The 461,373-nt window shown below is 36.6% G+C and carries 413 protein-coding genes, 3 tRNA genes, 1 other RNA gene, 4 pseudogenes and 1 riboswitch (2 of these 422 cut by a window edge); of the genes and pseudogenes, 226 read left to right on the plus strand and 195 right to left on the minus strand.

From position 1 onward, the window contains the following. The 9 genes in view from MTQ00_RS05255 to MTQ00_RS05295 are tightly spaced (at most 6 nt apart) and all read left to right on the plus strand, a layout consistent with a single transcriptional unit that may run on beyond the window. On the plus strand, positions 1 to 1,239 hold the 3' portion of the coding sequence (locus MTQ00_RS05255; RefSeq protein ID WP_273647996.1) for a pyridoxal phosphate-dependent decarboxylase family protein. Its footprint begins 285 nt before the window's first position; 1,239 of the gene's 1,524 nt are visible here — the last part of the coding sequence; its start codon lies off the left edge, out of view; the stop codon is at positions 1,237 to 1,239. After that, on the plus strand, positions 1,211 to 3,637 hold the full coding sequence (locus MTQ00_RS05260) for a GNAT family N-acetyltransferase (RefSeq protein ID WP_273647997.1): 2,427 nt from the start codon (positions 1,211 to 1,213) through the stop codon (positions 3,635 to 3,637). Before MTQ00_RS05255 ends, MTQ00_RS05260 begins: the two co-directional genes overlap by 29 nt. After that, positions 3,630 to 4,943, plus strand: coding sequence for a lysine N(6)-hydroxylase/L-ornithine N(5)-oxygenase family protein (locus tag MTQ00_RS05265; RefSeq protein WP_273647998.1), 1,314 nt, complete (start codon positions 3,630 to 3,632; stop codon positions 4,941 to 4,943). Before MTQ00_RS05260 ends, MTQ00_RS05265 begins: the two co-directional genes overlap by 8 nt. Positions 4,944 to 4,949: 6 nt before the next feature. After that, complete coding sequence (locus tag MTQ00_RS05270; RefSeq protein ID WP_273647999.1) at positions 4,950 to 6,758, plus strand: IucA/IucC family protein; 1,809 nt, start codon at positions 4,950 to 4,952, stop codon at positions 6,756 to 6,758. Continuing rightward, positions 6,755 to 8,158 (plus strand): MATE family efflux transporter, encoded by a 1,404-nt coding sequence (locus tag MTQ00_RS05275; RefSeq protein ID WP_273648000.1) that lies wholly within the window; start codon positions 6,755 to 6,757, stop codon positions 8,156 to 8,158. The genes MTQ00_RS05270 and MTQ00_RS05275 overlap by 4 nt, the downstream gene beginning before the upstream one ends. A 1-nt stretch (position 8,159) precedes the next feature. Then, a complete protein-coding gene (locus tag MTQ00_RS05280) occupies positions 8,160 to 8,405 on the plus strand; it encodes an acyl carrier protein (RefSeq protein WP_172282766.1) in 246 nt (81 codons plus the stop codon). A gap of 4 nt (positions 8,406 to 8,409) precedes the next feature. Further along, a complete protein-coding gene (locus tag MTQ00_RS05285; protein WP_273648001.1) occupies positions 8,410 to 9,798 on the plus strand; it encodes an AMP-binding protein in 1,389 nt (462 codons plus the stop codon). Next, complete coding sequence (locus MTQ00_RS05290) at positions 9,785 to 12,229, plus strand: TonB-dependent receptor (protein WP_273648002.1); 2,445 nt, start codon at positions 9,785 to 9,787, stop codon at positions 12,227 to 12,229. The genes MTQ00_RS05285 and MTQ00_RS05290 overlap by 14 nt, the downstream gene beginning before the upstream one ends. 2 nt (positions 12,230 to 12,231) lie before the next feature. Next, on the plus strand, positions 12,232 to 13,440 hold the full coding sequence (locus MTQ00_RS05295; protein ID WP_273648003.1) for a PepSY-associated TM helix domain-containing protein: 1,209 nt from the start codon (positions 12,232 to 12,234) through the stop codon (positions 13,438 to 13,440). A gap of 43 nt (positions 13,441 to 13,483) precedes the next feature. Here MTQ00_RS05295 and pdxR read toward each other — a convergent pair whose 3' ends face one another. Next, on the minus strand, positions 13,484 to 14,974 hold the full coding sequence (gene pdxR, locus MTQ00_RS05300; protein ID WP_172282759.1) for a MocR-like pyridoxine biosynthesis transcription factor PdxR: 1,491 nt from the start codon (positions 14,972 to 14,974) through the stop codon (positions 13,484 to 13,486). 65 nt (positions 14,975 to 15,039) lie between these two features. Between pdxR and MTQ00_RS05305 the strand changes: the two genes are divergently transcribed. The 18 genes from MTQ00_RS05305 (at position 15,040) to MTQ00_RS05390 (ending at position 36,771) form a co-directional block, all read left to right on the plus strand. Next, positions 15,040 to 15,657: a hypothetical protein gene (locus MTQ00_RS05305; RefSeq protein WP_273648004.1), complete on the plus strand. Its 618-nt coding sequence runs from the start codon at positions 15,040 to 15,042 to the stop codon at positions 15,655 to 15,657. Further along, on the plus strand, positions 15,615 to 16,772 hold the full coding sequence (locus tag MTQ00_RS05310) for an aminotransferase class I/II-fold pyridoxal phosphate-dependent enzyme (protein WP_273648005.1): 1,158 nt from the start codon (positions 15,615 to 15,617) through the stop codon (positions 16,770 to 16,772). The genes MTQ00_RS05305 and MTQ00_RS05310 overlap by 43 nt, the downstream gene beginning before the upstream one ends. Positions 16,773 to 16,923: 151 nt before the next feature. Then, positions 16,924 to 17,541, plus strand: a complete 618-nt coding sequence (bioD, locus tag MTQ00_RS05315) for a dethiobiotin synthase (RefSeq protein ID WP_273648006.1) — start codon at positions 16,924 to 16,926, stop codon at positions 17,539 to 17,541. Beyond that, complete coding sequence (gene bioB / locus MTQ00_RS05320; RefSeq protein ID WP_273648007.1) at positions 17,534 to 18,532, plus strand: biotin synthase BioB; 999 nt, start codon at positions 17,534 to 17,536, stop codon at positions 18,530 to 18,532. Before bioD ends, bioB begins: the two co-directional genes overlap by 8 nt. 153 nt (positions 18,533 to 18,685) lie before the next feature. Beyond that, positions 18,686 to 19,969: an adenosylmethionine--8-amino-7-oxononanoate transaminase gene (gene bioA / locus MTQ00_RS05325; RefSeq protein WP_273648008.1), complete on the plus strand. Its 1,284-nt coding sequence runs from the start codon at positions 18,686 to 18,688 to the stop codon at positions 19,967 to 19,969. 247 nt (positions 19,970 to 20,216) lie between these two features. Beyond that, positions 20,217 to 20,753 carry a GNAT family N-acetyltransferase gene (locus tag MTQ00_RS05330; protein WP_273648009.1) on the plus strand — a complete coding sequence of 179 codons (537 nt, stop codon included), beginning with the start codon at positions 20,217 to 20,219 and terminating at the stop codon, positions 20,751 to 20,753. A gap of 78 nt (positions 20,754 to 20,831) precedes the next feature. Continuing rightward, positions 20,832 to 21,647 carry an alpha/beta hydrolase gene (locus MTQ00_RS05335; protein WP_273648010.1) on the plus strand — a complete coding sequence of 272 codons (816 nt, stop codon included), beginning with the start codon at positions 20,832 to 20,834 and terminating at the stop codon, positions 21,645 to 21,647. A gap of 158 nt (positions 21,648 to 21,805) precedes the next feature. Further along, on the plus strand, positions 21,806 to 22,513 hold the full coding sequence (locus MTQ00_RS05340; protein WP_273648011.1) for a DUF421 domain-containing protein: 708 nt from the start codon (positions 21,806 to 21,808) through the stop codon (positions 22,511 to 22,513). Positions 22,514 to 22,847: 334 nt separating this feature from the next. Further along, complete coding sequence (locus MTQ00_RS05345; RefSeq protein ID WP_273648012.1) at positions 22,848 to 24,695, plus strand: chloride channel protein; 1,848 nt, start codon at positions 22,848 to 22,850, stop codon at positions 24,693 to 24,695. A 43-nt stretch (positions 24,696 to 24,738) separates the two neighbouring features. Then, positions 24,739 to 25,419 carry a response regulator transcription factor gene (locus tag MTQ00_RS05350; RefSeq protein WP_172282743.1) on the plus strand — a complete coding sequence of 227 codons (681 nt, stop codon included), beginning with the start codon at positions 24,739 to 24,741 and terminating at the stop codon, positions 25,417 to 25,419. Next, a complete protein-coding gene (locus tag MTQ00_RS05355) occupies positions 25,419 to 26,786 on the plus strand; it encodes a HAMP domain-containing sensor histidine kinase (protein ID WP_273648013.1) in 1,368 nt (455 codons plus the stop codon). The genes MTQ00_RS05350 and MTQ00_RS05355 overlap by 1 nt, the downstream gene beginning before the upstream one ends. Positions 26,787 to 26,886: 100 nt before the next feature. Continuing rightward, the gene (locus MTQ00_RS05360; protein WP_273648014.1) at positions 26,887 to 27,585 is read left to right on the plus strand and encodes an MgtC/SapB family protein; all 699 of its coding nucleotides are present in this window, start codon (positions 26,887 to 26,889) and stop codon (positions 27,583 to 27,585) included. Positions 27,586 to 27,694: 109 nt separating this feature from the next. Beyond that, positions 27,695 to 28,276 (plus strand): cation-transporting P-type ATPase, encoded by a 582-nt coding sequence (locus MTQ00_RS05365; protein WP_273648015.1) that lies wholly within the window; start codon positions 27,695 to 27,697, stop codon positions 28,274 to 28,276. Further along, on the plus strand, positions 28,242 to 30,401 hold the full coding sequence (gene mgtA / locus MTQ00_RS05370; protein ID WP_273648016.1) for a magnesium-translocating P-type ATPase: 2,160 nt from the start codon (positions 28,242 to 28,244) through the stop codon (positions 30,399 to 30,401). The genes MTQ00_RS05365 and mgtA overlap by 35 nt, the downstream gene beginning before the upstream one ends. A gap of 67 nt (positions 30,402 to 30,468) precedes the next feature. After that, entirely contained in the window at positions 30,469 to 31,608 is a 1,140-nt protein-coding gene (locus MTQ00_RS05375) for an efflux RND transporter periplasmic adaptor subunit (protein ID WP_273648017.1), read from the plus strand. An 8-nt stretch (positions 31,609 to 31,616) separates the two neighbouring features. Beyond that, the gene (locus MTQ00_RS05380) at positions 31,617 to 34,715 is read left to right on the plus strand and encodes an efflux RND transporter permease subunit (protein ID WP_273648018.1); all 3,099 of its coding nucleotides are present in this window, start codon (positions 31,617 to 31,619) and stop codon (positions 34,713 to 34,715) included. 1 nt (position 34,716) lies between these two features. Beyond that, positions 34,717 to 36,012, plus strand: coding sequence for a TolC family protein (locus MTQ00_RS05385; protein ID WP_273648019.1), 1,296 nt, complete (start codon positions 34,717 to 34,719; stop codon positions 36,010 to 36,012). A 9-nt stretch (positions 36,013 to 36,021) separates the two neighbouring features. Continuing rightward, positions 36,022 to 36,771, plus strand: coding sequence for a porin family protein (locus tag MTQ00_RS05390; protein ID WP_273648020.1), 750 nt, complete (start codon positions 36,022 to 36,024; stop codon positions 36,769 to 36,771). A 266-nt stretch (positions 36,772 to 37,037) separates the two neighbouring features. Here the strand turns inward: MTQ00_RS05390 and MTQ00_RS05395 are convergent, their stop codons facing one another. The 6 genes from MTQ00_RS05395 to MTQ00_RS05420 all read right to left on the minus strand — a co-directional run bounded on the left by MTQ00_RS05395 (position 37,038) and on the right by MTQ00_RS05420 (position 40,789). Next, the gene (locus MTQ00_RS05395) at positions 37,038 to 38,114 is read right to left on the minus strand and encodes an NAD(P)H-dependent flavin oxidoreductase (RefSeq protein ID WP_273648021.1); all 1,077 of its coding nucleotides are present in this window, start codon (positions 38,112 to 38,114) and stop codon (positions 37,038 to 37,040) included. A gap of 26 nt (positions 38,115 to 38,140) precedes the next feature. Beyond that, positions 38,141 to 38,587, minus strand: a complete 447-nt coding sequence (locus MTQ00_RS05400) for a nuclear transport factor 2 family protein (RefSeq protein WP_273648022.1) — start codon at positions 38,585 to 38,587, stop codon at positions 38,141 to 38,143. Further along, entirely contained in the window at positions 38,587 to 39,318 is a 732-nt protein-coding gene (locus MTQ00_RS05405; RefSeq protein WP_273648023.1) for an SDR family NAD(P)-dependent oxidoreductase, read from the minus strand. Before MTQ00_RS05405 ends, MTQ00_RS05400 begins: the two co-directional genes overlap by 1 nt. Positions 39,319 to 39,322: 4 nt before the next feature. Then, entirely contained in the window at positions 39,323 to 39,541 is a 219-nt protein-coding gene (locus MTQ00_RS05410; RefSeq protein WP_172282726.1) for a tautomerase family protein, read from the minus strand. A gap of 21 nt (positions 39,542 to 39,562) precedes the next feature. Next, positions 39,563 to 40,105, minus strand: a complete 543-nt coding sequence (locus MTQ00_RS05415) for a YceI family protein (protein ID WP_273648024.1) — start codon at positions 40,103 to 40,105, stop codon at positions 39,563 to 39,565. Between the two features lie 108 nt (positions 40,106 to 40,213). Beyond that, entirely contained in the window at positions 40,214 to 40,789 is a 576-nt protein-coding gene (locus tag MTQ00_RS05420; RefSeq protein WP_273648025.1) for a Crp/Fnr family transcriptional regulator, read from the minus strand. Between the two features lie 380 nt (positions 40,790 to 41,169). On the opposite strand from MTQ00_RS05420, the gene MTQ00_RS05425 reads away from it, so the two are divergent. From MTQ00_RS05425 to MTQ00_RS05445, 5 genes and pseudogenes are all read left to right on the plus strand, one after another. After that, positions 41,170 to 41,502, plus strand: coding sequence for a hypothetical protein (locus tag MTQ00_RS05425; RefSeq protein ID WP_273648026.1), 333 nt, complete (start codon positions 41,170 to 41,172; stop codon positions 41,500 to 41,502). An 82-nt stretch (positions 41,503 to 41,584) separates the two neighbouring features. Then, positions 41,585 to 45,923 (plus strand): annotated as a pseudogene (locus MTQ00_RS05430) (CusA/CzcA family heavy metal efflux RND transporter). A gap of 7 nt (positions 45,924 to 45,930) precedes the next feature. Further along, positions 45,931 to 47,079: an efflux RND transporter periplasmic adaptor subunit gene (locus MTQ00_RS05435; RefSeq protein ID WP_273648027.1), complete on the plus strand. Its 1,149-nt coding sequence runs from the start codon at positions 45,931 to 45,933 to the stop codon at positions 47,077 to 47,079. 201 nt (positions 47,080 to 47,280) lie between these two features. Next, entirely contained in the window at positions 47,281 to 48,822 is a 1,542-nt protein-coding gene (locus MTQ00_RS05440; RefSeq protein WP_273648028.1) for an MDR family MFS transporter, read from the plus strand. 35 nt (positions 48,823 to 48,857) lie between these two features. Beyond that, on the plus strand, positions 48,858 to 50,036 hold the full coding sequence (locus MTQ00_RS05445) for an acetyl-CoA C-acyltransferase (RefSeq protein ID WP_273648029.1): 1,179 nt from the start codon (positions 48,858 to 48,860) through the stop codon (positions 50,034 to 50,036). An 82-nt stretch (positions 50,037 to 50,118) separates the two neighbouring features. Here the strand turns inward: MTQ00_RS05445 and MTQ00_RS05450 are convergent, their stop codons facing one another. Further along, the gene (locus tag MTQ00_RS05450) at positions 50,119 to 50,985 is read right to left on the minus strand and encodes an alpha/beta fold hydrolase (protein ID WP_273648030.1); all 867 of its coding nucleotides are present in this window, start codon (positions 50,983 to 50,985) and stop codon (positions 50,119 to 50,121) included. A 95-nt stretch (positions 50,986 to 51,080) separates the two neighbouring features. On the opposite strand from MTQ00_RS05450, the gene MTQ00_RS05455 reads away from it, so the two are divergent. Continuing rightward, the gene (locus MTQ00_RS05455; RefSeq protein WP_273648031.1) at positions 51,081 to 51,965 is read left to right on the plus strand and encodes a LysR family transcriptional regulator; all 885 of its coding nucleotides are present in this window, start codon (positions 51,081 to 51,083) and stop codon (positions 51,963 to 51,965) included. Between the two features lie 19 nt (positions 51,966 to 51,984). Here the strand turns inward: MTQ00_RS05455 and MTQ00_RS05460 are convergent, their stop codons facing one another. Beyond that, a complete protein-coding gene (locus tag MTQ00_RS05460; RefSeq protein WP_273648032.1) occupies positions 51,985 to 52,518 on the minus strand; it encodes a carboxymuconolactone decarboxylase family protein in 534 nt (177 codons plus the stop codon). A 152-nt stretch (positions 52,519 to 52,670) separates the two neighbouring features. Between MTQ00_RS05460 and MTQ00_RS05465 the strand changes: the two genes are divergently transcribed. Continuing rightward, positions 52,671 to 53,528, plus strand: a complete 858-nt coding sequence (locus MTQ00_RS05465) for a helix-turn-helix domain-containing protein (protein WP_172282705.1) — start codon at positions 52,671 to 52,673, stop codon at positions 53,526 to 53,528. A 283-nt stretch (positions 53,529 to 53,811) separates the two neighbouring features. Here the strand turns inward: MTQ00_RS05465 and MTQ00_RS05470 are convergent, their stop codons facing one another. Next, positions 53,812 to 54,156 (minus strand): mannan-binding lectin, encoded by a 345-nt coding sequence (locus MTQ00_RS05470; RefSeq protein WP_172282703.1) that lies wholly within the window; start codon positions 54,154 to 54,156, stop codon positions 53,812 to 53,814. A 378-nt stretch (positions 54,157 to 54,534) separates the two neighbouring features. Then, complete coding sequence (locus MTQ00_RS05475; protein ID WP_172282701.1) at positions 54,535 to 55,947, minus strand: aminotransferase-like domain-containing protein; 1,413 nt, start codon at positions 55,945 to 55,947, stop codon at positions 54,535 to 54,537. A 293-nt stretch (positions 55,948 to 56,240) separates the two neighbouring features. Here MTQ00_RS05475 and MTQ00_RS05480 point away from each other — a divergent pair, with 293 nt between their 5' ends. Beyond that, positions 56,241 to 57,164 carry a DUF3078 domain-containing protein gene (locus MTQ00_RS05480; protein WP_172282699.1) on the plus strand — a complete coding sequence of 308 codons (924 nt, stop codon included), beginning with the start codon at positions 56,241 to 56,243 and terminating at the stop codon, positions 57,162 to 57,164. Between the two features lie 78 nt (positions 57,165 to 57,242). Here MTQ00_RS05480 and MTQ00_RS05485 read toward each other — a convergent pair whose 3' ends face one another. Continuing rightward, positions 57,243 to 58,460, minus strand: a complete 1,218-nt coding sequence (locus MTQ00_RS05485; RefSeq protein ID WP_273648033.1) for an MFS transporter — start codon at positions 58,458 to 58,460, stop codon at positions 57,243 to 57,245. Positions 58,461 to 58,537: 77 nt separating this feature from the next. Next, on the minus strand, positions 58,538 to 59,386 hold the full coding sequence (locus tag MTQ00_RS05490; protein ID WP_273648034.1) for a helix-turn-helix domain-containing protein: 849 nt from the start codon (positions 59,384 to 59,386) through the stop codon (positions 58,538 to 58,540). A 232-nt stretch (positions 59,387 to 59,618) separates the two neighbouring features. Here MTQ00_RS05490 and MTQ00_RS05495 point away from each other — a divergent pair, with 232 nt between their 5' ends. The 5 genes from MTQ00_RS05495 (at position 59,619) to MTQ00_RS05515 (ending at position 67,468) form a co-directional block, all read left to right on the plus strand. Then, positions 59,619 to 60,719, plus strand: a complete 1,101-nt coding sequence (locus tag MTQ00_RS05495) for a sensor histidine kinase (RefSeq protein WP_273648035.1) — start codon at positions 59,619 to 59,621, stop codon at positions 60,717 to 60,719. Continuing rightward, a complete protein-coding gene (locus MTQ00_RS05500) occupies positions 60,716 to 61,480 on the plus strand; it encodes a LytR/AlgR family response regulator transcription factor (RefSeq protein WP_273648036.1) in 765 nt (254 codons plus the stop codon). Before MTQ00_RS05495 ends, MTQ00_RS05500 begins: the two co-directional genes overlap by 4 nt. 255 nt (positions 61,481 to 61,735) lie before the next feature. Then, on the plus strand, positions 61,736 to 62,857 hold the full coding sequence (locus tag MTQ00_RS05505; protein ID WP_273648037.1) for an efflux RND transporter periplasmic adaptor subunit: 1,122 nt from the start codon (positions 61,736 to 61,738) through the stop codon (positions 62,855 to 62,857). 40 nt (positions 62,858 to 62,897) lie between these two features. Next, the gene (locus MTQ00_RS05510) at positions 62,898 to 66,050 is read left to right on the plus strand and encodes an efflux RND transporter permease subunit (protein WP_273648038.1); all 3,153 of its coding nucleotides are present in this window, start codon (positions 62,898 to 62,900) and stop codon (positions 66,048 to 66,050) included. Between the two features lie 2 nt (positions 66,051 to 66,052). Further along, positions 66,053 to 67,468: an efflux transporter outer membrane subunit gene (locus MTQ00_RS05515; protein WP_273648039.1), complete on the plus strand. Its 1,416-nt coding sequence runs from the start codon at positions 66,053 to 66,055 to the stop codon at positions 67,466 to 67,468. Between the two features lie 99 nt (positions 67,469 to 67,567). On the opposite strand, the gene MTQ00_RS05520 is transcribed toward MTQ00_RS05515, so the two are convergent. Both MTQ00_RS05520 and MTQ00_RS05525 read right to left on the minus strand, forming a co-directional pair. Further along, on the minus strand, positions 67,568 to 68,119 hold the full coding sequence (locus MTQ00_RS05520; RefSeq protein WP_273648040.1) for a DUF6624 domain-containing protein: 552 nt from the start codon (positions 68,117 to 68,119) through the stop codon (positions 67,568 to 67,570). A gap of 35 nt (positions 68,120 to 68,154) precedes the next feature. Then, positions 68,155 to 68,619: an SRPBCC family protein gene (locus tag MTQ00_RS05525; RefSeq protein WP_273648041.1), complete on the minus strand. Its 465-nt coding sequence runs from the start codon at positions 68,617 to 68,619 to the stop codon at positions 68,155 to 68,157. A 237-nt stretch (positions 68,620 to 68,856) separates the two neighbouring features. Here MTQ00_RS05525 and MTQ00_RS05530 point away from each other — a divergent pair, with 237 nt between their 5' ends. From MTQ00_RS05530 to MTQ00_RS05545, 5 genes are all read left to right on the plus strand, one after another. Beyond that, positions 68,857 to 70,665, plus strand: coding sequence for a hypothetical protein (locus MTQ00_RS05530; RefSeq protein WP_273648042.1), 1,809 nt, complete (start codon positions 68,857 to 68,859; stop codon positions 70,663 to 70,665). Positions 70,666 to 71,086: 421 nt separating this feature from the next. Further along, positions 71,087 to 71,302 carry an aldo/keto reductase gene (locus MTQ00_RS22270; protein WP_337249965.1) on the plus strand — a complete coding sequence of 72 codons (216 nt, stop codon included), beginning with the start codon at positions 71,087 to 71,089 and terminating at the stop codon, positions 71,300 to 71,302. Next, positions 71,251 to 72,030, plus strand: coding sequence for an aldo/keto reductase (locus MTQ00_RS05535; RefSeq protein ID WP_337249966.1), 780 nt, complete (start codon positions 71,251 to 71,253; stop codon positions 72,028 to 72,030). Before MTQ00_RS22270 ends, MTQ00_RS05535 begins: the two co-directional genes overlap by 52 nt. A gap of 133 nt (positions 72,031 to 72,163) precedes the next feature. Then, complete coding sequence (locus tag MTQ00_RS05540) at positions 72,164 to 73,162, plus strand: aldo/keto reductase (protein WP_337249967.1); 999 nt, start codon at positions 72,164 to 72,166, stop codon at positions 73,160 to 73,162. Between the two features lie 16 nt (positions 73,163 to 73,178). Then, entirely contained in the window at positions 73,179 to 74,081 is a 903-nt protein-coding gene (locus MTQ00_RS05545; protein ID WP_273648044.1) for a helix-turn-helix domain-containing protein, read from the plus strand. A gap of 65 nt (positions 74,082 to 74,146) precedes the next feature. Here MTQ00_RS05545 and MTQ00_RS05550 read toward each other — a convergent pair whose 3' ends face one another. Beyond that, positions 74,147 to 74,764 carry a YciE/YciF ferroxidase family protein gene (locus tag MTQ00_RS05550; RefSeq protein ID WP_273648045.1) on the minus strand — a complete coding sequence of 206 codons (618 nt, stop codon included), beginning with the start codon at positions 74,762 to 74,764 and terminating at the stop codon, positions 74,147 to 74,149. A 265-nt stretch (positions 74,765 to 75,029) separates the two neighbouring features. Between MTQ00_RS05550 and MTQ00_RS05555 the strand changes: the two genes are divergently transcribed. Next, positions 75,030 to 75,464, plus strand: coding sequence for a low affinity iron permease family protein (locus MTQ00_RS05555; RefSeq protein WP_273648046.1), 435 nt, complete (start codon positions 75,030 to 75,032; stop codon positions 75,462 to 75,464). A 5-nt stretch (positions 75,465 to 75,469) separates the two neighbouring features. Here the strand turns inward: MTQ00_RS05555 and MTQ00_RS05560 are convergent, their stop codons facing one another. Further along, complete coding sequence (locus tag MTQ00_RS05560) at positions 75,470 to 76,735, minus strand: NAD(P)/FAD-dependent oxidoreductase (protein ID WP_172282669.1); 1,266 nt, start codon at positions 76,733 to 76,735, stop codon at positions 75,470 to 75,472. 115 nt (positions 76,736 to 76,850) lie between these two features. Between MTQ00_RS05560 and MTQ00_RS05565 the strand changes: the two genes are divergently transcribed. Then, a complete protein-coding gene (locus MTQ00_RS05565) occupies positions 76,851 to 77,846 on the plus strand; it encodes an aldo/keto reductase (RefSeq protein WP_273648047.1) in 996 nt (331 codons plus the stop codon). Positions 77,847 to 77,902: 56 nt separating this feature from the next. Here MTQ00_RS05565 and MTQ00_RS05570 read toward each other — a convergent pair whose 3' ends face one another. Continuing rightward, positions 77,903 to 79,369, minus strand: coding sequence for an aminotransferase-like domain-containing protein (locus MTQ00_RS05570; protein WP_273648048.1), 1,467 nt, complete (start codon positions 79,367 to 79,369; stop codon positions 77,903 to 77,905). A 154-nt stretch (positions 79,370 to 79,523) separates the two neighbouring features. Between MTQ00_RS05570 and MTQ00_RS05575 the strand changes: the two genes are divergently transcribed. The 5 genes from MTQ00_RS05575 (at position 79,524) to MTQ00_RS05595 (ending at position 84,379) form a co-directional block, all read left to right on the plus strand. Beyond that, a complete protein-coding gene (locus MTQ00_RS05575; protein WP_273648049.1) occupies positions 79,524 to 79,976 on the plus strand; it encodes a carboxymuconolactone decarboxylase family protein in 453 nt (150 codons plus the stop codon). Positions 79,977 to 79,979: 3 nt separating this feature from the next. Beyond that, entirely contained in the window at positions 79,980 to 80,411 is a 432-nt protein-coding gene (locus tag MTQ00_RS05580) for a GNAT family N-acetyltransferase (RefSeq protein ID WP_273648050.1), read from the plus strand. A gap of 75 nt (positions 80,412 to 80,486) precedes the next feature. Continuing rightward, a complete protein-coding gene (locus tag MTQ00_RS05585; RefSeq protein WP_273648051.1) occupies positions 80,487 to 80,894 on the plus strand; it encodes a GNAT family N-acetyltransferase in 408 nt (135 codons plus the stop codon). Positions 80,895 to 81,121: 227 nt separating this feature from the next. Continuing rightward, positions 81,122 to 83,893: an aconitate hydratase AcnA gene (acnA, locus tag MTQ00_RS05590; protein WP_273648052.1), complete on the plus strand. Its 2,772-nt coding sequence runs from the start codon at positions 81,122 to 81,124 to the stop codon at positions 83,891 to 83,893. Between the two features lie 27 nt (positions 83,894 to 83,920). Then, the gene (locus tag MTQ00_RS05595; protein WP_172282663.1) at positions 83,921 to 84,379 is read left to right on the plus strand and encodes an NUDIX hydrolase; all 459 of its coding nucleotides are present in this window, start codon (positions 83,921 to 83,923) and stop codon (positions 84,377 to 84,379) included. A 2-nt stretch (positions 84,380 to 84,381) separates the two neighbouring features. Here the strand turns inward: MTQ00_RS05595 and MTQ00_RS05600 are convergent, their stop codons facing one another. From MTQ00_RS05600 to MTQ00_RS05620, 5 genes are all read right to left on the minus strand, one after another. Beyond that, a complete protein-coding gene (locus tag MTQ00_RS05600; RefSeq protein WP_273648053.1) occupies positions 84,382 to 84,993 on the minus strand; it encodes an alpha-ketoglutarate-dependent dioxygenase AlkB family protein in 612 nt (203 codons plus the stop codon). Between the two features lie 69 nt (positions 84,994 to 85,062). Beyond that, positions 85,063 to 85,233 carry a lmo0937 family membrane protein gene (locus tag MTQ00_RS05605; protein WP_273648054.1) on the minus strand — a complete coding sequence of 57 codons (171 nt, stop codon included), beginning with the start codon at positions 85,231 to 85,233 and terminating at the stop codon, positions 85,063 to 85,065. Positions 85,234 to 85,336: 103 nt separating this feature from the next. Then, a complete protein-coding gene (locus MTQ00_RS05610) occupies positions 85,337 to 85,561 on the minus strand; it encodes a hypothetical protein (protein WP_273648055.1) in 225 nt (74 codons plus the stop codon). 12 nt (positions 85,562 to 85,573) lie between these two features. Next, positions 85,574 to 85,801 (minus strand): glutathione synthase, encoded by a 228-nt coding sequence (locus MTQ00_RS05615; protein ID WP_273648056.1) that lies wholly within the window; start codon positions 85,799 to 85,801, stop codon positions 85,574 to 85,576. Positions 85,802 to 86,002: 201 nt separating this feature from the next. After that, positions 86,003 to 86,773, minus strand: a complete 771-nt coding sequence (locus tag MTQ00_RS05620) for an XRE family transcriptional regulator (protein WP_273648057.1) — start codon at positions 86,771 to 86,773, stop codon at positions 86,003 to 86,005. A 61-nt stretch (positions 86,774 to 86,834) separates the two neighbouring features. On the opposite strand from MTQ00_RS05620, the gene dinB reads away from it, so the two are divergent. Next, positions 86,835 to 87,998, plus strand: coding sequence for a DNA polymerase IV (gene dinB / locus MTQ00_RS05625; protein ID WP_172282651.1), 1,164 nt, complete (start codon positions 86,835 to 86,837; stop codon positions 87,996 to 87,998). 4 nt (positions 87,999 to 88,002) lie between these two features. Further along, the gene (locus MTQ00_RS05630) at positions 88,003 to 91,056 is read left to right on the plus strand and encodes a DNA polymerase III subunit alpha (RefSeq protein WP_273648058.1); all 3,054 of its coding nucleotides are present in this window, start codon (positions 88,003 to 88,005) and stop codon (positions 91,054 to 91,056) included. Positions 91,057 to 91,060: 4 nt separating this feature from the next. Here MTQ00_RS05630 and MTQ00_RS05635 read toward each other — a convergent pair whose 3' ends face one another. Continuing rightward, entirely contained in the window at positions 91,061 to 91,879 is an 819-nt protein-coding gene (locus tag MTQ00_RS05635; protein ID WP_273648059.1) for a DUF2490 domain-containing protein, read from the minus strand. Positions 91,880 to 92,443: 564 nt separating this feature from the next. Here MTQ00_RS05635 and MTQ00_RS05640 point away from each other — a divergent pair. The 6 genes from MTQ00_RS05640 (at position 92,444) to MTQ00_RS05665 (ending at position 100,802) form a co-directional block, all read left to right on the plus strand. Continuing rightward, complete coding sequence (locus MTQ00_RS05640; RefSeq protein ID WP_273648060.1) at positions 92,444 to 95,401, plus strand: SusC/RagA family TonB-linked outer membrane protein; 2,958 nt, start codon at positions 92,444 to 92,446, stop codon at positions 95,399 to 95,401. 6 nt (positions 95,402 to 95,407) lie between these two features. After that, complete coding sequence (locus MTQ00_RS05645) at positions 95,408 to 96,871, plus strand: RagB/SusD family nutrient uptake outer membrane protein (RefSeq protein WP_273648061.1); 1,464 nt, start codon at positions 95,408 to 95,410, stop codon at positions 96,869 to 96,871. A gap of 232 nt (positions 96,872 to 97,103) precedes the next feature. Further along, the gene (locus MTQ00_RS05650) at positions 97,104 to 97,763 is read left to right on the plus strand and encodes a phosphatase PAP2 family protein (protein WP_273648062.1); all 660 of its coding nucleotides are present in this window, start codon (positions 97,104 to 97,106) and stop codon (positions 97,761 to 97,763) included. Positions 97,764 to 98,035: 272 nt separating this feature from the next. Continuing rightward, entirely contained in the window at positions 98,036 to 98,728 is a 693-nt protein-coding gene (locus MTQ00_RS05655; RefSeq protein WP_172282632.1) for an MgtC/SapB family protein, read from the plus strand. Between the two features lie 146 nt (positions 98,729 to 98,874). After that, complete coding sequence (locus MTQ00_RS05660) at positions 98,875 to 100,059, plus strand: MFS transporter (protein ID WP_172282630.1); 1,185 nt, start codon at positions 98,875 to 98,877, stop codon at positions 100,057 to 100,059. Next, the gene (locus MTQ00_RS05665; protein WP_273648063.1) at positions 100,053 to 100,802 is read left to right on the plus strand and encodes a DeoR/GlpR family DNA-binding transcription regulator; all 750 of its coding nucleotides are present in this window, start codon (positions 100,053 to 100,055) and stop codon (positions 100,800 to 100,802) included. The genes MTQ00_RS05660 and MTQ00_RS05665 overlap by 7 nt, the downstream gene beginning before the upstream one ends. Before the next feature lie 227 nt (positions 100,803 to 101,029). Here MTQ00_RS05665 and MTQ00_RS05670 read toward each other — a convergent pair whose 3' ends face one another. From MTQ00_RS05670 to MTQ00_RS05690, 5 genes are all read right to left on the minus strand, one after another. Then, on the minus strand, positions 101,030 to 101,773 hold the full coding sequence (locus MTQ00_RS05670) for a succinate dehydrogenase cytochrome b subunit (protein WP_273648064.1): 744 nt from the start codon (positions 101,771 to 101,773) through the stop codon (positions 101,030 to 101,032). Further along, on the minus strand, positions 101,743 to 102,495 hold the full coding sequence (locus MTQ00_RS05675) for an SDR family oxidoreductase (protein WP_273648065.1): 753 nt from the start codon (positions 102,493 to 102,495) through the stop codon (positions 101,743 to 101,745). Before MTQ00_RS05675 ends, MTQ00_RS05670 begins: the two co-directional genes overlap by 31 nt. A gap of 220 nt (positions 102,496 to 102,715) precedes the next feature. Continuing rightward, positions 102,716 to 103,135 carry a cupin domain-containing protein gene (locus tag MTQ00_RS05680; RefSeq protein WP_273648066.1) on the minus strand — a complete coding sequence of 140 codons (420 nt, stop codon included), beginning with the start codon at positions 103,133 to 103,135 and terminating at the stop codon, positions 102,716 to 102,718. A gap of 178 nt (positions 103,136 to 103,313) precedes the next feature. Next, the gene (locus MTQ00_RS05685; protein WP_172282622.1) at positions 103,314 to 103,601 is read right to left on the minus strand and encodes a DUF6150 family protein; all 288 of its coding nucleotides are present in this window, start codon (positions 103,599 to 103,601) and stop codon (positions 103,314 to 103,316) included. Positions 103,602 to 103,708: 107 nt separating this feature from the next. Continuing rightward, on the minus strand, positions 103,709 to 104,557 hold the full coding sequence (locus tag MTQ00_RS05690) for an AraC family transcriptional regulator (protein ID WP_172282620.1): 849 nt from the start codon (positions 104,555 to 104,557) through the stop codon (positions 103,709 to 103,711). Between the two features lie 87 nt (positions 104,558 to 104,644). Here MTQ00_RS05690 and MTQ00_RS05695 point away from each other — a divergent pair, with 87 nt between their 5' ends. The 28 genes from MTQ00_RS05695 to MTQ00_RS05830 all read left to right on the plus strand — a co-directional run bounded on the left by MTQ00_RS05695 (position 104,645) and on the right by MTQ00_RS05830 (position 132,434). Then, positions 104,645 to 105,835: an MFS transporter gene (locus MTQ00_RS05695; RefSeq protein WP_273648067.1), complete on the plus strand. Its 1,191-nt coding sequence runs from the start codon at positions 104,645 to 104,647 to the stop codon at positions 105,833 to 105,835. Positions 105,836 to 106,017: 182 nt separating this feature from the next. After that, on the plus strand, positions 106,018 to 106,848 hold the full coding sequence (locus MTQ00_RS05700) for an AraC family transcriptional regulator (RefSeq protein ID WP_273648068.1): 831 nt from the start codon (positions 106,018 to 106,020) through the stop codon (positions 106,846 to 106,848). A 52-nt stretch (positions 106,849 to 106,900) separates the two neighbouring features. Continuing rightward, positions 106,901 to 108,034: an FAD-dependent oxidoreductase gene (locus tag MTQ00_RS05705; RefSeq protein ID WP_373428007.1), complete on the plus strand. Its 1,134-nt coding sequence runs from the start codon at positions 106,901 to 106,903 to the stop codon at positions 108,032 to 108,034. Positions 108,035 to 108,179: 145 nt separating this feature from the next. Then, a complete protein-coding gene (locus MTQ00_RS05710) occupies positions 108,180 to 108,806 on the plus strand; it encodes a TetR/AcrR family transcriptional regulator (RefSeq protein ID WP_172282614.1) in 627 nt (208 codons plus the stop codon). A gap of 99 nt (positions 108,807 to 108,905) precedes the next feature. Then, on the plus strand, positions 108,906 to 110,192 hold the full coding sequence (locus MTQ00_RS05715; RefSeq protein ID WP_273648070.1) for a TolC family protein: 1,287 nt from the start codon (positions 108,906 to 108,908) through the stop codon (positions 110,190 to 110,192). A gap of 15 nt (positions 110,193 to 110,207) precedes the next feature. After that, entirely contained in the window at positions 110,208 to 111,137 is a 930-nt protein-coding gene (locus tag MTQ00_RS05720) for an HlyD family secretion protein (protein ID WP_172282610.1), read from the plus strand. Positions 111,138 to 111,228: 91 nt separating this feature from the next. Continuing rightward, a complete protein-coding gene (locus MTQ00_RS05725) occupies positions 111,229 to 112,170 on the plus strand; it encodes an ABC transporter ATP-binding protein (protein WP_273648071.1) in 942 nt (313 codons plus the stop codon). After that, positions 112,160 to 112,903 (plus strand): ABC transporter ATP-binding protein, encoded by a 744-nt coding sequence (locus MTQ00_RS05730; RefSeq protein ID WP_273648072.1) that lies wholly within the window; start codon positions 112,160 to 112,162, stop codon positions 112,901 to 112,903. The genes MTQ00_RS05725 and MTQ00_RS05730 overlap by 11 nt, the downstream gene beginning before the upstream one ends. Before the next feature lie 2 nt (positions 112,904 to 112,905). Beyond that, positions 112,906 to 114,012, plus strand: coding sequence for an ABC transporter permease (locus MTQ00_RS05735; RefSeq protein ID WP_273648073.1), 1,107 nt, complete (start codon positions 112,906 to 112,908; stop codon positions 114,010 to 114,012). Then, a complete protein-coding gene (locus MTQ00_RS05740; protein WP_273648074.1) occupies positions 114,009 to 115,133 on the plus strand; it encodes an ABC transporter permease in 1,125 nt (374 codons plus the stop codon). The genes MTQ00_RS05735 and MTQ00_RS05740 overlap by 4 nt, the downstream gene beginning before the upstream one ends. Before the next feature lie 127 nt (positions 115,134 to 115,260). Continuing rightward, the gene (locus MTQ00_RS05745) at positions 115,261 to 115,587 is read left to right on the plus strand and encodes an ArsR/SmtB family transcription factor (protein WP_172282600.1); all 327 of its coding nucleotides are present in this window, start codon (positions 115,261 to 115,263) and stop codon (positions 115,585 to 115,587) included. A 57-nt stretch (positions 115,588 to 115,644) separates the two neighbouring features. Then, complete coding sequence (locus MTQ00_RS05750; protein ID WP_273648075.1) at positions 115,645 to 116,118, plus strand: DUF6428 family protein; 474 nt, start codon at positions 115,645 to 115,647, stop codon at positions 116,116 to 116,118. Positions 116,119 to 116,152: 34 nt separating this feature from the next. Next, positions 116,153 to 116,770 (plus strand): protein-tyrosine-phosphatase, encoded by a 618-nt coding sequence (locus MTQ00_RS05755; RefSeq protein WP_273648076.1) that lies wholly within the window; start codon positions 116,153 to 116,155, stop codon positions 116,768 to 116,770. A 10-nt stretch (positions 116,771 to 116,780) separates the two neighbouring features. Continuing rightward, complete coding sequence (arsB, locus tag MTQ00_RS05760) at positions 116,781 to 117,815, plus strand: ACR3 family arsenite efflux transporter (RefSeq protein WP_273648077.1); 1,035 nt, start codon at positions 116,781 to 116,783, stop codon at positions 117,813 to 117,815. A gap of 77 nt (positions 117,816 to 117,892) precedes the next feature. After that, positions 117,893 to 118,288: a DoxX family protein gene (locus MTQ00_RS05765; protein WP_273648078.1), complete on the plus strand. Its 396-nt coding sequence runs from the start codon at positions 117,893 to 117,895 to the stop codon at positions 118,286 to 118,288. A gap of 78 nt (positions 118,289 to 118,366) precedes the next feature. Further along, a complete protein-coding gene (locus MTQ00_RS05770) occupies positions 118,367 to 119,437 on the plus strand; it encodes a sensor histidine kinase (RefSeq protein ID WP_273648079.1) in 1,071 nt (356 codons plus the stop codon). Next, a complete protein-coding gene (locus MTQ00_RS05775) occupies positions 119,418 to 120,119 on the plus strand; it encodes a LytR/AlgR family response regulator transcription factor (protein WP_273648080.1) in 702 nt (233 codons plus the stop codon). Before MTQ00_RS05770 ends, MTQ00_RS05775 begins: the two co-directional genes overlap by 20 nt. Positions 120,120 to 120,266: 147 nt before the next feature. After that, entirely contained in the window at positions 120,267 to 123,287 is a 3,021-nt protein-coding gene (locus MTQ00_RS05780) for a SusC/RagA family TonB-linked outer membrane protein (protein WP_273648081.1), read from the plus strand. A gap of 11 nt (positions 123,288 to 123,298) precedes the next feature. Continuing rightward, positions 123,299 to 124,738, plus strand: coding sequence for a SusD/RagB family nutrient-binding outer membrane lipoprotein (locus MTQ00_RS05785; protein WP_273648082.1), 1,440 nt, complete (start codon positions 123,299 to 123,301; stop codon positions 124,736 to 124,738). Between the two features lie 441 nt (positions 124,739 to 125,179). After that, positions 125,180 to 125,485: a hypothetical protein gene (locus MTQ00_RS05790; RefSeq protein ID WP_172282584.1), complete on the plus strand. Its 306-nt coding sequence runs from the start codon at positions 125,180 to 125,182 to the stop codon at positions 125,483 to 125,485. A gap of 120 nt (positions 125,486 to 125,605) precedes the next feature. Continuing rightward, complete coding sequence (locus MTQ00_RS05795) at positions 125,606 to 126,484, plus strand: DUF3347 domain-containing protein (protein WP_273648083.1); 879 nt, start codon at positions 125,606 to 125,608, stop codon at positions 126,482 to 126,484. Between the two features lie 15 nt (positions 126,485 to 126,499). Then, complete coding sequence (locus MTQ00_RS05800) at positions 126,500 to 126,994, plus strand: DUF305 domain-containing protein (RefSeq protein WP_273648084.1); 495 nt, start codon at positions 126,500 to 126,502, stop codon at positions 126,992 to 126,994. 56 nt (positions 126,995 to 127,050) lie between these two features. Next, entirely contained in the window at positions 127,051 to 127,695 is a 645-nt protein-coding gene (locus MTQ00_RS05805) for a DUF3347 domain-containing protein (RefSeq protein WP_273648085.1), read from the plus strand. Position 127,696: 1 nt separating this feature from the next. After that, on the plus strand, positions 127,697 to 128,149 hold the full coding sequence (locus tag MTQ00_RS05810) for a heme-binding domain-containing protein (RefSeq protein ID WP_273648086.1): 453 nt from the start codon (positions 127,697 to 127,699) through the stop codon (positions 128,147 to 128,149). 23 nt (positions 128,150 to 128,172) lie between these two features. Further along, the gene (locus MTQ00_RS05815; protein ID WP_273648087.1) at positions 128,173 to 130,473 is read left to right on the plus strand and encodes a multicopper oxidase domain-containing protein; all 2,301 of its coding nucleotides are present in this window, start codon (positions 128,173 to 128,175) and stop codon (positions 130,471 to 130,473) included. A gap of 145 nt (positions 130,474 to 130,618) precedes the next feature. Next, positions 130,619 to 131,080: a PA2169 family four-helix-bundle protein gene (locus tag MTQ00_RS05820; RefSeq protein ID WP_172282573.1), complete on the plus strand. Its 462-nt coding sequence runs from the start codon at positions 130,619 to 130,621 to the stop codon at positions 131,078 to 131,080. Positions 131,081 to 131,113: 33 nt separating this feature from the next. Further along, the gene (gene xth, locus MTQ00_RS05825; RefSeq protein ID WP_273648088.1) at positions 131,114 to 131,899 is read left to right on the plus strand and encodes an exodeoxyribonuclease III; all 786 of its coding nucleotides are present in this window, start codon (positions 131,114 to 131,116) and stop codon (positions 131,897 to 131,899) included. Positions 131,900 to 132,008: 109 nt separating this feature from the next. Next, positions 132,009 to 132,434: a hypothetical protein gene (locus MTQ00_RS05830; RefSeq protein ID WP_172282569.1), complete on the plus strand. Its 426-nt coding sequence runs from the start codon at positions 132,009 to 132,011 to the stop codon at positions 132,432 to 132,434. A gap of 72 nt (positions 132,435 to 132,506) precedes the next feature. On the opposite strand, the gene MTQ00_RS05835 is transcribed toward MTQ00_RS05830, so the two are convergent. Beyond that, on the minus strand, positions 132,507 to 135,398 hold the full coding sequence (locus tag MTQ00_RS05835) for an AsmA-like C-terminal region-containing protein (RefSeq protein WP_273648089.1): 2,892 nt from the start codon (positions 135,396 to 135,398) through the stop codon (positions 132,507 to 132,509). 284 nt (positions 135,399 to 135,682) lie between these two features. Further along, positions 135,683 to 136,000: a DMT family transporter gene (locus tag MTQ00_RS05840; RefSeq protein WP_273648090.1), complete on the minus strand. Its 318-nt coding sequence runs from the start codon at positions 135,998 to 136,000 to the stop codon at positions 135,683 to 135,685. 394 nt (positions 136,001 to 136,394) lie between these two features. On the opposite strand from MTQ00_RS05840, the gene MTQ00_RS05845 reads away from it, so the two are divergent. The 3 genes from MTQ00_RS05845 to mug all read left to right on the plus strand — a co-directional run bounded on the left by MTQ00_RS05845 (position 136,395) and on the right by mug (position 138,843). Next, positions 136,395 to 137,300 (plus strand): helix-turn-helix domain-containing protein, encoded by a 906-nt coding sequence (locus MTQ00_RS05845; protein ID WP_273648091.1) that lies wholly within the window; start codon positions 136,395 to 136,397, stop codon positions 137,298 to 137,300. A 76-nt stretch (positions 137,301 to 137,376) separates the two neighbouring features. Continuing rightward, positions 137,377 to 138,213 carry an SDR family NAD(P)-dependent oxidoreductase gene (locus tag MTQ00_RS05850; RefSeq protein WP_273648092.1) on the plus strand — a complete coding sequence of 279 codons (837 nt, stop codon included), beginning with the start codon at positions 137,377 to 137,379 and terminating at the stop codon, positions 138,211 to 138,213. A 129-nt stretch (positions 138,214 to 138,342) separates the two neighbouring features. Further along, positions 138,343 to 138,843, plus strand: a complete 501-nt coding sequence (gene mug / locus MTQ00_RS05855) for a G/U mismatch-specific DNA glycosylase (RefSeq protein WP_273648093.1) — start codon at positions 138,343 to 138,345, stop codon at positions 138,841 to 138,843. 19 nt (positions 138,844 to 138,862) lie between these two features. Here mug and MTQ00_RS05860 read toward each other — a convergent pair whose 3' ends face one another. From MTQ00_RS05860 to MTQ00_RS05870, 3 genes are all read right to left on the minus strand, one after another. Next, complete coding sequence (locus tag MTQ00_RS05860) at positions 138,863 to 139,468, minus strand: DNA-3-methyladenine glycosylase (protein WP_273648094.1); 606 nt, start codon at positions 139,466 to 139,468, stop codon at positions 138,863 to 138,865. Between the two features lie 239 nt (positions 139,469 to 139,707). Continuing rightward, the gene (locus MTQ00_RS05865; RefSeq protein ID WP_273648095.1) at positions 139,708 to 141,879 is read right to left on the minus strand and encodes a S9 family peptidase; all 2,172 of its coding nucleotides are present in this window, start codon (positions 141,877 to 141,879) and stop codon (positions 139,708 to 139,710) included. Between the two features lie 11 nt (positions 141,880 to 141,890). Continuing rightward, positions 141,891 to 143,285, minus strand: a complete 1,395-nt coding sequence (locus MTQ00_RS05870; RefSeq protein ID WP_273648096.1) for an aminopeptidase P family protein — start codon at positions 143,283 to 143,285, stop codon at positions 141,891 to 141,893. A 183-nt stretch (positions 143,286 to 143,468) separates the two neighbouring features. Between MTQ00_RS05870 and MTQ00_RS05875 the strand changes: the two genes are divergently transcribed. The 7 genes from MTQ00_RS05875 (at position 143,469) to MTQ00_RS05905 (ending at position 150,874) form a co-directional block, all read left to right on the plus strand. After that, positions 143,469 to 144,347: an AraC family transcriptional regulator gene (locus MTQ00_RS05875; RefSeq protein ID WP_273648097.1), complete on the plus strand. Its 879-nt coding sequence runs from the start codon at positions 143,469 to 143,471 to the stop codon at positions 144,345 to 144,347. 96 nt (positions 144,348 to 144,443) lie between these two features. Next, positions 144,444 to 145,349: a dihydrodipicolinate synthase family protein gene (locus tag MTQ00_RS05880; RefSeq protein WP_273648098.1), complete on the plus strand. Its 906-nt coding sequence runs from the start codon at positions 144,444 to 144,446 to the stop codon at positions 145,347 to 145,349. Between the two features lie 16 nt (positions 145,350 to 145,365). Continuing rightward, positions 145,366 to 146,847, plus strand: coding sequence for an aldehyde dehydrogenase (NADP(+)) (locus MTQ00_RS05885; protein WP_273648099.1), 1,482 nt, complete (start codon positions 145,366 to 145,368; stop codon positions 146,845 to 146,847). Between the two features lie 3 nt (positions 146,848 to 146,850). After that, positions 146,851 to 147,849: a 4-hydroxyproline epimerase gene (locus MTQ00_RS05890; RefSeq protein ID WP_273648100.1), complete on the plus strand. Its 999-nt coding sequence runs from the start codon at positions 146,851 to 146,853 to the stop codon at positions 147,847 to 147,849. An 8-nt stretch (positions 147,850 to 147,857) separates the two neighbouring features. Further along, positions 147,858 to 149,123 (plus strand): NAD(P)/FAD-dependent oxidoreductase, encoded by a 1,266-nt coding sequence (locus MTQ00_RS05895; protein ID WP_273648101.1) that lies wholly within the window; start codon positions 147,858 to 147,860, stop codon positions 149,121 to 149,123. 81 nt (positions 149,124 to 149,204) lie between these two features. After that, the gene (locus tag MTQ00_RS05900) at positions 149,205 to 150,152 is read left to right on the plus strand and encodes an alpha/beta hydrolase family esterase (RefSeq protein WP_273648102.1); all 948 of its coding nucleotides are present in this window, start codon (positions 149,205 to 149,207) and stop codon (positions 150,150 to 150,152) included. 227 nt (positions 150,153 to 150,379) lie between these two features. Beyond that, positions 150,380 to 150,874: a GNAT family N-acetyltransferase gene (locus MTQ00_RS05905; RefSeq protein WP_273648103.1), complete on the plus strand. Its 495-nt coding sequence runs from the start codon at positions 150,380 to 150,382 to the stop codon at positions 150,872 to 150,874. A gap of 45 nt (positions 150,875 to 150,919) precedes the next feature. Here the strand turns inward: MTQ00_RS05905 and MTQ00_RS05910 are convergent, their stop codons facing one another. Continuing rightward, positions 150,920 to 152,248 carry a hypothetical protein gene (locus MTQ00_RS05910; RefSeq protein ID WP_273648104.1) on the minus strand — a complete coding sequence of 443 codons (1,329 nt, stop codon included), beginning with the start codon at positions 152,246 to 152,248 and terminating at the stop codon, positions 150,920 to 150,922. 230 nt (positions 152,249 to 152,478) lie between these two features. Here MTQ00_RS05910 and MTQ00_RS05915 point away from each other — a divergent pair, with 230 nt between their 5' ends. The 11 genes from MTQ00_RS05915 (at position 152,479) to MTQ00_RS05965 (ending at position 166,585) form a co-directional block, all read left to right on the plus strand. Next, entirely contained in the window at positions 152,479 to 152,895 is a 417-nt protein-coding gene (locus MTQ00_RS05915) for an RrF2 family transcriptional regulator (protein WP_172282551.1), read from the plus strand. A gap of 79 nt (positions 152,896 to 152,974) precedes the next feature. Continuing rightward, on the plus strand, positions 152,975 to 153,688 hold the full coding sequence (locus tag MTQ00_RS05920) for a phosphoadenylyl-sulfate reductase (RefSeq protein WP_172282549.1): 714 nt from the start codon (positions 152,975 to 152,977) through the stop codon (positions 153,686 to 153,688). A gap of 10 nt (positions 153,689 to 153,698) precedes the next feature. Further along, a complete protein-coding gene (cysD, locus tag MTQ00_RS05925) occupies positions 153,699 to 154,607 on the plus strand; it encodes a sulfate adenylyltransferase subunit CysD (RefSeq protein ID WP_273648105.1) in 909 nt (302 codons plus the stop codon). Between the two features lie 47 nt (positions 154,608 to 154,654). After that, a complete protein-coding gene (locus MTQ00_RS05930) occupies positions 154,655 to 155,893 on the plus strand; it encodes a sulfate adenylyltransferase subunit 1 (RefSeq protein ID WP_273648106.1) in 1,239 nt (412 codons plus the stop codon). 3 nt (positions 155,894 to 155,896) lie between these two features. Next, on the plus strand, positions 155,897 to 156,727 hold the full coding sequence (epsC, locus tag MTQ00_RS05935) for a serine O-acetyltransferase EpsC (RefSeq protein WP_273648107.1): 831 nt from the start codon (positions 155,897 to 155,899) through the stop codon (positions 156,725 to 156,727). 27 nt (positions 156,728 to 156,754) lie between these two features. Beyond that, positions 156,755 to 157,666: a cysteine synthase A gene (cysK, locus tag MTQ00_RS05940; protein WP_273648108.1), complete on the plus strand. Its 912-nt coding sequence runs from the start codon at positions 156,755 to 156,757 to the stop codon at positions 157,664 to 157,666. Positions 157,667 to 157,692: 26 nt separating this feature from the next. Then, a complete protein-coding gene (gene cobA, locus MTQ00_RS05945) occupies positions 157,693 to 158,538 on the plus strand; it encodes a uroporphyrinogen-III C-methyltransferase (RefSeq protein WP_273648109.1) in 846 nt (281 codons plus the stop codon). Then, on the plus strand, positions 158,528 to 160,237 hold the full coding sequence (locus tag MTQ00_RS05950) for a diflavin oxidoreductase (protein ID WP_273648110.1): 1,710 nt from the start codon (positions 158,528 to 158,530) through the stop codon (positions 160,235 to 160,237). Before cobA ends, MTQ00_RS05950 begins: the two co-directional genes overlap by 11 nt. 39 nt (positions 160,238 to 160,276) lie before the next feature. After that, a complete protein-coding gene (locus MTQ00_RS05955; RefSeq protein ID WP_273648111.1) occupies positions 160,277 to 161,950 on the plus strand; it encodes an NADPH-dependent assimilatory sulfite reductase hemoprotein subunit in 1,674 nt (557 codons plus the stop codon). 236 nt (positions 161,951 to 162,186) lie between these two features. Then, entirely contained in the window at positions 162,187 to 165,063 is a 2,877-nt protein-coding gene (locus MTQ00_RS05960) for a TonB-dependent receptor (protein WP_273648112.1), read from the plus strand. A 4-nt stretch (positions 165,064 to 165,067) separates the two neighbouring features. After that, positions 165,068 to 166,585 carry a TSUP family transporter gene (locus tag MTQ00_RS05965; protein ID WP_273648113.1) on the plus strand — a complete coding sequence of 506 codons (1,518 nt, stop codon included), beginning with the start codon at positions 165,068 to 165,070 and terminating at the stop codon, positions 166,583 to 166,585. Between the two features lie 88 nt (positions 166,586 to 166,673). Here the strand turns inward: MTQ00_RS05965 and MTQ00_RS05970 are convergent, their stop codons facing one another. Then, positions 166,674 to 167,462: a PhzF family phenazine biosynthesis protein gene (locus tag MTQ00_RS05970; RefSeq protein ID WP_273648114.1), complete on the minus strand. Its 789-nt coding sequence runs from the start codon at positions 167,460 to 167,462 to the stop codon at positions 166,674 to 166,676. Positions 167,463 to 167,561: 99 nt separating this feature from the next. Then, positions 167,562 to 168,047 carry a DoxX family protein gene (locus MTQ00_RS05975; RefSeq protein WP_273648115.1) on the minus strand — a complete coding sequence of 162 codons (486 nt, stop codon included), beginning with the start codon at positions 168,045 to 168,047 and terminating at the stop codon, positions 167,562 to 167,564. 719 nt (positions 168,048 to 168,766) lie between these two features. Here MTQ00_RS05975 and MTQ00_RS05980 point away from each other — a divergent pair. After that, the gene (locus MTQ00_RS05980) at positions 168,767 to 169,558 is read left to right on the plus strand and encodes a hypothetical protein (RefSeq protein ID WP_273648116.1); all 792 of its coding nucleotides are present in this window, start codon (positions 168,767 to 168,769) and stop codon (positions 169,556 to 169,558) included. On the opposite strand, the gene MTQ00_RS05985 is transcribed toward MTQ00_RS05980, so the two are convergent. Both MTQ00_RS05985 and MTQ00_RS05990 read right to left on the minus strand, forming a co-directional pair. After that, the gene (locus MTQ00_RS05985) at positions 169,559 to 170,467 is read right to left on the minus strand and encodes a helix-turn-helix domain-containing protein (protein ID WP_273648117.1); all 909 of its coding nucleotides are present in this window, start codon (positions 170,465 to 170,467) and stop codon (positions 169,559 to 169,561) included. It abuts the gene before it with no gap. Between the two features lie 30 nt (positions 170,468 to 170,497). Continuing rightward, a complete protein-coding gene (locus tag MTQ00_RS05990; RefSeq protein ID WP_273648118.1) occupies positions 170,498 to 171,421 on the minus strand; it encodes an NAD-dependent epimerase/dehydratase family protein in 924 nt (307 codons plus the stop codon). A gap of 312 nt (positions 171,422 to 171,733) precedes the next feature. On the opposite strand from MTQ00_RS05990, the gene MTQ00_RS05995 reads away from it, so the two are divergent. Further along, positions 171,734 to 172,240, plus strand: coding sequence for a hypothetical protein (locus tag MTQ00_RS05995; protein WP_273648119.1), 507 nt, complete (start codon positions 171,734 to 171,736; stop codon positions 172,238 to 172,240). Between the two features lie 27 nt (positions 172,241 to 172,267). On the opposite strand, the gene MTQ00_RS06000 is transcribed toward MTQ00_RS05995, so the two are convergent. Continuing rightward, positions 172,268 to 172,963 carry a VIT1/CCC1 transporter family protein gene (locus MTQ00_RS06000; protein WP_273648120.1) on the minus strand — a complete coding sequence of 232 codons (696 nt, stop codon included), beginning with the start codon at positions 172,961 to 172,963 and terminating at the stop codon, positions 172,268 to 172,270. Between the two features lie 468 nt (positions 172,964 to 173,431). On the opposite strand from MTQ00_RS06000, the gene MTQ00_RS06005 reads away from it, so the two are divergent. Next, positions 173,432 to 173,701 carry a bacteriocin-like protein gene (locus MTQ00_RS06005; protein WP_273648121.1) on the plus strand — a complete coding sequence of 90 codons (270 nt, stop codon included), beginning with the start codon at positions 173,432 to 173,434 and terminating at the stop codon, positions 173,699 to 173,701. A 122-nt stretch (positions 173,702 to 173,823) separates the two neighbouring features. Here the strand turns inward: MTQ00_RS06005 and MTQ00_RS06010 are convergent, their stop codons facing one another. Both MTQ00_RS06010 and MTQ00_RS06015 read right to left on the minus strand, forming a co-directional pair. Further along, on the minus strand, positions 173,824 to 174,618 hold the full coding sequence (locus MTQ00_RS06010; RefSeq protein WP_273648122.1) for a CPBP family intramembrane glutamic endopeptidase: 795 nt from the start codon (positions 174,616 to 174,618) through the stop codon (positions 173,824 to 173,826). A 159-nt stretch (positions 174,619 to 174,777) separates the two neighbouring features. Further along, complete coding sequence (locus tag MTQ00_RS06015; RefSeq protein ID WP_273648123.1) at positions 174,778 to 175,548, minus strand: T9SS type A sorting domain-containing protein; 771 nt, start codon at positions 175,546 to 175,548, stop codon at positions 174,778 to 174,780. A gap of 290 nt (positions 175,549 to 175,838) precedes the next feature. On the opposite strand from MTQ00_RS06015, the gene MTQ00_RS06020 reads away from it, so the two are divergent. The 8 genes from MTQ00_RS06020 to MTQ00_RS06055 all read left to right on the plus strand — a co-directional run bounded on the left by MTQ00_RS06020 (position 175,839) and on the right by MTQ00_RS06055 (position 182,557). Next, positions 175,839 to 176,639 carry a helix-turn-helix domain-containing protein gene (locus tag MTQ00_RS06020; protein WP_273648124.1) on the plus strand — a complete coding sequence of 267 codons (801 nt, stop codon included), beginning with the start codon at positions 175,839 to 175,841 and terminating at the stop codon, positions 176,637 to 176,639. Between the two features lie 26 nt (positions 176,640 to 176,665). Continuing rightward, positions 176,666 to 177,463, plus strand: a complete 798-nt coding sequence (locus MTQ00_RS06025) for an SDR family NAD(P)-dependent oxidoreductase (RefSeq protein ID WP_273648125.1) — start codon at positions 176,666 to 176,668, stop codon at positions 177,461 to 177,463. A gap of 300 nt (positions 177,464 to 177,763) precedes the next feature. Next, positions 177,764 to 178,372, plus strand: coding sequence for a dual specificity protein phosphatase family protein (locus MTQ00_RS06030; protein ID WP_273648126.1), 609 nt, complete (start codon positions 177,764 to 177,766; stop codon positions 178,370 to 178,372). Positions 178,373 to 178,407: 35 nt separating this feature from the next. After that, the gene (locus MTQ00_RS06035) at positions 178,408 to 179,277 is read left to right on the plus strand and encodes a PhzF family phenazine biosynthesis protein (protein WP_273651047.1); all 870 of its coding nucleotides are present in this window, start codon (positions 178,408 to 178,410) and stop codon (positions 179,275 to 179,277) included. A 338-nt stretch (positions 179,278 to 179,615) separates the two neighbouring features. Beyond that, positions 179,616 to 180,320, plus strand: a complete 705-nt coding sequence (locus MTQ00_RS06040) for a hypothetical protein (protein WP_273648127.1) — start codon at positions 179,616 to 179,618, stop codon at positions 180,318 to 180,320. A 129-nt stretch (positions 180,321 to 180,449) separates the two neighbouring features. Continuing rightward, complete coding sequence (locus MTQ00_RS06045; protein WP_273648128.1) at positions 180,450 to 180,857, plus strand: GNAT family N-acetyltransferase; 408 nt, start codon at positions 180,450 to 180,452, stop codon at positions 180,855 to 180,857. 233 nt (positions 180,858 to 181,090) lie between these two features. Beyond that, positions 181,091 to 181,486, plus strand: coding sequence for a VOC family protein (locus tag MTQ00_RS06050; RefSeq protein ID WP_273648129.1), 396 nt, complete (start codon positions 181,091 to 181,093; stop codon positions 181,484 to 181,486). Positions 181,487 to 181,690: 204 nt separating this feature from the next. Further along, entirely contained in the window at positions 181,691 to 182,557 is an 867-nt protein-coding gene (locus MTQ00_RS06055) for a DMT family transporter (protein ID WP_273648130.1), read from the plus strand. Positions 182,558 to 182,627: 70 nt separating this feature from the next. Here MTQ00_RS06055 and MTQ00_RS06060 read toward each other — a convergent pair whose 3' ends face one another. Further along, a complete protein-coding gene (locus tag MTQ00_RS06060) occupies positions 182,628 to 183,233 on the minus strand; it encodes a DUF1062 domain-containing protein (RefSeq protein WP_306612447.1) in 606 nt (201 codons plus the stop codon). A gap of 497 nt (positions 183,234 to 183,730) precedes the next feature. Here MTQ00_RS06060 and MTQ00_RS06065 point away from each other — a divergent pair, with 497 nt between their 5' ends. The 5 genes from MTQ00_RS06065 to MTQ00_RS06085 all read left to right on the plus strand — a co-directional run bounded on the left by MTQ00_RS06065 (position 183,731) and on the right by MTQ00_RS06085 (position 186,471). Continuing rightward, positions 183,731 to 184,060 carry an ArsR/SmtB family transcription factor gene (locus MTQ00_RS06065; protein WP_172282498.1) on the plus strand — a complete coding sequence of 110 codons (330 nt, stop codon included), beginning with the start codon at positions 183,731 to 183,733 and terminating at the stop codon, positions 184,058 to 184,060. Positions 184,061 to 184,133: 73 nt separating this feature from the next. Then, positions 184,134 to 184,619 carry an SRPBCC domain-containing protein gene (locus tag MTQ00_RS06070; RefSeq protein ID WP_273648131.1) on the plus strand — a complete coding sequence of 162 codons (486 nt, stop codon included), beginning with the start codon at positions 184,134 to 184,136 and terminating at the stop codon, positions 184,617 to 184,619. 135 nt (positions 184,620 to 184,754) lie between these two features. Continuing rightward, positions 184,755 to 185,333: a YdeI/OmpD-associated family protein gene (locus MTQ00_RS06075; protein ID WP_273648132.1), complete on the plus strand. Its 579-nt coding sequence runs from the start codon at positions 184,755 to 184,757 to the stop codon at positions 185,331 to 185,333. An 18-nt stretch (positions 185,334 to 185,351) separates the two neighbouring features. Further along, positions 185,352 to 185,765: a DoxX family protein gene (locus tag MTQ00_RS06080; protein ID WP_172282493.1), complete on the plus strand. Its 414-nt coding sequence runs from the start codon at positions 185,352 to 185,354 to the stop codon at positions 185,763 to 185,765. A gap of 148 nt (positions 185,766 to 185,913) precedes the next feature. Then, positions 185,914 to 186,471, plus strand: coding sequence for a DUF4256 domain-containing protein (locus tag MTQ00_RS06085; protein WP_172282491.1), 558 nt, complete (start codon positions 185,914 to 185,916; stop codon positions 186,469 to 186,471). A 279-nt stretch (positions 186,472 to 186,750) separates the two neighbouring features. Here the strand turns inward: MTQ00_RS06085 and MTQ00_RS06090 are convergent, their stop codons facing one another. After that, positions 186,751 to 187,722: a hypothetical protein gene (locus tag MTQ00_RS06090; RefSeq protein ID WP_273648133.1), complete on the minus strand. Its 972-nt coding sequence runs from the start codon at positions 187,720 to 187,722 to the stop codon at positions 186,751 to 186,753. 239 nt (positions 187,723 to 187,961) lie between these two features. On the opposite strand from MTQ00_RS06090, the gene MTQ00_RS06095 reads away from it, so the two are divergent. Continuing rightward, positions 187,962 to 188,462, plus strand: coding sequence for a hypothetical protein (locus tag MTQ00_RS06095; RefSeq protein ID WP_172282489.1), 501 nt, complete (start codon positions 187,962 to 187,964; stop codon positions 188,460 to 188,462). 58 nt (positions 188,463 to 188,520) lie between these two features. After that, positions 188,521 to 188,850 carry a hypothetical protein gene (locus MTQ00_RS06100; RefSeq protein WP_273648134.1) on the plus strand — a complete coding sequence of 110 codons (330 nt, stop codon included), beginning with the start codon at positions 188,521 to 188,523 and terminating at the stop codon, positions 188,848 to 188,850. A gap of 48 nt (positions 188,851 to 188,898) precedes the next feature. Here MTQ00_RS06100 and MTQ00_RS06105 read toward each other — a convergent pair whose 3' ends face one another. After that, positions 188,899 to 189,930, minus strand: a complete 1,032-nt coding sequence (locus MTQ00_RS06105) for a threonine aldolase family protein (RefSeq protein WP_273648135.1) — start codon at positions 189,928 to 189,930, stop codon at positions 188,899 to 188,901. A gap of 85 nt (positions 189,931 to 190,015) precedes the next feature. Here MTQ00_RS06105 and MTQ00_RS06110 point away from each other — a divergent pair, with 85 nt between their 5' ends. Further along, the gene (locus MTQ00_RS06110; RefSeq protein WP_172282483.1) at positions 190,016 to 190,669 is read left to right on the plus strand and encodes a metal-dependent transcriptional regulator; all 654 of its coding nucleotides are present in this window, start codon (positions 190,016 to 190,018) and stop codon (positions 190,667 to 190,669) included. Between the two features lie 60 nt (positions 190,670 to 190,729). Here the strand turns inward: MTQ00_RS06110 and MTQ00_RS06115 are convergent, their stop codons facing one another. Next, positions 190,730 to 193,159, minus strand: a complete 2,430-nt coding sequence (locus MTQ00_RS06115; RefSeq protein WP_273648136.1) for a TonB-dependent receptor — start codon at positions 193,157 to 193,159, stop codon at positions 190,730 to 190,732. Between the two features lie 437 nt (positions 193,160 to 193,596). Between MTQ00_RS06115 and blaIND the strand changes: the two are divergent. Continuing rightward, a pseudogene (gene blaIND / locus MTQ00_RS06120) lies at positions 193,597 to 194,297 on the plus strand (IND family subclass B1 metallo-beta-lactamase). Between the two features lie 90 nt (positions 194,298 to 194,387). Here the strand turns inward: blaIND and MTQ00_RS06125 are convergent. Genes MTQ00_RS06125 through MTQ00_RS06135 form a run of 3 tightly spaced genes read right to left on the minus strand, consistent with a single transcriptional unit; the run spans position 194,388 to position 197,429 of the window. Then, positions 194,388 to 195,527 (minus strand): hypothetical protein, encoded by a 1,140-nt coding sequence (locus tag MTQ00_RS06125; RefSeq protein ID WP_172282477.1) that lies wholly within the window; start codon positions 195,525 to 195,527, stop codon positions 194,388 to 194,390. 26 nt (positions 195,528 to 195,553) lie between these two features. Further along, on the minus strand, positions 195,554 to 196,456 hold the full coding sequence (locus tag MTQ00_RS06130) for a TssN family type VI secretion system protein (protein WP_172282475.1): 903 nt from the start codon (positions 196,454 to 196,456) through the stop codon (positions 195,554 to 195,556). 55 nt (positions 196,457 to 196,511) lie between these two features. Next, complete coding sequence (locus MTQ00_RS06135; protein ID WP_228457021.1) at positions 196,512 to 197,429, minus strand: type VI secretion system baseplate subunit TssG; 918 nt, start codon at positions 197,427 to 197,429, stop codon at positions 196,512 to 196,514. Between the two features lie 341 nt (positions 197,430 to 197,770). On the opposite strand from MTQ00_RS06135, the gene MTQ00_RS06140 reads away from it, so the two are divergent. The 5 genes from MTQ00_RS06140 (at position 197,771) to MTQ00_RS06160 (ending at position 202,247) form a co-directional block, all read left to right on the plus strand. Beyond that, the gene (locus MTQ00_RS06140; protein WP_273648137.1) at positions 197,771 to 198,562 is read left to right on the plus strand and encodes a S1/P1 nuclease; all 792 of its coding nucleotides are present in this window, start codon (positions 197,771 to 197,773) and stop codon (positions 198,560 to 198,562) included. A 237-nt stretch (positions 198,563 to 198,799) separates the two neighbouring features. Next, the gene (locus MTQ00_RS06145) at positions 198,800 to 199,666 is read left to right on the plus strand and encodes a sigma-70 family RNA polymerase sigma factor (RefSeq protein ID WP_055859010.1); all 867 of its coding nucleotides are present in this window, start codon (positions 198,800 to 198,802) and stop codon (positions 199,664 to 199,666) included. Between the two features lie 317 nt (positions 199,667 to 199,983). Continuing rightward, a complete protein-coding gene (locus tag MTQ00_RS06150) occupies positions 199,984 to 200,577 on the plus strand; it encodes a hypothetical protein (RefSeq protein WP_273648138.1) in 594 nt (197 codons plus the stop codon). Between the two features lie 23 nt (positions 200,578 to 200,600). Further along, positions 200,601 to 201,110: a GNAT family N-acetyltransferase gene (locus tag MTQ00_RS06155; RefSeq protein ID WP_273648139.1), complete on the plus strand. Its 510-nt coding sequence runs from the start codon at positions 200,601 to 200,603 to the stop codon at positions 201,108 to 201,110. Positions 201,111 to 201,128: 18 nt separating this feature from the next. Beyond that, the gene (locus MTQ00_RS06160) at positions 201,129 to 202,247 is read left to right on the plus strand and encodes an FAD-dependent monooxygenase (protein WP_273648140.1); all 1,119 of its coding nucleotides are present in this window, start codon (positions 201,129 to 201,131) and stop codon (positions 202,245 to 202,247) included. A gap of 126 nt (positions 202,248 to 202,373) precedes the next feature. Here the strand turns inward: MTQ00_RS06160 and MTQ00_RS06165 are convergent, their stop codons facing one another. The 8 genes from MTQ00_RS06165 to MTQ00_RS06200 form a co-directional block, all read right to left on the minus strand. Beyond that, positions 202,374 to 202,847 (minus strand): DUF3347 domain-containing protein, encoded by a 474-nt coding sequence (locus MTQ00_RS06165; RefSeq protein ID WP_273648141.1) that lies wholly within the window; start codon positions 202,845 to 202,847, stop codon positions 202,374 to 202,376. Between the two features lie 112 nt (positions 202,848 to 202,959). After that, positions 202,960 to 203,337: an HYC_CC_PP family protein gene (locus tag MTQ00_RS06170; protein WP_273648142.1), complete on the minus strand. Its 378-nt coding sequence runs from the start codon at positions 203,335 to 203,337 to the stop codon at positions 202,960 to 202,962. A gap of 170 nt (positions 203,338 to 203,507) precedes the next feature. Further along, positions 203,508 to 205,739, minus strand: coding sequence for a TonB-dependent receptor plug domain-containing protein (locus MTQ00_RS06175; RefSeq protein WP_172282460.1), 2,232 nt, complete (start codon positions 205,737 to 205,739; stop codon positions 203,508 to 203,510). Between the two features lie 44 nt (positions 205,740 to 205,783). Next, positions 205,784 to 206,593 carry a 3-deoxy-8-phosphooctulonate synthase gene (gene kdsA / locus MTQ00_RS06180; protein WP_172282458.1) on the minus strand — a complete coding sequence of 270 codons (810 nt, stop codon included), beginning with the start codon at positions 206,591 to 206,593 and terminating at the stop codon, positions 205,784 to 205,786. Positions 206,594 to 206,707: 114 nt separating this feature from the next. Further along, positions 206,708 to 207,238: a DUF1697 domain-containing protein gene (locus MTQ00_RS06185; RefSeq protein ID WP_273648143.1), complete on the minus strand. Its 531-nt coding sequence runs from the start codon at positions 207,236 to 207,238 to the stop codon at positions 206,708 to 206,710. 61 nt (positions 207,239 to 207,299) lie between these two features. Beyond that, positions 207,300 to 208,784: a hypothetical protein gene (locus MTQ00_RS06190; protein WP_273648144.1), complete on the minus strand. Its 1,485-nt coding sequence runs from the start codon at positions 208,782 to 208,784 to the stop codon at positions 207,300 to 207,302. 100 nt (positions 208,785 to 208,884) lie between these two features. Beyond that, positions 208,885 to 212,370, minus strand: coding sequence for a glycosyltransferase family 117 protein (locus tag MTQ00_RS06195; protein ID WP_273648145.1), 3,486 nt, complete (start codon positions 212,368 to 212,370; stop codon positions 208,885 to 208,887). Between the two features lie 177 nt (positions 212,371 to 212,547). Then, on the minus strand, positions 212,548 to 216,033 hold the full coding sequence (locus MTQ00_RS06200; RefSeq protein WP_273648146.1) for a glycosyltransferase family 117 protein: 3,486 nt from the start codon (positions 216,031 to 216,033) through the stop codon (positions 212,548 to 212,550). 224 nt (positions 216,034 to 216,257) lie between these two features. On the opposite strand from MTQ00_RS06200, the gene MTQ00_RS06205 reads away from it, so the two are divergent. From MTQ00_RS06205 to MTQ00_RS06220, 4 genes are all read left to right on the plus strand, one after another. Further along, a complete protein-coding gene (locus tag MTQ00_RS06205) occupies positions 216,258 to 217,295 on the plus strand; it encodes a PLP-dependent cysteine synthase family protein (protein ID WP_273648147.1) in 1,038 nt (345 codons plus the stop codon). An 80-nt stretch (positions 217,296 to 217,375) separates the two neighbouring features. Next, complete coding sequence (locus MTQ00_RS06210; RefSeq protein WP_172279656.1) at positions 217,376 to 218,647, plus strand: aminotransferase class I/II-fold pyridoxal phosphate-dependent enzyme; 1,272 nt, start codon at positions 217,376 to 217,378, stop codon at positions 218,645 to 218,647. A 130-nt stretch (positions 218,648 to 218,777) separates the two neighbouring features. After that, positions 218,778 to 219,245, plus strand: coding sequence for a glucosaminidase domain-containing protein (locus MTQ00_RS06215; protein WP_273648148.1), 468 nt, complete (start codon positions 218,778 to 218,780; stop codon positions 219,243 to 219,245). Between the two features lie 74 nt (positions 219,246 to 219,319). Further along, positions 219,320 to 221,509 (plus strand): B12-binding domain-containing radical SAM protein, encoded by a 2,190-nt coding sequence (locus MTQ00_RS06220; RefSeq protein WP_273648149.1) that lies wholly within the window; start codon positions 219,320 to 219,322, stop codon positions 221,507 to 221,509. Positions 221,510 to 221,622: 113 nt separating this feature from the next. On the opposite strand, the gene MTQ00_RS06225 is transcribed toward MTQ00_RS06220, so the two are convergent. The 3 genes from MTQ00_RS06225 to atpD form a co-directional block, all read right to left on the minus strand. Beyond that, positions 221,623 to 222,441, minus strand: coding sequence for a hypothetical protein (locus tag MTQ00_RS06225; protein WP_273648150.1), 819 nt, complete (start codon positions 222,439 to 222,441; stop codon positions 221,623 to 221,625). A 79-nt stretch (positions 222,442 to 222,520) separates the two neighbouring features. Next, on the minus strand, positions 222,521 to 222,802 hold the full coding sequence (locus MTQ00_RS06230; RefSeq protein ID WP_273648151.1) for a FoF1 ATP synthase subunit delta/epsilon: 282 nt from the start codon (positions 222,800 to 222,802) through the stop codon (positions 222,521 to 222,523). Between the two features lie 89 nt (positions 222,803 to 222,891). After that, the gene (atpD, locus tag MTQ00_RS06235; RefSeq protein WP_172278364.1) at positions 222,892 to 224,400 is read right to left on the minus strand and encodes a F0F1 ATP synthase subunit beta; all 1,509 of its coding nucleotides are present in this window, start codon (positions 224,398 to 224,400) and stop codon (positions 222,892 to 222,894) included. Positions 224,401 to 224,721: 321 nt separating this feature from the next. On the opposite strand from atpD, the gene MTQ00_RS06240 reads away from it, so the two are divergent. Further along, on the plus strand, positions 224,722 to 225,648 hold the full coding sequence (locus tag MTQ00_RS06240; protein ID WP_273648152.1) for a bifunctional riboflavin kinase/FAD synthetase: 927 nt from the start codon (positions 224,722 to 224,724) through the stop codon (positions 225,646 to 225,648). A 36-nt stretch (positions 225,649 to 225,684) separates the two neighbouring features. Here the strand turns inward: MTQ00_RS06240 and MTQ00_RS06245 are convergent, their stop codons facing one another. Together MTQ00_RS06245 and MTQ00_RS06250 are read right to left on the minus strand one after the other, a co-directional pair. After that, positions 225,685 to 229,428 carry a DUF3857 domain-containing protein gene (locus MTQ00_RS06245; RefSeq protein ID WP_273648153.1) on the minus strand — a complete coding sequence of 1,248 codons (3,744 nt, stop codon included), beginning with the start codon at positions 229,426 to 229,428 and terminating at the stop codon, positions 225,685 to 225,687. 7 nt (positions 229,429 to 229,435) lie between these two features. Next, positions 229,436 to 229,789 carry an MmcQ/YjbR family DNA-binding protein gene (locus tag MTQ00_RS06250; RefSeq protein ID WP_273648154.1) on the minus strand — a complete coding sequence of 118 codons (354 nt, stop codon included), beginning with the start codon at positions 229,787 to 229,789 and terminating at the stop codon, positions 229,436 to 229,438. 255 nt (positions 229,790 to 230,044) lie between these two features. On the opposite strand from MTQ00_RS06250, the gene MTQ00_RS06255 reads away from it, so the two are divergent. Further along, positions 230,045 to 230,701 carry an NAD(P)H-binding protein gene (locus MTQ00_RS06255; RefSeq protein ID WP_273648155.1) on the plus strand — a complete coding sequence of 219 codons (657 nt, stop codon included), beginning with the start codon at positions 230,045 to 230,047 and terminating at the stop codon, positions 230,699 to 230,701. A gap of 126 nt (positions 230,702 to 230,827) precedes the next feature. Here the strand turns inward: MTQ00_RS06255 and MTQ00_RS06260 are convergent, their stop codons facing one another. From MTQ00_RS06260 to MTQ00_RS06310, 11 genes are all read right to left on the minus strand, one after another. Beyond that, on the minus strand, positions 230,828 to 231,343 hold the full coding sequence (locus MTQ00_RS06260; protein WP_306612490.1) for a VOC family protein: 516 nt from the start codon (positions 231,341 to 231,343) through the stop codon (positions 230,828 to 230,830). Between the two features lie 79 nt (positions 231,344 to 231,422). Beyond that, entirely contained in the window at positions 231,423 to 231,998 is a 576-nt protein-coding gene (locus tag MTQ00_RS06265; RefSeq protein WP_172278374.1) for a glutathione peroxidase, read from the minus strand. A gap of 48 nt (positions 231,999 to 232,046) precedes the next feature. After that, a complete protein-coding gene (locus MTQ00_RS06270) occupies positions 232,047 to 232,709 on the minus strand; it encodes a histidine kinase (protein WP_273648156.1) in 663 nt (220 codons plus the stop codon). A gap of 139 nt (positions 232,710 to 232,848) precedes the next feature. Continuing rightward, complete coding sequence (gene kdsB, locus MTQ00_RS06275) at positions 232,849 to 233,574, minus strand: 3-deoxy-manno-octulosonate cytidylyltransferase (protein WP_273648157.1); 726 nt, start codon at positions 233,572 to 233,574, stop codon at positions 232,849 to 232,851. 56 nt (positions 233,575 to 233,630) lie between these two features. Continuing rightward, positions 233,631 to 234,596 (minus strand): phosphatase PAP2 family protein, encoded by a 966-nt coding sequence (locus MTQ00_RS06280; protein WP_273648158.1) that lies wholly within the window; start codon positions 234,594 to 234,596, stop codon positions 233,631 to 233,633. A gap of 96 nt (positions 234,597 to 234,692) precedes the next feature. Further along, positions 234,693 to 235,946 carry a pyridoxal phosphate-dependent aminotransferase gene (locus MTQ00_RS06285; protein WP_273648159.1) on the minus strand — a complete coding sequence of 418 codons (1,254 nt, stop codon included), beginning with the start codon at positions 235,944 to 235,946 and terminating at the stop codon, positions 234,693 to 234,695. Positions 235,947 to 236,082: 136 nt separating this feature from the next. Next, positions 236,083 to 237,798 (minus strand): phospho-sugar mutase, encoded by a 1,716-nt coding sequence (locus tag MTQ00_RS06290; protein ID WP_273648160.1) that lies wholly within the window; start codon positions 237,796 to 237,798, stop codon positions 236,083 to 236,085. A gap of 190 nt (positions 237,799 to 237,988) precedes the next feature. Then, positions 237,989 to 238,687, minus strand: a complete 699-nt coding sequence (locus tag MTQ00_RS06295; RefSeq protein ID WP_273648161.1) for a GIN domain-containing protein — start codon at positions 238,685 to 238,687, stop codon at positions 237,989 to 237,991. A 6-nt stretch (positions 238,688 to 238,693) separates the two neighbouring features. Next, positions 238,694 to 239,404, minus strand: coding sequence for a DUF3667 domain-containing protein (locus MTQ00_RS06300; protein WP_273648162.1), 711 nt, complete (start codon positions 239,402 to 239,404; stop codon positions 238,694 to 238,696). A 24-nt stretch (positions 239,405 to 239,428) separates the two neighbouring features. Beyond that, positions 239,429 to 240,379 carry a glycosyltransferase family 2 protein gene (locus MTQ00_RS06305; RefSeq protein ID WP_172278390.1) on the minus strand — a complete coding sequence of 317 codons (951 nt, stop codon included), beginning with the start codon at positions 240,377 to 240,379 and terminating at the stop codon, positions 239,429 to 239,431. 17 nt (positions 240,380 to 240,396) lie between these two features. After that, entirely contained in the window at positions 240,397 to 240,975 is a 579-nt protein-coding gene (locus MTQ00_RS06310) for a DUF4199 domain-containing protein (RefSeq protein WP_273648163.1), read from the minus strand. A 132-nt stretch (positions 240,976 to 241,107) separates the two neighbouring features. Between MTQ00_RS06310 and ffs the strand changes: the two genes are divergently transcribed. Then, positions 241,108 to 241,205, plus strand: an RNA gene (gene ffs, locus MTQ00_RS06315) — signal recognition particle sRNA small type. 15 nt (positions 241,206 to 241,220) lie between these two features. Here ffs and MTQ00_RS06320 read toward each other — a convergent pair. The 6 genes from MTQ00_RS06320 to gyrA form a co-directional block, all read right to left on the minus strand. Beyond that, on the minus strand, positions 241,221 to 241,907 hold the full coding sequence (locus MTQ00_RS06320; protein WP_273648164.1) for a metal-dependent hydrolase: 687 nt from the start codon (positions 241,905 to 241,907) through the stop codon (positions 241,221 to 241,223). Between the two features lie 97 nt (positions 241,908 to 242,004). Beyond that, the gene (locus MTQ00_RS06325; RefSeq protein WP_273648165.1) at positions 242,005 to 242,454 is read right to left on the minus strand and encodes an SRPBCC family protein; all 450 of its coding nucleotides are present in this window, start codon (positions 242,452 to 242,454) and stop codon (positions 242,005 to 242,007) included. Between the two features lie 13 nt (positions 242,455 to 242,467). Next, on the minus strand, positions 242,468 to 243,397 hold the full coding sequence (gene menA / locus MTQ00_RS06330; RefSeq protein ID WP_273648166.1) for a 1,4-dihydroxy-2-naphthoate octaprenyltransferase: 930 nt from the start codon (positions 243,395 to 243,397) through the stop codon (positions 242,468 to 242,470). Positions 243,398 to 243,464: 67 nt separating this feature from the next. Next, positions 243,465 to 244,301 carry a 1,4-dihydroxy-2-naphthoyl-CoA synthase gene (locus tag MTQ00_RS06335; RefSeq protein ID WP_172278400.1) on the minus strand — a complete coding sequence of 279 codons (837 nt, stop codon included), beginning with the start codon at positions 244,299 to 244,301 and terminating at the stop codon, positions 243,465 to 243,467. A 170-nt stretch (positions 244,302 to 244,471) separates the two neighbouring features. Further along, positions 244,472 to 245,497, minus strand: a complete 1,026-nt coding sequence (locus tag MTQ00_RS06340; RefSeq protein ID WP_172278402.1) for a tetratricopeptide repeat protein — start codon at positions 245,495 to 245,497, stop codon at positions 244,472 to 244,474. Between the two features lie 24 nt (positions 245,498 to 245,521). Further along, entirely contained in the window at positions 245,522 to 248,122 is a 2,601-nt protein-coding gene (gene gyrA, locus MTQ00_RS06345; protein WP_273648167.1) for a DNA gyrase subunit A, read from the minus strand. Positions 248,123 to 248,270: 148 nt separating this feature from the next. Between gyrA and MTQ00_RS06350 the strand changes: the two genes are divergently transcribed. Next, the gene (locus tag MTQ00_RS06350; RefSeq protein ID WP_172278406.1) at positions 248,271 to 248,585 is read left to right on the plus strand and encodes a DUF4286 family protein; all 315 of its coding nucleotides are present in this window, start codon (positions 248,271 to 248,273) and stop codon (positions 248,583 to 248,585) included. A 318-nt stretch (positions 248,586 to 248,903) separates the two neighbouring features. On the opposite strand, the gene MTQ00_RS06355 is transcribed toward MTQ00_RS06350, so the two are convergent. From MTQ00_RS06355 to MTQ00_RS06365, 3 genes are all read right to left on the minus strand, one after another. Then, the gene (locus MTQ00_RS06355) at positions 248,904 to 249,143 is read right to left on the minus strand and encodes a hypothetical protein (RefSeq protein ID WP_172278408.1); all 240 of its coding nucleotides are present in this window, start codon (positions 249,141 to 249,143) and stop codon (positions 248,904 to 248,906) included. Positions 249,144 to 249,283: 140 nt separating this feature from the next. Continuing rightward, the gene (locus MTQ00_RS06360; protein ID WP_273648168.1) at positions 249,284 to 249,784 is read right to left on the minus strand and encodes a GNAT family N-acetyltransferase; all 501 of its coding nucleotides are present in this window, start codon (positions 249,782 to 249,784) and stop codon (positions 249,284 to 249,286) included. A gap of 4 nt (positions 249,785 to 249,788) precedes the next feature. Further along, complete coding sequence (locus MTQ00_RS06365; protein ID WP_273648169.1) at positions 249,789 to 250,301, minus strand: DUF421 domain-containing protein; 513 nt, start codon at positions 250,299 to 250,301, stop codon at positions 249,789 to 249,791. A 493-nt stretch (positions 250,302 to 250,794) separates the two neighbouring features. Here MTQ00_RS06365 and MTQ00_RS06370 point away from each other — a divergent pair, with 493 nt between their 5' ends. Continuing rightward, positions 250,795 to 250,983 (plus strand): hypothetical protein, encoded by a 189-nt coding sequence (locus MTQ00_RS06370; RefSeq protein WP_273648170.1) that lies wholly within the window; start codon positions 250,795 to 250,797, stop codon positions 250,981 to 250,983. A 33-nt stretch (positions 250,984 to 251,016) separates the two neighbouring features. Here the strand turns inward: MTQ00_RS06370 and MTQ00_RS06375 are convergent, their stop codons facing one another. The 3 genes from MTQ00_RS06375 to uvrA all read right to left on the minus strand — a co-directional run bounded on the left by MTQ00_RS06375 (position 251,017) and on the right by uvrA (position 254,851). Continuing rightward, positions 251,017 to 251,151 carry a bacteriocin-like protein gene (locus MTQ00_RS06375; protein WP_172278416.1) on the minus strand — a complete coding sequence of 45 codons (135 nt, stop codon included), beginning with the start codon at positions 251,149 to 251,151 and terminating at the stop codon, positions 251,017 to 251,019. Positions 251,152 to 251,276: 125 nt separating this feature from the next. Next, positions 251,277 to 251,672, minus strand: coding sequence for a hypothetical protein (locus MTQ00_RS06380; RefSeq protein ID WP_273648171.1), 396 nt, complete (start codon positions 251,670 to 251,672; stop codon positions 251,277 to 251,279). 350 nt (positions 251,673 to 252,022) lie between these two features. Continuing rightward, on the minus strand, positions 252,023 to 254,851 hold the full coding sequence (gene uvrA / locus MTQ00_RS06385) for an excinuclease ABC subunit UvrA (RefSeq protein ID WP_172278420.1): 2,829 nt from the start codon (positions 254,849 to 254,851) through the stop codon (positions 252,023 to 252,025). A gap of 154 nt (positions 254,852 to 255,005) precedes the next feature. On the opposite strand from uvrA, the gene MTQ00_RS06390 reads away from it, so the two are divergent. From MTQ00_RS06390 to MTQ00_RS06400, 3 genes are all read left to right on the plus strand, one after another. Further along, positions 255,006 to 255,581: a Crp/Fnr family transcriptional regulator gene (locus tag MTQ00_RS06390; RefSeq protein ID WP_172278422.1), complete on the plus strand. Its 576-nt coding sequence runs from the start codon at positions 255,006 to 255,008 to the stop codon at positions 255,579 to 255,581. Positions 255,582 to 255,703: 122 nt separating this feature from the next. Then, on the plus strand, positions 255,704 to 256,378 hold the full coding sequence (locus MTQ00_RS06395; RefSeq protein WP_273648172.1) for a type 1 glutamine amidotransferase domain-containing protein: 675 nt from the start codon (positions 255,704 to 255,706) through the stop codon (positions 256,376 to 256,378). A gap of 19 nt (positions 256,379 to 256,397) precedes the next feature. Further along, positions 256,398 to 256,697 (plus strand): putative quinol monooxygenase, encoded by a 300-nt coding sequence (locus tag MTQ00_RS06400; protein ID WP_273648173.1) that lies wholly within the window; start codon positions 256,398 to 256,400, stop codon positions 256,695 to 256,697. 5 nt (positions 256,698 to 256,702) lie between these two features. Here MTQ00_RS06400 and MTQ00_RS06405 read toward each other — a convergent pair whose 3' ends face one another. The 3 genes from MTQ00_RS06405 to MTQ00_RS06415 form a co-directional block, all read right to left on the minus strand. Next, a complete protein-coding gene (locus MTQ00_RS06405) occupies positions 256,703 to 258,631 on the minus strand; it encodes a type VI secretion system baseplate subunit TssF (RefSeq protein WP_273648174.1) in 1,929 nt (642 codons plus the stop codon). 21 nt (positions 258,632 to 258,652) lie between these two features. Continuing rightward, positions 258,653 to 259,093 (minus strand): GPW/gp25 family protein, encoded by a 441-nt coding sequence (locus tag MTQ00_RS06410; RefSeq protein ID WP_273648175.1) that lies wholly within the window; start codon positions 259,091 to 259,093, stop codon positions 258,653 to 258,655. A gap of 189 nt (positions 259,094 to 259,282) precedes the next feature. Continuing rightward, positions 259,283 to 260,698, minus strand: a complete 1,416-nt coding sequence (locus MTQ00_RS06415) for an APC family permease (protein WP_273648176.1) — start codon at positions 260,696 to 260,698, stop codon at positions 259,283 to 259,285. Between the two features lie 144 nt (positions 260,699 to 260,842). Between MTQ00_RS06415 and MTQ00_RS06420 the strand changes: the two genes are divergently transcribed. Next, the gene (locus MTQ00_RS06420; protein WP_273648177.1) at positions 260,843 to 261,358 is read left to right on the plus strand and encodes a DUF4920 domain-containing protein; all 516 of its coding nucleotides are present in this window, start codon (positions 260,843 to 260,845) and stop codon (positions 261,356 to 261,358) included. Positions 261,359 to 261,422: 64 nt separating this feature from the next. Here MTQ00_RS06420 and MTQ00_RS06425 read toward each other — a convergent pair whose 3' ends face one another. Further along, on the minus strand, positions 261,423 to 262,532 hold the full coding sequence (locus MTQ00_RS06425) for a M14 family zinc carboxypeptidase (RefSeq protein WP_273648178.1): 1,110 nt from the start codon (positions 262,530 to 262,532) through the stop codon (positions 261,423 to 261,425). 831 nt (positions 262,533 to 263,363) lie between these two features. Here MTQ00_RS06425 and MTQ00_RS06430 point away from each other — a divergent pair. After that, entirely contained in the window at positions 263,364 to 263,903 is a 540-nt protein-coding gene (locus tag MTQ00_RS06430; protein WP_273648179.1) for a helix-turn-helix transcriptional regulator, read from the plus strand. 55 nt (positions 263,904 to 263,958) lie between these two features. Here the strand turns inward: MTQ00_RS06430 and MTQ00_RS06435 are convergent, their stop codons facing one another. The 34 genes from MTQ00_RS06435 to atpB all read right to left on the minus strand — a co-directional run bounded on the left by MTQ00_RS06435 (position 263,959) and on the right by atpB (position 297,464). Further along, positions 263,959 to 264,978, minus strand: coding sequence for a T9SS type A sorting domain-containing protein (locus MTQ00_RS06435; protein WP_273648180.1), 1,020 nt, complete (start codon positions 264,976 to 264,978; stop codon positions 263,959 to 263,961). 180 nt (positions 264,979 to 265,158) lie between these two features. Beyond that, the gene (locus MTQ00_RS06440; RefSeq protein WP_273648181.1) at positions 265,159 to 266,331 is read right to left on the minus strand and encodes a proline dehydrogenase family protein; all 1,173 of its coding nucleotides are present in this window, start codon (positions 266,329 to 266,331) and stop codon (positions 265,159 to 265,161) included. Between the two features lie 64 nt (positions 266,332 to 266,395). Next, positions 266,396 to 267,325, minus strand: coding sequence for a UbiA family prenyltransferase (locus MTQ00_RS06445; RefSeq protein ID WP_172278442.1), 930 nt, complete (start codon positions 267,323 to 267,325; stop codon positions 266,396 to 266,398). 11 nt (positions 267,326 to 267,336) lie between these two features. Beyond that, positions 267,337 to 268,263 carry a mevalonate kinase family protein gene (locus tag MTQ00_RS06450; protein WP_273648182.1) on the minus strand — a complete coding sequence of 309 codons (927 nt, stop codon included), beginning with the start codon at positions 268,261 to 268,263 and terminating at the stop codon, positions 267,337 to 267,339. Positions 268,264 to 268,440: 177 nt separating this feature from the next. Beyond that, positions 268,441 to 270,606: a T9SS type A sorting domain-containing protein gene (locus MTQ00_RS06455; protein WP_273648183.1), complete on the minus strand. Its 2,166-nt coding sequence runs from the start codon at positions 270,604 to 270,606 to the stop codon at positions 268,441 to 268,443. A 180-nt stretch (positions 270,607 to 270,786) separates the two neighbouring features. After that, on the minus strand, positions 270,787 to 272,277 hold the full coding sequence (locus MTQ00_RS06460; RefSeq protein ID WP_273648184.1) for an MFS transporter: 1,491 nt from the start codon (positions 272,275 to 272,277) through the stop codon (positions 270,787 to 270,789). A 199-nt stretch (positions 272,278 to 272,476) separates the two neighbouring features. Beyond that, positions 272,477 to 273,655 (minus strand): acetyl-CoA C-acyltransferase, encoded by a 1,179-nt coding sequence (locus MTQ00_RS06465; RefSeq protein ID WP_273648185.1) that lies wholly within the window; start codon positions 273,653 to 273,655, stop codon positions 272,477 to 272,479. A 63-nt stretch (positions 273,656 to 273,718) separates the two neighbouring features. Then, complete coding sequence (locus MTQ00_RS06470) at positions 273,719 to 274,138, minus strand: hypothetical protein (RefSeq protein WP_273648186.1); 420 nt, start codon at positions 274,136 to 274,138, stop codon at positions 273,719 to 273,721. Continuing rightward, positions 274,135 to 274,521: a hypothetical protein gene (locus tag MTQ00_RS06475; protein ID WP_273648187.1), complete on the minus strand. Its 387-nt coding sequence runs from the start codon at positions 274,519 to 274,521 to the stop codon at positions 274,135 to 274,137. Before MTQ00_RS06475 ends, MTQ00_RS06470 begins: the two co-directional genes overlap by 4 nt. Positions 274,522 to 274,597: 76 nt before the next feature. Further along, positions 274,598 to 275,665 carry a hypothetical protein gene (locus tag MTQ00_RS06480; protein ID WP_273648188.1) on the minus strand — a complete coding sequence of 356 codons (1,068 nt, stop codon included), beginning with the start codon at positions 275,663 to 275,665 and terminating at the stop codon, positions 274,598 to 274,600. An 82-nt stretch (positions 275,666 to 275,747) separates the two neighbouring features. Continuing rightward, positions 275,748 to 276,500 (minus strand): hypothetical protein, encoded by a 753-nt coding sequence (locus tag MTQ00_RS06485; protein WP_273648189.1) that lies wholly within the window; start codon positions 276,498 to 276,500, stop codon positions 275,748 to 275,750. Continuing rightward, entirely contained in the window at positions 276,478 to 277,020 is a 543-nt protein-coding gene (locus MTQ00_RS06490) for an RNA polymerase sigma factor (protein ID WP_172278460.1), read from the minus strand. The genes MTQ00_RS06485 and MTQ00_RS06490 overlap by 23 nt, the downstream gene beginning before the upstream one ends. Before the next feature lie 154 nt (positions 277,021 to 277,174). After that, positions 277,175 to 278,557: a nucleoside permease gene (locus MTQ00_RS06495; protein ID WP_273648190.1), complete on the minus strand. Its 1,383-nt coding sequence runs from the start codon at positions 278,555 to 278,557 to the stop codon at positions 277,175 to 277,177. Positions 278,558 to 278,578: 21 nt separating this feature from the next. Then, positions 278,579 to 279,178, minus strand: a complete 600-nt coding sequence (locus tag MTQ00_RS06500; protein ID WP_172278464.1) for a bifunctional nuclease family protein — start codon at positions 279,176 to 279,178, stop codon at positions 278,579 to 278,581. A gap of 107 nt (positions 279,179 to 279,285) precedes the next feature. Then, the gene (locus tag MTQ00_RS06505; RefSeq protein WP_172278466.1) at positions 279,286 to 280,233 is read right to left on the minus strand and encodes an electron transfer flavoprotein subunit alpha/FixB family protein; all 948 of its coding nucleotides are present in this window, start codon (positions 280,231 to 280,233) and stop codon (positions 279,286 to 279,288) included. Positions 280,234 to 280,276: 43 nt separating this feature from the next. After that, positions 280,277 to 281,023: an electron transfer flavoprotein subunit beta/FixA family protein gene (locus MTQ00_RS06510; protein ID WP_065394252.1), complete on the minus strand. Its 747-nt coding sequence runs from the start codon at positions 281,021 to 281,023 to the stop codon at positions 280,277 to 280,279. Between the two features lie 148 nt (positions 281,024 to 281,171). After that, positions 281,172 to 281,879, minus strand: coding sequence for an SDR family oxidoreductase (locus tag MTQ00_RS06515; RefSeq protein ID WP_273648191.1), 708 nt, complete (start codon positions 281,877 to 281,879; stop codon positions 281,172 to 281,174). A gap of 79 nt (positions 281,880 to 281,958) precedes the next feature. After that, positions 281,959 to 282,990, minus strand: coding sequence for a T9SS type A sorting domain-containing protein (locus tag MTQ00_RS06520; RefSeq protein WP_273648192.1), 1,032 nt, complete (start codon positions 282,988 to 282,990; stop codon positions 281,959 to 281,961). 389 nt (positions 282,991 to 283,379) lie between these two features. After that, on the minus strand, positions 283,380 to 284,252 hold the full coding sequence (locus tag MTQ00_RS06525) for a T9SS type A sorting domain-containing protein (RefSeq protein WP_273648193.1): 873 nt from the start codon (positions 284,250 to 284,252) through the stop codon (positions 283,380 to 283,382). Positions 284,253 to 284,559: 307 nt separating this feature from the next. Further along, positions 284,560 to 285,939, minus strand: a complete 1,380-nt coding sequence (locus MTQ00_RS06530) for a dipeptidase (RefSeq protein ID WP_273648194.1) — start codon at positions 285,937 to 285,939, stop codon at positions 284,560 to 284,562. A 168-nt stretch (positions 285,940 to 286,107) separates the two neighbouring features. Beyond that, positions 286,108 to 286,383: a hypothetical protein gene (locus tag MTQ00_RS06535; protein ID WP_172278476.1), complete on the minus strand. Its 276-nt coding sequence runs from the start codon at positions 286,381 to 286,383 to the stop codon at positions 286,108 to 286,110. Between the two features lie 140 nt (positions 286,384 to 286,523). Beyond that, the gene (locus MTQ00_RS06540; RefSeq protein WP_273648195.1) at positions 286,524 to 287,594 is read right to left on the minus strand and encodes a THUMP-like domain-containing protein; all 1,071 of its coding nucleotides are present in this window, start codon (positions 287,592 to 287,594) and stop codon (positions 286,524 to 286,526) included. A 260-nt stretch (positions 287,595 to 287,854) separates the two neighbouring features. Beyond that, positions 287,855 to 288,295, minus strand: coding sequence for a DinB family protein (locus MTQ00_RS06545; RefSeq protein ID WP_273648196.1), 441 nt, complete (start codon positions 288,293 to 288,295; stop codon positions 287,855 to 287,857). Then, entirely contained in the window at positions 288,292 to 289,458 is a 1,167-nt protein-coding gene (locus tag MTQ00_RS06550) for a methylmalonyl-CoA mutase family protein (protein WP_273648197.1), read from the minus strand. Before MTQ00_RS06550 ends, MTQ00_RS06545 begins: the two co-directional genes overlap by 4 nt. A gap of 43 nt (positions 289,459 to 289,501) precedes the next feature. Beyond that, a complete protein-coding gene (locus tag MTQ00_RS06555) occupies positions 289,502 to 289,855 on the minus strand; it encodes an FtsB family cell division protein (RefSeq protein ID WP_172278484.1) in 354 nt (117 codons plus the stop codon). 1 nt (position 289,856) lies between these two features. Further along, positions 289,857 to 290,471: a uridine kinase gene (gene udk / locus MTQ00_RS06560; protein WP_273648198.1), complete on the minus strand. Its 615-nt coding sequence runs from the start codon at positions 290,469 to 290,471 to the stop codon at positions 289,857 to 289,859. Positions 290,472 to 290,600: 129 nt separating this feature from the next. Continuing rightward, a complete protein-coding gene (locus MTQ00_RS06565) occupies positions 290,601 to 290,906 on the minus strand; it encodes an ATP-dependent Clp protease adaptor ClpS (protein ID WP_172278488.1) in 306 nt (101 codons plus the stop codon). A gap of 11 nt (positions 290,907 to 290,917) precedes the next feature. Further along, positions 290,918 to 292,276 carry a hemolysin family protein gene (locus MTQ00_RS06570; RefSeq protein WP_172278490.1) on the minus strand — a complete coding sequence of 453 codons (1,359 nt, stop codon included), beginning with the start codon at positions 292,274 to 292,276 and terminating at the stop codon, positions 290,918 to 290,920. A 105-nt stretch (positions 292,277 to 292,381) separates the two neighbouring features. Further along, positions 292,382 to 293,245 carry an ATP synthase F1 subunit gamma gene (gene atpG, locus MTQ00_RS06575; RefSeq protein ID WP_172278492.1) on the minus strand — a complete coding sequence of 288 codons (864 nt, stop codon included), beginning with the start codon at positions 293,243 to 293,245 and terminating at the stop codon, positions 292,382 to 292,384. Between the two features lie 86 nt (positions 293,246 to 293,331). Then, complete coding sequence (gene atpA, locus MTQ00_RS06580) at positions 293,332 to 294,909, minus strand: F0F1 ATP synthase subunit alpha (protein ID WP_172278494.1); 1,578 nt, start codon at positions 294,907 to 294,909, stop codon at positions 293,332 to 293,334. A gap of 18 nt (positions 294,910 to 294,927) precedes the next feature. Beyond that, positions 294,928 to 295,467: an ATP synthase F1 subunit delta gene (gene atpH / locus MTQ00_RS06585; RefSeq protein ID WP_172278496.1), complete on the minus strand. Its 540-nt coding sequence runs from the start codon at positions 295,465 to 295,467 to the stop codon at positions 294,928 to 294,930. A 2-nt stretch (positions 295,468 to 295,469) separates the two neighbouring features. Continuing rightward, positions 295,470 to 295,964, minus strand: coding sequence for a F0F1 ATP synthase subunit B (locus MTQ00_RS06590; RefSeq protein WP_172278498.1), 495 nt, complete (start codon positions 295,962 to 295,964; stop codon positions 295,470 to 295,472). 106 nt (positions 295,965 to 296,070) lie between these two features. After that, positions 296,071 to 296,289 carry an ATP synthase F0 subunit C gene (locus MTQ00_RS06595; RefSeq protein WP_007844726.1) on the minus strand — a complete coding sequence of 73 codons (219 nt, stop codon included), beginning with the start codon at positions 296,287 to 296,289 and terminating at the stop codon, positions 296,071 to 296,073. 47 nt (positions 296,290 to 296,336) lie between these two features. Next, entirely contained in the window at positions 296,337 to 297,464 is a 1,128-nt protein-coding gene (gene atpB / locus MTQ00_RS06600; RefSeq protein ID WP_273648199.1) for a F0F1 ATP synthase subunit A, read from the minus strand. Between the two features lie 460 nt (positions 297,465 to 297,924). On the opposite strand from atpB, the gene ffh reads away from it, so the two are divergent. Then, the gene (gene ffh / locus MTQ00_RS06605; RefSeq protein WP_172278502.1) at positions 297,925 to 299,286 is read left to right on the plus strand and encodes a signal recognition particle protein; all 1,362 of its coding nucleotides are present in this window, start codon (positions 297,925 to 297,927) and stop codon (positions 299,284 to 299,286) included. Between the two features lie 66 nt (positions 299,287 to 299,352). On the opposite strand, the gene MTQ00_RS06610 is transcribed toward ffh, so the two are convergent. The 4 genes from MTQ00_RS06610 to MTQ00_RS06625 form a co-directional block, all read right to left on the minus strand. Continuing rightward, positions 299,353 to 299,988, minus strand: a complete 636-nt coding sequence (locus MTQ00_RS06610; protein WP_172278504.1) for an outer membrane protein — start codon at positions 299,986 to 299,988, stop codon at positions 299,353 to 299,355. A gap of 234 nt (positions 299,989 to 300,222) precedes the next feature. Further along, the gene (locus MTQ00_RS06615) at positions 300,223 to 300,879 is read right to left on the minus strand and encodes an outer membrane beta-barrel protein (RefSeq protein WP_273648200.1); all 657 of its coding nucleotides are present in this window, start codon (positions 300,877 to 300,879) and stop codon (positions 300,223 to 300,225) included. A 212-nt stretch (positions 300,880 to 301,091) separates the two neighbouring features. Further along, positions 301,092 to 301,589 (minus strand): hypothetical protein, encoded by a 498-nt coding sequence (locus tag MTQ00_RS06620; RefSeq protein ID WP_172278508.1) that lies wholly within the window; start codon positions 301,587 to 301,589, stop codon positions 301,092 to 301,094. Between the two features lie 194 nt (positions 301,590 to 301,783). After that, positions 301,784 to 302,743 (minus strand): PhoH family protein, encoded by a 960-nt coding sequence (locus MTQ00_RS06625; RefSeq protein WP_172278510.1) that lies wholly within the window; start codon positions 302,741 to 302,743, stop codon positions 301,784 to 301,786. A gap of 362 nt (positions 302,744 to 303,105) precedes the next feature. Here MTQ00_RS06625 and MTQ00_RS06630 point away from each other — a divergent pair, with 362 nt between their 5' ends. From MTQ00_RS06630 to rplI, 6 genes are all read left to right on the plus strand, one after another. Then, positions 303,106 to 303,933, plus strand: coding sequence for an SAM hydrolase/SAM-dependent halogenase family protein (locus MTQ00_RS06630; RefSeq protein ID WP_273648201.1), 828 nt, complete (start codon positions 303,106 to 303,108; stop codon positions 303,931 to 303,933). 63 nt (positions 303,934 to 303,996) lie between these two features. Beyond that, the gene (locus MTQ00_RS06635; RefSeq protein ID WP_172278514.1) at positions 303,997 to 305,307 is read left to right on the plus strand and encodes a dihydrolipoamide acetyltransferase family protein; all 1,311 of its coding nucleotides are present in this window, start codon (positions 303,997 to 303,999) and stop codon (positions 305,305 to 305,307) included. Positions 305,308 to 305,543: 236 nt separating this feature from the next. Beyond that, the gene (locus MTQ00_RS06640; protein ID WP_273648202.1) at positions 305,544 to 306,902 is read left to right on the plus strand and encodes a chloride channel protein; all 1,359 of its coding nucleotides are present in this window, start codon (positions 305,544 to 305,546) and stop codon (positions 306,900 to 306,902) included. A gap of 144 nt (positions 306,903 to 307,046) precedes the next feature. Then, complete coding sequence (gene rpsF, locus MTQ00_RS06645; protein WP_172278518.1) at positions 307,047 to 307,388, plus strand: 30S ribosomal protein S6; 342 nt, start codon at positions 307,047 to 307,049, stop codon at positions 307,386 to 307,388. Positions 307,389 to 307,418: 30 nt separating this feature from the next. Continuing rightward, on the plus strand, positions 307,419 to 307,721 hold the full coding sequence (gene rpsR / locus MTQ00_RS06650; protein WP_007844708.1) for a 30S ribosomal protein S18: 303 nt from the start codon (positions 307,419 to 307,421) through the stop codon (positions 307,719 to 307,721). A gap of 180 nt (positions 307,722 to 307,901) precedes the next feature. Beyond that, positions 307,902 to 308,411, plus strand: a complete 510-nt coding sequence (gene rplI, locus MTQ00_RS06655) for a 50S ribosomal protein L9 (protein WP_172278520.1) — start codon at positions 307,902 to 307,904, stop codon at positions 308,409 to 308,411. Positions 308,412 to 308,488: 77 nt separating this feature from the next. On the opposite strand, the gene MTQ00_RS06660 is transcribed toward rplI, so the two are convergent. Next, entirely contained in the window at positions 308,489 to 309,292 is an 804-nt protein-coding gene (locus MTQ00_RS06660; RefSeq protein WP_172278522.1) for a helix-turn-helix domain-containing protein, read from the minus strand. Between the two features lie 200 nt (positions 309,293 to 309,492). Here MTQ00_RS06660 and MTQ00_RS06665 point away from each other — a divergent pair, with 200 nt between their 5' ends. The 5 genes from MTQ00_RS06665 (at position 309,493) to MTQ00_RS06685 (ending at position 314,894) form a co-directional block, all read left to right on the plus strand. Beyond that, positions 309,493 to 310,767, plus strand: a complete 1,275-nt coding sequence (locus MTQ00_RS06665) for a TolC family protein (RefSeq protein WP_273648203.1) — start codon at positions 309,493 to 309,495, stop codon at positions 310,765 to 310,767. 4 nt (positions 310,768 to 310,771) lie between these two features. Beyond that, entirely contained in the window at positions 310,772 to 311,818 is a 1,047-nt protein-coding gene (locus tag MTQ00_RS06670) for an HlyD family secretion protein (protein ID WP_172278524.1), read from the plus strand. A gap of 109 nt (positions 311,819 to 311,927) precedes the next feature. After that, positions 311,928 to 312,785, plus strand: coding sequence for a hypothetical protein (locus MTQ00_RS06675; RefSeq protein WP_273648204.1), 858 nt, complete (start codon positions 311,928 to 311,930; stop codon positions 312,783 to 312,785). 32 nt (positions 312,786 to 312,817) lie between these two features. Further along, positions 312,818 to 313,489: a hypothetical protein gene (locus MTQ00_RS06680; RefSeq protein ID WP_273648205.1), complete on the plus strand. Its 672-nt coding sequence runs from the start codon at positions 312,818 to 312,820 to the stop codon at positions 313,487 to 313,489. Between the two features lie 16 nt (positions 313,490 to 313,505). Beyond that, a complete protein-coding gene (locus MTQ00_RS06685; protein ID WP_273648206.1) occupies positions 313,506 to 314,894 on the plus strand; it encodes an aldehyde dehydrogenase in 1,389 nt (462 codons plus the stop codon). Positions 314,895 to 314,926: 32 nt separating this feature from the next. Here the strand turns inward: MTQ00_RS06685 and MTQ00_RS06690 are convergent, their stop codons facing one another. Next, positions 314,927 to 315,499 (minus strand): thioredoxin family protein, encoded by a 573-nt coding sequence (locus tag MTQ00_RS06690; RefSeq protein WP_172278530.1) that lies wholly within the window; start codon positions 315,497 to 315,499, stop codon positions 314,927 to 314,929. A 79-nt stretch (positions 315,500 to 315,578) separates the two neighbouring features. Between MTQ00_RS06690 and MTQ00_RS06695 the strand changes: the two genes are divergently transcribed. The 3 genes from MTQ00_RS06695 to MTQ00_RS06705 are packed head-to-tail and all read left to right on the plus strand — an operon-like array spanning position 315,579 to position 318,060. Further along, complete coding sequence (locus MTQ00_RS06695; protein WP_172278532.1) at positions 315,579 to 316,463, plus strand: lysophospholipid acyltransferase family protein; 885 nt, start codon at positions 315,579 to 315,581, stop codon at positions 316,461 to 316,463. Positions 316,464 to 316,469: 6 nt separating this feature from the next. Next, positions 316,470 to 317,456 (plus strand): glycosyltransferase family 2 protein, encoded by a 987-nt coding sequence (locus MTQ00_RS06700; protein WP_273648207.1) that lies wholly within the window; start codon positions 316,470 to 316,472, stop codon positions 317,454 to 317,456. Positions 317,457 to 317,505: 49 nt separating this feature from the next. After that, positions 317,506 to 318,060 carry a 3'-5' exonuclease gene (locus MTQ00_RS06705; protein WP_172278536.1) on the plus strand — a complete coding sequence of 185 codons (555 nt, stop codon included), beginning with the start codon at positions 317,506 to 317,508 and terminating at the stop codon, positions 318,058 to 318,060. A gap of 2 nt (positions 318,061 to 318,062) precedes the next feature. Here MTQ00_RS06705 and apaG read toward each other — a convergent pair whose 3' ends face one another. The 7 genes from apaG to glgB all read right to left on the minus strand — a co-directional run bounded on the left by apaG (position 318,063) and on the right by glgB (position 328,614). Continuing rightward, complete coding sequence (gene apaG, locus MTQ00_RS06710) at positions 318,063 to 318,449, minus strand: Co2+/Mg2+ efflux protein ApaG (RefSeq protein ID WP_194304229.1); 387 nt, start codon at positions 318,447 to 318,449, stop codon at positions 318,063 to 318,065. 83 nt (positions 318,450 to 318,532) lie between these two features. Further along, positions 318,533 to 319,783 (minus strand): 2-oxoglutarate dehydrogenase complex dihydrolipoyllysine-residue succinyltransferase, encoded by a 1,251-nt coding sequence (gene odhB / locus MTQ00_RS06715; RefSeq protein WP_172278540.1) that lies wholly within the window; start codon positions 319,781 to 319,783, stop codon positions 318,533 to 318,535. 39 nt (positions 319,784 to 319,822) lie between these two features. After that, complete coding sequence (locus MTQ00_RS06720) at positions 319,823 to 322,639, minus strand: 2-oxoglutarate dehydrogenase E1 component (RefSeq protein ID WP_172278542.1); 2,817 nt, start codon at positions 322,637 to 322,639, stop codon at positions 319,823 to 319,825. Positions 322,640 to 322,762: 123 nt separating this feature from the next. After that, positions 322,763 to 323,803, minus strand: coding sequence for an SRPBCC domain-containing protein (locus MTQ00_RS06725; protein ID WP_172278544.1), 1,041 nt, complete (start codon positions 323,801 to 323,803; stop codon positions 322,763 to 322,765). A 69-nt stretch (positions 323,804 to 323,872) separates the two neighbouring features. Further along, complete coding sequence (locus MTQ00_RS06730) at positions 323,873 to 325,141, minus strand: glucose-1-phosphate adenylyltransferase (protein WP_172278546.1); 1,269 nt, start codon at positions 325,139 to 325,141, stop codon at positions 323,873 to 323,875. 115 nt (positions 325,142 to 325,256) lie between these two features. Then, on the minus strand, positions 325,257 to 326,663 hold the full coding sequence (locus MTQ00_RS06735) for a glycogen synthase (protein WP_172278548.1): 1,407 nt from the start codon (positions 326,661 to 326,663) through the stop codon (positions 325,257 to 325,259). 1 nt (position 326,664) lies between these two features. Then, entirely contained in the window at positions 326,665 to 328,614 is a 1,950-nt protein-coding gene (glgB, locus tag MTQ00_RS06740) for a 1,4-alpha-glucan branching protein GlgB (protein ID WP_273648208.1), read from the minus strand. A gap of 215 nt (positions 328,615 to 328,829) precedes the next feature. Here glgB and MTQ00_RS06745 point away from each other — a divergent pair, with 215 nt between their 5' ends. From MTQ00_RS06745 to MTQ00_RS06785, 9 genes are all read left to right on the plus strand, one after another. Next, the gene (locus tag MTQ00_RS06745; protein ID WP_172279662.1) at positions 328,830 to 329,951 is read left to right on the plus strand and encodes an alpha/beta hydrolase-fold protein; all 1,122 of its coding nucleotides are present in this window, start codon (positions 328,830 to 328,832) and stop codon (positions 329,949 to 329,951) included. A gap of 5 nt (positions 329,952 to 329,956) precedes the next feature. Then, entirely contained in the window at positions 329,957 to 331,372 is a 1,416-nt protein-coding gene (locus tag MTQ00_RS06750) for a M17 family metallopeptidase (RefSeq protein WP_273648209.1), read from the plus strand. Positions 331,373 to 331,512: 140 nt separating this feature from the next. Further along, positions 331,513 to 332,724: an ATP-grasp domain-containing protein gene (locus tag MTQ00_RS06755; RefSeq protein WP_172278554.1), complete on the plus strand. Its 1,212-nt coding sequence runs from the start codon at positions 331,513 to 331,515 to the stop codon at positions 332,722 to 332,724. Positions 332,725 to 332,758: 34 nt separating this feature from the next. Further along, the gene (locus tag MTQ00_RS06760) at positions 332,759 to 333,472 is read left to right on the plus strand and encodes an alpha/beta hydrolase-fold protein (protein WP_273648210.1); all 714 of its coding nucleotides are present in this window, start codon (positions 332,759 to 332,761) and stop codon (positions 333,470 to 333,472) included. 53 nt (positions 333,473 to 333,525) lie between these two features. After that, the gene (locus MTQ00_RS06765; protein WP_172278558.1) at positions 333,526 to 334,479 is read left to right on the plus strand and encodes an ATP-grasp domain-containing protein; all 954 of its coding nucleotides are present in this window, start codon (positions 333,526 to 333,528) and stop codon (positions 334,477 to 334,479) included. 35 nt (positions 334,480 to 334,514) lie between these two features. Continuing rightward, the gene (locus MTQ00_RS06770) at positions 334,515 to 335,633 is read left to right on the plus strand and encodes a carboxylate-amine ligase (protein WP_172278560.1); all 1,119 of its coding nucleotides are present in this window, start codon (positions 334,515 to 334,517) and stop codon (positions 335,631 to 335,633) included. A 31-nt stretch (positions 335,634 to 335,664) separates the two neighbouring features. Beyond that, the gene (locus MTQ00_RS06775) at positions 335,665 to 336,498 is read left to right on the plus strand and encodes a type 1 glutamine amidotransferase (protein ID WP_172278562.1); all 834 of its coding nucleotides are present in this window, start codon (positions 335,665 to 335,667) and stop codon (positions 336,496 to 336,498) included. A 75-nt stretch (positions 336,499 to 336,573) separates the two neighbouring features. Next, positions 336,574 to 337,758, plus strand: a complete 1,185-nt coding sequence (locus MTQ00_RS06780; RefSeq protein ID WP_273648211.1) for a hypothetical protein — start codon at positions 336,574 to 336,576, stop codon at positions 337,756 to 337,758. A 24-nt stretch (positions 337,759 to 337,782) separates the two neighbouring features. Further along, positions 337,783 to 338,220, plus strand: a complete 438-nt coding sequence (locus MTQ00_RS06785; protein WP_273648212.1) for a hypothetical protein — start codon at positions 337,783 to 337,785, stop codon at positions 338,218 to 338,220. Between the two features lie 54 nt (positions 338,221 to 338,274). On the opposite strand, the gene cphA is transcribed toward MTQ00_RS06785, so the two are convergent. Continuing rightward, entirely contained in the window at positions 338,275 to 340,902 is a 2,628-nt protein-coding gene (cphA, locus tag MTQ00_RS06790) for a cyanophycin synthetase (protein WP_172278567.1), read from the minus strand. A gap of 199 nt (positions 340,903 to 341,101) precedes the next feature. Here cphA and MTQ00_RS06795 point away from each other — a divergent pair, with 199 nt between their 5' ends. The 3 genes from MTQ00_RS06795 (at position 341,102) to MTQ00_RS06805 (ending at position 343,290) form a co-directional block, all read left to right on the plus strand. Further along, positions 341,102 to 341,989, plus strand: coding sequence for a cyanophycinase (locus MTQ00_RS06795; RefSeq protein ID WP_172279675.1), 888 nt, complete (start codon positions 341,102 to 341,104; stop codon positions 341,987 to 341,989). A gap of 124 nt (positions 341,990 to 342,113) precedes the next feature. Next, positions 342,114 to 342,956 carry an isoaspartyl peptidase/L-asparaginase gene (locus MTQ00_RS06800; protein WP_273648213.1) on the plus strand — a complete coding sequence of 281 codons (843 nt, stop codon included), beginning with the start codon at positions 342,114 to 342,116 and terminating at the stop codon, positions 342,954 to 342,956. Between the two features lie 97 nt (positions 342,957 to 343,053). Continuing rightward, complete coding sequence (locus tag MTQ00_RS06805; protein WP_172278571.1) at positions 343,054 to 343,290, plus strand: YtxH domain-containing protein; 237 nt, start codon at positions 343,054 to 343,056, stop codon at positions 343,288 to 343,290. A 50-nt stretch (positions 343,291 to 343,340) separates the two neighbouring features. Here MTQ00_RS06805 and MTQ00_RS06810 read toward each other — a convergent pair whose 3' ends face one another. Together MTQ00_RS06810 and MTQ00_RS06815 are read right to left on the minus strand one after the other, a co-directional pair. Then, complete coding sequence (locus MTQ00_RS06810; RefSeq protein WP_273648214.1) at positions 343,341 to 344,141, minus strand: class I SAM-dependent methyltransferase; 801 nt, start codon at positions 344,139 to 344,141, stop codon at positions 343,341 to 343,343. Positions 344,142 to 344,201: 60 nt separating this feature from the next. Continuing rightward, entirely contained in the window at positions 344,202 to 344,864 is a 663-nt protein-coding gene (locus tag MTQ00_RS06815; protein ID WP_273648215.1) for a GNAT family N-acetyltransferase, read from the minus strand. A gap of 159 nt (positions 344,865 to 345,023) precedes the next feature. Between MTQ00_RS06815 and MTQ00_RS06820 the strand changes: the two genes are divergently transcribed. Continuing rightward, positions 345,024 to 345,965, plus strand: a complete 942-nt coding sequence (locus MTQ00_RS06820) for a ketopantoate reductase family protein (protein WP_273648216.1) — start codon at positions 345,024 to 345,026, stop codon at positions 345,963 to 345,965. A 53-nt stretch (positions 345,966 to 346,018) separates the two neighbouring features. Here MTQ00_RS06820 and hisS read toward each other — a convergent pair. From hisS to MTQ00_RS06840, 4 genes and pseudogenes are all read right to left on the minus strand, one after another. Next, positions 346,019 to 347,384, minus strand: a pseudogene (hisS, locus tag MTQ00_RS06825) (histidine--tRNA ligase). A 92-nt stretch (positions 347,385 to 347,476) separates the two neighbouring features. Then, positions 347,477 to 348,109, minus strand: a complete 633-nt coding sequence (locus tag MTQ00_RS06830; RefSeq protein WP_273648217.1) for an MgtC/SapB family protein — start codon at positions 348,107 to 348,109, stop codon at positions 347,477 to 347,479. 203 nt (positions 348,110 to 348,312) lie between these two features. Further along, the gene (locus tag MTQ00_RS06835; RefSeq protein WP_228456952.1) at positions 348,313 to 348,768 is read right to left on the minus strand and encodes an HRDC domain-containing protein; all 456 of its coding nucleotides are present in this window, start codon (positions 348,766 to 348,768) and stop codon (positions 348,313 to 348,315) included. A 13-nt stretch (positions 348,769 to 348,781) separates the two neighbouring features. After that, the gene (locus MTQ00_RS06840) at positions 348,782 to 349,117 is read right to left on the minus strand and encodes a single-stranded DNA-binding protein (protein ID WP_172278583.1); all 336 of its coding nucleotides are present in this window, start codon (positions 349,115 to 349,117) and stop codon (positions 348,782 to 348,784) included. Positions 349,118 to 349,289: 172 nt separating this feature from the next. Here MTQ00_RS06840 and MTQ00_RS06845 point away from each other — a divergent pair, with 172 nt between their 5' ends. From MTQ00_RS06845 to MTQ00_RS06900, 12 genes are all read left to right on the plus strand, one after another. Beyond that, positions 349,290 to 350,186 (plus strand): arginase family protein, encoded by an 897-nt coding sequence (locus MTQ00_RS06845; protein WP_273648218.1) that lies wholly within the window; start codon positions 349,290 to 349,292, stop codon positions 350,184 to 350,186. A 10-nt stretch (positions 350,187 to 350,196) separates the two neighbouring features. Next, positions 350,197 to 350,793, plus strand: a complete 597-nt coding sequence (locus tag MTQ00_RS06850) for an HPP family protein (RefSeq protein WP_172278587.1) — start codon at positions 350,197 to 350,199, stop codon at positions 350,791 to 350,793. Between the two features lie 4 nt (positions 350,794 to 350,797). After that, positions 350,798 to 351,142, plus strand: coding sequence for a hypothetical protein (locus MTQ00_RS06855; RefSeq protein WP_172278589.1), 345 nt, complete (start codon positions 350,798 to 350,800; stop codon positions 351,140 to 351,142). Between the two features lie 25 nt (positions 351,143 to 351,167). After that, positions 351,168 to 352,073, plus strand: a complete 906-nt coding sequence (locus tag MTQ00_RS06860) for a TIGR01777 family oxidoreductase (RefSeq protein WP_273648219.1) — start codon at positions 351,168 to 351,170, stop codon at positions 352,071 to 352,073. A gap of 86 nt (positions 352,074 to 352,159) precedes the next feature. Continuing rightward, positions 352,160 to 354,415 (plus strand): excinuclease ABC subunit UvrA, encoded by a 2,256-nt coding sequence (locus tag MTQ00_RS06865; RefSeq protein WP_273648220.1) that lies wholly within the window; start codon positions 352,160 to 352,162, stop codon positions 354,413 to 354,415. Positions 354,416 to 354,535: 120 nt separating this feature from the next. Beyond that, positions 354,536 to 355,117 (plus strand): Crp/Fnr family transcriptional regulator, encoded by a 582-nt coding sequence (locus MTQ00_RS06870; protein ID WP_273648221.1) that lies wholly within the window; start codon positions 354,536 to 354,538, stop codon positions 355,115 to 355,117. A gap of 67 nt (positions 355,118 to 355,184) precedes the next feature. Continuing rightward, entirely contained in the window at positions 355,185 to 355,544 is a 360-nt protein-coding gene (locus MTQ00_RS06875) for a DUF4406 domain-containing protein (RefSeq protein ID WP_273648222.1), read from the plus strand. Continuing rightward, positions 355,531 to 356,112 carry a GDP-mannose pyrophosphatase NudK gene (nudK, locus tag MTQ00_RS06880; protein ID WP_273648223.1) on the plus strand — a complete coding sequence of 194 codons (582 nt, stop codon included), beginning with the start codon at positions 355,531 to 355,533 and terminating at the stop codon, positions 356,110 to 356,112. The genes MTQ00_RS06875 and nudK overlap by 14 nt, the downstream gene beginning before the upstream one ends. 133 nt (positions 356,113 to 356,245) lie before the next feature. Continuing rightward, positions 356,246 to 356,827 (plus strand): hypothetical protein, encoded by a 582-nt coding sequence (locus MTQ00_RS06885; protein ID WP_273648224.1) that lies wholly within the window; start codon positions 356,246 to 356,248, stop codon positions 356,825 to 356,827. 383 nt (positions 356,828 to 357,210) lie between these two features. Then, positions 357,211 to 357,681 (plus strand): hypothetical protein, encoded by a 471-nt coding sequence (locus MTQ00_RS06890; RefSeq protein ID WP_273648225.1) that lies wholly within the window; start codon positions 357,211 to 357,213, stop codon positions 357,679 to 357,681. Between the two features lie 122 nt (positions 357,682 to 357,803). Beyond that, positions 357,804 to 358,184, plus strand: a complete 381-nt coding sequence (locus tag MTQ00_RS06895) for a VOC family protein (protein ID WP_273648226.1) — start codon at positions 357,804 to 357,806, stop codon at positions 358,182 to 358,184. Between the two features lie 13 nt (positions 358,185 to 358,197). Continuing rightward, positions 358,198 to 358,731, plus strand: a complete 534-nt coding sequence (locus MTQ00_RS06900) for a Crp/Fnr family transcriptional regulator (RefSeq protein ID WP_273648227.1) — start codon at positions 358,198 to 358,200, stop codon at positions 358,729 to 358,731. Positions 358,732 to 358,744: 13 nt separating this feature from the next. Here the strand turns inward: MTQ00_RS06900 and MTQ00_RS06905 are convergent, their stop codons facing one another. Next, positions 358,745 to 359,206, minus strand: coding sequence for an Lrp/AsnC family transcriptional regulator (locus MTQ00_RS06905; protein WP_172278609.1), 462 nt, complete (start codon positions 359,204 to 359,206; stop codon positions 358,745 to 358,747). 154 nt (positions 359,207 to 359,360) lie between these two features. Beyond that, a riboswitch (cobalamin riboswitch) is annotated at positions 359,361 to 359,546 on the plus strand. A gap of 258 nt (positions 359,547 to 359,804) precedes the next feature. On the opposite strand from MTQ00_RS06905, the gene metE reads away from it, so the two are divergent. The 3 genes from metE (at position 359,805) to MTQ00_RS06920 (ending at position 363,571) form a co-directional block, all read left to right on the plus strand. Continuing rightward, entirely contained in the window at positions 359,805 to 362,114 is a 2,310-nt protein-coding gene (gene metE, locus MTQ00_RS06910) for a 5-methyltetrahydropteroyltriglutamate--homocysteine S-methyltransferase (RefSeq protein ID WP_273648228.1), read from the plus strand. Positions 362,115 to 362,440: 326 nt separating this feature from the next. Then, positions 362,441 to 362,923, plus strand: coding sequence for a hypothetical protein (locus MTQ00_RS06915; RefSeq protein ID WP_273648229.1), 483 nt, complete (start codon positions 362,441 to 362,443; stop codon positions 362,921 to 362,923). Between the two features lie 201 nt (positions 362,924 to 363,124). After that, positions 363,125 to 363,571 carry a KTSC domain-containing protein gene (locus tag MTQ00_RS06920; RefSeq protein ID WP_172278613.1) on the plus strand — a complete coding sequence of 149 codons (447 nt, stop codon included), beginning with the start codon at positions 363,125 to 363,127 and terminating at the stop codon, positions 363,569 to 363,571. Between the two features lie 155 nt (positions 363,572 to 363,726). On the opposite strand, the gene MTQ00_RS06925 is transcribed toward MTQ00_RS06920, so the two are convergent. The 4 genes from MTQ00_RS06925 to MTQ00_RS06940 all read right to left on the minus strand — a co-directional run bounded on the left by MTQ00_RS06925 (position 363,727) and on the right by MTQ00_RS06940 (position 370,049). Next, positions 363,727 to 366,912, minus strand: a complete 3,186-nt coding sequence (locus MTQ00_RS06925) for an efflux RND transporter permease subunit (protein ID WP_172278617.1) — start codon at positions 366,910 to 366,912, stop codon at positions 363,727 to 363,729. 7 nt (positions 366,913 to 366,919) lie between these two features. Continuing rightward, positions 366,920 to 367,981, minus strand: coding sequence for an efflux RND transporter periplasmic adaptor subunit (locus tag MTQ00_RS06930; RefSeq protein ID WP_172278619.1), 1,062 nt, complete (start codon positions 367,979 to 367,981; stop codon positions 366,920 to 366,922). A 9-nt stretch (positions 367,982 to 367,990) separates the two neighbouring features. Beyond that, positions 367,991 to 369,358: a TolC family protein gene (locus MTQ00_RS06935; RefSeq protein WP_172278621.1), complete on the minus strand. Its 1,368-nt coding sequence runs from the start codon at positions 369,356 to 369,358 to the stop codon at positions 367,991 to 367,993. Positions 369,359 to 369,455: 97 nt separating this feature from the next. Further along, positions 369,456 to 370,049 carry a TetR/AcrR family transcriptional regulator gene (locus tag MTQ00_RS06940; protein ID WP_172278623.1) on the minus strand — a complete coding sequence of 198 codons (594 nt, stop codon included), beginning with the start codon at positions 370,047 to 370,049 and terminating at the stop codon, positions 369,456 to 369,458. A 181-nt stretch (positions 370,050 to 370,230) separates the two neighbouring features. Between MTQ00_RS06940 and MTQ00_RS06945 the strand changes: the two genes are divergently transcribed. Beyond that, positions 370,231 to 374,145 carry a DUF7948 domain-containing protein gene (locus MTQ00_RS06945; RefSeq protein WP_273648230.1) on the plus strand — a complete coding sequence of 1,305 codons (3,915 nt, stop codon included), beginning with the start codon at positions 370,231 to 370,233 and terminating at the stop codon, positions 374,143 to 374,145. 39 nt (positions 374,146 to 374,184) lie between these two features. On the opposite strand, the gene MTQ00_RS06950 is transcribed toward MTQ00_RS06945, so the two are convergent. The 7 genes from MTQ00_RS06950 to recQ form a co-directional block, all read right to left on the minus strand. Next, positions 374,185 to 375,009: a CvfB family protein gene (locus tag MTQ00_RS06950; protein ID WP_273648231.1), complete on the minus strand. Its 825-nt coding sequence runs from the start codon at positions 375,007 to 375,009 to the stop codon at positions 374,185 to 374,187. A gap of 199 nt (positions 375,010 to 375,208) precedes the next feature. Next, positions 375,209 to 376,048, minus strand: coding sequence for an arylamine N-acetyltransferase family protein (locus tag MTQ00_RS06955; protein ID WP_273648232.1), 840 nt, complete (start codon positions 376,046 to 376,048; stop codon positions 375,209 to 375,211). Positions 376,049 to 376,079: 31 nt separating this feature from the next. Next, positions 376,080 to 376,952 carry a DUF4476 domain-containing protein gene (locus MTQ00_RS06960; RefSeq protein ID WP_273648233.1) on the minus strand — a complete coding sequence of 291 codons (873 nt, stop codon included), beginning with the start codon at positions 376,950 to 376,952 and terminating at the stop codon, positions 376,080 to 376,082. Between the two features lie 109 nt (positions 376,953 to 377,061). After that, positions 377,062 to 378,465: a dihydrolipoyl dehydrogenase gene (lpdA, locus tag MTQ00_RS06965; protein ID WP_273648234.1), complete on the minus strand. Its 1,404-nt coding sequence runs from the start codon at positions 378,463 to 378,465 to the stop codon at positions 377,062 to 377,064. Positions 378,466 to 378,593: 128 nt separating this feature from the next. Continuing rightward, positions 378,594 to 378,992: a cupin domain-containing protein gene (locus MTQ00_RS06970; RefSeq protein ID WP_273648235.1), complete on the minus strand. Its 399-nt coding sequence runs from the start codon at positions 378,990 to 378,992 to the stop codon at positions 378,594 to 378,596. 48 nt (positions 378,993 to 379,040) lie between these two features. Further along, positions 379,041 to 380,126, minus strand: coding sequence for a glycosyltransferase (locus tag MTQ00_RS06975; protein ID WP_273651050.1), 1,086 nt, complete (start codon positions 380,124 to 380,126; stop codon positions 379,041 to 379,043). Between the two features lie 49 nt (positions 380,127 to 380,175). Continuing rightward, positions 380,176 to 382,380: a DNA helicase RecQ gene (gene recQ / locus MTQ00_RS06980; RefSeq protein WP_172278637.1), complete on the minus strand. Its 2,205-nt coding sequence runs from the start codon at positions 382,378 to 382,380 to the stop codon at positions 380,176 to 380,178. Positions 382,381 to 382,541: 161 nt separating this feature from the next. Between recQ and MTQ00_RS06985 the strand changes: the two genes are divergently transcribed. From MTQ00_RS06985 to MTQ00_RS07005, 5 genes are all read left to right on the plus strand, one after another. Next, positions 382,542 to 383,501 carry a KpsF/GutQ family sugar-phosphate isomerase gene (locus tag MTQ00_RS06985; protein WP_273648236.1) on the plus strand — a complete coding sequence of 320 codons (960 nt, stop codon included), beginning with the start codon at positions 382,542 to 382,544 and terminating at the stop codon, positions 383,499 to 383,501. 114 nt (positions 383,502 to 383,615) lie between these two features. Continuing rightward, complete coding sequence (locus MTQ00_RS06990; protein ID WP_273648237.1) at positions 383,616 to 384,311, plus strand: type 1 glutamine amidotransferase domain-containing protein; 696 nt, start codon at positions 383,616 to 383,618, stop codon at positions 384,309 to 384,311. 175 nt (positions 384,312 to 384,486) lie between these two features. Further along, positions 384,487 to 385,314: a twin-arginine translocase subunit TatC gene (tatC, locus tag MTQ00_RS06995; protein WP_273648238.1), complete on the plus strand. Its 828-nt coding sequence runs from the start codon at positions 384,487 to 384,489 to the stop codon at positions 385,312 to 385,314. A 277-nt stretch (positions 385,315 to 385,591) separates the two neighbouring features. Further along, positions 385,592 to 387,223, plus strand: coding sequence for a M1 family metallopeptidase (locus MTQ00_RS07000; RefSeq protein ID WP_273648239.1), 1,632 nt, complete (start codon positions 385,592 to 385,594; stop codon positions 387,221 to 387,223). Between the two features lie 112 nt (positions 387,224 to 387,335). Next, complete coding sequence (locus MTQ00_RS07005; RefSeq protein WP_273648240.1) at positions 387,336 to 389,192, plus strand: M61 family metallopeptidase; 1,857 nt, start codon at positions 387,336 to 387,338, stop codon at positions 389,190 to 389,192. Between the two features lie 62 nt (positions 389,193 to 389,254). On the opposite strand, the gene MTQ00_RS07010 is transcribed toward MTQ00_RS07005, so the two are convergent. The 3 genes from MTQ00_RS07010 to pepE form a co-directional block, all read right to left on the minus strand. Next, entirely contained in the window at positions 389,255 to 390,424 is a 1,170-nt protein-coding gene (locus tag MTQ00_RS07010) for a sensor histidine kinase (RefSeq protein ID WP_273648241.1), read from the minus strand. A 7-nt stretch (positions 390,425 to 390,431) separates the two neighbouring features. Further along, positions 390,432 to 391,805, minus strand: a complete 1,374-nt coding sequence (gene dacB, locus MTQ00_RS07015; protein WP_273648242.1) for a D-alanyl-D-alanine carboxypeptidase/D-alanyl-D-alanine endopeptidase — start codon at positions 391,803 to 391,805, stop codon at positions 390,432 to 390,434. Between the two features lie 100 nt (positions 391,806 to 391,905). Then, complete coding sequence (gene pepE / locus MTQ00_RS07020; RefSeq protein WP_273648243.1) at positions 391,906 to 392,601, minus strand: dipeptidase PepE; 696 nt, start codon at positions 392,599 to 392,601, stop codon at positions 391,906 to 391,908. A gap of 192 nt (positions 392,602 to 392,793) precedes the next feature. On the opposite strand from pepE, the gene MTQ00_RS07025 reads away from it, so the two are divergent. After that, positions 392,794 to 393,345 carry a tetratricopeptide repeat protein gene (locus MTQ00_RS07025; RefSeq protein WP_172278655.1) on the plus strand — a complete coding sequence of 184 codons (552 nt, stop codon included), beginning with the start codon at positions 392,794 to 392,796 and terminating at the stop codon, positions 393,343 to 393,345. Between the two features lie 45 nt (positions 393,346 to 393,390). Here MTQ00_RS07025 and MTQ00_RS07030 read toward each other — a convergent pair whose 3' ends face one another. Further along, entirely contained in the window at positions 393,391 to 393,879 is a 489-nt protein-coding gene (locus MTQ00_RS07030) for a YdeI/OmpD-associated family protein (RefSeq protein WP_273648244.1), read from the minus strand. 199 nt (positions 393,880 to 394,078) lie between these two features. On the opposite strand from MTQ00_RS07030, the gene fsa reads away from it, so the two are divergent. Then, a complete protein-coding gene (gene fsa / locus MTQ00_RS07035; protein WP_273648245.1) occupies positions 394,079 to 394,732 on the plus strand; it encodes a fructose-6-phosphate aldolase in 654 nt (217 codons plus the stop codon). 53 nt (positions 394,733 to 394,785) lie between these two features. Here the strand turns inward: fsa and MTQ00_RS07040 are convergent, their stop codons facing one another. From MTQ00_RS07040 to MTQ00_RS07050, 3 genes are all read right to left on the minus strand, one after another. Next, positions 394,786 to 395,673 carry a GLPGLI family protein gene (locus MTQ00_RS07040; protein ID WP_273648246.1) on the minus strand — a complete coding sequence of 296 codons (888 nt, stop codon included), beginning with the start codon at positions 395,671 to 395,673 and terminating at the stop codon, positions 394,786 to 394,788. A gap of 62 nt (positions 395,674 to 395,735) precedes the next feature. Continuing rightward, a complete protein-coding gene (locus MTQ00_RS07045; RefSeq protein ID WP_273648247.1) occupies positions 395,736 to 397,583 on the minus strand; it encodes a M56 family metallopeptidase in 1,848 nt (615 codons plus the stop codon). A gap of 1 nt (position 397,584) precedes the next feature. Then, complete coding sequence (locus tag MTQ00_RS07050) at positions 397,585 to 397,950, minus strand: BlaI/MecI/CopY family transcriptional regulator (protein WP_172278665.1); 366 nt, start codon at positions 397,948 to 397,950, stop codon at positions 397,585 to 397,587. Between the two features lie 331 nt (positions 397,951 to 398,281). On the opposite strand from MTQ00_RS07050, the gene MTQ00_RS07055 reads away from it, so the two are divergent. Further along, positions 398,282 to 398,863 carry a hypothetical protein gene (locus MTQ00_RS07055; protein WP_273648248.1) on the plus strand — a complete coding sequence of 194 codons (582 nt, stop codon included), beginning with the start codon at positions 398,282 to 398,284 and terminating at the stop codon, positions 398,861 to 398,863. A gap of 71 nt (positions 398,864 to 398,934) precedes the next feature. Here the strand turns inward: MTQ00_RS07055 and MTQ00_RS07060 are convergent. The 3 genes from MTQ00_RS07060 to MTQ00_RS07070 form a co-directional block, all read right to left on the minus strand. Then, positions 398,935 to 399,007 (minus strand) — tRNA-Met (locus MTQ00_RS07060). Between the two features lie 38 nt (positions 399,008 to 399,045). Further along, a tRNA-Met gene (locus MTQ00_RS07065) sits at positions 399,046 to 399,118 on the minus strand. A 39-nt stretch (positions 399,119 to 399,157) separates the two neighbouring features. Beyond that, positions 399,158 to 399,230: transfer RNA gene (locus MTQ00_RS07070), tRNA-Met, on the minus strand. A 101-nt stretch (positions 399,231 to 399,331) separates the two neighbouring features. Here MTQ00_RS07070 and MTQ00_RS07075 point away from each other — a divergent pair. From MTQ00_RS07075 to MTQ00_RS07095, 5 genes and pseudogenes are all read left to right on the plus strand, one after another. Further along, positions 399,332 to 399,942: pseudogene (locus MTQ00_RS07075) on the plus strand (L-threonylcarbamoyladenylate synthase). Between the two features lie 156 nt (positions 399,943 to 400,098). Further along, on the plus strand, positions 400,099 to 400,857 hold the full coding sequence (gene yaaA / locus MTQ00_RS07080) for a peroxide stress protein YaaA (RefSeq protein ID WP_273648250.1): 759 nt from the start codon (positions 400,099 to 400,101) through the stop codon (positions 400,855 to 400,857). Next, positions 400,858 to 401,706 carry a peptide chain release factor N(5)-glutamine methyltransferase gene (gene prmC / locus MTQ00_RS07085; protein ID WP_273648251.1) on the plus strand — a complete coding sequence of 283 codons (849 nt, stop codon included), beginning with the start codon at positions 400,858 to 400,860 and terminating at the stop codon, positions 401,704 to 401,706. It abuts the gene before it with no gap. Positions 401,707 to 401,762: 56 nt separating this feature from the next. Further along, positions 401,763 to 402,149 carry a 5-carboxymethyl-2-hydroxymuconate Delta-isomerase gene (locus tag MTQ00_RS07090; RefSeq protein WP_273648252.1) on the plus strand — a complete coding sequence of 129 codons (387 nt, stop codon included), beginning with the start codon at positions 401,763 to 401,765 and terminating at the stop codon, positions 402,147 to 402,149. A gap of 86 nt (positions 402,150 to 402,235) precedes the next feature. Further along, positions 402,236 to 402,595 carry a DUF4180 domain-containing protein gene (locus MTQ00_RS07095; protein WP_172278677.1) on the plus strand — a complete coding sequence of 120 codons (360 nt, stop codon included), beginning with the start codon at positions 402,236 to 402,238 and terminating at the stop codon, positions 402,593 to 402,595. On the opposite strand, the gene MTQ00_RS07100 is transcribed toward MTQ00_RS07095, so the two are convergent. The 7 genes from MTQ00_RS07100 to MTQ00_RS07130 form a co-directional block, all read right to left on the minus strand. Next, complete coding sequence (locus MTQ00_RS07100) at positions 402,546 to 403,562, minus strand: NAD-dependent epimerase/dehydratase family protein (protein WP_273648253.1); 1,017 nt, start codon at positions 403,560 to 403,562, stop codon at positions 402,546 to 402,548. The genes MTQ00_RS07095 and MTQ00_RS07100 overlap by 50 nt on opposite strands. Beyond that, the gene (locus MTQ00_RS07105; RefSeq protein WP_273648254.1) at positions 403,559 to 404,344 is read right to left on the minus strand and encodes an SDR family NAD(P)-dependent oxidoreductase; all 786 of its coding nucleotides are present in this window, start codon (positions 404,342 to 404,344) and stop codon (positions 403,559 to 403,561) included. Before MTQ00_RS07105 ends, MTQ00_RS07100 begins: the two co-directional genes overlap by 4 nt. A gap of 144 nt (positions 404,345 to 404,488) precedes the next feature. Beyond that, entirely contained in the window at positions 404,489 to 405,589 is a 1,101-nt protein-coding gene (locus MTQ00_RS07110; protein ID WP_273648255.1) for a helix-turn-helix domain-containing protein, read from the minus strand. 32 nt (positions 405,590 to 405,621) lie between these two features. Then, complete coding sequence (locus MTQ00_RS07115; RefSeq protein ID WP_172278685.1) at positions 405,622 to 406,275, minus strand: rhomboid family intramembrane serine protease; 654 nt, start codon at positions 406,273 to 406,275, stop codon at positions 405,622 to 405,624. A 14-nt stretch (positions 406,276 to 406,289) separates the two neighbouring features. After that, positions 406,290 to 408,878: a DNA gyrase/topoisomerase IV subunit A gene (locus MTQ00_RS07120; RefSeq protein WP_273648256.1), complete on the minus strand. Its 2,589-nt coding sequence runs from the start codon at positions 408,876 to 408,878 to the stop codon at positions 406,290 to 406,292. Continuing rightward, positions 408,878 to 409,363 carry a hypothetical protein gene (locus MTQ00_RS07125; RefSeq protein WP_273648257.1) on the minus strand — a complete coding sequence of 162 codons (486 nt, stop codon included), beginning with the start codon at positions 409,361 to 409,363 and terminating at the stop codon, positions 408,878 to 408,880. The genes MTQ00_RS07120 and MTQ00_RS07125 overlap by 1 nt, the downstream gene beginning before the upstream one ends. 86 nt (positions 409,364 to 409,449) lie before the next feature. Continuing rightward, positions 409,450 to 411,333, minus strand: coding sequence for a DNA topoisomerase IV subunit B (locus MTQ00_RS07130; protein ID WP_172278691.1), 1,884 nt, complete (start codon positions 411,331 to 411,333; stop codon positions 409,450 to 409,452). Positions 411,334 to 411,552: 219 nt separating this feature from the next. Between MTQ00_RS07130 and MTQ00_RS07135 the strand changes: the two genes are divergently transcribed. From MTQ00_RS07135 to MTQ00_RS07170, 8 genes are all read left to right on the plus strand, one after another. Beyond that, the gene (locus MTQ00_RS07135) at positions 411,553 to 413,799 is read left to right on the plus strand and encodes a two-component regulator propeller domain-containing protein (RefSeq protein WP_273648258.1); all 2,247 of its coding nucleotides are present in this window, start codon (positions 411,553 to 411,555) and stop codon (positions 413,797 to 413,799) included. A 32-nt stretch (positions 413,800 to 413,831) separates the two neighbouring features. Further along, a complete protein-coding gene (locus tag MTQ00_RS07140) occupies positions 413,832 to 414,407 on the plus strand; it encodes a sensor histidine kinase (protein WP_337249983.1) in 576 nt (191 codons plus the stop codon). Next, positions 414,376 to 415,104 (plus strand): LytR/AlgR family response regulator transcription factor, encoded by a 729-nt coding sequence (locus MTQ00_RS07145; protein ID WP_273648259.1) that lies wholly within the window; start codon positions 414,376 to 414,378, stop codon positions 415,102 to 415,104. The genes MTQ00_RS07140 and MTQ00_RS07145 overlap by 32 nt, the downstream gene beginning before the upstream one ends. Positions 415,105 to 415,379: 275 nt before the next feature. Further along, a complete protein-coding gene (locus MTQ00_RS07150; RefSeq protein ID WP_273648260.1) occupies positions 415,380 to 416,210 on the plus strand; it encodes a hypothetical protein in 831 nt (276 codons plus the stop codon). Beyond that, the gene (locus tag MTQ00_RS07155; RefSeq protein ID WP_273648261.1) at positions 416,146 to 416,610 is read left to right on the plus strand and encodes a T9SS type A sorting domain-containing protein; all 465 of its coding nucleotides are present in this window, start codon (positions 416,146 to 416,148) and stop codon (positions 416,608 to 416,610) included. Before MTQ00_RS07150 ends, MTQ00_RS07155 begins: the two co-directional genes overlap by 65 nt. Positions 416,611 to 416,795: 185 nt before the next feature. After that, positions 416,796 to 417,506 carry a hypothetical protein gene (locus tag MTQ00_RS07160; RefSeq protein WP_273648262.1) on the plus strand — a complete coding sequence of 237 codons (711 nt, stop codon included), beginning with the start codon at positions 416,796 to 416,798 and terminating at the stop codon, positions 417,504 to 417,506. Between the two features lie 3 nt (positions 417,507 to 417,509). Next, positions 417,510 to 418,172: a YiiX/YebB-like N1pC/P60 family cysteine hydrolase gene (locus MTQ00_RS07165; RefSeq protein WP_273648263.1), complete on the plus strand. Its 663-nt coding sequence runs from the start codon at positions 417,510 to 417,512 to the stop codon at positions 418,170 to 418,172. Positions 418,173 to 418,307: 135 nt separating this feature from the next. Beyond that, positions 418,308 to 419,456, plus strand: a complete 1,149-nt coding sequence (locus MTQ00_RS07170) for a methionine aminotransferase (protein ID WP_273648264.1) — start codon at positions 418,308 to 418,310, stop codon at positions 419,454 to 419,456. Between the two features lie 21 nt (positions 419,457 to 419,477). Here the strand turns inward: MTQ00_RS07170 and cls are convergent, their stop codons facing one another. The 3 genes from cls to MTQ00_RS07185 all read right to left on the minus strand — a co-directional run bounded on the left by cls (position 419,478) and on the right by MTQ00_RS07185 (position 422,839). Then, positions 419,478 to 420,944, minus strand: a complete 1,467-nt coding sequence (gene cls, locus MTQ00_RS07175; RefSeq protein WP_273648265.1) for a cardiolipin synthase — start codon at positions 420,942 to 420,944, stop codon at positions 419,478 to 419,480. Positions 420,945 to 421,048: 104 nt separating this feature from the next. Beyond that, the gene (locus tag MTQ00_RS07180) at positions 421,049 to 421,813 is read right to left on the minus strand and encodes an SDR family NAD(P)-dependent oxidoreductase (protein WP_172278707.1); all 765 of its coding nucleotides are present in this window, start codon (positions 421,811 to 421,813) and stop codon (positions 421,049 to 421,051) included. A gap of 87 nt (positions 421,814 to 421,900) precedes the next feature. Beyond that, on the minus strand, positions 421,901 to 422,839 hold the full coding sequence (locus MTQ00_RS07185; protein WP_273648266.1) for a helix-turn-helix domain-containing protein: 939 nt from the start codon (positions 422,837 to 422,839) through the stop codon (positions 421,901 to 421,903). A gap of 150 nt (positions 422,840 to 422,989) precedes the next feature. Between MTQ00_RS07185 and MTQ00_RS07190 the strand changes: the two genes are divergently transcribed. The 3 genes from MTQ00_RS07190 (at position 422,990) to MTQ00_RS07200 (ending at position 423,817) form a co-directional block, all read left to right on the plus strand. Beyond that, entirely contained in the window at positions 422,990 to 423,145 is a 156-nt protein-coding gene (locus MTQ00_RS07190; protein WP_172278712.1) for a bacteriocin, read from the plus strand. Positions 423,146 to 423,286: 141 nt separating this feature from the next. After that, positions 423,287 to 423,445 (plus strand): hypothetical protein, encoded by a 159-nt coding sequence (locus MTQ00_RS07195; RefSeq protein ID WP_273648267.1) that lies wholly within the window; start codon positions 423,287 to 423,289, stop codon positions 423,443 to 423,445. Between the two features lie 198 nt (positions 423,446 to 423,643). Then, complete coding sequence (locus tag MTQ00_RS07200) at positions 423,644 to 423,817, plus strand: bacteriocin (protein ID WP_273648268.1); 174 nt, start codon at positions 423,644 to 423,646, stop codon at positions 423,815 to 423,817. Between the two features lie 87 nt (positions 423,818 to 423,904). Here the strand turns inward: MTQ00_RS07200 and ychF are convergent, their stop codons facing one another. The 7 genes from ychF to MTQ00_RS07230 all read right to left on the minus strand — a co-directional run bounded on the left by ychF (position 423,905) and on the right by MTQ00_RS07230 (position 431,318). After that, complete coding sequence (gene ychF, locus MTQ00_RS07205; protein WP_273648269.1) at positions 423,905 to 424,996, minus strand: redox-regulated ATPase YchF; 1,092 nt, start codon at positions 424,994 to 424,996, stop codon at positions 423,905 to 423,907. 113 nt (positions 424,997 to 425,109) lie between these two features. After that, the gene (locus MTQ00_RS07210; protein WP_172278720.1) at positions 425,110 to 425,661 is read right to left on the minus strand and encodes a ferritin; all 552 of its coding nucleotides are present in this window, start codon (positions 425,659 to 425,661) and stop codon (positions 425,110 to 425,112) included. 233 nt (positions 425,662 to 425,894) lie between these two features. Continuing rightward, positions 425,895 to 427,499, minus strand: a complete 1,605-nt coding sequence (locus MTQ00_RS07215) for a glycoside hydrolase family 10 protein (RefSeq protein WP_273648270.1) — start codon at positions 427,497 to 427,499, stop codon at positions 425,895 to 425,897. Positions 427,500 to 427,625: 126 nt separating this feature from the next. Next, positions 427,626 to 429,431, minus strand: coding sequence for a translational GTPase TypA (gene typA / locus MTQ00_RS07220; RefSeq protein WP_273648271.1), 1,806 nt, complete (start codon positions 429,429 to 429,431; stop codon positions 427,626 to 427,628). A gap of 186 nt (positions 429,432 to 429,617) precedes the next feature. After that, on the minus strand, positions 429,618 to 429,875 hold the full coding sequence (locus tag MTQ00_RS22365) for a DUF1294 domain-containing protein (protein WP_373428008.1): 258 nt from the start codon (positions 429,873 to 429,875) through the stop codon (positions 429,618 to 429,620). A gap of 93 nt (positions 429,876 to 429,968) precedes the next feature. Next, positions 429,969 to 430,505 carry a type 1 glutamine amidotransferase domain-containing protein gene (locus MTQ00_RS07225; protein ID WP_172278727.1) on the minus strand — a complete coding sequence of 179 codons (537 nt, stop codon included), beginning with the start codon at positions 430,503 to 430,505 and terminating at the stop codon, positions 429,969 to 429,971. Positions 430,506 to 430,640: 135 nt separating this feature from the next. After that, on the minus strand, positions 430,641 to 431,318 hold the full coding sequence (locus MTQ00_RS07230; protein WP_273648272.1) for a YceI family protein: 678 nt from the start codon (positions 431,316 to 431,318) through the stop codon (positions 430,641 to 430,643). 223 nt (positions 431,319 to 431,541) lie between these two features. Here MTQ00_RS07230 and MTQ00_RS07235 point away from each other — a divergent pair, with 223 nt between their 5' ends. Further along, the gene (locus tag MTQ00_RS07235; protein ID WP_273648273.1) at positions 431,542 to 433,665 is read left to right on the plus strand and encodes a Tex family protein; all 2,124 of its coding nucleotides are present in this window, start codon (positions 431,542 to 431,544) and stop codon (positions 433,663 to 433,665) included. A 10-nt stretch (positions 433,666 to 433,675) separates the two neighbouring features. After that, positions 433,676 to 434,245 carry an RDD family protein gene (locus MTQ00_RS07240; protein WP_273648274.1) on the plus strand — a complete coding sequence of 190 codons (570 nt, stop codon included), beginning with the start codon at positions 433,676 to 433,678 and terminating at the stop codon, positions 434,243 to 434,245. A 54-nt stretch (positions 434,246 to 434,299) separates the two neighbouring features. On the opposite strand, the gene MTQ00_RS07245 is transcribed toward MTQ00_RS07240, so the two are convergent. The 3 genes from MTQ00_RS07245 to MTQ00_RS07255 form a co-directional block, all read right to left on the minus strand. Continuing rightward, entirely contained in the window at positions 434,300 to 435,871 is a 1,572-nt protein-coding gene (locus tag MTQ00_RS07245; RefSeq protein WP_273648275.1) for a M20/M25/M40 family metallo-hydrolase, read from the minus strand. A 165-nt stretch (positions 435,872 to 436,036) separates the two neighbouring features. After that, positions 436,037 to 437,185, minus strand: a complete 1,149-nt coding sequence (locus tag MTQ00_RS07250; protein WP_273648276.1) for a hypothetical protein — start codon at positions 437,183 to 437,185, stop codon at positions 436,037 to 436,039. A gap of 200 nt (positions 437,186 to 437,385) precedes the next feature. Continuing rightward, the gene (locus tag MTQ00_RS07255) at positions 437,386 to 437,562 is read right to left on the minus strand and encodes a histone H1 (protein ID WP_089026768.1); all 177 of its coding nucleotides are present in this window, start codon (positions 437,560 to 437,562) and stop codon (positions 437,386 to 437,388) included. A gap of 360 nt (positions 437,563 to 437,922) precedes the next feature. On the opposite strand from MTQ00_RS07255, the gene MTQ00_RS07260 reads away from it, so the two are divergent. From MTQ00_RS07260 to MTQ00_RS07285, 6 genes are all read left to right on the plus strand, one after another. After that, positions 437,923 to 441,264 (plus strand): DEAD/DEAH box helicase, encoded by a 3,342-nt coding sequence (locus MTQ00_RS07260; protein WP_273648277.1) that lies wholly within the window; start codon positions 437,923 to 437,925, stop codon positions 441,262 to 441,264. 106 nt (positions 441,265 to 441,370) lie between these two features. Then, positions 441,371 to 442,285, plus strand: a complete 915-nt coding sequence (locus MTQ00_RS07265; protein ID WP_172278741.1) for a helix-turn-helix domain-containing protein — start codon at positions 441,371 to 441,373, stop codon at positions 442,283 to 442,285. A 91-nt stretch (positions 442,286 to 442,376) separates the two neighbouring features. After that, the gene (locus MTQ00_RS07270) at positions 442,377 to 443,582 is read left to right on the plus strand and encodes an MFS transporter (protein WP_273648278.1); all 1,206 of its coding nucleotides are present in this window, start codon (positions 442,377 to 442,379) and stop codon (positions 443,580 to 443,582) included. 232 nt (positions 443,583 to 443,814) lie between these two features. Continuing rightward, positions 443,815 to 444,873 (plus strand): sensor histidine kinase, encoded by a 1,059-nt coding sequence (locus MTQ00_RS07275; protein WP_273648279.1) that lies wholly within the window; start codon positions 443,815 to 443,817, stop codon positions 444,871 to 444,873. Between the two features lie 3 nt (positions 444,874 to 444,876). Continuing rightward, positions 444,877 to 445,611: a LytR/AlgR family response regulator transcription factor gene (locus MTQ00_RS07280; protein WP_273648280.1), complete on the plus strand. Its 735-nt coding sequence runs from the start codon at positions 444,877 to 444,879 to the stop codon at positions 445,609 to 445,611. A 55-nt stretch (positions 445,612 to 445,666) separates the two neighbouring features. Continuing rightward, complete coding sequence (locus MTQ00_RS07285; protein WP_273648281.1) at positions 445,667 to 446,068, plus strand: hypothetical protein; 402 nt, start codon at positions 445,667 to 445,669, stop codon at positions 446,066 to 446,068. Between the two features lie 325 nt (positions 446,069 to 446,393). Here MTQ00_RS07285 and MTQ00_RS07290 read toward each other — a convergent pair whose 3' ends face one another. Further along, complete coding sequence (locus MTQ00_RS07290; RefSeq protein ID WP_273648282.1) at positions 446,394 to 447,938, minus strand: tetratricopeptide repeat protein; 1,545 nt, start codon at positions 447,936 to 447,938, stop codon at positions 446,394 to 446,396. A gap of 729 nt (positions 447,939 to 448,667) precedes the next feature. Between MTQ00_RS07290 and MTQ00_RS07295 the strand changes: the two genes are divergently transcribed. Beyond that, positions 448,668 to 448,841, plus strand: coding sequence for a hypothetical protein (locus MTQ00_RS07295; protein WP_273648283.1), 174 nt, complete (start codon positions 448,668 to 448,670; stop codon positions 448,839 to 448,841). 409 nt (positions 448,842 to 449,250) lie between these two features. Here MTQ00_RS07295 and MTQ00_RS07300 read toward each other — a convergent pair whose 3' ends face one another. From MTQ00_RS07300 to MTQ00_RS07325, 6 genes are all read right to left on the minus strand, one after another. After that, the gene (locus tag MTQ00_RS07300; protein WP_273648284.1) at positions 449,251 to 450,054 is read right to left on the minus strand and encodes an SDR family oxidoreductase; all 804 of its coding nucleotides are present in this window, start codon (positions 450,052 to 450,054) and stop codon (positions 449,251 to 449,253) included. Between the two features lie 16 nt (positions 450,055 to 450,070). After that, positions 450,071 to 451,732: an FAD-binding dehydrogenase gene (locus MTQ00_RS07305; RefSeq protein WP_273648285.1), complete on the minus strand. Its 1,662-nt coding sequence runs from the start codon at positions 451,730 to 451,732 to the stop codon at positions 450,071 to 450,073. 907 nt (positions 451,733 to 452,639) lie between these two features. Next, positions 452,640 to 453,245: a hypothetical protein gene (locus tag MTQ00_RS07310; RefSeq protein WP_273648286.1), complete on the minus strand. Its 606-nt coding sequence runs from the start codon at positions 453,243 to 453,245 to the stop codon at positions 452,640 to 452,642. Between the two features lie 11 nt (positions 453,246 to 453,256). Continuing rightward, positions 453,257 to 454,390 carry a lactonase family protein gene (locus tag MTQ00_RS07315; protein ID WP_337249968.1) on the minus strand — a complete coding sequence of 378 codons (1,134 nt, stop codon included), beginning with the start codon at positions 454,388 to 454,390 and terminating at the stop codon, positions 453,257 to 453,259. Between the two features lie 133 nt (positions 454,391 to 454,523). Continuing rightward, positions 454,524 to 455,825, minus strand: a complete 1,302-nt coding sequence (locus MTQ00_RS07320) for a M20 metallopeptidase family protein (protein ID WP_273648287.1) — start codon at positions 455,823 to 455,825, stop codon at positions 454,524 to 454,526. A 304-nt stretch (positions 455,826 to 456,129) separates the two neighbouring features. Next, positions 456,130 to 456,921 carry a hypothetical protein gene (locus tag MTQ00_RS07325; protein ID WP_273648288.1) on the minus strand — a complete coding sequence of 264 codons (792 nt, stop codon included), beginning with the start codon at positions 456,919 to 456,921 and terminating at the stop codon, positions 456,130 to 456,132. Positions 456,922 to 457,128: 207 nt separating this feature from the next. On the opposite strand from MTQ00_RS07325, the gene MTQ00_RS07330 reads away from it, so the two are divergent. After that, a complete protein-coding gene (locus MTQ00_RS07330) occupies positions 457,129 to 458,160 on the plus strand; it encodes a helix-turn-helix domain-containing protein (RefSeq protein WP_273648289.1) in 1,032 nt (343 codons plus the stop codon). Between the two features lie 307 nt (positions 458,161 to 458,467). Here the strand turns inward: MTQ00_RS07330 and pgl are convergent, their stop codons facing one another. The 3 genes in view from pgl to gndA are tightly spaced (at most 25 nt apart) and all read right to left on the minus strand, a layout consistent with a single transcriptional unit that may run on beyond the window. Beyond that, a complete protein-coding gene (gene pgl / locus MTQ00_RS07335) occupies positions 458,468 to 459,178 on the minus strand; it encodes a 6-phosphogluconolactonase (RefSeq protein ID WP_273648290.1) in 711 nt (236 codons plus the stop codon). A 25-nt stretch (positions 459,179 to 459,203) separates the two neighbouring features. Continuing rightward, positions 459,204 to 460,685 carry a glucose-6-phosphate dehydrogenase gene (gene zwf / locus MTQ00_RS07340; RefSeq protein WP_172278766.1) on the minus strand — a complete coding sequence of 494 codons (1,482 nt, stop codon included), beginning with the start codon at positions 460,683 to 460,685 and terminating at the stop codon, positions 459,204 to 459,206. A 10-nt stretch (positions 460,686 to 460,695) separates the two neighbouring features. Beyond that, positions 460,696 to 461,373: the final stretch of an NADP-dependent phosphogluconate dehydrogenase gene (gndA, locus tag MTQ00_RS07345; RefSeq protein WP_273648291.1), read on the minus strand. The gene runs 741 nt beyond the window's last position; only the last 678 of its 1,419 coding nucleotides appear in the window; its start codon lies off the right edge, out of view; the stop codon is at positions 460,696 to 460,698.

Below are 461,373 nucleotides of genomic sequence, written 5' to 3' on the forward strand. Positions count from 1 at the left end.
GCCACAGCCTTTCACCTTCCTCAATATGTAGCCCATCTCAATTGCCCTATTGTAATTCCAGCATTAGCCGGAGAAATTCTTGTGAGCGCTATCAACTCTTCACAGGATACTTATGATCAGAGTGCCGGCGGCACTTTTATGGAAAGAAAACTGATTGACTGGACAGCAGAAAGATTAGGGTATTCTTCTGAAAGTGATGGTGTATTCACCGCAGGAGGTTCACAAAGTAATCTGATGGGATTGGTGATGATGCGGGATGTCTTCTCTCAAAAAAACTTACATCACAACATCAAACAAGACGGCTTACCGCCTGAAGCCGGCCGTTTTAGAATTTTCATTTCCGATAAAGCGCATTTCAGCAATTCAAAGAATGCATCTATTATGGGGTTAGGGGAAAAATCCATAATAAAAATTCCCACTGACCATGAATTCCGGATGGATATTACATTGCTTCAGAAATATATGAAGCGTGAGATCGAATTAGGAAATATTCCTATCGGGATCATAGCAACCGCCGGAACAACAGATTTTGGCAATGTAGACCCATTGGAGGATATTGCGAATATCGCGGCTCAACATAATATCTGGATGCACGTAGATGCAGCATATGGTTGTGCCTTACTTTTAAGCGCGAAATACAGTCATCTTTTAAACGGCATTGAAAAAGCAGATTCTGTAACAATAGATTATCATAAATCATTCTTCCAGCCGATCAGCAGTAGTGCTTTCATTGTTAAAAACAAGAGAGAACTTCGAATCCTTAAACATCATGCCGATTATCTGAATCCTGCAGAAATGGATGAGGAAGAGATTCCTGCACAGATCAATAAGTCTATTATACAAAGTACCCGTCGATTTGACGCCTTAAAACTTTGGTTTACCTTAAGAATAATGGGGCAGGAACAATTGGCTGAATATACCGACAGGGTGATTGATCTTACTAAAGATGCAGCAGCAATGATCACTGAAGACCAGGAATTTGAATTGCTATCGCATACTGACCTTAGTGTATTGGTATTCCGTTATCTGAGAGACGATATTGAAGATCTGAATGCACTGAACTTACATATAAAAATGAAATTGTTCTACAGTGGAGAGATCCTGGTAGCAAGTACCAAGGTTGATGGTAATTTCTATCTGAAATTTACTTTCCTGAATCCTATTACTACTACTGAAGATATTCATCAAATATTAAACACAATAAAAAAGCATGGAGAAAATTTTGGAACAACAAACTAATGTTGCAGAAAAAGCGCTTACCATTACAAGCAGAATCTTATTGAATGGTATGTTGCGGGAACTGGGGAACGGAAGATTTTATGAAGGAGTTCCAAAATATGATACCCTTACAGCCCGGGCACTTCAAAACAGCAATTACCCGCTATACATAAGATTTGAATTAAAAAAGAGCAATCTGTTTTTATTCGCCCCTGTTGCTTATCGTTCCGAAAGTTCATTTCACGATTATGCAATGCCTTTATGGGCCGTTGATCATAAAAATGAAAGCATTTTTGAGGTGGATATCGACCAGCTGACAGCTTTGGTTTATAAAGAGCTTTCTGAGCAATTCAGTGAACAAGGGTTGGAATTATTTACCAAAAGAATCCAAAGCAGCTTCAGAAACCTGGAACTGATCATGAATGCTGGTGCTCAGGAGAATGATCCTGTGTCTTACTCCTTTCTGGAATCTGAGCAGAGGCTTCCGGCAGGGCATAATCTTCATCCTTTTACCAAAGCAAGGATGGGATTTTCAAAAGAAGAACAGCTTTTGTATGGTCCTGAATTCAATAAAGAGATACAGCTTGAGTATTTTTTAGTGCATAAAAACAATGTTGTAGAAAACTCTGTTTTAGAGATCTCCTACAATGAATTTCTGAAAAGCATCGTTTCTCTGCCTTCGGACTTTGGAAAAAATTATCTTAAAGAAGGGGAAAGCCTGTCCGACTTCTATATCGTTCCATGTCATCCCTGGGAAGCCAGTTATCTTTTATCGATAAAAGAAGGCTCGGAAATGATAGAAAACAGGACATTAATTCACATCGGAGCCCTGGGAGAAGGATTTTATTCAACATCTTCTATAAGAAGCATGTACAACCCTCATATTCCATGGATGCCAAAGTTTTCCCTGAATGTTCTTTTAACCGGTTCGATCAGGATCAACACTGAAAAAGATTTAAAAAGAGGCTATGCTTCAGCATTATGGCGTAAGCACGCAGCTTCAGCATTTGAAAAGGATTTTAATCAGTTCAAACTTCTTTTAGAACCTGTAACATTGGCAGTCTACCACAATGATAAAAACATTGATAGTCTTAATTTATTAGTTCGCGAGAATCCGTTTTTACCTGAAGATAAAATACTTTTACTCGCCAGGTTATGCCAGGATGAGCCTGCTGACGGAAAGACTTTTATACAGAAATTTTTCTCGGATGTTTCAGATGTCCTGGGAATGGGTCTTGAAGAATCCATAACCACATGGTTCGAAAAGTATATTAAACTATTAATCGCTCCATTAAACCACTTATACAGCCATTATGGAATGGCTCCTGAGGCTCATCAGCAGAACCTGTTGATTCAGCTGGATGATCAATTGCTTCCTCAAACACTTTTTGTAAGAGATGCACAGGGTTATCTCCTCAGAGAAAGTTCGAGAGACCAGTATACCGGGCTGGCTAAAGAATATCCGGAGATTGAGGATCTCTTTATCAAAGATGAGCGTCTTTTAGATATCATTTCTTATCATGTACTGGTGAGCAATTTTTCAGCACTTATCGCCTCATTAGGAAAAACAGGGTGGATAAGTGAACGAATGCTGATTGATATATTATACCGGGAGTTTGATGCCGTTCACCATGAGATGCCTTCAGCGTTTACCAACTATGCCCTTCAAAACAGGTATTGGGGAACCAAAACAAACTTTAAGGCAGTAGCCAATGAGATTGATGGAATTACCAGTGCCGGGGCTATTTCTTATGCCAGGATTCCCAATCTTCTTTACAAATATTTCTTCTCGGATCAGCTGATCAATCCAAAAGGAAACGATGTGTTCTTCAGGCGTTATTTTCAGAAAGAAGATGTTACAATCAGTATGCGTCCTATTAACCTTGATGAAGATCTTGAAATGCTTCATGAATGGTTCAATCGTGAGCATGCTGTAAAAATATGGCAGATGAACTGGCCGATTGACGAGCTGGAAACCTATTACCGACTGATGTTACCGGGTGACGAAGCCCACAGCTATATTATTTCGAGTAATGATGAACCTTCCTGCAATATTGAAGTTTACTGGCCATGCCGGGATATTGTGGGAGATTATTATGATGTAATGCCTACAGACTATGGGACGCATCAGTTTATAGCTCCGACAGATCCTAAAAAGAAATATGTTTCTCCTTCCACACAATCTATGGTAGATTACGTATTTGCCCAACCGGAAGTTGGAAAAATGGTAGGAGAAGGCTCTGTAGATTCTTTTGCATCCATGATGAATAAGGCACATGTAGGCTTCAAAATAGAAAAAATCATTGAAATGCCACACAAAAAAGCCAATCTGAACTTCTGCTACAGAGAATGGTATTGGGAAAAATTCCCACAAAACAAAGATGTACAAATCACCGCAAAAATCGCTGAACATGACTAATGAAACCATATATAATGTAATAGGAATAGGTATCGGGCCTTTTAATTTAGGGCTAGCTGCTTTATCCAATCCTATATCTGAATTAAAAACACTTTTTCTTGATCAAAGGGATGGCTTCGACTGGCATCCGGGATTAATGATAGACCACGTAACCCTTCAGACACCGTTTTTGTGTGACTGTGTTTCGATGGCAGATCCTACCAATCCCTTAAGCCTTCTTAATTATCTTAAAGAAACCAACAGGTTATATAAATTCTTTATCAGGGAAGATTTCTTCATTCCCCGAAAAGAATACAACCGCTATTGTCAATGGGTAGTCAGCCAATTGCCACAATGCCGTTTTTCCACACAGGTTGTCGATATTATTTATGAAGACGGACTTTATCTGATTACCACGCTTCACACCAAAACCAAGGAGGCGGTAGTTTTTAAAGCGGAAAGACTCATCCTTGGTACCGGGACACAGCCCCATATTCCTTCATTTATTCCCAAAGAAGATTCCAGGATCCTTCATACAAGTTCTTATTTGTACAGAAAAGAGGAGCTTTTAGCTAAAGGCCGTAAAATAGCCGTAATTGGTTCAGGGCAAAGTGCTGCGGAAGTCTTTTACGATCTTCTTCAAAGCCGCAATGAAAATACGGAATTAGGATGGTATTCCCGACCTGACCGGTTTTTCCCGATGGAATATTCAAAGCTTACCTTAGAGCTTACTTCCCCTGATTACGTAGATTATTTTTACAGCAGAAACGAAGCTGCCCGCAAAGCTATCTTAAGCAAGCAACAGGCACAGTTTAAAGGGATCAATTATGACCTGATCAACCAGATCTACGATTTTATCTATGATCTGAATATTGATAATGCCGATCCAAAGCTTACGATCATTCCCAACAGCCAGCTGGATCGGGTAGATAACAGCAATACAGAACGTCTTACCCTTGAATTTACACAATTGGAACAGGATATCCCTTATGAACAGGAAGCTGATTATCTCGTAATTGGAACAGGATACCGTTATCATGAACCTTCATTCTTAAAAAATATTGAATCAAGAATTAAAAGGGATTCCAACGGGTTATTTGCCGTGAACAGAAATTACTCAATAGATCATAACGGAGGTGAAATTTATGTGCTTCATGCAGAAGTCCATACCCATAGCTATATTTCTACCGACCTTGGAATGGCGGCTTACCGTAATTCTTATATCATCAATGATATTCTGGGAAGGGAGCATTATAAAATAGAAAAGAAAATAGCCTTCCAGGATTTTGACGTTGAAAAACACGCAATGCCAACCGCCAAAATATAATGAATAATGAGTAACGATAATACGATAATTAACCAGAAACACTGGCTACAGGCTAACAGGGACCTTATGGCCAAAACAATCGCCGAATTAATGCATGAGGAGCGATTAAAGCCTGTCGCTGTATCTCAAGATGAAGAAGGATATACCACCTTCAGCCTTGAGACAGGATTTGAAAACATAGAATATAGCTTCAGGGGACAGGAAAGAATGATGGATTTCTGGCATATTGATAAAGCCAGTATTACAAAAACAGAGAATGGCGAAAAAACCGACATCCTTAATATTCCTCAATTTTTCCTTGAAATGCAGGCGGTTTTTGATCTTGATTCCAATACATTAGCAAAATACACAGAAGAATTACTGCATACTTTATATTGTGATTCCCTGATCTTGTCCAGAGGGATTATGACTTCAAAGGATCTGGCATCCAGTAATTACCAGACAGTAGAGCACCAAATGACAGGTCACCCATGGGTTATTGTCAATAAAAGCAGATTAGGCTTTTCACCTACTGACCTTGAAACCTTTGCCCCGGAAGCGGATAAGAGCTTAAAAGTCCTTTGGTTTGCCGCTCATAAGAGCAGATCATCTTTTCATTCTTTAGGGCATATCGATCAGGAAGAATTTTACCGCTCTGAAATCGGGGATGAATTATATCAGAATTTTCAACAAAAACTGATCAACAAAGGAAAATCAGTTGAGGATTATCATTTCATCCCGGTGCATCCCTGGCAATGGGAACATAAGTTAAAGATCCATTTTGCCGGAGACCTTGTCTCCGGAATATTAATTCCGATGGGAGAGGGTAATGACGTTTACAGCCCGCAACAGAGCATCCGTACTTTATTCAATGCAGATCATCCTGAGAAGAGATACTTAAAAACGGCTGTCTCTATTCTGAGTACCGGAAACATCAGAGGACTTTCCCCTAAACAGATGAAAATAGCACCCTCCATTACAGATTGGGTAAAAGGACTGATCAAAGGGGATGCTTATCTGGAAAATAAAGGAACCATATTTCTCGGTGAAGAAGCTTCAATCGCTTATCACCATCCGCAATACGGTGCTATTACAGGCGTCCCATATCAATATAATGAGTTCCTGGGAGCATTATGGCGTGAAAGTGCCGGATCTTATTTAAAGGAAGACGAAGAAATGTTTACCATGGCTTCATTGCTCTATGTGGATCAAAACGGAGTTCCCCTGGTACAAGCTTTTGCTGAAAAAGCAGGAATCAGTGTAAGACAATGGATCACAGAATATCTCGACGCTTATCTTACTCCTCTTCTTCATATCTATTACACCCATTCTCTTTGCGTAACACCTCACGGAGAAAACATTATGGTGGTATTGAGAAACGGGCTTCCACAAAGAATTGTTATTAAAGATTTTGTAGATGACATTGTTTTAACGACAGAAGCCAGAGAAAAATTACCGGATCATCTGGCAGACGGCTTGATTCAGTCCTCAAACAAAGAAAATGTTCCATTGTCCATTCTTCTTGGGGTTTTTGATGCCTTTTTCAGATATTTATCAAACGTTCTTCATACCTATTCGGATCTTAAAGAAGAAGAGTTCTGGACACTTGTTCATGAATGTATAGAGCATTACAAAAATCAAAACCCTGATTTAAAAGACCGCTATGCAAAATATGATCTGTATGTTCCGTCATTCAAAAGATTCTATATCAACAGTGTACGCTTGAAAAATAACGGTTACAGTGAAAACAAAGCATTTGCTATTCCAAAGAAAGATGGTGCTTTACCCAACCCATTGTACCAGATAGCCAATAAAAATTCTGTTGTGGCACTATGAAAAAGTTCCTGCATCTTGTAAAAGACGGTTCTGTATTTGCGTACGGAGCATTAGCCGGGAGAAAAACCGAGCTTACCAGCGGAAGCATCAACCGTTCAATCTTCAGTTTAGCCATTCCTATGGTGATGGAGCTTGTTATGGAATCTGTTTTCGTGAGTATCAATCTTTTAATTATTGCGAAGCTTGGAGATAAGGTCCTCGGACTTGTTGGTATTACAGATAACTACATCAATTTTGCCAACGCGATTGCCATCGGTCTTGGGATAGCGGCTGCTACATTAACGGCAAGGAGAGCAGGTGAAAAAGACAAGGAAGGAATGGGACAAACGGCACAGTATATCATACTGCTTGCGTTTGGATTTGCCCTCTTGGTTGGGGGACTGTCATTTATTTTCGCATCCGATATCATCGGCTTTCTCGGGATTAAACCCGATAGTATTGATCATGGAGTCCTTTTTTCCCAACTGGTATTTTTAAGTATCGGATTGGTTATTCTGAGGCTTTCCATTAACGGGCTTTTCAGAGGGGCCGGGGATGCTTCCCTTGCTATGAAATCCCTTTGGCTTTGCCATATATCGAGTATGGTATTCGCGGTCATCTTTGTTTTCGGACTTGGTTTTATTCCTGCTTACGGATTAATGGGATTAGCTTATGCTACTGTTTTATCCCGTCTGCTCGCGGTAATATACCAGTTTTTTATCCTCCTTACAGGAAAAACTAGCATCAAGATCGGTACGAAGTTTCACTTCGACCTTTCCTTAACAAAGAAAATCCTCAAAATTACCTTTGGCGGACTGGTTCAGTATATTATTCCTGCCTCCAGCTGGCTGATTATGGTGAAGATTATTGCAACCTTTGGAACCACCGCACTTGCAGGTTACATTATTGCCCAAAGGATAGCTTCTGTGGCAACCATGCCTGCCTGGGGAATAGGAAATGCTGCGGGAGTTCTTACGGGCCAGAATCTGGGAGCAGGAAATCCGGATCGTGCGGAAAAAACCGTATGGAGGGCAGGAGGAATCAACATGACATATCTCGTGGCTGTTGCTTTATTCTGGCAACTGGCAGCGGAATATGTTGTTACCTTTTTTACTTCGGAAGCCCAGGTCGCTCAGTATGCAGTCCAGTATATCCACGTGGTTTCAATGGCTTATTTGTTATTAGGCTTTACAATGGTGATCAGCCGCGCACTTAATGCTGCCGGAAATATCATGCAGGTAACCCTGCTGTATATGATCATGTTTTATGTTATTCAGCTTCCTTTGGCTTATCTCCTTGGAGTAAGGCTTCAATGGGAACTGAAAGGAATATTTACAGCTATCGTTTCTTCGGAAATTGTACTGGCTGTGCTTTTCCTTATGATCTTCAGAAATGGTAAATGGAAAACTATAAAAATTTAAAATGCACACAACAGACGAATTTTATGAAATTATTGCATCAGCAATTGCAGTAAAAAAAGAAATGATTGATGAAAACCTTACCTACCAGGAAATCCCGGAATGGGATTCTATGTCCCATCTTCTTATAGTAGAAGCATTGGAACAGTTCTACCAAATAAAGTTTGATTTTAATGATATTCTTGAAATGGGAACTGTAGGAAAGATCCGCGACAAAATGAAAAAATACGATGTACTCGTAGAAAACTAAGTATATGAAAATTTTAGAAAATGTAATTGCCAACAGAAGCCTCTCTTTTATAGAGGCTTCCAGTGGCAAAAGTGTTCCGGTAGGAACATTGTACCGGTCATTAGGCCTGAATCCTGTAGAAAAAGGATTGATTTTTTTATACAATGACAATCAGCTGTCCAGTATTGAAGTTTTACTGAACTTCTATGGTACGGCTCATGCCATTGCAATTCTGGGACAAAAGCTTCACCCGGACTTCAAAGAACGCCTGGAAGCAGAATACCGTCCGAAATACATCTTTGATCCGTCACGGGAAGAGCTTCAGGGATATTCATCCAGAGAATTCTCAGAAACAATTAAAATCTTTGTTAAAGAAGATTATAAACCGGAAGTTTCCATTCATCCGGATATTAAGATTCTTTTAAGCACCTCGGGAACAACAGGAGTTCCTAAGCTGGTTAAGCTTTCGGATGAGAGTCTTTATAAAAATGCGGTGAGTATTCTGCAATATATGCCTATCCTGGAATCGGATGTAGTTCCGTTAAATGTCCCGATTAATTTCGTGTATGGTTTTTCGATTTTCACTACCAACTGTATGCGGGCAGGGAAAATAGTATGCACGGATAAAGATATTATGCAAAAGGCATTCTGGGATGAAATGGAAGAGTACGGATACAGTACACTGGGTGGCGTTCCATACCTTTATGAAAATCTGAACCGAATAGGCTTCTTCAGAAAAGACAGTAAAAGCCTACGATACATGACCCATACAGGAGGGGTGATCAACGGAGAACTTCGAAAAACGATCTTCAATTACTGTCATGAATTTGAAAAACAATTCTTTGCCCAATATGGACAGACAGAAGCCGGAGGAAGAATGGCTTACCTCAGTACCGATGGACTTCTTGAAGAAGAAACGTCTATTGGTAGCCCGGTACACGGCGCAAGCTTTGAGATCGATCCGGAAACAGATGAACTTCTTTTCTTCCATGAAAGTATATGTGGAGGATATGCCAATACACTCCATGATCTTGCAACTTATGAGCAACCCAAAGTGCTTCGTACAGGAGACACCGCCAGGAGAGGACAAAATGGACTGTATTATATTACAGGAAGAATAAAACGCATCATGAAGCTATTCGGAATTCGTCTCAACCTGGATGAGGTTGAATTTATTCTTAAAAATGAACTGGAGGGAAGCACATTTGTATGCCTGAATTCCAATGACAAAAAGATCATTGTATTATATGACAACAATGAAATTGATCCTCAGATTATCACTGAAACCATAAAGAATAAATTACGCATCAATCCTCAATATGTACGCACGGAACATATAGAGACATTTCCATTATCACAAAACGGCAAAATAAATTATCCCCTGTTACAAAACCTTCAGCATGAAAACATTTAGAACCCTTATATTACTTTTACTTCTTGTCAGCTTTCCCGTAATTGTCTCTGCACAACAGAGCGAACGTGTCAACGGCAAGATCATGCTGTCTGATAAAGCACCGGTAAAAAACGCGCTTTTAAGACTAGTAAATACGCCTTATCAGGCAAAAACCAATAATTCAGGAGAATATTATTTTGACAACGTGCCGCCTGGGGAGTATACTCTTCAGGTGGTTTTAAATGATATCGAACTCACACGTGAAACCATTCGTATTGAGAAAGATGTCTATGAAATCCCGGTTATTTATACCGCGGTGGAGAACAATGTTATTGAAGGAATTACCGTATATGCTGTAAGCAGAAATAAATTTCTCGATAAGGACAGTACTTCAATTGCTAAAATGCCGTTGAAAAACCTGGAAAATCCACAGATGTACACCAGCATCAATCAGCAGATCCTTAAAGAACAGCTTGTTTATGATGTTTCAGATGCTTTGAAAAATGTTCCTGGTGTTGTGAAAATGCAGGGAAGCGCCGGAAGAGCAGGAGACGGAAGTTTCTACTATAACTTAAGAGGTTTTCCAACAAGAGTTTCTATGGTAGACGGTGTCCCGGCAACCACCAACTCTGAAATTGATCCTTCAGATATTGAACGTATTGATGTAATCAAAGGACCTTCCGGAACATTATACGGTGGAGCGGTAACATCATTTGGCGGACTGATCAATGTTGTAACCAAAAAACCAAAAGATTATTTCGGGGGAGAAGTTTCCTATTTATTGGGAAGTTATAACCTGAATCGTGTTACAGCTGATGTTTATGGTCCAATCACCGATTCCAGAAAAACTTTATTCCGATTAAATGCAGCATATCAGTATCAGAACGGATTCAGGGATTCTGAGTTCAGAAAGTCTATGTTTGTTGCTCCTACACTGAGTTATCAGGTTAATGACAGATTAAAGTTCAATCTTGGAGCGCAGATTTATACCTACGAAGGAACGAATACGCCGATTATTTTCCTTGCCAGAACACGCCCGTTTGAAGCACATACTCCACAGGAGCTTGGATTTGACTGGAAAAGATCATATTCCAACAATGATATGAGTTTAAAAGCTCCGTCTATCAATGTAAAAGCTGAGGTTAATTATAAAATTTCCGACAACTGGAGTTCGCAGACTTTGATTTCGAGAAACTACAGAAAAACAGAGGGATTATACCAGTATCAATTTATCCGATCACCTAAAAGAGACGATATGCTGGAACGTAACGTACAATGGCAGAATTCCGAAGGAGCTTCCACAAGTATCCAGCAGAATTTTAACGGACAATTTAAAATTGGGAAAATTAAAAATAAACTCCTGATCGGATTGGATTATTTAAATCAGTCACTGAACAATAATAATTCTCCAATCGTTAAGTATGATACGATCAACGGAAGGGATCTTACGGGTAAATACGGTGCAATATCAAAAGATCTGGCTCTTCAGAAAATACAGATTTTCACACAAAATGCTATTACTAAAACAGGAAAATCGCCATTGGAAAGAAATACAATTTCAAGCAATATGTATGGGGCTTATATTTCTGATGCCGTTTATATTACCGACCGTTTAATTACATTGCTTAGTTTACGTTTTGATCATTATGAAAGTAAAGGTCAACTTGACCTCAATACCAATACGAATACAGGTGCATTCAATCAGAATGCCTGGTCACCGAAACTGGGTATTGTTTACCAGGTATTTAAAGATCGCCTGTCTGCATACGCCAACTATATGAATGGTTTTAGCTATGTAGCTCCGAGCTCTCAGCCGCTTCCAGATTATAGCGGAGATTTTAAACCTCAAAGATCTAATCAATGGGAAGCTGGAATTAAAGGAAATTTGTGGAGAAACAAGGTGAATTTTACGATCGGATATTACAATATCCTTGTCGACAATATGCTAAGGGCAGACGTTGTGATTCGAGATGGAAAAGGGTATAATGTAACCATTCAGGATGGAGAACAAAGAAGTAAAGGAATTGAAATTGAAACCATTTTAAACCCTATCCATGGTTTAAATATTATGGCAGGATATTCATACAATGACAGTAAATTTGTAAGATCCGCGGCCAATGTGGAAGGCCGCCGTCCTTCATCTTCCGGTCCTGCAAATGTATTCAATTCATGGATCAGTTACATACTCCCAATCAACGGACTACAGGGATTAGGTATAGGTTTCGGACTTAATCGTGTAGGTAAACAAATAACAGTGGATAATGCAACTACAGGACAATTTATATTTCCTGCCTATACATTGATCAATGCTTCTGTCTCTCTTGAAAAAGAAAGATACAGACTAGGATTTAAAATGAATAATTTAGGGAATGCCCAATATTTTGCAGGGCAAGGTGTTGTAGTAGCCCAAATGCCTCGTAATTTTGTAGCTGAGGTTAGCCTTAAGTTTTAATAATGAATTCTAAATTGAGAAAAATCACATATCAATTACATCTATGGCTCGGACTAATGTCCGGGCTTATAGTTGTAATAATGGCAGTTACCGGTTGCATCCTGGCATTTGAAAAAGAATTAAAACATACGTTCTATCCTGAAAAATATTTTGTCAGATCAGTTAAAAATGAAAAGCTCCCATTTTCGGAACTAAAATTGAAAGCTAAACAGGCATTACCTGACAGCTTAAAACTTAGCAGGGTAGAAATATCTTCCGATCCTTACCGCAGTTATGCATTCCGTTCCCTGAAAATGAATGACGAAGCATGGACATATTGGGGAACTTATATTTATTATTACAGGGTTTATATAGATCCTTATACCGGAAAAGTTCTTGCAGTTGAGAACGCCAAAACCGACTTTTTTGAAATTGTGATGGATCTCCACAGAAGATTATTGCTTGGAGAAAAAATAGGAAAGACCATTACGGGATATTCCACACTGATTTTAGCGATCATGCTTTTTTCCGGCTTAGTGATCTGGTATCCCCGTAAAATGAATAAAAATGCATTGAAAGGCATGTTTTTTATTAAAACATCAGCTAACTGGAAAAGAATTAATTATGACAGTCACAATGTTCTGGGTTTTTATGCTGTGATCCCTCTGCTTCTGATCTGCTATTCCGCAGTGATATGGAATTTTGAAAATATTGATCAATGGGTAAAGAAAACTTTAAACGGAAAGGCCCACACTGAACAAAAAGCTAAGAGTACAGTACCCGCCACCGGGTTCTCCAATCAAAAAATGATCCTGGATATCGTAGGGAATAAAGTGGAAAAAAGTCTGGCAGGTAAAAAATCCGCATTGATCAGTTTTCCCAAAAAAGAAGAGGGAACGTACTATGCAGAGATAACATATGGTGATAAACAATACCAGAATGAGCAATTCAATTTTGATCAATATACCGGGGAAACTTTAAAACATCAATTGTATAATGACAAAAATATCGGGAACGGAACCGCTCTAAGAGGAAGAAATTACGATCTGCATACAGGAAGTATTCTGGGTACGGCAGGCAGAATTTTATATCTCATTGCTGGTTTAATTGCGGCATCACTTCCCATTACAGGATTTATGATTTATCTAAACAGGAAAAAAAAGAAACCAACAAAAAGGAGTCATGCAAAAATTCATAAGCGAAGACATTCCTTTTTTCAAAATAGCCACTAAAAAGAGTAATAAAAATAGTACTCATTTTTATGGGCTTAAAAAATTATGAAATCAGTCTCTTTACATTTTCAGATAAAATTCTGATACTTTGTTCCATTTCTTCGAAAGTTAAGTTTCCAAATCCCAGCCTCATTGCCGTAAGATTTTTGTTTTGATACAATAATGTTTTAGGAATGAATAGGTTATTTTGAGCGCAATTCCTGCTGAGCTGCATAAGGTTCAGGGGAACATTCCACTCAATCCAGATCGCTAAGCCACCTGATGGTTTTTGGAACCGTATATATTCCCCAAGATATTCTTCCAGTAAAAGAGCGAACTGGTCCCTTCTTTCCTGATAAATCTTGACCGATTTCTTAAGATAACGATGAATTTCTCCTTCAGCAATCATTTCACCCAATACCTGCTCCATAAGAATATCACCCTGACGGTCTATAATTCCCAAATATTTACGCAATTCAGTCATCAGGTTTTCCGGAGCCACAATAAATCCTGTCCGGAATCCCGGGGCAAGTGATTTTCCGAAAGAACCGGTGTAAACAACCATTCCGTTTGTATCTGCACTTGCTAAAGGAAGGATAGGACTCTTATCATAATGGAAGTCATAATCGTAATCATCCTCCAGGATCACAAATCCAAATTCGTTCGCCAGATTCAACAGCTCTAGTCTTCTTTGAGCACTTAACGTTACCGTGGTAGGATAGTGGTGGTGAGGAGTGAGATATAACATCCGTATCTTTTGCTTTTTACAGGCCTCCCTTACATATTCCACCATAATTCCTTCTTCATCGATAGGAACAGGAACAATATGAACCCTGGCTTTCTCCAGTATCATATTAACCGAAAAATAGCTCAGTGCGCCTACCAATACAGTGTCGCCTTCTGATAAAAGTACTTCCGAGACAATATAGATGCTCATTTCCGTACTTCTTGTAATAAGCAGATTTTTTTTGGAAATAGGAAGCCCTCTTGATAGATTCAGGTAATGAGAAAGGTTCTTTTTAAAGAATTCACTTCCGTCATGATTATAATGGCCAAGCATTTTATGATGTGCTTTACGCTTGAGAATAGCACTGTAAATCTTGGAATGCTGGTCAATCTGTGTTAACCTGATATCCGGTACCCCATCATTCAACAGATATTCACATGCAGAATGCTCAAATGGGTTATCGAGGATATTGGACGTTTTAAAAGAAAAGCCTGTTGTTTTCGGATAATGTTCAAGGTCATTGGTTTCAAAATTTTTAACCTTTGTAGGCTCATCCTTATTTTTCCCGATAACAAATGTCCCCTTATTCGGGATGCTGTCTACCCAGCCCTGAGCAAACAGCTCATCATATACGGCAACAATTGTATTACGATGTACTTCAAGGGTTTGACTTAAAGCCCTGGTTCCCGGAAGTTTGGTCCCAAAAGGAAGGTAACCACGCTGAATCGCATTGATCAGCTGATTGGCAATCTGCATATATATTGAAGCGTCTGAACTTCTGTTAATTTTGACAAAACTCTGATAAGGAATTTCAACCGGACTATCCATAATATTAAAACTGGCACCATTCAACCATCCGGCAATATACTACATTTGAATCAAAATAAAAATACATGGAATTTTACAATCTATTAGAACGTATTGTAAAAAATAATGAGGTTCATGCCAAATGGCTGAATACATTATCTTTTATGGAGAATGCAGGAGCCAGAAAAATTTCCAGCTGTGAGCATCCTACCCAGGTGAGCCAGATCCAGCTAAAACATGCAGCAGAAGAACACCGCCATGCCTACTATCTGAAAAAGCAGATCGGAAAGCTTAATCCCGACTTTTGTAAAACCTATGAAAAAGAAGAGCTTCTGGCTTCATTGGCAACCCGTCAATATCTGCACTCTTTGGATATTAAAGCGTGTAAATATTTACAAAAGGCATTTTCCTTAACCAAAGAAGAGCTAAAATATGCTGCTTACCTTTTTGTAACCTATGCCATTGAAGTACGTGCCGATGAGCTATATCCCATATATCAGGATATCCTGACTAAAGAATCTTCTAAAATTATGGTAAAGTCAATCATTCTTGAAGAAGAAGGACACTTAGAGGAAATGATCAATCAACTGAATGAGTTTTCACCAGACTGGCAGCTTCATGCAGAAGAGATTCTTAAAATTGAACATCAGTTACATGAACAATGGATCAGCTCCATTACAAAAGAAGTAATACAGCTGAATTAAAAATGGGAGGGGGTCAATTAGCTCATTTCCAGCAGGCATTGGATAAAAGAAGAGAGCAGGGAATCTTCAGATCTCTCCGGCCTAAGCTTGAAGGAACAGATTTTTATTCTAATGATTATCTGGGTCTGGCACAAAATAAAGCATTTCAGCATTATTTGCTCGGGCAGGTTCAGAATAATCCTGCATTATTAGCAGGCAGCACAGGATCAAGACTAATCAGTGGTAATAGTGCAGTAGCCGTTCACACGGAGGAATTTATTGCCCACCAACATCAATACGATTCAGCATTGCTTTTTTCTTCCGGATACAATGCCAATCTGGCTTTGTTCTCAGCCCTGCCAGGAAGACAGGATACTATTATTGTAGACGAACACATCCACAGATCGGTACACGATGCCTGCTGCATCACCCATGCAAAAAAGATCAAGTTTAAACATAATGACCTTATCAGCTTAGAAGAAAAATTAAGCAAAATTCAGGGAAACTGTTATATTGGCATTGAAAGCCTGTATTCGATGGAAGGTGATTTTGCTCCGATCCAAAAAATTGTTGAGCTGGCAGAACAATACAATGCCCATCTCATCGTGGATGAAGCTCATTGTTTTGGTGTTTTAGGATATGGATTAGTTAATGAAAATCAATTACAGGACAGGGTTTTGGCTACTGTGATAACTTATGGTAAAGCTTTAGGGGCACATGGAGCAGCTATTTTAAGCAGTCGGCTGATCAAAGACTATCTCATTAATTTTGCGTCTCCTTTTATTTATACCACATCAGCACAGGATGTTCAATGGAATTCTGTAAAAGCCGGTTATGATTTCCTGAAAATCCATCCTGAATTAGCATTAGAACTACAGCACAATATCACCCTTTTTAGAAAACAAGGACTTCAAAGCCCTTCAGCAGAAAGCAGCCCGGTACAGGCTATTGTTATTCCTGATAACCAACAATTACAATTGCTGCAAAAAACATTATCGGAAAAGGGAATGCTCACCTATGCAATCTACAGTCCAACCGTGAAAGAAGGAACAGAAAGATTGAGGGTATGTCTGCACAATTTTAATACCGAAGAAGAGATTATTGAGCTTGCCACAACAATCAGAGAAATTATGTGAATGTAAAATAACGAAATCACAGAATTGAGGATTTGTAGTTGATTATCAAGAGGTAAAAGCCTTCTACTTTTTAACAACATTATAAATCCACAATTTTAAGATTCAGCAAGTAAGCTGTTCAGCGATTTCGCCTTTAAACAATATTAAACCTATGAAATTATTTGTCACCGGAATAGGAACCGAAATAGGAAAAACAGTTTGTTCAGCAATTTTAACCAACCATTTTAAAGCAGATTACTGGAAACCCGTTCAATCCGGAGATCTGCATTATACGGACAGTATGAAAATTAATAATTGGGTGGGACATGAGGTCTGTTGTTATACCGAAACCTACCGTTTACAATTGGCAGCTTCTCCTCATCAATCTGCAGCAGCAGAAGGAAAACAAATCAGTGTTGACGATTTTCAGTTACCGGATACATCAAATACCCTGGTCGTAGAGGGAGCCGGAGGATTAATGGTACCACTTTCGGATCATGAATTTATGATTGACCTGATAGAAAAACTGCAATTACCTGTTGCCCTGGTAGTCAGAAATTATTTAGGATGTATCAATCACACTTTGTTATCCATAATGGCTTTAAGAGAAAGAGGGCTTTCATTAAAATACCTGATCCTTAACGGATCTTTTCCAACCGATACAGAACGGGTGATCATCAACTATATAGAAAAAGAAACCCATATCATCAGAATACCTGAGATAGATTCAATTACAAAAGAAAACATAGAAACAATATCAAACAATTTAAAACACGTATACAATGGATAAAACAACAAAACTTAGAAATGACTGGACGAAAGAGCAAATAGAGGAAATATTTAACCTGCCTCTATTAGAACTTGTATACAAAGCTGCGACCGTTCACCGGGAATGGCATAACCCTGAAGAAGTACAGATTTCAACGTTATTATCAATAAAAACAGGAGGTTGCGTGGAAGACTGTTCCTATTGCGGACAAGCTGCACGCTATCATACGAATATCAAAGTACAGGCCTTACTTCCTACAGAAAAAGTAATTGAACATGCTCAAAAAGCCAAAGATTCTGGATCTTCAAGGTTCTGTATGGCTGCTGCGTGGCGTGAAGTACGAAACAACAAGGATTTTGATCGCGTAATCGATATGGTGAAAGGAGTAAACGAGCTCGGATTAGAAGTATGCTGTACATTGGGAATGCTCACAGAAGAGCAGGCAATACGTTTACAGGAAGCAGGGTTATATGCTTATAACCACAATCTGGATACCTCTGAACAGTATTATGAAGAAATTATTTCAACGCGTACATTCGATAACAGGATCAATACCATTAATAACGTTAGAAAAGCAGGAATTACTGTATGCTCCGGAGGGATTATCGGTCTTGGGGAAACCAATGGGGATCGTATTTCCATGCTGCTGACATTAGCTACAATGCCTAAACACCCGGAATCTGTTCCGATCAATGCCTTAGCCAGAGTAGCCGGAACCCCTCTTGAAAACAATCCCAAAGTAGATACCTGGGAAATGGTGAGAATGATCGCTACCGCAAGAATTGTAATGCCATCATCAATGGTTCGTTTGAGCGCGGGACGCATCGAGATGACCGAAACCGAACAGGCATGGTGCTTTATGGCAGGAGCTAATTCCATTTTTACCGGAGAAAGGGAAACTCTTTTAGTAACCCCAAACCCTGGAGTTTCAGAAGATATGCAAATGCTCAATACCCTCGGATTGAAACCGATGAAAAAAAGAGAAGAAGCCTTTGTGAATAGTGAAAGTTAGAAGTTAGAGGTTAGAGGTTAGAGGTTAGAGGTTAGAGGTTAGAGGCAAAATTACAGATAAGTCCAGGTCTTTATTCTTTATTCTTTTCTCTTTTCTCCTCTTTTTCTCCCCTTCATCATACACACTAAAACAACACACAATATAAATCAATCTATGCCGAACGAATTACAAAAAAGAGACCGGGCCGTGAACTGGCATCCGTATACTCAGATGAAAACAGCTGACGATGCAATTCCTATCGTCAAAGGAAAAGGAGTATATCTCTATGACAATGAAGGTAAAAAATATATCGATGCTGTTTCATCATGGTGGGTTACTTTGCACGGACATGCTAATGAGCATATTGCCGAACGTGTTTACAGTCAGCTGAATACATTAGAGCAAGTTATTTTTGCCGGATTTACCCACGAACCAGCGATACAGCTTTCTGAAAACCTCCTGAAGCTATTACCGGATAATCAGGAGAAGGTTTTTTATTCAGATAACGGATCTACTGCGGTAGAAGTTGCTTTAAAAATGAGCATCCAGCATGCTTACAATCAGGGAAAATCAAAAACAAAGATACTTGCTTTCAAAGATGCTTATCATGGAGATACCTTTGGAGCAATGTCAGTGAGCGGAAGAAGCATCTGGACCCAGCCTTTTGGCGAAATGCTGTTTGAAGTAATCTTCATAGATACTCCGAATTCTGAAAATCTGGAAGAATTAAAAATCCGGATTGAAGGTTTTGCCGATGATGTGGCCTGTTTTATTTACGAACCATTGATACAGGGAGCTGCCGGAATGCTGGTACACCATGCTGAAGATCTTAGTAAGCTTATGAAGTTCTGCAGGGAAAAAGAAATCATCCTGGTTCAGGATGAAGTTTTTACAGGATTCGGAAGAACGGGAAAACTTTTTGCAGCGAATCACCTGTCCGAACAACCTGATATCATGTGTTTTTCAAAAGGATTAACAGGCGGAACAATGCCAATGGGTATTACAACCTGCTCAGAAGTGATTTTCAATGCTTTCTTATCCGATGATAAGTATAAAACTTTATTCCATGGGCATTCCTTTACAGCAAATCCTTTAGCCTGTGCTGCGGCACTTGCCAGTATGGAGCTTTTATTACAGCAAGATACACAACTTGCCATTGAAAGAATCTCCCAACAACATGCTGATTTTACAAAAATCCTTCAGCAGCATGAGAAAGTGGAAAATGTCCGCCAAATGGGAACCATTCTGGCCTGGGAGCTCAAAACGGATCAGGGAACTTCGTATTTTAATGAGACCGGAAAAAAGATCTACAATGAATTTCTGTCCAGAGGAATTATCATGCGCCCGCTGGGAAATGTGATGTATCTGGTTCCTCCTTATTGCATTACCCCAGAAGAGCTTGACTTCATTTATGAAAATATCATAGACGTTCTTAACCTATTTCTGAAAATGAAATAGCCCATACTCTCGCTGCCGGCAACGATACACAGATTTAAAAAAACACAAAATTATGATCTGTTACATTAAGCATGGTATGCGAGAGTATATTTTTGCATCTTTTTTCGCTGATTGGAGGAGATACTGAAGAAAAGTAAATCTTTAATTCCACGCTGTCTAAATTTAAAGTTTAATGATCAATTTTTCCCATGAATATTGATTCTTACCCCTTAAACTCTTAAATTAGCTCCTCATAATAACTATTACAATGATTCTTGAAACAGAGAGATTAGTCCTCAGAGACCTCCATGTAAGTGATAAAGAAGCTCTTTTCGAATACCGGTCAGATGCTGAAACCAATGAATTCCAAAGCTGGATCCCCAAAACAATAGATGAAGTGGAAACTTTTATTCTTAGAAATCCTAAAGAATTCAATCAGCCGGAAACCTGGTATCAGCTTTTGATTACGGACAGGAAGACAAATGACGTGATCGGGGATGTTGGCATCCATTTTATAGACAGTGACAACAAGCAGGTCGAATTTGGAATTACCCTGAACAAAAAACACCACCATAAAGGGTATGCTTCAGAAACATTGAAAAGCCTCATTGATTTGATGTTCAAAGACCTTAACAAGCATAGAATTACAACCTCTGTTGACCCCGCAAACAAAAGTTCAATTGATCTCATGAATCGTATAGGTTTCAGAAAAGAAGCTCATTTTGTTGAAAGCTTATATATAAATGGTGTTTGGGTTGATGATCTCGTTTTTGCTTTACTGCAAAAAGAATGGCTTAATAAATAGCTTTTTGAATATATCTGGCACAATTTTGCCATGCTATTTCAAAATATCACTACGTATTTAATTAAATATTTTTAGCGCATGAAAAATTTGGTAAACCTGCTTCTGATACTGATCACTTTCGGGCTTACACCCGCACAAAAACTCATCCACAAAGAAATTTTCAGCCCACGGATGAACAAAAATATTAAAACCATTATCATTACACCCAATATTAAGCCTAAAGAAACGTATAAAACAGTTTATATTCTTCACGGGTTCAGTGGGAATCCGGACAGGCTTGTAAAGGAAGACCTGCCTAATCTGCTTGACAAAGCCAAAACCTACAACACGATTTATATCCTACCTGATGGCAATTACAGCAGTTGGTATGTAGACAGCCCTTTGAAAAAAGACTCACAATATCAGACTTTTATCGGAAAAGAGCTGGTAGACTATATCGATAAGAATTATCCTGTAAAAAAAGAGAAAAAGTACCGTGGTATCTTAGGATGGAGTATGGGTGGCTATGGTGCGTTAAACATCGGCGTAACTTATCAGGACACTTTTGGGATTGTGGGAAGTTCATGTGGAGCTTTAGACCTAAAATCTATTGGAAAAGGTTACGAACAATACAAAGTTAATGAGGTTTTAGGCCCTTTGGAAAAGCTTGATCCAAAGTTTCTTACGGACAGTAAAATAGAGAAAATGATCAGCGCTAATCAAACCTATATTTTCGATTGTGGTACTGAAGATCAGCAAATGATCATGATGAACAGGAAATTTCATGAAAAACTCGTAGCCAATAAAATCCAGCATCTATACACAGAATCACTGGGCGGCCACACTACGGAATACTGGAGCAGATCATTATCAGATCAACTGGCTTTATTCAATAAATATTTTGATAACAAATAATCAAAAATAATTTGAGATAGTGACTTCAAAAATCTAAGAAATCATACTAACTATAAAGTATCGAATAAGCCTCACATAAAGCAAACTAATCTTTTACAGCCATTTCATTTCCTATTGAAATGGCTTATTTTTTGGATGTTCATTCTAAATTAATTTCTATGATATCCATACTGCTCTTAGAACTCAACTGGAAAGAATTACTGATGGGACATGAGGAATGGTCATTTATTCTTGAAATCATTCTTCGTACGGCTATTATGTTTCTGACGATCATTATTGGCCTCCGGGTTCTAGGCAAAAGGGGTGTAAAACAACTCTCGATTTTTGAACTTGTTGTGATTATCGGTTTAGGTTCTGCCGCCGGAGACCCCATGTTCAATAAAGACGTCGGAATTATTTCTTCCATCATTGTTTTCCTCGTGATCATCATTATGTACAGCATCATTACCTATCTGATCGGAAAATACAAAAACGTTGAAAAAGTCATTGAAGGAACTTCTATCTGCCTTATTAAAAATGGGAAGTTTGCTATCGAGAACTTCAAAAAAGAAAATCTGGGAAGCGATGAATTTTTTGCAGAGTTAAGATTAAAAGGCATATCACAGCTGGGACAGATCGAAACAGCTATTGAAGAAATTTCAGGAGAAATCAGCGTATTTTATTTTGAAGATGCCCAGGTAAAATATGGTCTCCCTATTATGCCGGACTCTTTAAAAAAAACCGTAAAGTACATCGATGAAGAAGGATATTATTCATGTACTTTCTGTGGACAAACGGAAATAAAAAATCAGGGAAATGCAGGAGATTGTCCTGTTTGTAAAAAAGATGAATGGGTATTGGCAAGCGATAGGAAAAGAGTGACATAAACATCAATTAAAGTTTAAAAAAATTCCTAAACTGTAAAAATTGAGTTCTAGTAAAAACTTTTTTTCATTTAGCAATCTTTATAAATCGCGGTACTCCTGGCAAACTTAAAAAAACAATCCTGATCATCTCATGATAATTAAAGTTTCCTAAAATCTAAGTGTTCTTTTTTCCTTATATTTGTTATCCCAAGTATCAGTTTTAAATAAAAACTGTGAAAAGTCTCATTAATCATTAACCCTTTTTATAACATTAATTTCCTCTTTACATGGTAATATCTGTGTAAAGCAATGGAAGAATACTTGTAAAAAACACTCAAATACCCGATAATTACACGTGAAGATTCACAATAAAAGAAAATACCTCAGTTTTCTTAAGTTTAAAAGAGATTTTCAGAAATATGGTCTCGAGAAAGTACGCAGCTATGAACTTGTACTTCATTGGCTAAGCAACAGACTCAGCCGCAGCCAGTTTCTTATTCTTTCGGGTATCCTGGTTGGATGCACTGCCGGACTGGCAGGTGTGATCCTTAAAACATTGGTTCATACCATCCATTATTTCATTGTCAATAAAGTCCATTTTGAATATCAGATCCTTTTTTATATTGTTTTTCCTTTTTTAGGAATTGTACTGACCACCAGTATTGTTCTTACTTTATTTAAAGGGCAGGACAGGAAAGGAATCGGCGCCATTCTTTATGAGATAGCTCAAAACTCCAGTATCGTTTCTTCAGTAAAAATGTACTCGCAGATTGTGCAGAGTGCCATTACCGTAGGATTGGGAGGATCTGCAGGGCTGGAAAGCCCTATCGCCGTTACCGGTGCTGCCATAGGATCAAATTATGCGCAGACTTATCGTTTAGGATATAAAGAAAGAACTTTGCTTTTAGCTGCAGGAGCAACAGCAGGCATTGCGTCCGCATTCAATGCCCCGATAGCAGGAGTAATGTTCGCATTTGAGATCCTGTTGACGGGAGTTGTCTTTTCCGATTTTATTCCGCTTGTAGTTGCTGCGGTCTGCGGAAGTCTTTTATCCAGGATATTGCTTCAGGAGGATATCCTTTTCAGGTTTCACGCCAGAGAATCTTTTAATTACCACAATGTTCCGTATTATCTGATATTAGGTATTGTTACAGGTTTATATGCCAGATATTTTGTGATCATCTCCCAGAAAGTAGAACATTTTATTAAGGAGCTGAAAGTTTCCCGCATCCGTAAGGCAATGATCGGAGGAGCCGCGTTGTCTTTACTTTGCGTCCTGTTTCCTCCGTTATTTGGTGAAGGTTATGAAACAGTAAAGGATTTCACCAATGGAAATACCCATTTTATAATTGAAAACAGTCTTTTCAGATACTTTGAAATCGGAAACTGGACGGTCATTATTTTTCTGGTCCTGATATGCCTGTTAAAAGCTTTTGCGACTTCTATTACCATTTTCAGCGGAGGGAACGGAGGGAACTTTGCACCTTCACTTTTTGCGGGAGGTACGGTCGGTTTTCTTTTTGCCATGATCTGCCAGCAAATAGGGTTTGAGGATGTTCCTGTTACCAATCTGGTTCTTGTAGGAATGGCAGGCGCTATGAGTGGCGTACTATATGCACCTCTTACGGCTATATTTCTTATTGCCGAATCCAGTTTCGGGTATGATCTTTTCATCCCGTTAATGATTGTTTCTGTAATGTCCTATTTAATGGCAAAGTGGTTTTCCCCGATATCTCCGGAGCTAAAAAACATGGCTGATGAGGGCAAAATATTTACCCATGAGCATGATAAAAACCTGATGTCTTCACTTCGTACAAAAGAATTGATAGACCGGGACTCCCAGACTATCAGCCAGGATGCTCCCATTAATGATTTGTATGAACTGATCAAAAATGGAAAAAAGAACATATTTGCAATAACGGATGATGAAAAAATGCTGAAAGGAATTCTAACATTGGACGATATCCGGCCTTTGCTTTTTAACAGGGATAAAGATGCGTCATTCACCATCCAGCAGCTTATGAAAGCTCCGCCTGCAGTTATTCACCCCGAAGATGAGCCTTTGAAGATCATTCAGATTTTCGATGAAACAGGGGTTTGGAATTTACCTGTTGTGGATGCTCAAAACCGTTTTATCGGCTTCATTTCAAAATCTACCGTTTTAATGAGCTACAGGGAATTGCTGAAGGAATATTCCGATTAGAATCCTTTTATTTTAAGAAACAATATTTGATATCTTTGTATCCATGAATATCCTAATCATAGAAGACGATCAGAGAGTTGCCCAGCTTACCCAAAGAGGTCTGGAAGAACAGGGATTTACGGTAACTCTGGCTTATGACGGGTTGTCCGGAAAGAAATTAGCCTTACAGAATGATTACGATCTTGTGATAACGGATATCGTTCTTCCTAAAATGGATGGAATCGACCTTTGCCGGGAAGTACGCCTGATCAAGCCTGACCTTGCGATCATTATGCTTACCGCATTGGGAACAACAGACGATAAGGTAGAGGGTTTTGATGCCGGTGCAGACGACTATCTCGTAAAACCGTTTGAAATGAGGGAATTACTGGTAAGAATAAGAGCTTTACTGAAACGCAACAACAAAGCTGCTCAGAATTCGGGATTTATCCTGCGTTACGCTGACCTGGAAATGAACCTTCATACCAAGATCGTTAAAAGGAATACAAAAGATATCAACCTCACTCCGAAAGAATTCAAACTGCTCGAATACATGCTGCACAACCCGGAAAGAGTGCTGTCAAGAGTAGAAATTGCCGAAAAAGTATGGGATACCCATTTTGATACGGGAACTAATTTTATCGATGTATATATCAATTACCTTCGTAAGAAAATAGATAAAGATTTTGATCAGAAACTCATCCATACCAAATCCGGTATGGGATTTATTCTTAAATTGGAGTGATGCAAATCAAAACCAGGCTTACCATATTATTCACCATTATTACAGCAACTATTTTGCTGGTATTTGCTTTTGTAATCTATTTTTCCGCAAGCCAAAGCAGGGAAACCGAATTTTATGCGCTTTTAAAAAAAGAAGCTTACACCAAAGCCAATCTGTTCCTGAATGCTAAAGTAGACAAACATACCCTCCAGGAAATCTATCACAATAACCGTAAAACCCTGAATGAGGTTGAAGTAGCTATTTATAATACAGATCATCAGCTTTTATATCATGATGCAGTGGATATTGATTTCGTAAAGGAAACCTCAAAAATGCTTGATGATATCAATTCCAAAGGAAACATTCAGTTTTATCAGGATAACTGGCAGGTGATTGGGGTTACTTATGCGTACCAGGGACAAAAATATCTGGTTACGGCGGCAGCGTATGACCAATATGGATACAGCAAAGTCAGTAATTTATTGAAAACGATCGTCATTGTTTTTATATTTTCAATCATCATCATTTTTCTGGCAGGAAGAATCTTCTCAAGAAAAGCGTTTCAGCCAGTAAATGAAATGACGGAAAAAGCTCGGAATATTTCAGCAACAAATCTCGATCTTAGACTGGAAACTACAGGAAATAAGGATGAGTTATCGGAACTGGCCAATACATTCAATGACATGCTCAATCGTCTGGAAAGCTCTTTTGATGCCCAGAAAAATTTTGTTTCCAATATTTCCCATGAACTGAGAACCCCTCTGGCCGCAATCATTACCGAACTGGAACTTTCTATTAATAAGGAGAGGACCAATAACGAATATAAAACAGTGATCAACAATGTATTAGACGACTCCAAAAAGCTGGTCCGTTTATCAAACAGCCTTCTGGATTTTGCCAAAGCAAGTTATGATCCTACGGAAATTTCCTTTAAACCTGTAAGGATCGATGAGATATTGCTGGATGCCCGTCAGCAGGTTCAGAATTATAACTATGATTATAAGATTGACCTCAATTTCAAAGCTGATATTGATGATGAAAACCAGATTACGGTAAATGGAAATGAGTATCTTTTAAAAGTGGCATTTGTAAACCTTCTTGAAAACGGATGTAAATTCTCCGATGACCATAAAAGTACAGTCTCCATTATATTCAGTAATGAAAAAATTATCCTTACATTTTCAGACCTTGGAATTGGTATTTCAGAAACAGATATGAACTTTATTTTTGCTCCTTTCCATCGAGGTGAAAATAAAGAATTTGCGGATGGAAACGGAATAGGGCTTCCTCTTACCAAAAAAATAGTTGATCTGCATAAAGGCAGCATCACCGTATCTTCACAAAAAAACAAAGGGACAACCTTCACGGTAGAGCTCCCTCATTTATAAAATTTCTAATAAAATTCTAATTTTTTTCTAGTGGTTCTCTAACCGTGTTTGTGGCAGATTGTAAAGACCTTTGTGCCAGCAAAATAAAAGAAGAGGAATCATGGGATTATTGGAATTTACAATCAGACTTTTAAGCGGAATGTTATTAGGTTCCGCCATCGGTATCGAAAGACATTGGCGTCAGAAAAGTGCGGGTTTACGTACCAATGCTCTGGTTTCCCTGGGTGCTACGGCCTTCATTCTTCTTTCCATTAAAATCGGTGGCGATGCCACCGGAAGGATTGCTTCATATATTGTAAGCGGTATAGGCTTTCTCGGTGCCGGAGTTATCATGAAAGACGGACTCAATGTACAGGGATTGAATACCGCTGCAACCATATGGTGTTCTGCCGCTGTAGGTGCTCTTAGCGGAATGGGTCTTCAGATGGAAGCCGCGGTAGTTACTGTTACCGTTATGTTCACCCACATTATCCTTCGTCCTATAGGTATTCACCTAAACAGATTCACTTTCGTAAAATCCGGTAATGTACAGACAGACTATCTCTTTACAATAAAATGTACGGCCGAAGTGGAAAACCATATTCGTGTACTGCTCATGCAGATGCTGGGAAATGATGAAAAATTGTTACTGAAATCCCTGTCAAGCGATGATGTAGATGATAATGTTATCATCACCGCTGTAATCGTTACTGCAACGCCTCAGGACAGCCTTATTGAGCGGACAGCAAGCCGCCTTACCATAGAGGAAAAAGTACATAAGGTCAGTTGGGAGATTATAGGTACCCAGTCGGAATTATAATCTCTCTCTTTAACCAAAATTACCTTTTCGCGTAATGATCTACTAAACATGCATCAATCCTGTGATGCAGGATATTCTGTTCCTTTTTAACTCATTAATACCATGAGTCATGATAAAACTAAAAGAAAAAATTAAAAACCCATTTCATTCTGTAATCAATTCAGACGGAATGAATATCGGAACCATTACCAAGCTGCAAAATGCATCCAGCCAGGATGATAAATTTGTATATGCTATGCTGGAAACCAGTGAAGAAGGTATAACAAAGATAACGGCTGATGAACGTAAAGCCAGGTTCGGACACAATGAAATTCAACATCAGAAAGCTCCCAAATGGTACATCCAGCTGTTAAAAGCTTTTGCCAACCCTTTCATCTATATTCTGCTGGCTATTGCTGCAGTATCCTTTATCATTGATGTATGGCTCCCTCCCGCAGAAGAACGTGACTTTAAGACGGTAATCGTGGTTTCGGTTATGATCCTGGTCAGTACGCTCTTGCGTTTCGTGCAGGAATACAGGAGCAATGCTGCTGCTGAAAAGCTGAAAAGCATGGTAAAAACAACGGCTACTGTACTCAGGAAATTTCAATCTAAACAAGAAATACCCATCAGCGAGCTTGTTCCGGGCGATATTATTTATTCTGTCTGCCGGAGATATGATTCCTGCGGATTGCAGGATTGTACAGAGTAAAGATTTGTTCGTCAGCGAAAGTATGCTTACAGGCGAAGCATTACCTGTGGAAAAGAACCATCTTCCGATCCGCGATGCAGAAACTAAACAGGTCATAGAACTTAATAACCTGTGCTTTATGGGAACTAATGTGGTAAGCGGCTCAGCGACAGCAGTTATTGTGGTGACCGGAGGCTATACCTATTTTGGAAGCATCAGTAAATCCATCACTGGAGAACGTCCTGAAACCAGTTTTGATAAAGGAATCAATAAAGTGAGCTTTCTATTGATCCGTTTTATGCTGGTTATGGTTCCCGTGATTTTTTTGGTCAACGGGCTTATAAAGGGAAACTGGCTGGAAGCGCTGTTGTTTGCTATTGCCGTTGCTGTAGGATTAACTCCGGAAATGCTTCCGATGATCGTTACAGCTAACCTGGCGAAAGGAGCTGTAAACATGAGCAAACGTAAGGTGATTGTAAAGCGCCTGAATTCCATCCAGAATATCGGTGCTATGGATATCCTGTGTACAGATAAAACCGGAACCCTTACTTTGGATAAAATTGTCCTTGAAAAACACCTTAATGTCCATGGAATAGAGGATGACGAAGTATTGAAATGGGCATATCTGAACAGCTATCACCAGACAGGACTAAAGAATCTTTTAGACAAAGCTGTTCTTGAGCATGTTGAGCTTCATGATTATTTAAAAGTGGAAGAACAATACCTGAAGGTAGATGAAATACCATTTGATTTTCAGCGTCGCAGAATGTCTGTTATCCTTAAAATGCACAACGGAAACCATCTCCTTATCTGCAAAGGAGCCGTAGAAGAAATGCTGGAACTATGCAGTAAAACTTTCGATCCGGGAGATAACAGGAATATTCATATTGAAAATGATAAAGCCGTTCCCATGGACGACGCCATGCGTAAGATCGTGCTGAAAACTTCAAAAAAAATGAATGAGGAAGGACTCCGGGTGATCCTTGTTGCCATCAGGGAATTTGATGCCTCTCATCCGCTTACTTATACATTGGAAAGTGAAAAAGACCTTACCCTTACCGGATTCATCGGTTTTCTTGATCCTGCCAAGCCATCAGCTCAGCCGGCGATAGAAGCCTTACATAAATTGGGTGTTGGGGTAAAAGTACTCACCGGTGATAATGAAATTGTAACCCGGAAAATTTGCAAAGATGTAGGAATTCCGGTTCACCATATTATCAACGGAAGGGATCTGGATGAAATATCAGACGAAGTTCTGGCAGAGCGAATGGATTCTGTTTCTGTATTTGCCAAACTAAATCCTTTACAAAAAGTAAGGGTTGTAAGAATTTTACGCGATCAGGGACATACGGTGGGCTTTATGGGAGATGGAATTAATGATGCAGCGGCCCTTAAAGAGTCGGATGTAGGGATCAGTGTAGATACAGCAGTGGATGTTGCAAAAGAAAGCGCAGATATTATCCTTCTTGAAAAAGACCTTATGGTTCTCAGAAAAGGGGTGATCTACGGGCGAAGAACCTTTGGGAATATTATCAAATATATTAAAATGACTGCGAGCAGTAATTTTGGGAATATGTTCAGTATGCTGGGAGCGAGTGCATTTCTGCCTTTCCTTCCTATGCTGCCTGTTCATTTGCTGATCCAGAATTTATTGTACGATATCTCTCAGATTTCTATTCCCTGGGACAAAATGGATGAAGAATTCCTTGAAACACCAAAAAAATGGGATGCAGGCGGAGTGGCTAAATTTATGTTCTTTATAGGACCTATAAGCTCTATTTTCGATTTCGCCACATTTGCCGTGATGTATTTTGTGTTCAAAGCCAATACACCAGAACATCAGACCCTGTTTCAAAGCGGATGGTTCATTGAAGGTTTACTTTCGCAGACCCTTATCATTCATATGATCCGTACAAGGAAAATTCCTTTCATACAAAGCTGGGCCACCGCTCCGGTAGTTGCCTTAACAACTTTAATCATGATTATAGGGATTGCTATACCTTTCTCACCATTTGCAGCAGCTTTAAAGATGCAGCCTTTACCATTAAGCTATTTCCCATGGCTACTAGGTATACTCACTTGTTATTGCCTGCTCACTCAATGGGTGAAAAACTGGTTTATCAGAAAATTCAATACCTGGTTGTAAGAAAAAGAATTCCTTTTCAAGTATTTATCGATCCAATTTCAAAAAAACAATTAAAACTATAAACGTAATGACTATTAAATCAGCACGATTGAAAAGCAATATGTCCGCAATGATATGGCTGACAACTGCATCAATCTTTCTTTATTCCTGTAATAATAAGAAAGAACAGTCTGAAAACACAGCACCGTATATCACAAAAGGAGATACGATCATTTTGCAGAAAAATACTCCGATACTTTCCAAACTAGTTTTGCATAAAGTACAGGAAGAAGAATACAATCCCAATTTACTTACCGTAGGAACGGTTAAAGCGATTCCCAATACCTATGCAGAAGTTGCCTCACCATTTGCCGGAAGGATATTGAAATCATACGTTAAACTAGGGCAGAAGGTAAATTCCGGATCGCCTTTATTTTCAATAAGTTCCAGAGACTATCTCGCTGCACAAAAAGAATACCGTGACGCCCAGCAGGAATACCGTCAGGCCGAACTGAACCTTAAGCGTCAACAGGATTTATTACACCACGGCGTGGGTATCCGGCGTGAAACGGAAGAAGCTGCCACAGAATTCCAGATTAAGAAAACAGCACTCGACAACGCATCGGGAGCTTTGCAGATTTTTAAAAATGGTAAAAATATGTCTCCGAATACTCCTCTTGTCGTTGTATCTCCAATACAAGGAGAAGTGGTAACGAATAATATTGTTATGGGACAATACCTGAAAGAAGACGCTCCGCCTATTGCCGTAATTGCAGAGCTTTCCAAAGTATGGATAGCAGGACAGGTAAAAGAAAAGGACATTCGTTTTCTGCAAAATTTAACCTCGGTGGAAGTCAATATCAGCGCATTACCGGATAAAAAAATTATGGGAAAAATTTATCATATCAATGAAATTGTCAATGAGGAAACCCGAAGTGTGGAAGTCCTGGTGGAGTGTGAAAATGATGACCGGCTTTTAAAACCCGGGATGTTTGTGAATGTAAAGTTCATTAACACCGCGGAGAAAAAAATTTTTGTTCCTGCTAAGGCTGTCCTTCAGTTCAATGATAAAAATTATGTGCTGGTACAGACCTCTCGTAACCAATATGTAAAAAGGTATGTAGAAACAGGAATTACGGAAAATGAGAAAATACAGGTCCTCAACGGGCTGAAACCTGGCGAAACGATCATCAGTGAAGGAGCTTTCTATCTTCTGGATGCTAAATAAGGAACCCAATGAAAAACATATTAAACAATATCATTGCTAAACGATGGCTGATACTGGCATTGTTTGCACTGCTTGCTCTTTTCGGATATTATTCATGGAAACAACTTTCTATAGAAGCTTATCCCGATATCGGAGATGTTACTTCCCAGGTTGTTACTCAGGTACCCGGTTTAGCTGCCGAGGAAATTGAACAGCAAATTACCATACCTATTGAACAGGCAATAAATGGACTCCCAGGAATGCATGTCATGCGAAGCAAAAGTACCTTCGGATTATCCATGGTAACCATCGTTTTCAATGACGGGGTCGATGATTACTGGGCAAGGACCAGAATTAAAGAAAGGCTGGGGGATCTCGAACTTCCGTATGGAGTAACTCCTGGGCTGGATCCGCTCACCTCTCCAACAGGAGAGATTTACCGCTATATCATTGAGAGTAAAACCCATGATCTACGTGAGCTTACTGATCTTCAGAATTTTGTAATCATCCCGAAAATAAAACAGGTTTCTGGAGTGGCAGACGTTACCAATTTTGGTGGGATTACCACCCAGTTTCAGGTAGAACTGGATCCGGTAAAGCTGGAACAATACAATATTAGCCTTAAAGAGGTGGCAGAAAAGCTTGAGGCCAACAATGCCAACTCAGGTGGAAGTGTTATGAACAGGGGAGACCAGTCTTACGTTATCCGTGGAATCGGCCTGGTTAAATCTCTCGAAGACATGGGTAGGGTTGTCGTAAAATCAGTTAATGGCTCTCCCATATACATGAATGACATTGGCAAAATAAAATATGGGAACCTTGAACGTAAAGGAGCGCTAGGCTACTCAGATCAGCGGGGTGTTAATTACTCGGACAACATAGAAGGTATTGTTCTGTTGCTCAAAGGAGAAAATCCATCTGTCGTATTAAAAGGAGTAAATGATGCTGTTGATGATCTTAATAAAAACATCCTTCCAAAAGGTGTTCAGATCCATGTTGTATTAGACAGAACCAACCTTGTTGATAATACATTACATACCGTATCTAAAACTTTACTTGAAGGAATGACCTTGGTTATCATCGTATTGATTGTATTCCTTGGAAGCTGGCGCGGCGCCCTGCTTGTGGCCATTACCATCCCCCTGTCTTTGCTTATTGCATTTATATTAATGCATTTCACTAATATTCCGGCTAACCTTTTATCCCTTGGGGCTATCGATTTCGGGATTATTGTAGATGGGGCTATTGTAATGCTTGAAACGATTTTAAAGAAACGGGAAGATCATCCTGAAGAGGAACTGGAAGAAAAAACCATTACTCAAAAAGTAAAAGAAGTAGCCAAACCCATATTCTTTGCCACCATCATTATCATCACCGCTTATTTGCCATTGTTTGCTTTTGAAAGAGTAGAAAAGAAATTATTTACGCCAATGGCATTTACAGTAGGTTACGCATTGCTGGGTGCCCTTGCTGTTGCATTATTCCTCATTCCGGGACTGGCTTTTGTCATCTACCGGAAACCACGGAAGATTTACCACAACCGCTGGCTTGAGAAAATAGGGACGGCATATCATAACAGAGTTCAAAAGATCATGAGCCGTCCTAAACGGATATTTATTCCATTGATTGCTATCCTGCTGACGACAGGCGTTTTAACAGCCCTGGTAGGAAAAGACTTTTTACCTCCGCTGGATGAAGGATCAATATGGCTTCAGGTTTCTTTACCACCAGGCATTACAGTAGAAAAATCAAGAGAAATGAGTGATACGCTCAGGGCGCATACTCTTAAGCACAAAGAAGTAACGTATGTAATGGTACAGGCTGGAAGAAATGACGACGGAACTGACGCCTGGACACCTTCCCATTTTGAGGTGAGTGTGGGACTAAAACCGTATAGCGAATGGAAATGGGGAAGAAGTAAAGCGGATCTTATCAAAGAACTTGAAGCAGAATACGCAACCATGCCGGGATACAATATTGCTTTCACCCAACCGATGATCGATGGCGTAATGGACAAAATTTCCGGGGCCCATAGTGAACTCGTTGTTAAGGTATATGGAAATGATTTTAAAGAAACAAGACGAATAGCAGAAGAAGTAATGGCTACTTTAAAAAAGGTAAAAGGAGCCGTGGACCTTGCTATAGATCAGGAGCCTCCATTGCCCCAGTTACAGATAAAGGTAGATCGCGAAAAAATCGCCCAATATGGACTCAATGTATCTGATGTTTCAGATCTTATAGAAGTAGCAATCGGGGGAAAAGCTGTTTCAAAAGTATATCAGGGAATCAAAGTATACGATATTATTACGAGGTATAACGAAACCAGCAGAAATACGCCGGAAAAAATAGGTAGCCTGATGCTTACCAATGAATCCGGGGCGAAAATCCCACTATCCCAGGTTGCGGATATACAGTTGAATACAGGGGAAAGTATGATCGCACGTGAAATGAACAAGCGTCATCTCACCGTACGCCTTAACCTTCGTGGTACCGATTTAACGTCATTTTTATCACAAGCAGAAAATGCCATCGAAAAAAATGTAAAATATGATCACGAAAAATACAGCATCAAATGGGGTGGTCAGTTTGAAAACCAGAACCGTGCCTACGGAAGGCTTTCTGTTATTGTTCCCCTGGCGCTTTCCATTATGTTTATTTTGTTGTATGGAGCTTTCCAGTCATTCCGTCAGGCCGGGCTTTTAATCAGTATAGTTCCGCTGGCTCTTTTCGGAGGAATGCTTGCTCTCAATCTTCGGGGCATGACCCTGAATATTTCATCAGCAGTAGGTTTTATTGCTTTATTTGGAGTCGCCATACAAAATGGGGTAATCATGATCTCCCACATCAATGACCTGCGAAAGAAAGGGTACGACCTGAAAAAAGCAGTAACAGAAGGAGCTTTCCATCGCTTCCGTCCGGTTCTGATGACCGCTACTGTCGCTATATTGGGGTTATTTCCTGCCTCATTGGCTACAGGTATTGGCTCTGATGTACAAAGACCTCTGGCCACTGTAATTGTGTATGGACTCCTGTTTTCTACCATCATTACCCTGTTTGCACTTCCTGCACTTTACTATCTGATAGAAAATAAATGGGGAAAGAATTTTAATGTACCAAAAGAAGATTAAAATGATCACAATAAAAAAATATACACAGCTTTTTATCATAATATTCCTCGTTTCAGCCTTCAATATAAAGGCCCAGAAGATTGATACTGCATTCGCTAAAAAACCAATTGATTATATGACCTATATCAATCTGGTCGGAAAAAACAATCTGGCATATTCTGCAGAAAAATTCAATATCAATATTGCCGATGCCGCGATACAAACCGCCCGGATTTTTCCGGATCCACAATTAGGCTTCGGATGGTTTGATAACGGACAAAGAAGAATGAAGATGGGCTATGGTTTTAACTCTGAAGTAAGCTGGACATTGGAAATGGGTGGCAAAAGAAAAGCCCGTATAGAAGTTGCTCGAAATCAGGCACAGCTTAGCCGTCTTCTTCTGGATGATTATTTCCGTAATCTCCGGGCAGATGCTACACTGGCGTATCTCTCTGCTATCCAGAATAGGATCGTGCTGGATGTAGAATCCAATTCTTATCTGCAGATGAAAAAACTGGCGGAATCCGACAGTATCCGCTTCAAATTAGGAGTGATCACCCAGGTAGATGCCAGGCAATCAAAGCTGGAAGCAGGTACTATGCTGAACGATGTATTTTCTGCAGAAGCAGAGTGGAAAGCTTCATTAGCTAACCTTTCACTTTTGTCGGGAAAAGCTAAAAGTGATTCTTTATGGTATCCTCAGGGCGATTTTTCAGGGTTTGAACGTCAATTTTCCTTATCGGATCTGGTTATTGAAGCTCAAAACAACAGGGCAGATTTAAAAGCAGCCCTGCAAAGCAAAACCGTTTCTCAAAGTCTGCTTAAGCAAGCTAAGGCTGACCGCGCGATTGACCTGGGACTGTCATTTGGTGTTAATAATGCTTCTTACGTGAGAAATACCATCGCCCCCACACCTGCAATGACTACTGTAAATGCAGGAATCAGTGTTCCCCTGAAATTTTCAAACAACAGATCAGGAGATCTGAAAGCAGCACAATACGGTACCTTACAGGCAGAAACAACCTACAAACAGACTGAGCTCCAGATTCAAACCGAAGTTACCCAGGCATATTACACCTATATCGCAGCTCAAAAGCAGGTGAATCAGTTTAAATCCGGTTTGCTTACAGAAGCTAAAGCTATCCTTGAAGGCAAAATATACAGCTATAAGAGAGGTCAGTCTTCCTTACTGGAAGTCCTGAATGCACAACGTACCTATAATGATGTACAGCACGATTATTACGGAACACTTTACAACTGTGCCGTTGCATTGGTAGAGCTTGAAAGAGCTGCCGGAATATGGGATATTAATTTATAATTAAAAACAATGAAAAAAATATTTTTTATACTGATCATATTATTTGAAGGGCATTTTATATATGCTCAACAGAATTCTGATACGTTAAAAACAGATTCCATAGAATCAAACACAAACAAAGTAAGCTGGGGTGTGAAAGCGGGTATTAATTCTTATAATTTTTACGGCAAAGAGAGGGATTTTATTTTTGCAAATCCAGACACAAAATTCAAACCGGGCTTCCATGCAGGCGTATTTGTTAACACCCGGATAAGCAAAAATATAGAACTGACCCATGAATTGATTTTCAGCCAAAGAAGGGTAGGTGTCTCCTATAAGGATAGTTCTGACAAAACTTATAACTCAGTGATCAACAGTTCTTATATTGATATTATTCCTGTGAACATGAATTACCGCCTATCCGGATTTAAATTCTATGCGGGGCCGTATGTAAGTGTTTTAGCAGCAGCCAATACAAAACGAAAAGATGAAAATGGTAACGTTTTACGGGATAAAAGCATTTTCGGAGATGCGGCCAATGATGAAAGCAAAAGATATTATCTTCAGAAATTTGATTTTGGGATGAATATCGGTCTGGACTACCAACTAAAAGACAGATGGTCGGTAGGGCTAAGATACACACATGGTTTTACAGATCTTTTTCAGAATGCCAACAGTTCAGCAAACGGCAATGCTAAAAAAGATAAAATTAAAATATACAACCGGGGACTTATGCTTTCTTTAGCATATGACCTGACATCATATCATTCTTATAAATAATACAAAAAGGAATCAAAATCTCAAAGTTCTACAACAGAACAGTAAAAACACAAAGAAATTATATATATTTTTTGGTTCCTTTTAATCCAATACGATCATCTTATATCGTAGATTATTTATTTCTAAATTAGTGTTAAAGCCGGGTTAAAACCCGGCTTATTTTAGTTCCAAAATGTATTAACGCGCTAAAACCGGCATATAGAATTCTATAAAACTATAGCGTCTTTGTGCTCAAATTCTTAGATCTAAGTTGCCTAAGGAAACTATCATCCAGGAAGTATTTTTGAGGCTTCAGTAATTAAACTATCCATCAATACCGATGCGCTTTTGTGCTTAAGAACCGGTGCGATCTGCCCACCCCAGAAAAATACCATTTCATTTTTCCCTTGTTCCAGAGCGGCCTTACGCAAAGATGACATAAAAGTAGTTTGTAATGGAAAAGGTAAGTGAGGAATCTGTTTTTCTGAAAGATCCTTTAAAATTTCATTGGTTATTCCTCTGCCTAAACGTCCGGTATAAGCTCTTGACAGCCTCGTGTTTTTTGACGACTCTGAAAAAAGAGCCTCTCTATGAACAGACAAAGCACCGGATTCCTCACAAGCCAGAAATGCAGTTCCGATTTGCACTCCTTCCGCTCCTAATGTAAGCGCAGCTGCAATTCCGGTCCCAGTAGCAATTCCACCGGCAGCAATGACCGGTATTTTAATCCTATCTTTTATCAACTGGACAAGAACGAATGTGCCCGTAGTTGAGTATTCAGCCTTATCCAAAAATGAAGGTCTGTGACCGCCGCTTTCAAACCCTGAAGCAACAATAATATCTACTCCAATATTCTCCAGAGCTATCGCTTCGTCCAATGTCGTTACGTTTCCCGCCAAAAGAATTCCCCTTTTATGGCATTCCTCGACAACAGTTGGATCCAGCAACCCAAACATAAAGCTGAAAACCTTTGGTTTAATATCCAAAACCGTCTGCAGCTGATTCTGAAACCTGGATTCAAAAGAGGGTGGAAGAGCGGGAACATCTATTTCCAGCCGGTCAAAATAAGGCCTAAAAGCCTCCACAGTCTCTTTATAGCTTTTTTCACTGTCTTCCGCACTGACAAAATCTGTATCGGAAACCCAAAGATTAAGATTATAGGGCTGGGACGTTTGAGATCTTATTTTCTGATCGACCTCATAAATTTCCTGCGGACTAAGGGTATATGCTCCAAAACCACCTAATCCACCCTTATTGCTTACCCGTGAAGTGAGTTCTACTGTAGATAAGCCTCCTCCGAAAGGTCCCTGCCAGATAGGGTATTCAATTCCAAGTAAATCTGTAATTCTGTTTTTATTCCACATAATAAGTGATTTGATTGGGTTACCAATTATTCAACATCCGTAAGGGTTTTGTTTACGATCAGCCATTTCCCGTTTATTTTATGGAAAGTAATAAAATTATAGTAATTATAATCGTACATCTTCACATTGAGCTTTACTGAAGCAATAGAATTGATCACGTCGATGGAAATAATCTCCGGATGAAACGGTGCTCCTACCTTTTCCGGGCTGACCCGATTGCCTACACCTTCGATGTATTGTTCCGCTGTTTTATAATACGCTACTCCTTTTATATCTCCGAATAGAAGGGCGTCTTTGAAGAAGACTTCCTTCAAAAGTGTTGTATTCCCTTCAAAAATGCCTTTGAAGTAATATTGCTCAAGTGCGGTTCTTATAGCGGTTTCTTCTGTACTATTTTTCATAGTGTTGATTTTTTGAGCATGGCTGCTTAGTGGAATACCCAGCAACCATGCTATTAATAATACAATTTTCATTATAGGTAATGTCCGGCTCCCATGCCGCCATCCACATTGATTATCGCTCCCGTGATCAGTTTGTTGCATGCAATGCTGTAAACCATTTGTGCAACTTCTTCAGGTTCACCGATACGGTTCAGTAAATGAATTCCTGCTGCCTGATCGATATTTTCATCGTGCATAGGGGTTCTGATCAGCCCGGCGGCAACGGTATTTACTCTGATATTATCTTTTCCAAACTCGGTGGCAAGCTGATGTGTTAAAGCATGGATCGCACCCTTACTCGATATCGGAGCCGTAGAAGGAGATCCTGCCATAGCGTGATATACCAATGGAGAACCTATATTAATAATAACTCCATTTCTCTGCTTCTGCATCTGAGGAATAACCGACTGTGTCGTAAAAAAGGTCCCTTTAAGGTTTGTTCTTAAAAACCTGTCCAGATGATCTTCTGTTACTTCAAGAAATGGTTTGTTTTCATAAATTCCTGCATTATTGACAAGAACATCTGCTGAACCAAATCGCTCAATCGCTGTTTTTACAAGTAATTCACCAATAGCTTTGTCGGCAACATCCCCTGCAATCATTGCCAAATGATCTCCACCTCCCAATTCATTAAAAACCTTCTGCAATTTAGATTCTGTTCTTGAATTAATAACTACATTACTTCCTTTTTCCAGAAAATACCTGGCGATCTCCAATCCGATTCCTGAGGATGCACCTGTTATGATGACCGTTTGTTTTTCCATTTTTCTATTTTTTATCGGTGGAAAATCCCTGTTCTTTCAACGCAGATACCTGCTCTCCGGCATATCCCCAGTTATCATCTTCTATTTCATCAATCACTACATGGGTAAGATGCGGATCTTTATTCAAAACTGAAGTTACCAGTTCTGTTACTCCTTTTATCAAAAGTTGTTTTTGTTCTCTTGTAACTCCGTCACGCAGAACTTCTATTTTTATATAAGGCATGATTGTAAATTTTTAGGATTATTAATTATTTTCAACTGATTCAGCAACCAGATTAATGGTGAGGTCAAAATTGTTGTATATCAAGGTATCCCCTAAATCCGTAAAGAAATTACCTGATCTGAATTTCATATTATACTTAGTACGATCAAGAACAATTTTACTTTGAATAGTTGCTGAGTTTGGAGTGTTCTCGATTTTTAATACAGTATCAATAGGATGGGTGATTCCCTTAATCGTAAGATCTCCGTTTACATAATACAGATGATCATCACCAGGCTCTATATGCCTGATTTCAAAGGTAGATTCCGGAAACTGATCCGAATTAAAGAAATCATCGGAAGCTAAATGACCCGCAAACTGAGCGTTGGTCTCAGCATCTTCGATATCAAGAATTTTTATAGAACGGGTATCTATAATAAATGTTCCTGAAGATAGTTGGTTGTCTTTAAAAGTAAATGACCCCTCTTTGATTCCGATGGTCCCATTATGAGCACCGGTTATTTTTCTTCCGGTCCATTCTATTGTACTTTTTTCATGGTCTACTTTAAAATTTTGTGTATTCATTTTTTCTATGTTTAAATGTTGACACAAAGTTCAGAAGGGGACGTTAAAAAGTTGCGTGACCTGGGTCACAATTTAATTTTACTGAAAAGCAATGAGTAAATTAAGAGATCAGGATTGATACAAACGGCTTAAGGTTTCTCTGGAAACACCGAGATAAGCAGCTATAAGATGTTTAGGGACAAGATTATACAATTGAGGATACATTGATAAAAGTTCTTCGTATCTGAACTTAGCATCGTTATTCATTAGTGAAAGAAGGCGTTTCTGTACTGCAACATAGCCTTTATTGGTTCTCCACCTGAAAAAATGCTCCATTTCATGAATTTCGCTGCATATCTTTTCTCTGTTTTTATTGGATATGGCCAATACGGTTGCATGGGTAATGCAATCAATATTTATGGTTGCCTTCTGATGACTGTACAGTGCATTATAATCGGAAACCCACCAATTTGGCATTGCAAATTGTAAAATAAACATCTTCATGGCATCATTTAGATAAAACGCCTTAAGGCAACCCTCCAGGACAAAATATTCGTGATCTACATGATTTCCTTCCGACAAAAGCATCTGTCCTTTTTTCAGACTGATCAGGGTGAAATGCGAAAATACATAATCCAGTTGCTCTTCATTGAGAGAAACAAATTGCGACAGATGTTGCTGTAATATCTCTTTAGGATGGGTCATCAATTTTTAATTGAATTACAAATATACAATGTAAAACATTTCCCTAAAGCAGCCCTTAACTTTATCTTATCCATTAAGAAGAACTTCAGTCTAATTTTAGTAGGGTAAAGAAAACAATTGCAATAATACCTAAATACCAAAAACGGATGATTCAGGTACAGCAGCAAAAAAATGTAAAATATTGAAAATCAAAAATTATCATCTCAAAAAACATAAGGTTATAAAACTCTAACTTTGATTGTTATCGTATTAATCAAACTTTAGTAAAAAGAGTAAAACATGCATGAATAAAGCATTTTTTAACAATTAATTCACGTAAAAAAGACCAAAAAACCTTATCTTTGTCACCTATGCTGAAGTGGATTTCTATATTTTGTTCTATGACTTACGTATTTGCGACAACAAATATGGCGGAAGTATTGAAGGCTCCGGTCTTTATAGAACATCTGATGGAATATGACGGCAATTGTGTAGAATTTCTGGTAGAACATTATGATAATCATAAAAAAGACCAGGATTGGGATACCGATCAGAAACTGCCATTCATCAATCCTCCTGTTGTGCTTATGGTATATGCGCAACTTCCGGAAACCCTATTTCATATTGAAAAAATAAAAGAATTTCCGGTTCAGCAAAAAAACACTTTTTATCAGGAAAAAGATTTTTCCGGACTCTATCTTTCCAGGATTTTCCAGCCTCCACGCCATTCTTAATTAATCTCTGCGCAATAACTATGCTTTAAAATACTTTTTAGAGCAGCTTAATCTTGTTATCTATCAATTAATTAATTTTTTCATGTTAAATAAAATTATTGAGTTTTCTGTAAAGAATAAACTCATTATTGCCCTTTTTACAATGGGGCTGATTCTTCTTGGAATCTATGAAACAACAAAGCTTCCAATTGATGCTCAGCCTGATATTACCAATAATCAGGTACAGATTATCACTGTCGCACCCTCATATGGAGCAGCTGATATCGAACGTCTGGTAACCTTTCCCATTGAACAGGCTACCAGTAACATCAATGGCATAACAGAGCTCCGAAGTTTTTCACGGTTCGGCTTATCCCTTGTTACGGTGGTATTTAATGATAATACCGATGTATATTGGGCAAGACAACAGGTTCAGGAACGTCTGCAGATAGTCCAGGATAATATACCGGAAGGAATCGGAAAACCGGAATTGGGACCTATCTCCAGTGGATTAGGTGAAATATTCCAATATGTGGTGCGGGCAAAAAAAGGCTACGAGAACATCTACGATGAGACCGAACTGAGAACCATCCAGGACTGGATTATCCGCCGCCAGCTTCTGGGAACAAAAGGAGTTGCGGATGTCAGCAGCTTTGGAGGAAAACTGAAACAATATGAGATTGCTATCAATCCCAATAAATTACAAGCATTTGATATTACCATCAATGACGTTTTCGATGCCCTGGAGCGGAATAATCAAAATACCGGCGGGGCTTATATTGAAAAGAAGGAGACTGTATTATTCATTAGGACAGAGGGTCTTCTGGGAAGTACTGAAGATATAGGTAATATCGAAGTATCAGCAACAGGAGAAGGCATTCCTGTTCTTATCAGGGATGTGGCGGAAGTAAAAACGGGATATGCCACCCGGTATGGAGCAATGACCTATAATGACACAGGAGAGGTCTCGGGAGCTATTGTACTGATGCTTAAAGGAGAAAATGCCAACGAAGTGATTGGTAATATTAAACAGCGTCTGGAAAAAATTCAGGAAACCTTACCGGAAGGTGTTGTTATTGAGCCTTTCCTGGATCGTGCGAAAATGGTTAACAATACAATCAGTACCGTAAAAAACCAATTTGATGGAAGGAGCCCTGATTGTTGTTTTCATTCTTGTTCTCTTTTTAGGAAACTTCCGTGCCGGTCTGCTTGTCGCTTCTGTAATTCCACTTGCAATGCTTTTTGCCATAATCATGATGAACCTTTTTGGAGTCGGAGGAAACCTCATGAGCCTCGGTGCTCTTGATTTCGGACTTATCGTTGATGGGGCTGTTATTATCGTAGAAGCTGTGTTGCATCAGCTTGCCCATAAAAAACATTTCGGGAAAGATCATATCCTCAGCAAAAAAGAAATGGATACACAGGTTTCAGATTCCGCTACCAAGATGGTAAATAGTGCGGTTTTCGGGCAGATTATTATCCTGATCGTATACCTCCCTATTTTCACATTACAAGGGATTGAAGGTAAAATGTTCAAACCCATGGCTCAGACTGTCGCGTTTGCATTGATCGGGGCCTTCCTGCTTTCCCTTACTTATATTCCAATGATGAGTTCCCTGGTTCTTAGCAGAAAGAAAAAGACCAAAGACAATATTTCAGACAAGGTGATGACCAGGGTAGAAACCGGGCATCAAAAGCTTCTGATAAAAGCATTGAAGTACAGAAAAACCATTATTATCACAGTACTTCTCCTTTTCGCAGGAGCTGTTTTCACCCTTTCCCGGATGGGAGGAGAGTTTATTCCATCATTGGAGGAAGGTGATTTTGCTGTAGAAATGCGTATCCTGCAGGGAAGTAATATTAATGAAACCAAAAAAGCAACCACCCAGGCGGCGCACATTCTTTTAAAACAGTTTCCAGAGGTGCAAAAGGTAGTCACTAAAATCGGAAGTGCCGAAATTCCCACAGAGCCGATGCCAATGGATGCGGGTGATATGATCATTGTTCTGAAGCCTAAAAAAGAATGGTCGTCTGCACGATCATTCCCGGAATTATCCGAAAAGATGAGCAAAGCATTGCAGGTTATTCCCGGGCTCAAAACAGGTTTTCAGTTCCCGGTACAAATGCGCTTTAATGAATTAATGACCGGAGCAAGACAGGATGTGGTGTGTAAAATTTATGGAGAAGATCTGGACAGCCTTGCTGCATATGCCAAAAAGCTGGGTGGGATTATCAATACAGTAAAAGGTGCACAGGATCTTTATCTGGAGCCTGTTGTCGGGGCGCCACAGGTAGTTATCGGTTATAACCGTGCCGAGCTCTCGCGTTACCATATTTCCGTAATGGAAATCAATAGGGTGATCAATATGGCTTTTGCCGGACAAACTGCCGGGGCTTTGTATGAAGGTGAAAGAAAATTTGATGTCGTGGTAAGAATGGACAATGAGCATAAAAAAGATATAACAAGTATTCAAAATCTTCTGGTTCCGACTGCTTCTGGTGAGCAGATTCCTTTACACCAGCTGGCTAGCATAGAATTGAAAAGCAGTCCCAACCAAATCCAGAGGGAAGATACCAAAAGAAGAATTGTTGTCGGATTTAATGTCCGTGGAAGAGATGTTCAAAGTATCGTGGAGGAACTTCAGCAAAAGACCGATAAAGAATTGAAACTCTCTTCAGGTTATACCATCTCTTATGGTGGAGCCTTTGAAAACTTAAATGAAGCTAAAGCAAGATTAGGTGTCGCTGTTCCTATTTCACTGGTAATGATCTTTCTGCTTCTTTTCTTCGCATTTGGTTCCGTAAAACACAGTTTGCTGATCTACACCGCAATTCCGCTATCAGCCATTGGTGGAGTTTATTTTCTGGCCCTCAGGGGAATGCCTTTCAGCATCAGTGCAGGAGTAGGATTTATTGCATTATTTGGTGTTGCGGTACTTAATGGAATTGTTTTGATATCAGAATTCAACCGATTAAAAAATAATGGAATAACCAATCTCAGCAGAATTGTTTTAATGGGCACAAGAATCCGGCTTCGTCCCGTACTGATGACTGCTTTTGTCGCTTCGCTGGGCTTTCTTCCTATGGCGTTAAGCAGTGGTGCAGGGGCAGAAGTACAGAGACCTCTGGCTACCGTGGTTATAGGAGGCTTAATGCTTGCTACGCTCTTAACCTTATTTGTCCTGCCTATTTTGTATGTCTTATTTGAACGAATCAATAAAAATAAAATGAAATTCTCAAAAAAAAGAAACTTTAAAAAACTAACCATACTCCTGTTATTCATTTCTTTCGGAAGTATTCAGGCACAGGAAAACATTACACTGGATCAGGCATTGGAAGCTGCCTTCCGGCAAAACGGAAACTATAAGAATTCCAGACTCATTTCAGCCTATCAGGAAAAACTGAAATCAAGCTATCTCGACATTCCTCAACTGGAAGTGACAGCAGGTATCGGCCAGATACAGGGAATCGAAACCGATAATTCGTTTTCCGTATCTCAACGCATTAGTTTTCCGACTGTTTATTCCAGAAGAAAACAATTGCTGGATGCGGAATGGGCTTCAGGTCTTATGAATCAGCAGCTCACCCAAGCCCAACTGACTAAAGAAGTTTCAGAAGTTTTTTACAGAATTATTATTCTAAAGGAAAAGAAAAAAGTGCTGGATTACATCAGTGAGCTGTACAATGGCTTTGCCGACAAAGCAAGTTTACGTTTGAAAAAAGGAGAAGCCAATATTCTCGAGGAGTCAACGGCCGAAATTCAAAGGGAACAGGCCGCAGTGCAGCTGAATATTATTGAAAACGACCTCAATATTGCACAGCTCCAGCTTCAGGTATTGCTTCAGTCGGAAAAAAGATACCTGCCGCTTACTGATCAACCCGTCCTGAATGTTGACTTTCAAATTCCGGGGGATGTCTTAAGAAATCATCCGCAGCTCCAGTATCTGAATCAGCAAATCAAGGTGAATGAAGCAGAAGCCCGTTTAGAACAAAGCAAACTCCTTCCGGATCTTCTTGTAGGATACACTAATCAGAGCATGAAGAATATCAATAACAACCGTTTCAATTCCGTTCAGGTCGGTGTTGGGATCCCTCTATTTACAAAAGGACAGCGAGCACTGGCAAAAGCAACAAAAGCAAAAGTGGCCATTGCAGAAAATCAATACCAAAGAAAAGAAACCGAACTGAAAAACAGGTATGAACAGCTGGCCAATACCTATGCTAACCAGCTTGCGATCATACAAAATTACGAACAGAAGCAACTGCCCAAAGCTGAAACAATTCTTAAAGCAGCCCAAAAACAAATGGAAGCAGGAGAGATCGATTTCCTCAATTGGGTTATTTTAACCAATCAGGCTGTTAAAATAAAGGTTGATTATATCGAAAATTTAGATCGACTCAATCAAACGGGGGCCGAGCTTAATTTCTTAATTTCAAAATAATAATATCATGTATTTCAGAAAATCATCATTATACATCATTGTTGCGGCCTTATTTTTAACCTCATGTTCGGGAAAGAAAGAGGAAACCACAGTCTATGAAAATAAAAAACTGGCATCAAAAAACCAGAATATCGTTCAGTTAAGTGATCAGCAGATCAAAATTACAGGGCTTACCTTGACAGGTATTCAAAACAGGATCATGGAAAAAACGGTACGGCTGAACGGAAAAGCAGACATAGCTCCGTCTCATATCAGTTCTCTTTCCAGTATTATGGGAGGACATATAAAATCGATCAATGTTATTAACGGGAGTCATTTCAGAAAAGGACAGGTACTGGCTGTAGTAGAAGATCCTCAGTTCATACAGCTTCAGCAGGATTATCTCGTTACAAAGGCCCAGCTTGAATCAGCAAGATTGAACTTCAACAGGCAAAAAGACCTCAACACCAGCAAAGCCAGTAGTGACAAAACATTACAGACCGCCCAGGCGGATTATTCCACACTGAACGCTACATTGAAGGGACTGGAAGAAAAACTCAGGATCATAGGCATCAATGCGAAAGGACTAAATTCCGGAAATATTAAAAGCAGAATAAGCATTCATGCCCCTTTTAGCGGTTTTGTAAGTAAAATATGGGTTAATAATGGTCAGTATATCAATCCTTCCGATACCTTATTTGAACTGATTGACCCTGCTGGTCTGTTATTGGAATTAAAAGTATTTGAAAATGACGTAAATGATATAAAAACCGGGCAGGAGATCCTGGTGTATAATAATCAGAACCCGGACCAGAAATATCCTGCCAAAATTATAAGCCTTGTTCCCAATATCGAAAATGGAGGATCCTCGGTAGCTATAGCCAAATTGTCCGCATCCAGCACAGAGTTTGTGCGCGGAATGTACATCAATGCAGAAGTAAGCATTAGTGGTAGAAATACGACCGGCTTACCCGGCGAATCTATAGTATCATTTGAAAATAAGAACTATATCTTTGAAGACCTTGGAAATCACCGGTATAAAATGATCCCCGTAATCACAGGAATTTCAGATAATGGATTTACGGAAATTCTCAAATCTGAATCGTTAAAAAATAAAAGACTGGTACAAAAAGGAACTTACAATCTCCTGATGATCCTTAAAAATAAAGCAGAATAATCATTTTAGCACAAAGCCGTTCAACCGTTTGAACGGCTTTTTATGATTCCGAAAATAAATATACCGATTGGTATATTTATTTTATATCTTTGCCATTTAAAAATGGAACTACTGAATTAAAGACGGTTTATTCCTTTTGTTTGAATCATAAAATTTTTTAATTCAAAATATACCGATCGGTATATTAAATAGTAAAATGCTATGAAAAGAATCATTCTTATTATCACGGTAATCTCCGCAGCCATTATGGAGCTTATAGACACTTCCATAGTAAATGTTGCCCTCAATTATATGAGCGGAAACCTGGGGGCAACATTAGAAGACATTTCCTGGGTGGTTACAGCTTATGGAATTGCCAACGTTATTATTATTCCGATGACCAGCTTTCTGGTCAATAACCTTGGCCGGCGGAATTATTACATCGGCTCTATTATCCTGTTTACCTTTTGTTCTTTTATGTGCGGCAACTCCACAAACCTCTGGGAACTCGTCATGTTCCGGTTTCTGCAGGGAATTGGAGGTGGAGCATTATTATCTGTATCTGCCATGGTTGTATACGAGTGTTTTCCAAAAGAAAAACAGAATATTGCCAGCGCTTTATTTGGGATCGGGGTTTTTATAGGACCCACGATCGGGCCTACACTCGGTGGATTTATTACGGATAACTTTTCATGGCGATGGATCTTTTACATCAACATTCCTTTAGGAATACTGGCCGCTATTCTATGTTTAAAATTATTACCCGAATCTCCGACCCGGCAAAAGGTTAAAAAGATCGACTGGCCAGGAATTATTCTCTTAATTATTGGTATCGGCTCTTTACAAACGGTTTTGGAGCGTGGGGAAACGGAAGACTGGTTTGCTGCCCGTTATATTATTTTCCTCACTGTAGCAGCTGTCCTTTCACTCGTTCTTTTCGTTCACAGGGAGCTCACTATACCACATCCCGTGGTAAAGCTATCGGTTCTTAAGCACCCTTCACTCAGTATCTCTGCCATACTTACCTTTATAACCGGGATTGGCATGTTTACTTCCATTTACCTCACTCCTGTACTGGCACAACGCTTTTTAGGATTCAACCCGGCTCAGGCTGGTCTTTTACTGCTTCCGGGTTCCATTATTGCCGTATTTGCGCTGATCATTACCGGGAAAGTTTTGCAAAAAGGAGTTCCTCCTGCATTGGTAGTATTTCTTGGTTTTTGTTGTTTTATTTATTTTAACTGGTCTATGGCACAGGTAAACCTGGATGTTTCTTTTGCTACAATTTCCATTAATCTTATATTCAGAGCACTGGGAATGGCTTTACTTACCGTTCCGCTTGCATCACTTGCCGTTTCTTCTTTAAAAGCTGAAGATATGCCCCAGGGAACCGCTATTAACAACATGATGCGCCAGTTGGGTGGTTCATTTGGAATATCCATTATCAATACATATATCGCAAGAAGGGTTGCCCTTCACCGTACCGACCTTATCTCCAACCTTACTCCGGATAACCGTTCGGTAATGGATCGTCTTCAAACCTATACTTCACTTTTTCAGAGCAAGGGATTCGGTCTTCCTGAAGCACAGCAAAAAGCAATAGGTCTGGTGGAAAAAATTGTGGTGAAACAATCATTTTTTTTAAGCTATATCGATGCCTATATGGTTATTGGTCTGGCATTTATATTTGTCTTACCTTTATTATTATTTTTCCTGAAGAGGAATAAAAATAAAAAAATAGTAATCGTATCAGCAGACCATTAAAACAGAATCATATAAAATATAATAAAATCAATATCATGAAAGAAGTATTCATTGTATCAGCAAAACGTACTCCCGTCGGAGGATTACTTGGGAATCTGTCCACTTTTACAGCCACACAGCTGGGCGCTCTGGCCATTCGGGAAGCTTATAAAAACATTTCTCTGGAACCGGAATTACTGGACAGTGTTTATATGGGAAATGTACTGAGTGCAGGAGTAGGACAGGCTCCGGCAAGACAAGCTGCTATTTTTGCTGATATCCCGTATGATAAAGATGCCACGACCATCAATAAGGTATGTGCTTCAGGAATGAAGGCAACTTCATTGGGAGCACAGCAAATCCAGACAGGCCTTGAACATCTCATCGTAACAGGCGGAATGGAAAGTATGAGCAATACACCACATTATGCCTTCATAAGAAACGGAAAAAAATTAGGAGACCTTACCCTTACTGATGGGATGACTAAAGACGGTTTATGGGACGTTTATCATAATTTCCATATGGGAAGTGCGGCAGAGCTGGGAATTAAAAAATATGGACATACCCGGCAGGAACTGGATGATTATGCATTGTCTTCTTATCAGAAATCACAAAACGCAACTGCACAGGGGAAATTTAAAAATGAAATTGTTCCTGTAGAATTCACCAAAGGAAAAGAAACCATTACCATCGATAAAGATGAAGATATTTTTAAGCTTATTCCTGAAAAAATGGCTCAGCTGAAGCCTGTTTTTGAACGGGACGGATTGCTTACCGCGGCCAACTCCAGTAATCTGAATGACGGTGCCGCAGCTTTGATTCTCGCTTCGGCAGAAGCTGTAGAAAAATATCAGCTGAAACCGCTTGCCAAAATTATCGGTTACGCAGATGCCGCCCAGGCACCGGAATGGTTCACAACATCTCCGGCTCTTGCTATTCCAAAAGCTCTTTTAAGTGCCAACCTTGACCTTTCAGCAGTAGATTATTTTGAGATCAATGAAGCTTATGCCTCAGTTGTACTTTCCAATCAGAAGATCTTAGGTTTTGATCCTGAAAAAGTGAATGTATATGGCGGCGCAGTAGCCATCGGACATCCTATAGGAGCTTCCGGGGCCAGAATTCTTGTGACGCTTGTCAATGTCCTTCAACAGGAAAAGGGAAAATATGGTGTAGCTGCCATTTGTAATGGCGGCGGCGGAGCTTCCGCTATGGTTATCGAAAATATGAATATATAACTAAAGTATTTTTAATTTCCATTAAAAAATGTCTGGCCAGATGAATGACCGGACATTTTTTTATGAATACAATATTCCAGGCTTACGAAGGCAGGCCTTTTAAAAACTCCCTGATGTCATTACTTATTTCTTCTGTATGGGTTTCCAGTGCGAAATGTCCGGTTTCATAAAATTTTACAATAGCATCAGGAATATCTTTTTTGTAAGCTTCCGCTCCCGGAGGCAAAAAGAAAGGATCATATTTTCCCCATGCAGCCAGGAACCGGGGCTGGTATTTTCTGAAATATGCCTGAAATTCAGGATATAGTGCCACATTAGTCCGGTAATCCAGCATCAGGTCAATCTGAATATCATTCATTCCCGGGCGGTCCAGAAAATGCTGATCCAGAGCATAAGATTCAGGGGCGATAAGCGAAAGATCCTTAACACCTTCCTGGTACTGGAATTTGGTCATCTTTTCAGAAGTAAAATCACTTAAGAGCTTACGGTTTTCCGGAGTAGGATCTTCCCAGTATTTTCTTATCGAACTCCAGCTGTCACTAAGACCTTCTTCATATGCATTCCCATTCTGAGAAATAATTCCCGTTATTTTTTCGGGATTGGCTAAAGCTAACCTAAGACCGGTAGGAGCACCATAATCAAAAATATAAAGGGCAAATCTTTTTAATTCCAATCTATCAATAAATCCCTGCATTATCCTGGCAAGATTATCAAACGTATAGCTGAAGTGGTCAGAATCCGGAGCATCACTAAACCCGAAACCCGGTAGATCCGGTGCAATGATATGATATTGATCATTCAGCTTAGGAATCAGGTTGCGGAACATGTGTGAAGACGTAGGAAATCCATGAAGAAGCAAAAGAACAGGAGCATCTTCAGGCCCGGATTCACGGTAAAAAATATTCAGACCATCAACGTCTGTATTGTTGTAATAAATGGTTGGGTTCATAATTGTTTTTATTTTTTTGTTATTTCAAAATTACGCCATACATTTGATTACATAAAACGATTAATTATGATATGAATAATCATAAAAAATGATACATGAATTTAAATGATTTAAAAATATTTGAAGCAGTAGCTGCTTCCGGCAGTTTTACAAAAGCTGCGGAAGTTATGTGTACCGTACAATCCAATGTTACCGCAAGGATAAAAACGCTCGAAGAAGAACTGGAAGCTCAGCTTTTTACGCGTACTTCCAGAAAAGTTTCTTTAACCACGGCCGGACATGCATTTATTCAATATGCCCGTAAGATTTCACACACAATAGAAGAAGCCAAAAAGGAAATTAAAAATTCTGATCAGATAGGAGGGAACCTGTGCATAGGATGTATAGAGACAACACTGGTATTTAAAGCCCCCGAAATCCTTTCGGGTTTTATGAATGCTTATCCTCATGTCCAGCTGGAATTTAAATCGGACACCCGCTCAAAGCTTATTGATGATGTTCTGAATTATAAGCTGGATGCGGCGTTTGTTTCTGCACCTATTCATTCCGCACAACTCGAGCAGATCCACATCAAGCAGGATGAGCTGGTTATTGTGACTTCTCTGGATGAAAGATCAGTCAATCAAATTCTCAAAAAGGACAATCTGAATATTGTTGTTTTTGACCAGGGTTGCGTTTACAGGGCAAGGCTTGAAACTTTGCTCAATGCAAGGGGAGTGATACAATACAAGAGCATGGTCATGAATTCTATTGAAGGGATCATTAATTTCGTTGAAGCAGGCCTGGGAATTACCTTGCTTCCGCTTGAGCTGATTGAAAAGTATTACGGTGGCAGGAAATTGAAAACCTTTAAGCTCAGTAAGGAGATCAATACCATATCCACTTCTCTCATCTACCTGAAAAGCATTCCCAAATCCCAAGCTTTGGAATCTTTTATCGGGATGTATGCAACAGGTAATAAAAAAGCAATCTCTTTTTGAGATTGCCTTTTGTAATTATTTACAGTTCCGGAGCTAATGGCCAGTCTACGGGAATTTTTGTAGCTGCAAACAAGTAATTGGTTATTGTTTTATCACCGATCGCAATAATCACATCTACCAAATGGCCTTCGGTATATCCTTCATTGAAAAACTGATTTTTTGTCTCCTCAGAAATCTCACCCTTATTGCTTACTGCCTCATAAACCAGTTGCCCTAAGGAATTGAGTTTTGAATCAAAAGATATTTTTGCTTTTCTGATTTCAAGGATCTGATCATCATCAAATCCGTTCAGCTTTGCAATAGCAGTGTGAGCACTTAAACAATACAGGCAATTGTTATACTGGCTGACAATAAGGTTCACTACTTCTTTTTCTTTTGCTTTTAAGGATGACTTGGCATTTTGCAAGGCAAGATAAGTGGCAAGCCCATTTTCCGAATGTGCAAAAGTTGCATACAGATTAGGAACAAAGCCAACCCCTTTTTCTAATTGGTTAAAAATATTTTGATTTGCTTCTGAAAGCTGCTCTTTTTGAGGAATCTGAAAATTTTTCATTTGTAATTGTTGTTTAAAATTAATACGACAAAGTTCAGTGATCCCTGACCTCAAAAAAATAGAACAATTTCCCGAAGATGTATGCTTTTTTCCCTTTCCAAATGATACATTTGTTCAAATAAGACTTTTATTAAAAATTAGTGAGATAAAAGATGATCTATAATTTCTATAATAAACAGACGGAAGCAGCTTGCCGGCTTCTTGTCCATGAAGAAAAATTTGACAGGGTTTTCTACGGAAAAGACCGTAAAGACAAATTTCTGACATTGGCATGGAACCAGGGTCCGGACATTTTTATTACAATAGATAAAATATCCTATCTATTCAAATCAGGCAGCATACTTTGCTTAATGGTCAATCAGTCATTTGATTTTCCCGACAATTCACAAATCATCGTATGGCAGTTTAATAAAGATTTCTACTGCATTGAAAGTCATGATTCCGAAGTAGGGTGTGTAGGATTTCTTTTTTATGGTTTGTCTCAAAGTATGTTTGTTTCCGTGGAGGATCAGGTCCGTGATAAACTCACATTGCTACTGCGTATTTTTATTGAAGAATTCCAGGATGTAGATGATATCCAGGAGGACATGCTCCGGATGCTGTTGAAGCGCCTGATCATCCTGATTACACGGTCGGCAAAAAAACAATTTGTTGCAGATCAATTTCCTGAACAAAAACTGGATATTATCCGGCAATTCAGTTTACTGGTTGAAAAGAATTATAAGTCGGAACATTCCGTAAAGTTTTATGCAGATCAGCTTCATAAGTCTCCCAAAACCCTGTCCAATCTTTTTAATCTCTATAATAACGGAACTCCCTCTGAAATCATTCAGCAAAGGATTATACTGGAAGCTAAAAGATTACTGCTTTTTACCAACAGCTCAGCCAAAGAAATTGCTTATGAATTAGGATATGAAGATGTTGCTTATTTCAGTAGCTTTTTCAAAAGGGTAACGGGACTTTCACCTCTGGCGTTCAAAAAGCAATCAGCAGGAATTTCCACTCCATAAAAAAGCCTCCCGAGGGAGGCCTTAAAAAACACAAATGATGAAAAAAAATTATTTCGAAGTGCAAATATAATAAAATATATTATGTAATACATTATAATTTTATTAATATTTTAATTCAATTTTAAATAACATATTAATATTATGCATACATACTATTAATATATTTTCAAATATAGGTATAATTCTTTCAGAGGAGTTTTTTCTATTTAAACATACAGCAAGTATTTCAGATCCATAAAAAAACCTCCGGGAAAAATCCCGGAGGTTTGAAACTTTTTATTGACTAAAATTTGAATACACAGCCGCAAACGCTCATTTTACCTTCAACGACTGTTGTCCATTGTCCGTTCCAGGTACCACCGTAAGAGGCACAAATGGAAGGGCATATTTCTTTTGCATCTTCATTGCTCCAGATAGGACCTGCCAGAACATCCAATGTATATTCTGTGCTTCCTGTAGGAACCGTATCGTACTCAACTTCAATTACACTCATTTCCCCCTCAACAATGGTAGACCATTGTCCGGTAAATTTTCCTAAATGTGCCGCAGCAATACGACCTCCTAATTTCTGAGCCTGATCGTTGCTCCAAAGCGGACCTGCAACGATGTTGATTTTGAATTTTGACATGGTGTTTGTTTTTTATGTTTTAACATACCAAAGGTGCAACTATAATAAAACAAACACTAGAGTAGAAAACACCATTTTTTTTGGTCAGTATTTATACCTACTGCTTTAAAAAAAAATGAGTTAACCCCCATCAATAAAGGGCTAATAGGTTTAAATTATTTCTCCGAAATTAGATATATCAGATTGATCAATGGAAAATAACAGAAAAAACAAAAGAAGTTAATTTTTTTAAGAGAAAAGGACATAAAAAAAGACGAAGCTATAATTATTACTTATAGCCTCATCAATTTTTTCAATCATTTGGTTTTGTTGGTACAAATTTAGAGCAATTCGTACGACAGGTACAGATACAGTTGCTGTTTTTTATTAGGGCACAGATTACCAATTACTGGCAATTTCCCCAAGCGTCTTAAGATCGGAGTTAACTTTATCTGTCCATTCCATCGCAAAATTAAGCCTCATACAGTTGTTATACTGATTGTATTGGGTAAACATTCTTCCCGGAGCAAAAGTAATATTCCGCCTGATGGCCATATCAAACAGTTTGACAGTATCAATTTTTTTATCAAGTTCCAGCCATACCATAAATCCACCTTCCGGCTGGGAAACTTTAGTATTATCAGGAAAATAATCCTCAATGCCCTGCTGAAGCTTCAGACAATTATTTTGTACTATTTTCCGGAATGTACGAAGATGATGATCATACCTTCCGTTTTCTAAAAAATGGGATATGGCTTCCTGATACAAAGCAGGGGTAGAAAGCGTTTGTATCAGCTTCTGCTGGATAATTTTATCCTTATACTTGCCCGGGATAATCCATCCGAGCCTGTAACCCGGTGCCAGTGTTTTGGATATGGAATTCACCAACATCACAATACCGGCTTCATCAAATGCTTTACAGGGTTTCGGCCTCTCGGCTCCATAATACACATTCCTGAAAATATCATTTTCAACTAATGGAATATCCCATTCCGTAAGCATTTTTACAAGCTCCTTTTTATGATCGTCAGGCATGAGTGTACCTAAAGGATTATTGAAGTTAACCACAAAACAGCATGCACTTATGACAGGCAAAACCTTTTTCAATGCTTCGAGATCTAAACCTGTAGAAGGGTCTGAAGGGATTTCTACAGCTTCAAGTCCCATGGCATTTATCATTTTAAGAATACCAAAGTAAGCGGGACTTTCTACAGCAACCTTATCTCCGGGTTTGGTAACCGCCATCAGGCAGGTAAACATTCCGTTCATCGCTCCGGACGTTGCTATCACATCATCTTCTGTAACTTTACCCTCCAGCATAAATGCCCATCTGGCAACCGTTCTTCTAAAATTGAGATTTCCCTGAACAGATTCGTACGTTGCCCCGCCATTTGCCAGGCTTCGCATAACTGTAGTCACGCTCTTATTAAGCTGGGCGATGGGCAGCAGGCTTTTTTCCGGCAGCCCGAGGGAAAAATGGGTAATGTCCGTATTTTCCGAAGAAGCAAATGTCTTAAGGAAAAGATGTTCCGGGTACTGCTCTTTTTGCAGGGATTCCAGGATAATAACAGAAGGAAGAGAAAATTTCCTTTGTGAAGCTTTACTTACATAGTAGCCGGATTTAGGTCGTGGTTCTATCAACGATTTACTTTCTAACTCCAGAAATGCCTGCCGAACGGTATTGATGCTTACATTATATACTTTCTGTAAGGTCCGTATAGAAGGCAATTTATCACCAAGCCTTAACGTTCCACTGAGAATCTGCTGCTCAATGATCCCGGCAATTTTCAGATAAAGGATTTCTTTTTTCATTCAATCGGTATTATTTCTGTGTAGTTCAAAATTAAGAAATTAAATCCCCGTTTAATAATTTATCATGCAGATAAAGAGTCACAAGCACTGCGTTAATTCATAAAAAATGATTTCTATCAGAAATACCGCTTAATACGATATATTTCATACAAAAGTGAATGATCTGTAAAATATTGTTCTATAACTTTTTAAAATTGTATTATAAAAAATCTTAATTTTAAGTGATTTTAGATTTTTTTAATATTTTTTAACAAAATTTATATTTCTATTTTTGCAACCAAATCTTATAAATTATGAAAAAAATTTTATTAACCCTTTCTCTTTCTTTGGGAATTTTTGCTGCAGCACAAGAAGCAAAAACAGAGGCTCCGGCTGTTGATACGACAAAAGCATGGAGCATTCAAGGTCAAAACACATTAATGCTGAACCAGGCGGCATTCTCGAACTGGGTAGGTGGTGGAGCAAACAACGTGGGTTGGCTTGCCGGTGTGAATTATAACCTTACTTATGAAAAAGGGAAGGACCTTTGGGAAAATATTATTATCCTTGGATACGGACAAAACAATACCCAGGGCGTAGGAACAAGAAAGACCCAGGATGTAATTAATCTTTCAAGTAACTATGGGAGGGAGATCGCTAAAAATTGGTACGCATCCGGTGGTGTAAGTTTACAAACTCAATTTGCTCCGGGCTATGAGGACGGAAATAATCCTGATGCGAAAAAGATATCCAACTTTATGGCTCCGGGATACCTTAATGTAGGTGCTGGTTTTACATACAGACCTAATGATAATTTCACCATGACATTACGTCCGGCAAATGCAAGGGTAACTTTTGTACTGGATAAAGACCTTCAGTATGCAGGAACTTACGGCTTAAAGAATGATGGAGATTCTTCACTATTTCAGTTCGGTTTCCTGGGAACAGCCATTTATAAAATAAAGATCATGGAAAACATCAACCTTACAAATACAGGGTCTGTCTTTTCCAATTATTTAGATCATCCTGAAAGACTGGTCCTGTCTTACAGCGGAATTTTAAATATGAAGATCAACAAATTTATTTCAACCAACATAACGCTGGATCTTTTATATGATCACAACCAGATCAGAAGAACACAGCTGAAACAGACTTTGGGAGTTGGTTTTGCCTATAATATTGATAACGGGAAAAAACGTTCTGATAAAAAAGACAATCAATCCTGGATGAAGAAGTAGCACTATTCATCGAAAAAATAAAAAAGACTAACCGAAGAATGGTTAGTCTTTTTTATTTAGTATGGAGAAAAATGAAAATTATTGATGTCCGCTTTTTCTGCCCATTAAAGTCAGCATAGCCAGAAGCCCACTGATCGCGCCAAAAAAATAAATAGACTGATATCCCAGCCAGCCTGCAATAATCCCCGCTATCGGACCAGCCAGGCCTAGTGAAAGATCGAAAAAAGCGGAATAAGCTCCCAGTGCTGTTCCTCTCATTTGCGGAGTTACCTTTTTAATGGCGAGTACTCCCAAAGATGGAAATACCAGGGAAAAACCAATTCCCGTAAGTGCACAGCCTACGATTGCCATCCATCCCGAATGAGAAAAACCTATCAATAGCTGTCCTATGATCTCAATAGCAAAAGACCCTAAGGCTACTTTATAACCACCGTACTTGTCGGGAAGGGAGGCAAATAATATTCTGGTAAGAATGTAAAATCCACCAAAACAAACAAAAGCAAGAGAAGCATGCTCCCAGTTTTTCTCAGCGAAAAGCAAAGCGATAAAGGAAGCTATGCATGCAAATCCTATGGAAGAGAAAGCCAGTGCCAATCCCTGATCGGAGACTTTTGCAATCACTTTATAAAAAGGAGTTCTTATATGAGTAGGATCCGCTTCAAGGGTTGGCAGCCGGGCTGTTGATAACCAGCTCACTACAGAAAGGACCAGAATTAATGTAAAAGGAACAACACTACCGAATTGGCTTCCCATCCATATACTTAACGGGGCTCCTAAAGCGATTCCTCCATACATTGAAATTCCGTTCCAGGTCATTACTTTGCCGGAATTGTGTGCTCCCACAAGTCCAATTCCCCAGGTTAGCGCTCCCGTTACCATCATACTTTCAGAAATACCATGAATAATTCTTGACAGAATCAGCAATCCTAATGCTAAAATTGGGAAATGTACAGAGGAACTTCCTGCAATATAAAGGATCCCGGCTACAAAAACCATAAATATCCCTCTGTGATTACTGATTTTAGCCCCAAGTGTATCGGTTATTTTACCGGCATAAGCCCTTGTTAATAAAGTAGCTAAAAACTGAAGCCCCATCACACCCCCCACGATAAAGGAGTCGAATTTCAGTTCATTTTTAATCAGAGCCGGTAAGGCACCCAGTGTAATTCCAATTGTAAGGTATACCGCAAATACGGAAATTACAATCGGAGCGAGAACTTTTTTTAAAGGTATGTTGTTGTGATAATGAGTATCTCCAATCTTAGGAGTTACCATAGTTGTACTTTTGATTGCCATATTGCATCGTTTTTTTAGTTATTTTTCGAGTACAAAAGTAGATCGGCAACATACAATTAGCGATAGCTATTCAATGGCTATAATTGGACAAATAATGGTTTTCTTTTCCGGAATTCAGATGCTGTATAACCGGTATTCTTTTTAAAAAAGCGCGAAAAATAAGTATAATCATCATATCCAAGGTCAAAAGCAATTTCCTTAATATCCATGTCAGTATAGTACAAAAGACGCTGAGACTCCAGGATAATTTCCTGCTGTATCCAATGACTGGCTGCAAAACCTGTGATTTCTTTTACCACCTCATTCAGATACAGAGGGGTGATATGAAGTTTCACTGCGTATTCCTTTACCTGTTTCAATTCCCTGTAATGCGATTGAATCATTTGTTTAAAAAGCAATACTGTCTTATATTTCTGTCCGCCAATGACTTTTTCAGAATGCTTGTTTCTGACCAACGCTCTTACCATAAGACCTGCCAGGCTATCCGTAAATGAATTGATAAGATTATTTTGAAAAGAAACTTCATTATGAGCCAATACAGCATCAAAAACCGGAATAAACGAAAACAGACTGTCATTCTTTTCAACTTCTGCAGCCTGGTTAGAATTGAGGTAAGTAGTGAAAATCTCAAGATAAGTTTTAGGAATCAGTGCCGTTTCTATAAACACCAACCAGCCTTTAGAATGCTCATTTTTTATATACCGGTGAACCTGTCCGGGTGCAACATATAACACTGCAGCTCCATGAAGTTCAACCTTACGGAAATCCAGTTCTAATGAAGAATATCCTTCCTGCTGAATAACAAACATAAAATGTTCATCGCGGTGAGCTGCCTGTACAGATTCTTCAAGTTCACCCATAGGACAAATTTCTATACCGGTGCTGTTGAGTTCGTTTGTATGGAGTAAAATGTTCGATTTTGCCATCACTGAAACATTGGGCTGTTAGAGCGTGTAAATGTAATCATATTGCCTGATATTTTAATAAAAGCAACACTTTCTTTCATATGATATATATGGTAATATGAGGCATTCGTTTTAAACCATTTATTTTACATTTCATCTTAAATTTTTCCTGCTTGACTCAAAAAACAGATGCGCATTTAGAAAATCAATATTTATATTTACAGAATTAATGGTTCCAAAACCTACTTGCTCTATGATGAGAAAAACCCAAATAAGGAAAAAAAAATTATTATCTGCCACCAAAAAACGCCTGGTCATATGGGCTGTGGCAATCATTTCATTTTATTTATTTTCCTATCTCATGGATCCTTTTGATCCGGTATGGGAAGACTATGTTAAAGATCCGTTGGATTTTCTGATCAGTGATTTTCTGTGGGTGCTTCTTTTTTCAGTTATTATTTCGGAGGTAAGCATATTGATCGACAGCCAGCTTAATAAGTTGCTTCCATGGAGTAACCGGGGAATAAAACGCTTATGCATACAAGGCATTCTGCAAATTGCCGTAAGCATTCTTTTTGTGGCCATTATCATTAATATTTTTTCCAATACGCCCGACATAGCCAAAATGGATTATCGTAAAGAAATGACCTTGTTGGGACAATGGGTAGCTACCAATATCATTATTTCCCTGCTCATCAGTGCCGTAAATACAGGAGATTATTTACTGGAAAATTGGAAAAAATCTGCCATAGAAGTAACCCAGCACAAGCTAAGGGCTTCTAAACACAAACAGGCTGCAATGGCTGCAGAGCTACAGGCTCTGAAACTACAGATAGACCCTCATTTTATTTTTAATAACCTAAGCGTTTTATCGGAACTTATTCTGGAAAACCAGCAATTAGGTTATGAGTACGCTGAAAATTTCTCTAAAGTTTACCGCTATCTTGTTATTAATTCAAAAAAAGATGTGATCTCTTTAGACGAAGAATTGAAATTTTTAGACTCTTACATTTTCCTGATAAAAAAAAGAATCGGTGACGGAGTCAATTTCGAGATCTCTATTAATCCGGAATTAAGGAATATGATGATCCCTCCTTTAACTCTGCAGTTTTTGGTAGAAAATGCCATCAAACACAATCAAACACTCAGATCCAATCCTCTACAAATAAAAATTTATACATTAACCAGCAAAAATCTTGTTGTCTGCAACACTTTGATCCCTCTCATCAATAAAGCCGAATCTTCCAAAGTGGGTATTAAAAACATCATGAACCGGTTTGAATTGCTTGGAGATAAAAAGCCGTTGATCCTTCAAACAGAAAAAGATTTCCTTGCCAAAATACCATTATTATGAAGCTCAATAAGATCTTAATCGTAGAAGATGAAAAGCCTAATGCGGACCGCCTAAAAAGGTTATTGCTGAAATTGCGGCCCCACGCTGAAATTGTATCTGTTGAAGATTCCGTAGCATCAGCAGTACAATGGTTGGAAGAAAATCCGGCTCCTGATATCATTATGATGGATATCCAGCTGGCAGACGGCTTAAGTTTTGAAATTTTCAATCAGACAGAAATTAAATGTCCTGTGATCTTCACCACCGCTTATGATGAATATGCAGTAAAAGCATTTAAATACAACAGCATCGATTATCTTTTAAAACCTGTTGAAGAAGAGGAGCTCGAAACCGCATTAAAGAATTATGAAACCTTTATGGAAACCATTCCATATGTAGGAACTGCTATAGAGGGACTGCTGAACTACATCCAGCCCAAAGATTACAGGAAGCGTTTCCTTTTAGCCCACAGAGACGGTTATAAAACCCTGCTCTCGGAGGATATCCTCTATTTTTTTACCGAACTGGGCGTCAGCAGAGCTGTTGTAAAAAACGGAAACACAGAAATTGTTCCCCAGACCTTAGAGGAACTGGAAAAACAGCTGGATCCTAAAATGTTTTTCAGAGCCAACAGGCAGTTTATCATCAACATAGATTCCGTACAGCATATTTCCAATTACTTTAACGGAAAACTGAAACTCGACCTGGTCAGGCATCCGGATATTGAAGTCATTGTAAGCAGGGAAAAAGCTTCGGCACTGAAGTCCTGGATGGATTATTAGATCACCTATATGATTTCTACGATAGTGGAAATATTTTTTTTATCATACAATTTAAAATTCTTCATCCCAAACATTTGTTCGGGGTAATACTCTTTATCATTTCAGTAATAGGAAAAATCTCGTTTTATACCCTTTTCTTTTCATTTCAGCTATTAAACGCTTCATCCCCGAATAATTACGTTTCACTGAAATTCTCCCTATTAATGCCCTTTTTTTGCGATTATTTTGTAGTCAACAAATAGTAAATCGTATATTATGAATTGTAAAAAAGGTTATTTCGTACTGCTATTGACAGCAGCTGTTTTTCTCCAGTCCTGCAACTCCGGAAAAAGCCAGGAAACAGGTGAGCAAATGTCTGCACTTCCTACCGATTTTATACAGCTGAAATCAGGAAATGCTGATATTTCTTCCGGATATCCTGGAAGTATCGAAGGACAGGATAATGTGGATATCAAAGCCCAGGTCACAGGCTATCTGGAAACGGTATACGTAAAAGAAGGGCAATATGTACAAAAAGGGCAGACGCTTTTCAGGATCAATCCTTCAGTCTATAATGAACAGGTAAATAATAGTGATGCTGCATTAAAAATAGCATTGGCCAACCAGGCGAGTGCCAGACTTGAAGTAGAAAAACTAAAACCATTGGTGGAAGGAAATGTGGTTTCCGATATGCAGCTGAAAACAGCTCAGGCAAGCTATGCAGCAGCAACAGCTCAGGTCGCACAGGCTAAATCTGCATTAGGCTCTTCAAAGATCAATGCCGGATTTGCGTATATAAAAGCTCCTGTATCGGGATATATTGGCAGGATCGTCAACAGAACCGGAAATCTGATTACCCCTTCTGATGCCACTCCGCTTACCACACTTTCCGATATCCATACAGTGAATGTTTATTTTGCAATGAACGAAGCCGATTTCCTTCGCTATACCAAAGCCAGAATGGCCTCCGAAGATCAAACCGGAAACGTTGAACTGATCCTTCCGGATGGTTCTACCTATCCATATAAAGGAAAGCTGGAAAATGCCAGTGGAAATTTTGACCGGATGACAGGAAGTATGCAGCTGAAAGCAATATTTCAAAATCCTGATCAACTTCTTCGTGCAGGAGGTACAGCGCGGGTAAAGATTCATCAGTATGTGGATGATGTCATTAAATTACCTAAAACAGCTGTAAAGGATATTCAGGACAGATTTTTTGTTTACAAACTGAATGCCCAGAACAAAGTTGTTATGACTCCAATTGAAATCTCAGGAGGAACCATCTCGGATTATTTCGTTTCATCAGGAGTGCAGCCGGGAGATAAAATAGCCATCAACAGGATTGATGCCCTTAACGAAGGAGCCTCGGTACTCCCTAAAATCATCCCTTCAAAATAGATTCTAAAAACACAATGTACTCATCCAAAGAAATTAAGACATGCTAAAAAAGATCATAGACCGACCGGTATTGGCCACTGTAATTTCCCTTATTATTGTCATATTGGGAATCATAGGCCTCAGCAAACTTGCGGTAACCCGGTTTCCGGATATTTCGCCGCCTACCATTATGGTTTCCGGATCTTATCCGGGAGGAAATAGTGAAACCGTTATACGCTCCGTAGTAACGCCTTTAGAAGAGCAGATCAATGGAGTGGAAGATATGCAATATATTAAGTCGAATGCCAGTAATGACGGAACTTTTTCCATTTCAATTATATTCAAACAGGGAGTTAATCCTGATCAGGCTGCCGTAAATGTACAGAACAGAGTGCAGCAGGCAACCCCTATTTTACCTCAGGAAGTTGTGAGAATGGGATTAACCACCTCCAAGCAGCAAAACAGTATGATCATGCTGTTTAACATTTATACTGACGATAATAAAAAGTATGATGAAACCTTTTTACAGAATTATGCCAACATCAATCTTATTCCACAGGTAAAAAGAGTAAAAGGCGTAGGGCAGGCACAGGTTTTCGGAGCTAAAGATTATTCAATGAGAATCTGGCTTAATCCGCAGAAAATGTCATCTTACGGACTGGAACCTGCTGATATTTCAAATGCTGTAGCTGATCACAGTCTTGAATCTGCTCCCGGTAAACTGGGTGAGGAATCCAATGCTTCCCTTGAATATGTTATCCGGTACAAAGGAAAGAAAAATAAACCTGAGCAATTTGAAAATATCGTTGTTAAAAATGACGGAACCAAACTGATCCGCCTTAAAGACGTAGCAAGAGTAGAATTCGGATCAATTTCTTACAGCGGGGATAATCTTTCAAATGGTAAAAATGCCGTGACTGTTGCTATCATGCAGACTACGGGATCCAATGCCAATGAAATTGAAATTGGAATCAACAAATCCATTGAACAGCTCTCCAAATCTTTTCCTCCCGGAATTAAATACTCTAAAGTGATCAGTACCAAAGAAAGATTGGACGAAGCAACGGGACAGGTAAAATCTACGTTGATAGAAGCATTTATTCTGGTGTTTATTGTTGTATTTATTTTCTTACAGGACTTCAGGTCTACCATTATTCCTGCTATTGCGGTTCCCGTAGCGATTATCGGAACCTTCTTTTTCCTTCTTGTACTAGGGTTCACGATTAATGTACTGACACTTTTTGCATTGGTTCTGGCCATCGGTATTGTCGTTGATGATGCAATCGTTGTCGTAGAAGCGGTACACAGTAATATGGAAGGAACCAGCCTTACCGGTAAGGAAGCAACACACAAAGCCATGAATGAAATTACCGGAGCTGTTATTTCAATTACCCTGGTTATGTCTGCCGTATTTATTCCGATCGGATTCATGTCGGGTTCAGCAGGATTATTTTATAAACAGTTTGCCTATACGTTGGCTATTGCAATTATTATTTCGGCAGTGAATGCATTAACATTAACACCTGCATTATGTGCCGTTTTTCTTAAAAATAACCATTCCCCTGAGGAAAATGGTAAGAAGAAAGGATTTGGAAAAAAATTCGCTACCGCTTTCAATGCCAGCTTTAATAATTTAACGGGCAGATATGTAAAAGGTGTACGCTTTCTGATCAACAGAAAATGGATTGCCGGAGGTCTGATCATAGGGATTATCGGGGGAGCCGCATGGCTGATGACTTCTACGTCCAAAAGTTTTGTGCCTATGGAAGACGACGGACTGTTTATGTATACGTTAAGCATGCCACCAGGAACAGGATTAACGAAAACAACAGAAGTATCTGATAAAATGAATGCCATGCTGAAAAAACTGGATGCTATTCAGGAAAATACATCTATCACAGGTTATAATTTATTGAGTAACAGCTCAGGACCGGCCTATGCTATGGGATTTGTAAAATTGAAGCCTAAAAAAGAAAGAGGAGAAACCCAGGATATTGATGAAATCATGGCCATTGTTAACGAGAAGTTTTCAGGCATCAAAGAGGGAAGTGTCATGACATTCAGGATGCCTCCGGTGGAAGGATATGGTATGACCAACGATGCAGAAATTGTACTTCAGGACCGCATGGGACGTGACCCACAGATTTTAAAGGCTAAAGCTGATGAGCTGATCGGACAGCTGATGCAAAATCCCAACGTAGCTTTTGCCTACACCATGTTCCGGGCAGATTATCCGCAAATGGAGCTGGAAGTGGATGAAGACAAAGCCAAACAGCTGGGCGTAAGCATTTCCAATCTTTTAGGAAGTATACAGACTTATTTTTCAGGAGACCAGTCTCAAAACTTTTCAAGATTCGGGAAATTCTACCGGGTAAATATTAAAGCGGATGGAGTTTTCAGAATGGATGCGGAAGCCTTTAATGATATCTTCGTGAAAAACAACAAAGGTGAAATGGTTCCGGCTAACACCTTGATCACTTTAAAGAAAGTGTATGGCCCTGAATCTGTTGGACGATATAACCTATACAATTCATTAAACATCAACGTGACCCCGAAACCGGGAGTAAGTAACGGAGCATTAATGACATCCCTGGAAAAAACACTGGATAAACTTCCATCTGATTATAGTTACGAATGGACCGGATTGAGCTTAGAGGAAAAGTCATCAGGAAATCAGACTATTGCAATCTTCGGTCTCTGTCTATTGTTTGTTTATCTCCTCCTTGCTGCCCAATACGAAAGTTATATACTTCCATTAGCTGTAATGCTTTCCATTCCTACAGGAATTGTTGGAGCGTTCCTTGGAATAAAAGCAATAGGATTCGACAACAATATTTATGTACAGGTTGGCTTGATCATGCTGATAGGACTTTTAGCCAAAAATGCCATTCTGATCGTTGAATTCGCTGTCCAGCGGAGAAAATCAGGAATGTCTCTTCTCGAGTCGGCTCTTGAAGGGGCGAAGTCCAGATTACGCCCTATTATTATGACTTCACTGGCATTTATTGTGGGAATGATTCCTTTGATGTTATCCTCCGGAGGAATGGCTTCAGGAAATAAATCCATCAGCGTGAGTGCGGCAATGGGAATGCTGAGCGGGGTTGTTCTGGGAGTATTTGTGATTCCAGTATTATATATGTTCTTTCAATATATCGATGAAAAGATTTCGGCAAAGAATCCTAATGTTTCTAATGTTTCATCACTAAATCAATAAAAATGAACACATTTCATATAAAAAATTTCCTTTTATCGGGATTGGCAGCAATACTCCTGTTGTCCTGCGCCGTAGGAAAAGAATATAAGAGACCGGACCTTAATGTCCCTCAAACATATAAAGAGTCCACGAAAGTAACCGGAGATACGGTTATACTTCCCTGGAAAACATTTTTTAAGGATCCTCAGCTGATTAGCCTTATCGATAAGGCTCTCCTGAAGAATAATGAGATCTATACCGCGCTTAAAAATATGGAGCAGCTTGATCTCGCCTACAAGCAGGCCAAAAACAACCTTATGCCAACTGTAGATTTCAGTGCAGGGGCCAATAGGGCATGGGCTTCAAAAAACAGCCTGAATGGTTCCCTTAATGAACAGTTTACCGGAACCAAGTATATTGATGATTTTAGCGCAACGTTAAGGTTGTCGTGGGAAGTGGATATATGGGGAAAGACCAAAATGCAGAAAGAATCCGCTGCAGCTGATTATTTTGCTCAAAAAGAAAATATGAATGCCCTTAAAACACGCATCATCGTACAGGTAGCTCAGGCCTACTACAATTTGATCAGCCTTGATGAACAGCTGAAAATAGCAGAAAAAAATATTGAGCTAAGTGATAATACCCTAAAAATGATGAAGCTGCAATATACAGCAGGACAGATCAATTCATTGGCAATTCAGCAATCTGAAGCCCAAAAGAAAACAGCTGAACTTCTGATCCCTTTGGCCAGGCAGAATATTTCAATACAGGAAAATGCTTTAAGTATTTTGTGTGGCGAATATCCTGGAAAAATCGACAGGGGAAACTCCATGAAAAATATGATCCCCGAAAATACATTGTCAGAAGGAGTTCCTGCCCAGCTTTTAAGCAGACGTCCAGACCTGAAAGCAGCAGAGCTGGCTGTTATCAGCCTGAATGCTAAAACAGGTCTTTCCAAAGCCGCCATGTATCCGAGCATAAGCCTTACTCCACAGATTGGAATCAACTCGAATAAGTTTAATACATGGTTTGACCTCCCGGGATCCATCACCAAGACCCCGGCCGCTAACTTAGCCATGCCTTTATTACAGAAAAGGCAGCTGAAAACAGCTTATGAAACAGCTGTTATTGAACAGGAAAAAGCGGTGATAGCATTCCGGCAATCCATGATGACAGCAGTAAGTGAGGTTTCCGATGCAATGGCCAAATCTAAAGGAACATCAGAAAGGCTCACATTACTGGAACAGAGAACTGCTATTCTGGACAAAGGAATCAATGATGCGCTTAAATTATATAAAAGTGGTATGGCAACTTATCTGGAGGTAATCACTGCACAGAATAACAAGCTCCAGAATGATCTTGAGTATGTAAACATTACCCTGGAAAAGCTAAATGCAGAAGTAGACCTTTACCGGTCTTTAGGAGGAGGGGTTAATTGATACTCAAAATACGATTACTTTTGTGAAACTGCCTTGTAAAATGAGGCAGTTTTTATTTTTTCAATTGATACCTTTTACAAAAGCTTCAAGCAAAATAGTCTACCGGTCAGAATCAATCATCTTTATATACTCATCAATAGTTCCTAAATTCATGGATTTTCTCCTTGCGTTTACGTGGCTTGAATCTGCAATATCTTTAAAAAAAACCTTGCCCTTGTCATCTATAGAATATTGGGTTCCATATATCTGTTTTCTGTTATTTAAAATCTCAACCCTGTCGATAAGGTAAGCCAGCTGAGACCTTTCAACATTTCCTCTTTTAACAGCTTCCTTCATTATGGGAAGATATTTTTCCATTACAGATAATTTCCCCGCGTGTTGTATCGTAACGAACAAAGCAAGATTAGCATCATTTCCAATCTTATCCTTTCCCAACCAACCCAGACTATCAATAATTTTTGTAACGATCATCAAATTATTTCGATCTATCGGATTTTGTTTTTGTGGATTGTATACGGGCGCCCTGTACTTTTGATCATCAACCAATACTTTTTCCAGCTGATATTTTATAATACGGTATTCATCATCCTTCTTTTTACAGGAAGAAATAAGCAATACATTTAATAACAGGATAAAACAACTATGTTTCATGGTATTGATGACAAATTCATGAACTAAAAGTCAGATTACTTTTTCTCATTAAACATTTTTTCCAGAATCTGATATCGATAATTAAAAATATGTTCAATTTTCTTTTTCACAAAAAGCCCATAGGCTACTTCTCCTAAAACACCCATTGGCAGCTCATAATTAATCGTGTCTCTCATTAAAACACCTTTTTCGTTGGGAATGAATTCGTGAAAGTGATTCCAAAGTTTATAAGGTCCTTTTTTCTGAAAATCAGTAAAGCTTTTTTGAAAAGAAACCTGAATGATCTCAGTTTGCCAGCTCATCTTAATCCCCAGCAATGGAGAAACATAATAATCAATTATCATCCCTTCATAAATTTCATCATTCTCCAGTTTGGTCAGGACAATAAAGTTCATATCTTTTGGAGTAATTTTAGAAAGATTATTGGCTGAAGAAAAAAATCTCCATGCTGTTTCCAGATCACAATAAAGCTGCTGTTCACGTTGAAGCTGATGTACCATTTTGTATCGTTAATTTTAAAAGTTTGAGTCCTTAGGGAAAAGTTAAGTCATTAGTTTTAAAAAACAAGTGTTCTTTTTATTTTTTTTCATAAATAAAAGGTCGACATGAATAAATTCTCTGTTTACCCTTTTAATAAAGGAAAATGTAATATACCATATCCGTATACTTTAGTAGAAAAGGGTATAAAATAACCCACTATTTCAGGCTATCTTTCCGTCCTATTTTATCAAAACAAAATGACAAATAAACCCTTACACAGTTTCCATATTCCGGTGATGGGACTAGCCTATACTATTGACAGTCCGATACGGGTTGCACAATATGGAATTTCCTCCGTTATTTCGATCATAGATGACGAGATTATAGAAAAAATGAAGAATTTTTACGCTGGAAAATTCAATCTCAATTATCCATTCATCTCTACAAAAACTGAAGATTACAGAGCTAGAAGAATAACGGACTACCTTAATATGGTAGATGACATCGTTAATAAAAAGTTCGAATCCTTTAAGCAGGAGATTATCAAGAATGCAGAAACACTCAGAGAATTTATAGGCATGCTACCGAACACTTCTTCTATTAAAAGCAGATTGCAGGATTTTGCAGATCAAAAAGACTATGTAGGTTCCGGTATCAGAAAATTTATTGACGCTCATCTCAGTCCCGGGAATATAGATGTGAATATTATGACAAAAGTAGATAAGGATAATTTCGCGAAAAATGAACAGCTTCCTGTAATGCATAATGACGCCCACGCATCGTTACGGGGCTTTGCTCATAGCAGACTCTCTTCATCTGTGGTACTTTCTGCAGGAATGAATCCACGTTTATACAGCTACCTCGAAGAATTTGATGATTTTTTTCCGGACAAAAATGGAAATCTGAAAAAAAAGATCATCCTCAAGGTAAGTGATTTCCGTTCCGCCATGATCCAGGGAAATTTTTTAGCAAAAAAGGGATTATGGGTCTCAGAATACAGAGTTGAATCCGGGCTCAACTGTGGTGGTCACGCTTTTGCAACGGAGGGCTTATTATTAGGTCCCATTTTGGAAGAATTCAAACAGAAAAAGAATGAACTCATAAATTCTGCTTATGTTCTTATGATTGCAGCTTTAGAACAAAAAGACAGATATACGGCTACTCAACCGCCGGAAGTAAAAATTACCGTTCAGGGAGGAGTAGGAACTTCCGAAGAACATGATTTTTTACTTGAATATTATCATGCAGACAGTGTAGGATGGGGTTCTCCATTTTTACTGGTTCCTGAAGCGACATCTGTAGATAAAGTAACCCGCGATCTCCTGGCCCGATCTAAAGAAAGTGATTTTTATCTCAGTACGATTTCACCTTTAGGAGTTCCTTTTAATACTGTCCGGGGAACCTCCAATGAACTTCTTAAACATCAAAAAGAGGCTCACGGAAAGTATGGTAGTTCCTGTCCCAAAAAACTGCTTGCACTAAACAAAGAATATTCCTCCAAAGGAAACTGCACGGCATCACGGAAATACCAAGCTATCAAATTAAAAGAGCTTGAGAAAGAAAAAGAAACCCTCAGTGAAGAAGAGTTTAACAACAGGAAAGAAGAGATAACTAATAAAGCCTGCTTATGTGTGGGGCTTGTGAATGCAGCCTATATGGAACAGGAGATTCAAATAAAAGGAGAGGATCAAGGTGTAGTTATTTGTCCGGGACCTAATCTGGCTTATTTTGATAAAGAGGTTTCTCTCACTGAAATGGTTCAGCACATCTATGGCAACGGAAATATCCTTCCGGACCATAAACGCCCGAATATGTTCATTAATGAGCTAAAAATGTATGTGGAACACCTGAAAAAGGAAATCAAAGCGGTAACTGACACGGTTACTCTTTCCCAAACAAAGAAATGGAATATCTTCAGAAAAAATCTACTGGAAGGCATTGCTTACTACGAAAATCTGTTCTGTACCACCGCATTTTTTAATAAAGAAAAAGAAAATATGAAACATCAACTTGAAGAGTGTAAAGTAATGATCTCACAAATTATAATTCCACAGATAGAAAAATAAAAATCATTTTTTATTAAATACAAAGACGCTATTTTGCATATTTCATTTTGTTAAAGCGCAGGGGCTTTATCTCTAATAAATATAATATTGAAAGAATTCAAAATTACATCATACCTTCCAAAAATCTTTGCACCTTAAAAAGTATCATCATTAAATTCCTTTGCGTCTTTGTATTTAAAATCATAATCTTAATTGACAGAATAAACTCTTATGATCAACCGTATTGTATTAATATTATCTTAAATAATCTTCTGTCCGCTATTCTTAAGAAAATTTTTCTTTAAATTTATAGTACTGAAGATGATTCTCCGTCTTCAAACAAATTCAAAAAACAAGGAGATCAACTATCTTAACAGTTTTCAATTGTGGGTTCATAGAGCACCACATCAATGATTATGACTAAAAAATTAATTTTTAATGTATGGAAAAGAGAATGATAAAAAATACGGATTTATCGGTCGCACCGATTAATTTCGGAGGAAACGTTTTCGGATGGACATTGGATGAGCAACAATCTTTTGACATCCTGGATCAGTTTACAGAAGCCGGATTCAATTTTATAGATACTGCTGATACCTATTCTTGGTGGGTAAATGGAAGAGGGGACAGTCTGAAGAAATTATCGGTAAATGGTTGAAGAGCCGAGGCAACAGAAATCATCTTGTCATTGCGACTAAAGTAGGATCAGAAACCAAAGAACATGGTTTTGATATCAGTAAAAGACATATCCTGAAATCTGTTGACGAATCTCTGAAAAGATTACAGATCGATCATATAGATCTTTATTATACCCACTTTGATGATCATAAAACCCCGGTTGAGGAAACTCTTGCGGCGTATGACGAAATTATAAAAGCCGGAAAGGTGCGTTATATTGCAGCTTCCAATCTTACTCCGGAACGGCTTACCGCTTCTTTTGACGCTTCAGAAAAGAATAATTTACCCCGGTATGTCGCTTTACAACCTCATTATAATTTATTAGAGCGTGAAAACTTTGAAAAAAATTACGCTCCTTTGGTGAAAAAATATGATTTGAGCGTATTCCCATACTGGTCTTTAGCGGCAGGTTTTCTAACCGGAAAATACCGCAGTGAAGCAGATCTTTCTAAAAGTGCCAGGGGAGAAGGTGTCCGCAAATATCTGAATGAAAAAGGGGAGCGAGTATTAAAAGCTTTGGATCAGGTAAGTGAAAAACATCAGGCCAACCAGGCTTCTGTGGCATTAGCATGGCTATTAGCCAATCCACTTATTACAGCACCTATCGTAAGCGCAACCAGCCAGTCTCAATTACAAACCTTATTTAAAGCGACTGAACTTCATCTGAGTAACGAAGATGTACAGCTTCTGAATGAAGCAAGCAAATAAAAACAAAGCCTCATACGAGGCTTTTGTTTTTATGATCTATATACCCTTGATTTACATACGTTGTTCAGTGTTTTGCATACATGCTGTTTTTTATTTCTTACGAATTTTGAATCATTAAATAAACAGTATGAAAATGAATACAATACAATTAGGAAATCAGGGATTGAAAGTTCCTGTTATAGGTTTAGGATGTATGGGCATGACAGGTTTTGAAGATGGAAATATGTATGGTGAAGCAGATGAGAAGGAAGCTATTGCGACCATTCACAGATCATTGGAGCTAGGCGGTAATTTTCTTGATACAGCAGATCTTTACGGTCCGTTTAAAAATGAGCAGCTTATTGCCAAAGCTACGGAAAACAATCGGGACCAATATATTATTGCTACCAAATTTGGCTGGGAAATCAATGACCAGGATAAGATTACCTGGGCCATCAACGGAAAGAAGGATTATGTAAAGAAATCAGTAGAACGTTCATTAAAAAACTTAAAGACTGATTATATTGATCTTTATTATATGCATCGGCTGGATAAAAACACACCTATAGAGGAAACTGTAGGAGCAATGAGCGACCTGGTAAAAGAAGGAAAAGTGAAATACATCGGCTTATCGGAAGTATCTTCAGAAACCATCAAAAGAGCCCATATTGTTCATCCCATTACAGCTGTACAAAGTGAATATTCATTGTTTGAGCGTACAGTAGAAGAAAGAGGAGTGATTACAACATTACAAGAACTGAAAATAGGGTTTGTGCCTTATTCTCCGCTGGGACGCGGTTTTTTATCCGGACAAATCCGTTCCATTGATGACTTGCCTGAAAATGACTTCCGACGCGCAATCCCACGTTTTCAGGAACAACATTTTTATAAAAATATTAAACTGGTAGAAGCCATCGAGTCTATGGCAAAAGAGAAGAACATTACATCTTCCCAACTGGCATTAGCATGGATTATCAGTAAAGGCTTTGTCCCGATTCCAGGAACAAAACGCAGAAAATATCTGGAACAGAATATTGATGCTGTTCATATTCAGCTTACAGAAGAGGAAATTTTAAAACTGGAAAGCATTATTCCTTTAGGCACTGATACGGGAGCTCAATATGATGAATTCAGTATGGGACTGTTAGATTAATTGTTACATTTGTTTTATGAATGCTATTCAGTCGGTTTCAGCTTTTCATCGCCTATTATCCTTACCGGAACCTAAACATCCGTTGGTAAGTGTTATTAATCTTTCCCATTCTATATTTCTGGAAGATGAAATATGGAAAGGTTTTGTGAACAGATTTTACTGTGTTGCATTGAAAAGAGAAGCAAAAGGCAAGATCAAATATGGTCAGCAGCATTATGACTATGATAAAGGAGTATTAAGCTTTACTGCACCTAACCAGGTACAGTATTTAGACTTGCAAAATATGGAATGCGGATCAGGTTACTTATTGATCTTTCATCCTGATTTTTTATTGAAACATCCTTTGGCATCTTCGATTACGGGTTATGGTTTTTTCTCCTATGCGGTAAATGAAGCTTTACATTTATCGGAAGATGAGGAAAATGATCTGATTGCAATACTCAAAAAAATAGATAAAGAATGTCAGCATATCGATCGTCATACCCAGGAGATTATTTTATCTCAGATTGATCTTTTGCTTAATTATTCCAATCGTTTTTATGAACGGCAGTTTATTACCCGCAAAAACAGCAATCATCAGCTCCTAACAAAATTCGAGCGTTTTCTGAATGATTATTTTGATCATGAACAATCTGCAGATAAGGGTTTGTTAACCGTTCAGCTTATTGCTGAAGCAATGAACCTATCTCCTAATTATCTCAGTGATCTGTTAAGAATTCATACAGGGCAGAATACCCAACAACATATTCATGAAAAATTAATAGCAAAGGCTAAAGAAAAACTGTCGACCACTAATTTATCTGTGAGTGAAATTGCCTATGCATTAGGCTTTGAACATCCTCAGTCTTTCAGCACTCTATTTAAAAAGAAAACAAAAATGGCTCCGATGGAGTTCAGAACTTCCTTCGGAATAAAATAATACCTAAATTTTTATAAAAAAAAATCCTCAATTAAAATTGAGGATTCTTTGTTGTATTAATCATATTATTTCATTGCTTTCTTATTCAGAGCAGTGTCTGCGATACTGGTAAGGAGTTCATCGCATTTTTTCTCTTCTTCCAATGTCTTCAATAAAATTTTCAGACATTTGGTTTGCTTCAGAACCTTAGCATAAGCTGCTAACGTACCATAGGTAGCAATTTCATAATGTTCTACTTTCTGTGATGCCGCAATAATTCCGGCATCCCGTACAGAGCCTGGTTGTGTTTCTTCCATAATACTTTTCCCTTCATCCAACAATCCCTGCATGGCATCACACTTTTTTGCCTGAGCTTTCTTGCCCAAAGCAGCAAAACATTCTTCCAATCTTTTTACATGGTTTTCGGTTTCAGCCAGGTGACTTGATATCGCTTTTTTCAGGCCTTTATCTTCAGCATTTTTTTCCATTTTCGGAAGAGCTTTCGTTAATGCTTTTTCAGCCCAGTAAATATCCTTAAGCCCATCTTCAAACAGATCCTTGAGTTCCTTTGCCGCATCCTTTTTAGCGGGAACCTTTCTTGCCGGAGTTTTTACCGCGGCTGTTTTTTTAGCCGGGGTTGATGCCGATCTGGTTCTTGAAGACGTTGCCGTTTTTTTTCCTGGTGTTTTTGTACTCGTTGCCATATTAATATTTTTTGTGGTTTATGCATTAACTGGTTACAATAATAAAGCCAAACGCAACAACGAAACCTCAAATTATTTAAATACTTAACATTACTTTAACTTAAAAATGAAATATTGAATAAAAATAAATAGAATTAAATACGCAATTACTAGTTCTAATTATGACTATGATCATAAAAATAACAGTTGCTGAATCTTTATATTCGAAATAAATGAAAAGACATTAAGCATCACTAAAATGTATGTCTTCCAATCCACTATTATTATGAAAAAGAATCTTTTTGACAAATTCGCAGATAAAGCTGTTTATTTTACTGGTAGTGCCGCTGCATTTATCACAGCAACAATCCTCGTTATTGCCTGGGCTTCCGTAGGACCTATATTTAATTTTTCGGAAGTCTGGCAGATGGTTATCAATACCGGAACCACAATAATTACTTTTCTCATGGTTTTCCTTATCCAAAAAGCACAAAATAAGGACTCAAAAGCCATACAGATTAAACTTAACGAGCTAATTGCTGCTCATGAACACGCCAGTAACCGGATCGTAGATATTGAAGATCTTACAGAAGATGAACTGGACCAGCTTCATAAATTCTATGAAAAACTGGGAAAACTACCTAAAAAAGAAGCTTCTCCCACCCGTTCAATATCAATAGATGAGCAATCAAAATCTGCCTGTAATCAGCGGTATAAATAAAACTGTTATTTATCTGTATTCCTCTTTGGATAGAGTATTAAACGGATAGAAGGGTTATTGGTAATAAACAACCGAAGCCAATCAAAAGCAAGACGGACCTTACTTCCAAATCCTACCAAAGGAATGATATGAATAAATAACCAGGTAAGCCATGCTATAAAACCTTTAAAAGAAAATTTTGGGAGGTCTACTACTGCATTGTATTTAGAAATAATTGCCATGCTTCCTTTGTCATTGTACTCGAAAGGTTTCAAAGGTTTACCTTGTGCAATATACTTAAAGTTATCAGCTAAGTTATGCGCTTGCTGTATGGCTACCTGCGCCAGTTGCGGATGCCCGTTTGGGTATTTTTTTTCCGTGAGCTGAAGACAAATGTCGCCTACAGCGTAAATATTTCTCATTCCTTCCACTTCATTATATCCGTCTACCAGTATTCTTCTTCCACGACCGATAGCTTCTTTGGGAATACCGGGAACTTCCCGGCCTATGACACCGGATGTCCAGATCAGGGTCTCGGTTTCAATGGATCTTCCATCAGAAAGGATTACTTTATTGTCAATATAATCTTTCACAGAGACGTTCAGAATAATTTTTACCCCTAATTTTTTCAGTGTCTCATAAGAAGTTTTCTGGGCCATTTCGCTCATCGGGGAAAGAAGGGTAGGAAGGGCATCAATAAGATACAGGTTGGAAAGCCCCAGTTTAATTTCTGGATATTCTTTTTCAGCAATATATTTTCCCATTTCTGCCAGCATCCCAGCAAGTTCCACTCCTGTAGGTCCACCTCCTGCAATAACAATATTCTGAAGACGACCTGCTGCTTTCATATCCTTATTTCTTGCCGCTTCTTCCAGGGTCAGAAGCATATGATTTCGAAGATAAAGAGCTTCAGTAATACTTTTCATAGGAAGTGCACACCTCTGAACATTTTCCATCCCGAAAAAATTAGATTCGGTTCCTAAAGCAAGAACGAGATAATCATAGCTTAAATTTCCGGTATCAGTTTCTACGGTTTTGGTTTCTGAAACCACCTTAATTAGATTTCCCATGTGAAACCGTACATTTCGGAACTTTGAAATCATTCTCCTGAAAGGATAACTGATATTTGAAGCCTGAATAAAAGAAGTGGCTACCTGGTAGATGAGAGGAGGAAAGAAATGGTAATTATTTTTATCAATCAATGTGATCTCAAACCGTTCGTCATTTTTAAGTGATTTGATGAGATTAATCCCAGCAAATCCTCCGCCTACAATGATGATGTGCTTTTTCATACTTACTATTTTGAGTGGTTGCTGTAAGAGTCCAATAATAAGACCAAAAAAAATTAAAGTTCATAAATGCACAATGTTTGCTTGCTTTACTATAACCCAACATAAAAAGTAACATATGAAAACAGACATTCTAACGGAAAAGCACAAATTAGGATTAGGAGGAGTAGCTATAGGAACTGCTTTTGCTGACATTACGGATGAAGAAGCACACGAAGTCCTGCAAAAGGCCTGGGACCTGGGCATACGGTATTATGATACCTCACCCTGGTACGGATTGACAAAAAGCGAAAGAAGATTTGGACAGTTTTTACAGGGTAAGGATAGAGATGACTTTGTTTTCTCTACAAAAGTAGGCAGATTATTTAAGGAAGTCCCTAAATCTGAGGTCCCACCCACCATGTGGAAAAATCCATTAAATTATGACTTCCGGCATGATTATACAGCAGATGCTATAAAAAAGTCAATCGATGAAAGCCTTGAAAGATCAGGGCTCGATCGTATTGATATTGTATACATCCATGACCTTTCTGAAGATCAGGTCGGTGACCGGTATCCTTACTTTCTGAAACAGGCAAAGGAAGGAGCTTTTAAAGTACTTTCAGATTTAAGGGAACAAGGAATTATAAAAGCCTGGGGAATGGGTGTTAATAAGATAGAGCCTATTTTGGACTGCATTGAAGCTGCTGACCCAGACATCTGCCTTTCTGCTACCCAATATTCTATTTTAGAACATGAAGATGCCGTAGACAGATTACTTCCGGCCATAAAAAAAGCTGGGGTAAAACTGGTTTCAGGAGCCGGTTATAATTCAGGATTTATTGCGGGAAGAAACCGCTATAATTATAAAGACGTCATTCCCAAAGGGATGACAGAAAAAAGAGACCGGATTGCAGAAATAGCAAAAAAATACAACACAGACATTGTACATGCAGCCCTGCAATTTGTTTTGGCGGCTGATGAATTTGCGGCCATTATTCCCGGAGCCAGTCAGCCGGATCAGGTGCATGACAATGTAGAAGGACTGAATGCTGTAATTCCTCCTGATTTCTGGAATGAGATAAAATCTGAGGGATTGATCTATGAGAAAGCTCAGATCCCAGATTACAGGTAGAATTTTAATATTATTAAACAGAAGCCTCTCATTGTGAGAGGCTTTTATTTGATTGCTTATACTCCGGCTGCTTTTTTCAACAATTCAACCGCTTCTGTAAGTTGATTCTCATTCAAAGAAGCAAACCCAAACCGGCAGGCATTCAACTGGGCGTTTTTTCCGGTACAATAAACAGTCCCGGAAACAACCAAACCATCTTTATGTGCTTTCTTCAAAATATCCGACAATTTAAATTCAGAATTAAATCTAAGCCATAATGCCATTCCTCCCGTTGGTTTTGTAAAAGTAACAACATCAGTCAATTCTTTACTGATCAATTCTGAAACCAGATCACATCGTTGGGCATACAAACGGTTGGATCTCTGAATATGACGGGCTAGATCACCATTGTTAATGAGTCCGGCTGCTGCCTCTTCAATAATAGTATCACCCCTGATATCAATAAGTTTTCTAAGCTTACGGGCAGCTTCTAAAAAATCGGCTGTAGCCACCATATATCCAAGGCGGAAAGGAGTCCCAAGAACTTTTGTAAGAGAACCTATATAAATAACTCTTCCATTATGATCCCCACTAGCCAGAGGAAGATAAGGGTCATATTTAAACTGAAAATCATAATCGTAATCGTCTTCAATAACTGCAATATCATATGATTTAATCAATTTCAGCATATGTTGTCTTCTTTCTACACTCATCGTCACTGTAGTAGGATGATGATGATGAGGGATAATGTAGATCATTTTAATATCATTTTTCTGCAGAACCTCCTCAACCGATCGTGTGCACATTCCTTCATTATCTACGGGTACGCGGATAAGCTCGGCCCCTAATTTTTCAAAAACAAGATTTGCGATAAAGTAGCTCGGGTCGCTTACAATTACTTTATCACCTGGCTTTATAATAAGAGAAGCAGCAATATAAATTGCCATTTGCGCACCACGTGTGGTAAAAATATTTTCTATCTCCATATCCAATCCCCGGGTATGCTTCAGAAAAGTAGATAATGCAATAGAAAGATTGGAGTTTTCTGATATCCTATGCCTCAAAACAGCTTTATATGTAATTTCATCCAATGCCTTTTTAAACTGTTTGGTTATGGTTGTAACCGGTAAAAGTGAAATATCCGGCAAACCATCATCGATAATTATCCTGCTGTTTTCAACAGAGAGAACAGGATTTAAGATCATTTCCAAACGTTCAAAGTTGATTGCTCCTTTATGCGCAAAGGCACTTATTTTATTTTTTTTATAAGATCTGGGTTTAATCCGGGGCAAATCATAAGATACCCTATATCCTTTCCTCGGCAGATTATCCACCCAATCTTCTGATACCAGAACATCATAAGCTGCAGTAATTGTCTTTCGATGAAGCTGAAGATCAAATGCAAGACCTCTGGTACTTGGCAACAGGGTTCCGGGAAGGAGCTTTCCTTCCTGAATTAATGAAATAAGCTGGGCTGCAATCTGCCGATACAGAGGTTCAGTTGTATCCGCATTAATGAGAATCAGATTCTTATAAGGAAGCATAATCTGGAATTTACTACTACAAATATAAATAATCTGGACTACCAAATTAAATAAATCTGGCTCCGATTACCACCTTTCCTGCGTTCTAATTTTGTATCATTAAAACAAATAAAACAATTGAAGTTAAACTACTTGCATTAATTAAAATTTAGTTATGAAAAAGAGACTCGCATTACAGAAATACCTGCCACAGGCTTATCAATTGATGAAAGAAATGGACGACCTTATTAAAAAAGGCATAGACCCTCTTCATTTTGAATTAATCAAGATCCGGGGTTCACAATTAAACGGTTGTGCATATTGCCTTAATAAACATATTACTGATGCTGTTCAATATGGAGAAAATCCACAGCGGATTTACGTATTGAGTGCCTGGCATGAGGCTAAAAACTGGTTTACTACTGAAGAACAGATTATTTTACAGCTTACTGAAGAGATTACATTAATAGGCTCTCATGGAATAAGCGATAGAGTATATGACAAAGCTGTAGAAACTTTCGGAGAAGAAAAAACAGCTCATTTAATATTAGCCGCTATCAGCATCAATAGCTGGAACCGTATTGGTGTTGGTCTTCAGATGCACCCCGTACAATACAAAAATCAATAAATAATGGAAGTAAAAGAAGCAAAAACAAGAGCAGACATAGAATTTTGCAAAGAAGTAATTCTTCAGTTCCGTACGAATCTGAAGGAAGATAATTATGTTGATCAGATTATAGAAATGATGAATGAGGAAGGTTTTAAACTACATTATATCCCCAACGATACCAATACAAAAGCTGTAGCATTTATTGGCTACCGCCCGCTACAAATGCTGAGGACCGGTAAGATTATTTATATAGATGATCTGTTCACTTCTTCTGAATGTCGTAGTAAAGGATTTGCAGGTTTGTTATTGGATCACGTAACCAAAGAAGCGGAAACAACAGGAATACAGTCTGTTCATCTGGATAGTGGTTATATGCTTCATGACGCACACCGTTTATACCTTAATAAAGGCTATTTCCTTGCCTGTAATCATTTTGCAAAAAAGATTTCTTAACTGATGTAAAAAAATCAATCTGACAAACGGAAATCTATCACTCAATCTAACTATCTAAAAATCAATAAAATAAAAATGATCAGTTATCAAATAGAAGAAAAAATAAGCACTGAAGAGTTTACCGATATTCTCCTCACTTCAACCCTTGGCGAAAGAAGACCTGTAAATAACTCCAGAAGAATCAATGGAATGCTGGAACATGCAAACCTCATTGTAACAGCGCGTGATCAGGGAAAGCTGGTAGGAATTGCCAGATCGTTAACAGATTTCGTTTACTGCACTTATCTATCAGATCTTGCCGTGGATAAAGCATACCAGAAAACAGGCATCGGAAAAGAACTTATCCGTTTAACTAAAAAAGAAACTCCCGAAGCAAAACTTATCTTGCTGGCAGCTCCAAAAGCGATACATTATTATCCTAAGATTGGAATGGTACAGTGGGAACAATGCTACATTCTGGATGATATTGATGCTCTTAAATAATAAGTTGAATTCATCACCTTTTTTGTGATTAACTAAATAAACAAACATATTATTTTATCATTATGGATAAGGCAATATTTTCGTTTTAACAATTCCCCACCTATCTTTTGGGTTAAGTAGAAGTAGACTAAAGAAAAAAAAGGTTCTTTAATGTTAATATATCCTAATGTTCTTTTCATATTTCTTTTTTTGAGGTAACTTAGTATGTATAATAAAAAACACCTGAAATGAACACCCCAAACGCAAAATCTGTACAACAAATCACTATTGATGGAAAATCTTATACTTATAGCTCTTTAAGAAACCTGCCGGGAGGTGTGGATCATCTTCCGTTCAGTATCCGTATTCTTCTAGAAAATGTTTTAAGGAATTATGACGGCTTTGGTATTACAGACGAACATATCAATACCTTACTGCAATGGACACCTGCTCCTAATGATAAGGATATCCCTTTTAAACCCGCCAGGATCCTGATGCAGGATTTCACCGGAGTACCGGCAGTAGTAGATATGGCTTCTTTAAGGGCAGAATTTGTGAGGCAGGGAAAAAACGGACAAAAGATCAATCCAGCTATTCCGGTAGATCTGGTTATCGACCATTCCGTTCAGGTAGACTATTTCGGAACCGATTATTCTTATGACCGGAATGTAGAACTGGAGTTTGAAAGGAATAAGGAACGGTATGAAGTTCTGAAATGGGCACAACATGGGTTGAATAATTTTACCGTAGTTCCTCCCGGAATGGGAATATGCCATCAGGTTAACCTGGAATATTTAGCAAAAGGAGTGATCAGCAGAGACGGATGGCTCTTTCCTGATACATTGGTAGGAACAGACTCACATACGCCAATGGTAAACGGAATCGGGGTTATCGCCTGGGGTGTTGGTGGGATAGAAGCGGAAGCAGCTATGCTGGGGCAGCCTATTTTCTTTACCTATCCTGAGGTAGTAGGTTTAAAACTGACAGGAAAAATTCCTGATCATTGTACTGCTACCGATATGGTTCTTTCAATCACAAAGATCCTTAGAAACCAGGGAGTAGTTGGGAAATTTGTGGAAGTCTTTGGTGAAGGGCTGGATCATTTAACGGTTACCGACCGTGCCACCATTTCCAATATGTCTCCGGAATTCGGATGTACAGTTACTTATTTCCCTATCGACTCACGTACTTTGGAATACATGCATGCTACCAACCGGTCTCCGGAACAGATCAAAATGGTTGAGGAATACTGCAAAGAAAATCTTTTATGGAGAACCGGAACAGAAGAAATTAAATATTCATCCGTCGCAGAACTTGATCTGTCGACCCTTGAACCAACGGTATCCGGGCCTAAACGTCCTCAGGATAAAATTTTAGTTAAAGATCTTAGCCAGAGATTTTCGGAAGTTTTAAAAGACGAGCATCATCGTAATTACGAACCTATTTCAAAAAGAACAGAGTATGCCTGGTTAGCGGACGGAGGTTCGGGAACGGAATTTACGTTTGGAAAAGTTCCTATTGAAGGAGAACTTCATTCGGAAGTTATTCAGGACTCTTTACGAACTGTAAGGATCAAACAAAATAATTCTGAATTTGTCTTAAGTGACGGAAGCATTGTTATTGCAGCGATTACCAGTTGCACCAACACATCAAACCCTGCTGTTATGGTAGGAGCAGGACTTTTAGCCCGAAATGCCATAGAAAAAGGACTTCGAACAAAATCATGGGTTAAGACATCTCTGGCACCAGGTTCCAAAGTCGTTACAAAATACCTTGAAAGATCCGGACTTAATACAGATCTGGAGGCACTTCGCTTTCATACAGTCGGCTATGGCTGTACCTCATGTATCGGAAATTCAGGACCACTTCCACCTGCTATTGCAACAGCAGTTGATAACGGCGAGCTGGTAGTAGCTTCGGTACTTTCCGGAAACAGGAATTTTGAGGCAAGAGTGCATCCGCAGGTTAAGATGAATTTCCTCATGTCACCAATGTTGGTTGTTGCCTATGCTTTGGTTGGACATGTTGATATCAATTTAATTACAGACCCTCTGGACTATGATCCGAATGGGCAACCTGTCTATTTAAAAGACATCTGGCCTTCACGCGAAGAGATCCAAAGAACGATCAATGAGTGTATGAAACAGGAAGATTTTGAAGACGTTTATAATGTAATCTTTGATGGTTCAGAAGACTGGCAGGATCTTGAAGTTAACCTGGATCAGAATTTCGAATGGAACAAAAGCTCAACCTATATCAAAGAAGCTCCTTTTTTTGAAAATATCAAGGCTCAGCCGGATCCTGTAACCGATATAAAAAATGCAAAAGTGCTGCTGTATCTCGGAGACTCTGTAACCACCGATCACATTTCACCGGCCGGATCTTTTAAAGAAGACTCTGCGGCAGGAAGTTATCTGAAAGCCAATAATGTAAACAAAGAAGATTTTAATTCTTATGGTTCCAGAAGAGGAAATCATGAAGTGATGATGCGCGGAACTTTTGCCAACGTAAGGATAAAAAATAAAATAGCTGACAGAGAGGGTGGATACAGTCGTTATTTACCTACAGGAGAAGTTAAAACGGTTTTTGATACGGCGATGCAATACCAAAAAGACCAGACACCACTGATTATTTTAGCGGGTAAAGAATATGGATCAGGATCCTCCCGTGACTGGGCTGCAAAAGGAACTTTCCTGTTAGGTGTAAAAGCGGTGATCGCTGAAAGCTTTGAACGTATCCATAGAAGCAATCTGGTTGGAATGGGTGTGGCACCATTGGTTTTCAATGATGGAGAAAATGCAGTCTCTTTAGGATTGGACGGAACGGAAACGTATACCATCACCGGTTTAGAGGAAAATCTGGTTCCACATAAAATGCTTAATGTAAAAGCTGTACACCCTTCAGGAAAAGAAACAGTATTCACCGTTAAGGCAAGATTAGATTCGGCAATAGAAATTGAATATTATAAAAACCAGGGAATATTACAGTACGTTTTACGGGATTATTTAAAAAATAATTAATCTCCGGAATCCGGACTATACGATGGAATGAAAACAAGTGCAGGCATCTTATTATTTAAAAAAGAAAATAACCATCTGTTTTATTTTCTGGTTCATCCGGGAGGCCCCTTCTGGAAGAATAAAGATAAAGGTGCCTGGTCCATTCCCAAAGGAGAAATAGAACAGGGGGAAGATCCCCTGGAACGGGCCCGCATAGAATTTAAAGAGGAAACCGGACAATCTATAGAAGGAGAATTCATAGGACTGACTCCCATCCGGCAGAAAGGAGGTAAAACAGTGCATGCCTGGGCAATAGAAACAGATATTGAAACGACACAGCTTTTCAGCAATTCTTTACAAATAGAATGGCCGCCAAGATCAGGAAAACGTATGGAAATACCGGAGGTAGACCAATGGGAATGGTTCGATTCAGAAGAAGCAAAAATACGTATTAATCCAGCGCAGGTGTTGTTCCTTTCAGAACTGGAGGAACTGTTGCAAAAGTAAGATTACAATTCTTTAATCAATCGAAAAGTAAGGTTGATCCGGGGTTGCATAGGCTTGGTTGATTTCGCAATTCTATGTTCCCAGTTAACCTGCAAATTACCCTTCATGATCAACAGCGATCCATGCGAAAGAGGGAGGCTGTATTTTAAATGATGATCATCCACTTTACGGAAATCAAAATTTCTGACCTGTCCAAGACTCAGAGAAGCGATTACAGGCCGGTTCCCCAACTCACTGTCTCTGTCCCTGTGCCACGCAACGGAATCATTGCCATTTCTGTACAGGTTCAGTAATACCGAATTGAATGTATATCCGGTTGTCTGTTCCAAACGCTGTTTCAATGCCAGTAATTCAGGGGACCATGGATTAACCACAACACGGGTACCACTTAACTGATAAGATTTGCCTTCGTCTCCATACCAAGCGGTCAGGCGTGGCGTCAAAACTTCTTTGTCATACATTTTCTGAGTCGTCTGGATCCATGGGGCAGTTTCCATTAAAAACTCCTGAAGCTCTTTTGCTTCCTGTTGTGATAGAAAATGATCCGTATATTCCAATAACTCTTTAGGAAACTGGTAATATTCTTCTGCATCAAATAAGCTAAGCTGGTCCATTGTGAGAAATTAAAAAAATATCCTTCACCGGTAAATAATCCGGTAAAGGATATTTTAATATTTTAAATTTTAATCAAGTGGCTTCCTGCCTGAAATAATATTATAAAGAACGACAATAATGGCAATAACCAATAAAATATGAACTAAATATCCGGTACTTATTCCGGGTATAACGTTTAGCATTCCTAAAAGCCAAACAACAATACAAATAACTGCGACTAACCATAATAAACTTCTCATAACTGTATATTTTAAGTGATTTATTTTATTAAAGCATACCTTATGCCTTTTGTTATTCAATTTTTATCCTGAATTCAGAACCTCAATACGTTTCTTTCGTTGGTTACTCCTCTTTTCTAAAACTTACAACCTGATATTCACCATCCGAACAAAACTTTTTACAACTTTCATCATCAAATTTATCAGGAGCTTTCAGAAAAGCCTCAATGTGTTTTTGACTTTCTTCCGTATTAGCTGGGGTAATAATGATATGATAATCCTTCAATACCGTTTCATCAGCTTTTTTTAAAGATTCTTTTTTATGCTGAACTGCTTCGTTGTACTTCATATTGCTTTTTTATTACTTTTCAAAGATAAGTCTGCCCTCAAACGGCTCACTCCAACTGATAAAAATACGGTCGTTCAGTCTTCTTATCATAGCCTGTATAACCTCATAACTTCCATCTTCATTTCTTTTCTCTACAGTAAGATTCGAGCCTTCCCCGATTTCTATTTTTTTGTATTCAACCTGATATCGTCCGTCATCAGTGGGTACAAAATCTTCTTTATGTAAATTTCGATGTGCCATGATATAATAAAGTATAAGAATTCAGTTGATATAAAGAATAAATTATGCCATTTTTTACAAATATGTTGTTTTTTTTCACTTTTAACATACAACACAGCAATCAATCCTATTATCAATAGCATATCTGCAGGATTTCATATATTTTGATAATCAATCATTTATAAGGTAATTCAACTTAAAACGGATTTCTTTTTATCATCACTACAATCCTGATACCTTTTGATTAAGATTTTTGATATCTCTCCGCAATTCCAGAAACATATCTTTTACACTTTGGGTGTGGTCTTCATTTTCAAATTCCCGGATCGAAATTCCACAGGCATATTCCCAAACCTCCAGTAAATCACTCAAAATAATATCATAAGGCTCATAAAATGGATTGTCAGCCGCTATATGAAGCGCATTTTCTTTTCTGGATTTAAATCTTTTATAAGTAATTCCATCATTTAACGTTACGAAAATGTATGTTTTATCAGGCTTCAGGTCTTCTGTTTTTTCAATGTATTTTCCGACAATATAAGAACCATCTTTAAAAGGCGGCATCGAATCTCCTTCTACAGGAAAAGCCCTGTATTTTCCATTTGTAAGAAAAGGCAGGGAGATATTCTGGAGGCTTTCAATGTACCCTGGATCGGTATATCCGGACAGGTATCCCATCGATGCTTTCTGAGGAATAATTTCAATGCTGTTATTTCCTGATTGATCAACTACGACAGGAAGCACAATTCTGTTATCGGGAAGATTAATAATATCATTTAATGGATATTTCTTAAGGTCTATCGTTACCATCAGATCGATACTTACCCTATAATACCTGGACATCTTAATCAATAGCTCTATCGGAGGTTGTGAAGCGCCATCTTCATATTTTGCATACCGTCCGCGCGTGATTGATAAGTTATCTGCTACGGATTGTTGAGATAACTTCAATTGATCTCTCAAATACCTTATGTTTTCTGCTAAAATTGACATTGCTATAAATTATATCAACAAATATAATAATTTTGATACAAATTGTAACTAATTTTGTTTCGTGGAACGATCGATTGTACATATGGACCTGGATACATTTTTTGTATCCTGTGAGCGTCTTAATAACTCAGAACTTAACGGAATCCCTCTGATCATAGGAGGTGGGGACCGTGGAGTAGTAGCATCATGTTCCTATGAAGCAAGAAAGTTTGGAGTACGCTCTGCCATGCCGATAAGAATGGCACTTAAGCTCTGCCCTGATGCTAAAGTGATCCGTGGAGATCATGAAATGTATTCCAACTTATCCCATCTGGTAACAGAGGTCATTCAAAGTAAGGTTCCGGTAATGGAGAAAGCCAGTATTGATGAATTTTATCTCGACCTGTCCGGAATGGATCAGTTTTTCGGATGCTATCAGTGGACTACAGAAATTGCTGCTGCCGTCACAAAAGAAACGGGGCTTCCCATCAGCTTTGCATTATCCAACAACAAAACCGTCTCAAAAATCGGAAGTGGGGAATCTAAACCCGATGGAAAGCTCGAAATAAAGCCGCAGAATATGCAGGGATTTCTTAACCCTTTATCAATAAGGAAGATTCCGATGGTAGGAAATGCTACTTTTCAGCTCCTTTCAAGAATAGGAATTCGAACCATTCATACATTATCTGAAATGCCTGTTCTGGTATTACAACAGATGATCGGAAAAAACGGGATTGAACTCTGGAAAAAAGCCAATGGAATTGATGAGAATCCGGTCATTCCTTATTCGGAAAGGAAATCAATCTCAACGGAAAGAACTTTTTCGAATGATACCATGGATATGGTTTCTTTAAAAGGGCTGATATCGGGAATGGCTGAGCAGCTGGCTTATCAGCTCCGGAAAGAAAGATGGCTGACTTCAACGGTAACGATTAAGATCCGGTATTCCAATTTTGATACGGAGACCAAACAATGTAAAGTATCTTATACTTCTGCAGATCATACCCTTTCACGGGTTGCCCTGGAATTATTCCAAAAAGCTTACACCAGAAGAATGCGCCTTCGTTTGGTAGGGTTACGCTTCACAGGACTGGTTCATGGAAACCATCAGATGGATCTTTTCGAAGATACCGAAGAGCTGATGAATCTTTATCAGTCGATGGATTACATCAAAAATCGTTTTGGAGCCCAGGCTGTCGGCAGAGCTTCCGGCTTTGATTTAGAAAATAAAAACAGATTATTCTAACGCTATGTTTCTCAATTGTCATTCTTTCCACAGCCTTCGTTATGGCACACTATCCATCAAAGAACTGGTAAAACAAGCTCAGGAATCAGGAGCCCGGGAATTGGTTTTAACGGATATCAATACCATTACCGGAATCTACGAATTTAAAACGTTATGTGACCAATGTGGTATAAAACCCATCGCCGGAGTTGAAATAAGGAAAGAGGGTAGGCTTCTTTATATCGCTATTGCAAAGGAATTCAGCGGGATTGGAGAGATCAACCAAATGATTACGGATTATAACTGCAATGGAAAAAACCTCACGGAAGCCGCTCCGCAATTTGCCAATGTATTTGTGATCTATCCTAAAGAAAATATTCCTGAAACACTTAGAGAAAATGAGTTTATAGGGATCCGGGAGGAAGAATTGACACTTCTTATCCGTACTGAATATCAGAACCTCATCCATAAAATGGTGGTACTGCATCCGATAACATTCGCCACCAGAAAGGATTATAACCTGCACTGTATTCTTCGGGCCATAGATAACAATACACTCCTCAGTAAACTGACTGAAGATGACACCTGCCATAAAACGGAATATTTCAAACGGGAACAAAGTCTCCGTGATGCTTTTTATCAGTATCCAGAAATTATTAAAAATACACAGCATATTCTCAATTCCTGTCATTTTGAGTTTGACTATAAGAGAGTTAAAAATAAATTACATTACACCCGGTCCAAAGAAGGAGATCTTAAAATGCTGACCAGACTGGCCTATTTAGGATTAAAAAAACGCTATGGCTTAGATCATGAAATTGCCAGAGCAAGGGTTGAAAAAGAACTTAAAGTGATTGATGAGCTTAATTTCAGTTCTTATTTCCTGATCGTCTGGGATATCATCAGATACAGCAACAGAATGGGATTTATGCATGTAGGACGGGGAAGTGGAGCCAACAGTATTGTAAGTTTTTGTTTAGAAATTACAGATATCTGCCCGCTGGAACTGGATCTGTATTTTGAACGCTTCCTCAATCTGAATAGGAAGACCCCACCAGACTTTGATATTGACTGGAGCTGGCAGGAAAGGGATGCTATTCTACAGTATATCTTTGATCGCTATGGAAAAGAACATGTAGCATTCTGCGGAACGAATGTTGAATTTAAGTACAAATCGATATTGCGTGAAGTAGGAAAGGTTTTTGGTCTGCCAAAAGAAGAACTGGACGAGCTGACCAGCCAACGGATGGAACTGCATGATAAAAACCTGGTTATAGAGCATGTTCATAAATATGGTAAATTATTAGAAAAATTTCCTAATCAAAGGAGTATGCATGCTTGCGGAATTCTGATTTCGGAAGAGCCTATTACCCATTTTACAGCCCTTGAAATGCCCCCAAAAGGGTTTCCCATTGTCCAGTTCGATATGAATGTTGCTGAAGATATCGGTTTTGAAAAGTTTGATATCCTTTCCCAAAGAGGTTTAGGGACCATTAATGATACCGTTAAGCTGATCAAAAAAACAAGGAATATTGATATAGATATTCGGGATACCTCAATTTCCAAAGATGAAGAAGTGTGTAATGAATATCTGGCTCAGGGGAAAACGATAGGTTGTTTTTATATTGAAAGTCCTGCCATGCGAGGACTCTTGCGAAGGTTGAAATGCGATAACTATAAAATTTTAGTGGCGGCTTCTTCCATTATCAGACCCGGTGTTGCCCAAAGCGGAATGATGCGCGAATACATCTTCCGGCATAACCATCCCGACCAGTTTGAATATTTTCATTCCGTATTTGAAGAACATCTGAAAGAAACTTATGGAATCATGGTGTATCAGGAAGATGTGATCAAAATTTCCCAGTATTTTGGAGGATTAACATTAGCAGATGGAGATATTCTCCGGAGAGCGATGAGCGGGAAAGGCCGCTCCATTGAAAAGCTTCGGGAAGTAAAAGCAAATTTCTTTAAATCCTGTGAAGATAAAGGACATTCGTTGGAACTGACTGCTGAAGCATACCGCCAGATAGAATCGTTTGCTGGTTATTCTTTCTGTAAAGCCCATTCGGCTTCCTATGCGGTAGAAAGTTATCAGAGTTTATATCTGAAAGTATATTACCCTCTAGAGTTTATGGTTTCCGTGATCAATAACATGGGTGGATTTTACCGCACCGAGGTGTACATTCATGAAACCAAAATGTCGGGTGGAATTGTCTGCAACCCTTGCGTGAACACCAGTGATTTTCAAACCACCCTGCACGGAAAAGAAATTTATCTCGGGTTAATGCATTTACAGGGGCTTGAAACCAGGATTGCCCATTTTATCGTTGAGGAAAGAGCCAGAAACGGGAATTATAAATCCCTGGAGGATTTTATCCGAAGAGTCCCTGTCGGACTTGAAACCGCACAAATACTTATTTTCATCGGAGCTTTCCGGTTTACCGGAAAACAGAAAAACGAACTACTGGTGGAAGTAAGGATGCTCCTGGTTAATTTCAAACCGGAAAACAGAGGATTGATGCTGATCGAAGAACCTGTTAAGGAATACAAGCTTCCCCGGCTGAAAAGGGAGACTTTTGAAGATGCTTTTGATGAAATTGAAATTCTGGGGTTTACCGTATCATGCAGTCCTTTTGACTTGCTGAAAACCGGTTACAGAGGTTCCGTTTTTGTGAAAGACCTGCTACAGTACCATAAAAAACAGGTGAAAATGCTGGCCTACCTCATCTCCAGAAAACATGTCCCTACCAAAAAAAGAACGATGTATTTCGGAACCTGGATCGATGTGAACGGCGATTACTTTGATACTGCCCATTTTCCGGACAGTCTTGAAAAGTATGCATTTCAGGGTGGGGGATGCTATCTTCTTTTAGGAACTGTGGAAGTTGATTTTCATTTTCCGACCATTACGGTTACCAAAATGGCCAAAATGCCATTCATTCCTGATCCAAGATATGCATATGACAAAGAAATGCAATACGATATTCATAAACAGATCAGAGAGGACGTCAGTATGACAAACAGGCTTCCTTATCCCCAAGCCCACGAAATCGGACTCCCCAGAAACAAGCTGAAATAAATATTTATTTCTTTTTATAAGGCAGATTCCAGATCAGGTCAGCGGCAAGATAATGGACACCACCTTTATGTATGCTGTGGCTGTCTCTGATCAGGTCATCCATATAACCGATATCTACCGTAAAAGGAGAATTGGGAATATCAAACATATAATAAGCAGCAATACGCATTTCCCGGTATCCAAAAGGAGTCCATTCCTTATCCGGCTCATTAAGATGGCTCACAGAAAATAATCCTTCTACGCTAAGCATCAATTTCTGGCTATTCTCTGATGGCAGGCTATAGGTGATCTGGCTTTTAAGACGGGTCCTTAACTGAAAATCTTCTTCCACATTATGGAAGTCAGGATCAAAAAACTTTCTGAATTCCTGTCGCACGGTATTTTTAAGCTTCCATCTTTCTCCGAGATTAAAAGTATATGCATACCTCCCATAGATCCTGAATTCCTGCTCTATACCTTCTTTTTCATAAGGGGAGACCTCATCATATTGAGGCTGACGACGATAACTGAATGCATAACTGTACTGCTGGTGCGGGGCAAACGAATGATACACCTCATGATTCAATACCAGGATCGCCTGCCTGGAAAACAAATTATTCCGGTCCGGTTCACTTTTACGGCCTACCGCAACATAACTTAAAGTTTGCTTTTTCCCCAATGAATCCAGTCTGCGGCGAACACCAAATGCACCCCAGAATGCTGTATTGGCTTCCCCTAAACCCGGCGGGCTGATCTGGGCTTGTAAAAAGAGACTTCCGAACAGCAATAAGGCTCCGGCAATTTTTTTTAATCTCAACGGTCGTTCCCATAAAACATTCTTCATTATCACAAATTTAAAGGCTTTTTAACTCCACGTATTATTTAAATGACTTTTAAAGTGTCGAAAATCGGGACAAAATCTGGAAAAATTCTGGAATCCATGTTATAATTTTAATTAGTCCACCAGATTAATAGACTAATATGATTTATCTCATATCCCTCCTTGGTTAAGATTTGTGAAGAATTAAATACTTTTGACACAGTAAAAAAAATAAACTTTATTCTCATGAATAAAACTTCATCTCATCCTTATTTATGCACGATGACAGCAACGGTATCCATTCAAGACGAATGGAGTACAGGCAACTGTCTTTCACAACACGATCTTATGTTACAATACATGTGTTTTGATTTTATGATGTGCTACATGATGATGAAGTCATAAGCCACCTTTACTGTAGAAATTAAAACCCAATAATTACAGGTTTTTAAACAGAAGTAATTCCCGTACAATTTAACGACTCTATTATAGCCGTCCCGGAAAAGGAGGGAGGAGGATTATTATTTCTTACCGGAAAAAAACAGTAAGCATCCATCTCATTTTTTAACCTACTTAAATTAATATATAATGAAGAAAAACCAATGTAAAATTGGTGCACTGGCCATGATCTTAATTGCAGAATTTGGCTTTGCACAAAACAGGGACAGCCTTTCCACCAAAGAGCAGTCTATAAAAGAAGTCGTGGTGGTAGCCTTTGGAAAACAGAAAAAAGAAGAAATAACAGGATCCGTACAGTCTTTAAAGACAAAAGATATTGCTAATCTCCAAAACGGAAATGTTTTACAGGGAATCGGGGGTAAAGTAGCAGGGGTACAGGTAGTATCCTCAGGTCAGCCAGGTTCACAGCCTGTCATCAGAATGAGAGGAATAGGTTCGATCAATGCTTCAAGTGATCCATTAATCGTATTGGACGGCATTCCTTATAACGGAAACCTTAACAGCATTCCGGGATCTGACATTGAAAGCATCTCCTTTCTTGAAGATGCTTCTTCCAACGCATTATATGGTTCCAGGGGAGCCAATGGTGTGATCATTGTAAACACCAAAAGGGGTAAATCCAAAGGCCTTCATATAGAAGCAGATATCAGAACAGGGGTTAATTTCAGATCTGTTGAAGATTATTCAGTGTATACTTCACCACAGGATTACTACACCGCTTATTATAACCGGGCAAGGATCGGTGAAATTGCCAGATTAACACAACCCGGAGCGGTTCCTTCCGGTACTAACCCTCATGAAGTTGGAATAACTGCTCTGACCAGCTTGAGATACAATGCCTACAATGTCCCTTTCAGTCAAATGATAGGGCAGGATGGTACCTTTAACAAAAGTGCCCAACTTATCTATCAGGACAACTGGAAAAAACTTCTTTTTAAACCCGGATTAAGAAGAGAAGCCAATGTAGGGATCAGCGCCAATAATGACCAGATAAAATCCTATACCTCCCTGAACTATTTAGATGACAAGGGATATCTTATTTCTTCCGGTTTTGAAAGATTCGGAATACGATCCAATCTGGATTATACTATCACCTCAAAGTTAAAACTGATCAGTAGCCTGTCCTATACTTACAGTCAGCAGAATTTTGGTGAATCGGGAGGATTTTCCAATCCGTTCCAGTTTGCAAGAAATATTGCTCCTTTCTATCCTGTTTTCCTTAGGAATGATAATTACCAGATCATTTATGACAATAATGGAAATCCACTCTATGATTACGGGGATTCCAGTGGTCCAAACGGAGCAGAAAGGTCTTATGCTGTCTATGAAAACCCGGTAGCCAATCTTCAGCAGGATAAATTCCGGACAACAAGCAATCTCACCAACATCAATCTGGGCCTCAATTACGAAATTGTCAAAGGATTGGATTTCACCTATAACTTTGGAGCATATCTGGAAAATCTTAAAGACCTCAGATATGGCAATACCGTCGGAGGAACTTCATCATCTGTCGGGGGAACCATCAATATGGGCTCCACATTCAAGCATACATTAAACCATCAGCAGCTCCTTACTTATCAGAAAAAACTAGACAAACATAGTTTCAATATCCTTATTGGGCATGAACTCAATAAAATAAAAAATGAAGGGTTTTCCGGATCAAAACAACAACTGTTATTACCCAACTCGTTATCTTTTGACAATGCTGTAAAAATAACAGATTTATCGGGGAATGGCTATGAATATGCTGTAGAAGGCTACTTTTCCAGATTACTTTATAACTATGATAATAAGTATTTTTTCAATGCCAATATCCGAAGAGACGGATCGTCTGTATTTTCGCCGGATAGCAGATGGGGTACCTTTTATGGTCTGGGAGCTGCATGGAATGTAGCCAAAGAAGATTTCCTTAAAGATAATAAAGTAATCAGCTCCTTAAGGTTAAAAGCTTCATACGGTCAGCAGGGTAATGATAACATATTACTTAATGACGGAACAAGGGATTATTATGCATACCAGGACATCTATGGCATCAATAACTTTGGAAATGACAAGCCCGTTCTTTCTCTTAAAAAACAGGGAAATAAGGACTTAAAATGGGAAACTTCCAAAAACCTGAATGCAGGTTTTGAAATATCCCTGCTACAAAACAGGATCAGCCTGAATGCAGATTATTTCGAAAGAAAAGTATCCGATATGATCTATACGCTTCCATTACCGCCTTCCAATGCCGGATCCTACATAAAGTACGGTAATATCGGCGATATGATCAACAGGGGAGTCCAGGCCAATCTAAGCGCTGAAATCCTGCACTCCGATCAATTCCAATGGAATGTATATGCGAATGCCACCCATTACAAAAATAAAATCACCAGATTACCGGCCGAACAAAGGAATACAGGCCTTGTTTCCGGACTTTTTATCCTTACGGAAGGAGGCGACAGGTATACTTACTATCTTAAAAAATTTGCAGGTGTAGACCCTTCTAACGGAGATGCTTTATGGTACCGTACAGCATTAAACCCTAATACCCAGAAAGAGGAAACAACTGTTACCCGGAATTATAAGGATGCAACAGATTACAATACGGGTAAATCCGCCATTCCAAAAGTATACGGTGGTTTCGGAACTGATTTTACTTATAAAGGTTTTAACCTGGCTGTCAATTTCTCTTATCAGTTCGGTGGATACGGCTATGATGATATTTACAGGTCTTTATTCCATTCTGATAGCTATGCTTCTAATTATTCTACAGATTTAAGCAAAACATGGACACCGGAAAATCCGGGTGCAGAGCTTCCAAGGGTAGATCTTACCTCTACGAATCAGAATGGAAACTCCACGCTTTATCTTATAAAATCGGATTATATCAGTCTTCAGGATGTTACATTATCCTATCAGCTTCCGGACGGATTTCCGCAGCAGGCAGGTTTATCGGGGCTGAAAATTTACGTTACAGGAAACAACCTTTATCTATGGTCTAAAAGAAAAGGTTATGATCCGAGAGCTTCATTAACCGGCGTATCCGATCCATACCGGTACTCTTTAATATCCAGTGTTTCCCTAGGTTTTAAATTAACATTTTAAGAAAATATGAAAACAATACAATACTTTATAGCAGCCCTGTCAATAAGCGTTATGATGACAAGCTGTACCAATGATCTGAATACAGATCCGGATGGAGATATCTCCGGTGAACAGTTGAATAATGATCAGTCAGCACCTGAAAAAATACTGGGTGGAATGTACCTTGATCTCCGCAGTAACGGAGCCGGAGGAACAACTTTACATTCGGATTTTGGAATTATGGCGATAAAAGCAGGATCAGATCTGATGTCTAATGACGTTATCCAGGCTAAAAATCAGCATTTGGGAATGTTTTACAATTATGATGCAACGAATGCCAATAATTCTGCATCCGAATTTGTATGGACTACATTTTATGCGAGAATCTTTATCATCAATAAACTTCTGGATGGTCTGCAGAAAAATGGTAACGATAATAATAAAGCCATTAAAGGACAACTTCTCGCCCTCAGAGCTTACTCCTATTTTTATCTGGTGCGGTTTTACGCCAACGATTACAAAGGACATCAATCGGAGCCGGGAGTTCCTTTGGTCTTAACAAGCAGCAATCCAAACCAGGGACTTCCCAGAGCAATTATATCAGATGTATATAAACAGATTGCCAGTGATATTGAAGAATCTATTATACTTCTGGATAGCTATGCCCGCCCATCCAGAGCCCAGATAGACCAAAGAACGGCAAAAGCTATAGCGTCAGAAGTTTATTTACAGACAGGAGATTACATAAAAGCAGCAAAATATGCTGAAGAAAGCAAGCAGGGAATAGCACTGATGACCGAAAATGAGTATACGACAACCGGGTTTTCCAATATCAATAATCCGGAAGTATTGTGGGGTTTCCACAATACGACCTCCACAATGAGTATTGGAAATTATTATGCTTCTTTCTTCTCTATGTTTGATAATACCAATAAAGGATATGCCGGTGCTGCCGGTATCTATAAGCTTATCGACAAAAGGTTGTATGAAGCTATTCCAGAAACGGATTATCGCAAAAAAGTATTCAACGGAGCACAAAGCACTGCCTATACTTTTAATGGAGAAACAAGAAACTATCCTGCATATGTGAGCTGGAAATTTAAAGACCCTACTTTTTTTGAAGGTGATTATATCTATATCAGGGCTTCATCATTATATTACATACAGGCTGAAGCACTGGCCAGACAGGGAAGGGAAGCAGAAGCCAGACAGGTATTGTATGAAATCACTTCGAAAAGAAATAGTGCCTACACGTTATCTACCAAAACCGGAAATGAGCTGATCAATGAAATTATCCTGCAAAAAAGGATAGAATTATGGGGTGAAGGTTATGACTGGTTTGACATGAAAAGACTGAATGTTCCTCTGGAAAGAATATATCCGGGAACCAACCATACGTTTGGCAGATTCAATCTTTCACCCGATAAATTCAGATTCCAGATTCCTAATAAAGAGATCAATAACAATCCACAGATCAAACAAAACGATTAGCAACACACATTCATTCGTATCAACAAATTATTAGCAATTTGTAGCCGGAGTATTTTCACTCCGGCTTTTTTGTATATTACGTCTATGGCAATTCAACTTATAGCCTCGCATTAGCACACATTTTGTTATGATAGATGCTCAGTATTACCATAATGAAATTAATTGATCTCTGGTCAATTCAAAATTAATTTGAAATTGGTGTACTTATTTTATCCTGATTAATTTTTAAAATATGAAATTCCTAACTTATCTGGAGGCCAATAAAAAACTTCTATTTAAAGCAATACTTATGAGTTTAGTGGTGCTGTTTATTCTGTTGAGCCTTTTTGTTACTTTTATTTCTCCCGAATATCTGGACCTCCATATTTCCAGAGAAATACAGGAGAATCAAACCAGGAATCTTGACGCATTAATGATAGGTATCAGCTGGTTGGGAAGAACCCCGGTATCAGTGGTTATGGTTTTCCTTACTGCCCTTGTACTGGTTTTATTACGGTATAGAAAAGAAGCCGTATTTATTGTATCCACATTGTTATCAGGACTTGTAGGCTTAATCCTTAAAATCATCATCAACAGACCGCGTCCTTCCCAGGATCTGGTCGTTCTTTTAGAAAAAACCCAATACCAGAGTTTTCCAAGCGGACACGTTTTATTTTATACCACTTTTTTCGGAGCGCTGATTCTAATTTTCCTTCATATGAAGACCATAAAATATACCGTGCGTATATTCCTTGTTGCCACATGTCTGCTGATGATATTTGCAGGAGCTTTTTCCCGTATTTATCTGGGAGCACATTGGTTTACAGATGTTTTAGGCGGATTTATTGTAGGGATTCTCTGTCTCTTTGCTTTGGGATCCGTCTATGTGAAAAATATAAGAACTGCACCATAAAGTTGCTGAATAGTAAAGTGATATAATGGCGAAAAGGCAAAATTGCATAAAACCGGCTTCTCAAAAAACAAAATTTACAATTCAATAAATCTGCAATTTTACCTTCCAGCTTTATTCGATTCCGGCTTTTCGCTTTTTCGCGATGTAACAATACTTCAAAATGGTATCTTTTTTGCGACCATATCCGTATGAGTTGTTTTATTTCTGCTTATTGAAACTCAGTCCAATAGCAAAACACTCTGAATATTCGTTACACTTTAATTCTTAACATTATGCTTAATTATAACTTAGCTAATCAGGAAATAGCCATCCGCCTGCTTGTTGCTGCTGTATTCGGTGGTCTTGTCGGTTGGGACAGACAAAGGAAAGAAGGGGTGGCAGGTTTAAGAACCCATATGTTGGTTTGTGTAGGTTCTTCTTTAATTATGATTGTTTCTGCCTTTGGCTTTAATGATATTATGGGAAAACCTTCTATTGTGCTCGACCCTTCAAGGATTGCTGCTCAGGTCATCAGTGGAATAGGCTTTTTGGGAGCCGGTACCATTCTTTTTCTCAGACCACAAATTATAATCGGACTTACTACAGCGGCTGGATTGTGGGCTGTTGCAGGTATCGGATTAGCCGTTGGGGGTGGCTTGTATTTTCCAGCCTTCATTGCCACGGTGATCATCCTTGTTATTCTGGCTCTTTTAAAACCATTTGAAAGAAAGCTTTTTAAAAGTACAAAAGGTAAAACCATGACCTTGTTCTATAATTCCGGACTGATCAGCCTTGCTCAGATTGAAAGTATATTCACTAAATATGAGTTGGTTACAAGTGAAATATTCATACACAGCAGTAAGGACAGCTCATCCGATGAACTAAAGGTTACCTTTGATTACAATTCCCCTCCATCTCAAATACTTTCAGCATTAGATGAGTTTAAAACGATTGAAGGGATAACTGAGATTAATTCTCATATCTAATAAATCTTTCTTTAAATTCTTTTTCAACTTTAAGAATTATACAGCAAAATGATCCGCTTCATTTATGCAGATTTATGCATTAAGCAAGATTAATATTGCGATATAATGCAAATTTGCATATTTTCGCAAAACAAATAATTACATTAATGGTCTCTGAAACGGTAAAGAAAGCAAAAATAGCTACCCAGCTTATATTTTTAGTTTGTGGATTGGGAATTGCGAGTTGGGCACCTATGGTTCCCTTTGCTAAAGACAGGCTTAGATTAGATGAAGCCGATTTAGGCTTACTGTTGCTTTTGCTGGGAGGAGGAGCCTTGTTGATGATGCCGTTATCAGGACTCCTGATCAATAAAATAGGGAGCCGGAAAATTATAGCTGTAAGCGTTTTGTTGAGTGCATTACTTCTTCCTTTTCTATTGATTGTATCGGATGTTTATATTATGGGAGCCGTTCTTTTCGCATTCGGGTGCAGCATAGGAACGATTGATGTAGCTATGAATGCTCATGGAGTACAGGTGCAGAATCAATATGGAAAACCTATTATGTCATCCCTACACGGACTCTTTAGTGTTGGCGGGCTTTTCGGTTCTTTAGGACTGGGTTTTCTTATGAAGCTGGGATTAAATCCGATTTATGCGGCAGTAAGTATATCCGTTTTGCTTATTTTCCTTTTGATCATTCAATTCAGATATTTATTTGATCGTGAAACGGAAAGAAAAAGCATTATCCAGTTTTCCCATGTGGATCCTGAAAGTAAAACGACTTCCCGTTTTCAATGGATGGATTCGAGAGTTTTAATTCTGGGGATCATGTGCTTTATGGTTTTTCTCTCCGAAGGAGCTATGTTGGATTGGAGTGCCGTATTTCTAAGAGATGATAAAGGCGTAGAGTCTGAATTTTCAGGGATAGGATATGCTGCTTTTTCTGTAGCCATGGCTGTTATGAGATTATCGGGGGACTCCCTTATCAGCAAATTAAACAGCAGGATAGTGGTCATAGGCGGAAGTATTATTGCTGCAGCGGGAGTAATTATTTTAACGTTTAGTCCATGGGTACCGCTATCTCTTTTTGGCTTTATATTACTCGGATTGGGAGCTGCCAATATCGTTCCTGTATTTTTCAGTGAAGGCGGGAGGATTTCAGGAATTTCTTCCACGGTTGCCATTCCTGCAATTACGACAATAGGTTATGCCGGATCACTGGCAGGTCCTGCTTTACTAGGCTTTATTGCGCATCATTTTTCTTTGACTGCTGCATTTGAAATTATAGCTTTGCTATTTGTTGTGGTCGCCATCATATATAAATTCAGAAATACTTCGTCATCATGTTAAAAGAAGAACGTTTTGAGGTCATCCTGACCCAGCTAAAGAAAAAAAAGAAAGTTATGTTTGAGAGCCTTGCCTCAGATCTTAATGTTTCTGAAGACACGGTACGAAGAGATATAGAGCAGCTTCACCGCAATGGTCTTTTATCCAAGGTTCGTGGAGGTGCTATTTTAAGAGAGAAAGATCCGCTATCTTTTCATGACAGGCAGTCTTTTTTGGCCGAGGAGAAAAATGTAATTGCTTTAAAAGCTCAGCAATTCATTAAGGATGGGATGACCCTCTTTTTAGATGGGGGAACAACCCTCTGTGCAGTTGCGAATTATATGCCGGCAACTATCAATATCCGGGTTATAACGAACAACACCTCGCTTATTCCTATACTTAGTAAATTCAAAAGGGTAGAACTGATTCTGTTGGGAGGAATTTATGATAATGATTTAGCCGTTACTACAGGAAATGCAACCTGTCATGAAGCGTCCCGGTTTATTGCAGATCTTTTCATCATGGGAACCTGTGCAATAGATGCAGATTTTGGTGCATCAGCAACTTCTATGACTGATGCGGAAACCAAAAGAACCATGATCAGATCATCAAAAAAAACAATTGCACTCGCCAATCAAAATAAACTCCGACGGACAGAACCCCTTAAAATCTGTGATATTTCAGATCTTGATGTATTAATTACAGATCTATCTGCCGATCATGATGAACTGGAATCTTTCCGGAGGTTAAATGTTCAGATTGTGTAGAGAACAGTATTATAAACTGTACGATTGAATGTTAAAAATCAATCTAAAAGCTTATGTTACCGTCATTCTTTTTCTAGGACAAACGGCTTTTTCTTTTCAGCCGATTCTCTATAATTAAAAAATACATAATATTATAAGTAAGATAAGTCATATTTATCATGATAACAAAATCAACCTGCTCAATAGCAGGTTGATTTTGTTATCAATATTCCGGAGCACACTTCTCTCTATTTTATCCATCCAAAATAAATCGAAATGGGCATCATCGCCAATGTAAATGGTATTATAACGGCAAAAGCATAACCCAAATTGAGAATCAGGCAATTGAATTTATTGGGGTTACCACCAAGAGAACGGAATGCACTTTGGAAGCCATGGGCCAAATGCCAGGCAAGGGATGAACATCCAATCAGGTATATAACCACTTCAACAGGATTCGTGAATTTATCAATCATCATTTGGTACAAGGGAAGTTCTTCGCCCGACTGAAACTGATGAATTCGATTAGGAATCCAAAAATTTCGGGTGTGAATAACCAGGAATAACAAAAGCAATGTCCCTAATAAAGTCATGCTTTTACTATACCATGTAACTCCTGACAGCCTTTTTTCTATTGCATAACCAACCGGCCTGGCTTTTTTATTCTTATACCACAGCATATATCCCTGGGCAATATGAATAATAAATCCAATAACCAGAAATACCTCAATCGTCCTGATTATAGGATTGGTAGCCATAAAATGGGCTCCGATTCCAAATGTTTCCCCATGATCATTATAAAAAATAAGCGCATTAACCGAAGCATGTACAATAAGAAAGCTGATTAGAAATAAACCGCTTAATGCCATTACAACTTTTCTTCCTATGGAAGTTGTGATCAGGGTATTTTTCTGATAGTTCATAGCTGCTTTTCTGAGATAATGTAAGATCTTCCGGATAATCAACGCCTGTTTTCGGGCTTTGCAATCCATTCAGAATATTTGATCACTCCTACATAAGCAGGATGTTCCGGAACCAGTGTCTTTTCTTCCAGTATAGCTCCTGAATAAGGTGCAGCCGTATCTGTTTCAACCTGAATATCTTTTCCGGTTGATACAATATATTGCTTTATCCAGTCATCCAGTCTTATTTGATCCGGACCTCCTATTTCAATCATTTCATTGACGGGTTTTTCAACTGCGATTTTACTCATAAATGCAGCGACTTCAGCACTTGCCATAGGCTGAACAAATGCATCTGAAAGCCATACTTTTCCGTCTGATGTTCCTATCGTTGCAATCCCTCCCGCAAATTCAAAAAATTGTGTGGCATGAACAATGGTAAATGGTATTCCAGACTCTCTGATCATATCTTCCTGAGTTTGCTTAGCCCTAAAATATCCACTCTCTTGCAATTTATCTGTTCCTACTACTGATAGCGCAACATAATGCTGCAGTCCGGCTTTCTTTGTCGCGGACAACAAATTATGGGTGGAAGTTTTGAAAAAGGTCATCACATCATCATCTGCGAATGATGGTGAATTCGATACATCAATCACTACATGAGCTTCTTTAAGGGCCTCATCAAGACCTTCTCCGGTAATTGTATTAACGCCGGAACTTGGTGAAGCAGAGATAACTTCATGTTCATTTTTAAGAATATTTGTTAGCTGACTTCCTATAAGTCCGCTACCTCCGATGATTACAATTTTCATTTTTTTTGTTTTGATTATTAATACAACAAAACTGGAAATAAAAAAGCTATATCTGCTTAAACTGGTTTAAGAAAATGCTAACCATTCAGATTTCTACAAAATGGGATTCATAATCTCAGCAGAATAAAATAATAAAAAACCTCATTTTAAAAATTAAAAATGAGGCTTATCAAATTTGTAAAATGTCCTTCTCCAGAAGTGAAATGCAGATTGAGAAACTTTATTTTTTTTCCGGAACTAAAAATGGTTTCCCTTTATCTCCGACAAAAAAGGCAAGAAGCCTGGCTGGCTTATCTTTACTCATATTTCTCGTTCCTGAATGTAGTCCGTCTGGTTTTTCATAAAAGGCATCGCCGGCTTTATAATGATATACTTTACCATCAAAGGTAGATTCCAGTTCACCCTCTAAAACGTAACCAAAAGTAGGAATAGGATGCCGGTGTGGCGCAGAGACTTCACCCGGAGAAAAATTAACGATAACCATTTTTACTTCCTGCTCTTTAAGCCCGGAAGTTTCTATGAATTGTTTGAAGATAACACGTGGTGGGATTTCAGATGCTGAATCCCCGGAATGTTGTGCTTTTGCATTCATCACAAAAGCAAAACAAAAGGCAATAGGAATGATTGCTGATTTTTTCATTGTATCCAGTTTTTTCTTTGATTATTACTAAAGCAAAACTGAAAATAAAAAAGCCATATAAGCTTAAACTGGTTTAAGAAATATTACTTTAAAATTCATTCTGTTCCCAACAAAAAACCACTGCAATACAGTGGTTTTCTATTATAAAAAATATAATTTCTATGATTCAGTAAATGGATCAGCTTTTAAGCTTACCTTTCAACGGGTGCTCGCCCTGCCATCCGGCACTGGCATCATTACCCACATAATGAATTGATAAATCTGCAGCGGCTTTGGAATTGGAAAAACAAATCGAACGATCCGAGCTGTTCTCCAGTTTCTCAATATACCAGAACGCTTCATTTTCCAGAGCTTTCAGTTTAGAGTTTGTTTTATAGACCAGTAGATCAGCTGAGCTTTCAACATCAGTTTCATAAACTACAAGATCATTTTTAGATTGAAAATTTTTAATACTAATACTTGGCATGTGTTCGGTGTTTTGGAGTTATTATATTTCGGTATTGAATCAATTCCGTAGGCCTAAAGGTAGTAAATTATAATTTAATGGATCACAATGCTTTATATCTCCTTCCATTAAACCATTTCTTTAACCTTCTGTTTAGATTTTCTGAATTCGGTTAAACTGATCTTGTGGCGCTTTTTGAAAAACTTATTGAGGTGGCTTTCATCCGCAAAACCAAACTCGCTTACGATTTCATTGATCCGCATATCACTGAACATCAGTCTGTGCTCAATCAATCGCATTTTGTAGTTATAGATATAGTTCTGAATAGTTTCTCCACATTGATTCTTAAAATAGCTTCCCAAATAAGTTTCAGATAATCCAAATTTCTGACTGATCACAGAAGCCTTCAGCTGTTGTGGGTCATAGATATGGGTCTGAATGTGACCGATGATCGATAACATTCTTTTGTCTGCATTCACCGTTGCATTGACGGGCCTCATCTTAGAAATATTTCTTGCTGCAATCACAATTAATGCGTTTACATAATGAAGTGTGAGATCCTCCTGATAAAGATCACTATGCTTCATATTGTGCAGAAGTGAATCTACGATTGATTTTACCAGGAATTCATCCGGCTTGTTTTTCAAAACACAGCCTGACAGATGTGAAGCATGATACAATAAGCATTCAATACAGTTTATGCTTTTCCAATTGTATTCTCTTACATAATTCTCACTGAATTTAACAAATAAAAATTCTGAGATCTCAGAAATCTCAAAATAATGCTGGTCATTAGGAGTGAGCATGATCAGGCTACCTTTGTTGTAGGTAACTTTATTATCATTGATTTCTAAAAATCCTGATCCGGAGATAACATAGACCATCTGAAAAAAAGAAAACTGCAGATTCCTTACGGGGCACTTTTCTGTTTTACAGTACTCTACATCTACCAATCGGTCTATATTTTCTTTATTCATCCTGCAAAATTACTCAATTATCATTAAAATATACTGATTTATTAAAAAAAATCTGTCCAATTTTGTGGAATAATTTTAAGACTCATCATGAAACGATCGATTTATATTTTGGCTCTGGGAGCTTTTGGAATCATTACTACAGAATTTGGGGTAATTGGAATTCTACCCAACATCAGCAGGGAATTTAATGTATCTATAGATACAGCCGGTTGGCTGTTAAGTGCTTTTGCACTTACTGTGGCTGTTTCATCTCCTTTTATCACTGCATTTACCACTAAGATCAACCGTAAGCTTTTATTATGTATGGTGCTTGGTGTATTTGTATTATCAAATCTTCTTTCTTCTATTTCAACCAGTTTTACCATGTTGATGGTAGCACGGGTTCTACCTGCGTTTTTGCATCCGCTGTTCTGGAATATTTCAATGGCAATTGCATTTAAACAGGGTGGTGCTAAAGCCGTTTCTGTGGTAATGGCAGGACTTAGTTTGGCTACCGTTTTAGGAGTTCCGCTTACCACCTATGCAGCGGATTTCTTTAATAACTGGCAAGCCTCTTTTTATATGGGAAGTTTTGTGAGCCTGATTGCGTTTTTAGGATTATTATTCTTTGTTCCGTCCATGCCCGCAAGTAAAGATAAAACATCACAAAATCAATTATACGTATTAAAAAGTCCACAACTTTGGGTCAATCTGATCTCGACTATTCTTACATTGGCAGCTATGTTTTCAAGCTATACCTATCTGGCGGCTTATCTGGAAAAAATTACGCGGATGAATGGAGCAGAAATAAGTGTAATGCTTCTTTTATTCGGAAGTATGGGAATTCTGGGGAACTGGCTTATGGGGATTGCACTAAACAGAAATTTACTTGTTACCGTACGATTGTTTTTTGTGTCTCTGATTGCCGTTCAGATATTAGCCTATTACTTCGGGGGAATTTTTGTGGCGATGGTTCTGATTCTTTCCCTTTGGGGAATGATACACACCGGAGGCTTCCTGGTTCCTAATATCCGTACCACCCAGGCAGTCCCTCACAGCGCCCTTGAATTTGTCAACAGCCTGCTGACTTCCTGCTACAATATCGGGATATCATTAGGAGCTCTTGTGGGTGGTTTAATTATTGCAAAATATGGAATTCATCAAATTGTCTGGATCAGCATTGCATTATTGGGAGTTACACTCGCCATCAGCTTTATTACTTTTCCGAAAAAAATAGAAATAGAATCAGAAGCTGAGGAAAAAGAAGAAATAACAATTTCTCCTGCAGTTTGCGAATAAATCATATTTGACTAAATAATAAATTTTTTCTCCTCATCTCAATACAGTTTTTATTCTGAATATTCTGCAGAAAAAGATTGTATTGAGATTATTTCTTCTTGGGTTATGATCAATCGTGACCATTTTATTTTTAATTTAGTATTACTTTTTAAATATAGCTTTAATACCAACATCCATTTATTATGCCTCCCGAAATGTATCATCAGGAATTTGATGTCCCGGAACAATTACAGGATACTATAAAATGTTTCTGGTACAACAGGAGGGATTCAACAGAAGCTCAATCCGTCTTTGAAGTAACTCCTGATGGCTATGCTGAAATTATTTTTTATTTCAGTGGCGAATGCAGCGTTGCTCAAAACGGAATTCTTCATCCGTTACCTTCGCCATTTATGATGGGGCTGCTCAATCAGCCTGTTCATTTCCATATGGCCAACCGGCTGGAGATTATCGCGGTAAGATGTTTCCCATGGACGGTTTTCGATTTGCTGGAACTTCCTTCCGGTAAAGTAGGGGTACATACTTTTGAACACCCAATAGCACAGCTTCATTCCACATTGGATGCATTGATTCAGCAAGGTAGAAAAGAAGAAGCTATAGATCAGCTAAAACAATATTTCCTTAAACTGCGTTCACATGTTTCTACCGACAGCATGTTATTCAAAGCAGGAGTTGCCATGACAAAGGCCAAAGGTACTTTACCCGTCAGCCAGGTCGCTGAAGCGGCTCATGCAACAGTAAGAACTTTAGAAAGAAAATTTAAAGAATCATCCGGTCACACCGTTAAGGATGTATCGGGTCTGATGCGTTTTGAGCAGGCCAGAAATCATTTATGGCTGCATCCTGATGTTAATCTAGCCGGGTTGGCTGTTGATTTTGGATATACGGACCAATCCCATTTAAGCAGAGAGTTTAAACGGTATACCGGTATTACTCCTGCTGCGTTCGCTAAAAAAGCTAAAAAAGGACAACGATTGGTAAGCAATGATTTTGTCGCATTTGTACAATCCTAAGCTTACTGCATTTCTGACATTTGTATGGAAATTAACATACAAATTAAAAGACATGCAATATTTATTAAAAGACAAAAAAGTAGCGATCATCGGTGGCGGACCTGTAGGTTTAACTATGGCCAGACTACTTCAGCAAAAAGAAGTCAATGTAGCCGTTTATGAAAGAGACTTTGACGCCCAAACCAGAATATGGGGTGGGACGCTCGATCTTCATAAAGGTTCAGGACAGGAGGCCATTAAAAAGGCCGGACTGCTTGAAAACTACTATACAACCGCAATTCCCATGGGAATTATATTTGCCGATCAACAAGGCAATACTTTACATACCAGAAAGCCAACTCCGGAAAACCGGTATGATAATCCTGAAATCAACAGAAATCAGCTAAGAAATATCCTGCTGGAAAGCTTAGCTCCAGATACCGTTATCTGGAACAGAAAGCTGACCAATCTCACAGAACATAATGGCAAATGGTTGCTACAATTCGAAAACCAGCCCGATGCAACAGCTGATCTAGTGATTGTTGCCAACGGAGGAATGTCAAAAGTTAGAAACTATGTCACCGATGCCGAAATCGAAGAAACCGGTAGCTTTATTATCCAGGGTGATGTTCCGCAGCCTGAGATCAATTCTCCTCAAATGTACGGGCTGTGTGATGGAAGCAGGCTCATGACTTCAAACCAAGGAAGCTTATTCGTTGCCAATCCTTATAACAATGGTTCGCTGACTTATGGTTTAATTATACAAAAACCTCAAGAATGGGATCAGGGCCATGCTTTGGACTTTCAGGATAAAGAAAGTGTAATTCAGTTTCTTTCCGAAAGATTACCGGATTGGGGCAAACCTTATCAGGAAGTATTTCAGGCAACTTCCTTCTTCGTTGGATTACCAACCCGAAAATTACCATTAAAACAGTGGAAAGATAGCAGACCGCTTCCCATAACTTTGATCGGTGATGCAGCCCATCTGATGCCTCCTTTTGCCGGACAGGGTGTAAACATTGGCCTGGTAGATGCCCTTACCTTATCTGAAAATCTTACTGAAGGTAGTTTTGAAACTGTAGAAGCAGCTATAAAAGATTATGAACAGAAAATGATAAAGTATGCAGCTGAAGCCCAACAGGAATCCGCCGTTAACGAGGCAGAAATGCGCGATCCCGATTTTTCTTTCCTACAGCTTTTTGAATAACAATAACCTACTGCATAAAGAGATATAGCCTGGGTTGACGCAACTCAGGTTATATCTTTATAAAAATAAATTTAATCATTTGATTAAATTACTTGTTTAACCTAAAAAAAATTTTCTACCTTTGCAACAGAAGAACGATTGTAATATGAAAGAAGAATCAAAAAAAATAGATACCTCAACGGAAGAAAAAATAAAGGAAGCCGCACGAATCGTATTTTACAGAAAGGGATTCGCTGCAACCAGAACCAGGGATATTGCTGAAGAAGCAGATATCAACCTGGCATTGCTCAATTATTATTTCAGAAGCAAGGCCAAATTATTTGAGATTATCATGCTCGAAACTATGGCTGGATTCTTTCAAAGCTTGTTAGTGGTGCTAAATACAGAGAAAACAACTCTCGAAAAGAAAGTAGAAGAGGTGGTAGGGAAGTATATCGACCTGATCATCAAAGAGCCGGAAATTCCGACATTCATCATCAGTGAGCTTCGTAACAATCCTAATCTTCTATTGCAAAAAATCCCTTTAAAAGAAGTGATTCAATCTTCTGTCTTTTTAAAGCAACATCAGGAAGCGGTGAAAAAGGGTAGTATTATCGAGCCTAATCCTTTACATTTTCTAATTAACCTGTTGGGGCTTACCGTATTTCCCTTCATAGCAAAACCAATGTTGATTGGAAGCAGTGAACTGAACGATAAAGAGTTCAATACCTTAATGATTCAACGTAAAAAGCTTATCCCGATCTGGGTAAAAGCCATGATGGCGGCAGGCTAATTTTTTTGACCCTAATTTAATCAAATGATTAAAACGAAATTTTAAACAAGAATTGAAAAAATAAAAAAATGATTTTTAACCTATAAACGATGAGTTATTATGTACAAAAATGCTCAAAAATACCTGCTGGTTTTCGTTCTGGGTTGTGTCTCTACAACTTCTTTTAAATCTCAGCTTCAAAGCCTTAGTCTTGAAGAATGTTATCAGCTGGCAAAAGACAATTACCCGCTGATCAGAAAAAAAGGGATGATTGCAAAAACAGCCGGTTACAATACTGAAAACGCCAATAAGAAATATCTTCCCCAGGTTTCTTTTTCCGGCCAGGCCACATACCAGTCTCAAACCATCAGTTTTTCGGATGCACTGGGAGCACTCCCGATCAATGCTGCACTTCCTTCACTCAGTAAAGACCAATACAAAATTCAGGGAGAGATAGACCAGGTATTGTACGATGGAGGAACCACTCACAACCAGAAGGAACTGATAAAAGCCAATACTGAACTACAGCAACAAAACATTGAAACAAGCCTTTATACATTAAAGCAAAGGGTCAATAATCTGTTTTTCTCCATCCTGCTTATGGATGCACAGCTAAAACAAAACGACCTCAACAAATCCAACCTTCATACCCAAATCCAGAAGACAGAAGCCGCATTAAAATATGGTGTTGCGTACAGAAGCAATCTGGATGAACTAAAAGCAGAGATCATCAATATCGATATGATGGCAACAGAGTATAAAGCTAACCGGGAAGCATATCTTAAGATGCTTTCCATTTTCATTGGGAAAGAACTTTCAGATTCTACGAAACTTGAAACTCCCGACAGTGATTATTTTCAAACAGAAATTAGAAGGCCTGAGCTCAAAGCTTTTGATCTCCAAAACTCCATTTATGACCTCCAGAAAAAACAGTTGAAATCCGATTTTCTCCCCAGGGTAAGTGCATTCTTCCAGGGAGCATATGGAAGGCCTACACTTAATATCATTGAGAATAAGTTCGGTCCGTGGTTTATTACAGGAGTAAGGTTTAGCTGGTCTCTTGATAGTTTGTATACCTCATCCAACAAAAAAGAAATACTGGAGTTAAACAAAAAAACTGCGGATGCAGACAGAGATACATTCCTTCTGAACACAAAACTGGATCTTACGCAGCAGGATGAACAGGTAAAAAAATACACCCAACTGATCACACAGGATGAAAACATCATTGCCCTGCGGCAATCTGTAAAACAATCTGCAGAAGCACAGCTTGATAATGGAGTAATCACCATCCACGAATACATTCAGAAACTCAATGCTGAACATCTTGCAAGACAAACCCTGGTTCTCCATCAGATTCAATTATTACAGGCCAGATACAATCAGAAATTCATAACCGGAAATTAATAATCCATTGTTACAATGAAAAAAATAATCATCCCCTTAGCCTATACTTTACTCTTGACGGCATGTCAACAAAAAGATAATTTTGACGCTTCAGGAAACTTTGAAGCCGATGAGGTTATTGTATCCGCACAGCAAAACGGTGAGCTGATTTCTTATTCCGTTCAGGAAGGATCGCAACTTCATGCAGGAAGTAAAGTAGGACAAATAGATGTAAAAGTAGCCACTCTTCAGAAAGAGCAGGCCGAAGCAAGCATTGGAGCCCTAAACCAAAAAACCAATAATGCAGATGAGCAGAATCTGCTGATCAAAAAGCAGCTTGCTGTACAGGAAGCTCAACTGGCACAACAGCTCCGTGAACGAATACGTACAGCTAACTTATTGAAAGCAGATGCTGCTACAAGGAAACAGCTCGACGATATCGATGCCGCCATTGATCAACTAAGAAAACAGATTGAAGCCACCCGTCAGCAACGATCAGTCAATAACTCCAATGTCAATACCCAAAACAGAAGTATTCTCAGTGAAAAAGCTCCTTTGGAGAAAACAGCGGCCCAGTTTCAGGAACAGATTAACAAAGGACAGATCATTAACCCTGTTAATGGAGTAGTGCTTGTTAATTATGCCCTCAAAGGAGAAATGCAGCTGATCGGTAAGCCCTTGTATAAAATAGCAGATATCAGTACCCTTGATTTACGGGCTTATATAACGGGAGTCCAGCTTCCTCAGGTTAAAATAGGGCAGCAGGTAAAAGTAAGAATCGATCAGGGTAAGAATGGATTCAGGGAATACAAAGGAACCATACAATGGATCTCATCTCAATCCGAATTCTCTCCAAAAAATATTCAGACTAAGGACGAAAGAGCCAATCTCGTTTACGCTATAAAGGTACGTGTAAAGAATGATGGTTATTTGAAAATTGGAATGTATGGTGAGGTAGTTTTTTAATTAAAAAGTACAATCTCTTTCCTCTTTCAACTCTCAACCCTCAATTCATAATTCATAATTCATAATTCATAATTCATAATTCAAAATAAAAATGAATTCAGTAATAGTAAAAAACCTGACCAAGTCCTACGACGATATAAAAGCCATTGATGAGGTTTCATTTGAAGTAAAAAAGGGGGAACTCTTTGGGTTAATCGGTCCTGATGGTGCAGGTAAAACCTCTATTTTCAGGATTCTTACCACACTTTTACTTCCTGATAGTGGAACAGCCACTGTGGAAGGACATGATGTGGTAAATGATTACCAGATTATCCGAAATAAAGTAGGCTACATGCCAGGAAAATTCTCACTATATCAGGATCTCACCGTGGCAGAAAACCTGGACTTCTTCGCTACCTTATTTGGAACAACCATAGAGGAAAATTACAGTCTCATTAAAGATATTTATGAGCAGATTAAACCATTCAACAACAGAAGGTCAGGTAAGCTTTCAGGGGGAATGAAGCAAAAACTGGCTTTGTGCTGCGCATTGATCCATAAACCGGAAGTGCTGTTTCTGGATGAGCCAACCACCGGTGTGGATGTGGTTTCAAGAAAAGAGTTCTGGGAAATGCTAGGAAGATTAAAGAAGCAGAATATAAGCATCGTTGTTTCTACACCTTATATGGATGAAGCCAGACTTTGTGACCGGATCGCCTTGATACAGGGAGGAAAGATCATGTCTGTAGATCAACCCCAAACAATCGTCTCCAATTTTCCCAAATCCCTTTTTGCAGCCAAAGGTGCAAATATGTATCAATTGTTGGAAAACCTGAGATCTGACCAAGCTGTTGAAAGTTGCTATGCATTCGGAGAATATCTTCATCTTACTATGGTTTCTGATACGGCAACTGAAAAGGAGGTGACAGAACTAGCCCAATCGTATCATCCTGATGAACTTGAGATCAAAAAAATTACCCCCACTATTGAGGATAGTTTTATTCGTCTGATGCGTGAACAAAAAGAAATAAGAGAAGCGAACCATGGGAAATAAAGCAATTATCTGTAAAGATCTGACCAAGCAGTTTGGAGATTTTAAGGCCGTAGACTGTATTTCCTTCGATGTAGATCAGGGCGAAATATTCGGTTTCCTGGGAGCCAACGGGGCAGGAAAGACCACTGCCATGCGTATCCTTTGTGGCCTTTCTTTTCCAACCTCAGGAAAAGCAATAGTAGCCGGTTATAATGTATACAAACAACAGGAAGAGATCAAGAAAAATATAGGCTATATGAGTCAGAAGTTCTCTTTATATGATAATCTTACTGTATTGGAGAATATTGAGTTTTATGGAGGAGTATATGGCGTATCGCGTTCAGATATAAAAACACGAAGCAATGAACTCATTTCCAGATTAGGACTGGAAAACGAGGCTAAAAAACTGGTGGGTTCCTTACCGCTGGGCTGGAAACAAAAGCTGGCCTTTTCAGTAGCTGTTTTTCACAGGCCTAAAATCGTATTCCTGGATGAACCCACAGGTGGAGTAGATCCCATTACAAGAAGGCAGTTCTGGGATATGATCTATCAGGCGGCAGCGGATGGGATCACGGTGTTCGTGACCACGCATTATATGGATGAAGCAGAATATTGTAACCGGATTACTGTAATGGTGGACGGAAGAGTAGAAGCCATGGATACCCCCGCCAACCTGAAGAACCAGTTTGGAACCCACTCGATGGACGAAGTTTTTTACCAGTTGGCAAGAAGTGCCAAAAGATCAGGAGATTAGTTATGAAACAGTTACTCGTATTTATCAGGAAAGAATTTTACCATGTTTTCAGAGATCGGAGAACCTTACTTATCCTTTTTGGTTTGCCTGTCGTTCAAATCATCTTATTTGGATATGCATTAAGCAGTGAGGTAAAAAATATAGGCATTGCCATACAGGATAATGCCCATGACATCCATTCTGTCCAGATCATTTCCAAAATACAGGCAAGCCCCTATTTTACAATGCATGGACCCATCCTGAATTATCCGGATGTGGAAAGAAGGTTTAAAGAAGGAAGCATCAAATGTGCAGTTATATTTCCGGTCAATTTCGGAAAAGATCTCTATCGTACAGGCGGAGCGCAAATTCAGATTATAGCGGATGCATCAGATCCCAATACCGCAACGATATTAACCAATTATCTCAACAATATCATTAATGATTATCAGCAACAACTTAATCCCCATATCAAAATCACATATAAAATAATTCCCGAAATAAGGCTGTTATACAATGAAGAACAAAACGGATCACTGAATTTTATTCCGGGAGTGATTGCTTTAATTTTTATGATTGTGAGTACGGCTTTAACCTCTGTGTCTGTCGTTCGTGAAAAAGAAATGGGAACCATGGAAATCTTATTGGTTTCTCCTTTTAAGCCCGTTATGGTCCTGATGGCCAAAGCCATTCCTTATCTTGTATTGTCTTTAGTCAATTTTGTGATCATCCTGCTGCTATCTGTGTATCTGCTGGATGTAGAAATCCGGGGTAGCCTGCTTTTATTATTTGTAGAAAGCATCTTATTCATTATCACATGTCTTTCCCTGGGCTTGCTGATCTCGAATGTAACCAACTCTCAAGAGACAGCCATGCTGATTTCTATGATGGGAATGATGTTACCTACATTATTGCTTACAGGATTTATGTTCCCTATAGAAAATATGCCCTGGATATTCCGTGTCGTATCACACATCCTTCCCTCAAGATATTACTATGATATCGTAAAAGCAGTTATGCTGAAAGGACTGGGCTTTAGTTATGTATGGAAAGAAACTCTTGTCTTACTCATTATGGCAGGTGGACTCTTAACGCTTGCCTTAAAGAAATTTAAAATCCGCTTGTCATGAAAGTATTAAGCTTTATTTTAAGAAAAGAATTCCGTCAGATCTTCAGGGATAAGATTATCCTGGCAATGATGTTCATGATGCCGACAATACAGCTCATCATCATGCCATGGGCGGCTAACTTTGAGGTAAAAAATATTAATATTGCATATGATGATCATGATCAAAGTAGCTACTCCCACAGACTGATCAACAAAATTGCTTCATCCGGATATTTTAAAATTGCAGGAAACCCGGATTCCTACCAAAAAGGATTGAAAATGATTGAACAAGGTGATGCCGATCTTGTTCTGGAGATCCCTGCTCACTTTGAACGCAATTTGGTCCGCGAGGAAAGCCAGAAAATAAATATATCGGTAGATGCGATCAACGGGACAAAGTCTTCTCTGGGAGGTAGCTATCTGGTATCGGTTATCGGAGATTTTAACAAAAATCTGGATATTAATATTAAATCACCGGTTAAAACCACCACTGTATCTCCGGCAACCATTAAAGTGGCAAGTACCAACTGGTATAATCCAAGGGCAGAATACAAATACTATATGGTTCCTGGAATACTGGTCCTGCTTCTGACACTGATCGGAGGATTCATTACGGCTCTTAATATTGTCAAGGAAAAAGAAATCGGAACCATTGAGCAAATTAATGTTACCCCTATAAAAAAATGGCAATTTATCCTGGGGAAACTGATTCCTTTCTGGATTGTAGGAATGACTGTTTTTACCATCGGATTGATTGTAATGTACATTATTTACGGCATATTTCCTGAAGGAAGCCTTTTGACTCTTTATGTTTTCGCAGCAGTTTACCTTATTGCATTATTAGGTTTGGGCCTCCTGATCTCTACTTTTGCCGATACACAGCTTCAGGCGATGTTCATTGCATTTTTCTTCATGATGATCTTTATGCTGATGAGCGGATTTTTCACCAACACCGAAAGCATGCCCGACTGGGCGGGACAGATATCCAATTTCACTCCTGTTACCCATTTCATTAAAGTCGTAAGGCTTATTGTACTGAAGGGAAGTGGATTCTCTGAGATCAAAACCGAGTTTTTCTACCTGCTGGGATTCGCATTGCTCCTGAATTCACTGGCAATTTACAACTACAGGAAAACGAGTTGAAAGCACTGAAAATCAACGACAATTGTAAAATTATTTTGTTCGTATTTCTAATAATTAATTGTTAAAATGGAAAAAATATTTTTAGTGTAACATATTTATCGTAATATTGCAATATAAAGTTATCATTATGGGAGCAACCAAGACAGACCATTTTACGGATAAACAGAATAAAATAGCCACTATTGCCAAAGCATTGGGACATCCTGCACGGATTGCTATTATAGAATACCTGCTAAAAGTAAACGCATGTATATGCGGGGATATCGTAAATGAACTTCCGCTGGCACAGGCTACGGTTTCCCAGCATTTAAAAGAATTAAAAAATGCAGGGCTCATCAAAGGAAATATCGAAGGAACTGCAATTTGCTACTGCATTGATGAAAAAACTTTTGAAGTTTTGAACGAATATTTCTCGGGGATTATTTCCACTGTTACTACACAAAAATGCTGCTAATGCATTTTTTTGACCTTATAAATCGTAATATTGCAATAAACAAATAAAATAAAAACAATGAAATTATCTGAAATCAAAAACATCTTACCAACATTACATAATGTTGAATTTCAATTGGAAGACGGAACATTTGTACCTGAGCATTTTCATGTTACAGAAGTAGGAACGATAACAAAATCCTTTATTGATTGCGGAGGAACCATAAAAAATGAAAAAGTAGTCAATTTCCAGCTTTGGAATGCCAATGACTATGAACATCGTTTAAAACCCGGAAAGCTTCTCAATATCATCGCACTATCCGAGGAAAAATTAGGAATTGAAGACCATGAAATAGAAGTGGAATATCAGAACATTACCATCGGAAAGTATGATCTGGATTTCAATGGAAAAACCTTTGTCCTTAAAAATAAAACCACAGCCTGCCTGGCTCAGGAAGCTTGTGGGGTTCCACCTGAAAAGAAAAAACTCAAATTATCAGACCTTTCTTCCCAATCAGGTGCTTGCTGTACACCAGAATCAGGATGCTGCTAATCAACCTGTCCCATCTTAAAAATAAACAAAAATTATGTATCCATCCGTTTTAGAAACTATAGAAAAATTAAAGGCCTTTGAAATTACCCAGGAAAGAAAAGTCCTGCTACAAACTCTTACAGAATTCATCCAGGCAAAATTCAATGCCGGAAATCCAATAAATCTAAACTTTATTTGTACACACAATTCCAGAAGGAGTCATTTGTCACAGGTCTGGGCACAAGCAGCAGCCGATTTTTTTGCCATTCCAAAAGTAACTTGCTATTCGGGAGGAACGGAAGAAACAGCTGTATTTCCTACGGTTATAGAAACTCTGAAACAACAGGGATTCCAGATCTTGAAAATAGCTGAGAACGGAAATCCTGTTTATTCAATCAGGTATAATGAAGAGTCCCAACCCATTATTGCTTTTTCTAAAAGATATGACAGTGCGTTTAATCCGGCCAACAGTTTTGCAGCAATCATGACTTGTTCTCAGGCAGATGGAGGCTGCCCTTTTATTCCAGGTGCAGAAAAACGTATCCCCATCACTTTTGAAGATCCTAAAATTTCAGACAATACTCCTGAACAGTCCAAAGTTTATGATGAAAGAAGTCTAGAGATAGGGGCAGAAATGTGGCATGTTTTTTCCCAGGTAAAACAACTCCATTAAGATCAATACTATGCTGCCAAAATTAAAATTCCTGGATAGGTTTCTCACTTTATGGATATTCATTGCCATGATCTCAGGAATTATCCTGGGCAATGTATTTCCCGGAATCCCGGATATGATCACCTCATTATCAGTGGGAACAACCAATATTCCTTTAGCCGTCGGTCTAATCGTAATGATGTATCCGCCATTGGCAAAAGTGGATTATTCCCTTCTTCCTGTAGCATTCAAAGATAAGAAGGTTATCGGTGTTTCACTATTGCTGAACTGGCTGATTGGCCCTGTTTTAATGTTCATATTAGCTGTTTTATTTTTAAGGAATGAACCGGATTATATGGTCGGCCTGATTCTCATAGGACTGGCAAGATGTATTGCAATGGTCCTTGTCTGGAATGACCTTGCAAAAGGCAACCGTGAGTATGCAGCCTTGCTGGTAGCTCTTAACAGCATATTCCAGGTATTCAGCTACAGTTTTATGATTTGGTTATTCATCAATGTCTTACCCGGAAAACTCGGCCTTGCTAATTTTAATATCAGCGTATCCATATCAGAAGTAACAGAAAGTGTTTTGATATATTTGGGCATCCCTTTTTTTGCCGGTTTTCTGAGCCGTTATTTATTTACAAAATTGAAGGGAAAGGAATGGTACCAGAGAAAGTTTATTCCTAAAATATCACCATTAACGCTATATGCCTTATTGTTTACCATCATTCTTATGTTCAGCCTTAAGGGGGACAAAATTTTGGAACTCCCTTTAGATACACTAAAAGTAGCCATTCCGCTTATCGCCTATTTTATAGTGATGTTTATGATGAGTTTCTTTATCAATAAGCTGTTGAATATTCCTTACGATAAAAATGCAGCCATCGCATTTACTGCAACAGGAAACAATTTTGAACTTGCCATCGCCGTATCTATCGCGGTGTTCGGAATCCATTCTCCACAGGCATTTGTTGGTGTGATCGGACCTTTGGTTGAAGTTCCGGTTCTGATACTATTGGTTAAGGTCAGCTTATGGTTAAAAAACTATAGTAACAAGCCATAACCATTTTTGTATGCACTTCAGGGTTGTTGATACCTGAAATAAAACCAGACTTTTTCCTATGACCTATTTTTGGTTATATGAAAAAGTCTTTTTTCCTTAGGTTTGCGTTATCCGTGATTTTATTGATGCACAGTGTTGACTCCATTGTAAGCGGGGATGTTAATAAATTTGGCATCCATTTTTTGAATACCATTGGTTTCAGTCCCTGGGGCTTGTATATCGCGTGGATGGTTAAATTAACCCATCTTTTATCCGTCCCATTTCTGGTGCTGAACAAATATATAAAAGCGGTCGCGATATGCAACATACTGATCTTTATATCAGGGATCTATTATGTCCATGCACAAAACGGCTGGTTTGTGGTAGGAGGGGGTACCAACGGAATTGAATTTAATTTCCTTTTGATCTTTTGTTTTCTGAATCTTATGTTTCCGGAAATTTCCTTTAGAAAGAAAGAAGCAGGTCGTTCATAGACAAAAAGTTTCGCTTCATAGCTTTTCTGCTTTTTTATTGGTTTGAAAAATAGTATTTTGTAGTTTTAAATCGACAGCTTGAAAACCAATATCAAATCGAAATTATATACCCATCTGGTTTTTTGGATATTGTATTATATCCTTGAGGCTTATCTTGATTTCTATTGGTCGCGGTATCAGTTTCCGGATTTCAAATGGCAGATCAGGCTTCAGAACACCCTGACTCTTGAGTTGGGATATTTTTTAGTTAAAGTCCCTCTTGCCTACGCGTTACTCTATGTTTACGAAAAAACAGGCATCAGTAAGATTCTCAAGTATCTTTTTTCTATTCTCATTGTGATCTTTGCCGTGTTGGGACATCGGTTTTTCACGCATTATATCATTTATCCTTACATATACGGGGTTACGGAAACCCTTGACGGGAAACAACCTTCGGGGTTTATCAACGGACTTGTTGCTTTCAATTCATTCATGGACCTTATTTTTATGGTCGGATTGGTATTCGGAGTTGAAATTACCCGGCAGAAGAACCTTCTCAAGAACCAAATATCCATGCTGAAATCGGAAAAACTGGATCAGGAACTCACCATGCTGAAAGCCCAGATCAATCCGCATTTTCTGTTCAATACGCTTAATAACATCTACGGAATGGCCCTGAAAAAGGCCGATGAGACCCCAGACGTCATTCTCCAGCTTTCCAAAATCATGCGTTATAATATCTATGAAGCAGCTGAACGACACATTTCCATTGCAAAAGATATTGAGAACATTAAAGATTTTATTGAAATTCAGAAAATCCGTCACCGGCGGCTTTTTGTTAATTTTAAAGAAGACATCGATAATCCCTCGCAGGAAATTTCACCGTTGATACTGATTCAGTTTATTGAAAATGCATTTAAACATGGCGTATCCGAAAGTCTGGGCAACTCATTTATACATATAGATATTCGCCTGAAAAACGGCATCCTCCATTATTCTGTAGAAAACTCCAAAGAACAGATAGCCGGTGATTCTACTAAAATAGGATTAAAAAATATCCGCAGACAACTGGAATTATTGTATCCGGAACATATCCTTTCTGTGGAAGATAAAAATGATCGGTATAACGTTAAACTAACCATTGACCTCAATGATACATTCAGCATCTAAAAAATACAACTGCATTATCGTGGAAGATGAGCCCATTGCAGCTGAAATTCTGGAAAATTTTGTAATCCGGAACGAAGAACTCAACCTTGTTGGAAAATGTACCGATGCTGTACACGCAAGCAGCCTTTTAAACATTCATGATGTAGATCTTATGTTTCTGGATCTCAACCTTCCCGTTATAAAAGGATTTGATTTTCTGAAAAAATTAAAAAAACCTCCCTTTGTCATTGTAACCACAGCTTATCATCAATATGCAGTAGAAGGGTATGAACTCGATATTGTGGATTACCTGATGAAACCCATTCCTTACGATAGGTTTGTTACTGCCATCAGTAAATTCAGACACATTATGGAATCCGAAGAAGCTTTACTGGAAATTGCCGACCGTGATTACATTTTCATTAACAGCGGAAAAAAACAGGTTAAGATCACACTTCAGGACATTTTTTATATTGAAAGTCTGCGCGAATATATCAATATTCATACAAAAGCAGAAACGCTCACCTTTAAAATGCCCATCAGTAAAATTGAAAAAAGCCTACCTTCAAAAATATTCTTCCGTATTCATAAATCCTATATTGTTTCTAAATTAAAAATAGAAGTTAAATCAGCCAATATGATTCAGATAAACGGTAAAAAGCTTCCCATAGGCAGAACGTATAAACCATTTGTTGAATTGTAGCATTCTTTAAGCCTTTATTCTGTAATGGTATTATTTTTCCGGCCTCCAGTTTTAGTAGACGTTATCCAGCTGTTGATATATACATTTCATTAAAATATTCACCAATTATTGAATTTTGACTCATAACAGTTAAAAAAATCAATAATTATGAATTACCGGATAAAGCTTCTCAGCGCAGGTGTCGTCTTTTTTATAGGACACGGGCTTGTTTTTGCACAGGGAAAGCAAGATACCATTAAAACCCAGGATATAGAAGGTGTGGTGGTAACTGCTTTAGGAATAAAGAGAGAAAAAAGATCTTTAGGATATTCTACCCAGGAAGTAAAAGGCGAAGAAATCAATAAAAATCCTACTACCAATTTCATTAATAATCTATCCGGTAAAGTGGCTGGTCTTGAGATCAAGCAGTCTACCAACTTCGGAGGATCAGTCAATGCTGTTTCCAGGGGATATAAATCTATCCTTGGAGATAACCAGGCTTTGTTTGTGGTAGATGGAGTTCCCATCATCAACAGGAATATCAATTCCCCGCTTCAGGTAAATGGCTTTGGAGGCTATGATTACGGCAGCCCGGTTTCCGATATCAATCCCAATGATATTGAAACACTCAATGTATTAAAAGGAGCTGCAGCCACCGCATTGTACGGATCCAGGGCACAGAATGGAGCCATAATCATCACAACGAAAAAAGGCAGGAAAAATACCCGGGGGATCGGTCTGGAATACAGTGGAAGCATTTCCGTTTCTACTGTGGATAAGTCAACCTTTCCAAAATATCAGACAGAATACGGGCAGGGATACGATGGAAACTTTTTCAATTCTTACCAGGGGCATCCGATTTCCTCTTTTTCAGATTCTTCCTATGGAGCGCCATTTGATCCTAACCTTCTGGTGTGGCAATATGATGCATTTATTCCCGGTTCACGTAACTTTGGAAAGAGAACACCATGGGTAATGGCCAAAAACGGACCGGTAACTTTTTTTGAGAAAGCAATTAATCAAACCAATAATATCGCACTAAGCGGGGGAAATGACCGTGCTACATTCAGATTAAGCTATTCCAATATCAATGCAACAGATATTCTTCCCAACTCTTCCCTGATCAAAAATAATTTCGGAGGCAGTGCGTCGTATAAAATAACGGATAATCTTACCGCTACAATCTTTGCCAATTATGTAACTCAAAATACCAAAGGCCGGAATTCTACGGGTTACGGGGATAATATTATGGGTAATTTCAGGCAGTGGTGGCCTACCAATGTCGATATTCAATACCAAAAATATCTTTATGAAACATTTAATAAAAACTATACCTGGAACATCCTTTCTCCTGATGATTTACGTCCGGGTTATTGGGATAATCCTTATTTTACACGCTATAAGAATTATCAAAACGATAAAAGGGATCGTTTTGCAGGAAACTTCAGCCTGAGCTATGATCTTTCCAAAAGCATCAATATCCTGGGAAGGGTGGGTATCGACGGATATACGATGATTACAGAAGAACGGAGAGCCAAAGGTTCAATACCTGCATTCTTTAGTTTTAATCCTATTGAACAGCCTTCCGGATACGCTATTACCGATTTCCGCTTTACAGAAACCAATTACGACCTTATCGCAACCTACAAAAAGAATATTGGAGAAAATTTTAATATCCAGGCACTGATCGGGGGAAATATCAATGTCCAGTCCAGCTATTCCAATGCCCAGACCACATCCGGAGGATTGTACATCGATGACCTGTATACCATTTCCAATTCTGCAGCAACACCTGCAAAACCTCTTATATCGGATACATCAAAATATGTTTACGGAGCGTTCGTCCAGGCTTCCTTAGGATATAAAAACACGTATTACATTGAAGGGACTTTCAGAAGAGACCAATCCAGTTCATTGCCTAAAGGAAAAGAAGCTTACTACTATCCATCCGTTTCAGCCAGCATGGTATTTTCCAATCTGCTGCAACAAAAATGGCTGAGTTTTGGAAAGGTAAGGGCTGCCTACGCAGAAGTAGGTTCTGACACCAATGCAGATCAGTTGAGAAACAGGTTCATTGTTCAGTCATCCTTTGGAAACAATCCTGTATATTCTTACAATACGGTCTTGCGGAATGCCGACCTGCTTCCGCAAAAGCTTAAAAACCTTGAATTGGGTACCAATATGCAGTTCTTTAAAAACAGAATAGGTTTTGACGTTGCCTGGTTCAAAAATATTGCCTTTGATCAGATTTTACCACTTCCTATTTCTCTTGCCAACGGCTCCGGAAGCAAAATTCAGAATACAGGGGAGCTTACCACCAAAGGATTTGAAGTCTCATTCAATATAAGTCCTTTAAAATTGAATAACTTCAACTGGGATATGAGCATCAACTGGTCCAATCCTAAAACAAAAGTTACCGCCTTAAGAGAAGGGACAGAAAACATTTCAATAGGAACGCTTCCGGGAGGGATTTCTATCAACGCACCACTTAATGAGGAGTATGGAAGCATCTGGGGAGCAGATTTTGTGTATGATCCTAATGGAAATAAGATCATAGGAAAAAACGGGGCTTACCTTCACACGGATGATACCAATCACAACCTGGGAAGTTTCCAGGCTGACTTTATTGCCGGACTCAACAATTCTTTTACCTATAAAAATTTTAATGTAACCTTTCAGATCGATTGGAAAAAAGGAGGAAAGATCTTCTCGCTGGACCAATATTTCGGCTATGGAACAGGACTTTATCCCGACTCTGTGGGATTGAATGATTTAGGTAATCCTATAAGAAACACATTATCTAATGGAGGAGGAGTTATATTACCCGGAGTGATGGAGGATCCTAATAATCCGGGACATTATATTCCCAACACGATACGTCTGGATCGTTCCAGATCCAGCCAGATCATTGAAACCGACCCACCTTCTTCTGCCTTTGTTTATGATGCCAGCTTTATAAAGCTCCGCCAGGTATCCGTTTCTTATACTTTCGATAAGAAATCTCTGGGAAATATAGGTATTCAGAGTCTCACATTAGGTGTTGTGGGAAGTAACCTCTGGATCATCCATAAAAATCTTCCTTATTCAGATCCCGAAGCAGGTTTGTCATCGGGAAATATTCAGGGATATCAGTCCGGAGTGATGCCTGCAACCAGAAATTTTGCATTTAACCTGAAAGTTAATTTTTAAAAACTATGAAAATGAAAAATAAAATAATGATAAGCTCTATACTATTTTCGGTATTAATGGGCTGCACATCGGAGGATGTAAATAATGATCCCCATGTCACTTATAACACGATCCCGGAAACTCTTATTACTTATGCAGAAAAGGAACTGAGCGATTATATGAACACTCCCAGTGTGAACGAAAATAATTTTCGCCTTATTATGCAGTATTGGCAGGAAACCGTTTATGTGAATGAAAGCAACTATAATTTTACAGCAAGAAATGTTTCCAATAATGTATGGACGGATAATTATGTAAATGTGCTTAACAGCCTCAATAAAGCTAAGGAACTGATAGAGCAGTACCAGCCTTCCGCTTCCGAAGTGACCAGCTGGCAGGCTAAAAAGCAGAATCAGCTGGCCATTATTGATATTTTATCAGTTTATACATTTCAGACTTTGACAGACACTTATGGAGATATTCCGTACAGCCAGGCTCTCAACAATGAAAAATACCCGCTTCCGGTTTATGACGATGACCAAAAAATTTATGAAAGCATTATTAATCGCCTTATGGCGGACATTAACAGACTGAAGGAAGGAGAAGGGACTTTTGGCTCCGGAGACATTTTGTATGGTGGAGATATCGCAAAATGGAAAAAATTCGGGAACTCGTTACTTCTGAAACTGGGAATCGCTATTTCCGATATTGATGCAAACCTGGCCAGGACAGCAATCAATACAGCGATTTCCGGAGGAGTAATTACGGATCAGTCTCAGAACTGTATTTTCAGATACCTTGCGGAGACACCCAATTTCAGCCCTATATTCGAAAATCTGGCTAATAATGGAAGAAACGATTTTATTGGAGGAAAACCTTTTATAGATTATCTCAATGCTAATTCCGACCAAAGGGTAACCAAGTACTTCAGAGATGTAAACGGAGTTTATCTGGGACAGACCATTGGAGCTCCCGGAAACTTTTTCGCCTTTTCGTCTCCCGGAATCTTTGCTTATATTCCGGTGACTCCGGGAAACCTGATGACGCATACAGAAGTAACATTTTATCTTGCAGAAGCAGCTGCCCGGTTTGGAATCGGAGGAAATCCGGAGACGCTTTATAAAGATGCTGTCCGGGCCTCATTCCTGGAATGGGAACTTTCTGCCCAGGAGGCTGAAACTTACCTGACAGCCCACCCTTATAACCCCAGCAATTGGAAAAAATCAATCGGAGAACAGGCATGGATTGCTCTATATAATCATCCTGTAGTAGCATGGAATTTTTACCGCAGGCTGGATTATCCCGCTCTTCAGGCTCCTCCTACCGCCATTAACAATGCAGAAGGAAAAGTCCCTGTAAGACTGCAATATCCATCGCTTGAAGCAACTACGAACGGAACCAATTATTCCAAAGCCGCCACCGCTATCGGAGGAGATAAATTAACGACTAAAATCTTCTGGGATATCCATTAAACAGCATTTATAAATTCACACAATCAACTTCATATTAAATTTTTTCAGTTGTGATTTTAGCCTGCATGACTCATGCAGGTTTTTTATTAAAACTTTTATAGACCGGACTCTTGTATTCGTAGATCATTTTATTTTTTTACACACCAATTGATCATCTTTGAACTGTGAATCAGGGTTTGCAAAAACACTATCATACCTTATTTTTCCAAAGAACATAACAATATATAGGTTAGTATTCACGCTGTGAATCGTTAAGGCTTAATGAGTTTTCAGACTCTTAAGCCTTTTTTTTTGTCCTGTAATAATTCATGATCCGTAGAGTAAAAAAACAAACATGTGAGGCATAAATTGATGTTCGATTAAAAAAAAACATTAATTTTGTATATTATTATGTTTCAACGTAAGTACATATTGATTTTTATTCTATTGGGATTTTTATTCATGCCCAAGCAAATCTATGCATGTGCTGTAAAAATTTCCTTACAAGAGAAATCGCATTGTGAACTCAATATTTCAAAATCTATTAAAAAAGATCAGTGTAATTCCTGTGGTTCTAAAAAATGTCCAGGAAAATGCAATAATCCTTTATGCAAATGCCCGGCATCCAATTTAAATCCAACTTTACCGGACAGACATGATTTTAGTTTTCTTACAGTAGAAGTCTTTTCTCCTGTTTCTTTTTTAACTTATGAAAGTGCTGTTTCTAAAGGCTTTCAATCCATTTGGTTAATCCCTAAAATAGGCTAGATCCTGTATTTTATAGCCTAAAGTGTGCCTTTTTGTAAGGATACACTTCAATTTTTTTCCATTCAATTTATTAACTGAAACAACAGGAATATTCCTTTTGTTCACAAAATACTCTATACAATGAAATCAATATCAAAAATATGGATAGCATTCAGCTTGCTGTTTTCATTAGCAATCTATGCCCAATCTCAAAATATAAAAACAGAAACCGTAAAGATCTATGGGAATTGTGACATCTGTAAAGCGAATATAGAAAAAGCGGGAAACCTAAGAAAAATAGCCACAGTAAGCTGGAACAAAGATACCAAAATGGCTACTTTAACCTACGATCCTCAGAAGACCAGTCAGGACGAAATATTAAAAAGAATAGCTCTGGCAGGGTATGACAGCGAAAAATTTTTAGCTCCTGACAATGCTTATGCAGCATTACCGGAATGTTGTCATTACAAAAGGGATTTAAAACCCGCTTCTCAAAATAAGGCTATGGACATGAATATGAAGACTGACCATATGAACCATGACCAGAAAAAAACGGAAGAAAACGACATGATAGCTACCCAGAATACATCTCAGCTAAAAGCTGTTTTCGACAACTACTTCTCTTTAAAAAATGCACTGGTTAAAACAGATGCCGATAATGCATCAACTAAAGCTTCTGAACTGTCAAAAGCAATTAAAGCAGTGGATATGAACCAACTTTCAAATGAAGAACATATGGTCTGGATGAAAGTAATGAAGGACCTGACCCTTAATGCAGAAAAGATTTCCTCTGCTAAAGATGTTGCCAAACAAAGAGAAATATTTGCTGTATTATCTAAAAGTATGTACGACCTCGCAAAGGTATCCAAACAGGGTAATCCTATATATTATCAGCATTGTCCTATGTACAATAATGGGAAAGGAGCTGATTGGCTGAGCCTGGAAAATGAGATCAAGAATCCTTATTTTGGTTCTCAGATGATAACTTGTGGCAGCACAGTAGAAACACTTGGTAACTAATAAACAATATCAGTTATGGATAATCAATCAGATCATCACGGAATGCAACATAAAAACCATACAGGAATGTATAAACGATTTATCATGATGGCTGTTGCTATGTTTGTTGCCATGTACTTCATGATGTATTCAATGATCGACGGAATACAAAATCTCATTCCCAATATCAATAACTTTTATATGACCTTGCTTATGGTATCCGTCATGTTAATTATTGAATTATTGATCATGAAGGATATGTATAAAAACAAGAAAATCAATGGGATCATCATTGTATTTTCTCTTGCTTTAGGCATTTTTTCCTGGTTCGGAATCAGAGAACAGATTATGGTGGATGATAAAGAATTTGTAAAGGGAATGATCCCTCATCATGCGGCCGCTATTCTTATGTCAGAAAAGACAAAACTTACTGACCCGGAATTGATACAACTCCAAAAAAACATATTGGAAACCCAGACCAATGAAATCGAACTCATGAAGCGGAAGCTGGAAGAGCTCAACAAAAAATAAGGTAAAACTCATATTATAACAATTATGAAATCAAAAAATTTAATCGTACATATACCATGAAAAATATATTCTTATCAATCAGTGTTGTCTCAATGATGGTAATTACTTTATTCTCCTGTACAAAATCACCGGATAAAAATGCGGAACAACATACGGACCATACTTCTGCAACAGAAACACAATCAGCCGCCCAATTAGAAAATACCAATAAAGCAGAAGAAATCAACAATAAATCAAATGAAAAGACAGCTGTCAAAGACCCTGTTAACAATTTTTCTATAGATCCTTTAATCAAAGATTATTTAATTTTAAAAAATGCACTTGTTGCCGATAACGATCAAGCTGTTGCTACTGCCGGAAAACAGTTATTAGCTACCCTAGAGAAGGTAGATATGAAAACTATCCCTGCAGATAAGCATAAAGCATATATGGAAATTGCAGAAGACGCTAAAGAGAATGCGAAGCATATTGGAGATAATGCAGGAAAAATAGATCACCAAAGGGAACACATGATGTCATTAAGTAATGACATGGCTGATCTTATTGCAACATTTGGAACGACCCAAAAATTGTATCAGGATTATTGCCCGATGTTCAACGATGGAAAAGGTGCCATCTGGATCAGCGAAGCAAAAGAAATTAAAAACCCTTATTACGGTAATAAGATGCTCACTTGTGGTTCCTTAAAAAAGGAATATTAAAATGAAGATAGTACTAAAGATTTTTGCAGCTATTATGCTGCTGGTTTTTATTGCTGTACAATTTTATCAGCCTGCCCGGAATGCAGATAAAGGGCAGGTTTACAAAACCGATTTTATAAAGACCCATAAGACAATGCCCGTTGAAGTAAAAACCCTATTACAGACCTCGTGTTATGATTGTCATAGTAACAATACCAATTATCAATGGTACGATTACATACAGCCTGCACGAAGTTTAGTAGACAAACACATTAAAGATGCAAAAGAGGATTTGAATTTTAACGAATGGGCCACTTACTCGGTTCGAAAGCAGGAAAGATTAATAAACTCAATTAAAAAACAGATTGAAACTAAAAAAATGCCAATGTCATCCTACACGCTTATGCATAAAGATGCAAAACTGAATGACCGGCAGATAAAGCTGATAACAGATTGGCTGGAAAAGCAAGAATAAGTTTCATATAAAAGAAATATACAATGAATATACCCCAAAATATCTCGTTAAAGGTACTTCTGACAGTATTTATACTCCTGTGCTCGAAGACTATTTTCGCGCAAAAAGTCGTCCGTTACGAGCTATATGTAAAAGATACCATAGTTAATTACGCAGGTAAAGAAAAAAGAGCCATTGCAGTAAACGGGCAAATACCGATGCCTACATTGACCTTTACGGAAGGTGACATTGCTGAAATAGTGGTCCACAACCAGTTAAAAGAAAATACTTCGCTGCACTGGCACGGAGTCTTTTTACCCAATAAGGAAGATGGTGTGCCTTTTCTCACCCAAAATCCAATAAAACCAGGTGAAACTTACACTTATCGCTTTCCTGTGATTCAAAACGGTACTCATTGGTACCATTCCCATTCAGGAATGCAGGAGCAAATTGGTATGTACGGGAGCCTCATCCTGAAAAAGCGTGAAGAGGATAAAAGATTTAGAAAAGGAATCGACGATTTGCCAACCGTTCCTGTTATTTTAAGTGAATGGACAAACCTTAATCCGGACAATATTCACAGAATGCTTCATAACGCCAATGATTGGGCAGGAATAAAAAAGAATGCAACACAATCTTATGTCGAAGCTATCAAGGAAGGTTATTTTAAAACCAAAATCGCCAATGAATGGAAGCGTATGACAGCAATGGATGTAAGTGATGTGTATTACGATAAAATATTAATGAACGGGAATAACGCTACAGATTTAAAAACCGTTGATGGTAAAACATTAAAAGCCGGCGATAAAGTAAGGTTACGAATATCAAACGGTGGTGCATCATCTTACTTCTGGCTTCGTTATGCAGGAGGAAAAATAACGGTTGTCGCCAACGATGGAAATGACGTTGAACCGGTAGAAGTCGACCGTTTGATCATTGCCGTTTCCGAGACTTATGATGTAGTTGTAACAATTCCTGAAGATGGGGTTTCTTACGAGTTTTTAGCTACTACTGAAGACAGAACCCAGTCAGCCAGTTATTACATTGGAAATGGGATAAAACAGCTTATTTCACCACTTCCAAAATTAATATATTTTGAAGGAATGAAAATGATGAACGGGATGATGAAAATGAACGGAGACCTGAATGATATGGGCATGAAAATGAGCTTAAACCAAATGGATATGAATGTCGTGATGTATCCTGAAATTACAGGAGAAGCTAAGAAAAAAGGCAAGCAAAAGGAAGAACCCAAAGAAGACCACAGCAAACATACCATGAATATGGATATGGATAATGATCCCAACCGGTATAATGCCAATGCTTTGGGTGATATTAAGACGCTAAACTATGCCATGCTACAATCTCCTTTCGATACCACGCTTCCCAAAGATGCCCCGGTAAAAGAACTCAGGTTTACGCTTACAGGAAATATGAATAGATACGTATGGAGTATGGACAATAAAGTTCTTTCCGAAACAGATAAAATTCCGGTTAAAAAAGGAGAGATCCTGCGTATTACGATTTATAATAATTCCATGATGAGACACCCGATGCACCTGCATGGATTTGATTTCAGGGTGATCAATGGTAAGGGGGAAAAATCTCCTCTGAAAAATGTTCTCGATATTATGCCGATGGAAACCGATACCATCGAATTCCTGGCCAATGAAGAAGGGAACTGGTTCTTCCACTGTCATATCCTTTACCATATGATGTCCGGAATGAACAGGGTATTTGCCGTTGGTGATTATAAGAATCCTTTACTGCCAGACAAGGAAAAAGCCTATATGGCTTTGCAGATGGAAAGCAATATGCCACACTTTATGGCGCAGAATGATTTTGCTACCAATGGTAATGACGGGCAGGCCATGCTGCAGAATGCAAGATGGTCTTTAGGAACGGAATGGCGTCTGGGATACAACAGCATGCACGGTTATGAGGTAGAAACCCATCTGGGCAGGTATATAGGTAAAATGCAGTGGTTTATGCCGTTTATTGGTTTTGACTACCGTTACCGGAAAATGGGAATCGACGAACACGAAACCAATATCTTCGGGCAAAAAAACGAAAAAGATAGCCGTAGGGCATTCAGTTTAGGTTTTATGTACACTTTACCGATGCTGGTTAATTTTCAGGCAGAAGTATATCATGATGGTATTGTGCGTCTGCAGCTCATGCGTGAAGACATTCCGATCTCCAGAAGATTGAGAGGAGACTTCATGATAAATACCGATAGGGAATATATGGCAGGGCTCAGCTATATCATCAACAAAAATATCAACATCCGAACCCATTACGACAGTGATATGGGCTTTGGAGCAGGTATTACCTTAAATTATTAAAGGTGGCACTTTAAAAACAAAACGGCTCGGGAGCAAAGCTCCCGAGCCGTTTTTATTGAATGAATATATGCCTGAAATCCAGAATATTTTAACCCTTGGGGCATAATTCTTGTACGAATTGAATACACCACAAAAAAAAGTAAATATGGAAAATCAAGAAACCGTAGCAGTCCTTAACGATCTGCTGCACATCAGCAACGACCGGATTGCCGGATTTGAAAAAGTAGAAGGAAAGGTATGGGAGTCTTATCCGGACATCAAAGATGATTACGATAAGATGATCACCCAATCAAAAATCATGAAAAATGAACTGATCAACCTGATTACCGAAAAAGGAGGAACTCCCGAAGATTCACCTTCTGTTGCAGGATCACTTCACAGAACATGGATTGACATTAAAAACTCTTTTCTCGTAGGGGATAAGGTAGAATCTACCCTGGAAAATGTTGCTTTTGGAGAAAAAGCGGCAATAGAGGCCTATCAACAAGCTATCGATAGCGGACACCTTTATGATAAGAGCCTGGAGACCGTAAAAGAACAACTGCACAACATAAAACAGTCCTACGCCCAGTTTAAAAAAATTGAGGATTATAAAAAAAAGGATTAACTTATAAATACTATTCAACAACTCATAAGGACTATGAAAATAGCTACGTATAATGTAAACGGAGTAAATGGGCGGCTGCCTGTTCTGCTTCGCTGGTTACAAGAAGCACAACCGGACGTGGTATGCCTCCAGGAACTGAAGGCGCCACAGGAACGTTTTCCCCTGAAAGAAATAAATGATGCAGGATATAATGCCATCTGGCATGGCCAGAAAAGCTGGAATGGAGTAGCCATACTTTCAAAAGGATATGAAATCACAGAGGTTCAGAGGGCTTTGCCAGGGGATCCGGAAGATATTCAAAGCCGCTATATTGAAGCAATCATTGATCAGATTGTTATTTGTTGTTTGTATCTCCCCAATGGCAATCCTTATCCGGGACCAAAATTCGAATATAAACTGGCATGGATCGATCGCTTGAAAAAAAGAACAGATGAGCTTATAAAAATGGACCTGCCCGCCGTTGTTATTGGTGATTTTAATATTATTCCAACGCCATTTGATGTACATAAACCAGAACGATGGGAAAATGATGCATTATATCGGATCGAAGTAAGAAAAGCTTTTGAGAAAATGCTTAAAAAAGGTTGGCTTGATTCTATCAGAACCTTGTTTCCTGAAGAAAAGATCTATACGTTCTGGGATTACCTCTACCAAGCATATGACCGCGATGCCGGAATCAGGCTTGATCATGTTCTGTTGAGCCCTTATCTATCATCCAGGTTAAAATCGGGCGGTGTTGACCGGCATGTTCGTGGCTGGGAAAAGAGCAGTGATCATGCCCCGGTGTGGATAGAATTAGAAAAAGAAGGGAAACAATAACCCTATCTTTCCTGCTATCTTTTATTCCAGGCATATTAATAATAAATCTTTTAATTTTAGTTAAAAGATTTTTCGTAATATTATAGAACGTTTTATAAAATACAAACACATGAAAAATACAAAATTATTACTGGCAGTAATGATCACTGCGACGTTTACCACTACAGGATGGGCTCAGAAAACAACTCCAAAAGTAGCAGGTGGGGATAAAGACCAACACGGGTGCATAGGTTCAGCCGGTTATACCTATTCCGTTCTAAAAGATGATTGCGTAAAGCTTTTTGAAGAAAAGATACAGCTGAGAGAAGCTAATCCTCAGAAATCCTACGTTTCCAATGCTGTAGTTATCTTGAGTAAAGACAAGAAAAAGGCGGAATTGTTCCTTCCTGAATCCAAGGGAAGTATCATTCTCAACAGAACCCTTGAATACTTAAACACATCGGTGTATAAAAGTAAAAAAGGAACGTATAACCTGAATAAAGAAAAGGATAGTTATACACTCAGGAAAGGTAAGAAAATCATTTACAGTATTTAAAAAATAAAGCCTGCCGGTCAGGCTGTTGATGACCAGAGCCCGTTATTTTCTGATAACGGGCTCTGATTTTATTTATTTTTCTTTAAGATCTTTTTTAATCTGCTTCTCAGCATTTTCAGCTTTTTTTTCCTGTGCTTCCTTCTCTTTACGCTGCTGCACTCTGGATTTTTTTTCAGCACGCCTTTCCTGGCGTAGTACTTTATTCGATTTCGTATTATACAAAGCATCAACGATTCCTTGTCCGGTTTTACTGAAGATTTTTATTTTAGGTTTGTCATGGGTCCCCGTTACAACTACCGGAAAGCCGATCCATCCTCCCGGAGGAAGACCTATTCTTACCCGCAGATCCAGTAAACCGTTGAAACTTGTTGTTCCACTGATAGAAGGTCTTAGGACAGATACTTTAAAGGTGAATTTATCAACGTGGATCAGGTTATTTTTGATCACGGTTTCAATATTAACTCCTTTCATATCCGGATTATTAAAAGCGTTTGCACCAACATTATCACCAATTACCGAAAGCATCTTAAGATTTTTGACCTCTACATCCCGAAGGTTTACGATACCACCCCCTTCAAGGGACGGATAAATAGGCCTCATATTTTTATCAAAATCTCCTTTCAGTTTATAATCAAGAGACACAATCCCTTTTACATTCTTAGCAGCAGTAACCATTTCCCGGACCATATCAATTTCTTTGTAAGCCTTTTGTACATCAAAATCCTGTACCTTAAGCGCAATGTCATAATTAGCCGTTAATGGAGATTCGTCCTGATAACGTGCATCAATATTCATGCGGCTTCCAATGATATCAAAAGAAGTATTTTTAAGATACACCTGACCCGTATTTACAGAAGCCAGACCTTGAAGATGATTGAGATCAAGTCCCTTAAATTCGACTTTTTTAACATGGGCTTCCAAAGAGACATCAAGGTTTTTCGGAATAATTACCACACCGCTGCTTTTAGGATTTTCAACTTTTGCATATTCCACTTCAATCGATTTATCTGCATTATCTCCATCCTTAAGTGCCATGAACTCGTCAATAAGAATATAATTGGAGTTTAACCCAAACTTTCCGTGAAGGGTCCCCTTTCTTTCAATAAAATAGTTGATGGTATTGAGCAGATATCCGTTTAATGCAAAATCCGATTTTCCATAAGTGGCCAAAAACTTTCTGAACCACATTTTCTCATTTTCAAACTGAAAATTTCCTTCTTTGATATAAAATGATTTGGGAAGATACGATGTAGTAGCCTTTATATTTTTAAGAATCAAAGTTCCTTTGTTATCCAGCTTACTGTATTGGCCGGTAGTTGCATAGCTCTGACGTCCGTTCAGGGAAAGATCCGCCATAATCAGTCCGCTTACATCAAATCCTTCTTTTGCAAAAACTTTATAGATTCTGCCCACATTCAAAACACCTTTTGCTTTAACTTTATAAAGCAGATCTTCAAAATCATGCAGATCAGCATTAACATAGACAGGATTCCCTTCAAAATCAAAACTAAAAGGATCCAATTTCACTCCAAGGCTTTTAAACGTTCCGTCTGTATTATTAATGTTGGCGATCAGGTTGATATTCTGAATAGGGTTGGGGTAATATTTCGTCTTCAGCCAACCGTCTTTTAAATGAAGATAACCCTCCGTCTTTGGGAATAATTTTTTATCCAGGCTGAAAATCCCGTTTGCCTTGATATTCGTATCCATAAGCCCACGAACATCAATATTCTTCAAACCTAATGCCTGATCAAGAGTCTGAAGATCAACAGCGCCTATTACATCGGCATTCACCATCATTTCATTAAGTCCTTTCGTTCTTACAACCGCACGGAAATTATTGTTTTTACCCAGATCAAAACTCAGATTCCGGAGATTCAGATTCATCTGTTCCGTATCTAATGAAGGAAGATCTACCATAAGATCCATATTCAGGTTGTTCATAGGAACAGGAGCTTTTCCATTGGATACAAATCCATCTTTTACCAGCAGTCTGGCATTTAACCTTGGTTTCAGCTTTTTAGGTTCACTGAATCTTCCTTTCAGGCTGAAAAACAGATCGCTGTTTCCTTCAATTTTAGTGTCTTTTGCCCAGTCCAGATATTGCGGCGGCAGTACCGAGATCATATCGCGAATCGTTGTCTTTTCAGATGCAGCATTGATGTCGAGATTATATCCGTCTTTCAAAATACTAAGAGAACCTGTAAATTTTAAGGGCAGATCATTGATCCTTAATTCGTTTTTCCTTAATACAAAAGTTAATGCATTCGTATTGATCCGCGTAATGAGATCTGCACGCAAACTTTTTTGTTTGGCGTAATAGATTCTATTGAGGGCAAAGTCTACTTTATTGATCTCCAGATCGGTTTGCAGATCAAAAATATCTTTGCTGAATCCACCTTTACCTGTGTAATTCAAGCCTTTGGCATCTACCAGCACTCTGGCAGAATGATCATTGTATTTGATATTCCAGTTTCTGAATTTGATAAGGTCCAGCTTTATAGATGCTCCTTCTTCTGTACTATCCTTAGGTGTTTGTGAGGACTTGGAAACATAAACATTATAGTTGGCTTCTCCTTTACTGTTGACGAAAACATTCGCGTTGGCATCCGTTACATATATTTCATCAATCTTCACCTCACGGTCAAAGATCAGGTTTTTAAGATTGATTCCCACGGCCACTTCTCTAGCGGCAAGTAGAGTATCTTCCTGAAATGGCTTTGAACCTTTCAGGATAAGCTGATCCACAGAAACCGTTAGCGATGGGAAATGCCTGAAAAAGGAGAGGTGGGTCTTTTTATAATCCAGTTTACCCGCAAGATGTTTATTGGCAAATATTTTTACCTGCTGGGAAATAGTTCCCGGAAACAATATAGGGATGATGAACATCAGAAAAAGAATGGATGCTATAGAAATTCCCAGCCATTTCAAAACTTTCAAAATTATTTTTATAAACTTTTCCATAAAATTGCTATTATAATTTTGATTTCGATATTATTTTCCTCTTATGAGTAAATAATAATTAACAACCATCTAAAATCAAGCCATTCATCACTAAAGCACTGTTTCAAACATGTAAACAAATACTTCACTATAAAAACAACAATACATTAATAAACAAATAATTACAACAATAGATTGCAATCAAATTATAGTTTATATGATCTATGAAAGTTTACAATAATTTTAACAAAAAAGTACCTCTAGGAGGTACTTTTAAATTCTATAAATTCGAAAGAGTTTTAACTCTAAAACAATTTAAGTCCTACAATTCCAACTACAATCAGCAATGCAGACAACAATCTGAAGATATTAGCCGAATCCTGAAAGAATATAATCCCTATCAATAAAGTGCCTACCGCACCAATTCCTGTCCATACCGCATAGGCTGTCCCAATAGGAATGGTTTTCTGTGCATACCACAGCATAGCACCGCTGATCGTCATACAAATGACAGATAGAAAGATCCATCCGAATTTATTGCTATCAGCCTGTTGCGACATTTTGATTCCCAAAGGCCATCCGATTTCAAAAATCCCTGCGATAATTAATGCAATCCAGTTCATAATTTATTATTTTTTCATCTGTTATACTGTTCTCAAAAAGTAGGATTGGAAATACACCAATCCTACCAAACATGATTAAATTAGAATGAACCTTTCCGGCATGAAAGGATAGACTGTACAGATTTTTATTGATTCTTAACCATGTTTGCCAATCATAAAAACTGAAAACTTTGAGTAATGAAGTGTACAGCATTTTTACTTTGTAAAAGTAATAGTAAATACTAGTTTTCAACAGATTAAATAAAGTGATCTGACATAATCCGCAGGTGAAGTGTAGTTTTCAACGGATGAAACGTCACATATATATTTACTGTAGATCTTCCTTTTTTACACAATAGCAGATTTAGGGAGAATAGCTTATCTTTAGGTAAGTATTTTCATTTTTAGCATTACCATGGGAAAATCAACGGAATCACTTGAGGAATTTTACAAACATAAGCTTACGCATCTTTCCCAGAGTCCAGGAAAGGACAGTGGTCTATTCAATATTTTTAGTATTGAAGAAAATATGATTAACGGAACAAGTTCACCAAGCTATATCCGGAGAACCTTTTACAAGATCATGCTTTTTAAAGGGAATAATGTATTCCATTACAGTGACAAAAGCATACCAGTTGAAGGAGATACTTTATTATTCTTTGATCCTAAAATGCCTTATACTTACGATCTTTTGAAACCCGAAAGCAGCGGATGGTTTTGTGTCTTTAAAGAAGAGTTTTTTCAGGATACCCAGCGGATCAACCTCAGGGAACTGCCTTTATTTTCAGGGGCAGACCATCCGGTATTTAAACTCAATTCCGAAGAGTCTGAAGAAATACGTATGATCTTCGAAAAAATCTATAAAGCAAATAATACAGAATACATCTACAAACATGAACTGATCAAAAGCTATATCAGTGAAGTGATCTATCTTGCCATGCAATTCCGTCCCAGTGAAGATATTTCTTTACATTCCGATTCAAATTCGCGCATTACGGCTCTATTCCACGAACTGCTCGACAGAGAGTTCCCGATAGAATCCAAAACAGACCGGTTCGAGTTAAGATCTCCGCGTACAATTGCCGAAAGGCTTTCAATCCATGTCAACTCACTCAACAGAGCTATAAAAACTGTAACAGGCCTTACAACTACGGAACACATTTTTGCTAAGCTCACTGCAGAGGCTAAATCCCTGCTAAAACATACCCAATGGAATATCGCAGAAATAAGCTATGTTCTGGGGTTTGAAGACCAGGCTCACTTTAATAATTTTTTTAAAAAACAAACGGGTATGAATCCATCTGCCTTCAGACAGGTTTGAATCTGACAAAAAATGGTTTTAATATCACAAAGTAAGGCCGGGTAACGGGATCTACCTTTGTAAAAAAAAAGAAATCATGACAGGTACAAAAATCTGGTATATCACCGGAGCTTCAAAGGGGATGGGGTTTGCAGTAGCTCAACAATTATTAATTAAAGGCCATTGCGTTGCCGCTACATCCAGGTCTGTAAGCTCATTAGAACCACTTTTTCAGTATGGAGAAAAATTTCTTCCACTGGAAGTTGACCTTAAAAAAGAGAGTTCTATTGCTCAATCCCTTAAGACAACCTATGAAAAGTTTGGGAGACTGGATGTTGTGGTCAATAATGCCGGGTACGGACTTGGCGGTGCGTTGGAAGAACTTACGTCAGAGGAAATTAATGACAATTTTGAAGTCAACTTTTTTGCTGTCGTTAAAGTTCTTCAGCAGGCTTTACCGTATTTAAGAGATCAGAGATCAGGGCATATTATTAATATTTCATCTATAGCCGGCTTTGCTCCCGGAACAGGCTGGTCGATGTATAGTGCTACAAAATTTGCAGTTAGCGGACTTTCTGAAGCGCTTTCGAATGACCTTAAACCTTTTGGCATCCATGTAACGAATGTACTTCCCGGGTGGTTCCGGACAAATTTTGCCAATACAGATTCCATAGCTTATAATAAAAGCAGCATAAAGGATTATGATTACATTCGGGAGGCTCATGAAAGAATGAATACTTTGAACGGAAACCAGCCGGGAGATCCGGATGAAATAGCAGATGTATTTTTAGAAGTAGTTAATAACCCTGCACCAGCTGTCAATTTATTTTTGGGCAGCGATTCTTTCAACAGAGCTCAAAGTAAAATAGAACAGCTTTCCCAGGAAATGAGCAGATGGAAAGATATTTCTTTTTCTACAGATTTTCCCGGATAAAAAACTAAGTTATCAAGACCCTCCATAAACCAGCAAGCTTTTTTATGGAGGTTGTTTTATATAAAACAGGAGCGGACCATTAAAAATTTCTAAATTGCGATCATCAAACAATAACATCCAGTTCTTACAATGCTGACCGATATTATAGCAAAGGATCTCAATATTATCTTCTGTGGAATCAATCCGGGCTTAAAATCTGCGGACGATGGCCACCATTTTTCAGGCAGAAGCAATCGTTTTTGGAAGGTTCTTCATCAATCCGGTTTTACTCCCTACCAGATTGAAGCAGTACATGATACCACGATTCTGGATTTTGGATATGGTCTTACTACGGCTGTAGCAAGACCCACATCGCGGGCAGATGAGCTTTCAAATGAGGAATTCGACCAGTCTCTTGAAATTTTTAAATCTAAAATCACAACTTTCCACCCCAAATATGTGGCTTTCCTGGGGAAGGCAGCCTATCAGGCCTTTTCTGGAAAAAAACAAATCTCATGGGGAAAACAATCCGAGGATTTCTGCGGAGCTAAAGTCTGGATATTACCAAATCCAAGTGGCCTGAACCGTAGCTTTACCTTTGAAGATCTTGTTCACTCTTATTCAGAATTGTATCACGAAATTCAAAAGTAAAAAGTACTTATATAAATTTTTATATTTTATTTGGCTTGCTTACATATTGATTGCCTTTCACAAAAAACCTCCAGGGCAGAAGGGCATCTTCCTGGGCATAAGCAACTCCTACACGTGGAGATGCCACGATATCATCAGGCGAATAACGAATACCATGATCTTCGATCCAGATTTCTTCCCCTGTCAAATCTTTTTTATTGAATGTGCGGTCAATTCCCAAAGCTTTGGCTGCTGAACCCGGTCCGGAAGAGATCGCTGCTTTTGTAAAAGGCATATTTCTTCTTTGTTCCATAATTTCTTTCCCTACCAATGGTTCGACTGCCCTTACTAATACCGCGTGCGGCTCATCACGTACCGAGCTTACAATATTGAAGAGATGGTGAATTCCATAGCACAGATATACATACGAAACACCTCCTTCATGATACAGTGTTTCTGTTCTGTCTGTACGCCGTCCTCCATAGGCATGGGAAGCCTTGTCAAGAGCACCGAAATAAGCTTCAGTTTCAACAATAATACCTGCCGTCACCTGATCACTGATCTGCGTGAAAAGCACTTTTCCCAAAAGGTTTTGAGCGAGAAATATAACGTCCTGGTTCTGATAATAGGAGAGTGGTAGTTTCAAAACAATGGTTTTAAAATTTAATACAACAAAATTAACGATATAAACAGCAATCTGCTAATCGTCTGTAGATTCTTATTAGATTTGAACTTTAAGATCCTACCTATTCACTAAAATAAAAGTAGTGCATAATAACAAGGTTAGCCATGGAATCTGCACACTGGTTTTTAAAAGAAAATAGCTCTTAGGTTACATCTGCTATAAAAAGAAATAAAAAATCCCACATTACTGTGGGATTCTTTTTATCTAGGTCCGGGAGGACAATGTTCTTTTAAATATTGGGTAAACAATGTAGCCAGGTGAAGCGAAGTTCCTTCTCCTTCACTGATTGAGTGTGTCCTGTTAGGGTAGGACATCAGCTGGAACTGCTTGTTGTACTTGATCAGCTCATTCACATAGACCTCTGTATTCTGATAATGCACATTATCATCTCCTGTTCCGTGAACCAGCAGAAGGTTCCCTTTCAGATTTTTAGCATAAGCAAGAGGAGATCCGTTTACAAAATCTTCTCTGTTTTCCTGTGGAAGTCCCATATATCTTTCCTGGTAGATATTATCATAGAACAATTGATTAGCCACCGGAGCAATCGCTATCCCTGTCTGATAAATGTCCGGATATTGTCCCAAAAGATTCAGTGTGGAAGAACCGCCACCGCTCCAGCCCCATACGGCAACTCTGGAAGTATCAATATAAGGCCATTTTGCAAATAAAGCTTTAGCTCCCATTGCCTGATCACGGATGTTCAGCTGTCCTATTTTACGGTAAACAGATTTTCTCCATTCACGACCTCTTGGAGCCGGAGTTCCACGATTTTCAAGTGAAACATATAAATAGCCATCCTTTGCCATATCTCCGATATATAAGCCGTTCCAGCCCGTATAAAAGCTATCGGTTACGGTTTGGGCTCCAGGTTCTCCATATACTGTAAAGACGATCGGATATTTTTTATTCGGATCAAAGTTTTTAGGTTTTACCACCCATCCGTCCAGGGTAATTCCATCCTGTGTTGTAATCTGGAAAAATTCGGCCTTAGATCTCGAAGGGTCTGCTTTGGTGGAATTTTTTGCAGCTACCAGTTCTTTATGATCAGGAAGCGATATAATGGAACCATTGGAACGGGCATTAACACTGCTGTTACTAAATATCGCCAGTTTTCCATTGGATGAAATGCTGTATTTGTTAGTTCCAGGATAAGACTCAGGAGTAACCCTTTCGGATTTCCCGCCGTTCATGCTCACTTTGTACAAATATTCCTGAGTGGCGTTCTTTGGTGAAGCTAAAAAGTAAATCAGTTTGTTAGGAACATCAAAAAATTCCGGTTTTATCACATCAAAATCATCTTTTGTAATCAGTGTTTCTTTTCCGTTCAGGTCTATTTTATAAATGTGTCTCCATCCGTCTTTCTCAGATAACCATAAAAATTCTTTACCATTGTTGATCCAGTCCCATCCGCTCGGATCATTGTCGTTCCAACGGGATTTGATATCGATCCACGCAGGATCCGTTTCGGTATAAATGGTTTTACTGTTTCCTGAATTGGCATCGGCCACAATTACCTTACTCTGGTTTTGTTTTCTGTTCAACTGCTGTAAAATAATAGATTTGGAATCCAACACCCATTCCATTCTCGGAATATAGTTCTGCATTTCATCCCCTGCAATATTTGCTTTTTTTGAGGACTTTGAAGCCAAATCATATAACCAGATGCTACAACCAGAAGGATTTTCTCCAACTTTAGGATATTCTACGGGAATCGTAAAAGAATATAGGCTATCAGTATTATTGATCATCAGGAAGTTCTTGGTTCCACGTGCATCCAGTTTCCAATAAGCAATTTTACTTCCATCCGGAGACCATCTGAATCCATCCTGAGTCCCGAATTCTTCTTCATAGGCCCAGTCAAAAGTTCCGTTGATGATCCTGTCTGTTCCGTCATTCGTAATTTTACTGTACTTGTTGTTGGAAAGATCTTCGATGTATATGTTATGCTTAGATACATAAGCTACCTTTTTCCCGTCCGGTGAGAATTTGGCAAACATCAGGGATTCACCGGGTAATCCTTTTCCAAGCTGTGTCAGCCTTTTACTGGCTTTATCAAAAATCCAGTAATCACCGCGGGTATTGTCCCGCCATACCTTCCGGGTATTGGCAAAAAGCAAAAGGCTTTTTTCATCCGGAGACACCTCGAAACTTTGTACATCCAGAGCTTCTGAACTTCCTGGTGGAATTAATTCGCTCGAACTTAAAAATGTCTGGTTCTTTCCGGGATTTAATAAATTTACGGTTTCAATTCCGTTTTTGGTAAATGAATAATAAGCATTGCCATCAGGCGTCCATTGTGTTTTTTGCGCCGCAAGAGGCGACAGGCACAGGAAACACAGTGCAATGTTAATCAGTTTTTTTATGCTTCTCATATAATAATTAATTAAGATATATGTTCTTTTCTGTAATTCTCAATTTCTTCCACAGTTTTAATCAATCCGTTCCCCAGAAGTTTGTATCCCTCATTCGTAATCACGAAATCATCTTCGATACGTACGCCTCCAAAATTCCGGTATTCATTAACTTTATCGTAATTAATAAATTCTGCATTTTTATTTTCAGCCTGCCATATATCGATCAATTCAGGAATTATATAAATACCCGGTTCAACCGTTACCACGAAACCGGTTTCTAAAGATTTACCTAAACGTAAAGATTTTAGCCCAAATGTTTTTGTATCCTTTGGTTCATCTTCAGTATATCCTACATATTGTTCCCCAAGGTCTTCCATATCATGAACATCAAGCCCCATCATATGTCCTAATCCACACTGAAAAAATAGGGTATGGGCATGATTTTTTACTGCTTCTTCCGGATTTCCCTTCATTAATCCTAAATCGACAAGTCCGTCTACCAGATGCCGGGACGCTTGTAAATGAATATCCCTGAATTTTACACCTGGTTTTAAAAGACGCTGGGCATTTTCAAAAGCATTTAGAACTACCTCATAGATTTCCTTTTGCTGGGTACTGAAAGTTGTACTCACAGGAAATGTTCTGGTGAGATCGCCGGCATATCCCATTGCTGTTTCAGCTCCTGAGTCATTCAGGAAAAGATCTCCGTCTTTCAAAGTATTAAGGCGGTAGTGATTGTGCAGGATGCCTCCGTTTATCGTTACGATTGGCGGATAGGACATCTGGCATTCTTTATCTCCTGCCAGGTGCTGAATTGCATTGGCAATTTCATATTCTTTAACTCCGGGTCTTGCCATGCGCATTGCCAGCAGATGCATATCATTGGATACATTTACAGCCTGTTCTATCTGAACGATCTCTTGAGGTTCCTTTACCGAACGTTGTTTTACAATCGCTTTGATCATCTCTACAGAGGGCTGTAATTCTGCTACTTTAATTCCCAAAAGATCACTTAGCAAAATTTTATTGAAAGATTGATATGGTGGAAGATAATGCACCTTCCGGTTAGCTGTTTTTGCCTTCAGAATGTATTGGGAAAGTTCCTTGTAGGGTAAAGTTTCTGATACTCCTGATTTCTGGCTTTTCTCTTTCAGTGTTTCCTGTCTTCCCATCCATACGATATCATCGATGCTCAGCTCGTCGCCGAAAATAATCGTTTTATTTTCATCGATGTCAATGATAGCGGCAATACGAGGTTCCTGAATTCCAAAATAATACAGAAAAGTACTATCCTGGCGGAAATAATAGGGATTATGTTCAAAATTAACAGGGTTCTCTATATTCCCTAAAAATAAAAGAATCCCGTTCTTTATACTGCCTTGTAATGCAGTTCGTCTATCCTGATAAGTCTGTGCTGAAAACATATAATGCATATAATTTTGATAAGGTTTAAAGTTACAATTTTGTTATATTTCTAAAGGATTTGTTCACGAAAAATAAATAGCAGGTAAAGTTTGGATTTTAAAATGATATACAGTGTTTATATTTTGCTTAAATTCGACCATATTTTAACACCATATTCTTTCATTACAAAATTCTGATCCTGTATGAAAAGTCTTCAGTTTTCAGTTCCTGCTGATACCAGCAAAAGCATCCGTATTCAAGAGGATATTATGCCTAACTTCTACCCCCATTTTCATCGGCATACCGAAGTCCAGATCATGTGGATCATTGAAGGACATGGAACATTAGCCATAGAACAAAACCTTTTCGCTTTTGAAGCCGGTGATATTTTCTATATCGGAGCCAATCAGTCACATGTTTTCAAAGGTGATTTTAATAAAGGAGAAAAACAAAAAGTTCATGCCGTATCCATCTTCTTTGATCCCCATAAAAAATTATCTCCCATCTTTAACCTACCCGAATTTGAAGAGTTGAAACATTTTATGGATCACTCTGAAGTGGGCTTCCAGATCGCTTCTGAGGTAAAAGCCGAGATAAGCGTCAGCATCAACGAATTGAAAAAATCGAAGGGTATAGATCAAATTCTAAGCTTTATAAAGATCCTCACTCATTTGATGCAAAACAGAAATCTACACATTCCATTATCAGCAGAAAAAAATATGCCTGTTGAGATTTCTAATTATGATCAACGCATCATAGATGCCCAAAACTATATCAGGAAAAATTTTGCCCAGAATAAGCTGACTCTTGATCGTATTGCGAAGGAAGCATGTATGACTCCACAGGCTTTTTGCCGCTCTTTTAAAAAGAGGACCGGAATTACTTATATTGAATTCCTTAATGAATTACGGGTACAACGCGCATGCAAACTGCTGATCTCTTCCACCATGTACAATATCTCGTCAGTAGCTTTTAACAGTGGTTTTACGAGCCTGACTAATTTTAACCGGGTTTTTAAATCAATTATGAAGCATTCTCCCAAAGAATATCTTAAGCGGTACAAAGACACCATTTTGGATTAAAAAGACACCATGTTAAAATATGGTTACAATTCATTAAAATATTAACATTCGTCGATTTAAAATTCCGGTAGTTTTGGAGAAAAATATAATTTGATTATGAATACAAAACTTAACTGGGAAGGTATTTATCCGGCAGTGTTGACTCCATTCACAAAAGAGGGGAATATAGATTTTGAAATGTTTGCTAAAAATACAGAAGCTCAGATTGAAGCGGGTGTCCATGGAATCATATTGGCTGGAACATTAGGAGAGGCAAGCGCTTTGGAAACAGAGGAAAAATTTGAACTATTAAAATATGCAAAGAAGATTACAGCTGGAAGAATCCCTGTCATTTTGAATCTTTCTGAGAATACTACAAAAAATGCAATCAACTTTGCAAAGAAAGCTAAAGAACTAGATGCAGATGGATTGATGTTACTTCCTCCTATGAGATATAAAGCGGACAGCCGTGAAGTCGTAGAATATTTTAAAGCCGTAGCAACTGCGACTGATCTTCCTATTCTTATTTATAATAATCCTGTTGATTACGGAATTTATGTAACTCTTGATATGTTTGAAGAGCTTATTGCTTATCCTACAATCCAGGCCGTTAAAGAATCTACAAGAGATCTGGCCAATGTTACCAGAATGATCAACCGTTTTGGCAAAAGAATTAAAATTCTTGGTGGTGTAGATACCATTTGCCTTGAAACTCTGATACTGGGTGCTGATGGTCTTGTTGCCGGTTTGGTCGATGCATTCCCTAATGAAACAATGGCAATGTATAACCATGCTAAAGCTGGAAACTATGATAAAGCAGTTACGATCTACAGATGGTTCATGCCTTTACTGGAATTGGATATTCATCCTAAACTTATTCAATACATCAAACTTGCAGCAACCGCAGAAGGGATAAGCAATCCTTATGTAAGAGCTCCAAGATTAGAACTTCAAGGCGAAGAAGCTGAAAAAATCAATACAATTATTGCAGATGGAATAGCGAATCGTCCCTCATTAGATTAATGTCATAGATACAGTTATGATTGAAGAAACATCAAAAGAAACTATTGATCGAAAAATTCAGAAGGCAACTGAGGCTTATCAGTTCCTGAAGAATTCAACGATAATGGAACGTGCGGCGTTAATGAACGCTATAGCAGATAAAATTGAATCCCTGGGAGATGAACTTCTGGAGACAGCACATGCTGAGACTTCATTACCTATGACCAGACTTGCAGGTGAAAAAGCAAGAACAATAGGACAATGGAGAGGTTATGCTAAAGCAGTAGCAACAGGGATCTACACCGAACCAAGAATTGATCTTCCTCAACCGGATAAACAAAAAGGAGATCTGAGAAAATACAATATAGGATTGGGTCCTGTAGTGGTTTTTGGAGCCAGTAACTTTCCATTTGCATTTTCTACTGCGGGAGGAGATACTGCCAGTGCAATAGGTGCAGGAAATCCTGTTATTGTAAAAGTACATCCTGCACATCCCAAAACTTCGCAGATCATGGCAGAGGCTATAACAGAAGTGATAAAGGAACAAGAATGGCCTGAAGGTATATTCAGCGATATTACAGGAATATCAAATGATGTTGGAGCTTATTTAACTCAACATAAAGATATTAAGGCTGTTGCTTTTACCGGTTCATTTGCTGGTGGGAAAGCTTTATTTGACCTCGCCAATCAGCGCGAGGAACCTATTCCTGTATTTGCAGAAATGGGAAGCATCAATCCTGTATTTGCCTTTCAGAGTGTATTCCAAAACAGAGCAGAAGAATTGGCAAAGGAATATGCTGCTTCTTTAACATTGGGTGCAGGTCAATTCTGTACCAATCCTGGTGTATTTATAGCGTTGAAAGGAGAGGGACTGAATAGATTTGTCAATGCACTAAAAAAAGAAATTCAAGGGATTACTCCTGCCAACATGCTTCATAAAGGAATTTTTGAAAATTTTGAAAAACATAAAAGGACAGCTTCAACACAACCAGAGGTTCACCTTATTGCCGAATCTCATACGGAAGCCCAGGAATGGCAAGGACGTGCAAGTGTGATACAGACCAGCGGCAGAAACTTCATTAAAAATCATCTTTTAAGTGAAGAAGTTTTCGGGCCTTTTGGTATCGTTGTCGAATGTGAGAGTCATGAAGAAATTATTCAAATTGCTCAACAGTTAAAAGGACAGTTAACCATAACCGTAGCAGCTACAGTTGAAGATGCACGTGAAAATTCTGATGTGATTAATCTTTTAAAAGATAAATGCGGAAGATTATTATTCAACGGAATGCCAACAGGTGTTGAAGTTGTTTATGCCATGCAGCACGGAGGACCTTTTCCATCTACCACAGATACCCGTTTTACATCAGTAGGACCGGATGCCGTGAAACGATTTGTCCGTCCGATCTCTTTTCAGAACTGGCCGGATGAATTTCTGCCGGAAGAATTAAAGAATGAAAATTCACTACAAATTAACAGAATTGTTGATGGAAAAATTCAGTCAGAACCAATAAAATTATAACAGATGAACAGAACATTTTTTTGTATCGACTCCCATACTTGTGGATGCCCTGTACGCCTTGTGGCTGGTGGTGGACCCATGCTGGAAGGGAATTCGATGATGGAACGCCGGCTTCATTTTATGAAAGAATATGACTGGATCCGAAAAGGATTGATGTTTGAGCCAAGGGGGCACGATATGATGAGTGGCAGTATCCTTTATCCACCTATTGATGAAGCTAATGATGTCGGTGTTTTATATATTGAAACCAGTGGATGCCTTCCCATGTGTGGGCATGGAACCATCGGAACAGTCACCATCGCTATAGAAGAAGGCTTGGTTGTTCCAAAGGTTCCCGGGAAATTACGGCTGGAAACTCCCGCTGGCCTTATTCTTATTGATTATGTTGAGGAAGGAAAGAAAGTAAAATCTGTAAAACTAACGAATGTAAAATCTTTTCTGTACGCCGAAGATCTGGAAGTAGATTGTTCGGGTTTGGGGTCTATAAGAGTAGATGTAGCCTATGGTGGTAACTTTTATGGAATTATCGATCCTCAGGAAAATTTCAAAGATATCTCTGGTTTTACAGCCAGCCAGTTAATCCATTATGGAAAAATGATCAGAAAGCTTTTGAATGAAAAATATAGTTTCATTCATCCTGAAGATGAAAACATTACAGGATTAAGCCACATTCAGTGGACAGGTAAGCCTACAGATCCTAAAGCAAATGGACGTAACGCAGTTTTAGTAGGTGAAAATGCTCTGGATCGATCTCCTTGTGGTACGGGAACTTCTGCAAGAATGGCGCAATGGTATGCTAAAGGAAAACTAAAAGAAGGCGAGGAATTCATTCACGAAAGTTATATCGGATCCCAATTTATAGGCCGGATTGAAGGAACCGCAACCGTTGCCGGAAAACCAGCCATTATCCCTTCAGTTGAAGGCTGGGCGAGAATTACAGGGTATAATCATATTATTATTGACGACGAAGATCCATACTGGTTAGGATTTCAGGTTATGTAAACAGACAAATGACACAAAATAAAGGAAAAGCACTGGTTATTGGTGCAGGAATCGTAGGATTAAGCTCTGCATACTACCTCTTACAAAAAGGCTGGCAGGTAGAAATTCTGGAACAGAATGATCTGTCCAACAATTGCTCTTATGGCAATGCAGGAATGATTGTTCCGAGTCATTTTACACCTTTAGCTGCACCAGGAGTAGTGACACAAGGTATCCGATGGATGTTTGACAGTAAGAGTCCGTTTTATGTAAGACCTTCACTAAGCTCACAACTACTATCCTGGGGGTTGAAATTTTTAAAACATTCCAATCAGAAGCATGTAGATCGTTCTGCATCGGCTATCCGGGATCTTAATTTAGCAAGCAGCCAGCTTTATAATGAGCTCGCTAAAAAAGAAGAATTTAATTTTGAGCTTACTCAGAATGGAATCCTTATGCTTTATAAAACAGAAAAAGTCGCTGAAGAAGAAATTGAACTTGCTCATACTGCTATCAAATTAGAACTGCCTGTTGAGATTCTTGATCAGAAAGAAATTCAAAGCTTAGAGCCGCATGCTAAGCTGGATGTCATTGGTGGAATTAATTATAAATGTGATGGTCACATGAATCCTATAAAACTGATGAGTCAGATGATCTCATATCTTAAAAACAATGGGGTTGTTTTCTATACTCAACATGAGGTAACGGGATTTGAAATACAAGGAAGAACAATTAAAGGCATTATTGCAAATGGCAAAAAATTCACTGCAGATCATTATGTAATGACGGGAGGGTCTTTTCTTCCGGAACTGGCACAAAAAGCAGAAATTAAAATCCATTTAATGCCTGGTAAAGGATATTCATTCATGCATCAACCAGACAACCCATCCAACAAACTGGAACACGCTGCATTATTACTGGAAGCCAGAGTAGCAGTAACGCCAATGGGAGGACAAATACGCTTTGGGGGTACCATGGAGCTTGCACCTCATCGTGATAAAAAGAACATGAACAGAGTAGAAGGTATTGTACAATCAATCCCTAAGTATATGCCGGACTTTCAGGTACAAATACCAAAAGAATCTGATGTTTGGTTTGGATACAGACCCTGTGCTCCAGACGGACTTCCATATTTAGGACAATCTTCTAAACTTGACAATTTAATTATTGCAGGTGGCGGTGGAATGATGGGACTCAGTCTTGGACCCGTTTTTGGAAAAACAGTTTCCGAAATCGCCAATGGTCAAAAACCAACAGCCGATATCAGTAAATTCAATCCCGAAAGATTTAGCTAAAAATTACATTTTACATTCGACATTTTACAATTCAACACCAAAATCACACCATAATTAATAATGAAAACAACACCTATCACAATGATGCTATTATTACTCAATTTCCTGCTTTGCTATTCATGTGAAAGCAAAGAATTGGAGACCATAACAGACCAGCCAGAGGCAAAACCCACAACTATGGCTAAGAATGTTTCTTTAATCGGCGAACAGAGAGAATACACTTTTTCACCCGAAGCAGGTGGAGAGAGAAGTTACTACATTTCGATTCCTGAAAATTATGACGATACTAAAAAATACCGTTTGGTTTTTGTTTTTGCAGGAACAGATTCGACCGGAGAATTTATGCATGAATGGATGGGACAAGGTTGGAATTCCAACACTCCTGGACTGGAAAAATTAATGGACAATACAATTTTTGTTTATCCTGATCAGAAATACATATGGGGTACTGGAACAGGTTGGGCTCTTGGAAGCTATGCCGGACAATATGGAGGAATGCATGATATTCAATTCACAAAAGAACTTCTTGCATTGATCAAAAATGAATATACCATTGATAACAACCGTATTTTTGCTACCGGACATTCCTGGGGCGGTGATATGACCAATGTTACAGCTTATTTCTTAAATGGAGTATTCACAGCTATTGCTCCCATAGCATCCAATAGACCATTTTGGTTTGAAAATAGCAATGGTAATTATGTTGCTAATTCCAATTATCACGGAAACACGGCCGTGTGGGTGTTCTTTGGGCTTAATGATGATCATTTTGGTAACATCAGTCCTAATGGGCTCTTCGGAATACAGCAAGCTGATTTCTGGAGACTGAAAAACGGAACAAGCGGTACCCCCACATCTACACCAATTGGAAGCAGTACTGATGTTACAAAAACGTATGGTGGGGGCACAGCAGCCGTAAAGCTTAGCCTTTATAAAACCGGACAATACTCAGGCAGTGGCAGTCTTCCTGGTCACCAACCCCCAGATTATTACTTCAAAGCAGTAACAGATTGGTTCAAAACTTTTTAATTGACACATTTCTAAAACAAAACACCACCATTTAAAACAACTTAAAATTTTCCTCCTACTGAGGGTGGCAAATCAAAGATTTGACAGGTGGTCTATTAAAAATAATAAATATATAGTTGAATGTTGATAAGGCTTAATGACCAACAATGGCGTTAAGCCCTTTCTGATTAATATCATTACTCATTTTACAGTTATTTATGTAATTTTATAATCGTTAAAATATTCTTATGCATTATCAAGACGATACCATCATCATACGTGAGTTTACCCATCAGGAATTACCTCTTTTTCTTTCTCTTTTCGAAAATAAAAACGTTACCAGCTTTCTGCCCCATAAAACCCATCAGGAATATATAGAAATGTTCGAAAAAGCTTTATCAGATTATAAAGAAGGTTCACTCAGCAGATGGGGAATTTTTAATGCTGAAAATAATGACTTTATAGGAATGGGGGTTGCCAGAATCTTTGCAGATCATCCTGAACAAACCGAAATCGGATACGTACTCAGTGAAAATTATTGGGGAAAAGGGGTAGCAACTCTTGTATGCAAAGCCCTTGTCGGGTATTGTCTTTCACTAAGAGAAACAAAAGATATCGTTGCCGTAACTGATCTGGATAATATCGCATCACAAAAAGTTCTTGTTAAAAATGGCTTTAACAGGATGGAAAACCTGGCAAGGGAAAATGAGGAATTGGCCTATTTTATATTTCAGAAAAATTAAATAAGTATGTTTGTTTAATTCTGCCCGGTTTGCGGAAAAAACATCTCACTTCTCATTCCCACTCAGAGATTTCTTATTTGCATAGTAATTTCTAATCCCCGTTGAAATCTGCAAGGAATAATCGGTGGTTACATAATTTTCTCCTTTGTAGCTGATCTCATTTGCACCCGGCGCGATATCTTTAAAAAATTGTCTGAATGATTCCGGGGAATAATTCTGCCGTGTTGTAGAACTTTTAAAATCACCAAGAGGCAAAGTAACGCCTCTATCATTTACTGCTGCATTTCCGTGACAAGAGATACAGGATGAGACAGGATTATCAATCGGACCATTAAGCCTTCCACCCAATCCATGATATTTGAGAAAAGCAGCATAATAATTTTCTTTCGACCCGATCAATGCAGGATTAATAAATGATTCCGTTAATTCCCGGTTGATAAATGCACCATCCCGGTTAAGATCCTTCACCACACCCGAATCATTCCCCCAGCTTAATCCTACCGGAACCATTCTCTCCCAGACTGTTTTTCCTTTCTCTGATCCATCATACATAAACGTACCGTATACCCAACCCGTTTTTAATGCTCTATGATCTTTTACAGCAATATCGATCTGCAGTAACCGAACAGTACGATCAATCCTTTTTTTGTTGGCACACTCGGCATTGGGATTGCACAAATAGATATTTGCTTTCCATTCAAGCGTATTGTTCAGGAAGGGAAGCTTTTTGGTATCGGCATCTGTAAACAGCAGCTTAAAACTTACCGTTCCTTCGGGGAAATGGGATTTCCCGGGATCAGGACTTTGTTTTGCTCCCGGCCAGACTTGCCCTAACGTATATCCTCCCGGAGAATTATATATACCGACTGCCCAGTTTTCCAGCTCAACATCCTGAAGATCGTGCAGTTTGTATTTTGGGGTTGCAAATTCTCTTGTCAGGCCATGGATATACTCCCGACCATTTCCTATATAGTCAGTACCTGCATATTTTTCATCATCGTGAAGCCATGGAGCATGGTACCATTTTCTGATCCGGTTTTCCTGACCTCTGAAATTCACGTCTGTATTACCTTCCAGACAATAGTGTAAAACCGTATGCATGTAAAGCTGAGGATCTTTGGTGAAATCAATACTTTGCCAGGGATAATTTTCTAAAACCAATTCTTTAGGATAGTCCTGACTCAGCTCAAAAGGTTTCAATCCCACAGGAGGCACATAATTAGCATTATAGCTTGGATATAAAGATGCAGTATATATGATCTTTTTTGTTATCGTTACTTTCTTGAAAGACACTCTATTTTGAGGGGATTGCTGGCAGCCAACCAGAAAAATAAGTACCATTAAAATACTTAAGAACTCTAATCTTTGTCTCATATCAATAGTTTGATCATAAAGATAACAGGTTAATCTTAAAGCGAGTAGGGGTCTTTTAAAACTTAATATGTACTATTAAAAAAGTTCTCTATGCAGCTTTTCAAGATCTCTTCAGAATAAATAATTACTGTCCTGACGGGTGGCCAATCAACAATTTTACAAAATGGCTATATATTCCCACCTGAAAAACATTTCATTAATAAAAGAAAATGTTATAACTTGCAGTCATTATGATGTCCAAACGTTGCAAATATGCTTTAAAAGCAATGGTCAGGTTAGCAAGAAATTACAATCAGGGCTTTCTGCCTACGTCTGTTATAGCACAAGATGAGCATATTCCCAGAAAATTTTTAGAACAAATTCTTTTAGAGCTGAAGAGGGTAAAACTGGTGAACAGCAAACAGGGAAAAACAGGAGGATATTATTTACTGAAATCTCCTGACGAAGTTTCTCTCGCTGATATTTACAGGATTTTCGACGGTCCTATTGCATTGGCGCCATGTGTTTCCTTAAACTTTTATGAACCCTGTGATGATTGTGTGGATGAAGAAACCTGTTATCTGAGAAATGAATTTATTATCGTAAGGGAAAAAACAAGAAAAAGCATGATGGAGGCCACTCTGACTACGTTTATGAAAAAAAGTTAGTTTTTTTTAATTTTAAATACTACTAATTTGGTAGGATTAATAGGATTATATATATTTGCAGGAATAATTTCAATCTCAAATGGAAAATAATCTGAAAAAAGAATTCGAAAAACTGCTTGAAGAAGTCTCTGACCATGCTGTTAATACTGAGTTTCTACAATTACTTGCAGAAAGGTTTCCGGGTGAGGTTATTTTTTCAACAAGCTTCAGCTACGAAGATCAAATAATCACTCACCTGATAAAAAATCTTGATATTGATATTTTCACGTTGGATACCGGGAGGCTCTTTGAACAAACCTATGAAACATGGACAGCCAGCAGGGCTTTCTTTAAAAAGAACATCAAAGCCTATTATCCCGATACGGAAGAAATAAGAGAGTTTGTTTCACAAAACGGACCGGACTCATTTTATCAATCGGTGGAGCAGAGGAAGGCATGCTGTACAATCCGTAAAGTACACCCTTTGAAAAAGGCATTGCAGGGTTATAAAGTATGGATAACTGGATTGAGATCCGAACATTCTGCCAACAGACAAAATATGCCGCAATTGGAATGGGACGAAGATAACAGGATCATCAAATTCCATCCATTGCTTCACTGGACTTCAGACCAGGTCCTGGAGTATGTTCAGACTAACCACTTACCCTATAATCATCTGCATAAAAAAGGATTCGTCAGCATTGGCTGTGAGCCCTGTACAAGAGCTGTAAAAGAAGGTGAAGATTTCAGGGCAGGCCGCTGGTGGTGGGAAGATGCCAGTAAAAAAGAATGCGGTTTACATATCCATAAATAAAGAAAAAAATATGTCAAAATATCATTTAAATTATCTCGACCAGTTAGAATCTGAGTCTATTTATATCTTAAGGGAGGTCGCGGGACAGTTTGAGCGGCCCGCATTGCTGTTCAGTGGAGGAAAAGACAGTATTGTTCTGGCTCATCTTGCTTCAAAAGCATTCCGTCACGGGAAGATCCCTTTTACATTTGTTCATGTGGATACCGGACATAATTTTCCGGAGGTTCTTAATTTCAGGGATCAGCTGGTGAAAGAGCTGGAAGTGGACCTTGTTGTAAGAAAAGTAGAAGATACGATAAAAGCTAAAAGCCTTACAGAACCTAAAGGCAAATTTCCAAGCAGGAACTGGCTGCAAACCTATACTTTACTGGATACCATTGAAGAATTTGAATTTGATGCCTGTATAGGAGGTGCCCGCAGAGATGAAGAAAAAGCTAGGGCGAAGGAAAGAATTTTTTCTGTGCGTGATGAATTTGGACAATGGGATCCTAAACTCCAACGTCCCGAACTATGGAATATCTTCAATGGAAAAATTCATAAGGGAGAAAATGTAAGAATTTTTCCAATCAGCAACTGGACCGAACTTGATGTCTGGAATTATATCCGAAGAGAAAAAATTGAATTGCCATCAATTTACTTTTCGCATGACAGGGAGGTGGTAGATTTTAACGGACAATGGATTGCCAATTCAGAACATGCTTCCTTAGAAAGCCACGATTTTATTACTACAAAAAAAATACGGTATCGTACGGTAGGCGATATGACCTGTACCGCAGCGGTTGAATCTCATGCTGTAACCATAGATGCAGTAATCGAAGAAATTGTTGCAACCCGCATTTCCGAACGTGGAGAAACAAGGATCGACGACCGTGTAACAGAAGCCGCTATGGAAGATAGAAAAAAAAGAGGCTACTTTTAATCGTCTATCATCTATCATTTATAACTAATCATTTATAACTAACAGATATGGATATTTTAAGATTTATAACAGCAGGAAGTGTTGATGACGGTAAAAGTACCCTTATCGGAAGACTGTTGTACGATAGCAAAAGTATTTTACAGGATCAGTTGGAAGTCCTTGAAAAGCATTCTAAAAATAAAAATGAAGATGGAGTGGACCTGGCGCTTTTAACGGATGGTTTACGTTCTGAAAGAGAGCAGGGAATTACCATTGACGTCGCTTACAGGTACTTTTCAACAGCTAAAAGAAAATTTATTATAGCCGATGCTCCCGGCCATGTGCAATATACCAGAAATATGATCACCGGAGCTTCCAATTCGGATCTGATGGTCATCCTTATTGATGCACGTAAAGGAGTCATTGAACAAACAAGAAGACATTCTATCATCGCTTCATTACTCAAGCTGAAAAAAGTAGTTGTAGCCATTAATAAAATGGATATGGTCGATTATTCGGAAGAAGTTTTTGAAAGCATTAAATCCGATTATTCCAAGATTGCCGATAATCTGGACTTACATGACGTAAGCTATTTTCCCATTTCAGCGCTGAAAGGAGATAATATTGTAAGCTTATCTTCTAAAACAGAATGGTATAAGGGAAACGCTCTTCTGGAATACCTGGAACAGGTAACTCTTGATGAAGAATTGAATAGTGGAAGCCGTTTCCAGGTGCAGTATGTAATTCGTCCACAGACAGAGGAATTACATGATTACAGGGGATATGCCGGACAGATATTAAGTGGAAAATTTCAAAAAGGGGACAAAATCCAGATATTTCCGGCTGTTTCATCAAGTGAAATCACAGCAATTGAAATTAATGGAAAAGAAGTTGAAGAAGCCTTTGAAGGACAACCTGCCGTCATTCACATTGCTGATGATCTGGATATTGGGAGAGGTGATCTTTTTGCGACCGAAGAACAGCTTCCCATTATAGAAAAAGATCTGGAAGTACTCTTATGCTGGCTCGACCAGAAATCATTACAGCCCGGTAATAAATACCTGTTACAACAGAATAGCAGACTTGTAAAAACAATAGTAAAAGCAGTAGACTATAAGATCAATGTCAATACGCTGGTACAGGAACAGGCTGATGGGGAGATAAAGCTGAATGAGATCGTTAAGGTTACCCTGAGAACAGCACAACCTCTTGCTTACGATAGTTTTATTAATAACAAAAGAACCGGATCTGCAATTTTGGTGGATGAAACATCTAATTCTACGGTGGCAGCATGCATAATTCAATAAAAAATGACAGCATTTAGTAATTTAATCGATAGAATCCGGGACAATAAACAAAATAGCGGCTATGTTTTTTTTGATAAAGCAAAAGCCAAAAATTTTGTTACGACCCTGTACGAAGTTCTTTTTCTTCCTGAAAAAGAAGAGATAAAAGATCAGTTGGAAGAAAATTTTGCCAGATTATATGGCGAACTGTTTTGCCTGATCAACAGCATAACCGGTGATGAAGAAATTGCAGAAGTGCAGACGGATAGCTTTTTTGATGCACTCCCTGGAATTTATGATCACCTCATCAAGGATGCCCGTTCTATACTTGAGTTTGATCCCGCTGCGGATTCTCCTGAAGAAATACTTCTTGCTTATCCAGGATATTTTGCTACGTATGTCTACAGAATCTCTCATCAGTTATGGAAACAGGAAATAAGAATTTTACCGCGTTTCATTTCTGAATATGCCCACAGCAAAACAGGGATCGACATCCATCCTGGAGCGGTGATCGGGGAACATTTTTTTATTGATCACGGAACAGGAATCGTGATCGGGGAAACAGCCATCATTGGAAACCATGTCAAGATCTATCAGGGGGTAACCTTGGGAGCTTTGAATGTTTCGAAGGAAAAAGCCAACCAAAAAAGACATCCGAATATTGAAGACCATGTTATTATATATTCCGGAGCGACTATCCTCGGCGGAAATACAACAATAGGCAGGGAAAGCATTATCGGTGGAAACGTATGGATCACTCAAAGCGTTCCGTCTAATTCCCTGGTGTATAATAAAGGGGAAATAAGAATAAAAGATAACAACACATTACCGGAGTCGCTGAACTTCGTTATATAAAAAGAGAAAAATAAAAATTGTATTGGTATGAAATTTCAGAACGCATTAGAAACGATTGGAAATACGCCAGTCGTAAAGATTAATAAACTTTTTAATTCAGATCATGAAGTCTGGATCAAACTGGAAAAAAGCAATCCCGGTGGAAGTATCAAAGACAGAATTGCATTAGCAATGATCGAAGATGCAGAAGCAAAAGGATTATTAAATAAAGATACTACCATTATAGAGCCAACCAGTGGCAATACAGGAATAGGACTTGCGCTTGTTGCTGCAGTTAAAGGATATAAACTTATTCTCGTAATGCCCGAGAGCATGAGTATAGAACGCCGCAAGATTATGGAAACCTACGGTGCTGAGTTCGTGCTCACGCCAAGGGAAAAAGGAATGAAAGGTGCTATTGAAAAGGCTAACGAACTGGCAGAGGAAATCCAGAACTCATGGATTCCGAAACAATTCGATAACCCTGCCAACGTAAAAATACATACCGAAACTACGGCACAGGAAATTATAAAGGACTTTCCCGACGGACTGGATTATGTAATCACAGGAGTGGGCACCGGAGGACATATCACTGGAATTGCTAAAGTTTTAAAGGAAACCTTTCCCAATATCAGGGTAATTGCTGTAGAACCAGAGCTGTCTCCCGTATTAAGCGGCGGAAGTCCCGCGCCTCATCCTTTGCAGGGACTGGGAGCAGGATTTGTTCCTTCCATATTGGATATAACACTTCTAGATGGCGTCATTACTGTAGGTAAGGAAGAGGCATTTGAATATACACTGAAAGCAGCAAAACTGGAAGGACTTTTTGTAGGAATTTCAACAGGTGCTGCATTGGCAGCGATTGCAAAACATCTCCCTGAAATACAACCCGGAGCAAAAATTCTTACCGTAAATTATGATACCGGAGAAAGGTATCTTTCGATTGAAGGACTCTTCTAAATCCTTTAACTAAAAACCGATTTTAAATGAATACAAGTATCAAAGCACCCAAGGTATATCTTATCGGTGCAGGACCCGGCAACCCTGATCTGATCACTGTAAAAGCAGTAAAAATTATTGCTGAAGCAGATGTTATTCTGTGTGACCGACTTGTAAGTCCTGAAATTTTAGAGACTTATGTCAGCAAAAACGCAGAAATAATATATGTAGGTAAAGAATGCAGTAAAAATGCTTCTACCCCTCAATCGGTCATTAATTCTCTAATGGTAGATTATGCTCGCCAGAACAAAACCGTCGTACGGCTTAAAGGAGGAGATGTATCAGTATTTTCTAATATCCTGGATGAACTCCAGACTTTAAGAGAAAATCATATTCCATATGAAATTATCCCTGGTATTACTGCAGCTTTAGGAGCAGCAGCCTACGCAGGCATGCCTTTAACAGCCAGAGGATACGCCACATCAGTCCGTTTCTTAACCTATTATAAATCTGAAATTCTTACAGATGAATACTGGAAGGAACTGGCCGGGACCGACGACACTCTCGTCTTTTATATGTCCAAAGGTAATCTTGCCGGTCTGGTTAAGAAGTTCATCAGGCTGAACATTTCCGATGAGAAAAAAATAGCTGTCGTTGAGCAGGCCACAACACCTTATCAAAAGGTATATACTTCTTCTTTTGATGACTTTGAAAATAATTTTAAAGGTAAAACATTTGCCTCACCGTCACTGGTGATTATCGGCAAGATCGTGAATCTGCATGAAGAGTTTTCGTGGCTGGAAAATGCAGCAGAAGAAGGTCTTTATTTTAAATCGGTTGAAAATGGAAGCCTAATACAAAAAACTCAAAACTTTTTCGAATATGCTGTCTGAAACAAAATTAAATGTCCTTAAACAAATATCCGGGGAATTCTCCAGGGACGAAACCATCTGGGCAAGCGGATATTTAGCCGGTCTTGCAGGAACTCCTGCGACTGCCGTGCTACCACCTATCCATACAGACCAGCCAGACCCCATCACTACAAGGAAAATAACCCTGGCATACGGTACGGAAACGGGAAACAGTAAAAAGCTGGCAACAGGACTTGCAGGGATTATCAAGAAAAAGGGAATTCAGGTCAAATTAGCCGATCTCTCCCAATATAAGCCTAAAGACCTTGGTAAAGAAGACTATTTCTTTGTGATTATCAGTACGCAAGGAGAAGGAGATCCACCTGTTCTGGCAAAAAAATTCTATGATTATATCCATGAAAATGAAATCAATCTCAGCAATCTTAAGTTCGGGGTTCTGGCATTGGGAGACAGCAGTTATCCTTTATTCTGTAAAACAGGAGAAGACGTGGATTACCGTTTTGAGCTATTGGGAGCAAAACGTATTGTTCCTTTAAAAAAATGTGATATTGATTATGAAAGCGAAGCCGGAACCTGGATAGAACATGTTTTTGAAGCTGTACAAAAAGCATCAGAAGGAAATTTAAAAAATGCTTCAGCTCCAAAACAACCTTCCGGCCGAAGAAAATATAAGGGAAAAATATCTGCAATCATCAACCTCAACGACATCACTTCAGAAAAAGAAACCTATCATATTGAGATTGAAACCGAAGAAACCCTTAGTTATCAACCGGGTGCAGCTTTAGGGATTATGCCTTTTAATTCACAGGAAGCAGTGGACGAGATCATCCGGCTTACCGGAATCAATTCCCAAAAGCAGATACAAACTACAAAGCTTACCGCCAGCGTGCAGGAGCTTTTGCATAAACACCTTAATATAAGTTATTTATTAAAGTCTGTCGTTGCACAATATGCCAAGATCACAGGTCATTCAATTCCGGATGTCCGTTTAGGTCTTTTGGATCTTCTAAGGATCTATCCGGTAAAGGGACCTGATGAGTTTGAGCAGGTTATTAAAATACTGACAGGCCAATCCCCACGTCTGTATTCTGTTTCTTCTTCACTGGAAGCGCATGGTGATACTGAAATTCATATTACGGTAGCGAAATCAGAATTTTTCATTGATGACCAGAAGCAAAATGGTTTATGCAGTGGTTATTTAAGTCAATTTAAGGAAGGTGAAGAGCTTGAATTTTATATTCAGGACGCGGGACACTTCAAACTGCCTGAACCGGAAAAAGATATCATTATGATAGGGCCCGGCACCGGGATTGCACCTTTCAGATCGTTTCTTTGGGAACGGGATGCCACGGGAGCGGAAGGAAGAAACTGGTTATTTTTCGGGGATAGAAATTTCATTTCAGATTTCCTCTACCAATCGGAACTGATTGATTTCCTGAAAACAGGAACATTAACGCATCTGGATACCGCATTCTCAAGGGATACTGTTGAAAAAATTTATGTCCAGCATAAGCTGAAACAAAAAGCACAGGAGGTATTTTACTGGCTGGAAGGGGGAGCATCCGTCTACGTTTGCGGAACCAAAGACCCGATGAGCCGTGATGTAGAAGAAACTCTTCTGGATATCATACAGGATGAAGGACGACGTAGCAGAACCGAAGCAGTAAGCTATCTCGAGGAAATGGAACTTAGTGGCAGGTACGCGAAAGATGTTTATTAAAATCTGCCGGAAATAATCACCAATTAAAAGAAAATAATAATGAGCAATAAAGATAACCTTTCGCCGGTAGAAAGAATAAAAACCGGAAGCAACGGACTCAGAGGTACGTTAAAGGAAAGTCTTGCGGATGATTTCACAGGATCTATAAGAGAAGACGACCAGACCCTTATCAAATTCCATGGAATGTACCAGCAGGATGACAGGGACAGAAGGGAGGAGCGGGTAAGCAAGAAACTGGAGTGGTTGTATTCATATATGATCAGACTGAGACTACCCGGTGGATTTTTAACCCCGGAACAATGGATCGGATTGAATGGCATTGCCGAAGATCATTCTACAGGCACGATAAAAATTACAACAAGACAAACCATTCAGCTGCACGGCATTTTAAAATCACATTTAAAACCTACGATCCAGAATTTCAATATACAGCATCTCGATTCCATTGCAGCCTGCGGGGACGTGAACAGAAATGTAACCTGTACTGCGAATCCTTCGGAGTCCCCATTGCACAAGGAAGCTTATGAATTAGCCGGTAAAATCAGTGAAATGTGTCTTCCTAAAACCAAGTCCTATTATGATATCTGGATCGATGATGAATTAATAGTCGACAGGAAAGTTGAAGAAGATCCTCTGTACCAGGACAGATATCTTCCGAGAAAACTGAAAATTGGAATTGCTATTCCACCTAATAATGATGTAGATGTATTTATCAATGATATTGCACTCATCGCTATCATTGAAAACAATAAAATCGCCGGCTACAATATTGCAGCAGGAGGAGGCTTGGGTGCAACACATGGAAATGCGGCTACCTATGCACGTTTGGCTTCAGTATTAGGGTTTGTGGATACCGAAGAGAAAGTTTTAAAGGCGGTATATGAAATCATCACCGTACAGCGTGACTTCGGAAACAGAAGTGACAGAAAACTTTCCAGGCTAAAATATACAATCGATACAATGGGAATCGAAGGATACAGAGCGGAGGTTGAAAAAAGAACAGGCTTTGCCTTCGAACCCGCCAGGGAATTTAAGTTTGAACAAAGAAAAGACCGTTACGGCTGGACACAAAACCATGAAGGAAATTGGTTCTACACCGCATTTATTGAACATGGAAGAGTTCTCAACACGGATAATTACCCGTTAAAATCAGGTTTATTAAAAATTGCAGAAACCGGCAAGGTTAATTTCCGCTTTACTTGTAACCAAAACCTTATTCTTGCGGATATTAAAGAAGCTGATAAACCTGAAATTGAACGTCTCCTGAAAGAATATGGTATTTCTGGGTATACAACCGGAGCCAGCGCATTGCGCAAAAACTCCGTAGCATGTGTAGCCTTAAATACCTGTTCCCTGGCTTTAGCAGAAGCACAGCGTTATCTGCCTTCCCTGGTAACCAAAATAGAACCCGTACTCGAAAAATATGGCCTTTTGGAAGAAGATATCACGATCAGAATGACAGGTTGCCCGAATGGTTGCGGAAGATCACCTAATGCAGAGATCGGTTTTGTGGGTACTGCTTATGGTAAATACAACCTTCACATTGGGGGAGACCGCTTAGGAACCCGTCTTAACACGAAATTCAAAGAGAATATCGGCGAGGAAGAAATCATTGAAACGCTTGATGAGCTTTTTGGAATTTACATACAAGATAAACTAGAGGAAGAAACTTTCGGTGATTTCTCCTATCGTTATTTACAAAACTTAAATTGAAAATATGACACAACCATTTTATCGTCAGAAACAAACTAAAAAACAAAACCATTCTATTTTAGGTAAACGAATGTGTATGTGCTGTTGATTTTAAATCAATGATAGCATTAACTGTTTAAATTATTTAAATCACAAGCCACAAAGACTTTAATGTTGCTTGTTTTTAAAAACATATCTGAATCCTCCCTTATTAAAAGTTTAAACAGGCTCATTCACATAACCTAAAAAATGAAAAAATGAAAAACAATAAGCAGGGATATTTTCTGCAGAGATCAGCTGTATTTCTATTGATCTTCTTATTTTGTACTCTTGCAGAAGCGCAGCAGCAGCTCGTAGAGTTAAGCGGAACGATAAAAAATACCGATACCCGGAAAGGGATCAGTACCGTAAAGGTGCAGGTTGAACACACTGAGGATACTTCATTAACAGATCAACAGGGTAATTTTAAAATACGTACAAGGGTAAAAGTACCTTTCAGGCTGATCATCAGCAAAGAAGGTTTTCTCACCCAAACGGTGGAAATATTATCCCTATCCAATAAAATTGCGGTGGAACTTAATCCGCAGAATGCCATCATTGATGAAGTGGTCATCTCTGCATCAAGAGTTCCGGAAAAAGTTTTAAAATCACCAATAGCTATTGAAAAGATTGATATCCGGGCGATCAGGGAAAGCCCTGCTGCATCTTTTTATGAAACCCTTGAAAATGTAAAAGGGTTACAACTATTAACGTCCAGCCTTACTTTAAAAATTCCTAACTCAAGGGGATTTAATTCTCCCAATAATTTCCGGTTTATGCAGCTGGTAGATGGGGTAGATGTACAATCTGCCACATTGGGTGTTCCTTTAGGAAATGCAATCGGACCTACAGAGCTGGATATACAGTCTATGGAGGTTACACCTGGTGCAGCTTCTGCGCTCTACGGAATGAATGCCATCAACGGACTGGCAAGCCTTCAGACAAAAGATCCTTTTACCTCCGAAGGGCTCAGCGTTTATTTCCGGGGCGGCGTGAATCATGTAGACAACGTTAATCATAAAATAAGTTCTCTGGGGGAGAGTGCAATACGGTTTGCAAAAGTTTTAAATAAAAATCTGGCGGTAAAAGTTAATGCCTCTTATTTCAGCGGAGTCGATTGGATCTCGAATAATCAAACCGATCAGAACGCCAATCCATTGATTACGGCCAATCCCAATTTTTCATTAGCTAATAACCCTGCAGAGGATCTCTGGAACAAATACGGAGATGAAAGAAACAACCGGGTTGCCGTAAAAGTAGATTATAACGGCAAACCTACCACATTCAATGTATCGAGAACAGGGTATCTTGAAAAAGACCTTGTAAGTCCTGAAGTAAAGAACATTAAATTTGATGCGGGATTATATTACCGTTTTGGAGACCAGTGGAAGACTTCATATGTATACCGGTACGGATTGCTGGACGGAACCTTCCAGAGGGGAAATAAAATCCGCCTCCAAAATGCGACAGTGCAGAATCACAAAGTTGAACTGACTGGTAAAGAGCTTACATTCAGAGCGTATGTCTCTATAGAAAATACAGGAGATTCCTATAATCTGAAACCATTAGCGGATAATCTTGATCTTACGAATCTTTCTAACAGCAACTGGAGAAATGCATTTCAGACGGCTTTGCAGAACAGTATTAATGCCGGTGTAAGCCTTAATGAAGCTTTTATTCTTGCCAGAAGGGAAGCCGATAAAAACAGAGTAGTCCCGGGAACCCCGGCTTTTGAACAATTAAAAAATACAATTATTGGGATTAATAACTGGGATTCGGCCAATGGAGGAGTGGCAGGAGCACCTGCAACCGGAGGAGCAAAACTGGAGCAAAAATCGCGTTTTTATCAAGGGGAGCTAACCTATGATTTCAGCAGATTTGTAAAAATATTCAATCTCCTTGCGGGTATCGATTACCGTCTTTACAGCATTACTCCCGATGGAAACAATTTTGTAGATTTTAATAGGCCGGTTAAAGAAAGAAACATCCCTTTAACCGACGGAACATTTGGTAAGGATGTTATCTATCAGAAATATGGGATTTTCGCCCAGGTTACCAAGCTTTTCTTTGACGATAAATTAAAACTTAATGCCGCCTTAAGGGTGGACAGAAATCCTGAATTTGAAGCTAAAGTGAATCCGAGGATAAGTATTGTCTATTCTCCTGTAAACCAGCACAACTTCAGAGCATCATTTCAGAATGGATATCGTTTTCCTTCATTATTTGAAGCATTGTCTTTCGTCAACAACGGAAATGTAAGAAGGGTCGGAGGACTTTCAAAGGTCAACGAAGGATTAGGATATCTCGAAAATTCTTACACGCTAGCATCAATTGATCGATTCACTTCTGCTGTGAATGCAGATGTAGACGGAGGGAAAACCCTTAACCAGGCGGCCCTGGACAATAAGAATCTTTTAGCCGTTGCCAATCTTCAAAAGTTACAACCTGAAAAGATCAATTCATTTGAGGTAGGATACAAATCGGTTTTCTTTAATAGTAAACTGGTTCTGGACTGGGATTTTTATTATAATATCTACGAAGGTTTTCTGGGACAGGTAGAAGTGGCCGTACCTAAAAACGGTCAGGTGGGAAGCAATAATGCAGTGCTGGATATGACCGACCGAAGCAAGCAGGATCGTTATCGGGTATATACCAACAGCAACAGTACTTATAAAAGTTACGGGACCTCTCTGGGAATCAGATATAATATTATTAAAAACTACAATATCAATGCTAACGTTTCTTACAATGATCTGGCTTCGAACAATGCATCCGACCTGTTCATTACTTCATTCAACACCCCAAAATGGATGGTAAATGTAAGTATAGGAAACAGGGAGATCATTAAAAATATCGGATTTACAGTCGTAGCAAGATGGCAGAATCAGTTTTTATGGGAAAGTCCTTTGGCCTCGGGGAATATTCCGGCATATTACACCATAGATGCACAGGCAACATGGAAGCTTCCTGAGATCCATGCCAATGTAAAGGTTGGAGCTACCAACCTTTTTAACAGGCGTTATTTTCAATATGCAGCCGGGCCTGAAATAGGCGGATTGTATTATCTGGCTTTTACCTATGATTTAAAACTATAATTAAATGAGCAATTCCTTATATCCCATATTTTTAAAGCTGGAGCAGCTGTCACTCCTTATTATCGGTGGTGGCAGGGTTGCCCTTGAAAAGCTGGAATCGGTACTGGGTAATTCCCCTGAGACTTCAATTAAATTGGTAGCCAAGGAAATTATTCCGGAAGTAAAAGCTTTACAAGCCCGGTTCCCTAATATCCAGATACATGAAAGACCCTATAATGAGAATGATTTTAATAATGCAGATCTTGCGATTATTGCCGTAAATGACCTTGAGCTCGCAGGTCAGATCAGGGAAAAGGCACGGAATCATGATTTATTGGTGAATATTGCGGATAAACCGGATTTGTGCGATTTTTATCTAGGATCCATTGTCAGGAAAGGAAGTCTGAAAATTGCTATTTCAACCAACGGAAAATCGCCAACCATTGCCAAAAGATTAAGGGAAACATTTACCGAAATCATTCCTGATGAAATGGATATGGTACTGGACAATATGCAGGATATTCGTAACCAGCTAAAGGGAGATTTTAATTATAAAGTAAAAGAACTGAACCGGGTAACGACAGAATATCTTGCTGATGGAAAAAAAAGCTTTTCGAATTCAGATCTGGAAATCGAAAAGCTGATCCACATTACCAAAATAGCCCAGAGAAGAGCAAACATATATCTCGCTGTCATCGGAGTTTTACTTCTTTTAGGCGTATTAGGAATTATTATTTATCAGTTTAACCTTTCGGATGACATTCAGGTGTTCCTTAATAAGGACGGCCATATTTTTTACTGGATGCTTCTTACCGGTTTTCTGGCAGAAATTGTAGCAGGATCAATGGGTATGGGGTACGGAGTAATATGCACCACTATACTTTTGTTGCTCAATGTTCCGCCACCCGTAGTAAGCGCAAGCATTCATTCTGCAGAATCATTTACTACTGCAGCCGGAAGTTTCAGCCACTATAAACTGGGAAATGTCAATAAAAAACTGGTTTGGGTTCTGTTTCCGCTGGCCATTGCCGGCTCTGTGATCGGTGCATTAACCTTATCCCATTACGGCGAATATTATGCGCATATCGTAAAGCCTATTATCGCTTGTTATACTTTGTATTTGGGACTGAATATTCTTAAGAATGCTTTCAAGGAAAAAACAAAAGATCATATAAAAACAAAAAAAAGAACCAACCTTAGGCTTCTTGGATTGGTTGGGGGCTTTATAGATTCATTCGCCGGAGGCGGTTGGGGGCCGTTGGTTACAGGAACCCTGATCAAAGAAGGAAGAATTCCGCGTTATGTTGTAGGAAGCTCTACTGTTGCTAAGTTTCTTCTAACCCTTACCAGTGCTGTTACTTTTATTTTTACCATTGGTATCCATCATTGGAATATCGTGCTTGGACTTTTACTGGGTGGTGTTTTCACTGCTCCTTTTTCAGCAATGCTTACTTCCAGGCTTCCTACAAAGAAAATGTTTGTGGTTGTAGGAATAGTGGTTATTGCAATGAGCCTTACCACAATTATCAAATCGATAATCTAGCAACCAGGATTTTACCTATACAGAAAAAGCTCCCTCACGGGAGCTTTTTTGCTAACAATATAGATGTAATGATTACTTCCTATAAAAATCATTCCGTCCACAGATGTCCGGCAGCATACGTTTTTGCTTTTCCGGCAATGATCACCCGATCACCCTGATCCTCACAATATAACTTTCCTAATCTTTCGGAAAGCTGCATTGCAAAAAGATCTTTTTTCCCCAATCTGTCAGACCAAAAAGGAATTAATGAGCAATGAGCCGAGCCTGTTACCGGATCTTCAAGAATACTTGCCTGCGAAGTAAAATATCTTGAAACAAAATCGCTGTGGTCACCTTTTGCAGTTACAATCACGCCACCCGGGTCCAGATTGATCTTATCAAAGATTTGCCTGTCGATTTTGATGTTTCTGATATCATCTTCATTATCATATACCAGAACATAATCCCTGGATTTAAATACCTCTTTAGGCTGTATATTCAATGATTTTGAAATCAAATCCGGTAAAGAGGACGGGGAAGGCATTCTCGAAGGAAAATCAAGATAATATAGCCCATCCCTGTAGGTAACTTTTAAATTACCGCTTTTTGTTTCAAAGATAATTTCATTCCTGTTATAGTTTAAAACTGAAATCAGACAATGGGCCGTTGCCAGTGTTGCATGTCCGCATAAATCCATTTCAATTTCAGGGGTAAACCAGCGAAGATGTATTCTTGAACCGAGGTCTATAAAAAATGCTGTTTCGGCAACCGCGTTTTCCATAGCTATCTTAAGAAGAGTTTCATCCGGAAGCCATTCTTTTAATGGTACAACACATGCCGGATTACCTCTGAAAAGCTCATCTGTAAATGCATCTATCTGATATAATTCTAATTTCATAATTACGGATATAAACTTGTTTCCTGCAAAATTAAAAATTTCTTTTCATCTTGGTATTCCAACAGGGGCAATATCTTTCAGATGGACCTTTAGGTATATTTATGCATTTATTTTTTTCGAAGTATCAATCCCAAATCCCACACATCCCCGGAATAAGAACAGGGTAAGAAAAAGGAAATAAAGGGTTTGAGGCAGATAAAGAAAATAACTCAGCCAGGTAAACGCATCCATTTCATAAACTCCGGTTTCCGGCTTAATCGGAATAAGCTCTTTAGGAATTGAATTCAGATCATGTGTCAATAAGGCTACCAGAATTATGATCATCAGAACAACAGAACTTATTCTCGTCCAGAAACCCAACATTAAAAATAAGCCAAATACACACTCGCAAAAAGCTGTAAAATGAGCAGTGAACGCCGGAAAGGGAAAGCCTATACTGCTGATGGTATTGAACATATATCCCTGGAAAATAGGGTGGAATAATTTATTAAACCCTGCGATAAAAAAGAACAGCCCTATCAGGATTCTACAGATAATATAAATGGTATTGCTGTTTTTTTCAAAGTTTGATATGGTTGTTTTCATTATATTTTTTAATTCATTTTAATTAAACATTATTGAAGGCACAGAAATCCCGGCCTTGCATTTTATTGAAATCCAGATCACAGATTATGAAGGAATAAAGCAATGTGCATATATTCCGGCATATAGATCCTGGATAGTATTATTGTAAGCAATAATAAGGTTCTGTCATTGTTGGATAAGACCAAAGACAATCAGAAATTAAGCTGTTATTTTTGGGGGAATCCAAATCGAATAAAAAAAAGAAGAGTAGGATGGATCATCATATAAAAAGAACCGGTTTTTTACATCCTTTTCAAATCTACCGAATGTAAAAGATGAAAATGGTGCAGTAAACAATGATGAGAAACCTGAACAATAATTGCCATTACATTTAACAGGCGTTGTATTGTTTTCTTTGAGAATAACTTTATCACATTCTTTATGGGAAGTTTCCTTAATGTGAAAAAAGACAGTGGTCGGAGCTGTAAAAGAATTTGTACCAGACTGAATGATCAACAAATGGGTAAGCATCAAAAATATACTCAATACCTTTATATAATGCCATAAACCGATTTGTTTCACCATAAGCACTTCCTTACACCAGACAAAGGTAATAAAATATTTACGGGTGAAATTCCTTACATCCATTCACTACTGATGTGATATTTATCAATTATTATAACTGTTTTTTATTTAATAGTTTTGCACAAATAAAAATCACACCAAAAATATTAGGCACCATGAAAAGATGCATCCTGTCGATACTATGTTTTTTATCAAGCTATATTCTTTCGGCACAAAATGCCGACAATTCCCTTCAGGGATATTACAAAGCAAGCAGTGACGATACACTTTACAGCAGTTTTAACTTCGATGGAAACGGGAAAGTTGCGATAGGTGATATGGATTATGGAGATTATTTTACAAGAAATGACAGTTTAATTATTTATCCTGATAAAAGCATTTTCATCTTTAAAATTAAAAAAGGAAAACTGCTCGGGATTTCCAATTGGGTTGAAAAAGGCGTCTGGGTTCAGAAAAAAGACAGCTCCGAAGTCAATAACAGAAAGAGTCCTCTGGAGGCTCAAAACAAAGCCCGGCTTTTAGCAGAATACTATGATAAGACAAAAAGTCCTTCAGGTTCAGATCTGGATTTTGAAGCCCTGTTTTCAGGAAAAACCGATGAAGTGAATGAAGAACTTTGTAATAAAGGATTAGCAAAGGCCTGCATGAATCTTTTTGGGCTCAAAATGATGAAGTATACTCCCGGGCTTTTGACCAAACCGGAGAAAATCGCCTCAAAAAAAATACAACCTCATCCTGAATTAATTGCCCTGTCAAAGAAAATAATAAGCATGGGAGAGCCTGAAGGGTATACGGTTCTGGGAAGCTATTATTATACATTAGGATTAAAAGAAAAAGCTTTTAAAACCTGGGATGAAGGAGAAAAGAACGGAAGCTTAAAATCCGGAACCACCAAAGCCCTTATTGAATTTCAGGAAGAACTGGAAAAAGAGGCCGCAAAAGAATAATCAGTTAAAAGTCTGCCGGAATTCAAGTGGAGAAAGCGAAGTCCTGTTCTTAAACAAACGGTGAAAAGATTGCGAATGCTCAAAACCAAGATGATAGGCAATTTCCGAAACCGACATTGAAGTCGTAGACAGCAATTCTTTAGCTTTTGCAATCAGCCGGTTCTGGATATGCTGCTGTGTTGTTTGTCCCGTATGGACACGCAACATATCGCTGAGATAATTAGGACTGATGTGCAATTCGTTCGCTATAAATTGTACGGACGGAATTCCATTGATGATGAGGCTGTTATTTTTAAACTGCTCATCAAGCAGTGTTTCCAATTGCGTTAAGAGATCATTATTTACTTTCTTTCTGGTTAAAAACTGACGGTTATAAAAACGGTCACAGTATTTCAAAAGCAGGTCAATATTGGAGATCAGTAAATCCTGGGTAAAAACATCCATATTATTTTCCGTTTCCCGCCGTATATTGGCGATAATTTCCGTAACGGAATTTTCTTCTTTTTCGGAAAGGTGTAAAGCTTCATTGGCAGAATAGGAAAAATAACCGTAATCCTTTATGGAAGAAGCAATAGGATAGCCCTGCAAAAAATCCGGGTGAATCACCAATACACTTCCTTTAACGTCAGAAAGCAGAATATCTTCAAACTGCACCACCTGATGGGGAGCAATAAAGTACATGATTCCATCTTCAAAATCATAATATTGCTGACCGTATTTGAATCTTCCCGCACAATCACTTTTAATCGCAATAACGTAAAATTCCGTTGTAATAGCACTCAGAATGGTATCCGGAGACACAGACACTTCATTAAAATCAAAAACACTGATCAATGGATTCGTAGGTTTTTTAAGCTTCAGATAATGATGCATTGCTGTAATAGAAGATACTTTTTCAGGAGTTTTCATCGTTTGTTGTTTTATAAGTTACCGTGTATTTTACTGCTCTTTTTTTATCTGTTCTATGCCTTTTCGATATGGGGTTACCTCAAAATCCGGGAATCTGTTTCTGAATTTTGAATCATCAAAAAGGTTATCATATTCATATCTGGGAAGAAGTTCCTGCAGTTCTTTTGCTTTCTCATTAAACAGGGCCCCAATCCTGAAAGCAAATTTAGGAATTGTAAAATATCTGAATTCCTGTCCATAAATTTCCGAAGCCAAAGCAATGAATTCTTTATAAGTCAGCCGATGATCATCAACAGGTAAGTGCCAGGTTTGACCATAGGCATTGGGTGTATTACCAATCAAAGCGGTAGCTCTGCTCGCATCGGGTGTCCAGATTAAGCTTCTTAACTTATCATCTCTTAAAGGAACCTTTAGTTTTTTTCCCTCTTTAATAGCATCGAAAATAAAAGCGTTGGTAATGCTCTGTGTTTTTCCGGGGCCATAGAATTCCGGAGCTCTGCAGATGACAATATCCATAGTTCCTGCTGCCATTTCTTTTAAAAGCATTTCTGCCATTTTCTTCCTTACTCTTCCTTTTCTACCCACAGGAGCAAACGGTGTTTCTTCCGTAAGAACGTTACCATTTTGAGGATACATGTAGGTATTATCAAAAAATACCAGCCTGGTTCCGTTTACTTTACAAGCCTCAATTATATTTTTTGTAATAAGGAGAAACTGTTTTTCCCAAAGATCCGAGTCCATCGGAAGCCCTAGTGTGAAATAAGCAATTTCACTTCCTTTCACCGCCTCAACCGCATTTTCTTTAACAGAGAGGTCCGCTGAAAAGACGGTATCCGTGTCATTTACTTTTTTTGCATTTCTGCTTACAATTCTGATATCGGAAGTAAAATTCCGCTTTAGCTCCCTTGCCAGTTCTTCGCCAATCTGGCCATTAGCACCTAATATTGTTTGCATAATTATGAGTATTTATTTCTGACTTATATTCCTATGCAAAATTCGGGCATAATCTGAATGAAATTGTATCCCGATCACCTGAATTTGTAACATAATCTCTGTTCTTGCCCTACACATATTTCAATCACAGGTGTTGATCATTCTAACGTAATGACAAATCCCAATTCCATTCCTAACCTTATTTATTCTAAGAAAAAATACCGGAAATTCCTGTACTAATCCGCATTCTTGAACGTTGTGAAGGAGGTGTATTTATGCTAAACTTGTATATTTGCCCAACAATCAAATTCATTCGAGACAAAGAGAATATTAATGATGCCAAATGATGCTTCCCATAAGCTTATCCCAATGACCGATTTTGTCATTGAGTATTATTCAAACGAAGGATACGCCGATCTTCAGACATTAAATCTGATGAAAAATTATGCTAACTTTCTGAGGCATCCCTTAACGCTTGCCCTGTTTGTTCCTGTAGATCCAAATGGGAATGTCTTGAAGGAACCTAAAAACTATTCTTCCTGGAAATCGCTTAAGCACAATGAAGTTCTTTCCGATGATACTCCTGCTGTAAGCGGATTTGAAGAATACAATGTGTATAAGAAAGCCGAACAAAACTGCTTTTTTGAAGGCTTTAAAGTGGCCTACAATGGGTATTCGGTCGTACGCATTACAGCATCCTATGATGAATCGATAGAATTATCTTTCAATAAAAATGATTTAAAATTTCAAACATTTACGGATATTGAATCTCTTACCGTTTTTGATGAGATCTATCTGAGCCCTACGGCATTAAAAATGATTGGCATCAAAAGGAAATAATAGGGCAGAGGTCACTGTTGGCAAATATCAGGAAACGGTTACTCCAAAAAGATGTCCTATCAGTGCCGTAATCCCCATCGCAGCAGTTCCCCAGAAACAAATCCTTATCACAGCAATTCCGATTTTTGAGCCTCCTGTTTTTGCAGAAACAGCTCCCAAAGTCATCAGAAAAATAATGGAAAATCCATATTGAAAATAAACCATCTGATCAATAGGAGCTAAAAGAGATACAAGAAAGGGAAGCATGGCGCCCACAGCAAATGATGCCAACGAAGCAATGGCAGCCTGCAATGGCCTGGCCTGGCTGATCTCATTAATTCCTAATTCATCCCGGGCATGGGCTTCCAGGGCATTGTGCTCACTTAATTCAACGGCAACTTGCATTGCTGTTTCCTTACTCACACCTCTTTCTTCGTATATTTTGGCAAGTTCTTTAAGTTCCATTTCCGGCATTTCTTCCAACTCCCTTTTCTCACGCAGAAGATCAGCTTTCTCGGTATCCTCCTGTGAACTCACCGATACGTATTCACCTGCAGCCATGGACAAGGCACCGGCGATCATCCCGGCTAATGCAGCCAGAATGATCGTGTTACGCTGTGATTCTGCAGCGGCAACTCCTATAACAATGCTTGTTGTAGATAATAAACCGTCATTGGCTCCCAAAACGGCTGCCCGCAGCCAACCAACCCTGTTTACATAATGTTTTTCCTGTTGATGATGCATACACGAATGAATAAATAGTTATTCTCATCTTAAATATAAGGAAATAATACCGTATTCTACTTTTGTAAAAATAAAAAGACAATGCTAAACGCCATTTCAACAATTTCTCATTTCGAAAAAAATATTTATAATCTCTAATCAACAGTACATGCACCTCCTGGGGTCAAACATTTGTTTAGAAATTTGTTGTTTTACAGGAGCGAGCTGTAACAATAATACAACATTAAAATAACGCAACGCTACAACCAGGATCTATAAATAAATATTCATTCCGGAAAAAAAGCCCCCTAATATCCGTTAAAATGCATTCAGAAAGGGTGTTTTTACAAAAACGATATCCATACTAAACACCCGATATATTAATCGAATATTAAATTATAAGAATATTTAATTATTTTTTTCAAAAAAAATTTGTCATATTATAATTTTTCATATCTTAGTGATGTATTAATCATAAAAAATTATATCATGAAAAATTTAAAAAAATTAGACAGAGAGCAATTGAAAACTATTTCAGGAGATGGATTCCTTGATCCAATCTTAGGATTAGTAGGTGGTGTATTAGGAGGTGTTGGAACTATCGTTGGCGGTACTATCGGTGCTGTTGGTGGTGCAGTTGGAGGAACTGTTGTTCAAGTGATCAAAAATCTTGAAAACGGACTTTGCCAGGTGCAGTGCGGAATCAACAACGTAGTACACATTACTGTTGTTAGCTGTGGAGCAAACACTTGCAACTAATAAAAAATTAAAGACTAATAACCGCTCCGAAAAGGGCGGTTTTTTTATGCTCAGAAATAAGCAATACAAATCTTGGTCACATTAATCAGCGGGTATAGAACCGGAGATTTACGGACAAACTTTTATTTTAAAAATGGATAGGTAAAAAACAGAATATGAATGATATTCAATAAAAAATGACTCAATATATTCACCAGTATATTGTTTGATCTCTGGTAAATTAAACCATACATAATCCCGGCTATTGCAGCATACAGAACATACAATATTCCACCCGCCCAATGCAACGCTCCAAAGCTTAATCCGGCAATAACAACAGCAATTATCTGACTGTTTTTAATATTCAGCAAAGACAAATGCCTTTGAAAGAAACCTCTGAACAAAACCTCTTCGGCCATGACGACAAACAATACATTATTCAAAGCCCATACAAAGAAATACTGATGAAATTTAATATCAATTCTTACAAAACTAAATAATAGTGTGAGTCCCATCAGCAAAAGAATGGTCATCAAAATCAGAGACCAGCTTTTCTTCAAAGCGGACCTGAAACCAGCTCCAGGCGGTACTACAAATAACAACAGGGTAAGTCCTGCCAACGTTTTATCTATATTAAAGTACATTGTGAAAGGGACACCGTCTTTTGAAACCTGTATTTTGTCGAAAATGAGCACATTATTAAACCCCGGCAACAGATGCTGAAAAATAATAATCGAAACAGCCAGAATTACCAGTGCCAAAGTATGATATAAAAACCTGCTGTATTTCAGGTTCTTTTCCAGAACAGTATACAGATAGACCAAAGCTGCAAACAACGTTATAATTAAAAATCCTGTAACAGATATAAGCTGAGTGAAGATGCTCATCATCAAAACAGAAAATAATACTCCTGTTTTAATGAATTCTTTTCTTTCCATATGGTTGATGATACTTTAATTAAACTAATAACTGCTTGGTTTCTGAAAGTAAAAATAATAATAAAAAAGCCAATTAAGAATTTTCTGTTGGAACTGAATAAAAAAGCTCCTGCAAAATGCAGGAGCAATACCTATTGAGAGCAGTTTTTTTTGATTTATTTATTTTTTAACCAGTTTCAAACTTCCGGCTTTACCGGTACTGGATCTCCATTGAACAATATAAGTACCGCTCAAATGATTTTGAATATCAATAGGAAGCTTTTGTAAACCGGCTTCTAAATCCTTAGAATAAGCATTTATTGTTTTACCATTAATATCTGCTATGTTTATTGAAACTGTTTCCTTACCTGCAGCCGTATAATACAATTCGCTAAGTCCCATGCTTGGATTTGGAGCTATTAGTGGTGTATTTTGAGGGTTTGCTGTTTTTGAAACCGGTATACCACCTCCCGGAATGCATATATTACATTCAAAACGGGTAATTCTCATGAGATATTTATTGGTAGCAATACAGGTAATCGCAACACCGTATCCGAATTGACCGGTATAGTAGGTCACAGGAGGAATTATAGTCTCATCTCCAACATGGGTTCCAAGCTCATAATATCCGCTTTGTAAGGATGGAGTACTAAAAGTTACATTAACATAGGTGACAGGGGCCGGGCTCCCGGGAAGAAGATAGATCACAGGAAAATTATAATCCTTTGAGGAAACAACATCTGGAAGAAAAGTATTTGTTCTTATATTAGAGCCAATTTTTATATCCAGAGTAACATTTGTATGGGCGTGCCCTGGTACGGTTTCACCTATAAAATTGTCATCCCTGGTAAAAGTAATGTTATAGGTATCTCTTACAGGAGCAATTATCTGCGCAATTATCTGACTTTGAAAGAAAGACATAAAGGATAAAAATAGAATTAGTTTTTTCATGCAATTAAATTTAGGTTAGTAAAATATTTTTAATAAAATTGAGATTAAAATAGGGTACAGCCAACAAACAACTAGCAACTGAGCAAACTGGTCTAGTATCTGTCTTGTTTTCCCTAGTAATCGTCTATAACATACTATTAAAAGAAACTCCGATAATGCTCATATTAAAATGATACGACCCATCATCATATCATTCAGTCCGAGCTTTTCAACAAAGTATTTTGAGCTTTCCAGCAAAGTTAAACTCTGATTTCCCCCATAATTTTGTCCATGCAAATAATGATACAAGCATGGAAAAGAAAGAATCAACTGTTTTAGGACCAAGATTAATATTAAATGATTATAAGGGAGCTGATGTAGAAGGAGAGGCCTTTGTAACCGACCATATCTTCAGCTATATCCTGCAGGGAAAACATGAGGTATGGCTTGGCAACAAAAAATATTCGTTTCAACAGGGAGATTTCAGATTCTTCAGAAGGAATCAGCTGGCTAAATACGTTAAAAATACCGGTGCTGATGGCTTTAAATCAATTGCTATCCATATTGACCAAACCACTTTAAAGGAAATGAGTCATCAATATGGGTGGATAGCAGATGAAATGAATTTGTCCGGAGAAGTGCTTTTGATCAGTCCCGACAATCTTCTCAAAGGATTTACAGAATCTCTGATTCCCTATCTGCAGGAGCCTGAAATTGATCATCATATTCTAATGTTAAAAACCCGGGAGCTGATCATGTTACTGATCAAAAACAATCCACAGTTTAAGAATATCCTTTTTGATTTCAGAGAGCCGGGTAAAATTAATCTCGAGGCATTTATGAATAGCCATTACAGATATAATATCAGTATTGAACGTTTTGCCTTTCTTACAGGGAGAAGTCTGGCCGGATTCAAAAGAGATTTCGAGAAGCTTTTTCTGACGAGCCCCCGCAGGTGGCTCGTCAGAAAAAGACTGGAAGATGCTCAATATCAAATAGAGGAAAAAGGAAACAGGCCTTCTGATATATACCTGGATCTGGGATTCGAAGATCTTTCTCATTTTTCATATGCTTATAAAAAAGCGTTTGGCTACGCTCCCAATAAAAAATAATATCAATAAAAACCAATACAATAATAATGGATATACAATTAAAAGGAAAAAGAGCATTAATTACAGGTTCAAGCTCCGGCCTCGGCGAAGCTATTGCAAAAATGCTAGCAAATGAAGGTGCTATGGTAATTATCCATGGCCGTGATAAAAGCCGTGCCGAGAACGTTGCAAAAGCAATAATCGATAAAGGAGGGTCTGCAAAAATTGCTATAGGGGATCTTTCAACTGATGAAGGAGCAGATCAGGTAGCCGCCGAAGCACTCCAGTCTGGAAAGATAGATATCCTGATTAATAATGCAGGTGCAACTTCCCATAAGTCCTGGGGTGAAGCGACAGCCGATGACTGGCTGGATATTTACAATACAAATGTAGTTTCATATGTACGGATGATTCAACGTATTGTGCCACAGATGAAAAATCTGGGTTGGGGAAGGGTAGTCCATATCGGAGGAGGCCTTGGCATACAACCGATTAAAGAGCAGCCTCATTACAATGCAACCCTGGCCGCCCGTCATAATATGTCTGTTTCGCTTGCCAGAACACTAAAAGATACGGGCATCACATCAAATGTGGTGTCGCCGGGTGCCATTATCAATCCAATGGTGGAAGACTGGCTCAAAAATGCAGCCCCGAAATTTAATTGGGGAACAGATATGGAGGAGATCAAGTACAAAGCTGTCCAGGAACTTATTCCGAATGACACAGGAAGGTTTGGTGAACCCGAAGAGATTGCAGGAGCTGTAGTATACCTTTGCAGTCATTTTGCCGACTACATCAGTGGTTCTGTTCTTCGGGTAGACGGCGGTACAATACGTTGCCTGTAAATAATAAAATCCGGCAGACCCAAGTGATCTGCAGGATCAGTAGAATTCATTTGATGCATAATATATCAGTTCTTTTAGACATTTACAGAAAATTATTGAAATAAAAAGGAGATCCAGAGGTCTCCTTTTCTTTATATTTAAAAGCTAATTACCAGCTAGTTCCATTTAAAAAAAAGCCTAATAAACCCCGGATAGGCCTTAGATCAAAAAGGTTTTTTACTTAAAATATTTTTATAAGAGAAAATGAATATTTTTAAATAAATTAGAGCTTTCCACGATACAAGATTTAATCATTCAATCATGAGCCTGAATTTTAAAAACAATACGCTGAAAAAAATACTAATTCCGCTTTTAATAATAGCTTTTTTATTTTTAATTGGTGCCCTTTATCAAAAGAAGGTGCGGTATAATTTAGTCACCATTTCAGAAAACAAGGTGTACAATTCAGGAGTTATTCCTCCTGACAAATTACCGGAGGTATTAAAGAGTCACAATATAAAAACGGTTATTGACCTACGGGATGGCCTGCAGCAAACGGAACTCAACCCGGAAACAAAGAAACAGGTAAATGCGGAAGAAAATGCCGTAGATAAGCTTTCAGGTATTCATTATTTCAATTTGCCCACCGATCAGATTCCCCAGGACAGCACGGTAAAAAAGTTTTTATCTATTATGGATAACCCTAAAAATTATCCTGTTTTGATCCATTGTCATCATGGTGTTGGGCGTTCCCGTTTATTCAGCTCACTGTACAGAATTGAATATGAAAATTTCACTAACGAAGAGGCCAGAGCAAATGCCCGTTTCCTTTGGGAGTTCGGTAGTAATTTCTCTAAAAATTCGGACAAAGGAACTTATCTGTTGAATTACAAGAAAAGAACATCAGGCAAAAAACAGGATTCTTTATAAGAGATAAAATAATATATCCAACAAACTGAATAAAAATTAAATATAATGAAGTACTACCATGTAGATGTTTTCTCAAAAAGAAATTTTCTGGAAACGGATTGACCATTTTTGAGATTAATGAGGAATTTGATAAAAAGAGCATGCATATTCTAACGCAGGAAATGAAGCAATTTGAAAGTATCTTTTATTATAAAATCAATCCGAACACTTTCAGAGCATACATATTTACAGTTGAAGAAGAGCTGGATTTTGCAGGACACCCCATAATCGGCTTGTCTGCAATGCTTCACGATCTTTATTCCCCGGAAAAGGAGAGAAACAGCTGGACTATTGAGCTTAATGAAAAGCCGGTTGTTGTGGAAACAACAAAAAAACCAAACTATTATTCAGCAAGAATGAATCAGGGAATTCCGGAATTTAAAACGGTATTAAGGAAAGAACAAGAAACTGAATTTTTAAGCTATTTAAATCTGAGCATGGAGGACAAATTCGAAGAATTTCCATTTCAGGTGGTTTCTACAGGTTTACCTTACTTAATAGTTCCTGTAAAAGCCAGTGCATTAGGCAAATCAAAAATTATAATTCCTGATTTAGAAGTTAAGCTTAATGAAATTGGTGCCAAATTCATATTTGTTCTGGATGTTGCCGGAAAGCAGGGGAGAACCTGGGATAATCAGGGTTGGGTAGAAGATGTTGCCACAGGAAGCTCAGCTGGTCCTGTAGGTGCCTACTTAGTTGAGAATAAAATTGCAGAAATAAATAACGAAATCATTATTGAGCAGGGGCATTTTTTGGGAAGACCAAGCCAGATTAAAGTTATGGTCACCGGTGAAAATGAACAAATGGATCATGTTTTTGTAGAAGGGGATGTTTGTAAAATCGCACAAGGAGAAGTATTCATCTAACTAAGAGCAAATGTGCTCCTGATATATATTTAAATACTATACAAAAACCAGGCTTACAATAAGCCTGGTTTTTGTATAGTATTTATAACTAACCGTTATGTGATCATTTACGGCATCCCGTAGGTTATGATAGATTAGATTGATTATCTTTGGTTAGTACATAAACAGAAAAGACTACTAAATATTTGAGATAGAACAAAGTAGGGATATTGATAAGTTTAGAATGGTAACATCAGATTTTTAGGATTTTTATTTGAAAAATGCACAATATTTCTGAAATTTAATATTTAAAATCTCAAAACGAATATTAAATAAAACAACTATAATAAATAACAATTATGAAAAAAACAATTACTTTTTTTACTATTATTTTCTCAATAGCTAATATTCAAGCTCAAGAAGATATTGATTTATTGACTTACGAAAACACTCAGGACATTAATTTTTTCAACACTATTAAAAATGGTGCTCAGGTTAAAGAATATATAACGACGAATAAAAATAGTGTGAAAGTTGGTGATACATTAATATTAGGATATCCTACATCTCAAGAACTGAATACAAGAACTTATTCAGGAAGTTATGGAGGTAGAGCAAGAGGAGGTATTTCACAATCAAGAAGTACTTCAAAAAAAACTTATGAATTTATACAAATGGGCAGACCAGCTGGATTTGGAAGTATTATGTCTGCTATGGGTGGTGATGCACAGAATATGGCAGACAACAGTTTAAAGAACACTACAGTTATTGTCAGAGAGATAAAAGCATACCATAGAGGTAGTAAAAACAAGCCTTTGTATGTAGTTATGGTTTTGGGAGAAATAAATGGTCGAGCTTTCGGAATAAATAAATATTTAAGTGTAATGGATACAGAATTAGGAATTGAATCTGGTGAAATTCTTTTAAAAAACAGAAAGATGACTAGAGATGAAGCGATAGCAAAATTAAAGGAAGCAAAAGATCTAGTAGAAATTGATATGATGAGCAAAGAAGAGTTTGACAAATTAAAAACAGAACTCGCACCGATTATCAACAATAAATAAAATTAAACCATACACAACTTTGTATAGTTAAAACAATCAGTCTTTAGTAAGAATTAAAACAAATCGGCTCTGCCAACTTACAGATAAATTTGACAAGGCATTTGACAACACTTCGTTATAGGGAATTATATGAAAGACATAATATATAAATTAAACAAAGAAATAGAAATTGAAAAAATAATAGCCCTATTATTTGATTCTGATTATTTGCCAATTGAAGATATGAATGATAAAATCCGTTTACAAAAAATGTTCACTAATGCAAATCTGATAGTTTCTGCTTGGGATAATACAAAACTTGTTGGAATTGCTCGTTCTTTGTGCGACTTTAGTTATTGTTGCTATCTTTCAGATCTTTGCGTTGACTTACAATATCGAAATCTGAATATTGGAAAAAAATTAATTGAACTCACAAAAGAAAGTGCAGGCAATGAATGCAAACTAATTTTACATTCAAATGCAAATGCATTTAAATTTTATGAAAAAATTGGAATGAAAAATATTTCTGAAGCATTTATAATTCAAAGAAATTATTAAGTATGCTTATTATAAAAAGATACATAAATTTATACTAGCATATACAATTTAACATAATATAAATTATAGGACTTTTTAAATTCATTCCGAATAGGGGTAATTATCCTTCATACGCTGATCTTTCTGTCATCTTTTCAAATACCCGATTCTCAGCCATTACAAATCTTGTCATATGGCAATGCAGATTCTTTATAAACCGTATACCTTTATCCTAACCAAAAAATAAAATCATTATGAAACCTAAAATGATCTGGTCAAATCTGGCCGTAGCCAATCTTGAACGTACCCACAAATTTTATACAGACTTAGGATTTAAACCTAATGGTCCGCACACCTCTGATCAGCTGGTAAGCTTTTTCTTTGGTGACAATGATTTTGTGATCCATTTTTTCCTGAAAAATATCCTGGAGTCCAATCTTAAGCCGTTAGAATTCTGCGACACCCAGAAAGTCCATGAGATTGTTTTTACGCTATCTGCAGAAAGCAAAGATCAGGCAGATGCCTGGGCTAAAGAAGTTGAAAAAGCCGGTGGCACCATTGTTTCGGCGCCTCAAAGTTTCGGAGATCATTACTATGGATTTGTTTTTTCCGATCCTGACGGCCATACCTTTAATGTATTCCATATGTAGTATTCCTGGATTTAATTCTTATATTTGCTGCAATACAATCCAATATGAACCATTCAAGCTGTTTGCCTCCTCCAAGATTTTAATATTTCTAAAGTGTAACTGAAGTATTAACGCCGATAAAATTTTATTGGCTGTTTTCTAATGCTTCAGATTCAATTACTTATTAATTAAAATCTTTGTCTTTACAGAAAGGCAAATTGTCTAATGAAAAAATCATATGTATTATTACATCTGGCCGTTATACTGGCTGGATTTACAGGAATATTCGGAAAACTCATCTCGCTTAACGAAGGTCTTCTGGTCTGGTACCGGCTGTTATTCTCCACTCTCATTTTATTTGTGATTCTCAAATCGCTGAGAATCCCTTATATGATTTCAACCCGGGGAAAATTCCATATAGCCAAAGTTGGAATACTGATTACCTTGCATTGGTTATTTTTTTACGCAAGTATCAAATACGCTAATATCTCCATAGGTGTAGTGTGTTATTGTCTGACCAGTTTCTTTACAGCAATATTCAAACCTGTCATCGATAAAGAACCGTTTAAAATTTCTGAGCTGTTGCTGAGTTTATTAACGGTTTTTGGGATCAGTCTGATTTTTCATTTTGATACATCGTATCAATTAGGAATTGGTTTGGGTGTTATTTCATCCGCTATTGGCGCTTTGTATACCATTTTCAACAAGCGCCTGGTTCAACATTATGACACCAAAGTCATTAATTACTACCAGATGCTTAGTGGAACTGTTTGCCTGGGAGCTGTCCTACCGGTTTATCTTTATTTTTTCCCAGTAGAAAGTGTGATTCCCGGAATGAAAGATATCGGTAATCTGATGATCCTGGCTCTTTTTTGTACAGTGGGTCTCTATGTTATATTTGCAGAGGTTTTAAAAAAGATCCCTGCATTTACAGTGAACTTAACCTTCAATCTAGAGCCTGTTTATGCAATTATCATGGCCTTTTTATTCTTTAATGAAAGCAAACAGGTAAATCATTCATTCTATATTGGACTTTCTCTGATTATTACTTCTGTTGTATTACAGACCTTCATTTCGATCAGGAAAAAATAATATATACAAAACCCTCTTCCTTTATGGTAAGAGGGTTTTAAAATTAATTTAAATCACAAAATAGTGATAATTAATTATTATACATGCTTTTCAATCTTACTCTGTTTATCCGTACTATATCCTTATTCTTGATCTTATGCTTCTTTTGCAGTGGCCCTTGCAGGATATGTATTGCTTCTTCCTTGATCAATTGGTTCAGTTTATTTGTCGAAAGCTGTAAGCATTTTTTTATAACAGATGAAAATTTAAGATTAAAATCAAAAGGATATTTAATTTCAAAGGTTATGATATCATGGTCACCATTCAGAATATCTTCTGCTGAAACCTTTTCATACTCCAGCTCATACCGGACACTCTCAAAATCCAGTTCAACATTATTTTTCCGTGCTGTTTCCCTGGAAAACGCGTAATCCCAGGCTGTCTTTGTACAATTCTCCGAAAACTTATTAAAAAGATTTTTATCTATGTTTTCTGGTTTTATACGGGAAAAAATCGTCATATTATAAGAGCTCCCACATTTTAAACAGTTGTAAATTAACCATATATCAATATTCTTTTTTTGAGCGTTCATCCTGAACTTCTCACTGCAATAAAATCTATCGCTGCTGCAATGACTGCATTTTCTTTTTAAAAAGGGAGTATTCATTATTTTTACCTCCCAAATATATTGTATCATTTAAAGTATGCTTATTATTCTTCATTAATTTTGGGATATCATTTAATAATATTATAGTCTTGATCCATAAGATGATCAGGACACTGTAGAAATAATTCATGCAATTGCCTTTGTAAGCAACCCAATAAATAATATGATTAAATGAAAAACCTGTTCGGGTATAGAATTACCCAAATAAAGAAATAATCAGCCTGTGGTTTGTGAGGCCGATTTTAAGCTACTATAAGTTTAAGAATAGTTCTCAATGATCGTTGATTTGTGATATAAATATAATCAATCTCTTGTAAACAGCGATTATTTGATCGTTTTTTATTCGTTACAATTGCTTTTTGAGAATAATATGATTTTTCCTAACCTTTACAACTACCCTGTCTCCGGGCTCAAAGCCGCAATCCAATGCTTTACAAAAGATTTATATAAAACAATTTCAATTTTTTTTGTAAAATATTTGCGTAGCTAAATAACTTCATATATATTTGTAGTCAAATAACTACACGATGAATTTAAGAAGAGATGTATTCCAGGCAATAGCAGATCCTACCCGAAGATCTATTTTGATGTTGGTGGCGGCCCAATCAATGACCGCAGGAGCCATTGCTTCTAATTTTGATACTGCCCGCCCTACTGTTTCGAAGCATTTACAGATCCTTACGGAATGTGAACTTTTAACCCAGGAACAAAACGGCCGCGAAATGATATACCACCTAAATCCCAATAAAATGAAAGAAATAGCCGATTTTATAGAACCCTTCCGCAAAATGTGGGATGAGAAATTCAATAAGCTGGAAAGCGTGATGAAAGCATATCAAAACATAAGTAGTAAGTAATGGGCAATGAATAATTACACCTAACAACTCTTACTCTCCCCCTCTCAAACACCAAAACCCTCAAACCAAAAACATGGAACTAAAAACAAAAATTCACGCCGAAGACGGCAAGCAGGAAATCTTCATCACCAGGGAATTTGATCTTCCTGTCCATCTTCTCTTTAAAGCTTACACAGAACCCGAATTGGTAGAACAATGGATGGGAACTAAAGTGGTAAAAATGGAAAATAAGCAACATGGCGGCTACCGTTTTGAAACCTCAAACCCGCAGGGCGACGTAGTCTTCAGTGCCAACGGAACGATCCATGAGATCATTCCCGATCAGAAAATAATCCGGACCTTTCAAATGGAAAATACACCCTTCCCCGCTCAGATCGAGTTTTTAGAGTTTGAAAAATTAACTGACACAACCAGCAAAATTACCATCCAAACCATCTATAAATCCGTAGACTTCAGGGACCAGCACCTGAAATTACCATTTGCCCAGGGAATCAATATGGCCCATAATCGACTTCAGGAAGTGGTTAAGGGAATTGAGAAATTAGAAATTAGAGATTAGAAGTTAGAGGAAAATAACCATTTCATTTTTTAACCCCGGAATTCGAATCCTGCAAACCTCACCCTCACACACTCAAACCCTCCCACTCTCAAACCCTAAAACTCTCCCACTCTAAACCCTATAACACAAAACACCATGAATCCAAAAACAGACTTTTTCTTTAACGAATCCGGCCAATGGCAAAAAGAATTTAAAAAATTAAGAATCATTGCTTTAAGTACCGAACTTGTAGAAGATTTAAAATGGGGATGTCCCTGTTATACCTATGAAGGGAAAAATATTTTTTTGATCCACGGGTTCAAAGACTATTGCGCCCTACTCTTTTTTAAAGGTGCTTTAATGAAGGATCCTGATAACATTCTGATCCAACAGACGGAAAATGTACAGGCCGCAAGACAAATCCGCTTTACAGATCTGGAACAGATTAATGACCTTGAAAAAATTCTTCGGGAATACATATTTGAGGCTGTTGAAATTGAAGAATCGGGAATTAAAGTTGAAATGAAAAAGACCAAAGAATTCGAAGTGGTGGAAGAATTTCAACAGAAGCTGGATAAAGATCCTGTTTTAAAACAAGCCTTTGAATCCTTAACACCGGGAAGACAAAGGGCCTACCTACTCCATTTTTCCTCTGCTAAACAAAGTAAAACCCGTGAATCAAGAATTGAAAAATGCATTCCTCAAATTCTTGACGGTAAAGGAATTAACGACTAATCACAAAAAAATTATACTATGGAAACACAATCAAACAAATCCGAAAAAAGAAATAAGATCATCTATTGGATATTTACCCTTTGGCTGGCATTGGGAATGGTATCAACCGCTGCGGTTCAGCTTTTAAAAAATAAAGATGAAGTGGAAAACTTTACCAGCCTTGGATATCCGGCTTACCTCATGACCATTATCGGAGTATGGAAAATCCTGGGTGTCATAGCCGTACTTATTCCTAAGTATCCTTTATTAAAAGAATGGGCTTATGCAGGATTTTTCTTCGTGATGTCAGGAGCTATTATTTCCCATCTTGCTTCAGATCACAATTCAAGTAAAATTTTTGCTTCACTATTGCTTTTGGTACTTACTCTGATTTCATATTACTTCAGACCTGCTGACCGAAAAGTTGGATTTGGTAATAATAATGTATTGTAAGTTTTTTAATCTGATTGAAAATATCTGCATGATCAGTTAGACAAAAATTTAAAAAATATACCTAAAACACATATAATCAGGAACTTCATGAATACGTGTTATACGAAATCACATCCCATTAAAGAATAACAAAAAACATCAAATTAATATGAATAAGAAAAAATTAACTTCACAACAGAGTCAGGAGCTTTTAAAAATTCTGAAGACGCGTTTTGAAAAAAATACCGGCCGCCACAAAGGCCTTGACTGGAGTAAGATCCAGACCAGGCTTGAAGCACAACCTGAAAAATTATGGTCACTTTCTGAAATGGAAGATACTGAAGGAGAGCCTGATGTCATCGGTTACGATAAAAAATCCGATGAATACATTTTTGTCGACTGCTCTCCGGAAAGTCCAAAACGAAGAAGCCTATGTTACGACTACCAGGCCTGGGAATCCCGTAAAGCCAATAAGCCGGAAAGTAACGCCATCGACAAAGCGTCAGAAATGGGAATCGAATTACTAACTGAAGAACAATACCGCCAACTTCAGGAATTAGGAAAGTTTGATCTGAAAACATCCAGCTGGGTAAAGACACCCCCTGAAATTCGTGAATTAGGAGGTGCCATCTTCTGCGACCGCCGGTACAATACGGTTTTCATGTATCACAACGGTGCAGATTCATACTACGCTGCAAGAGGATTTCGTGGGAGTTTGAGAGTTTGAGAGTACTTGTGTTTGAGAGTTTTGGGGTTGAGAGTAATGTGTTTGAGAGTTGTTTGAGAGTATTAGGGGTGTAGAATACTGGGTTGGTATAAGGTTGTTTGATTTGGTAGGTGGTTCTAGATATCGTTAAGGCTGAGAGTATTTATATTGTAATAACTCTCAACTCTCAACTCTCAACTTTCAACTCTTAACTTAACTTTACATCTTGAACCTTATTGCAGCTCTCAAACCCTCAAACCCTCTAACTCTCAAACTCTCAAACACAAATACAACTCCCCCTCAGTCTTCAACTTTCAATTCCCTTATCCACGGTGTTTCCACGCTCCAAAAGATAATATCCACACCCAGATAGTTCCCGGCATATTCTACAAACTCTTCTTTTGTGAAAGGTTTCTTTGTTTTTGGATTTTTATACGTGAGTGTTGGCTCCTGGACTGCCATTGCAACTAAAGAAAGTTGTCCTTTATACTGATTAAAGAAGGGATAGGAATTTTTCATCTGGGCATTTTTGTTGGGAACAATATCAGGACCGCCTAAACCCACATTATTTTCTTTGGCAAACTTAAAGAGCCTGGACATATATTGATGATCATTTTCCCATTCACATGGAAAGAAATTGACATACTGCAAAACGTTGGACTTTTTGAATACCTCTTTTGCAAACTTTAGATTATCGATCTCTGCCTGAAAATACCGGTCACAGCTGAAACCGGTTTTATCTTTTTTCATCTCAATGTCTATAGATGTTTCCGGTAAATTAATACCTTGAATTCTTCCGTCAAATTTTTCAGCTAAAGCGCCCATGAGCTTTTGAAATCTTTTTTGAACTTCGGGATTCCATTGTTGGGTGACCCAACCATTTCCAACAGGCTTATTTTCACCAGGGTTATCATATTGCGGAACCAATCCTCCTTTATATTCCTTATCTTTTAATATATAATCCGGAACGTATCGGGCTTCGGGTTCAAAAAAGCGGTCCTGAAGCTGAATAAACAACTTTCTATCGAGTTGGCTTAGGAAATTGAGATCATTTTCAATCCGGGAAAAATCATAAACATCTTTTTCTTTTTCCAAAGATTTCCAATTATACACAATTTGAACTCCTCCGATCTCTTTGCTTCTTATCTTTTTTTCCAGATCATGAAGATCACCTGAAGAAGTATAAATATAATTTTGAGATTTTTGAGATTTGAAAGAACTTGCTCCAAAGAAAATGAAAGCAAGACAAAATATTTTAAAACTTTTTATCATATCCGATTTTTATTATCCTTTTATAAGCACTTTTTATGCCTAAATGAGTTTTTGATATACGGGAAAATATCCGGGAAAGTTTTTTTTAAGCGATTCTCGGCAATTAGGAAAAATTTGATATACACAAGTATTTAGGAGACTTTTTTTAATAAATTTTATTTCCAATAAATATATCTTTGATTTAAATAGTTTGGTTAATTTAGCAAAATCGAAATTTGATTTAATATAATTCTAAGGATATGAAAAAATTAATTATGTTGGGTTCATTATCATTCTTTTTAATGAATTGCAATAAAAAACCGGAACCTGTAACTCCAAAAGTGGAAACCGATTCTGTTGCAGTTGAAGAGCCGGTAGTTGATACATTAGGAACAAAGTCATTTTGCTATTTAGGAGTAATTGGTAAAGACAGTGTTTTTGCATCTATTGATGATAATCTGGGAACCATATCAGGTAAATTAGCTTATAAAAACAGCGAAAAGGACAGTTCTAAAGGAGATATAACAGGCTTTAAATCAGGAGATACATTAAAACTCACTTATGAATTCCAGTCGGAAGGTACTAAAAGTAAACGCGATATTTTCTTTATTCAGAAAGACAATACATTAATTGAAGGAATTGGAGACCATAAAGAAGAAGGCGGGCAAAGTAAGTATGCCGACGAAAAGAAAGTTGCTTACAAAGATGGGCCGAAAATGAATGTTGCTGATTGTGCGCTTGTATCTAAAGCATTAAAATAATACAGCTTCTTTCATCACATTAGCGCCTTTCCACGAATACAAACCAAAATCATGTTCTATGCAGACACTTCAATTCAGGCCTTTTTCACAGTCCGAATTTATTGAAGATTTAAGGAGAATATTTCCTCAATATAAAATTCAGACAAGTTTTGGAACATTACAGGTTCGTACAAGCGGTTTTACTCTTACCGGAAATGTAAAAATAACGACCAATCCGGGAATAGGTACCGTTACTACACAAACCAACAGTGATATCCCTCTATTTTATTTTATCTTCTCTTTTCCGATCGCTATTTATATCAGAATGAAAAAAGATAAAATAAAACATCTTGAAGATGAAGTGGTTGCGGGTATAAAGCGTATACTTAGGCAAGATCCCCACGGTTAATCAGCCGTGACACAAACTAAAAAAACAGCCATATGGCTGTTTTTTTAGTTATGACTCTCTGTTAATAATTTCAATAAAATCATTGATGCCTTCGTCAGGAGTATTCCAAGAAGTAATCAACCGGATTGCAGAATACTGGTCATCGATCTTTTTCCAGATGTAAAACTCAAATTTTTGAGATAAAATATCGATAAGCTCATTACTCAAAATAGGAAATATCTGATTGGTATAAGTCACGGATAAAAAGGCAGTTCCTTTTTCCTGTAGGGCATTTTTTATTTTCATCGCCTGCCGATTCGCATGTCTGGCCAGATCAAAGTACAGATCATCTTTCATCAGTTCCAGAAATTGGATTCCAAGCAACCTTCCTTTTGCCAGCAAAGCCCCTTTCTGTTTGATATTGAACCCAAAATCTTCCTGAAGAACAGGATTATTGATCACAATTGCCTCCCCTATCAGAGCTCCGTTTTTAGTTCCTCCCAGATAAAAAACATCAGTCAGCCGGGCTACGTTTTCAAGACTCAGGTCACTTACTTCTGCCGTTAAACCATGTCCAAGCCTTGCTCCATCCATAAAAAGATACAAGCTTCTTTCTTTGCAAAATGCGGAAAGATCCTCCAGTTCTCGGGTGGTGTAAATAGTTCCTAATTCTGTTGAGTTGGAAATATAAACCAATTTAGGCATCACCTGATGCGGAACATTGGTATGGCTTTCCAAAACCGTTATGATATCTTCCGGTGTTAATTTCCCGTCTGCTTTTTCAATGCCTAGAATCTTATGGCCTGTAGCTTCAATAGCTCCGGTCTCATTATTTAAAACATGACCTGTAGAAGCAGAAATTACAGCCTGATAGGGTTTTAAAATAGATGAAATAACGATCAGGTTAGCATGCGTTCCGCCTGAAACGAAATAAATTTCTGAATCTTTTTTTCCTATTTTTTCTCTGATCAGTTGTTTAGCTTCTAAAGAAAAACGGTCTTCCCCGTAACCGGCTTCCTGCTCGAGATTAGAACGTAAAAGTGCTTGTAGAATATTGGGATGACATCCCTCTGAATAATCGTTTTTGAATGAAAATTTCATAGATCAAAATTAAAAAAATTGAAGACAACAAGCGCAACATTTCCACAATATTTTGTTAGATTTGTAGGTAAAATCGTCTAACATTTTGAAAACAACATTAACAGAAGAAAATTATCTGAAGGCTTTGTTTCATTTGGTTGATAATGAAGGGAAAGTAACGATTAACGAACTGAGTAAATTTTTAAATGTAAAAATGCCCAGCGTTAATAACATGATGAAAAAATTTGCAGAAAAAAGCTGGGTTGTTTATGAAACCTACAAACCTCTCCGAGTTACCGAAAAAGGAAGACGGGAAGCAGCTTTGGTAGTGCGTAAACATAGGTTAACGGAGATGTTTCTGGTGAAAAAAATGAACTTTGGCTGGGAAAATGTGCATGAAATTGCAGAACAATTGGAACACGTACACTCCCAGATTTTTTTTGATAAAATGGATGAAATTCTGGATCATCCGAAATTCGATCCCCATGGAGAGCCTATTCCCGATAAAGATGGAAATATTATTGCTCAGGATCTGCAGAAGCTGAGTAATTGCGAAGTCGGTGAAACCGTAGTTTTTGCATCCGTTACACTCTCGGATGATGCTTTCTTAAGCTATCTCACGGAGAGAAAGTTATTACTGAATACAAAGATAAAGATCATTAAAATTGAGAGTTTCGATAAATCCGTAACAATTGAAATCGAAGGAAAAAAAGAAATTCTAAGTAAAAAAGCGACGGAGAAAATACTGGTAAAAAAGTAAATCCTAAGTATAACACAAATAAGGTGGCCTGGAAAAATCCAGGCCACCTTTTTTATATCCTTAAAAAGGAACAATAAGTTTTAAAGATACATTCCTTCCCATATTATAAATATTGCCTAAATACTTCAAACGGCTAAGATGCGACTGATAGGCACGGTCAAAAACATTATTCACCTGAAACTGGAGGACTGCGAAATGATTTTCCGAATAGTTGATAGCCATGGACGTTCCTATATTACATAAGGTATAGTCAGATGTTGCAGTTTCAGTACCATTGAGGTTAAGGTATCTGTTCTGCGCAGCTGAATATTCTATTTCTGCCATTGGAGTAATCGAAGAAATAATTGTGGAACCTGTAGCTATTTTCTGGGATATATTGCCTGATAATCTCAGCGGAGAGATCAATGGAAGATATTCGCCGTTGATTCCCTGGTTTTTAAACATCTTTTCCCGGTTGAATCCATAAATAACCGAAAAACTGGTTTCAAAATTAAATCCCTTCCACTTCTCAGGATGAAGAGAAAGCCATGCTTCCATACCATAAAGTTGGGCAGAAGCCTGCTGATATTGGTAGGTTTTGTTTCCCTGGGAATCGACGAGAGGATTTCCCTGACTGTCTATAAGCAATGAAAGATATATGTAATTCTGAATATTATTGTTAAACAAACTCACGTCTGCAGAAAAATCTTTAAAGCGTGTACTGACTCCCAAGTCTTCCTGTAATGAAAACTCCGGATCAAAATTCCTGTTTCCTCTGTAAATAATATGAGCTCCCGGATCCAATCCATTGGAACCTATTTCTGTGATATTAGGAGCTCTGTAGCTTCTTCCGATATTTGCTTTAAGACTGATGTGCTTCGTTAACTGAAACGCTGATCCTATGCTGGCAGATAGTCCGCCGAATGTTTTATGATACAAGGGAAATCGAAGTTCGGCACTGGCAGATGACGATGGGACGTGTTCTTCAAATTGGGTGATAGGATTTGTTCCTATATAAAAGTCACTCCATCGAATATTCCGAAGATCATACCGCGCACCACCACTGATGTTGAGTCTTTTGTATTTCCATTTTACATAAGCATAAACTCCTCCCTCCTGCAGATCATAGTCCGGAATAGGAAAATCAGTTGCTGATTTATTTGTATTATTCTGCATCATACCATTCACTCCGGCAGAAATTTCAAAAGACGAAAATTTTGGAAAATTATAGCGTACCCCATAATTTAACGTGTTGAGTCGTACATACATCCCGGCCTGGGAGGGAAATGTAGGATGATTGTATTCACGGCGGATATTTTGTTGTAAGGCCAGCTGGATATCCAGATCACCTTTTCCCAACTGTTCGGTATGTTGAGCATATAGCCTGTAATGCTGAATTCTCTGGTGCAATGGGGAAAGAGCATAAGAGTTAAGATCTTTTTCCGGCACAATAGGTCTTTTTTCCATATCATCATCATCTCCCTCTCCTACCTGATAAGTAAATTTTCCGGTTTTTGGATCTCGACTACCATCCGGTATTCCCTGGAGATTATCATATAATGTAAAATTGATCTTAGAAAAACGGGTGTCTGTTTTATATCCTAATAGAAAAGACAAGTTCTTTTCTTCAAAATTGGTATTGTAGACCCTTCCATCAATAGAATTTCTAAAGTTTTTAGCCATTCGGTAAGAGCCGGTTAAGGCTGCTATAAAAGAGTTCTTTTTGTATCCCACCTGCATTCCGTTCCCGATAAGATTATTATTTCCCTGGTATTCACTTGTTATTTTACCATGTACTACTCCATCATCCAGATTCGGAATATAGGGAAAAAGACTTACAACGCCGGCCAATGCATCAGAACCAAACATCAGGCTTGCAGGGCCTTTTATAACTTCAGCCCTTTCAATCATATAGGGACCGATCTCTATACCATGCTCATCTCCCCATTGCTGACCTTCCTGGCGTACCCCGTCATACAAAGTCAAAACCCGGTTATAACCCAATCCCCTGATAAAAGGTTTGGAAACATTCGGTCCCGTTTCTACCACACTCATTCCCGGTGCAGATTTTACAAGGGCACTTATGATATTGGTAGCTACTGATTTTTCAATCTGTTTAGAAGAAATACTGATCACTGCAACAGGATTTTCCTTGATTAAAGTTTCTTTTGAAACCCCAGTAATAACCACTTCATCAATTGTATTGCTATTACGTAACAATAAAATATCCGGAATAGCCGTAGAAGCTTTCTCTACAAAAATGTCCTGCTGCACTTCCTCATACCCTTTCGCCTTAATAACAAGCTGATAACTACCCGGAACCAGATTTTTCATAATGTAGTTACCGGTTTTGTCGGCTACCGTCTTTTCTTTTGTTCCTTTGAGTATTACTTCGGTATTCGGAAAGTCTCCGTTTTCATAAAGTATCCTTCCTTTTAATTGTGCATTTTGGGCACCTACTATAGAAATAGTAAAAATACCGGATGCTGACAGCATAAATCTGAAATTCATATACATTGTATTAAACCATGATTATCAAAGGCTATGGCTAAACATTAAAAAGCCTATTCGTGAACAAAGGCAAAAGTATAAAAATTTTAATTAATGCAACAATGTTGCTTTAATTATTTATCATATTCTTCTCATTACTCTGGAATCCTACCTGAAAGTAACAAAGTTAATTTCACAGACGAAGTGAAAATGGTTGTTCAAAACCACTACGGAGATTTCACAACATTATCATGCAGATAAATTTGCGAGCAAGTATTTACCTCATACAGAATGATGGTGACTGATAATCGTTAAAAAAGGGTTAAACCTTCTTCAGCAAATGGTCAATATTTTTATTTTAATTAGGTTTGCAAATCTTTCTGCTTCAACTTTTATTCTTCTTAAAAGCAGTATCATTAAATTATTATTCTAAAAATTATGAAAAAAGAAGTCAGTTTCTGATTATTTCCATTGTGTTTCTAAGCCAGTTCATCCATGCCCAGGTAAGAGATTTTGTAATAGAACCACCTATTAAGCCTAATTTGTATATCTACAAAACTTTTGGAGTATTTGGGGGCAAGGAATATTCTACCAACGCAGTATATCTTATTACTAAAAAAGGAGTCGTTTTATTTGATGTTCCATGGCAGAAAACACAGTATCAAAGCCTGATAGATACAATACAAAAGCGGCATAATCTTCCTGTTATTGCTGTATTTGCCACCCATTCCCATGAGGACAGAGCAGGAGATCTCAGTTTTTATAATAACAAGGGCATCAAGACCTATGCTACGAAAAAACCAACGAAATCTTAAAGAAGAACGGAAAAGCAACCTCTACTGAAATTATAAAAACAGGAAAACCCTATCGCATTGGAGGAGAAGAGTTTATTGTTGATTTTCTTGGAGAGGGACACACCGCAGATAATGTAGTGGTATGGTTCCCCAAATACCATATATTAGATGGAGGATGTCTGGTAAAAAGCAGAATGGCGGCAGATTTAGGATATACCGGAGAAGCTAATGTAAAGGCGTGGCCTCAGACAATGGCAAAATTAAAATCCAGGTATGCCGGAGCAACGATGGTTATTCCGGGACATGATGAATGGAAAGGTGGAGGTCATGTAGAACATACAATAGATCTCCTGAATAAAAAATAGCAAAAGCCCAGGCAACTTGCCTGGGCTTGTTTCATCAAAAAAATCCCGTAAAACGGGATTTTAATATTTTAACATTTTAATATAGATCAATTAATCCAATACGCTCCAACCTCTTTTCGGATTAGCGTTATTAGAAACTTCCTGCTCATTAACGATGATATTTTCTTTTCTCTGACCGATATAATCAAGTTCACTCAATTTAGAGAAAATAATTTCAAGACTTCTAAGCATCTGCTGGATATAAAGCAAAGGCTCACCACAATTGTGATGATCATAATTGGTTTCAGCAACAATAGAAAGCTGATTCAATAACGTATGAGGGGCAATTTCACTCCATTCCAAACTGTAATTCAGCATTTCTTCCAGCTCGGCAGGAACCAGAACCTGGGTAGAATTATAAAGACGAAGCGCCAGCTTTGCGAAAGAATCAATTAAAAATACCGGTGGTTGCCAGGGAATCACATTTCTGAACTGAAAATACATATCCCCGAACGTATTGATCATGGCATTACACAAAAACTTAACGTTTTGTGCCAGTGCCGTATTCTGATTTTTATGAGAAGCTTTCTGAATGATCTTGAACGCATACTGCTGTAGATTTCCAATAGATTTAGCAAAACTGCCATAGTAATCAATAAGAACAGGATGGCTCTGAATAGAAGTACATGGCGGAATAAAATTGGAATTAACCTGGGCAATATTACCTTTAAGATCAACCTTTCCCACGATCAGATAATTTCCTCCGGAATAGCTGCTGTTGAGCGACGTTACAGGAAGAAGTTCAATATGGTAATTCGGCTGGGCATTTGGGTGTCTTGGAGGGATCTCTTCAGGATCGATATCTCCAAAAGGTACTTTATCAAACGGATTTACTGAAATCAGAATGTAATATTCTCCATCAGCCTGTTCTTCATTCATGGACTTCGCCAATGATTTTACGCTTACCCTCCTGTCCGACAGCTCCATTCTGTATCCGGCCAGCGTTACAGCACTGCAACGTTTGATAACCAGCTGTACATCATTCGTCGCGGTATTGTGAACATCAAAAATGGTTTTATCTGTAAATTCATTTGAGATAGGAAGAAGCCCGTAATTATAAGGAGTGATTCCCAATGAATTGGAATCCCTGATGGTATCAATTAAAAAATTATCCTGATCATTCAGGTGTCTCTGGGAAACTTTCATCCCGTCAACCCAATTGATTGCAAAATGTTTAATAGGCTGTATCATATTAAATACTTTTAAATTTTGTGTGGTTATGATTTTCTTGTTATTCCTTCTTCTTCATGCTGAATAACCCTCTTACAAATTACGACCTCATTTTCAGAAATCCCGTTTGTATTAATATCCTGGTTAAAATCAATATATTTTCTAAAGCTGAAAAATGATTTTTTAGTATAAAAGATCCAGTAATAAGATTCTCTGTCTGCATCCGTAAGGTGAATGATCGATTTAGGATTTTTGTGATTGTAGTCATCCACTACCCTATAAAACCAGTCTCCAAATGTTACTCCGGTTGGCAAAGTCTTAGCCTTAATTCTGAACCTGTTGGAATCTTCTAAGTTTTTACTTAATTCCACATTCAATACCATAAGTCTATCAAAATCCGCGCCTTCGAAATCCGGAAGCCTCTGCTCTGGAGAATAACGCCATGTTTTATAAATATCCACCGGAATACTGATAAACTGAACATAGCAATAATGAAACACCATCGGAACAAGAAATATGATAACACTCGTTGCAGACATTACCGCATTACCGGTTCCCACACTCATCCATTTGAACAGCAATACAAAAAGATATCCTCCGAAAGCAATACACGTTAATGAAAGTATAGACTCAAATAAAATGCTCATCGGCAATGAGTCAATGTGTTTTTTGAAATATTTATCCAATAGATTGACATGGATAATTCCAAAAATAAGGTAAATGATTTGTGCTATAAGATACCAATACGGGTTAAATAGATTTCCGGCAAACCCAAAAAATCCGGGCAAAGCCAAACATAAACTGCATAGCAGCACATAAATAATAATGACCTTAATTTTAATTGCAGGTTTATTTCTTCTGATTACACCGAGTATAACCATCATGATTACTGCTATTAAAGGCATTAAAATATATCTTAAAAAGATTCCCTTTACTGAAGAAATTTCCATTGGTTGTTTTTCAAATTTATAATGTATTGGTGCTTGTAAATATAGCTAAATTATTTTACAGAAATGTAGAGTATCCAAGGCGGTTTGCATTTCTTTCATCATCTTCCAGCTTAAATGAATATTCCTGTTTTTCGGTGATAAAATTTTCCACTACATCTACCGTTACAGGGAGAAAATAATCGTATAACGCCTGGAGAACTTTTCTGAATGGATTTCCGGGAATATACATTTTCATTTTTTCATACGGAATAGGTCCTATATTCACAACCCAGTTACGCTGTCCGTCCATATGCCTGCCACTGGGAATATAAGTAACTCCCAATCGGGAATTCCCTAAAAGCATAGAGTCGTCATTTTCCTCTATATCCTCGATAACATTAGGAGTGAAGGTAACTTCTACCGGTACCTGAAGGAAGGCAGTCAGGCATCTTTCAAACCACCTTTTATCTCCACGGATGTTATGGAAAAAAGGTAAAATATGCATAAAGATATAGGCATTTTTTGTATCCAGATGTCTTACAATAGGCCACAGCTCACTGATCGTTTCAAGCAGTGTATCGGTATCGCTTGATACATCAAAGTCAAACTCCTTAGACAGAGCACTGATTTCCGTAAAAAAGATTTCTAATTCAAATGGACGAAAAAATTTGCGCGCGTCTTCCTCAATCCTTTTTTGTTTGCGGATCTCCTTAACAACGCTTTCTACATTCTTTCTTGAGGTACTTAATGAAGGGGGATGAAACAAACCTTCCGGAAGATAGTCGTATATCCCTTCCCTGTAAGTTTCTATCGTAAATACTTCTTCATCAAATCCCAGATAATTACTTGAAATACTTTTGATATCTTTAAGATAAGCCCTGTCATTGATGCCGATACGGTCAATGAAAATATTGCTTACACTCCTGTGATATTTCAAAAGATTAACGGCTACAGACTCTGCTTTAAAATCTGTCTGCAGCTTATTGTAATGCATATCTACAATATTATTCTCATACATAGTGTTTCCTGTGATTATGGCCTGTAAAGATAATATATCTCATCGCAATGAAAAAAAAATATTATTCAATTTTTATATTTCTACGACAATACTATCGATAACAGCAGTAAAAATATAAAAATTTTGTATAATCAAAGCGGGTTCCGGATAAAAAATATAAAATAAAAGAATACGTAGCTACCTGTTAATTGGAACATGGTTTAATCCATGAATATGATTAAATTTTATTAACCTTATTATAATAATAAGAAATTCACTTTTTTACGCCTTATTACCAAAAGCTAAGTTATCTTTGCAGATTGAAAATGTTATTTACAATGAAAAGTATTTATTCTAAAATTTTAATTTTAGCATTCATTTCCTCTTCTCTTTATTCATTTGCGTGGGGATTAACGGGACACAGAATTATTGCAGAAATCGCAGAGAACCATCTTTCCGGAAAGGCAAGAAGAGAAATCAGAAAAATTATGGGCAAGGAACGCCTGGCCTATTGGGCTAACTGGCCGGACTTTATTAAATCGGATACAACAGGGGTATGGAAGCAGGCTTCAGCATGGCATTATGTAAATATTGATCCGCAGACTGATTTTAAAACCTTTGAGCAAAATTTAAAAGCACAGGCGGGACCAAGCCTTTATTCTCAGGTAAATACGTTATCTGCACAGGTAAAAGATGAAAAAACCCCTGAGAAAGATAGAAAAATTGCATTGATTTTCCTGATCCATATTATGGGAGATTTAGCACAGCCTTTACACGTAGGAAGAGCGGAAGATCTGGGAGGCAACAAGATTAATGTTACTTATTTCGGAGAAAAAACCAACCTGCACTCTGTCTGGGACGGAAAATTGGTTGATTCCCAAAAATACAGCTACACGGAATATTCAAGATTACTGGATATCAAATCAAAAGATGAAGTGAAGCAAATTCAGTACGGGACATTGGAAGACTGGTTGTACGATTCGCATAAAATTGCCAATAAAATATATGCGCAAACACCGGATGGATCCAAATTATCATTTGACTACCAGTATAAGTTTAACGATACTCTGGAAAGGCAACTTCTTTACGGAGGTTTAAGACTGGCCAAATTGTTGAACGACCTGTTTTAATAAGATTGATCGTGATAGAACTCAGGGTGGTATGTTGAGTTATATTTTTGTTCAACATCTAACCTCTAAAGTGTGATTCTAAAAATTTCAACGATTAAAAAGATAGGGCGAAACTTCGGTTTCGCCTTTTTGTTTGCGCAAAATTCAGTTTATGTTTAAAAAAAATTAAAACTGGTGTAACCTTTTGACCTCTTCAAGCGTATAATATATAGTAACTCTAGTTTGAGGATAAAATAAATGAGACAGTTAAAAATTACTAAGCAGGTAACCAACAGGGAAACTGCTTCATTAGACAAGTATTTGCAGGAAATTGGTAAGGTAGAATTGATTACTGCAGACGAAGAAGTAGATTTGGCACAAAAAATACGTGCAGGTGACAGAGCCGCACTGGAGAAATTAATCAAAGCCAACCTTCGTTTCGTAGTTTCTGTATCTAAACAATACCAAAACCAGGGACTTTCTTTACCCGATTTGATCAATGAAGGTAATTTAGGATTAATGAAAGCTGCAAAAAGATATGATGAGACCAGAGGTTTCAAATTTATCTCTTACGCAGTTTGGTGGATTCGTCAATCAATTTTACAGGCTTTGGCAGAACAGTCAAGGATTGTAAGATTGCCACTAAACAAGATTGGCTCAATTAACAAAATCAATAAAGCATACGCTCACCTTGAACAGGAAAATGAAAGACCACCTTCTCCGGAAGAATTGGCTGAAGTTCTTGATATGAGCGAAGAGGATATTAAAGAATCTATGAAAAACTCCGGTAGACACCTGTCTATGGATGCACCTTTAGTAGAAGGTGAAGATTCTAATCTTTACGATGTATTGCGTTCCGGAGAATCTCCAAGCCCGGATAAAGATTTAATGCTTGAATCTCTTCAAATTGAAATTGAAAGAGCATTGAACACTTTAACTCCAAGAGAAGCGGATCTTGTAAGATTATACTTCGGATTAAACGGAAAACATCCAATGACTTTAGAAGAAATTGGTGAGACTTTTGACCTGACGAGAGAAAGAGTTCGTCAGATCAAAGAAAAGGCGATCAAGAGACTAAAACATAATACAAGAAGTAAGATTTTAAAATCTTACCTGGGTAAATAATTTAGCCTAAACAATTAGCAGCGGAGTTTGATTTTCAGACTCCGCTTTTTTTATCTTTGTTTTTATGATCGAGATTTTTTTTCTCTCAATCAAAAGCCGGCGAAAGCCTCAGGATAAAAGGCTACTTCAACCGCGGAATTTTAAATCAGGACTTTATAATTTTCATAAATTTTAAAAATAAAGGCTTTGATATCAATTCCATTTTATAAATTCAATGTTTGTAACAATACAAAATATATATTCAATTAATCAAATTAAATAATCAGATCTTCAGAAAAAATTCTGTAGTCAGCAAATATCAACTGAAAAAACAACACATGAAAAAAATACTTTACATCATATCCCTGGTTGCCTTACTAATCTCCTGCAAAGAAAATAATTCGGAGAATGCACCTATTGCAGATAATTTAGTGGATCATGCAGAATCTTCTGTTTCAGGATCTTTTAAAAGTGGTCGGGGTGGTGATATGATCGACCAGATTTACTCTGAATTGATTAAGAATGACAACAATCTGAAAGTACTGGATGATAAAATAAGCGATGCAAACAGGGAAGCCATTCAAGTTATTTTTAAGTATAAAGAAGTCCTTGACAAATCTGAATCATACTACCATGATGCTCAGTACCATACTGATGCAATAAGCGATTCCATTCTGAAAAATGAAATAACCAAATCTATCAAAGCAAGCTCTGATCAATATTCTTTAAAAGTCAAAAACATAAAGGATCTTATTAGTCAGATCGATGTCAATGAAAAGAAAATGAATGATCTTTACACCGCTTTTAAGATCAGAAAGACACTTCCTGAAATTGAAAAATACCAGCAGGCTCATCCTCTGAAAACAGACCAACTGAACATATTCATTAATAAGCAAAATACGCTATTAAAGGAGCTGAAAAACCTGAAATAATTCAGAATACAATAAAAATCCAAATGATGCAATATACCACTCAATGGCTTACTGATAAAAGCCGGATTAAAGAACTTGTTGACTTTTTTATTACCCATAAAACAAAGTCATACATTTCACATGGAGAAATAATTTCAGGAAGAGCAGAAAGTTCGGAAGAATGGAGTGCTGATCTTGAATCCATTCTGACAGAGCAGTTTAACAGTGATTTTAATGCTGGAAGTCCTTCTGCATCAACGGTCAGGATTTTAATTGCAGAAAACGCTGAAAAAGAAATCATTGGGATGCTGGTTTTTAATGTGATTTACAGTGGTTTTAAAAATTATGCAGTGCTAGAAGACATGCTCTTAGATCAGTCTTACCGCGGGCAATCTATCGGAAGTACCCTCCTGGAAAGTGCGATCGAAGAATCCGGTAAGTGGAATATCAGCTTTCTCCTTTTGGAAAGTGGTATTGATAATAAAGGAGCTCATCATTTTTTTGAAAAATATGGTTTTAGAAAAGTTTCCGAAAATTATATTTTAACCCTGTAAGCAGATAATCAAGCTGATATGAATTCAATTTCAATTATCGGAGCCGGAATCGGAGGTCTCACCCTTGGCAATATCCTTAAACAACATCAGCTGGATGTTACATTATATGAATCAGCTCCTGAAATTAAGCCAGTGGGATCAGGAATTATGATGGCCATGAATGCGATGAAGGTATTTGAACAACTAAATCTAAAAGAAAAAGTTGAAAATGCAGGGAATAAAATTCATGGGATCTCTATTACTGACGGTTCATTTCGATCTATTTCAAGAACACATAGTTCAGATCTTGAAAGAAAGTTGAATGTCTCCAATGTAGCCATTCATAGAGCGGAGCTGCAAAAAATCCTTGCTGAAAACATAGGTTTCGAAAACATTCAGCTAAGTCATAATCTACAAAGTATAGAAAAAAATGATAACTATACGTTACACTTTGAAAACAGAACAGCCGTAGAAAGCAAGGTTGTTTTTGGAGCGGATGGAATTAAATCCAAAGTTCGGAATCAGATCTTAAAAACAGGAACCATCAGAAATACAGGACAAAAGTGCTGGCGGGGCCTCGTTAACTACGATCTCCCGGAAGAGTACCATCATGAAGCTCTGGAAATGTGGGGAAAAGGTAAACGTTTCGGTTTTGTAAAGATGTCAGCTACAAAAGTATATTGGTATGCCGTAATAAGTGATAAAAGCTTTAAACCGGATATTGATCTCTGCTTTGTTTTCAGTGATTTCAATCCATTGGTAACAAAAATCCTACAAGCAACTTCTCCCGGGGATATCATTTTAAATGATATTACAGACCTCTCTCCCATACCTGAATGGTATTCTGACAATTTATGCCTGATAGGTGATGCCGCGCACGCAACAACTCCTAATATGGGGCAGGGTGCATGCCAGGCCATAGAAGATGCTTATATCATCGGAAAATTGCTCGTAGAGAATAAAGATTTTAACCGGGTCTTCGAAAATTTTCAAAAAATAAGGAGAAAAAAAGTAGACTATGTTGTCAATACCAGCCGGATGATTGGAAAAATATCTCTGTGGAAATATGGCACAGGATTCAGGAACTTTTTAATGAGGCAAATCCCTGAAAGTACCAATAAAAAACTGATTGAAAAACTGGTATATCTGGAGCTATAACCATTATAGAGTCAACAATCTTCTTCCGCTAAGTCAGTAAACAGAATAAAAAAAATGTATAGCTTTAATTAAATTACACTTTAAATAAAACTATACAATCAATTATCTTAAAGACAGTTAAGGTCTTTATTTAATTTCCGACTTTACACTCCCACATGAAAGCATTTTACTTCCGTAGTAAGGATTTACAACCTGCTTTTCATTACTTAGCCAGCTTCCGTCAGCCATAGGACAATACATTACAAAAACAGGTTTTCCGGATAGTTTGAACTGCTTTGTCAGCGCGATCATATCTTTTGAAAGATTCAGAAAGGCCTCTCTTTGGGTATCTATACTTTTGGTTCCGGAAATAGTACCGGCATTCTTTTTCAGAGCAGACAAATGAGTCGATGAAATAACTTTAGGATCTATTGCAGCAGCTGTCTTAACGAATTCTGCGGCTGCTTTTGATGTTTTATCAGCATCGTCCGTTGTTAAAGCTGTTTTAATAGAAATATAATCCTGGTATAATTTTGAAACCTGAGGATTAGATTGTGACTGTGCAGATAAAGACAGTACTGAGAATATAGAAAGTACTGCTGTAATGATATACTTTTTCATTGTTTTAAATTTAGAATTGAAAATTTTATTATTAATAAGGTCATGGAATATCACAGATGGTGATAATCATCTTTGTTCATCCAATAAAAACCATTGGACGAAAGATTAAATTTTAAATTCTGAAATTACAATGTTCAATAAAAATAGGAACTGATCTCCTATCAGGTGGTGGATTGACAGTGGTTCGCGAAAATTTTTCAGCTGAAAAAGATCGGTCTGCATAAAAAGTTTCGTCACTTTGAAGCCTTGGAATCGCTTTCAGTAATTTGATTTTCAAAAAATCTGACTTTTGCGAATCATCAACTTTTAAAACCTTAATTTCTGTCTTGCAGCAGTCCTTTTTGGACTTAATACCACATTTAGAGCATATGTCGTCGGTTTTCCGGCTTACAGAAACCAGCTCTTCCATGCAATAATGCACCCTAAAAACAGCTCCAGAAGAAAATCCGAAGTAGAAAATAGAAAACACTATGGCCAGAATCTTTTTCATATGTTGAAGCAAAGGTAAAAATATCTTTGATTTTGTTGTTATAAAATTATGTAACGTTGTTATAAAATTCGTGAAATAAAAAGCTTCTGAAGATTTCAGAAGCTTTTTTATATGTTATCTATTTCAGATTAACCGTTTTTAATGATCAGACGGTCATCTCAGGGAAAATCTTATTTAAGCTTAAATTCAAGTTTTACATTGAAAAATCTTCCGGTCAGACGTACCGGTACCGGATACATCAGATTAGTATTCGCGTCGGTAATCCATTGATTGGCTACCGTATTCCGGATGTTAAATGCATTGAATACCTGTACTCCTAAAGTAAGCTCCTCAAAATTGCCCCAGAAACCATATGTCTGTTTTTTATCTTTTGAATCAATGAATACTTTGGATAGTCCTATATCCACTCTTTTATAAGACGGTAAGGTACTCTGATATCTATACGGGGCATTCACGTCCGGTGCACCATTCTGATCCAATATGATCGGCGATCCTGTCGGTAATCCCATTGCATAGGTTAAAGTAAGATTCACTCTCATTGAAGGAAATTGAGGCATATAATCCTGATAGAACATCGCAAATCTTAACCTCTGATCAGTAGGTCGGGGAATATTCCCTCTCCCATCGATATTTTCATACACCCTCGCATAACTTGCAGACAGCCATGAATCAATTCCGGGAACAAATTCTCCGAATAACCTGGCATCAAGTCCATAGGCATATCCGGAAGCATTATTTTTCCCTGAATAACGGATCCTTACATTATCCATGTAGTATGGAATAAGATCATCCATCTTTTTATAATAAGCTTCTGTAGTCAATTTAAACGGACGATCATACATCTGGAACTCATAATCATTTGCCAGAATCAGCTGTATGGAACGCTGGGATTTGATGGTGTTATTGAAATTCCCGTCCAGGTCCTTAATCTCTTTGTAAAAAGGTGCCTGATAGTATATCCCGCCCGAAAGCCTGAATAACATATCCGTATCCCAGTCAGGTTTTACAGCAAACTGAACGCGGGGCGAGAAAATGGTTTCATTATTAAAGCTCCAATGGGCAACCCTTGCTCCGGCGTTGATGAAAACCTTATTGGTTCCCCAATAAAATTTCTGGGAATACTGTGCATAGGCTGATAATCGTGTTGGCTCAATAGCATTCTGCCCTGCTATTCTGTATAATAATTTAAGATCTCCCGGTGTTCCGAATCTTGGATCATCTATAGGCCTTGGAATACTATAGCCGGCAGAGTCAATTAATTTCCATTCATTGGTAAGATCCTTGAGGTTTTCTTTTTCATATTTAAATCCTACTTCGATATCAGTATTCACATTCGGAGAAAAACGTCCTCTGAACTGGGCTCCGTAGGTTCTTACGAAAAGATCATTCCTTGCATGGTCTATCTGTCCTCCAGTATCATAGGTCGTTATAGGTGCTCCGGTGATCGGATCAAATGTTTGTAATATATATTGGGATTGAATAGAATAATATTCTCGCTCCCTGTTTTGATAGGCAAAAGCATCTAATGTAAACCTCCACTTTTCCGATGGTTTGAAATTCATCGAAAGTGTTCCCATCATGTTTTTATACTGGTCATTTTCTTTTCCGGCATAAAAAACAGTAAGATTAAGAGGTCTTTGAAGCGTTCCGAAATCCACACTCCTTTCTTTAGGAATCATTTCATAATCATTCTTGGAATAATATCCTACAAATGAAAGGCTAAGCTTAGGATTGAAATGATAATTGATATACGATTGAAAATCCCAATAGGTAGGATTAAAATTGGTATCTTCTTTCAAGGTATTCAGAACCAGATTGGTATTTCTGTACCGGCCGGAAAATAAAGCAGTCAGCTTTTTATTTTTTGAAGCCAAACCGGTCGTTAGTCTGCCTCCGATCAAACTTGCTTCCCCGGACAGTTCAAATTTCTCAGGTTCCCGGTAATAAATATTCAGTGCAGAGGACATCTTATCTCCATATCGGGGTTCAAAACCTCCTGCAGAAAAATTAACTGTTGAAACCATATCGGGATTGATGATACTTAACCCTTCCTGTTGAGAGTTTCTGATCAAAAAGGGCCTGTAGATTTCAATATCATTAATATAGATAAGGTTTTCATCATAGTTTCCACCACGAACCATATATTGTGAAGAAAGCTCTGTATTGGAGTTTACGGAAGGTAAGGTTTTCAGAATTCCTTCTATTCCTCCCGAAATACTTGCAACATTCTTAGCATCTTTGGCTGAGATTTTTACAGTACTGAGATCACTGGTTTTACCAACGACTTTTTTCTGGAACACAACTTCCTCAATATCTCTGTATTTTGCAGTATCCTTCTTTTTTGTCTGAGAGAACACTAACATGGGAACCATAAGGCTCAGCGGTAAAACTAGTTTTTTCAAAAGAAATGTTTTAAGAATTTCTAAAATTAAGTATTTTTTAACAATTACAAAATCGATTCTCTAATTCTTGTTAATTTTTGTAACAAATCTTCTAATAAATCCAGCCTTAACATATTAGCTCCATCAGATAATGCCGTTTCCGGTGTAGGATGTGTTTCTATGAAAAGTCCATCCGCTCCTACTGCAATTCCAGCTTTTGCAATTGTTTCAATCAGGTCTGGTCTTCCTCCAGTAACTCCTGAATTCTGGTTAGGCTGTTGTAAAGAATGGGTAACATCAAGAATAACAGGAGCATATTGCCTCATAGTAGGGATCCCTCTGTAATCAACGATAAGGTCTGTATATCCGAAAGAATTCCCTCTTTCAATAATTGCTACTTTCTGATTATCGGAATCTGTTATTTTCTGAACAGCGAATTTCATGGATTCCGGAGACAGGAACTGTCCTTTTTTCAGGGTCACACATTTTCCGGTTTTCGCTGCTGCCACCAAAAGATCCGTCTGACGGACTAAAAATGCGGGAATCTGTAAAACATCTACATACTGGGCAGCCAAAGCTGCATGCTCATTTTCATGAATATCTGTTGTTGTAGGAATATTAAAAGTTTCCCCAACTTTTTTTAGAATTTCAAGAGACTTTTCTTCCCCGATCGTAGTAAAGGAATCTACTCTACTTCTGTTGGCTTTCTTGAAGCTTCCTTTAAAAATATATGGTATATTATATTTGTTGGTAATTTCTATTACTTTTTCAGCAATCCTCAATGCCATGTCTTCGCCTTCGATGATACAAGGTCCTGCTGTAAGAAAAAAGTTTTTTGAATCTTTGTGATGGATATTATCTAAATACTGAATCATTTTATTATAATTAAAAAGTTCAGTAAAAATACTTATAATGTTTCAGAATCCGAAATTATTTAAAGCCTTAATATTACTGGAATTTCAAGGTCTTTTTCCAAAACATTAATAATATTAAGACTCCATCTTCTTAAGAATTTTCTCAAAAGTATTAATATTTCTACTGGTAAACTGGTCTTTCATACTTTTCTTTCCCAGAATTTTCCCGAAGCTGGAGTCTAATGTATTCCCCTTAGGAACCTGCCAGTAAAAAATATCATTGATAATCTCACCCTTCTCATTTTCAGCTTTGGAAGACAATTCAAATTCTTTCATTAAAATAGCTTCTACACCTTCATTTCCTATAAAAGTATAGCTATGAAAATCTTCGTTTTTTTCAAAGGGATTTCCGTTCCAGAAGTTTTCAATTTCAGCACCAGACCTGATAAAAAGAAAAGCATCATAAGAAAAATGTTCAGACATTGCTGCTTCCAGAATTTTTTTAAGATCTGCCACATTCTTATCGGAAGAAAAAACAATATTTCCGGAAGCCAGAATAGAGCTTACGTTTTTCATTCCGGCTTTTTCAAAGACTTTACAAACATCGGCCATTTTCATGTTCGTTCCTTTTACATTCACACCTCGAAGAAAAGCACAGTATTTCATAGTTTTAGTTTTTTAAGGTTTGATTATTACAGGTTTGTCAAAAGTTGAGAGCAACTACCTATCACTTTATCCTAACGTACAAATTATAATCCGTCCCGGAAGGTTTAAGACGATAAATCTTTTCCAGAATTGTATTCTCACTTTTTAGATGGTCTTTTATCCTGAATTCTTCCAATAATCTGTAGTGAGCTTTATAATATTCCGCATCTTTTCCTTTAAATAAGTCATTATAAGAAAGCAGATATTTGGGTTTTCTTTTTTTAACGGTGTTGATCCAGTAATTGGCTTTATCTTTCTTGATTTCGGTCTGAATCTGTTTATCCACCAAACCAACTTCATCAATTGTCTTCAACCCAGAAAAATAAGGTACATATCCTGCTGGTTCTAGTAAGATCCACTGATTTTTATCTTTTTCATAAAAGTTTAAGGAAGTTCCGATCGATCTTCTGTAATTCCATTCTCCGTTGCCTGTTGCAATGGAATGTATGGTCTGGAAAATCATCATAGGAACGATATAAATAATAACCAATAAAAACAGCCATAGATCTTTTTTGACCTTTTGCTCGAGCACAAAAATAAGGACCGGGACAAAAAGTAAAATCTGAGGAACCCAGTAATACCAGTCGAATAAACTTTTCTGAGAAAGAAAGACCAGTTGCTTCACCCATCCAAAAATGAAAATCATCCATAAGAAATAATTCCTCTTTTCTCTTTGGCGGACCAGAAAAACAAAACAGGCCAATTCAAAAAGCAGCACAACGATTGTAAACGGATTAAAATCGCCGGGTAATTTGAGCATTCCCCAGAAGTTTCCGTAGTTAGAAATAAAATATTCCACATCCTGCCCGAATGTAAAATTCTTATCATAAAGTAGTTTTTTAGCAACAATGGTATTGTTAACCCATTCTCCAAAATAAAACCAGTTGAACGCCAGGGCAAAGGAAATCCCCAGTATTCCACCAAAAATGTAGCTCCATCGTATTTTCTTATTCCAGAATATATCGACCAGGAATACATTACCTAAAAAAATAACAGTATCAATTCTTGTAAATAAAATAAGGATAGGAAGTACAATAAATGCCCATTTCTTTTCCTTTTTAAAACCATAATACAGCAAAGCCATTTCAAGGAAGAAGAGAAGCCCATATTCCATTCCCAGAATTGAAATTTTTATTGAAGGTGGTAAAATTCCAAACAGAAAAATAAAAATAGCTTTATGCCATGGATTTTTTAAAAGCAGATGAGATAAGAATAAACTTCCTATTGTAAATAATATGGAGTTGAAAATAAGAAGAGGTTCAATAAAGTATTCTTTACCGAAAATAAGGTTGAACAGGTAGGAGACAAAAACATACAGATGCGTTGTAGATGCCGATATTTTTGTATCTCCGTTAAACCCTATTACTCCATAATCCATTAAATTCTGTGCGACCCGCCAGGTGATGAATGCATCCTCCTGAATATGGTGCGTCAGTAAGAAAAGGAGCTTAAAAACCACTGTAAAAATTACAGCATAGATTGGAAGTTTAGTTGTTCTTTCAGACATTGTGCTTCTTTAATGCCACAAATATAACCTTAAAAATTTATGAATACAATAACAAAAAAACGGAACCGAAGTTCCGTTTTAAGTATGTTTTGAAAGCCTTTTATTGGGTAGCTTTCATGATTGCTGTTGTAATCTGCTGTTCTTTTTCCTTGGAATAAGTAGAATCAAAAGGTTTCATAATATCAAATAAGTACTGATAGAACGGAGTGATTCTCTGTACATTTTCAGATTCATTCATCGCTTTTTCCTTACCCATTTGCTGGAGGCCTTTAATGAACACATTGAACTTTTTATCTATAGGCTCTATCGACTTCACAAGATAATCATATGCTTTATCTTTCCGCCCAATAGCTTTGTATGCAGAAGTTACAGCAGAAACCACAAGAGAATATTCCATAGGTTTAGCTCCCATTTGTCTTCTCAGGTATCTCTGATCACCAGGGCTAAGGCTTAAATAGTAATCATACTCTTCAAATATTCCTTTCTTAAGAACTTCTGCCAATTTTAATCCCTTCTGTTCCTGTCCAGCTACAATATATCCGTACACAATTGAGCTTAAAGAGCGAGGATCATTGTATTTCTCCGTCGGGATCTCTTTTGCGGCAAGATCTAACAATTCAATTGCCTTATTTTTCTGTCCGGCGGATGATAAAGCTCCTACAGCTCTGCTGACTGTTGATCTGTAATATATAATATTGGATGTTGCAGTTTCATCATAATGATTGGTAAGATCTTTAAAATTACCCCATTTGAAGTTTTTAACCACATTGTATAGAGAGTTGGCGTCTACCCTTCCCATATCTCCATCGCTGCTAGGTGGTGTATGAATAGGAACCAATCGGTAACTGAAACCATCAAATTGTAAATAATCATCCAGATAGAAAATATTTTCACTGTCATAAATTCCACCTGAGGAGAAGTTAATCGGTCTTTTCCAATCAAAATTGGCAAAAATATCGAACATCATAAGGTTTCCCTTAAAAAGAGTATTCGCTTTATAATCGATCATAATCTGATTGACAGTATTTGGAAGATCACTTGGATTGATAATCCCTGCTTTTAAAGCATTTTCCTTGTTGACAGGTAAAATAAATTTACTCACCGGTAAGAAGTTGTATTTCTCGTAATGTGCCTCTCCGAAAATCATTTTAAGAATTTCATCCTTTTCAGGAGATTTCATTTTGATGAAACTGATTGCTTCTTTTAGAGTAATGGAATCCTGGGTAAGATATTTTCTAAAAGCCTGAAATTCCGTTTCAGGCGCTCCATGTTCTTTAAGATTTTCAAAAATATTCTGCCAGTCTTCTTTTTTCATAATGTAAACCTGATCGTTCACACCATCTTTATAATCCTCACGCGTAAGTTCCCCAGGGATTGGATTGGCGTTATAGGTTTTTCTCTTTACCTGATCACAGTACCAGGGAGTAGCAAGCAATGTAAAGTTGACTGTTTTTACATCATCACGGAAATTTTCGGTTTCCTGAATCGCCCAAACAGGAAAGGTATCATTATCTCCATAAAGAAATATAATATCCTCTTTGGGCAAAGACTTCAGAAATGAGTAGGCATAATCGTGTGCTGCTGATTTACGGCTACGGTCATGCGTATTATAGTTCTGGAATCCCATCATAAAAGGTATACCCAGTAAAATCACTCCCGCAACAATATTCGCTGCACCGGACTTTACTTTAGACTGTAAGAACCATAAAATAGCACCCGCTCCTAAACCTATCCATATAGCAAAAGCATAGAATGAGCCCACCATCGCATAATCTCTTTCTCTAACCTCAAAAGGTTTTACTCCCGTATAAAAAACAATTCCGGCACCTGTGAGAATAAACAATGACAGCAATGCGTAAAACCTCCCAAAATCCCTGTTAAGCTGGAAGAAGAATCCGATTAATCCTAAAATAAGGGGTAAGAAGAAAAAGGCAACCGTGCTTTCATTTTTAAATTTAGCAGGCATCTTATCCTGATTTCCCCACATGGCATTATCTATAAAAGAAAATCCGGAAATCCAATTTCCATTGGTACTTTCCATATGTCCTTCTCTGTCGTTTTGTCTTCCTACAAAATTCCACATCAGATATCTTACAAAGTAATATCCGTTCTGGAAAGTAATGAAGTAATCCATATTCTGAGCCAGAGAAGGCTTCTGAACATTAATAAGATCGTATGGCTTTACTTTCAGGTAATCTGTTGCCGTAATCGTTTTATCTTCGTATTTCTTTCTCAGTTCATTGAAGATCTCTTTTGCCTGAGGATTATCTGCCACATCTTCATTTCCATAATTGAAGGTGAAGTCAGGAGCCCCATACATTGAAATATAGTTCGCCATAACATCTTTATCTTCGTTAAACATTCTGGGCATTAAACTTACCTGGGACTTACTGAAAACATAGTTAAAACGCTCTCCTGTTTTTCTATAGGTTCCTGTTTTTTCATCCTTTTCATAAATGTCGCCGGTTTTCTTTGTTTTAAAACTTCCGTCTTCATTTTTCTCAATTCCGTTGGCATCAAGGAAAGCGGTATAGTTTTGCCCGTAAATTGTCGGCCAGTCTCCATATTGAGCTCTGTTATAATAATCTAGCATACCGATAGCCGTATCGGGATCATTCAGGTTCATTGGCGGGTTTGCGTTAGCTCTGATTGGAATGACCATCCAACATGAGAAGCCGATTACCATATAAACAATTGATAATGCTACGGTCTGATAAATACTTTTTTTACTTTTTCTCGCATATTTAATCATGAAATAGCATATTGCTACCATAAGAATAAAAGCCGCAATTGTTCCTGAATGGAAAGGAAGTCCCAAACCATTGACGAAGAATATCTCTAGTTTACCAAACATCGTCATGATGAGTGGGAAGATAATTTTAAATACAATAATCAGAATCCCCAACGTGATCAGATTTGCCCAGATGAAATTTTTCCACGTGAACTTATAGTTTCTGGCGTAGTATACCAGGCAGATTGCGGGGAGAGATAGCATACACATCATGTGTACACCTACTGAAAGTCCAACGATAAAGAAAATAAGAATGATCCATCTTTCATTGTCCGAAGTGTTATACTCATTTTCCCATTTGGTGATCAGCCATACCAAAAGCGCAATAAACATTGAAGCCATGGAATACACTTCCCCTTCAACCGCTGAAAACCAAAAAGTATCGGAAAATGTAAAACACAACGCGCCTATCACACCGGCAAAAAGAATCGAAATTTCCTGATGTTTGGTTACTTCTTCAAAATCTTTATTCAGTAATCGTCTTACAAAATGCGTAATGGTCCAGAATAAAAATAAGATTGTAAAAGCACTGAACGTAGCAGACATTGCATTGATTACGATAGAATAATTTTCGCCTTTTCCTAATGCAAAAATGGCCGCTACAGCGCCCACAATCTGGAATAAAGCAGCCCCGGGAGCGTGCGTTACTTCTAATTTTACTGCAGAAGATATGTACTCACCACAGTCCCAAAAACTCAAATAATGTTCTATCGTTGAAAAATAAGTAATAAATGCAATAACGAAAATCACCCATCCTAAAACGGTGTTCCATTGCCTGAAAGTCCAGTTTTTCATATAATATATCAGTTTATCTTTGCCTACAAATTATTAAGCGGTCAAGGATTATTTTCCAGTGATATCTTTAATAATATAGCTATTCTCTGTAAGACATTTAACCACTTAATTTTATTACATCCAAAGCAAAAAAAAACGGAACCGAAGTTCCGTTTTTAATTATGTTTTGAAAGTATTTTATTGGGTCGCTTTCATAATCGCTGTTGTAATCTGATGCTCTTTTTCTTTGGAATAAGTAGAATCAAAAGGTTCCATAATATCAAATAAGTACTGATAGAACGGAGTGATTCTTTGTACATTTTCAGATTCATTCATCGCTTTTTCTTTACCCATTTGCTGAAGATCTTTGATTAACACATTGAACTTTTTATCAATAGGCTCAATAGATTTCACAAGGTAGTCGTATGCTTTATCTTTCTGCCCAATAGCGTTGTAAGCTGTAGTTACAGCAGAAACCACAAGAGAATATTCCATAGGTTTAGCTCCCATTTGTCTTCTCAGGTATCTCTGATCACCAGGGCTAAGGCTTAAATAGTAATCATATTCTTCGAATATTCCTTTCTTAAGAACTTCTGCCAGTTTCAATCCTTTTTGTTCCTGTCCTGCTACAATATATCCGTACACAATTGAACTTAATGAGCGAGGATCATTGTATTTTTCTACCGGAATTTCCTTAGCAGCAAGGTCCAGTAACTCGATCGCTTTAGCTTTTTCACCTTTTAAAGAAAGGGCTGCCGCTGCTCTGCTCGCTGCACTTCTATAGCTGATGATATTGGAAGTTGCGGTTTCATCAAAATGAGCATTTAAGTCTTTAAAATTACCCCATTTGAAGTTTTTCACCACATTGTACAGAGAGTTGGCGTCTACCCTTCCCATATCTCCATCGCTGCTAGGTGGCGTATGAATAGGAATCAGTCGGTAGCTGAAACCATCCAATTGCAAATAATCATCCAGATAGAAAATATTTTCGCTGTCATATACTCCGCCTGAGGAGAAGTTAATCGGTCTTTTCCAATCAAAATTAGCCAGAATATCAAACATCATCAGGTTGTTCTTATAAAGAGTATTGGCTTTATAATCGATCATAATCTGATTAACAGTATTAGGAAGATCACTTGGATTGATAATCCCTGCTTTTAAAGCATTCTCCTTGTTGACAGGTAAAATAAATTTACTCACCGGTAAGAAGTTGTATTTTTCATAACGTGCCTCTCCAAAGATCATTTTAAGAATTTCATCCTTTTCAGGGGATTTCATTTTGATGAAATTGATTGCTTCTTTTAAAGTAATGGAATCCTGGGTAAGATACTTTCTAAAAGCCTGGAATTCCGTAGAAGAGGCTCCTTGTTCCTGAAGGTTATTGAAGATATTCTGCCAGTCTTCTTTTTTCATCAGGTAGATCTGATCATTCACACCATCCCTGTAGTCTTCGTGAGTTAACTGGCTTGGAATGGCATTGGCATTATAGGTTTTTCTTTTTACCTGGTCAATGTTCCATGGTGTTGATAGCAAAGTAAAGTTGACCACTTTTACATCATCACGGAAATTTTCGGTTTCCTGAATCGCCCAAACCGGATATGTATCATTATCACCGTATACAAATAAAATATCCTCTTTTGGCAATGATTTTAATACGGAATAAGAATAATCATATGCTGTATACCGGTTACTTCTGTCATGTACATTATAATTCTGGAATCCCATCATAAAAGGTATACCCAGTAAAATCACTCCCGCAACAATATTCGCTGCACCGGACTTTACTTTAGACTGTAAGAACCATAAAATAGCACCCGCTCCTAAACCTATCCATATAGCAAAAGCATAGAATGAGCCTACCATCGCATAATCCCTCTCCCTAGGTTCAAATGGTTTTACACCTGTATAGAAAATAATTCCAACGCTGGTAATAACGAATAATGATAATATAGCATAGAATCTTCCAAAATCCCTGTTAAGCTGGAAGAAGAATCCGATTAATCCTAAAATAAGGGGTAAGAAGAAAAAAGCAACCGTGCTTTCATTTTTAAATTTAGCAGGCATCTTATCCTGATTTCCCCACATGGCATTATCTATAAAAGAAAATCCGGAAATCCAGTTTCCTTTTGTATTTTCCATATTCCCCTCAAGGTCATTCTGTCTTCCTACAAAATTCCACATCAGGTATCTTACAAAGTAATATCCGTTCTGGAAAGTAATGAAGTAATCCATATTCTGAGCCAGAGAAGGCTTCTGAACATTAATAAGATCGTATGGCTTTACTTTCAGGTAATCTGCTGCCGTAATCGTTTTATCTTCGTATTTCTTTCTCAGTTCATTGAAGATCTCTTTTGCCTGAGGATTATCTGCTACATCTTCATTTCCATAATTAAAGGTGAAGTCAGGAGCTCCATACATTGAAATGTAGTTCGCCATCACCGATTTGTCTTCATTGAACATTCTGGGCATTAAACTTACCTGGGACTTGCTGAAAACATAGTTAAAACGTTCTCCTGTCTTTCTATAGGTTCCTGTTTTTTCATCCTTTTCATAAATGTCGCCGGTCTTCTTGGTTTTAAAGCTTCCGTCTTCATTTTTCTCAATTCCGTTGGCATCAAGGAAAGCGGTATAGTTTTGTCCGTAAATTGTCGGCCAGTCTCCATATTGTTCTCTGTTGTAATAATCAAGCATACCGATAGCCGTATCGGGATCATTCAGGTTCATTGGAGGGTTTGCGTTAGCTCTGATTGGAATGACCATCCAACATGAGAAGCCGATTACCATATAAACAATTGATAATGCTATGGTCTGATAAATGCTTTTTTTACTTTTTCTCGCATATTTAATCATGAAATAGCATATTGCTACCATAAGAATAAAAGCAGCAATTGTTCCTGAATGGAAAGGAAGTCCCAAACCATTGACGAAGAATATCTCGAGTTTACCAAACATCGTCATGATGAGTGGGAAAATAATTTTAAATACAATAATCAGAATCCCCAACGTGATCAGGTTTGCCCAGATGAAATTTTTCCACGTGAACTTATAGTTTCTGGCGTAGTATACCAGGCAGATTGCGGGAAGAGATAACATACACATCATGTGTACACCTACTGAAAGTCCAACGATAAAGAAAATAAGAATGATCCATCTTTCATTGTCCGAAGTGTTATACTCATTTTCCCATTTTGTGATCAGCCATACCAAAAGCGCAATAAACATCGAAGCCATGGAATACACTTCCCCTTCAACCGCCGAAAACCAAAAAGTATCGGAAAATGTAAAACACAACGCGCCTATGACACCGGCAAAAAGAATCGAAATTTCCTGATGTTTGGTTACTTCTTCAAAATCTTTATTCAGTAATCGTCTTACAAAATGCGTAATGGTCCAGAATAAAAATAAGATCGTAAAAGCACTGAACGTAGCAGACATTGCATTGATTACGATAGAATAATTTTCGCCTTTTCCTAATGCAAAAATGGCCGCTACAGCGCCCACAATCTGGAATAAAGCAGCCCCGGGAGCGTGCGTTACTTCTAATTTTACTGCAGAAGATATGTACTCACCACAGTCCCAAAAACTCAGCTTGGGTTCTATTGTTGATAAGTACGTGAAAAATGCAATGACGAAAATCACCCATCCTAAAACGGTGTTCCATTGCCTAAAAGTCCAGTTTTTCATAGTATAAAATCAATTACGCGAAAATAGGGCTTTTATATGATTTTATATCGATTTTAACAATTTTTTAAAATACTGGTGTGGTATTTGCGTTAATAAGTCTGTAACCATTGAGGAAGGAAAAATATCGATTTAAGTAATGACAGCTTAGAAATCAAACAAAAGTTTAGAAATTATTTATTTTTTTGTATTTTTGCCCTCAGATTTTTATTGAAAAATAGCAAATAATGAGTAATGTTTACGATAATATCCTTGGCCTAATAGGAAACACTCCTATGGTGAAGCTAAATACTGTAACGAAAGATATTCCTGCAACTGTTTATGCCAAGTTAGAATCATATAATCCTGGACATTCCACTAAAGATAGAATCGCACTTCACATTATAGAAAACGCTGAGAAAAAAGGTTTATTAAAAGAAGATTCTGTAATTGTAGAGACCACCTCAGGGAATACAGGATTCTCTCTTGCAATGGTTTGCATTATCAAAGGGTATAAATGCATTCTTGCTGTAAGTGACAAAACAAAACCTGAAAAGATTGCCTATCTTAAAGCTCTTGGAGCGGTAGTGTATGTTTGCCCTGCTAACGTACCTGCGAATGATCCCCGATCCTATTATGAGGTTGCCAAAAGAGTGGCTTCTGAAACACCTAATTCTGTTTATATCAACCAATACTTTAATGAGTTGAATATTGATGCCCATTACCAGACTACCGGACCGGAAATATGGGAGCAGACAGAAGGAAAAATCACACATCTTTTTGCATGTACAGGAACCGGGGGAACTTTATCCGGGTCAGCAAAATTTTTAAAGGAAAAGAATCCGAATATCAAAATAATAGGAGTAGATGCAGACGGATCTATTCTGAAAAGTTATCATGAAACCGGAGAAATCCATAAAGAAGATGTTCACCCCTATCAGATTGAAGGAATGGGAAAAAATCTTATTCCTGCCGCCTTACTTTTTGATAAAGTCGACCAGTTTGTAAGAGTGAATGATGAAATGTCTGCCTACAGAACCCGTGAAATAGCTCTGAAAGAGGCGATCATGGGAGGTTATACGACCGGAGCTGTTACCCAGGCGCTTATACAATATGCCCAATCTAACGAATTTTCAAAAGATGACCTGGTTGTATTAATTTATCCTGATCATGGATCAAGATACATTACCAAGGTATACAGCGACAAATGGATGGCGGAACAAGGTTTTGTAAACAATTGTGTTCACAACTACGATGAAGTTTTCAAGACAGAATTCATCAAATAGAAATAATTACCATACAAATCAAGCCTTTTTTGTAGATCACAAAAGGCTTTTTTTAATTAAATAAAATCACTTATAAAATGTTGGATATTTTTGAAAGAATAAAAGAAAATCCAGGACCTCTTGGACAATTTGCAGATTATGGAGAAGGCTATTTTATTTTCCCGAGACTTGAAGGGCCAATCGGACCTAGAATGCAGTTTCAGGGAAGAGAAGTCATTTTCTGGAGTGCTAACGATTATTTAGGATTATGTAATCATCCTGAAGTTTTGGAAGCCGATGCAAAAGCCGCTGCTGAATACGGGATGTTTTATCCAATGGGAGCAAGAGCAATGTCCGGGGAAACAGAACAGCATTTACAACTGGAAAGGGAGCTTGCTGATTTTGTTCAGAAAGAATCTGCTTATTTATTAAATTTCGGTTACCAGGGAATGGTTTCTACCATTGACGCTTTGGTTAGCAGAAATGATGTAATCGTATATGATGTAGATTCACATGCATGTATCGTAGATGGGGTAAGACTTCACTCCGGAAAAAGATTTACCTATAGACACAATGATATCGAAAGTCTTGAAAAAAACCTTCAGAGAGCAACAAAAGTAGCTGAAGAAACCGGTGGTGGTATTCTGGTAATTACAGAAGGGGTTTTCGGAATGAGAGGTCAGCAGGGGAAGCTTAAGGAAATCTGTGACCTGAAATCAAAATATAACTTCAGACTTCTTGTAGATGACGCTCATGGATTCGGAACTCTTGGAAAAACAGGAGCCGGAGCTGGTGAAGAACAAGGATGTCAGGATAAAATCGATGTATATTTCTCTACTTTCGCTAAGTCAATGGCCGGTTTCGGAGCTTTCATTGCCGGAGATAAAGAAATCATCCGATACTTAAAATTCAACTTAAGATCACAAATCTTTGCAAAATCCCTGACGATGCCAATGGTTATCGGAGGGCTTAAAAGATTAGAGCTTTTAAGAACAAGACCTGAAATTAAAGCTAAACTTTGGGAAAATACCTATAAACTGCAAAACGGTCTTAAAGAAAGAGGTTTCAACATTGGAGACAGTAATACTTGTGTAACGCCAGTAATGATGCAGGGAACACCGGTAGAAGCAACTCTTTTGGTTAAAGATTTAAGAGAAATTTACGGAATTTTCACATCTGTAGTTGTTTACCCGGTAATTCCTAAAGGAATGATATTACTAAGATTGATTCCAACGGCGTCTCATACAGATGCTGAGATCAATGAAACATTAGCTGCCTTTGAAGCTATTCACGATAAACTGGTGGGTGGTCATTATAAGGAGCAAGCTGATAATTATCTGAAGGAGAACAACGTTCAGTTTAAAGAAATTTAAAACAATACAAAAGGCCATTTGAAATACAATGGCCTTTTTATCTATAATCCACTTCTGAATGAGTGGTAAATATCTGTCTTTTAATTTTTTAAAAGTCATTATTTTATGTAATAGATTGATATCAAAATAGATGTATATTAGAAATTCCAGAAATATTAAAACAGCAATTATCGGCCTGTTTCTTACGCTTTTCTTTACAACAGCTAATGCCCAGCATTCTTATATAGATAACCATAAAGATATTGCAGCAGATCTCTCAAAACAATACGGGATTCCAAGCTCGATCATACTCGCGATAGCTATTGTGGAGTCTGGAGCCGGAACCAGCAAGGCTAGCAAAACCCTTAATAATCACTTTGGTATTTTGGGAAAGAACGATGTGAATAATTCTAAATTTAAAAGCTTTAGTACCGTTCGCGAAAGCTATGAAGCTTTTTGCCGTATGCTTTCCAAAAAGAAAATTTATACCCGGTTAAAAGATAATAACAACAGTAACGATTGGGTTAAAGCTATTGCTTCCACAGGTTATTCTACCAAACCTAATGAATGGATAAAGAAAATAAATTCTACCATTGCTAAATTCGGCTTACAAAAATAAGTTCAATTCATCTTTTACAGGCCATTAATTTTTTTGTATGATATAGATGTGATAATTTTGCAAAAAAATTCCTATTGAAAGATCTTCTTCTGATTACTCCGCCTTTTACCCAACTTAATACTCCTTATCCTGCCACGGCTTATATTAAAGGTTTTTTAAATACCAAAAATATTACCAGCTATCAGATCGATTTGGGGATTGAAGTTATTTTGGAACTTTTTTCAAAAGAGGGTCTTCAGAACATTTTTTCCAGGAAAATTGATCTTGAAAAGTTGTCAGAAAATACCCAAAGGATTTTCGCTCTAAGGGATGAATATATAAAAACCATTGATCAGGTCATTCATTTCCTGCAAGGTAAAAATGCCACTTTGGCCCGCCAGATCTGTAGCATGAATTTTTTACCGGAAGCTTCCCGGTTCAATCAGCTGGATGATATGGAATTTGCTTTCGGAAACATGGGGCTTCAGGATAAAGCAAAACACTTGGCCACATTGTATTTGGAGGATCTATCTGATTATATTGTTGAAAATATAGATTCCGATTTTGGTTTCAGCCGGTATGCAGAACGCCTGGGGAAAAGTGCCAATTCTTTTGACGAGCTATATTCCAAATTATCAGACCGGCAAACATTTATTGATGATATCACATTAGAAATTTTAGCGGAAAAGCTACAGACCGTACAACCCAAACTTGTCTGTTTCTCTATCCCCTTTCCGGGGAATTTGTACTCCGCTTTTCGATGCGCCCAATACATCAAGAAAAATTTCCCAAACATTAAAACAGCGATGGGTGGTGGCTTTCCAAACACGGAATTAAGAGAAATAAAAGATCCCAGGGTTTTCGAATTCTTCGATTTTATTACTTTAGATGATGGCGAACTCCCAATTGAGCTTCTTTATAACCATCTAAATAACCCAACTGAAGAAGCCGAATTTAAAAGAACTTTCCTCATTGAGAACCATACGGTAACTTATAAGAATAACTCTAAACGACACGACTATAAACAGGCACAGGTCGGAACACCGGAATATAAAGATCTTTTACTCGATCAATATATTTCAGTCATTGAAATTGCCAACCCAATGCACAGTCTGTGGAGCGACGGAAGATGGAACAAGCTTACAATGGCTCATGGATGCTATTGGGGAAAATGTACTTTTTGTGATATTTCGCTGGATTACATAAGAATCTACGAACCTGTTTCTGCAAAAATCCTGGTCGACAGGATGGAGGAGCTTATTAAAGAAACTGGAGAAACCGGTTTTCATTTTGTGGATGAAGCTGCCCCACCTGCTTTAATGAGAGAAGTTGCGCTGGAAATTTTGCGCAGGAATCTCGTGGTGACCTGGTGGACCAATATCCGTTTTGAAAAGAGTTTTACCCGAGATCTTTGTTTTTTACTGAAGCTTTCGGGTTGTGTTGCTGTTTCAGGAGGACTGGAAGTAGCCAGTGACCGTCTTTTAAAATTGATTGATAAAGGGATTTCCGTTGATCAGGTGGCTCAGGTTACAAGAAATTTCACTGAAGCCGGTATAATGATCCATGCCTACCTTATGTACGGCTACCCTACCCAAACTGTACAGGAAACAATTGATTCACTGGAAATGGTACGGCAGCTCTTTGAAATGGGAATTCTGCAAAGTGGATTCTGGCATCAGTTTGCCATGACGGCTCATTCTCCGGTGGGTTTACATCCTGAAGAATTTGGCGTTACTCCTATTAAACAGGAAATTTTATTTGCCAATAACGATATTGATTTTACAGATAAAACAGGAATTGACCATAGTAAATTCAGTTTCGGATTAAAAAAATCGCTTTTCAATTATATGCACGGAATCAATTTTGATATCCCATTACAGGATTGGTTTGATTTTAAAATTCCCAAAACAACCATTCACCCCGATTATATCCACGATTGCCTTTTAGAAGAAGATCATTTTGTTTTTAAAGGAAACTCAAAGGTTATTTTTATGGACAGAAATGTTGTTGCCGAGAATTACATAAAAACAAAGAAACAAAATTCGTGGGCATATACGCAACTGACATTCCATTTAAAAACAAATATCGTAAAAATAGATCTGGAGCAGCCAAAAGCAGAATGGCTCATGAAAGTGCTTGCGGAAAACGCCATTGAAAATGCAAAAAAGACAACCCTGCAACAGCTTAAAATTCAGTTTGAAGAGAACTTCGAGGATTTTGAACTGTTCTGGTTTTCAAAACCTATACAGCAACTTAAAGATAATGGTGTCATTTTAAGTTTGTAGTTTCTAATTGAGAAGTCTACCGGGATCTTTAGCTGATCCAAATTTTGATTGATTTTTATAAATGAATCAAACCCGGCATTCCATAGACAATTAAATTATTAAACACTAAACTTTTATTTCTCTACACCATCTTTTACGACCTGTCCTACAACAACCTTTTCCTGAATTTTAATAAAATTCGGATCTAAAATTGCCATCCGTTCTGCAATAGCTTTATAGGTCGGAAATTTTAAAATTGAAGCCCTTCCGGACATTTCCCTGTACAATGTAAAACTTTTTCCACCAGCTGTTTTGATCTGCTTGGTAGTGGTAATGTATTTGCCAATATATTTGCTCTTAGCATCATAGATTTCAATATCTACAAATGTTTTCTCGGCAATCTTATCATCAGATCCGAAGCTTACCGGCAAATTCGTAAAATATCCGACCGGGACACCATTGCTGAGAATTTCCCCTACATTGTTGACTTCAATTTTCATCTTGTCAATTTTACTCCGTATGGAATAAGCATCCTTGGTTTTAGTATCAAGCTTTCTTTTGGGTGTATTTTGAAAAAGCTCATCTAAATTCTTAACATTAATGCCTTTGTTATCAATGATCTTGAGGTCTTTTATACAAGTATATACTGCAGATCTTTCTTCACCGGAAAAGGCTGAAGGAGAGCTGTAATCCAACTCAATGGTCTTATCCCTGTTGTATACCCTGTTCAATTTTATGTAACTGTCTCTTACAGAATCCACGACGCTTTTATCAACAAATTCTATTGTATAAATAGGCGTCTCCTTCAGGTCCATAAAAGTGTACTCACTTGATTTATTTGAAATTTTAGCAACATGTACTCCATCAAGACTTATAATACCCCTTTTGGTTTTAAAATTCTGGGCGTTTAATACAATTCCCATCATCATAAACAACATGATCATACTCCTCATAAAATCAGATTTACATTACATAAAAAAAAGTGTAACCAAAGTTACACTTTCTTGAAAATATATTTAGCTTTTCATTTAATTACTCACAAAGGATAATTCCTTTATTATGATTAAATTCTACAACACCGCTTTTGATAGAATAAGAAAAAACAGAATCTTTTTCATTCTCTCTGGTAAGGTTCTTGGCATAAGCTTCATCGACAGAATTCACAAACAGCTTTACTTTACCATTAATTAATGAAGAAACGATTCCTGCGTGGTTTTTCATGATGTGAAATTTACCATTTTTTCCCGGAAGTAAAACAGAGTTTACCTCGCCTTCAAAAACTACGTATTCTGGTGTTAAAATTTTTATATTCATTTTAATTTAGATTAAAAGATTTCAGATCTCAGATTTCAGACAACCTTTAAAGTCTCATGTCTAGTATCTGATATCTCATGTCTAACTTATTAAGCGTTATCAGCTAACATTTTTTGTCCTGCTGCGATAGCTTCTTCAATAGTCCCCTTCAAGTTGAAAGCGGCTTCTGGTAAATGATCAAGTTCTCCATCCATAATCATGTTGAATCCTTTGATGGTGTCTTTAATATCTACCAATGAACCAGGGATACCTGTAAACTGTTCAGCAACGTGGAAAGGCTGAGACAAGAATCTCTGAACTTTTCTTGCACGGTAAACAACAGATTTATCTTCTTCAGAAAGTTCTTCCATACCAAGGATCGCAATGATATCCTGAAGAGCTTTGTATCTCTGAAGAATTTCTTTTACTCTCTGAGCACAGTTATAATGTTCTTCTCCGATAACTTCCGGTGCAAGGATTCTTGAAGTAGAAGCCAATGGATCTACCGCAGGATAGATACCTAAAGAAGCAATTTTTCTATCTAGTACTGTAGTTGCATCCAAGTGAGCAAATGTAGTTGCAGGAGCCGGGTCAGTTAAGTCATCCGCAGGTACATATACTGCCTGTACTGAAGTAATAGATCCGTTTTTAGTAGATGTAATTCTTTCCTGCATCGCTCCCATCTCAGAAGCAAGCGTTGGCTGGTAACCTACCGCAGATGGCATACGTCCAAGAAGTGCAGATACCTCTGAACCAGCTTGTGTAAAACGGAAGATATTATCTACGAAGAATAGAACGTCTCTACCTTGTCCGCTTTCTCCTCCATCTCTATAGTACTCAGCTAATGTAAGACCAGAAAGGGCTACTCTCGCTCTTGCACCTGGTGGCTCGTTCATCTGTCCGAAAACGAATGCAGCTTTTGAATCTTTCATCGCTTCTAAATCTACTTTAGAAAGATCCCAACCACCATTTTCCATAGAGTGCATGAAATCATCACCATATTTGATAATTCCTGATTCCAACATCTCTCTCAAAAGGTCATTTCCTTCTCTCGTTCTTTCACCTACTCCGGCAAAAACTGAAAGACCTCCGTGTCCTTTTGCAATATTATTAATCAACTCCTGGATCAATACTGTTTTACCAACACCGGCACCACCGAACAATCCAATTTTACCTCCTTTTGCATAAGGCTCAACTAAGTCGATTACTTTAATACCTGTAAATAAAACTTCTGCAGAAGTTGACAACTGATCAAATTTCGGAGCTTCTCTGTGGATAGGTAATCCATTTTCTTTAGAGATATTCTGAAGCCCGTCGATAGCATCACCAACAACGTTGAATAGTCTTCCGTTTACAGCCTCACCAATCGGCATTGTAATAGGATTTCCATATCCGATTACTTCCTGACCTCTTGTAAGACCATCTGTAGCATCCATTGCGATACATCTTACCGTATCTTCACCAATATGTTGTTCTACTTCTAAGACTACTTTTTCACCGTTTCCTTTAGTAATTTCTAACGCGTCATAAATACTTGGAACTGCTTCCACATTATTAAAAACTACGTCGATTACCGGACCAATAATTTGAGAAATTTTTCCTTTAATTTGGTTTGCCATTGCTAAATTTTTTCTTGGTGCAAATATAATGATTCTTCATAAACCCACAATTGGTAAAAAAAAGATTTTTATCATGCTTTTCTGATCAGATGAACAGAATCGGAAATCAAAATTCAGGTACAAAATTCACTGTTAAAAATCTCAAACAGACTGATTAAAATTTAATAATTGATAATTTATACTGTTATTCATTCACAAAAATTAAAATTGACAACAATTCTCAGACAGCAAATTATCGAAATTGTTCATTGAAAATAACTCTTACTATATAATAATAGATAATTTTAAAGGTTTTATATTTGCAGTCAAATTTTTTCCGTTTTGAAAGTTTTCAAGAATTTTAATGACTATTCCGCGCAAAAGCCTTTAGCACTGTCTTTAGGAATGTTCGACGGGGTACATTTGGGACATAAATGCATTATTGATGAACTAAAAAAAATAGGGGCAGAAAACCAGTTGGAAACTGCGATCCTTACTTTTTGGCCACATCCAAGATTTGTTTTTAATCCCAATGAAGATTTAAAACTTTTAAATACCCTGGAAGAAAAAAAATTGTTGGTTGATAAATATGGGATCAATAATTTGTTTTTAAAAGAATTTGATGAAGAATTCAGAAATCTTACAGGAGAAGATTTTGTTCGCCAGATCCTTATAGATAAATTGAATGTAAAATACCTTATTATAGGATACGACCACTCTTTTGGAAAAAATAAAAGCGGAAATTTTGAACTTCTCCAAAAACTGTCTAAAGAATTGGATTTTGAAGTGGAACAAATGGAAGCCATCAATATCCACGAAAATAATATCAGTTCTACCAAAATCAGAAATGCTCTCTTAGCGGGAAATATTGTAGAAGCTAATGAAATGCTTGGCTACTCCTACTCTGTTTCAGGAAAAGTAGTTCATGGTAAGAAAATAGGAAGAACTATTGGCTATCCTACCGCTAATATCAGTACCGAATCTATTAAGTTATTGCCTAAAAAAGGAGCATATATTGTTGAAGTTTATATTAAAGGACAGCCATATAAAGGAATGCTCAGTATAGGAACCAATCCTACTGTAAACGGCGACGCACTAACGGTTGAAGTGTATATCCTAAATTTCAACGAGGACATCTACGATCAGGAGATCACTGTAAAATTCAGGGATTTTCTTCATGATGAAATCAAATTCGAAGGTCTTGAAAAATTGATCGAAAGATTGGATGAAGATAAAAGACTTACTGAAGAATTTGATTTTAAAAAATAATAAAAGCTTACAAAATTTGTAAGCTTTCTTTTTGATTTATTTATATCCTAAAATTTGATTTTCCGTATTTACTGAATCTTCAACAAATTTTTTAAATTCCGGATACTGTTCTTTTTTAATATTATCCCAAGGTGTATTGGCTGTCCGGGTAATTTTCAATTTGTTATTTTTTTGTAATTCATAATTAATCGAATACTTAAAATTATTATAAGTCAGTGTTTTATTTTCCGGAATTTCAATGAACTTCATACTTTCCGGAATATTGAGATACACTTCTTCTACATATTCGTTATGTTTTTCATATTTGGTATATTGAATATCTGTATTTCTGTTTTCTGTTGCTACAACTTCCTTTGTAAATGGTTTTGTCACAAAAGGAATCTTCATAATCTTTAAACTTCCCACAGACTGAGGTTTATCATTAATACTAAATTGTACTTCAAAACTAAGAGGTTTTGATGTTAGGTCTTTTCCATCAATCAACTTCACAGTTGTTACATTAATGATCTTATCAAGCACAGAACCGTATTGTTCCTCCATACTTTTCTTCCTGTAATCATCTGTTTGATCATCTTGAAAAAATTCATTAAAATAACTTTTCGTTTCTCCCAATACATACTGTTTTGTAGAAAAGTTCTGATTGTCTCCATTAATGGTAACGTCACTAACTGTTCTAAAAACACTTTTAACATTATTATCGCTCGATAAACTGATCAGATCTGTGGATGTATTCGATTTATCAATAACAAGAGCTTTTGCATTATAATTAAGTTTAACTGCAGAGTTAAAAGGTAAATATTTTCCTGTCATTTCGAGAAAAGTTTCTTTTCCGTCAAGATTAACTTTTACTATACAGTGATTAAAACTAAGATTGGGCAATAAGAGACGCTGAGAGGAGTTGTCATTAGTTTGAACCAATACAAGGTTTGACTTCAATCCTGCCTGATTTCCTAAAATCAAAAACAAAGTAGAAAGATCTTTACAATCTCCTAATTTAGTAGAAAGTGTTTTAGATGGTTTTTGAGGGATATACCCACTTTGACGGAAGTCGACTGAACTATAACTTATGTTTTTTTCAATATAGTTATAGATTTTCTCAGCCTTTACCATATCATTCATTCCTGAAGTTCCTGCAGGAAAAATTTCTTTAAAAGATCTCTCAACAACTTTGTCTGAAACAACACTTTTTTGGATCAGATCAGCATACCATTTGGCTATTTCCTGCCATGTTTTAATTGAATTCACTGTTACCGAAATAGTCGAATCATAGAAACTTGGACCATAATACTCTTCCAGATCTACTTCGGGAAGATTATCTAATTTCCATGTCTGGAATAATTTATCCCCAATTTTCTTCTTCGTAGACGTTACTTCTTTATTATTGCTTTTTACCTGATAATTTAGACTTTCAGGAGTAATAACAGTAAAAATAGATTCTACCACAGGGTATTCAGAATCAAAATAAGAACTTAGGTTAAAATCTTTAGAGAATCGTCCTCCATTTCTTTCCAAGCTTTCTTTTTGAATAAGAATTACGTCTCCTACTGATAAATTTGTAAATACAATCTCATCTGCGGATTTTTCTCCCGGAATTATACTTCCATTTTGCTTAATAATTTCAGATTTTATTACATCATCATCATAATCAACATAATACTCTTTCAATTCTTCAATTCCCTTTTCTGAAGTAATTTCATAAACATATGTACTTCTTTTTTTGAGTCCCCCTTCTGCAAATACATTTACAATGTACTCATCCAAAAGTGTTGTAACTCCCTTTTTTCCTTTTATCCCCTTATTTCTGCGTTCACTGATAAGTTGGTACAATTCCTTTTTAGATACTTGTGTAATTTCATCCTGGGTTTTATCAAGATCCCTTAACAACTTATGCATTTGTTCATTTTGCGTATTATGAGAAAGGGAAAGTTTTGCAAATTTTATAGCGTCCTGTTTTTTATTTAATTTTGCCAAATAATCTGCTTTTGTAGCTAAGATTGAATAAGAATAAGGAAAGTTTTCTAAAGCATTTTCTAATTCAGTAGCATATTCAGGATTCTGGTAATCTCCGTCTAAAATGCCTAAATATTGTGATCTGAAAGAATTTACCGTAGGATACAGTTCAATATATTTCTTTAAAATTTTCTTCTGATCTTCTACCCTATTTGCTTTTTCATAGTAAGAATATAAAGTTGACATTACATCATTACTATTCTTCTTTTCATATACTTCTTCAAGTTTTTTAATGGTCGAGCTTTGATCCTTTTTATCAAAATCTTCTAATGTTGTAAAAACTGTAAAAAACTTCTCATTATTGGCAAAATATTTTTTAAGGTTTGCAATATGCATTTTTGCTTTAACAACATCACGATTTCTCATTGCAATTACAACATCAAAAAATTCGCCTAATGGTTTTGCTTTTGTTTTATATAAAATGTTCCTGTACTTTTCAAGTTCCTCGATAGACATACTCTCAAACTTTTCGCTTTCTACCATTTTGATCATCGGTACTATATAGTATTCAGGATCATTTAGCTCAATATTTTTAAAAACTTCATTGACTTTTTTATCATCTTCTACATTCGTATAATAGATTGTAAACAGAGATTGAATAAGAGAAGACTTAGGGTAAGATTTCAACAATTCATCAATCAACTCTTTCGCTTGTTCATTTTGAAAATTACTAAGATAGGCTGAGGCTAATAAATATTTATAAAAAAAACTATTTGGAGTTTGTCTAAGCTTTTCTTTTAAAGCTTTTTCAAATTTCAAAGGAACTTCTTTAGCTTGTAACTGATTAAGTGGGGTTTTCTGATAATCCTTAAAAGTATCAAAATATTTAAGGTCAGAAATTTTATTAAAATTCAGATCAAAAGGCACCACCATAAAGGCATTCTTAGAGTTCTTCATGTCAAATTTTAACATAATTCTATTCATTCCTTTAGGTAGATTTACTTCTACCAGATGTGCTCCTAGGTTTGTATATCCGTCATTTGTACTTGATAGTATTTCAGAATCATTTAAAAACAGTCTGAATTCAGTGTTTGTATCTACTTCAAGCAAAATTTTCCTTTCTGTAGGATTTTCTACAAAACTTTGGGCATACATAATTCCTCTTCCATACTCTATTTCGTTAATAAAAAACTCAAATCCATCATTTGATGGAAGTTTCTTATTATACCACCCTACATTTCCAAAGCTATTAGCATTGAAAAGTTTATCATTTTTCGCATAAGATTCCGGATCATATTCGTTGTACAAACCGCTTCCGTTAAGATTTTCAAAAACACCTGCATACTGCCATTTATCGATCCTGCCTATTCTTGCTAAAGCTTCATCGGCGGATTTGTAGTTATTTCTTATCCTGTCCAGGGTCGCTTTATATTCTAAAATAGTAACTGTATTTGCATAGGTTTCATTTTGAGCTAAAAAATCTATTTTCTTATAAGAATTATCGTCCAATCCTGATCTTTCATTATCTCCCAATACAAATCTTCTTTTGAAAATAGGATACAAATAGGCTTCATCCAGTTTGAAATTAACGAAATTTTTAATAAATGTTTCATCAAAAGACATTTCCCCCAATTCCTCATCTATTAAAGCATCTAAAAATAAAGATTCAAAACCATTTAGCTTTTTGTCTTTTAAATTTTTATCATAAAAATTTCTGGCCTCCTCTCTTTTATTATTCAATAAAAGATTCCATGTTTTAGTCTCTTCCTGAGTTTGTGCAAAGGCACTGACTGATAAAAAGTAGATAGCGGAAATTAGTACTTTCCTCATAGTTAGTTTATAAATTATTAATGGTATTTTGATATTTTTTCGTTAATGAAGAGAAAACAAGATCATAGGAGTGATCAATCATTTTAAAAATAAGATCTCTTTTTAAACCATCCAAAGAAACTGAATTCCAATGGGTCTTATTCATGTGATAAGCACCGGTGATCTGTGGATATTGCTCCCGAAGTTCGGCACTCCATTCAGGATCGGTCTTTACGTTGATTGCTAAAGGCTGTCTTTCCAGTCCCATTAATAAAAACATTTTCGTTCCTACTTTCATCACAAGCGTTTCATTGTCAAAAGGAAAAGTTTCGGTGACTCCTTTTTTTGCAAGACAGTAATCCAATATTTCGTTGGCATCCATTTTTAATAGCTGATTGTTTTAATGGGTTATTAGTTAAAAGATGAAAATGAGAGTTTAATAGTTGATAGTTGATAGTTGAAAGTGCAAAATTAGTGTTTATCAAGTTCTTTTAATCTTTTAATCTTTTAATCTTTTAATCTTTTAATCTTTTAATCTTTTAATCTTTTAATCTTTTAATCTTTATTATTAATTTCAAATTTAGTAAATTTAGGTAGGAAAGAAAAGTTCACAACATCATCACTAATCACATTTATTATGAAAGCTTTGGTAATTGGCGCTACAGGTGCTACCGGTAAAGATTTAGTCAATCAATTACTTAACGATAAGGAATTCGATGAAGTTGATGTATTTGTCAGAAAACCTCTTAATATCAGGAGTGATAAATTAAACGTTCACATCGTAAACTTTGATGCACCGGAAGAATGGAAAAAAGCAGTAAAAGGTGATGTTGCTTTTTCGTGCCTGGGAACCACTTTGAAAACAGCTGGAAGTAAAGAAGCCCAGAGAAAAGTAGATTTCGGCTATCAGTATGAATTTGCAAAAGCTGCGAAGGAAAACAATGTGGATGACTACATTCTTGTTTCTGCATACGGGGCAAATCCTAAATCCAAAATTTTCTACTCCAAAATGAAAGGCGAACTTGAAGAAGCTGTTAAGCAACTGCATTTTAATAAAATAACCATCTTTAAACCTGGCATGCTGGAAAGAAAGGATTCCGACAGAACGGGAGAAGTTCTCGGAAGCCGAATTATAAAATTTGCCAACAAAATCGGACTTTTGGAAAGCCAGAAGCCATTGCCAACTCATATTTTAGCCAAAGCCATGATCAATTCTTCTAAAATCAAAAGCTATGGGTATTCCAGTATAAAACTGGGAAATATATTTTGTTTTGCGGAGAAAACGAATGAATGAAAGGTTAGAAATTAGAGATTAGAAGTTAGAGGTTAGAGGTTAGAGGTTAGAGGTTAGAGGTTAGAGGAAGATAATAATTTGAGGTGATAAACTTATATTTTTTGGTCTGAGCCGAAGCTCAGACTTTTACTTCGTCGTTTTACTGTTCATACTTTTCCCTAATTTTTCATATTCAACATCATTAGGCTCCCAGAGTTCGATTTTGTTTCCTTCTATATCCATGATGTGTACAAACTTTCCATATTCATAACTTTCGATCTTATCCACGATGGTTACATTTTCTTTTTTTAACTCTTCAACCAGTTTATCAAGATGTTCTACCCTATAATTGATCATGAAGTCTTTTTCTGACGGTTGAAAATATTTTGTTTTTTCACTGAAAGGACTCCACTGGCTAAATCCTTTTTTAGAGTTATCAGTCCCCTGGTACCACTCAAATACCGCTCCATATTCATTGGTGTGAAGCCCCAGGTGATCGCTATACCATTCTCTCATTTTCTTAGGATCTTTACATTTAAAAAAAATTCCACCAATCCCTGTTACTCTTTTAAGACGGTCCTCACTGCCATCAGTAGCAGATTTAAAAGCAAATCCTAATATAAAAGAAATTAGAATGCAAAGCGCAAAAATGATCTTTTTCATGAGTTACGTTTTTATTTATTTAACCATATAAAAAAAGTGGGTGAAAACACCCACTTTGTAAAAATATACTTTTTTTTGTTTACTTAAAATATTTTGTAATCGCCTGATCAGTTGGCTTCGTAGTGCTTACAAAGCTATCTACTAATTTACCGTTTTCATCGATCAGGAATTTAGTGAAGTTCCAAAGGATCGTAGTATTCTTAACTCCGTTTAGTTCTTTTTCTGTCAGATATTTAAAAATAGGTGCTGTATCATCCCCTTTTACAGAAACTTTAGCAGCCAATGGAAAAGTTACCCCATAATTTTTCTGGCAAAACGCACCGATCTCGGTATTGGTTCCCGGTTCCTGACCTCCAAAGTTGTTGGCAGGAAAACCCACTACTACCAATTTATCTTTATATTCTTCATAAACTTTTTCCAGATCCGCATATTGTGGGGTAAATCCACATTCCGAAGCCGTATTTACAATCAGGATCTTTTTCCCTTTAAAGTCTGCAAAATTGATCTCTTTGCCATCAAGGCTTTCTACTTTGAAATCATATATTGTTTTTCCCATAAGTTCATTGGTTTTAGCTTTAGAAATTTCACTTTTTTGGTTGGTACAACTCTGTAAGAACGCTACAAAAGAAAGTAGCAATAAGAAGATCTTTTTCATGAGTAATATGATTAGTGGCAGTTTTCACTGCGTTATTTATATAGACTATTAAAATTTAAAGATATTGGCAGGAAAAACTTTGTTGATGTCTATTTTATTGATCTGCATTACAAAATCCCCATCTTTTTTAGGGCTTGAAGATTCAATTCTGAAAGGCATTAATAGATTTCCCACTTTTCTATACTCCGAATACGTTAATGTTTCATCTTTTTTTATTTCCTTAAGAAGCATATAGGTATTGGTATCAAAATAATAGAAATTTTTATTGACATTTTTTGTTAATTCTACTTTATGGCAATAAATATCTCCCACTTTCTCTTTTCCCAGATATTTAGCTTCAAAACCTTTATTCTCCCAGTCAATGAAATCATTATCAAAACTTTCGGGAATATAATTCGGATATTCCTGAACTTTATTTGTGGCATAGTTCATTGCATATCCTTTACTTCCGTCATAGCCTTCAATCGCAGTTTCTTTATTATTAATGGTAAGAACTGTTTTAGTGAGATTCGGGCGTTGCTGATAAATTTTTATCGGATATTCATCTTTGATCCCCAAAATTACTTTCCCTTGAAGTAATACTGAATTTAACAGCTTCCAATTTGTCAGTCCACCTGATAGTTCAATATTTTTATCGATAATTTCCTTAGCGGTCTGTGCAAAAGTAATTTGTGAATAAATCAGTACGAATACTAAAAGTAATTTCTTCATTAATTCAATTTATAATTCAAATATAAGGCGAATTTGTAAGAAAGCAAATTTGTGAAAATGTAAAATCGTACTCATTTAACAATTTTACAAATTTGCTATTTAGTAATTCAGCCCTTCTTCCTTTTTGCCTGTTGGCAATTTAGTTGATCAATTTTCTTGCTTTTTCCAAATCCTCAGGTGTATCAATTCCAACTCCAATAAAGTTGGTCTCTATTAATTTAATTTTCATCCCATATTCCAGGTAACGGATACATTCTATTTTTTCCGAAATTTCTAAAGGTTTCATTTCCAGTTTAGAAAACTGCAGCAGTGCATGCTTCCTGAATGCATATACTCCAATGTGCTTGAAATAATCTACAGCATACGAGATCTCCCTGTGGTAAGGAATAACTGAGCGGCTAAAGTATAATGCAAAACCATTATTATCGGTAATAACTTTCACATTATTTGGGTTTTCAATTTCCTCCTTTTCAGTCAGCTTTATCTTCAGGGAAGCTAATGAAATTTCCTGATTCTGGTCTTCTTTAAAAACTTCAATCAGCTGTTTTAGAGGTTCTGTCTTTAAAAAAGGCTCATCACCCTGCACATTGATCACAATATCACAATCTATATGCTGAACTGCCTCCGCAATACGGTCACTTCCTGTTTCATGCTGCCCGGTCATTACGGCCTTTCCTCCATTATTAATAATCTCATTATAAATAATCTCAGAATCACACGCTACAAAAACTTCATCAAATAAACCCGTTTCCAGAACATTCTGATAGGTGGTCGTAATTACTGTTTTACCACCTAAAATCTGCATTAATTTTCCGGGAAACCGGCTTGCTTCGTAACGGGCGGGAATAACTGCTATGATCTTCATTGAACGATTCTTATTATTTAATTTTTTTTAAATATAAGCAAAATATGGACTTCTTCTTAAAAAGAAACGTTTACTCCCACCATATTATAGCCTAGATTCGTAGAAGCAATAAAATTCAATTTATATTTTACTTTTCCTGTACTTGCTCCTGAAACTGTATATCTGTTTTTCGAAATGGTTTTCCCTATAAAATATCCCATGAGCAAGGCTAAAGGATAATCCGATGCCCAGTGAACCTGGCTTTGCATCATCTGAAAAGCCATCGCTCCTGCCAATGTATATCCTACTGGTTTAATCCATACTGCGTCAGGATAATTATCTGCAATCACTGTAATAGCCGACATAAATGTTGTTAAATGTCCCGATGGCATCGCATCATAACTTGATGTGTTTTTAGCAAAAGCTGCAAAGCTTGGAAAAGGAGTCCAGTGTCCTCCGGAATTACCATTTTCTATTGCTATAAAAGGACTTTCCCTGCCTGTAATCCTTTTTATTGTTTGTGAAAAAACACCGGAAAGCAATAAACTTTCCATTAAACCACTGGCGGTTGCCTGAGCCCTGTAGTCATCTTTTATCCAACCATACGTCGCAAAACCTATCCCTAACAATACAACTGTAGAGCCATTACCGATGAGATATAAGCCTGAGCCGATATCTTTCGGTATTTTTATAACTCCTCCGATTTTACTGTAATTATTATCGGCACTCATCCCCCATTTTTCACCCAGCTCTCTTGAATTATCAATCAATTTCTGATCGAATGGAATAAGCACCAAAGTACTTGCTATTGCACCTCCTAAGTAATAAGCATGATCCTTTGCAACAAAGTCCTTATTAGTATCTATAAAATCTTTCGGAGCCCTGGTAATAAATTCGAAAAGCTTAGGCTTATGATAGGTTCGCACAGAACCGTCTTTGAGAATATAGCTCTGTGATTTTAACGATTTTTCGATGGTGCTGTCTTTTTTCTGCGACCATACCATTACTGATATGGGTAATAACAGCCATTTAATTTTTTTCACTTTGTGTTTTTTTGATACCCGCAATCAGCTAACCGGTTCATGAGACTTTCAACAGAAACAAAAGTTCATTACAACAACTGATTGCGGGTATTTATTTTATTTTAAATTGCTTAATGCCTGCTCTAATTTTGGCATCATTACTTCAATTTCGTTTACTGCTAATCCTCCTACAGAAGCACGGAACCAAGGTTCAGATTTTTCTTCTCCGAAGGCAGAGAAAGGAACTAAAGCTACACCCGCTTCATTGATTAGATAAAAAACAAGATCAGATGAATTTTCTATAGTGTTCCCATCCGGTTTCGTTTTTCCGATATAATCCAACTTGATCGTAAGGTAAAGGGCTCCCATAGGCTCAATGCTTTCTACCGCTAATCCTTTGCCTTTTAAATCCTGGATTCCTTTATGAAGAACTTTAAGGCTTTCTTCCAGTTTTCCTTTAAATTCATCAACAAAAGTATTTACATCTTCAGAGTTCTGGTAATATTTAGCTGTTGCCTCCTGCTCCGGCTTAGGTGCCCAAGCTCCTACGTGTGTAAGCAAAGCTTTCATTTTATCGATAATATGAGATGGCCCGAACCCCCATCCTACACGCACTCCTGTTGCAGCAAGACATTTTGAGATCCCATCAATATAAATCGTATAGTCTTTCATTTCAGGGAATAGAGAAACGGGATCATAATGTTTAGCATCAAAAGTAAGATTCGAGTAGATTTGGTCATACATCAGATATAAAGGCTTTTCATCAGCGCCTCTTTTTTTGTTTTCTTCGATGATGAGTTCGCAGATTTCAGAAAGCTGGTCTTTTGTAAACATCGTTCCTGTTGGGTTCAATGGCGAACAAAGCGCTAATAAAACAGCACCACTTAAGTGAGGTTTAAGATCAGCAGCAGTAGGTAAAAAGTTATTTTCAGGGGTTGTCTTCACCTCAATAGCATCTGCAGAAGTAAGATAAGCATAGTGATTATTATTCCAAGAAGGAATAGGATAAATAACTTTATCACCTTCATCCACAATTGTCTTATACACTGCATAAATCAAAGGTCTAGATCCTGCAGTAATTAAAATATCATTGGCTGAATACTCCAGATTCCATCTTGATTTAAGATCTTTTGAAACTTCATTTCTTAAAGATAAAAGTCCGTTTGCAGGCGGATAATTCGTCAGATTATTCTGATAAGCTTTCTGAATCTCCTCCTTTAACTTTGCAGGTATCGGATAGATATTAGAATTCAGGTCACCAATAGTAAGATTGGCTATCTCCGCTCCTTTTGCCTTTAAATCATTTACTTCATTACCAATTTTTACAATTTCAGAACCAATCAGGTTCGCCGCTAATTTTGAAACTTTCACTTTATTTAAATATTTATTGTTTTTGACTAATGTTATATGTTATTAAGTATAAGTTATAAATTTTGTTTTTAATTAGAGAGCTCTTTCCTAATACTCTCATTTATAAATGTATAAACCAAATTTATAACTTTCATTTTCAGTCTAGTTTAAGATCTGCTTTTACCTGATCAATTTTCTCATCCAAAGATTTTAATTTATCTCTGAAATCAGCTTCGGAAGTAATCATATCTTTTACCGAAATATAAAACTTGATCTTTGGTTCTGTTCCGGAAGGTCTTACACAAACTTTAGTTCCATCCTGAGTATAGTAAATCAATACATTGGATTTTGGAATCTCATTCATAACCTGTTTTTCATTTTTAGAAACAATAAAATGGGTTTGTTCCTTAAAATCTTTAATATCTTCAACCAAAGACCCCGCGATTTCTTTTGGAGGGTTTTCTCGGAAATTTTTCATCATGTTCTGAATTTCTTCAGCTCCGTCCTTACCTTTTCTGACAAGATTCACCAATCCCTCATAGTACATTCCTGTCTCCTGATATATCTCAATCATATATTGATACATCGTTCTGCCATTGGCTTTGCACCATGCTGCAATTTCGCACGCCAAAAGAATACTTCCACAAGAATCTTTATCACGAACAAAATCCCCGGTCATAAAACCAAAGCTTTCTTCTCCTCCGCAAACAAACTTTTCTTTTCCCTCAGCTTCACGGATCATTTTTCCGATCCATTTAAAACCGGTAAGACCTGCCTTACAGGCAACCCCAAATTTTTGGGCAATATCAAAGAAAATATCTGACGTAACAATCGTAGAACCAATAAACTCTTTTCCAGTGATCTTATCCAGTTTTCTCCATTCATTTAGAATATAATACGTAAGAATAGTATTGGTTTGATTACCATTCAGCAGTTGCATTTCTCCATCAAGGTTTCTCACTGCAATTCCCAATCTGTCACCATCCGGATCTGTTCCAATCACAATATCAGCATTGGTAATTTTTGCAAGATCCATTGCCATTTCCAATGCAGCAGGCTCTTCAGGGTTTGGGGAAGCTACAGTAGTAAAGTTTCCGCTAGGAATCATCTGTTCTTTTACAAGATCCACTTTTTTGAATCCTGCTTTTTCCAAAGCCTTCGGAACCGTTGTATAAGTTGTTCCGTGAATGGATGTAAAGACAATATTCAGGTTCTCTTTTCCAACATTCTGATACGTGGAATTCTCAATACAGGCATCAATATAAACATCATCCTGCTCTGCCCCGATCCATTCAATAAGATCATCGTTCCCGTCAAATTTAATTTCATCAAATTTCACAGAATACACCTCATTGATAATTGCTTCATCATGAGGCGGAACAATTTGAGCTCCATCATTCCAGTATACTTTGTATCCATTATATTCCGGTGGATTGTGAGAAGCCGTAAGTACAATACCCCCGTTACATTTTTTATCACGAACGGTAAAAGACAATTCCGGCGTAGGTCTGTGATCTTTAAAAAGCAATACCTTAATTCCATTAGCCGTTAAAACATCAGCTACCAGTTTTCCAAATTCTTTGGAATTATGACGAACGTCATAAGCGATAGCTACTTTAATTTCCTCATTGGGAAATTGCTTTAACATATAGTTCGCAAGTCCTTGTGTAGCTTGACCTAAAGTGTATTTATTTAAACGATTCGTTCCAACCCCCATAATTCCTCTCATACCTCCGGTTCCAAATTCCAGTTCCCTGTAAAAAGAATCTTCCAGATCAGGAGAATTACTATCAATTAATAATTTCACAGCATCTCTCGTTTCCTGATCAAACGTTTCACTTAACCAAAGTTTCGCTTTTTCTAATGTTGTCATATTTGTATCTTATTTAAGCTGGAAGTCTGATGTCGGAGGCCTTTCAGCTGTCTCCATATCAACTTTTGCAGCGTATATTTATTATTCTTTTATTGCATTTCTGTATACATTTCTTTACAACTTTATTCAGAAATATATTTTCTATTCTTTTTTATAAACAATTACATGCTCTCCTAACTTTCAGCTTCTATTATAGCGTCTTATTTTCAACCTTTGTTGTTTTATCAATTTTGAAAGCGCGGATAGGATCATTATAATATAAAAACTTTGCTGTATTCTGAATATGTCCTTTAAGAGAATCTTTTACATTAACTTCAGCATAATTCCCGTTTTTAGAATCAATATTCAGGTTGGTGATTTTCCAATACGGAGCAATCAGGCTAGCCGTATCAGAAATCTTTATTACTGCATTTTTAGTTTCTCCTAAAAAATTGGCTCTACTCCTGTTCACCATCTCTATTTCCGCTCTTCTTGTGTTCACTGAACCCATAAATGTAGCGTTATTCTTTAAATTAAGCTTAAAATTATCTGTTTTTATTTCACTCGAAATATTCATTTCTACAGAATCTGAAATGGAAACTTTTTCAAGATTATATTTTGAATAAATGGTCACATTATAAAAATCAACTCCCTTTGTTCCTCTTTTTTCTTTAATTGAAAGAGTTTTGTCTTTCACATCTACATCTAAGTTATTGGCAACATTTGGATAAGTCTCTATTTCAACAAAATTTTTAGGACCTCTCGCATAAAATACCCTAAACTTCCCGTCAAGGTCCAGGTTGACAAATTCCGAAACATCCACATCTTTTCTCTCAATATTTCCTTTGGGGGAAACTTTTCCACAAGAAATTACGGCTACAAGCACAAATATGTACAATATATTTTTCATACTTACTTAAAATATTTTATATAAAACAGCAATTATTGCAAGACTTTCTATTCCCATTACCACATAAAGAATTGATACTCTCACCATTAAACCTGGTTTTGAGTATGATTTTTTAAAAGCATTCCAATAAGTGATTGCAGGAAAGAGAATAAAAAGAACGAATAAAATTTTATCAGCAATATCAGTAATTTTTGATAAAGGCTTCCATAAACCCATAAAACTTACGATATCATCTAGCAAAAATATAACTAAAATTCCTAAAAGACTTACTGTTCCAAGGATAAAATGCTCCCCAAGATTCAATTTTACCTTTTTAAAAATAAAAAAAGCGTTAACTGCGAGCATTGGGATAATAACAAAGAGGATTGTTTTGGAGTATCTCGCAAAAAAAGTTCTTACTTCAGAAGATTCAGGAATTGCTTCTTTCGTTGCAAATTTTTCGTAAAAATGTAAGGTCAGGACATTAAAGCTAAAAAGAATCAGCAACAACGAAATAAAGTTGTAATATCTGATTCTTTTTCCTGCTATATAATCCATTGCTGTTTTTCCGGGCCGAAACAAAATACTCTTTATTGTTTTGAAAAAACGGGTTTCTACATGCCAGATGGATCCTAAGATGTCATTTTTAATAAGTGAGATATGAGTTATTCTTGTTGTGTCGGTCTTCTGTCCGCAATGAGCACAAAACTCACCGGAGATTGTATAACCGCAGTTCAAACAAGTCTTTTTAACCATATCCTATTAAATCACTTCATCAATATTATAATTTTTATGTTCTCTATTAGTCCTTATGATCATTTCTCCTAAGAAGCCGGCAATAAAAAGCAATGTTCCCATAATCATCATGGTTAAAGCAATAAAGAACCATGGATTATTGGTAATCAGGTGACCATAAATTCCTCTGGAAACATCAATTAATTTCGAAACACCCAGCCAAAATGCTGAAAGGAATCCAAAAATAAACATAGTGGTTCCCACCGCTCCAAAAAAATGCATAGGTCTTCCTCCGAAACGGCTTACAAACCAAAGTGTTACTAAATCCAGAAATCCCCGGATAAACCTTTCAGTACCAAATTTGGAAGTCCCGTAAGGCCGGGCCTGATGACGGACTTCTTTTTCCGTAATCCTTTTGAATCCTGCATTCGCAGCCAGAACTGGAATGTATCGATGCATATCTCCATATACATCAATAGATTTAACGACCTGTTTTTTATATGCCTTCAAACCACAATTGAAATCGTGCAGCTCCACTCCTGAAACTTTTCTAGCAGCAGCATTGAAAAGTTTAGACGGAACATTTTTGGTCATTACATTGTCAAACCGTTTCTTTTTCCACCCTGAAACAATGTCGTAATTATCTTCAACGACCATTTTATAAAGATCAGGAATCTCTTCAGGAAAATCCTGTAAATCAGCATCCATTGTAATGATCACATCTCCGTGTGCTCTTTCAAACGCTGCATGCAATGCCTGGGATTTCCCATAATTTCTGGAAAATTTAATTCCATGAATCTGTGGATGCTGTACCTTCAGATTTTCGATAATGCTCCAGGACAAATCCGTACTTCCATCATCTACAAACCAGATTTCATAGGATAAATTGTTCGTTGCACAAACCAGATCAATCCTTGAAAACAGCTCTTCAAGAGAGTCTTCTTCATTAAGTAGCGGAATAATTATAGATAAGTTCATTTAATTTTTATAAAGATTTATTGATGAATCGTTTTTGTTCTGAAAAACGCTCCGAAAAACAGGGACAAAACTACGTAAAATATAAGAATTGCTGCAAAATATCCTGAAAAATGACTTGCAGTAAGCATATCTTTTCCTTTTACAGCTTGTGGAGAAAAGCTTTGACTTCTCTCTTTGTATTTTTGATCTAATTCATTAATGTCTTTCTGATGTTTCAAAATCTTTCTTGCAGACTGATATTCAGAATCTAATTCAGATTTTTGTCTTTCAACATACTGGTAATTTAACAGTTTTTTAGCATCTGTATCAACAAAATTCAGGAACAGGTAAATGCTAAATATGGAAAGAATTCCACCAATAAACATGGGCACAAAAGATCTCTTGAAAGCTTCTCTGAAACCCATTTTATGGGTATTCCAACGTGATTTAACAGACCAGAATGCTCCTCCTGCATAAATAACAGGCAATACGAAAGCATTGATTTTGAGGGATGTATCAAAATAATGAATTCCTGAGAAGAAGTAGTATGCTACAAAAAAAACAATCATTGTAGCGATAAATAGTATAATTCCTATAGTGGATGGACTTTTCGTCATATTCTTATTTTTAGAAAAATTTTAGAAAAATTATTACCCTAAATTTCAGCAATTTAGCACCAGTAAAGCTTTTTTTCGTTCATTTTTCTGTAATATTATTTTCAAATTTATAATTAATTCCTATCTTTGCACCGGCAAGTCCTACACAACCAGCTCCTGAGAATCCTCCAGGGTGGGAACACAGCAAAGGTAATCGGTCGTAGCGGTGTGATGTAGGTAGCTTGCCATTTTTTATTTCCCTTAGTTTAAAATTCAAACTCCTCTCCCAATTTCGGTAAAACAAGCTCTACATTTTTATCATTAAAATGTTTTAAGGCACTTTCATGATTTATTTCAATAGCCGGGAAAGTATCAAAATGACATCCTATTACTTTTGGTGTTTTTAGCAATTCAGATGCTGCAAAGGCCGCTTTTCTCGGGCACATTGTATAATGGCTTCCAATTGGTAAAATGGACAAATCAATATTTCCGTAAAGCCTTGGAAATAATTCCATATCTGCCATTACTCCTGTATCCCCTGCCAGATAAATATTCTTACCTTCAGGTAATCTGAAAATATATCCCACGGGAACACCTCCATAGCTTCCATCAGGGAAAGAACTAGTATGGTGAGCCGGAACCATGGAAATTTTAAGATCGTCGATTTTTGCCGATCCTCCTAAGTTCACATCATCTTTGTTTTTTGCAGCCTTGAAGTATCCACACACTTCAGGCACCCCGATAACGGTAGCTTCTGGATGATATTCCAAAACTTCCGCCACATCTGCTATATGATCACCATGAGCGTGGGTCAGCAGGATATAATCGATTTTCTGGGCAGAAATATCAAATCCGGACTCTGCTTTTTTATAATTATAAAAAGGATCACTTAAAATAGTCCTATCCTTGTATGTGAACAAAAAACAATTTTGTCCTAAGAATTGTATTTTCATTTTGATTTTATTTTAATTATGTTAAATATAATTGTCAAGTATTTCTAAATAATGTTTCAAAGATTTGTTGATATTGAATAAACAAAGAATACATCATTTATTTTTGGGGAAATTTATCTTCAATCAGCCTGAGGTTAATGCCATGTTCCAGATATGCTTTACAACCGTCTAAAACTGTCGTAAAACCACCCGTATTATCATTAATTGTCTTTAAAAGATTTTCACCTGTCTGGGTAAATCCATAGCTTTTAATCACAACCAAAGTCCCTTTCTCCATTTCTTTGAATTCATAATCCACATTAGATGAGGGATCACCCCATTCTGTTTTGATAAGATGATTGGGAATGATTTTATGAACAGTGACATTATTTTTCACTCCATACATTTCCCATTCCCAGGTAATTGTTTTACCTTCTTCAAGTCTTCCGCTCGATTTCGTAAACCAAAATTGAGTGGTTAGTTCAGGATTGATAAATGCTTCAAACACCTCATGAACAGGTTTTCTGATAAGCATTTGAGCTTCAACGAATGCAGGAGAATTACTCATACTGATAATTTGTTTAGTTAAAAAAATTAAGTCCGATTGCTGTCAGTACAGCCATAGTAAACGTCAGGATACCCACTTGTTTCAAATACTGATCAAGTTCTTTAGGCTCCTTTACAGACATTATTTTCCTTCTCAGTTTAGCAAACGGGATTAACAGGATCATTACAATGAATACATAATAATTTTGCGACTGTATGAAACCGTTTATTCCTAAAAAGATAAGGATTAAAATCAGAGGAAGCTGCAAAAGGATCATCTCATAAATCATTGCATTCCTGAAACCTAATCTTAAGGCAAAGCTGTTCTTCCCAGATAATCGATCCGTTTCAATATCCCTCATATTATTAAGATTTAAAACAGCCATACTCATCATTCCAACTGCCGTTCCCGGCAATAAGATATCCCAGCTGAATGTTTTTGTGAACAGAAAATAACTTCCGCAAACAGAAACCAAACCAAAAAAGATAAATACAAAAACGTCTCCCAATCCCATATACCCGTAAGGTTTCTTACCTACAGTATAGCCGATTGCCGCTAAAATACTTGCAACTCCCAGACCTATAAAAATGTAAAACTCATTCATATAATCGGGAATGAATGCAACGTACAGTAAAACAACAGTTGCTATAAAGGACAAGGTTGAAAATAAGATCACTGCATTTTTCATTTGCTTTGCTGTAATCTTTCCTGAAGCTACTGCTCGACTTTCGGCCTCACTGATTCTTTTTGCATCTGTACCTTTTACGCCGTCACCATAATCATTGGCATAGTTTGATAAGATCTGATACAGAAGTGTTACCAGCAGGGCTAAAGCAAAAATCTTCCAATCCCAGGTCCCTCCTTCACCGTATAATTTCCATTTTGCAATGAAACTACCCATAATAATTCCGCTCAAAGAAAGCGGTAACGTTCTTAGCCTTGCGGCTTTTATCCAATCTTTCATAGTTATAATTGATAAGCGATAATTGATAAATGATACCGTGATCATTTATCAATTATCATTTATATTTTTATGATATCCATTGATTTTCCCCGAAGTCAGGTTTTCTTTTTTCCAGGAATGCATTTCTGCCTTCCTGAGCTTCTTCAGTCATATAAGCCAAACGGGTAGCTTCTCCTGCAAAAACCTGTTGTCCCACCATTCCATCGTCAGTTAAGTTCATTGCGAATTTCAGCATTCTGATGGAAGTCGGAGATTTGGCTAAAATTTCCTGTGCCCATTCATAAGCTGTATCTTCTAATTCTTCATGTGGAATAACGGCATTCACCATTCCCATCTCCAAAGCTTCCTGGGCAGAATAGTTTCTTCCTAAAAAGAAAATTTCACGGGCCTTTTTCTGGCCTACCATTTTTGCAAGATATGCAGAACCATAACCACCATCGAAGCTTGTAACGTCAGCATCCGTTTGTTTGAAAATAGCATGTTCCTTACTAGCTAGCGTGAGATCACAAACCACATGAAGCGAATGTCCTCCACCTACTGCCCAACCCGGAACAACGGCAATTACTACCTTAGGCATAAAACGGATTAAACGCTGAACTTCTAAGATATTCAGACGATGTCTTCCATCTTCACCTACATACCCTTGATGTCCTCTTGCTTTTTGGTCTCCTCCACTACAGAAAGCCCATCCTCCGTCTTTAGGACTTGGTCCTTCTCCTGAAAGCAAAACAACACCTATTGAAGAGTCTTCATAAGCGTCATAAAAAGCATCATATAATTCTGAAGTTGTCTTAGGTCTGAAAGCATTACGAACCTCCGGTCTGTTGAAAGCAATTCGAGCTACACCATTGCATTTTTTATAGGTAATATCTTCGTATTCTTTAGCGGTTTTCCACTCAATCATCTTGTAAAAATTTTTCTCAAAGATACGGAATTGCAGAGAATTTTAACGTTCCAAAAACAAGGATTATCATGTAAAAAAACATTGAAACTGAGGAAGCTCATTTTCGGATTAAAAAACAAAAACCGAAACAAAATTGTTTCGGTTTTCTATATCAATCCTTTTAAAGAATATTATTTAGCTTTTCCCTGAAGTTCAGCTTCTTTAGCTTTCATTTCAGCCATCTTAGCCTGATTCTTAGTAATGCTGTAAATCTCCTTCAGCATAGTAACCGCATTTACATCATTAGGAAGAGCCTTATACCAGCTTTCAGCATAAGGTAAAGCTTTGTTAAATCTTTCTTTTCTGGCTTCGATAAGCTTCGTTGCATCATCCGGCTTAGTTTTTCTAAGCGTGTTGATTTCATTTACTGCTTTATCATCTTCTCCGATTATTGTATACACTAAGTTTTGATAAGCATTGGCAAAATCAGGCTTCAACTCAATTGCTTTTTTAAAAGAAGCTTCAGCATCTGCACCGGTAGCAGGATTTTTAGATTGCATAACTCCTAAATTATACCAGTTGGTAGCATCATTAGGATTTTTCGCTAACTGCTCTTTTAAAGTAGCCACAAATTTATCTGTATTTCCTGACTGATAATAAGCTGTACTTTGGAAGTCTTTCAGCTTAGCATTATTAGGAAATTTAGCTAATCCTTTTTCAATGATAGCTACAGCCTCATCATTCTTCTTGGCATTTAAAAGCAATGTAGATAAAGTCTCATATAAATCAGGCTCTACACTTGGAGTTTGCTCTGTTTTGAAGTCTGAATAATCTGAAGATTTTTTCAGCATCTCCCAAGTTCCTTTATCATAAGTAGCAACCTGACCTGTTTTTTTATCTTTTGCCGTATAGTTGGTCTGAACTCCTGTATATCCTGAATTAATCAATTCAGTATAGATCTTAATGGCTTCATCAACGTTGTTAGCCAAAGCATAGTTAAGTCCTGCATAATACATATACACTTTATCATCTTGGCCATTCGTTTTTAACAGGTTATAAACCTCTAAAAACTTAGGAGCCGCAACAGCATAGTTTTTCGCATTATATGCATCCATAGCTGCTTTGTTAGCATCTTGTAGCTGAGCATTTACATCCTTCTTCTGTCCGAAAACAAAAGCTGAAGAAATAATCGCTATACTTAAAATTAGCTTTTTCATAATCAGAATTTATTTTATTTACATTTATTCTTCAGAATCTGAATCTCCGGTTTCATCGGCAGACTCTTCATTTTCCGAATTATTTTCTAATTGTGGTGTTACATTTGCATCTGCATCACTGCTTTGTGTAGATTCTGCTCCTTCTTCTCCTTCCTCTAACTCTTCTTCTACATCCTTATCCATCTCCACTTTTGCAATCGCCGCAATTTCATCATTTTTCTTAAGGTTGATCATTCGAACCCCTTGTGTATTTCTACCCATAACCCTCATTTCATCCATATTCATACGGATAGCAACACCGGATTTATTGATGATCATCAATCCATCTTCATCCGTTACATTCTGGATGGCAATAAGATTTCCTGTTTTTTCGGTAATGTTTAAGGTAATAACTCCTTTTCCTCCTCTGTTGGTAATTCTGTAATCTTCTACAGCAGTTCTTTTACCATAACCCTTTTCAGAAACCACTAAAACGGTTTCATTCTCTACATCGTTCACAACAATCATACCAATTACCTCGTCATTATCTTCCATGGTAATACCACGAACCCCGATAGATCCTCTACCTACCTCTCTTACTTTTTCTTCCGGGAAGCGAATACATTTACCATTTTTAGTAGCAATCATGATCTGAGAAGTTCCGTTCGTAAGCCATGCTCCTAACAATTGGTCATTGTCCCTGATTTCAATAGCATTAATACCATTAACTCTTGGCCTTGAATAAGCTTCAAGAGATGTCTTTTTGATCGTACCGTTCTTAGTGATCATAACCACACTCATCTGATTGATGTATTCAGCATCTTTCAGATCATTGGTTCTGATATATGCTTTGATCTTATCGTCCGGTTCGATATTGATAAGGTTTTGTACAGCTCTTCCTTTTGCCGTTTTAGAACCTTCAGGGATTTCAAATACCCTTAACCAATAACATCTTCCTTTTTCTGTAAAGAACAACATATACTGGTGATTGGTCGCAGAAACAATATATTCAAGGAAATCTTCATCTCTTGTTGTTGCCGCTCTGTTTCCTACACCACCCCTGCTCTGGATCTTATATTCTGACAGGGAAGTCCTCTTGATATATCCTGCGTGAGAAATAGTAAGAACTACCGCTTCATTAGGAATAATGTCTTCAATTGACATTTCACCTCCTGAATAATCGATTTCAGTTCTTCTTTCATCACCATATTTTTCTTTTACTTCAAGTAATTCCTCTTTAATGATTTCAAACCTTCTGCTTTCGTTAGCAAGGATATCTTCTAAATTCAGAATTTCTTTCATGATCGCGTCATACTCATCACGGATCTTATCTAGTTCCATTCCCGTTAAACGAGCCAAACGCAGATCAAGAATTGCCTGGGCCTGGATTTCAGAAAGATCAAACTCCTGAATCAATCCTTCCTTAGCAGCCTGTGGGTTTACACTGTGACGGATTATAGAAATTGCCTTATCCAGAGAGTCCTGCGTACCGATCACCTTCATGAATCCTTCAAGGATATGTGCTCTTTCTTTGGCTTTCTTAAGCTCAAACTGAGTTCTTCTTATAACAACATCATGTCTGTGCTCTACAAAGTGATGGATAATATCCTTTAAGTTTAATTGTTCCGGTCTTCCGTGTACCAAAGCAATATTGTTGACACTGAAAGATGTTTGAAGTGAAGTATATTTATATAATAAATTCAATACAACATTCGGAATCGCATCATTTTTCAGCTCATATACAATACGAAGTCCGTTTCTGTCGGACTCATCTCTTATCTCATAGATTCCTGGAATTTTCTCGTCTTTAACCAGCTCAGCTGTCCTGGCAATCATTTCAGCTTTGTTTACCTGATATGGAATTTCAGTTACGATAATAGCATTTCTGTTTCCTATCTCTTCGAAATTAACTTTTGCTCTAAGAACTACCCTTCCTCTTCCTGTATGGAATGCATCTCTTACTCCATCGTATCCATAAATAATTCCTCCTGTTGGAAAATCCGGAGCAACGATGTGCTGCATCAGCTCATCTATGGTAATCTCTTTATTATCGATGTAAGCAACAATAGCATTAACAGACTCAGACAGGTTATGCGGGGCCATGTTGGTTGCCATACCTACGGCAATACCGGAAGTTCCGTTAACTAAAAGATTAGGAATTTTAGTAGGCATTACAGTAGGTTCCTGTAAGCTGTCATCAAAGTTATTCTGAAAATCAACTGTTTCTTTGTCAAGATCAGCAAGAACGTCGTCAGAGATTTTTTTCAATCTTGCCTCAGTATAACGCATTGCTGCAGGTGGATCTCCATCCATTGAACCGAAGTTCCCCTGACCATCAACCTGTGGATAACGTAAACTCCAGGATTGCGCCATTCTTACCATTGCATCGTATACAGAAGAGTCTCCGTGAGGGTGATATTTACCTAAAACATCCCCAACAATTCTCGCAGATTTTAAGTATTTTCTATTAGAAAAAACCCCTAATCCATACATACCATAAAGCACTCTTCTATGAACGGGTTTTAAGCCATCTCTTACGTCAGGTAACGCCCTTGAAACGATAACCGACATCGAATAATCGATATAAGATGACTTCATTTCATCAACAATGTTGATAGGAATTAGTCTTTCTCCTTCTTTTTGCATAAACAAATTTTATTATAATGACAGTCAGACTTTTAGCTGTGAGTCTGAAAATTATTTATTTTGGTTTTTTAATAACGGGCTAATTTACGAAATTTTTACCGATTTTTGTGGTAGAATTTATCCACAAAATCTTAAAAATTCTTAAAATATGAGCCTATTAAGTATAACTTTCCATTGCACAAAAAATAATCTTGAAGAGTGGGAAAATTATATGGATGAGACATTGGTTTTAATGACTGAAAATCTTATGGATGTAAACAAATATATTCTTTCTGAGATCGAAAGTGATTATATCGACGAAGGGAAGAATTATAATCTCTTGCTGATCTTTGATAATGATGAGCTTCGGACAGATTTTATCGAGAGTGAGCTCTTAAACATTAGAGAAAGAGTTGAAAAACAGTTCGGGCAAGAGGTCATGATATTCAATACTTTCTTGAACCCCAAAAAAACAAGAATGTAATCATAAAAAAAGCTCTGAAATCTCAGAGCTTTTTTGTTGTATTAAAAATTAATTATAAATCGCTTTCATTACCTCGAATGATGCGGGGGTCCATGTGGTCTTGGCGGTGGAGGTGGATGATGCAGACAAGAAGTCAGCAGGAAAACCAACGCCAGTATGCCGATAGTTTTAGTCAGGGTTTTCATATTTTTTCTTTTTATGATTACCATAACAACAACAATCTGAATGCCAGATATTTATTTCATACATAATAAATTCTAAAACACCTTATAAAATTAAAAACCCTGCTTTTACAGGGTTTTAATTTTTCAAGAGATGTTAATCTCTGTGATGTTTTTTATGTTTCTTGTGTCCTCGTCCTCTATCATCATCATATTCGTAATAGTACACTCTTTTTTTAACCTGACCCGGTGCATAGTATCTTGCACTTCCGCCATACACTTTCTTAGCTTGGCCCGGAGGTAATCCTCTCCTTCCATGGTGGTATTCCTGCACTGTACAGCTACTTAGCATTAAAGTCAAAGAAACCACACCTAGCATTTTTATCAAACCGTTCATATTTTCATTGTTTCGAATTTCGAAATGTATATAAACAAGGTTGATGCCAAAAGCAAAAGAAGTTAGAGGTTAGAGGTTAGAGGTTAGAGGACAAAGTTAAAGTTTAGGAATGCGTTGCCGTTTTTTAAAGCGGACACTGCCTAATCAAACCCAACTGTCTCACTTCTTTTTTCAAGCATGACAAGATCTTTCCACTCTCCATTGAGCTTTCCCACTTTTTTACGAACTCCCACTGTTCTGAATCCATTCTTCTGATGAAATTTTATAGAAGCTTCATTTTCCGGAAATATATTAGACTGTAAAGTCCAGAATCCATGATATTCACTATCCAGAATCATCTTTTTAAGCAGCACAGATCCCAGCCCTTTTCCCTGGTACTGATTATCGAAATAAATACTCACCTCAGCAACACCTTTAAAACATTCTCTTTTACTCACAGGCTTCAAGGCCGCCCATCCTACTACTTCATTATTTTCATTCTCCAATATCCACCTGCAATCATTGAAAAATTCCGTATTCCAAACTTCTCTGTTAGGAGCCTCTGTCTCAAAAGTGGCAATCCCACCATCAATTCCCTGTTGAAATATTTCTAATACACGTACTTCGTCACTGGGAAGCATTTCTCTGATCTCGTAGTTCATTTTATTACTGATATTTTCTTTTATTTTTTCTTTTTATCCTCGAATAATGAGTCTGCTTTGTCTGGTTATCTTCCGAAACAACACTGATATTCCCATCCACTTCCAGAATCGATAACCTTACATCTTCTATTCTTTCTACTCCATGCTCCCTGATCGCTTCCTCCAGCTCATCTTTGGTAATTTTTACTGTATTTAAAGCTTTTTCATCGATATTACCATCCTTTACCAGGATTACAGGATTTTCTTCCATAAACGTTTCAAAAGAACGGTTAGAAAACATTAATCTTTTTAGTATAAAATTGGCGGCAAAAAGGACAAGTGCAGCAATGAGACCACCCTGCAAGGAAGTATCCTGACCCACCATTGCATTTTGCACTGCATTGGAGATTAATAATAACAAGACTACATCTCCCGCGTTAAGCTGAGATAGCTGATTTTTGCCGAACAGACGGATCGCTACGACCATAAACAGGTATACGCAAAGCGAACGGACTACAACATCTAGGATAGGATTCACCAATTATATTTATATCTATCAAATGTATAAATTTTTATGATTCTGATGAGTATTTTTTAATAGAGTCCTATCGAATTCAATTATGAAAAATTATAAAAGATTGGCATAAAGTTTGAGCATCTGTTAGCATCAAACACAATATTATGAAACGACTGCTTTTTTCCTCTCTCTACTGCTACTTTTTAACAGCTGTGTAACAAGCAAAAGCAGCAATGAAAAGGAAATAACAGCTAAAATAGACCAACTCTATAAATACACTTCACCGTCCAATTCTACTTCTTCAAAGGAACTTTTTTCTCCTGATCTAAAAAATATACTTGATCAAGCAAACAGGATAGCTGATGCGGATGCCCAAAGAATAAAAAACAGCAACTATCCCACTGATAAACCTGCAGCAGTAGAAAGCTTTATTTTCACAGGAGTACCTGATGCTACAAATCAAAAAATAAAAAGCATAAATGTAACCGGAAATACAGCAGAAGCCATCGTGGAAATGGAAATCAGTGAATATAAAGCAGACGATAAAATATATCCTACTCTGGTTTGGGAAAATACAATTCAACTGATCAATGATAAGGGCTGGAAAATTGACAATATCATTTTTACTCAAAGGTCTACCCTCAAAGAGCAACTCAAGGCTTTTATTATTGAAACAAAAAAGGCCCTGTGCTATAACAAATAAAAAAGCTGCTTCGTCAAGCAGCTTTTTTTTATTTTAAGGACACTGAGCGATTGGAACTTCGCTACATACTGTCTTATTCAATCTTTCACAGTATACGCAGTATTTTTTAGGTTCTCCACCATACACTGATTTTAATTCTTCCTTGTTAAGTTTCTTTAAATTTCTCATACTTTTTAATTTTAATGTTTGGTAAATTTAAAACGAAGAACAAATTAATTTATTACAGTTTTTTGCAGAAAATTTTCACTATTTACACTTAAAAACTATCAAAACTTCTTTTATGAAAAGATTTATTACCTGTTATCAATCTCAACTGTTACAGGCATTACATAGGTATAAGCAATAATGTTGTTATTAAAATCTTTACGATTTATTTTCAGATTCGTTAAAACATTTTCAATCTCTTTACTTACGTTCTTGCAATCACCTGTTGAGTGTACATTCACAATTTTTCCATTTTCTGTAATATCAAATTTCACTTCTGAATTCACAACACCTTGTTTATATTCATAATTAGTAAAGTCGAAATTATTGATAAGCTCTTTTCGTATTTTATTGAACGTATCATTTTTGCTCAGCTGAATTTCAGGAATGACATTACCACTTGTAGTCTGTGCTTTTAAAGTACTCAATGAAACAAATCCTATAATGCACAGGAATAGGGAACCTATTTGAATTTTATTTTTCATAACTATTTGATTTTAAATATTGTAATATTCCATTTATAATTGCTACTCTAAGTTATTAAAAATAATTCATATTTAGTTCATATTTAATTAACATTCAGTTAATATTAAAACATAAAACACTAAATAACAGACATTTAAATAGATTAACAATGTGAAAATTTAATATTGGAGTTGAGAAAACCACCTTTTTATACCCTATTTTATCGAAATCTTTCCTATCCAATTGGCTTTGATAATCAAGAATCTTTTAGATTTAGGAATAAAAAAGAGGATAGTACTCTATCCTCTCTTTATAAAATGAATTCTGTAAATAAAAATATCTATTCCAATGGAGTATAAATATTGGATATCTATAGTTCTTTTTTCAGAAATTTACCGGTCAAACTTTTCTTAGACTTCACGATTTCTTCCGGAGTTCCCTGGGCAACAATCTGTCCGCCGTGCTTTCCTCCTTCAGGTCCCACATCAATAATATGGTCGGCCAATTTGATTACATCCATATTGTGTTCAATAATAATGAATGAATTTCCGAGTTCTACCAATTGATTGATCGCATCCATCAAAATTTTAACATCTTCAAAGTGCAGACCCGTGGTAGGCTCATCAAGAATATAGAGTGTATTTCCGGTTTGCCTTTTGGCAAGCTCAGTAGCCAGTTTAATACGCTGGGCTTCTCCTCCTGATAGTGTAGTTGATTGCTGTCCCATTGTAATATACCCTAAACCTACATCCTGTAAAGTTTTAACTTTACTGTAGATCTTAGGAATAGGTTGGAAAAACTCTACTGCTTCATCAATTGTCATATCTAGTACATCAGAAATTGATTTACCTTTATAACGGACTTCAAGGGTTTCCCTGTTGAATCTTTTCCCATTACATGTTTCACAGTGTACATACACATCCGGAAGGAAGTTCATTTCAATTACTTTCAATCCACCTCCCTGACATGTTTCACATCTTCCACCTTTTACATTGAAAGAAAATCTTCCCGGCTTGTAACCGCGAATCTTACTTTCCGGCAGCTCTGCAAAAAGATTTCTGATATCAGTAAACATTCCTGTGTAGGTTGCTGGATTAGATCTAGGAGTCCTTCCAATCGGAGCTTGATCTACATCTACTATTTTATCAATATTCTCAAGCCCTTCTATTTTTTTGTATGGCAAAGGTTCCTGAACCGCTCTGTAAAAATGCTTGTTCAATATAGGATATAATGTTCCGTTAATCAGAGAAGACTTACCACTTCCCGAAATTCCTGTTACCACCACAAGCTTTCCTAAAGGAATATTGAGATTTACATTTTTAAGGTTGTTTCCTGTAGCTCCTTTTAAAACGATGCTCTTACCATTTCCAGATCTTCTTTCGGCTGGTATTTCGATTTTTCTTTTCCCATTAATGTAATCCGCTGTGATAGTGTCGGCTTTCAAAAGATCTTTAGGTTTTCCCTGCCATAGAATTTCACCTCCAAACTTCCCGGCCCTAGGACCAATATCCAGAACCTCATCCGCTTCAAGGATCATATCTTTATCGTGCTCTACCACTAAAACAGAGTTTCCGATATCTCTCAGGTTCTTCAATGAATTGATCAGCCTCTCATTATCCCTTTGGTGAAGTCCGATACTGGGTTCATCCAGGATATAAAGAACATTAACCAATTGAGAACCGATCTGTGTAGCCAGACGGATCCTTTGGGATTCTCCCCCTGAAAGCGTTTTTGAGCTTCTGCTTAAGCTTAAATAGTCTAATCCCACATCCAGCAAAAACTGAAGCCTGGTTTCGATTTCTTTTAAGATTTCGTAAGCAATAATTTTATTTTTTTCTGAGAATTTATCTTTAACATCATGGAGCCAATCTTTCAGATCAGCCAAACTCAATCCATTAACCTCAGCAATATTTTTACCATCAATTTTAAAGCTCAGACTTGATGGCTGCAGGCGGGTTCCGTTACATTCAGGACATGTTTCCTCAGTAGTAAAATGTCTTTCCAATAAAACCCCTTCATAAGATTCTTTTTCATCAATAATTTCTTCCATAAAAGGAATCAATCCATCAAAATTAATCTTTATCTTTTTAGTGATCCCTGCATATTTAAGGTCTTTGTTAAATTCTTTATGACATCCATAATATATATATTCCAAAGCTTCTTCAGGAATATCCTTCATGGGAGTTGTAAGACCTAAACCAAATATCTCCAGGATATTTTTAATCTGTGCTAAAATCCATTTATTCGATTTAATATCTTCTAAAGGCAACAGACCTCCCTGATTAATGGATAATTTAGGATTTTCCACAAAATAATCCGTATTAATCTTTTTAATAGTACCAAGACCTTTACAGTCCGGGCAGCTTCCTTTCGGTGAGTTGAAGGAGAATGTGTTGGGTTCCGGCAATGCTAATGAATGTCCTGTTTCTGCATCCATTAAGTTTTTTGAAAAGTACTCAATTTCCGTACTTCCTAATTTTTGAATTCCGATAATTCCCTCTCCCATCTCCATAGCAGTTCTGAGTGACTTCTCCATTCTGCTTTCAGATGCATTTTCTCCAATGATCCAACGGTCAATAACGATATCAATATCGTGTGTCTTATAACGATCAAGCTTTAGATCATATTCAATATCCTGTAGTTCACCATCAATTCTTGCCTGCCCATACCCTTTTTTCGCCATCTGTACGAAAAGCTCATGATAATGCCCTTTTCTTGAACGGACTACAGGGGCCATAAGCATGATCTTTTCCCCTTTATAGTTTTCTTTAATAGTTTCAAGAATCTGGTCTTCCGTATAGCTAACCAATTTTTTTCCCGTAGAAAGGGAATAGGCGTCAGAAACCCTTGCATATAACAGACGAAGGAAATCATACAATTCCGTAACCGTTCCTACCGTAGATCGTGGGTTTTTATTTGTTGTTTTCTGCTCGATAGCAATTACGGGAGATAATCCTTCTATCTTATCGACATCAGGACGTTCCAATCCTCCCAAAAATTGTCGTGCATAAGCAGAAAATGTTTCTATATAACGACGCTGGCCTTCTGCAAAAATGGTATCAAAAGCCAATGAAGATTTTCCACTACCGGAAAGCCCCGTAATAACCACTAATTCATTGCGTGGAATTTTGACATTGATATTTTTAAGGTTATGCTCGCGTGCGCCGTAAATTTCTATATATTCTGTTGATTTACTCATAATTTGGCGTGACTTTACCTGAAAATCACAATGTGCAAAATTACGGAATTTTATGGAATTTTTTATGTTAAAAAGTGTTAGATTAATTAACTCTAAAAGTCCTGTTTTTGTTTTTTAAAGTTTAAATTTACATTGCTTTAACCCTAACTAATCAATGCAAAGACTACGCGACCATATTGAAGAGATAACGTCCCTTACTGATGAAGAATTCGAATATATCAAAACATTTTTTACACTCAGGAAAGTCCGTAAGAATCAATTCCTGCTTCACGAAAGTGATGAAGTAAAATTTGAATTCCTGGCTTTAGATGGAATTTATAAAGTTTTTTACATCGATGAAAATGGAAAAGAACATATTGTACAGTTTGCCAAAAAGAACTGGTGGATGACCGATTACATCGGTTTTTTTAAACAAAACAATGCAACTATGTTTGTGGAATGCCTGAAAGAGGGTGAAGTGGTATGCCTGACCCTTGAAGGAAGAGAGAAACTGGCGGCTGAATTTCATAAAATGGAACATTTCTTCAGAGTAAAACTTACCAATGGATATATTGCTTTACAGCAAAGGATTACATTACTATTATCCAGTACACCTCAACAGCGATATGAAGAATTCTCAAGATTATACCCAGATCTTATCCTCCAGATCCCGAAAAAATATGTTGCGGAATATCTGGGCGTAAGCAGGGAGACTCTAAGCAGATTGTATACCAATGATAACAAGTACTGAGTGTGATCGAAATCACACTTTTTTTGTGACTCCGATCCTTCTTTTAGCATGTCTTATCACCATAAATTTGCTATATCAATCGGAAGAATTCCGACGAAGCAAAATAACAAATAATTCAAGTCATGAAACCAAAAGTATTAATCATTGTATCCAATGCCAGCTCAATCGGGCCGGAAAACAGAAGAACAGGAACTTTCCTTCCGGAAGTAGCACATCCGTATGCAGAATTTTTAAAAGCCGGTTATCAGATTGATTTTGCCAGTCTGACAGGAGAGACACCATTTTTAGATGCCTTAAATTTAGCTGATGATCCTGATAATTTAAAATTCCTTACAGGTACCGGATGGTCAGATATGCAAAAAGCAGCTTCGTTATCAGATTTTAATAGTAATGAATATGATGCTGTGTTCATACCCGGTGGTTTAGCACCAATGGTAGATATGCCGGAAGCACCTCTTCTCAAGAAATTTATAGCTGAGATATATGAAAAAAATGGTATTGTAGGAGCCGTATGTCATGGTCCTGTATCTCTTCTCAATGTACAATTAAGCGATGGAAGCTATTTGGTAGCCGGAAAAAATATTACATCCTTTACCACAAAAGAAGAAGACAACTATGCGAGAAAAGATGTTCCCTTTGACCTTCAATCTGCTTTAACGGAACAAGGCGCTATTTTCCACGCTGCACAACCATGGTCAGCCAACAGCATTGCTGATGGGAATCTGATTACAGGACAAAACCCCGCCTCCGCAAAAGGAGTGGGTGAAAAAATAGTTGCTGCTTTAGAAGCTAAATAATCTAATTAAATCTAAAAAAATGAGCCAGAAAGAAGTTTATGTATATGCGAGGTGGCAGGTAAAAGAGGGAGAATTACCTACCGTATTGAATATGATGAAAGAAGTTGCTGAACAAAGCTCCCGGGAAGATGGAAATTTATTTTATAAACTCCATCAGAGTCAATCGGATAAGAATACATTGATTTTATTTGAAGGATACAAAGATTCAGAGGCTGTAGAGATACATCGTAATTCTGAATATTTTAAGAAATTGGTGTTGGAACAAATTGTTCCTTTACTCGAAAGCAGAGAAGTGATCCTTATGGATAAAATTGTATGATGCCCTTATAAAATTAAAATTCCGGAAATTATGTTTTTCCGGAATTTTAATTTAGTTTTCAAAAAGTCAACATCTTCGTTACTGATACTGACAATATATTCTATACCATCTATTGCTTTAGAAATGATCTGGTTCCGAAGCATGTTGGACATATTCTCCCAATACGCTCTTCCGTAAAAAGAATAATTCTGAGGGATAATTTCAATCTCAACTGTTCGTACAAAACCTTCCTTAGGCTTATTACTGATCATAGTTCCCCTTCTTACCCTTACCTCTTTCAGTTCATCTTTAAGAACCATTCTGCAATAATTTTTCACATCTTCCAATGAGATTATCTTATCACGGGTTGTAAGTGCATATTTATAGGCCTGAATGCTGTCTGTTCCTTTTTGTTCTTCAGCTCCTCCGATTGTTTCTGTAAGAAGCACTAAAGACTGCGATTTCAGCTGATTGGATAATTCGGTTCCCGGACGCATATGATTGGCCAGAGTACAATGAGTAATCCAAAAGGATGCATATGTATGATCAGTCTTTTCAACAGGTTCCATAATAACATAATTCAGTTCCTGCTTGATACTTCTTTTAGCATTATTAACCTTTTGTACCATTGATTTCATTTTATCAGACATCTCGCTCAACATCCCTTTTACATTGTCCCTGTTTAAAAGTGAAAATGCTGCAATCTCGTCTCTTGTGAGTTCCAGAACATTGGCAATCATATCGACTGCATTTCTGTTGGTAAAGCGTTCCATTCCTCCTTTTCTTACCGTATAAAGTCCTTTTTTAAGGTCGTCGGTCGGAGTAAAAGGAATTTCCGTATATCTCCTTCCCTCTCCATCCTGTACCTCATCAACATATAAGAAATGTTCTCCCTCATCTGTTACCAAAGGAATATTATTTCCCATGATATCAAGGCTGTATTCCGTTTTTTTCCATCCTCTGTTATAAATAGGAAAAGCATTGAAAACAAATGAGAAATTATCAAGAATTTCTGAAGAAAACTGTGGCGGAAATTCAAAAGTTAGCCATAGATATTGTTTTCCATCAATATATTTTTCTATCTCTTCTCTTCCTTCAAGAAAATTCAGATTCTGTGGGAGTTTACCGGCTTCCGAAAACAAGCTGTTTGATAATCCTGTTATTTCAATGAATTTGTGATGGTAGATGCTTTTAATATCTTCAATTGTTTTTGTCCTGATCGATTGTTCACGGAACATTTGTTCATATCCTTCTGCCTGAGCATTTTTAAGATATGATAAGCCTTCCCTCACAAATAATGGATTGCCATCGCTTGTAACCGTAAGATAAGGCAATAGCTTATAAACAAAATCCAGATGTTCAAAGGCAGGATTGGAGCAAAATATACTTAAATATTTAGGAAAATTCTCACTTACGTACTTAGAGACATCCACTCCAATGGTTACCTTACGGTAATCTTCCGGTTTTCCCTGAAATCTTGAAATAGGTATTTTATTCAGTCGGTCATCGATACTATAGCATGTATTCCCTACAAACATAATAGAAGTTTGAATTCTATTGATTCTTACATTACCGATTGGCGTAAAAGGAATGTTAACCTGTTTATCCGATTCTGATTTAACCGTAGAGGTCATCTGCTTTCTAAAGAAAAACTCCGTATGCTCAAGCAATACTTCTGAAGATTCTGAAGGTTGAGTAAAGGCAATAGCATGCGATGGAATTGGATGTGTATAAATAGAAGGAGTCAGTAATTTTGCCAGTTTCTCTAAAATACGGGCATTTACGGTCTGTATTTCATTATTTGCTTTAAAAATTTCAGTACTGAAGGCATCTATCAGTAATTTCACAAACGGGTCCAAAGATTGTGGACTTTTCAATCCCCATACTTTCGTTGCGTTTTGAAGCATTCTTGCCTTTACAGATTCTTTGGAATATATATTTTGATCTAGATTCATAAATTTCAATTACAATAAGCATTAATCAATAGACATAGGGCTCAGAAACAGTTCTGTAGAAAAGCTAAACCGCTCACCGGTTGCCTCCATTTTGGCATTAATGGCAATTCTTACTTTTTTCTTTATTTCCGTGTGCTCTTTGGTATCGTAGCTATGTTCTACAATTTGTATGTGGGCGTCAATCTGTGGCTGAACAATTCTTGGTTCATATTCCTGTATCTGTCTTTTTAGACTTTTAATGAATATATTCTCCCAAACAGCGCTTGTAACTCCATTATCGAATTCAAGGTTCCAAACATCATTTCCGTAATTTTCATCATATCTGTTTTCTCCTTTTTTAGTGGTTATCAGCAACATAATGTTATGGGCTATACTCTCTCCCATGTCGCAGGTATCAATACTTCCTCCTTCGGACATTAGTGTTGACGGAACAAAAGGCATTCTGTAATTTGGTGTGTCCATATATCAACTTTTTTGTTTTGACAGTATTATTTCATTCGCATAAAACAAAATACCAATTTAAACATTTTCAGGAAATAATAAGAAATAAAAATATCATTTAAAAATTACGGCTTTCAAAGTATCTTGAAAGCCGTAAACTATTTTTTACCTCCGTTGCCAGGATTTTTTTTATTTAGCAAATAGATCGTACTACTGATCTGTTTTTTTGTTCCTGTTGATAAAATAATAGACAGGAAGCCCTAATATCACCATTATAAACCCCGGCCAGGTATATTGTTGCTTATAGATCAATAGTAAAATACAAAATCCGGTTCCTATTAATAAATAAATAAGAGGAGTAACAGGATATAACCATGTCTTATAAGGTCTCTCAAGATTAGGCTGTTTAAATCTTAAATAGATTACACCAAAAACAGTAATCATATAGAATAAAACAATCACAAAAGAAATCATATCCAGTAAATTTCCATACTGCCCGCTCAGGCATAATAAAGAAGCCCAGATTCCCTGCATCCAAAGTGCATTTCCGGGAACTGCATTTTTATTGTTTTTTTCTGCCGACTGGAAAAACATACCATCTTTCGCCATTGTCTGGAAAACTCTGGCTCCTGCGAGGATCAGTCCGTTATTACACCCAAAAGTAGAAATCATAACCAGTAAAGCAATAATAATTGTTCCGGCACTTCCAAATATATGATGCGAAGCAGCTACCGCTACTCTGTCATTAGCCGCGAAAGCAATGGAATCCCGGTCCAAAGCATTCAGGTATACATAATTTACTGCTATATACAGAAGCATTACGGCAGAAGTACCATAGATCATTGCCTTAACCACATTTTTTTTAGGATTATCAATTTCGCCGGATACAAAAGTAACACTCTCCCAGGCTACAGAACTGAAAACGGAACCTACCATAGCTGCGGCAACACCTCCAAGTAAGGTCATTCCTCCAATAGGTTCCCATCCATGTTTGAGAAAATTTCCGCTAATATCTTTTTTCAGATTGTTAAATGAGTCATAACCAAATCCAAAATTTTCAGAAAGATGGGAAACATCAACTAAAATAAATCCGGCTGCAATAAGACCTATTAATGCTATAATTTTAGAGCCTGTAAAGATATTCTGTAAAATCTTCCCGCTTTCTACTCCTCTTGTGTTGATGTATGTAAGAAGAAGAATAACGGCAATTGCTAATATCTGGATCCACGTTATCTTAAACTCACCACTCTGAAAAATTGCTTCAGCATCATTAAGTGCTGGAATCAGGTAAGCAGTAAATTTACCGAAAGCCATTGCAACGGCAGCAATAGTACCCGTCTGAATAACCGTAAAAAGCCCCCAGCCATATAGAAACCCCATCCTTTTACCGAAAATCTCCTTAAGGTAAGTATATTGTCCTCCTGCTTTAGGAAACAATGCAGACAGTTCCCCATAGCTTATCGCTGCTGCCACTGTCATTATTCCTGTAATAACCCATACTACGATCAACCAGTATCCGGATCCCAGATTCCTCATCATATCGGCACTTACAATAAAGATTCCACTCCCAATCATAGAACCCATTACCAACATAATGGCATCCCAAAGTTTTAATTTTTTCTGCATAGATTATTTAGAATTTCCAAATATAAACAAATAAGTTTCTGATTTTGAATTTTATGCAAAAATTACAAATACACCTATTTTTTATCAAGTATATCTAACTTATTAATTCAATTTTTATTGTTATTTTTGAAAAAAATATTAAAAATGAAATTCAAATCCATATTACTTGCGGTTGCAATCAGTACTTCTGCTGTAGCATTCGCTCAGGAGACATCACAGAAAAAGTTCGCTCCGCCGGCAGGAAATGCTATCGTGGGAGATACTTATGGTGCTGGTGTTGACTCATCTGTAGAATCTAAGGCGATTACGGTTGAAAAACTTGGTAAAAAACTGAAAAAAGAAAATAAAAAACTTGAGAATGTAGCCATCAAAGGAAAAGTAACCGATGTATGTGAGAAAAAAGGATGCTGGCTAACTATTCAGACTGAAGATAATTCTCAGTTCTTTGTAAAAATGAAAGATTATGCATTCTTCGTTCCTACTGCTCTGAAAGGGAAAAACGTTGTTTTGGAAGGAAATGCCGAAAGAAAAGTAATCTCTGTAGATGAACAAAAGCATTATGCTGAAGATGCTAAAAAACCACAATCAGAGATCGACGCTATCACAAAACCAAAAGAGGAAGTGAGATTTGTAGCTAATGGAATCAAAGTTATTAATTAATCCTGCAAACCTCATCTAATAAAACAAAAGCGGAACAAATGTTCCGCTTTTTATTTTTCATTTTTTAATCTTCAATACTAAAATCTACTTTTTCATCCAGCTTAGGGTATTTGGTAGCACACAAAAATTTCTTTCCCGTACAATCTATTTCAAGCCATCCTTTTCTTTTCTTTACATCTCCCACCTCCATAACAAATGGAATAAAAGACAAATCATCTTTTCCTTCTTCTTTAATTTCTCTGTACTGAACTGCGATATCTAAAATACAATGATGATCTGTATTCAGTTTTACATTTCTGTAGATAATATCGTAGTGGCTTTCTTTATTCTCCGGAATATCGAGGTAAGATTCCCAGCCTGTAATATCAGAATTAAGTTCACTGATTGCTTTTAAAGCATAGAATAATGCTATAGTATAATATTTTCTTGTTCCTGTCCTTGTATAATCATCTACAAAGTGTCCTCCCTCAAATAGAATCGTAGGCATTCCTGCTTTAATAAAATTATCACCAGTTGATGTTGGATAAAACTCATCAGAATATCTTCCAATCTGATTAGGAATTAAATCTTTTAAATGATTGTATATCCTTCCAATCACTGCCATACATTTTTTTCTGTTGTCCGTAACGGTGCGCTCTTCATTTTCAGAGGGAGCCAAAAACGAAAGTGTGGCTGGATGGATTCCATCTGTTGTAAAAATAGTCCTTTGCTCATGTAAATTCAGAGCATAATCATATTGGTTTGCAGATACTATATTCTTAAGGAACTTAATCTCTTTACTGGCCTCATTATGAAAATCCCTGTTAAGGTCTATATCCTTTGCATTTAGCCTTGTCCATCTTTCAGAGCCATCAGGATTTAGCATAAAGATAAAGTCAAGTTTGATCTTGCTGAATAAATCTTCCTTCATTTCAGGATATTTATCAAGACTTACCAGTAAGTCAAGCATAGCATGGGTAGCGTTTGATTCATTTCCATGCATTTGCGACCATGCCAGTATTTTAATAGGTCCACTGCCAATACTTAATTTATAAATGGGCTTCTCCAAATACGATCTTCCTATCTCTGTAATATATTCGCTGAGATTCGTCTGTAGGTAAAAAAATAATTTTTCAGGGGAAATATAGCGATTAGGAAAATTTGGATTTTGAAGATAGATCTGTTCAAAGTTCATTTCATAATAATTTACATGAGTCAAAATTAGCCATTTTTAAAGAGAAAATAAAATTAACATTTGTAACTTTATTAAACAATGTAAATTGCCATAATGTCTGTGGATAAAATTGTGGATTGCTAATAATTTAATATAATATTATTAAGTAATTTAAAATCAAATATTTACTATGATTATCTAAATGCTTATTTTAAATTTACTTGAAGTGATCAATTCCCTATTTATCCTCAATTGAGGGTAATGTGATTAAACACAGTAAGATGTGGAAAACATAAATTTCCCGCCTTGTATACAAATGTAAATTGTGGATTATTTTCTTATTTTTTTTGATTTCCGTCATTAAATAGGACAGATAAAAAGTCATTTTATTATATAGTAATGCATTGAGGAATTTTCAGATTAATCTTAATCAGTTTCTCATAAGAAATTGCCATTAATAGACACTTAGCGTTTAAATTTGAGTATAACTTCATATTATATATGGTTGAAATCAGGCATTTATCATTGGTCCTACTCCAGCGTCATTCAAAAAGACAATAAATAGTGATGAATAGAGCCTTATCAGAAGATTAATACTAATTTTTGAACAGCATCCTATTAACAGAAAATTTATTGACTTCTTATTTTAAGTATATATCACTAAAATCAGATATGAGGATAAATTGTTGAATAAAAATTACAGTAGAATTTTATGAGTAATATAATATGTTGTTTATCAACAATATACCTATTTACTTTTGTATATTATGAATGTGAATAATTATTTACATTTGTATTTTGCATTTGTAAATTTATTATTTACATTTGTAAAACAATTAAAAGCTTATTTTTATGAGTTTAAATGAAAGAATTTCCAAAGTTATCGAGTATTCAAGACTTACTCCTTCTGAATTCGCAGATGAGATCGATGTACAGCGATCTTCCATTTCTCATATCACTTCCGGAAGGAACAAACCTTCTTTGGAATTTATTATAAAAATAAAATCTCATTTCCCTGAGATCCTTTGGGATTGGTTAGTCAATGGCGAAGGTGAAATGCTCAAATCAGCCTTACCCGAAACTTCAGTTCCCGAACCAGATGAACCGGATGAAGAAAAGTTAAAGCCTACTTCCCTCCCTGATCTGTTTACCATGATGAACGATGATGAAGATTTCGGCATTGATGAAGATGAAATTGTTCCCCAAAAACAACCCCTTCGAGAATCTCCTGTACCGTACAAGGTTAAAGCTCAGGAAAAAATAAACGATTCTCAGCGATTAGAGAATTCAAATGAGAGAATTATTAATCAAGTAATTGAAAATCAACAAAGTAAGATAAAAAGAATCGTTTTGTTTTATGAAAACGGAAAATTCGAAAGTTTTGAGCCATAAAAAAGCCTGATCAAAGAATTGATCAGGCTGAAAATAGTTTAAGAAAAAACTAAACCTATTGTTTTAAAAGTTTAGTCATTTTTGTAATCTCATTACTTTTAATTTTTAAAATATAATTTCCTGTAGGAAGTTCAGAAACATTATATTCTTCTGAACCTTTTAGTGTTTTCACTAACTTTCCTGATACATCAATTACTTCCACACTGCTGATCTTAATCTTTTCGGGATTACTAATTTTAAAAATATCTTTTACAGGGTTGGGATAAACCTGTATCCTGTTATCATATTGCATCACTTCATTAGTTCCCAATGTTGTTGATGTAAATGTTATTATAAAGGGCATATCAACAGTATAATCAGGTGCTGTTGTAGGATTTCCATCATCTATTAATGAAATCCATGTTCCTGCTACGGCATTATTTTGTTTAGCATTAAAACTGGCAAGCCCTCTGCTTCCTGGTATAGTAACAGAAGGTAAAAAACCTGCATTTGCTGTAATTGCGTTTTGTAATTGATATTTTATCCAATAAGTGCCAGCGTTTAAGGTAACAGGTGTACTTGCCGTAATTTTCCAAATTTTCCTTGTTGTCCCCGGTACAGAAGCTGAAGTAGGTACTGCGCTATTAAATATTCTATATGTATTATAATCTACCCCTGTAGTATACCTATTGGTTGTATCATTCCCAAAAACACTTACCGCACCTGAAACAGAAGGATCAGAACTGAATATATTTACCCTCACTGTATTAAAAGGAGACGTTGTTCCTGTATATCCGGTTTGATAAGCAAAAAAATCTATCGTACTAATTTGCCATTGAGCACCGGGAGGAATTGTAAAATCATCTGCAATAAAAAAGCTACTTGTTGTTGAACTATAAGTCCCTCCATAGCCCGAACTTGTATTGGACTCTGTTGTATTTCCTGTATTATTCTGAACTTCAGACCATGTGTATCCAGCAGGTGCAGTAACACCACTTTTCGAAGTAGTTCCCGTACTTAAACCTCCATTAGTGTAGGTTTGTGCTAAGGTAAAATTTGCTATTGTGATGATAGCAATAAGTAAAATTTTTCTCATTTATTTTATTTTTAATGTGTTAACCAAATATATTAAATTAATAAATAATTAACAATGAAAACAAAATAATATTAAATTATTTTCACAAAAAAGTCATATAACACTGAATATACCTTAATAATGCGAATAAAAAAACCTCACAATTGGTGAGGTTTATTATTTTTAAATAATTGGTATTAATTATTTACTGTTTTTTCTTCTTTCTAATTCTTTCTTTAACAGTCCCAGTTCTCTACCGGTCTGCCCGGCCACAGAAGTGTTTTCCTGAGCTCTTCTGGTCAAATAAGGAACTACGTCTTTTACTGGACCATAAGGAAGGTATTTAGCCACATTATAGCCTTTATCTGATAAAGCGAATGTAATATTATCACTCATCCCGTAAAGTTGTCCAAAATATACATGAAGATTACCCGTTTCCAGAGATTTTGTTTTCATTTTATCCATAACCAACTCGGAAGAGATCTCATTATGGGTTCCAAAAAATGCTGAAACTTTATCTAAATGATTCATTACAAAATCAATTCCTGCATTATAGTTCCTATCAGTTGCTTCTTTATTAGGCTGGATAGGATCTGCATATCCCTTTTGTTCTGCCCTGGCTCTTTCCTTTTCCATATAAGCTCCACGTACTATTTTATAGCCTATAAAATAATTCTTTTCTCGGGCTCTTTGCAAATGGCTTTCCATGTATTCCAGCCTTCCGGTTCTGTACATCTGAATCGTATTCCAAACAATTGGTTTTTCTTTGTTGTACTTTTCCATCATCTCTTCACAAAGATGATCTGCAGCATCCTGCATCCATGTTTCTTCTGCATCAACCATTACTTTCTTATCATTCTCATGGCAAAGCTTACAAACCTCATCAAACCTTCTTACCACTCTTTCCCATTCTTCTTTCTGGCTGGTCGTTAGCTCTGCGTTTTTACCAACTGCTTCATACAGATCAATTCTTCCAAAAGCTGTAGGCTTAAAAACAATAAATGGAATTGCCGGATTTCCTACGGAGAATCTTACAATATCCTTGATTTCCTTACATACTGCATCAAAAGTTTCTTCATCTTCTTTTCCCTCAATTGAGTAATCGAAAATACTTCCAACCCCTCTTTTGAATAATTGCTTTACCACTTTCATGCTTTCTTCCCGTGTTTCGCCACCACAGAATTGTTCGAATAAAGTATTTTTTACAATCCCGGTTACAAAAGGAAAATTATGATGAACGGTAAAATTAAGAATAGAAGTTCCAACACTGGTTAAAGCCGGTTGTTCAATCATTTTAAACATCCAATATGCTTTTCTTAATTGGGCATCTGTTTTGTCTGCAAATGCAACTTTAGTATCGTTAAAAATGGGCATTCCTTTTTATTAAATTTAATTTTGCAAAGGTAATAATAACCTTAGTCTTTTTAAAAAATATTTTTTAAAATTTACTTTCGATCCCGTTCAAAAGCATCGCAATAATTCCTACGAAGACCCAAAGTCTTAATATATTCAATGTTATGAACTTGCTTTTCCGGGAGTAGTTGAGGAGTAAATAAATACATAAAATCATAATAAACATCCCGCCGACAAAGTAATAAGCCATAAAACCGGAGACCCCGGTTCTCATAATTAGCTTCATAGACACCACCATCGTTACAATAAGCAGAGATACGATAATGATTTTAGTTGTTTTATTTTCGAAATAATTAGGAATTGTAGTATATCCAAACGCTTTATCAACGCTTTTGGTCAGTGTGTCTTTTACAATATCAATGCATAAAAGGATCAAAAAAAGGAAAATGGCCATTAAAAGAACCTTTTTGGAAAAAGTTTCATAGTATACCATCATCCCAAAGAAAGGATATAATGTAAGACTTACAAAAGTAAGGTTATTCAGCAGCAATACACGGCTTAACTTATGGCTGTAAAACCACATAAAAAACTGATAGATCAGAAAAAAAATAAATACGTTATGTGAAATAAACCAAGCAACTCCCAGGGAAATAACACTTAATGCGAGATATGCGTACAAGAAATATTTCTGGGCAATAAAACTTTGAATTCTTGTACGAAAAGGTTTCACCACATGGTCCTTTTCAAAATCGTAGAATTGGTTGATAATTCCTCCCGCTAGAATGCTCAGTACCGTACAGAAAATAATACCGTGAACCTTAAAATCGAAGACAAAATTTCGAAGACTTTCCTCCTGATTAAATAAGAAAAAAGTAGATACATAAAGCGCAAATGTAAGCAAGATCGCTACAAAAAACCTTGCGCCTAAAAGAAAGCCCACGAACTGTGAGAATCTATAAAATAAAGATTTAGATATATAGTTTTTTGATTGGAAAGTTTCTTTTTCAGAATTCATTCCCAATCTGTTTAAAATCTGTAAATAACCTCTTTGTTAAAACCATCAAGCATTTTTTCCGCCTTTTCATAGTCTTTGGTAAATCCAAGTATATATCCTCCGCCACCGCTTCCGCATAGCTTAAGATAATAGGCATTGGAATCCAGACCTTTCTTCCATATGTTGAAAATACTTTCCGGAATCATTGGTCGAAAATGTTCATAAGCCCAGTGTGAAAGTTTTTTCAAGTTTCTAAAGAAAGGATTCATATCCTTTTTCAGAAAAGCCTCGATACAGGCATTATTATAACGGATAAACTCCTCTTTTAATGTTTTACGGAAACCTTCTGTCTTCATTTTTTCAAAGAAAATCTGAATCATCGGGCCGGTTTCTCCGGTCATTCCGGAATCTATAAGGAAGATTGCTCCTTTTCCTTCTTCCCCTTCAGGAATAGCAACCCTATCGAGATTTTCTTTGTTTTCGATAAGGATGGGAAGATTCATATAACAGATTAAAGGATCCATTCCTGAGCTTTTGCCGTGAAAATAGCTTTCCATTTCTCCAAAAACAGCTTTCAGTTTTTTAAGATTTTCTTTGGAAATATTCTCCGGGTTAAGCTTATTCATAGAATAACGTTCAAAAATAGCAGCTACTAAAGCCCCTGAACTTCCTACCCCATATCCCTGAGGAATATTAGAATCAAAGAAAAGTCCATTTGAAATATCTTTTTTAAAACTTTCTATATTAAGTTGGAAGTCATCAGAAAGATTAAGATCCGCAAGAAAATCAGAATATTTCTGCAGATGCTGATTTGATTTCAATTCAAATTCAGAATTCAGATCAGAGAATTTTAAAGCTCCTTTATAGAAACTATAAGGTACCACAAGCCCCTGGGAATCTTCTATCATCCCATATTCTCCAAACAGAATTATTTTTGCGTAAAATAGAGGGTTCGTCATCTTGACAATAAATCTTTTTGCAAATTTAAGATTATTCTGCTGAATATAATCAAAATCCGGGCCGAATTACAATATTTTTTGAACAATAATGGATTTGTAACCATAAGCCTTATTCATACTTCCAACCTGATCAACCCAATAAAAAAGCCTGATTTGATCAGGCTTTTTTATTGGGTATTATTGTTTTATTAATTTCTTTATTACCGTCTGTTTTTCCGTTTCTACAGAAACTACATAATTTCCTGTTTGTATTGATGAAATATTAACTTCTGATTTATTTCCCTTTAATGAATCGGATGACAATACTAACCTTCCTGCTTCATCGTACATTTTATAGGATCTGAGGTTTTCCTTGGCTGAAATGACAATCATATTCTTTGCTGGGTTAGGATAAATATTCACGGTATTGTCTTTTGTACTTACATCTTCAATACCTAGAACAGCACATGAAAAACCTGCTTTCCAACCACTTCCTGTTTCAGCAGGATCCGATACAAACCTTACAGTAATAGCACCTGTAGCATGAGTAGAAGTAAATACTCCCGGCAATGTATTCCCAGTTAAAGTCCCATTAGCAAACAAAGGTGAAGTCGTTGAAGGACCATTATAAATATACATATAATCATAGTCTTCTTCCAGTTCAAGTTCTGTAAAAGTCATGCTGAGTGCCGAACCGGAACTCGGATAAAAAGTTTTTACAATAGTTTCATTATTACCATAAGCACCATTCACCCCTCCTGTATCCGTAAATAATATACCTCCACACCAATTGGCATCTGTTAGAAATAACTGGGATCTTTGAAAAGCATTTGATCCCGAACAACCCGATCCTACAAAAAGTCTGTAGTAAGTGGCCGGTTGAAGGTTCGCTAAATTAATATTTTGAGTGGTTGTATTTCCTGATGTTACAACTGTCCCGTCCATTGTTGTCAATTTATACTTCCATGAAGTAGAAGTTCCATCCGTAATAGTAGCATTTGCTGTATTTGTAGTAACATTAGAAATATTCATAGCCGTAATGCTAAGCGCACAAGGTGTTGTACAGTTGGTTCCCAGACAAGGTTTGGAGTCGACGGTATTCCTGATTAGTGCTGCAGGCTGAGGACCAAATCCATTACTAAAACTTATTCCCACCCCTGAAACCAGGTGACAATAACTCATGATCGTACCCTTTACCGTGGTGGCCGGAATCGGGCCTGTGCAGCCTTCACTATACCCAGCTTGTGCACCACATCCGTCTATTGCTGTTCCATTACCATTCCATGCACAAGCATGGGTATGGGGAGAACCTAAACTATGTCCCATTTCATGAGTCATTGCTTGGATAGTCCATGAATAAACAGGAACATTGGAATAGGTCTGAGAGATGCCCGAATATGCATATTTGTTTCCCGTGCAAAGTGAATTGAGATAGGCAATACTCGTTGTAGCCGGAGCATTTACTAAATGAGCAAGATCTCCATTAAAAGTAGGCCTGTTTGTTCTGAAGCTGCTAAGATTAGCACCAGGAGTTCCTGTATAAGGATCCGCAGTAGTCCAGATAAAAATTTCATTAAGGGCTACTTTTATATCATCATTATTATAAAGTGTTGCGATATTGTTATGAACAGCCGTAAGCCAATTCGTTACCGTTGTTGTATTGGAGCCGTTATTTTGATAAGGAGCAAAACAAACTTCATAATAAATCCGGACACAGTTTTCAGTAACAGCTTTATTAACAGTAGCAGGATCAAATGATGTCTTTTGAACCTGATTTTCTTTTAACTCGTCTACTCCACAAACAAAAGGATTCGTGTCTGTAAGTTTTGACTCAGAATAGCTTACAAAATCTTCCGAATTCTTTATTTTTCCGACAATAACATTTCCTAATTCAGAGGATGAAGCTACTCCAACTACATCATCTTCAAAGAAGCTAAAAGCAACGATCGAAGAATTATCTCCCTTAATGATACCTCTGTAATACGCTCCAGGGTTATATGGCACAATTTCCCCTGTATTGGTGGTTACTTTAAAGTTATCTGTAAAAATCTGATGCTTGTAAAGCTCTACGGTAAGCTTTTTATCTCCTTCGAAAGGAAATGAAATTTCAATAGATTCAGGCTTGTCTCTGACCAACTTTTTTAGATTTACAGAATGGATAGTCATTGCAGTAATATCTGTGGCTGCCCTTTTATATTCCTCCATTTTAGGTGAAGTTCTATTAATATTGAAAAGATCATATTTCTCAAAGTGTTTACCTTGTTTATGATATTCTGATATTTTCTGCGAGACAGGCCTTAAATTCTGAGCAAAATTTAAGACAAAGCATAACGAAATGCTAAAAAGTAGAATTTTCTTTATCATTATTAATTTTTATACAAATAAACAAAAAAATCTACACCTAGTGATTAATCGTCATGAAAATTATTAAAATGATAAGTACAATATAACAAAAAGGCTAATTAATTAACAATATGCTTCTATCATTTTTTAGACCTTTTTAATAAAAAAGACGCTTATAAGCGTCTTTTTTATTTATGTCGTCTACAATGTATCACGATCTTTCAGCATTTTGACCTTCAGGAACCTAATCAGTATAAGGCCAACCCCAAAGAATAAAGTCATTGAAAGGGCAGCAATACGCATATTATTAAAATGCTCAATCAATGTTGCGAAAATAAATGTTCCGATAATAATGGCTATTTTTTCCAATACATCATAAAAACTAAAATAGGTTGTATTTTCCATTGAATCTTCAGGTAACAGTTTTGAATATGTTGATCTGGACATGGCCTGAAGCCCGCCCATCACTAAACCTACAACTGCTGCAACTCCATAAAATTGATATTCAACATTTGGATTTTCTTTATTTAAGAAATAGGCCCATAGACAGGCTACAATCCATAACACAATAGCGATAGAAATTACATTTTTATTTCCTATTCTCTTTGATAATCTGGAGAAAATTATAGCTCCTATAATTGCCTCGATCTGGATTACCAGAAGAGTCCCTATAAGCTTATCCTGTGCGAGATTAATTTCACTTTTACCAAATAGCGTAGCCATGAGGAAAATGGTTTGCATTCCCACACTATAAAAAAAGAAACTCGAAAGGAAAAATTTCAGATTTTTATCTTTAAAAAGCTCATTTCCTACCTTAAAAAGTTCATGAAAGCTTTCTTTGGCAATATCTTTATAAAAGCTCATATTATCTTTAAGTACCTCAAAAAAACCTCCTTGTTCTGCGTGCTTTTTGAATATATTCTTATAATTTAATAAAACCAGATCCTTTGGCAGGTTATCTTTTACATTTCCAAATTGTGGCAAATGTTTAAAAGTATACTGGGAAAAACCAAACCACCATGCTCCCGTTAATAAGAAACTTATTCTTGTAAATAAAAGTTGTTGGGCAGCACCTTTAGCGAAAACCTGAATCAGAACTAAACAAATAACAACTAAAACTACAGAACCAATATAACCGTAGACATAACCTTTTGCTGAAAGAGCATCCTGCTTATCCGGAGTTGCGATATCGGGTAAAAATGAGTTATAGAATACCAGACTTCCCCAAAATCCTACACTTGCTGTAATACTGAAAAGTAATCCTAAAAATACATTATGCATTCCTGTAAACATAGCCAATCCCATACATGAAGTAGCTCCAAGATAACAGAAGAATTGCAAAAATGATTTTTTATTTCCGATCGTATCTGCCAAAGAAGATAAAAATGGAGATAATAATACTACGATAAAGAACGATATGGTAAGTGAATATCCATACACTGCATCAGGTTGATATTCTTTTCCAAAAATCTTTATTAAATGCCTTACAGGAACATCAATCCATTGTTTTGTCTCAGTTACATACTCCTTTTTTTCATATGCGGTAGTAAGAATAGAATAATAAATAGGAAAGATGGTAGAGGTAATAACCAAAGAGTAAACAGAATTGGCCCAGTCGTACACTGCCCAAGCCTTCATTATCTTTGGATTATTCTTAATATTTTTTGGTCGTTGATTCTCTGTTTCGGACATTTCAAATATATTAGATGCACAAAAATAGAAAAACCGCTGAATATTCAGCAGTTTTTTTTATTAATTAGAATATCCTGATATATTATCAATTCTTTAAATACTATTGATATGTAGAGGTCTTGAATTATAATTACAGGTTTTAAAACAAAAATTGGAGCCTTTAAAGCTCCAATTCAAATATTTAAAAAGAATTTGAATACTAGATATTTTCAATAACAATAGCTGAAGCACCTCCACCACCATTACAGATAGCAGCAGCCCCATATTTAGCATTGTTTTGTTTTAAAACATTAATCAGAGTAACAATAATCCTTGAACCAGAGCTTCCCAGTGGATGTCCTAAAGCGACAGCCCCTCCATTTACATTTACTTTGGCGGAATCTAATCCTAAGATCTTATTATTAGCCAAACCAACGACTGAAAATGCTTCATTAAATTCAAAGAAATCGATATCTGTAAGTTCTAACCCCGCTTTTTTAAGCGCAATAGGTAAAGCTTTAGCAGGTGCTGTTGTAAAGTTTTCAGGCTCCTGAGCTGCATCAGCGTAAGAAACGATCTTCGCTAAAGGCTTAAGTCCTAATTCTTCCATTTTTTCTTTAGACACAAGAATCAAAGCTGAAGCACCGTCATTTAAAGTTGAGGCATTAGCTGCAGTTACAGTTCCTGCTTCTTTTTTAAATACTGTTGGAAGTGTTGGCAATCTGTCAAAATTAACAGCTTTATACTCTTCATCTTCAGCAAAAATTACAGGTTCTCCTTTTCTTTGAGGAATCTCAACAGATACAACCTCATCATTGAATTTACCTTCACTCCATGCTTTAGCTGATCTTTTATAAGATTCGATAGCAAACTGGTCTTGCTCCTCTCTTGAGATAGAATAATCTGTTGCGCATTTTTCTGCGCAAACACCCATGTGAACTTTATTGTAAACATCTGTCAGACCGTCTAAAACCATTCCATCCTGCATTTTAACATCGCCTAACTTGGTTGCTATTCTTGCGTTATAATAATGAGGTACTGAAGACATATTTTCCATTCCTCCGGCAACGATTATATCTACATCACCTGCTTTAATAGCTTGTGCCGCCATTGTTACGGCTTTCATTCCTGAAGCACAAACTTTATTTACTGTTGTGGACGGAGTTTCGATAGAAAGTCCTGCTCCTAATGCCACCTGACGGGCAGGTGCCTGCCCTTCTCCTGCCTGTAATACGTTCCCCATGTAAATTTCCTGAACCAATTTCGGATCAAGACCAATTTTGTCTAATGCTCCTTTTACGGCAACAGTTCCCAGCTTTGTAGCAGGAACAGTTGATAAACTTCCCATAAAACTCCCCATTGGTGTTCTTACTGCGGAAACGATGAATACTTCTTTCATGTGTATGATTTATTTTTTTTATTGATATATGTAACCTTACGGCTTCATTTTATTTGATAGTAATTAGTTCATATCTTCGACTTTACTAATTATAAATTCTGTCGTTTTATTATTATATTCTGAAGTAATTTTAATAAAATTACGATCAGTTTCTAAAACCCTGTTTACCAACACTTCTCCCAACTTCATTGGATAACTTTCTTCAGATTTGGCTATCAGCGTAACTTTATAATTACAATCATCTACGAAATCTAATCGTGATTTTATATAGTCTTTACCTTTGTTATAATATTCTGTTTGAATATTGTCTTGTACAGTCATTACCCATTCATCAATAGGCATATCCACACGTAAGAATTTTCCTGTTTTTATATTCTGACATTTTGCAGGTTGATCTGAGGTCAGAAAAATATTTTGCTGGGCTCTTACCTGTGAAAGACTTAAGATAAAAAGCAAAATGAATAAAATGTTGAGATGTTTCATATTTTTGTTGTGTTTTTTTTAATTAATAATAAAAAAGCTCCTAAAAACTCTATAATCCATCCCCATTTGAGCTTAACCACACCCGCAAATGTCTCTCTCCATGATGAAAAAGGAAGAAAACTGAAATAATTCAAAGATTGCATTTTAATGGCAACCAGGGTAAATATAAACAAAAGGATAAGTAAAAAGCCTAGAATTTGCCCCATCTTAAAACGATTATTGACCACTCCAAAGAGAGCACAAACACCCAAAATCCAGCAAATTATTGCCAGTGAGTGATCCAACTTCCAGTAATTCCAGTTTCCAATAACAGGAACATGAACCAGCGGTAAAAAGCTTCCTGCGATTACTAATAATGATCCTATTAACTGAATATTTTTCATAATTCTTAAAATGCCAAAATACAAAAAAAAACACACTTATAAAAGCGTGTTCAATATCATGATATCCTATTAAAAATCAAAACATTAAATTGAAAATTTCTAAACCTATTTGTATTCCGTTTTTGTTTTTCATCAGGGCATCATCATTAAAAATAGGAGTAAGATCTTTTTTCACATATAAACTAATCCCACGATAGCCTATACTCAATTTTGTTCCAAAAAGGAAAGGATTCATCCCATCTTCTATCCTCTGTTTAAAAATATTCCTGTTTGACTCTTCATTGGAGTATCTGTATTTTATTTTACTTCCGATTTTTACGCCTCCATATACACCAAGACCTATCCTCAACTGTGGCTGACTGTTATCCAGAAATTTCTCACCACCATAATTTACGTACTTAGGATTTAATACAAACTGCACTTCAAGAGGAATTTCAATATATTCTGCTTTTAATTGTGAAGATTTCAGATTACCCATCGTAAAAGGTCTTTGAAAGAGTTTTCCATCAGCTTGTGCAAAAACCATTGGTTTCTTCACATTATAGATATCCGATCTCAGCCCAACTCCAAAATTCAGCAATACGGGGCTGGCATTACTTCCTGCCTGCACTTCAAATCTAAACTGATAAGAAAGAGACCCTGACTTTCCTGAACGAAGTTCTTCAGAATTGTTAGAAAAATTAAACGGAGCAGACTTATCTGTAAGATTTAAAAAGCCTCCACCAATAAGAACACCTGCATGATTTAAAAGACGTTTCATATCTGTTTTTTTCTCATCAATACTTTTACCCAGAACAGATTTTCTTACTTTCTCTTTTGTTATATCCTCAAAGCTTTCTTTTTCAGCATCAACCTTTTCATTAATACTATTTTCATACTTCACCGCAATTTCACCATTCATTTTTTTCTTATCATCAGCAGAAATCTTTCCATCCTTAAAGTCTTTATCAACAGCATCAAGCTCTCCATTCATTTTTGTCTTTTCTGAAGTAATAATGCTGTCGATTTTTGCAGTATAATTATTAATTTTTTCTTTCAAAGTTTCCCGGGAACGGGAATCGTAATAATTCCCTGATTTTTCCTGTGAAAAAGCCATTACAGAAGCAGTCATCATGATGGCAGAAATTAGAGCTTTATTTTTCATTTTTCTTATTTTTATTAATTATTCCAGCTGTCCAGCTGCATTTGAGTTGGATGATATATTGTGATTATAAGTCGAAATTGTTTTAATCTGTTTTGGTATGGACAGTGACTCCTAATGTTACAGCCGCTTTTGAAAGGTGCGGTTTTAGTTTATCCAATTCAATTCTTATGTACGGTCCTTTTTCCAGGTTTCCTTGTATTTTATCATATTCTCTTCCAACAAGTAAGTCTGAAGCCTCTATATATTTTGCAGTTTTTTTCTCAGTTTTTTGATTAACCGTACCTAATTTATTTTCAGATATCTTTTCTTCCTCGGGAATTACAAGATCAACAGGCTTTATTTGAACGCCAGATGCTATAGGATGAAGATCGTGATCTGCTTCATAATTTGACACTTTAATATCCTTTGTAATAGCCCTATTATGATCACGATTGGATGTGATACTATCTACTCTTTCCTTCTCTTTACCATTTGTTGCAATACTACGATCAACAATATCCGAAGATATAGCAGAATGATCCAGATGCTCATTCCGGAATGCTAACTCTGGTTTATTATCTAAAGTCTCAGTTTTCTCGTTTGACTTGTCATGGGCAATTATATGTGCAGTTTTTGTCCTGTCTATATTAAAATAAACAAGAATTCCTGAAGATAATAAGAACAGAATAATTGCTGCATATTTCCACCACTTATAAGGCGATGAAACAGGTAGATTTTCAACTGAAATATCTGCTTCATCCAAACCTGCTTCTATTTTGTTCCAAAGATCATGAGATGGCTTTATCTCCATTTCTTCATATCCGGATTTTAATTTATTCAGCATTTTGTTTTTCATTTTCTTTAGTTTTAAAAAATTCAACCAGCCACCTTTTAGCTTTGTTTAACTGACTCTTACTTGTCCCTTCGGAGATATTAAGGATCTCAGCTATTTCCTGGTGCTTTTTCTCTTCAAAAACATATAAATTAAAAATAATCCTATACCCTGGTGGCATTTTAGAAAATATTTCTTCAAGATTAATTTCTTCCAATCCTTCTTCAAAATCGTCATCAGAAAAATCATCGGCGATTTCTACATCTGCATATAAAATGTTTTTTGTTTTCCTTATAAAATTTATTGAGTCATTGATTATGATCTTTCTCAGCCAAAATGGAAAACTCTTATAATCTCTGCATTCATTCAATTTAGTAAAGCACTTTAGGAATGCATTTAATAGAATATCTTCAGCATCATGGATATTATTGGTATAAGAATTCGCAACAGCCAACATTTTACTTGAAAAAGCATCATAAAGAGCTTTTTGAGCCCTCCGATCCTGTTTTTTAGCAAGTGTAAAGTTTTCTTCTAAATTCTTCATGTTTTAGTTTCTATCTTAAAGACGTGGAAAAATACAAAAGGTTGCCTGAAAAAATAAAAAAATGCACTTTATTTCTAAAGTGCATTGTATTGTATTGTATTGTATTGTATTGTATTGTATTGTATTGTATTGATAATAAGCTTAATATTTTTTTTTAATGATTGATATGGGCTACTTCTTTAGGATCGTGTTTGTGTTTAAATAAAAGAGCAAAAAGAATAGCCAAAACTAATGCATACGCAGCAAAAGATAACCAGATATTCTGCCAGTCTTTTACCATCACAATAGAGGACAAAGTTCCATCGGAATTAACAGCTGCATTAAAAGAATTTTTCAGAATTTCTAAAAATGTCCGATTATCGGGAGTTGTTTCCAGATAAGCAGATAAATCACTTACATTAGTAAATTCACGTGTAAAGAATTTATCAATCGCCCAACCTGCCATATAACTTCCAAAAACAGCTCCAAAACCATTCGTCATCATCATAAATAAACCCTGTGCAGAAGAACGGATCTTTTTATCGGTTGTGGTCTCTACGAAAAGGGAACCTGAAATATTGAAGAAATCGAATGCCATTCCATAAACAATGCAGGAAAGAATAATCAGTGCAAGCCCATATCCTTCAGGAATTCCATATGCGAAAAAGCCAAACCTTAAAACCCAGGCAAGCATTGACATCAACATTACTTTCTTTATACCGAATTTCTTTAAAAAGAAAGGAATTGCAAGGATAAACAGTGTTTCCGAAACCTGTGAAATCGACATAATAATTGTTGATCTCTGCACCACAAAAGAATCTGCATATTTAGGAAAATGAGCAAATTCACTCAAAAATACATCACCATACGCATTGGTAAGCTGTAAGGCAGCCCCTAAAAGCATGGAAAATAAAAAGAATAATGCTGTTTTATAATTAGCAAAAAGTTTAAAGGCATTCAGTCCTAATTGCTCTGATAACGGAGCATTTTTATCAATCAGTTTTTGAGGTGGGCATTTAGGTAAAGTTAATGCATAAATTCCTAATAAAATTGCAACAACGCCTCCGATATAAAATTGTCCTTCGGTTGCTTTGTTTCCTGTAAGATTTGTTATCCACATGGCTACAATAAATCCTATTGTCCCCCAAACCCGTATAGGTGGAAAGTCTTTTACAACATCCAGATTACTATTTTTCAGTATTGTATATGAAATAGAGTTGGCAAGAGCAATAGTAGGCATGTAGAAACACATAGCAGCCAGCATGACATAAAAGAATGAATTAGGGTCGCCTGTATGTGGCAAGATAAATAAGACAATTCCGTAAAGAATCTGTAAAACCGAAAAAATCCGCTCTGCATTTACCCAACGGTCTGCTATAATTCCGGTTATGGTAGGCATAAAGATAGAAGCTATCCCCATTGTTCCGAAAACAGCTCCAAACTGAGTTCCATCCCAATGTTTTGTACCGAACCAAAAATTAGCCATCGTAATCAGCCATGCACCCCAAACAAAAAACTGCAGAAAGCTGAGGATGGTAAGTCGTAATTTTAAATTCATAGTTTAATTGTAAGTATCTCTTTAGTCAATTTTCTTTTTCCTCCTTTTGATTTCTTCCTGAATCTCCAAAGCGGTGTCAAAGTCTTCTTCCTTTACAGCATCTTCCAATAATTTCTGTAATTCCTCCATAGAGAGAGATCTTAAATTATCTTCTGTCTGAACTGTTTCAGAAAATGACTGTTCCTCCTTGGAAACATCTTCCAATTCCAAAAGAATTCCTGCTTCATTTAAGACTTGTTGAGTGGTAAAAATAGGCGCGTCAAAGCGTACTGCCATAGCAACAGCGTCAGAAGTTCTGGCATCTAAAATCAGTTCTTCTTCCGTTATTTTATTTTTGAAGTTTATGTTGGAAAAGAAAACTCCATCTACAATTTGATAAATAATCACGGACACCAATTCATAATTTGCCGAAACTATAAATTTTGTAAATAAATCATGGGTAAGAGGACGTGGTGGATGAATATCTTTCTCCAGACCAAGAGAAATGGATTGTGCCTCGAAATTTCCTATAACAACAGGTAACTTTATGTGTGTTTCTTCATGTTCCAATAACAAAGCGTACGCCCCTGATTGGGTCTGGCTGTACGATATTCCTCGAATAATTAGCTGTTTATAATCCATAGCTACAAAGATAAAGTAATTTTTGAATGTAAGTTTTACTTTTTGGACAAAAATAAAAGCTCGGAAAAACCCGAACTTTCATTTTTTATATAGTATAAAACTAAATTTTATCCTTTGATTGCTTTAATTTTTTCAGTTAATGCCGGAATAATCTGGAATGCATCACCAACTACCCCATAATCTGCTGATTTGAAGAAAGGAGCTTCCGGATCACTGTTGATCACAACAATTGTTTTAGAAGAGTTTACTCCTGCTAAATGCTGGATAGCACCGGAAATACCTACTGCAATATAAAGGTTAGGAGAAATTGCTTTACCTGTTTGCCCTACGTGCTCAGTATGAGGTCTCCAACCAATATCGGAAACAGGCTTGGAACAAGCTGTAGCCGCGCCCAAAACATTGGCAAGGTCTTCAATCATTCCCCAGTTTTCAGGACCTTTTAAACCTCTTCCCGCTGAAACTACAATTTCAGCTTCTTTAAGATCCAACTTCCCTGAGCTTTGTTCATGAGAAACCACCTTAGTATCTTCATTAGCCACTGATAAGTTTTTCACCTCTTCAGAACCTGACACCGGATTCTCTTTAATTCCGAAAGCATTTTGAGAAACAGTAATAATTACTCCTGTACCCTCAGCTTTAGCATGCATAAATCCTTTTCCTGAGAAAGCTCTTCTCTTCACCTGGAACGGAGAAATACTTTCAGGAGCTGCCAATACATTGGTAATTAAAGAAAAATTCTTCATTACAGCCAACATCGGAGCTACGGAAGAAGCATCGGTAGTATGAGGAAAAACAATTATGTTTCCATTCGCCACCTCACTCACTGCCTGAGCAAATGCTTTTGCTGAAAAGTTTTTAAGACCTTCGTCTTTAATATTGATGACATTAGATGCTCCATATTTATATAATAAATCTGAAGAATCTGTAGGGTTTACAGAAATTGCTGTAACGGTATCTCCCGCCTGATCAGCAATAGCTTTAGCATACGAAACTGCTTCAAAAGCTGCTTTTTTGTAAACTCCGTTTATATTTTCTGCGTATACGAATACTGCCATTTTTTTTGAATTAAAAGATTAAAAAATTTAATAATTAAAAGATTTAGATCACTTTAGCTTCTTCGTGAAGTAATCTTACCAGCTCATCCAGATTGTCCGGAGAAACCATTTTCACAGCAGCTCTTGGAGGAACACTATCATAAGAAACTCCCTGAACTTTCACTTCAGAAGAAGTAGGCTCAACAACCTGCAAAGGTTTTGTTCTTGCAGACATAATCCCTCTCATATTAGGAATAATTAGATCTTTTTCGTCCACCAAACCTTTCTGTCCGGCAATCACAGCAGGAAGTTTTACAGAAATCGTTTCTTTACCTCCTTCAATCTCTCTTACTGCAGTAGCTTCGCTTCCATTAACATCCAAACCAACAGATGCATTCACAAACGGCTGATTTAGCAACTGTGCTACCATTCCGGGAACAGAACCTCCATTATAATCAATAGACTCTTTTCCACAAAGGATAAGATCGTAACCTCCATTTTGAGCAACAGCAGCAATTTCTTTAGCTGTTGAATAACTATCTTTTGGATCAAGATTTACTCTAACTGCATCATTTGCACCAATTGCCAATGCCTTTCTGATAACCGGTTCCGTTGCAGCATCTCCTACATTAATAACCGTCACTGTAGCTCCTTGGGACTCCTGAAGTTTAACTGCCTTTGTCAACGCAAATTCATCTAATGGATTGATTACCCACTGAATTCCGTTTTTGTCGAAAGCAGACTTATCTGCTGTAAAGTTAATTTTGGAAGTAGTATCCGGAACACTACTAATACAAACTAATATTTTCATGTGTACTATTTTATTTTTCTCTTTATTGCATAAAAGCCTGGTGTTGTTATGCAGAGATTTTGTTTGATTAATTTCTGTAAATATAAATAAAAAATATATTATGCATGCATAATACTTATGATTTTATTATTCAATACATTAAATGTATTTATTTTGCCGGTTTAGTCGCCCTGAACTCTATCTTACTAGGTAAAACCCTTGGATTCATTTTTAAAATATCCAACACCAGATTTCCCATATCTTCAGGCTGAATTTTCCATGCATCTTTTTCTGAAACAACATTCCCGTTGAAATTCGTCGCTACAGATCCCGGCATAATGACTGTTGTTTTAATATTATATTTTCTTAGATCTATCATTGCGGCCTGTGTAAAGCCAACAACCCCAAATTTTGAGGCGTTATAACCAGTTCCGTTTTCAAAAAAATTAGCTCCTGCCAGACTTGAAATTGTAATATAATATCCTTCCGTCTTCTTTAACTCCTCAACTGAAGCTTTTAACGTATAAAAAGGGCCGGTTAAGTTCGTTTCTATCATAGTATTCCATTCTTCCACAGTAAGTTCATCTACGGGCTTAAATATCCCTAATCCTGCATTTGCAATTACAAAATCTACTTTTCCAAACTTCTGTACAGTGTATTTTATAGCTTCCTCTTCACTTTCAAGACTTCTCACATCTGAAACAATCCCTAAAACCTGTCCGGAATATGGCTGCAATTCTTTTTCTGCTTTCATTACATCTTCTCTTTTACGTCCTGAAAAGGCAACTGATACTCCGTTTTCCAATAAAATTCTGGCAATTCCAAAACCAATACCTTTGGTCCCACCTGTTATATAGGCTACTTTATTTTTAATCATACTTTTTACTTTAATTTCCCTAAAATAAATAAAACGCTTCAATTGAAGCGCTTTATATGAAATAAGATTTATCAGTAATCTATTTTTTAATGAATTTTTTAGAAAATGTATCTCCTTTGGTTTCAATATTGAGGATATATGTGCCCGGAAGAAGATTCGTTACGTCTACTTTATCACGATCAAGTTTAACACCAATACTTCTTCCAGCTGTATCAAATACTTCAACTTTAGTAATCTGTGACTTTGATTGTACTGTAATAAAATCTGTTGCAGGATTAGGATAAACTGAAATACTATCTTCTTCTACAATTGCGTCTTTTGCCCCTAGCACTGCATTATTTGTAGCGGTTAATGTATAATTGTCAAAAGAAGTGATATGAGCTACCGTATTTCCCGGACCAACTATTGAAGTGAAATCCATTTCATAAGGATCTACACCTGCAGCAGCTGGTAAATATGTTGCAGGTGGAGTACGAACCACACCTCCCGGGCCAGTCCATGTAACCGCTCCCGTAATTTTATTGTATGTGCATTTTAATGTTATCCATGTATTGGCAGGATAAGTATAGGTATTGGGTTCCAAATAAAATAGAATATTCCCGGTTACCCCTGTTGTAGTATTTGTATAATATGCTATTCCTACAACTCTTTGTGTGGCGTATTCATATCCGGCTCCAAGCAATGTTTTATGCGTTGTTTGGTCATAAACCATCACAGTTCCTCTAGCTACACCCCCTGTGATGCTTCCTGTATATAGGTTAAATTCCAATGACAGGATATCATTTCCTGAGGTTCTTGCAGCCCATGCGGCTGGTAATCCATCCTTCCACATATACTTTTGATCTGTTGCATTCGCACTTCCGGTTAGCTGTAAAGATTTGCCATGAGAAGCATCAATATTTACAATTTGTGCGTCTGTATTAGCTCCCCCAGCAAAATCTGTACGAAAGCCACCTTGTCCTGTGGCTGGAACACCCGGGGAACCTGGGGTAACACTTACCCCCACATTTCCTATGACATAGGAATTAAAATTATCACTTTGTAAAGATTGAGCATTGAATGTTTGAAACAAACCAAACAAAAACGCGCTAATTGATAAAACTTTTTTCATAACATACTTTTTTTAGTTAAACATATTATTATAACATTAATTTTTAGTACAAACTTCATTACCAAAGAATGTACTTCTATTGATAAGACAACTAAAATCTAAAAAGGTTGCTTATGAAAAAAATAAACATTTAATATCAATCGCTTAATAAAACAAAGATTCTATATACTCTCAGTAACTCATTGATTGATTTTTTTTATCATTCCTTATCCTAAGCCTAACCAATTTTATGTTACAAAACTATTTTGATACTTAAAGATTACCAATACTTGGAAAAGGGTAATTATTTCTACCTAGTTTTAGGTATTTTTAAGATTAATCAATGAAATATTTTGGCAATAAAAAAACGCTCCGGATTGGAGCGTTTTTTATACTAAAGTTTATTAGCTTTATTCTTTAATGATTTTTTGAACATATACTTTTCCATCACTTGCCTTAACCTTTAAGATATAAGTTCCTTTGGTAAAGCTTGATACGTTTACTTCATTAACATTTTTATTATTAGAAATTGAAGTAATCACTCTTCCATTCATGTCATAAATATCAATTCCTTCAGATTTTAAACTGTTACCAAATCTGAATTTCAAAACATCTTTAACCGGATTTGGGAAGATTTGTAAATCTTTTGAATTAATTACCTCTGTAACACCTAGAGTATTCTGTCCTGTAATAGTCATTACCCATCTTGCAGAAGCAAAACCTGCTAAAGCTCCGGTTCCTGTTGCAATAGGTGTGTCAATACCACAAGTTTCTGAAGATAAATAAGACGGTCCTGTCTGAGCTCCAGGATGAGTTCCTAAATAGAAGGACTGAGGTGGAGTTGCTGTAGATCCATCATGATATATTTCCACAACAAATGTTCCTCCTGCCGGAACCACTTGTGATAGTGTTGCTCCCGTACTAACCATCTGCCCAACATTAGCCGGAGCTACGTTTACATTAGCCGTCCCTAAAAGTGTCGGGGTTCCTGTTGGAAACGTACCTGCCAAAGTATAAAGGTTTACCTCTACAGGGAAAGTAGTATTGGCTGTTTGTACTCCAAATGCAATATTGGTAATATTATAGTTGTAATTAATACCATAGTCTGATAGTTTAAATACTCTATAATAAGAATTATCGGCAGTATAGCCGTTAGCCTGACTTCCACACGCCACAGAACCTGTAGTTGCTACAGTATTAGGAACTGCATTTTGTGTAATAACTTGAGAGTAAGCAGCACTTGCGATTAACGCAACTGCTAAAGATGTAAAAATTTTCTTCATGATATAATTTTTAAATTTAAAATGTAAATATATTTTATTTTTTTGATTTAAAAAATTTTAACAAATAAATCAAATAATCAAGAATAACAAGCTATACAAGCAATTAACAAAACAAAACAATCCACTTAGCAGTGAAAAATATTCATTTTACAAAATAATTTAATTATTAATAAAATAAACCATAAATAACATTTTAATGTAAAAATACCTGAGTCAAAATAAAAAAGATAGGATACCTAGTGGGGTATCCTATCTTTTATTTGTTTACTACAATATGTGCAAGCACCTAACTTCTCATACTGTTCTGTTATTTTGAATAATTTTCAAAAAAGAGCGGAATACTTTCGATTCCTTTATAGAAATTAAACAATCCATAGTGTTCATTAGGCGAGTGAATGGCATCAGAATCCAATCCAAAGCCCATCAATACAGACTTTGCTCCTAATACTTTCTCAAACATTGAGGTAATAGGAATACTTCCTCCTCCTCTGTAAGGTAATACCTCTTTTCCAAATGCCGTTTCCATTGCTTGCTTAGCAGCTGCAAATTCCTTAGTGTCAGTCGGTAAAACATAAGGCATCCCTCCATGATGCGGAGTTACTTTTACCCTTACTGTATCCGGAGCAATTTTTTCGAAATATCTGGTAAATTTTTCAGTGATTTCTTCCGGAGTCTGATAAGGTACCAAACGCATAGAAATTTTTGCAAAAGCCTTTGAAGGAATAACTGTTTTTGCTCCCTCTCCGGTATAGCCACCCCAAATTCCATTACAATCCAATGTTGGGCGGATTGATGTTCTTTCTAAAGTCGTGTATCCTTTTTCTCCTTCTATGTTACCTAATCCGATAGCTCTTTTAAACTCCTCAGGATTATCTTTCAATTTATTCATTTCAGCTCTTTCCTGATCTGAAACAATATCTACATTATCATAAAACCCGTCAATTGTAATATGTCCATCTTCATCGATTAACTTTGCAATCATTCTTGAAAGAACGTGGATTGGATTGGGAACTGCACCTCCATACAATCCGGAGTGCAAATCCCTGTTTGACCCCTCTACTTCTACCTCTACATAACTTAAACCTCTTAAACCTGTTGTAACAGTTGGCTGCTCATTGCTGTAAATATGAGTATCAGAAATCAGAATGCAATCACAAGACAGTTTTTCTTTATTTTCATTAACAAAATCACCAAGACTTACGGATCCTACTTCTTCTTCTCCTTCTAAAATAAACTTAACATTACAAGGAAGAGTATTGGTTTTCATCATCGCTTCAAATGCCTTTAGATGCATAAAAAACTGTCCTTTATCATCCGCAGAACCTCTGGCAAAAATAGCCCCATCCGGGTGAAGCTCTGTCTTTTCTATATAAGGTTCAAAAGGAGGTTTCTTCCATAATTCTAAAGGATCAGCAGGCTGAACATCATAATGACCATATACCAGAACAGTGGGAAGATTTTTATCTAAGATCTTTTCTCCAAAAACAATTGGGTAACCAGCTGTTTGGCATACTTCCACATTATCGGCTCCCGCATTTTTTAGATGTGTTGCACATACTTCTGCACATTTCAATACGTCATCTTTATACGCAGGATCTGCAGAAATAGAAGGAATTCTCAATAACTCAAATAATTCATCCACGAAACGCTGTTTGTTTTCGTTGATGTAATTTAATGTCTCTTGCATTGTAAAAATTTGTTTTGTTAAAATTAAAGAAAATGGTCAGCAGCAGCAAGCAAAAACAAAGAATTTTCCTTTAGCCAATTATTTATTTAGAATCGGCCAAATACTACACACCAAAAACAAAAAATGTCCTGCAACCTGGCAAGACATTTTTATATTTTCTAATAATAATTAGTGTTCAGCTTTAGCTTTTTCAGCTTCTACGGGTTTTGCTGCAGCAGTACTGTCTGTTTTTGGAGCTTCTGTTCCATGTTTTTCAGCAACAGCAGCTTCTTTATGTTCAGCTGTAGCATCATGACCATGAGTTTCTCCACCTTTTTGCACATCATCTGAATATCTTTCTGCTCCCTCTTCTAGCTTTAAAGTATTCTTATTTCCTCCAGCTTGTATTTTTTTACAGCTTACTGCTACACTTGCAATGGCTAAACATATAATTAATTTTTTCATATGTAAGATTTATTTTTTTTAAAAGGTCATATGGAATCGCTCTATTTTAGTCTATTCTAAATTATCCCAACAGCCGCGATTTCATGCTTAAATTTTAGATTGCCCAAAATTAAGAAATCCTGCTCCTTTTGACAACATTTTTACACTGATTTTAAAATAATTTTACCTTTTTTGGATTGTGTAAAAATAAGATATCTTTCTCCACCATCCTTCAGGTTGTATTTCTTTTTGATTTCATCTGGTTTCAAAGGATAGTTCTTTGAAATGATATTAAATTGCTCCTTCTTTTTAATCTGCTTATTTCCAATAACTTCCATTTCCATAACTCTTCCCGGAAAGCCTTCAATTTTCTCTGTTGAAGTGTAGATATGAGTGTTGGGATGAAGTTTTTTTAAGGAAAATCGTTCAGATATAAGATTAAACGCACCTGCTTTTAAAATGGAGTTATTTGGCAAATATATAAAACGCTCTGGTTCGGAATATTCTGAATGAACAAATTCTTCATTACCCAATTGAAATACAAAGTCCGACTCTCCACTATCTAAGTTGATACAATGGCACATGACTTTTTCAGGCTCATCATGTGTTAGAAATACGACAACCTCTTTTACCTCATTTTTTAATGCGATAATATCAATTCTTGAAATATTCTTTAATACAGAGAGAAGATATTTTAAATCAATCAGTGGCGATAGTTTTACTACTACCTTATTTGAAATGGATAGTAAATGATCCTGGATTTCAAGAATATTGGGTGAGAGATCTTCTAAAAGAAAAACTTTATTTTTACTACTATCTCTTCTGGCCGGATCCAAATACGTAACATCAAAAACTTCTTTATTCTGCTCAAGAAAATTTTCAAGCTTTAGATTAATAAATTTGGCTTTTTTACTTAAAACCGACCAGTTATGTTCAACTATTTTTAAAAGCTCAGTATTTTGTTCTACTAAGACTATATCATCAAAATTTTGTGAGAGATAGTAGGCATCAATTCCAAAACCACTGGTAAGGTCAATGAATTTTTTCCCACTTATCAAAGTTGATTTATAAATCGCTGTTTTTTCAGAAGACGATTGTTCCATATTGAGCTGAGGAGGAAATATAATTTCATCACGTAATAAAAAAGGAAATTTCTTTAAAGCAACTTGTCTTCCCTTTATTTGATGAACGATTTCCTGCATGCTGACTTCATCAAATGGCGATTTTTTCAATAATAATGAATGTAAATCTGTAGTCAGATTTGCATTTATAAAATTTTGAACCTCTTTTTTTAATATTTCAACCACAGATTTCCCTGATCTACAAAGGTGTTTATGTTTAATTTCTTAATATTCTAAATTTCCATTTATTTTTCTAAATATCCTTTTAGCAATGCAATCAGTATTGAAACCAACTAAAATTTAGAGTTTTAAGCCTGTTAATTTCAAGTAGATCGATAGAGAAGAACACTACAGCTCTAAATAATATAAAATTACCTTTTATAAAAGATATAGTCTGTTAATAATGGCTCAATACCGTTTTGTTTTAATAGAGAATTAATCTGCCCTCTGTGATAAGTAGAATGATTGATCGCATGGAAAAGCATTTCAAAGACACTATTTTCAAATTTTGTCCCCTTTGAGTTCTGATATCCTATTCGGTTATCAAGATTAAAATTCTGAACAATCTGAATACTTGTTAAAAAATTCTGGTGATTGATCTCTTCCAGATCTTCAAGTGGATTGACCTGCCAGACTTCGAAAGTTTCTTCTCCCAATATCCTTGCATTCCAGATTTGTTGAGCATTAATCGTATGATTGATTAATGCAATAGTTCTTTCATCTATTTTCGGCGTATAATCTTTAACCAGCTTAATTATTTTCTGATTATAATGATGTGTATATTCAAATAAATCAACTAGCTTATCGATCATAATTCAAACATTTCCGCCCAACGTACAGGCTTTATCTCTTTTTCAGAATACAATTCATCAATTGATCTTTTAGCTTCCAATTTTGGATAAAGATTCACTCCTATTAATTTGATCTTTCCTTCTTCCACCCACTTCTGCTCTTCAATAGCGTGCTGATAGATTTTTTTCTGAATAACTCCCTGTCTGATTAATTCCAGATAGCCACCCCCGTCTTCTATTTCCAAAAACAGACCCCAGGATTTTTCTGCAATTTGTCGTGTGAGATCTTCAACATAATAACTCCCATTGGCAGCATCTTCAAAAACATTAATGATACTTTCGTAAGCCAACACGATCTGTTGCTTGAAAGAAATTTCCTCTGAATTATCCGTACTTCTGCTTACAAGATAATTATTGCTATAAACCGCATCAGCACCACCAATCATTGCTGCGGCAAGCTCCAATGTGGAACGGATAAGATTATTTTCACTATCCGAAACTGCTTTATTTCTTAATGAAGTTTCAACAAAAATATAAGGGATTTCGTTAAGGTTATATTCTTTTGAAAGCTGGTTAAAGATGAGTTTAAATGCTCTTATCTTTGCCATTTCAAAAAAATAATTTCCTCCTACGGCAATTTTAAAAATCAATTTATCTAAGATTTCAGCTCCAAAAACTTCAATAAGTTCTTTCGTTTTTGCTAATGCTATTCCAAGTTGCTGATAAATTGCAGCTCCTGCATTTTGATGAAGAGAAATATCTATACAAATATTTCTTCTGAAATCTTTAGCTAATAGCTCCCTGGCCAACTGATCATTAATTATTCCATCTTGTTCATTAAATACATCAATCAGCGAAAAGTATTGATCTTCATCCTTTGGGCTGATATGCTCTGCAAGATCTTTATTATTAACGAAAATGGTTTTTCCTTCTAAATTTTCAACATTCTGATTTAAAAGAAATGCAAAAACATCATCTTCCAGACTTTCATGGTACTGGGCAACCAAATGAGTGCTTTCTTCAACTTTGGGAAGATTGACCAAAAGCTGTGGTACAGAATTATAGAAAGGTTTTACTACAATTCCTTCTAGATTTTCTTTTTTCAGAATTGTGTAGATATCTTCTGTTTTAAGTTGCTTTTTTACTAAATTTTCCCAATCAGGAAGGGTATTAATATTTGACATTTAGTGGAAAGTTATAGGATTAAGAGCTTTTATTTTATGAATTTTATTTCTTCGATATTTTAGTGCTATCCACAACAAGAATGAAGATTTCCTCATCAGGTTTTTTCATAAAATAATTTTCTCTTGCGTATTTTTCTTTTTCAGATTTATTATTCATGAGCTTTTTATAAAAAGTATCATTTTTTTCATATTCCGTTTTATAATACTGCAATTGTTCCTGGTATTTACTGATCTCACCATTGAGCTCATTAATTACCAGAAATGATGTTTTATCAAAGAAAATCATCCACACTAAAAACAAACAGATAGTAATAAAATACCTGTTTACAATGTATTTCTGAAGCAGTTTAACGACTTCGGATTTCGGTTGGATGTCTTTAATTAATTTATTTGCCATTTTAGTGTTTTCTCAACGAGTTTTTTATCACAGTAGTTAAAAAATCAATCGCTACAGAATTTTGCTTCATATTAGGGATGATAAGATCAGCCTCATTTTTTGAAGGTTCAATAAATTCCTGATGCATTGGCTTTAAAGTAGTTTGATAGCGATGTAAAACTTCACTTAAATCTCTACCTCTTTCCTGGGTATCTCTTCTAATTCTTCTGATCAGCCTCTCATCAGAATCTGCATGAACAAAAACTTTCAAATCAAATTCTTTCAGCAGCTCTTTATTAGTAAGAACTAAAATACCTTCCACAACCAATACATTTTTAGGTTCTACAGTCACGTGGTCTCCGGTTCTGGAATGCGTAACAAAACTATAAATGGGCTGTTCAATGGGCTCATTATTTTTTAAAGCTTTGACGTGTTTTAACATCAGTTCAAAATCTATAGACTTCGGGTGATCATAATTCAAAGCTTCCCTTTCAGCCAATGTAAGATTATGGTTATCATGATAATAATTATCCTGTGACAAGATGTTCATTCCTTCGATATCAAGCTGTTGGAGTATTTTATCCACAACTGTAGTTTTGCCGGATCCAGTTCCTCCTGCAATTCCTATTACAAGCATTCTTTTTGAGTTTCTATATAGTTGGTACAAATATACTATTTTACTTGAATGCAAGTAAAGTAATCCATCTTTAAATTATATGGAAAGCACATACAAATAAAAACACCGGCAATGATACCGGTGTTTTTGTTATACTATTTCGCTTGTCAGCTCTCTTGAAATCAATTTCTCATGCATAGGCTTCAGTACATCCATAGAGCCTGTTTTTACAGTGCATTTGCCCTTATAATGAATCAGGATCGTACATTGCTCAGCCTGCTCAAATGTATGCTTACAAATTTCCACAAGGCAGTCGATCACATAATCAAAAGTATGTACATCATCATTATGTACAATCAGCTTATACACATCATCCGTTTCTTCCAACACGAGAACTTCTTCCTCGTACTGGCGTTTTGGATTTTCGTAATCCTTTATACTGTTATAAAAAATCATTTTAGAATTATTTAAACTTCCCCTAATTTATCCGCCAAATCATTGATAACATTTGGACCTTCATACACCAATTCTACCAGCTCAACGCTTTTATTATTCATTTTTAGAATTTTAAAATGGTAGTTTTCAATATCAAACTCCTGATTTTCCACAGGAATATCTTCTAATGCGTGGAGAATAAATCCTGCTAATGTATTATATTCGCTTTCTTCAGAAGGAGCCAATTTTTTAGGCAGGAATTCATTAATTTCTTCGAGAGGTTGTGTAGCCTGAACCCAATAGATGTTGTCTCCAATCTTATCAACAATTTTATCTTCGTCATCTTCCTCATCCTGAATTTCTCCCACCAGCTCCTCGAGGATATCTTCAAGTGTTATAATACCTTCGGTACCACCGAATTCATCAATAACAATTGCCAGGTGTTGCTTTTTCTGCTGGAAGATCTTAAGGAGATCGGAAATCTTTTTACTCCCCACTACAAAGAAAGCATCACGCATAAGGGTTTTCAGATCTTCATGATTCAGCTCACCTTTTCTTTTAACAAATTCTCTGATAATCTCCTTTGTATAGAGAATACCGATCACGTTATCAATAGAGTTTATATATACGGGAATTCTGGAATAACCACTATCCATAATTTTATTGATAATATCGTTGATATCTTCCTCAAAATCTATTGATGTAATATTCTGTCGGGGAACCATGATTTGCTTTGCAGAGTGATCTGTAAAATCAAACGCATTCTTAATAATCTCATAGTTTTCCTCTTCTATTTCTCCGCTATCAGCACTTTGTTTTACCAAAAGCTGAAGTTCTTCTGTAGAATGGATTTCCTGCTCAGATGCGGGATGGATTTTCATTAATCTTAAAACCCCGTTCGACATGGAATTCATCAACCAGATAAAAGGTTTGAAAATCGTATAGAAGATCCTCAAAGGAACAGCAGTTGCCATCGTGGTAGCTTCTGATTTTCTGATTGCAATGGATTTGGGAATCAATTCTCCAAACACTATATGCATAATCGTAATAAGAACAAAACTGATGATTAACGATATAGAAGTAACTGAAGCAGCACTTAATTGAAAATTGATAGATATAAAGATATTCTCTACAATATGGTGTAATGCGCTTTCTCCTACCCAACCCAGGGCAAGTGAAGCTAATGTAATTCCTAATTGTGTTGCAGAAAGATATTCATCAAGATGTTTTATGATGTGCTCTGCCTGTTTAGCCATTGAGTCCCCCTCTGCGGCCTTAATTTGAATTTGCGAATAACGAACTTTAACAATTGAAAATTCAGCGGCTACGAAAAAGCCATTAAGTAATACAAGAAACAAGGCTAGCAAAAGCCTGACTATGTCCGAGTCCATTTAGAAAATTATATAAAATTTAGTTTTACAAAGATATAGAAAATAAAAATAACAAAAAAAAGCATCGATATACTCGATGCTTTAATATTTTACTAAATATTTTTCTTATGAATTTTTCAAAGCTTCTGCTCCCGAAACGATCTCAAGGATTTCGTTTGTAATAGCAGCCTGTCTCGCTTTGTTATAGAAGATTACCAAATCATTCTTCAAAGCCTGGGCATTATCTGTTGCTTTATGCATCGCAGTCATTCTAGCTCCATGCTCAGATGCCACTGAATCTAAAACAGCTTTGAAAACCTGAGTTTTTATAGATTTTGGAATAAGGTTATCCAAAATTTCATTCTTGTTAGGTTCAAAGATATAATCTGTTTCTACTTGTGGTTCAGTAGTTTCAGGCATCAGGATAGGAAGAAGTTGCTCTTTGGTTACTTCCTGAGTAGCAGCATTAATGAATTTATTATAAATTAAATAAATCTCATCAAATTTACCCTCCTTAAAGCTGTTCATAACCCCTTCTGTAAGGTTAGAAACTGCATCAAAGTTCAAATTATCAAAAACGGCACTTTCATTAGCATATACAGTACGGCTTCTTCTTACAGCATCATATGCTTTTTTACCGATTGTAAGAACTTCAATATCGTATTGAGAATTATTCTGAAACTGAATATTAAGCTCTTTTACAATAGATGAGTTAAATGCACCGGCAAGTCCTCTGTTTGACGTTACAGCGATAAAAAGCACTCTTTTAACCTCTCTCTTTTGAGCATATATAGAAACCTGATCAGGATCTGAACTAGAGTTTACATTCTGAATGATTTCTTGTAGTTTCTCGGAATAAGGTCTTAACATCACGATTGCATCCTGTGCTTTTTTAAGTTTCGCAGCAGAAACCATTTTCATAGCACGTGTAATTTGCATCGTAGATGAAATTGAACTGATTCTTCCTCGTATTTCTTTTAAGTTTGCCATATTGGGTTAGTTGTTGGTTGTCGGTTGTTGGTTGCTAGTTTTAGAAATTTCTGTCAACTATCAACCAAAAACCATCAACTAATTTTTTAATTATATTTTGAAGCTAGATCGTTAGCAGCTTGCTTAAGAACGTCTGTAATTTCGTTATCAATTTTTCCAGATTTAATAGCAGCCATCGTTTCAGGATGCTTAGATCTTAAGAAAGCGATATATTCCGCCTGGAATTCTTTCACTTTTCTGATAGGAACGTTTCTTAACAAGTTCTCAGTACCTGCATAGATCATTGCTACCTGGCTGTCTACCGGAAGTGGAGAGTTAACCGGCTGCTTAAGAAGCTCCACGTTTCTTTCCCCTTTAGAGATTACAGCTAAAGTAGATGCATCTAAGTCAGAACCAAATTTAGCGAACGCTTCTAGTTCTTTATATTGAGCCTGGTCAAGTTTCAATGTACCAGACACTTTTTTCATTGATTTAATCTGAGCGTTACCCCCTACCCTTGATACGGAGATACCTACGTTAATTGCAGGACGAACCCCAGAGTTGAATAGATCAGATTCAAGGAAAATCTGTCCGTCTGTAATTGAAATTACGTTAGTAGGAATATACGCAGAAACGTCACCAGCCTGAGTTTCGATAATAGGAAGTGCAGTTAATGAACCACCCCCTTTAACCAAAGGCTTCAAAGATTCAGGTAGGTCATTCATCTGGCTTGCGATGTTATCATCAGCGATCACCTTTGCAGCTCTTTCCAATAATCTTGAGTGAAGGTAGAAAACGTCTCCAGGATAAGCTTCACGTCCCGGTGGTCTTCTCAATAGAAGAGAAAGCTCACGGTAAGCAACAGCTTGTTTAGACAAGTCATCATAAACGATAAGAGCTGGTCTACCTGTATCTCTGAAATACTCACCGATAGAAGCACCTGCCATAGCAGAATACACCTGCATCGGAACAGGGTCTGATGCATTAGCGGCAACAATTACAGTATAAGCTAAAGCTCCTTTATCAGAAAGAGTTTTAACGATCTGAGCTACTGTAGATGCTTTTTGTCCAATTGCAACATATATACAATATACAGGTTTCCCTGCATCAAAAAATTCTTTTTGGTTGATGATCGTATCAATAGCAACAGTCGTTTTACCTGTTTGTCTGTCACCAATGATAAGCTCTCTTTGTCCTCTTCCTACAGGGATCATAGAGTCGATCGCAACGATACCTGTTTGTAGAGGCTCAGTTACAGGCTGTCTGAAGATAACTCCAGGAGCTTTTCTTTCCAATGGCATTTCGTATAAATCCCCTGTAATAGGACCTTTACCATCGATAGGGTTACCAAGAGTATCTACTACTCTTCCTAGCATACCTTCCCCTACTTTAATTGAAGAAATTCTGTTTGTTCTTCTAACTGTATCACCTTCTTTTACTAATTTACTTTCTCCTAAAAGTGCAACCCCTACGTTGTCCTCTTCAAGGTTAAGTACAATACCTTCTACATCACTAGAAAATTTAACCAACTCTCCGTATTGTACGTTTTCTAACCCGTATACACGAGCAATACCATCACCGATGGTTAAAACTGTACCTACTTCCTCAACGTTAGATTGAGTGTCGAAGTTGGCCAATTGTTGTTTTAAGATCGCAGATACTTCTGCCGGATTTATTTCTGCCATTGTATGGTTGTTTTTGTCTTAATTTAATTGAAAATCTTTTTTAACCTGATTAAGTTTGCTTTTAACAGATGCATCGATCTGCTGGTCTCCTACTCTTAAAATATAACCCCCTAAAATCTTAGGATTTACATTAACCTTCAAATCAAAATTTGAAGTATTTTTTACCAGGTTTGTAGATCCTAAGATCTGATCAATATTTTCTTTTGAAAGCTCAGTAGCAGTAGTTAAAGTGATTCTCTGTACACCATTAACATCTTCTACTTTATTGATAAATTCCTGAGCGATATTCTTCAACTGGCTTTCACGACCTTGTCTGATAACCAATTTGATTAAATTCTGCGAAGAAAGTGACAAATCTTTGAAAATCTCATCAGCTACTTCTATTTTCTTTTTAGCATCAATGTAAGGTGTAAGGAAAAACTTGTTCAGATCCGCAGATACTGACATCAGCTTTACCACATCTTTCATTTCAGAAAATACAGTAGCCGTTTGCCCTGTTTCATTTGTGAAATCAAGCAAACCCTGTGCGTATCTTTTAGCTACTTTAGATGTAAGCATTATTAGTTAAGGTTAGATTTGTTTAAATAATTTTGAACCAACTCGTTCTGAGCTTCGTTGTTATCTAATTTTTGTTTTAAGATAGACTCAGCGATATTTACAGATAAAGCACCAATTTGAGTTTTAATATCTGCCATTGCAGCATTTTTCTCAGTCTCAATAGTTTGTTTAGCTGCTTCAATCATTTTATCTCCTTCAGCTTTAGCAACATCTTTAGCCTCTCCTACAATTCTATCTTTAATTTCTCTTGCTTCTTTCAGGATAGCATCTCTTTCAATTTTAGCTTCACGAATGATTCTTTCGTTATCAGCTTTAAGATCTTCCATTTCTTTTTTAGCCAATTTAGCTTGATTTAATGCGTCAACAATAGAAGTTTCTCTGTCATTTACTGCATTAACGATTGGTTTCCAAGCGAATTTTGCTAAAAGAAACAACAGGATAACAAAAGTAAGCGTCATCCAAAACAAAAGTCCAATTCCAGGTTCAATAATTCCCATATCTGTAAATTCTTTTTTTAATGTGATAATTTTATGGATATCTTTTTAAAATTCTTAGCAGCAGCCAACCGCTTCACTGCTAAGAATATTCTCTTTTGAGGATAAATTACTTGATGAAAGCACCAAAGATGATCGCGATAAGACCAGCACCTTCAATAAGACCAGCAGCAATAAGCATTGCTCCTTGAATCTTACCAGCTTGTTCTGGTTGTCTAGCGATAGCATCCATTGCATGTCCACCGATTTTACCGATACCAAGACCTACTCCTAGTACTGCTAAACCGATTCCTACGTAAATTAATCCTGCTCCAGTTGATAAATCCATAATAAATAAATTATATTAGTTAAAATTATTTTAAAAATAATGCTCTATTAGTGAGCGTGTTCTTCATGACCATGTTCGTGCTCATGTTCTGCTACAGCAATACCGATAAATAGTGCTGATAATACTGTAAATATATATGCTTGCAAGGCAGCTACCAATAATTCCAATACAGAAACAAATAATGCTAATGGTACTGATGCAAATCCTAAAAACGGAGATTTAAAAATAAAGATCAAAGATATAATAGCCAAGATCATAATGTGACCTGCAGTAACGTTAGCGAAAAGTCGCATCATTAACGCAAAAGGCTTTGTAAAGACACCAATGATTTCGATCGGAACCATAATAGGATATAATAAGATCGGTACCGGCGGCATAAAGATATGTTTCCAATAATCTTTATTAGCACTGAACAAAGTAATCAATAAGGTAATAACAGCCAATACAGCAGTGATTGCAATGTTACCAGTAAGATTAGATCCTCCAGGGAAGAAAGGAACCAATCCGAAAAGGTTATTGAACCAGATAAAGAAAAATGCTGTTAATAAATAAGGCATATATCTTTTATATTTAACTGATCCGATATTCGGGATTGCTACCTCATCTCTGATAAACACGATCACAGGCTCCATTATTTTTCCAAAACCTGTCGGAAGCTGAGATTTCTTATAGTTTCTTGCCATTCCAATGAATACTACCAGCATAAAAATCACTGATAAGAACATTGACGCTGCATTTTTAGTAATGGAAAGATCAAAGTAAACCTTATCTGATTTTTGTTTCCCACCTATTAATGCAAACAAAGTTGCTTTTTCAATTCCTTTAGTAGAAGCCACTTGTCCCTCTTCTAATGTATATCCATCATGTTCATGACCGTGAGCGATCTTGTTAGAAAGGAAAGTATGCCATCCTTCATTATCTTTAATAATTACAGGTAATGGAATTGAAACGTGATGTTCTTCCCCATTATCATCTTTGGTAGTCCATAAATGCCATTCGTTAGAATCACCAATGTGTTCCATGATCATTTTGGTCGCATTAAAGCCCTTTTCCGCTTCTGTATGCTCTACTTTTTCAGCTGCCTTCTCACCTTCAGATTCATGCTGTGCATTAGCTAAACCACTAATAAACACAAATAAAAATGCGAAAAATAATGAAGAAATTTTTCTGTTCATATCTCTTTTTTAATCGTGTGCAAATATATCGATTTTATTAAACTTTACCAATATTAAAAATTGATTTTTATCATCAAAAAAGTCAAGATTTGTTAATGAGTTTTATTATAGATAAGTATATAAGGAACGATGCGATAATAAAGCAAATTACAATAAATAGAAAATTAGCTTTTGTTTTATCAATAATAAGCAAAGAAATAACAAGCCATACAAGATCTTTTGAAAGGTTTACCACCAGAAATTTCATCCCCGCGTCTGGTCTGCCATATAAATATCTTTTAAATATTATATAAACAATACTATTAAGGACTATTATTAAAAGTACAATAATTAAACTATTCCAAATATTCATTTTGCAAAAATAAAATTATAATTTATTAAGCAAAATAAATCTCCGCAATGTATATCATATATATTATTAAAAAATCCTTATTTTTGCAGACTATAATTTATAACACATATGTTTAATAGTTTACAGGATAAATTAGACAAGGCGCTTCATAATATTTCCGGACGTGGAAAAATTACGGAAATCAATGTTGCGGAAACCGTAAAAGAAATTCGTAGAGCATTGGTAGATGCCGATGTTAATTATAAAGTAGCAAAGGATCTTACTAAAAGAGTTCAAGATAAGGCTTTGGGACAAAACGTTCTCACTTCTCTTACTCCGGGCCAATTGATGACTAAAATTGTTCACGATGAGTTGGTAGATCTAATGGGGGGATCCCAGGAAGGCATTAATCTTTCAGGTAAACCTACCATAATCCTTATTGCAGGTCTTCAGGGTTCCGGTAAAACTACATTTTCCGGAAAACTTGCCAATTATTTACATACTAAAAAGAATAAAAAACCTTTATTGGTAGCGTGTGATGTTTATCGTCCCGCTGCAATCGACCAGTTAAAAGTACTGGGCAGCCAGATAGGGGTTCCTGTTTATACAGAAGAAGGAGCTACTAATCCGTCTACCATTGCTGAAAATGCCATCAAGTTTGCAAAAGAAAAAAACCATGATGTTGTAATTGTGGATACTGCAGGACGTTTGGCTATAGATGAGCAAATGATGAATGAGATCAAATCTGTTCATTATTTCATCAAGCCTCATGAAACATTGTTCGTTGTGGACTCTATGACGGGTCAGGATGCTGTAAATACTGCAAAAGCATTCAATGATGCATTAAATTTTGACGGTGTTGTTCTTACCAAATTAGACGGTGATACAAGAGGGGGTGCTGCTTTAACGATCCGTTCTGTAGTTGAAAAACCGATTAAATTCATTTCCACAGGGGAAAAAATGGAAGCTCTAGATCTTTTCTACCCGGAAAGGATGGCGGACAGGATTTTGGGAATGGGAGACGTTGTTTCCTTAGTAGAAAGGGCTCAGGAACAATTCGATGAAGAAGAAGCTAAAAAACTTCATAAAAAAATTGCTAAAAACGAGTTTGGTTTTGACGATTTCCTAAAGCAGATCAATCAGATCAAGAAAATGGGTAATATGAAAGACCTGATGGGAATGATCCCTGGGGTGGGAAAAGCTATTAAGGATGTTGAAATCAGTGATGATGCATTTAAACACATTGAAGCAATTATCTACTCCATGACTCCGGAAGAAAGAAGAAGACCTTCTATTATCAATACGCAAAGAAAACAAAGAATTGCAAAAGGCGCAGGAAGAAAGATTGAAGATGTAAACCAATTGATGAAACAGTTTGATCAAATGGGTAAAATGATGAAGATGATGCAGGGACCTCAGGGTAAACAAATGATGCAGATGATGAGTAAAATGCCTAATATGCCTGGAATGGGCGGAATGTTTGGAAAATAGGAATCCATCAATCAATATAAAAACCGGCTCAATTGAGCCGGTTTTATTTTTTAGTCTGACTGATTATTATTTATCAGATTTCTGAGATTTTGATTTAATGAAGTAAGAAAAACCAATATTAACTCCAAAAGTTTTAACGTTAGTTTTTACATCGGTATTCATAATTGTTTCTTTATTAGAAAACTGATCATATGAAACCCCTAAATTAACCCCTAAAGATTGTGTCGCCATGTACGTTACTCCTCCTTTTACCTTCCATGCCAAACCATCTGTAGTAGTATCAGATGAAACTGAACCATCACCAAAATTTCCTTCACCTGTATTTTTAACAGACGAATATCCGATCCCTGCTCCAAGGAAAGGAACAAACTTGCTATCATTAACAAAGTAATAAGTAGCAGTTGGCATTACAGAAAAATTATTGGTTTTAGATTTGATTCCCTGATATTTTGTTGTAGCACTCATAAAACCTAAGTCAATTCCAACGGCTAACTTATCAATTACAAAATACCCCACTGAAGGAGATACAGAAAAAGTGCTCACTTTAGGCCCATCTATCGATTGTCCGCCAGCTTTAATTGTTGTATTAATGTTGTTAAATCCTAAACCAGTGTTTCCACTGATCACCCAGTCTCCTTTACTCATCTGAGCGTTCGATAATCCAAAAAGTGCAACAGCACCAGTTAGTAATAGTTTTTTCATAGTTATTAAAATTTAATTTATACAGGGTTCTATTTGTGGAAATAGAACTCATTATTAGTTATCATTTGATATAAAAAGTTACAAGCGGCAAATTTAACATAAATTTATCATTTATTTAATATTTAATTAAACAATATTATAATCTCTTTTACACCATTGTTTTCAGAAATTTAAAGCGATAAAAAAAGGTCTGAGCAAGCTCAGACCTTTTTTTATTGTAAAATAATGTACTAATTACTTAGCAAAAACATATTTAACTCCGAAAGTTACAGAAGATAAATTCAATCCGAAGTTATAGTTGTTTGTAGCATCACCATCTTTTGGCTTGTAGTTGTTGTAACCGAACTCACCGATAGTAGCTTCGATAGACCAGTTCTTGTTCAAGAAGTAATCTAAACCTGGCTTCACAGTAACACCAATTTGCGTGTATTTAGCTTCGCTAGAAGTAGAGTTTGAAACTGTAGTATTTCCTGAAGTAGATACTGAGTTATTTTCTAACTTAGTTTTTCCGAACTCCATTGGTACTGCTAATTGTCCGAAGATATATAATTTTTCAGACAAAGTCCAGTATTTTCTTACGAAAGGAGCAACAACGAAAGCTGGCTTCTTAGTGATATTCTCACTTACAGTTGTAGTGTTAAGAATAGTTGTAGTAGTAGTAGCTGTAGTTTTTTCAGTTTGGTAACCAACACCTAAACCAATTGCTAAGTTTGTGTTAACAAAATATCCAACTGTAGGTAATACATTGAAGTTTTCTTTTTTAAGATTACCATTGTTAGATTCTTCTTGAGAATAACCAACAGATCCTGATAAATATGTAGTACCTTTAGCAATCTGAGCATTAGATAAACCGAAAAGTGCAATAGCACTCGCTAATAATAATTTTTTCATTTTAAAAAATTTTAATACTTTCTGAGAGCAAATTTACAGTGGGTCCCTCTAATATTAAAATTTGTTAACGTGATTAATATCATCCAAAAATACTCGCTTTTTACAGGAAAAAAATGCACTTAATATATTATATTATTTTTTTCACAAATTTTTGAATAAAAAAACTCCAATTCTGCAATTGGAGTCCTTAAAATTCGGAATTTTTAATAATTTTATCTTAAATAGAAATTATATCCGATGTTTACAGCGCCTATTGTCCAGCTTGATCTGTATCTTCCAAAATCACGTCTGTTACTAATGCTTTGGTACCCTATATACAATTCACCTTTAGACATCTGATATCCAAATTTCGGTTGTGCATAGAAACCTCCATCCATTCCGTCTTTTACAGAAATAGCATAACCAAGATCCAATCCTACAAAAACAGGAGCTCCTGAGAACTTATACTTTCCTGAAACAGCCACCGGAATAAATCCAAAATCATCAAAGTTATCCTTTCCAAAGAAATGTGAATACCCTGAAGCAACTCCCAGATCCAATCCTTTTGTAATATTCCACATATAAGATGCATCTACACCTAAAGTAAATGATGAAACATCACTGGCATCAGCAACAGGAATTCCGATATGTCCTCCTAGTTTAAAACCTTCTTGCGCATTTACTGCACTTCCTAAAAGCGCAAAAGCGCCCACTAATAATAGTTTTTTCATTTTTAAATAGTTTTGATTGATGCTGCAAAATTAACGTTTATTTTTCATTCTGCCTCCCGTTAAAACACGGATAAAAAAAACACTTACCAGGTAAGTGCTTAAAATTATTTTAAACTAGGGTGAGCGTAATTAATCTTGCTGAATAATTAAACCTATTAATTTCCATCAAATTTAAATCGGCCCTCAATGTTTGATTATTCATTTCGAAGCCTTTTCTCTTCGTCATTATAAGCCAGGATAATTTTCCTTACAACCGGATGTCTTACAACATCCTCTTCAGTTAGATGCACAAAACCAATTTCATTTACACCATGCAAAATCCTCATTGCTTCTTTTAGTCCGGATTGCTGATTTCTTGGCAAATCGATTTGGGTAGGATCCCCTGTTATAATAAATTTAGCGTTCATACCCATTCTGGTAAGGAACATTTTCATCTGGGCATGGGTTGTATTCTGTGCTTCATCAAGAATTACGAAAGCATCATCCAGGGTTCTTCCTCTCATAAAAGCTAAAGGTGCCACTTCAATAACTTTCTTCTCCATAAAACCTTCAAGTTTCTCGTGAGGAATCATATCTCTTAAAGCATCATATAAAGGCTGTAAATAAGGATCTAATTTTTCTTTAAGATCCCCCGGCAAAAATCCAAGGCTCTCCCCTGCTTCTACAGCGGGTCTGGTAAGTATAATTCTTTTAACCTCTTTATCTCTTAAAGCCCTGGCTGCTAAAGCAACACTGGTATATGTTTTCCCTGTTCCTGCAGGTCCTATAGCAAAAACCATATCCTTTTTCTCGGTTTCTTTAACCAGTTTTTTAAGATTAGTCGTTTTAGCTTTTATAATTTTACCATTGACTCCTTTTACAATAATATCCTGATCAAAAATCAGATGTTTTTCATTCTCATCCTTAATATTGAGAATACTCTCTACATCTTTCAGTTCAATAGAATTATTTTTTGAAATAAATTTTACAATATCATCAAGTTTTTGTTTAAATATATCCAGAGCTTCCTGATTTCCTTTAGCTAAAATAGAGTGATCTCTGCCTGTAATTTTTAGTGTCGGAAAGCTTGATTTTAATAAATTGAAATATTGGTTATTAACTCCATAGAAGATTTTCACATCGATATCTTCCAAATCATATGTTAATTCAAACATGTAAGCATTTTTTTATTAGAATCTAAATTTAAAGTTTTTTTTTCATACTTATATTAATTTTGTTATCCACAATTTTCATTTAAACACCTTTATAATACAATTAGCTAACTCTTAGTTATATAAAATATCAATTCTCTTAAAAGGTACCACAATATAGATTATATAAACACTTGTAACAGGTATAATGTGGTACCTTTTTAATTCTTTTTCTTAGTATTAAAAGATATTATATTCAATGTAATAAAAGGAGGTTTAAACTCATGTAAGCTTCTTTTTTAATTATTTTTTATGAGTTATAAGCACGAAGTTTTCCTTTATTTTAAATAAATTTGCAGGACTAGTATTATTCCACAACTACAAAAATGTCAATTATTACACTCACTTCTGATTTCGGAAATTTAGATTACAGGGTTTCGGCTATGAAAGGCAAAATTCTTTCTTTAAATCCTGAGGTTAATATTATTGATATTACCCACGAAATTCAGGCATATAACCTTATCCAGACTTCATATATCATACGGAACGCGTATAAACATTTTCCAAAAGGAACTATTCATATTCTGTCTGTAGACAGTTTTTATCACAAGTCAAGAAAAAATATTCTTTATAAAGCAGATGGTTCTTATTTTCTTGCTGCAGATAATGGTTTACTTAGCCTTGTTTTTTTTGATATCAAACCTGAGGCTATTTATGAAATTACTCTGAACAACAGGTTTGATGATATCATTAATTTCACTTCCACAGATATTTTCGTTCCTGCTGCCGTACATTTAGCCAACAGTGGCCTTCCGGAAGTAATCGGACGGAAAATAAAAAGTGTAAAAGAACTTCTATTCCCGAAACCTGTCTATAATGAGACTGAAAAGATGATTATCGGGGAAGTGATGTATATTGATAATTTCGGAAACATAATCTCAAATATCAACAAAGATTTTTTTGAAGCCGCAGGAAAAGGACATGAAAATTTCACGATCAAATTCAGGAATTTAAGTCTTTCAAAAGTATTTTCCAGCCACACGGAAGTTGTTTCAGACTGGAACAGGGAAACCGAATTCCATGGGCAATCCGCAGCCATTTTTAATGACAGCCAACTATTGGAACTTACTATCTATAAAGGAAGCAAGAAAAATGGTGCAAGAAGTTTATTTGGACTGAATGTAGGCGGGAATATTTATATAGAATTTTCGTAAAATTATATATTCCGTAAAAAAACCGATTTTTTTTATATATTTGTCAAAATCTAAAAAATAAAAATGGCAGAGTACAAATTATTGCTTCCTTCCATGGGAGAAGGTGTTATGGAAGCTACAATTATCACTTGGTTATTCAATGAGGGTGATCAGGTAAAGGAAGATGATTCCGTAGTAGAAATTGCAACAGATAAGGTTGATTCAGATGTTCCGACACCAGTTTCGGGAAAAATTGTGAAAATCTTAAAGCAAAAGGATGAAGTTGCAAAAGTTGGTGAAGCCATTGCTATTTTAGAAATTGAAGGAGAAGGCGGAAATACAGCTACAGAAGAAACGATCACTGAAGCCCAGGTATCAGCTCCTGATACCGAAACTTTAAAAACGATTGAAGAACCATTAAAAACGGGAACTTCAACAGTTGAATTCTCAGGAGATCTTTATTTATCGCCTCTTGTAAAATCTATTGCACAACAAGAAAACATTTCTGAATCTGAATTAAAATCTATTAAAGGAAGCGGTTTAGAAGGAAGAATTACCAAAGAAGATATTTTAGCATTTGTTAATAACAGAGGAAACCAGCCAAAGACAGCACCTGTTCAGCAAGTTGCCTCTACTCCACAGCCGGTTGCAACAACTCCTGTTGTAACACCTGTATCAGTTTCAGCTGGTGATGAAATCATTCCAATGGACAGAATGAGAAAAATCATTGCTGAAAATATGGTAAAAGCAAAACACATTGCACCTCACGTTACTTCTTTCATTGAAACAGACGTTACCAACGTTGTAAAATGGAGAAATAAGCATAAAGATCTGTTCGAAAAACGCGAAGGTGAAAAACTTACCTTTATGCCGATTTTCGTAAAAGCGATCGTAAAAGCAATTCAGGATTATCCAATGATCAATGTCTCTGTAAATGGAGATAATATCATCAAAAAGAAAAATATCAACATTGGTATGGCAACGGCTTTACCGGACGGAAACCTTATCGTTCCTGTCATCAAAAATGCAGATCAGCTTTCACTATCAGGACTTGCAAAGGCGATTAATGATTTAGCTTATAGAGCCAGAAACAAGAAATTAAGACCTGAAGATACTCAAGGTGCTACTTACACTATTTCCAATGTAGGAAGCTTCGGAAACTTAATGGGAACCCCTATTATTCCTCAACCGCAGGTAGCTATCCTTGCCATCGGTGCTATTGTTAAAAAACCGGCAGTACTTGAAACTAAAGACGGTGATGTAATCGCTATCCGCCAGTTAATGTTTATGTCTCACTCTTATGACCATAGAGTTGTAGATGGTTCTTTAGGAGGAATGTTCTTAAAACATGTTCATGATTACCTTCAAAACTGGGATCTGAATACAGAAATTTAGAAATTAAAGCAGCAATAAATTTTGCTTGTTATACGATACAAACCTTCGAAATGAATTTCGGAGGTTTTTTATTATTGCATTTGTGATTAAATAATATTATTTTTAAAACAAACTTTAAATGATGAAATTGAAATACAATAACGTTAACTTCTTGCTATCCTATGGCTTAAATAATTACAACTATTATTTAGGAATAAAAACAATATCTGCTCTTCAAGGTAAAACAAGACTATAAAATGTACTCAGTTTTTATATACCTCCGCAGAAGTCTCAAAAAATCTTTTGATAATATCCGCAATGAACAACTGAAGTACAATTTGCTTCAGGCAATTCCTTTCTGGATTGGTTCGGTGATTACGGGTTTTTTTGCAGTGATGTATGCTAAAATATTTGCGTGGGGTGAAAGTCTTTTAAATATCATTTTCAATTGGCATTCATGGATGATCTTCATTATTGCTCCCATTGGTTTTGTTTTGTCCTGGTGGCTGGTAAAAGAATTTGCACCGAATGCCAAAGGAAGCGGAATTCCACAGGTAATGGCTGCCGTAGAGCTTGCTAATCCCAAGGAACACAAAAAGATCAGAAGCCTTTTGAGTCTTAAAATCATATTCTTTAAAATTATTTCTTCTGTCATTTTGGTAATCGGGGGTGGTGCTGTGGGACGCGAAGGACCAACCATCCAGATCGCAGGTTCTGTTTTCAGAAAGGTAAACGAATATCTTCCCGAATGGTGGCCGAAAATATCAAAAAAAAATATGATTATGACAGGTGCGGCCGCAGGTCTTGCAGCAGCTTTCAATACTCCTTTGGGGGGAATTGTATTCGCGGTGGAAGAACTATCAAAAACTCATATTAATTATTTTAAAACAGCTCTTTTTACAGCTGTTATTATTGCAGGCTTAACTGCGCAAACCCTGGCAGGATCTTATTTATATCTTGGTTATCCCAAAACGCATGATGTCTCGCTGATGGTAATGTTCCCGATCATGCTTGTAGCGGGTATTTCAGGTATTCTCGCAAGTCAGCTGTCTGTTATCATGCTTACCATGAATAAGTGGAAAAAGAAAAATCTGAAAACGGATAAGTCAAATATTTTATTTCTTGTTATTTGTGCGCTTATCATTGCTTCTATTGCTTATTTTATTAACAGAGAGATCTTAGGATCCGGTAAAGAAATTATGGAAAGAGTTCTTTTCACAAAAAACAAGCATGAAGACTGGTATGTGCCCATCTTAAGAATGCTGGGACCGGCTTTATCCTTTACATCAGGAGGAGCCGGCGGCATCTTTGCTCCTGCTCTCTCCGCAGGCGCAAGTATTGGCTCCGTCATTTCAGGAGTGATTCATCTTACCCAAAACGAAACGAATGTTGTCGTTCTTGCGGGAATGGTTGCTTTTCTTACGGGAATTACAAGAGCCCCTTTTACATCGGCGATTATCGTCCTTGAAATGACTGACAGGCACTCATTAATATTCCATTTAATGCTGGCCGGAATGGTATCGTCTATTGCTTCTATTTTAGTAAGCAGACATTCACTCTATGACGTGATAAAGATGAATTTTTTAAGTGAAATAAGAAGCAAAGAAGAAGTCTAATACTATCAAAAATAATTTATAACTCAGACTTTCTACTATTATCTTTAGCAGTTCCACACAAACAAATCTGCCGTATCTGTTGCATACTTAAAATACTTTCACTACTTTTGCACCTCGAAATAATTAATAAATTCATTTAACATTATGAACAATTACGAAACTGTTTTCATTTTAACTCCCGTTCTATCTGACGCACAGGTGGAGGAAGCAGTAAAAAAATTTGAAACTCTTTTAAAAGAGAAAAACTGCGAAATCGTTGCTAAAGAGAACTGGGGATTAAAAAAATTAGCTTATCCGATCCAATTAAAAAAGAACGGATTCTACACTTTAATTGAGTTTAAAGGAGAAGGTACTATCGTTGCTGATTTAGAATTAGCTTTCAAACGTGACGAAAGAGTAATCCGTTACCTTACTACAAAACTTGACAAGCATGCTATTGACTATGCTGTAACAAGAAGAACTAAAGTAAAAGTAGCTAAAGCTTAATTATTAACCCATTATTAAAAAAGACAAGACATGGCAATAGATGAAATGGCTAAACAAGCCTCAGCTGGAGGAGAATCAGAAGTAAAATTCCTTACTCCACTTGATATCAATACAAAATCTGAAAAGAAATATTGTAGATTCAAAAAATTCGGAATTAAGCATGTAGATTATAAAGATGCTGATTTCTTATTACAATTCGTAAACGAGCAGGGTAAAATTTTACCAAGAAGATACACTGGAACTTCTTTAAAATACCAAAGAAAAGTTTCTGCTGCTATCAAAAGAGCAAGACACCTTGCTTTAATGCCTTACGTAGCTGACTTATTAAAATAAGATATAAAGAAACAAGAAGAAAGAGAAAAGATGGAGATCTTTTTCTCTTTTTTTAAGTTGCTGAATAAATAATTAATTCTAACGATTTTTAGATTAAAGGAAAGAAATAATTTCTAAGACACCAGTCTTTTTTCTTTTTTCTTTGTTCTTTTCTCTAGAACTAAAAAACGGACAACAACAATGGAAATTATCCTAAAAAAAGACGTAGAAAACTTAGGACTTGAGTTTGATACAGTAAACGTAAAACCAGGTTATGCAAGAAACTTCTTGATTCCTCAAGGTTACGCACTTTTAGCTACTCCTAAAAACAAAGCAACTTTAGAAGCAACTTTAGAAGCTAGAAAAGAAGAAGAAGCTAAATTAATTGCTGCTGCTAACGCTGTAGTTGAGCAATTGAAAAAAACTACTATTACTATTCCTGCTAAAGTTGGATCTGGTGATAAACTATTCGGATCTATCAACAATGCTGACCTTTCTGCAGCTCTTGCAAAAGCTGGTGTTGAAGTTGAGAAGAAATACATCAAAATTCCAGGGAACACTATTAAGAGAACTGGTAAAGTAACTGCTGTTGTAAGATTACACAGAAACGTAGAGTACAACTTCGAGTTTGACGTTGTTTCTGATGCTCCTGTTGTAGCTCCAGCTCCAGCGGCTAAAAAAGAAGAAGCTAAAACTGAAGAAGAAGCTTAATAAAAAGAGAATTTATTTCTCACACCATATAAACCACTTCATTCGAAGTGGTTTTTTTATGCCCTGATATCTGTTGCCTATTCATTTCCTCTCAACTTCTGAAGATATTCTGTCGGGGGTATTCCAATTACTTTTTTAAAGATATTACTGAAGGAAGACAGACTGTTATACCCTACCATCATTGCAATCTCGTACATATTGTATTTCCCTTCAAGCATAAGTTCCAATGAACGGGTTATTCTTAAAGCTCTTAAAAAACGAACGTAATTCATGCCCAAAATCTCTTTAAATTTTCTGGACAATGTTCTTGTACTCATTCCAAATTCTTTTGCTGTAGATTCAATGGTAAGGTTCTTCTCCAGGTTGGCATGGATGTATTTGGCTACCTTTAGCAATGTTTCATCTTCCGGGAAAGGATGCTGTACAGGAAACGCTAATTTTTTATCTCTTTTTTCAGGTAAAATTCCCTTAAGTGCTTTGAGAAAATAATATTTAGAACCGTCATTTTTTGTGATTTTCCCATCCCATTCTTTTGTGTATAAAATCATTTCCCGAAGTAAATGACTCACAGAATAAATATTGATTTCATCAAAAAAGCCATTTTCATCTCCATCTTTTTTAAAGTAAAAATTGTATAAATCCACTTTTGGGCTAGATGTAAATATATAATGGGGGATTCCGGCAGGGATCCACATAAAACATCTCGCAGGAAGGTACCAGTGCTTAAGTTCAGTAAAGATATGTACGATACCGCCTTCTGCATACACCAATTGGGCAGAACTGTGATTATGGATATCTGTTTTTACATTACCGGTAAGTACATGATATACATAAAATTCTGCGTCTTCTTCCTCTACCGCTTTAAAGTGACTATCATTCATGAGATAAAGGTACTGAGAATATTTCTATTTGGCGTAAATGAGCAAATCTTTTTCTGCTTTAACAAATCATGTCTAGACGTACTGCTCGTACCTTTGCACTATCAAAATCAATTTAGCAAAAAACCTTTAATTAATTTATGAAAATGATATTTAGCACACGCAGATATCACTGGATTGCGTTGTGCTTATTATTGATAAGCATGTCCCTACACTCACAAGTGATCGATTATCAACATCTCAGCCTTCAACAGGCATTAGAATTAGGTCTGAAGAATAATAAAAACATTCAGATCAGCCACCTCAAACAAAGCATGTCTGAAACAAAAGAGAAAGATCTTAAAATGGAAAGATTGCCGGACATTGAATTTCATACCAGCTACACTCAGGTATCTGATCTTTTTCAGCATGAAAACGGAATTTTGGGAAAAGCAACCCGATATAATGTTATTAACGGGATGTATGATTTTACCCTTTCCGCTTCCATTCCGGTATATATGGGTGGAAGAATTAAAAATACGGAGAAGAAATCATCTGTAAACACTGAAATTTCGAAATTACAAACCCATCTGGATGAAAGATCACTGAAAATGCAAATCATTACCGCTTTTCTTCAGATTCACCATTTAAAGGAACAACAAGAACTTATTGCTGAAAAAATGAAGGAAGATTCTGTAAACATAAAACAGGTAAAAGCCTTAAAAGCAAACGGAGTAGTTACTTTTAATGAAGTACTAAGAACATCTTTGCAACTTTCTAATCACAAAATGAGCTGGACAGAACTTGATAATGACATTCAGATCGCGGAACACCAGTTAAAAACAATTTTATTTCTTCCGGACACTCAGGAAATGCATGCTGAAACAGAAGATCTTATTTCTGAAAATGCAGAAATTCCGTATATCAATGAGCTGACCGAAACAGCTTTAATTAAAAATGAATATGTTGAAATCACCAAGAAAAATCTCTCTTTAAAAGAGCTTGATCAAAAAATCGTAAAAGCCAATTATCTTCCCAAGATTACTGCCGGAGGTGAATATTTCATAAAATATCCCAATATGATGTTCTTTCCCCCTGAGCCTTATGCTTATCGTTTAGGAATGATTGGGGTAAACCTAACCTATCCTATAGAGAGCTTATATAAGAATAAATATAAGATGCAGGAAGCAAAGGAAAATGTAGACCTTGCCAAATTACAGATTGAAGAGAAGGAAGAAAGTTTAAAACATTCAGTTTATGAAGCGTATAAAAAATTTGAAGAAACTGAACAAAAAGTAAAAATAGCAGAGGAAGCTATTAATCAGGCAAAAGAAAACTATCGGATCGTTAAAACAAAATACGCAAATAAATTAAGCCTTATCACCGAATTGATTGATGCTGATAATACATATCTGGAAACTCAATCCAATCTTATTTCTGTGAAGATCAACCGACAATTAAAATACTATCAACTCCAATATACTATCGGAAACTTATAAAACTATGACTAAGAAGCAATTGACTAAAAAAGAAGAAAGAATCAACAAATCGATTACTTTATTAGCTTGGATTCTCATCATAAGCGGAATTACAGGGATGATAAGTTTCTATCTTTTTTCCAGAAAGAATGTAACAACAAATGATGCGCAAATAGAACAATACATTACACCGGTTTCAAGTAAAGTTTCTGGCTTTATTAAAGACATACGGTTTAATGAAAATCAGTTTGTCCATAAAGGAGACACTTTAATTGTAATTGACAACCGGGAATTCATCAACCAGGTAAAAATGGCCGAAGCCAACCTGCATGCAAATTCAGAAAATATTGCAACCATCCAAAGTGGTGTTAATACTAAAGAAAGTGATACTAAAATCATCGATGCTAAAATAGCTTCAGCAAAAATTGATATATGGAGAACGGAACAGGATTATAAAAGATACAAAAATCTTTTGGCTGAAGATGCTGCCACCGAACAACAGTTTGAAAATGTACAGGCTTCATATGATCAGGCTAAAGCCAATCTGCTGGCATTGGAACAGCAAAAGAAAGCAATTAGAGCTGGTGCTAATGAACAAGAGACCAAAGTAGCTCCCGCAAAAAGTCAGATTCAGCAAAGCTCCGCCAATCTCAGTAATGCAAAATTGTTTCTTTCGTATACGGTAGTTACTGCCCCTTATGATGGTTGGGTCGGAAAAAAAACGATTCAGGAAGGACAGCTGATTAAAGAAGGACAAGCTTTGGTTCAGATCGTCAGTAAGGAAAAATGGATCATTGCCAATTATAAAGAAACCCAACTGGGGCAGATTGATCAGAAGCAGGAAGTGATTATTGAAGCGGATGCTTTCCCGGATATTGAATTTAAAGGAAAGATAGTTTCCGTATCCCCTGCATCAGGTTCTCAGTTTTCTCTGGTTAAGCCCGATAATGCAACCGGAAATTTCGTAAAAATAGAACAGCGTTTTCCAGTAAAAATTATTTTAGAGAATGGCCAGGACAATGAGAAATTACTTTCAGGAATGAATGTACTGGTCAGCGCTAAAAAACTATAGAAAGCGAAAAATTCAGCATGTATGTGGTGACATAAAGGAATTTGAGACCTTATATCCATCCTTAATCCCCACTATCCGCAATTCCAAATCTACTATCTAAGTTAAAAAAATGCAACATAATTCAGTTTATTATAAATGGGTACCACAATGGCTGAAACTGCCGCTCCTTATTCTGGCGCTGTTTCCCCACCTGATGTTATTGTCTATCCTGCATTCCAATAGTGCCTTCACGGCTTCCTTTATGGATGTGGACCCAGATGATATCCAATACTTATTGATTTTGATGTACGGGACATTTGTGGTTACCCTTTTAGTTTTGCAGCGATTTATGGCCTATTTCAGCGTAAAATACTATATTTTGCTGATGTCCTCTATTTCAGTAATTATACTGTATGTATTATCAGTCACCAATGATTATCATATTGTTCTTGTCATCCGCTTCCTGGAAGGGATATTCGGATTGTTGGAAGGCGCTATTTTTTTACCCCTTATTATAGCGGAATTGAAGACTGTTCATGCTAAAATAATTGCTTATCTTTTCATGTACACCATAATGCTTACCGGAGGAACAGTTACCACCTCATTATTAAAATCAAGCATTCAGGATTACGATTTTCAGCATATGATTCTGATGATCGCTTATTTCCACATTTTTGTATTGATTATCGGAATTGCGTTATTCAACAAAAACAGATTCTTTCCCAAAAAGCCACTATATCAGCTTGACATTACCAGCTGGTTTTTATTGTGGACCTGCTTGCAGGCGGGAGCTTACGCTATTATCTATGGAAAACGCCTTATGTGGTTTGAATCCCATATCATTATTTTATGCTTATTCATATTTTTAATATCCGGAGGATTATTTATTTTAAAACAGAGAAATTCAAAACGCCCAATTTTCCATTTTGAAGTTTTCCATTCTAAAAATGTTATTGCGGGTATGGTTCTTTTTTTGTTTTTTATCTGATCCGTTCAGCTTTAAATAATGTATACAGTATCATGGCTACCGTATGGAAATGGCCATGGGATTATATTGTAGATGTTCAGTATTGGAATGTGGCGGGAACACTTATTGGCGTTTTATTATCCGGGATCTGTTTAATGAAAGGTATTTCCTCCAGAATGGTCTTCTTTACCGGGTTTTTATTACTGGCCATTGATTGTGCCTGGTTCACATATACTTTTTATCCCGATACAACACTTTCTACCATTTGCCCTCCGTTATTTTTACAGGGAATAGCCCAGGGGCTTTTATTCACCCCTCTTGTTTTCTTTTTAATAGCAGGGCTTCCGGAAGATTATGTAGCAAATGGCACGGCAATGGGAACCACTACCCGATTCTGGACGACTGCTATAGGATATGCTTTAATGCAGAATTTAATGCTCTTTCTTACCTTAAAACATTCTGATGCCTTAAGCTATAACATGACAGATACCAATCCTGTTTTTTATTCGCAGTGGACACAGATTTTCGGAGCAAATATCTCTAAGCTACCGGTGAATGAATCTTTATCATTGACAGCCGGAGCGTTTAAAGCAAAAATTACATCACAGGCTATTTTACTTTCCAATATGGAAATATTTACCGGCTTATTCTGGCTGGCATTTATTACGGCACTTTTACTGCTTTTATATCATCCCGCTAAAATTGCAATCAGAAATATTATGTAATTTTTAGGCAAAAAATTTGCATTGCTTCCCCAAATTTGAAAGCATGGACATTCAGGAAATCTCATCAGCTCAGAAAGCATTTTTCAAAACACATAAAACAAAAAGTATAAAGTTCAGGAAAATGTACCTTGAAAAGCTTAAAGAAATCATCACACAGAATGAGGAGCTCTTATATAAAGCAATAGAGAAAGATTTTGGAAAATCAAGATTTGATACATTTACTACAGAGTTATCTTTTGTTCTAAAGGATATTGATTATTATATAAAAAATCTGAAAACGCTTTCAAAACCCCAAAAGGTTTCAACCAACCTTGTTAATCAGATCGGGAAAAGTCTCATTTATCCTGAACCTTTAGGATGTATTCTTGTAATTGGTGCATGGAATTACCCTTATCAACTATCCCTTTCTCCACTTGTTGCCGCCTTAGCAGCAGGAAACTGCTGTATCCTTAAACCAAGTGAAATTGCCGAAAATACAATGGAAGCAATGGCTAAAATTATCAATGAAAACTTTCCTTCTGAATATGTTTATGTCTATAAAGGTGGAATCAATGAAACGACAGATCTTTTGAAACTCAGGTTTGATAAAATATTTTTTACAGGGAGTACCAAAGTAGGAAAGATTGTTTATAAAGCTGCTGCGGAAAACCTGACGCCAGTAACCTTAGAATTAGGAGGAAAATCACCGGTCGTCATTACTAAAGAAGCAAATCTTGAAGTTTCAGCCAAAAGAATCGTTTGGGGTAAGTTTTTAAACGCAGGACAAACTTGTGTTGCTCCGGATTACCTTGTTATAGAAGAATCCGTGAAAGAGCAGTTTCTGGAAATGCTCCGGAAATACATTAAAGAATTTAAATATGAACCCGGATCAGAACAATACACAAGAATCATTAACCAAAGAAATTTTCAAAGGCTTATTCAATTGATCCAAAAGGATAAGGTATATTTCGGAGGTAATTATAGTGAAGAAAAACTTTATATAGAACCAACCATCCTAACGGATATTGAATGGAAAGATCCTGTCATGGAAGAAGAAATCTTTGGTCCGATTCTGCCCGTGATTTCATTCACCCACTATAACCAAATGATCAATACGATTACAGAATTAGAGAAACCTCTCGCTGCTTATCTCTTTACGAATAACCCAGAAGAAAAAGAAATTTTTAAGCAAAAGATCTCTTTTGGCGGAGGATGTATCAATGATGTGGTAATGCATTTAAGTAACGACCATCTGCCGTTTGGGGGAGTAGGAAATTCAGGAATTGGCCATTATCATGGTAAATATGGGTTTGAAACTTTTTCACATCAGAAATCGATCCTTGAAAGGGTAACATGGGGTGAACCTAATATAAAATATCCGCCATATTCTGATAAAAAACTAAAATGGATTAAGAAACTTTTATAAAACAAAAAACCGGGAAAACTCCCGGTTTTTATTTATGATTTAGGTATCCATTCATTGAAAAATGCTTTTACTTTTTCAAGATTATATCCTTTATCCTGTTCCAGAACATCACTTTGCTGAACATGAATCATTTTACCATTTTTATCCAGAACTATAAACACAGGATATCCGAATTTATCTCCCGGATTACCATATTGGGCAAACACTTTTTCATTTTTGTTGTCCGGAGAGAAATTAAGGTGATAGTATAAATAATTCTTATCAACAATATTTTTTAATTCAGGTGTGGTTTGTACAAACTGATTAAAGCGTAAACACCAGATACACCAATTTCCACCGGCCTGGATCATAATATTTTTATTTTCTTTTTTTGCCTGGGCAATCAGTTTATTAATATCTTTCTGAGCATCCGCTTTCGGATCATATGGCTTCGGTAACTTAGCCTTCTCCTCAGCGGCTTTTCTTTTGGCATCCAGTTCTGCATGATCAGTCTTTACAATTAATGCCTTATCTCTTGAATCCTTAACATCCTCAGTCCTCTTTGTTTCCTGTGAAAAAACAAAAGTACCTGCGATCAGGAAAGCTGCTATTGATAATTTTTTCATAATATAAAAGTAAAAAAATAATACTTATTGCAAGCAAAAATAGAACCATATTTTTATTATCACTAAATTTGCATGTTTTATGAATTTCCTGATCAAGATACTATACCTGATTTCTAAGCTCCCGTTGAAAATATTATATATTTTTTCGGATATCATTTTCTTTTTAAACTACTACATTGTAGGTTATAGAAAAAATGTAATCACCCAGAATCTAACAAGGTCTTTTCCCCTGAAATCAAAAAAAGAGATCGCAGAGATAAGAAAAAAATTCTATCGTAACTTTTCAGACTACCTGGTAGAAACTGTAAAATCCTTTAGTATTTCACAAACGGAGGCCAGGGTAAGGATGCAGCACATCAATCAGGATGTATTTCATGAAGTCCAAAAGGAAGGTAAAAATGTTATTTTATTGGCCGGACATGTTTTTAACTGGGAATGGATCAATGCATTGGCCACTATCGTTCCCCAGAAAAACTGCCATCCTGTATACCGCAAAGTAAACAGTGAATTCTGGGAAAACCAGATGAAAAAGGTCCGGAATAAATTCGGAAATAAGGCGTTGGAAGCCAATGAGGTTATTCTCAATATTTTCAGGAGTAAAAATGATGGTGACTCCATTTATATGTTCGTTGCCGATCAAACACCTCATGTTTCTCATGTCAACTATGGATTGGAATTCCTGGACCAGAGAACCCCAGTATTTATAGGATATGATAAGTTGGCGACAAGAATGGACCTGGCTTTCATTTACTGTGAAATGAAAAAAGTAAAACGTGGTTTTTATCAGGTAAACTACCATAGAATTTATCCGGACAGTGAAAAGTTTGTTGAGCACGAGGTAGTAAAAAAGTTTCATAAATTACTGGAAAACACCCTTCATAAACGTCCCGACAACTACCTTTGGTCACACAGGAAGTGGAAATATCAGGACTCTATTAAACACTTTGATTCAGAAAAAGAATAATACAGGATGTCTAAAAAATTAGCAGTTGTTATTTTAAACTGGAATGGTAAGGACTGGCTGGAAAAGTTTCTTCCTGGCGTTGTCCGCTTCTCGGCTGATGCGGATATATATGTTATTGACAATCTTTCTACAGATAACTCCATCGATTATCTAAAATCACAGTTTCCGACCGTAAAGATTATTTACAATGACAGAAATTATGGCTTTGCGGGCGGATATAATGTCGGATTGAAAAATATCAGGGCTGACTATTACTGCCTTCTTAATTCTGATGTAGAAGTAATGGAAAACTGGATTACCCCTGTCCTTGACCTCTTTGAAAGAGATCCTGAAATTGCAGCTATACAACCCAAGGTTTTATCCTATCAGAACAAAAAACATTTTGAATTTGCAGGTGCTGCCGGGGGATTAATAGATAATTTAGGATATCCATATTGCAGAGGAAGGGTTTTTGATGACGTAGAAGAAGACAAAGGACAGTACAATGATGAAGCAGAAATATTTTGGGCATCGGGATGTTGTTTCTTTATCCGTTCAAAGGATTTTCAGGAACAAAATGGATTTGACGAAAGATTCTTTGCCCATCAGGAAGAAATCGATTTATGCTGGAGGCTGATCAACACGGGAAAAAAAATATACTATACAGGGAAATCTACTGTTTATCATGTAGGAGGAGGAACTTTAAATAAGCAAAGTCCGCAGAAGACTTATTTGAATATCAGAAATAACCTTTCCATGATGCTTAAGAACCTTCCTTTCCCAAAACTGATCTGGCTTATTTTTTTCAGACTTTGCTTAGACAGTATAGCGGGTATTTATTTTGGATTAAAAAATGGATTTCCTCATCTTTGGGCTGTTGTAAGAGCACATTTTGGCTTTTATGCACAGGTTCACGGAACCTGGAAACTCCGTCAGAAAAATCAAAAGAATATTTTCTATCAAAGTAAATGGCTTATATTCAAACACTTTATTGGAGGTAAAAAGTCTTCATAAGCTTTGGCTTTTCAATTATAATTCATAACTTATCATATTATCAATAAAAATGGATTTTTGTGCAATAGATTTTGAAACGGCAACCAACGACAGAAGCTCTGCTTGTGAACTTGGAGTCTGTATTGTTCAGGATTCCAAGATTGTTGAAACCAAAACCTGGCTTATTAAACCACCCAGTTTTCCTTATTTTAGCCGATTTAATGTTGCGGTTCACGGTATAGAACCAGAAGATGTAAAGGATGCTCCTACTTTTGATGAAATCTGGTATGAAGTGGAAGAAATGATGTATGGAACGCTTATGATTGCTCATAATGCAGGCTTTGATGCAGGGGTCTTAAGAGGGTGCCTTAAACATTATGGTATATTCACACCAAAACTGAATTATTTATGCAGTATTCAGCTGGCAAAAAAGTCCTGGAATTATCTCCCTAGGTATGGATTAAAACATCTGTCAGAATATCATCAGATCAGCCTTAATCACCATAGGGCTGGAGATGATGCCGAAGCTTGTGCTAAAATCTCTTTATTAGCCTTTGAAAAGTTATTTCTAAGTACAAATGAAGAAATTTATGATTACCTGCGGCCTAAAATCAAACAACTCTGATTCTAATTGCTCAATACTTCTGAAAGCAGGTTGAATTTAGGAATGTCTATTTCAAAACTTTCCTGAGTTTCCATGTTTTTAACCAGGTATTTTCCGCTCATATTCCCTACTCCTGAACGAAGCATTACGTTAGAGAAATAACCGAAATTTTCACCTGTTGAGATCTCCGGAGTCAATCCGATTACCCCATCTCCGATGATCTCAGTATATCCGAAACCTACATCGAAGATTAACCATTTTCTTTTCAGAATCTTAATGGGAAAACCACCGTCGTTTTCTATGGTTATATTATACTTAAAAACATAACGGTTTTCTGAGGGGTAACTGTTTTTACTATCATATTCAGGTATGACTGAAACTTTGATATTAGAAGTTATTTTTGAAAACATCACTTAACATTTGTTTAAATAAATACAAAAATCTCGCCTTTTTTGAGGCGAGATCGTAACTTATATTATAATTTTCTTAAAATTTATAATTCCAGAGCTTTTCTTTCATCACCGCCCATTAAAATCTCAACAGGATTATCTATACCTTCTTTTACAGCTACTAGGAACCCTACGGATTCTTTTCCATCAATAATTCTGTGGTCATAAGACATTGCAACGTACATCATAGGACGGATAACTACCTGCCCGTCTACTGCTACAGGTCTTTGAATAATGTTGTGCATTCCCAGGATTGCAGATTGTGGAGGATTGATAATCGGAGTAGACATCATAGATCCGAAAGTACCACCATTTGTAATTGTGAATGTACCACCAGTCATTTCATCAACACTGATTTTACCATCTCTTACTTTAGTAGCTAAATCTTTGATGTTTGCTTCAATACTTCTGAAAGTCATGTCTTCAGCATTTCTCAATACAGGAACCATTAATCCTTTAGGACCTGAAACCGCGATTGAAATATCACAGAAATCATAGTTGATTTTGAAATCTCCATCGATAGATGCATTTACATCAGGATACATTTGCAAAGCTCTTGTAACAGCTTTTGTAAAGAAAGACATGAAACCTAGTCCAACTCCGTGTTTTTGGGCAAACTCTTCTTTATATTGTTTTCTGATTCTGAAGATCTCAGACATGTCAACCTCGTTGAAAGTAGTTAACATTGCCGTTTCATTCTTTACAGAAACCAGTCTTGAAGCGATTTTTCTTCTTAGAACTGAAAGCTTAGTAGTCGTTGTTGCTCTTGAACCGTTAGTAGAAGATACACTTCCCATAGCAGGAACAGCAGCTAATTCAGCATCAGTTTTAGTAACTCTTCCATCTCTTCCGGATCCGGTAACTTGCCCTGCATCTATTCCTTTTTCATCAAGAATTTTTTTAGCAGCAGGAGACGGAGTTCCCGTTGCATATGTCTGTGTAGCAGCCGCAGGTTGTGCAACCGGTTTTGGTGCTTCCTGAACAGGTGCTGGTTTTGGAGCTTCTTCTTTCTTAGGAGCTTCAGCAGCAGGAGCAGCTGCCCCTTCTGGTTTAGGAGCATCTACATCAATTAAGCAAACTACCTGACCTACTTGTACAACTTCACCTTCTTCTGCTTTTAAAGTAATTACACCACTTTGCTCAGCTGGAAGTTCAAGAGTTGCTTTGTCTGAGTCTACCTCAGCGATTGGTTGATCTTTTTCTACATAATCACCATCTTTCACAAGCCAAGTCGCGATTTCAACTTCTGTTATTGATTCGCCCGGTGAAGGAACTTTCATTTCTAAAACTGACATATCGTATTTTTTATTTTTTTATTAATTATTATTTATTGATTAAGCTGTTACAGGTCTTTTTGCAGGCGCATCGTTTGTGTTAAAAACCCTGTTGATTACTGCATTCTGATTTTTCTCAAACATCTTGTGACTACCAGGAGCCGGAGCACCACTTGGTACCGGAGCTATTACCTGAATACCTGTATCTCTGAAGTTTCTAAGGATATAAGACCATGCCCCCATATTTTCAGGTTCTTCCTGAGCCCAGATCAATTCTTTTCTATTATCATATTTGCTTAAAATCTGCTCAATAGCATCTGTTTGTAATGGATACAATTGTTCAAATCTAACCAGAGCAATATCTTCATTGTTAAGTTCCTCTTTCTTCGCCAATAATTCAAAATAGAATTTACCTGAACAAAGGACAACTTTTTCTACTTTTTTAGGATCTGCAGTAGCATCATCCAAAATAGGCTGGAAAGTTCCGTTCGCAAAATCTTCTAATGGAGAAACAACTTTAGGATGTCTTAGTAATGATTTAGGACTCATTACAACCAACGGTTTTCTGTAAGACCATTTCAATTGTCTTCTCAACAAGTGGAAATAGTTAGCTGGAGAAGTGATATTGGCTACCACCATATTTTCGTTTGCACAAAGTGTCAAGAATCTCTCCAATCTTGCAGAAGAGTGTTCTGCTCCCTGTCCTTCGGAACCATGTGGCAATAACATTACCAATCCGTTCTGAATCTTCCATTTCTCTTCAGCAGCAGCCAGATATTGATCAACAATAATCTGAGCACCATTTACGAAATCCCCAAACTGAGCTTCCCAGATTGTAAGCGTGTTTGGAGAAGCCATAGCATATCCATAATCAAAACCTAAAACTCCGTATTCTGAAAGGTGAGAGTTATAAACATCAAATCTGCTTTCAGAAATATGTCTTAATGGAATATACTCTTCTTCCGTATCTTCTGTTTTTACTACGGCATGTCTGTGGGAGAAAGTTCCTCTTTCCACATCTTCCCCTGAAATTCTGATGTTGTGTCCTTCAGCAAGTAATGTAGCATATGCTAACCATTCTCCTAAAGCCCAATCTAAAGAATCTCCCTCAATTGCTTTTACACGGTTTTCAAAAAGTCTTGTAATCTTATTGATAAATTTCTTATCAGCAGGAAGTGTAGACATTTTAATAGCCAGTTCCTTAAGCTTAGCTAAATCATATTTTGTATCTACAGGAGACTGCATTGCTCCTCTTTTTGCAATAGGATAGTTTGTCCAGTCATCAGACATGAAAACATCCATTGCATTTTTCTCAATCTCCTTAGATGCATCGAAATCTTTATCCAAAAGTTCTTTGAAATCAGTTTCCATTTTCTTCAGGATATCATTAGAAACAATACTGTCCTGAATTAATTTATCCTTATAAATTTCTCTTGGGTTCGGATGCTTGGAAATCAGTTTATATAAATTGGGTTGAGTAAATCTTGGTTCATCCCCTTCGTTATGACCATATTTTCTATATCCCAGTAAATCGATGTATACATCTTTTCCGAACTTCGCTCTGAAATCAGCTGCAAAGTGAATTGCATGAACTACTGCTTCCGCATCATCAGCATTTACATGCATTACCGGAGACTCAGTTACTTTTGCAATATCCGTACAATAAGTGGATGATCTTGCATCTGCATAGTTGGTTGTAAATGAAACCTGATTATTCACAACAATATGCACCGTACCTCCTGTTTTGTATCCTTCCAAGGTCATCATCTGCGCTACTTCATAAACAATTCCTTGTCCTGCAATAGCTCCATCCCCATGGATAACGATTGGTAAAATTTTAGAATAATCCCCTTTGTATTTATCATCTACTTTAGCACGGCAGATCCCTTCTACCAAAGCTGCTACTGTTTCCAGGTGAGATGGGTTCGGAGTAAGATTGATAGAAACTTCTTCACCTGAAGCTGTTTTGATCTTTTTAGAAGATCCTAAGTGATATTTAACATCACCCGAGAATACATCTTCTTCAAATTCTTTTCCTTCAAATTCAGAGAAGATCTGTTTGTAAGATTTTCCAAAAATATTGGATAGTACATTTAATCTTCCTCTGTGAGCCATACCAAGCACTACCTCATCTACACCAAGCTGAGAAGATCTTGAAATCAACTGATCCAAAGCAGGAATCAATGTTTCTCCTCCTTCCAGTGAGAATCTTTTCTGACCAACAAATTTCGTGTGAAGATAATTTTCAAAAGCTACAGCCTGATTCAACTTCAATAAGATCTCAGTTTTTTCATTGGCTGAAAGACTTGGATGGTTTTCATTTACCTGCAACCATTTTTTGATAAAATCCTTCTCTTCAACATTGTTGATATAAGTATATTCAACACCGATAGAGTCACAATAAATGTTTTCCAGGTGCTTAATGATATCCTGCAATGTTGCAGGCTCTTTCATCCCTGTTTCAACAGCACAGTTAAATTTCGTATTTAAATCCTCCTTGCTCAGACCGAAGTTCTCGATATCCAGAGTAGGTGTATAGTGTCTTCTTTCTCTTACCGGATTTGTTTTTGTAAACAAATGCCCTCTTGTTCTGTAAGCCTCAATAAGGTTTACTACTTTAAATTCTTTCTTGATGTGCTCAGGAACTTCTCCGTTTGATACCGCCTGAGATATTTGCTGTACTGCAGGAGCAGTAGTAGCTGGAGCTTGAATGTATTGGATGTTATCTTCATCACCGTAGTTCTCCAAAGCAAAATCAAAGCCTTGAAAGAAGGCTTTCCATGATGGCTCTAAAGAATCCGGGAATTTTAAGTACTGTTGGTATAAATCCTCAATTAACTGAGAATGAGCTGCGTTTAGGAATGAAAATCTGTCCATTATTACAGTTTATCTATTATTAAAATTTGTTTGTATAATTAATCCTCAAATTTAATAAAAAAAACCGACTTGGGACAGCCTCAGATTACTAAAAAAAACATAAAATATATAATTTCCAATAATTTACTTAAAGACAGATAGGGAAAGCTTCATGTTCACGTCCTGATCATCCATCGGGCGCTCCATAAAAACCTGACGAATATCACCAAAACGCATCTCATCTTTCTTTGCTTTTTGAATCAATTGCTGAATTGCTTTTACTCTTCCGGCATAAGGTCCTTTGTAATACATCACATAATTCTGTGTAGGGTTTACAGATCTGAAACTAAAGTTATTATCTGTAACTCCTATCTTTTTTGACAATGGTATCCCCAGGAAATAGGAAACCTCCTTATCTTTATAATTATCGGCGTCAGTGATCAGGATGGGAAACCCGAATTCATCCTCTTTTTTTCCAAGATCCATGCTTACATAATTGTAAACTTTATTGTAGTTCATAACGATGTTTTTGTACAAAGCATCTTTCTTATTGGAGGTGCTTACATTAATTCCCAGCAATAACTTTTCCTCTTCATTTTCTACCATTAAGCTATCGTATTTTATTGCAGCCATCTGGTTATCTTTTTCCACCTTATTTCCGAGAACGTTCTTAAGGTTGGCCATACTTTTATCGATATTTTCTGTAAAACGGTCCTCCGTCCAGAAATTCTCCACTCTCCTCAGCACAGAAAGTTTAGGGGTATGAACATACCATGTGATTTTTGTTTTTTCTGCAGATAATGCTTTGAATTTAACATCGACAAGCGTTGGGTTCTCATTTTTATCTTCAAAAAGCTGATATTTAAGGGTTTGATTAGGGTTTTCATACCGGATAAACATCTCTCCGTCTCTATCATTTTTTGGATCAACGTAACTTATAGCGCTTCCCATTCCCTCGTAGGGAGTATAATAATCAATATCAATAGTTTGGGAATTTGTAAAAAAATTATTCCAACGGGTAAAATTCTGCAAATTATTGAATTGGTGAAAGACTTTATCCAAAGGATAATCTATCTCTTTTTCAATTTTAAAATCTTTACTTTCATCCACAAAATAATACATGGAAGCAGCATAAGCCCCTACCAGTAAAACAACAATTACACTTATTATTTTAAAAAAACGCATCGTACAAAAGTAAAACAAATAAAAAAAGTGACCAATATATTGATCACTCTAGTTTTAAGTTTATGAAAATTATCCAATATGAGTTCCCGGAGGCAATACAGCTCCTTTTTTCACCACAACAATACCATCCTGCACGGAATGGGTTCCAAAGTCGCCATCCTGTAAGTGCTTCCCTCCGATAATCCTTACATTATCTCCGATATAGCAATTTTTATCCAGAATTGCTTTTTCGATATAACAGTATTTCCCTATTCCCATGTTGGGACGGCCATTCCGGTCATTCATGACAATTTCAGTAGTGTTCTGATAGAAATCCGATCCCATTACATAAGAATTTACGATCGTACTTCCTTTATCGATACGAGTCCTGTTTCCGATCACTGAATTTTCAATTTTGTCCGCCATAATAATACATCCGTCTCCAAAAACAGCTTTACTAACGTAAGATCCATTAATTTTGGATGGAGGTAGCATTCTGGCTCTCGTATAAATCGGTGACGAAGAAAATAAATTAAACTGTGGAAAATCCTGACAAAGATCAATATTAGCTTCGTAAAAAGACTCAATTGTTCCAATATCAGTCCAGTATCCTTCATACTGATAACTTAATGTAGCATATTTTCCTATTGAATTAGGAATAATATCTTTACCGAAATCATCCCCCGCACCTTCATCAAACATCTTTTTAAGAATACTCTTTGTGAAAATATAAATCCCCATAGATGCAAGGAATTCTTTCCCTTCATGTTTGTTATGATCAGAAACTTCAGACTTCCAATCTCCTAAAATATCCATCCCAGGTTTTTCAACAAATGAAGTAATATTTCCTTCATCATCGGATTTCAAAATACCAAACCCTGTTGCATCCTTGGCATTTACAGGAATAGTCGCAATAGTTACATCCCCTCCTTTTTTAATATGATAATCCAGCATTTCCCTGAAGTCCATCTGATAAAGCTGATCCCCAGAAAGGATAAGAATATAATCATAATCATATTTTTCAAGGTGTTTCATCGACTGACGAACCGCATCTGCAGTACCCTGGTACCAGTTCTCATTTTCAACATTCTGTTCGGCAGCTAAAATATCTACAAATCCTTTACTGAAGATATCAAAATGATATGAATTTTTAATATGAGAATTTAAAGAAGCAGAATTAAACTGGGTTAAAACCAAGATCTTATTCAGTCCCGAGTTTAAACAATTGGAAATAGGAATATCTACCAGTCTGTATTTTCCGGCAATTGGAACGGCTGGTTTTGACCTTGAATAAGTTAACGGAAAAAGTCTTGTTCCTCTACCTCCTCCCAAAACAATGGAAATAACGTTGCGATTCATAAATATCTTGCGTTTAATTTAGTTTAGATTACTTTTTTATTCACTTTATGTATTTCTACAATACTTCTTTTCCTCATTATGTCACTACAGAAAACAAAACAGGTTATACTTCGTTTTATTTATTGTATAACGCAATATACTTCTCCGCAGACTTCTCCCAGGCGAAATCAAATTGCATATTGGCAGTGATAAGGTCCTCCATCACACCTTTTTGATAATATATATGCATCCCTCTGTTCATCGCGTGAATTACATCATCAACTCCCGGATAGGAAAAATTTAATCCCGCCCCTCCTGTAGATATATCCTGCACAGTATCTTTCAATCCACCGGTGTATCTTACAATGGGAACCGTCCCGTATCTCATGGAATACATCTGATTCAATCCGCATGGCTCCACCCTTGAAGGCATCAGCAAAAAGTCTGCTGAAGCATATATTTTATGGGACAGATATTCTTTATACCCCAGATCAAGAGCAAAATTACTGTACAAATGTTCATATTCTTTTAACTTATCTTCTATATATCTGTTACCGGAGCCCAGAATGATGACATTTAAAGCACCATAGCTCTGTCTTATACTCCTCCATACAACATCGGGCAACAGATCGGCTCCTTTTTCTGTTGCAAACCTTCCAATAAATGCAAACAAAGGAAGTTCCGGCTTCAGACCATACTCTTTGCAAAGTTTGGCTTTACTCTTTTTCTTCTGTTCTACGGCATCTTCGATACTAAAGTTATAATCCAGCATAGGATCAGTCTCAGGATTCCATACTTCAGTATCAATACCATTGATGATTCCGTATGCTTTTCCGAATTCTTCGCGAACCAGGCTTTCAAGTCCGCGGAAACTTATAAAAAGCTCTTCCAGATAGCCTTCCGAAACCGTGGTGAATGCATGTGCACATTTGATCATACACGCCAGAGGATTAATCAATCCGTTCCAGTCTAAAAGTCCCCATCTGTAGTTATCAAACACAGGCATATATTGTGCCATATTCCAGCTCATCATCCCTTGGTATTCACCATTGTGAATTGTCCCAATCGTTTTAACCCCCTTAAGAAATTTGAATTCAGGACAATATTCAATCATAAAAGGAACCAGGCCCGTGTGATAATCATGACAATGCAAAACATCAGGACGGATTTCCATGGCACTCAGCCAATGCAAGACACCATGCTGAAACGCTAAAAACTGGAAACTTTCATCCTGGTAACCGTAAGGATTATCCCTGTCTAAAAGCCCTGGAATTTTCACCAGGTATAACTCAAAGCCTAAAACATTAGTTTTTTCTTTCATTACCTGAACCTGAAGCATATTGGGCCCCTGATGAATAAAACCATCAAAAACAATATCAAATTCATGATCGTAAATAAAAGATTTATTATACCAAGGCATTACAACCTTTGCATCCACTCCTTTTATTTTATTCTGATATTTTGGCAAAGCTCCTACAACATCTGCTAAACCGCCTACTTTTGCTATCGGATAACACTCCGTACTAAGATGATAAACAATCATTTTACTTTTTATGTAATTTAATTCTATGTAATTTATACTTTTTATCTTTTTTCTGCTTTAAAATCAATCCGGCGAGTGGCGGCAGTTTTAAAGTTATGGATTGGGGCCTGTTCATCCAATCCCCTTTCTCTTCTCTTATAATAACAGGCTCTACACCACCGCCACTGTATATTTCATCATCAGAATTGAAAATAACTTCCCAATGTGTTCCTTCGTTCACTCCTATTGTATACTCAACGATACGGGGTGTAAGATTAAGAACGATCATGCAAACATCATCCTTCCGTTTCCCCTTTCTTAAATATACAAAGACAGAATTATCCTTATCATCGGCTTCCACCCATTCAAATCCTTTGGGATTAAACTGGTTTTCATATAAAGCAGATTCTGATCTGTACGCATGATTGAGATCTTTGACTAATGTCTGCAATCCTTTATGAACAGGATACTGTAACAAATGCCAATCCAGGCTTTGCTTAAAATTCCATTCAGCAGTCTGACCGAATTCATCTCCCATAAAAAGCAGTTTTGCTCCCGGATGCGTATACATGTATACATAAAGTGTCCGAAGATTGGCAAACTTTTGCCATTCATCTCCCGGCATTTTATAAATAAGACTTGCTTTCCCATGTACAACTTCATCGTGAGATAAAGGCATCATATAATTTTCGTTATACATATACATGGACGCAAAGGTTATTTTGTGATGGTTGTTTTTTCTGAGGATGGGATCAAGTTTAAAATAATCCAGTGTATCATGCATCCAACCCATCATCCATTTCATTCCAAACCCCACACCACCATCATGCACCGGCTTGGTAAGCATTGGAAAATCTGAACTTTCTTCAGCAATCGTAATAATTGCATTTCCGAATTCTTTATATACTGCTGTATTAAATTCCTGAAGAAATATTTTTGCTTCAAGATTTACATTCCCGCCATACTGATTTGGCTCCCACTCTCCTTCATTTCTGGAATAATCCAGATGGAGCATGGAAGTTACGGCATCTACCCGCAATCCATCCGCATGATATCTTTCCAGCCAAAACATGGCGTTGGAGATCAAAAAAGATTTTACTTCATTTCTTCCGTAGTTGAAAATGTAAGATTTCCAGTCCGGATGAAATCCTTTTCTCGGGTCTTCATGCTCATATAAAAAAGACCCATCGAAACGATGGAGTCCATTCGCATCTCCCGGGAAATGAGAAGGAACCCAGTCCAGTATTACGCCTATATCATTCTTATGAAGTTCATCAATCAGGAACATTAAATCCTGAGGGGATCCGAATCTTGAAGTTGCGGCATAGAAACCTGTGATCTGATATCCCCAACTGGGATCATAAGGAAACTCCATGACGGGCATAAATTCTACGTGTGTGAATCCCATTTCTATGATGTAAGGCACCAGCTTTTTGGCTATATCACGATAATTTAAAAACTTATCAGGATGGTCTTCTTCCCTTACCCATGAACCTAATTGCATTTCATATACAGAAATCGGAGCTTCCAACCGGTTCTTTTTCCATCTGCTGTCCATCCATTCCTGGTCTTTCCATTCATACCACGTAGTAGAAATCAGAGATGCTGCCTGTAAATTTTGCTCCCAACTTAATGCATAAGGATCACTTTTTTCCAAAAGATCACCATAAGTCGTTTCTATAGCATATTTATATAAAGTTCCCCATTTAAGATCAGCAATAAAGCCTTCCCAGATCCCGGATCCATCCCACCGGGGATATAAAATATGCTCTTTATGATTCCAGTTATTAAAATTCCCAATCACAGAAACCTTTTTCGCATTGGGTGCCCAGACAGAAAAATAAACTCCTGAAACCCCGTCTTTCTCTACGGAATGTGCCCCAAACTTATCGTAAAGCTTGTAATGCTTACCTTCTTTGAAAAGATAAACATCATGATCCGTAAAAAGTGTATAGGTTTTAACAGAGTTCATTAGTGTTTAATTTTATATGCTTTGAAACTACGAAAAATACAGATAGAAACAATTAATTATAGTTCAAATAATTGTTATAAAAGTTCTTTCATCCACCTCCCTATCAAATATATAAAATTTAATAGTCTTCTGATTGTTTTTTACCAGAAATTTTCAACGTTTATATATCTAAAGTTTTTTTATAAATTTAGCCTTAACTTTTTATAAAACGCATGATGAAGTTTAAGCTTTACACTGATGAAAGTGATGACAGAACTGTTTATATAACAGGAAATTTTAATAACTGGAACCCTAAAGATGATCAATACAAGCTTACTTCCATAGATGCTAACAACTATAGCATTGAAATTAGCGATGAATTTTTGCCCTCAGCAATAGAATATAAATTCACAAAAGGAGGCTGGGAAAATGTAGAGCTTGACCAGTATGGAAATATTACTCCCAACAGAAAAGTAAACAAATCGACAGGAGAAGCCTCTGACATGGTAAAGAAATGGAGGCTTAACTGGGGACCTTTTAAAGATGAATTTTTTCCCATTATTGAAATCATCTCAGAAGAATTTTACATTCCACAACTCGACAGATACCGAAAAGTATGGGCATTACTTCCCTACGATTATTATATTTCCAACAAAAGCTATCCTGTACTCTATCTTCAGGACGCACAGAACCTCTTCAACGAAGGAAGTGAATACGGCAATTGGGAAATAGATAAAAAACTCTCTATTCTTGCAGAATATGGACGTGGGGATGTAATCATCATCGCGATTGAACACGGAAGTCAGGAAAGGATAAAGGAATATATATTCGACAATGATCATGTTGCTCACGGTTCCGAAGGCAAGAAATACATACGCTTCATCACAGATACGCTGAAACCTTTCGTCGATGAAAATTACCGGACAAAAAAAGACAGGGAAAATACAGGTATCGGCGGGAGTTCATTAGGTGCCCTTATTAGTATTTACAGTGGATTTCTATACCCTGAAGTATATTCAAAATTACTGATTTTCTCTCCTTCGCTTTGGGTAGAGCCTAACAATAATTTTCCAATGATGAACTTCCGTATTCCCTTCAAGACTAAAATCTATTTATACGGAGGAGGAAAGGAAGGATCTAAAATGGTAAAAAGAATCCGCATATTTGAAGAATATTTAAAAAAATGGGAACAAAAAAATCTTTTTGATTTCGAATTTAAAACCAGTATCAATCCCGAAGGTACACACAGTGAATTCTATTGGTCGCAGGAGTTTCCGAGGGCCATCGAATGGCTATTTTATGACAATACAGAAAATCCTGTAGAAGTAGCACCACAACAACAATCAATCAAACCGTAAAAATTATGAAACTAATCAATAAAAAAAATAAAAATTACATTCAGGTTTTTCAATTATTTACAGAAGAAGAATGGATCAAAAAAAATAAAAGCTTTAACAAAAATATTTCCAACTTTTTTACAGGAAAAAAGAATGAAGTTTTCATTAGCACTAGTGAAGATAGCATTACTTATTTTATCGGATTAGGAAAATCGTCTGTTCAGAGTTTTGAGATCCAGCAGGTGGCAGTAAAATTTTCACAAACACAAAAAAATAATTTAAGAGCTGTCCCTACTCTGTTGATGAGCGATTTCATCAGCCAAAAACAATTTGAAGAATTTATCAAAGGACTGTTATTAGGAACATACAAATACCCATTTGATAAAAGCCATCCTTTCTGGAGCCCTGAATTTGAAATTCACTTTGAAAATATAAGCCAGAAAAAACTGGATAATATCAGCCAAAAAGCATTAGCGTTGTCCAATGGTCAGACAGCCTGCCAGGAATGGTTAAATAAACCTGCAAACCTTAAGACCCCACCCGTTTTATGCTCATACCTTAAGGATCTGGCAAAAAAACATCAGCTTAAATACACTGTATTCAACAGAAAAAAATGTGAGGAATTAGGTCTTGGAGCGTATCTCTCAGTTAATCAGGGAAGCGCTTATGATGCTGCATTCACCATATTAGAATATCGGACAACCGTAAAAAAAGCAAAGACCATTGGATTAATTGGAAAGTGTGTGGTTTTTGATACCGGAGGCATTTCATTAAAAGATCATCAGAACATGCATTATATGAAATCCGATATGGGCGGAGCAACTGCTGTTATAGGATCTTTAATTTATGCTTCAGAGATGCAGCTTCCTGTAAACCTTGTTGTAATTTTACCTATTACCGATAATGCTATTTCTGAAAAAGCTTTTCTGCCAAGTGATGTCATCACAGCTTACAACGGAAAAACTATAGAAGTTCTGAATACTGATGCAGAAGGCAGAATGATATTAGCCGATGCTCTTTCTTATCTGGCTAAAAACTACAAAACAGATCTTCTTATTGATCTGGCAACCCTTACAGGAAGTTCAGTAAGAATGTTTGGAGATACCTGTGGTGCTTTGTTCTCAAACAATGAAGAAGTGAAAAATCTGTTATTGCAAACAGGTGACAGAACCAATCAAAGGCTGTGGAATCTTCCCTTGTGGGATGTATGGAAAGAAGACATACAATCTGATGTAGCAGATCTTAAAAACATTTCCTTGAAGCCGATTGGTGATTGTATTGTAGCGGCCAAATTTCTGGAACAATTTATAGAAAATCATCCGAAGTGGGCTCACCTGGATATTGCGGGAGTCGCTTTCGGGAGTGTTGGTTATGCCAAAGAAAAAGCCGCAACAGGTTTTGGAGTGCAATTGCTGACGGATTTAATCGAAAATTATCATTAAAAATTAGTTTATTACAAAATTTCTCTGTATAATTGATTTAGGATTTTCAAAATCTCAGCAATGGCTAATTTTTAATATTAATTAGTTAATAAAAAATTGCTTTTATTTTTGATAATTCATTAAATTTTTAAAAACACTGTATGGAGGAGAAAACTATAGTATGTATTTCGTGCTATTACAAGGGCTATGATTTCATGGACGAAATGAAGATGCTCGGTAATAAAATAATCCTGATTACATCCGAAAATATCAGAGAAAAGAACTGGCCGTGGCATGCGATCGATGAGGTTTTTTATATGCCCGAATTAAAGCCGTCCGTATGGAACCTTGAACATCTTATTCAGGGATTCTCCCATCTTATGCAGACCCGAAAAATTGATGCTGTCGTTGCTCTCGATGATTATGACGTTGAAAAAGCAGCACTGATCAGGGAGACTTTCCGTATCCCAGGGATGGGACAAACTACCCACCGCTATTTCAGGGATAAACTGGCAATGAGACAAAAAGCCAAAGATTCGGGTATCAACGTGCCGGAATTTACAGCAGTCTTTAACAATGATGAGGTTAATACTTTTATTGAAAACGTTCCTGCTCCGTGGGTGTTAAAGCCCCGTTCCGAAGCTTCTGCATCGGGGATAAAGAAAATCACTTCTAAGGAACAGCTTTGGGAAGCCTTAAATGAGTTGGGAGAAGAACGCCATCTTTTTTTACTGGAAAGCTTTAAACCCGGAGATGTTTTCCATGTAGACAGCCTTACTTTTGATAAAGAAGTGGTGTTTACATCAGCATCTCAATATCTAGCCCCGCCGATGCAGGTTTCCCATGAAGGAGGTGTTTTCAGAACCAAAACTTTAAGCAGGCAATCTGATGAATTCAAAGCTCTTGAAGAAATTAATGCAAAACTCCTCTCAAATTTTGGATTACTGAATGGAGCCACCCATACTGAATTTATAAGGAGTAAAGAAGACGGAACATGGTATTTTCTGGAAACCTCTTCACGTGTAGGGGGTGCACATATTCCTGATCTTGTTGAAGCTTCCAGCGATATCAATATCTGGCGCGAATGGGCAAAGATTGAAGACGCACTCCTGAGATCAAAAAAATATGAAGTAGCCAAACCCGTGGAGTACCATTCCGGATTGATCATTGCCTTAATTAAGGATCAAAAGCCTGATTACGGTCCGTTCGAATGTGAAGAAATCGTTAAGTACCTTCCTATAGATTATCATGTCGGGATAGTATATAAATCCGGAAACGCTGACATTATACAGGAAAGACTCGACTTCGCAGCAGAGAAGATCAATACCGGATTACTGAATATTTTACCTCCGAAAGGTAAACCCACAAGTTAGTTCGGTCTGTATTCAAATTATAATTATTCCAAGCATGCCACATATAGAACATACTGATTATTATTCAAATATATTGGGAATAAGCATTAAGGTAGAAGTAACAGGACATTACGGCTATCCTATTATCATGTTCCCTACTTCGCAGGGATTGTATACCCAGAATCATGATTTCCACCTCAACGGAAGCATCAACTGGTTTGTAGAGCAGGGCAAAGTAAAGCTGTATAACCTTCAGACTATTGACAGCTGGAGTTTTTATGATGATGATATATCGCCGCAGCAAAGAATAAAAAATTATGAAAGATATGTTCAGTTTCTTATTCAGGAATTTGTCCCTTATATTCAGAAATTACATAAAACACACCGGGTTGCTATAGCCGGTGCCAGTTTCGGAGGATACCATGCTGCAAATTTTGCATTCCGGTTTCCTGATGTCATCTCACATTTATTCTGTCTTTCCGGGGCATTTACGATCCGGAATTTCATGGACGGATATTCTGATGATCTTGTATATTATAATTGCCCCAGAGAGTTCGTCAAAAATGATGAGGCCTGGAAATATAAACATATGCATATTGTCTTAAGTACTTCTGATCAGGACATTTGTAAGGATAAAAACCTTGAAATGGCAGCAATCCTCCAATCAAAAGGAATAGATTACTGGTATGATGAAAGAAAATGGATCACTCACGACTGGCCGTTGTGGAGAATGGTATTTCCGACGTTCATCAGCGCATTTTTTTCCTGAAAAATCAGGTTCTGACAATCATTTATTAGTATAAAACAATAAAAATAACAATTATGAAAAAAAAGGTGGGAATTCTATTTGGTATGGAGGATACATTTCCCTGGGCATTTATCGATAAAGTAAATGAGCTGGGAAATGGCGAGATTATAGCAGAACCTGTCCATATTGATAAACTTGAACAAGGGGCTGATTATGGTTATGCTGTTATTATAGACAGGATTTCCCATGATGTTCCCTTCTACAGGGCATACCTCAAAAATGCTGCACTGAATGGGACCTATATTATCAATAATCCGTTCTGGTGGAGTGCTGATGAAAAATTTTTCAATAATGCACTGATGACAAAACTGGGAATTCCTCTTCCCAAAACGGTATTATTACCTTCTCACGAAAGGCCAACCAATACTACGGAAACATCATTCAGAAACTTAAAATTTCCTCATGACTGGGAATATATATTCGATTATGTAGGTTTTCCCGCTTATATGAAACCTCACGACGGAGGAGGCTGGAGAAATGTGTATAGAATTGAAAATCCGGAAGATTTATGGAATAAACTGGGTGAAACAGAACAACTCGTGATGATGGTTCAGGAAGAGATTATTTTTGATGATTACTACAGGGTATATTGCCTGGGTAGGAAATACGTTCATATCATGCCTTATGAGCCTCGAAATGAGCCTCATTTAAGATATGCAACCAATCATCAGACTGATGGTGAAGAACTGGAAAAACTATTGAAGACCATTCACGATTATACCATAACAATGAATGAGGCCTTAGGATATGATTTCAACACCGTGGAATTTGCAGTACGGGATGGAATTCCTTATGCTATTGATTTTTGTAATCCTGCGCCTGATGCCGACAGAAATTCTGTAGGAGAAGAAAATTTTGCATGGATTGTGGAACACGCTGCTCTGTTTGCGATTGAAAAAGCCAAAGAATATGTTCCAGGAAAGCCTAATATTTCCTGGGGAAATTTTGTAAAAGACTCCATACGATAGATCAGTGAAAGAGAAAATAAAAAAACACTAAAAGGATGCACCAGTTTACTATAGGAATCGAAGAAGAGTATCAGATAATTGATGTTGAAAGCAGGGATCTTATTTCTCATGTTTCTAAAATTATTGAAGGTGGTAAAGCTGTTTTAAGTGAAAATTTAAAACACGAAATGCATGAGTCCATGATTGAAATGGAAACAGGGATCTGCCAGAATATTCAGGATGCAAGAACTGAGCTCACGAATTTAAGAAGGCATCTCATCAATATTGCACATGAACAGGGGCTCAGGGTATCAGGAGGAGGAACCCATCCTTTCTCCCATTGGTCGGACAATTCCATTACCCAAGGTGAACGTTATGTAAAAATTGTAGATGATATGGGAGATGTAGCCCGGGAAAATCTTATTTTCGGTCTTCATGTTCACATTGGTATTCCCAATCGTGAAGAAGGAGTAAGAATTCAAAACGTAATGCGATATTTTCTTCCCCATGTTTACGCTCTATCAACCAATTCTCCATTTTGGATCGGAAGAAATACAGGTTTTAAATCATACAGACAAGAGATCTTTGTCAAATTCCCAAGAACAGGGATACCAAGCTATTTCAACTCATTGGCTGAATTTGACAGCTATGTAGACCTTCTGGTGAAAACAGGAACGATTGATAACGCCAAAAAAATATGGTGGGATCTTCGGGTACATCCATTCTACCCTACTATTGAATTCAGAATCTGTGATATGCCGTTAAGGATTGATGAAACGGTTTGTCTGGCTGCCATTATGCAGAGCTTAGTAGCCAAAATTTATAAACTTCACAAGCAAAATTTAAGTTTCAGAAGCTATAGAAGGCTTTTATTAAACGAAAATAAATGGCGCGCTTCAAAGAGTGGTATAGAAGCACATCTTATCGACTTTGGTAAAGAGGAATCGGTGCCATATCCGGATCTCCTGAAAGAACTGCTGGAATTTATAGATGATGTAGTTGATGAGTTAGGATGCAGGAAAGAAGTAGAATACGCATGGAAAATACTGGAAAACGGAACCGGTGCAGACAGGCAGCTTCAGATCTTCAGGGAAACAGGAGACCTTACTAAAGTGGTAGATTATATGATCTCCGAAACAGAATACGGCATTACCCACGGCGAAATCATTTCATGATATTTTTGGTAACTTTGCAAAAATATGATGTATGAAAGATATTAGAATTGCTCTGTTGGACATGAACAACAATCATGTTAACCAAGGATTTAGAAATATTAAAGAAATTTCTGAAGCCTTCAGGCAAAATTCTGAAGAAAATGTAAGCATTGAGGTATTTGATGTACGCTACAAAGATGAAATTCCGGATATCAGAGATTTTGATATTTTTATTTCATCTGGAGGGCCGGGAAATCCTCATAAAGAAGGTTTGGACTGGGAAATAAAGTACGCTGATTTTTTAGATGCCGTATATAACCATAATAAAGAAAAGGAGGATAAGAAATATTTGTTTCTCATATGCCATTCGTTTCAGATAGGAAGTATTCACTGGAATCTGGGAAATGTATGTCCAAGAAAATCTTACTCTTTTGGAGTAATGCCTATCCACAAGACAGAGGAAGGAGAAAGTGAATTCTTATTTAAAAATCTTTCGAATCCTTTTTATGGTGTAGATTCGCGGGCATTTCAGTTTATAGAACCGGACCATGATCGTTTTGAGGAATTAGGAATGAAGATCGTTGCAATAGAAAAATTCCGACCTCACATAGACCTTGAACGGGCTGTTATGGCAGTTCGCTTCTCAGAAGAGATATTTGGAACACAGTTTCATCCCGAAGCAGATCCGGCGAGCATGCTTGAAAATCTAAAAGATGAAAAGAACAGAGCTGCGATGATAGAAAATTTCGGAAGAGAGAAATATCTTGAAACACTTGACCGCATTGATGATGAAGACAAAATTGTTTTGACTAGAGCCCAGATCCTTCCGGCATTTTTACAGTTTGCGAAAAAAAATATTCTGAAAAGAACAGGTGTAATTGCTTGAAATAAAAAGTAAATAAACGCAATCCCATAAATCGAGCAAAATTGCTCGATTTTTTAAAATCACAAAGAAAAAAATATGATCCCAAAATACAGAAAGCAATTTAATAAAGATTTTTCGCAGGAAAAATACAATCAAGTTAAAGATATTCTTACGCAAAAAAGCGGTATTGAGCCTGCATTCAGAATTTCAGAAAGTCCGTTTTTTCTTACTAAAGAATTTGAAACCAAACTCATTGACGCCAGTGAAAGCATTATCGATCAGATAAAGGCTTTACCTAAAGAAATTCTTCAGAAAGCTATCCCGGAGAATTGTAAAGTTCCCAATGATACAGATCAGCCTCACTTCTTCACCATTGACTTTGGTGTTTGTAAAAATGAAAATGGAGAGATTGAGCCACAATTGATAGAACTACAGGCCTTTCCATCGTTATATGCTTTTCAGAAAACTTTTGAAAATACTTTTTGTGAAGTTTATCCCTTTCTTTCAGCAATTAAGAATCCCATGTCTGCTGACCAGTTCACTCATTATTTGAAAGAGTTAATTATCGGAAATGAAAATCCGGAAAATGTAATTCTTCTGGAAATTTTTCCCGACAAACAAAAGACGGCAATAGATTTTGCGCTGACTGAAAAATTACTCGGTATAAAAACAGTTTGCCTTACTAAAGTAAAAAAAGAAGGAAGAAAACTATACTATGAGGATAATGGCAGACAAATTCAGATAAAAAGGATTTATAATCGTGTTATTTTTGATGAATTGGACAGAATTCCGGGTCTTACTCTTGAATTCGATTTTCGAGAAGAGGCAGATGTTAAATGGATCACCCATCCCAATTGGTTTTTTAAAATTTCAAAATACCTTTTACCTTTATTACGACATCAGTTTGTTCCTAAAAGCTACTTCCTCCATGAGTTTCCCGAGCATGAGAATCTTGAAAATTATGTTTTAAAACCTTTATTTTCATTTGCAGGTAGTGGTGTAGAACTCAATCCTACCTTTGAAATAACAGATTCTATTACAGATAAGGAAAATTATATATTACAACGGAAAGTACAATACGAACCTGTTTTTGAAGATATCAATGGTGAATTTTCAAAAGCAGAGATCCGTTTATTGTATATTTGGCGGGAAAATGATGAACGTCCTATCTTACTTGAGAATCTGGGCAGAATGACCAAAGCTGCCATGGTGAATGTAGATTTTAATAAAAAAGATGCCATCTGGATCGGTAGTTCTAATGTATTCTTTGGAGAAATGTAAAAATAATTAAAACAATATCTGTTTATGGAACAAAATTCCGCTTTTGAAGAGTTTGATAATACCACTAAAAGGCGCGACCTATTACCGGTATGGATCAAGATCTTTACCTGGTTTTTCTTAATTGGAGGATCTGTAGCATCCCTGATACTAATTGCAGGATTTTTCCTGACAAATGTATCATTATCAATTTACGGAATCAAAGCCAATCATCCTTATACTATTCCTGGTCTCATCGTTTGTATTCTTTTAATTTTTAAGGCCATTGTAGCTTATGGACTTTGGTTTGAAGAAAAATGGGGTCCAAAAACAGCAATTATTGATGCTATTATAGGTATTATAGTTTGCATTGTCATGATGGTAGTTATTCCTTTCGTTAATTCAAACATCAGCTTCACCATTAGACTAGAATTAATCCCTCTCTATTTTTATCTGATGAAAATGAGGGAGATTGAGAAGAGATGAACAAGCTTATAAAAGAAAAACCTCCAAATGGAGGTTTTTTCATTATATTCTTAATCAGATTTTATCGTCTTCCAGCAATTCTTTAGCCTGATACTCCTGGACAAGATCAATCGCATTTGAAATCACATCGCTCAGGGCAGTAATAAATGTTCCTTCTTCAGCCATTCCGATAGCATGTTTCAATGCCTCAATTTCTTTTGGAATAATCTCATAACTTACATCTCTTCCGGCTTCATTAATTCCGTCTATAATCAGACCGTTAATTTCCTCTTCTTTCCTTCCCCGAAGATGTTTTTCATTTCTTATGATAATGTAATCAAACATTCTCCCCGCAATCTTGCCGCATAACCGTATGTCTTCATCTCTCCGGTCTCCTACCCCTGAAATAATTCCAATTTTTTTGGTTGACTCTACATTTTTAAGATAATCTTCAATCGCCTCGTAGCCATTCGGATTATGGGCAAAGTCTATTAATACCTTAAAATTTTTAAACTTAAATATATTCAATCTTCCCGGTGTAAGCTGTGCACTTGGAATAAATGTTCTAAGTGAATTTGAAATATCCTCAATACCAAAACCGTACAGGTAGCAGGCTAAACTTGCTGCCAGAACATTTGCGATCATGAATTTTGCCTTACCTTCCATTGTAATAGGAAAATCTTTAGCCCTTCCAATGCGGATCTTCCAGTCTCCTTTTTTAATGGTTACAAAGCCTTCTTCATACACACAGGTAATTTTTCCTTCTTTCGCGAACTTCTTAATATACGAATTATTCTCGTCCAAGCTGAAAATTGCTACATTGCTGTCCAGATCATTTACAATTCGCATTGAATATTCATCATCGGCATTCATTACACTCCAGCCACTTTTCTTTACACTATCCAATACTACTCTCTTTACTCTGGTAAGATCTTTTAGATTATGAATATCATTCATCCCCAAGTGATCTTCTTTAATATTGGTTAAAACGCCAATATCACACTGTGAAAAACCTAACCCTGAACGCAGAATTCCTCCTCTGGCAGTTTCTAATACCGCAAATTCTACAGTCGGATCTTTTAAAACAAATTCAGCGGAAAGCGGACCTGTGGTATCTCCTTTTGTAAGCATGGTATTCTGAATATAGATTCCATCTGAAGTTGTAAATCCAACTCTGTATCCGTTATTTTTAACAATATGGGAGATCAGTCTCGTCGTGGTTGTTTTACCATTAGTCCCCGTTACAGCTATAATAGGAATTGTAAAAGGTTTTCCCTGTGGATACAACATATCTACAACAGGAGCAGCCACATTCCTCGGAAGACCTTCACTTGGAGCAAGATGCATTCTGAATCCAGGAGCTGCATTTACTTCAATAATGGCCCCACCACTTTCTTTGAGTGGCTGAGTCAGATTTTCAGCCATGATATCGATACCACAAACATCAAGACCGATGATTTTAGAAATCCTTTCGGCCATGGTAATATTTTCAGGATGTACCATATCCGTTACGTCAATTGAGGTACCTCCCGTAGAAAGATTGGCAGTAGATTTCAGGAAAACGACTTCTCCTTTCTGAGGAACCGTCTCCAGTGTATACTGAAGCTTTTCAAGAAGCTCCATCGTATCCTTATCAATTTGTATTTCCGTTAAAACATTTTCGTGACCATAACCTCTCCTCGGATCTTTGTTTTCCTTTTCAATCAGTTTTCCTATATCATGTTCTCCGTCACCTACCACGTGGGCAGGTACCCGTCTGGCTGCTGCAACCATTTTATTATTAATGACCAGAACCCTGAAATCATATCCTGTAATATATTTTTCAACGATCGTTTTTTTAGAATAGTTCTGGGCATGTTGCAGACCAATTTTAGCACTTTCCCAATCATTTACATTGATAGAAGACCCTTTTCCATGATTACCGTCCAATGGTTTAAGAACAATCGGATATCCTATTTTTTTAATAACCTTTTCCAAGCCTTCTTCATCCGTCACAAGGTCACCTATGGGAACCGGAATTGCCGCATCATGAAGCATCTTTTTAGTAAGCTCCTTGTTACATGCAATATCTACCGCAATTGAACTTGTTTTACCGGTAATCGTTGCCTGGAATCTTTGCTGGTTAACTCCGTATCCCAATTGTACCAGAGAATTGGTTCCTAATCTGATCCATGGAATTTTTCTGGAAACGGCTTCTTCTACGATACTCCCTGTAGAAGGACCTAAACGAACACGTTCCCTGATTTCCTTTAATTTATGAACGCATTCACTGATATCGTATTCTTTTCCTTCGATCAGGGCTTCAGCAATTTTTACGGCTTCTTCAGCAGCATAAATTCCTGCATTTTCTTCAATATAATCAAATACTACATTGTAAACTCCGGGAGTTTTTGTTTCACGGGTTCTTCCAAATCCGGTGTCCATTCCTGCCAAAGTCTGGATTTCGAGAGCGATGTGTTCAATAACATGTCCCATCCAGGTTCCCGTTTCTACCCTATGAAAAAAGCCTCCTCTTACGCCCTCCGAACAGCGATGGGTAATCAAGGAAGGTATCAATTTTTCTATACGCTCTCTGAACCCTTCAATCTTATTGGTAGGAAAATTCTCCATCTCTTCGAGGTCCAACCGCATCTGTATCAGCTTCTTCCTTCTGATGCTCCAAATATTTGGACCACGTAAGGCCTGTATCTTCTCAATTTTCATAGTCAATTTGCATTTTTCTTGATTAATAATAACATCTTCTAAAATCAAAGATAATGTAAAACCATAAACAAAACCATAGACCATTTAAAGATTTCCCAAAAAAATTAAATATTATTAACAATCTTAAAATCCTCAAAATCAATTTATGTATAATTGATATTTCCTCGAGTATTAATAATTTTTTAAATTTGCATACATGATGAAACCTGTTGGAAAATTAATTGTTATCGGAGGTGCTGTAAATAAAGGAAGTTTTGCAGAAACCGATTATGATCAGAACATAGAAAAAAACCTTAATTTTTTTGAAAGAGGTATTTTAAGAAAGATCATTAATGAGTCTAAGCTCAAAGAAAATTCTGTAATAGAAATCGTTACTACAGCTTCACAGATCCCTCAGATTGTAGGAACGGAATATAAGAAAGCATTCGAATTTCTGGGCGCAAAAAATGTCAACATTCTGGATATCCATAACCGGGAAGAAGCCAATTCTGATGCTATGGTAGCAAGAGCCAATGCAGCGGACGTGGTGATGTTTACCGGTGGGGACCAATTGCGGCTTACATCTATCCTTGGCGGGACAAGATTCCACGATACCATTCTTTTAAAATACCAGGAGCAGGATTTCATCTATTCCGGAACTTCTGCCGGAGCTGCTGCAGCTTCAGAAAACATGATCTATCAGGGTAGCAGCTCGGAAGCATTATTAAAAGGAGAAATAAAAACCACTCAGGGGTTAGGACTTATTGATAATGTAATCATTGATACCCACTTTGTACAAAGAGGACGTATCGGAAGACTTTTCCAGGCAGTTGTTAATAATCCAAGAACATTAGGAATCGGATTGGGAGAAGATACAGGTCTTTTTATACACAATGATGTAATGACTGCTGTAGGTTCAGGTCTTGTAATTATCGTGGATGGACGTTTTATTAAAGATACCAATCTTACCAATATCAACTTAGGCGAACCTATATCCATTGATAACCTTACCGTGCATGTCATGTCGATGAACGATCATTATGACCTTACCACAAGAACATTAACGATTGAGAATTCACAGTTCAATCCTATCCCACAGGACAAATAATTTGATCCCGAAAAATTGAGAGTGAAGAATTAAAAGTTTTTAGTGTATAAGAACTAAAAACCTTATAATTTATAGTCAATATAATCGTAAGTTTACCACCTTCAACTTTCATTTAAATAAAAATATGAAAATAATCATCCACGGTGGTTTCTTTTCCGAAAGTGACCAAAGCCATGAAGTAAAAGTTGCCAAACAAAATTCATTAAAAAATATTGCACAAAAAGCATTTGATTATCTGCAATCCAATTCAGCTTTTAATACCGTAGCGTATGCAGTATCTCTTCTTGAAGATGATGCCCTGTTCAATGCAGGAATAGGTTCCCAAATCCAAAGTGATGGTATCATTCGGATGAGTGCAGCGATCATGGATGGAGAAACACAGAAATTAAGTGGTGTTATTAATATTCAGGATGTTAAAAATCCCGTATTTGTAGCAAAGGATTTAATGAAGGAGGAAGATCGTGTTTTAGGAGGTAGTGGTGCAAAAAAATATGCTTCAGGACATGGTTTTGAAGATTTCTCTACAGAAATTCCCCAAAGAAGAAAAGAATACGAAGCAAAAATCAATAACGGTGGAAAAGGAACTGTAGGCTGTGTAGCCATAGACAAAGATGGAAAACTTGCTGTTGCCACTTCAACCGGTGGAAAAGGATTTGAAATTCCAGGAAGAATTTCTGATTCAGCTACTGTTGCCGGAAATTACGCCAATTCATTTTGTGCCGTAAGCTGCACTGGTGTAGGTGAAGATATTGTAAGCAATGCTACAGCAACCAAAATTGTGACCCGGGTAACTGATGGAATGAAATTGAAAGATGCATTTCATAAAACCTTCGAGGAATTAAAAACTATTGATGGCTTTGCAGGTGCGATTGCTCTTGATAAAGATGGAAATATCTATCATCAGGACTCTTATCCTACGATGGTTTTTGCAAGTTTTGATGGTGAAAATTTTGAAATATTCAATTAATTTAACATTTTTTTATTACTGCTTTCATTTTTTTGGCACGCAATTTACATGATACTAAACAACAAATTTTTAATATTAATTTAAAAAAATAGAAATCATGGGAAATAAGACAAACGGATTATTAGCTTTATTAGGTTTAGGTGCTTTAGCATATTGGAAGTACAAAAAATCCACACCAGAAGAACAACAAGCAGTAAAGGACAAAATCAACAACGTTAAGGACAATGTAAACAAGTGGGGAAATGATCTTAAGAACAAAGCAAATGATGTAGCATCCCAGGTTCAGGACAAAGTTGATGAGGCTAAAACAAAAGCTCAGGACTCTTTAAGTTAAAACAAGTTTTTTTTAACATTCATATACAGAAAAGTCATCGTAATACTTATTTACGATGACTTTTTTTGTGCCTCCAATGCAAATACCAAAGGTATATGATTTCCAAATTGCGGTATTCTCCATTTACCTTTCTCAGATTCTACAATGTGTTTAAAACAAGGATAGGGAGACCAGTCAAATTCCTGAAAGTCATTTATGGTCATGTTATTTTTAATTAGATTCTGGATAACCTCTGCCAATGAATGATTCCACATCACATATTCCTGAGTAATATCGGCTGATTGATCTGCATACGTTCCGTTATATGTTTCAATGATCGGTTTTTCATTGAAATAATTATAAGCAACCCTATTAAAGTCATCATCAAACATCCATACAACAGGATGAAATTCTGCCATGATAAACTTCCCATCCGGTTTTAAAAAGTGAGCAATAACCTGCGCCCACTGATCCAGGTCGGGAAGCCATCCTATGGTTCCATAGCTTGTAAATACAATATCGAACTTTTCATCTAAAACATTGGGAAGATCGTAAACATCAGAGCAAATAAATTCAGTATCGGTTCCACACTTCTTCGTCAAATCTCTTGCAGTGGCAATAGCTTTGTCAGATAGATCAATTCCGGTAACCACAGCTCCCAGCCTTGATAATGATATTGAATCCTGTCCAAAATGGCATTGCAAATGCAGGATCTTTTTTCCTTCAATATTTCCTAAAAGTTCGAGTTCTATGGAATTGAGTGAATTTCTTCCATTTAAAAACTCATCAACAAAATAAAAATCCGATTTAAGATGGGGTTCCACCTTAGCATTCCAGGAGTTTCTGTTAATTTCTAAATAATTCTTTTCCATGATTGAACATATAAGTGCTATGATGTGTATTGTAAACAATATTAATTATAATGCCCCGAATCAGTCATCAAGAGAATCATCGGATGGAATCACAATAGAAGTGTAAGGACTGTAAATCTCCCACCCTAAAGTTTCATATAATGATTTACCCTCTGTAGTGGCCACCAGAAAATTATTCCAGGCGCCTTTTGACAGTGCTATTTTTTCAAGTTCTTTCATTAGTAAAGAAGCAAGTCCTTTTCTTCTGTGTTTCTCATCTGTAATGATCTGATCATACACAGCCATATCATCAACAATAGCAACTCTTCCTATCGCTCCCTGCTCATTTCTATTTTTGGTCATTACCCTTACAACATGCGTAGAATTATACACGTCATGATGAATCGTGTAGTCATCTGGGAGACCACGCTTTAAAGCAACCATGGGATGAAAACATGACATCATATACTGGTCACCCTGAATTTTCCATTTTGAGGGGATTTTATCCTTAAAAGTTTCAAAAGCTGAGGAAACTTTCAGGTATACCCATGGTTCATCAATTATCTTCGACAGCTGAATAAAATCATCATTAGGTTCAGAAAACAGATATCGCTTTTTCTGCATAGGAGTATTTACATCAACAGTAAAACCGGATTTATATGGAACCGGTAAAGGTAATTCTCTTGATAACGACCATCCTTTCAACCACTTTTCTAATATTTCGGCTGAAGCTTTATTTTTCATGATAAGGCTATTAAAAATGTTGACATAAATATAATAATTGATTGATCTTATCTCACAATAAATATAGATTATATACATCTCAAAATATTAAAATAAATCACCATCTTTAACATAGTGTATTATTAAAGGCCAGGTTTTAAACAGATAAAAAATAATTTCATGAATAAAAAACATATTGTAATCATAGGTTTAGGAGGTGTAGGTGGCTATTTTGGCTTTAAAATAAGCCAGAATAATGAAACTTTCCACCAATATATCATATCATTTGTTGCAAGAGGTGAAACCTATAAAAAAGTGAAAGCGGAAGGCTTGACCTTAATTTCCACTGAACACCGATATAGTAAAACATGGGCTAATTCAGTTTATGAAAATATCGGGGAAATTGTAAAACCTGATCTTGTATTGATTTGTGTAAAAGAATACGACCTGGAAAGAGTTTGTCAAGAACTGAAAGAAGTCATTACTGAAAATACCATTTTATTACCTATGATGAATGGTGCTGATATTTATGACAGAATAAGAAAAATAATTCCTGCTCATGTTATATTGCCTTCATGTGTTTATGTGGCTTCTCATATAAAAGAAAAAGGAGTTGTAGAACATAAAGGGAAAACTGGAAAGTTGATTATTGGCAGGGATCCACAAAATTTTTCCCAAAACATAGATTGGGTAATCAATGTTCTCAAAGAAAGCAGGATCGATTTTGATTTTAAGGATGATGCCTTAACTGATATCTGGACCAAATTTACTTTTATAGCAAGTTTCGGACTGGTAACAGCTAAATACAACTCCTCTATTGGTACCGTTTGTACAGATCCTGCACAAAAAAATGAGGCAGAAGAAATAATGAAGGAAATAAAAGCAATTGCAGATAAAAAGGGGATTTTACTTGAAGATAATATCATCGAGAATACTTTTGAAAAAGCATCAGCATTTCCTCATGAAACTCCTACTTCCCTTCAATTGGATATTAATTCCGGAAAAAAAGAAAGTGAACTGGAATTATTTGCAGGAGCAATTATCAAATACGGAAATGAAAACGGAATCAAAGTACCTTTTACTCAAAAAATATATAATGAAATAAAGGCTAAGATAAAATAAAAAAAGAGTCTTCTTATCTTGATAAGAAGACTCTTTTTAGTTATTAATCTAGACTATCCCAAAAACTCTTCCAAAGAAACTGTTTTTTGCTCTCCGGCTTCAAGGTTTTTAAAAGTCACTGTTCTGTTTTTAATCTCTTCTTCACCCAGGAATACCAGGTTTTTAATTCCCTTTTTTCCGCATAAGTGAATTGCTTATTAATTTTTGCACTTTCAGGATAAAGCTCGGCAGAAATCCCCTTTGCTCTGAGTTGAATAATCAGCTTTAGAGCTTCAAGTGTTTCTTCCCCTCCGAAATTAGCAAACAAATATTCTACTTTCGACGCAGCCTCTTCCGGAAAAGACCTAGCTCTTCCATAACCAGATAAATCCTGTCTAATCCGAAAGAAATACCGATACCCGGAATATTTTTAACCCCGAATACAGCCGTAAGATTATCATATCTTCCACCACCACCGATAGAACCCATTTGAGCTTCATCGGCTTTCACTTCAAAGATAGCTCCTGTATAATAATCCAACCCTCTTGCTAATGTAATGTCGAAAACAAGGTTCTGCAAGTCTACGCCAAGACTTAAAGATTGCGTAAGAACAAACTCCAGTTCCTCTACTCCTTTCAATCCTATTTCATTTCCTACAAATTTTTCCTTCAGCTGAAGAAGGTTTTCCAAAGCATCATCCGATTGAGAGAATAAGAAATCTAGTTTATCGATAGATTCCGGGGAAATTCCTCTTTCAAGCAATTCCTTGATTACACCGTCTTTTCCAATCTTATCCAATTTATCAAGTGCTACAGTAAAATCAATAAGCTTATCTGTAATTCCTGCATATTCTGCCAATCCGGAAAGGATTTTCCTGTTGTTGACATGAATCGTTACCGAAACTTTCAAGTCTGAGAAAGATTTCAGATACAGCTGAATCAGCTCTACTTCCTGTAAAAGACTTTCACTGCCTACTACATCGGCATCACACTGGTAAAACTCCCTGAACCTTCCTTTTTGAGGGCGGTCAGCTCTCCAAACCGGTTGAATCTGATATCGTTTGTATGGAAATGTTAATTGCCCGTGATTCATTGCCACGAATCTCGCAAAAGGTACGGTAAGATCATAGCGAAGAGCTTTGTCCGTAAGACTTTCTGAACTGAAAGGCTTATCCAATGCTTTTTGAAAATCGGTAAGCATCTGTGTCTTTTTATCTTCTTTAGCTTCATTGATGCTCGAGTTCAGAATCTTAAAAATTAACCGATCTCCCTCTTCTCCATATTTCCCCGTTAATGTCGAAAGATTTTCAAAACTTGGTGTCTCCAAAGGCTGGAATCCAAATAATTGAAAGTTATTCTGTAAAATATTAATGATATATTTTCTTCTTGAAACTTCCTGTGCGGTAAAATCTCTCGTTCCTTTTGCTAAGCTTGGCTTCATTCTATAATAGGTAAATGATAAATAATAATTGATAAGTCTTGCAAAAATAAGGAATTGAAAGGACTTTTTAAATTCCGGAAGATTTTAATTATTTAAAATTTGAACTCATCAATTCCCTTATCATTAAACAGTATTTTTGTACAAGCCTCATGATTTTTCAAAGCTCCCTGTACACGCCATATGATCGTATATTTCTCTCCGATCCTCATCTGTTTACCCCTGCTCGATTTTAGTCCGTATTCTTTGAAAAGGGCTTCATATTTATCCACCACTTCATCATTATAAGAAAGGGTAATCTGATAAGTATAGCGGGTTGTAATCCTATCGATAACGTTCTGTATGTATTTGAAAAGGACCAAAAGTAAAACTACAGATAGGGAACCGATAAGAGCTTCCTTATAATATTCCGCACCTATCGTCATACCCAGTGCCGCACAAATCCAAATAGTCACAGCTGTTGTAAGTCCGGATACCCTGTTTTCCTCCTTAAAAATAACTCCCGCCCCTACAAAGCCGATTCCTGTAATAATATTAGCTGCAATCCGATCCGGACTTCCCTCGACACCAAGACTCAAAGATAGCATGGTAAACATACACGAACCCAATGTCACTAATATCATTGTCCTAAGTCCTGCAGATTTTAACTGGTACTCTCTTTCGATCCCGATGATTCCTCCAATTACAATCGAAAATACTATAGGGAGTATATCGTTTATACTAATCATTTATCTTTTTTTTGCCTATGTCAAATTATTATTTTTTTGTTTTATTTACAAATGTCTTATAAAAAAATATTATCAGTTTTCAGTACGTGTGCCCATTATTTACCGGTAGGTTTCATAACATAAATAGGTATGGAAAAAGCTGAAGGAATACAGGTCCCCCAGCTTTTCATTGTTTCACAATTTGTGTTTGATCAATTAGTAAATCAGATACTTTCCAGAATTTCTATAATCTCTTCACCATAGTTTTCTATTTTATGTTTTCCGAAACCTTTGATGTCTAATAATTCTGCTTTTTTTGCCGGTTTATATTTTGCTACGGATAACAGCTCTTTATTACTGGCTATAAAATAAATTGGGAGATTTTGCTCTCTTGCTTTTTCCGATCTCCATAATTTCAGGGCATCGAGAATTTTTTCTTCATCCCTATTCAGCATTTCATTTTCTGCCGAATATTTTACACTTTTGGATTCTTTTACAGCAGATACTCCTGCTTTCAGTTCTTCGAAGTATAAGACAACTGACCAGTAAAGCTCGTCGTGTACAAAAGCGGTTTCCGTTTTAATAATTTCATGATTTCCGAGAAAATCGTCCAATGCCTGCTGATCTGTATACAGATACTCTTCGGGCAGCCTTATTTTAAAAACTTTTACTCTCATCATCTGTGTTTTTGTATTATTTATTACCCCCTAACAGCAGGATTTCATCAACCCTTATTTCTGTAATATACCTTTTTACACCATCTTTATCATCGTAAGATCTGTAGGTAAGCTTTCCCTCAATAGCGATTTCTTTTCCTTTGGGAACATACTTCTGAAGGATCTCCGCAACTTTTCCAAAGGCAATCAGATTATGCCATTGTGTTTCTTCTACTTTTTCACCTTTTGCATTGGTGTAGTGATCACTCGTTGCTAAAGACACGCTTGCTTTTACATTCCCACTGTCGAAGTTGATCATTTCTACTTCTTTTCCTGTGTAACCGATTAATGTTACTTTGTTTCTTAGTGACATAACTATAAATTTTAAAGATTAATATTATCAGATAAGAGACGTTCACTGCTTTCTCAAATCTCTGTTGCAAAGATTGCCATCCCAGCCCATTAAAGTCGGTTATAAACTATTTAAATTCATTTGTAGTCGTTTGTAAACGGATAATCCGTACCTTTGATTAAATATTCATGGTATGAAAAAAGAGATCAACATCTTTGAATTTCCTTTTAATCTAGGCCTTACTAAAAAAGAACATGAAACAGAGCCCGGAGTAAAAAAACTTCCGGATTGGCTTCGAAAACTTAATTTTCATGCTAAGCTCCATCCTAAGAATATTTTGAGACTTAATGGTCCTGACTATGCAATGGATTTTGATGAAGAAACCCAGGTAAAAAATCCAGATCGAATCATTGAATATGCCCAAAAGCAATCTGACCTGATCCTGAAAAACTATGATAAAGACACCCTCAATGTAATCATTGGCGGTGACTGCAGTATTTTAATAGGAACTGCAATCGCCCTTAAAAAGCTGGGAAATTTTGGTTTGTTTTATCTTGACGGGCATACTGACTATATTCCACCTGAACTTTCATCAAGTGGTGGCGTAGCCGGAATGGATCTGGCTATCGTTTCAGGAATGGGACATCAAAAACTCACCAATATTCGTGGCCTGAGGCCCTATTTTCTTGAAGAAAACATCTTCTGTGTAGGGAATGCAGAAACAGACGATGAAGACTATGTAAACCAGGTTATTAATTCAGGCGTTCATTATTATGATCTGGAAAGTCTACGTAAAAATGGTTTCAGCAAAACGGCTGAAGATTTTTTAAAAATGATTCAACAGAAAGGTTTGGATGGTTTTTTCATTCATTTCGATGTTGATGTATTGAATGATCAGATTATGCCGGCTGTTGATAGCAGAACAGAAGATGGAATCGACTATAATAACCTCCGGGAAATTCTGACCCCATTGATTGAGAATGACCAATGTTTTGGAATAGAAATTACTATATTAGACCCTGACTACGATAAGCAAGGCGTCTACACAAAGGCATTTGTTGAAAATTTAACCCAGATAATAAAAAAATAAAGAAGAATTCATGAAGCAGAAAATAAAAAGAACACTAAGGGTTTCGAAATATGTAATTTATAAAGAAACTCTTGTCGATTACAAAGAACATTTCTGGTCTTTTTTAGGTGCATTTTTTGGAATCGGAATCATTGCATTCATCCAGTCGCACTATCTTTTGGAACAGGAGAACATTTTTCTGATCGGCTCGTTCGGGGCATCCAGCGTTTTAATCTATGGAGCCATTCAAAGTCCGTTGGCACAACCCCGGAATCTTGTAGGAGGTCACGTTCTTTCAGCATTGGTGGGTGTAACGATTTATAAAATAGTTCCCGACGTGCTATGGCTGTCAGCTCCGTTGGCTGTTGCGTTTTCAATCGTTCTGATGCAGTATACGAAAACCCTGCATCCACCCGGTGGTGCTACAGCGTTGATCGCCGTTACCTCATCAGGAAAAATTCCGGAACTGGGATATTGGTATGCATTATCTCCTGTTCTATCGGGGTGTATCATCCTGCTTCTTGTTGCTTTATTTTTCAATAATATTACCTCCAACAGAAGTTATCCCAACCATACAAGATTTCTGCGGTTGTTAAAGAAAAAGCATCAACACAAAATGAAAAAATAATATTATGAATTGTCTAGAATGTGGCGAAAAGATCATCGGAAGATCAGACAAAAAATTCTGCAATGACGCCTGCCGCAACGCCTATAACAATAAGCAGAATAAAGACTCCAATAACCTGATGCGGAACATTAATAATAAACTTCGCAAAAACTACCGTATTCTTACGGAAATAAACGTGGAAGGTAAAACAAAAATTTCACGTTCAAAGCTGGATGGCTTAGGTTTTGATTTCGATTACATCACTAACATTAAAGTTTATAAAAACGGTTCGGAATATAAATTTATTTACGATTACGGTTATAAACTTTTGGAAGATGATTTTGTATTGATTGTAAAAAATCAAACCTAAGAATACACCACCAAAATTAATATCTATGAAAGAAGTTGTTTTAATTACCGGAGCTAATGGAATGGTTGCCCGAGAGCTATCAAAAAAGATAGATCCGGAATATACGGTCCGGTTGCTGACCCGGAAAAAGACCAAAGACAATGAATACGAATGGGATATTAGTAATAGGACAATTGATGATTCGGCATTTGAAAATATCAGTCATATCATTCATCTTGCTGGAGCCAATATTTCTGAAAAAAGATGGTCGGATGACAGAAAAAAAGAGATTATTTCCAGCCGGATTGATTCTGCAAAACTTATTCTTGATACTTTAAAAAAGAAAAACATCAAGTTAAAATCTTTTATATCAGCTTCCGCCACGGGAATTTATGGAGCTTATACTTCACAGAAAATTTTCTCAGAGGAAGATGAAAAAGCCGATGATTTCCTTGGAAAGGTAGTTATGCTTTGGGAGCAAGCTGCTGATGAATTTCTTAGTCAGAATGTTGCAGAAAGAGTTGTTAAAGTAAGAACATCCATCGTACTATCTGAAAAAGACGGAGCCCTAAAAAAAATGGCAACCCCCGTGCGGCTGGGAATCGGCTCACCCATTGGAACCGGAAAACAGTATATGCCGTGGATTCATCTGAAAGATATCATCGGTATATATGAATTTGCTCTAAAAAATCCTCAGCTAAAAGGAGCTTATAATGCTGCATCACCACAACATACAACCAACGAACAGTTTACGGAAAAAATTGCAGAGGTTTTACACAAACCTTTGTTTATGCCTAATGTTCCTGCATTTGTACTGAAGATCATTTTTGGAGAGCTTTCTGTTGCTTTACTGGAAGGCTCAAGGGTTGATTCCCAAAAAATTCAGGATGCAGGCTATCGGTTTCAGTTTCCTGATCTGAGAGATTCGCTGGAAGATTTACTGAAGAAATAAGATCCACGGTCTTTTCTCAGAGGATACATAAAGAGAAAGTATCTGTTAATATTGAAGTATCTGATTTCATATCTAAATACTACATTATGAAAGACATCATTGTTACCAAAGCCAGACAGAATAATCTTAAAAATATCTCCTTAAAAATACCTAAGAACAAAATCACCGTTTTCACCGGAGTATCGGGATCAGGAAAATCATCCCTGGTTTTTGAAACAATCGGGGCTGAAGCTCAGAGGCAGATCAATGAAACCCAAAATAGCTTCATCAGAAACCGCCTGCAACATTTTGGTGTTCCGAATGTAGATAAAATTGAAAATCTGAATGTTCCATTTATCATCAATCAAAAGAGATTAGGAGGTAACGCCCGTTCTACAGTGGGAACCGCAACCGATATTTATGCTTCTTTACGATTACTTTTTTCAAGAATCGGTGAGCCTTTTGTGGGATATTCCAATGTATTTTCATTTAATAATCCCCAGGGAATGTGTCCTGAATGCGAAGGTCTTGGATTTGTACAGACGGTAAATACTGAAACTCTCTTTGATAAAAATAAATCCCTAAACGAAGGTGCTATACGGTTTCCTACCTTTCAACCCGGTGGCTGGCGGCTGACCCGATATATTCATTCCGGATATTTTGACAATGATAAAAAATTAAAGGACTATACAAAAAATGAATGGGAATTATTACTGAATGCTGAAGAGCACACTCCTAAACATCCTTCAAAAGAATGGGGAAAAACGGTGAAGTATAAAGGAGTAATTCCAAGGATTGAAAACTCATTTTTAAAAAAGGACTCAAAAGAGAATATCACCAGAAAAGAAACGCTAAAAAAAGTAATCATTACTAAAGATTGCCCGGCCTGTAAAGGAAAAAGATTGAATCCAAAAGTTTTGTCCTGTAAAATTGCTGATAAAAACATTGCCGATTGTACAGCACTATCAGTGGATGAACTTCTGGTATTCATCCAGTCCATCCCCTCCAAAACCTACTCTTCCATCCTATCGGAGCTGGAAAAAAAACTTCAGAATCTCATCGATATAGGATTGCAATATCTCACCTTGGACCGGCAGACAGATACTCTGTCCGGAGGTGAATCTCAACGGGTAAAAATGGTAAAACAGTTAGGAAACAGTCTTGTCGATCTGTTGTATATTTTTGATGAACCCAGTATTGGTCTTCATCCCAAAGATATTGATCATATTGTAGACATTATAAAGAAAATCAGAGATAAAGGAAATACAGTATTGATCGTAGAACATGATCCTGATCTTATTAAAATAGCAGACCTTGTCGTAGATATGGGACCTGCATCCGGAAAAAATGGAGGCGAGATTATGTACCAGGGAACTTTTAAGAATCTAAAAACAGCTAAAAGCAAAACCGGGATCTATTTCAGCAAAATTCCAGATTATAATAAAAATCCCCGATCAGCAAAAGGATTTATTGACATAAAAAACGGAAGTATGTTTAATGTTCAAAATATTGACATAAAAATTCCGAAAGGAGTTATGACGGTTGTAACGGGAGTTGCAGGTTCCGGTAAAAGCACGCTGATCAATAAAATACTCCCTCTTTTTTATCCGGAATTAACCGTCATTGATCAATCTGTTTTTACGGCCAGCAGCCGTTCCAACCTGCTTACTTATCTCAATCTTTCCAATACGGTCCGAAAGCTCTTTGCAGAATCAAACAATGTTTCGGATAAGCTTTTCAGCCGGAACGGAGAGGGCGCCTGTCCCAATTGTAAAGGTCTGGGAATAGAAAAAGTGGACCTCGCATTTATGGATGATATTGAGCAACCTTGCGAAGTTTGTCAGGGATCAGGATACAAGCCCGAAGTTCTTCAATATCATTATCACAAAAAAAATATTGCTGAAGTGATGGATATGACCGTTTTAGAAGCGCTAAGTTTTTTTCCCAAACAAGGATTCGGACATGAGCTTACTCTGCTGATCAAACTTGGTTTAGATTACCTTACTTTAGGCCAGCGGCTCGACAGTTTTTCCGGCGGTGAAAGGCAGCGTCTAAAATTAACCAAAGAATTAAACCATACTGCCAGGGTTATAGTTCTGGATGAACCCAGCACCGGACTTCATCCTATCGACAATGAAAAGTTGCTTTTATTTTTTGAGGAGCTTGTGAATAAAGATAACACCCTTATCGTCATTGAACATAATCTGGATATTATTGCTCAGGCAGACTGGATTATTGACATTGGTCCCGGAGCCGGAAAGTTGGGTGGTAAAATTATGTTCGAAGGGACTGTAGAACATCTTTTATCCGCTTCGCAGTCCGAAACGTCTAAATATCTGAAAAAACATCTCCATGGAAAATAGTAAGGTATGATCTATATCGATCAAAATCTCTCAATTTAAAAGGATTTTACAGGATTTGTTGGAAAATAAATATTAATTTAGCCCGTACATTACAGAGAAATTAAAATTCATCTGATAACCATGAATAACAGCTTAATCTTAAGGAATATATCCCGACATATATCGCTCAGCGATGATGAAGCCAATTATTTCAATTCTTTGTTACGCGAAAGGAAAGTCAGAAAAAAAGAAAGTATCCTGAAACAGCAGGAACCCTGTAAAGAAATCAGCTTTGTTCATTCGGGCATACTGCGTGCTTTTTATCTGGATGCGACAGGTAAAGAATCCACAATTATGTTTGCCCTTCCTGATTGGTGGATCACTGATATGTATTGTTTCGTTAATGAAAAACCCGCTATGCTGAATATTGAAGCACTCGAGGATAGTTTTATTTTTCAATTGAAAAAAGGAGATCTGGACAAATTGTACTATACGGTTCCGAAATTTGAAAGATTCTTCAGAATTATGATGCAGAATGCTTATACCAGGGAACAGCTAAGGATCATTGAAAATCTCTCCCTGTCTTCAGAAGAACGTTATAATGCCTTTATCCGGAAATATCCTGTGGCGGCAGAACGTATTACCCAAAAGCAAATCGCTTCTTATCTTGGGATCACGCCCGAATTTCTAAGTACCATAAAAACCAATAAAAATAAAAAATGAATACTCTTAAACTATCTTATTTTTTTTACATGGTTTCTTTCTTTATTTTACTTAAAAATAAAAGATAATGCTAATATTAATTGCCGGACCTTACCGAAGTGGTACCCACGATGATCCAAAACTCATCAAACAAAATCTGAATAAACTAGAATCAGCAGCATTGCCTATTTTCAGGAAAGGTCATATCCCGATGATAGGTGAATGGGTGGCATTACCACTGATACACCTTGCCGGTTCAACAAAGATAGGTGATGAAGCCTGGCAGGAAATACAATATCCGATTGCCCACAGAATTCTGGAAAAATGTGATGCTGTATTACGGATAGAAGGAGCATCCAAAGGAGCTGATGAGGATGTAAGAATTGCTCAAGAAAGAGGACTGAAAATTTATTATCATATAGAAGATATTCCCTATGCAGAACAATAAAGTGAAAATCATAAAGACTGAAATCTTATCAGATAACTGGTACACCCTGAAAAAGGTTACCTATGAAAAGATAAAAAACGACGGATCAGTAGAAATCCAAAGCAGAGAAGCTTACGACAGAGGAAACGGTGCCACGATCCTGCTTTACAATAAAAATACAAATACAGTTATTCTGACAAAGCAATTCCGATTACCTACGTTTATTAATGGAAATTCAACAGGAATGCTTATAGAAGCCTGTGCAGGTTTACTGGATGATGACAATCCTGAAGATTGTATCAGAAGAGAAACCGAAGAAGAAACAGGCTACCAGATTTCGCGGGTAGAAAAAGTTTTTGAATCTTATATGTCTCCGGGGTCAGTAACTGAAATTCTTCATTTTTTCATTGCGGAATATTCTAAAGAAATGAAAATAGCAGATGGTGGTGGCCTTGAAGAAGAAGGTGAAGATATTGAAGTGCTGGAGTTATCTTTCGGTGAAGCATTGCAAATGATCGATAACGGGGAGATCAAAGATGCAAAAACAATCATGCTCCTTCAATATCTTCGTGTAAAAAATATTTTGTAGCATCATCTTTGCTGCTAAAAAACTAATATCATAAAAACTGAATTTAAAATAAAATAAGTATTTTTCATTCTTGGTTTCTTAGCCTTAGAATTTCCCGAAAAGGATGTGAGAAGTACACTTAAAATTTAAAAATATGAAACGGAAATTTTCATTGATTATCTTATTATCGTTATCATTAGCTGCCTTTGGTCAAAAAAAAGAAAGTGTAAGCATTAAGGAAAAAGCACTTACCGAGCAGTTCAAAAATGATTATAAAAAGAAGACTTATAACAAATTTGAAGGAAAGATCGTTGTGAAAGATAATCAGATACAATTTGATGATAAAACCATTTTCTATGATAAATCGGATAAACTAACAAGTTTAATTTTACGGGAAGGACTTATCTATCCGCAACTCCTGACCGATTATCAAATGGAAAAATTCATAGAGGAAAGTACCGACAAAACCCAGAAAAGATTTCTGCGTCTTCAGAAAAATCCCCGTGCCGGTTTCGATGTCAATAATGTAAAATTAAGCAATACCATAGAACTAACGTTCCTCGAATCCAGCCTGAAGGCCAAAAGATTCAGAGTGACCTGCAAGGATAGTAAACTGGGCAATTTAATTCAATATCTTTTTGAACTGACTAATAAAAATGCAGGTAAAGAAACTTCTATGGAAGAGTTTGTTAAAAATTCAACTTTGACCTACCTGCAGCAGCAGAGGCAAGATTAGAAGATCTTTAATTATAGCAGTGTCAGATGATTTTAAAAATTTCAAGCATCAAACAGCTTAATGTAATTTTCTTATTATTTTCAATTTATCAGATAATTGCACTAGTGTCGCTTTTTGGATGCTACCCTTCAGATATATTTTACTGTCAATATTCTATTTATGGTTTGATGATAACATATCCCATTTCAGTTGTTAGCTTTATGATTAGATTTGCTGCTAGGGATTCAGAAATAATAGTCATTATTATTCAATCATTTATTTTTTTGATCTTTGCTTTGATTTACATATTGTTAAAACGTAAAATTCAACAATCCAGTAAGGCAAGATGACATTGCTCTTGAAAATTATTATGAGAAATTCACCATAGATTATAATCAACATAAATGTTAAAAAAAACATCAACATCCCAAATAGTATTTTTTAGTGTTTTTCTAATCATTTTCTTTGTACATAATTTTGTATTACAACCGATGATCAGAGAGACCTACTTATCTTCTGATCTCAAAAATTTTGAAGAAAGCTCCTGGAAATATACAGTGATTGTATTTTTCGCTCTTTTGTCCCTAATGTTTTTCTTAACAATTAAATCAAAAATAAAAGATCTTTCAAACTTACCCATTGCTATTTTTGTTTTAGGACTCAGTTGTTTCGCAGGATTACATCGTCCAATAAATGATCTTTTACTTTACATCAATATGAAAGTTGAGAAAGGAAGAAATTCAAAAGAATATAAAGTTGTTAATCATCAAGATTATAAGACCTTTTGGTTGAATGGTAAAACCTCAATACATGATAATAATGATTTGAATAAAGTAAATACATTCAGGCTGAAAAAAATTAAAACCCATTTTTGAAATGAATACCAATGATACAGTCCTTGTTCCATTGAGAAGGGGTCTGATCAATATTGATTATCTTTATTAATATTTCAAACACAGCATAAAAAATATGCAGTGTTTACATTAAAAACAAAACCATGGAAATTCAAAACATTGATCATATCGTTCTAACGGTAGCTGATATCGAAAAAACCATCTCTTTTTATACAGACATCCTTGGATTTGAAGCGGTCTCATTCGGAGATAACCGGAAAGCGCTTGCTTTTGGAAACCAAAAAATCAACCTGCATCAGAAAGGCAATGAATTTGAGCCAAAGGCACTACATGCTACTCCCGGTTCTGCAGATCTGTGCTTTATTGCCACAACAGATGTACATGATATTTTAAAAGAACTTAAAGAAAAAAACATCGAAATCATCGAGGGTATTGTTATCAGAACCGGAGCAACAGGCAAAATAAGGTCCGTCTACTTCCGGGATCCTGATCAGAACCTGATTGAAGTGAGTAATTATATTTAAAATCTTCTTGAGCATGTCCCCAGATAAAAACGCCTTGGCTAAAATCCTTAGTAATTTCGAACAGGAAGAATTACCCAACAAAACCTTGCTAACGGAAGAAGGTAAGATGGCGCGTAAATTTTACTATCTCAAAAAAGGAGTTGCCAGAGGTTGGCTTAATAATGACGGTAAGGAAATTACATTTCAATTTTTGTTTGAAGGAAACTTTATTTCGTCGTGGGAAAGTCTGTTTTATAATTCTCCAAGTATTTATAATATCGAAACGATAGAACCCTGTACTGTATATAGCACTTCTATTGAGGATTTCAGACAAATAATTGAAAATAATCCGGACAGCAAGGAACTTTATTACAGCTATCTACAGGAACGCTTACTTAAATATCAGAAGCTCTTTATTTCCCGTATAAAAGATTCTGCAGAGGAAAGATATAATGAGCTTATAAAGCAATCCCCCGAGATTTTCCGCCGGGTTCCTCAGTATTATATTGCATCTTATCTTGGTATCACTTCTGTATCATTAAGCAGGATCAGAGGAAAAAAAATCTAGTAAGAGATCTGCTCTATATAGTAACTCCATGGTTATTCTTCACTTCTGCCATTACAAAAGTACTGTGTGTGCTTCCTATCGAGTCGACGGAACCTAATTTATTAAATACAAAATCCTGGTAGTGTTTCATATCGCGTACCTGAACTTTGAGAAGGAAATCAAAATCGCCTGAAATATTATAGCATTCCGCCACTTCGTCTATCAGTGTAATTTCCTGTACAAACTCATTTCCCACAGACCTGTCGTGGATCTTTAATTTAACCTGACAGAAAACTGTAAAACCACGATTCAGTTTCTCGGCTTCCAGGACAGCCGCATAATGTTTGATATAACCCTCCTGCTCCAACCTTTTAACACGCTCAAAAACAGGAGATGGAGAAAGGTTAATTTCCTTTGCCAATTCTTTAACGGTCAATTTTGCATTTTTTTGAAGGATTCTTAACAATTGAAGGTCTTTATCGTCTAGTCTTTCCACAGGATAATATTCTTTTTTCGATTTATATTTCCAAATTTACAGAATAAATAACTTACAAATTCAATTTAAACAAAATAATATACTTAATTTTTGCATTTAAGCCAATTAAACATCTTAAATTAATACCTTTACACCCTATTTTGTTCTTTAACATACTTCATCAAACGGAAAAGGTTTTACTTAAGGTAGATTAATAGGGAATCGTGTGAAAATCACGAGCTGTCGCGCAACTGTAAGTAACACAACAGAGGTTTTTGTCCCTGAATATCCACTGCCACAAGCGGGAAGGATGACAAAAACTGTTACAAGTCAGGAGACCTGCCTGTCCCGAATTGACAATGCTTTCGCGGTCTGAAGCTTTTGGTCATACAGATGATACTTTTGAACGTATTGGATTGGGTTTTAACTCAGAATTTATTTGAGTTTAAACGTAATGTTTTTTATGAAAATTAATTTCAGGTTACCTAACAATCTACTCTTCACTGGGAAAATTACGTCTATATTGTATCTTCTCTATTGCTAAAAACTATTTCCCGATTGCGTTATGAAGCATTATAAGAACTTTTAAAACCAAAATTTAATTAAAAGTTTAAAGAAAATGCAAACACACATCCTTGGCTATCCGCGAATCGGTAGCAACAGAGAACTTAAAAAAGCCTGCGAACTATATTGGGCAGGTAAAACATCGTTACAGGAACTTTTAGAGGCAGGAAAAAAGATCAGAAAGCAAAACTGGGAACTACAACAAGAAGCCGGAATTGATCTGATTCCATCCAATGACTTTTCTTTTTATGATCAGGTATTGGACATGACATTGTCTGTTGGAGCTATTCCTTCCCGTTATCAGGATATTACACCAAATGAGCTAGATCTTTACTTTGCTATGGCCAGAGGTTATCAGAAAGAAGGGCACGATATTACAGCCATGGAAATGACAAAATGGTTTGATACCAATTATCATTATATCGTTCCAGAATTCCAAAAAGATCAGCAATTCAAATTATTCTCCCATAAAATCGTTAATGAGTTTATTGAAGCGAAGGAAGCAGGAATTCATACAAAGCCTGTTATCCTTGGATTGGTAACCTATTTATTATTAGGAAAAGAAAAAGAAGAAGGTTTTGATAAATTGGATTTAGCACAAAATCTGCTTCCGGTTTACGTTGAGATCTTAAAAGAGCTTGAAAACAACGGAGCAGAATGGATTCAGCTGGATGAGCCGTTTTTAGCACTAGACCTTGATCAGAAAGCAAAAGAAGTTTACCAGAACATTTATGCTGAAATTGCCAAACAGTTTCCGAACCTTAAATTTATTGTGACCACCTATTTTGATGGGTTAAAAGATAACCTTTCATTGGCCACTACTCTACCTGTTGATGCACTACACATTGATCTGGTAAGAGCCCCGGAACAATTGGATGAGGTCATCAATGCAATTCCTGAAACATTAATCCTCTCATTAGGAGTCGTAGACGGAAGAAATATCTGGAAAAACGATTTCAATCAGTCTCTGGTTTTCATCAAAAAAGCTATTGCAGCATTAGGTTCTGAAAGAGTTTTCATTGCACCGTCATGTTCATTACTTCATTCTCCTTTCGATCTTGACCTGGAGAAAAATGAAAATATACTATCTCCGGAGATCAAACAATGGATGGCTTTCGCCAGGCAAAAAGTTTATGAAATTGTTACCTTAAAAAAATTAGCTTCAGAAAACCCGGATTACAATACTTTACAGGAATTAGCTGAAAATAAAAAAGCTATTGAAAACCGAAAAGTTTCAACACTAATTCACAATCAGGATGTGAAAAACCGTGTTACCGTAACTACAGAAAGTGACGCACAGAGAAACAGTCCTTTTAATGTGAGAAAAGAAGCACAGCAGAACGCATTGGAGCTTCCTTTATTTCCAACAACAACAATTGGGTCCTTTCCTCAAACCAAAGAAGTAAGAAGCTGGAGAGCTCAATTCAAGAAAGGAGATCTTACCGCCCAGAAATATGATCAGCTGCTTAAAGAAGAAACACAGAGAACCATCCAATGGCAAGAGGAAATCGGAATTGATGTATTGGTACATGGAGAATTTGAACGCAACGATATGGTCGAGTATTTTGGGGAACAGCTCGCAGGATTTGCATTTACTCAAAACGGATGGGTTCAAAGCTACGGAAGCCGCTGTGTAAAACCACCGGTTATTTATGGAGACGTTCACAGGCCTCAGCCAATGACGGTTTACTGGTCGCAATATGCCCAGTCATTAACTCAAAAATGGGTAAAAGGAATGTTGACCGGCCCTGTAACCATTCTTCAATGGTCATTTGTACGTGATGATCAGCCTCGTTCTACCACCTGTAAGCAGATTGCTTTGGCAATCCGTGATGAAGTAAACGATCTTGAAAAAGCAGGAATCAGAATTATCCAGATCGATGAACCAGCTATCAGAGAAGGTCTTCCTTTGCGTAAGGCAGAATGGCAAAATTACCTTCAATGGGCTGTAGAAGCTTTCAGAATTTCTGCAAGTGGTGTTGAGGATGCTACACAAATCCACACGCATATGTGTTATTCCGAGTTTAATGATATTATCCACAATATCGCCGATATGGATGCCGATGTCATCACGATAGAATGCTCAAGAAGCCAAATGGAGTTATTAAATGCTTTCGCAGACTTTAAATATCCAAACGAGATCGGCCCAGGAGTGTATGACATTCACTCTCCAAGAGTTCCGTCAAAAGAGGAAATGGTTGCATTGCTGAAAAAAGCACAAGCCGTAATCCCGGCAGAACAGCTTTGGGTAAATCCAGATTGCGGATTGAAAACCCGTCATTGGGAGGAAACAGAAAAAGCATTGATCGCTATGGTAGCAGCTTCGAAAGAAGTGGCTGCAGCTTATTCGACTGAGAAAGTATAATAGAACTGATTATTATTTTTTTATATTGTAAGGCAGAGGCGTAAGCTTCTGCTTTTTTTGTTTAATAAAATAAATCAATGACTACAGAAGAATTCGTAGGAAATTTTTATCACGAAAAACAAAATATCATATATTTATGTTTTGTTATATTTAAAACTTAGGAGCTATATTTTCATGGGAACTTGGTAAATGCAGAAGTTAATATTTTACCGTAGGAATATTTTCAAAGAAAATTAAAAACAGCAGGGATTTAAGATTTGAAGAATCTCAGTTAATTGGAACTGTTAGAATTATTAAAATTGTAAATTCCAAACTACAGAAGTAATATGAAAATTCTATTTATTTTAATTACAATTTCAGGATCATTACTAGGTCAGTCAAAAGAACTAAAACATAAAAACTACAGCCATTTGGATACTATTGATGTTTATTCAAAAGATTATCCCACCAAACTTGTCGAGGGATCTGGATTAATAAAAAATAAAAAAAACAGAAATGTAGGTGCAATAGGATTCTCCATCAAAATAACTAAAGATAGTAATGGTAAAATTATTCGAATTTTAAAATCTGAATCCAATCATTATATAAAAGATCATAAAAATCCACAAAAAAGTATAATTCGCGAAATCACAATTTATTATGATGATTCTCAACCTGACCTAGCAAAATATACAAGTGAGACTTTAATAAATAATTCATTAGTAAAAACAGAAACTAAACTTTTTGATTTAAAACAAAATAATAATGATCTTCCCGGGTTTAAAAATGTCAAAGATTTATTAGATATGATAAAAAATGAAGATTATTAATTCTTTTCCTTATCTTCTTATTATAACAAACAGCTTCAAATAAATTAATAATGAATAAGTTATGATTTTCTGGAATTAATTACCTAATTTTGCACCCCGAAAAAAGGATCATATAACGGAATATAAAATAGTATTGTACGAATTCATACTTATGGATATAACAATTACATAGAATCCTTAAAATCAATAAAATATATAAATATGAAAAGAGTTGGTGAACATAGAAAGCTTCTTGGGGTAGATAAAACAGTAACATTACAGGAGTTAAAAACCATTTACAGAAATACGATGAAAGATTCTCATCCTGATAAATTCATCAACGATGAAGCCGGGAAACTGGAAGCTGAAGAAAAAAGCAAATCTGTGATTGAAGCTTACCATTTTTTGGTGAGCATTAACCCTGAAACACAGGAAAAGTATAAGGAGGAATATGTAGAAACAACTACAAAATCTAATATTCACGATTTCTATTTTGAAAAACAGGTTCTGAAGATCCAGCATTTAAACGGAATGATGTATGAATACCTGGGAGTACCAAGAAACACCTATATCAAAATGGTAAATGCTGATTCACCAAGCCGTTTTGCAAGAAGACACATTTACGGAAACTTCATCTACAGAAAGTCAGGTGAAGCCATGGCAGATTAATTTTTTGTATAAAATAAAAGGGAAGGCTTTCAGTTTATTCTGGAAGCCTTTTTTATTGTGGAGAATAGAGTTTAAAATTTTGTTGGCAGCACAGGGAACAATCAAAAAAGCGTATCAAAAATGATACGCTTTTTCGGTTAATTAAGGTTGTTATTTTAATCTAAATGTTTAGGAGTAAATCCGTCATCACTTAGTTCTCTGTGCTCGTAATCAGCCTTCATTTCAGCCTCATAGTCTGTTTTCTCATGCTGACCCATTCTTCTTAGAATTGAATCAAACAGAGAGTATACTACTGGCACAATGATCAAGGTAAGGAATAGAGACGATGTTAAACCACCGATAACTACCCAAGCCAGACCTTTATTAAATTCGGCTCCTGCTCCACTTGCCAATGCAATTGGCAACATCCCGAAGATCATCGCGATGGTTGTCATAAGAATCGGACGAAGACGAGCATGGTTAGCCTGAATCAAGGCATCGTGTGTATTTGATCCTGCAGCTTTTCTAGCATTGGTAAAGTCAACAATCAGGATCGCATTCTTCGCCACAAGACCAATCAACATGATCATCCCTAACATCGTAAAGATGTTCAGTGAATTTGCTGTTAAGGCAAGGATAACCATAACTCCGATCATCGCAAGCGGAATCGAGAACAATACCACAAACGGATAAACAAAACTGTCATATAAGGAAACCATTACCAGGTAAACCAATACGATAGCCGCCAGTAAGGCAATACCTAAAGTACCGAAACCTTCCTGCTGGTTTTCCATATCACCACTCCAGATATAATCCACTCCGATAGGTTTTTTATCGCTCTTCATGAACTGGTCTGCCCATTCATTCGCAACATCCCCCACAGGTCTACCTACCGCCTTTGCTCTTACTTTTACGGAAGGAGATTTATCTCTACGCTCAAGTAAGCTTGGTCCTGAACCCATTTTCACTTCTGCAAACTGACTCAAACGAACCTTTTCTCCTCTAGGATTTGTGAACATCAGGTTCTTAACATCATCAATAGACTGTCTGTTCGCATCACCGAAACGGATATTGATATCATATTCATATTCTCCGGCTCTGTATTTCCCATCTGTGTTTCCGTTGAATGCTGTCTGCATTGTTTGTCCTACACTCTGAAGATTCAGGCCTAAAGAAGCCATTTTATCTCTGTCAATATTTACCTGAACTTCAGGATTACCGGTATCTGTTGATAGTTCAGCATCTACTGCCCCGGGAACTTTTTTCAATAGTTCCAGAATTCTTGTTGCCTCTTTTACTGCTGTAGCATTATCAGGAGCTGTTACAACCATTTCGATCGGTGCATTTTCAGCACCCAGGATACCAATTGGAGCCGTTTTAAACTCAACTCCTGTAAATTTCTCTTCTAATGCTCTTTTTACTTTAGCTGCTTTGATGTTCGTACTTTCAGCACGCTCAGATTTATCAGTAAGGTTTACCTGAACTTCAGACTGATAAGTCGTTGCCTGAGCTCCACCAAAACCTGTTGACTGCTGACCAACAGTGGTAATCAGATCCACAACATCTTTATCATTTCTTAAAAACTTCTCTACATCTAAAGTTAACTGGTTGGTCTTTTCAACAGTCGCATCTTTTGATAATTCCATTTGAACTAAGAACTGACCACGGTCGATTGGAGGGAAGAATTCACCACCAATGAAACCAAATGCTACCAACATGAACGAAGAGATCAGAATAATAAAGGTGATCACTACCGTTGATATCCTTCTTAACGTTGACTTCAGACACCACTCAAGAATGCCTGTGATCCAGTGTGTAAATTTATCAATCAGTCCTTCAAACCAAAGAATGAATTTTTCAAACCAGTTTTTACCTGTTAAGTGCTCCAGCTTACCAAATCTCGATGATAACCAAGGGATAATGGTAAATGATGCCAACAATGATAATAAGGTTGCAATAACAACCGTGACGCAAAATTGTCCAAGGATGTTTGCTACAAGACCTGAACTCATTGCAATCGGAAGGAATACCACCACGATTACCAATGTAATTGCAGCAACCGTAAATCCAATTTCAGACGCTCCATCATACGCAGCCCTGATCTTACTTTTACCCATCTCCATGTGACGGTAAATGTTTTCCAATACCACGATCGCATCATCCACAAGGATACCAACCACCAGGGATAATCCTAATAAACTCATCAGGTTCAGTGTATACCCCATCAGGTTCATTCCAATGAAAGCTGCAATTAACGAAGCCGGAATAGAGACCATTACGATAAAGGCATTTCTGATACTGTGAAGGAATAATAACATCACAATAGCTACAAGGACGATTGCCAGGAACAAGTCAAAAATAACGTGGTTGGCAGATTCAAGAGTAAAATCCGTAGTATCATTTACTACCTTCACTTTTATCCCCTGAACTTTATACGCTTCTTCTACTTTTGCTATGGTTTTCTGAACACTTTCAGATACAGCAACCGCATTCGCATCAGACTGTTTCTTAACCTGCATTAAGATCGTCGGAAACTGGTTAAATCTGGCCACTTTCTCAACATCTTTCTGAGAGTCGAAAACGGTAGCAATATCGGATAAACGAACCTGAGCTCCATCTTTATTGGAAACAACAAGGTTGTTCATTTCCTGGATCGATTTATATTTTCCCGATAATCTGATCGTAGATTTTGTGGTTCTCGATTTCAAACTTCCTGTAGGGAAATCCAGGTTGGATGAAAGGATAGCCTGCTGAACATCTCCGATGGAAAGTCCATAACCCTGCAATTTTTTCTCATCAAGATTCACCTGAATCTCTCTTTCCTGTCCACCTACAAGATCAACCTGTGCTACTCCGTTTACACGGGAGAAAATAGGCTCTATTTTTTTATCTAAAAGGTCATAAAGTTCTTTGTTATTCAATTTATTCGAAGAAACACTCATCGTAATAATAGGTAAATCATCCAATGAGAATTTATTCAGTGAAGGCGGATCTACATCATCCGGAAGGTCTTTAAGAACTGCATTTACTTTACGCTGAGCATCATTCAAAGCATAATCCACATCCGCACCATCGTTCAGCTGAACCATGATCACGGATAAACTTTCATATGAAGAAGACTCTACTTTTTTTACATTTTCCAAAGAACCTACGGCATCTTCAATTTTCCGGGTTACGGAAGTTTCCACCTCTGCAGGCGAAGCTCCCGGATAGGTCGTAGAAATTGTTACCATATTGGTTTCAAACTTCGGAATCAATTCGTATCCCATGAGTGTATAACTCAGGATACCTCCCAGTGTCAGAATTGTAAATAATACAATTACCAACGAGGGTCTTTTGATCGATATTTCTGCTAACTTCATAAGTCTACTACTTTACAATATTGATTTTTGACCCGTTATCCAAGTTGATCTGTCCGCTGGTAATTACCTGTTGACCTTCAGTAAGACCTGTAAGAATCTGTACTTTATCTCCGTACACTTTTCCGATCGTTACTTTGATCAATTTGGCAGTTCCATTTTGAACTATAAACAACTGGCCAGAGCTCACCCCGTTTACAAATGCTTCCGCAGGAACAGTAAGCATGTTCTGAGTTTCAGCTCCGTTGTTTGTTTTGAATACTGCAGTTGCATACATACCGGCTTTCAGGTTTCCTTTGTTCGGAACTTCAATTTCTACCGGGAAATTTAAAGAAGCATCACTTTTAGGAGCAATAAATGTAATTCTTCCACTGAAAGAATCTTCAGGTAGAACATTTACGCTAATTGGAACTACCTGACCTAACTGGATTTTCCCAACCTGGCTTTCATCCACCAGAACGGAAAGTTTTAAGGTATTGATATTAACGATCTCAAACATGGAAGTTCCCACTGAAACTACAGTTCCAGGCTCCACCATTTTTTTATTAATTGTACCGCTGATCCCTGCCCGGATGCTGGTATCATTTACTCTTACACCCTGAGCTTTTACAGCAGCCTGCATATTTTTAAGCTGTAATCTTGAATTATCAAGCTGTTGCTTGGTAACTCCTCCTGTTTTATAAGCATTTTCATAACGCTGATTGTCGATAATTGCGTTTTGTAAGTTATTCTGAGCCTGTGATACATCTACCTCAATAGCATCTCTTTTAATAGTTGCTAAAGTCTGACCTGCAGAAACTCTTGAACCTTCTTTTACTAGAACACTTACAATACGTCCTGCAATTTCAGAAGACTGATTCATTTCCTGCTTTGGAAGAAACGTTCCATTCGCTGAGTAATCCGTATCGATATTTTCTCTCTTTACGGTTACCACATTAACGTTGATCTTATCAACCTGCTTGGCAACTTCTTTTACTTCCTGTGTCTGTTTTTCTTTGTTTCCCGCAATCTTATAAGCTGCTAAACCAATAAGTACAGCCGCTACGATGATATATATTAAAGTTTTTTTCATTTTAGTTTATTATTGGTTTTCTAATGTATTTAATTCTCCTTTAGCTTTGATCAGTTTTATCTCAGCCTGCTTATAATCCAGCAATGCATTCGCATAATTCTGTTTTGCCTGAGTAAGAGCATTTTCAGAATCCAGAACTTCTGTAAGTGTTGCTAAACCATACTGATAATTGGATTGTGTGTTGCTTTGAACCCTTTCTGCCAGTCCTACATTATTCTTCATGCTTTCGATATTGATGATCGCATTTTCCATATTGGAAATAGCATTTTTATAATCCAGGTTCAGGCTAAGCTTAGTTTTCTCAATATCCTGATCCAGATCCTGAATATCGATTTCAGCCTGTTGAATCTGAGCCTTGGTTTGGCCACCCATAAAAATCGGAACTTTAATGGCCAGACCTATGGAAGCAAAATCACTCCAGTTGGTTCCCTGAGAAGATCCTGTGAAATAAGGAAATTTATTTCCTAATCCCTGCCATCCGTAATTGGCTGTTAATCCCACGGTAGGATAAAGATAAGCTTCTGTTGCTTTTTTACTAAACTGTAATAACTCTCTTTGTTTATTTAGTACTTTTAATTCAGATCTTTGTTCCAGGCTCACATTGGTTGCTAAAAGCTGCGGATTGGGTTCGATTGTTTTTTCTTCAAGCTCTATCGGTGTTTCAATAGGAACTCCCATATAAAACTTCAATGAATTTTTAGCCACTTCCACTCCGTTGATCAGCTGTTGCCTGTTCGATCCTATATTATTAAGCTGAACGTTGGTACGGTCCAGGTCTATAGATTTAGCAAGGCCATTATCAACTAAACTTTTGATCACATTTCTTACCCTTTCCGTATTAGCATAACTGGCTTCAATCGTCTTAAGATTTTCTTCCTGAACAAAAACCTGATAATAAGCTGTCGCTACATTTTCAATGATTTGTTCATTGGTCAGCTGTGAATTAAGAATATAAAACTCACGGGTAGATTTAGCCGCTTTTAAACCGATGAATACTCTCTGGTCAAAAATATTCTGGTTAAGCGTTACAGAGTTTACAGACTGCCATTTTGTTCCGAATGTCACCGGAATCATTTGTCCCGGCATTCCTAAAATCTCACCAGGAAGAACAGACTTCTGTAAAATAGGATTAAAAGTATTGCTGATATTAGCACTGATCTGCGGTAAAGCACCGGCTCTGGCTTCATCAATCTTATATTCAGCTTTTTTTACCTGTAAAGCAGCTTTCTTAGCTTCTGCCTTATTTTTCAGGGCCTGCTGAATGGCTTCTTTTAAAGAAACCTGTTGCTGAGCATGTACCGATGAGTAACCGAAAATCATAAATGCTGCAGCTATCCCTATTTTTAGCTTTTGTGCAGTTATACGTTTTCTTTTCATAATTTTATTACTTCGTTTATTTTTTTAATAGATGTTCTTCTTCAAATACTTTATTCCTAAAGGACGGATCATATTTAAAAATACTTTAAGCTTTTAACTAATTTTTAAATAAAATATTCAGTATGATCTCTTTTCTCTCTGATATGATCTTATCAAATTCTTTATCACTGATCATTAGATTCTCCATCAAAAGAGGACGTATTGCGCTGGGAAATACCAATAAAGAAACCATATTCAGAATAAATTGGATAGGTTTCATTCTCTCTATATTTCCTGCTTCCATTTCCGTTTCAATGTCTTCATACATCTTTTTCAAATCATCTTCCTCTATATCCTTCTGATGACAATTCCCTTTATTGATCTGTGAAACAATATAAGTTTCCAGATAAGGATACTGAAGGCTTGTTGATAAGCTGCCTTCTATAAACTGGCTTATTTTCTCTTTAAAAGGCAGATCGGAATTCTGTATAATTTTAGATTTCTCTTGTTCTACTTTTTGCGCTTCATTAAATACAATCTGCATCAGATTATCTCTTGAACGGAAATAGTAATTAATAAGCGTTCTATTCACTCCGGCTTCATCTGCAATCTCTTGCGTAGTAGCATCAAACTTCCCTTTCACAAAGAATAGGTGCTTCGCAGTTTCTTTGATCAATTCTTGTGTTTGGTCTTTTTTTGCTTGATTTGACATTTTTGTTAAACAAATTTGTGCAAATGTAGATCAAATTTTTTTTTTGACAAAATTGTTAAACAAAATAATTAAATGAATCTCATGATTTCCATCATGTTTTAAAACAAACACTTACAGATGAATGATTATTAATCCCGATAAAGTGAGGCGTTTTTATATATTTGCCGGAAATTAATAATAGATGCGGAAAATTTTATTTCTTTTATCAGTGTTCACCTATGGACTCACATTTTCTCAAACCAAAGCTATACAGGATAATCAGTATTTTTTTTACGAAAACAAAGGCCAGATTGTTGATCAGGATGGAAAAGAAAATACTGATGTAAAATATTTGTACAATTCAGCAGGGCTGAATGTTCAACTTCGATCTAATGGGTTTTCTTATGATGTATACGAAACGAAAAAGACATCCAATCCTAATTCCCAAAAATTTAAAAAAGATAAATCTTTAAACGCTAAAACGTATTATGAGGATGAATTCCTTTACGAACATTTATTTCATAGAGTTGATATTGAATTACTAAATTCAAATAAAAGTGTTGCAATTATTGCGGAGGGAAAATCTTATGATTTTGACAATTATTACAACATTCCCAATAATTCTAAAGGAATAACCAATGTACACAGGTTCCAAAAAATAGTATACAAGAATATTTATTCAAATATTGATTTGGTATTTTTTAAACCAAAAGACACTATGAAGCCCATTGAGTACAATTTTATTATCAATCCAGGCGGAAAAATTTCAGATATAAAAATGAAATTTAGTGGGGCTCCAACCTCAATTAAAGATGGTAAGCTTACCTTGGATATGCGTTTTGGAAAAATGCAGGAAAATATTCCCAACAGTTGGATTAAAAACAAGAATATAAATGTAAGTATTCCCGTTTCTTTTAATGATATTGGTAATCAAACTTTTAGCTTTAATACTCCAATTGACATTTCCACTAAAACTATTATCATTGATCCGGTTCCAACAAGAATCTGGGGAAGCCATGCGGGTGGAACAGGTGATGATTATGGTAGAATAAAAACTGATAGTCAAAATAAGGGTTACTTATTTGGTACCACCAGTAGCTATACTAATTTTGCTACTTCAGGTGCCTATCAACAGAATCTTGCCGGTGGACTTGACTCTTTTTTAATGAAGTTGACGCCAAGCGGACAAAGACTTTGGGGAACATATTATGGTTTTGGAATGACTGATGTTTTCATGGATGTTGATTTTGACGAAGATTTTAGTATTTATGCCGGGGGAACTATTCAAAGAGGACCATACAATGAAAATATTGTTTTAGTAAAATTTGACAATAATGGCGCTCTTGTCTTTCAAAAAGAATTTGTTTCCAGCAGACAAGACAAGCTTTATTCCGTTTCTTATAATCAAAATAAGATATATATCGGAGGAGATGCTTTCAGTTCTGATTTCCCAACTGTGAATGCAATGCAACCAACAAAATCTACACCTCTTGGATATACAGATGGAATTTTAGCCTCTTTAAATTCAACAACAGGTAATGTAGATTGGGCAACTTATTTTGGGCAAAGTGATGGTTCAACTTCTATTTTCCATATTTTTTCTTCAAACAATGATCTTGAAATAATTGGAGCTACACAATCTTCAAATATCCCCATGATTAATGCCTTTCAATCTATAAAAGGTGGAGAATCAGACGGAATCTATATTAAATTATCGAAACAAGGAAACACCATTCTTCGATCAAGCTATTATGGAAACGCAGGATCTGAACTTGTGTTAAAAGCAAGAATTGTAAATAATATTTTAATTCTTCCGGGAAAATATACTACAACTGCTTTTCCTCAGGGGCAGCCAGGAATTTGGCGTGTTAACCTTGCGAATAATACCGTTACAAAAAACTACTTTAATTTTCATGGAGATCCTCAATTATTAGCATATCCTGACACTTCGGGAAATGTTTTCTTCACAGGTTTACATTTCAATGGCCTTCCGGATATATCGACTCCCGGTGCCTATATGGGAATGCCGGCACAATATAATTCTACATTTTTAATTAAATATAACCAAAATGATGTAAAGGAATGGGGTACTTATTATACAGGAAATGGTGCGACACAACAAGGAGAGGTAACAAAAGATAATGATGATGCGATTTATTTAACAGGAATGTCAGGTGGAAATACATCAGGTATCGCAACCCCTGGAACATTTCAGCAATTACCTGGTGGTGGAAACGATATTTTTATTGCTAAATTTAAGGATTGTACATCAGCCGCTACAGTAACCTCAAACTCTCCTGTTTGTATCAATTCATCCATCCAATTACATGCAACCGGGGGAACAACATATAGCTGGACCGGACCTAATGGATTTAGTTCTACCCAACAAAATCCTGTTATTTCAAATGCTACAGCGGCTAATGCAGGGACATATATTTGTCAGGTATCAGGGTCAGGCGGTTGTGACGGAAGCTTCACTGTAAATGTAATCGTAGGAGATACTGTTGCACCGGTTCCAAATATTGCCAATATGCCGGATGTCACAGGAGATTGCCATACTGTAATTTCAACTTTCCCAACAGCAACTGATAATTGCGCAGGAATTATTACAGCAACCACCACAGATCCGCTTTCTTATTCTGTTCCGGGAACTTATATAATCCACTGGACATATAATGATGGTCATGGAAATACGGCAACACAAAACCAAAATGTAATTATAACCTCTCCGGCTCTCCCTGCAACACAAAATTTACAACAAACATTTTGCGCTACTAATCAGCCAAAAGTTTCAGATATTCAGATCATTGGTCAGAATATAAAATGGTATGATGCATCAGGAAACCTTTTACCTTTAAATACAGGGCTTGTAAGCGGGCAAACCTATTATGCTTCACAAACCATTAACAACTGTGAAAGCAACAAAATAGCAATTCAGGTGACGGTTAATTCCACTCCTAAGCCAGCAGCAAATGCTACTCAGGATTTTTGTGCCTCTGCCAATCCTACGTTAGCTAATCTGGCTGTTACGGGAGCATCACTTGTGTTTTACAATGCGGGAGGGAATATTTTACCTCTCAGTACACCGCTGGTACATGGACAAACATATTTTGTCACTCAAACATTGAACGGGTGCAAATCTGAAAAGCAATCCATAGCTGTTACATTGTCCATCAATAATGTTCCGGCTCAGGATGTCACAGATGCTTTATGCAATACTTCTACCGGAACAACAATGGCTATTAATCTTCATTCGTATGAAGGAAATATTATTTCTAACCCGCAAAACTACACTTTTACTTATACAGATAGTGCAGGAAATACGATTCCAAATCCTTCAGTTTATATGATGAGCATTGGCTCAAGTATTATTCATGTAAAAGTATCTACCCCCGATGGCTGTTTTATAGTGATACGATTAAGCTTAACATTAAATCCAAAGCCTAAAATCAGTCTTCCAGAAAACATTGATTTTTGCAAGGGAAAAACATTAACACTCGATGCAGGAAGCGGATTTGCTTCTTATCTATGGAATACAGGAGCTACAACACAGACAATTATAGTATCCGTTCCCGGAAACTATTCTGTGAAAGTAACCAACAGTTTCGGATGTGAAAGCATTGCAAATACGCAGGTTAGCTATTCTGTTTTAGCTGAGATCGTTTCTGTAACAATTGCTAATAGTTCTGCAACTGTTTTACTTTCAGCTAGTGGAAACTATGAATATTCACTTGATAATGTGACATGGCAGGATTCCAATGTCTTTAATAATTTAAGCATGGGAGAATATACTGTTTATGTAAGAACAAAATCAGGTTGTATCATTGGCCAGAAAAACTTTTCTATCTTCAATATTCCTAATGCAATTACTCCTAATGGTGATGGGATCAACGATAAATGGAAGATAAGAGGCCTTGAAAATTATACAGGAACTGAAGTAGGCATCTATGATAGAAGAGGTATTCCGGTATTCAAAGATATCATCAGTAAAAAACCTTTTGAATGGGACGGAAAATACAATTCATTACCATTGCCTACAGGAAGTTATTGGTACATTATAAAGGTTTCGGATGGGCGATTATACAATGGTTGGATATTGATTAAGAACAGAGAATAAAAACAAAAAAACGAGCAGAAAATTCTGCTCGTTTTATATTTATAATAATCTGATCTTATCCTCCATAATATCGATGATCTTATCTTTATAAAGACCTCCGATTGCTTTCTTGAAGTTCTTTTTACTCATCTGGATTTCACCTTTGATCTCCTCTGGAGTAGATTTATCAGATAGATAAAGAAGACCATAGTTCTCCTCTAATTTGGTAAGGATTTTTTGCTTAAACTCATCAATATTTTCAAAACCTTCAGGCTGTAAGGAAACGTCAATCTTACCGTCTTCACGAATGGCTTTAATGTATCCTTTTTCTTCAGATAGCGGATATAATTTCTTGAAAACATCAGAAGCATAGATCAATCCTATGTATTTTTTATTAATAACAACATTCCACCCCAGTTCACTTTCATTCATCATGATCAGATCTACTTTATCCCCTTTCTGGAAGGGCAGATTTTCATATTGAGGATTCCTTTTAAACTTTGTTGTTCCTGTGATCAGTTCCAGATCCTCATCTACATAAAGATATACCAGATATCTCTTGCCTTCAATAATTTTGGATTTTTGTTGCTTATAAGGAATGAATAAATCTTTAATAATTCCCCAATCCATAAAAGCACCACTAGGTAAACTCTGAACACTTGTCATTACTGCATACTCTCCTACTTCAGCCAATGGAATTTCAGTAGTGGCTTTTAATTTACCATCATCCTGATACACAAAAACTTCAATTTCATCCTCAATTTCCTTATCTTCCTGAGCGAAAACCTTTGGTAAAAAAGCCTTTTCACCCGATTCATCGATCAGGATCCATCCTGAATTATTTTTTTCTGAAATTTTTAAAGTTTGAGTTCTTCCGAGTTGCATTGATGATAAAATTAGTCTGCAAAGGTACGGAAATATAAAATGACTCCTTCAGAAATAATTCCGTCAGCTTCTATTTCCCTGAATTTCCTGATTTAATTTTATTAATCAGACCCAATATTCCTTTACCAGTTTATATTTATAAAGAGGTCTATTTTAAAAGAGAACTTAGCTACAAAGTTGATTATTCATCGACCGGTTATTAAGTTGTCTGAAAACGAATCCGGATTTCGTTCAGCTTGTTATACATTGTGCTTAATAATTGATCCGAAAGCTTGTCAAGATTAAAATGTGTGGCCAGGATAAACCTTAGTTGATCAGGCTCAGTAATTTCAAGACTTTCTTTTCTTCCATCATTTCCGCGTATAGTGAATGCATGATTAAAAAGGGAATATCTGGATTTTTCATCTACACTGGAAATCATAAGAGATTTACCAAATACAGAATCAGGTCCAGTAGCCACAAACCAATTTGCCATTTCCAGGTCAGGCTTCTCCACTTCTTCAAGTGAAAATTTATAGATCGGAAGCCATTCTTCCTTCAAAACCTCCAACTGATAAAAAATGTCATTGTTTACCAATCGAAACACTCCATTTGGAGTTTCCTGCTCTATATTTGCCTGAAGTAATATGGGTGAAGTAAGCGTCATTGAACCGAAACCCACGTCTACAAGGTATTTTAGACCCTTAATATCCGTAGTGAGCATCATGTGTGATCTTGCCGTTGCTTTACCATTGGCACTATTCCACAGGACTCTGGCCAGATGCATTTTGATAATAAACCCTAAGTTCGTCAGGATATTTTTAAACAGTATATTTTGTTCATAACAGTATCCACCTCTTTGAAGTGTAACCAGTTTATGGAAAATGGCACCTATGTCTAAAGAAGGAACGATGCCCATGAAAGAATCAATATTTTCAAATACAATATGTTTAGGATGCAACTGATGTAATTTCTGCAAGCCTTTCAGCTCGCCGTTATCTTCATGGTTCCAGTACGTTCCCAACCGTTTTAAATACAATTCCAATTCTGATCTTTCCATAATTTAAATTTAAAATTTGTCTAGATGCTTATTATGAGTTTGCTATATATTCCATTAATTCCCGCTTACTGCTTTCGAAATCAAAAGCATCATACACCATGAAATACCTGTTCTTATCTGCACATTTTCGGTACATGGATTTCGCCAGGGTCAATTTATTCTTATCAAAACTCAACGATTTTACAAGATCCCTTATCTGCTGTGAAGTAAAAAAAGAAGTACGCATCTGCTGATTAATCAATGCTATTTTACCGTCATCAAATTTCTCATTATTCTGAAGCATTTCAAAAAATTGGCTGAATGTGCGGGCATCCATAGTATTGCCTGGTTGATTCCAGTTTCCGGATTGATTACCATAAGGATTATTCCATATATCATTCCAGTCGTTGAAGCCATAAGATCCGTCCTGAACCGGGTAAGAATCCAATAAATATAAACCTTCATTGGTAAAAAAATCGAGTACCATTCTGTTGTTATTCCTTAACATCAGAGTCGATCTGTAAATTAAAAATCCATTATCATAAATTGATATGGGCATTCTCCCGGATTGCAAATCAAAGAAACGGTATTTTCCGGAATTATTTGAAATGGATTGATCACCAAGTTCAACAGTGAAATATCCCAGTTCAGGAATCCTCAGAAAAACTTCTGCATATCCATAATTTTGGTTCCAATGATAATTGGGATTTTTAAAACCATTATTTTGATTACCGTTTCGAAATCCGGAATTGCTTTTAGTAGTATTATTTTTAGTAGTATTATTTTGTTGATTTCCTTTGGCCGCTGAAGATTTCATTTCAGTCACAGAAGCTTCATTTTTTAACAGTTCTCCTGCTTTTCCAGCTTCCTGAGCAAAAGAATAAATTCCGGTAAACATCGCTAAACCAATAAATATATTTTTCATTATTTTACTTTTATATCAGCATCTCTATTTTTATGCCAAAAAAAAGAGAAACCAAGTTTTGGTTTCTCTTTTTATATCAATTTTGAAATTTTTAATCTTTCAGTAAATACTACATATGAATTGGTCTCTTCCCTGTAGCATCCAATGCCGCTTCTTTAACAGCCTCAGCATACGTTGGGTGAGCATGAGAACTTCTTGCAATATCTTCTGCACTTGCACGGAATTCCATAGCAATTACACCTTCAGCAATTAAATCTGCGGCTCTTGCTCCGATGATATGCATTCCTAAAACCTCATCTGTCTTCTCATCAGCAATGATTTTTACCAATCCGTCAATATCACCACTTGCACGGCTTCTTCCTAATGCTCTCATTGGGAATGAACCCACTTTAATAGCAACACCTTCTTCTTTTAACTGCTCTTCAGTTTTACCAACTCCGGCAACTTCAGGCCATGTATATACTACACCAGGAATAAGATTGTAGTTGATGTGTGGCTTTTGACCTGCTAAAGTTTCAGCAACAAATACGCCTTCTTCTTCAGCTTTATGCGCTAACATAGCTCCTTTAACCACATCTCCGATCGCATAAATATTGGCAACATTGGTCTGTAAATGATCATTTACCTTTACTCTGCCTCTTTCATCAAGTTCTACTCCAGCCTTCTCAAGACCTAAACCATCTGTATAAGGCTTTCTACCCACAGAAACCAAACAATAGTCTCCTTCAACAGTAATTTCCTCTCCTTTTTTATCTTTAGCTGTAATTTTTACAGAGTCTCCATTTCTCTCAACAGCAGAAACAGCAGTAGAAAGCATGAATTTCATTCCCTGCTTCTTAAGAACTTTCAGTAATTCCTTACTTAATGCTCCATCCATTCCAGGAATGATCTTATCCATAAATTCAACAACAGTAACCTGAGATCCTAATCTTAAATATACTGAACCTAGCTCAAGACCGATTACACCACCTCCGATAACTACCAAGTGCTTAGGAATTTCTTTAAGATTCAAAGCTTCAGTAGAAGTAATTACTCTTTCCTTGTCAAGCGTAATAAAAGGCAATGAAGACGGCTTGGAACCTGTTGCAATGATTGTATATTTGGAATCGATAGTTTCTGAAGAACCATCTTTCTTGCTGATTTTAATCTGAGTAGCTGATTCAAAACTTCCAACACCTTCAAAAACAGTAATTTTGTTTTTGCTCATCAGATAGTTGATCCCATCTGTATTTTGCTTTACCACTTCATTTTTACGCTCGATAATTCTTGCAATATCTACTTGAGGATCATTGATAATGATTCCGTGACCTGCAAAATTATGTTTTGCGTTTTCGAAATGCTCGGAACTATCTAAAAGTGCTTTAGAAGGAATACATCCAACGTTAAGACAAGTTCCGCCTAAAGTTGAATATTTTTCAATAATTGCTGTTTTGAAGCCTAATTGCGCAGCACGAATTGCAGCAACATAACCACCAGGACCAGAACCTATTACGGTAACATCGAATTGACTCATGTTATTTTATGAATTTGTTTATTATTATCTATCTTAAGTCTTACAAATTTAATGATAAATTACCAAGCACCAAAGTGAGTTTTATCAATTTTAGAATTGATAACAGGACATCCTATCTTTTACAGGAGTTACTTCAATAGTTTGATATTTTCTTCATTTCCTTCTTTTAAATAAATTGCTGAAAAAATGAGTGGTTTTTCAGCTGATGCATTATCAAAATGAAGAATTTTAACGTTTTTTGGTTCATAAAAAGCATCCCCCTCATGGAGTATTATTTTTTGCTGTCCTTCTATCTGAAAAACAGCATCTCCTGATTTTATTATTCCCAATACCGGACAAGGATGCAGATGCTCCGGTGCCGCTATGCCTGCAGCTATTGTGACCTCCTGAATTTCCGCAGTTTTAACTTTCTGATCAAGACCTGTTTTTAGCAACTCTTTTCTGGAAAGCTGGGTGTTCTGAGCCATAAGAGCTACAGAATTCACCATCAAAATAGCTATTGCAAACGATTTAATTATTTTCTCCATGATTACCTTTGGTTTAATAATTAGTAATTAGCCTATTAACAATTTTTGTTATGAACTACGAACTACATCCAACAGAAGTTTTTCGTATTTATCGAGAATAATATTCTTGGAAAACCTTGATTTAATAGAACTTTTAATGGCTTCTTTATCATAGGTCTGATGCAGGATACTCATGATCTTTTGAGAAAAATCTTCGTGATTATTGATATCCGAAATCTCACCGTTTACCTGATGTTGGATGATTTCATTAATACCTCCGGGACAGTTGTTAGCAAGAGCGTAAGTTCCACAAGCACCGGCTTCCAATAACACATTAGGAAATCCCTCATATCTTGAAGAAAGAATGAAAAGGTCCGCGTATTTTAAGTATTGATAAGGATTCTCCTGTCTTCCATGGAAAAATACATGTTTTAATCCCAGAAAATCTTTCATCTGATGCAGGATTTCTTTGTCTTTTCCGTCCCCCAGAATATGGAGCAGAATATTTTCATTTTTTAATCGGGAAAAAACTTTCAGCAAGTTATCGAATCCTTTTCTTGAAGATAAATTTCCAATGGCCACAACATTTTTGTAATTGTACGCAAAGCATTCCGGCTTTTGGGAAACGGCAAGTTTCTGATTGATAAAATCAAAATCCACCGGATTATTGATCTTCACAATCTTATCCGATTTTATATTAAAGTTCTTCATCAGATCCCTCATCATGTCATCACTTTGTGCGATGATCCGTTGATAGCTATTATAAAAATTATAAAAGAATTTAATTTCTTTCCGCGTCACATGCTCACTTACCACATTTGTTTCTCTGGCAATGAACTTCGTCCTTGGAAAAAGCTTTATAAACAATGATAAATATGCATTTACCTCACCAAATCCTGAAAATACAATATCAGGTTTCCTTTTATAGATCTCCGATAAAATAGGCTTTAATGAATGTCTGATTCTTTCTGTATTGATATCAATAATTTCAACATCTTTTTCAAGAAAGCTAAGATAACCTCCTTGTTTCCGTAAAAGCAAAATCTTAGGTTCAAAACGATCCCGTGAAAGATGATTTGCAATTGTGGTAATAATTCTTTCTGCACCTCCGGTTTCCAAATCCGGCAGAATAAAAATAACAGAAATCTTTTTCATCATTGTAAAAGAACCTTACCCATGATCGGATAAGGTTCATATTTTTAATTTAATTAGCTACGTCACTAATGAATTTTATCCTTAACATTCTGACCTCTTCATCAGAAAGCTCATCTCCGAATTCATCCAGCAATACTTTCATGCTATCGCTTTCAGAATCATTCATGAATTCCATGAAGCCATCTACAATATCTTCATCGAAATTATCTTCAATATAGTAATCAATATTCAGCTTCGTTCCCTGGTATACAATACTTTCCATTTCTTTCAACAATTCATTCATTGTTAAATTTTTGGCTCTTGCAATATCCTCAAGATCGATCTTCTTATCGGTACTCTGAATAATAAATACTTTGTGGCTCGATTTATTCGCTACCTGTTTCAGTACCATATCCTGAGTACGTTCAATATTATGGTCTTCAACATAGGTTTTTATGTAGTCGGCAAATTCCTTTCCATACTTTTTGGCTTTTCCTTCCCCTACTCCATAAATCTTGGCAATTTCCTCCACTGTGATCGGATACTGAACCGTCATGTCTTCCAAACTAGGATCCATGAATACCGTATAAGGAGGAATTCCGTATTTTTTAGCTACTTTTTTCCTCAGTTCCTTTAAAAGACCAAATAAATTCTGGTCCAGTCCTCCTCCGGATTGCATCTGCACCTGATCACTTTCCGCTTTTGACTGTGTAAGGTCAAATTCGCGGTCTTCTGCTATCATAAACACGTGATCTAAATTATGGTCCAGAACCTGTAGGCCTTTATCCGTAATCTTTAAAACACCGTACGTTTCAATATCTTTTTGCAGAAAATTCTGAACAGTAGCCTGTCTTAAGATCGTTTTCCAATAGTTATCTTTCTGATCTTTCCCGAAACCGAAATATGAACTTTGTTCAAGCTTGTACGATTTGGTGACAGCACTTTCTTTTCCCGAGATCACAGAGATCAGGTCTTTGGATTTAAACTTTTCTCCAGTTTCCCTGATCAGTTCCAGAACTTTCTTCAGATCTTTTGTAGCATCCTTTAATTTTGGAGGGTTTGATGCATTATCACACATTTTAGCTCCTTCTCCATTAACAGGATCAAAAGCTTCACCAAAGTAATACAAAATATACTGTCTCCGGCTCATGGATGTTTCAGCATAACCTACCACTTCATTTAAAAGTTGTAATCCGATTTCCCTTTCTGAAACCGGCTTTTGAGCAAGGAACTTTTCAAGCTTTTCGATATCTTTCGGATCATAAAAGGCTAAGCAGTGTCCTTCTCCACCGTCTCTTCCTGCGCGTCCCGTTTCCTGGTAGTAACTCTCTAATGACTTCGGAAAATCGTAATGGATTACAAACCGCACATCCGGTTTATCAATTCCCATCCCAAAAGCAATGGTTGCAACAATAACATCAGCATCCTCCATGAGGAATTTATCCTGATTAGCCACTCTTACCTTCTGGTCAAGACCGGCGTGATATGGTAATGCATTGATTCCATTCACTTGTAAAAGCTGCGCAAATTCCTCTACTTTTCTCCTGCTTAAACAATATATAATTCCTGATTTTCCCTTATGCTGATTAATAAATTTTACGATTTCAAGATCTACATTGACTTTCGGGCGTACTTCGTAGTATAAATTAGCACGGTTGAAGCTTTCCTTAAATACCAATGCATTCGTCATTCCCAATGTTTTCTGGATATCATCCTGAACCTTAGGAGTTGCCGTGGCTGTAAGTGCAATAACGGGAACGTCGGCAATTTTATCGATAATCAATTTCAGATTTCTGTATTCCGGTCTGAAATCGTGTCCCCACTCTGAAATACAGTGAGCCTCGTCAATAGCAAAGAATGAAATTTTAACTTCCTTAAGGAAATCCAGATAATCTTCTTTAATTAATGATTCAGGAGCAACATAAAGTAATTTTGTCTTCCCGCTTTTAATATCATCAAAGACCTGCTTGGTTTGGGTTTTATTTAATGATGAATTTAAAACATGTGCTACTCCATCATCAGATGAAAGACCATTTACGGCATCTACCTGATTCTTCATTAATGCGATTAAGGGAGAAACTACAATCGCCGTCCCTTCAGAAATGAGTGCCGGAAGTTGGTAACATAATGACTTACCTCCTCCTGTCGGCATCAAAACAAATATATCCTTCCCTTGTAACAGATTTTCTATAATTTGTTCTTGTTGACCTTTAAAAGTAGAAAACCCGAAATACTTTTTCAATTCGCCCGATAAATTGGCTTTTTTTGCGCTCATCTAATTTTCTATTGCTAAATTTGCATCTAATCCAAAGTTATAAAATTTTTGCTTATAATAAAAGCGAACGAATTTATAAAAAATAAAATTTATATTAAATATTCTTTTTAAAGTATAAATTTATATCGGGAGAATTTTGTATACAAATTGTAAAGGTAAAAATGGAAAGAGCAAATATCATTTCAATAGCAAAAACAACATTAGAAATAGAGATTTCAGAACTTGAAAAATTAAAAAGCAGAATAGACAATGAATTTGTAAAAGCAGTAGAGGTTATTCATTCAGCAAAAGGAAAATTAATTGTTGTTGGAATAGGAAAATCTGCTCATGTGGGAAATAAAATTGTTGCCACACTCAATTCCACCGGAACTCCTTCCCAGTTCCTTCACGCCTCGGAAGCCATTCATGGAGATCTTGGAGTTATCCAGAAACAGGATGTGGTTTTATGCATTTCCAATTCCGGAAATTCACCTGAAATTGCCAATCTTGTTCCATTCTTAAAAGATTATTCTTCATCATTAATAGGAATGACAGGAAACAGAAAAAGCAAACTGGCAGAATTTTCTGAAATCATTTTAGATACCCATGTTGACCTTGAGGCCTGCCCCAATAAACTAGCTCCGACCAGTTCTACTACCATACAGATGGCACTGGGAGATGCCCTGGCAATCTGCCTGATGGAACTCAACGACTTTAAAGAAAACGATTTCGCAAAATTCCACCCCGGAGGAAGCTTAGGAAAAAACTTAACCGCAAGGGTTGAACAATTCCTTTCATCACAAAAACCACAGGTAAGCGAAAATGCACCTGTACGGGATGTAATTATCTCAATCAGCGCATCGAGTCATGGAATTACTGTGGTTACAAAAGAAGATGAAATCATCGGTGTGATTACGGACGGTGACCTGAGAAGGATGCTGTTAAAAGATGAAGATATATCTAAGGTTCTGGCCAAAGATATCATGTCTGCCCATCCTAAAACCATTGAAAAAAATGTTCTCGCAAAAGATGCGATAAAAGTTTTAAAAGAAAACAATATCGGCCAGCTTATTGTAACCGAAAATGGTAAGTACTTTGGAATTATAGACCTTCACAAATTATTGGACGAAGGAATAATCTAAAAAATAACATCTTATAAAAATAAAGTTCCGGCTTGCTTCGCAAGCCGGAACTTTATTTTTACCCTTGCCAACATTTTTTAAAATCCATATCTTGTAAGAACAAATACAAAAAACATGAAGAAAAAAGCATTAATCGTAGTCACAAGTGTGGAAAAATACCCTGAAATGGATCGTGCAACCGGTTTATGGCTAGGTGAGGCAGTTCATTTTTATGAAAAATTATCCCAAAAAGGATATGAAATCGATTTTGTAAGCCCGCGAGGTGGTTACACTCCTCTTGATCCTGTTTCCCTCCAAATGTTTGTACAACCGGTGGACTGGAAATATTATGCAGATCAATCCTTCAGGGAAAAGTTGGCAAATACTTTAGAGCCTAAGGATATTCATGCAGAAGATTATGAAGTTATTTACTATTCCGGAGGACATGGTGTTGTATGGGATTTTCCTGACAATAAGGAGTTACAGGATATTTCAAGAAAGATCTATGAAAACGGAGGAATTGTTTCTTCTGTTTGTCATGGTGCTGTAGGTTTATTTAACATCCGGCTTTCAGATGGTGAATTACTGATTAAAGGGAAAACACTTACCGGTTTTTCAAATTCGGAGGAGGTAGCAGCTGAGTTAGCTGACCATATGCCTTATCTGACAGAAGATGTTTTAAAAAGCAAAGGTGCCAACTATGTTAAAGCCGATAAAGATTTTATTTCTTTCGCCGTTGCTGACGGAAGACTCGTTACAGGCCAAAATCCTCAATCAGGAGGAGCGGTTGGTGAAAAAGTGCTGGAAATATTGGAAAAACAAGAAAAGTAGAAATCTCAAAACTGATCCCGGTAATTTTTTACCGGGATCAGTGATTATATAAAAAGGACAGCAAAATCATAATCAATAATTACAATTACTCATTATAATTTCATAGTTTTGCATGCTTATATATTATAAAGTTTTTACTTTGTAAGACCTTAATATTCTAGATAGATTCTATATAATGGAAGAAAAAAAGGAAATGTCCTTTCTTGGGCACATTGGAGAATTAAGAGGGCATCTGATTCGCTCAATTATTGCTATTATTATTGCCGCTTTTATCATTGGCTTTAATATCAATTGGATTATGGACCATATTTTTTTCGGTCCTACCAGAAATGACTTTCCCACTTTTAAAATTGTTAATCACTTTTCGAGGATGATCCTCGGAGAAGACAGCATACATCTTCCAAAAGAATTTCCTGTTCGTGTACAAAGGCTTTATCAGCAGTTCAATGTCATGATGGCCGTTTCTATTTTCGGGGGGATTGTTCTGGCATTTCCCTATATAGTCTGGGAGCTATGGCGTTTCGTCAGTCCTGCATTACATCCGAAAGAAAGAAAAAATTCGATCTTCATTATCAATGCGGTGTGGATATTGTTTATGTCAGGGGTTTTATCAGGGTACTTTCTGATTCTTCCTTTTGCCGTCAACTTTGGGGTGATTTTCAAAATTTCCGATATTATCGTTCCTCTTTATGATCTGAGCGATTATACCACGTTATTCTTACAGGTTGTATTAGGTATGGGAGTGGTTTTTCTATTTCCTATCCTTATTTATTTCCTTACGACGATCGGAATTCTGAGCCCGAAATTCATGAAAACATACCGAAGACATGCTATTGTGCTCATCATGGTTGTAGCAGCTATTATTACTCCTGCTGATGTTTTAAGTATGATTATGGCAGCCCTGCCATTATTGTTGCTGTATGAATTCAGTATTGTCATGTGTTCTTACACCTATAAAAAGGTTCAGAAACGTGAAGGAAACCTGCCTGTCGTCCAGAAGTAGTGTCAGCAAAAAACAAAGACCAAAAGCGTCTTCTTACTATATTCCCGCAGATTGATCTGCGGGATTTTTTATGGATATAACCACTCGATTTATATTTTTTTTCAGGAGCTTAATCCTGCTTTCCGTTACAATCTTTTTTACAAAAAGGATTTTCACTTCAATCAGGGCTATTGTTTTGCCCGTTGTCACCGATATTAGTTTTAAGAACTATTTTATGCTTTCACAATTTATCTTCAATTAATTTTCTATTTTTGATAGATTAATAATTTGATATCAGATGAAAAAACTTTCATATTCACTTTTACTTGCATCAGGACTTGCTTTTGGACAATTCTTCGAAAAACCGGAAACATTTACAAAGCAGGACACTTTAAAAGGTTCTAACACCAAATTCCGAAACTTTTGGGATGTAAAAAGATATGATCTTTCCGTAGAACCGGATTTTGATCAGAAAAGCATTAAAGGAACCAACAAGATCAGTTTTGAAATCATCAAAGATGTCACCAACCCTACTTTCCAGATCGATCTTCAAAAACCTATGAAAGCCGATAAAGTAGAGGCTAGTTTTCCGATTGCCGACACCAAACAGGATGAGGATTTCATTTTCATCACCACAAATAAAAACTTCAAAAAAGGCGAAAAATACACCATTGATATCACCTATTCCGGAAATCCTGTGATTGCCAAAAAAGCACCCTGGGATGGCGGCTGGGTTTTTACCAAGGATGAAAAAGGAAATCCTTGGATGAGCGTCGCTGATGAAGGCATAGGGGTTTCTATATGGCTTCCTACAAAGGATATATGGAGTGACGAGCCGGATAATGGCATTACTATGAAAATCATTGCTCCCAAAGGTCTTGTTGGGGTTGGAAACGGACGTTTAATCGATAAAAAAGCGGACGGAGATAAAACCATATATACTTGGGAAGTTAAAAACCCGATCAACGGCTATTCCATTATTCCTAATATTGGAAAATACGTCAATTTTAAAGATACTTTTAACGGGGAAAAAGGGAAATTGGATCTGGATTATTGGGTATTGGATTATAATCTAGAAAAAGCAAAAAAGCAATTCCAGCAGGTAAAACCAATGCTATCCGCTTTTGAGTACTGGTTTGGTCCGTATCCTTTTTATGAGGATTCTTATAAACTCGTGGACTCTCCGTATCTGGGGATGGAACATCAGAGTAGCGTAGCTTATGGTAATCAATATATGAACGGATATCTGGGACGGGATCTGTCCGGTACGGGAGTGGGATTGAAATGGGATTTTATCATTATCCATGAAAGCGGACATGAATGGTTTGCCAATAATATTACCGCAAAAGATCAGGCTGACATGTGGATCCATGAAAGTTTTACCAATTATTCGGAAGTTCTTTTTACAGAAAAATACCTGGATAAAAAATCAGCAGATATATATGCCATCGGAATACGCAATATCATAAGCAATGACATCCCGATTATCGGTAAATACGGAGTTCGAAATGAAGGAAGCGGTGACATGTACCCTAAAGGTGCCAGCATGATCCACACGATCAGACAGGTTATCAACAATGATGATAAGTTCAGACAGATCCTAAGAGGTCTTAATAAGGAATTCTACCATCAGACGGTAACTACTCAGCAAATTGAAAACTACATCAATTCGAAATCAGGCATTGACTTTTCCAGTGTATTCAACCAGTATTTGAGAACTATTAAAGTTCCGACACTGGAATACTCTCAAAAAGGAGAAGCATTGAAGTTCAGATACACCAATGTTGTTAAGAACTTCAAGCTTCCTATCAGAATTGACGGAGAGCAAACTATAAATCCAACAGAGGAGTGGCAAACGGTAAAATTGAAAAAAGGTACTCCTGTTGAGTTTAATAAAAATTATTACGTGAATTATAAGAAGGTACAATAAGCTGAAATGCAGAAGGGCTTTTGCCATTTTAAGAAAAGTTTAATACCACAATGGAATCTTATTTGTAACAAAATCATTTTTAGAACAACTACTTAACTATAAATTCTAATCAATGAAAAAAATAGCACTAAGCTTAGGTATATTAGCCACTGTTTTGGCCAATGCCCAGTCTATTAAAACCAATATTGACCTGGTGAATGTAAAAGACGATAAGGTGGCGGTAACAATGGAATTTCCTAAAATGAAATCCGGCAATGTAAAATTCCATTTTCCTAAAACAGTTCCCGGAACTTATTCCGTGGATGATTACGGAAGATTTATAGAAGGTATCAAATTCTTCGATAACAAAGGAAGAGAGCTGGCCTACACTAAAGTGGATGACAATTCCTATGCACTTAAAAATGCTCAGTTTTTATCAAAGGTAACTTATCTGGTCAATGACAGTTTTGATGATGAATTGAATACTGAAAAACACAAAGCGGTATTTTCTCCGTCTGGAACTGATATTGAAGCTGGAAAAGTATATTTAATCAATACCCATGGGTTTATAGGATATATAGATGATATGCAGGATGTTCCTTACCAGTTGGTCATTCAGAAGCCCGCTGATTTCTATGGAACCACCGCCCTCGTAGATCAGGATAAATCAGAAGCTACAGACACTTTTACGCTGGCTAACTATGCAAAAGTGACAGATTCTCCGTTAATGTACACCAAACCGGACTATATTACTTTTAATGCAGGCGGTATGGATCTGGTTTTAGGCGTTTATTCTCCGACAGGAAAGTATAAAGCAGCTGACTTTAAAACCAACCTTGAAAAAATGGTCGTTGCCCAAAAGAAATTCCTGGGTGATATGAATACCAATAAAAAGTATGCGATCATGCTTTACCTTTCAGGTGGAGAAGGACCCCAGATTAAAGGTTTCGGGGCATTGGAACACCATGAGTCTACAAGTGTTGTATTACCGGAGGCCATGCCTAAAGAAGCTATCGATCAAACCATTACCGATGTTGTTTCACACGAATTCTTCCATACGGTAAACCCACTGAAAACTCACTCTGAAGAAATTCATTACTTCAATTATGCAGATCCTAAAATGTCTCAACATCTATGGATGTATGAGGGAGGAACAGAGTATTTCGCAAATTTATTCCAAATCCAGGAAGGATTGATCAACAAGGATGAATTCCTGAAGAGAATAGGTGAAAAAATCACCAATTCTAAGAACTATGACGACACAATGCCGTTTACCGTAATGAGTAAAAATGTTCTTGTAGAGCCTTACAAGGATCAGTACAGAAATGTTTACGAAAAGGGAGCCTTACTGGCGATGTGTATGGATATTGAGCTTAGAAAGTTATCCAACGGTGAGATGGGGTATCGTGATATGATCAGAAAATTATCACAGAGATTTGGTGAAAACAAACCGTTTAAGGACGACAAACTGATCGATGAACTGGTAACTGTTACCGGCTACCCGCAAGTTAAAGATTTTTACAACAAATATATTGCAGGAAATCAACCAACACCTTATGCTGACTATTTAAACCAGGTAGGTGTGGAAATAACAAAACAGGAAACTCCACCAATCTTCTGGTTTATTAAAGACCCAAACCAAACAGGATTTAACGAGAAAAACAATACTTTCATTTTTGATGAAAACTCTCCTTTATCTCCTTTTGCGAAGAGCATTGGTTTTAAAATTACGGATGAGATCTATGCAATAGACGGAAAAACTATTGATGTGAAAAATATACAGGCATTTATCAATTATACCAAAACCATCAAAGAAGGACAACCCGTGACAGTAACAGTTCTTAGAAAAAATGGAGATAAGACTGATAAAATAGAGCTGAAAGGAAAAGCAATCCTTGATAAGTTAACTATGGAAACGCTTAAATACAAAGCCAATCCTACACCGGCAGAACAAAAACTGCAGGATCAGTGGTTAACAGGAAAGAAATAATAAACAATACTTAATGAAAAAGCGGGGAACAATCCCCGCTTTTTTTATTTTTACAGACTTTCTTATCCTTTCTTAATTGTTATCCTAAAAGTAGTCCCCTTGCCCAATTCTGTTTGTGAAATCTTTATGTCACCGTTATGGTATTCCTGCACTACCCTTTTTGCAAGCGACAATCCTAATCCCCAACCCCGCTTCTTTGTTGAATAGCCCGGTTTAAACGCATTTCTTGCCTGCTGCTTTGTCATCCCGCTACCCGTATCTTTCACTTCTACCAGGATATTTTTATTTCTTTCAAATACGGACATTTGCAAAGATCCTTCCCCTTTCATAGCATCTACGGCATTTTTCACCAGATTTTCAATAACCCAGCTCATCAGGATCTTATTATGCGGAACCAGAATAGTATATGTCGGTAGCTGCAGGGTAAAACTTATCTTACTTGAAATCCTGGATTTTAAATATTCATAATTCTCCTGAATCATCTGATTAAAATTCATATCATTAAGCTCCGGCACAGATCCGATTTTTGAAAATCGTTCAGAAATGGTTCTCAGTCTCTCAATATCCTTTTCTATCTCTTCAATTCCTTCAGAATCCGGATTTTCCAGTTTCATAATCTCCATCCATCCGATCATGGATGAAAGCGGAGTTCCGATCTGGTGTGCGGTTTCCTTCGCCAGACCTGCCCATACATACCCTTCATCCGTTTTTTTAATCGTCCTCAGAAACCAGAATGAAAATAACAGGTAGGATAGGATAAATAGCCCTAAGAAATAAGGATAGTAACGCAAATTGTTAAGCAATGAAGAGTTATCATAAAATACAAACTGCTTATCACCGTTTGCCACTTCAATCTCAAATGGAGCATAATTATTTTCCATTTTTGAGATTAGCTTTTTTAGTTCTCCGGGATTTTCAAGAATTTCTTTGGCAATATTTCTTGAACTCCCTTCAAATATAAAAGGTTCTTTATTTTCATTCGTCAAAATTGATGGAATCTGATCATTCTCCGTTAATATCGCAAACAAAAGCTCCTGGGTCTCAGAACTTTTCTGCTTATTGTCCTGAAGAATCTTTATCGCAGTAGCGAAAACCTTAATTCTTTCAGCCTCTTTTTCCCTTAAATTTTTAATGAGAATATTAGATGAAACAATCAAAGCAATAACAATCACGGTAAGTAACGTAAATACAAACCAGTTATTGATTCTCGATAAAAACGGACGATTCTTCATACCTTTTTTATTTTAAAATATTCAGAATTTTCTGTAATTCCGTATTTCCGCTTCCCTGATAATTATTGATGATAATGGAGAATACATATTTTTTTCCATCCTTTGCCGTTTGATATCCCGCAAAAGATTTTGTATCCCTCATAGTTCCGCTTTTCATTTTCATCCCGTTTTCCTGCGTTGGGAATCCGTCATAATAGGCATCAAACCATGGTTGCTTTTTAGCATACAAGAGAGCCTGTACCTCCGCTTTTGCCGATACATAGTTCTGAGGAGAAAGCCCGCTACCGTCTGCAAAATTGATCATATTCGGATTAATCCCATTGGATTTCCAGAACTCTTTAAGATAGGCAACTCCGCTTTTAAAGCTTGAATTTCCCTTTTTCTCTTTCCCCAGTGTCTTAATAAGAGTTTCTCCATACAGATTAATACTCTTTCTTAGAAACCAGTATATAATCTTATCTAACGTCGGTGATTGATACGTAAGAAATATATTTTTCTTAGGAACTTCAAATATCTGTTTCCCCTCAATTTCGAGTTGGGAATTCGTAATAACCTTCCCTGAAAAGCTTATTCCGGCTTCCTTAAGCCACTGTTTTACTTCTACTCCCAATTGTAAAGGAGGATTTGGAGTTGATCCTGAAACGGTAACCGTTTTACCGGCAGGTAAAGTTCCGTTAATCAATGCCACATCCGAGTGTGGTGCCGTGAAAATAAGGCTCTGATCCGAACTTCCACCGGCTTTCAGGTCATTTAACCATTGAACTCCTTCCAGCGGATAGGAAAAGCTTTTAAAAGTAGTGCCGTTGATGTTGATATCAAACTGGTTCTCTCTCCAGTTGATCCCCCAAACTCCGGCGCCGTAATAATTCCCCAGATCATCCCAGGGCCAGCCCCCGGGAATCGTCTGATGGTCAAAATATGAATCATCGATCACCAGGTCTCCGTTAACCTTTGCAATTCCCTGCGTTTTGATTGCTTCGATAAGCTTTTTCTTAAAATTTTCAGGTTTGTATGCTTCGTATCTCCAGCTTCCCAGAGTAGGATCACCATTAGAACTGATCAATAGGTTTCCGTTAAGAACATCTTTTGAAATCGTACCCGAATAACCTGCTATTGTTTTAAAAGTATAATTTTTCCCTAATGTTTCCAATGCTGCCCCAGCCGTAAATATTTTCTGCGTGGAAGCAGTCGAAAGTCCTTTATTTCCCTGATAATCGTAAATCAAACGCCCGTTTTCATCGGTTACATAAAACGATAAACTGGATGCTATTCCTCCTGAAGAATTCATAAGATCATTTGTAGCATCGTCTAATTTTTGAGCGATATCCTGAGCAAAAACTATTTGTGTAGATAATATAAGAACACCAAGTGTTTTTTTCATTGCATCATTGTTATGGTGATTGATTATTTCGCAACTTATGTTGACTATATCATTGCTGAATAGTCCATTCTTTATTCAAATATAAAAAAAGATAGTGGGATCAGATTAATGAGCTTCCTGCCTCAATTTCATAGGGTGCCCTTCCCTTCTCAAAAATCCTTGTCAGTTCGCTTCCTTCAACCGTTATATTTCCACCAATTCTCCTGATCCAGTTTCCTTCACGCAACCCGATTACCTTTAAATCATTTTGGGTTAGAAATTCAAGAATTCTGGTTTCCCGGGTTTCGCCGTTATGTTTTAATTCCGGATTTGGATCCAGATAGTGAGGGTTCAGATTAAAAGGGACTAAGCCCATACAATCAAAACTTGGAGGATAAACGATAGGCATATCATTCGTTGTTTTCATATTTTGTCCTCCGATATTGCTTCCCGCGCTGCATCCTAAATAAGGCTTACCTTGTTCTATATTATTCTTTAAAACCGACATCAGATTTTCCTCATGTAAAGTTTTAACCAATAAAAATGTATTTCCACCTCCTGTAAAATATCCTTTCGCATTATATAAAGCAGCGGCTTTATCGTCAAATTCATGAAGGCCTTTTACTTTAATACCTATTGTTTCAAAAAAAGAACGGGCTTTTGCCGTATAATCGTCATGGGACATCCCTCCAGGCCTTGCATAAGGAACAAAGATGATTTCATCAACACCCTTATATAATTGTATTAATTCTTCTCTTAAATATTCCAGGTATTCGCCACCGAAAATGGTTGATGTCGAAGCTAATATGATATTCATACAATGAAATTATTGTGGTTATAAAACTAGTTGAAGTACAAAGATAACTGAAACCACAACGAATCAAAAATTAAGCTAAAAAAAACAGCTGTATCCGTTAATATTTTCTAAAAAAACTTAAAGCCTCTAAAATTTAGCCATTTATGGAATTATTATTGAATTTCAAAATGTAGAATTATAAAATATAAGATTATGAAAATCGTTAAAATTAATATCAAAAATCTATTTTTAGGTTTATTATTTGTAGGAGGAATGAGTTTGGTTAATGCACAGGTAGATAGTACCAAAACAACAGCCAATACAGCTGCAACAACTCAAGCTGGAGACACCAGTATTGAGGGTCTTAAAAAACAAATTGAAGCCAATCCAAAGGATACAGAATCGTTAGCTAAATTAGCTGCAGCTTACCAGGATGCTTCAGATTGGACCAATGCAGTGGCAACCTGGAAAAAGATATCTGTTTTATTACCCGATTGGGCTCCGGCATATTACAGCCAGGCTTATGCATATCAGGCTGCTAAAGATGATGCCAATGCTAAAATTGCTTATGAAAAGTATATAGCAACTGTAAAACCTGAGGAAGTAGAGCAAAACAAGAAAAATCTTGCGTATGCTTATTTCTATCTGGCCTTTTCAGAACAGCAGAGCGACCGTAATAAAGCAAAAGAACATATAGCTAAGTCGTTACAGTATGACCCTACCAATCAGGATGCTTTAAAACTTAGCAAAACCTTAAATTCATAAAAAATAAAATCCGGAAAATTTTCCGGATTTTATTTTTTATGAATTTTATTTGATCATTTTACCGAAGAAATCGGTTTCTCCTTTCAGGTGTCTTATAATTTTATCAATGTTTCTTTCAATGCTTGCCTCGGTTTTAAGGTTATTGATATAACGAACCAATTCCAGCTTTCTTGAAGGAATTAAACTTTCAAAATTACGCAGGGTAACAGGATCTTCCCTGATCGCCTGGTCAAGTTTAGGATGAATAACAATACTCCTGTCCGAGCTATCATATTCTATTGAAACTTCTATTATCTCACCAATTCTTTTGGGAGAATTCTTTAACATAACAAGATTTATATACAATCTCCATTCTCCGAGATACTTCATTAAATTCTGCTTATATTCCACACCATTCACTGTTCCTTTCACAGGAATAGGACTCTTTTCTCTTCCTGAAACTTCAAAAATTGTTTTTAATATTTCTTCAGGAATGAAAACAAAAGGATTAATTCCTATAATTTCAAGCCGTGCTGTAAACAGATTATTTTCCATATATGACAAATTTAGAAAATAGTTTAATAGGATAAAATAGTAGACAATCAATAGATATCCGACAGACTATTTATGTTTTCCAACCTCCAACCTCTAACCTTTAATATCTACCTTCCAGTCTCAAACCAACAAAACAGCAACTAAGTTTTCCACTCGCAAAGTATTCCTTATCTTTGCAGGAATAAATCTATGTAACAAAATGAAATTTTTTATTGACACTGCTAATTTAGAGCAAATTAAGGAAGCTAAAGATCTTGGAATTTTAGATGGTGTAACCACTAACCCTTCATTAATGGCTAAAGAAGGTATCCAGGGAGCTGAAGCAATCAAGAGCCACTACAAAACGATCTGTGAAATTGTAGATGGTGATATTTCTGCAGAAGTACTTTCTACAACATATGAGGAAATGATCAAAGAAGGAGATGAATTGGCAGCAATCCATCCAAACATTGTGGTAAAAATTCCGATGATTAAAGATGGTATTAAAGCATTAAAATATTTTTCGGACAAAGGGATCAAGACGAACTGTACATTGATTTTCTCTCCGGGACAGGCTCTTTTAGCAGCAAAAGCAGGAGCAACTTATGTTTCTCCATTCCTGGGAAGACTAGATGATATTTCTACGGATGGGCTTAACCTTATCCAGGAGATTCGTTTGATTTTTGACAACTATATGTACGAAACTGAGATTTTAGCAGCATCTATCCGTCATTCTATGCACATTATCGATTGTGCTAAAATCGGTGCTGACGTGATCACTTCGCCACTGGCTCCGATCTTAAGCCTGTTAAAGCACCCGCTTACAGACAGTGGATTAGCTCAGTTTATTGCAGATTCTCAGAAATTGGCTTAACAACTTAACCATATTGCATAAAAAATCCCGAAATGAATTCGGGATTTTTTATTTTATTTATAAAGATCAGGCTCTATTTTATTATTGTTATTTTTCATTTCTTCTCTCGCCCTTTTCTCTATATTCCTGTACATTTCATTCATATCAATGTCTTTCCCATCCTTATTTTTCATTCTTACGACAGCTCCGGCCGGAAGTGTGCTCATTGTTTGCTTCATGTCCTTTGTGGGATCTGCCTGATAATCTTTCCAGGCTTTTTTAAACTGTTTTTTTGTTACTTCGATATCTTTGCCCCCCAAACCGATCATAGTTACTCCCGGCATTTGTATGTCTTCGTCCTGGCTTATGTTTGTCTTTTTATTTCCAATCAAAGTCATTATATGCGAACCTGTTTTGTCTTCAAGCTTCACAATTAAACCGGGCAATCCATAGAATTTATAAGGTCCGTCCTGAAAAGGGATATCGGTACTAAACCAGGCAGTCCATTCTCTGCCTCCATAGGTTGTTGTTGCTTTTTGGGCGTTATACTCTCCTATTTTTTGTTTTTCAGAAAGAATCTTCCATTCAGGTTTTTGATCTTCTGCTATTTTATAGATTGTGTTCCCTATTTTTTCTGAAAGTACAACCTTATAGTCGGGATATGTTTTGGTAACGCTTGTAGCAATCACACCCGGTTTCATATTTTTTTTGATATTAATACTTTCTCCAAAACCGCCTTTCATTTGTTTTGTGATATCCGCTTTTGTTGTAGAGTCGGAGACAAATTTTTCACGGCTGTAATATTTTGAGCCATTTTTATCAATATCCAGGAGCATTACATCACTTTTTATATCCGCTCTGTTGGTGGAATCCGAGATATATTTATAATCATAATAAAACCTGTTTGCCTGGGCATGAGTAAGTATACTCAAAAGTAAAAAAAGTAAAATATTATTTTTCATAGGTTATTGAGACATAAAAAAGCTTTGCCAATTCTGGATTGACAAAGCCAATTGGAACTTTATTATTTTGTCTGAATTCTTATCTCTCCTGAAGGATCTCCGTCTTTTGTGCGCTTATTCACATTCATACTTTTAATATCCTTTGGATTAATAGCATCAAATTCTTTTCTGGTGACCTCTACTCCGTTAATGTATAATTTCATGTTACCGTAATTATTAGCGGATCCGTTTACTCTTGGAACTGTAAAAGTATTCACATCTTTAAAATTAGAGTTCAGCCTCACTGTCACCGGATTATCCGAATCGCTAAAACTGGATGTATACACATAAACTCTTCTATTGTTGCCATCCAATGCTCTTCTTTCTGCATCCAGCTTCATTCTTTCTGCATCAAGTTTAGCTCTTTTTTCGTTAAGCCTGGCACGCTTTCTATCGAGTTTCGCTCGTTTCGCAGCCGTTTCCATAGCTCCTTTTGCATTCTCGGAAGCCTTGGCAAGTTCTGCTGCATCCCATTTCATATCCTTAATTTCACTGAACTTTAATGCTTTCATTCGAGGAGCTGTCGGAGGGACCGGAGGCGTTGGCATATCCTGGAAATCGAAATTAATTTCAGGTATTTCAGGAATCTCAACGTTCATATTCTTGAGCTCTTTCACTTTATTCTTCCATTCATCGGATTTGAAAAAGTCATTAATTCTTTTAATTTCATTTCCATTAATGGTATAAGCCATTTTGAAATCATCGGAACTTGTAATTTTTCCCATTTCAGCTGACAGATCATTAAGCTCATCTACATTCTTCTGAAACTCTTTACTTTCCGGCTTAAGGCTTTTCAGAGCCATACTTTTTTCCTGAATTTTCTTTCCAAGATCTTTTAATTTCTCTGTTTCTTTTTTTCTTAACAGCTTTTGTTGTGAATCATCAATTTTACCAATCTTGGCAGGAATGGTGTCTTTTGTAATGGAAGTTACATTCTGAATTTTGGCTTCAGGCTGTTCTTCCATTCTGGATACTGCTTCCCGGATCGCTATGTTGGTTTCTTTAATTTCTTTATTCTTCGCATTTACCATATAGGCAAAAGCCACTGTAAATAAAACCGGTAATGCAAAAATCCTTCGCGCATACCCGAATTTGGTTTTGGGTTTTTGTAACATTTTTAGACGTTTTTTTAGATTTGAACTTAAAAACGGACTGGTTGCAGGTAACTGTGTTCCGGAAAAGTGACTTGCTAAAAGCATCTGCGCAAATGCTTTTGTGTCCGATTGTTTGACGGCTTTTTTATCAGCCAGGTATTCATGGATAAGACCGAGTTCTTTTTTCATCATATAAAAGAACGGATTGAACCAGAAGACTGAGGTAATCACTTCGATAAAAATTTTATCAAAGGAATGCTTCTGTTCAATATGTACCATCTCATGCTTTAAGATCTGTTTCCCAATATCAGAATTCAACTGTATTGAATTCTTCCAGAATAGATTTTTAAAGTATGAAAACGGTGCTTCACTAAGGTTTGTATGGTAAAAATTTATACCATCAAAACTCTCTTTTTGAAATTTCTTTTTAAGCTGTTGGATCCTAATGATCCCATAGATAAACCTTCCTAAAAAATAGAAAGAAACCAGTCCCAAAGCTGAAAAAATAATTCTAAAATAAATGTGGTCATTGCTTATGTTTTTATGTGAATTAAAATTCTGTAATTTATTGAGCAACAAATACACCTCATTATTCACTTCTATAGTAAAATCATCAACCCTCATAAGAGGTAATAACAATGAAAGTAATATAGCCGATAACAGATAGAATCTGTTATAATGATGAAATGTCTTGTCCTTTAAAGACAACTGATAATACAAAAATGTTACACCAGAACATACAATTACTTTCCCAAAGTATAGAAGTAGAGTTTCCATATCAGTTTTTCTTTTTGAGTTCGTTGAGCAGCATTTCAAGATCTTCTACCGTCATTTCATTTTTTTCTACCAAAAAAGAGACTGCACTTTTATAAGATCCTTTGAAATAATTTTTCACAAGACTTTTCATCGTCTTTCCCGAATACTGTTCCTTTGTGATCAGTGCAAAATATTCATGCTGTCTGCCATAAACATTATAATCAACAAATTCCTTATCCTTTAATACTTTTAGAATAGTTGAAACAGTATTTGTGTGAGGTTTGGGTTCAGGAAACAAATCAAGAATATCCTTGAGGAATCCTTTTTCAATTTTCCATAAATACTGCATTACCTGTTCTTCTGCTTTTGTTAAAGTCTGAATTATCATATCCTGTTCATTTATCTTGAATGATATATCATCGCTAAATTCTATATCACTATTTAATTAGTTATACAAATGTAGAAATAAATTACATTCAAACAACTATTTTTTTAGTGATAAACAGAATAAGTACGTAACTAATTGATATTCAATATAATATTTTTTATTAAAATATGTTAAATTTATAAGTAGTAATCAAATTCCACTGAATTATCAATAGAAAATTCTTTAATTACAATATAAATTCTTAAAACTTGTTAATTTTTATTAAATAAAATTAAAATGAATATGTTTAAACTGGGAAAATATATTTATTTTAGTGCTTTAAAAATTTCTCATGAAAAGATATAATTTACTGATTGTACTATTACTACTTATTTTTAACATTACTAATGCTCAGAAGAAAGGTTCGCCTGCTGCAGATTTCAGCGCTTTAAAGGAAGCAAAAACTAAAATTGAAAATACAGTTCCTGCGGTTATCGGACATTTACAAGCGATCTCTACCAAAGAAGGAGACAATAATATTCTTACCAACGGAAAAGCAGCACTGGGAAAAGAATATGGTATTTTAGAATCTGAATGGTACTTATACAGAGGAAATATGAACAACTGCATTTTAAATAATTCTTCAAAGAAAGCTAAAAAGTGCATGGAATACCACACCCAATACCTGAGAAATACGCTTATCAACTATAAAAACTATATTACTTACCTCACAAAAAAGAATGGATATCTTGGAGTGGAAGGTGATACTAAAATTGATTTTAATCCTAGTGAAATCACTACAAAATTAAATGACGCTTATTTTAATGGTGGTGATGCCTCCAACAGAATGAAAGGAAATCAAAAGAAAGAATTTCTGGGTCAGACAATGGCAGATGATCTTAAATTAAAACCTTATGCTGAACTAGCACAATAATATAATCCCGCTTTATGCGGGATTTTTTAACATAAAAAAGAGAATCACAAAGTGATTCTCTTTTGCTTTAGTAGCGGGAACCGGACTCGAACCGATGACCTTCGGGTTATGAGCCCGACGAGCTACCTACTGCTCCATCCCGCGGTGTATCTTTAGAGTGCTTACCGAAAGCACTTGCTTAGTAGCGGGAACCGGACTCGAACCGATGACCTTCGGGTTATGAGCCCGACGAGCTACCTACTGCTCCATCCCGCGGTGTATTTTTTAGAGTGTTTACCGAAAACACTTGCTTAGTAGCGGGAACCGGACTCGAACCGATGACCTTCGGGTTATGAGCCCGACGAGCTACCTACTGCTCCATCCCGCGATATTGGATTGCAAATGTACGACTTTTTTTTAAAATTCCTAATTTTTCTTTTAAATAAAGGAGTTTTATAAAAACTATACATTTATTTGTATCTTTGTTTTATGGCAAAAATATTAAAAATTTACCCTGACAATCCTCAGGAAAATCTTATTAATGAGGTGGTTAAAACCTTGAATAATGGTGGATTAATTATTTATCCTTCTGATACTATTTATGCATTGGGTTGTAATATTTTTGACATCAAAGCCATGGAAAAACTGGCTCAGATCAAAAAATGAAGCTGGAAAAAGCCCAATTTTCAATTATTTGTAACGACCTCAGTCACCTTTCGGATTTTACAAGACCCATTGATACTTCCGTATTTCGATTTTTAAAAAGCCACCTTCCCGGACCTTTTACATTTATTCTGGATGCCAACAAAAGTGTTCCTCTGGCTTATAAAGGACATAAAACAATCGGTATCCGTGTTCCAGACCACTCCATTCCTCAGCTGATTGTTGAAAAATTGGGACATCCGATTGCTTCTACCTCTATCAGGGATGAAGATGAAGTGATCGAATACTCTACCGATCCGGAACTCATCGCTGAAAAATATGATCATCTGGTGGATATTGTTATAGATTCAGGATACGGAGACAATGTAGCTTCCACTATTGTAGATCTTACTTCCGGAGAACCTGAAGTAATCAGACAGGGAAAAGGGATTATATAAGTTTTCTAAATAGAAGTTAGAAATTAGAGGTTAGAGGTTAGGAAGAAACTAAAAATGGGATATATTTCCGGATTTCCCCAATAACGATTATTATCCAACATTAAATATATATTGTTTATTATATACCTCTCACTGAGGTTCTTATTATATTATTTTATGAAAATCATTACATCACCGGCTAAATTAATGAACGTAGAAAATTCAACTGACCTGTTGAGATCCACTACCCCGAAATTCATTGAAGAGGCAGAATTTATACAATCATTTTTAAAACATAAATCACCTAAGTATCTTTCCGAACTCATGGAGATCTCTCCTAAGCTGGCAGATGAAAACTGGGAAAGAAATCAAAACTGGAAAGCAAATCCAAAGCCTAAAGAATCTGCACCGGCTATGTTTGCGTTCACCGGAGAAGTATACAGAGGGCTTGATGCCAAAACCCTGGATAAAAGTGCCGTGGATTATCTGCAGAAAAATTACAGAATGCTTTCAGGTCTTTATGGCTTGTTAAAACCTTCTGATAAAGTTATGTTGTACCGACTTGAAATGGGCCGTCATTTTGAATTTGATCAATACAAAAATCTATATGAGTTCTGGAGAGAGAAAATTACAGATCAGCTGAACTCAGAAATGAAGAAAAATGAGATTCTGCTTCAACTGGCAAGTAATGAATATGGAAAAGTAATTGACCGGAAAAAACTTAACCATAAAGTAATTGATTTCGATTTTTATGAATTAAAGGACGGAAAATTAAAAACGATTGTTGTGTATACCAAACACGCCAGAGGTCTTGTTGTAAGATTCTGTGCTGAAACCAATGCCCAAACGCTGGACGATATTAAAGCCTTTAATTATGAAGGTTATATGATCGACGAAGAAAAATCTACAGATACCAAATTGGTTTTTACAAGATAAATGACAATTTCAGAATTTAAAATCCATTTCAAAAAAGAGCTGAGTGATCTGTATACAGCATCTGAAAGTGCTTTCCTGTTTTCTGTTTTTGTTGAAAAATTAATCGGATTGGATCAATTCCAGCAAAGACGGTTTTCTCATCAGGAGTTGCTATCTGATGATGAAAAGGAGCTTCAGAAAATAACCGCAGAGCTAAAAACCGGTAAACCTTACCAACATATCCTAGGTGAAACGGAATTTTACGGGATGACATTTTTTGTGAACGAAAATGTTTTAATACCACGCCCCGAAACAGAAGAACTGCTTGAGATAGCCATTGATACAATCCAAAGTTCGTTTTCTGAACAGAAAGATCTTAAGATTCTTGATATTGGTACAGGAAGCGGAGTTATTCCTTTGGTTCTTAAAAAACATTTTCCGGATGCCGATGTTTCATCTATAGACTTTTCAGAAGCAGCTTTAGAAACAGCAAGAAGAAATGCTGTTTTTCATGGGCTGGATGCTCGTTTTATGTATGGTGACTATCTGAATTTTAAGCTTACTGAAAATTATGATGTCATTATTTCCAATCCTCCTTACATCGGGATTGAAGAAGAAGTTGAAATTGAATACTCTGTGAAAGGATTTGAACCACAAATGGCACTCTTCTCTCCTACTTCTGATGCTTTGATCTTCTACAGGAAAATCGCTGAAGACTCGAAAAAGAACCTGAACGGAAACGGATTGTTATTTTTAGAAATTAATCAAAAATTAGGGGCAGAAACCCTGGAGCTTTATTCTTTCTTTTCGGAGGCTCATCTTGTAAAAGATTTGTCTGGAAATGACAGGTTTATAACGGGAAAAAGATAGGATTCCGTTATTTTCGGTTTTAAGTTCTGTATCTTTAGCTCAAATTTCAAATAACCATGCCACATTTTATCATAGATTGCTCAGAAAATATTTTAGATCAGAAATCTCCCGGTGAAATAATGAATGCAGTTTACGAGACTGCAGAAAACTCCGGACTTTTTGCAAAAGGAGATATCAAAGTGAGATTAAAGCCTTTTAAATATTATAAGATGGATGATGGAAAGGAAAGCTTTATCCATATTTTCGGAAATATTATGGCAGGAAGAACAATAGAACAAAAGGCCAGCTTATCCAGACAAATAATAGAACGGCTGAATCTGATGTTTCCGGATATACCTATTCTGTCTATTAATATACAGGAGTTTGAAGCAGCAACTTATTGCAATAAATCTTTAATCAACCCTGAAAATACGAATAAGGACAGACACTTTCCTGGTCACTGATATTTTTTAAACGAAACAATATTTAGCATAATACTTGTTTTCCTTTACATCAATAAGCAAATTTTTACGTCAAAAATTAAATAATCATGGAATTTAAAACTCACCAGGTCAATGGTATCAAAGTAGCGGAAGTGATTTCCGATAACGCGATTATACAATCGGCTCAGGACGGTATCGATCTATTAGGTAACGCCTACTATCAGGGGTTTGATAAGGTGATTATCTATGAGAAAAATATAACCCCGGAATTCTTTGACCTCAAGACTAAAATTGCCGGCGATATTCTCCAGAAGTTCTCCAATTACAGAATGGGATTAGCCATTATAGGAGATTTTAGTCAATATGAAAGTAAAAGTATGAAAGATTTTATTTTTGAAAGCAATAAAACCAGGCATATTAATTTTGTTGAAACGTTGAAAGAGGCTTTGGAGAAGTTTTCAAAGTAGTATATTCTTTATTCTGAAAAAAATCTATCGCATCGGCAATTGCTTTATCTACGGACTGGTATTCCAGGTTTAATTGTTTTATTGACTTGCAGTTGGTATAATAATTATCTATTCTCAAAGCTTTCATGTTGGGTGAGCTTAGATTCGTCTTTACATTCAGCCATCTTAGTAAATCCCCTGTTATTCCCAAAAGTATCAGAATGAAATCCGGAAGTGGAAGCAATAAAGGGTTTTGATGGGTAATCAGATTTACTTTTTTAAAGAAGTCTTTATATTTTAAATTCTCATGCCCTAAAAGATACCGCTCTCCATTTTTTCCCCTTTCGATGGCATTAACGATTCCAGAGGCAACGTCTTCCACATGAACAAAATTCTTTCCTCCGGATGGGTAAAAAACCAGATTTTTCTTCCATACCCAATAAATAATTTTCCCCGAGCTGGGCTTCCAGTCATAAGGCCCGATCATAAACGTCGGATTTAGAATAACAACTTCAGTGGTTTTGTTGTTTCGGAAAAGAAAACCCTCAGCTTCTGATTTACTTTGAGCGTAATAAGATTTTGTGAAGGGATATTTTTGACCAGAGCTTTCATGACCTAATTCGTCAAGATTCCCATATCCCATCGTATTCGCAGTACTTACAAATAAGAACTTTTTAACCCTGGCTTCAACTGACTGTGAAAACAAATGAACCACGGCATCATAATTTGTTTTTCTGTATTCCTCATAGGAAAGCAGATCCTGCCCAGTTTCAGCAGCAATATGAATGACGAAATCCACCAGTTTAAGATGCGAGGAAACATCAGAAAACAAACTTCCCTCAACTAACCGGAGGTTTTCATCTTCCTGACCATAATAGCGACTTTTCTGCCGCACCAAAGCAATAACAAAATAACCATCTCTTAATAATTTTTTAACAACATGAGTTCCTAAAAGCCCGGTACTACCTGTAACAAAAACTTTTTTCATGCTTCTATTTCTTTTTTTATTGCGTTCGTCATCAAAGGTAATTTAATCCAGATGGGCAATATCTTCATTACCAGCCAACTTATAGGATTAACCATGATGACAGAATCTCTTTTGAATAGCTGGTTGACACATCGTGCAGCCACCTTATTAGGATCAAGCAAAGTCAGCTTTCCTAAAAAACCCTGTTTTTCAATTCTTTCGCAGACATCTTTATTGGTTTTCATTGCTCCCGGATTCACAACACTCACAAAAACATTGGTATCTTTTAGTTCCTCATGTAATCCCCTGGAAAAGGAATGGATAAATGTTTTGGAGGCGGGATAAACCGTTTTAAAACCAATCGGTGAAAATGCAGCCATGCTGGAAACATTTAAAATATAAGCTTTGGGTTGTTTCAAAAGATTAGGCAACAGCTGATGGGTCATTAAAGAAGTAGCCATAACATTGACCTGTAATATCGTATTGATATAATCAGGCGTAGCATCCACAAATTTTCGGGTTCCTCCCAGACCGGCATTATTAATTAAAATATGAATATTAAAAGACCTGTTCAGCTTCTCTGTTATGTACATTACATTTTCATTTATTGAAAGATCAATTTCATAATAATGGGTTTTTACATCATAGGTTTCTGCTATTTTTTCACTTAAATAAGCCACATTCTGACCAGGCAGACTGATAAGAATAACATTGATCTTCTTTTTAGCCAGATTCTCGACAAACGCCTTGCCTAATCCCTGACTTGCTCCCGTTACAACAGCAAATGATTCTTTAGTATCCATGATAAAAATTATGGTACAAATGTATCTTTATGAAGATCCTTTTCTGTTCCATCTTATATGACTGAACACATTTAAGCACAAATCATAAACAACTTAAAATCAATATAATAAAAGTAAAAAAGGTTAAAATTTATAAACCTGAACTTATTTTTTAAACTCAGAAGGGGTCTGATCAGTGAATTTTTTGAAGGTGGTATTAAATGAGGTCTTGGAATTAAATCCGGATTCGAAAGCAATCCCTAAAATGGAAAGCTTATTGGCGTCATTATTTTTCAGCAACTTTTTAGCATGCTCTATTCTATATTCATTAATGAACTGAAAAAAGTTTTTTTGAAAGCCGCTATTGATCACATACGATAAATGATGAGTAGAAACAGACAAGTGTTCTGCAAGCTTAATTAAATTCAGCTCACTATCCAGGTAAAGCTTTTCTTTTTCCATTACATTTTCGAGCTTTGTTTTAAGCCGGGATAGTTCTTCATCAGAAATGAGCTTTCGTTTGATTTCTTCATTTTCTGCTTCATCATTAATGGATATGAGCTCATCCCGTTGTTTTTCCTCAACAGGATAAATTTCTTTTTGCTTCAGCGAGTAATACGCTACAAAATAAACCACTAAAAGAAAAGCTATATTGATGAAAGCATTTAATGATGTAGAATCATAGAAAAGATTGTAGATAACATATACGATATTGATAATCAAAAGAATGAGAATAATATACTCCAGCCAATTAAGATTGATCCCTTCCGTATTAGCAGAGAATTGCTGAATTCTCTTTTGATGTTTCCGTATGGTAAAATAAGAAAGCCCTGTATAAAATACCGCCTGGAATAATATCAATCCTATAAATGTAAACTCAAAAAAAGATTGGTTTTCAAAGTTTCCGTAACGTTGTAACAACAAATTGATCAGAAAAATAACAGGTAAAACAGCATATTTTACGTCCGACCTCTTAAACTTAAATGAAGGATTTGTAAAAAATAAAACACTGAAATAAAACATAATGGGTGTAAAAAACTGAACGAACTGAACAAAAAGAATGGAATGAATTTCTATCGGAGAAACTTTGATCAGTGACCAAATTTCATCCAGCCAGTACGTAGACCACAAAAAAAGAAACAAACCAAACCATAGGTTGGCTTTTCGATTAACTTTAAGGGGATTGGCCAGTTTTAACAAAGAAAGCAAAACCAATGAACCATAGATAAGTATGACGATAAAACGATTCAACTCTATTGTATTCATTGGTTTTGATATTTTATTTAAAGATAGGTTTTTTATCCTATTCTTTTCCTGACAAAAATTTCATAGCTTAAGTACAGGAGCGGAATCGCCATAATTCCAATATACAAACCGTTATCCATTGCTCTTTCAGGCTGATTGATCACCGCATATAGCAAACCGAAAAAGGCTCCGCCAAGATGCGCTGCATGACCTATATTATCATGTTGTCTGGGATTAAGCATCATATAGACGGAATAGCTGAAATAAAGAAGCCCGAAAATATAGCCCGGAATTCCGATAGGAATAAAGAATATATATATTTTAAGATCAGGAATAAGTGCAATGCCGGCAAATAATATCCCTGAAACCCCTCCACTCGCTCCAATAGCAGAATACCATGGCTGCTTCTGATAGATAAAGAGGGAAAACATGTTTCCGAGCAGTATAGAACCAAAGTATACAATTATGAAACCCAGATTTCCAAAACCTTCCATTACGATAGGCCCAAAGAAATAAAGAGTCATCATATTAAACAGAAGATGCATTAAATCTGCATGAAGGAAACCTGCAGAAAGGAGACGGATGTACTCTTTCCTGTTTTGAATAGCTCCTACATTAAATTTATACTTTTCGAAAATACCATGATTATTAAAAGCAATAAAGCTGATAATACTGGTAGCTATAATAACTAATAATAAGATATTCATGATTAATTTAAAATTTAATTTTCGTCACTATCAGTATCTCCTTCAAAAAGGTCACCGATAACCCCACCGTCTTCATCAGTGCCTTCAGTATGTTCAGGCTCTTCATATACTTCCGGTTCCTCTTCTTCAATCTCCGGAACCGTAATATTTATCGCTTTTACCTTGAATTTGGTAAATTGATTTCCGATTGCTTTTATACCTTTCACCATAATAAAATCATCAATATTTATGGTTTCGGGATCACGTTCTTTTCCTTTATCTTTTGAAAAAATGATTTCTGCAGTAGATCCGTTGGCTACTATCACATTCTCAATAAAGGATTTGCTATGCTCCGAAGGCATGAAATTCTGAGGATTGGTATTATTTTCGAGAAGGAATCTTTTAATAAAATACATCTCTTTTTCCCCGTCATAATAAATACAGGTTACAGGCTGCTGCGGCCGCCATTTTTCAAGGATCAGGTAATCATCGTCAAAACGGTTTCCAAGGTCAAAACTTACCAGCTTTGCCTCTCCATTGGAATTAATCGTCAGGATTTTATCATCTCCTTTAAAATTCCCTAACAAAGTACCCCTGCCATCAGCATTTAATCTTCGTACCGTATCATCAAACCAGATTCTTCTTGGAGCCAGGGTTGAAATACCTTCTTCCTTAAGATCTACTTTTTTCACGGAGTATTTAGTCACCAGGTTTCCTTTGGAATCACGGCCTTTAATTGCCAATTCAGAAAAATCGATATCCATCTTATTTTTTCTGATTCTTGGATTCGGTTTCAAGAGAACAGTAACCGTTTCAGCTTCTCCATTCGGATTAGCGGAAAAATAAAGCACTTCGGAGCCTTTTTTATCAGATGCCAGAGGATAATCTGTATTTCTTGTCACCGCCGTCACGGAGAAACGTTTCATATAATACGGACCTTCTTTACCTTCACGGTAGATCATATTATACACTGTTCTCTTGTCGTTTTTCTTCCAGACAGCCACATGCAGGAGATCTTTTCCGATAAAGGTTTTTGCCTCTACTTTGACGATCTTCATACTTCCGTCTTTTCTAAAAGTTATAATATCATCGATATCGGAGCAATCGAACAGGTATTCATCTTTTCTCAATGAGGTTCCTATAAATCCTTCTTCACGGTTTACATAGAATTTTTCGTTAGCCACGGCTACTTTTGTAGCATCAATGGTATCGAAAATTCTTAATTCGGTTCTTCTCTGCTTTTCTTTACCGTACTTCTTCTGAATATTTAAATAATACTCGATAGCATAAGCGATAAGATTAGCAAGATTATGTTTAACCTGCTCTATCTTACCTTCAAGAGCAGCAATATTTTCTTTAAATTTATCTAAGTCGAACCTGGAAATTCTCTTGATTCTGATCTCTGTCAGCTTCAGAATATCTTCCTCAGTTACGGCTCTCAAAAGATGCTTGGTATGTGGTTTTAATCCTGCATCAATAGTTTTGATTACCTCTTCCCATGTCTTTACTTCTTCAATATCGTGATAGATTCTGTTTTCGATGAAAATCCTTTCCAATGAAGAAAAATGCCAGCTTTCCTGAAGTTCGTGAAGTTCAATCTCCAGTTCTTTTTTCAGCAATGAAACGGTATGATCCGTATTCATTCTCAGGATTTCAGAAACACTCAGGAACATTGGTTTATCCCCCACAATTACACACGCATTCGGAGAAATTGTTACCTGACAATCTGTGAAGGCATATAACGCATCAATTGTTTTATCCGGTGATACGTCATTATGGAGATGGATCAGAATTTCTACGGTATCGGACGTATTGTCTTCAATTTTTTTAATCTTGATCTTACCTTTTTCATTAGCCTTTAGGATAGAATCTATCAGATCACTGGTTGTTTTGGAAAAGGGAAGTTCAGAGATAACCAAAGTATGTTTATCGGTCTGTGTAATTTTGGCTCTTGCACGTACTTTACCACCTCTTTGTCCGTCGTTGTATTCAGAAACGTCCAGATACCCTGCTGTAAGGAAATCTGGGAAAAGTTCAAACTTTTTTCCTTTAAGGTGAGCTACTGAAGCATTGATCAGTTCATTAAAGTTGTGAGGAAGTATCTTCGTGGATAATCCTACACCAATCCCTTCTACTCCCTGCGTTAAAAGTAAAGGGAACTTTACGGGAAGATCTATAGGCTCGTTATTTCGTCCATCGTAAGATTTTGCCCACTCCGTTGTCTTAGGATTGAAAACTACCTCCAGTGCAAAAGGGGTTAATCTGGCTTCAATATACCTTGCTGCTGCAGCCGAATCTCCGGTAAAGACATTCCCCCAGTTTCCCTGAGTGTCAATCAGAAGCTCTTTCTGCCCGATCTGTACCATGGCATCAGTAATAGAAGCGTCCCCGTGGGGGTGATATTTCATTGTATTTCCTACAATGTTCGCTACCTTGTTGTACCGCCCGTCCTCCAGCTCACGCATGGAATGCATAATTCTTCGCTGAACGGGTTTTAATCCATCGTAGACCGATGGAATCGCTCTATCTAAAATCACGTAAGAAGCATAGTCCAGAAACCAGTCTTTATAAAGTCCGGAAACTTTCTTCAGGCTTTCGCCTTCATGTGAATTTTCTTCTGTCATTATTCGTTTTTAACGTTTTTCTCGTTATTCGCTTTTACTACTTTATTTAAAGAGAATTTCAAATCATTTACTTCTTTTGTCGTCAGGTAAGAAATTTCGTATTTCAACATGGTTGACCCACTATTCTTACTTGAAATTGTAATATATAATCTTTTTACAAAGAGTAAATTGACGATCTCGTATTTTATTAATTTGTATTTTGGAAATTCATCACTTAAAGGTTTATCTAAAAATGGAATGATGTTCCTGTTTTTGAAATTGAGAGCCTCTCCATCACTATCATACTCAAATATTTGTCTTCCGGTAAGATGGAAAGCTAATAACATAATTACCGGTACAATAATCAGCAGATAGCTTTCTGTTCCTAAAATATTAAATTTATATTCTTCTAAAAAGAAGGACACAATTCCGGCTATTAAAAACATTATTAAGAGGGTATTAATAAAGTTGTAGCCCGGTGCTTTATTACGGTTACTTAATCTCATTGTTATTTGTGTTTAAGTTTAAAGGTTATGCCATTTAAGTTTTTTAAAGATTAATTATAACAAAAAAGTTTTTTGGAGGGATCTATTTAACTTTCTACTTCGCTTATTAGTTCTCTGCTATCAATATCCCCGTCTTCTACAACAAGATTTTCAAGAATGAAAACCTGCCTGTCCGGTGTATTTTTACCCATATAAAACTCTAAAAGCTGTTCTATGGTCTGATCTTTTCCAACAACTACAGGCTCCAGGCGGATATCTTTACCTATAAAATGTTTAAACTCATCGGGAGAAATCTCTCCAAGCCCTTTAAATCGTGTAATTTCAGGGTTTTTTCCTAGTTCATTCAAAGCCTTTACCCTTTCCATTTCCGTATAACAATACCGGGTTTCTTTTTTATTTCTCACCCTGAATAAAGGTGTCTGAAGGATATAAAGATGCCCGTTCTTGATCAGGTCCGGGAAAAACTGCAGGAAGAATGTAATCATTAAAAGACGGATGTGCATTCCATCGACATCCGCATCAGTTGCAATAATAACCTGATTGTATCGCAGATCTTCAAGACTTTCCTCAATATTTAAAGCGGCCTGCAATAAATTGAATTCTTCATTTTCATACACTACTTTCTTGGTCAGTCCGTAGCAGTTCAATGGTTTCCCTTTCAGTGAGAATACAGCCTGCGTTTCTACGTCTCTTGATTTCGTGATGGATCCCGATGCGGAATCTCCCTCGGTAATAAAGATCTGTGTATCCCCTTTTCTTTCTGCCTTCTGATCATTATAATGTTGACGGCAATCACGCAGTTTTTTATTATGAAGCGATACTTTTTTCGCCCGCTCTCTTGCCAGTTTCTGAATTCCCGAAAGTTCCTTTCGCTCTCTTTCGGAAATTAAAATTTTCCGTTGAATGGCTTCTGCAATCTCAGGGTTTCTGTGCAGGAAATTATCCAGTTTGCTTTTTAAGAAATCAATGATAAAGGTTCTTACAGTGGGACCATTAGGGCCCATATCATTAGATCCTAATTTTGTTTTGGTCTGGGATTCAAAAACAGGTTCTTCTACATTAATTGAAATGGCAGCAATGATTGATTTTCTGATATCCGAAGCATCAAAGTTTTTGTTGAAAAACTCACGGATTGTTTTCACATATGCTTCACGGAAAGCATTAAGGTGGGTACCTCCCTGCGTTGTATTCTGCCCGTTCACAAAAGAAAAATAGGTTTCAGTCTGTGATTTATCCGAATGCGTAATAGCTACTTCAATATCATTATCCATCAGGTGTACGATCGGATATAGAATTTCGCTTTCCAGTTCTTCTTCTAGCAGATCTTTAAGTCCATTTTCTGAATAATAGGTTTCCCCGTTAAAAATGATCTTCAGTCCCGGATTCAGATATGCATAGTTCCGGAGCATTCTTTCGATATACTCTTTTCTGTATTTGAAATGAAGAAAGATTTCTCCATCGGGTATAAACGAAATTTCAGTACCGTTCCTGTCCGAAGTATCTTTTTCCTCATGGTTTTCCGAAATGATTCCACGTGAAAATTCCGCAACCTTCATTCTTCCGTCGCGGAAAGATCTTACTCTGAAATAATCAGAAAGCGCATTAACCGCTTTTGTACCAACACCATTCAATCCTACGGACTTTTTAAAGGCCTTACTGTCGTATTTACCTCCGGTATTCATTTTGGAAACGGCATCCACCACTTTCCCAAGTGGAATACCCCGGCCAAAATCACGAATCGTTACCTTTCCGTCATCTACTTTTATTTCAATTCTCTTACCCGATTTCATCCTGAACTCATCGATAGAGTTGTCCAGAATTTCTTTAAGTAAAATGTAAATACCATCATCGGCGGAAGAACCATCTCCAAGCTTTCCGATGTACATACCGGGACGCAAACGAATATGTTCCTGCCAATCGAGGGTTCTGATATTATCTTCTGAATAGATTGGATTTATTTCTTGTGACATAAGTTATTTCAGCAAACACACAAAAGTACGAAAATGCTTAAAATTATCCGAATTTTTCTAATTCATTTTTTTCAATATTATGTAATATGTTTTGCATTATTATCAAGCAAATTTTATATTTACATCATTATTCAAGATCAAGTGAAAAACCTACGTGATTTTCTTCTATTTTTAGTAATACTATTTTTTCCATTTCTTTCATTTTCTCAAATCCCGGGATTGGTAAATTATAGTGAGAAAGACGGGTTGAATAGCTCTTATACCTATTCTATGAGTCAGGATGACAAAGGACTTATCTGGATTGGTAGCGATAATGGACTTTTCAGGTTTGATGGTAAGGAATTTAAACAATACAATAAAAAAAGCGGGCTTAAAAACATTGATATCCTTGGGTGCAACCCTCTATCTAATGGTGAGATTTTCATCGTAACCTACCTGAGTGATTTTGCCTATCTGAAAAATGGCAAAATCATCAATCCGGATGATAACAAAGAGCTTAGGAAACTTAAATTCCGTGACACTTCCCATACTTACAGCAGTGGAGATTCAGTTTGTATATATACAGCCAACAATCCAAAAGATATCTATATATACAGACGTGGAAAAGTAACAACAATTCCTCTTTCCTTACATGCAGGTTTTCCCTTAGTGGGTCGTAATCCTTATATATTCAGTATGGATGTGGCCAACCACCTGCTTTACCTTACAGATGATACCCAAAAAGTTATAGCATATGATATCCTCACAAGAAAGAAAATACTATGCAATATTTCATTACCAAAAAGTGCCATCTACAGAAAGGGGGACTTCTTAGTTGCTTACCGTGGAAATACTATTGATATCTTCAAACGAAAAAACAAATTTGAATTCATTAAAACGCAGTCGTTTTCTGTTGGAGAACCGATCCATCAGCTTGTTATTGACCGTAACGACAGATTGTGGGTATGTTTAGATAAAGGAGGAGTTCTTTATTACAAAAATACTTTACAGGATGGGAACCTATCCCGGCCCATGAAGATCATGAATGATTTTGTCATGAATCATATCCTCGTAGACAAGGATAAAAACATCTGGTTTTCCACCAGAAACAATGGTATTTACTTTATTACAGATAAGTTTTTCAACAATTATATCCATCTTCCTGTAAAGAATAATTCTTCCTACATTACAGCTATCGGAAAAAGTGGTAAAAACATTATCATGGGGTACAATGAGGCAAAATTCGGCATTTTAAAATCGAATACCATCATTGATGTATCCCTTGAAAAAAATAGGAAAATTGAAACAAAGGCCCTGTTTTCAAAAGGGAATAGTGTTATACTGGGGCTTAGTTTAAGAACGTACCAATACAATACCGATAATAAAAAAATTACAACCATTGGTGATTATAGCTTAAAAAATATAATCCCTTATAATGACAGTTCAATACTCCTCTGTACTTCCCAGGGTCTTACACTTTATAATTTCATTACCGGGGCCAAATCTGACCTGTTTAATGAAAGAGCCTATACAGCCCTACGCTACGACAAAGATAGTGTCTTTGTTGGAAGTTTTAAGGATGTGTATAAAATGAATGTAAAAACAAATAAAAGAAAACTATTTATTGAGGGATATTACTTCAAAGATATCAAAAAACTTAAGCCTGATGTATATGTAGGCTCAACCAATCTCAATGGAGTCCTGATTTTTAATAACAAAAAGATCCTCAAAAGAATCACTGAAAAAGATGGTCTGTCCACAGACCAGATAAAAAAAATCGAAGTTGAAAATGAAAACGTTTTCTGGGCGAGTACCAACTCCGGTTTGAGCAGGATAGAAATAAAAGGGAAAAAACTGGCCATCGATAATTTCACACAAACCGATGGGCTTCCCTCTAACGTAGTCGCCGGATGCGTTATAAAAGACGACACCATTTATGCCGGAACTTCAAAAGGGCTGGGTATCTTACCTATTCACAACTTGTTAACCCAGCAGAAGTTTATCAATAAAAAAGTAGTCATTAATTCTGTAACCGTAGGGGATAAAGAGATATTTGATCTCAATCAGGAAATTAAAGGGCAAACACCTGACAACACAATAACTTTTGACCTCAGCTTTCCGGATTATATCTCTCAGGGTATGATCAAATTCAAGTATAAAGTCGAAGGTCTGACCGACGAATGGCAAATAAGCAATTCATCTAAAATCATGTTTAATTCAATTCCGCCGGGGAAATATACTTTTAAAGTTTTCGGGCTCGGTTATAATGGAAAACGATCCTATACATTTTCGTCAATAGCATTTGAAATTAAGCCCAAATTCTGGCAAACCTGGTGGTTTAAATTCTTCATCATTATAATAGGATGCTCACTTATTTTTGTGGTGGTTACTATTTACTTTCAGAGAAAAAGAAACAAAAACTCGAAACGCTTTATTATGAAAAGAAGATTGCCGAACTTGAGTTACAGGCCATCAAGGCACAAATAAATCCACATTTCATTTATAACTGTCTCAATTCTATTCAGTTTTTGCTCTACAAAAAAGATTATGCGGAAACTGAAAACTATTTAAACATATTTGCTCAGATGATACGAAAAACGTTACACTATTCTGAAAAGACATTTATGCAGATCAAAGAGGAAATTGAATACCTTTCTCTATATCTGAATATGGAAAAATTACGTTTAAAGGATCAGTTCGACTACACCATAACACGTTCAAAAAATACAGATGAAAACTGGATGATCCCATCATTACTGATACAGCCGTTTGTAGAAAATGCCATAAAACATGGTGTTTCCGGTTTAAAGGATCGAAAAGGAAATATCAGGATTACATTTGATTATACCGATTCACTTCTTTGTATTACTATTGAGGATAATGGCGTGGGAATGGAAAAAAGACCGGAATCTGCAAAAGCCAATTCTTTCGGAGTGAAATTATCTCAAAAAAGGATTGAAACATTCAGGCAGCTTTTTGAGACTGATATAACGTTGGAGCTGAATAATCTCTCCGAAAAGGACGGAAAACAAGGTACACAAATTAAACTATATATGCCCCCCTATGAAAACCAAAATACAAGCCTGCATCATTGATGATGAACAAGACGGAAGAGATTATATTTCTCTCCTGCTGAAGAATGAGTTTCCGGATATACAGATTTCGTTTCAGGCCTCAAGCGTAGAAGAAGCCTATGTTAATCTTCTGAAAAACGCTCCGGATATCTTATTTTTAGATATCCAGCTAAAAGACGGTACCGCATTCGATTTGCTTTCAAAATTCAAGGAGATCAGCTCGCAGATCATATTTATTACCGCCTTTGAACATTTTGCGATCCAGGCCATAAAAAATGGAGCAACGGATTACCTTCTGAAACCTATCAAAAAGATGGATTTTATTATCGCTGTAAATAAAGCTCTGGAAATCAACAAAAAGAACAGAACTTCTACACCGGCTGTTCACCAGAATAAAATAAGCCTACCTACTATGCAGGGATTCAAGCTTACAAATATCGCAGATATTGTTCGTTGCGAAGCGGATTCCAGCTACACTACATTTTATATGAGTGATAAAACAAAGGTTATTGTATCGAAAACACTGCATGAATTTGAAGATTTTCTTTCCGATTATAATTTTTTCAGAATTCATCATAAACACCTCATCAATCTGAGCCACTTAAAAGAATACATCAAAGGAAAAGGAGGACAGGTGATTATGACTGACAACTCTGTTCTGGATGTTTCCGTCCGTAAGAAAAATGATTTCTTAAATAAAATTGAACAATTGGAATAAATCCTAATCCGATTTTTCAAAAAGCAAAATCCCTCCATCCAACATAATATTTTGGATGGAGGGATATTTTATATGTATGTAAAATATCGTTTGAATCCAGACGCTAAATCACAATTAAGAGAAATTACATAACACTTATTAGTGAAGCAGGAACACTTATTAAATCACAATACCCTGGCATCAGATATCGTAATACATTTATAACAAGTTCATAAACAAATTACTAATAACTAAAGTTTTTTCTGGTTTTTGATTGATAAAACCAGTAGCACATTATGATAAGAATATATTTTTTAACGATTTATTTGTTCCTTGGATGCCTTCTGATGAATGCACAAGCTCCTTGTTCTGATTTTAACGGTACCAGTAATCCTTTAGGAAACTGGCAGCTGGATCCTGTAAACAACGCTGTCAATTACAACCTTGGCAGCCCCAATACATTAGACGGTTCACAATATCTTATACTAGATGATCTTTCCGGTGGGTCCTGGTTCATCAATCCTGTTGACTATAAAAACATAGGCCAAAGATTCCTGGGACAATGTCTGTATTTCGATTTTTATCTTGAAAAAGACGGAGGTTTTAATGCCCCACTCCATCCTACTATTTACATTCTTTCAGGAAATCAGGCGATTACGTTTGTTGCCAATGCTACAGTAACCCCTAATAGCGGATGGGTCCGGGTACGTGCTCCATTAGCTTTAGCTACGAGCTCAGCTTTTCCAAGTAATTCAGAAGGTACATGGAGCATGCCGGGAGGTACATGGACTGACTTCAATAATGTATTGAACAATTCAACAGCAGTAATGATATCGCCAGACATTACTTCAAGCCCAAGCGAGAGAGTATACTTCGACAATATTTGCATCAAATCATGTGACGGATGTACAGCAGACTTTAAACTTGAAACATCATTCAGTACACAAGGTAATAACACAGGAACTGTGAATTTAACTCTTACCAATCCAATTCTTGTTTCAACACCCAATAATCCGGGCAGTAGCTACACTGTAAACTGGGGTGACGGAACAACATCTCCTTATGTTTTTTTCCACTTTAACCCATACTTATGCCACTCCTGGTACATATACGATATGTGTTACTGAAAAGCAAGGAAAACTACTGGTATGTACAAGATGCTTCACTTTCTGTTATTCCAAATCAACAGTCCCTTCCAGAGAGGCTAATATTGGCAATACAGCACCTCAGATTGATATCAAAGCTATTGGCAAGGCAGAGTTAACAGCGATGGATAATGAGTACAGACTGGTTCCTAACCCCGCTAAAAACTATGTGGATATTCAAACAAATCTATCCTCAAGAGGACCTGTTTCCATAAGAGTTCTTGATACATCGGGAAAAACAGTGCTGGAAAAATCAGAAAACCTTGAAAGCGGCCGCCAGAATATAAAACTAAATACTGAGCATCTTATTCAGGGGAATTATATTGTTGAAATTAAATCAGCCAATAAAATAAATTCTCAAAAATTGATTATTTCAAAATAAAATCCAAAGTTTTTAAAAAGAGCTGTTCATATCCGAACAGCTCTTTATTCATTTTCATGTTGGTTACAGTTAACCTCCGATTAACAACACTTATTAAAAAAACACCAACACTTACAAATTCACAGTATCGGGATGTTTACTATCATGATACTTTTAGTCTACCAAAAAAACAAAAACTTTAACCTATGAAAACAAAAACGCTTCTGGTCCTTGCCGGACTGGCAACTACACAATGTATGTTTAATTCTTGTGGCGAAGACAACACAAACCTGCAAAATGAAAACTACCAATCAACCCAATCATTACCTAAAACAGCTCTAAGCTTTACCAATGGTACTTATTTTACAGATCCTCAGGCTGTAAATGCAGGATTCGAATTTATCCGAAGTAAGTTTGCTCAAAATCCGGGCTATGTTTTAAATCAGCAGGATCTGAATACATTTTACGAAAAAGCTCAAATTGCAACGGATGAAAGATTACCACTTGATCAGGTTAATAATATTATTAACAAAACAGTAAGTTTAATGCAGGTACCTTTTGCACAGGCTGTTCAACAATTAAATATTTCAAGTGCTGCAAAATCATTAGCGATAACAATTAATAACGGTTCAATCATTCATTTAGAGGCGAATGCAGCATATAACAATCTTCCGGCTAATGAAAAATCAATGATTAAGAATATCAATGACTACAAATACAATGCTGAACAAGGAAATTACCTGATTACAGGAATTCCAACCGGTAAACAACCGTTATGGATTACAGGCGGTATGATCGGTATGGTAGGCGGTGGTATCATTGGATTTGCAGTAGCAGGTCCTGTTGGAGCACTTGTAGGAGCAGGAATAGGTGTGGTTGGTGGTATTATAACAGGAGCTATACTAGGAGCTAAGTAAACTATGAGAATTGCATTTCCTTATCAAAAAATAAATTTCTTAATTGCTGTTATGGGCCTTGCGCTCATAATAGCAGTTTTCTCTTTTCATAAAGACCCTTCTTTAAAATATAAAATTAAAAATATTGAACTGAATAGTGAGGCCATTTATTTAATACAAAGAGGTACAACAGGAAAACTGGGAAATGTCGCAAAAGACTTTAATATCAATAATAAATATGCTTCTCATTTGGGAATTGGTTTTGTCAACAATAATATCCTAACCATTTATCATGTGTATGTGGACAAAAATAAAAACAATAACAATCTTTATATTGATAGTATAGACGAATTCATCAGTCCTGAAGACCTGAATTATTTGTCTATCTGGAAACTTAAAAATATTGATACCGCAAGTTTTAAGCATATTAAACAGACCCTTCGCGAATCTGAAAAAGAAAATATCAATTTTGATTTTAAGTTTGAGGAAAACAACAAAGCCTATTATTGCTCGGAATTTATCGTAAGAATATTGGAGAAAAATAATATAAAAATCATGTCTGATCATAAAAAAAACATCGCCGGAATAATGAGCCAGATTTTAAAAAAAGATACCCTTACCTATTTCCCTGTAGATGGCTTTGAAAATAGTAATCAAGTAATCAAAATATTTGAATGGATAAAATAATCTTTTATATATACTCAAAAAAATAAAATCACAAATAATAAACATCAGGGTTATCGAATTGGGTAACCTTTTCTTATATCCATACTTCTGTATTGGAAAAAATAAATTAAATTCGAAGTATATAAAATACAGTCAATGATACAGCTTCCTCTTTCCAAGCTTTCCAATGTTGGAACTACTATTTTCAGTCAGATGACTCAATTGGCAAATGAAAATCAAGCCATCAATTTATCTCAGGGATTTCCGGATTTTATGCCGGATCCAGAATTACTGAATTACGTGGATAATTTCATTAAAAAAGGGTTTAATCAATATGCTCCCATGGGAGGGATGATTGGATTAAAGGAAGAAATTGCCAGGAAAATTGAAAACAGCCATCAGGCCATTTATCATCCCGACTCAGAAATTACAGTAACGGCAGGGGGAACACAGGCTATTTTTACAGCCATAGCCACGTTCATCAAGAGAGACGATGAAGTGATTATTTTTGAACCGGCTTATGATTGTTATGAGCCGACCGTAGAACTTTTTGGAGGAGTTATCCGGCGTTTTGAAATGAAGGCCCCGGATTATGTGATCGATTGGAATGCTGTAAAAGGAATGGTTAATGAAAAAACCAAAATGATCATTCTTAATAATCCTAATAATCCTTCGGGAAGGATCTTAAAGGAAAGCGATATTCAGGAGCTTATTCATATCGTAAAAGATACACCGATTCTCATTTTAAGTGATGAAGTATATGAAAATATTGTTTTCGACGGAAAACAGCATTTAAGTATCTGCAAATATCCAGAACTAAGGGAAAGAAGCCTTCTGATAGCTTCATTTGGAAAGCTTTTTCATGTTACAGGCTGGAAAGTGGGCTATTGTGCAGCTCCAAAAATCCTGACCGACGAATTCAGAAAAGTTCATCAGTTCAATGTGTTTAGCGTGAACACACCCATTCAGCTGGCGCTAGCCGAATATATGAAAGATGATGAACATTACAACCACCTGAATGAATTTTTCCAGAAAAAAAGGGATTTTCTACGGCAAGGGCTTTCGACTACTTCATTCGAATTACTTGATTGTGAAGGAACATATTTTCAGGCTTTAAAGTATGATAAGATATCGGATAAAAATGATTTTGACTTTGCCAGCGAATTGACAGTGACCCATAAAGTAGCCAGTGTTCCCTTCTCTTCTTTCTACAAAAACAAGATGAACGAAAACGTGATCAGGTTATGCTTTGCAAAAAAAGAGGAAACGTTAGAAAGGGCAATTGAAAATCTATCTAAAATATAGCACATAGGTAAAGGTACCTGGTCAGATGAGTGGAGAAAGCAAGCGGGCTAAATGTTCAAAGAAAATCTTTAGCTTAGGTCTTTTTCTCCATTCATTAAGATGAATTTCAGAGCAATCATTCATATCATGAAGAAATACCTGCTCAATCTCCCGGTTTGTTTCCTTATCAAATACAAGAGTATTCACCTCAAAATTCAGCTCCTGACTCCTCACATCCATATTTGCAGTACCTACTGATGAAAAAAGATCATCTATGATCATCGTTTTAGCATGTATAAACCCTTTTTTATAAAAAAAGATTCTCACATTACTTTCCAGTAATTCCTCATAATAGGAATAAGCAGCTGCATTTACCACAACAGAATCTCCGGACTCAGGAACCATAAGCCGTACGTCAAGTCCGGCAATAGCAGTTTGTTTGATGGCATTGAGAACTGTTTCTACGGGAATAAAATAAGGGGTAACAATATATACTTTTTCTTTGGCCGAAAGAATAGCAGAAGCTGTACTCAGCATGATGGAAGGCTTGGTATCCGGTCCACTGGCGGCTACCTGAATAATTGTGCTTCCTTCTTCATCATCCTTATAATTGAAATAGTCTTCAGACAAAGGAGGAATTTTTTCGGTTGCAAATATCCAATTGCTCAGGAATAAAAACTGGAAATAAAAAGCTCCGTTTCCCTGGATATATAAATGCATATCGCGCCAATATTGTGTAGGGTTAGGATTGATATATTTATCAGAAACATTGATTCCACCTGTAAAAACTTTTGTTCCGTCAACAATAATAATTTTTCTGTGATCTCTGTAGTTGACCCTGTTGGCGAGAACCCTGAAAGTAATTTTGTTGACAGGAGAAACTTCTACTCCGGCTTCTCTTAATCTTGCAAGCAGTTTCTTTCCGATTTTACCACTTCCCATATCGTCATAAAGAAAACGGATAATAACACCTTCCCTAGATTTTCTCACCAGTAAATCCGCAAGTCTATTACCTATATCATCATTTTCGTAAATATAATATTCAAGATGAATATGGTGTTGCGCATTTTCAAGAACCTCAAAAACTTTTTGAAATTTCTCCTCTCCGTTAATCAATACTTCTACCTTGTTTTTACGGGTCAGGGGTGAGTGTCCGCCATGATAAAGAAAATTAACGGTCGTTATAAAATCCTCCAGCTCTTTTTTTCTGATACCAAGAGTTTCATAATGCGTTTCTTTGATATATTTTTTAATCCTGTTATAGATTTCCTCGTTTCTTTCAATCTTGAATGTATAGAACTTATTCTTCCTGTAATTAACACCAAAAACAAAGTAAATCACGATCCCTATTATGGGTAAAAAGACGATCAGTAGCAGATAAGCCAACGTTTTGCTGGTGTTTCTGGTATCCATGATAATTCTCACCGCAAGAAAAAAGATCCCTGCAAGATAGAGTATTTCAATCGCAGGTAAAATGTAAGGAAACTGGCTTAAAAATTCTTTAATCATAACCGGTAAGATCGTTCATCAGACAATTATTATTCTACATTAAAGATAGCAAAAAGCAGTAGATTCCTACTGCTTTTATTCATTATTATATCCTTGATATTATCTTACAACGCCATTCCTCCCGACACTTCGATTCTCTGACCGCTGATCCATCCTGCATCTTCCGTACACAAAAAAGCGACTACTCCACCTACATCTTCCGGAAGTCCAGCCCTTCCTAAAGCTGTGATGTTTGAAACCAAAGCATTAACCTCTTTATTATCACGTGTTCTTCCACCTCCAAAATCGGTTTCTATAGCTCCGGGCGCCACGACATTAGCTTTAATCTTTCTCGCACCTAATTCTTTCGCCATATATTTTGTAAGCATTTCAACCCCTGCTTTCATAGATCCGTATACTGACGATCCCGGAAGCGCTACTCTTGCCAAACCGGATGAAATATTGATAATTCCACCTCCATCATTCATAAAAGGCAAGAACTTCTGACTAAGGAAAAATACTCCTTTGAAATGGATATCTATAATATCATCCAGTTGCTCTTCTGTAGTTTCAGTAATCGGAGAATATAAAGCAGTTCCGGCATTATTAATTAAATAATCAATGTTCGGACTTGCGGTGTGCTCCTGTAGATGATCTGTTACATTTTTTATAAAGGCATCAAAACTTTTCACATCTCGTGTATCCAATTGGAAAGCAGCAGCATTTCTACCCAATGCCTTGATCTCATTGACTACAGCATCAGCTTCTTCTTTACTGCTTTTATAAGTAATGATAACATCGAGACCTTTTTCAGCTATTCTCAAGGCTGAATTTTTTCCTATTCCACGGCTTCCACCGGTTATTAAGGCAATTTTTGTTTTTGAATTCATTTTTTCGTTGTTTTTAATGGGACAAAGTTCTGGTATTTGGAGACACAGATGTTTGCTTCAATCAATCTGAAATTTGCAAAATTCAAATCAGGAACGAAACTGTAATGGATTGTATGAAGTTTTTCTCTTAAAGAAATTTGAAAAATGAGCAATTTCCTCAAAACCCAACGCATACGATATTTCAGAAACATTCCAGGTGGTTTGCTTCAATAGTATTTTAGCCTCCTGGATAAGCCTGTCAGCTATAAATTCCGTCGTAGTCTTTCCTGTATTTTCTTTAAGTTTTTTGTTTAAATAATTAACATGCACAGACAGGCGGTCTGCGTAATCTTTTGCTGTTTTAAGCTGGATTCTCTGATCGTAGGATTCAATGGGAAACTGTCGTTCCAATAGCTCTATAAATAAAGAAACAACTCGTAAAGAAGCATCATTGGAGGTCGACAATTTTGTAGCCGGCTGTAACTTTTGTCCGTAATGGATCAATTCGAGTACATAATTGCGGATCAGGTCATATTTAAAAATATAATCAGACTCAATTTCAGTTTTTATTTTCCTGAAAAGTACCTCAATTTCATCTGCTAACGCTGCATCAATTTCAAATACGGGGAATGCTCCCGGTTGAAATATAGGCAAGTCTTCAAGCGTATTATGAGATTTATCCTTAATAAAGAAATCTTCAGTGAATACACAGAAGCTACCCGATTGATTAGGATCTTCAGGAACCCAGTGATAAGGAACCTTAGGCGTTGCAAATAATAGCGCATTCTCTTTTATGGGAATAACCTTATCTGCATATTCTGCTCTATTCCGTCCCCGGATCAGGCTTATCTTATAATATTTTCTTCTGTTATATGGCATTTCAGAAGTTGTCTTTACCTTTTCAATGGTCTGAGCAATATCAAATACATTAAAATGACCAATATCTTTATGCAAACCCTTTGGAAAAATACTTTCAATATCCTTCCCCAGCTTTGCAGTCATTTCCCTATAAAAATCTTCCAGAGAAGCATGCCCTATTTTTTCCATAATTGAGTATTTGTAAAATTCAAATATATAAAGTTACACAAATATTGAATTCCAATCATTTATTGTTAATGTAAATATTTTTCATAATATAGTGACATACAATAAATATTTTTCATAACTTAGTTTAAACTAATTTATTAAAATCATAATATGAAAAATCTGAATCTCCAAAAAGGAAAAAAATTAAACAAAAAAGAGTTAAGAACAATTACCGGTGGACTACAAATGTGTGTGGATCCGGATACCAATCAATGCATCGCTTACGGGCGTCAGTGTGCAGAATTTCAATGCAGATACATTCCTTAAATTGATATTTTTTACGAAGCCACTCTTCCAAAGAGTGGTTTTTTGTACTAATTCAATAAGGCTGAAAATTGATGTTTTCAGATTCAATAAAAGGAAATAGATTAGAAGCATATTTATTACTAAATCATTAACACGATCATCATGAAAAAACAAAATTTACAAAGCGGAATAAGATTAAATAAAAAAAAGCTAAGAACAATTACAGGAGGCCTGATGCAATGCCGTGATCCGAAAACCAACGGTTGCAGGATCTTTTCACTGGGATGTGCAGAGCCTGAGTGCCGTCCGGAACTTCCATAATCCCAACCGCAAAACTTTTCTTATAAGACCATTCTGCATAAGAATGGTTTTATACTATTTTAACGGATCAACTATTAATAAACACTTTAGTTACTGTAAAAATGCATTTTTAAATGTACAGGCACTTTAGGGATGATCATTTCTTACCCTGATTTATTAAACAATTACCAATCAATACATATGAAAAACCAAGACTTTATGAAAGCAAAAAAACTGACAAAAAAAGAATTAAAAACAATCGTCGGAGGAATGCTTGACTGTAAACAGCCTATCGCATGTCCTACTTATCCCTGCGACCCTCCGCTTCCGGATTATCCTAACGGTTGTACAACCATTTCGCCAAGCTGCGCACAAAAGGAATGTCGTTATTAACGGATGCACATTTTTGTTAAAAAAAAACGCTCCCAAATTAATGGAAGCGTTTTTTAATTACTATAACTTTAATATTTCTTTTATACTTTATACATTGAATCTGAAGTGCATAATATCACCATCCTGAACAATATATTCTTTTCCTTCCACAGATAGTTTTCCAGCCTCTTTTACTTTTGATTCCGAACCATATTGTACGTAGTCGTTATATTTGATTACTTCTGCACGGATAAATCCTTTTTCAAAATCAGTATGGATAACTCCGGCTGCCTGAGGAGCAGTCCATCCCTGTCCGATAGTCCATGCTCTTACTTCTTTTACACCCGCAGTAAAATACGTCTGAAGCTTGAGAAGATCATATGCTTTTCTGATTAATCTGTTAACTCCGGGTTCTTCTAATCCCAGCTCTTCAAGGAAAATTTCTCTTTCTTCGAAAGTTTCAAGCTCATTGATATCAGCTTCAATCTGAGCAGCCAAAACCACAATTTCAGATCCTTCTTTTTGAGCCATTTCATCAATTTTGGACACCCATTCGTTTCCATTCTTAATAGAATTCTCATCTACATTACAAACGTAAAGTACAGGTTTTTTTGTTAATAGCTGAATATCGTCAATAATTGGTTTTGTAAGATCATTTACAGGAAACTCTCTTGCATTTCTTCCATCTTCAAGAAACTTCTGAAGGCTTTGCAGCGTTTCATAATTAAGAATGTCTTCTTTTTTTCCTGATTTGATAAATTTCTTAGCTTTATCAACTGCTTTTCCTACTGTTTCAAGGTCTTTCAGCTGAAGTTCAATATCAATAATTTCTTTATCTCTCAAAGGGTCTACGGAACCTTCTACGTGAATGATGTTTCCATTATCAAAACATCTTAAAACATGGATAATTGCTTCACATTCGCGGATATTTGCAAGAAACTGGTTTCCTAAACCTTCTCCTTTGCTGGCTCCTTTTACTAAACCTGCAATATCTACAATCTCCACAACAGCCGGTAAAACTCTTTCAGGATTTACTAATTTTTCCAACTCGAATAATCTTTGATCCGGTACTGATACCGTACCCAGGTTAGGTTCGATAGTACAGAAAGGATAATTGGCAGATTGAGCTTTTGCATTGCTCAAACAGTTAAACAGAGTTGATTTACCAACGTTCGGCAATCCTACGATTCCACATTTCATAATGAAACTATTTTATTTTTAAAGGTCTGCAAAGATAGTGATTTTAACACGAGTTTCATAATAAAAAAATCTGCCGGGAATCCGGCAGATTTTTTTTCCATTTTATTTTCACCTTAAGGATTTGCACCTGTAGCGTTCTGAGCTAAGGGAGCATCATCAGGTGTTTTTTCTAATGTCTTATCTAATGTAAACAGAGATTCGTCCGTTGCACGATCTCCACCAGCAATTTTTAATTTATCGATCAGGTTCTGAGCTAAAGTTTCCTCTTCAATCTGTTCCTGAACGAACCATTGCATAAAATTCCAAGTTGCCCAATCCTTTTCCTGAAGGGCAAGATCAACAATTTTATATATCGATGTGGTATTGTCTACCTCGTGATTAAAAATGCCGTCAAAGCAAGCAGTCAGAGATTCAGGATCACTTGGAGGCGCAGGAATGGCATCAACTTTAGGTTTTCCGCCTCTGTTTAGTACATATTCCATAAATTTGATAGAATGGTTTCTCTCTTCCTGCGCATGCCTGTATAGAAAGTTAGCAATACCCTGGTATCCTTTGTCATCAGCCCATATTCCATAAGAAAGAAAAGTGTGTGCTGCATGAATTTCTTTATTCATCTGATCGCTCAAGGCTTTTTCCACCGCAGGTGAAAGTCTGTTCGTATTCATAATATTTTATTTTTAGTGATTATGAATATAATCCTGCAAAAATGGTTCCGATAAAGTTCTTATTCTTTTAAAAAAACACAAAAATAACAACATAAAATACTAGCAAACAATATTTTAAGCTAATAATTTATAGTTATTCTAAAATAAAAGCAGCTCTACAAGAGCTGCTTTTATTGTATCGGCACCAATAACATATCATTTATTCTTTGCTTTATAGTTTTGGAAGCCTTTTATTATTTTATTTTTTTTGCCATGTAATCACTTTCATTTCCCAGCCGGTCAATTGCTTTAATGGCAATTGCATTTAAAGTTTTTCCATCCTTATATTTAGGAATATCTTTTGAAAGTGTGTCTAAAGTCAGAATTTCAATTTCCCAAACGCCATTATATTGCTTAAATAATGCCCACTGAAATACATCTTTCAGATTTTTATTACTCCAGCTTGCCTGAGCAAAACTTCCGTTATCGGCCACAAACAATGTTGGGGTTGAGATAGGAGCAGCTTTAATCCATGGACTTTTTGGCACCAAAGCTTTTTCTTTATAGGGCCCGTTTCTCAGGGTGCTTAACATCGAAGGATTTCTCGTAAGCCCTGCAATGCTCCAATGGATTTCACCGGCATCACCTTTCAGAATCTGTCTGGAAAGTTCTATTTGGTTTTTAATCTCGGAAGGACGATCAGAAGTCCTGATTTCCACTGTATTTAATCCCGGCCATAGGTGGCGTTTCATTGTATTTTCAGATTCCCACCAATTCAGCAAAGCTTCAAAACCCTGCCCTTTAGAATCAATAGGCCAGTACAGTTGGGGAGAAAAATAGTCTACCCATCCTTTATTTAACCATAATTTAGCATCAGCATACAATTCGTCATATTGAGAAGATCCTGTAATTCCTGCAGGATAACCCGGTTTCCAGATTCCGAACGGGCTGATCCCGAATTTTACATAATTTTTTTCTGCATGAACTTCTTTGTAAATCCTTTCAACAAATTTATTGACATTATCTCTTCTCCAATCTGCCCGGGATAAAGTTCCTCCACTGCTTACATATGCATTCCAAGTAGCGTTATCAGGGAAATCACCGCCCTTATTATAAGTTGCATAAGGATAAAAATAATCATCAAAATGCACCGCATCTATATCATATCTCTGCACGATATCCTTTACCACATTAGAAACATGTCCCTGTGTTTTAGGATTCGCAGGATCAAACCAATACATCCCGTTTTTTAGTCTTACCACAATGTCAGAAAGCTTATTGGCCATAGAAAGGCTGTTCACAGCTCCTCCGTTTGTATGATGTGCACGGTAAGGATTAAGCCAGACATGAAGCTCCAGACCTCTTTTGTGGGACTCTTCAATCCAGAACTGTAGCGGATCATAATTGGGATAAGGGGATCTCCCGGTCTCTCCTGTCAGAAAATAAGACCAAGGTTCAATAGAACTGGTGTATAATGCATCCGCAGAGGGACGTACCTGAAATATTACAGCATTAAAGTTGTTATCTTTCAGCATATCCAGCATACTGATGGCTTCGGCCTTTTGCTGATCAATAGATAAATCGTTTCTTGAAGGCCAGTTGATATTCGCAACACTGGCAATCCATGCACCCCGGAATTCCCTGTTAATAGCCGGAAGATTAACTTTAAAAACCTCATCGGCTGGTGGTACAGGAACTGGTTTAGTATTAGCCACAGGAGGCTTTGAAATATTTTTAACGGGATTTGCTGTATTTGGATTTCTTGTTGGTTTTACCGTATTATTCTGAACGGTACGGGAACTTCCACAAGATGCCAGTACCCCCAGCAATATGATCAATTTTAAATTACTAACTTTCATAGGGTGCAAAACTACATTAAATTATTTTTTTAGTTTTTTAAAAATATTATAATAAATTGAATTAATTCAACTTTTATATATAAAAAAAGCCTCGAAAATCGAGGCTTTCACTTATATTGAATTTCATTATGCTTTCGCAGATCTTTCCAGTCTTTTTCTTTCTTCTTCAGAAAGTACTTTCTTTCTCATTCTGATGAAGTTTGGAGTTACCTCGATTGCTTCATCACCCTGGATATATTCCATACATTCTTCTAATGAGAATAAGATTTTCGGAGCAACACCAGTATCTTTATCTTTTCCAGAAGCTCTCATGTTATTCAACTGTTTTGCTTCTACGATGTTTACAACTAAATCTCCTGGTTTGTTTTGTTCACCAATGATCATACCTGCATAGATTTCCTCACCCGGATCAACAAAGAACTTACCTCTATCCTGAAGTTTAGCAATAGAATATTCAGTAGCCGGACCTTGAGTTTTGCTGATCAATACACCATTGTTTCTTCCAGGAATAGCACCTTTAAATGGCTTATATTCTGTAAAACGGTGTGCCATAATAGCTTCACCAGCTGTAGCAGTTAACATTTGAGAACGCAATCCGATCAAACCTCTTGAAGGAATCTCAAATTCCATATGTTGCATTTCTCCTTTAGTTTCCATAATGTGAAGATCCCCTTTTCTTTGAGTTGCCAAATCGATAACTCTTGAAGCATACTCTTCAGGAACATCAACAACCAATGATTCATAAGGCTCACATTTTTCACCATCAATTTCTCTTAAGATAACTTGTGGCTGACCGATTGTCATTTCATAACCTTCTCTTCTCATTGTTTCGATCAAAACTGATAAGTGAAGAATACCTCTACCGAAAACAAGGAATGTATTGGCATCATCAGTCTGTTGAACTCTTAATGCTAAGTTTTTCTCCAATTCTTTCGTTAATCTTTCTTTCAGGTGATTTGAAGTAACATATTTACCGTCTTTTCCGAAGAAAGGTGAATTGTTAATAGAGAACGTCATGTTCAACGTAGGCTCATCAATTGCAGTTCTTGGTAATGGTTCAGGATTTTCCATATCCACAAAAGAATCACCAATCTGGAAAGAGTCGAAACCTACTACAGCACAGATATCTCCAGCTTGTACTTCAGTTACTTTTTTCTTTCCTAAACCTTCAAAAACGTATAATTCTTTTACTTTTCCTTTTACAATTTTACCATCAGCCTGAGCAAGACCAATCCACTGAGATTCTTTAATCTCACCTCTTGTTACTTTTCCGATCGCAATTCTTCCTAGGAAAGAAGAATAGTCAAGAGAAGTAATTTGCATTTGAAGATTACCTTCAGATACTTTTGGAGCAGGAACATATTGTAAGATACCATCTAATAATGGAAAAATATCCTCCGTTTGCTCTAGTGAAGTATTGAACCAACCTTGTTTTGAAGATCCATAGAAGGTTGGGAAATCCAATTGCTCTTCAGTAGCTTCCAGGTTGAAGAATAAATCAAATACCTGATCATGTACTTCATCCGGACGACAGTTTGGTTTGTCTACTTTATTGATAACTACTAATGGTCTTAACCCTAATTCCAATGCTTTTTGCAATACGAATCTTGTTTGTGGCATAGGCCCTTCGAAAGCATCAACTAACAAAATTACACCATCTGCCATTTTAAGAACTCTCTCTACTTCACCACCAAAATCGGCGTGACCAGGAGTATCGATTACGTTAATTTTAACGTCTTTATAAGTAACAGAAATATTTTTAGATAAAATGGTAATCCCTCTTTCTCTTTCAAGATCGTTATTATCCATTATTAATTCTCCACTTTCCTGATTTTCTCTGAAAATGTTTGTAGCATGAATAATCTTGTCAACCAAAGTCGTCTTCCCGTGGTCAACGTGTGCGATAATCGCAATATTTCTAATGTTTTGCATGAATGATTTTTACGGGTGCAAAAATAGTGTTTTTTAATTAATTAATCAGTATGATTATACATTATTTAACAAATTCATAATGAGAAAGTTAAAATAAATCACATGGCAATGGGCTCCCTGGCTCCTTATTCCAAAGTACACATATACCTGACCATCCAGCTGTTAGGCGTTAATTACATCATACCTTCATCTGTATTTTCTAAAAAAATAAACCAATACCATCTGAATAACAAGAACCGCACAAAATCTTAATAAAAAAGATTTTTTCGAAATTTTATGTCTAAAGATAAAAATTCCGAATATTCCTCCTACACTGCCGCCAAACAGGGCCAATGCCAAAAGTGTGTTTTCAGAAATCCTTCTTTGATGCATTTTAGCCTTTCGTTTATCGATTCCGAATATAAAAAAGCACACGATATTAATAGCCAATAAATAATACATCATATCCTGCAAATGTACGACCCTTGTAAAAAATAAGGCATAGTAATTAAAATTTAACCACTATGCCTCATCTTATATTTGATCAGAAATTATAAATTAACCGTGCTTTCCTTCTCTTATTTCCTCAACCATCTTAGCATTAAATGCTGGCAAATCTTTCGGTGTTCTGCTTGTAACAAGACCATTATCCACTACAACTTCTTTATCTTCCCACAAAGCTCCTGCATTTTTTAGATCTTCGCTTATCGAATTCACAGAGGTCATATTTTTTCCGTCTACAACTTTTGCGTTGATCAGGATTTGTGGACCATGGCAAATCGCCGCAACAGGTTTTTTCTGCTGAAAAAAATCTTGTACAAAATGGAGTGCTTTGTCATTTGTTCTTAACTGATCGGGGTTGATCACCCCTCCAGGTAATACCAGTGCATCATAATCAGAAGCATTTGCTTCATTAAGATTTTTGTCCACAGTGTATTCTTTACCCCAGTCTTTTTCGGCCCATGCTTTTATGGTTCCGGAATCGGGGCTTACAATATGCGCAGTCCAACCTTGTTGTTCCAAAAATTCTTTTGGTGATTGTAACTCACTTTCTTCAAAACCATGGGTTGCCAGAATTGCAATTTTTTTCGACATAATATTAAAATTTTTGGTGTTATTAATTAAGAAGAAGAAAAAATGATGCCGAGCCCGTGTTATCAATTACTAAAAAAGTTAAACATAAAAAAAGAGCTGCTTAATAGCAGCTCCCTATTTAGTATATCTAACAAATTATTTTTTTGCTTTCACATTAACGCCGATCTCAATGTCTTTACTAATCATCCATTCAGCAGGGTCTGCTTCGGAAGTTCCGAATTTAATTCCCCAATCAGCTCTGTTTACAGTAAATTTAGCATCTATAGAAGCGGAATTAGCTGTTGCTTCTACTTTCGCTGGGAAAGTTACATTCATTGTTTTTCCCAATAGCGTAAGATTACCGCTTATTGTTTTATTTGCACCTGCCACAGCATCTTTAGGAGCTTCTTTAAGGTCCGTTACACTGGTAATTTTAAAATCTGAAACCGGATTCTTCTCTACATTAAAGAAGTCAGGAGTTTTTAAATGCGTTACCAGATCTTCCGGCTTCTTGTCCTTTTCAGTTACTGAAGCAGGATCCACTTTAATAGAAGTCATGTCAATAACAAAATTTCCTGCAGAAACCTGATTTCCTTCAACACTAAGGTCACCTGACTTTACATTAAGAGTTCCCCAACGTGGAGCAAAACCTCCTTTATGGTAAGCTTTCCAGTTAACCACAGAAGCTACTGTATCTACGGCAAGCACTTCTCCTTTGCTCTCAGCAACAGCCTGTTCCTGGCCAGCAGCCGAAGCCTCCGCTGATTTCTCTTTAGTACATGATGCCATAAGCAATCCTACTCCTACTAACGCGATAACACTAATTTTTTTCATATTTTATTTTTTTAAAAAGTTTTTGAACTGATCAGGATCGATTCCTTAATTCTGAAATTCAAAAGTAGAAAAACCTTATTACTTATTCTCTTATCATACATCAAGAAATTAAGTTTTTATTTTCAGATATCCATCATAAAGTCCTAAAACCATACAAATATGTAAGGTGTAAGATATTTCACTCACCATATAAATTGCCTATTTTAGCAGTCTAAAATTTAGAATGAATACAACCAGCTATATACAACAAACGCTTAATATACCTGAAAAAAGCATTACGAATACCTTACAATTATTGTCAGAAGACTGTACCATTCCTTTCATCTCACGATATCGAAAAGATACGACCGGAAATCTGGATGAATTGCAGATTGAACAAATTTCAAAACTCAGCAAGCAGTTTGACGAAATCATTAAAAGAAAGGAATCGATCCTCAAATCCATCGAGGAGCAAAACTCTTTAACGTCTGAACTTCAGCAAAGAATCCAGGATAGTTTCGACATACAGGAACTTGAAGATCTTTATCTTCCATATAAAAAACGGAAAAAAACGAAAGCCGATGCTGCGAAGGAAAAGGGACTTGAACCTCTGGCTAAAATCATTATGAGCCAGAAATCCCATGATCTGGATTCTGTAGTTTCCCGGCATATGAACGATTTAGTTTCTTCTCAGGAGGAAGCTTTGCAGGGAGCACGGGATATCATGGCTGAATGGATCAATGAAAATATGTATGTCCGCAAAAATCTCCGTCGTTTATTTCAACGCAAAGCAGTTATATCTTCTAAAGTTGTTAAAGCCAAAAAAGAAGAGGAAGGTGCACAAAAATTTTCTCAGTATTTTGAATGGGAAGAAAGCCTTGGCAGAACACCCTCCCATCGACTTTTGGCTATGCTACGAGCAGAATCTGAAGGTTTTGTAAAAGTAAATATAGGAATTGATAAAGAAGAGGCAATCGATTTTATTGAAAATGCCATCATTAAATCTAAAAATGAAAGTAGTGAACAAATTGCTCTGGCGATAAAAGACAGCTATAAAAGGTTACTGGAACCCGCCATTTCCAATGAAACACTACAGGAAGCAAAAGAAAAGGCAGATAAAAAAGCGATCGAGATTTTTTCTGAAAATTTAACCCAGCTATTATTAGCTCCTCCTTTAGGAGAAAAAAGAATATTAGCAATAGACCCTGGATACAAAAGCGGGTGTAAAGTGGTATGCCTTGATGAAAAAGGAGACCTTCTGCACAACGAAACCATTTATCCGCATGCACCTCAGAATGAATCGGGAATGGCAATGAAAAAGATACGCTCGATGGTTAACGCCTATAATATTGAAGCTATTTCAATAGGAAACGGAACAGCAAGCCGTGAAACAGAGTTCTTTATTAAAAAAATTGCATTTGACAAACCGTTGCAGGTTTTTGTTGTTTCAGAAGCCGGAGCATCTGTTTATTCTGCAAGTAAGATTGCCAGAGAAGAGTTCCCCAGCTATGATGTGACAGTACGTGGTGCTGTTTCCATTGGCAGAAGGCTTGCAGACCCATTAGCTGAACTCGTTAAAATTGATGCTAAGTCCATTGGTGTTGGACAATATCAGCATGATGTAGACCAGACTCAATTGAAAAACGAACTGGATTCTACGGTTATGAAATGTGTAAACTCCGTAGGGATCAACCTGAACACAGCCAGCAAATCACTTTTAAGCTATGTTTCCGGAATTGGTGAGAAAATGGCAGAAAATATTGTCAATTACCGCGCGGAAAACGGAGCTTTTGAAGACAGGAAACAATTGAAAAAAGTACCCAGATTAGGAGAAAAAGCTTTTCAGCAGGCAGCGGCATTTATAAGAATAAGCAACGGAAAAAATGCATTGGATAATTCAGCGGTGCATCCGGAAGCATACGGTATCGTTGAAAAAATGGCCAAAGACCTGGGAATAAAGCTGAATGAACTTATAGCTAACAAAGAGAAAATTGCATTAATCCAGCCGGAAAAATATATTAGCGAAGAAATTGGTATCTTTGGGATCCGGGACATTTTAAAAGAGCTTGAAAAACCGGGATTGGATCCCAGAAAGGCAGCCAAAATTTTTGAATTTGACCCCAATGTGAAAAGTGTAAAAGACCTGAAAATAGGAATGATCCTTCCTGGAATCGTTAATAATATTACAGCCTTTGGATGTTTTGTTGACCTGGGGATTAAGGAAAGTGGATTAGTCCATATTTCTCAGCTCAAGGACGGTTTTGTTTCAGATGTGAATGAGGTAGTGAAGCTGCATCAGCATGTTCAGGTAAAAGTAACAGAAGTAGACGAGGTAAGAAAGAGAATTCAGCTGAGCATGATCTTATAAAGAATTTAATTTGAAAATCTCGGAAATTAAAGAAAGAAAAGTCATTCACCGGCCGACTCGTTATTTTGACGAGTCCGGCCAAAGAATTTATCATGCATACGAGTATCATTTACCTTATAATCCAGGTTATAAAGGAAACGAGACCGAAAGACTTTTTGCCAAGTGGATAGATATGCTTCCTTTTGGTTTAATTTTCTACTTTCTCCTTCATAAAGTAATTGTTATCAGCATTCTGCTTTCCATACCCTGTGTTATCATTGCAGGAACCATAACGGAATGGTCTTGGGGAACAACTTTAGGCAAGAAAATATTTAAAATTAAAGTCCTGGATGATTACGGAAACTATCCCGGATTTTTAAAATCATTCCAAAGAAATCTTTTATGCCTTGCTAACTTTTCCCCTGTCTTCTCCGAACACACGACCAGAACAATTGCCATGGGAAGGCGAACCGGAACGCGGGTGAATTTCAGCATGCATATGAACAACACGATCTGTAAGACCTATATTGTAAAAGAAAGCAAAATTCCGGAAATCAGGGATCTCCTGAAATATCAGGGTGATCAGAACCTTTTATTGTAAAAGCTTTTTTTAAATAAAAAACCGCCCCAGTGTTGTGGCGGTTTCATTTATTGTTTATTTATAATCCTTTGAATCTCTTCTCGGCTGCTTTGCTTCAGGCCATTTTACAACCTCCCCTTTTTCATCTTGCGGCATTACCCTTCTCTCTCTGCTGGTAAACTCAGGATCTTCAGATGCCATATAAGCTAAGGTAGCTGTTAAAATCACATTATTTTTAAGTTCATCAAAAACGATCTTATCATATGTATCTTTCGTTGTATGCCAGGTATATCCAAAATATCCCCAGTTCAATGAACTTAATGAGAATCCCGGTACACCCGCTGCCACAAACGATGCATGATCAGATCCACCTCCTCCCGGCATTCCCGGAAAATCGGTTTTAATATTATCACGTACATTTTTAGGAACTGCATTCAGCCATTTCCCGATATAATCATATGATTTCAGAAATCCCTGTCCTCCGATATTTACTACTCGGCCAGTTCCATTATCCTGGTTGAAAACAGCCTGAGTTCCTTTCATAATTTCCGGATTATCAGCAACAAATCCTCTCGATCCGTTCAATCCCTGCTCCTCGCTTCCCCAAAGTCCGATTACAATCGTCCTTTTATTATTAGGGTAGTATTTTTTAAGAATCCTAATGGTCTCAAGCATGGTAAGTGTGCCGGTTCCATTATCCGTAGCACCCTGCGCTCCGTCCCATGAATCCAGGTGTGCAGAAAGAATAACATATTCATTGGGTTTTTCCTTTCCTTTGATCATTCCTATCGTGTTGAAGCTTTTAGCTTCAGGAAGTATTTTTGACTGGGCCTCAAGCTTTATTTTGGGTTTAGCCCCCTTTTCTGCCATTCTGTACAACATACCATAATCTTCCACATCAATATCAATCATGGGAATTTTAGATGTTTTCGCTCCGAATATTCTGTTTGCTCCCATAATTCCTGTCCAGTTGGAAATGGCAATCCCTGCTGCTCCCGCTTTTTCCAGAGCTTCCGGAAGTGTATTATTGTCATATCCTATATTCTTTACATAATCACGGAAATCTTTGGAAGCTTGTTCTTTTTCCGCCTTTAGCTTTTCATATAATTCCGGAGTAGCGAATTCTTTGATCTGATCATCAGAACGTCCGATTTTCTGATACTGCGCAATCAATACCATTTTACCTTTTACAGAAGGCAACCACTGATCAAATTCGGCCTTGGAAGATACCTTTGGAAGTACTATAACCTCAGCTTCAATTGCCTTCTTAGTTGCAGGGCTCCATGCAAGTTGTGTGGCAGATAATGATTTCACACGGGGATATACCATATCTACATGGGTAATTCCTCTCTGCCACCCTTTCCAGGTTCCAAATTGCTGAAGGTTTGCATCTACTCCCCATGAGCGAAGTGTTTTAGCTGTCCATTCATTGGCGGCAAGCATTTCCGGAGTTCCTACCAAACGGGGTCCGATACCATCAAGCAGCTCATAGGCCATATTTTCGAGTTGAGAATTATTATTGGCTTCATTCACAAAACTTTCCACAATAGGATTAAGCTTTTCCTGAGATTTTGCGGGAGCCTGTGCCCAAGAAAACTGCGTTGCCAGAACAACTGCCGGCATTGCAAAAAACGTATTTATCTTCATAGCATTATTGATTGGAATAAAGATATAGATTTCAGCGAAAATTGAAAAGAAAAGGAGAACTAAATAAAGGAAGAAAAGCCTTTATAGGAAAATAATTAAGAAATTAAATGGATAACAATTAAAAAAACAGCTTAAAACAACAGTTTAAATTTTTTTCAAAATTTGTTACTTTTCATTAATAAAAGCCTGCTCCTCAGCAGAAAGTATGATAGCATCTTCTTTCTCCTCTTTTACCGGAACATTTTCCCAGATGTTTTTACTGAAGTCTACTCTGTACGAAAGTCCCTCCTTATTTGACTTTTCAAAAGTATTGTAAATAATTTCTCTGCTGAATTTTCTTTCATGCTTCTTTCCCTGGTAAAAAGCAGAGTATTTTTCACCTTTAAGTCTTACCAAGGCGGGCAGATACATTCCGTCTCTTTTATAAAAATCAAAAGTAAGTGAAGCATCCCCTAATTGGTAATCATACTCTATTCCTCCTGCCATTTTTCTTCTGATTGGCGGATAATTTGTCTGCAGATAATTGACTTCAAAATAAGTAATCACTTTATCAGTCTTGTTATACTTAAGCTCTCCTATGAGCTCAATACCCGTACCGGATTTAACCTTAAAAGTCATCAGCTGCTCATCCCCTTCTTCAGAGATTATTTTCCCTGAATATTTTGAGTTAATACTATTAATATGATTAAGTGTACGGTTCAGTTCGAAGCTAAGAAAGTAATTTCCCATATACTCATGAGAAAATTCATTACTCCCCGGCGAAAAAATACTGTCTGACTTTAAATTTTTCAGGTATTTAACATTATTCAGTTGCATCTGGAGAATCTTGTCATAATTTTTACGAATTCCGTCATTATAATTGTAATGGTTACTTTTGCTCCATAATTTAGCTTCCGTAATAACTAAAAAGCAAAGTTCATCATTATCTGATCTTTTTTCTTTGAATACCACATTATACAAGGAAGGCTCATTATAATATCTTTTTTCATAATTCTTTCTTATATCATTAAAAAGTTTTTTTATATCTATACTTACCATTTTTACCTCTTCAATATTTTTGAATGAAGGTTTCAATTTGATAAAAGAATTAAAACCGGTTACTTTTCTTTTCTGATATCCGAAAGCTGATACTTCAAAGTTTCCTGCGTTCTGCCCAAGTGGAGCATAGCCGTCTTCATTGGTGTAAACAACCTGATTATTAAGAACAATCCTCGCATGAAATATGGCTTTCCCGTTTTCTGAATCTATGACTTTTACTTTTTGCGCGGAAAAAAGACCAAAAAAAAGAATCAAATATAAATAAGAATGCTTCATATGATGGGTGATTAATGTAAAACAACTAACTACACAAATATACCCACAAAGGGAAATAAGACAATACCTTGGTAAAATTTAGTGTTATTTAGCTTATATTTTCAAAATTCGCTAAAACAAAGAGATTGAATATCTGAAAGCATCCATAGAAAAATCCCGGCACAAAAAAAGCCAGCTTAAAAAGCTGGCTTTTAGGAAATTTATTTTTTTGATTCCTCAACAGAAACTTTTCTGAAATCTTTGAACAATTTGCTAAGTTCTAAAGCTGATTTACGAGCTCTTGTTCCAGCTGCTTTGTTTCCTTTTTCAGCTTGTTGGTTTGCTTCAGTTGCGAATGCTTCAAATTCCGCGTTGATTTTTTCAATTAGTTCTTTCATTTATTTTAAAATTTAGGGTGCAAATATAGGTTTTATGGTGATTCCAGCCTAACTGTGATGAAAAAAGTTTACAAAAATTTGAAAAAAAATAATCCTTTATAATACCCAATATAAATTCAAATTTTAGAAGGCGGGTGAAATTTTTAATTTAAAGCTAAATTTTTTCCAATATCCTTTTTAAATTAAGGTTTATCACATAAAAAATTCAAGGACCTTGCATCATTAATACTGTATAAAAATTGCAAAGCATTTTTCAATAGGAAAAGAAGCGGAATTTCAATTTTATAATAAGAGTACACAATTCTTTTTATCTGTTTTTATGTACCTTCGTTTTTTATAAATTATCTGCCTGTCCCAACCATGGAACTGCCAAAAGAATATATATTACGGAATACCCATATCAGCACGCTTTCAGTTTATGAACTTTTAAAGCATACTTCAACGGCAAAATTTATGGAAGAAAAAAACTTCCATGATATTGAACCTGTTGCCCTGGAGATTAATTCGGGGGTTTTTACGAAATCTGTTTCGACAATAGGATTTCCAAATATTTCCGTAAGCCAGGTAGGTTCTTCAATTGTAACGGCATGCTCTTGTGATCAATACGGAGAAAAACTTTGTGAGCATCAGGCAGAGATTATTTATTGTATTCTTGAACAGAAAAATTACAGAATATTCTACGATGCCAATCTAAGACAAAGGACATTGGTTTCACATGCTAAAAGTTTCGGGTTGGAAAATGAACCTGACCTTGACACTTATTTCCAGTTGGAATTACAGAACGGAAAACTCAACATTCAATCCAGGATAAAGGAACTTCTCCAGATAGATGAACCAGGCTTTAAACAAAATCTGCTTCCTACGAGGCAATCGGTTTTAAAGGAACTTGCTATACAAGAAACTGAGAGAAAAAGAATATTGGTTATTGGCAAGCACCGGTATTATAATCATCTCAATTTTTCATTAATGGAAGCTGATACTACCCAAAGCGGTAAGATCAAAAACCCGTTGACCCCTATTCATCCTATGCAACTCGTCTGGAAAGCGGATCAACCTGCTGAGATCAAATTCTATACGGCAATCGCTTCTTTTCAGAATAAATTTAATGAAGAAGCGGACGCAACGGAAATGGAAGCCCTGAAGTTAATTATCCGGAATCCACAGGGACTTGATACTTATTACCACGATCATACTATTTCAGAAGCCATTTCTTCTAAATCCCTGATTCCCGTAAAGCTCAATCTGCTGAAAGCCGAAATTCTGCTTACAGTGTTTAAAAAAGAGCCTTTTTATGAGATTACGGGAGAATTACTATTTAATGATATTTCTCTTTCTTTCAAAAATGTAATAATCCGCCATGATTGTTTCATCTATCATCAGAATACATTGAATCTCATTGACAATCCTGATCTTCTTAGGGTGATCAGATTTTTTAAGTCCAATAATGAGATTCTGCTGATTCATGCATCAAAGTATGAACACTTTTTACATACTGTTTTATCTCCATTAGAGACTCATGTCCAAATCAATTACAGCTACATTCGTACTGCCAGTCCGGTACAGCTTCAGGAAAAGGATTTCCAAATGGAAAAGATCATTTATCTTCACCAGGAAGGCAACTATATCTCCATCACACCCGTAATGAAATACGGATCCGTAGAGGTGGCAGTATACTCCCGGAAGCAATTATATGATACGGATCAGAATGGAAATCTGTTTAAAATTGAACGCAATTACGAAGCTGAAACAGCACTTACATCCATTGTCATGATACAGCATGAGGATTTACAGGACCAACTGGAGGGACATGAATATTTCTACTTGTACAAAGATAAATTTCTGGATGCCGATTGGTTTTTAAGAACTTTTGAAGCATGGAGAAATGAAGGGATAACCATCCTTGGATTTAATGAACTCAAAAATAACAAACTGAACCCTCACTCTGCGAAAATCAACATCCAGGTGACAAGTGGTATCGACTGGTTCAATGCTAAACTAAGTGTTCGTTTCGGAGGTAAAGAAGCTTCTTTGAAACAGGTACACCGGGCCCTTCGTAATAAAACAAAGTTTATACAACTGGATGATGGCACCCAGGGAATTTTACCTGATGAATGGATAAAGAAGATCGACAGGTATTTTCAGATTGGTGATATTGACGGAGAGTTGCTTAAAATTCCAAAAGTTAGCTTTTCGGAGGTTTCGGATTGGTTTGAAAAAGAGGTTTTATCAAAAGAGGTACAGACTGAAATTCATTCTTACTCCAAGCAATTCTCTGTGCTGAAAAAAGCACCTGAAATTCCCGTTCCTGCAGGATTGAGAACTACCCTACGAGATTATCAGAAAGAAGGCCTCAATTGGCTGGGGTTACTCGACCATTATAATTTCGGCGGCTGTCTTGCCGATGATATGGGATTAGGAAAAACTATACAGATCCTCGCATTTATTCTATATCGAAAAGAGAAATATCATTCCGGAACCCACCTGATCATCGTTCCTACTTCCCTGTTGTTCAACTGGCAGGAAGAGATTGAAAAATTTGCTCCTTCTCTTAGGGTATTGATGCATTATGGTCCGGACAGGGAAAAATCAACAAACCTTTTTCAGGATTATGATATCATATTGACAAGTTATGGAATGCTCCTTTCGGACATCCGTTTTCTTAAAACATTTCATTTTGATTATATTTTCCTTGATGAATCACAAACAATTAAAAACCCCAATTCAGAAAAATATAAAGCTGCACGTCTCTTACAAGCCAGAAACAGAATTGTTATTACAGGAACGCCTGTTGAGAACAACACCTTTGATCTGTATGGCCAGCTTTCATTCGCCTCACCCGGATTATTGGGGAGCAAACAATATTTTAAAGATACGTATGCCATTCCCATCGATAAGTTTGAATACAACAAACGTACTATTGAACTTCAACAAAAAATAAATCCTTTTATTTTAAGAAGAACAAAAAAGCAGGTTGCCAAAGAGCTTCCCGAAAAAACAGAAATGGTAATCTACTGTGAAATGGATGCAGAGCAACGTAAAATCTATGACCTTTATGAGCGTGAATTACGCGATTTCATATCCGCTTCCACAGATGATGAAACACTAAAAAACAGCATGCATGTTTTGACAGGTCTTACTAAACTCCGTCAGATATGCAATTCTCCTGTATTACTTAAAGAAGGCTACTCAGGCGATCACGCTGTAAAGATCCAATTATTAACGGAACAGATTGAAAATAAATCAAAAGAACACAAAATCCTTGTATTTTCACAATTTGTAGGAATGCTGGACCTCATCAAAAAAGAACTTGAAAATAAAGATATTCCCTTCGAGTATCTTACAGGACAGACCAGGGACAGAGGTACAAAAGTTCATAGATTTCAGACCGATGACAATGTGAGGGTATTCCTCATCAGCTTAAAAGCTGGTGGTGTAGGACTCAACCTTACAGAAGCTGATTATGTATATCTGGTAGACCCATGGTGGAATCCGGCTGCCGAAAACCAGGCCATTGACAGGAGTTACAGAATAGGGCAAACAAAACATGTAGTAGCCGTCCGTATGGTTTGCACCCATACGATTGAAGAAAAAATACTGAACCTGCAGAAAAAGAAAAGTAAACTGGCTCAAGGACTGATAAAAACAGAAGAATCAAAATTACAAGGCTTCAGTAAAGCAGATTTGCTGGAAATTTTAGAATAGTCTGACGGCATTTTCTTCAACCTCCTTTCTAATTTTACACAATACACATTGCTTGCAATATCTGTCGTTAGGTTTTCGTATCTTTGATTTTTATAATTTTAAAGTTATGAGCGATCGGCTGGAAACCATTGAAGACTATTACAGAAATATCAGAGAAAACCAATTAAAAATGTTTGATTCTCACGATTTTGAATTGGGGAAATCACACTTTAATATCTCTATGCGAAGATATTGCAGCTTCAAAAGCCCGTACAATCGTCGTGATTATTACAAAATAAGCTTCATCATCGGTAAAGGAACTTTTAAATATGGACAACAGGAATTGTATGTAGACCGTCCTGCTTTGTTTTTTCCCTCTCCAAATATTCCTTATTCATGGGAATGCGATGGGGATCTGCAGGAAGGCTACTTCTGCCTTTTCAATCAGGAATTCTTTAACGGAAGTTCGGAATTCAAGCTATTTAAGAAAACATCATTATTTAAGGAATGGAGCATGCCTATTGTATTTTTGACAGAAGAACAGACTCAGTTGACAACGGTGTATTTTGAACAAATGTACAAACTCAATAATTCAAATTATCCGTTTCGCTGCGGAAGCATTAAAAGTCATCTGGCATCTGTCCTTCATCTTGCCCTTGAAAACCGCGTAGAAGACGTTGATCCTGATGAACTTCCGGCAAATGTACGCCTGTACCGTCTTTTTGACGAATTGCTCAACAAACAGTTCCCTTTAGATTCTCCTGCCTATCCGCTTGCCCTGAAAACCGCATCAGATTTTGCCGAACGCCTTAATGTACACGTCAATCATTTGAATTCTTCTGTAAAGTCCGTAACCCAGCTTACTACCACACATATTATTAAGGAAAGGATGTTTGAGGAATCTAAAAACCTTTTAAAATACACCAACTGGGATATTGCGGAAATCGGTTACACTTTGGGATTCGATCAACCCTCTCATTTTAATAATTTCTTCAAAAAATATTCAAATACCTCGCCGCTCAAATTCAAGCACGCGATTTAATTCTTTGAATTTTGTAATTTTTTCTTTGTCTTTTAAAATTGATATCAAAAATTCCCGGCTTATTTTTGTATCATTAAAAAAGAGATGAATTATGTTGAGAGAAGCATCTGAACAAAGGATCAGATTGATCACCATTATGGCTTTTATATCCATTCCATTATCGGGGTTTGTTACAGATATATATCTGCCCTCCTTCCCCTCAATGGCTAAAGGAATGCATGTTTCTGAAAAAGATATACAAATTACCCTTACCTCCTATTTGCTGAGCTACGGAATTTCCCAATTATTCGTGGGAGGAATTTTGGATAGCATCGGCCGGTATCGCCCCAAGTTAATCGCATTGTTTTTATTGGTAATTACAAGTATTCTAATCACCATGACCAATAGTATTTTACTGATTTGCCTTCTCCGTATCCTTCAAGGGATAGCCGTATCAGTGCTGGTGGTCGCTACACGGGCTATTTTTGTTGATATTTATGATGCGGAAAAAGTAAAACATTATCTCAGTTATTTTACAATTGTTTGGTCCTTAGGTCCGATTCTCGCTCCTTTTCTTGGTGGATATCTGGAAAAATTATTCAACTGGCATGCTAATTTTTACTTTCTGGCTTTTTATGCCGGAGCCATACTGCTATTTGAATGGTTTTTTAGTGGAGAAAGTCTTCCACAAAAAAAGAAACTCAATTTTTCTGAAAACATCAGCTTGTATAAAATGATGCTCCGGAACCGTATTTTTATGCTGGGCATTATTATTTTAGGATTAAGCTACTCGATTGTTATGCTATTCAATATCACGGGTCCCTTTATTATCGAAAATACTTTCCATTTTACCCCTGTTGTTATCGGATACTGTACACTAATCCTTGGGTTCTCCTGGATGATCGGTGGGTTTATCGGTAAAAAAAGAGTATCATTAGGCTTTAAAGCAAGAATACTGCAACCTATCATATTACAATTAACTCTCATTACGGGACTCATTATTATAAGTTATTTTTCTGAAAGTTTATATATCATGATCCCTTTTGCATTTTTTATTCATATCTGTTCGGGGATTCTATTTACTTCATTCTTCACAACAAGTATGCTTTATTTCCCTAAGAATGCAGGGACTGCCGGTGGACTGATGGGAGGACTGGTGTATATTATTACTTCGGTTACAAGTTTCATTATCTCCGTAAGCGGAACTGTTAGTTTACAGAAAGATCTTTCCTGGCGGTATCTAATTATTGCAATAATCCTTCTGGGTATTATTCTTACCATGAACCACACTTTACAAAAAGAAAAAGCAGAGAATTGATCTCTGCTTTTTTATTTTCATACCTGCTGATTATAAAATAACCCGAATCAAATTGTTGATGCCGGGAATACAATTGTTGATGGATAATGTTTTATGCTAAAGAGTATATGAGTTAATATTGCACTGTCAAAATAAAATTATTGTAATTTCATAGAGAATACGGAAACTTATATTTCTTATTTCCCTATTTAATTAAAATCTAATTATAAAAAGCTCAAAATAAAGTATATTCATGATAACGTTCGCCAAAAAACAATGGAAGCAGATAATGATCATTCTAATGATCTATACGACGTGGAGTGTGGCGGCATTTCTATTTCTGATCCGACTACAGGGATTGGAGACCACCCTGAAACAATTCGGAACAGGAAGTCAGCTTTATATTAATTTTATTCATACTGTTGTAAAGGGAACCATTGTATACTATATTCTTATTTATCAGTTACTGATCCCTCTAATAAAAACCAGAAACTGGAAGAAAGCAATTTTACAAGGGCTTCTTTTCTTTACCATACTGACCATTTATGAATACATATGGAATTTCCAGATTCAAAACCCTAAACCCACAGATCCAAGTTACGTTTCACCCAACGTATTCTTTCTCACTGCTGCATTACTTGATCTTGTTATCATTTTGATAGCCGTCTTTTTTGCCACGATAATAACTTCCAATGAAATGCGTAAGCGTAAAGAAGAGCTGGAGAAGGAAAAATTAAAAGCCGAACTTGCTGCCATAAAATATCAGATCAATCCTCATTTTATTTTCAATTCGCTAAGTTTTATTTATACAAAAACCCTTAAAACAAGCCCGGAGGCAGCCCATGCGGTACATCTTCTTTCAGAGATTATGAGCTATGCTCTGGATGATTGGGATGAACTTGGAACAGTGCCTCTTGCATTGGAAATTGATCATATGAAAAAAGTAATAGAAATGAATCAGATCCGGTTCAATCATATGCTAAAAGTAAAGTATCATCAACATATTGAAACCGATGAAGCTTACATATCTTATGTCCCGACTCTGGCATTGGTTACTTTGGTGGAAAACGCTTTTAAGCATGGGGAATTGAATGATGAAAAAAACCAGGTAACCATTGAGCTGGAAGCCACAAAAAATAAGATCTATTTCCTTGTCAGCAATAAAAAAAAGAAAGGCCCCAAAGAACCCTCAAAAGGAATAGGATTAAGCAATGTGAAGCAACGTTTACAACTCATGTACGGTGATAAGCATTCCTTTGCTGTTAAGGAAGATGAAAACTATTATTTAAATGAAATAACCATTAATCTTTAAATTATGATTAACTGTATTGTCGTAGATGATGAAGCGCACGCAATAGAATTACTTGCATTGCATATTGAGCAAACACCATTTCTGAAACTTGTAGGTTCTGCTATGAATCCGGCAGAAGCTTTACAAATTTTGAATACTACGGAAGTGGATCTCATTTTTCTAGATATTCAGATGCCGGGTATGTCAGGAGTTGAATTTCTACCATTACTAAATGACAGGTATAAAGTCATCCTCACTACCGCTTTCAGAGAGTATGCTTTAGACGGATTCGACCATAATGTTGTAGATTATCTGCTAAAACCAATTTTCTTTCCACGGTTTTTACAGGCAGTACAACGGGCGCAGGAAATCATTTCTTTATCTACAAAAGATGCAGAAGACGATTTTATCATGGTTAAGACAGAATATAAAGGAAAACTAATAAAAATTAAAACCCAGGATATTGTATACATAGAAGGAAAAGGAAAATATGTATGCTTTCATACCAGAGATGGAGAAGAAATCCTGGCATTATTAAATATCGGTGGACTTGAAAATAAATTACCAGGTGATCATTTTCTCAGAATACATAAATCATTCATTATTGCAGTCCCTTTTATTATGATGATCCATGGAAATTTAGTCCAACTCGAATTTACTAAAAACCAGATACCAATCGGGCAGACTTACCGCGAATCTTTTATGAATCAAATGCTGGGTAAAGTAATTACCAATAAAAAAGAAGAAGGCCCGGAATAGGATTACAGACAATAAACCAATATATACACAAACAATCAATTTATAAATCAAAAAAATGAGAAAATCATTATTAATCCAATCCGTTGGAGTTTTAGCCCTTTCACTGGCAACATCATGTGCACCTTCCTATTTTGGGAAAACATATGCTGCCACACAAAACGTAGATGTTTATTTTGATGCTGCTGATGTAAAAAGAGAGCATGAAACAATGGGGACAACAGAAATCAATCAAGGTTTCAGTTCCATGGATGCTATGCAGCAAAAAGCGATTGAATTAGGCAAGTCACGAGGTGCAGACGGTGTTATTATGAAGCTTACAGAAGAGGTTACGGGAAGTTCGAAAAGCGATTTTGGAAACATGAAGAAAGGAAGTAAAAACAATACTTATACCGGTGGGTCGGTAACCACTAACATGAAAGTAAAAAAGATACAGGCTACTTTCATTAAGTATAAATAAGCCAAATGTCCTTCATTCTTATCAGGCTGCTCCTCTGGCTTCTTTCGCAGGCTTTATTTTAAAGATTAGCTGCTTTTCATTTATTTTTTTAATCGTTCAACATTATTTAACAGTTTACAACAAAACTGCAGGAAAAGTAATGTCCGAAAATTAATAAACGTCCCCCAGACAAAACAATGAAAAGCACGTGAAGCCAGTAGAGCCAGCCATCTATATGATAAAGCTCTCCTTATCGTTTAAATAGTCGTTTTCACTATAAACAATTCAGATTGTTTTCATCCGAAGTCACCTGTGGCTTCGGATTTTGATACAACGACCTGTTCCTTTAATTAATAGATGATAGTACCATATATAGCTCATTTTGATTTTTCAGCTCCATCTTTTTATTGATCCTGTATCTTCTCGCTTCAGCTGCTCTGATTGTAGAATTGGCATATTGAGATATTTCCTTAATTCCAAAATTCATCTTCAGAAGCGTACAGAAGTTGATATCCGAAATATTCAGATCAGGGTATTTACTTTTCAGGGTAGGATAAAAATTAGGATATATTTTCTGGAACTCTATGTAAAATGCATTGATATCTTCTTTAGCTAAAAGTATCAGTTCTTTTGTATTTTCTGATTTTGCATTTGAAATGTTATCCTTTACAGTTTCCGTTTCAGCTTTTTCGAGGTTAATGATATCTGCCGGCACTTCATCTGGTATTTTATTCTGAATAGAATTATCCTCTTTATTTCCTTGTTTCTTTTTATAATAAAGGAAACCAAAAAGAGCTGCTAAGAGAATAACACCTGCACCAATAGCAATATTTGTTGGTTTTGATGACACCTCTTCTACATTGTCAGAAACCTTACCATTTATTTTATTAATAAAATTTACATCCCCTGATTTTTTCTTTACCAGATCAACGCTATCTATGATCCGTTTATACTTTTTTGAAAAATAAGTAGATTGTTCATAATCTTTCAATCCTTCATATGATTCAGCCATCATGGCATACACCTCATACTGCTCATATCGGTTATGATCTTTTTGGGAGTCCATAATAGCCCTTGAAAAATAACTAATAGCTGCAGGATAATTCCCGGATTCTTTTTCAACGATTCCTTTATTTATTAAATTCTGGATGATAAATCTATCGTCCGGAAATGAAGCAAGAAACTGATCTGTGATAGCGATATACTTTCTGGCTTCATCTACTTTTTTAAAGCGTGCGAGGGAACCGGCCAGGGACTCAAGTGTACAGATTGTGGTTACCTTCTTCAATCTGCTTTCATTACCTATTTTTAGACATTGTGAATAAGCAAGTTTTTTAAGTCTGACAACCTCTTGCTTGGTACTTTCATTAAAATTTTCACTAATCGTCAATAGCTCAGCCTTTGCCACTGTGATGTGTATATCATTAACCAGCTTATCATTCTTTATAGTAACAAGTTTATTATACTCCTGACATTTATTTAAAATTTGTTTTGCAGCACTTAGGTGATCAAGCTGTAAGAGTACTTTATGATAAGATAACAAAATGCGACATATCATATTGTAATCATTTTGTTTTATCGCCAGATCAACACCTTCATTAATTTTGGCCAAAGCCGCATCAAAATCACCATTAAGTTGATATATCCTAACTTCTTCAAATATTGAATAAACTTGCCCAGGGTAAAATTTCTTTTCACGGGATAGATAATAAAGAACAATAGCATTCTTAAGCGTGAGTCCTGGATTATTATCTCCTGTTATATAATTTTTTTCCAACAACCGGCTTACACTATCAATTTCTTTACTGCTATTCTGTGCCCCGGTATTACTACAAAAAATAAAAAAAACAATAAAGAATGTGGATGTTTTTAATACTTTATTTATTAGCATGTTTCTAAATTAATTAAATATATACAATTGGTAATTATTTTACAGGACTATTGACTGCTTTTCAATACAACTCAATCCCTGTATATTTTGTGTATTTATATGTTTTTCCATTTAACCAATTTACATTTATGACCACAATCAATCATATAAAAAAATGCACTTACACAAATATACATAAATTAACACATCTCTGCACAATAGGCGCTTTAAGGTTTGTTTATAAGTTTTTTCATTATAGTTTTGTGACAGGAAATTATTTAAATCAGAAAGTAAAATAAAACAACAAAAGATCAACTTCAATAAAGATCACTTTAAAAAAAATTAACACAATCTCTTAATTTAACTTAAAAAAAACACAAATGAAAAAAAAATTGCAGTTAAACGCTAAAAAATACATTTAATTACTGATCATCAAAAAATTTCAAGAAGATATATAGTTTTTCTAATAATAAGCAAAAAACACAAATGATGAGAAAAAGTAATAATAAGTCAGTTTTTTATAATTGATTATTCTTTGAGACTTCAAGATAATCATTAATTAGTGTTAATAGTTTTAAACTGTTTTTTATCCGGGGCCAATTGGTCCCGGATTTTTTTAATGACTATTTAAATAATAATGTGTGATTTTTTCTTAAATCAAAAGCAGAACCTGTATTATTTCGTTTTCTTACAATAAACGTGAACAACAAATCGGTAGCTTCGTGTATCAAAATATTCAAAAACAACATTATGAAAAAGTTTCTCTTTAGTGTTTTAGCTTTATTAACAGCGCTGCTCCTGATCATTGGCATATTAGAACTTACCAGTTCTTATAAAGTTTCAGAAGATATCAACCGAAATGCTCCTGTTCAGACCCAACAACATATCAGATTCACAACTGGACATTTGTTCCGAATGGTGTAAACACGACCGTTGTTGTAGATGAAAGTATGGAAGGGTGGCTTGTTACCATGATGCATAAAAAATTCCAGAGCCATCTGGAACATTCTTTACAGGAATGGTTAAGAAATCTAAAAATACAAGCCGAAAAATAGTTTTTTTAATAAAAAAAACCATAATTATTCTACAGATAACGAATAATTAACAAAAATAATGACAATTAATTTTAAAATCTTTATATCTTTATAGTCTAATAACCTGTGTTATTATAATCTCAACAGTTTATATACCTCTCGCTTACCCGGGAGGTTTTATAAAACTGACTACTTCCACTCTGGATTACTACAAAGAATTTATCTCACCTGGTATGAAACAGGATATATAGCCTACCTCACATACATTCTTGATCAATTGGAATTGCCTGTACGATTTTTTAAACTACTTTCGCTTTTCTGGTAATCCTGGCCAGCCATGCGGGGAAAAATCTTTTAAGAAAAACACCCAGAACTTCCTTGCCTCCTATCGCTTTCTGGTATTTTTTCTTTTCAATCGCACGAAGCATTTTTCTGGCAAAAACGTGAACCGGCATACCATTTTGGGTTGCATTATCCATGGTTCCCTGTGAAGATCCGTCTCCGGTTACGGCATTCATTGAAATATTGGTTTGTATAAACCCCGGACAAATAATAGTTATCAGAATATTTTCTTTGTATAATTCTGCCCGAAGAGCATCAAAAAAGCCATGCAAAGCATGTTTTGCTCCCGCATAACCACTCCGCATCGGAGCCCCGAAAATACCCATAAGGCTTGAAACAACAGCAATTTGTCCTCCTCCATTCCTGATCATGTAAGGAATTATTGCTTTGGTAAGGGCCACTGTTCCAATATAATCTATGTCTATCAGACGTTTATCAACTTCAATATCAGTTTCCATTGCCAGAGACCGCTGAGACAATCCTGCATTATTAATAAGAAGATCAATACTTCCGAATTTTCCAGCTGCCTCTGCTGCAACAATAGCCATATTCTTATAGTTGTAAAGGTCCAGTGGTAATACCGCGTACCGATTTTTGGACAGCTTTGCTTTTTGCGCAACTGCTTCCAGCTGATCTTCTTTTCTGGATGAAAGAATTATTTTTGCTGTAGTCTTTGCAGCCAGCTCCATTACCAATGCTTCTCCTATTCCGGAAGAAGCCCCTGTGATCCAAACTGTTTTATCATCAAAGTAGGTGCTCATGATATTGTTCTTTATCTTATTTCAGCCCGGCAATATATTTTCCGGCTTTCATTCCTGAAAAAATACAGCCTCCTAAAAAGGTTCCTTCCAGGGCTCGATAGCCATGCATTCCTCCCCCTCCGAAACCTGCAACCTCCCCAGCCGCATAAAGTCCTTCTATTATTGTATCATCTTCTCTTAAAACCTGTCCATTCAGATTGGTCTTAATCCCTCCTAACGTTTTTCTTGTCAGAATATTAAGCCTTACCGCAATTAAAGGTCCGTTTCGTGGATCCAGTATCTTGTGTGGTGTGGCTACTCTTCCCAATTTATCTCCAAGGTATTTTCTGGTACTTCTTATGTAATTCACCTGTGTATCTTTTGAAAACGAGTTATCCAATTCTCTGTCCCTGGCTTCGATCTGAGATTTTACCTTTTCATAATCCAAAAGATGATCTCCGGAAAGTTCATTCATCCTTTTAATCAGATCCTGAAGATTATCCGATACAATAAAATCTTTTCCATGTTCTTTAAAAGCTTCCACAGGACCTGGTGCTTTTTTCCCAAAGATTCTTTTAAAAAAAAGACCGTAATCCTTATTTGTAATGTCAGGGTTTTGCTCGGAGCCAGAAAGGGCAAACTCTTTTTTAATGATTTTTTGTGTTAAAATAAACCACGAATAAGAAAACCCAGTATCCTGTATGTATTTCAGGGTTCCCAATGTGTCAAACCCAGGTAAGAAAGGCGCTGGAAGCCTGTTTCCATTCGCATCAAACCACAGGGATGAAGGTCCCGGTAATATCCTGATCCCATGATCCGGCCAAATAGGATTCCAGTTTTGAAGACCTTCCGTATAGTGCCACATCCGATCCCTGTTGATGATATCAGCTCCGACATTTTCAGTAATCCCTATCATTTTCCCGTCTACATAAGCAGGAACTCCAGATACCATTTTTTCAGGAGCTTTACCTAATCGTTGCGGCCAGTTTTTGCGCACCAGTTCATGATTAGCTCCTATTCCTCCGGAAGCAATAATAATATGGGGTGCACTGTATTTGAATTGTGAAACAACAATTCTGCTGGTTGCCTCACCTCTTTCTTTATTGTCATTTTCAAGAATGTCTCCTTCAATGCCTGTGACCTTACCATTTTCTGTAATAAGGCTGGTAACGCGATGCCTGAACCTCATTTCAAGAAGCCCTTTTGCTTTTGCTTCGTAAGCCTTTTCTACAAAAGGTTTTACAACCCCGGTCCCAGTGCCCCAGCTTACATGAAAACGAGGAACGGAGTTACCATGCCCATCCGCGGAGCCATCTCCTCTTTCTGCCCACCCCACCATGAACATCAGCTTAATTCCCATTTTAGAAATATAATCATACTTTTCGTTAGCTGCGAAATTCAGATAGGCTTCTGCCCATTGTTTCGGCCAGTAATCTTCTTTACGATCAAAACCTGCTGTTCCCATCCAGTCCTGTTTCGCCAGTTCATAAGAGTCCTTAATTCCTACTCTTCGCTGCTGAGGAGAATTAATCAGAAAAAGACCACCAAAAGACCAGAATGCCTGTCCTCCGATATTCTGTTCTGTCTCCTGATCGATCAATAATACTTTTTTTCCGGCGTTCGTTATTTCCATAGCAGCAGTAAGTCCTGCCAAACCAAAACCTACGATAATTGCATCTGGTTGAAATTCATTGTCCATTGGCGGTAAGTGTAACAAAATTCTATTAACTAAGATAATAGATTTTAACATTATAAAGCGTCAATTATTTTCAGCTTTACTAATTTTATTCCACTTTTATTATGTTTTGAATATTATATGACAAAAGACTTTAATGATGTAAAAGTTGGGATTTAGAAGTAAAAAATATAACAAAAGAAAGGGACCACTTTTGTTATAATACTTAATTTGATATAGTTAAATCCCTTATTATTCAAAAAATATTCGATAAAAAAACAGAAGAATAAAAAAATATATACCACACAACCACTTTAAACACGGGTTTTCCTGTATTTTCTTTATTTTTTACAAAATATTATTTCATATGCTCCGTTTACTATGCACGTGACTCATGTTTGAGTTTCATGGTTATTAGTTTTTATCCTCAACTTAGGTTGAGGATTTTTTATTATATTTGAACTTCTTGTGATTTAATCACATTTGTGTTTTTTTTAGGCCTTCTCCGGAAGGCTTTTTTATTGTCTATCGCCCTACTGTTTCCCATTTCGGACTACTTATAATAAATAATAAGAGGCTGTCATTTAAGACAACCTCTTGTATTGGTTATTAGTAAATACCCCCGACAATCTAAATTTTAGCAAATTCGTTCAGTTTACTTACTGGTTAAGTTTCGGCTAAATTACAAAAATTCATTAATTAGTGACAAATTATTATCTTTAATCTACCATTAATAAATAGTTACGCAAGTAATTTAATTCACTATAATATGAAATAAAAAGCATAATATTTACATTTTCTCATTAAAAATATTGGTTAAGCTTTTCCTCTTCAATATCCAAGAGAGATATTTACGAATTCATTTTTTGAAGGATATGTCTATTATCAGAATGATTACACTGAATAATCGGTATGAAATATTGATTACTCATTATTTACTAATGATATTAACTGGTTTTCTAAAAGGACTTTTATCTTTTAAATATTGCTTTTCTTCTTCTGTCAGGCCACTCGTTGCCAGTCCAATACTACCCGATATTTGTTCATTTTGATGATAATACGCAAATTCAATACTGTCAATTTTTACTAATTTATCTATTCCCACATTAGTCATGTCTATCAGGTGGCTTTGATTTATTTCACCATTGATAATTTGTCCTATTAGAAAAAAGGGCCTATTGGTAATTTCTAAAACAAAATCAAGTTTAAACTGAGCTGTTACTACATAATCCCATCTATATTTGCAATACCTGCATTGCTTTGCTTTTGGTGTACGCGCAAGTTTTCCGCATTTTGGACAATTGTTAAAAAATACTTTTTCAGGGTATTCAGATATAATCCTGGTTGCTACATTTAATCTAATCTTTTCATGATCATATTCTGAAGGCTCATCTGATTTTAGTTCTCCCAAATCTCCCGTTTGAATATCGGAAAAAGACATGAATGAATACATGCGATAAGTTAAGATTAACTTTTCATGATCAGTCATTAATTCGCTGAAATACGCTATGATATATCTGGCTGTTTCTTTGTCCATAAAGTAAATTATTAGAAACGAGAGTGGTATTTTTTTATCTTCACACAAGATACCCCTTTTATTTTTAGCTTCCTTCCTACTTTCTGCAGCAATCCCGTTTGCTGATTGCGTCTGAACACAAAAACATTTCCACTGGCAGCATTGGTCACGATTAAAAACTTCCCTTCTTCATCTATTTCAAATACTCTTGCCTGTTTACCAAAAGTGGGCTGATATCCTACAGTTTTTAAGGTACCATTTTCAAGTATTGAAAAAATAGCAATATTATTTTCATTACCCCTGTTTGAAGCATACAAGAACTTTCCATCAGGAGAAATATGAACATCTGAACTTTCAAAATTATCTATTACTTCATTTTTATGGGTACTGATTCTTTGGATGTTTTCTAATTTTCCGTTTTCATAGGAATACACATCAATCGCCCCGCCTAATTCTTCGATACAATACGCAAATTTACCATTAGGGTGAAAGGTGAAATGCCTGGGTCCCGTTCCCGCCATAGTAGGAATAAAAGCAGGTTCAGCATCATCCATTGGTTGAACCGCATCATTTTTAAATTGATAAATCCTGATCTTATCCGCACCCAGATCAGAAGCAAATACATAATTAAAGTCCGGTGAAAAAACGGTTGAATGAATATGAGAACGGTCCTGTCTTTCAGGATTGACACTTCCTTCTGAAAACTGGAACCGTTGGACCATCGGATAGATCTTTCCATTATCTGAAATTGGATATACAGAAATACTTCCTTCCGTATAATTCCCATTCAACAACCATTTACCATTTTTGTGAACAGTTACATAAACCGGATTTTCACCACCACTCTTTTGGCTATTGATAAAATTAAGTGTTTTTTTGGCAGGATCAAATTCAAAACTGCTTACACTGCCGGCATTGGGTGTTTTACTTTCCGTACAGGCAAAAATGTATTTTCCATTGGGCGACAGGGTGATATAGGATGGATTCAGGATATTCTTTGTTTTGACTACTTTTGATAATTTCCCGGTATCTGTATTCAGCTGATATACATAGATTCCATCAGCTGCTTTGTCACGGTTAAAAGATCCAAAAAAAACATAGGTGCTTTGAGAATACATATTAATCCATCCTGAAACAGCAATGGCTATACTTATAATTTTTTTCAATTTACTTTTGCTATGCTAATGAGTTTAATAAAACTATACGATGCTTGATTCAAAACTACATCTTTTTTTATTTAAAATTTTAAAGTTCCCTTTTCAAAAAGGAATTATTTTAAAAAAAGTTTCGTGAAAGAACTTAGTTTTTATAAAGTTGTTCAATAATCAGCGATGAAAAATACTTCACCCCTGTTCTTATGCTTTCTTCATCCACTTGAAAATTTGGAGAATGATTCATAGCAATCATTTCTTTTTCAAAGTTGGAACCTCCAAGGAGAAAATATACACCTGGTATTTTTTGTTGAAAATAAGCAAAGTCATCATTAAAAAACGGAACCTGTCCATAATCAGGAGAAATTGCATTGATCCTGTAAATATCACGAATGGTTTTTATTGCAGTGCCGGTCAGTTTTTCATCATTGATGACTGTAGGGTTTTCTTGTATAAATGAAACTGAAATAAGCTGACTTTTATAAGCATCCTCCACCAATCTTTTAACTTCAGGAATTATTTTCGGAACACGTGATGCATTGGTCTCATACAGATAAGCTTCGAGAAAGAAGTGATCATTTCTAGAATAGACACTCAACTTATCGTCCAGGATGCGATAATCTTTAAAAATAGTATTAGGGTTTATCAATCCTATATCCGGATCTATTATATGCTGAATTTCCCATGGCTTACTTCCTGCGTTCATGCGGGACAAAGAGGTATGAATTTTCCCGGTTAAACTTTTTATCTCCTCTTTTGATAATTCTTTTTTTAATTCAATTCGTATTCTTTTCTGATAAGCAAATACTTCATTCGGCTTCACTATTATTTCTCCTACCGGGAGAGCGGTTACGTGCAGACCATATATTTCATCAGGAGCTATTTTGGAAAATAAATTAGTATTCATTATTCCTTTAGCTCCCATAAAGGTTTCTTCTTCCGGTTGGAATACAAAGTAAACGATTCCTTTTAAATGCTTTTTATTTTTAGCAAGAATTTCAGCGATTCCCAGTCCGATCGCCATATGAACATCATGACCACAGCTATGTTGAATACCTTTTGTTTCTGATTTGAAAGGCTGCGGATCCGGAAAATCATTTAAAAGCGCATCCATATCTGATCTCCAGGCTATTTTCTTTCCTTCACGTTCACCCCTTAAGATTCCTACTACTCCATACCCATATATATCCGTTTCTACCTCAAGTCCTAAGGCAATCAAATACTGTTTTAGCATCTTCTGAGTCCGAATTTCATGACCTGCCAATTCCGGATTTCTATGAAAATCTCTTCTGATCTCAACAAGTTTATTAAAAATTTTATCGGTTTCGAGCTGAATAGATTGATGGGAAAAAAACTCTTTTTTAGAGTTGGATATTACTGGCTTTTTCAGTTTTTGTGCAGAAACAACAGATACACTAAGGTAAATTAAGCTTAACAGAAGTTTTTTCATAGTAAAATTGATCTAAGTTTTTTGAAGAGTTAACGTTGATTATTATATATAATAAACAATCATTGCAGTATTATCATTACAATTTACACACAAATTGTAACTACATTAGTGAAAATCTTAGTTTCCAAAAACTTAATAACTATCATCTTAAAATAAAAGTAAGCTTTACAAAAAAGACGATCATGTAAAAGTTACTTTCTTATATATAATAAAATACAGCCTAGAAAATAATCTCAGGCTGTATAATTATTTTAGAAACAGATATCAGTTATAAATGAAAATATTCATCTGCTTCTTGATAATCTTAGTATTGTTCGAATGCAACAACATATGTTTCGTTTTCGGCTCCTGCCCCATTATTAAAACTATCAAACCCATAAAAGTACCCCGCTTTTAAATCATTACTTCCCGGTATTACTCCATCTTTTGTAGAAATCTGAAACTGAAATCCCCATGGTCTTGTCCAATTTCCATTGTATGATAAAGCATTTGACCATGTATCCCAATTCGATGGAGTAAAGGTAACATTCTGCACACTTCCATTTGTGCTAGACCCAAACCACAATAAACTAGCATAATAAGTAACATCTGAAACAGGAGCTGACAATAATCTTACTTCAATATATGTATAGGAATTATCGCTATTGGCTCCAGGTGTTGTACCATTATAAGTTGCAAATCTGAACTCCAAATTCATGGAAGGCACTTTTAATGTTGGTTTATTAAAGCCATTAGACTGTAGATTCCTTCCTCTGTATTTTTGTTTTAACAATATGGAACCCGACTCATCGTCAGAAGGCTGATTTATTTTATCCCATTGCACTCCATCATTGACATATAAACCAGGACTCACATCATTTACTTTAGCAATGTTGTAGACAACCATACCTGCCACATGTTCGGACAAAGGAGATGGAGAATTTATAGATGATAATGCTAATCTTGGAGGTAAAAAACCTCTATTATCTGAAGTTAAATCAAGCACAGAATTCGAATTTGGTGTTGTTGTATTAATCCCAACTTGAGCAGTAAAAAATAAAGGATTAAAGAATAAAAACAATAATAATACGATACTAATAATCGGGTAATTTTTCATAATAATTTTTTTTTAAAATTTATGTCCTACAAAATTATAGGCACAATTTTTGAAAATCGAATAGTTTAAAAAAAGATATGTTTCATTTTGTAAAAATTATAAAACACTTAAAATCAACCATTTTTAAAGTTTACATCTACGGAAATGATACATGATATTATTCAATGAAATTATCAAAACATCACTTTTATATAATTATATATTGTTATGCATGTACTCGCAGATGAAGTAAAAAATAAAATAGAAAAATTAGAATATTCTTTCGCTAAAAAAATCATATTCTTATTATTGGTGAAACAGTTCATCACATTGTTGTTTGATCTCTATTTTTGGGGAACCAAACACCTTTTTTATGATTTAATATTACTTTTAACAGTAGGGCCTTGTTATATTTTCACTTTAGTTTCTGGGGATTATAACTTTCAGAAAGTTGGAAAACTTACCTTGGCTTATCTTATGCTTTTAAATACTTTTCTGACCATTGTATATTATCAGAATTTTCCAAGTATTATTGTATATGTCTTTATATTTCCTATTGCATTGCTATTATTTTACAACGTAAAGAAAACAGTTTATATATCGGCCATTTTACTTACAGGTCTTCCATTAAGTATTATATTTAACTATTATTTTATAAAAGACAATATAAATATCAATGATATTCTTTACTATGAAGTTTCCAATACTTATATGATTGTCTGGGCATTTATCATCTTTACTGTTTGTTTATACTATGCAATTCAAATTCTTAGATTGAAATCTGTCTACATTTTCTTAATGGAAAATAATATAAGCGTAGAAGGTTTCTTCTTACTGGAGAAACAGAAAAAAATGAGATTGTTTAAGAATAAATATTCTGAGGATGAGCTTTCAATCACTATTTATGAAAAATTATTTAAAAAAATTGAGCTGTTAATGCAAACTGAAAAACCATGGAAAAATCCGGAATATAGTCTCAAGCAATTAGCACGTGATGTGAATTCCAATACCCAATACGTTTCTACAACCATCAATAATTACACAAAAAATAATTTTAAAACCTATCTGAACGAGTTTAGATTAAATGCTTTTATTGCTTCCCTTGAAGACAAAAATGAAGAATTTTCAATGGAGGAAATATATCTTACTATAGGCTTTTATAACAGGTCAACTTTCAACAGAGTCTTTAAGTCTAAATTTAAAATGACTCCTCAGGAATATATTAACAGCAAGGAAATTTTGATTTGTAATGATGCATGAAAACTTTTTACAATTAATTTTTCAGATAATATTATTTAAAATATTTTTCAAAAAAAATCAATATTTCTTTGTGAAAAATCCAGAGAAATCACACAAAGATTAGATAAAATAACTTCTCAATATTAGGATCTAAGGCACTAAAACCACATACAATTTAAAAATAAAACGTCCAGATCCATTATAGATCTAGACGCTCAATATATTCAATTTTCAATCTTTGAATACTTTTATAAAGTATTGAAAAAATTAGCGCTCAGTGACGCGAAGTTCTATTTTCTGATTAAAATAAGTTGAAATAGCTCAGATTTTAACCTCCTGCTTTTTCATCTGTGAAAAACTGAAAACCTTCTTTTTTCTCAATAAGCTGCATCGGATATAATTTGGGATTATATTCTCCGTTGAGTATCTCATTCAGCGCATGCCTTTTAGACTCCCCAAATGCAACAACCACTATGTTATCCGCTTTATTGATCAATGGTGCCGTTAAAGTAATTCTGAACATTTCCTGAGGTTTCAGATAGTAAGCGGATACCCACTTTTCTTTTTCATCCAAAACATTTTCTCCCGGAAATAAAGAAGCCGTATGTCCGTCATCTCCCATTCCTAAAAGAATGAAGTCGAAAATACCGTCCGGCCCAAGAACTTTTCGGATCTGTTGTTCATATTCTTTAGCATATTCTTCAGGTGCCATACCTTCCTTATACATTGGAAAAACCTGATCTTTGTTAACCGGAACCTTATTGAGTAAGGCTTCAAAAGTCATTTTAGCATTGCTTTTGTCATCATCTAAAGGAACCCATCGTTCATCAACCCAAAAGAAATACACTTTATTCCACTCAATCTTTTCTGCATATCCGGGAGTTGCCAGCAAGTTGAAAATAGCCTTAGGAGAAGAGCCTCCGCTTAGCGCGACAACAAATTTATCGTTTTTCTCTATTGATTTTTTTGAAAGATCAACAAAGGTATCTGCTGCTTTTTTATACAGCTTATCCAGATCTTCAAATATCGTAATATTCATTTTTTTCTTTTTAAATTAATACTTGCTACACCCAGCTATGCCCCTGTCTTTCAACCAATGAAATACTGTCATCCGGTCCCCAGCTCCCCGCTTTATAATTAGGGAAAGAGGCATCTTTATTATTTTCCCACGCTTCCTGTATAGTAGTAACTACATCCCAGGCTTCTTCTACCTGATCGGAACGCATAAATAAGGTAAGGTCCCCGATAAGCGCATCCAATAATAAAGTTTCGTAGGCTTCCGGGGTATCCTCCTGACAGACAAAGTTATCAAAGATCATTTCTACCGGTTTTAGGACCAGCGAAAGCCCTGGTTTTTTGGTCATAAACTGAAGTCTGATATCCATCAGCGGCTGAATATTGATGATAAGCCTGTTTGCTGATAAAAGATGAGGACTATCCGAGAACGTTGAATGCGGCAAAGGTTTAAACTGGATCGTAATATAAGAATGTTTTTCTTTCATTTTTTTCCCGGTACGGACATAAAAAGGAACATTCTGCCACCTTTCATTATCAAGGTAGAATTTTACAGCCGCAAAAGTCTCTGTGTTGGAATCCTTAGCAATCCCATCTTCCTGGCGGTATCCCTTTATTTCTACACCGTCTATAATATTCTTTCCATATTGGCCCCTCACCGCATAATGATCGACCTGGTCAGGAGAAATTCTACGGATTGCTTTCAGAACATCTACTTTCCGGTCTCTAATCTCCCCGGATTCAAGGGATGCAGGCGGTTCCATAGCAACCATACAAAGGATTTGCAATAAATGGTTCTGAACCATATCCCGTAATGCTCCGGTTTGCTCATAGAAAGCTCCACGCGTCTCTACCCCCACTTCCTCGGCAACAGTGATCTGCACAGATTCTATATATTTATGATCCCATAAAGGTTCAAAAATAGAATTCCCAAATCTGAATGCCAATATATTCTGAACGGTTTCTTTTCCTAAATAATGATCGATACGATAGATCTGTTCTTCTTCAAATGTCTGTGCCAGAAGACTATTAAGCTCTATTGCCGATTGTTTATTATAGCCAAAAGGTTTTTCGATAATGATGCGGTCTTTTTTAGCATCACCGGCTAAAGCTGTATTTTTAATATGGTTTGAAATGGTAGCTATGAAATTAGGTCCTATTGATAAGTAAAACAATCTGTTGGCCCGTACGCCATACACTTTATCAAAAGCCTCCAGCTTCTCATACAACGACAGGTATGAACTTTCTTCATCCAGCTGATGCTGAAAGTAGGTAATATGTGCCTGAAAGCCTGCCCAGTCTTCAGAAGTCACTTTTTTTCTGGAAAAACGCTCCAGATTTTCTTTAATATAGCTCCTGAAATATTCATCAGTATTATCTGCTCTTCCTAGTGCAACAATATTAAAGCCTTTTGGCATTCTGCCATCGATATACAAGTTATAAAAAGCCGGAAAAAGTTTTCTTTTTGCCAGGTCTCCTGTAGCACCAAAAATTATAATGGTTGTTGGCTGCAAGATTTTATTTTCATTCATTTTTCCGAATTTATTGATTTAGACTTTGCCAAGAAGTATGAAAAACTCCTTCTCTGTCGGTTCGCTGATAGGTATGTGCTCCAAAGTAATCACGCTGAGCCTGGATAAGATTTACAGGAAGAGATGCTGTGGTATAGGCATCAAAATAACCTAAAGCAGTCTGCAGCCCTAAGCTTGGAATTCCATTAGAGGCAGCATAAGCCGCTGTTTTTCTTAATGAGCTTATTTTTTCTTTAACAATAACTGAAATATCCTTATCAAGTAAGATATTGGATAAATGAGGGTCTTGGGTGTACGCCAGATAAAATTTCTCTAACAGCACGGAACGAATAATACAACCTCCTCTCCAGATTTTTACAACATCTTTTAACGGAATTTCAAAACCATATTCCTCAGATGCTTTAACCAGTAAAGCCAGTCCCTGCGCATAACTGATCAGGGTAGCCAGATAAAGTGCATCTCCTACTTCTTTAATAAATGCTTTAGTATCTTCCGGATTTGTTATTTCGCGGTCTGAATACAGTTTAGAAGCGCGAACCCTCTCTTCTTTATATGCTGATAATATTCTTGAAGTAACAGCAATATCAATCGTCGGAATGGAAACTCCGATTTCCATGGCTTGCTCAGAAGTCCATTTTCCTGTTCCTTTTGCCCCTGCTTTATCTAAAATCTGATCCAACAGGTATCC

Origin of the sequence: Chryseobacterium sp. B21-037 (assembly GCF_028570785.1) — a bacterium.
Taxonomy (GTDB): Bacteria; Bacteroidota; Bacteroidia; order Flavobacteriales; family Weeksellaceae; genus Chryseobacterium; species Chryseobacterium proteolyticum.

Coding starts and splice junctions, on each gene's coding strand:
- MTQ00_RS05260 (WP_273647997.1), top strand. CDS start 1,211: ATGGAGAAAATTTTGGAACAACAAACTAATGTTGCAGAAAAAGCGCTT.
- MTQ00_RS05265 (WP_273647998.1), top strand. CDS start 3,630: ATGACTAATGAAACCATATATAATGTAATAGGAATAGGTATCGGGCCT.
- MTQ00_RS05270 (WP_273647999.1), top strand. CDS start 4,950: ATGAGTAACGATAATACGATAATTAACCAGAAACACTGGCTACAGGCT.
- MTQ00_RS05275 (WP_273648000.1), top strand. CDS start 6,755: ATGAAAAAGTTCCTGCATCTTGTAAAAGACGGTTCTGTATTTGCGTAC.
- MTQ00_RS05280 (WP_172282766.1), top strand. CDS start 8,160: ATGCACACAACAGACGAATTTTATGAAATTATTGCATCAGCAATTGCA.
- MTQ00_RS05285 (WP_273648001.1), top strand. CDS start 8,410: ATGAAAATTTTAGAAAATGTAATTGCCAACAGAAGCCTCTCTTTTATA.
- MTQ00_RS05290 (WP_273648002.1), top strand. CDS start 9,785: ATGAAAACATTTAGAACCCTTATATTACTTTTACTTCTTGTCAGCTTT.
- MTQ00_RS05295 (WP_273648003.1), top strand. CDS start 12,232: ATGAATTCTAAATTGAGAAAAATCACATATCAATTACATCTATGGCTC.
- pdxR (WP_172282759.1), bottom strand. CDS start 14,974: ATGGATAGTCCGGTTGAAATTCCTTATCAGAGTTTTGTCAAAATTAAC.
- MTQ00_RS05305 (WP_273648004.1), top strand. CDS start 15,040: ATGGAATTTTACAATCTATTAGAACGTATTGTAAAAAATAATGAGGTT.
- MTQ00_RS05310 (WP_273648005.1), top strand. CDS start 15,615: ATGGATCAGCTCCATTACAAAAGAAGTAATACAGCTGAATTAAAAATG.
- bioD (WP_273648006.1), top strand. CDS start 16,924: ATGAAATTATTTGTCACCGGAATAGGAACCGAAATAGGAAAAACAGTT.
- bioB (WP_273648007.1), top strand. CDS start 17,534: ATGGATAAAACAACAAAACTTAGAAATGACTGGACGAAAGAGCAAATA.
- bioA (WP_273648008.1), top strand. CDS start 18,686: ATGCCGAACGAATTACAAAAAAGAGACCGGGCCGTGAACTGGCATCCG.
- MTQ00_RS05330 (WP_273648009.1), top strand. CDS start 20,217: ATGATTCTTGAAACAGAGAGATTAGTCCTCAGAGACCTCCATGTAAGT.
- MTQ00_RS05335 (WP_273648010.1), top strand. CDS start 20,832: ATGAAAAATTTGGTAAACCTGCTTCTGATACTGATCACTTTCGGGCTT.
- MTQ00_RS05340 (WP_273648011.1), top strand. CDS start 21,806: ATGATATCCATACTGCTCTTAGAACTCAACTGGAAAGAATTACTGATG.
- MTQ00_RS05350 (WP_172282743.1), top strand. CDS start 24,739: ATGAATATCCTAATCATAGAAGACGATCAGAGAGTTGCCCAGCTTACC.
- MTQ00_RS05355 (WP_273648013.1), top strand. CDS start 25,419: ATGCAAATCAAAACCAGGCTTACCATATTATTCACCATTATTACAGCA.
- MTQ00_RS05360 (WP_273648014.1), top strand. CDS start 26,887: ATGGGATTATTGGAATTTACAATCAGACTTTTAAGCGGAATGTTATTA.
- MTQ00_RS05365 (WP_273648015.1), top strand. CDS start 27,695: ATGATAAAACTAAAAGAAAAAATTAAAAACCCATTTCATTCTGTAATC.
- mgtA (WP_273648016.1), top strand. CDS start 28,242: ATGATTCCTGCGGATTGCAGGATTGTACAGAGTAAAGATTTGTTCGTC.
- MTQ00_RS05375 (WP_273648017.1), top strand. CDS start 30,469: ATGACTATTAAATCAGCACGATTGAAAAGCAATATGTCCGCAATGATA.
- MTQ00_RS05380 (WP_273648018.1), top strand. CDS start 31,617: ATGAAAAACATATTAAACAATATCATTGCTAAACGATGGCTGATACTG.
- MTQ00_RS05385 (WP_273648019.1), top strand. CDS start 34,717: ATGATCACAATAAAAAAATATACACAGCTTTTTATCATAATATTCCTC.
- MTQ00_RS05390 (WP_273648020.1), top strand. CDS start 36,022: ATGAAAAAAATATTTTTTATACTGATCATATTATTTGAAGGGCATTTT.
- MTQ00_RS05395 (WP_273648021.1), bottom strand. CDS start 38,114: ATGTGGAATAAAAACAGAATTACAGATTTACTTGGAATTGAATACCCT.
- MTQ00_RS05400 (WP_273648022.1), bottom strand. CDS start 38,587: ATGAAAATTGTATTATTAATAGCATGGTTGCTGGGTATTCCACTAAGC.
- MTQ00_RS05405 (WP_273648023.1), bottom strand. CDS start 39,318: ATGGAAAAACAAACGGTCATCATAACAGGTGCATCCTCAGGAATCGGA.
- MTQ00_RS05410 (WP_172282726.1), bottom strand. CDS start 39,541: ATGCCTTATATAAAAATAGAAGTTCTGCGTGACGGAGTTACAAGAGAA.
- MTQ00_RS05415 (WP_273648024.1), bottom strand. CDS start 40,105: ATGAATACACAAAATTTTAAAGTAGACCATGAAAAAAGTACAATAGAA.
- MTQ00_RS05420 (WP_273648025.1), bottom strand. CDS start 40,789: ATGACCCATCCTAAAGAGATATTACAGCAACATCTGTCGCAATTTGTT.
- MTQ00_RS05425 (WP_273648026.1), top strand. CDS start 41,170: ATGACTTACGTATTTGCGACAACAAATATGGCGGAAGTATTGAAGGCT.
- MTQ00_RS05435 (WP_273648027.1), top strand. CDS start 45,931: ATGTATTTCAGAAAATCATCATTATACATCATTGTTGCGGCCTTATTT.
- MTQ00_RS05440 (WP_273648028.1), top strand. CDS start 47,281: ATGAAAAGAATCATTCTTATTATCACGGTAATCTCCGCAGCCATTATG.
- MTQ00_RS05445 (WP_273648029.1), top strand. CDS start 48,858: ATGAAAGAAGTATTCATTGTATCAGCAAAACGTACTCCCGTCGGAGGA.
- MTQ00_RS05450 (WP_273648030.1), bottom strand. CDS start 50,985: ATGAACCCAACCATTTATTACAACAATACAGACGTTGATGGTCTGAAT.
- MTQ00_RS05455 (WP_273648031.1), top strand. CDS start 51,081: ATGAATTTAAATGATTTAAAAATATTTGAAGCAGTAGCTGCTTCCGGC.
- MTQ00_RS05460 (WP_273648032.1), bottom strand. CDS start 52,518: ATGAAAAATTTTCAGATTCCTCAAAAAGAGCAGCTTTCAGAAGCAAAT.
- MTQ00_RS05465 (WP_172282705.1), top strand. CDS start 52,671: ATGATCTATAATTTCTATAATAAACAGACGGAAGCAGCTTGCCGGCTT.
- MTQ00_RS05470 (WP_172282703.1), bottom strand. CDS start 54,156: ATGTCAAAATTCAAAATCAACATCGTTGCAGGTCCGCTTTGGAGCAAC.
- MTQ00_RS05475 (WP_172282701.1), bottom strand. CDS start 55,947: ATGAAAAAAGAAATCCTTTATCTGAAAATTGCCGGGATCATTGAGCAG.
- MTQ00_RS05480 (WP_172282699.1), top strand. CDS start 56,241: ATGAAAAAAATTTTATTAACCCTTTCTCTTTCTTTGGGAATTTTTGCT.
- MTQ00_RS05485 (WP_273648033.1), bottom strand. CDS start 58,460: ATGGCAATCAAAAGTACAACTATGGTAACTCCTAAGATTGGAGATACT.
- MTQ00_RS05490 (WP_273648034.1), bottom strand. CDS start 59,386: ATGGCAAAATCGAACATTTTACTCCATACAAACGAACTCAACAGCACC.
- MTQ00_RS05495 (WP_273648035.1), top strand. CDS start 59,619: ATGATGAGAAAAACCCAAATAAGGAAAAAAAAATTATTATCTGCCACC.
- MTQ00_RS05500 (WP_273648036.1), top strand. CDS start 60,716: ATGAAGCTCAATAAGATCTTAATCGTAGAAGATGAAAAGCCTAATGCG.
- MTQ00_RS05505 (WP_273648037.1), top strand. CDS start 61,736: ATGAATTGTAAAAAAGGTTATTTCGTACTGCTATTGACAGCAGCTGTT.
- MTQ00_RS05510 (WP_273648038.1), top strand. CDS start 62,898: ATGCTAAAAAAGATCATAGACCGACCGGTATTGGCCACTGTAATTTCC.
- MTQ00_RS05515 (WP_273648039.1), top strand. CDS start 66,053: ATGAACACATTTCATATAAAAAATTTCCTTTTATCGGGATTGGCAGCA.
- MTQ00_RS05520 (WP_273648040.1), bottom strand. CDS start 68,119: ATGAAACATAGTTGTTTTATCCTGTTATTAAATGTATTGCTTATTTCT.
- MTQ00_RS05525 (WP_273648041.1), bottom strand. CDS start 68,619: ATGGTACATCAGCTTCAACGTGAACAGCAGCTTTATTGTGATCTGGAA.
- MTQ00_RS05530 (WP_273648042.1), top strand. CDS start 68,857: ATGACAAATAAACCCTTACACAGTTTCCATATTCCGGTGATGGGACTA.
- MTQ00_RS22270 (WP_337249965.1), top strand. CDS start 71,087: ATGGAAAAGAGAATGATAAAAAATACGGATTTATCGGTCGCACCGATT.
- MTQ00_RS05540 (WP_337249967.1), top strand. CDS start 72,164: ATGAATACAATACAATTAGGAAATCAGGGATTGAAAGTTCCTGTTATA.
- MTQ00_RS05545 (WP_273648044.1), top strand. CDS start 73,179: ATGAATGCTATTCAGTCGGTTTCAGCTTTTCATCGCCTATTATCCTTA.
- MTQ00_RS05550 (WP_273648045.1), bottom strand. CDS start 74,764: ATGGCAACGAGTACAAAAACACCAGGAAAAAAAACGGCAACGTCTTCA.
- MTQ00_RS05555 (WP_273648046.1), top strand. CDS start 75,030: ATGAAAAAGAATCTTTTTGACAAATTCGCAGATAAAGCTGTTTATTTT.
- MTQ00_RS05560 (WP_172282669.1), bottom strand. CDS start 76,735: ATGAAAAAGCACATCATCATTGTAGGCGGAGGATTTGCTGGGATTAAT.
- MTQ00_RS05565 (WP_273648047.1), top strand. CDS start 76,851: ATGAAAACAGACATTCTAACGGAAAAGCACAAATTAGGATTAGGAGGA.
- MTQ00_RS05570 (WP_273648048.1), bottom strand. CDS start 79,369: ATGCTTCCTTATAAGAATCTGATTCTCATTAATGCGGATACAACTGAA.
- MTQ00_RS05575 (WP_273648049.1), top strand. CDS start 79,524: ATGAAAAAGAGACTCGCATTACAGAAATACCTGCCACAGGCTTATCAA.
- MTQ00_RS05580 (WP_273648050.1), top strand. CDS start 79,980: ATGGAAGTAAAAGAAGCAAAAACAAGAGCAGACATAGAATTTTGCAAA.
- MTQ00_RS05585 (WP_273648051.1), top strand. CDS start 80,487: ATGATCAGTTATCAAATAGAAGAAAAAATAAGCACTGAAGAGTTTACC.
- acnA (WP_273648052.1), top strand. CDS start 81,122: ATGAACACCCCAAACGCAAAATCTGTACAACAAATCACTATTGATGGA.
- MTQ00_RS05595 (WP_172282663.1), top strand. CDS start 83,921: ATGAAAACAAGTGCAGGCATCTTATTATTTAAAAAAGAAAATAACCAT.
- MTQ00_RS05600 (WP_273648053.1), bottom strand. CDS start 84,993: ATGGACCAGCTTAGCTTATTTGATGCAGAAGAATATTACCAGTTTCCT.
- MTQ00_RS05605 (WP_273648054.1), bottom strand. CDS start 85,233: ATGAGAAGTTTATTATGGTTAGTCGCAGTTATTTGTATTGTTGTTTGG.
- MTQ00_RS05610 (WP_273648055.1), bottom strand. CDS start 85,561: ATGAAGTACAACGAAGCAGTTCAGCATAAAAAAGAATCTTTAAAAAAA.
- MTQ00_RS05615 (WP_273648056.1), bottom strand. CDS start 85,801: ATGGCACATCGAAATTTACATAAAGAAGATTTTGTACCCACTGATGAC.
- MTQ00_RS05620 (WP_273648057.1), bottom strand. CDS start 86,773: ATGTCAATTTTAGCAGAAAACATAAGGTATTTGAGAGATCAATTGAAG.
- MTQ00_RS05630 (WP_273648058.1), top strand. CDS start 88,003: ATGTTTCTCAATTGTCATTCTTTCCACAGCCTTCGTTATGGCACACTA.
- MTQ00_RS05635 (WP_273648059.1), bottom strand. CDS start 91,879: ATGAAGAATGTTTTATGGGAACGACCGTTGAGATTAAAAAAAATTGCC.
- MTQ00_RS05640 (WP_273648060.1), top strand. CDS start 92,444: ATGAAGAAAAACCAATGTAAAATTGGTGCACTGGCCATGATCTTAATT.
- MTQ00_RS05645 (WP_273648061.1), top strand. CDS start 95,408: ATGAAAACAATACAATACTTTATAGCAGCCCTGTCAATAAGCGTTATG.
- MTQ00_RS05650 (WP_273648062.1), top strand. CDS start 97,104: ATGAAATTCCTAACTTATCTGGAGGCCAATAAAAAACTTCTATTTAAA.
- MTQ00_RS05655 (WP_172282632.1), top strand. CDS start 98,036: ATGCTTAATTATAACTTAGCTAATCAGGAAATAGCCATCCGCCTGCTT.
- MTQ00_RS05660 (WP_172282630.1), top strand. CDS start 98,875: ATGGTCTCTGAAACGGTAAAGAAAGCAAAAATAGCTACCCAGCTTATA.
- MTQ00_RS05665 (WP_273648063.1), top strand. CDS start 100,053: ATGTTAAAAGAAGAACGTTTTGAGGTCATCCTGACCCAGCTAAAGAAA.
- MTQ00_RS05670 (WP_273648064.1), bottom strand. CDS start 101,773: ATGGATTGCAAAGCCCGAAAACAGGCGTTGATTATCCGGAAGATCTTA.
- MTQ00_RS05675 (WP_273648065.1), bottom strand. CDS start 102,495: ATGAAAATTGTAATCATCGGAGGTAGCGGACTTATAGGAAGTCAGCTA.
- MTQ00_RS05680 (WP_273648066.1), bottom strand. CDS start 103,135: ATGAAAAAATCAGCAATCATTCCTATTGCCTTTTGTTTTGCTTTTGTG.
- MTQ00_RS05685 (WP_172282622.1), bottom strand. CDS start 103,601: ATGCCAAGTATTAGTATTAAAAATTTTCAATCTAAAAATGATCTTGTA.
- MTQ00_RS05690 (WP_172282620.1), bottom strand. CDS start 104,557: ATGAATAAAGAAAATATAGACCGATTGGTAGATGTAGAGTACTGTAAA.
- MTQ00_RS05695 (WP_273648067.1), top strand. CDS start 104,645: ATGAAACGATCGATTTATATTTTGGCTCTGGGAGCTTTTGGAATCATT.
- MTQ00_RS05700 (WP_273648068.1), top strand. CDS start 106,018: ATGCCTCCCGAAATGTATCATCAGGAATTTGATGTCCCGGAACAATTA.
- MTQ00_RS05705 (WP_373428007.1), top strand. CDS start 106,901: ATGCAATATTTATTAAAAGACAAAAAAGTAGCGATCATCGGTGGCGGA.
- MTQ00_RS05710 (WP_172282614.1), top strand. CDS start 108,180: ATGAAAGAAGAATCAAAAAAAATAGATACCTCAACGGAAGAAAAAATA.
- MTQ00_RS05715 (WP_273648070.1), top strand. CDS start 108,906: ATGTACAAAAATGCTCAAAAATACCTGCTGGTTTTCGTTCTGGGTTGT.
- MTQ00_RS05720 (WP_172282610.1), top strand. CDS start 110,208: ATGAAAAAAATAATCATCCCCTTAGCCTATACTTTACTCTTGACGGCA.
- MTQ00_RS05725 (WP_273648071.1), top strand. CDS start 111,229: ATGAATTCAGTAATAGTAAAAAACCTGACCAAGTCCTACGACGATATA.
- MTQ00_RS05730 (WP_273648072.1), top strand. CDS start 112,160: ATGGGAAATAAAGCAATTATCTGTAAAGATCTGACCAAGCAGTTTGGA.
- MTQ00_RS05735 (WP_273648073.1), top strand. CDS start 112,906: ATGAAACAGTTACTCGTATTTATCAGGAAAGAATTTTACCATGTTTTC.
- MTQ00_RS05740 (WP_273648074.1), top strand. CDS start 114,009: ATGAAAGTATTAAGCTTTATTTTAAGAAAAGAATTCCGTCAGATCTTC.
- MTQ00_RS05745 (WP_172282600.1), top strand. CDS start 115,261: ATGGGAGCAACCAAGACAGACCATTTTACGGATAAACAGAATAAAATA.
- MTQ00_RS05750 (WP_273648075.1), top strand. CDS start 115,645: ATGAAATTATCTGAAATCAAAAACATCTTACCAACATTACATAATGTT.
- MTQ00_RS05755 (WP_273648076.1), top strand. CDS start 116,153: ATGTATCCATCCGTTTTAGAAACTATAGAAAAATTAAAGGCCTTTGAA.
- arsB (WP_273648077.1), top strand. CDS start 116,781: ATGCTGCCAAAATTAAAATTCCTGGATAGGTTTCTCACTTTATGGATA.
- MTQ00_RS05765 (WP_273648078.1), top strand. CDS start 117,893: ATGAAAAAGTCTTTTTTCCTTAGGTTTGCGTTATCCGTGATTTTATTG.
- MTQ00_RS05775 (WP_273648080.1), top strand. CDS start 119,418: ATGATACATTCAGCATCTAAAAAATACAACTGCATTATCGTGGAAGAT.
- MTQ00_RS05780 (WP_273648081.1), top strand. CDS start 120,267: ATGAATTACCGGATAAAGCTTCTCAGCGCAGGTGTCGTCTTTTTTATA.
- MTQ00_RS05785 (WP_273648082.1), top strand. CDS start 123,299: ATGAAAAATAAAATAATGATAAGCTCTATACTATTTTCGGTATTAATG.
- MTQ00_RS05790 (WP_172282584.1), top strand. CDS start 125,180: ATGCCCAAGCAAATCTATGCATGTGCTGTAAAAATTTCCTTACAAGAG.
- MTQ00_RS05795 (WP_273648083.1), top strand. CDS start 125,606: ATGAAATCAATATCAAAAATATGGATAGCATTCAGCTTGCTGTTTTCA.
- MTQ00_RS05800 (WP_273648084.1), top strand. CDS start 126,500: ATGGATAATCAATCAGATCATCACGGAATGCAACATAAAAACCATACA.
- MTQ00_RS05805 (WP_273648085.1), top strand. CDS start 127,051: ATGAAAAATATATTCTTATCAATCAGTGTTGTCTCAATGATGGTAATT.
- MTQ00_RS05810 (WP_273648086.1), top strand. CDS start 127,697: ATGAAGATAGTACTAAAGATTTTTGCAGCTATTATGCTGCTGGTTTTT.
- MTQ00_RS05815 (WP_273648087.1), top strand. CDS start 128,173: ATGAATATACCCCAAAATATCTCGTTAAAGGTACTTCTGACAGTATTT.
- MTQ00_RS05820 (WP_172282573.1), top strand. CDS start 130,619: ATGGAAAATCAAGAAACCGTAGCAGTCCTTAACGATCTGCTGCACATC.
- xth (WP_273648088.1), top strand. CDS start 131,114: ATGAAAATAGCTACGTATAATGTAAACGGAGTAAATGGGCGGCTGCCT.
- MTQ00_RS05830 (WP_172282569.1), top strand. CDS start 132,009: ATGAAAAATACAAAATTATTACTGGCAGTAATGATCACTGCGACGTTT.
- MTQ00_RS05835 (WP_273648089.1), bottom strand. CDS start 135,398: ATGGAAAAGTTTATAAAAATAATTTTGAAAGTTTTGAAATGGCTGGGA.
- MTQ00_RS05840 (WP_273648090.1), bottom strand. CDS start 136,000: ATGAACTGGATTGCATTAATTATCGCAGGGATTTTTGAAATCGGATGG.
- MTQ00_RS05845 (WP_273648091.1), top strand. CDS start 136,395: ATGGGAAAATCAACGGAATCACTTGAGGAATTTTACAAACATAAGCTT.
- MTQ00_RS05850 (WP_273648092.1), top strand. CDS start 137,377: ATGACAGGTACAAAAATCTGGTATATCACCGGAGCTTCAAAGGGGATG.
- mug (WP_273648093.1), top strand. CDS start 138,343: ATGCTGACCGATATTATAGCAAAGGATCTCAATATTATCTTCTGTGGA.
- MTQ00_RS05865 (WP_273648095.1), bottom strand. CDS start 141,879: ATGAGAAGCATAAAAAAACTGATTAACATTGCACTGTGTTTCCTGTGC.
- MTQ00_RS05870 (WP_273648096.1), bottom strand. CDS start 143,285: ATGTTTTCAGCACAGACTTATCAGGATAGACGAACTGCATTACAAGGC.
- MTQ00_RS05875 (WP_273648097.1), top strand. CDS start 143,469: ATGAAAAGTCTTCAGTTTTCAGTTCCTGCTGATACCAGCAAAAGCATC.
- MTQ00_RS05880 (WP_273648098.1), top strand. CDS start 144,444: ATGAATACAAAACTTAACTGGGAAGGTATTTATCCGGCAGTGTTGACT.
- MTQ00_RS05885 (WP_273648099.1), top strand. CDS start 145,366: ATGATTGAAGAAACATCAAAAGAAACTATTGATCGAAAAATTCAGAAG.
- MTQ00_RS05890 (WP_273648100.1), top strand. CDS start 146,851: ATGAACAGAACATTTTTTTGTATCGACTCCCATACTTGTGGATGCCCT.
- MTQ00_RS05895 (WP_273648101.1), top strand. CDS start 147,858: ATGACACAAAATAAAGGAAAAGCACTGGTTATTGGTGCAGGAATCGTA.
- MTQ00_RS05900 (WP_273648102.1), top strand. CDS start 149,205: ATGATGCTATTATTACTCAATTTCCTGCTTTGCTATTCATGTGAAAGC.
- MTQ00_RS05905 (WP_273648103.1), top strand. CDS start 150,380: ATGCATTATCAAGACGATACCATCATCATACGTGAGTTTACCCATCAG.
- MTQ00_RS05910 (WP_273648104.1), bottom strand. CDS start 152,248: ATGAGACAAAGATTAGAGTTCTTAAGTATTTTAATGGTACTTATTTTT.
- MTQ00_RS05915 (WP_172282551.1), top strand. CDS start 152,479: ATGATGTCCAAACGTTGCAAATATGCTTTAAAAGCAATGGTCAGGTTA.
- MTQ00_RS05920 (WP_172282549.1), top strand. CDS start 152,975: ATGGAAAATAATCTGAAAAAAGAATTCGAAAAACTGCTTGAAGAAGTC.
- cysD (WP_273648105.1), top strand. CDS start 153,699: ATGTCAAAATATCATTTAAATTATCTCGACCAGTTAGAATCTGAGTCT.
- MTQ00_RS05930 (WP_273648106.1), top strand. CDS start 154,655: ATGGATATTTTAAGATTTATAACAGCAGGAAGTGTTGATGACGGTAAA.
- epsC (WP_273648107.1), top strand. CDS start 155,897: ATGACAGCATTTAGTAATTTAATCGATAGAATCCGGGACAATAAACAA.
- cysK (WP_273648108.1), top strand. CDS start 156,755: ATGAAATTTCAGAACGCATTAGAAACGATTGGAAATACGCCAGTCGTA.
- cobA (WP_273648109.1), top strand. CDS start 157,693: ATGAATACAAGTATCAAAGCACCCAAGGTATATCTTATCGGTGCAGGA.
- MTQ00_RS05950 (WP_273648110.1), top strand. CDS start 158,528: ATGCTGTCTGAAACAAAATTAAATGTCCTTAAACAAATATCCGGGGAA.
- MTQ00_RS05955 (WP_273648111.1), top strand. CDS start 160,277: ATGAGCAATAAAGATAACCTTTCGCCGGTAGAAAGAATAAAAACCGGA.
- MTQ00_RS05960 (WP_273648112.1), top strand. CDS start 162,187: ATGAAAAACAATAAGCAGGGATATTTTCTGCAGAGATCAGCTGTATTT.
- MTQ00_RS05965 (WP_273648113.1), top strand. CDS start 165,068: ATGAGCAATTCCTTATATCCCATATTTTTAAAGCTGGAGCAGCTGTCA.
- MTQ00_RS05970 (WP_273648114.1), bottom strand. CDS start 167,462: ATGAAATTAGAATTATATCAGATAGATGCATTTACAGATGAGCTTTTC.
- MTQ00_RS05975 (WP_273648115.1), bottom strand. CDS start 168,047: ATGAAAACAACCATATCAAACTTTGAAAAAAACAGCAATACCATTTAT.
- MTQ00_RS05980 (WP_273648116.1), top strand. CDS start 168,767: ATGAAAAGATGCATCCTGTCGATACTATGTTTTTTATCAAGCTATATT.
- MTQ00_RS05985 (WP_273648117.1), bottom strand. CDS start 170,467: ATGAAAACTCCTGAAAAAGTATCTTCTATTACAGCAATGCATCATTAT.
- MTQ00_RS05990 (WP_273648118.1), bottom strand. CDS start 171,421: ATGCAAACAATATTAGGTGCTAATGGCCAGATTGGCGAAGAACTGGCA.
- MTQ00_RS05995 (WP_273648119.1), top strand. CDS start 171,734: ATGATGCCAAATGATGCTTCCCATAAGCTTATCCCAATGACCGATTTT.
- MTQ00_RS06000 (WP_273648120.1), bottom strand. CDS start 172,963: ATGCATCATCAACAGGAAAAACATTATGTAAACAGGGTTGGTTGGCTG.
- MTQ00_RS06005 (WP_273648121.1), top strand. CDS start 173,432: ATGAAAAATTTAAAAAAATTAGACAGAGAGCAATTGAAAACTATTTCA.
- MTQ00_RS06010 (WP_273648122.1), bottom strand. CDS start 174,618: ATGGAAAGAAAAGAATTCATTAAAACAGGAGTATTATTTTCTGTTTTG.
- MTQ00_RS06015 (WP_273648123.1), bottom strand. CDS start 175,548: ATGAAAAAACTAATTCTATTTTTATCCTTTATGTCTTTCTTTCAAAGT.
- MTQ00_RS06020 (WP_273648124.1), top strand. CDS start 175,839: ATGGAAAAGAAAGAATCAACTGTTTTAGGACCAAGATTAATATTAAAT.
- MTQ00_RS06025 (WP_273648125.1), top strand. CDS start 176,666: ATGGATATACAATTAAAAGGAAAAAGAGCATTAATTACAGGTTCAAGC.
- MTQ00_RS06030 (WP_273648126.1), top strand. CDS start 177,764: ATGAGCCTGAATTTTAAAAACAATACGCTGAAAAAAATACTAATTCCG.
- MTQ00_RS06040 (WP_273648127.1), top strand. CDS start 179,616: ATGAAAAAAACAATTACTTTTTTTACTATTATTTTCTCAATAGCTAAT.
- MTQ00_RS06045 (WP_273648128.1), top strand. CDS start 180,450: ATGAAAGACATAATATATAAATTAAACAAAGAAATAGAAATTGAAAAA.
- MTQ00_RS06050 (WP_273648129.1), top strand. CDS start 181,091: ATGAAACCTAAAATGATCTGGTCAAATCTGGCCGTAGCCAATCTTGAA.
- MTQ00_RS06055 (WP_273648130.1), top strand. CDS start 181,691: ATGAAAAAATCATATGTATTATTACATCTGGCCGTTATACTGGCTGGA.
- MTQ00_RS06060 (WP_306612447.1), bottom strand. CDS start 183,233: ATGATACAATATATTTGGGAGGTAAAAATAATGAATACTCCCTTTTTA.
- MTQ00_RS06065 (WP_172282498.1), top strand. CDS start 183,731: ATGAATTTAAGAAGAGATGTATTCCAGGCAATAGCAGATCCTACCCGA.
- MTQ00_RS06070 (WP_273648131.1), top strand. CDS start 184,134: ATGGAACTAAAAACAAAAATTCACGCCGAAGACGGCAAGCAGGAAATC.
- MTQ00_RS06075 (WP_273648132.1), top strand. CDS start 184,755: ATGAATCCAAAAACAGACTTTTTCTTTAACGAATCCGGCCAATGGCAA.
- MTQ00_RS06080 (WP_172282493.1), top strand. CDS start 185,352: ATGGAAACACAATCAAACAAATCCGAAAAAAGAAATAAGATCATCTAT.
- MTQ00_RS06085 (WP_172282491.1), top strand. CDS start 185,914: ATGAATAAGAAAAAATTAACTTCACAACAGAGTCAGGAGCTTTTAAAA.
- MTQ00_RS06090 (WP_273648133.1), bottom strand. CDS start 187,722: ATGATAAAAAGTTTTAAAATATTTTGTCTTGCTTTCATTTTCTTTGGA.
- MTQ00_RS06095 (WP_172282489.1), top strand. CDS start 187,962: ATGAAAAAATTAATTATGTTGGGTTCATTATCATTCTTTTTAATGAAT.
- MTQ00_RS06100 (WP_273648134.1), top strand. CDS start 188,521: ATGCAGACACTTCAATTCAGGCCTTTTTCACAGTCCGAATTTATTGAA.
- MTQ00_RS06105 (WP_273648135.1), bottom strand. CDS start 189,930: ATGAAATTTTCATTCAAAAACGATTATTCAGAGGGATGTCATCCCAAT.
- MTQ00_RS06115 (WP_273648136.1), bottom strand. CDS start 193,159: ATGAATTTCAGATTTATGCTGTCAGCATCCGGTATTTTTACTATTTCT.
- MTQ00_RS06125 (WP_172282477.1), bottom strand. CDS start 195,527: ATGATACAGCCTATTAAACATTTTGCAATCAATTGGGTTGACGGGATG.
- MTQ00_RS06130 (WP_172282475.1), bottom strand. CDS start 196,456: ATGGAAATTTCTTCAGTAAAGGGAATCTTTTTAAGATATATTTTAATG.
- MTQ00_RS06135 (WP_228457021.1), bottom strand. CDS start 197,429: ATGCATTACAATAAGCTGCAGACAGATTTTAAAGCAGAGTCTGTAGCC.
- MTQ00_RS06140 (WP_273648137.1), top strand. CDS start 197,771: ATGAAAAGTATTTATTCTAAAATTTTAATTTTAGCATTCATTTCCTCT.
- MTQ00_RS06145 (WP_055859010.1), top strand. CDS start 198,800: ATGAGACAGTTAAAAATTACTAAGCAGGTAACCAACAGGGAAACTGCT.
- MTQ00_RS06150 (WP_273648138.1), top strand. CDS start 199,984: ATGAAAAAAATACTTTACATCATATCCCTGGTTGCCTTACTAATCTCC.
- MTQ00_RS06155 (WP_273648139.1), top strand. CDS start 200,601: ATGATGCAATATACCACTCAATGGCTTACTGATAAAAGCCGGATTAAA.
- MTQ00_RS06160 (WP_273648140.1), top strand. CDS start 201,129: ATGAATTCAATTTCAATTATCGGAGCCGGAATCGGAGGTCTCACCCTT.
- MTQ00_RS06165 (WP_273648141.1), bottom strand. CDS start 202,847: ATGAAAAAGTATATCATTACAGCAGTACTTTCTATATTCTCAGTACTG.
- MTQ00_RS06170 (WP_273648142.1), bottom strand. CDS start 203,337: ATGAAAAAGATTCTGGCCATAGTGTTTTCTATTTTCTACTTCGGATTT.
- kdsA (WP_172282458.1), bottom strand. CDS start 206,593: ATGATTCAGTATTTAGATAATATCCATCACAAAGATTCAAAAAACTTT.
- MTQ00_RS06185 (WP_273648143.1), bottom strand. CDS start 207,238: ATGAAATACTGTGCTTTTCTTCGAGGTGTGAATGTAAAAGGAACGAAC.
- MTQ00_RS06190 (WP_273648144.1), bottom strand. CDS start 208,784: ATGTCTGAAAGAACAACTAAACTTCCAATCTATGCTGTAATTTTTACA.
- MTQ00_RS06195 (WP_273648145.1), bottom strand. CDS start 212,370: ATGAAAAACTGGACTTTCAGGCAATGGAACACCGTTTTAGGATGGGTG.
- MTQ00_RS06200 (WP_273648146.1), bottom strand. CDS start 216,033: ATGAAAAACTGGACTTTTAGGCAATGGAACACCGTTTTAGGATGGGTG.
- MTQ00_RS06205 (WP_273648147.1), top strand. CDS start 216,258: ATGAGTAATGTTTACGATAATATCCTTGGCCTAATAGGAAACACTCCT.
- MTQ00_RS06215 (WP_273648148.1), top strand. CDS start 218,778: ATGTATATTAGAAATTCCAGAAATATTAAAACAGCAATTATCGGCCTG.
- MTQ00_RS06225 (WP_273648150.1), bottom strand. CDS start 222,441: ATGAGGAGTATGATCATGTTGTTTATGATGATGGGAATTGTATTAAAC.
- MTQ00_RS06230 (WP_273648151.1), bottom strand. CDS start 222,802: ATGAATATAAAAATTTTAACACCAGAATACGTAGTTTTTGAAGGCGAG.
- atpD (WP_172278364.1), bottom strand. CDS start 224,400: ATGGCAAACCAAATTAAAGGAAAAATTTCTCAAATTATTGGTCCGGTA.
- MTQ00_RS06245 (WP_273648153.1), bottom strand. CDS start 229,428: ATGAGGAAAGTACTAATTTCCGCTATCTACTTTTTATCAGTCAGTGCC.
- MTQ00_RS06250 (WP_273648154.1), bottom strand. CDS start 229,789: ATGGATGCCAACGAAATATTGGATTACTGTCTTGCAAAAAAAGGAGTC.
- MTQ00_RS06255 (WP_273648155.1), top strand. CDS start 230,045: ATGAAAGCTTTGGTAATTGGCGCTACAGGTGCTACCGGTAAAGATTTA.
- MTQ00_RS06260 (WP_306612490.1), bottom strand. CDS start 231,343: ATGAAAAAGATCATTTTTGCGCTTTGCATTCTAATTTCTTTTATATTA.
- MTQ00_RS06265 (WP_172278374.1), bottom strand. CDS start 231,998: ATGAAAAAGATCTTCTTATTGCTACTTTCTTTTGTAGCGTTCTTACAG.
- MTQ00_RS06270 (WP_273648156.1), bottom strand. CDS start 232,709: ATGAAGAAATTACTTTTAGTATTCGTACTGATTTATTCACAAATTACT.
- kdsB (WP_273648157.1), bottom strand. CDS start 233,574: ATGAAGATCATAGCAGTTATTCCCGCCCGTTACGAAGCAAGCCGGTTT.
- MTQ00_RS06290 (WP_273648160.1), bottom strand. CDS start 237,798: ATGACAACATTAGAAAAAGCGAAACTTTGGTTAAGTGAAACGTTTGAT.
- MTQ00_RS06295 (WP_273648161.1), bottom strand. CDS start 238,687: ATGAAAAATATATTGTACATATTTGTGCTTGTAGCCGTAATTTCTTGT.
- MTQ00_RS06305 (WP_172278390.1), bottom strand. CDS start 240,379: ATGAACTTATCTATAATTATTCCGCTACTTAATGAAGAAGACTCTCTT.
- MTQ00_RS06310 (WP_273648163.1), bottom strand. CDS start 240,975: ATGACGAAAAGTCCATCCACTATAGGAATTATACTATTTATCGCTACA.
- MTQ00_RS06320 (WP_273648164.1), bottom strand. CDS start 241,907: ATGAAAATACAATTCTTAGGACAAAATTGTTTTTTGTTCACATACAAG.
- MTQ00_RS06325 (WP_273648165.1), bottom strand. CDS start 242,454: ATGAGTAATTCTCCTGCATTCGTTGAAGCTCAAATGCTTATCAGAAAA.
- menA (WP_273648166.1), bottom strand. CDS start 243,397: ATGAAAGATTGGATAAAAGCCGCAAGGCTAAGAACGTTACCGCTTTCT.
- MTQ00_RS06335 (WP_172278400.1), bottom strand. CDS start 244,301: ATGATTGAGTGGAAAACCGCTAAAGAATACGAAGATATTACCTATAAA.
- MTQ00_RS06340 (WP_172278402.1), bottom strand. CDS start 245,497: ATGAAAAAGCTAATTTTAAGTATAGCGATTATTTCTTCAGCTTTTGTT.
- gyrA (WP_273648167.1), bottom strand. CDS start 248,122: ATGCAAAAAGAAGGAGAAAGACTAATTCCTATCAACATTGTTGATGAA.
- MTQ00_RS06350 (WP_172278406.1), top strand. CDS start 248,271: ATGAGCCTATTAAGTATAACTTTCCATTGCACAAAAAATAATCTTGAA.
- MTQ00_RS06355 (WP_172278408.1), bottom strand. CDS start 249,143: ATGAACGGTTTGATAAAAATGCTAGGTGTGGTTTCTTTGACTTTAATG.
- MTQ00_RS06360 (WP_273648168.1), bottom strand. CDS start 249,784: ATGAACTACGAGATCAGAGAAATGCTTCCCAGTGACGAAGTACGTGTA.
- MTQ00_RS06370 (WP_273648170.1), top strand. CDS start 250,795: ATGGAAATCAGTGAATATAAAGCAGACGATAAAATATATCCTACTCTG.
- MTQ00_RS06375 (WP_172278416.1), bottom strand. CDS start 251,151: ATGAGAAATTTAAAGAAACTTAACAAGGAAGAATTAAAATCAGTGTAT.
- MTQ00_RS06380 (WP_273648171.1), bottom strand. CDS start 251,672: ATGAAAAATAAAATTCAAATAGGTTCCCTATTCCTGTGCATTATAGGA.
- uvrA (WP_172278420.1), bottom strand. CDS start 254,851: ATGAGTAAATCAACAGAATATATAGAAATTTACGGCGCACGCGAGCAT.
- MTQ00_RS06390 (WP_172278422.1), top strand. CDS start 255,006: ATGCAAAGACTACGCGACCATATTGAAGAGATAACGTCCCTTACTGAT.
- MTQ00_RS06395 (WP_273648172.1), top strand. CDS start 255,704: ATGAAACCAAAAGTATTAATCATTGTATCCAATGCCAGCTCAATCGGG.
- MTQ00_RS06400 (WP_273648173.1), top strand. CDS start 256,398: ATGAGCCAGAAAGAAGTTTATGTATATGCGAGGTGGCAGGTAAAAGAG.
- MTQ00_RS06405 (WP_273648174.1), bottom strand. CDS start 258,631: ATGAATCTAGATCAAAATATATATTCCAAAGAATCTGTAAAGGCAAGA.
- MTQ00_RS06410 (WP_273648175.1), bottom strand. CDS start 259,093: ATGGACACACCAAATTACAGAATGCCTTTTGTTCCGTCAACACTAATG.
- MTQ00_RS06415 (WP_273648176.1), bottom strand. CDS start 260,698: ATGCAGAAAAAATTAAAACTTTGGGATGCCATTATGTTGGTAATGGGT.
- MTQ00_RS06420 (WP_273648177.1), top strand. CDS start 260,843: ATGAAATTCAAATCCATATTACTTGCGGTTGCAATCAGTACTTCTGCT.
- MTQ00_RS06425 (WP_273648178.1), bottom strand. CDS start 262,532: ATGAACTTTGAACAGATCTATCTTCAAAATCCAAATTTTCCTAATCGC.
- MTQ00_RS06430 (WP_273648179.1), top strand. CDS start 263,364: ATGAGTTTAAATGAAAGAATTTCCAAAGTTATCGAGTATTCAAGACTT.
- MTQ00_RS06435 (WP_273648180.1), bottom strand. CDS start 264,978: ATGAGAAAAATTTTACTTATTGCTATCATCACAATAGCAAATTTTACC.
- MTQ00_RS06440 (WP_273648181.1), bottom strand. CDS start 266,331: ATGCCCATTTTTAACGATACTAAAGTTGCATTTGCAGACAAAACAGAT.
- MTQ00_RS06445 (WP_172278442.1), bottom strand. CDS start 267,325: ATGAATTCTGAAAAAGAAACTTTCCAATCAAAAAACTATATATCTAAA.
- MTQ00_RS06450 (WP_273648182.1), bottom strand. CDS start 268,263: ATGACGAACCCTCTATTTTACGCAAAAATAATTCTGTTTGGAGAATAT.
- MTQ00_RS06455 (WP_273648183.1), bottom strand. CDS start 270,606: ATGATAAAGAAAATTCTACTTTTTAGCATTTCGTTATGCTTTGTCTTA.
- MTQ00_RS06460 (WP_273648184.1), bottom strand. CDS start 272,277: ATGTCCGAAACAGAGAATCAACGACCAAAAAATATTAAGAATAATCCA.
- MTQ00_RS06465 (WP_273648185.1), bottom strand. CDS start 273,655: ATGAAAGAAGTATTCATCGTTTCCGCAGTAAGAACACCAATGGGGAGT.
- MTQ00_RS06470 (WP_273648186.1), bottom strand. CDS start 274,138: ATGAAACATCTCAACATTTTATTCATTTTGCTTTTTATCTTAAGTCTT.
- MTQ00_RS06475 (WP_273648187.1), bottom strand. CDS start 274,521: ATGAAAAATATTCAGTTAATAGGATCATTATTAGTAATCGCAGGAAGC.
- MTQ00_RS06480 (WP_273648188.1), bottom strand. CDS start 275,665: ATGAAAAATAAAGCTCTAATTTCTGCCATCATGATGACTGCTTCTGTA.
- MTQ00_RS06485 (WP_273648189.1), bottom strand. CDS start 276,500: ATGAAAAACAAAATGCTGAATAAATTAAAATCCGGATATGAAGAAATG.
- MTQ00_RS06490 (WP_172278460.1), bottom strand. CDS start 277,020: ATGAAGAATTTAGAAGAAAACTTTACACTTGCTAAAAAACAGGATCGG.
- MTQ00_RS06495 (WP_273648190.1), bottom strand. CDS start 278,557: ATGAATTTAAAATTACGACTTACCATCCTCAGCTTTCTGCAGTTTTTT.
- MTQ00_RS06500 (WP_172278464.1), bottom strand. CDS start 279,178: ATGGATTATAAACAGCTAATTATTCGAGGAATATCGTACAGCCAGACC.
- MTQ00_RS06505 (WP_172278466.1), bottom strand. CDS start 280,233: ATGGCAGTATTCGTATACGCAGAAAATATAAACGGAGTTTACAAAAAA.
- MTQ00_RS06510 (WP_065394252.1), bottom strand. CDS start 281,023: ATGAAAATATTAGTTTGTATTAGTAGTGTTCCGGATACTACTTCCAAA.
- MTQ00_RS06515 (WP_273648191.1), bottom strand. CDS start 281,879: ATGATTAAAAATAAAGTAGCCTATATAACAGGTGGGACCAAAGGTATT.
- MTQ00_RS06520 (WP_273648192.1), bottom strand. CDS start 282,990: ATGAAAAAAGTTTTATCAATTAGCGCGTTTTTGTTTGGTTTGTTTCAA.
- MTQ00_RS06525 (WP_273648193.1), bottom strand. CDS start 284,252: ATGAAGAAAATTTTTACATCTTTAGCAGTTGCGTTAATCGCAAGTGCT.
- MTQ00_RS06530 (WP_273648194.1), bottom strand. CDS start 285,939: ATGCAAGAGACATTAAATTACATCAACGAAAACAAACAGCGTTTCGTG.
- MTQ00_RS06535 (WP_172278476.1), bottom strand. CDS start 286,383: ATGAAAAAATTAATTATATGTTTAGCCATTGCAAGTGTAGCAGTAAGC.
- MTQ00_RS06545 (WP_273648196.1), bottom strand. CDS start 288,295: ATGATCGATAAGCTAGTTGATTTATTTGAATATACACATCATTATAAT.
- MTQ00_RS06550 (WP_273648197.1), bottom strand. CDS start 289,458: ATGTCAAATATTAATACCCTTCCTGATTGGGAAAATTTAGTAAAAAAG.
- MTQ00_RS06555 (WP_172278484.1), bottom strand. CDS start 289,855: ATGGCAAATAAATTAATTAAAGACATCCAACCGAAATCCGAAGTCGTT.
- udk (WP_273648198.1), bottom strand. CDS start 290,471: ATGCTTGTAATAGGAATTGCAGGAGGAACTGGATCCGGCAAAACTACA.
- MTQ00_RS06565 (WP_172278488.1), bottom strand. CDS start 290,906: ATGATTTTTTATAACAGTATAAAGGATTACGAAAATCCAAAACGCCAG.
- MTQ00_RS06570 (WP_172278490.1), bottom strand. CDS start 292,276: ATGGACTCGGACATAGTCAGGCTTTTGCTAGCCTTGTTTCTTGTATTA.
- atpG (WP_172278492.1), bottom strand. CDS start 293,245: ATGGCAAACTTAAAAGAAATACGAGGAAGAATCAGTTCAATTTCATCT.
- atpA (WP_172278494.1), bottom strand. CDS start 294,909: ATGGCAGAAATAAATCCGGCAGAAGTATCTGCGATCTTAAAACAACAA.
- atpH (WP_172278496.1), bottom strand. CDS start 295,467: ATGCTTACATCTAAAGTAGCTAAAAGATACGCACAGGGTTTGCTTGAT.
- MTQ00_RS06590 (WP_172278498.1), bottom strand. CDS start 295,964: ATGGGAATTATTGAACCTGGAATTGGACTTTTGTTTTGGATGACGCTT.
- MTQ00_RS06595 (WP_007844726.1), bottom strand. CDS start 296,289: ATGGATTTATCAACTGGAGCAGGATTAATTTACGTAGGAATCGGTTTA.
- atpB (WP_273648199.1), bottom strand. CDS start 297,464: ATGAACAGAAAAATTTCTTCATTATTTTTCGCATTTTTATTTGTGTTT.
- ffh (WP_172278502.1), top strand. CDS start 297,925: ATGTTTAATAGTTTACAGGATAAATTAGACAAGGCGCTTCATAATATT.
- MTQ00_RS06610 (WP_172278504.1), bottom strand. CDS start 299,988: ATGAAAAAACTATTACTAACTGGTGCTGTTGCACTTTTTGGATTATCG.
- MTQ00_RS06615 (WP_273648200.1), bottom strand. CDS start 300,879: ATGAAAAAATTATTATTAGCGAGTGCTATTGCACTTTTCGGTTTATCT.
- MTQ00_RS06620 (WP_172278508.1), bottom strand. CDS start 301,589: ATGAAAAAACTATTATTAGTGGGCGCTTTTGCGCTTTTAGGAAGTGCA.
- MTQ00_RS06625 (WP_172278510.1), bottom strand. CDS start 302,743: ATGTTTGAATTAACATATGATTTGGAAGATATCGATGTGAAAATCTTC.
- MTQ00_RS06630 (WP_273648201.1), top strand. CDS start 303,106: ATGTCAATTATTACACTCACTTCTGATTTCGGAAATTTAGATTACAGG.
- MTQ00_RS06635 (WP_172278514.1), top strand. CDS start 303,997: ATGGCAGAGTACAAATTATTGCTTCCTTCCATGGGAGAAGGTGTTATG.
- MTQ00_RS06640 (WP_273648202.1), top strand. CDS start 305,544: ATGTACTCAGTTTTTATATACCTCCGCAGAAGTCTCAAAAAATCTTTT.
- rpsF (WP_172278518.1), top strand. CDS start 307,047: ATGAACAATTACGAAACTGTTTTCATTTTAACTCCCGTTCTATCTGAC.
- rpsR (WP_007844708.1), top strand. CDS start 307,419: ATGGCAATAGATGAAATGGCTAAACAAGCCTCAGCTGGAGGAGAATCA.
- rplI (WP_172278520.1), top strand. CDS start 307,902: ATGGAAATTATCCTAAAAAAAGACGTAGAAAACTTAGGACTTGAGTTT.
- MTQ00_RS06660 (WP_172278522.1), bottom strand. CDS start 309,292: ATGAATGATAGTCACTTTAAAGCGGTAGAGGAAGAAGACGCAGAATTT.
- MTQ00_RS06665 (WP_273648203.1), top strand. CDS start 309,493: ATGTCCCTACACTCACAAGTGATCGATTATCAACATCTCAGCCTTCAA.
- MTQ00_RS06670 (WP_172278524.1), top strand. CDS start 310,772: ATGACTAAGAAGCAATTGACTAAAAAAGAAGAAAGAATCAACAAATCG.
- MTQ00_RS06675 (WP_273648204.1), top strand. CDS start 311,928: ATGCAACATAATTCAGTTTATTATAAATGGGTACCACAATGGCTGAAA.
- MTQ00_RS06680 (WP_273648205.1), top strand. CDS start 312,818: ATGGCTACCGTATGGAAATGGCCATGGGATTATATTGTAGATGTTCAG.
- MTQ00_RS06690 (WP_172278530.1), bottom strand. CDS start 315,499: ATGAAAAAATTATCAATAGCAGCTTTCCTGATCGCAGGTACTTTTGTT.
- MTQ00_RS06695 (WP_172278532.1), top strand. CDS start 315,579: ATGAATTTCCTGATCAAGATACTATACCTGATTTCTAAGCTCCCGTTG.
- MTQ00_RS06700 (WP_273648207.1), top strand. CDS start 316,470: ATGTCTAAAAAATTAGCAGTTGTTATTTTAAACTGGAATGGTAAGGAC.
- MTQ00_RS06705 (WP_172278536.1), top strand. CDS start 317,506: ATGGATTTTTGTGCAATAGATTTTGAAACGGCAACCAACGACAGAAGC.
- apaG (WP_194304229.1), bottom strand. CDS start 318,449: ATGTTTTCAAAAATAACTTCTAATATCAAAGTTTCAGTCATACCTGAA.
- odhB (WP_172278540.1), bottom strand. CDS start 319,783: ATGTCAGTTTTAGAAATGAAAGTTCCTTCACCGGGCGAATCAATAACA.
- MTQ00_RS06720 (WP_172278542.1), bottom strand. CDS start 322,639: ATGGACAGATTTTCATTCCTAAACGCAGCTCATTCTCAGTTAATTGAG.
- MTQ00_RS06725 (WP_172278544.1), bottom strand. CDS start 323,803: ATGCGTTTTTTTAAAATAATAAGTGTAATTGTTGTTTTACTGGTAGGG.
- MTQ00_RS06730 (WP_172278546.1), bottom strand. CDS start 325,141: ATGAATCGCAACGTTATTTCCATTGTTTTGGGAGGAGGTAGAGGAACA.
- MTQ00_RS06735 (WP_172278548.1), bottom strand. CDS start 326,663: ATGATTGTTTATCATCTTAGTACGGAGTGTTATCCGATAGCAAAAGTA.
- glgB (WP_273648208.1), bottom strand. CDS start 328,614: ATGAACTCTGTTAAAACCTATACACTTTTTACGGATCATGATGTTTAT.
- MTQ00_RS06745 (WP_172279662.1), top strand. CDS start 328,830: ATGAAGTTTAAGCTTTACACTGATGAAAGTGATGACAGAACTGTTTAT.
- MTQ00_RS06750 (WP_273648209.1), top strand. CDS start 329,957: ATGAAACTAATCAATAAAAAAAATAAAAATTACATTCAGGTTTTTCAA.
- MTQ00_RS06755 (WP_172278554.1), top strand. CDS start 331,513: ATGGAGGAGAAAACTATAGTATGTATTTCGTGCTATTACAAGGGCTAT.
- MTQ00_RS06760 (WP_273648210.1), top strand. CDS start 332,759: ATGCCACATATAGAACATACTGATTATTATTCAAATATATTGGGAATA.
- MTQ00_RS06765 (WP_172278558.1), top strand. CDS start 333,526: ATGAAAAAAAAGGTGGGAATTCTATTTGGTATGGAGGATACATTTCCC.
- MTQ00_RS06770 (WP_172278560.1), top strand. CDS start 334,515: ATGCACCAGTTTACTATAGGAATCGAAGAAGAGTATCAGATAATTGAT.
- MTQ00_RS06775 (WP_172278562.1), top strand. CDS start 335,665: ATGAAAGATATTAGAATTGCTCTGTTGGACATGAACAACAATCATGTT.
- MTQ00_RS06780 (WP_273648211.1), top strand. CDS start 336,574: ATGATCCCAAAATACAGAAAGCAATTTAATAAAGATTTTTCGCAGGAA.
- MTQ00_RS06785 (WP_273648212.1), top strand. CDS start 337,783: ATGGAACAAAATTCCGCTTTTGAAGAGTTTGATAATACCACTAAAAGG.
- cphA (WP_172278567.1), bottom strand. CDS start 340,902: ATGAAAATTGAGAAGATACAGGCCTTACGTGGTCCAAATATTTGGAGC.
- MTQ00_RS06795 (WP_172279675.1), top strand. CDS start 341,102: ATGAAACCTGTTGGAAAATTAATTGTTATCGGAGGTGCTGTAAATAAA.
- MTQ00_RS06800 (WP_273648213.1), top strand. CDS start 342,114: ATGAAAATAATCATCCACGGTGGTTTCTTTTCCGAAAGTGACCAAAGC.
- MTQ00_RS06805 (WP_172278571.1), top strand. CDS start 343,054: ATGGGAAATAAGACAAACGGATTATTAGCTTTATTAGGTTTAGGTGCT.
- MTQ00_RS06810 (WP_273648214.1), bottom strand. CDS start 344,141: ATGGAAAAGAATTATTTAGAAATTAACAGAAACTCCTGGAATGCTAAG.
- MTQ00_RS06815 (WP_273648215.1), bottom strand. CDS start 344,864: ATGAAAAATAAAGCTTCAGCCGAAATATTAGAAAAGTGGTTGAAAGGA.
- MTQ00_RS06820 (WP_273648216.1), top strand. CDS start 345,024: ATGAATAAAAAACATATTGTAATCATAGGTTTAGGAGGTGTAGGTGGC.
- MTQ00_RS06830 (WP_273648217.1), bottom strand. CDS start 348,109: ATGATTAGTATAAACGATATACTCCCTATAGTATTTTCGATTGTAATT.
- MTQ00_RS06835 (WP_228456952.1), bottom strand. CDS start 348,768: ATGATGAGAGTAAAAGTTTTTAAAATAAGGCTGCCCGAAGAGTATCTG.
- MTQ00_RS06840 (WP_172278583.1), bottom strand. CDS start 349,117: ATGTCACTAAGAAACAAAGTAACATTAATCGGTTACACAGGAAAAGAA.
- MTQ00_RS06845 (WP_273648218.1), top strand. CDS start 349,290: ATGAAAAAAGAGATCAACATCTTTGAATTTCCTTTTAATCTAGGCCTT.
- MTQ00_RS06850 (WP_172278587.1), top strand. CDS start 350,197: ATGAAGCAGAAAATAAAAAGAACACTAAGGGTTTCGAAATATGTAATT.
- MTQ00_RS06855 (WP_172278589.1), top strand. CDS start 350,798: ATGAATTGTCTAGAATGTGGCGAAAAGATCATCGGAAGATCAGACAAA.
- MTQ00_RS06860 (WP_273648219.1), top strand. CDS start 351,168: ATGAAAGAAGTTGTTTTAATTACCGGAGCTAATGGAATGGTTGCCCGA.
- MTQ00_RS06865 (WP_273648220.1), top strand. CDS start 352,160: ATGAAAGACATCATTGTTACCAAAGCCAGACAGAATAATCTTAAAAAT.
- MTQ00_RS06870 (WP_273648221.1), top strand. CDS start 354,536: ATGAATAACAGCTTAATCTTAAGGAATATATCCCGACATATATCGCTC.
- MTQ00_RS06875 (WP_273648222.1), top strand. CDS start 355,185: ATGCTAATATTAATTGCCGGACCTTACCGAAGTGGTACCCACGATGAT.
- nudK (WP_273648223.1), top strand. CDS start 355,531: ATGCAGAACAATAAAGTGAAAATCATAAAGACTGAAATCTTATCAGAT.
- MTQ00_RS06885 (WP_273648224.1), top strand. CDS start 356,246: ATGAAACGGAAATTTTCATTGATTATCTTATTATCGTTATCATTAGCT.
- MTQ00_RS06890 (WP_273648225.1), top strand. CDS start 357,211: ATGTTAAAAAAAACATCAACATCCCAAATAGTATTTTTTAGTGTTTTT.
- MTQ00_RS06895 (WP_273648226.1), top strand. CDS start 357,804: ATGGAAATTCAAAACATTGATCATATCGTTCTAACGGTAGCTGATATC.
- MTQ00_RS06900 (WP_273648227.1), top strand. CDS start 358,198: ATGTCCCCAGATAAAAACGCCTTGGCTAAAATCCTTAGTAATTTCGAA.
- metE (WP_273648228.1), top strand. CDS start 359,805: ATGCAAACACACATCCTTGGCTATCCGCGAATCGGTAGCAACAGAGAA.
- MTQ00_RS06915 (WP_273648229.1), top strand. CDS start 362,441: ATGAAAATTCTATTTATTTTAATTACAATTTCAGGATCATTACTAGGT.
- MTQ00_RS06920 (WP_172278613.1), top strand. CDS start 363,125: ATGAAAAGAGTTGGTGAACATAGAAAGCTTCTTGGGGTAGATAAAACA.
- MTQ00_RS06925 (WP_172278617.1), bottom strand. CDS start 366,912: ATGAAGTTAGCAGAAATATCGATCAAAAGACCCTCGTTGGTAATTGTA.
- MTQ00_RS06930 (WP_172278619.1), bottom strand. CDS start 367,981: ATGAAAAAAACTTTAATATATATCATCGTAGCGGCTGTACTTATTGGT.
- MTQ00_RS06935 (WP_172278621.1), bottom strand. CDS start 369,358: ATGAAAAGAAAACGTATAACTGCACAAAAGCTAAAAATAGGGATAGCT.
- MTQ00_RS06940 (WP_172278623.1), bottom strand. CDS start 370,049: ATGTCAAATCAAGCAAAAAAAGACCAAACACAAGAATTGATCAAAGAA.
- MTQ00_RS06945 (WP_273648230.1), top strand. CDS start 370,231: ATGCGGAAAATTTTATTTCTTTTATCAGTGTTCACCTATGGACTCACA.
- MTQ00_RS06950 (WP_273648231.1), bottom strand. CDS start 375,009: ATGCAACTCGGAAGAACTCAAACTTTAAAAATTTCAGAAAAAAATAAT.
- MTQ00_RS06955 (WP_273648232.1), bottom strand. CDS start 376,048: ATGGAAAGATCAGAATTGGAATTGTATTTAAAACGGTTGGGAACGTAC.
- MTQ00_RS06960 (WP_273648233.1), bottom strand. CDS start 376,952: ATGAAAAATATATTTATTGGTTTAGCGATGTTTACCGGAATTTATTCT.
- lpdA (WP_273648234.1), bottom strand. CDS start 378,465: ATGAGTCAATTCGATGTTACCGTAATAGGTTCTGGTCCTGGTGGTTAT.
- MTQ00_RS06970 (WP_273648235.1), bottom strand. CDS start 378,992: ATGGAGAAAATAATTAAATCGTTTGCAATAGCTATTTTGATGGTGAAT.
- MTQ00_RS06975 (WP_273651050.1), bottom strand. CDS start 380,126: ATGAAAAAGATTTCTGTTATTTTTATTCTGCCGGATTTGGAAACCGGA.
- recQ (WP_172278637.1), bottom strand. CDS start 382,380: ATGAGCGCAAAAAAAGCCAATTTATCGGGCGAATTGAAAAAGTATTTC.
- MTQ00_RS06985 (WP_273648236.1), top strand. CDS start 382,542: ATGGAAAGAGCAAATATCATTTCAATAGCAAAAACAACATTAGAAATA.
- MTQ00_RS06990 (WP_273648237.1), top strand. CDS start 383,616: ATGAAGAAAAAAGCATTAATCGTAGTCACAAGTGTGGAAAAATACCCT.
- tatC (WP_273648238.1), top strand. CDS start 384,487: ATGGAAGAAAAAAAGGAAATGTCCTTTCTTGGGCACATTGGAGAATTA.
- MTQ00_RS07000 (WP_273648239.1), top strand. CDS start 385,592: ATGAAAAAACTTTCATATTCACTTTTACTTGCATCAGGACTTGCTTTT.
- MTQ00_RS07005 (WP_273648240.1), top strand. CDS start 387,336: ATGAAAAAAATAGCACTAAGCTTAGGTATATTAGCCACTGTTTTGGCC.
- MTQ00_RS07010 (WP_273648241.1), bottom strand. CDS start 390,424: ATGAAGAATCGTCCGTTTTTATCGAGAATCAATAACTGGTTTGTATTT.
- dacB (WP_273648242.1), bottom strand. CDS start 391,805: ATGAAAAAAACACTTGGTGTTCTTATATTATCTACACAAATAGTTTTT.
- pepE (WP_273648243.1), bottom strand. CDS start 392,601: ATGAATATCATATTAGCTTCGACATCAACCATTTTCGGTGGCGAATAC.
- MTQ00_RS07025 (WP_172278655.1), top strand. CDS start 392,794: ATGAAAATCGTTAAAATTAATATCAAAAATCTATTTTTAGGTTTATTA.
- MTQ00_RS07030 (WP_273648244.1), bottom strand. CDS start 393,879: ATGGAAAATAATCTGTTTACAGCACGGCTTGAAATTATAGGAATTAAT.
- fsa (WP_273648245.1), top strand. CDS start 394,079: ATGAAATTTTTTATTGACACTGCTAATTTAGAGCAAATTAAGGAAGCT.
- MTQ00_RS07040 (WP_273648246.1), bottom strand. CDS start 395,673: ATGAAAAATAATATTTTACTTTTTTTACTTTTGAGTATACTTACTCAT.
- MTQ00_RS07045 (WP_273648247.1), bottom strand. CDS start 397,583: ATGGAAACTCTACTTCTATACTTTGGGAAAGTAATTGTATGTTCTGGT.
- MTQ00_RS07050 (WP_172278665.1), bottom strand. CDS start 397,950: ATGATAATTCAGACTTTAACAAAAGCAGAAGAACAGGTAATGCAGTAT.
- MTQ00_RS07055 (WP_273648248.1), top strand. CDS start 398,282: ATGAAAAGATATAATTTACTGATTGTACTATTACTACTTATTTTTAAC.
- yaaA (WP_273648250.1), top strand. CDS start 400,099: ATGAAAATCATTACATCACCGGCTAAATTAATGAACGTAGAAAATTCA.
- prmC (WP_273648251.1), top strand. CDS start 400,858: ATGACAATTTCAGAATTTAAAATCCATTTCAAAAAAGAGCTGAGTGAT.
- MTQ00_RS07090 (WP_273648252.1), top strand. CDS start 401,763: ATGCCACATTTTATCATAGATTGCTCAGAAAATATTTTAGATCAGAAA.
- MTQ00_RS07095 (WP_172278677.1), top strand. CDS start 402,236: ATGGAATTTAAAACTCACCAGGTCAATGGTATCAAAGTAGCGGAAGTG.
- MTQ00_RS07100 (WP_273648253.1), bottom strand. CDS start 403,562: ATGAAAAAAGTTTTTGTTACAGGTAGTACCGGGCTTTTAGGAACTCAT.
- MTQ00_RS07105 (WP_273648254.1), bottom strand. CDS start 404,344: ATGGATACTAAAGAATCATTTGCTGTTGTAACGGGAGCAAGTCAGGGA.
- MTQ00_RS07110 (WP_273648255.1), bottom strand. CDS start 405,589: ATGAATACAATAGAGTTGAATCGTTTTATCGTCATACTTATCTATGGT.
- MTQ00_RS07115 (WP_172278685.1), bottom strand. CDS start 406,275: ATGAATATCTTATTATTAGTTATTATAGCTACCAGTATTATCAGCTTT.
- MTQ00_RS07120 (WP_273648256.1), bottom strand. CDS start 408,878: ATGACAGAAGAAAATTCACATGAAGGCGAAAGCCTGAAGAAAGTTTCC.
- MTQ00_RS07125 (WP_273648257.1), bottom strand. CDS start 409,363: ATGAGATTAAGTAACCGTAATAAAGCACCGGGCTACAACTTTATTAAT.
- MTQ00_RS07130 (WP_172278691.1), bottom strand. CDS start 411,333: ATGTCACAAGAAATAAATCCAATCTATTCAGAAGATAATATCAGAACC.
- MTQ00_RS07145 (WP_273648259.1), top strand. CDS start 414,376: ATGAAAACCAAAATACAAGCCTGCATCATTGATGATGAACAAGACGGA.
- MTQ00_RS07150 (WP_273648260.1), top strand. CDS start 415,380: ATGATAAGAATATATTTTTTAACGATTTATTTGTTCCTTGGATGCCTT.
- MTQ00_RS07155 (WP_273648261.1), top strand. CDS start 416,146: ATGTTTTTTTCCACTTTAACCCATACTTATGCCACTCCTGGTACATAT.
- MTQ00_RS07160 (WP_273648262.1), top strand. CDS start 416,796: ATGAAAACAAAAACGCTTCTGGTCCTTGCCGGACTGGCAACTACACAA.
- MTQ00_RS07165 (WP_273648263.1), top strand. CDS start 417,510: ATGAGAATTGCATTTCCTTATCAAAAAATAAATTTCTTAATTGCTGTT.
- MTQ00_RS07170 (WP_273648264.1), top strand. CDS start 418,308: ATGATACAGCTTCCTCTTTCCAAGCTTTCCAATGTTGGAACTACTATT.
- cls (WP_273648265.1), bottom strand. CDS start 420,944: ATGATTAAAGAATTTTTAAGCCAGTTTCCTTACATTTTACCTGCGATT.
- MTQ00_RS07180 (WP_172278707.1), bottom strand. CDS start 421,813: ATGAATTCAAAAACAAAAATTGCCTTAATAACCGGTGGAAGCCGTGGA.
- MTQ00_RS07185 (WP_273648266.1), bottom strand. CDS start 422,839: ATGGAAAAAATAGGGCATGCTTCTCTGGAAGATTTTTATAGGGAAATG.
- MTQ00_RS07190 (WP_172278712.1), top strand. CDS start 422,990: ATGAAAAATCTGAATCTCCAAAAAGGAAAAAAATTAAACAAAAAAGAG.
- MTQ00_RS07195 (WP_273648267.1), top strand. CDS start 423,287: ATGAAAAAACAAAATTTACAAAGCGGAATAAGATTAAATAAAAAAAAG.
- MTQ00_RS07200 (WP_273648268.1), top strand. CDS start 423,644: ATGAAAGCAAAAAAACTGACAAAAAAAGAATTAAAAACAATCGTCGGA.
- ychF (WP_273648269.1), bottom strand. CDS start 424,996: ATGAAATGTGGAATCGTAGGATTGCCGAACGTTGGTAAATCAACTCTG.
- MTQ00_RS07210 (WP_172278720.1), bottom strand. CDS start 425,661: ATGAATACGAACAGACTTTCACCTGCGGTGGAAAAAGCCTTGAGCGAT.
- MTQ00_RS07215 (WP_273648270.1), bottom strand. CDS start 427,499: ATGAAAGTTAGTAATTTAAAATTGATCATATTGCTGGGGGTACTGGCA.
- typA (WP_273648271.1), bottom strand. CDS start 429,431: ATGCAAAACATTAGAAATATTGCGATTATCGCACACGTTGACCACGGG.
- MTQ00_RS22365 (WP_373428008.1), bottom strand. CDS start 429,875: ATGATGTATTATTTATTGGCTATTAATATCGTGTGCTTTTTTATATTC.
- MTQ00_RS07225 (WP_172278727.1), bottom strand. CDS start 430,505: ATGTCGAAAAAAATTGCAATTCTGGCAACCCATGGTTTTGAAGAAAGT.
- MTQ00_RS07230 (WP_273648272.1), bottom strand. CDS start 431,318: ATGAAAAAAATTAGTGTTATCGCGTTAGTAGGAGTAGGATTGCTTATG.
- MTQ00_RS07235 (WP_273648273.1), top strand. CDS start 431,542: ATGAATACAACCAGCTATATACAACAAACGCTTAATATACCTGAAAAA.
- MTQ00_RS07245 (WP_273648275.1), bottom strand. CDS start 435,871: ATGAAGATAAATACGTTTTTTGCAATGCCGGCAGTTGTTCTGGCAACG.
- MTQ00_RS07250 (WP_273648276.1), bottom strand. CDS start 437,185: ATGAAGCATTCTTATTTATATTTGATTCTTTTTTTTGGTCTTTTTTCC.
- MTQ00_RS07255 (WP_089026768.1), bottom strand. CDS start 437,562: ATGAAAGAACTAATTGAAAAAATCAACGCGGAATTTGAAGCATTCGCA.
- MTQ00_RS07260 (WP_273648277.1), top strand. CDS start 437,923: ATGGAACTGCCAAAAGAATATATATTACGGAATACCCATATCAGCACG.
- MTQ00_RS07265 (WP_172278741.1), top strand. CDS start 441,371: ATGAGCGATCGGCTGGAAACCATTGAAGACTATTACAGAAATATCAGA.
- MTQ00_RS07270 (WP_273648278.1), top strand. CDS start 442,377: ATGTTGAGAGAAGCATCTGAACAAAGGATCAGATTGATCACCATTATG.
- MTQ00_RS07275 (WP_273648279.1), top strand. CDS start 443,815: ATGATAACGTTCGCCAAAAAACAATGGAAGCAGATAATGATCATTCTA.
- MTQ00_RS07280 (WP_273648280.1), top strand. CDS start 444,877: ATGATTAACTGTATTGTCGTAGATGATGAAGCGCACGCAATAGAATTA.
- MTQ00_RS07285 (WP_273648281.1), top strand. CDS start 445,667: ATGAGAAAATCATTATTAATCCAATCCGTTGGAGTTTTAGCCCTTTCA.
- MTQ00_RS07290 (WP_273648282.1), bottom strand. CDS start 447,938: ATGCTAATAAATAAAGTATTAAAAACATCCACATTCTTTATTGTTTTT.
- MTQ00_RS07295 (WP_273648283.1), top strand. CDS start 448,668: ATGAAAAAGTTTCTCTTTAGTGTTTTAGCTTTATTAACAGCGCTGCTC.
- MTQ00_RS07300 (WP_273648284.1), bottom strand. CDS start 450,054: ATGAGCACCTACTTTGATGATAAAACAGTTTGGATCACAGGGGCTTCT.
- MTQ00_RS07305 (WP_273648285.1), bottom strand. CDS start 451,732: ATGGACAATGAATTTCAACCAGATGCAATTATCGTAGGTTTTGGTTTG.
- MTQ00_RS07310 (WP_273648286.1), bottom strand. CDS start 453,245: ATGGACAAAGAAACAGCCAGATATATCATAGCGTATTTCAGCGAATTA.
- MTQ00_RS07320 (WP_273648287.1), bottom strand. CDS start 455,825: ATGAAAAAACTTCTGTTAAGCTTAATTTACCTTAGTGTATCTGTTGTT.
- MTQ00_RS07325 (WP_273648288.1), bottom strand. CDS start 456,921: ATGAAAAATTACCCGATTATTAGTATCGTATTATTATTGTTTTTATTC.
- MTQ00_RS07330 (WP_273648289.1), top strand. CDS start 457,129: ATGCATGTACTCGCAGATGAAGTAAAAAATAAAATAGAAAAATTAGAA.
- pgl (WP_273648290.1), bottom strand. CDS start 459,178: ATGAATATTACGATATTTGAAGATCTGGATAAGCTGTATAAAAAAGCA.
- zwf (WP_172278766.1), bottom strand. CDS start 460,685: ATGAATGAAAATAAAATCTTGCAGCCAACAACCATTATAATTTTTGGT.